This window comes from Variovorax sp. PAMC28562, from assembly GCF_014303735.1.
Lineage (GTDB): Bacteria > Pseudomonadota > Gammaproteobacteria > Burkholderiales > Burkholderiaceae_C > Variovorax.
Genome location: NZ_CP060296.1, coordinates 3,364,870 through 3,821,635 on the forward strand (window position 1 = coordinate 3,364,870; position 456,766 = coordinate 3,821,635).

The 456,766-nt window shown below is 63.6% G+C and carries 424 protein-coding genes, 1 tRNA gene, 4 pseudogenes and 1 riboswitch (2 of these 430 running past the window's edge); of the genes and pseudogenes, 213 read left to right on the forward strand and 216 right to left on the reverse strand.

The genetic code is table 11. From position 1 onward, the window contains the following. From H7F36_RS15810 to H7F36_RS15835, 6 genes are all read right to left on the reverse strand, one after another. A protein-coding gene (locus tag H7F36_RS15810) for a TIGR00730 family Rossman fold protein (protein ID WP_187051709.1) crosses the window boundary here: on the reverse strand, nt 1–160 show its 5' portion. It extends 431 nt beyond the left edge of the window; only the first 160 of its 591 coding nucleotides appear in the window; it begins with the start codon at nt 158–160; its stop codon lies off the left edge, out of view. 44 nt (nt 161–204) lie between these two features. Further along, a complete protein-coding gene (locus tag H7F36_RS15815; RefSeq protein ID WP_187051710.1) occupies nt 205–603 on the reverse strand; it encodes a diacylglycerol kinase in 399 nt (132 codons plus the stop codon). A gap of 73 nt (nt 604–676) precedes the next feature. After that, complete coding sequence (locus tag H7F36_RS15820) at nt 677–1,138, reverse strand: RDD family protein (protein WP_261802322.1); 462 nt, start codon at nt 1,136–1,138, stop codon at nt 677–679. Nucleotides 1,139–1,254: 116 nt separating this feature from the next. Further along, on the reverse strand, nt 1,255–2,085 hold the full coding sequence (locus H7F36_RS15825; protein WP_187051711.1) for a DUF3106 domain-containing protein: 831 nt from the start codon (nt 2,083–2,085) through the stop codon (nt 1,255–1,257). 9 nt (nt 2,086–2,094) lie between these two features. Then, complete coding sequence (locus tag H7F36_RS15830; RefSeq protein ID WP_187051712.1) at nt 2,095–2,535, reverse strand: DUF3619 family protein; 441 nt, start codon at nt 2,533–2,535, stop codon at nt 2,095–2,097. Then, nucleotides 2,532–3,098: an RNA polymerase sigma factor gene (locus tag H7F36_RS15835; protein WP_187051713.1), complete on the reverse strand. Its 567-nt coding sequence runs from the start codon at nt 3,096–3,098 to the stop codon at nt 2,532–2,534. Before H7F36_RS15835 ends, H7F36_RS15830 begins: the two co-directional genes overlap by 4 nt. 250 nt (nt 3,099–3,348) lie before the next feature. On the opposite strand from H7F36_RS15835, the gene H7F36_RS15840 reads away from it, so the two are divergent. From H7F36_RS15840 to H7F36_RS15870, 7 genes are all read left to right on the forward strand, one after another. After that, nucleotides 3,349–5,133, forward strand: a complete 1,785-nt coding sequence (locus H7F36_RS15840; protein WP_187051714.1) for an acetolactate synthase 3 catalytic subunit — start codon at nt 3,349–3,351, stop codon at nt 5,131–5,133. Between the two features lie 105 nt (nt 5,134–5,238). After that, nucleotides 5,239–5,730 carry an acetolactate synthase small subunit gene (ilvN, locus tag H7F36_RS15845; protein ID WP_187051715.1) on the forward strand — a complete coding sequence of 164 codons (492 nt, stop codon included), beginning with the start codon at nt 5,239–5,241 and terminating at the stop codon, nt 5,728–5,730. Nucleotides 5,731–5,787: 57 nt separating this feature from the next. Further along, nucleotides 5,788–6,804: a ketol-acid reductoisomerase gene (ilvC, locus tag H7F36_RS15850; protein WP_187051716.1), complete on the forward strand. Its 1,017-nt coding sequence runs from the start codon at nt 5,788–5,790 to the stop codon at nt 6,802–6,804. A gap of 84 nt (nt 6,805–6,888) precedes the next feature. Beyond that, the gene (gene pssA, locus H7F36_RS15855; RefSeq protein WP_187051717.1) at nt 6,889–7,713 is read left to right on the forward strand and encodes a CDP-diacylglycerol--serine O-phosphatidyltransferase; all 825 of its coding nucleotides are present in this window, start codon (nt 6,889–6,891) and stop codon (nt 7,711–7,713) included. A 182-nt stretch (nt 7,714–7,895) separates the two neighbouring features. Further along, a complete protein-coding gene (gene leuA, locus H7F36_RS15860) occupies nt 7,896–9,599 on the forward strand; it encodes a 2-isopropylmalate synthase (RefSeq protein ID WP_187051718.1) in 1,704 nt (567 codons plus the stop codon). Nucleotides 9,600–9,610: 11 nt separating this feature from the next. Then, nucleotides 9,611–11,149: a 2-isopropylmalate synthase gene (locus H7F36_RS15865; RefSeq protein WP_187051719.1), complete on the forward strand. Its 1,539-nt coding sequence runs from the start codon at nt 9,611–9,613 to the stop codon at nt 11,147–11,149. Between the two features lie 116 nt (nt 11,150–11,265). Next, the gene (locus H7F36_RS15870; protein ID WP_187051720.1) at nt 11,266–12,492 is read left to right on the forward strand and encodes a serine hydrolase; all 1,227 of its coding nucleotides are present in this window, start codon (nt 11,266–11,268) and stop codon (nt 12,490–12,492) included. Nucleotides 12,493–12,602: 110 nt separating this feature from the next. On the opposite strand, the gene H7F36_RS15875 is transcribed toward H7F36_RS15870, so the two are convergent. The 3 genes from H7F36_RS15875 to aat are packed head-to-tail and all read right to left on the reverse strand — an operon-like array spanning nt 12,603 to nt 14,938. Then, nucleotides 12,603–13,400 (reverse strand): IclR family transcriptional regulator, encoded by a 798-nt coding sequence (locus tag H7F36_RS15875; RefSeq protein WP_187051721.1) that lies wholly within the window; start codon nt 13,398–13,400, stop codon nt 12,603–12,605. A 30-nt stretch (nt 13,401–13,430) separates the two neighbouring features. Further along, nucleotides 13,431–14,180 carry an arginyltransferase gene (locus H7F36_RS15880; RefSeq protein ID WP_187051722.1) on the reverse strand — a complete coding sequence of 250 codons (750 nt, stop codon included), beginning with the start codon at nt 14,178–14,180 and terminating at the stop codon, nt 13,431–13,433. Continuing rightward, the gene (gene aat, locus H7F36_RS15885) at nt 14,177–14,938 is read right to left on the reverse strand and encodes a leucyl/phenylalanyl-tRNA--protein transferase (RefSeq protein WP_187051723.1); all 762 of its coding nucleotides are present in this window, start codon (nt 14,936–14,938) and stop codon (nt 14,177–14,179) included. The genes H7F36_RS15880 and aat overlap by 4 nt, the downstream gene beginning before the upstream one ends. A gap of 155 nt (nt 14,939–15,093) precedes the next feature. Here aat and H7F36_RS15890 point away from each other — a divergent pair, with 155 nt between their 5' ends. Continuing rightward, nucleotides 15,094–17,463, forward strand: coding sequence for a xanthine dehydrogenase family protein molybdopterin-binding subunit (locus tag H7F36_RS15890; protein ID WP_187051724.1), 2,370 nt, complete (start codon nt 15,094–15,096; stop codon nt 17,461–17,463). Between the two features lie 58 nt (nt 17,464–17,521). Here the strand turns inward: H7F36_RS15890 and pobA are convergent, their stop codons facing one another. Further along, nucleotides 17,522–18,703 carry a 4-hydroxybenzoate 3-monooxygenase gene (gene pobA / locus H7F36_RS15895; protein WP_187051725.1) on the reverse strand — a complete coding sequence of 394 codons (1,182 nt, stop codon included), beginning with the start codon at nt 18,701–18,703 and terminating at the stop codon, nt 17,522–17,524. Between the two features lie 141 nt (nt 18,704–18,844). Here pobA and H7F36_RS15900 point away from each other — a divergent pair, with 141 nt between their 5' ends. The 7 genes from H7F36_RS15900 (at nt 18,845) to H7F36_RS15930 (ending at nt 25,694) form a co-directional block, all read left to right on the forward strand. Further along, entirely contained in the window at nt 18,845–19,615 is a 771-nt protein-coding gene (locus tag H7F36_RS15900; RefSeq protein WP_187051726.1) for an IclR family transcriptional regulator C-terminal domain-containing protein, read from the forward strand. A gap of 47 nt (nt 19,616–19,662) precedes the next feature. Next, a complete protein-coding gene (locus H7F36_RS15905; RefSeq protein WP_187051727.1) occupies nt 19,663–20,322 on the forward strand; it encodes a response regulator in 660 nt (219 codons plus the stop codon). Nucleotides 20,323–20,335: 13 nt separating this feature from the next. Next, entirely contained in the window at nt 20,336–21,703 is a 1,368-nt protein-coding gene (locus tag H7F36_RS15910) for an ATP-binding protein (protein WP_187051728.1), read from the forward strand. An 86-nt stretch (nt 21,704–21,789) separates the two neighbouring features. Continuing rightward, nucleotides 21,790–23,301 (forward strand): DegQ family serine endoprotease, encoded by a 1,512-nt coding sequence (locus tag H7F36_RS15915; protein WP_187051729.1) that lies wholly within the window; start codon nt 21,790–21,792, stop codon nt 23,299–23,301. 131 nt (nt 23,302–23,432) lie between these two features. Beyond that, nucleotides 23,433–24,371, forward strand: coding sequence for a DUF1266 domain-containing protein (locus tag H7F36_RS15920; protein WP_187051730.1), 939 nt, complete (start codon nt 23,433–23,435; stop codon nt 24,369–24,371). 30 nt (nt 24,372–24,401) lie between these two features. Beyond that, entirely contained in the window at nt 24,402–24,878 is a 477-nt protein-coding gene (locus tag H7F36_RS15925; RefSeq protein ID WP_187051731.1) for a hypothetical protein, read from the forward strand. Nucleotides 24,879–24,893: 15 nt separating this feature from the next. After that, a complete protein-coding gene (locus H7F36_RS15930; RefSeq protein ID WP_187051732.1) occupies nt 24,894–25,694 on the forward strand; it encodes a 2-keto-4-pentenoate hydratase in 801 nt (266 codons plus the stop codon). A gap of 65 nt (nt 25,695–25,759) precedes the next feature. On the opposite strand, the gene H7F36_RS15935 is transcribed toward H7F36_RS15930, so the two are convergent. The 5 genes from H7F36_RS15935 to garD form a co-directional block, all read right to left on the reverse strand. Next, nucleotides 25,760–26,290 carry an Rrf2 family transcriptional regulator gene (locus H7F36_RS15935; RefSeq protein ID WP_187051733.1) on the reverse strand — a complete coding sequence of 177 codons (531 nt, stop codon included), beginning with the start codon at nt 26,288–26,290 and terminating at the stop codon, nt 25,760–25,762. Between the two features lie 152 nt (nt 26,291–26,442). Further along, on the reverse strand, nt 26,443–27,777 hold the full coding sequence (gene gudD, locus H7F36_RS15940; RefSeq protein ID WP_187051734.1) for a glucarate dehydratase: 1,335 nt from the start codon (nt 27,775–27,777) through the stop codon (nt 26,443–26,445). Between the two features lie 30 nt (nt 27,778–27,807). Further along, a complete protein-coding gene (locus H7F36_RS15945; protein WP_187051735.1) occupies nt 27,808–29,244 on the reverse strand; it encodes an aldehyde dehydrogenase family protein in 1,437 nt (478 codons plus the stop codon). A gap of 10 nt (nt 29,245–29,254) precedes the next feature. Further along, nucleotides 29,255–30,175, reverse strand: coding sequence for a 5-dehydro-4-deoxyglucarate dehydratase (gene kdgD / locus H7F36_RS15950; RefSeq protein WP_187051736.1), 921 nt, complete (start codon nt 30,173–30,175; stop codon nt 29,255–29,257). A 63-nt stretch (nt 30,176–30,238) separates the two neighbouring features. Continuing rightward, on the reverse strand, nt 30,239–31,834 hold the full coding sequence (garD, locus tag H7F36_RS15955) for a galactarate dehydratase (protein ID WP_187051737.1): 1,596 nt from the start codon (nt 31,832–31,834) through the stop codon (nt 30,239–30,241). Between the two features lie 234 nt (nt 31,835–32,068). On the opposite strand from garD, the pseudogene garL reads away from it, so the two are divergent. Next, nucleotides 32,069–32,860: pseudogene (gene garL / locus H7F36_RS15960) on the forward strand (2-dehydro-3-deoxyglucarate aldolase); the annotation flags it as partial. Further along, complete coding sequence (locus tag H7F36_RS15965) at nt 32,763–33,815, forward strand: 2-hydroxy-3-oxopropionate reductase (RefSeq protein ID WP_187051738.1); 1,053 nt, start codon at nt 32,763–32,765, stop codon at nt 33,813–33,815. The pseudogene garL and the gene H7F36_RS15965, both read left to right, overlap by 98 nt. 16 nt (nt 33,816–33,831) lie before the next feature. On the opposite strand, the gene H7F36_RS15970 is transcribed toward H7F36_RS15965, so the two are convergent. Beyond that, nucleotides 33,832–34,863, reverse strand: coding sequence for a LacI family DNA-binding transcriptional regulator (locus H7F36_RS15970; protein WP_187051739.1), 1,032 nt, complete (start codon nt 34,861–34,863; stop codon nt 33,832–33,834). A gap of 87 nt (nt 34,864–34,950) precedes the next feature. Here H7F36_RS15970 and H7F36_RS15975 point away from each other — a divergent pair, with 87 nt between their 5' ends. Together H7F36_RS15975 and H7F36_RS15980 are read left to right on the forward strand one after the other, a co-directional pair. Next, nucleotides 34,951–35,910 carry a Bug family tripartite tricarboxylate transporter substrate binding protein gene (locus H7F36_RS15975; RefSeq protein WP_187051740.1) on the forward strand — a complete coding sequence of 320 codons (960 nt, stop codon included), beginning with the start codon at nt 34,951–34,953 and terminating at the stop codon, nt 35,908–35,910. Nucleotides 35,911–35,920: 10 nt separating this feature from the next. After that, the gene (locus H7F36_RS15980) at nt 35,921–37,087 is read left to right on the forward strand and encodes an L-talarate/galactarate dehydratase (RefSeq protein ID WP_187051741.1); all 1,167 of its coding nucleotides are present in this window, start codon (nt 35,921–35,923) and stop codon (nt 37,085–37,087) included. 8 nt (nt 37,088–37,095) lie between these two features. Here H7F36_RS15980 and H7F36_RS15985 read toward each other — a convergent pair whose 3' ends face one another. Continuing rightward, entirely contained in the window at nt 37,096–37,833 is a 738-nt protein-coding gene (locus H7F36_RS15985; protein ID WP_187051742.1) for a GntR family transcriptional regulator, read from the reverse strand. A gap of 126 nt (nt 37,834–37,959) precedes the next feature. Between H7F36_RS15985 and H7F36_RS15990 the strand changes: the two genes are divergently transcribed. The 7 genes from H7F36_RS15990 to H7F36_RS16020 all read left to right on the forward strand — a co-directional run bounded on the left by H7F36_RS15990 (nt 37,960) and on the right by H7F36_RS16020 (nt 45,830). After that, nucleotides 37,960–38,958 (forward strand): VOC family protein, encoded by a 999-nt coding sequence (locus H7F36_RS15990; protein ID WP_187051743.1) that lies wholly within the window; start codon nt 37,960–37,962, stop codon nt 38,956–38,958. Nucleotides 38,959–38,977: 19 nt separating this feature from the next. Then, nucleotides 38,978–39,850, forward strand: a complete 873-nt coding sequence (locus H7F36_RS15995) for a fumarylacetoacetate hydrolase family protein (RefSeq protein WP_187051744.1) — start codon at nt 38,978–38,980, stop codon at nt 39,848–39,850. A 74-nt stretch (nt 39,851–39,924) separates the two neighbouring features. After that, nucleotides 39,925–41,142, forward strand: coding sequence for an amino acid ABC transporter substrate-binding protein (locus tag H7F36_RS16000; protein ID WP_187051745.1), 1,218 nt, complete (start codon nt 39,925–39,927; stop codon nt 41,140–41,142). 1 nt (nt 41,143) lies between these two features. Further along, a complete protein-coding gene (locus H7F36_RS16005) occupies nt 41,144–41,998 on the forward strand; it encodes a branched-chain amino acid ABC transporter permease (RefSeq protein ID WP_261802323.1) in 855 nt (284 codons plus the stop codon). Between the two features lies 1 nt (nt 41,999). Then, complete coding sequence (locus H7F36_RS16010) at nt 42,000–43,796, forward strand: branched-chain amino acid ABC transporter ATP-binding protein/permease (RefSeq protein ID WP_187051747.1); 1,797 nt, start codon at nt 42,000–42,002, stop codon at nt 43,794–43,796. Continuing rightward, nucleotides 43,786–44,517, forward strand: coding sequence for an ABC transporter ATP-binding protein (locus H7F36_RS16015; RefSeq protein ID WP_187051748.1), 732 nt, complete (start codon nt 43,786–43,788; stop codon nt 44,515–44,517). Before H7F36_RS16010 ends, H7F36_RS16015 begins: the two co-directional genes overlap by 11 nt. A gap of 17 nt (nt 44,518–44,534) precedes the next feature. Beyond that, nucleotides 44,535–45,830 (forward strand): lytic murein transglycosylase, encoded by a 1,296-nt coding sequence (locus tag H7F36_RS16020; RefSeq protein ID WP_187051749.1) that lies wholly within the window; start codon nt 44,535–44,537, stop codon nt 45,828–45,830. Between the two features lie 102 nt (nt 45,831–45,932). On the opposite strand, the gene H7F36_RS16025 is transcribed toward H7F36_RS16020, so the two are convergent. After that, a complete protein-coding gene (locus H7F36_RS16025) occupies nt 45,933–46,442 on the reverse strand; it encodes an Lrp/AsnC family transcriptional regulator (protein ID WP_187051750.1) in 510 nt (169 codons plus the stop codon). 64 nt (nt 46,443–46,506) lie between these two features. Here H7F36_RS16025 and ilvB point away from each other — a divergent pair, with 64 nt between their 5' ends. Then, a complete protein-coding gene (gene ilvB, locus H7F36_RS16030; protein WP_187051751.1) occupies nt 46,507–48,312 on the forward strand; it encodes a biosynthetic-type acetolactate synthase large subunit in 1,806 nt (601 codons plus the stop codon). 18 nt (nt 48,313–48,330) lie between these two features. On the opposite strand, the gene H7F36_RS16035 is transcribed toward ilvB, so the two are convergent. From H7F36_RS16035 to H7F36_RS16085, 11 genes are all read right to left on the reverse strand, one after another. Continuing rightward, entirely contained in the window at nt 48,331–48,531 is a 201-nt protein-coding gene (locus H7F36_RS16035; RefSeq protein ID WP_187051752.1) for a hypothetical protein, read from the reverse strand. A 157-nt stretch (nt 48,532–48,688) separates the two neighbouring features. Further along, on the reverse strand, nt 48,689–49,168 hold the full coding sequence (locus H7F36_RS16040) for a hypothetical protein (RefSeq protein WP_187051753.1): 480 nt from the start codon (nt 49,166–49,168) through the stop codon (nt 48,689–48,691). Nucleotides 49,169–49,287: 119 nt separating this feature from the next. Further along, a complete protein-coding gene (locus H7F36_RS16045) occupies nt 49,288–50,319 on the reverse strand; it encodes a CaiB/BaiF CoA transferase family protein (RefSeq protein ID WP_187051754.1) in 1,032 nt (343 codons plus the stop codon). Between the two features lie 37 nt (nt 50,320–50,356). Beyond that, on the reverse strand, nt 50,357–51,583 hold the full coding sequence (locus H7F36_RS16050) for an aminotransferase class III-fold pyridoxal phosphate-dependent enzyme (RefSeq protein ID WP_222620386.1): 1,227 nt from the start codon (nt 51,581–51,583) through the stop codon (nt 50,357–50,359). A 116-nt stretch (nt 51,584–51,699) separates the two neighbouring features. Further along, nucleotides 51,700–52,764: an ABC transporter ATP-binding protein gene (locus H7F36_RS16055; RefSeq protein ID WP_187051755.1), complete on the reverse strand. Its 1,065-nt coding sequence runs from the start codon at nt 52,762–52,764 to the stop codon at nt 51,700–51,702. Beyond that, on the reverse strand, nt 52,761–53,819 hold the full coding sequence (locus H7F36_RS16060; RefSeq protein WP_261802325.1) for an ABC transporter ATP-binding protein: 1,059 nt from the start codon (nt 53,817–53,819) through the stop codon (nt 52,761–52,763). Before H7F36_RS16060 ends, H7F36_RS16055 begins: the two co-directional genes overlap by 4 nt. A gap of 1 nt (nt 53,820) precedes the next feature. Continuing rightward, nucleotides 53,821–54,735 carry an ABC transporter permease gene (locus tag H7F36_RS16065; RefSeq protein WP_187051756.1) on the reverse strand — a complete coding sequence of 305 codons (915 nt, stop codon included), beginning with the start codon at nt 54,733–54,735 and terminating at the stop codon, nt 53,821–53,823. Further along, complete coding sequence (locus H7F36_RS16070) at nt 54,728–55,672, reverse strand: ABC transporter permease (RefSeq protein WP_187051757.1); 945 nt, start codon at nt 55,670–55,672, stop codon at nt 54,728–54,730. The genes H7F36_RS16065 and H7F36_RS16070 overlap by 8 nt, the downstream gene beginning before the upstream one ends. A 2-nt stretch (nt 55,673–55,674) precedes the next feature. Continuing rightward, nucleotides 55,675–57,231, reverse strand: coding sequence for an ABC transporter substrate-binding protein (locus H7F36_RS16075; RefSeq protein WP_187051758.1), 1,557 nt, complete (start codon nt 57,229–57,231; stop codon nt 55,675–55,677). Between the two features lie 84 nt (nt 57,232–57,315). Beyond that, nucleotides 57,316–59,052: a N,N-dimethylformamidase beta subunit family domain-containing protein gene (locus tag H7F36_RS16080; RefSeq protein WP_222620387.1), complete on the reverse strand. Its 1,737-nt coding sequence runs from the start codon at nt 59,050–59,052 to the stop codon at nt 57,316–57,318. Nucleotides 59,053–59,131: 79 nt separating this feature from the next. Continuing rightward, complete coding sequence (locus tag H7F36_RS16085) at nt 59,132–61,420, reverse strand: penicillin acylase family protein (RefSeq protein WP_187051759.1); 2,289 nt, start codon at nt 61,418–61,420, stop codon at nt 59,132–59,134. A 42-nt stretch (nt 61,421–61,462) separates the two neighbouring features. On the opposite strand from H7F36_RS16085, the gene H7F36_RS16090 reads away from it, so the two are divergent. Then, nucleotides 61,463–62,254, forward strand: a complete 792-nt coding sequence (locus tag H7F36_RS16090) for a GntR family transcriptional regulator (RefSeq protein WP_187051760.1) — start codon at nt 61,463–61,465, stop codon at nt 62,252–62,254. A 30-nt stretch (nt 62,255–62,284) separates the two neighbouring features. Here H7F36_RS16090 and H7F36_RS16095 read toward each other — a convergent pair whose 3' ends face one another. Together H7F36_RS16095 and otnK are read right to left on the reverse strand one after the other, a co-directional pair. Next, complete coding sequence (locus tag H7F36_RS16095; RefSeq protein ID WP_187051761.1) at nt 62,285–62,926, reverse strand: class II aldolase/adducin family protein; 642 nt, start codon at nt 62,924–62,926, stop codon at nt 62,285–62,287. Beyond that, the gene (gene otnK, locus H7F36_RS16100; protein WP_187051762.1) at nt 62,923–64,251 is read right to left on the reverse strand and encodes a 3-oxo-tetronate kinase; all 1,329 of its coding nucleotides are present in this window, start codon (nt 64,249–64,251) and stop codon (nt 62,923–62,925) included. The genes H7F36_RS16095 and otnK overlap by 4 nt, the downstream gene beginning before the upstream one ends. A gap of 1,629 nt (nt 64,252–65,880) precedes the next feature. On the opposite strand from otnK, the gene H7F36_RS16105 reads away from it, so the two are divergent. Both H7F36_RS16105 and H7F36_RS16110 read left to right on the forward strand, forming a co-directional pair. Next, nucleotides 65,881–66,468, forward strand: a complete 588-nt coding sequence (locus H7F36_RS16105) for a hypothetical protein (RefSeq protein ID WP_187051763.1) — start codon at nt 65,881–65,883, stop codon at nt 66,466–66,468. A 146-nt stretch (nt 66,469–66,614) separates the two neighbouring features. Then, a pseudogene (locus H7F36_RS16110) lies at nt 66,615–67,043 on the forward strand (transposase); the annotation flags it as partial. Nucleotides 67,044–67,100: 57 nt separating this feature from the next. On the opposite strand, the gene H7F36_RS16115 reads toward H7F36_RS16110, so the two are convergent. Continuing rightward, nucleotides 67,101–68,452, reverse strand: a protein-coding gene (locus tag H7F36_RS16115) for an IS3 family transposase (protein ID WP_187051764.1) whose coding sequence is annotated in 2 segments (ribosomal slippage) — nt 67,101–67,988 and nt 67,991–68,452 — 1,350 coding nt in all. Because the reading frame shifts where the segments join, the coding sequence is not laid out codon by codon here. Between the two features lie 97 nt (nt 68,453–68,549). Continuing rightward, nucleotides 68,550–69,356 (reverse strand): ATP-dependent Clp protease proteolytic subunit, encoded by an 807-nt coding sequence (locus tag H7F36_RS16120; protein ID WP_187051765.1) that lies wholly within the window; start codon nt 69,354–69,356, stop codon nt 68,550–68,552. 208 nt (nt 69,357–69,564) lie between these two features. Here H7F36_RS16120 and H7F36_RS16125 point away from each other — a divergent pair, with 208 nt between their 5' ends. Together H7F36_RS16125 and H7F36_RS16130 are read left to right on the forward strand one after the other, a co-directional pair. After that, a complete protein-coding gene (locus tag H7F36_RS16125; RefSeq protein WP_187051766.1) occupies nt 69,565–69,888 on the forward strand; it encodes a hypothetical protein in 324 nt (107 codons plus the stop codon). Nucleotides 69,889–70,071: 183 nt separating this feature from the next. Next, nucleotides 70,072–70,938 (forward strand): hypothetical protein, encoded by an 867-nt coding sequence (locus H7F36_RS16130; protein WP_187051767.1) that lies wholly within the window; start codon nt 70,072–70,074, stop codon nt 70,936–70,938. A gap of 116 nt (nt 70,939–71,054) precedes the next feature. On the opposite strand, the gene H7F36_RS16135 is transcribed toward H7F36_RS16130, so the two are convergent. The 5 genes from H7F36_RS16135 to H7F36_RS16155 form a co-directional block, all read right to left on the reverse strand. Beyond that, a tRNA-Asn gene (locus tag H7F36_RS16135) sits at nt 71,055–71,130 on the reverse strand. A 64-nt stretch (nt 71,131–71,194) separates the two neighbouring features. After that, nucleotides 71,195–73,372, reverse strand: coding sequence for a TonB-dependent siderophore receptor (locus H7F36_RS16140; RefSeq protein ID WP_187051768.1), 2,178 nt, complete (start codon nt 73,370–73,372; stop codon nt 71,195–71,197). Nucleotides 73,373–73,435: 63 nt separating this feature from the next. After that, nucleotides 73,436–73,545: riboswitch (TPP riboswitch) on the reverse strand. A gap of 74 nt (nt 73,546–73,619) precedes the next feature. Next, complete coding sequence (locus tag H7F36_RS16145; RefSeq protein WP_187051769.1) at nt 73,620–73,982, reverse strand: DUF1428 domain-containing protein; 363 nt, start codon at nt 73,980–73,982, stop codon at nt 73,620–73,622. A 60-nt stretch (nt 73,983–74,042) separates the two neighbouring features. Then, nucleotides 74,043–75,494: a DHA2 family efflux MFS transporter permease subunit gene (locus tag H7F36_RS16150; protein WP_187055015.1), complete on the reverse strand. Its 1,452-nt coding sequence runs from the start codon at nt 75,492–75,494 to the stop codon at nt 74,043–74,045. 21 nt (nt 75,495–75,515) lie between these two features. After that, nucleotides 75,516–75,950: a VOC family protein gene (locus tag H7F36_RS16155; RefSeq protein WP_187051770.1), complete on the reverse strand. Its 435-nt coding sequence runs from the start codon at nt 75,948–75,950 to the stop codon at nt 75,516–75,518. 153 nt (nt 75,951–76,103) lie between these two features. Between H7F36_RS16155 and H7F36_RS16160 the strand changes: the two genes are divergently transcribed. Then, nucleotides 76,104–76,775 (forward strand): TetR/AcrR family transcriptional regulator, encoded by a 672-nt coding sequence (locus H7F36_RS16160; protein WP_261802326.1) that lies wholly within the window; start codon nt 76,104–76,106, stop codon nt 76,773–76,775. Nucleotides 76,776–76,824: 49 nt separating this feature from the next. Here H7F36_RS16160 and H7F36_RS16165 read toward each other — a convergent pair whose 3' ends face one another. From H7F36_RS16165 to H7F36_RS16220, 12 genes are all read right to left on the reverse strand, one after another. Then, nucleotides 76,825–77,895, reverse strand: coding sequence for an NAD(P)/FAD-dependent oxidoreductase (locus H7F36_RS16165; RefSeq protein WP_187055016.1), 1,071 nt, complete (start codon nt 77,893–77,895; stop codon nt 76,825–76,827). After that, nucleotides 77,853–78,182, reverse strand: a complete 330-nt coding sequence (gene fdxA, locus H7F36_RS16170) for a ferredoxin FdxA (RefSeq protein WP_187051772.1) — start codon at nt 78,180–78,182, stop codon at nt 77,853–77,855. The genes H7F36_RS16165 and fdxA overlap by 43 nt, the downstream gene beginning before the upstream one ends. Nucleotides 78,183–78,222: 40 nt before the next feature. Next, a complete protein-coding gene (locus H7F36_RS16175) occupies nt 78,223–79,569 on the reverse strand; it encodes a sulfate adenylyltransferase subunit 1 (RefSeq protein WP_187051773.1) in 1,347 nt (448 codons plus the stop codon). Further along, entirely contained in the window at nt 79,569–80,522 is a 954-nt protein-coding gene (gene cysD / locus H7F36_RS16180) for a sulfate adenylyltransferase subunit CysD (RefSeq protein ID WP_187051774.1), read from the reverse strand. Before cysD ends, H7F36_RS16175 begins: the two co-directional genes overlap by 1 nt. Nucleotides 80,523–80,549: 27 nt before the next feature. Continuing rightward, nucleotides 80,550–81,176, reverse strand: coding sequence for a phosphoadenosine phosphosulfate reductase family protein (locus H7F36_RS16185; RefSeq protein WP_187051775.1), 627 nt, complete (start codon nt 81,174–81,176; stop codon nt 80,550–80,552). Next, entirely contained in the window at nt 81,173–81,580 is a 408-nt protein-coding gene (locus H7F36_RS16190; RefSeq protein ID WP_187051776.1) for a DUF934 domain-containing protein, read from the reverse strand. The genes H7F36_RS16185 and H7F36_RS16190 overlap by 4 nt, the downstream gene beginning before the upstream one ends. Continuing rightward, the gene (locus H7F36_RS16195; RefSeq protein ID WP_187051777.1) at nt 81,577–83,355 is read right to left on the reverse strand and encodes a nitrite/sulfite reductase; all 1,779 of its coding nucleotides are present in this window, start codon (nt 83,353–83,355) and stop codon (nt 81,577–81,579) included. The genes H7F36_RS16190 and H7F36_RS16195 overlap by 4 nt, the downstream gene beginning before the upstream one ends. A gap of 419 nt (nt 83,356–83,774) precedes the next feature. Further along, the gene (locus H7F36_RS16200; RefSeq protein ID WP_187051778.1) at nt 83,775–84,038 is read right to left on the reverse strand and encodes a hypothetical protein; all 264 of its coding nucleotides are present in this window, start codon (nt 84,036–84,038) and stop codon (nt 83,775–83,777) included. A 179-nt stretch (nt 84,039–84,217) separates the two neighbouring features. After that, nucleotides 84,218–85,765 (reverse strand): alpha/beta hydrolase family protein, encoded by a 1,548-nt coding sequence (locus H7F36_RS16205; protein ID WP_187051779.1) that lies wholly within the window; start codon nt 85,763–85,765, stop codon nt 84,218–84,220. 175 nt (nt 85,766–85,940) lie between these two features. Next, entirely contained in the window at nt 85,941–86,864 is a 924-nt protein-coding gene (locus tag H7F36_RS16210) for a transglutaminase N-terminal domain-containing protein (protein ID WP_187051780.1), read from the reverse strand. A 22-nt stretch (nt 86,865–86,886) separates the two neighbouring features. Then, complete coding sequence (mnmC, locus tag H7F36_RS16215; protein WP_187051781.1) at nt 86,887–88,743, reverse strand: FAD-dependent 5-carboxymethylaminomethyl-2-thiouridine(34) oxidoreductase MnmC; 1,857 nt, start codon at nt 88,741–88,743, stop codon at nt 86,887–86,889. A 25-nt stretch (nt 88,744–88,768) separates the two neighbouring features. Then, nucleotides 88,769–89,041: an oxidative damage protection protein gene (locus H7F36_RS16220; protein ID WP_187051782.1), complete on the reverse strand. Its 273-nt coding sequence runs from the start codon at nt 89,039–89,041 to the stop codon at nt 88,769–88,771. Between the two features lie 145 nt (nt 89,042–89,186). On the opposite strand from H7F36_RS16220, the gene H7F36_RS16225 reads away from it, so the two are divergent. From H7F36_RS16225 to H7F36_RS16255, 7 genes are all read left to right on the forward strand, one after another. Next, nucleotides 89,187–90,233, forward strand: a complete 1,047-nt coding sequence (locus H7F36_RS16225; protein ID WP_187051783.1) for a sulfate ABC transporter substrate-binding protein — start codon at nt 89,187–89,189, stop codon at nt 90,231–90,233. A 118-nt stretch (nt 90,234–90,351) separates the two neighbouring features. Then, the gene (locus tag H7F36_RS16230) at nt 90,352–91,311 is read left to right on the forward strand and encodes a sulfonate ABC transporter substrate-binding protein (protein WP_187051784.1); all 960 of its coding nucleotides are present in this window, start codon (nt 90,352–90,354) and stop codon (nt 91,309–91,311) included. A gap of 19 nt (nt 91,312–91,330) precedes the next feature. Beyond that, entirely contained in the window at nt 91,331–92,512 is a 1,182-nt protein-coding gene (ssuD, locus tag H7F36_RS16235) for an FMNH2-dependent alkanesulfonate monooxygenase (RefSeq protein ID WP_187055017.1), read from the forward strand. 8 nt (nt 92,513–92,520) lie between these two features. Further along, nucleotides 92,521–93,390, forward strand: coding sequence for an aliphatic sulfonate ABC transporter permease SsuC (ssuC, locus tag H7F36_RS16240; RefSeq protein ID WP_187051785.1), 870 nt, complete (start codon nt 92,521–92,523; stop codon nt 93,388–93,390). Between the two features lie 14 nt (nt 93,391–93,404). Beyond that, nucleotides 93,405–94,400: an aliphatic sulfonate ABC transporter substrate-binding protein gene (locus H7F36_RS16245; protein ID WP_187051786.1), complete on the forward strand. Its 996-nt coding sequence runs from the start codon at nt 93,405–93,407 to the stop codon at nt 94,398–94,400. Next, entirely contained in the window at nt 94,372–95,223 is an 852-nt protein-coding gene (locus H7F36_RS16250) for an ATP-binding cassette domain-containing protein (protein ID WP_410003033.1), read from the forward strand. Before H7F36_RS16245 ends, H7F36_RS16250 begins: the two co-directional genes overlap by 29 nt. A gap of 34 nt (nt 95,224–95,257) precedes the next feature. Continuing rightward, complete coding sequence (locus H7F36_RS16255; RefSeq protein WP_187051788.1) at nt 95,258–95,473, forward strand: molybdopterin-binding protein; 216 nt, start codon at nt 95,258–95,260, stop codon at nt 95,471–95,473. 27 nt (nt 95,474–95,500) lie between these two features. On the opposite strand, the gene H7F36_RS16260 is transcribed toward H7F36_RS16255, so the two are convergent. From H7F36_RS16260 to H7F36_RS16270, 3 genes are all read right to left on the reverse strand, one after another. Then, nucleotides 95,501–96,508 carry a Bug family tripartite tricarboxylate transporter substrate binding protein gene (locus tag H7F36_RS16260; RefSeq protein ID WP_187051789.1) on the reverse strand — a complete coding sequence of 336 codons (1,008 nt, stop codon included), beginning with the start codon at nt 96,506–96,508 and terminating at the stop codon, nt 95,501–95,503. A gap of 162 nt (nt 96,509–96,670) precedes the next feature. Continuing rightward, a complete protein-coding gene (locus H7F36_RS16265; RefSeq protein WP_187051790.1) occupies nt 96,671–97,939 on the reverse strand; it encodes a rhodanese-like domain-containing protein in 1,269 nt (422 codons plus the stop codon). Between the two features lie 28 nt (nt 97,940–97,967). After that, nucleotides 97,968–99,242: an acyl-CoA dehydrogenase family protein gene (locus H7F36_RS16270; RefSeq protein ID WP_187051791.1), complete on the reverse strand. Its 1,275-nt coding sequence runs from the start codon at nt 99,240–99,242 to the stop codon at nt 97,968–97,970. A 110-nt stretch (nt 99,243–99,352) separates the two neighbouring features. Between H7F36_RS16270 and H7F36_RS16275 the strand changes: the two genes are divergently transcribed. The 4 genes from H7F36_RS16275 to H7F36_RS16290 are packed head-to-tail and all read left to right on the forward strand — an operon-like array spanning nt 99,353 to nt 103,340. Then, complete coding sequence (locus tag H7F36_RS16275; RefSeq protein ID WP_187051792.1) at nt 99,353–100,387, forward strand: ABC transporter substrate-binding protein; 1,035 nt, start codon at nt 99,353–99,355, stop codon at nt 100,385–100,387. A gap of 36 nt (nt 100,388–100,423) precedes the next feature. Continuing rightward, a complete protein-coding gene (locus tag H7F36_RS16280; protein WP_187051793.1) occupies nt 100,424–101,533 on the forward strand; it encodes an LLM class flavin-dependent oxidoreductase in 1,110 nt (369 codons plus the stop codon). Between the two features lie 2 nt (nt 101,534–101,535). Next, entirely contained in the window at nt 101,536–102,357 is an 822-nt protein-coding gene (locus tag H7F36_RS16285; RefSeq protein WP_187051794.1) for a class II aldolase/adducin family protein, read from the forward strand. Between the two features lie 8 nt (nt 102,358–102,365). After that, nucleotides 102,366–103,340 (forward strand): ABC transporter substrate-binding protein, encoded by a 975-nt coding sequence (locus H7F36_RS16290; protein WP_187051795.1) that lies wholly within the window; start codon nt 102,366–102,368, stop codon nt 103,338–103,340. A 96-nt stretch (nt 103,341–103,436) separates the two neighbouring features. Here H7F36_RS16290 and H7F36_RS16295 read toward each other — a convergent pair whose 3' ends face one another. From H7F36_RS16295 to cyoA, 7 genes are all read right to left on the reverse strand, one after another. Further along, on the reverse strand, nt 103,437–104,006 hold the full coding sequence (locus H7F36_RS16295) for a response regulator transcription factor (RefSeq protein ID WP_187055018.1): 570 nt from the start codon (nt 104,004–104,006) through the stop codon (nt 103,437–103,439). After that, a complete protein-coding gene (locus tag H7F36_RS16300; RefSeq protein ID WP_187051796.1) occupies nt 103,996–105,336 on the reverse strand; it encodes an ATP-binding protein in 1,341 nt (446 codons plus the stop codon). The genes H7F36_RS16295 and H7F36_RS16300 overlap by 11 nt, the downstream gene beginning before the upstream one ends. 4 nt (nt 105,337–105,340) lie before the next feature. Beyond that, the gene (locus H7F36_RS16305) at nt 105,341–105,976 is read right to left on the reverse strand and encodes an SURF1 family protein (protein ID WP_315971422.1); all 636 of its coding nucleotides are present in this window, start codon (nt 105,974–105,976) and stop codon (nt 105,341–105,343) included. Nucleotides 105,977–106,053: 77 nt separating this feature from the next. Next, nucleotides 106,054–106,455 (reverse strand): cytochrome o ubiquinol oxidase subunit IV, encoded by a 402-nt coding sequence (gene cyoD, locus H7F36_RS16310; RefSeq protein ID WP_187051797.1) that lies wholly within the window; start codon nt 106,453–106,455, stop codon nt 106,054–106,056. Further along, a complete protein-coding gene (gene cyoC, locus H7F36_RS16315) occupies nt 106,452–107,069 on the reverse strand; it encodes a cytochrome o ubiquinol oxidase subunit III (protein WP_222620388.1) in 618 nt (205 codons plus the stop codon). Before cyoC ends, cyoD begins: the two co-directional genes overlap by 4 nt. Before the next feature lie 28 nt (nt 107,070–107,097). Then, nucleotides 107,098–109,101 carry a cytochrome o ubiquinol oxidase subunit I gene (cyoB, locus tag H7F36_RS16320; protein ID WP_187051799.1) on the reverse strand — a complete coding sequence of 668 codons (2,004 nt, stop codon included), beginning with the start codon at nt 109,099–109,101 and terminating at the stop codon, nt 107,098–107,100. 100 nt (nt 109,102–109,201) lie between these two features. Next, nucleotides 109,202–110,281 carry a ubiquinol oxidase subunit II gene (gene cyoA / locus H7F36_RS16325; RefSeq protein ID WP_187051800.1) on the reverse strand — a complete coding sequence of 360 codons (1,080 nt, stop codon included), beginning with the start codon at nt 110,279–110,281 and terminating at the stop codon, nt 109,202–109,204. 163 nt (nt 110,282–110,444) lie between these two features. Here cyoA and H7F36_RS16330 point away from each other — a divergent pair, with 163 nt between their 5' ends. The 4 genes and pseudogenes from H7F36_RS16330 to H7F36_RS16345 all read left to right on the forward strand — a co-directional run. After that, nucleotides 110,445–111,782 carry an MFS transporter gene (locus tag H7F36_RS16330; RefSeq protein WP_410003034.1) on the forward strand — a complete coding sequence of 446 codons (1,338 nt, stop codon included), beginning with the start codon at nt 110,445–110,447 and terminating at the stop codon, nt 111,780–111,782. Between the two features lie 129 nt (nt 111,783–111,911). After that, nucleotides 111,912–112,850: a serine O-acetyltransferase EpsC gene (gene epsC / locus H7F36_RS16335; RefSeq protein WP_187051801.1), complete on the forward strand. Its 939-nt coding sequence runs from the start codon at nt 111,912–111,914 to the stop codon at nt 112,848–112,850. 54 nt (nt 112,851–112,904) lie between these two features. Beyond that, nucleotides 112,905–113,474 (forward strand): DsbA family protein, encoded by a 570-nt coding sequence (locus H7F36_RS16340; protein ID WP_187051802.1) that lies wholly within the window; start codon nt 112,905–112,907, stop codon nt 113,472–113,474. Between the two features lie 101 nt (nt 113,475–113,575). Next, nucleotides 113,576–113,869 (forward strand): annotated as a pseudogene (locus H7F36_RS16345) (NADPH-dependent FMN reductase); the annotation flags it as partial. Between the two features lie 42 nt (nt 113,870–113,911). On the opposite strand, the gene H7F36_RS16350 reads toward H7F36_RS16345, so the two are convergent. Beyond that, nucleotides 113,912–114,541, reverse strand: a complete 630-nt coding sequence (locus H7F36_RS16350; RefSeq protein ID WP_187051803.1) for an FMN-dependent NADH-azoreductase — start codon at nt 114,539–114,541, stop codon at nt 113,912–113,914. A gap of 147 nt (nt 114,542–114,688) precedes the next feature. Here H7F36_RS16350 and H7F36_RS16355 point away from each other — a divergent pair, with 147 nt between their 5' ends. The 8 genes from H7F36_RS16355 to H7F36_RS16390 all read left to right on the forward strand — a co-directional run bounded on the left by H7F36_RS16355 (nt 114,689) and on the right by H7F36_RS16390 (nt 121,390). Further along, complete coding sequence (locus H7F36_RS16355) at nt 114,689–115,609, forward strand: LysR family transcriptional regulator (protein WP_187051804.1); 921 nt, start codon at nt 114,689–114,691, stop codon at nt 115,607–115,609. Between the two features lie 142 nt (nt 115,610–115,751). Continuing rightward, a complete protein-coding gene (locus tag H7F36_RS16360) occupies nt 115,752–116,393 on the forward strand; it encodes a peroxiredoxin (protein WP_187051805.1) in 642 nt (213 codons plus the stop codon). A 20-nt stretch (nt 116,394–116,413) separates the two neighbouring features. Beyond that, the gene (locus tag H7F36_RS16365; protein ID WP_187051806.1) at nt 116,414–116,959 is read left to right on the forward strand and encodes an RBBP9/YdeN family alpha/beta hydrolase; all 546 of its coding nucleotides are present in this window, start codon (nt 116,414–116,416) and stop codon (nt 116,957–116,959) included. Beyond that, complete coding sequence (locus H7F36_RS16370; RefSeq protein WP_187051807.1) at nt 116,956–117,969, forward strand: sulfate ABC transporter substrate-binding protein; 1,014 nt, start codon at nt 116,956–116,958, stop codon at nt 117,967–117,969. The genes H7F36_RS16365 and H7F36_RS16370 overlap by 4 nt, the downstream gene beginning before the upstream one ends. After that, a complete protein-coding gene (gene cysT, locus H7F36_RS16375; protein ID WP_187051808.1) occupies nt 117,966–118,856 on the forward strand; it encodes a sulfate ABC transporter permease subunit CysT in 891 nt (296 codons plus the stop codon). The genes H7F36_RS16370 and cysT overlap by 4 nt, the downstream gene beginning before the upstream one ends. Continuing rightward, nucleotides 118,853–119,746 carry a sulfate ABC transporter permease subunit CysW gene (gene cysW, locus H7F36_RS16380; protein WP_187051809.1) on the forward strand — a complete coding sequence of 298 codons (894 nt, stop codon included), beginning with the start codon at nt 118,853–118,855 and terminating at the stop codon, nt 119,744–119,746. Before cysT ends, cysW begins: the two co-directional genes overlap by 4 nt. A gap of 16 nt (nt 119,747–119,762) precedes the next feature. Beyond that, nucleotides 119,763–120,860, forward strand: a complete 1,098-nt coding sequence (locus tag H7F36_RS16385) for a sulfate/molybdate ABC transporter ATP-binding protein (protein ID WP_187051810.1) — start codon at nt 119,763–119,765, stop codon at nt 120,858–120,860. Beyond that, entirely contained in the window at nt 120,857–121,390 is a 534-nt protein-coding gene (locus tag H7F36_RS16390) for a disulfide bond formation protein B (RefSeq protein ID WP_187051811.1), read from the forward strand. The genes H7F36_RS16385 and H7F36_RS16390 overlap by 4 nt, the downstream gene beginning before the upstream one ends. Here the strand turns inward: H7F36_RS16390 and H7F36_RS16395 are convergent. The 4 genes from H7F36_RS16395 to H7F36_RS16410 all read right to left on the reverse strand — a co-directional run bounded on the left by H7F36_RS16395 (nt 121,360) and on the right by H7F36_RS16410 (nt 123,859). Continuing rightward, nucleotides 121,360–122,052, reverse strand: a complete 693-nt coding sequence (locus H7F36_RS16395; RefSeq protein ID WP_187051812.1) for a mobilization protein — start codon at nt 122,050–122,052, stop codon at nt 121,360–121,362. The genes H7F36_RS16390 and H7F36_RS16395 overlap by 31 nt on opposite strands. 70 nt (nt 122,053–122,122) lie before the next feature. Further along, nucleotides 122,123–123,214 carry an aldo/keto reductase gene (locus H7F36_RS16400; protein ID WP_261802333.1) on the reverse strand — a complete coding sequence of 364 codons (1,092 nt, stop codon included), beginning with the start codon at nt 123,212–123,214 and terminating at the stop codon, nt 122,123–122,125. Continuing rightward, complete coding sequence (locus H7F36_RS16405) at nt 123,211–123,642, reverse strand: RbsD/FucU family protein (protein WP_187051573.1); 432 nt, start codon at nt 123,640–123,642, stop codon at nt 123,211–123,213. The genes H7F36_RS16400 and H7F36_RS16405 overlap by 4 nt, the downstream gene beginning before the upstream one ends. 7 nt (nt 123,643–123,649) lie before the next feature. Next, nucleotides 123,650–123,859, reverse strand: coding sequence for a hypothetical protein (locus H7F36_RS16410; RefSeq protein WP_187051813.1), 210 nt, complete (start codon nt 123,857–123,859; stop codon nt 123,650–123,652). A gap of 452 nt (nt 123,860–124,311) precedes the next feature. On the opposite strand from H7F36_RS16410, the gene H7F36_RS16415 reads away from it, so the two are divergent. The 4 genes from H7F36_RS16415 (at nt 124,312) to H7F36_RS16430 (ending at nt 129,795) form a co-directional block, all read left to right on the forward strand. After that, nucleotides 124,312–127,344 (forward strand): EAL domain-containing protein, encoded by a 3,033-nt coding sequence (locus tag H7F36_RS16415; RefSeq protein ID WP_187051814.1) that lies wholly within the window; start codon nt 124,312–124,314, stop codon nt 127,342–127,344. A 62-nt stretch (nt 127,345–127,406) separates the two neighbouring features. Then, the gene (locus H7F36_RS16420) at nt 127,407–127,646 is read left to right on the forward strand and encodes a hypothetical protein (RefSeq protein ID WP_187051815.1); all 240 of its coding nucleotides are present in this window, start codon (nt 127,407–127,409) and stop codon (nt 127,644–127,646) included. Nucleotides 127,647–127,798: 152 nt separating this feature from the next. Continuing rightward, nucleotides 127,799–128,536, forward strand: coding sequence for a c-type cytochrome (locus H7F36_RS16425; protein WP_261802335.1), 738 nt, complete (start codon nt 127,799–127,801; stop codon nt 128,534–128,536). Then, the gene (locus H7F36_RS16430; protein ID WP_410003035.1) at nt 128,533–129,795 is read left to right on the forward strand and encodes a c-type cytochrome; all 1,263 of its coding nucleotides are present in this window, start codon (nt 128,533–128,535) and stop codon (nt 129,793–129,795) included. Before H7F36_RS16425 ends, H7F36_RS16430 begins: the two co-directional genes overlap by 4 nt. Nucleotide 129,796: 1 nt before the next feature. Here H7F36_RS16430 and H7F36_RS22490 read toward each other — a convergent pair whose 3' ends face one another. Beyond that, entirely contained in the window at nt 129,797–130,135 is a 339-nt protein-coding gene (locus H7F36_RS22490; protein ID WP_410003036.1) for a hypothetical protein, read from the reverse strand. On the opposite strand from H7F36_RS22490, the gene H7F36_RS16440 reads away from it, so the two are divergent. The 4 genes from H7F36_RS16440 to H7F36_RS16455 are packed head-to-tail and all read left to right on the forward strand — an operon-like array spanning nt 130,115 to nt 133,223. Further along, on the forward strand, nt 130,115–130,576 hold the full coding sequence (locus tag H7F36_RS16440; protein WP_410003037.1) for a cytochrome C oxidase subunit II: 462 nt from the start codon (nt 130,115–130,117) through the stop codon (nt 130,574–130,576). The genes H7F36_RS22490 and H7F36_RS16440 overlap by 21 nt on opposite strands. After that, nucleotides 130,563–132,188 carry a cbb3-type cytochrome c oxidase subunit I gene (locus tag H7F36_RS16445; RefSeq protein WP_187051819.1) on the forward strand — a complete coding sequence of 542 codons (1,626 nt, stop codon included), beginning with the start codon at nt 130,563–130,565 and terminating at the stop codon, nt 132,186–132,188. The genes H7F36_RS16440 and H7F36_RS16445 overlap by 14 nt, the downstream gene beginning before the upstream one ends. Continuing rightward, on the forward strand, nt 132,185–133,000 hold the full coding sequence (locus H7F36_RS16450; protein WP_187051820.1) for a c-type cytochrome: 816 nt from the start codon (nt 132,185–132,187) through the stop codon (nt 132,998–133,000). Before H7F36_RS16445 ends, H7F36_RS16450 begins: the two co-directional genes overlap by 4 nt. Nucleotides 133,001–133,019: 19 nt before the next feature. Continuing rightward, nucleotides 133,020–133,223 carry a hypothetical protein gene (locus tag H7F36_RS16455; RefSeq protein WP_187051821.1) on the forward strand — a complete coding sequence of 68 codons (204 nt, stop codon included), beginning with the start codon at nt 133,020–133,022 and terminating at the stop codon, nt 133,221–133,223. 459 nt (nt 133,224–133,682) lie between these two features. Here H7F36_RS16455 and H7F36_RS16460 read toward each other — a convergent pair whose 3' ends face one another. Beyond that, nucleotides 133,683–134,135 (reverse strand): CBS domain-containing protein, encoded by a 453-nt coding sequence (locus tag H7F36_RS16460; protein WP_222620389.1) that lies wholly within the window; start codon nt 134,133–134,135, stop codon nt 133,683–133,685. Nucleotides 134,136–134,864: 729 nt separating this feature from the next. Then, on the reverse strand, nt 134,865–135,623 hold the full coding sequence (locus H7F36_RS16465; RefSeq protein ID WP_187051823.1) for a hypothetical protein: 759 nt from the start codon (nt 135,621–135,623) through the stop codon (nt 134,865–134,867). Nucleotides 135,624–135,717: 94 nt separating this feature from the next. On the opposite strand from H7F36_RS16465, the gene smc reads away from it, so the two are divergent. The 6 genes from smc (at nt 135,718) to def (ending at nt 143,986) form a co-directional block, all read left to right on the forward strand. Next, entirely contained in the window at nt 135,718–139,233 is a 3,516-nt protein-coding gene (smc, locus tag H7F36_RS16470) for a chromosome segregation protein SMC (protein WP_187051824.1), read from the forward strand. Between the two features lie 13 nt (nt 139,234–139,246). Beyond that, entirely contained in the window at nt 139,247–140,344 is a 1,098-nt protein-coding gene (locus tag H7F36_RS16475; protein WP_187051825.1) for a cell division protein ZipA C-terminal FtsZ-binding domain-containing protein, read from the forward strand. Nucleotides 140,345–140,382: 38 nt separating this feature from the next. Beyond that, complete coding sequence (gene ligA, locus H7F36_RS16480) at nt 140,383–142,491, forward strand: NAD-dependent DNA ligase LigA (protein ID WP_187051826.1); 2,109 nt, start codon at nt 140,383–140,385, stop codon at nt 142,489–142,491. A 165-nt stretch (nt 142,492–142,656) separates the two neighbouring features. Next, nucleotides 142,657–142,920: a hypothetical protein gene (locus tag H7F36_RS16485; RefSeq protein ID WP_187051827.1), complete on the forward strand. Its 264-nt coding sequence runs from the start codon at nt 142,657–142,659 to the stop codon at nt 142,918–142,920. Between the two features lie 99 nt (nt 142,921–143,019). Beyond that, nucleotides 143,020–143,427: a hypothetical protein gene (locus tag H7F36_RS22055; RefSeq protein ID WP_222620390.1), complete on the forward strand. Its 408-nt coding sequence runs from the start codon at nt 143,020–143,022 to the stop codon at nt 143,425–143,427. Nucleotides 143,428–143,446: 19 nt separating this feature from the next. Continuing rightward, nucleotides 143,447–143,986, forward strand: coding sequence for a peptide deformylase (gene def / locus H7F36_RS16495; protein WP_187051828.1), 540 nt, complete (start codon nt 143,447–143,449; stop codon nt 143,984–143,986). An 18-nt stretch (nt 143,987–144,004) separates the two neighbouring features. Here the strand turns inward: def and H7F36_RS16500 are convergent, their stop codons facing one another. Then, on the reverse strand, nt 144,005–144,409 hold the full coding sequence (locus H7F36_RS16500) for a DoxX family protein (protein ID WP_187051829.1): 405 nt from the start codon (nt 144,407–144,409) through the stop codon (nt 144,005–144,007). Between the two features lie 114 nt (nt 144,410–144,523). Between H7F36_RS16500 and H7F36_RS16505 the strand changes: the two genes are divergently transcribed. The 3 genes from H7F36_RS16505 to H7F36_RS16515 are packed head-to-tail and all read left to right on the forward strand — an operon-like array spanning nt 144,524 to nt 147,602. Then, nucleotides 144,524–145,567: an amino acid ABC transporter substrate-binding protein gene (locus H7F36_RS16505; RefSeq protein ID WP_187051830.1), complete on the forward strand. Its 1,044-nt coding sequence runs from the start codon at nt 144,524–144,526 to the stop codon at nt 145,565–145,567. After that, nucleotides 145,564–146,556, forward strand: a complete 993-nt coding sequence (locus tag H7F36_RS16510; RefSeq protein ID WP_187051831.1) for an amino acid ABC transporter permease — start codon at nt 145,564–145,566, stop codon at nt 146,554–146,556. The genes H7F36_RS16505 and H7F36_RS16510 overlap by 4 nt, the downstream gene beginning before the upstream one ends. Then, nucleotides 146,553–147,602 (forward strand): amino acid ABC transporter permease, encoded by a 1,050-nt coding sequence (locus H7F36_RS16515; RefSeq protein ID WP_187051832.1) that lies wholly within the window; start codon nt 146,553–146,555, stop codon nt 147,600–147,602. The genes H7F36_RS16510 and H7F36_RS16515 overlap by 4 nt, the downstream gene beginning before the upstream one ends. Nucleotides 147,603–147,644: 42 nt before the next feature. Here H7F36_RS16515 and pgm read toward each other — a convergent pair whose 3' ends face one another. The 4 genes from pgm to map are packed head-to-tail and all read right to left on the reverse strand — an operon-like array spanning nt 147,645 to nt 153,494. Continuing rightward, complete coding sequence (gene pgm / locus H7F36_RS16520) at nt 147,645–149,306, reverse strand: phosphoglucomutase (alpha-D-glucose-1,6-bisphosphate-dependent) (RefSeq protein ID WP_187051833.1); 1,662 nt, start codon at nt 149,304–149,306, stop codon at nt 147,645–147,647. 13 nt (nt 149,307–149,319) lie between these two features. Continuing rightward, on the reverse strand, nt 149,320–150,006 hold the full coding sequence (locus H7F36_RS16525; protein ID WP_187051834.1) for an HAD family hydrolase: 687 nt from the start codon (nt 150,004–150,006) through the stop codon (nt 149,320–149,322). 30 nt (nt 150,007–150,036) lie between these two features. Beyond that, on the reverse strand, nt 150,037–152,640 hold the full coding sequence (locus tag H7F36_RS16530) for a [protein-PII] uridylyltransferase (protein WP_187051835.1): 2,604 nt from the start codon (nt 152,638–152,640) through the stop codon (nt 150,037–150,039). 29 nt (nt 152,641–152,669) lie between these two features. After that, on the reverse strand, nt 152,670–153,494 hold the full coding sequence (map, locus tag H7F36_RS16535; protein WP_187051836.1) for a type I methionyl aminopeptidase: 825 nt from the start codon (nt 153,492–153,494) through the stop codon (nt 152,670–152,672). Between the two features lie 178 nt (nt 153,495–153,672). Between map and purL the strand changes: the two genes are divergently transcribed. Then, nucleotides 153,673–157,704 carry a phosphoribosylformylglycinamidine synthase gene (gene purL / locus H7F36_RS16540; RefSeq protein ID WP_410003038.1) on the forward strand — a complete coding sequence of 1,344 codons (4,032 nt, stop codon included), beginning with the start codon at nt 153,673–153,675 and terminating at the stop codon, nt 157,702–157,704. Nucleotides 157,705–157,779: 75 nt separating this feature from the next. Here the strand turns inward: purL and H7F36_RS16545 are convergent, their stop codons facing one another. The 5 genes from H7F36_RS16545 to H7F36_RS16565 are packed head-to-tail and all read right to left on the reverse strand — an operon-like array spanning nt 157,780 to nt 161,392. Then, complete coding sequence (locus tag H7F36_RS16545) at nt 157,780–158,565, reverse strand: peptidylprolyl isomerase (RefSeq protein WP_187051837.1); 786 nt, start codon at nt 158,563–158,565, stop codon at nt 157,780–157,782. Nucleotides 158,566–158,590: 25 nt separating this feature from the next. Beyond that, nucleotides 158,591–158,878, reverse strand: a complete 288-nt coding sequence (locus tag H7F36_RS16550; RefSeq protein ID WP_261802337.1) for a BolA family protein — start codon at nt 158,876–158,878, stop codon at nt 158,591–158,593. Then, nucleotides 158,875–159,414 (reverse strand): septation protein A, encoded by a 540-nt coding sequence (locus tag H7F36_RS16555; protein WP_187051838.1) that lies wholly within the window; start codon nt 159,412–159,414, stop codon nt 158,875–158,877. Before H7F36_RS16555 ends, H7F36_RS16550 begins: the two co-directional genes overlap by 4 nt. Next, nucleotides 159,411–159,827, reverse strand: a complete 417-nt coding sequence (msrB, locus tag H7F36_RS16560; protein WP_187051839.1) for a peptide-methionine (R)-S-oxide reductase MsrB — start codon at nt 159,825–159,827, stop codon at nt 159,411–159,413. Before msrB ends, H7F36_RS16555 begins: the two co-directional genes overlap by 4 nt. Continuing rightward, a complete protein-coding gene (locus H7F36_RS16565) occupies nt 159,824–161,392 on the reverse strand; it encodes a protein adenylyltransferase SelO (RefSeq protein ID WP_187051840.1) in 1,569 nt (522 codons plus the stop codon). The genes msrB and H7F36_RS16565 overlap by 4 nt, the downstream gene beginning before the upstream one ends. A 165-nt stretch (nt 161,393–161,557) precedes the next feature. Between H7F36_RS16565 and H7F36_RS16570 the strand changes: the two genes are divergently transcribed. The 18 genes from H7F36_RS16570 to H7F36_RS16655 all read left to right on the forward strand — a co-directional run bounded on the left by H7F36_RS16570 (nt 161,558) and on the right by H7F36_RS16655 (nt 182,170). Beyond that, nucleotides 161,558–163,201 (forward strand): 3-(methylthio)propionyl-CoA ligase, encoded by a 1,644-nt coding sequence (locus H7F36_RS16570; RefSeq protein ID WP_187051841.1) that lies wholly within the window; start codon nt 161,558–161,560, stop codon nt 163,199–163,201. Nucleotides 163,202–163,616: 415 nt separating this feature from the next. Beyond that, entirely contained in the window at nt 163,617–164,846 is a 1,230-nt protein-coding gene (locus H7F36_RS16575; RefSeq protein ID WP_187051842.1) for a branched-chain amino acid ABC transporter substrate-binding protein, read from the forward strand. A 93-nt stretch (nt 164,847–164,939) separates the two neighbouring features. Next, nucleotides 164,940–165,893 carry a branched-chain amino acid ABC transporter permease gene (locus H7F36_RS16580; protein ID WP_187051843.1) on the forward strand — a complete coding sequence of 318 codons (954 nt, stop codon included), beginning with the start codon at nt 164,940–164,942 and terminating at the stop codon, nt 165,891–165,893. A 60-nt stretch (nt 165,894–165,953) separates the two neighbouring features. Then, nucleotides 165,954–167,243, forward strand: coding sequence for a branched-chain amino acid ABC transporter permease (locus tag H7F36_RS16585; protein WP_261802671.1), 1,290 nt, complete (start codon nt 165,954–165,956; stop codon nt 167,241–167,243). Beyond that, nucleotides 167,240–168,007, forward strand: coding sequence for an ABC transporter ATP-binding protein (locus H7F36_RS16590; RefSeq protein ID WP_187051845.1), 768 nt, complete (start codon nt 167,240–167,242; stop codon nt 168,005–168,007). Before H7F36_RS16585 ends, H7F36_RS16590 begins: the two co-directional genes overlap by 4 nt. Nucleotides 168,008–168,009: 2 nt before the next feature. Further along, on the forward strand, nt 168,010–168,705 hold the full coding sequence (locus H7F36_RS16595) for an ABC transporter ATP-binding protein (protein ID WP_187051846.1): 696 nt from the start codon (nt 168,010–168,012) through the stop codon (nt 168,703–168,705). 127 nt (nt 168,706–168,832) lie between these two features. Then, the gene (locus tag H7F36_RS16600; protein ID WP_187051847.1) at nt 168,833–170,938 is read left to right on the forward strand and encodes a 3-hydroxyacyl-CoA dehydrogenase NAD-binding domain-containing protein; all 2,106 of its coding nucleotides are present in this window, start codon (nt 168,833–168,835) and stop codon (nt 170,936–170,938) included. A 49-nt stretch (nt 170,939–170,987) separates the two neighbouring features. After that, the gene (locus tag H7F36_RS16605) at nt 170,988–172,475 is read left to right on the forward strand and encodes a M20 family peptidase (RefSeq protein WP_187051848.1); all 1,488 of its coding nucleotides are present in this window, start codon (nt 170,988–170,990) and stop codon (nt 172,473–172,475) included. A 67-nt stretch (nt 172,476–172,542) separates the two neighbouring features. Further along, entirely contained in the window at nt 172,543–173,718 is a 1,176-nt protein-coding gene (locus tag H7F36_RS16610) for an acetyl-CoA C-acyltransferase (protein ID WP_187051849.1), read from the forward strand. 142 nt (nt 173,719–173,860) lie between these two features. Beyond that, nucleotides 173,861–175,726 (forward strand): acyl-CoA dehydrogenase, encoded by a 1,866-nt coding sequence (locus tag H7F36_RS16615; protein WP_187051850.1) that lies wholly within the window; start codon nt 173,861–173,863, stop codon nt 175,724–175,726. Continuing rightward, nucleotides 175,726–175,917 (forward strand): hypothetical protein, encoded by a 192-nt coding sequence (locus H7F36_RS16620; RefSeq protein ID WP_187051851.1) that lies wholly within the window; start codon nt 175,726–175,728, stop codon nt 175,915–175,917. The genes H7F36_RS16615 and H7F36_RS16620 overlap by 1 nt, the downstream gene beginning before the upstream one ends. Nucleotides 175,918–175,924: 7 nt before the next feature. Then, the gene (locus tag H7F36_RS16625) at nt 175,925–176,215 is read left to right on the forward strand and encodes a Dabb family protein (protein WP_410003039.1); all 291 of its coding nucleotides are present in this window, start codon (nt 175,925–175,927) and stop codon (nt 176,213–176,215) included. Nucleotides 176,216–176,255: 40 nt separating this feature from the next. After that, a complete protein-coding gene (locus H7F36_RS16630) occupies nt 176,256–177,053 on the forward strand; it encodes an SDR family oxidoreductase (RefSeq protein WP_187051852.1) in 798 nt (265 codons plus the stop codon). A 13-nt stretch (nt 177,054–177,066) separates the two neighbouring features. Continuing rightward, nucleotides 177,067–177,501 carry a PaaI family thioesterase gene (locus H7F36_RS16635; RefSeq protein ID WP_187051853.1) on the forward strand — a complete coding sequence of 145 codons (435 nt, stop codon included), beginning with the start codon at nt 177,067–177,069 and terminating at the stop codon, nt 177,499–177,501. Nucleotides 177,502–177,537: 36 nt separating this feature from the next. Then, nucleotides 177,538–178,554 (forward strand): NADP-dependent oxidoreductase, encoded by a 1,017-nt coding sequence (locus H7F36_RS16640; protein WP_187051854.1) that lies wholly within the window; start codon nt 177,538–177,540, stop codon nt 178,552–178,554. Nucleotides 178,555–178,623: 69 nt separating this feature from the next. Next, on the forward strand, nt 178,624–180,288 hold the full coding sequence (locus H7F36_RS16645; protein ID WP_187051855.1) for an isovaleryl-CoA dehydrogenase: 1,665 nt from the start codon (nt 178,624–178,626) through the stop codon (nt 180,286–180,288). A 38-nt stretch (nt 180,289–180,326) separates the two neighbouring features. Continuing rightward, the gene (locus tag H7F36_RS16650; RefSeq protein ID WP_187051856.1) at nt 180,327–181,268 is read left to right on the forward strand and encodes a glutathione S-transferase family protein; all 942 of its coding nucleotides are present in this window, start codon (nt 180,327–180,329) and stop codon (nt 181,266–181,268) included. Next, nucleotides 181,265–182,170: an SDR family oxidoreductase gene (locus H7F36_RS16655; RefSeq protein WP_187051857.1), complete on the forward strand. Its 906-nt coding sequence runs from the start codon at nt 181,265–181,267 to the stop codon at nt 182,168–182,170. Before H7F36_RS16650 ends, H7F36_RS16655 begins: the two co-directional genes overlap by 4 nt. Before the next feature lie 25 nt (nt 182,171–182,195). Here the strand turns inward: H7F36_RS16655 and H7F36_RS16660 are convergent, their stop codons facing one another. From H7F36_RS16660 to H7F36_RS16675, 4 genes are all read right to left on the reverse strand, one after another. Next, nucleotides 182,196–183,080, reverse strand: coding sequence for a hypothetical protein (locus H7F36_RS16660; RefSeq protein ID WP_187051858.1), 885 nt, complete (start codon nt 183,078–183,080; stop codon nt 182,196–182,198). Nucleotides 183,081–183,299: 219 nt separating this feature from the next. Continuing rightward, entirely contained in the window at nt 183,300–184,016 is a 717-nt protein-coding gene (locus H7F36_RS16665) for an MgtC/SapB family protein (protein ID WP_187051859.1), read from the reverse strand. A gap of 17 nt (nt 184,017–184,033) precedes the next feature. Beyond that, complete coding sequence (gene mgtA / locus H7F36_RS16670; RefSeq protein WP_187051860.1) at nt 184,034–186,817, reverse strand: magnesium-translocating P-type ATPase; 2,784 nt, start codon at nt 186,815–186,817, stop codon at nt 184,034–184,036. Beyond that, on the reverse strand, nt 186,814–187,137 hold the full coding sequence (locus H7F36_RS16675; protein ID WP_187051861.1) for a hypothetical protein: 324 nt from the start codon (nt 187,135–187,137) through the stop codon (nt 186,814–186,816). The genes mgtA and H7F36_RS16675 overlap by 4 nt, the downstream gene beginning before the upstream one ends. Nucleotides 187,138–187,898: 761 nt before the next feature. Here H7F36_RS16675 and H7F36_RS16680 point away from each other — a divergent pair. The 7 genes from H7F36_RS16680 (at nt 187,899) to H7F36_RS16710 (ending at nt 196,249) form a co-directional block, all read left to right on the forward strand. Beyond that, the gene (locus tag H7F36_RS16680; RefSeq protein ID WP_187051862.1) at nt 187,899–188,603 is read left to right on the forward strand and encodes a glutathione binding-like protein; all 705 of its coding nucleotides are present in this window, start codon (nt 187,899–187,901) and stop codon (nt 188,601–188,603) included. Nucleotides 188,604–188,625: 22 nt separating this feature from the next. Further along, on the forward strand, nt 188,626–189,543 hold the full coding sequence (gene gnd / locus H7F36_RS16685) for a phosphogluconate dehydrogenase (NAD(+)-dependent, decarboxylating) (RefSeq protein WP_187051863.1): 918 nt from the start codon (nt 188,626–188,628) through the stop codon (nt 189,541–189,543). A 123-nt stretch (nt 189,544–189,666) separates the two neighbouring features. Beyond that, nucleotides 189,667–190,008, forward strand: coding sequence for a hypothetical protein (locus H7F36_RS16690; RefSeq protein ID WP_187051864.1), 342 nt, complete (start codon nt 189,667–189,669; stop codon nt 190,006–190,008). Nucleotides 190,009–190,058: 50 nt separating this feature from the next. Next, the gene (locus H7F36_RS16695) at nt 190,059–190,592 is read left to right on the forward strand and encodes a hypothetical protein (RefSeq protein ID WP_187051865.1); all 534 of its coding nucleotides are present in this window, start codon (nt 190,059–190,061) and stop codon (nt 190,590–190,592) included. A 418-nt stretch (nt 190,593–191,010) separates the two neighbouring features. Next, nucleotides 191,011–193,329: an FdhF/YdeP family oxidoreductase gene (locus tag H7F36_RS16700; protein WP_187051866.1), complete on the forward strand. Its 2,319-nt coding sequence runs from the start codon at nt 191,011–191,013 to the stop codon at nt 193,327–193,329. 129 nt (nt 193,330–193,458) lie between these two features. Continuing rightward, nucleotides 193,459–193,986, forward strand: a complete 528-nt coding sequence (locus tag H7F36_RS16705; protein ID WP_187051867.1) for a hypothetical protein — start codon at nt 193,459–193,461, stop codon at nt 193,984–193,986. A gap of 151 nt (nt 193,987–194,137) precedes the next feature. Next, on the forward strand, nt 194,138–196,249 hold the full coding sequence (locus H7F36_RS16710; RefSeq protein ID WP_187051868.1) for a TonB-dependent receptor: 2,112 nt from the start codon (nt 194,138–194,140) through the stop codon (nt 196,247–196,249). A 3-nt stretch (nt 196,250–196,252) separates the two neighbouring features. On the opposite strand, the gene H7F36_RS16715 is transcribed toward H7F36_RS16710, so the two are convergent. The 3 genes from H7F36_RS16715 to H7F36_RS16725 form a co-directional block, all read right to left on the reverse strand. After that, nucleotides 196,253–197,452 (reverse strand): acetate/propionate family kinase, encoded by a 1,200-nt coding sequence (locus tag H7F36_RS16715; protein ID WP_187051869.1) that lies wholly within the window; start codon nt 197,450–197,452, stop codon nt 196,253–196,255. 39 nt (nt 197,453–197,491) lie between these two features. Then, nucleotides 197,492–199,681: a glycogen debranching protein GlgX gene (glgX, locus tag H7F36_RS16720; RefSeq protein WP_187051870.1), complete on the reverse strand. Its 2,190-nt coding sequence runs from the start codon at nt 199,679–199,681 to the stop codon at nt 197,492–197,494. Between the two features lie 139 nt (nt 199,682–199,820). Beyond that, nucleotides 199,821–200,378, reverse strand: coding sequence for a DUF4865 family protein (locus H7F36_RS16725; protein ID WP_187051871.1), 558 nt, complete (start codon nt 200,376–200,378; stop codon nt 199,821–199,823). A 100-nt stretch (nt 200,379–200,478) separates the two neighbouring features. Between H7F36_RS16725 and H7F36_RS16730 the strand changes: the two genes are divergently transcribed. Next, nucleotides 200,479–201,342: a LysR substrate-binding domain-containing protein gene (locus H7F36_RS16730; RefSeq protein ID WP_187051872.1), complete on the forward strand. Its 864-nt coding sequence runs from the start codon at nt 200,479–200,481 to the stop codon at nt 201,340–201,342. A 103-nt stretch (nt 201,343–201,445) separates the two neighbouring features. Then, nucleotides 201,446–201,871: an SRPBCC family protein gene (locus tag H7F36_RS16735; protein ID WP_187051873.1), complete on the forward strand. Its 426-nt coding sequence runs from the start codon at nt 201,446–201,448 to the stop codon at nt 201,869–201,871. Between the two features lie 23 nt (nt 201,872–201,894). On the opposite strand, the gene H7F36_RS16740 is transcribed toward H7F36_RS16735, so the two are convergent. Next, complete coding sequence (locus H7F36_RS16740) at nt 201,895–203,460, reverse strand: cation:proton antiporter (RefSeq protein WP_187051874.1); 1,566 nt, start codon at nt 203,458–203,460, stop codon at nt 201,895–201,897. 38 nt (nt 203,461–203,498) lie between these two features. Between H7F36_RS16740 and H7F36_RS16745 the strand changes: the two genes are divergently transcribed. The 5 genes from H7F36_RS16745 to H7F36_RS16765 all read left to right on the forward strand — a co-directional run bounded on the left by H7F36_RS16745 (nt 203,499) and on the right by H7F36_RS16765 (nt 207,534). After that, nucleotides 203,499–204,707, forward strand: coding sequence for a multidrug effflux MFS transporter (locus H7F36_RS16745; RefSeq protein WP_261802340.1), 1,209 nt, complete (start codon nt 203,499–203,501; stop codon nt 204,705–204,707). 113 nt (nt 204,708–204,820) lie between these two features. Continuing rightward, complete coding sequence (locus H7F36_RS16750; protein WP_187055029.1) at nt 204,821–206,155, forward strand: MFS transporter; 1,335 nt, start codon at nt 204,821–204,823, stop codon at nt 206,153–206,155. Between the two features lie 43 nt (nt 206,156–206,198). After that, entirely contained in the window at nt 206,199–206,375 is a 177-nt protein-coding gene (locus H7F36_RS16755) for a hypothetical protein (protein ID WP_187055156.1), read from the forward strand. Beyond that, nucleotides 206,368–206,871, forward strand: a complete 504-nt coding sequence (locus H7F36_RS16760) for a CinA family protein (RefSeq protein WP_187051875.1) — start codon at nt 206,368–206,370, stop codon at nt 206,869–206,871. Before H7F36_RS16755 ends, H7F36_RS16760 begins: the two co-directional genes overlap by 8 nt. Nucleotides 206,872–206,883: 12 nt before the next feature. After that, nucleotides 206,884–207,534, forward strand: a complete 651-nt coding sequence (locus tag H7F36_RS16765; protein WP_187051876.1) for a DJ-1/PfpI family protein — start codon at nt 206,884–206,886, stop codon at nt 207,532–207,534. A gap of 36 nt (nt 207,535–207,570) precedes the next feature. On the opposite strand, the gene H7F36_RS16770 is transcribed toward H7F36_RS16765, so the two are convergent. The 8 genes from H7F36_RS16770 to H7F36_RS16805 all read right to left on the reverse strand — a co-directional run bounded on the left by H7F36_RS16770 (nt 207,571) and on the right by H7F36_RS16805 (nt 213,949). Next, nucleotides 207,571–207,813, reverse strand: coding sequence for a hypothetical protein (locus H7F36_RS16770; protein WP_222620391.1), 243 nt, complete (start codon nt 207,811–207,813; stop codon nt 207,571–207,573). A 116-nt stretch (nt 207,814–207,929) separates the two neighbouring features. Further along, complete coding sequence (locus tag H7F36_RS16775) at nt 207,930–208,637, reverse strand: amino acid ABC transporter permease (RefSeq protein WP_187051878.1); 708 nt, start codon at nt 208,635–208,637, stop codon at nt 207,930–207,932. A 37-nt stretch (nt 208,638–208,674) separates the two neighbouring features. Then, a complete protein-coding gene (locus H7F36_RS16780; protein ID WP_187051879.1) occupies nt 208,675–209,517 on the reverse strand; it encodes a transporter substrate-binding domain-containing protein in 843 nt (280 codons plus the stop codon). A 60-nt stretch (nt 209,518–209,577) separates the two neighbouring features. Then, nucleotides 209,578–209,724: a hypothetical protein gene (locus H7F36_RS16785; protein WP_187051880.1), complete on the reverse strand. Its 147-nt coding sequence runs from the start codon at nt 209,722–209,724 to the stop codon at nt 209,578–209,580. Further along, nucleotides 209,721–211,376 carry an acyl CoA:acetate/3-ketoacid CoA transferase gene (locus tag H7F36_RS16790; protein WP_187051881.1) on the reverse strand — a complete coding sequence of 552 codons (1,656 nt, stop codon included), beginning with the start codon at nt 211,374–211,376 and terminating at the stop codon, nt 209,721–209,723. Before H7F36_RS16790 ends, H7F36_RS16785 begins: the two co-directional genes overlap by 4 nt. Beyond that, nucleotides 211,373–212,515, reverse strand: a complete 1,143-nt coding sequence (locus H7F36_RS16795) for an acyl-CoA dehydrogenase family protein (protein WP_187051882.1) — start codon at nt 212,513–212,515, stop codon at nt 211,373–211,375. Before H7F36_RS16795 ends, H7F36_RS16790 begins: the two co-directional genes overlap by 4 nt. After that, complete coding sequence (locus H7F36_RS16800) at nt 212,512–212,907, reverse strand: tautomerase family protein (RefSeq protein ID WP_187051883.1); 396 nt, start codon at nt 212,905–212,907, stop codon at nt 212,512–212,514. The genes H7F36_RS16795 and H7F36_RS16800 overlap by 4 nt, the downstream gene beginning before the upstream one ends. Nucleotides 212,908–212,926: 19 nt before the next feature. Continuing rightward, entirely contained in the window at nt 212,927–213,949 is a 1,023-nt protein-coding gene (locus tag H7F36_RS16805) for a LacI family DNA-binding transcriptional regulator (RefSeq protein WP_187051884.1), read from the reverse strand. 180 nt (nt 213,950–214,129) lie between these two features. On the opposite strand from H7F36_RS16805, the gene H7F36_RS16810 reads away from it, so the two are divergent. The 3 genes from H7F36_RS16810 to H7F36_RS16820 are packed head-to-tail and all read left to right on the forward strand — an operon-like array spanning nt 214,130 to nt 216,760. Beyond that, nucleotides 214,130–215,071, forward strand: a complete 942-nt coding sequence (locus H7F36_RS16810) for a dihydrodipicolinate synthase family protein (protein WP_187051885.1) — start codon at nt 214,130–214,132, stop codon at nt 215,069–215,071. Between the two features lie 13 nt (nt 215,072–215,084). Then, the gene (locus H7F36_RS16815; RefSeq protein ID WP_187051886.1) at nt 215,085–215,990 is read left to right on the forward strand and encodes a dihydrodipicolinate synthase family protein; all 906 of its coding nucleotides are present in this window, start codon (nt 215,085–215,087) and stop codon (nt 215,988–215,990) included. Beyond that, on the forward strand, nt 215,987–216,760 hold the full coding sequence (locus tag H7F36_RS16820; protein WP_187051887.1) for an amino acid ABC transporter ATP-binding protein: 774 nt from the start codon (nt 215,987–215,989) through the stop codon (nt 216,758–216,760). The genes H7F36_RS16815 and H7F36_RS16820 overlap by 4 nt, the downstream gene beginning before the upstream one ends. A gap of 48 nt (nt 216,761–216,808) precedes the next feature. Here the strand turns inward: H7F36_RS16820 and H7F36_RS16825 are convergent, their stop codons facing one another. After that, complete coding sequence (locus H7F36_RS16825) at nt 216,809–218,107, reverse strand: MATE family efflux transporter (RefSeq protein ID WP_261802673.1); 1,299 nt, start codon at nt 218,105–218,107, stop codon at nt 216,809–216,811. A gap of 165 nt (nt 218,108–218,272) precedes the next feature. Between H7F36_RS16825 and H7F36_RS16830 the strand changes: the two genes are divergently transcribed. The 4 genes from H7F36_RS16830 (at nt 218,273) to H7F36_RS16845 (ending at nt 221,963) form a co-directional block, all read left to right on the forward strand. After that, on the forward strand, nt 218,273–218,911 hold the full coding sequence (locus H7F36_RS16830; RefSeq protein ID WP_187051889.1) for a paraquat-inducible protein A: 639 nt from the start codon (nt 218,273–218,275) through the stop codon (nt 218,909–218,911). Between the two features lie 95 nt (nt 218,912–219,006). Then, complete coding sequence (locus H7F36_RS16835) at nt 219,007–219,651, forward strand: paraquat-inducible protein A (protein ID WP_261802674.1); 645 nt, start codon at nt 219,007–219,009, stop codon at nt 219,649–219,651. Beyond that, complete coding sequence (locus H7F36_RS16840) at nt 219,652–221,316, forward strand: intermembrane transport protein PqiB (RefSeq protein WP_187051890.1); 1,665 nt, start codon at nt 219,652–219,654, stop codon at nt 221,314–221,316. Further along, entirely contained in the window at nt 221,313–221,963 is a 651-nt protein-coding gene (locus tag H7F36_RS16845; protein WP_187051891.1) for a membrane integrity-associated transporter subunit PqiC, read from the forward strand. Before H7F36_RS16840 ends, H7F36_RS16845 begins: the two co-directional genes overlap by 4 nt. A 24-nt stretch (nt 221,964–221,987) precedes the next feature. Here the strand turns inward: H7F36_RS16845 and H7F36_RS16850 are convergent, their stop codons facing one another. The 4 genes from H7F36_RS16850 to H7F36_RS16865 are packed head-to-tail and all read right to left on the reverse strand — an operon-like array spanning nt 221,988 to nt 226,701. After that, the gene (locus H7F36_RS16850) at nt 221,988–222,896 is read right to left on the reverse strand and encodes an alpha/beta hydrolase (protein ID WP_187051892.1); all 909 of its coding nucleotides are present in this window, start codon (nt 222,894–222,896) and stop codon (nt 221,988–221,990) included. Nucleotides 222,897–222,908: 12 nt separating this feature from the next. Next, the gene (locus H7F36_RS16855; RefSeq protein ID WP_187051893.1) at nt 222,909–224,396 is read right to left on the reverse strand and encodes an NAD-dependent succinate-semialdehyde dehydrogenase; all 1,488 of its coding nucleotides are present in this window, start codon (nt 224,394–224,396) and stop codon (nt 222,909–222,911) included. 23 nt (nt 224,397–224,419) lie between these two features. After that, a complete protein-coding gene (locus H7F36_RS16860) occupies nt 224,420–225,643 on the reverse strand; it encodes an iron-containing alcohol dehydrogenase (protein WP_187051894.1) in 1,224 nt (407 codons plus the stop codon). Then, nucleotides 225,640–226,701 (reverse strand): Ldh family oxidoreductase, encoded by a 1,062-nt coding sequence (locus H7F36_RS16865; protein WP_187051895.1) that lies wholly within the window; start codon nt 226,699–226,701, stop codon nt 225,640–225,642. Before H7F36_RS16865 ends, H7F36_RS16860 begins: the two co-directional genes overlap by 4 nt. Before the next feature lie 202 nt (nt 226,702–226,903). On the opposite strand from H7F36_RS16865, the gene H7F36_RS16870 reads away from it, so the two are divergent. The 5 genes from H7F36_RS16870 (at nt 226,904) to H7F36_RS16890 (ending at nt 231,734) form a co-directional block, all read left to right on the forward strand. Beyond that, nucleotides 226,904–227,494, forward strand: coding sequence for a GntR family transcriptional regulator (locus tag H7F36_RS16870; protein WP_261802342.1), 591 nt, complete (start codon nt 226,904–226,906; stop codon nt 227,492–227,494). Between the two features lie 111 nt (nt 227,495–227,605). Then, nucleotides 227,606–229,081, forward strand: coding sequence for a sugar ABC transporter ATP-binding protein (locus H7F36_RS16875; protein ID WP_261802343.1), 1,476 nt, complete (start codon nt 227,606–227,608; stop codon nt 229,079–229,081). Further along, nucleotides 229,078–230,076 carry an ABC transporter permease gene (locus tag H7F36_RS16880; protein ID WP_187051898.1) on the forward strand — a complete coding sequence of 333 codons (999 nt, stop codon included), beginning with the start codon at nt 229,078–229,080 and terminating at the stop codon, nt 230,074–230,076. The genes H7F36_RS16875 and H7F36_RS16880 overlap by 4 nt, the downstream gene beginning before the upstream one ends. Nucleotides 230,077–230,151: 75 nt before the next feature. Then, entirely contained in the window at nt 230,152–231,099 is a 948-nt protein-coding gene (locus H7F36_RS16885; protein WP_187051899.1) for a substrate-binding domain-containing protein, read from the forward strand. Between the two features lie 41 nt (nt 231,100–231,140). After that, a complete protein-coding gene (locus tag H7F36_RS16890) occupies nt 231,141–231,734 on the forward strand; it encodes a DJ-1/PfpI family protein (protein ID WP_187051900.1) in 594 nt (197 codons plus the stop codon). Between the two features lie 52 nt (nt 231,735–231,786). Here the strand turns inward: H7F36_RS16890 and H7F36_RS16895 are convergent, their stop codons facing one another. After that, on the reverse strand, nt 231,787–232,362 hold the full coding sequence (locus tag H7F36_RS16895; RefSeq protein WP_261802344.1) for a hypothetical protein: 576 nt from the start codon (nt 232,360–232,362) through the stop codon (nt 231,787–231,789). A 126-nt stretch (nt 232,363–232,488) separates the two neighbouring features. Here H7F36_RS16895 and H7F36_RS16900 point away from each other — a divergent pair, with 126 nt between their 5' ends. From H7F36_RS16900 to H7F36_RS16910, 3 genes are all read left to right on the forward strand, one after another. Beyond that, nucleotides 232,489–234,864 (forward strand): Tex family protein, encoded by a 2,376-nt coding sequence (locus H7F36_RS16900; RefSeq protein ID WP_187051901.1) that lies wholly within the window; start codon nt 232,489–232,491, stop codon nt 234,862–234,864. A gap of 109 nt (nt 234,865–234,973) precedes the next feature. Continuing rightward, on the forward strand, nt 234,974–236,353 hold the full coding sequence (yjjJ, locus tag H7F36_RS16905; protein ID WP_187051902.1) for a type II toxin-antitoxin system HipA family toxin YjjJ: 1,380 nt from the start codon (nt 234,974–234,976) through the stop codon (nt 236,351–236,353). A 59-nt stretch (nt 236,354–236,412) separates the two neighbouring features. Beyond that, nucleotides 236,413–237,486 (forward strand): patatin-like phospholipase family protein, encoded by a 1,074-nt coding sequence (locus H7F36_RS16910; RefSeq protein ID WP_187051903.1) that lies wholly within the window; start codon nt 236,413–236,415, stop codon nt 237,484–237,486. A gap of 29 nt (nt 237,487–237,515) precedes the next feature. On the opposite strand, the gene H7F36_RS16915 is transcribed toward H7F36_RS16910, so the two are convergent. Beyond that, entirely contained in the window at nt 237,516–238,652 is a 1,137-nt protein-coding gene (locus H7F36_RS16915) for an iron-containing alcohol dehydrogenase (RefSeq protein ID WP_187051904.1), read from the reverse strand. A 118-nt stretch (nt 238,653–238,770) separates the two neighbouring features. Between H7F36_RS16915 and H7F36_RS16920 the strand changes: the two genes are divergently transcribed. Both H7F36_RS16920 and H7F36_RS16925 read left to right on the forward strand, forming a co-directional pair. Beyond that, nucleotides 238,771–239,715 carry an alpha/beta hydrolase gene (locus H7F36_RS16920; protein ID WP_261802345.1) on the forward strand — a complete coding sequence of 315 codons (945 nt, stop codon included), beginning with the start codon at nt 238,771–238,773 and terminating at the stop codon, nt 239,713–239,715. After that, the gene (locus H7F36_RS16925; RefSeq protein ID WP_410003040.1) at nt 239,712–240,620 is read left to right on the forward strand and encodes a YbgC/FadM family acyl-CoA thioesterase; all 909 of its coding nucleotides are present in this window, start codon (nt 239,712–239,714) and stop codon (nt 240,618–240,620) included. Before H7F36_RS16920 ends, H7F36_RS16925 begins: the two co-directional genes overlap by 4 nt. A 77-nt stretch (nt 240,621–240,697) precedes the next feature. Here H7F36_RS16925 and H7F36_RS16930 read toward each other — a convergent pair whose 3' ends face one another. Then, a complete protein-coding gene (locus tag H7F36_RS16930; protein WP_187051905.1) occupies nt 240,698–241,993 on the reverse strand; it encodes a LysR family transcriptional regulator in 1,296 nt (431 codons plus the stop codon). A gap of 198 nt (nt 241,994–242,191) precedes the next feature. On the opposite strand from H7F36_RS16930, the gene H7F36_RS16935 reads away from it, so the two are divergent. The 5 genes from H7F36_RS16935 to H7F36_RS16955 all read left to right on the forward strand — a co-directional run bounded on the left by H7F36_RS16935 (nt 242,192) and on the right by H7F36_RS16955 (nt 247,057). Beyond that, entirely contained in the window at nt 242,192–243,217 is a 1,026-nt protein-coding gene (locus H7F36_RS16935; RefSeq protein WP_187051906.1) for an amidohydrolase family protein, read from the forward strand. A gap of 2 nt (nt 243,218–243,219) precedes the next feature. Beyond that, nucleotides 243,220–243,921, forward strand: coding sequence for a 4-carboxy-4-hydroxy-2-oxoadipate aldolase/oxaloacetate decarboxylase (ligK, locus tag H7F36_RS16940; RefSeq protein WP_315971423.1), 702 nt, complete (start codon nt 243,220–243,222; stop codon nt 243,919–243,921). Between the two features lie 13 nt (nt 243,922–243,934). After that, nucleotides 243,935–245,245, forward strand: a complete 1,311-nt coding sequence (locus H7F36_RS16945; RefSeq protein ID WP_187051907.1) for a gallate dioxygenase — start codon at nt 243,935–243,937, stop codon at nt 245,243–245,245. Further along, nucleotides 245,242–246,249, forward strand: coding sequence for a Bug family tripartite tricarboxylate transporter substrate binding protein (locus tag H7F36_RS16950; RefSeq protein ID WP_187051908.1), 1,008 nt, complete (start codon nt 245,242–245,244; stop codon nt 246,247–246,249). Before H7F36_RS16945 ends, H7F36_RS16950 begins: the two co-directional genes overlap by 4 nt. Nucleotides 246,250–246,367: 118 nt before the next feature. Beyond that, a complete protein-coding gene (locus H7F36_RS16955) occupies nt 246,368–247,057 on the forward strand; it encodes a substrate-binding domain-containing protein (RefSeq protein WP_187051909.1) in 690 nt (229 codons plus the stop codon). Here H7F36_RS16955 and H7F36_RS16960 read toward each other — a convergent pair. Both H7F36_RS16960 and H7F36_RS16965 read right to left on the reverse strand, forming a co-directional pair. After that, complete coding sequence (locus H7F36_RS16960) at nt 247,036–247,809, reverse strand: SGNH/GDSL hydrolase family protein (protein ID WP_187051910.1); 774 nt, start codon at nt 247,807–247,809, stop codon at nt 247,036–247,038. The two genes, H7F36_RS16955 and H7F36_RS16960, sit on opposite strands and share 22 nt — an antisense overlap. 72 nt (nt 247,810–247,881) lie before the next feature. Continuing rightward, complete coding sequence (locus H7F36_RS16965; protein ID WP_187051911.1) at nt 247,882–248,808, reverse strand: YgfZ/GcvT domain-containing protein; 927 nt, start codon at nt 248,806–248,808, stop codon at nt 247,882–247,884. A gap of 51 nt (nt 248,809–248,859) precedes the next feature. Here H7F36_RS16965 and mltG point away from each other — a divergent pair, with 51 nt between their 5' ends. From mltG to H7F36_RS17000, 7 genes are all read left to right on the forward strand, one after another. Further along, on the forward strand, nt 248,860–249,858 hold the full coding sequence (gene mltG, locus H7F36_RS16970) for an endolytic transglycosylase MltG (protein WP_187055035.1): 999 nt from the start codon (nt 248,860–248,862) through the stop codon (nt 249,856–249,858). Then, complete coding sequence (gene tmk, locus H7F36_RS16975; protein ID WP_187051912.1) at nt 249,855–250,532, forward strand: dTMP kinase; 678 nt, start codon at nt 249,855–249,857, stop codon at nt 250,530–250,532. The genes mltG and tmk overlap by 4 nt, the downstream gene beginning before the upstream one ends. Beyond that, complete coding sequence (locus tag H7F36_RS16980) at nt 250,529–251,578, forward strand: DNA polymerase III subunit delta' (RefSeq protein ID WP_187051913.1); 1,050 nt, start codon at nt 250,529–250,531, stop codon at nt 251,576–251,578. Before tmk ends, H7F36_RS16980 begins: the two co-directional genes overlap by 4 nt. Continuing rightward, complete coding sequence (locus H7F36_RS16985; RefSeq protein ID WP_187051914.1) at nt 251,575–251,973, forward strand: PilZ domain-containing protein; 399 nt, start codon at nt 251,575–251,577, stop codon at nt 251,971–251,973. The genes H7F36_RS16980 and H7F36_RS16985 overlap by 4 nt, the downstream gene beginning before the upstream one ends. Nucleotides 251,974–252,041: 68 nt before the next feature. Beyond that, entirely contained in the window at nt 252,042–252,860 is an 819-nt protein-coding gene (locus tag H7F36_RS16990) for a TatD family hydrolase (protein WP_187051915.1), read from the forward strand. Then, nucleotides 252,857–253,558 carry an ankyrin repeat domain-containing protein gene (locus tag H7F36_RS16995; protein WP_187051916.1) on the forward strand — a complete coding sequence of 234 codons (702 nt, stop codon included), beginning with the start codon at nt 252,857–252,859 and terminating at the stop codon, nt 253,556–253,558. The genes H7F36_RS16990 and H7F36_RS16995 overlap by 4 nt, the downstream gene beginning before the upstream one ends. 14 nt (nt 253,559–253,572) lie before the next feature. After that, nucleotides 253,573–254,394: a 2-keto-4-pentenoate hydratase gene (locus H7F36_RS17000; protein ID WP_187051917.1), complete on the forward strand. Its 822-nt coding sequence runs from the start codon at nt 253,573–253,575 to the stop codon at nt 254,392–254,394. Nucleotides 254,395–254,430: 36 nt separating this feature from the next. Here H7F36_RS17000 and H7F36_RS17005 read toward each other — a convergent pair whose 3' ends face one another. Then, nucleotides 254,431–255,360 carry a dihydrodipicolinate synthase family protein gene (locus tag H7F36_RS17005; protein WP_187051918.1) on the reverse strand — a complete coding sequence of 310 codons (930 nt, stop codon included), beginning with the start codon at nt 255,358–255,360 and terminating at the stop codon, nt 254,431–254,433. A 79-nt stretch (nt 255,361–255,439) separates the two neighbouring features. Then, nucleotides 255,440–256,204: an SDR family NAD(P)-dependent oxidoreductase gene (locus H7F36_RS17010; RefSeq protein ID WP_187051919.1), complete on the reverse strand. Its 765-nt coding sequence runs from the start codon at nt 256,202–256,204 to the stop codon at nt 255,440–255,442. A 153-nt stretch (nt 256,205–256,357) separates the two neighbouring features. Between H7F36_RS17010 and H7F36_RS17015 the strand changes: the two genes are divergently transcribed. From H7F36_RS17015 to H7F36_RS17050, 8 genes are all read left to right on the forward strand, one after another. Further along, entirely contained in the window at nt 256,358–258,100 is a 1,743-nt protein-coding gene (locus tag H7F36_RS17015) for an IlvD/Edd family dehydratase (RefSeq protein ID WP_187051920.1), read from the forward strand. A 53-nt stretch (nt 258,101–258,153) separates the two neighbouring features. After that, complete coding sequence (locus tag H7F36_RS17020; protein ID WP_187051921.1) at nt 258,154–259,260, forward strand: ABC transporter ATP-binding protein; 1,107 nt, start codon at nt 258,154–258,156, stop codon at nt 259,258–259,260. Then, on the forward strand, nt 259,257–260,189 hold the full coding sequence (locus tag H7F36_RS17025; protein WP_261802346.1) for a carbohydrate ABC transporter permease: 933 nt from the start codon (nt 259,257–259,259) through the stop codon (nt 260,187–260,189). Before H7F36_RS17020 ends, H7F36_RS17025 begins: the two co-directional genes overlap by 4 nt. Before the next feature lies 1 nt (nt 260,190). Next, nucleotides 260,191–261,024: a carbohydrate ABC transporter permease gene (locus tag H7F36_RS17030; protein WP_187051922.1), complete on the forward strand. Its 834-nt coding sequence runs from the start codon at nt 260,191–260,193 to the stop codon at nt 261,022–261,024. Nucleotides 261,025–261,061: 37 nt separating this feature from the next. Beyond that, entirely contained in the window at nt 261,062–262,420 is a 1,359-nt protein-coding gene (locus H7F36_RS17035; protein ID WP_261802347.1) for an extracellular solute-binding protein, read from the forward strand. A 47-nt stretch (nt 262,421–262,467) separates the two neighbouring features. Next, nucleotides 262,468–263,808, forward strand: a complete 1,341-nt coding sequence (locus tag H7F36_RS17040) for an extracellular solute-binding protein (protein WP_187051923.1) — start codon at nt 262,468–262,470, stop codon at nt 263,806–263,808. A gap of 55 nt (nt 263,809–263,863) precedes the next feature. Next, nucleotides 263,864–265,384 carry an alpha-N-arabinofuranosidase gene (locus tag H7F36_RS17045; protein ID WP_187051924.1) on the forward strand — a complete coding sequence of 507 codons (1,521 nt, stop codon included), beginning with the start codon at nt 263,864–263,866 and terminating at the stop codon, nt 265,382–265,384. Nucleotides 265,385–265,456: 72 nt separating this feature from the next. Beyond that, nucleotides 265,457–266,203 carry a FadR/GntR family transcriptional regulator gene (locus H7F36_RS17050; RefSeq protein ID WP_187051925.1) on the forward strand — a complete coding sequence of 249 codons (747 nt, stop codon included), beginning with the start codon at nt 265,457–265,459 and terminating at the stop codon, nt 266,201–266,203. A 43-nt stretch (nt 266,204–266,246) separates the two neighbouring features. On the opposite strand, the gene H7F36_RS17055 is transcribed toward H7F36_RS17050, so the two are convergent. Then, nucleotides 266,247–266,540 (reverse strand): hypothetical protein, encoded by a 294-nt coding sequence (locus H7F36_RS17055; protein WP_187051926.1) that lies wholly within the window; start codon nt 266,538–266,540, stop codon nt 266,247–266,249. 231 nt (nt 266,541–266,771) lie between these two features. On the opposite strand from H7F36_RS17055, the gene H7F36_RS17060 reads away from it, so the two are divergent. Further along, on the forward strand, nt 266,772–266,936 hold the full coding sequence (locus tag H7F36_RS17060) for a hypothetical protein (RefSeq protein WP_187051927.1): 165 nt from the start codon (nt 266,772–266,774) through the stop codon (nt 266,934–266,936). A 33-nt stretch (nt 266,937–266,969) separates the two neighbouring features. Here the strand turns inward: H7F36_RS17060 and H7F36_RS17065 are convergent, their stop codons facing one another. From H7F36_RS17065 to H7F36_RS17095, 7 genes are all read right to left on the reverse strand, one after another. Continuing rightward, the gene (locus H7F36_RS17065; protein ID WP_187051928.1) at nt 266,970–267,431 is read right to left on the reverse strand and encodes a hypothetical protein; all 462 of its coding nucleotides are present in this window, start codon (nt 267,429–267,431) and stop codon (nt 266,970–266,972) included. A 217-nt stretch (nt 267,432–267,648) separates the two neighbouring features. Further along, entirely contained in the window at nt 267,649–268,611 is a 963-nt protein-coding gene (locus H7F36_RS17070; protein ID WP_187051929.1) for a hypothetical protein, read from the reverse strand. Between the two features lie 67 nt (nt 268,612–268,678). After that, nucleotides 268,679–270,067, reverse strand: a complete 1,389-nt coding sequence (locus H7F36_RS17075) for an FAD-binding oxidoreductase (protein ID WP_187051930.1) — start codon at nt 270,065–270,067, stop codon at nt 268,679–268,681. Nucleotides 270,068–270,072: 5 nt separating this feature from the next. Further along, a complete protein-coding gene (locus H7F36_RS17080) occupies nt 270,073–271,965 on the reverse strand; it encodes an ABC transporter ATP-binding protein (protein WP_261802348.1) in 1,893 nt (630 codons plus the stop codon). Next, nucleotides 271,962–272,876: an ABC transporter permease gene (locus H7F36_RS17085; protein WP_261802349.1), complete on the reverse strand. Its 915-nt coding sequence runs from the start codon at nt 272,874–272,876 to the stop codon at nt 271,962–271,964. Before H7F36_RS17085 ends, H7F36_RS17080 begins: the two co-directional genes overlap by 4 nt. Continuing rightward, a complete protein-coding gene (locus H7F36_RS17090) occupies nt 272,873–273,889 on the reverse strand; it encodes an ABC transporter permease (RefSeq protein WP_187051931.1) in 1,017 nt (338 codons plus the stop codon). The genes H7F36_RS17085 and H7F36_RS17090 overlap by 4 nt, the downstream gene beginning before the upstream one ends. An 18-nt stretch (nt 273,890–273,907) precedes the next feature. Further along, nucleotides 273,908–275,506, reverse strand: a complete 1,599-nt coding sequence (locus tag H7F36_RS17095; RefSeq protein ID WP_261802350.1) for an ABC transporter substrate-binding protein — start codon at nt 275,504–275,506, stop codon at nt 273,908–273,910. A 144-nt stretch (nt 275,507–275,650) separates the two neighbouring features. Between H7F36_RS17095 and H7F36_RS17100 the strand changes: the two genes are divergently transcribed. From H7F36_RS17100 to H7F36_RS17115, 4 genes are read left to right on the forward strand one after another with little or no spacing between them, the layout of a single operon-like run. Continuing rightward, nucleotides 275,651–276,448 carry a GntR family transcriptional regulator gene (locus tag H7F36_RS17100; protein WP_187051933.1) on the forward strand — a complete coding sequence of 266 codons (798 nt, stop codon included), beginning with the start codon at nt 275,651–275,653 and terminating at the stop codon, nt 276,446–276,448. After that, entirely contained in the window at nt 276,445–277,539 is a 1,095-nt protein-coding gene (locus H7F36_RS17105; protein ID WP_187051934.1) for an LLM class flavin-dependent oxidoreductase, read from the forward strand. Before H7F36_RS17100 ends, H7F36_RS17105 begins: the two co-directional genes overlap by 4 nt. Nucleotides 277,540–277,555: 16 nt before the next feature. After that, entirely contained in the window at nt 277,556–278,305 is a 750-nt protein-coding gene (locus H7F36_RS17110) for an HpcH/HpaI aldolase family protein (RefSeq protein WP_187051935.1), read from the forward strand. Beyond that, nucleotides 278,302–279,108, forward strand: coding sequence for an alpha/beta fold hydrolase (locus H7F36_RS17115; RefSeq protein ID WP_187051936.1), 807 nt, complete (start codon nt 278,302–278,304; stop codon nt 279,106–279,108). Before H7F36_RS17110 ends, H7F36_RS17115 begins: the two co-directional genes overlap by 4 nt. Here H7F36_RS17115 and H7F36_RS17120 read toward each other — a convergent pair. The 23 genes from H7F36_RS17120 to H7F36_RS17230 all read right to left on the reverse strand — a co-directional run bounded on the left by H7F36_RS17120 (nt 279,105) and on the right by H7F36_RS17230 (nt 306,579). Further along, on the reverse strand, nt 279,105–279,701 hold the full coding sequence (locus H7F36_RS17120; protein ID WP_261802351.1) for a zeta toxin family protein: 597 nt from the start codon (nt 279,699–279,701) through the stop codon (nt 279,105–279,107). The genes H7F36_RS17115 and H7F36_RS17120 overlap by 4 nt on opposite strands. Next, entirely contained in the window at nt 279,698–280,030 is a 333-nt protein-coding gene (locus H7F36_RS17125; protein ID WP_261802352.1) for a ParD-like family protein, read from the reverse strand. The genes H7F36_RS17120 and H7F36_RS17125 overlap by 4 nt, the downstream gene beginning before the upstream one ends. Before the next feature lie 87 nt (nt 280,031–280,117). Then, nucleotides 280,118–281,764 (reverse strand): ATP-dependent acyl-CoA ligase, encoded by a 1,647-nt coding sequence (locus H7F36_RS17130; protein ID WP_187051937.1) that lies wholly within the window; start codon nt 281,762–281,764, stop codon nt 280,118–280,120. Continuing rightward, nucleotides 281,754–282,485, reverse strand: coding sequence for an ABC transporter ATP-binding protein (locus H7F36_RS17135; protein ID WP_187051938.1), 732 nt, complete (start codon nt 282,483–282,485; stop codon nt 281,754–281,756). Before H7F36_RS17135 ends, H7F36_RS17130 begins: the two co-directional genes overlap by 11 nt. Beyond that, nucleotides 282,482–284,263: an ABC transporter permease subunit gene (locus H7F36_RS17140; protein WP_187051939.1), complete on the reverse strand. Its 1,782-nt coding sequence runs from the start codon at nt 284,261–284,263 to the stop codon at nt 282,482–282,484. Before H7F36_RS17140 ends, H7F36_RS17135 begins: the two co-directional genes overlap by 4 nt. Beyond that, nucleotides 284,260–285,315, reverse strand: coding sequence for a branched-chain amino acid ABC transporter permease (locus H7F36_RS17145; protein WP_187051940.1), 1,056 nt, complete (start codon nt 285,313–285,315; stop codon nt 284,260–284,262). Before H7F36_RS17145 ends, H7F36_RS17140 begins: the two co-directional genes overlap by 4 nt. 55 nt (nt 285,316–285,370) lie before the next feature. Further along, nucleotides 285,371–286,534, reverse strand: coding sequence for an ABC transporter substrate-binding protein (locus tag H7F36_RS17150; RefSeq protein ID WP_187051941.1), 1,164 nt, complete (start codon nt 286,532–286,534; stop codon nt 285,371–285,373). Between the two features lie 45 nt (nt 286,535–286,579). Further along, nucleotides 286,580–287,917, reverse strand: a complete 1,338-nt coding sequence (locus H7F36_RS17155; RefSeq protein ID WP_187051942.1) for an aromatic ring-hydroxylating dioxygenase subunit alpha — start codon at nt 287,915–287,917, stop codon at nt 286,580–286,582. Nucleotides 287,918–288,141: 224 nt separating this feature from the next. Further along, nucleotides 288,142–289,296, reverse strand: a complete 1,155-nt coding sequence (locus tag H7F36_RS17160) for an ABC transporter substrate-binding protein (RefSeq protein WP_187051943.1) — start codon at nt 289,294–289,296, stop codon at nt 288,142–288,144. Between the two features lie 102 nt (nt 289,297–289,398). Beyond that, nucleotides 289,399–290,172 carry an ABC transporter ATP-binding protein gene (locus H7F36_RS17165; RefSeq protein WP_187051944.1) on the reverse strand — a complete coding sequence of 258 codons (774 nt, stop codon included), beginning with the start codon at nt 290,170–290,172 and terminating at the stop codon, nt 289,399–289,401. Beyond that, nucleotides 290,169–291,992, reverse strand: a complete 1,824-nt coding sequence (locus H7F36_RS17170; protein ID WP_187051945.1) for an ABC transporter permease subunit — start codon at nt 291,990–291,992, stop codon at nt 290,169–290,171. The genes H7F36_RS17165 and H7F36_RS17170 overlap by 4 nt, the downstream gene beginning before the upstream one ends. Next, a complete protein-coding gene (locus H7F36_RS17175; RefSeq protein ID WP_187051946.1) occupies nt 291,989–293,029 on the reverse strand; it encodes a branched-chain amino acid ABC transporter permease in 1,041 nt (346 codons plus the stop codon). The genes H7F36_RS17170 and H7F36_RS17175 overlap by 4 nt, the downstream gene beginning before the upstream one ends. Before the next feature lie 37 nt (nt 293,030–293,066). Next, the gene (locus H7F36_RS17180) at nt 293,067–294,236 is read right to left on the reverse strand and encodes an ABC transporter substrate-binding protein (RefSeq protein WP_187051947.1); all 1,170 of its coding nucleotides are present in this window, start codon (nt 294,234–294,236) and stop codon (nt 293,067–293,069) included. 116 nt (nt 294,237–294,352) lie between these two features. Then, nucleotides 294,353–295,087 (reverse strand): SDR family NAD(P)-dependent oxidoreductase, encoded by a 735-nt coding sequence (locus H7F36_RS17185; protein WP_187055157.1) that lies wholly within the window; start codon nt 295,085–295,087, stop codon nt 294,353–294,355. Beyond that, nucleotides 295,084–295,911 (reverse strand): cyclase family protein, encoded by an 828-nt coding sequence (locus tag H7F36_RS17190; RefSeq protein ID WP_410003041.1) that lies wholly within the window; start codon nt 295,909–295,911, stop codon nt 295,084–295,086. The genes H7F36_RS17185 and H7F36_RS17190 overlap by 4 nt, the downstream gene beginning before the upstream one ends. A gap of 16 nt (nt 295,912–295,927) precedes the next feature. Further along, a complete protein-coding gene (locus H7F36_RS17195; protein ID WP_187051948.1) occupies nt 295,928–297,190 on the reverse strand; it encodes an SDR family NAD(P)-dependent oxidoreductase in 1,263 nt (420 codons plus the stop codon). Beyond that, nucleotides 297,187–298,386, reverse strand: a complete 1,200-nt coding sequence (locus tag H7F36_RS17200; RefSeq protein WP_187051949.1) for a thiolase family protein — start codon at nt 298,384–298,386, stop codon at nt 297,187–297,189. Before H7F36_RS17200 ends, H7F36_RS17195 begins: the two co-directional genes overlap by 4 nt. A gap of 32 nt (nt 298,387–298,418) precedes the next feature. Beyond that, on the reverse strand, nt 298,419–300,038 hold the full coding sequence (locus tag H7F36_RS17205; protein ID WP_187051950.1) for an AMP-binding protein: 1,620 nt from the start codon (nt 300,036–300,038) through the stop codon (nt 298,419–298,421). Continuing rightward, nucleotides 300,035–300,526, reverse strand: a complete 492-nt coding sequence (locus H7F36_RS17210) for an aromatic-ring-hydroxylating dioxygenase subunit beta (RefSeq protein WP_187051951.1) — start codon at nt 300,524–300,526, stop codon at nt 300,035–300,037. Before H7F36_RS17210 ends, H7F36_RS17205 begins: the two co-directional genes overlap by 4 nt. Next, the gene (locus H7F36_RS17215; protein WP_187051952.1) at nt 300,526–301,839 is read right to left on the reverse strand and encodes an aromatic ring-hydroxylating dioxygenase subunit alpha; all 1,314 of its coding nucleotides are present in this window, start codon (nt 301,837–301,839) and stop codon (nt 300,526–300,528) included. Before H7F36_RS17215 ends, H7F36_RS17210 begins: the two co-directional genes overlap by 1 nt. 16 nt (nt 301,840–301,855) lie before the next feature. Continuing rightward, nucleotides 301,856–302,857 (reverse strand): PDR/VanB family oxidoreductase, encoded by a 1,002-nt coding sequence (locus H7F36_RS17220; RefSeq protein ID WP_187051953.1) that lies wholly within the window; start codon nt 302,855–302,857, stop codon nt 301,856–301,858. Nucleotides 302,858–302,868: 11 nt separating this feature from the next. Then, nucleotides 302,869–304,368 carry an indolepyruvate oxidoreductase subunit beta family protein gene (locus tag H7F36_RS17225; RefSeq protein ID WP_187051954.1) on the reverse strand — a complete coding sequence of 500 codons (1,500 nt, stop codon included), beginning with the start codon at nt 304,366–304,368 and terminating at the stop codon, nt 302,869–302,871. A 3-nt stretch (nt 304,369–304,371) separates the two neighbouring features. Beyond that, on the reverse strand, nt 304,372–306,579 hold the full coding sequence (locus H7F36_RS17230; RefSeq protein ID WP_187051955.1) for an indolepyruvate ferredoxin oxidoreductase subunit alpha: 2,208 nt from the start codon (nt 306,577–306,579) through the stop codon (nt 304,372–304,374). 148 nt (nt 306,580–306,727) lie between these two features. Between H7F36_RS17230 and H7F36_RS17235 the strand changes: the two genes are divergently transcribed. Further along, complete coding sequence (locus tag H7F36_RS17235) at nt 306,728–307,213, forward strand: MarR family winged helix-turn-helix transcriptional regulator (protein WP_187051956.1); 486 nt, start codon at nt 306,728–306,730, stop codon at nt 307,211–307,213. 19 nt (nt 307,214–307,232) lie between these two features. On the opposite strand, the gene H7F36_RS17240 is transcribed toward H7F36_RS17235, so the two are convergent. The 5 genes from H7F36_RS17240 to H7F36_RS17260 form a co-directional block, all read right to left on the reverse strand. Continuing rightward, on the reverse strand, nt 307,233–308,111 hold the full coding sequence (locus tag H7F36_RS17240) for a zinc-binding alcohol dehydrogenase family protein (RefSeq protein ID WP_187051957.1): 879 nt from the start codon (nt 308,109–308,111) through the stop codon (nt 307,233–307,235). Further along, a complete protein-coding gene (locus H7F36_RS17245; protein WP_187051958.1) occupies nt 308,108–309,127 on the reverse strand; it encodes a 3-hydroxybutyryl-CoA dehydrogenase in 1,020 nt (339 codons plus the stop codon). The genes H7F36_RS17240 and H7F36_RS17245 overlap by 4 nt, the downstream gene beginning before the upstream one ends. Further along, a complete protein-coding gene (locus H7F36_RS17250) occupies nt 309,117–310,190 on the reverse strand; it encodes an NAD/NADP octopine/nopaline dehydrogenase family protein (protein ID WP_187051959.1) in 1,074 nt (357 codons plus the stop codon). Before H7F36_RS17250 ends, H7F36_RS17245 begins: the two co-directional genes overlap by 11 nt. Before the next feature lie 95 nt (nt 310,191–310,285). Continuing rightward, entirely contained in the window at nt 310,286–310,966 is a 681-nt protein-coding gene (locus H7F36_RS17255; RefSeq protein WP_187051960.1) for a Fe2+-dependent dioxygenase, read from the reverse strand. Between the two features lie 87 nt (nt 310,967–311,053). Further along, nucleotides 311,054–313,381, reverse strand: coding sequence for a catecholate siderophore receptor Fiu (locus H7F36_RS17260; RefSeq protein WP_187051961.1), 2,328 nt, complete (start codon nt 313,379–313,381; stop codon nt 311,054–311,056). Nucleotides 313,382–313,666: 285 nt separating this feature from the next. Between H7F36_RS17260 and H7F36_RS17265 the strand changes: the two genes are divergently transcribed. The 4 genes from H7F36_RS17265 to H7F36_RS17280 all read left to right on the forward strand — a co-directional run bounded on the left by H7F36_RS17265 (nt 313,667) and on the right by H7F36_RS17280 (nt 317,522). After that, nucleotides 313,667–314,584: an NUDIX hydrolase gene (locus tag H7F36_RS17265; RefSeq protein ID WP_187051962.1), complete on the forward strand. Its 918-nt coding sequence runs from the start codon at nt 313,667–313,669 to the stop codon at nt 314,582–314,584. A gap of 100 nt (nt 314,585–314,684) precedes the next feature. After that, on the forward strand, nt 314,685–315,683 hold the full coding sequence (locus tag H7F36_RS17270; RefSeq protein WP_187051963.1) for a 2-hydroxyacid dehydrogenase: 999 nt from the start codon (nt 314,685–314,687) through the stop codon (nt 315,681–315,683). A gap of 10 nt (nt 315,684–315,693) precedes the next feature. Further along, nucleotides 315,694–316,467: a glucose 1-dehydrogenase gene (locus tag H7F36_RS17275; protein ID WP_187051964.1), complete on the forward strand. Its 774-nt coding sequence runs from the start codon at nt 315,694–315,696 to the stop codon at nt 316,465–316,467. Between the two features lie 20 nt (nt 316,468–316,487). Then, the gene (locus H7F36_RS17280; protein WP_187051965.1) at nt 316,488–317,522 is read left to right on the forward strand and encodes an L-idonate 5-dehydrogenase; all 1,035 of its coding nucleotides are present in this window, start codon (nt 316,488–316,490) and stop codon (nt 317,520–317,522) included. Between the two features lie 16 nt (nt 317,523–317,538). Here H7F36_RS17280 and H7F36_RS17285 read toward each other — a convergent pair whose 3' ends face one another. Then, nucleotides 317,539–318,549: a LacI family DNA-binding transcriptional regulator gene (locus H7F36_RS17285; protein ID WP_187055043.1), complete on the reverse strand. Its 1,011-nt coding sequence runs from the start codon at nt 318,547–318,549 to the stop codon at nt 317,539–317,541. Nucleotides 318,550–318,696: 147 nt separating this feature from the next. On the opposite strand from H7F36_RS17285, the gene H7F36_RS17290 reads away from it, so the two are divergent. The 5 genes from H7F36_RS17290 to H7F36_RS17310 all read left to right on the forward strand — a co-directional run bounded on the left by H7F36_RS17290 (nt 318,697) and on the right by H7F36_RS17310 (nt 325,629). After that, nucleotides 318,697–320,280, forward strand: coding sequence for a sugar ABC transporter ATP-binding protein (locus tag H7F36_RS17290; protein WP_187051966.1), 1,584 nt, complete (start codon nt 318,697–318,699; stop codon nt 320,278–320,280). Then, nucleotides 320,277–321,437, forward strand: a complete 1,161-nt coding sequence (locus tag H7F36_RS17295) for an ABC transporter permease (RefSeq protein WP_261802354.1) — start codon at nt 320,277–320,279, stop codon at nt 321,435–321,437. Before H7F36_RS17290 ends, H7F36_RS17295 begins: the two co-directional genes overlap by 4 nt. Continuing rightward, nucleotides 321,434–322,546, forward strand: coding sequence for a substrate-binding domain-containing protein (locus tag H7F36_RS17300; protein WP_187051967.1), 1,113 nt, complete (start codon nt 321,434–321,436; stop codon nt 322,544–322,546). The genes H7F36_RS17295 and H7F36_RS17300 overlap by 4 nt, the downstream gene beginning before the upstream one ends. Nucleotides 322,547–323,035: 489 nt before the next feature. After that, on the forward strand, nt 323,036–324,421 hold the full coding sequence (locus tag H7F36_RS17305) for a hypothetical protein (RefSeq protein ID WP_187051968.1): 1,386 nt from the start codon (nt 323,036–323,038) through the stop codon (nt 324,419–324,421). Then, a complete protein-coding gene (locus tag H7F36_RS17310; RefSeq protein WP_187051969.1) occupies nt 324,415–325,629 on the forward strand; it encodes an OmpA family protein in 1,215 nt (404 codons plus the stop codon). Before H7F36_RS17305 ends, H7F36_RS17310 begins: the two co-directional genes overlap by 7 nt. A gap of 33 nt (nt 325,630–325,662) precedes the next feature. Here the strand turns inward: H7F36_RS17310 and yghU are convergent, their stop codons facing one another. Both yghU and H7F36_RS17320 read right to left on the reverse strand, forming a co-directional pair. After that, nucleotides 325,663–326,520 carry a glutathione-dependent disulfide-bond oxidoreductase gene (gene yghU, locus H7F36_RS17315; RefSeq protein WP_187051970.1) on the reverse strand — a complete coding sequence of 286 codons (858 nt, stop codon included), beginning with the start codon at nt 326,518–326,520 and terminating at the stop codon, nt 325,663–325,665. Nucleotides 326,521–326,568: 48 nt separating this feature from the next. After that, entirely contained in the window at nt 326,569–326,862 is a 294-nt protein-coding gene (locus H7F36_RS17320) for a hypothetical protein (protein WP_187051971.1), read from the reverse strand. A 203-nt stretch (nt 326,863–327,065) separates the two neighbouring features. Between H7F36_RS17320 and H7F36_RS17325 the strand changes: the two genes are divergently transcribed. Further along, nucleotides 327,066–327,596, forward strand: coding sequence for an OmpH family outer membrane protein (locus H7F36_RS17325; protein ID WP_187051972.1), 531 nt, complete (start codon nt 327,066–327,068; stop codon nt 327,594–327,596). A 14-nt stretch (nt 327,597–327,610) separates the two neighbouring features. Here H7F36_RS17325 and H7F36_RS17330 read toward each other — a convergent pair whose 3' ends face one another. From H7F36_RS17330 to H7F36_RS17345, 4 genes are all read right to left on the reverse strand, one after another. Continuing rightward, on the reverse strand, nt 327,611–328,201 hold the full coding sequence (locus tag H7F36_RS17330; RefSeq protein ID WP_187051973.1) for an NADPH-dependent FMN reductase: 591 nt from the start codon (nt 328,199–328,201) through the stop codon (nt 327,611–327,613). Between the two features lie 286 nt (nt 328,202–328,487). Further along, complete coding sequence (locus H7F36_RS17335) at nt 328,488–330,917, reverse strand: CHASE2 domain-containing protein (RefSeq protein WP_187051974.1); 2,430 nt, start codon at nt 330,915–330,917, stop codon at nt 328,488–328,490. After that, a complete protein-coding gene (locus tag H7F36_RS22495) occupies nt 330,850–331,140 on the reverse strand; it encodes a winged helix-turn-helix domain-containing protein (protein ID WP_187051975.1) in 291 nt (96 codons plus the stop codon). The genes H7F36_RS17335 and H7F36_RS22495 overlap by 68 nt, the downstream gene beginning before the upstream one ends. A gap of 117 nt (nt 331,141–331,257) precedes the next feature. After that, nucleotides 331,258–332,160 carry a LysR family transcriptional regulator gene (locus H7F36_RS17345; protein WP_187051976.1) on the reverse strand — a complete coding sequence of 301 codons (903 nt, stop codon included), beginning with the start codon at nt 332,158–332,160 and terminating at the stop codon, nt 331,258–331,260. Between the two features lie 128 nt (nt 332,161–332,288). Between H7F36_RS17345 and H7F36_RS17350 the strand changes: the two genes are divergently transcribed. Continuing rightward, entirely contained in the window at nt 332,289–333,029 is a 741-nt protein-coding gene (locus H7F36_RS17350) for an SDR family NAD(P)-dependent oxidoreductase (protein WP_187051977.1), read from the forward strand. A gap of 361 nt (nt 333,030–333,390) precedes the next feature. After that, nucleotides 333,391–334,278, forward strand: a complete 888-nt coding sequence (locus H7F36_RS17355) for a tripartite tricarboxylate transporter substrate-binding protein (RefSeq protein WP_222620392.1) — start codon at nt 333,391–333,393, stop codon at nt 334,276–334,278. 40 nt (nt 334,279–334,318) lie between these two features. Here H7F36_RS17355 and H7F36_RS17360 read toward each other — a convergent pair whose 3' ends face one another. The 12 genes from H7F36_RS17360 to H7F36_RS22300 form a co-directional block, all read right to left on the reverse strand. Then, entirely contained in the window at nt 334,319–336,190 is a 1,872-nt protein-coding gene (locus H7F36_RS17360; RefSeq protein WP_261802355.1) for an AI-2E family transporter, read from the reverse strand. Between the two features lie 52 nt (nt 336,191–336,242). Beyond that, complete coding sequence (locus H7F36_RS17365; RefSeq protein WP_261802356.1) at nt 336,243–337,076, reverse strand: alpha/beta hydrolase; 834 nt, start codon at nt 337,074–337,076, stop codon at nt 336,243–336,245. 76 nt (nt 337,077–337,152) lie between these two features. Then, complete coding sequence (locus H7F36_RS17370; RefSeq protein ID WP_187051980.1) at nt 337,153–337,848, reverse strand: ABC transporter ATP-binding protein; 696 nt, start codon at nt 337,846–337,848, stop codon at nt 337,153–337,155. Further along, nucleotides 337,820–338,626, reverse strand: coding sequence for an ABC transporter ATP-binding protein (locus H7F36_RS17375; RefSeq protein ID WP_187051981.1), 807 nt, complete (start codon nt 338,624–338,626; stop codon nt 337,820–337,822). Before H7F36_RS17375 ends, H7F36_RS17370 begins: the two co-directional genes overlap by 29 nt. 5 nt (nt 338,627–338,631) lie before the next feature. Further along, on the reverse strand, nt 338,632–339,564 hold the full coding sequence (locus tag H7F36_RS17380) for a branched-chain amino acid ABC transporter permease (protein ID WP_187051982.1): 933 nt from the start codon (nt 339,562–339,564) through the stop codon (nt 338,632–338,634). 16 nt (nt 339,565–339,580) lie between these two features. After that, on the reverse strand, nt 339,581–340,468 hold the full coding sequence (locus H7F36_RS17385; RefSeq protein ID WP_187051983.1) for a branched-chain amino acid ABC transporter permease: 888 nt from the start codon (nt 340,466–340,468) through the stop codon (nt 339,581–339,583). Nucleotides 340,469–340,478: 10 nt separating this feature from the next. Further along, the gene (locus tag H7F36_RS17390; protein ID WP_187051984.1) at nt 340,479–341,639 is read right to left on the reverse strand and encodes an ABC transporter substrate-binding protein; all 1,161 of its coding nucleotides are present in this window, start codon (nt 341,637–341,639) and stop codon (nt 340,479–340,481) included. 37 nt (nt 341,640–341,676) lie between these two features. Then, nucleotides 341,677–342,219: a 3-isopropylmalate dehydratase gene (locus H7F36_RS17395; RefSeq protein ID WP_187051985.1), complete on the reverse strand. Its 543-nt coding sequence runs from the start codon at nt 342,217–342,219 to the stop codon at nt 341,677–341,679. Between the two features lie 17 nt (nt 342,220–342,236). Continuing rightward, nucleotides 342,237–343,505 carry a 3-isopropylmalate dehydratase large subunit gene (locus H7F36_RS17400; protein ID WP_187051986.1) on the reverse strand — a complete coding sequence of 423 codons (1,269 nt, stop codon included), beginning with the start codon at nt 343,503–343,505 and terminating at the stop codon, nt 342,237–342,239. A gap of 50 nt (nt 343,506–343,555) precedes the next feature. Next, nucleotides 343,556–345,133, reverse strand: a complete 1,578-nt coding sequence (locus H7F36_RS17405) for an FAD-binding oxidoreductase (RefSeq protein ID WP_187051987.1) — start codon at nt 345,131–345,133, stop codon at nt 343,556–343,558. A 46-nt stretch (nt 345,134–345,179) separates the two neighbouring features. Then, nucleotides 345,180–346,085: an MBL fold metallo-hydrolase gene (locus H7F36_RS17410; protein WP_187051988.1), complete on the reverse strand. Its 906-nt coding sequence runs from the start codon at nt 346,083–346,085 to the stop codon at nt 345,180–345,182. Between the two features lie 173 nt (nt 346,086–346,258). Next, complete coding sequence (locus tag H7F36_RS22300; protein ID WP_261802357.1) at nt 346,259–346,393, reverse strand: hypothetical protein; 135 nt, start codon at nt 346,391–346,393, stop codon at nt 346,259–346,261. 358 nt (nt 346,394–346,751) lie between these two features. Here H7F36_RS22300 and H7F36_RS17415 point away from each other — a divergent pair, with 358 nt between their 5' ends. Beyond that, nucleotides 346,752–347,390, forward strand: coding sequence for an IclR family transcriptional regulator (locus H7F36_RS17415; RefSeq protein WP_261802675.1), 639 nt, complete (start codon nt 346,752–346,754; stop codon nt 347,388–347,390). 43 nt (nt 347,391–347,433) lie between these two features. On the opposite strand, the gene H7F36_RS17420 is transcribed toward H7F36_RS17415, so the two are convergent. After that, nucleotides 347,434–348,309 carry an oxaloacetate decarboxylase gene (locus H7F36_RS17420; protein ID WP_187051990.1) on the reverse strand — a complete coding sequence of 292 codons (876 nt, stop codon included), beginning with the start codon at nt 348,307–348,309 and terminating at the stop codon, nt 347,434–347,436. Between the two features lie 198 nt (nt 348,310–348,507). Then, the gene (locus tag H7F36_RS17425) at nt 348,508–349,581 is read right to left on the reverse strand and encodes an SDR family oxidoreductase (RefSeq protein ID WP_187051991.1); all 1,074 of its coding nucleotides are present in this window, start codon (nt 349,579–349,581) and stop codon (nt 348,508–348,510) included. An 83-nt stretch (nt 349,582–349,664) separates the two neighbouring features. Between H7F36_RS17425 and H7F36_RS17430 the strand changes: the two genes are divergently transcribed. From H7F36_RS17430 to H7F36_RS17455, 6 genes are all read left to right on the forward strand, one after another. Then, nucleotides 349,665–350,018, forward strand: a complete 354-nt coding sequence (locus tag H7F36_RS17430; RefSeq protein WP_187055045.1) for a DOPA 4,5-dioxygenase family protein — start codon at nt 349,665–349,667, stop codon at nt 350,016–350,018. A gap of 106 nt (nt 350,019–350,124) precedes the next feature. Further along, nucleotides 350,125–350,703: a DUF3455 domain-containing protein gene (locus tag H7F36_RS17435; protein WP_187051992.1), complete on the forward strand. Its 579-nt coding sequence runs from the start codon at nt 350,125–350,127 to the stop codon at nt 350,701–350,703. A gap of 120 nt (nt 350,704–350,823) precedes the next feature. Then, nucleotides 350,824–351,348 (forward strand): sigma-70 family RNA polymerase sigma factor, encoded by a 525-nt coding sequence (locus H7F36_RS17440; RefSeq protein ID WP_187055046.1) that lies wholly within the window; start codon nt 350,824–350,826, stop codon nt 351,346–351,348. After that, nucleotides 351,345–352,097, forward strand: coding sequence for an anti-sigma factor domain-containing protein (locus H7F36_RS17445; protein ID WP_187051993.1), 753 nt, complete (start codon nt 351,345–351,347; stop codon nt 352,095–352,097). Before H7F36_RS17440 ends, H7F36_RS17445 begins: the two co-directional genes overlap by 4 nt. Before the next feature lie 113 nt (nt 352,098–352,210). Then, a complete protein-coding gene (locus H7F36_RS17450) occupies nt 352,211–352,378 on the forward strand; it encodes a DUF2256 domain-containing protein (protein WP_187051994.1) in 168 nt (55 codons plus the stop codon). A 59-nt stretch (nt 352,379–352,437) separates the two neighbouring features. Beyond that, on the forward strand, nt 352,438–353,169 hold the full coding sequence (locus tag H7F36_RS17455) for an SDR family NAD(P)-dependent oxidoreductase (protein ID WP_187051995.1): 732 nt from the start codon (nt 352,438–352,440) through the stop codon (nt 353,167–353,169). Between the two features lie 73 nt (nt 353,170–353,242). Here the strand turns inward: H7F36_RS17455 and cadR are convergent, their stop codons facing one another. Beyond that, nucleotides 353,243–353,689, reverse strand: a complete 447-nt coding sequence (gene cadR, locus H7F36_RS17460; protein WP_187051996.1) for a Cd(II)/Pb(II)-responsive transcriptional regulator — start codon at nt 353,687–353,689, stop codon at nt 353,243–353,245. Between the two features lie 98 nt (nt 353,690–353,787). Here cadR and H7F36_RS17465 point away from each other — a divergent pair, with 98 nt between their 5' ends. Next, nucleotides 353,788–356,046 (forward strand): heavy metal translocating P-type ATPase, encoded by a 2,259-nt coding sequence (locus H7F36_RS17465; RefSeq protein WP_261802676.1) that lies wholly within the window; start codon nt 353,788–353,790, stop codon nt 356,044–356,046. A gap of 15 nt (nt 356,047–356,061) precedes the next feature. Here the strand turns inward: H7F36_RS17465 and H7F36_RS17470 are convergent, their stop codons facing one another. Both H7F36_RS17470 and H7F36_RS17475 read right to left on the reverse strand, forming a co-directional pair. Next, complete coding sequence (locus H7F36_RS17470) at nt 356,062–356,976, reverse strand: hypothetical protein (protein WP_187051998.1); 915 nt, start codon at nt 356,974–356,976, stop codon at nt 356,062–356,064. Next, nucleotides 356,973–357,284, reverse strand: a complete 312-nt coding sequence (locus tag H7F36_RS17475; protein WP_187051999.1) for a high-potential iron-sulfur protein — start codon at nt 357,282–357,284, stop codon at nt 356,973–356,975. Before H7F36_RS17475 ends, H7F36_RS17470 begins: the two co-directional genes overlap by 4 nt. 276 nt (nt 357,285–357,560) lie before the next feature. Between H7F36_RS17475 and H7F36_RS17480 the strand changes: the two genes are divergently transcribed. Further along, nucleotides 357,561–358,865: an ArgE/DapE family deacylase gene (locus H7F36_RS17480; protein ID WP_187052000.1), complete on the forward strand. Its 1,305-nt coding sequence runs from the start codon at nt 357,561–357,563 to the stop codon at nt 358,863–358,865. 194 nt (nt 358,866–359,059) lie between these two features. On the opposite strand, the gene H7F36_RS17485 is transcribed toward H7F36_RS17480, so the two are convergent. Together H7F36_RS17485 and H7F36_RS17490 are read right to left on the reverse strand one after the other, a co-directional pair. After that, nucleotides 359,060–359,428 carry a hypothetical protein gene (locus tag H7F36_RS17485; protein ID WP_187052001.1) on the reverse strand — a complete coding sequence of 123 codons (369 nt, stop codon included), beginning with the start codon at nt 359,426–359,428 and terminating at the stop codon, nt 359,060–359,062. A 112-nt stretch (nt 359,429–359,540) separates the two neighbouring features. Continuing rightward, nucleotides 359,541–360,332 carry a tRNA-uridine aminocarboxypropyltransferase gene (locus tag H7F36_RS17490; RefSeq protein WP_187052002.1) on the reverse strand — a complete coding sequence of 264 codons (792 nt, stop codon included), beginning with the start codon at nt 360,330–360,332 and terminating at the stop codon, nt 359,541–359,543. Nucleotides 360,333–360,417: 85 nt separating this feature from the next. Here H7F36_RS17490 and H7F36_RS17495 point away from each other — a divergent pair, with 85 nt between their 5' ends. The 6 genes from H7F36_RS17495 (at nt 360,418) to H7F36_RS17520 (ending at nt 364,612) form a co-directional block, all read left to right on the forward strand. Continuing rightward, on the forward strand, nt 360,418–360,966 hold the full coding sequence (locus H7F36_RS17495) for a peptidoglycan DD-metalloendopeptidase family protein (RefSeq protein WP_187052003.1): 549 nt from the start codon (nt 360,418–360,420) through the stop codon (nt 360,964–360,966). A gap of 206 nt (nt 360,967–361,172) precedes the next feature. After that, nucleotides 361,173–361,511, forward strand: a complete 339-nt coding sequence (locus H7F36_RS17500) for a hypothetical protein (RefSeq protein WP_222620393.1) — start codon at nt 361,173–361,175, stop codon at nt 361,509–361,511. A gap of 479 nt (nt 361,512–361,990) precedes the next feature. Next, entirely contained in the window at nt 361,991–362,632 is a 642-nt protein-coding gene (locus H7F36_RS17505) for a glutathione S-transferase family protein (protein WP_187052005.1), read from the forward strand. Nucleotides 362,633–362,880: 248 nt separating this feature from the next. Beyond that, a complete protein-coding gene (locus H7F36_RS17510) occupies nt 362,881–363,093 on the forward strand; it encodes a hypothetical protein (RefSeq protein WP_187052006.1) in 213 nt (70 codons plus the stop codon). A gap of 123 nt (nt 363,094–363,216) precedes the next feature. Beyond that, nucleotides 363,217–364,158, forward strand: a complete 942-nt coding sequence (locus H7F36_RS17515; protein WP_187052007.1) for a tetratricopeptide repeat protein — start codon at nt 363,217–363,219, stop codon at nt 364,156–364,158. 112 nt (nt 364,159–364,270) lie between these two features. Further along, entirely contained in the window at nt 364,271–364,612 is a 342-nt protein-coding gene (locus tag H7F36_RS17520; RefSeq protein WP_187052008.1) for a hypothetical protein, read from the forward strand. Nucleotides 364,613–364,711: 99 nt separating this feature from the next. Here H7F36_RS17520 and H7F36_RS17525 read toward each other — a convergent pair whose 3' ends face one another. Next, the gene (locus H7F36_RS17525; RefSeq protein ID WP_187052009.1) at nt 364,712–364,987 is read right to left on the reverse strand and encodes a metal/formaldehyde-sensitive transcriptional repressor; all 276 of its coding nucleotides are present in this window, start codon (nt 364,985–364,987) and stop codon (nt 364,712–364,714) included. A gap of 47 nt (nt 364,988–365,034) precedes the next feature. Between H7F36_RS17525 and dmeF the strand changes: the two genes are divergently transcribed. After that, nucleotides 365,035–366,021: a CDF family Co(II)/Ni(II) efflux transporter DmeF gene (dmeF, locus tag H7F36_RS17530; protein ID WP_187052010.1), complete on the forward strand. Its 987-nt coding sequence runs from the start codon at nt 365,035–365,037 to the stop codon at nt 366,019–366,021. 15 nt (nt 366,022–366,036) lie between these two features. Here the strand turns inward: dmeF and H7F36_RS17535 are convergent, their stop codons facing one another. The 4 genes from H7F36_RS17535 to H7F36_RS17550 form a co-directional block, all read right to left on the reverse strand. Beyond that, on the reverse strand, nt 366,037–366,906 hold the full coding sequence (locus H7F36_RS17535; protein ID WP_187052011.1) for an ABC transporter permease: 870 nt from the start codon (nt 366,904–366,906) through the stop codon (nt 366,037–366,039). Then, nucleotides 366,903–367,658 (reverse strand): ABC transporter ATP-binding protein, encoded by a 756-nt coding sequence (locus H7F36_RS17540; protein ID WP_187055047.1) that lies wholly within the window; start codon nt 367,656–367,658, stop codon nt 366,903–366,905. The genes H7F36_RS17535 and H7F36_RS17540 overlap by 4 nt, the downstream gene beginning before the upstream one ends. A 161-nt stretch (nt 367,659–367,819) precedes the next feature. Further along, entirely contained in the window at nt 367,820–368,830 is a 1,011-nt protein-coding gene (locus H7F36_RS17545) for an ABC transporter substrate-binding protein (RefSeq protein ID WP_187052012.1), read from the reverse strand. Between the two features lie 134 nt (nt 368,831–368,964). Next, entirely contained in the window at nt 368,965–369,894 is a 930-nt protein-coding gene (locus H7F36_RS17550; protein WP_187052013.1) for a TauD/TfdA dioxygenase family protein, read from the reverse strand. Nucleotides 369,895–370,165: 271 nt separating this feature from the next. Between H7F36_RS17550 and H7F36_RS17555 the strand changes: the two genes are divergently transcribed. Next, nucleotides 370,166–370,741, forward strand: coding sequence for a lipocalin family protein (locus tag H7F36_RS17555; RefSeq protein ID WP_187052014.1), 576 nt, complete (start codon nt 370,166–370,168; stop codon nt 370,739–370,741). Nucleotides 370,742–370,775: 34 nt separating this feature from the next. On the opposite strand, the gene H7F36_RS17560 is transcribed toward H7F36_RS17555, so the two are convergent. Next, the gene (locus H7F36_RS17560; protein WP_187052015.1) at nt 370,776–370,973 is read right to left on the reverse strand and encodes a hypothetical protein; all 198 of its coding nucleotides are present in this window, start codon (nt 370,971–370,973) and stop codon (nt 370,776–370,778) included. A gap of 238 nt (nt 370,974–371,211) precedes the next feature. Between H7F36_RS17560 and H7F36_RS17565 the strand changes: the two genes are divergently transcribed. After that, the gene (locus H7F36_RS17565) at nt 371,212–371,664 is read left to right on the forward strand and encodes a hypothetical protein (protein WP_187052016.1); all 453 of its coding nucleotides are present in this window, start codon (nt 371,212–371,214) and stop codon (nt 371,662–371,664) included. 149 nt (nt 371,665–371,813) lie between these two features. Beyond that, entirely contained in the window at nt 371,814–373,499 is a 1,686-nt protein-coding gene (gene mdlC, locus H7F36_RS17570; RefSeq protein WP_187052017.1) for a benzoylformate decarboxylase, read from the forward strand. Between the two features lie 28 nt (nt 373,500–373,527). Here the strand turns inward: mdlC and H7F36_RS17575 are convergent, their stop codons facing one another. The 4 genes from H7F36_RS17575 to H7F36_RS17590 form a co-directional block, all read right to left on the reverse strand. Next, nucleotides 373,528–375,717 carry an ATP-binding protein gene (locus H7F36_RS17575; protein ID WP_187052018.1) on the reverse strand — a complete coding sequence of 730 codons (2,190 nt, stop codon included), beginning with the start codon at nt 375,715–375,717 and terminating at the stop codon, nt 373,528–373,530. Between the two features lie 185 nt (nt 375,718–375,902). After that, nucleotides 375,903–376,466, reverse strand: coding sequence for a response regulator transcription factor (locus H7F36_RS17580; protein ID WP_315971425.1), 564 nt, complete (start codon nt 376,464–376,466; stop codon nt 375,903–375,905). After that, complete coding sequence (locus H7F36_RS17585; RefSeq protein ID WP_187052019.1) at nt 376,426–376,716, reverse strand: DUF1330 domain-containing protein; 291 nt, start codon at nt 376,714–376,716, stop codon at nt 376,426–376,428. The genes H7F36_RS17580 and H7F36_RS17585 overlap by 41 nt, the downstream gene beginning before the upstream one ends. Before the next feature lie 91 nt (nt 376,717–376,807). After that, nucleotides 376,808–377,194: a DUF1161 domain-containing protein gene (locus H7F36_RS17590; protein WP_261802359.1), complete on the reverse strand. Its 387-nt coding sequence runs from the start codon at nt 377,192–377,194 to the stop codon at nt 376,808–376,810. A gap of 190 nt (nt 377,195–377,384) precedes the next feature. Here H7F36_RS17590 and H7F36_RS17595 point away from each other — a divergent pair, with 190 nt between their 5' ends. From H7F36_RS17595 to H7F36_RS17605, 3 genes are all read left to right on the forward strand, one after another. Continuing rightward, complete coding sequence (locus tag H7F36_RS17595; protein WP_187052020.1) at nt 377,385–378,329, forward strand: ornithine cyclodeaminase family protein; 945 nt, start codon at nt 377,385–377,387, stop codon at nt 378,327–378,329. A gap of 8 nt (nt 378,330–378,337) precedes the next feature. Then, on the forward strand, nt 378,338–378,511 hold the full coding sequence (locus H7F36_RS17600; RefSeq protein WP_261802360.1) for a hypothetical protein: 174 nt from the start codon (nt 378,338–378,340) through the stop codon (nt 378,509–378,511). A gap of 223 nt (nt 378,512–378,734) precedes the next feature. Beyond that, the gene (locus H7F36_RS17605) at nt 378,735–380,441 is read left to right on the forward strand and encodes a M14 family zinc carboxypeptidase (RefSeq protein WP_187052021.1); all 1,707 of its coding nucleotides are present in this window, start codon (nt 378,735–378,737) and stop codon (nt 380,439–380,441) included. 73 nt (nt 380,442–380,514) lie between these two features. On the opposite strand, the gene H7F36_RS17610 is transcribed toward H7F36_RS17605, so the two are convergent. Then, nucleotides 380,515–382,608 (reverse strand): diguanylate cyclase, encoded by a 2,094-nt coding sequence (locus H7F36_RS17610; protein WP_187052022.1) that lies wholly within the window; start codon nt 382,606–382,608, stop codon nt 380,515–380,517. 192 nt (nt 382,609–382,800) lie between these two features. Beyond that, nucleotides 382,801–383,289: a MarR family winged helix-turn-helix transcriptional regulator gene (locus tag H7F36_RS17615; protein ID WP_187052023.1), complete on the reverse strand. Its 489-nt coding sequence runs from the start codon at nt 383,287–383,289 to the stop codon at nt 382,801–382,803. A 133-nt stretch (nt 383,290–383,422) separates the two neighbouring features. Between H7F36_RS17615 and H7F36_RS17620 the strand changes: the two genes are divergently transcribed. Together H7F36_RS17620 and H7F36_RS17625 are read left to right on the forward strand one after the other, a co-directional pair. Then, the gene (locus H7F36_RS17620) at nt 383,423–385,321 is read left to right on the forward strand and encodes an FAD-binding monooxygenase (RefSeq protein WP_187052024.1); all 1,899 of its coding nucleotides are present in this window, start codon (nt 383,423–383,425) and stop codon (nt 385,319–385,321) included. After that, complete coding sequence (locus H7F36_RS17625) at nt 385,318–386,739, forward strand: MFS transporter (protein ID WP_187052025.1); 1,422 nt, start codon at nt 385,318–385,320, stop codon at nt 386,737–386,739. The genes H7F36_RS17620 and H7F36_RS17625 overlap by 4 nt, the downstream gene beginning before the upstream one ends. A 260-nt stretch (nt 386,740–386,999) precedes the next feature. On the opposite strand, the gene H7F36_RS17630 is transcribed toward H7F36_RS17625, so the two are convergent. Continuing rightward, nucleotides 387,000–387,620 carry a carboxymuconolactone decarboxylase family protein gene (locus H7F36_RS17630; RefSeq protein WP_187052026.1) on the reverse strand — a complete coding sequence of 207 codons (621 nt, stop codon included), beginning with the start codon at nt 387,618–387,620 and terminating at the stop codon, nt 387,000–387,002. Between the two features lie 274 nt (nt 387,621–387,894). Between H7F36_RS17630 and H7F36_RS17635 the strand changes: the two genes are divergently transcribed. Continuing rightward, nucleotides 387,895–389,196: an aspartate aminotransferase family protein gene (locus tag H7F36_RS17635; protein ID WP_187052027.1), complete on the forward strand. Its 1,302-nt coding sequence runs from the start codon at nt 387,895–387,897 to the stop codon at nt 389,194–389,196. Nucleotides 389,197–389,400: 204 nt separating this feature from the next. Here the strand turns inward: H7F36_RS17635 and H7F36_RS17640 are convergent. Continuing rightward, nucleotides 389,401–389,985, reverse strand: a pseudogene (locus H7F36_RS17640) (IS5 family transposase); the annotation flags it as partial. A 98-nt stretch (nt 389,986–390,083) separates the two neighbouring features. Here H7F36_RS17640 and H7F36_RS22305 point away from each other — a divergent pair. From H7F36_RS22305 to H7F36_RS17655, 3 genes are all read left to right on the forward strand, one after another. Further along, nucleotides 390,084–390,206 (forward strand): ANTAR domain-containing protein, encoded by a 123-nt coding sequence (locus H7F36_RS22305; protein WP_261802361.1) that lies wholly within the window; start codon nt 390,084–390,086, stop codon nt 390,204–390,206. 159 nt (nt 390,207–390,365) lie between these two features. Beyond that, nucleotides 390,366–391,145: a class II aldolase/adducin family protein gene (locus H7F36_RS17650; protein ID WP_187052029.1), complete on the forward strand. Its 780-nt coding sequence runs from the start codon at nt 390,366–390,368 to the stop codon at nt 391,143–391,145. Between the two features lie 129 nt (nt 391,146–391,274). Next, the gene (locus tag H7F36_RS17655; protein WP_187052030.1) at nt 391,275–392,540 is read left to right on the forward strand and encodes an arsenic transporter; all 1,266 of its coding nucleotides are present in this window, start codon (nt 391,275–391,277) and stop codon (nt 392,538–392,540) included. 244 nt (nt 392,541–392,784) lie between these two features. On the opposite strand, the gene H7F36_RS17660 is transcribed toward H7F36_RS17655, so the two are convergent. After that, nucleotides 392,785–393,765 carry an aldo/keto reductase gene (locus tag H7F36_RS17660; RefSeq protein ID WP_187052031.1) on the reverse strand — a complete coding sequence of 327 codons (981 nt, stop codon included), beginning with the start codon at nt 393,763–393,765 and terminating at the stop codon, nt 392,785–392,787. Nucleotides 393,766–394,123: 358 nt separating this feature from the next. On the opposite strand from H7F36_RS17660, the gene H7F36_RS17665 reads away from it, so the two are divergent. The 4 genes from H7F36_RS17665 to H7F36_RS17680 all read left to right on the forward strand — a co-directional run bounded on the left by H7F36_RS17665 (nt 394,124) and on the right by H7F36_RS17680 (nt 397,163). Next, nucleotides 394,124–394,492: a hypothetical protein gene (locus H7F36_RS17665; protein ID WP_187052032.1), complete on the forward strand. Its 369-nt coding sequence runs from the start codon at nt 394,124–394,126 to the stop codon at nt 394,490–394,492. Between the two features lie 344 nt (nt 394,493–394,836). After that, nucleotides 394,837–395,082, forward strand: coding sequence for a hypothetical protein (locus tag H7F36_RS17670; RefSeq protein WP_187052033.1), 246 nt, complete (start codon nt 394,837–394,839; stop codon nt 395,080–395,082). Nucleotides 395,083–395,185: 103 nt separating this feature from the next. Beyond that, nucleotides 395,186–396,685, forward strand: a complete 1,500-nt coding sequence (locus H7F36_RS17675) for an MFS transporter (protein ID WP_187052034.1) — start codon at nt 395,186–395,188, stop codon at nt 396,683–396,685. A gap of 136 nt (nt 396,686–396,821) precedes the next feature. Further along, a complete protein-coding gene (locus H7F36_RS17680) occupies nt 396,822–397,163 on the forward strand; it encodes a hypothetical protein (protein WP_410003042.1) in 342 nt (113 codons plus the stop codon). 21 nt (nt 397,164–397,184) lie between these two features. On the opposite strand, the gene H7F36_RS17685 is transcribed toward H7F36_RS17680, so the two are convergent. The 7 genes from H7F36_RS17685 to bamC all read right to left on the reverse strand — a co-directional run bounded on the left by H7F36_RS17685 (nt 397,185) and on the right by bamC (nt 406,262). Beyond that, on the reverse strand, nt 397,185–399,440 hold the full coding sequence (locus tag H7F36_RS17685; RefSeq protein ID WP_187052035.1) for an EAL domain-containing protein: 2,256 nt from the start codon (nt 399,438–399,440) through the stop codon (nt 397,185–397,187). A gap of 42 nt (nt 399,441–399,482) precedes the next feature. Beyond that, the gene (locus tag H7F36_RS17690) at nt 399,483–400,715 is read right to left on the reverse strand and encodes a pyridoxal-phosphate-dependent aminotransferase family protein (RefSeq protein WP_261802362.1); all 1,233 of its coding nucleotides are present in this window, start codon (nt 400,713–400,715) and stop codon (nt 399,483–399,485) included. A 42-nt stretch (nt 400,716–400,757) separates the two neighbouring features. After that, the gene (locus H7F36_RS17695; protein ID WP_187052036.1) at nt 400,758–401,375 is read right to left on the reverse strand and encodes a DUF4337 domain-containing protein; all 618 of its coding nucleotides are present in this window, start codon (nt 401,373–401,375) and stop codon (nt 400,758–400,760) included. 63 nt (nt 401,376–401,438) lie between these two features. Next, nucleotides 401,439–401,699, reverse strand: coding sequence for a hypothetical protein (locus H7F36_RS17700; RefSeq protein WP_187052037.1), 261 nt, complete (start codon nt 401,697–401,699; stop codon nt 401,439–401,441). Nucleotides 401,700–401,813: 114 nt separating this feature from the next. Further along, on the reverse strand, nt 401,814–402,509 hold the full coding sequence (locus tag H7F36_RS17705) for an SDR family NAD(P)-dependent oxidoreductase (RefSeq protein ID WP_187052038.1): 696 nt from the start codon (nt 402,507–402,509) through the stop codon (nt 401,814–401,816). Nucleotides 402,510–402,602: 93 nt separating this feature from the next. Further along, a complete protein-coding gene (locus tag H7F36_RS17710) occupies nt 402,603–405,086 on the reverse strand; it encodes a diguanylate cyclase domain-containing protein (protein WP_187052039.1) in 2,484 nt (827 codons plus the stop codon). 42 nt (nt 405,087–405,128) lie between these two features. Further along, nucleotides 405,129–406,262, reverse strand: coding sequence for an outer membrane protein assembly factor BamC (bamC, locus tag H7F36_RS17715; protein WP_187052040.1), 1,134 nt, complete (start codon nt 406,260–406,262; stop codon nt 405,129–405,131). A 112-nt stretch (nt 406,263–406,374) separates the two neighbouring features. Here bamC and H7F36_RS17720 point away from each other — a divergent pair, with 112 nt between their 5' ends. Together H7F36_RS17720 and H7F36_RS17725 are read left to right on the forward strand one after the other, a co-directional pair. After that, a complete protein-coding gene (locus tag H7F36_RS17720; protein ID WP_187052041.1) occupies nt 406,375–406,983 on the forward strand; it encodes a gluconokinase in 609 nt (202 codons plus the stop codon). Then, nucleotides 406,980–408,407 carry a GntP family permease gene (locus H7F36_RS17725; protein ID WP_261802364.1) on the forward strand — a complete coding sequence of 476 codons (1,428 nt, stop codon included), beginning with the start codon at nt 406,980–406,982 and terminating at the stop codon, nt 408,405–408,407. Before H7F36_RS17720 ends, H7F36_RS17725 begins: the two co-directional genes overlap by 4 nt. A gap of 417 nt (nt 408,408–408,824) precedes the next feature. Here H7F36_RS17725 and H7F36_RS17730 read toward each other — a convergent pair whose 3' ends face one another. Genes H7F36_RS17730 through H7F36_RS17740 form a run of 3 tightly spaced genes read right to left on the reverse strand, consistent with a single transcriptional unit; the run spans nt 408,825 to nt 414,623 of the window. Continuing rightward, on the reverse strand, nt 408,825–410,327 hold the full coding sequence (locus tag H7F36_RS17730) for an efflux transporter outer membrane subunit (RefSeq protein ID WP_187052042.1): 1,503 nt from the start codon (nt 410,325–410,327) through the stop codon (nt 408,825–408,827). Then, entirely contained in the window at nt 410,324–413,449 is a 3,126-nt protein-coding gene (locus H7F36_RS17735; protein ID WP_187052043.1) for an efflux RND transporter permease subunit, read from the reverse strand. The genes H7F36_RS17730 and H7F36_RS17735 overlap by 4 nt, the downstream gene beginning before the upstream one ends. Then, entirely contained in the window at nt 413,442–414,623 is a 1,182-nt protein-coding gene (locus tag H7F36_RS17740; protein WP_187052044.1) for an efflux RND transporter periplasmic adaptor subunit, read from the reverse strand. The genes H7F36_RS17735 and H7F36_RS17740 overlap by 8 nt, the downstream gene beginning before the upstream one ends. Nucleotides 414,624–414,804: 181 nt before the next feature. Between H7F36_RS17740 and H7F36_RS17745 the strand changes: the two genes are divergently transcribed. Together H7F36_RS17745 and H7F36_RS17750 are read left to right on the forward strand one after the other, a co-directional pair. Beyond that, entirely contained in the window at nt 414,805–415,488 is a 684-nt protein-coding gene (locus H7F36_RS17745; protein WP_187052045.1) for a response regulator transcription factor, read from the forward strand. After that, nucleotides 415,485–416,906, forward strand: a complete 1,422-nt coding sequence (locus H7F36_RS17750; RefSeq protein WP_187052046.1) for a sensor histidine kinase — start codon at nt 415,485–415,487, stop codon at nt 416,904–416,906. Before H7F36_RS17745 ends, H7F36_RS17750 begins: the two co-directional genes overlap by 4 nt. Here H7F36_RS17750 and H7F36_RS17755 read toward each other — a convergent pair. Both H7F36_RS17755 and H7F36_RS17760 read right to left on the reverse strand, forming a co-directional pair. Continuing rightward, nucleotides 416,890–418,026 carry an ABC transporter substrate-binding protein gene (locus tag H7F36_RS17755; RefSeq protein ID WP_187052047.1) on the reverse strand — a complete coding sequence of 379 codons (1,137 nt, stop codon included), beginning with the start codon at nt 418,024–418,026 and terminating at the stop codon, nt 416,890–416,892. The genes H7F36_RS17750 and H7F36_RS17755 overlap by 17 nt on opposite strands. A 115-nt stretch (nt 418,027–418,141) precedes the next feature. Continuing rightward, nucleotides 418,142–419,755, reverse strand: a complete 1,614-nt coding sequence (locus H7F36_RS17760; RefSeq protein WP_187052048.1) for an oleate hydratase — start codon at nt 419,753–419,755, stop codon at nt 418,142–418,144. Between the two features lie 169 nt (nt 419,756–419,924). On the opposite strand from H7F36_RS17760, the gene H7F36_RS17765 reads away from it, so the two are divergent. Further along, on the forward strand, nt 419,925–420,677 hold the full coding sequence (locus H7F36_RS17765; RefSeq protein ID WP_187052049.1) for a winged helix-turn-helix domain-containing protein: 753 nt from the start codon (nt 419,925–419,927) through the stop codon (nt 420,675–420,677). Beyond that, nucleotides 420,674–422,773 carry a PAS domain S-box protein gene (locus H7F36_RS17770; protein WP_187052050.1) on the forward strand — a complete coding sequence of 700 codons (2,100 nt, stop codon included), beginning with the start codon at nt 420,674–420,676 and terminating at the stop codon, nt 422,771–422,773. The genes H7F36_RS17765 and H7F36_RS17770 overlap by 4 nt, the downstream gene beginning before the upstream one ends. Here the strand turns inward: H7F36_RS17770 and H7F36_RS17775 are convergent. Then, complete coding sequence (locus H7F36_RS17775; RefSeq protein ID WP_261802365.1) at nt 422,727–423,509, reverse strand: Crp/Fnr family transcriptional regulator; 783 nt, start codon at nt 423,507–423,509, stop codon at nt 422,727–422,729. The genes H7F36_RS17770 and H7F36_RS17775 overlap by 47 nt on opposite strands. Before the next feature lie 195 nt (nt 423,510–423,704). Between H7F36_RS17775 and H7F36_RS17780 the strand changes: the two genes are divergently transcribed. The 6 genes from H7F36_RS17780 (at nt 423,705) to H7F36_RS17805 (ending at nt 429,005) form a co-directional block, all read left to right on the forward strand. Then, on the forward strand, nt 423,705–424,463 hold the full coding sequence (locus tag H7F36_RS17780) for a hypothetical protein (RefSeq protein WP_187052051.1): 759 nt from the start codon (nt 423,705–423,707) through the stop codon (nt 424,461–424,463). A gap of 149 nt (nt 424,464–424,612) precedes the next feature. After that, complete coding sequence (locus H7F36_RS17785) at nt 424,613–425,140, forward strand: universal stress protein (RefSeq protein ID WP_187052052.1); 528 nt, start codon at nt 424,613–424,615, stop codon at nt 425,138–425,140. A 16-nt stretch (nt 425,141–425,156) separates the two neighbouring features. Next, a complete protein-coding gene (locus tag H7F36_RS17790; RefSeq protein WP_222620394.1) occupies nt 425,157–427,553 on the forward strand; it encodes a phosphoketolase in 2,397 nt (798 codons plus the stop codon). Between the two features lie 16 nt (nt 427,554–427,569). Beyond that, a complete protein-coding gene (locus H7F36_RS17795) occupies nt 427,570–427,866 on the forward strand; it encodes a hypothetical protein (RefSeq protein ID WP_187052053.1) in 297 nt (98 codons plus the stop codon). A 261-nt stretch (nt 427,867–428,127) separates the two neighbouring features. Beyond that, on the forward strand, nt 428,128–428,373 hold the full coding sequence (locus H7F36_RS17800; protein ID WP_187052054.1) for a FeoB-associated Cys-rich membrane protein: 246 nt from the start codon (nt 428,128–428,130) through the stop codon (nt 428,371–428,373). A 167-nt stretch (nt 428,374–428,540) separates the two neighbouring features. Further along, the gene (locus tag H7F36_RS17805) at nt 428,541–429,005 is read left to right on the forward strand and encodes an SET domain-containing protein (protein ID WP_187052055.1); all 465 of its coding nucleotides are present in this window, start codon (nt 428,541–428,543) and stop codon (nt 429,003–429,005) included. A 41-nt stretch (nt 429,006–429,046) separates the two neighbouring features. On the opposite strand, the gene H7F36_RS17810 is transcribed toward H7F36_RS17805, so the two are convergent. From H7F36_RS17810 to H7F36_RS17840, 7 genes are all read right to left on the reverse strand, one after another. Then, nucleotides 429,047–430,606, reverse strand: a complete 1,560-nt coding sequence (locus H7F36_RS17810) for a sugar ABC transporter ATP-binding protein (protein WP_187052056.1) — start codon at nt 430,604–430,606, stop codon at nt 429,047–429,049. Beyond that, nucleotides 430,603–431,721, reverse strand: a complete 1,119-nt coding sequence (locus H7F36_RS17815) for a strictosidine synthase (protein ID WP_187052057.1) — start codon at nt 431,719–431,721, stop codon at nt 430,603–430,605. The genes H7F36_RS17810 and H7F36_RS17815 overlap by 4 nt, the downstream gene beginning before the upstream one ends. Next, nucleotides 431,721–433,835 (reverse strand): ABC transporter permease, encoded by a 2,115-nt coding sequence (locus H7F36_RS17820; protein WP_187052058.1) that lies wholly within the window; start codon nt 433,833–433,835, stop codon nt 431,721–431,723. The genes H7F36_RS17815 and H7F36_RS17820 overlap by 1 nt, the downstream gene beginning before the upstream one ends. Nucleotides 433,836–433,857: 22 nt before the next feature. After that, on the reverse strand, nt 433,858–434,871 hold the full coding sequence (locus H7F36_RS17825; protein ID WP_187052059.1) for a sugar ABC transporter substrate-binding protein: 1,014 nt from the start codon (nt 434,869–434,871) through the stop codon (nt 433,858–433,860). Between the two features lie 91 nt (nt 434,872–434,962). Beyond that, nucleotides 434,963–435,934, reverse strand: coding sequence for an ABC transporter permease (locus tag H7F36_RS17830; protein WP_187052060.1), 972 nt, complete (start codon nt 435,932–435,934; stop codon nt 434,963–434,965). 25 nt (nt 435,935–435,959) lie between these two features. Further along, nucleotides 435,960–438,239 carry an AMP-binding protein gene (locus tag H7F36_RS17835; RefSeq protein WP_187052061.1) on the reverse strand — a complete coding sequence of 760 codons (2,280 nt, stop codon included), beginning with the start codon at nt 438,237–438,239 and terminating at the stop codon, nt 435,960–435,962. Nucleotides 438,240–438,455: 216 nt separating this feature from the next. Beyond that, nucleotides 438,456–439,400: an adenylate/guanylate cyclase domain-containing protein gene (locus H7F36_RS17840; protein WP_187052062.1), complete on the reverse strand. Its 945-nt coding sequence runs from the start codon at nt 439,398–439,400 to the stop codon at nt 438,456–438,458. Between the two features lie 147 nt (nt 439,401–439,547). Here H7F36_RS17840 and H7F36_RS22310 point away from each other — a divergent pair, with 147 nt between their 5' ends. Next, a complete protein-coding gene (locus H7F36_RS22310) occupies nt 439,548–440,096 on the forward strand; it encodes a hypothetical protein (RefSeq protein ID WP_261802366.1) in 549 nt (182 codons plus the stop codon). A 47-nt stretch (nt 440,097–440,143) separates the two neighbouring features. Here H7F36_RS22310 and H7F36_RS17850 read toward each other — a convergent pair whose 3' ends face one another. The 6 genes from H7F36_RS17850 to guaB all read right to left on the reverse strand — a co-directional run bounded on the left by H7F36_RS17850 (nt 440,144) and on the right by guaB (nt 446,405). Continuing rightward, on the reverse strand, nt 440,144–441,091 hold the full coding sequence (locus H7F36_RS17850; RefSeq protein ID WP_187052063.1) for an LD-carboxypeptidase: 948 nt from the start codon (nt 441,089–441,091) through the stop codon (nt 440,144–440,146). Continuing rightward, nucleotides 441,088–442,158, reverse strand: coding sequence for a tRNA adenosine(34) deaminase TadA (gene tadA / locus H7F36_RS17855; RefSeq protein WP_187052064.1), 1,071 nt, complete (start codon nt 442,156–442,158; stop codon nt 441,088–441,090). Before tadA ends, H7F36_RS17850 begins: the two co-directional genes overlap by 4 nt. 55 nt (nt 442,159–442,213) lie before the next feature. Next, on the reverse strand, nt 442,214–442,462 hold the full coding sequence (locus H7F36_RS17860; protein WP_187052065.1) for a hypothetical protein: 249 nt from the start codon (nt 442,460–442,462) through the stop codon (nt 442,214–442,216). A 39-nt stretch (nt 442,463–442,501) separates the two neighbouring features. Further along, nucleotides 442,502–443,134 carry an FMN-binding negative transcriptional regulator gene (locus H7F36_RS17865; RefSeq protein ID WP_187052066.1) on the reverse strand — a complete coding sequence of 211 codons (633 nt, stop codon included), beginning with the start codon at nt 443,132–443,134 and terminating at the stop codon, nt 442,502–442,504. A gap of 167 nt (nt 443,135–443,301) precedes the next feature. Beyond that, nucleotides 443,302–444,927 carry a glutamine-hydrolyzing GMP synthase gene (guaA, locus tag H7F36_RS17870; RefSeq protein ID WP_187052067.1) on the reverse strand — a complete coding sequence of 542 codons (1,626 nt, stop codon included), beginning with the start codon at nt 444,925–444,927 and terminating at the stop codon, nt 443,302–443,304. An 8-nt stretch (nt 444,928–444,935) separates the two neighbouring features. Further along, complete coding sequence (gene guaB / locus H7F36_RS17875; protein ID WP_187052068.1) at nt 444,936–446,405, reverse strand: IMP dehydrogenase; 1,470 nt, start codon at nt 446,403–446,405, stop codon at nt 444,936–444,938. 193 nt (nt 446,406–446,598) lie between these two features. Here guaB and H7F36_RS17880 point away from each other — a divergent pair, with 193 nt between their 5' ends. After that, nucleotides 446,599–447,135: a DUF4124 domain-containing protein gene (locus H7F36_RS17880; protein WP_187052069.1), complete on the forward strand. Its 537-nt coding sequence runs from the start codon at nt 446,599–446,601 to the stop codon at nt 447,133–447,135. A 38-nt stretch (nt 447,136–447,173) separates the two neighbouring features. On the opposite strand, the gene H7F36_RS17885 is transcribed toward H7F36_RS17880, so the two are convergent. Beyond that, a complete protein-coding gene (locus H7F36_RS17885; RefSeq protein WP_187052070.1) occupies nt 447,174–447,503 on the reverse strand; it encodes an RnfH family protein in 330 nt (109 codons plus the stop codon). A 5-nt stretch (nt 447,504–447,508) separates the two neighbouring features. Next, nucleotides 447,509–447,955 carry a type II toxin-antitoxin system RatA family toxin gene (locus H7F36_RS17890; protein WP_187052071.1) on the reverse strand — a complete coding sequence of 149 codons (447 nt, stop codon included), beginning with the start codon at nt 447,953–447,955 and terminating at the stop codon, nt 447,509–447,511. 63 nt (nt 447,956–448,018) lie between these two features. Between H7F36_RS17890 and smpB the strand changes: the two genes are divergently transcribed. From smpB to H7F36_RS17920, 6 genes are all read left to right on the forward strand, one after another. Beyond that, nucleotides 448,019–448,498 carry an SsrA-binding protein SmpB gene (gene smpB / locus H7F36_RS17895; protein WP_187052072.1) on the forward strand — a complete coding sequence of 160 codons (480 nt, stop codon included), beginning with the start codon at nt 448,019–448,021 and terminating at the stop codon, nt 448,496–448,498. Nucleotides 448,499–448,741: 243 nt separating this feature from the next. Then, the gene (locus H7F36_RS17900) at nt 448,742–449,194 is read left to right on the forward strand and encodes a putative colanic acid biosynthesis acetyltransferase (RefSeq protein WP_261802367.1); all 453 of its coding nucleotides are present in this window, start codon (nt 448,742–448,744) and stop codon (nt 449,192–449,194) included. Then, the gene (locus tag H7F36_RS17905; RefSeq protein ID WP_187052074.1) at nt 449,191–450,294 is read left to right on the forward strand and encodes a glycosyltransferase family 4 protein; all 1,104 of its coding nucleotides are present in this window, start codon (nt 449,191–449,193) and stop codon (nt 450,292–450,294) included. The genes H7F36_RS17900 and H7F36_RS17905 overlap by 4 nt, the downstream gene beginning before the upstream one ends. 158 nt (nt 450,295–450,452) lie before the next feature. Next, nucleotides 450,453–450,959: a sigma-70 family RNA polymerase sigma factor gene (locus tag H7F36_RS17910; RefSeq protein ID WP_187052075.1), complete on the forward strand. Its 507-nt coding sequence runs from the start codon at nt 450,453–450,455 to the stop codon at nt 450,957–450,959. Between the two features lie 7 nt (nt 450,960–450,966). Next, complete coding sequence (locus H7F36_RS17915; RefSeq protein ID WP_187052076.1) at nt 450,967–451,812, forward strand: anti-sigma factor family protein; 846 nt, start codon at nt 450,967–450,969, stop codon at nt 451,810–451,812. A 72-nt stretch (nt 451,813–451,884) separates the two neighbouring features. Beyond that, entirely contained in the window at nt 451,885–452,268 is a 384-nt protein-coding gene (locus H7F36_RS17920) for an ATP-binding protein (RefSeq protein WP_187052077.1), read from the forward strand. Nucleotides 452,269–452,326: 58 nt separating this feature from the next. On the opposite strand, the gene H7F36_RS17925 is transcribed toward H7F36_RS17920, so the two are convergent. The 5 genes in view from H7F36_RS17925 to infB are tightly spaced (at most 44 nt apart) and all read right to left on the reverse strand, a layout consistent with a single transcriptional unit that may run on beyond the window. Beyond that, nucleotides 452,327–453,247, reverse strand: a complete 921-nt coding sequence (locus tag H7F36_RS17925; RefSeq protein WP_261802368.1) for a DMT family transporter — start codon at nt 453,245–453,247, stop codon at nt 452,327–452,329. A gap of 44 nt (nt 453,248–453,291) precedes the next feature. Further along, a complete protein-coding gene (gene typA, locus H7F36_RS17930) occupies nt 453,292–455,118 on the reverse strand; it encodes a translational GTPase TypA (protein WP_187052078.1) in 1,827 nt (608 codons plus the stop codon). Further along, the gene (gene truB / locus H7F36_RS17935) at nt 455,115–456,095 is read right to left on the reverse strand and encodes a tRNA pseudouridine(55) synthase TruB (protein WP_187052079.1); all 981 of its coding nucleotides are present in this window, start codon (nt 456,093–456,095) and stop codon (nt 455,115–455,117) included. The genes typA and truB overlap by 4 nt, the downstream gene beginning before the upstream one ends. A 2-nt stretch (nt 456,096–456,097) precedes the next feature. Then, a complete protein-coding gene (rbfA, locus tag H7F36_RS17940) occupies nt 456,098–456,469 on the reverse strand; it encodes a 30S ribosome-binding factor RbfA (RefSeq protein ID WP_187052080.1) in 372 nt (123 codons plus the stop codon). 21 nt (nt 456,470–456,490) lie between these two features. Then, on the reverse strand, nt 456,491–456,766 hold the 3' portion of the coding sequence (gene infB, locus H7F36_RS17945) for a translation initiation factor IF-2 (RefSeq protein ID WP_187052081.1). It continues 2,622 nt past the right edge of the window; only the last 276 of its 2,898 coding nucleotides appear in the window; its start codon lies off the right edge, out of view — the gene reads right to left on this strand; it ends in the stop codon at nt 456,491–456,493.

The window sequence follows — 456,766 nt, forward strand, 5'->3', positions numbered from 1 at the left end:
CGGCCACCGTGCCCATCAGGCCGGTGCGGCCTCCGCCATAGACGAGTTGACCGCCACGCTGGCCGATCCATTGGCCGACCGCAGTTGCAGCTGCCGCGAATTGGGGGTGCTCGCCAGGGCGCGAGCCGCAATACACACACATCGAGAATTCTGGAGTCATACCCCGATCATGCCAACGCGAAACGGCGGCGTGCCGGAACTTTGTCAGCCCACGAAACGTTGCCAGAGCGCGGCCGCCCAAATGCCCCCGCAAATCAGCAAGGAAAGCAGCACGGCCGCACTGCCCATGTCCTTGGCGCGCTTCGACAGATCGTGCCATTCCGGACCAATGCGATCGATGGCAGCCTCGACGGCTGTGTTGAGCAACTCCACGATCATCACCAGCACGACGCTGCACGCAAGCAGCGCTGTTTCGACCCAGCTTCGGCCGAGCCAGAAAGAAGCCGGCAGCAGCACGATGGAAATCAGCGCCTCTTGCCGGAAGGCCGGCTCGCTCCAGCCCGCGCGCAGGCCTTGCAGGGAAATAAGGGTGGCGTGAAAAACACGCTCCAGGCCCTTGCGGGCCTTTTGCGGATTAACGGTGGAATCGGGGAGGGCACTCATGGTGTGTTTCGTGGCAGCTTAACCGCGGCCGACGTGCAGTCTGCGTAAGGCTTGCGTACAGCTTGGATACGGTTTAGCGACGGCTCATGGGCCGCGAAGAAATCAGCCGCGTACCGGCCCAGGCGTCGTGCCAGAACTGGTGCTGCGGATGAAAGCGCGACAAGAGCGCCCAGACCAGCACCCAGCCAGAAAACAGCAGCGCCGATTCGCCTCCGGAGAGCTTGAAAGGTGCAATCGCGGCGAGCGGAGGCAGAAACCAGATCCAGCCCAACAGGTAACGAATCAACGCGCGACGCTGGGTAACAGGTCGCCCACTGGCGTCGACGATACGGATGCCCCAGGTTTTCATCGCGAGGGTCTGGCCGTGAATCCAGAACCAGACGAAGTACACGCCGAACACGACGAACAGAAAGGCTTGAAGCAAATGACGGCGTTCGTCCATCGCGTCGCGCATTTGGCCCAAGGTGCTGAACAGCCAACCTGCCACAAAGACGACTGCGAACATCAGCATGCCTTCGTACAGCCAGCAGGCCATTCGGCGCCACAGGCCGGGCGCTGTCAAAAGCGCTGCTGCTTCTATGGCGCCGCCGGGCGTTTCGGAAAGACTGGCTTCAGGTTTCGCGGGATCGGACGAACGCATCGACGGCGACATCAGGGTGTCGTCGATGGCTGGCCGGAGGCACGCTCGATTGGCGCCGTAGGAACGAGTACCTGCGCTTCAGCAGGTATCGGAGCGCCCGACACAGGAGCCGCCAAGAAAGGGGTCGCGGGCAACGAGCGTGATGCGCGAACGGACATTGCTGTCGGCTCGCTGGGCGGTGCCAGTTGAATCCGCGGCAAGCGGTCGCCCACCGGCACCGGCACGGGCGCGAACTTTTGAGCCGACACGGGCTTGGCAGGTATCGCTGCACCGCGAGCTGGCTTGACCGCCGCTTTTTCGGCAAGCTCACGCTTTTGCTCGTCGCTCAGTGCTTGGTAGGCCTCCCACTTCGCTTTGCGCTCGTCCGCCGGGATCTGCTTGACCTCGGCGAAATTCAACCGTGCCTGCACCCGTTGCTGCTGGCTCAACGTGGCCCAACCGGACATGCGGCTGTGCATGACGGTTTGCTCTTCGGGCGTCATCTTCGGGTAGTTACGGGTAATCGCCAGCCACTTACGCTTATGTCCGAGCGACAGCCTGTCCCAGTGCTCGGCCAGAGGTTGCAGCGCCAGTTGCTGTGACAGGTTCAGCTCGCTCCACAGGGGCTTGGTAACCACCGCCGTCTTGGGTGCGATAGCAGCCCCCGAGGCCGGGGCACCAGCCTTGGCCCCCTTGGCGTCGAGCGGCAACTGGGCACTTACACTGGACGCTGCAGAAATCGCTATTGCGGCCGCGGCCATCCGCAGCAGCAAGCCGGCCCGGGCGACCACGATCCGCCGCGACGGGCGGGTGGTGAGCGCCAAAGCGCAAAAATCAAAACTGAACGCAGAGCGGGGCGGCATTCGAAAGGATCAACGGGCGGTGGCGTCGTCAGTTTTCAAGAACTGTGCAAAACCGGGGTCGGTGTAGGCAGCGGGCGGCAAATCGCCGGTGAGCAAGGCCGAATCAACTTCGGCAAGGTCGTTGGCGCGGTCGTCGTCCTGCATCACGCTAATCGTGATGAGGCCGGCAGCCAAAGCGATGAGCGGAACCACCGAGCCGATCCGGGTCCACCAACGCCCGCCGAGGCCCAGTGTGGCGGAGCGGCCGTTCGAAACCACCACTGGCGCTGCGTGCAATTGCGGTGCCAGCTTGCGCCGACCGACTGCCTGCTGACGCGCGACACGCAGACGCTCGCCGATGTCGTGCGGCAGCTGCTCGCTGCCCAAAGCCAGGCGCGACGCCACGCGACGGCCGAACTGGGCTTCGAGGGCGTCCAAAGACGTGGAGAACGATTGAGTCGATATGGTCATAGCGAAATTCCCTTGGCCGTCAGCGCTTTGCTCAGTGCATGGACGGCGCGCGAACAGTGAGTTTTGACGCTGCCTTCCGAGCAGCCCATTGCTGCAGCTGTTTCAGCAACGTCCATTTCTTCCCAGTAACGCATCAGAAAGGCCTCGCGTTGACGGCCGGGCAGCTTGGCGATCTCTTCTTCGATGTCATGGAACACCTGGGCGCGCCGCGTTGTGTCTTCGGCGCTCTCGGTTTCTCTCGAGTCGGTGGGCGACACGAAGTTCTCGAGCAGGTCGAATTCTCCGTCGTCGTCGGGGGCCTCGAAGTCGCTGAGGTTGGAAAAAAGCGCGCGGCGGGTCTTTTGGCGGCGGAACCAGTCGAGCGTGCAGTTCGACAGGATGCGCTGGAACAGCATCGGGAGTTCGTTTGGCGGCTTGTCCCCATAGTGCTCAGCCAGCTTCATCATGCTGTCCTGCACGATGTCGAGCGCCGCTTCCTCGTCACGAACGTGATAGATCGAGCGTTTGAAAGCGCGGCGTTCAACACCTTTGAGGAAATCGGAAAGTTCTTTTTCGGTAGCCAAGCGGGAGTCCGGCGCGATGTGCGCCTCGTGGAATGTCTGTCTCTGTTCGGGATGTGTTTTAACCGCCGCGGATTATGCATCCGGGTGCGATGTCATAATCCGGTCTGCAAGTCAAAAGGCAAACGGGTCATTGTCCGGCGGAGCATCAATCCGCTCATGGCACTTGGCCTCAAGTCCTGGCGCGGCCCCACAAGGGTTGGCAAGGGGCACCCAAGGTTTTTCGTTCCCGAAAAAACTCCAAAGGTTCATCATGGAAATCTTGAAAGCGGAACTCGCTTCCGCATCAGCCGCATCCTCCGGGATGGGCAATCAATCCCAAGAGCTCATGGGCGCAGAAGTGCTCATCAAGTCGCTGCAGGCCGAAGGTGTCAAGTACATCTGGGGCTACCCCGGCGGTGCGGTGCTGTACATCTACGACGCGCTCTACAAGCAAGACACCATGCAGCACGTGCTCGTGCGCCACGAGCAGGCGGCGGTGCACGCAGCGGATGGCTATGCGCGCGCGACGGGTGAAGTCGGCGTGGCGTTGGTTACTTCGGGCCCGGGGCTGACAAATGCGGTCACGGGCATTGCAACGGCGTACATGGACTCGATCCCGATGGTGATCATCTCGGGTCAGGTGCCGACCGCAGCCATTGGGCTCGACGCATTCCAGGAATGCGACACCGTCGGCATTACGCGGCCCATCGTCAAGCACAACTTTCTCGTCAAGGATCCGAAGGATCTTGCGATGACGATCAAGAAGGCATTCCACATCGCGCGCACCGGCCGGCCCGGGCCGGTGGTGGTCGACGTGCCGAAAGACGTCTCTTTCAAAAAGGTGCCCTACACCGGCCATCCCGACAAGGTCGAGATGCGCTCGTACAACCCTGTGCGCAAAGGCCACGGTGGACAAATCCGCAAGGCTCTGCAATTGCTGTTGACGGCGAAACGCCCTTACATCTACACGGGAGGCGGAGTGCTGTTGAGCAACGCCACCAACGAGTTGCGCACGCTGGTCGACATGCTCGGCTATCCGGTCACCAACACGCTGATGGGCCTGGGCGCGTATCCGGCAAGCGACCGCAAGTTCCTCGGCATGCTGGGCATGCACGGCACGATCGAAGCCAACAACGCGATGCAGAACTGCGACGTGCTGCTGGCCGTCGGCGCACGCTTCGACGACCGCGTGATCGGTAACCCGAAACACTTCGCGCAGAACGAACGCAAGATCATTCACATCGACATCGACCCGTCGAGCATTTCGAAGCGCGTGAAGGTCGACATCCCGATCGTCGGCGATGTGAAGGACGTGCTCACCGAGCTGATCACGATGATCAAGGAATCGTCTACCAAACCGGACGCAGGCGCTTTGTCGGATTGGTGGAAGACGATCGAGATCTGGCGGGGCAAGGATTGCTTGAAGTACGACCACGGCAACGGTGACGTGATCAAGCCGCAGTACGTGGTCGAGACGCTCTGGAACATGACGAAAGACGCGGATTGCTACATCACGTCCGACGTCGGTCAGCACCAGATGTGGGCCGCGCAGTACTATCGCTTCGATGAGCCGCGGCGCTGGATCAATTCCGGTGGTTTGGGCACCATGGGCGTCGGAATTCCGTATGCGATGGGCATCAAGCTCGCCAAGCCGCAGGCCGAAGTGTTCACCATCACCGGCGAAGGCTCGGTCCAGATGTGCATCCAGGAGTTGTCGACGTGCCTGCAGTACAACACGCCGATCAAGATCTGTTCGCTTAACAACCGCTATCTCGGCATGGTGCGCCAGTGGCAAGAGATCGAGTATTCGGGTCGCTACAGCCACAGCTACATGGATGCGTTGCCCGACTTCGTGAAGCTGGCCGAGGCCTATGGGCATGTCGGGATGCTGATCGAACGGCCGCAAGACGTGGAGCCCGCGCTGCGCGAAGCACGTAAGCTCAAGGACCGTACCGTGTTCATGGACTTCCGCACCGACCCCACCGAAAACGTGTTTCCGATGGTCAAGGCCGGCTCGGGCATCACTGAAATGCTGTTGGGTTCCGAAGATCTTTGATCGTCGGAATGTTCTCTTAACTTTTCTCGAGACGAATCTATTGGCTGCCAAGCCGCGTGGTTACCGCTGCGCGGGGAGGGCACCGAAATGAGGAGTCTTTCGCTTATGAAACACATCATTGCCGTGCTGCTCGAAAACGAGCCCGGCGCACTTTCCCGGGTGGTGGGCCTGTTCTCGGCCCGCGGCTACAACATCGAATCGCTGACGGTCGCGCCGACCGAAGACGCCAGCCTCTCGCGAATGACCATCGTCACCGCAGGCTCCGACGACGTCATCGAGCAGATTACCAAGCACCTGAACCGGCTCATCGAAGTCGTCAAAGTGGTCGACCTGACCGAAGGCTCGTACACCGAGCGCGAATTGATGATGGTCAAAGTCCGCGCGGTCGGCAAGGAACGCGAAGAGATGATGCGAATGGCCGAGATTTTTCGCGGCCGCATCATCGACGTCACCGACAAGAGCTACACGATCGAACTGACCGGCGACCATTCGAAAAACGACGCGTTTCTCGAAGCGCTGGACCGCAGCGCCATTCTCGAAACCGTGCGAACCGGCGCCAGCGGCATCGGTCGCGGCGAGCGCATCCTGCGCGTCTAAAGCACGCCACCCGTTCATTCCCCATCCCACACTAGATTTCAACGAAGGAGCAACGACATGAAGGTTTACTACGACAAAGACGCCGATCTCAGCCTCATCAAGGGCAAGACGGTCGCGATCATTGGCTACGGCTCGCAAGGCCATGCGCATGCGCAAAACTTGAACGACAGCGGCGTCAAAGTCGTCGTCGGCCTGCGAAAGGGCGGCGCCTCTTGGGACAAGGTCGGCAAGGCTGGGCTCAAGGTTGCTGAAGTGGCGGATGCGGTGAAGTCAGCCGACGTCGTCATGATCCTGCTGCCCGATGAGCAGATCGCCAACGTCTACAAGAACGACGTCGCCCCGCACATCAAGGAAGGCGCTTCGCTCGTTTTCGCTCACGGCTTCAACGTGCACTACGGCTTTGTTCAGCCACGCGCCGATCTCGACGTCTGGATGGTCGCACCCAAGGCGCCGGGCCACACGGTTCGCAGCACCTACACGCAAGGCGGCGGCGTGCCCCACCTTGTGGCCGTGCACCAGGACAAGACCGGCAAGGCCCGTGATCTCGCATTGAGCTACGCCACGGCCAACGGCGGCGGCAAGGCCGGCATCATCGAAACCAACTTTCGCGAAGAAACCGAAACCGACTTGTTCGGCGAGCAGGCTGTTTTGTGCGGAGGCACGGTCGAGCTGATCAAGGCTGGGTTCGAAGTGTTGGTCGAGGCCGGCTACGCGCCGGAAATGGCGTATTTCGAATGCCTGCATGAGCTCAAGCTCATCGTCGATCTGATCTACGAAGGCGGCATCGCCAACATGAATTACTCGATCTCGAACAACGCCGAATACGGCGAGTACGTAACCGGCCCGCGCATCATCAACGACGAGTCGAAGAATGTCATGCGGCAGGTGCTGAAGGACATCCAGACCGGCGAATATGCCAAGAGCTTCGTGCTCGAAGCCGCCGCTGGCCAGCCGACGCTGATCAGCCGCCGCCGTTTGAATGCCGAGCATCAGATCGAAGTCGTCGGCGAGAAGCTGCGTGCGATGATGCCGTGGATCAAAAAGAACAAGCTCGTGGACCAAACGCGCAACTGATCGCTGTCCCTCGCACTGTAAGGGCCACCGTGCGCGGTGGCCCTTTTTCATTGACTACACTGCGCTCCTCCAAAGGCCCACTTCATGCATGACGACACGCTCCCTGACGAGGTGCAACCGCGCAAGCGGCGTAAGGGCATCTACATCCTGCCCAACCTGTTCACGTTGGCAGCGCTGTTCGGCGGCTTCTATTCGATCGTGATGGCCATGAACGGCCGCTTCGACCTGGCCGCGCTCGGCGTTTTCGCCGCGATGATCCTCGACAGCCTCGACGGCCGCGTCGCGCGCATGACCAACACGCAAAGCGCGTTCGGCGAGCAGATGGATTCGCTGTCCGACATGGTGTCTTTCGGCGCTGCGCCTGCGTTGATCGCATATGAGTGGTCGCTGAAAGGTCTGGGCCGTTGGGGCTGGATCGCAGCCTTTGTCTATTGCGCTTGCGCTGCGTTGCGACTGGCTCGCTTCAATGTCAACACGGGGGTGGTCGACAAGCGCTGGTTTCAGGGCTTGCCCTCACCCGCCGCCGCGGCACTGGTAATGGGCTTCATCTGGCTCATGACCGAGTCGGGCAAACGCGGTGGCGAGGTGTTGTATCTGTCCTGGGCACAGATCACCTGGATCACGTTCGGTTTCACGCTCTACTCGGGGCTCACCATGGTGACCAACGCACCGTTCTATAGTTTCAAGGACTTCAGAAAGGCCCGCAGCGTTCCGTTCGCGGCGATTGTCCTGATCGCGCTGGGCATCGCGGTCATCAACATTGATCCGCCGACGGTCCTGTTCAGCCTTTTCGTTATTTACGGACTCAGCGGCTACGTGGTCTATGCCTGGCGCAAGGCCAAAGGGCAGCCAGTAAGCGTCATCAGCATGTCCACGGACGAACCCGACGAAGTCGGGCTCCACAAGTAAAACGGCCTGTGCTACATTCGCAACCCTAATGAACAAGATTTTGCTGGCTCTACTATTGATCCCCTTCGGGCGGAGACGGTAGCGCACGCGCTAGTCCCTCACCACGGCCCGTTCGCACCAGCAACGGGCCGTTTTGCTTTTGGGGTTGCTGGTGACACCCCAACCATCACAGAGAAATCGATATGTTGAAGCAACCTCAAGCCAAGTACCGCGCTTTTGCACCGATCGGCCTCAAGGACCGCACCTGGCCCGACGCCGTGCTGACCAAAGCCCCGATCTGGCTGTCGACCGATTTGCGCGACGGCAACCAGGCATTGGTCGAGCCAATGGATATTGCGCGCAAGACGCGGATGTTCGAGACGCTCGTGGCCATCGGCTTCAAGGAAATCGAAGTCGGATTTCCTTCGGCGTCACAAGTCGAGTTCGACTTCGTGCGCAAACTGATCGATGAAGATCGCATTCCCGATGACGTGACGATCCAGGTGCTTACGCAGGCGCGTGACCACCTCATCACCCGCACCTTCGAAGCGCTGCAGGGTGCGCCGCGGGCCATCGTGCACTTGTACAACGCGGTAGCGCCGGTCATGCGGCGCGTTGTGCTAGGCATGGACGAGGACCAGATCGTCGAACTCGCAACGACGCACGCGCGCATGTTCAACGATTGCGCTGCCAAGCAGCCGGAAACGCAGTGGACCTTTCAGTACTCGCCAGAGATGTTCTCGGGAACCGATCTCGCTTTCTCGAAGCGTGTGGTCGATGCGGTGACCGAAGTTTGGCAGCCGAGGGCCGAGCACAAGTGCATCGTCAATTTGCCTTCGACGGTCGAGCATTCGACGCCCAACATCTTCGCCGACATGATCGAGTGGATGCACCGCAACCTCGAGCGACGCGAAGCGATCGTGCTGTCGGTGCACCCGCACAACGACCGCGGCACCGGCACGGCTGCTGGCGAGTTCGCGTTGATGGCGGGTGCCGATCGCCTCGAAGGATGTCTCTTCGGCAACGGTGAGCGAACCGGCAACCTCGACTTGGTCAACGTCGCGCTCAACCTCTACACGCAGGGCGTGTCTCCCGGACTCGATTTCTCCAATATCGACGAGATCCGTGCGACCGTGGAGCAGTGCAACCAGTTGCCAGTGCACCCGCGCCATCCGTATGTCGGCGACCTGGTCTACACGTCGTTTTCCGGCTCGCATCAGGATGCGATCAAGAAAGCCTTTTCGGCACGCAAGGAAGGCGACATTTGGGATATGCCCTATCTGCCGATAGATCCCAAAGATGTGGGACGCAGCTACGAGGCCGTCATTCGCGTTAACAGCCAGTCCGGCAAGGGCGGCATGGCGTACCTGCTCGAAAGCGAATATGGCCTCGAAATGCCACGTCGCCTTCAGATGGAATTCATGCAGACGGTGCAAAAGGAGATGGACAGCGCCGGCAAGGAACTCTCCGCCGCCGATCTCTACGCCATGTTCGAGCGCGAGTACGGATTGAAGGCGGCGCATGCGTTGCAGCACCGGGTGCTCGAGGAGCAGGGCGAGGGCGCCAATGCTCTGGTGGTGTTGCGCGGTGACCTGCCATGGCAAGGCGAAAGTCGACCTGTCGAAGGACGCGGCAACGGTCCGATCGATGCCTTTATCCATGCGCTGACCGATGCCACCGGGCACACAGTACGCGTCCTCGACTACCACCAGCACGCGATAGGCGCTGGTGCGGATGCGCAGGCCGTCGCTTACCTCGAACTCCGTGTCGACGAATCTCAGACCCTGTTCGGCGTGGGCATTGATGCCGACATCATTTCGGCGTCGCTCAAGGCTATCGTTTCGGGGCTGGAGCGCGCCAGGGCGCAAGGCGCCCGCAGCGCACAATCGCTCGCCGAACCCGCCTGAGGAGACACACGATGACCGACCAGCTGATCATTTTCGACACCACATTGCGCGATGGCGAACAGTCGCCGGGAGCGTCGATGACGCGCGACGAGAAGCTGCGCATCGCCAAGCAACTGGAACGCCTGAAAGTCGATGTGATCGAGGCCGGTTTTCCTGCCAGCTCCAATGGCGACTTCGAGGCCGTGAAGGCGATCGCCAATGCGATCAAGGACTCGACCATCTGTGGCCTGTCGCGCGCGAATGACCGTGACATCTCACGCGCGGCCGAGGCACTGAAGGGTGCGGCCAACGGGCGCATCCACACTTTCATTGCCACGTCGCCGCTGCATATGGAGAAGAAGCTGCGCATGTCGGCGGACGAGGTCTTCGAGCAGGCCAAACTAGCGGTGCGCTTCGCCCGCAATCTGGTCGCCGATGTCGAGTTCAGCCCGGAAGACGGCTATCGCAGCGACATGGACTTTTTGTGCCGGGTGATCGAGGCAGTGATCAACGAAGGCGCCACCACCATCAACGTGCCCGACACCGTGGGCTATGCGATTCCCGAGCTGTACGGCACCTTCATCAAGACACTGCGCGAGCGCGTGCCGAACAGCGACAAGGCCGTGTGGTCGGTACATTGCCACAACGACCTCGGCATGGCGGTCGCGAACTCGCTGGCCGGCGTGAAGATCGGCGGCGCGCGACAGGTCGAATGCACGATCAACGGCCTGGGCGAGCGTGCGGGCAACTGCTCGCTCGAAGAGATCGTCATGGCAGTGAAGACGCGCCGCGACTACTTCGGGCTCGATATGAACATCGATGCAAAACACATCCTGGCAGCGAGTCGCATGGTCAGCCAGACCACCGGATTCGTAGTGCAGCCCAACAAGGCGGTCGTTGGTGCCAATGCCTTTGCGCATGCCTCTGGCATTCATCAGGACGGCGTGCTGAAGGCGCGCGACACCTATGAAATCATGAGGGCCGAAGATGTGGGCTGGGCCGCCAACAAGATCGTGCTGGGCAAACTGAGCGGCCGCAACGCGTTCAAGCAGCGGTTGATCGAACTTGGCGTCACGATGGAGAGCGAGGCCGAGATCAACGCCGCGTTCTCGCGCTTCAAAGAGCTGGCAGACCGAAAAAGCGAAATATTTGATGAAGACATCCTCGCGCTCGTCAGCGCGGAGGAAGTGTCAAACGTTGGTGACAAGTTTGCATTTGTATCGTTGGTGCAGCACAGCGAGACAGGCGAGCGGCCCCATGCCCGAATCGTGTTCACGGTGCAAGGCAGGGAAGTCGTCGGTGTTTCCGAGGGAAATGGCCCGGTCGATGCTTCATTGAAGGCGATCGAAGAACATGTGAAAAGCGGGGCCGAAATGGTCCTTTATTCGGTGAATGCCATCAGTGGTTCCACCGAAAGTCAGGGTGAAGTGACAGTTCGGCTTCAAAATGCCGGCCGGGTCGTCAACGGTGTGGGCGCAGACCCCGACATCGTGGTGGCGTCGGCCAAGGCTTATTTGAGTGCCCTCAATAAGTTACAGAGCCAAGCTGAGAGAGTAGCGGCGCAAGGTTGAGTTTTCGGGCGATCCTTTATTTCGATTCAAGAAGAGGACGCAAGTAACTGATATTGCGCGTCTTTTTTGATTTGGATACACTGCGGTCACATTCGCAACCGCTGGAGAGTTTTTTAATGCCCGAAGCCCGTCGTCATCGAGTTTCCAGCCAGCGGTTTCTACCCGCGTTTCGACTCGTCGCCGTTGCCCTCATCGCCGTGTACAGCACGGCGTTTTTGTTGCCTGAAGCGCAAGCCGCCAGGAAGCACGAGGCACCGGTTGCCAAGAAGAGCCAGGCTGCTGGCGACAGCCGTGCCAAGGGTGCCAAGGGTGCGAAGAGCGTTGCGCAGGCGCCCCATGCTGCAACCGCTAAACGCGGTGCCAAGACCGAAAAAGTCGTACGCGCCGACAACGCAGACCGTGCGGTCCGCGGCGGCCGCAACGTGGTTGCAACCATTCGGCAACGCGGTGGCAAGACCGTCGTCGCCGTGCAGCGCCGTTCCATCGTTCGCGTCGCAGAGGCGCCGCCCCGCTTGTCCTTCGGTCAGATGGCCGGCCTCAACCACACCGAAGACGCGCTTGACCTGAAGTCGAACGCCGCGCTGGTGATCGATCAGGACACGCGCGAAGTGTTGTTCAGCAAGAACGACCACGCCATCCTGCCGATCGCTTCACTCACCAAGCTCATGACCGGTCTGGTCATGAGCGAAGCCCGCCTGCCGAACGAAGAATTGATCACCATCGTCCAGGACGATGTCGACACTGAAAAGCACAGCAGCTCGCGATTGATGGTCGGCACCACGCTGTCGCGCGGCGAACTGTTGCACCTCGCACTCATGTCGAGCGAGAACCGCGCGGCACATGCGTTGGCCCGCACCTACCCTGGAGGCACTGCCACCTTTGTCAGCGTGATGAACGCCAAGGCGCGCCTGCTGGGCATGAAGGACACGCGTTACGTCGAGCCGACCGGTCTGTCGTTCAACAACCAATCCAGCGCGCAAGACCTGGCCCTGCTGGTCAATGCGGCTTCTGCCGATGCCACTGTGCGTCAACTCTCTACTTCGCCTAACTACCAGGTCGAGGTGGGCAACCGCCTGCTGCAGTTCAACACGACCAACCGTCTGGTGAAGAATCCTGACTGGGACATCGGTGTGCAAAAGACCGGTTTCATCAACGAAGCGGGTCAATGCCTGGTGATGCAGACCAAAATCGCCGGCCGTAAGCTCATCATGGTGTTCCTGGATTCAGCCGGCAAACTGAGCCGCATTGGCGACGCCGAGCGTGTGCGCCGCTGGGTCGAAGCAACACATTTGATGTCGCCGGCAGCGCGTCAGAGCGTTGCTACGGCTGATATCGCAGGCTGATCTCGATCTCGCTCTGCGCCTTCAATCGGCGCGCTGCTCAGGTGCCGATATGGCGTTGATATGGCGTTGATATGGCGCCGATGTGGCGCGACGGCGCTGTCAGTGACCCTTCATGCGGTCGTGACAGCGCCGTTTTCGTTGTAGCCCAACGCACCCGAGATTTCGTTGGCCGTGGCTTGCAGCTTCGGCAGCCATCCGTCGTCGAGCCGGTCGGCCGGTGCCGAGATCGACAAGCCAGCGATCAATTTGCCCTGGTCGTCGTAAATGCCAGCCGCCATGCAGCGCACGCCCAGTTCGAGCTCTTCGTTGTCCCGGGCAATGCCGTATTGCCGCGCTTTAGAGAGCTCGCGCTCTAGCGCCGGCAACTGCGTGATGCTGTTGCGTGTGTGGCCTGCAAGACCGGTGCGCGTCGCGTAGCTGCGGACCCGCTGCGGATCGTCGACCGCCAGAAACAGCTTGCCGGTCGATGTGAGGTGCAGCGGTGCACGGCCGCCGATGGCACGCACCACCTGCATGCCGGAGCGCTCGCTGTAGGCGCGTTCGATGTAGACGATTTCGTCGCCTTGGCGCATGCTGAGATTGACGGGTTGCTGTGTGAGCTTGTGCAGTTCGCGCATCGGCGTCAGCGCGGCGTCGCGCACGTTGAGGCGACCTTTGACGAGGTTGCCCAGTTCGAGCAGCCGCATCCCCAGCCGGTAGCTGCCGGCTTCCGGCCGGTCGACGAAACGACCCACTGCCAGGTCATTCAGGATGCGGTGGGTGGTCGAGGGGTGCAGGCCGGTCTTTTCGCTGATTTCCTTCAGCGACATCGCGTCCTCGCGCGACGCCAGAACGTCGATCAGCGAAAACATGCGCTCGATGACCTGGACGACAGGTGTGGCGGGACCGTCGGAGGGGGGTTTTCTCATGGCAGCAATCCGTGTTGACGGACGCCCATTTTACCTTGTGAAATCGCCGCCCGGTTGCCAACGGCCTTCGATCAGCACTTCATGTGGCGCATAGCGCGCCTTGTAGTTCATTTTGGCGCTGCCCTCGATCCAATAGCCGAGGTACACGTGCGACAGCCCCAACCGCTTCGCCTGCTCGATCTGCCAGAGCACGCCGTAGTTGCCATACGCTGCACCAGCGTCGGGTTCGTAGAAGGTGTAGACGGCAGAGATGCCATCGTTCAGCACGTCGAGGATCGACACCATCTTGAGCGCACCGGCACTGCCGTCGGCCAGCGTCTCGCGAAATTCGACGAGCCGTGAATTCACGCGGCTTTGCAGCAGGAACTGCGTGTACTGGTCGATGCTGTCGTGGTCCATGCCGCCGCCGGAATGGCGACCGGTTTGATAACGCAGATAGAGTTGGTAATGCTCTGGCACGAAGCACAGCTTGAGCACGCGCGCTTGCAGATTTTCGTGCTTCGCGCGAGCACGGCGCTGGCTGCGGCTCGGCTGAAATTCGTTGACCTGAACACGCAGCGGGATGCAGGCGCTGCAACCGTCGCAGTATGGCCGGTAGGTGAACATGCCACTGCGCCGGAAGCCGGTCAACACCAGTTCGGAGTAGGTGTCGTTGTGGATCAAATGGCTCGGCGTAGCAACTTGCGAACGCGCTTGACGGTCCGGCAAATAGCTGCACGGATAGGGCGCAGTCGCATAGAACTGCAGCGTGTGGAGCGGTAGGTCCTTGAGATGCGTCACGTCGTCGAAAAATGTCGCGCTGAGAGGAGTTCGTTCCAGTATACGGGCTCAAAATTCCACTGTGGCGCGCTTTGTCGATGGGCCTGAACGGCGTTTGCTACGTGCAACACGAAGCTGGCACGCGGCATCTCGCGCGCGCCCAAGCTGGCCAGATGGGCCGTGTTCTGCTGGCAGTCGATCATGGCAACTCCGTGACGACGGCACAGGCACACGAGCGCCGACAGCGCGATCTTCGACGCATCGGGCTGCCACATGAACATCGACTCGCCGAACACCGCGCCGCCGATCGCCACGCAGTACAAACCTCCGGCCAGCTCACCGTCGATCCACGTCTCGACGCTGTGCGCAAAACCCGCGCGATGCAAAGCGACATAGGCATCGACCATTTCCGGAACGATCCATGTGCCCGACTGTCCGGCACGCGGCGCCTTTGAACATGCGTTGATCACGGCCTCGAAGTTCCGGTCGACGCGAATCTCGCAGCGTGTCGTCGCCGCGAATTGCGCCAGTGTTTTGCGCAACGACCGATGCAGTTTGAAGCGCGCCACTTCCAGCACCATGCGCGGATCCGGGCTCCACCACAAGATCGGCTGACCCTCGCTGAACCACGGGAAGATGCAGTGGCTGTAAGCCTGCACCAGCGACGCCACATCGAGTGCGCCGCCGGCGGCCAGCAGCCCGGGCACCGGGTCGGCCTCACCCCAAGCCGACGCCGGGTCGGGCAGCGGGTCACCGGGTTCGAGCCATGGAACTTGCATAGCCCCAGGTATACACGGCTTCGCGATGTCCCTGCATCCACCGGCATTGCATACCGTCAGCCTCGATTCGCCGAAGCTTCTATAGTGCTCAGGCGCGCGCGCTCAGCGCCCCGGTCAGCCCCCACACGACGAAATAAATCCCGCGAGGACTCATCTTGAATACTGAAGTTACTTCCGCCGCCTCCAGCCTATCCGCCCCGTCGGGTCCGCTTCGCTTCGGCAGTGGCCAGGCCGTACGCCGGCTCGAAGACGAAAGCCTGCTTGCAGGCACCGGCCGCTACACCGACGACGTTACGTTGCCCGGTCAGGGCTACCTCGTGTTCTTGCGGTCACCGTATCCGCACGCGCTCATCAAGTCTGTCGACACCGCTGCAGCGAGCGCCATGCCGGGCGTGTTGCGCGTGATCACTGGCGCTGAAATGGCCGAAGCCGGGGTCAAGCCGATGGCTGGTGTGGCCGGTTTCAAGCGCGGCGACGGCAGCGATTGCGTATCGCCGCCACGCTACGCGCTGGCACGCGAGCGCGCGCGCTTCGTCGGCGAGCCCGTGGTGGCGGTCGTCGCAGACAGCGTTCAGCAAGCTCGCGATGCAGCCGAGGCCGTGATGGTCGACTACGAAGACCTGCCGATGGTCGTCGACGTGCAAAGCGCAACAGCCGAAGGCGCGCCGCTGCTCGACGATGCCGCTACCGGCAACATCTCGGCCGAGATGCGGCACGGCAGCGCAGAAGCGACGGCGGCAGCGTTCGCCAAGGCGAGCCATGTAGTTACGCTGGACATCGCCAACCAGCGTGTCGTGGCGCTGACCATCGAGCCGCGCTCGGTGCTCGCCGACTTCGATGCCGCGACAGACCGCACGACCATCCGCATGAGTACGCAGATGCCGTCAGGCGTGCGCGATACGGTGTGTGCATGCCTCGGACTCGCCAAAGAAAAAGTCCGCGTCGTGGTCGGCGATGTAGGCGGCGGATTCGGCATGAAGACCAGCGCATATCCCGAAGACGTTGTCGTGGCCTACGCCTCGCGCGCAGTCAAACGCCCAGTGAAATGGGTGAGCGAACGCAGCGAGGAATTTCTCTCGTCCGCACATGGCCGGGACATCGAGACGCAAGCCGAACTCGCACTCGCAGCCGACGGCAAAATCCTCGGCTTGCGCATCAAGACGCTGGCCAACGTCGGCGCTTATGCCACCGGCACTGGCGTCGCCATCCAGTTGCTGATCGGCCCTTGGGTGCAGACCAGCGTGTACGACATCCAGACCATCGACTTCCACTTCAAGGCGGTGCTTACCAACACCGCGCCGACCGGTGCCTACCGTGGCGCTGGCCGGCCCGAGGCGATCTTCACGATCGAGCGTCTGATGGACGAAGCCGCGCGTCAGACCGGTATCGACCGCGTTGCGCTTCGCCGTCGTAACTTCATCCATCCCGATCAGATGCCGTACAAGAATCCGATGGGGCAGACCTACGACACGGGGCAGTTCGAATCGGTGATGAACCAGGGCTTGGCACTGGCCGACTGGGACGGCTTCGAAGCCCGTGCTGCGGCCTCGGCGAAGGAAGGCAAGCAACGCGGCCTCGGCATCGCGACCTTTCTGGAATGGACCGGCGGCAACGTTTTCGAAGAGCGAGTGACGGTTTCGGTGCACGCAGACGGCGTCATCGAAGTGTTCTCCGCCGTCAATGCGATGGGGCAGGGCATCGCAACTTCTCTGGCGCAGTTGGCAGTCGACGCTTTCGGCGTGCCGATCGAGAAAGTGCGCATCGTGCTGGGCGACACCGATCGCGGCGATGGTTTCGGCAGCGCCGGCTCACGTTCGCTCTTTACCGGTGGCTCGGCCGTACGCGTCGGCGCCGAACGCACCATCGACAAGGCCCGTGATCTGGCTGCGAAAGAGTTCGAGGCCGCTGCCGCTGACGTGACTTACGCCAACGGCGTGTTCACCGTCGCTGGCACCGACCTCAAGCTCGATCTGTTCGCGCTGGCCGGCAAGCAACCCGAGCGCGAAATCTTCGTCGATTCGACCAGCGCCGTCGCTGGCCCGACATGGCCCAACGGCTGCCATATCTGCGAGATCGAGATCGATCCGCCGACCGGCGATGTCACCGTGGTCGCCTACAGCTCGGTCAACGATGTCGGCCGTGTCATCAACCCGATGATCGTGCGCGGCCAGCTCGATGGTGGCGCGGTGCAGGGCATAGGCCAGGCGCTTTATGAACAGGTGGTGTACGACCGAGAAACCGGGCAGCCGGTGACCGGCAGCCTGATGGACTATGTGGCACCGCGGGCCGATGTCATCGAGTCGATGTTCAAGATGGAAATGGATGAGTCGACGCCCTGCAAGAACAACCCGCTGGGGGTGAAGGGTGTGGGCGAGCTCGGCACCATTGGCGCGACGCCGGCAGTGGTCAATGCGGTGGCAGATGCGTTCGCGCGCAACGGGCTGGGCTCGAAGACGGCGCACCTGCAGATGCCGCTAAGTCCCTCGCGGGTGTGGCACGCGATGCAAGAAACCTCTACCGTCTGAGGGCTACGGCGCGGCCATCCTCGGCCGCATCATCGGCTACGGTAATTGCGCCGGCCGCTCAGAACTCTTCGAGCGGCAGGCCCACGTAGTTTTCCGAAAGCGAGGTCGACGCCGCGTGCGAATGCACAAGGTAGTCGAGCTCCGCTTCCTGGATCTTCTGGCCGAACTCGCCCGTGTCGGGGAAACGATGCATGAGCGAGGTGAACCACCATGAGAAGCGCTCGGCCTTCCAGACGCGGCGCAGGCAGAGGTCAGAGTACCGGTCCAGCCCCGATGCGCTCTTCTCGCCGTAAAAAATCTCGAGTGATCGCGCGAGGTAGCCGACATCGGCCGCCGCCAGGTTGAGCCCCTTGGCGCCGGTCGGCGGCACGATGTGCGCCGCATCGCCAGCCAGAAACAGCGAGCCGAAGCGCATTGGCTCCGCCACGAAACTGCGCAGCGGTGCGATGCTCTTTTCGATCGACGGACCGGTGACCAGCCGCTCGCGAGCTTCTGGGTCGAGGCGAGATCGCAGCTCGTTCCAGAACGCTTCATCGCTCCAGTTCTCTACGCGCTCTTCGGTCGGCACCTGCACGTAGTAGCGGCTGCGGGTCGCGCTCCGCATACTGCACAACGCAAAGCCGCGGGCGGTGTTGGCGTAGATGAGTTCGTGCGACACGGGAGGCACATCGGCCAGCACACCGAGCCAGCCGAAGGGGTAGACCTTTTCGTAGATGTGCAGCGCATCGACCGGCACGCTGGCACGGCTGACGCCGTGATAACCGTCGCAGCCGGCGATGAAGTCGCACTCGATCTCGTGCGTCTGCCCGTCTTTCTCGTAGCGGACGCGTGGGTGCGACGAGTCGAAATCGTGCAGGCTGACCGGCGATGCGCTGTAGATGGTGGTGAGCCCAGCGGCGCTGCGCGCCTCCATCAGGTCGAGCGTGACCTCGGTTTGGCCGTACACCGTAACCTGCTTACCATCCGTGAGGCCACGCATGTCTATGCGATGTCGCGCGCCTTTGAAGAGCAATTCGATGCCTCCGTGCGGCAGCCCTTCGGCGCGCGCCCGTGCGTCGACACCTGCCCGCGCCAGCAAGTCCATCGTGACCTGCTCGAGCACGCCGGCACGGATGCGGCCCCGCACATAGTCGCCGGTCTGGCGCTCGACGACGATGTTGTCGATGCCGGCTTTGTGCAGCAACTGGCCGAGCAGCAGGCCGGCCGGCCCCGCTCCGATGATGGCAACTTGGGTTCGCATGTCTGACTCCGTTCGGTCCGTCTTGGTTATTCGTAGCGTAGGGCGAAGTGCTTGCTGCCAGGTGCCGACGACGTAAGCCTTGTGCGATCATGCGAATTGCTGCGCGATCATCGCGCAACAGTTCCAGCGCCATCACTCGCAATGACCATCGCCAAGCCCGACTTCATCGAAGGCATCGCCAAAGGCATGGCGGTGTTGGAGAGTTTCGACACTGAGCGCCAACGGCTCAACGCCACGCTGGCGGCCGAGCGCGCTGGCTTGACGCGCGCAGCCGCACGTCGTCATCTGCTGACGCTCGCGCACCTGGGCTACCTGGAAACCGATGGCAGTTACTTCTGGATGTCGCCGAAGGTGCTTCGCTTTTCCGGTAGCTATCTTGCTTCGTCGCGCCTGCCTCGTGCTTTGCAGCCGACGCTCAACCGGCTCGCAGCGCAGACCGGCGAATCGTTTTCAGCGGTGGTGCTCGATGGCGAAGAGGTGGTCATCGTCGCGCGCAGCGGCAGTTATGGCATGCCGACGCGCGTGCTGGCGTACGGACTGCATCTTGGCGCGCGTTTACCGGCGCACGCTACGTCGACCGGCCGCGTGCTGCTTGCCGCGCTGACGCCGGCGCAGCTCTCGCTCTGGCTGAAGGGCCGCACCTTGCCACGCCTCACGCCTCACACCGTCACGCAGGCGCGGCTGCTGCGCCAATGCATTACCGAGGCGCGCAAGCAGGACTGCAGTTTCGCAGGCGAAGAGCATGAATTGGGAGTGCAGGCACTGGCCGTGCCGCTGCGCAACATGCAGGGGCAGACAGTGGCGGCGCTGAACGTGGTCTTGTCGGGCGGACGGCACGATGCGGACGCGTTGCTGCGCCGGATGCTGCCTTTGTTGTTCGAGGCTGCACGCGAACTCAGGGCGCTGCTTTAAGGCGCGTTAAGCCCCATCGAAGTTCACCGGTTCAAAATCAGACCACCATGCGACTGCTCCTGCTCGAAGACGACGTGATGATCGGCGAGGCCGTGCTCGACCTGCTGCGTGCGGAGGACTATGCGGTCGACTGGGTGAAGGACGGCGAGGCAGCAGACTTTGCCTTGCGCTCACAGCAATACGATCTGGTGCTGCTCGACCTCGGCGTGCCGAGGCGCGACGGTCTGGAGGTCCTGCGCAGCCTGCGCGCTCGCAAACAACGCATGCCGGTGCTGATCGCGACAGCGCGCGACTCCATTCAACAACGCATCGAAGGCCTCGACGCCGGCGCCGACGATTACGTGATCAAACCCTACGATCTCGACGAGTTGCTGGCCCGCATTCGTGCGCTGCTGCGGCGTGCGTCGGGCCGCGCCGAGCCGGTGTACGAGCACATGGGCGTGAGCATCAACCCGGCCACGCGCGAGGTCACGGTAGGCGGCCAACCCGTCGTTCTGTCTGCCCGCGAGTGGGCAGTGCTGGAGCCGTTGCTGGCGCGGCCCGGCATGGTGCTGTCGCGCGCGCAGATCGAAGAAAAGCTCTACAGCTGGAAAGACGAAATCAGCAGCAACGCCATCGAGGTCTACGTGCACGGCCTGCGCAAGAAGCTCGGCGCCGACCTGATCCGCAACGTGCGTGGCGTTGGCTACATGGTGCCGAAGGCATGAGGGCGCCGAGCACATGACGGGCGCGATGACCGGCTCGCTGCGCGCGCGCCTCTTGTGGTTTTTGCTCGCGGCCATTGTCCTGGCAGCCGGCGTGCAGGCGCTGGTGGCGTACCGTACGGTGCTGAACGAAGCCGACGAAATTTTCGACTATCACATGCAGCAGATGGCGCTGTCGCTTCGCGCCGGTTTGCCACCGAGTGCGGCAGTGGGCGGCATCGGCACCGGCGAACAGAACTTCGAGTTCGTGGTGCAGGTGTGGACCACCGAGGGCGTGCGAATTTTCGAATCAGCGGAAGAGGCCGCGTTGCCGCAACTCGCGGTGCTCGGCTTTGCCGACGTGCGAGCGCGCGGCACGACTTACCGCGTGTTCTCGGTGCAGACCCACGGTCTCGTCATCCAGGTGGCGCAGGACCTCCGGGTGCGCAAGCGCATGGCGGGCGCGCTGGCGTTACGCACGATTGGGCCGATCGCGCTGATGGCACCGCTGTTGATGCTGGTCGTGTGGTGGGTGGTGAGCCGGTCTCTCGCGCCGGTGGCGCGTGTGCGTCGGCAGGTTGCCGCGCGCGAGGCCAACGAGCTGTCGCCGGTGAGCGAAGAAGGCTTGCCCGAGGAAGTGCGGCCGCTGGTGCACGAACTCAATCTGCTTTTCGATCGGGTGCGCCATGCATTCGACGCACAGAAGCACTTCGTGGCCGACGCGGCGCACGAGTTGAGGTCGCCGCTGACCGCGCTCAAGTTGCAGGTGCAGAGCTTGCAGCGTGCACCTGACGAGGCGACACGCGACATCGCTATCGGAAGATTGGCAGCGGGCATCGATCGCGCGACGCGACTGGTCGAACAGATGCTGGCATTGGCGCGCCACGAGGCCAGCATGGCGGCGGGCGCCAAGCCCGAGCAAGTCGACCTCAACGAAGTCGCGCGGCTGGCTGTGTCCGACGCCATTGCCAACGCACAGGCCCGGCGCATAGACATCGGCGTCGCGCATGCCGATGCGAATGTGGCGGCAGTGGTTGTGCAAGGCCAGCCGGAGGCGCTGCGCATGATGCTGCGTAACCTGCTCGACAACGCCGTCAAGTACACGCCCGAAGGCGGCCGGGTCGACATCGGCATTGCGCAGCGCGATGCGGGTGTCGAGCTGAGCGTCGACGACAGCGGCCCCGGCCTGCCGGAGAGCGAACGAGGGCGCGTGCTCGACCGTTTCTATCGTTCTGGTGAACCACAGGCACCCGGCAGCGGACTGGGCCTGGCCATCGTCAAATCGATTGCCGACCTTCATTACGCCACGGTGTCGCTGGGCGCATCGCCGAGTCTCGGCGGTCTGCGCGTCCTGATCCGGTGGGAAGACAGGACCGGCAAGACCGACACGGCCGGCAAGACCTGAGCTGCCTCGCGTTTAAGCAGCGCTTAAGTCAGCGCTGCGACATTCCTTTCATTGCATGTTCCTTACCGCTTTGAAAGGCTTCCGAAATGAACGCATCCCGTCTCACTTCCCCGCGCGCCATCGTGCTCGCACTCGCCGCCGCCGGTGTGCTCGGCGCGGCAGCCACGGGCGCTTACACCAGCGCCAACGCGCTGGGCTCCGGCACGCCGACCGTCATCACCGCACCGGCGGCTTCGGTCGCACCGCAGATCACCTTGCCGGACTTCTCGACCATCACCGCGCGTGATGGCCCGGCCGTGGTCAACATCAGTGTGACGGGCGTCACCAAGACTGCCGACGAAGACGGCGCTGCGGGTCTGCAGGGCATCGACCCCAACGATCCGATGTACGAGTTCTTCAAGCGTTTCCAGGGCCAGATGCCGCACGGTCAGCGTGGCCATCCGGGCCAGGGCGGCGGTGAGCATGAGACGCCGATGCGCGGCCAGGGCTCTGGCTTCATCATCAGCGCCGACGGCACCATCCTTACCAACGCACACGTCGTGAAGGATGCGAAGGAGGTCACCGTCAAGCTGACCGATCGACGCGAATTCCGTGCCAAGGTGCTCGGCGTTGATGCCAAAACCGACATTGCAGTGCTCAAGATCGAGGCCAAAAACCTGCCTACGCTGGCGCTCGGCAACACCAAGGACCTGAAGGTCGGCGAATGGGTGCTGGCGATCGGTTCGCCGTTCGGTTTCGAGAACACGGTGACAGCCGGCGTGGTGAGCGCCAAGGGCCGCACCTTGCCCGACGACAGCTACGTGCCCTTCATCCAGACCGACGTTGCCATCAACCCCGGCAACTCCGGTGGCCCGCTGTTGAACTCACGCGGTGAGGTCGTGGGCATCAACTCGCAGATCTACACCCGCAGTGGCGGCTATCAGGGCGTGTCGTTCGCGATCCCGATCGACGTCGCGGTGCAGATCAAGAACCAGATCGTCGCGACCGGCAAGGCGACGCACGGCAAGCTGGGCATCGCGATCCAGGAAGTGAACCAGGCCTTTGCCGACTCCTTCAAGCTGGACAAGCCCGAAGGCGCGCTGGTCGCGAACATCGAGAAGGGCAGCGCCGGCGACCTGGCGGGCCTGCGCACGGGTGACGTCATCCGCAAGGTCGATGGCGAGCCGATCATTTCGTCGGGCGATCTGCCGGCCATCATCGGCCAGCAAGCACCGGGCACCAAGGTAACGCTGGAAGTGTGGCGCCAGGGCGAGCGGCAGACGTTGACCGCCAAGTTGGGCGACGCCAGCGAGAAGTCGACCAAGGTCGCCAAGGCGGACGACGCGGCAGGAAAGGGCAAGCTGGGTCTCGCGCTGCGTCCGTTGCGGCCGCAGGAGCAGCGCGAGGCAGCCGTCGAGGGCGGCTTGCTGATCGAAGACAGCGCTGGTCCTTCAGCGATGGCGGGCGTACAGGCCGGCGATGTGCTGCTGGCCATCAACGGCACGCCAGCGAAGACCGTGGAGCAAGTACGCGATATTGCGGCCAAGGCTGACAAATCGGTTGCATTGCTGATACAGCGCGGCAGCGACAAGATCTTTGTGCCGGTGCGCGTCGGTTAAATAGCCAGACTTCGCACTGTGAAAGCCTGCTACCCGTTGGGTATCAGGCTTTTTTTGTGATTAATTTCCCTGCATTTGTTAATTTCAGGTAATTGAGAAACACCTTCTGGCTGATTGATCGAATTGCCGGCATGAGCGTGATTTTTATTACGCGAAAAGTTCCTGTCTCGCAACTACAGTGCGTCACGTTCGAAAACAAACGCATCCTCAGGGGAATGACAATGGAATCTCTTTTTTTGCTACTAACCGCATGGACAGCCATTCTTTGCTACTTTGCATGGGTTGTTTACGGTCGTCGCTTTTCGGGAGCCATACAAAAAATAAATTTGAAGCCAGGAAGCGATACATCTCAGGCTGAAATCTTCTCTTGTCTGCTGAGCGGAAATATTGCATTGATCGAAAAAGACAATTTCAATCAACTGGCCAGTTCGTTATCGTCAGAAAAAATTCAACAAGTTTTATTTCGTTATTGGCAAATTGAAGGACCCGAGTCTTTCTCGGTGGGATTTCAGCAGGCTTTCTTCCAGCTCGGCGACACACATGCAATCGAGCGCGAAGCATTCAGCGCCTGGAACACCGGTTTTGCATGCAATACGGCCACTTACATCAGGCTCTTCGATGTCTGCAAGTTTCTATCGGTCAATGCGGCGTTGATCGAGCCCGGCCGTATCGGTGCTCGCCAGCTCAACATGACGGCTTGGGACATCCAGCGTCTGGCTTATCTCGTGCGACTCGGTCATGCCGCGCACTACATGTCGCGCGACGCTGCTCTGCAGTCGTTGCGTCGGCTCAGCGTGGCTGCACGGGCCCACTATGCAAGCTGGGAAGACTTTTCGATCTCGGCGCTGATCGGCATGGGTGTGCGCTCGGAGGTCGACGTGTTGCAAGCCAGTGTCTGGCATGGCTTTGCAAAGACGCATGTTGCATTGACTGCAGTGGACGGAGCGCCTTTTGCGCAAGTCCCCTGGACGCCCGGCGTTCAGGCGACCAGGCAAGTCCCTCGGCAAACGCATGTTGCGCGCACCAACCCACTGGGCGACGCGCGGGCGCCGGTCGTCACCGGCCTGTGAAGTAGAGGGATCACCGCAGGTTAGGTTTGCTTGCGCATACGGGACGGTGCGTCGGGCACGCGACTGACTTTGCGCGGCGGTGGCGGCGGCAAGGGGCGTGATCGTCGGGTCTGCAGCGTTGTCGGCGTGATCGATCTTCGGGAAAATGCGGCGATGCAGATCGAACGCGGAAAACCCACCACCATCGACTTGTACGTCAAAGGCGCGACCGACGCAGAAAAGGCGTGCGGCGCTGCGGCCGCTTTTGCCTTCTTCGACGCGCATCGCGTGTCACCGTGGGATGCGGCCCGCGCTTACTTCATCCGCGAAGCACAGGAGAAGGCCGCCACGCTCGGCCACTCGCTGGAGATGACGCCGCGGGAGCGTGAGTGGGCCGACGTCTTCGACCGGTCGGAGCAGGTAGCGCTCGATGCCTGCTGTGCCGGCTGGGCATCGATTCCAGCGGGCGCGCATTTCGTGTTGAACGGCGATGTACCTGAAAACTATTCGGGCGATCCGGATGCGTAGTCGATCGGAGACCTCATGACTGAAAAAATCGAATCGAAACGCGGGAGCGATCTGCTGTGGAACGCCTGGAACGACCACGCGGTCCTGGACCGGTTGCCCGACGATTGCCGACCCACGCGTCGCGCCGATGGCTATGCCGTGCAGCAGCACATCGAGGCGCGCAGCCACACGACGCTCTACGGCTGGAAGATCGCCGCCACCAGCGTGGCAGGCCAGAAACATATCGGGGTGACCGGTCCGCTCGCGGGTCGCCTGCTGCGCGAGCGCGTGGCAGATGTGGGCGCAACGCTCTCGCTGAACGGCAACCGCATGGCGGTCGCGGAGGCTGAGTTCGCCTTTCGCATGAGACACGACCTGCCGTCGCGCAGTGCACCGTATTCGTTTGCAGAAGTGATGGACGCTGTCGGCTCGCTACATCCTTCCATCGAGGTGCCAGATTCGCGCTACGCCGACTTCGTTACGGCCGGAGAGGCGCAGTTGATTGCCGACAATGCCTGCGCGCACGAATTTGTCGAAGGGCCTGTCGCGCCCAATACCTGGCGCGACATGGACCTGGCTGCGCACGCGGTGCATGCGACGGTCGATGGGACATCGCGCCGATACGAACGAAGCGGCAGCGGTGCGGCTGTGCTCGGCGATCCGCGCGATGCGCTGGTCTGGCTGGTCAATGAGCTTTCGTCGCTGCACATTGCGCTGCGGGCTGGACAGATCGTGACCACCGGCGCCTGCATCGCGCCACTCGAGGTCGCGCCCGGCGATCACGTGCGGGCCGACTTCGGCGTGCTGGGCTCGGTCGACGTTCGATTCGCGGACTGACAAGGTCGCGACCCAAACATCCAGCGGCTGTGAGCCCATCGCGGCCTCGAATTCCGGCCCGTCTCTCAGCTCCGGGTAGCCAACTGCCCCAGAGCGAACACCGAGTTCGGTCCCTTGGGCATCCTCGGCTTGGCGCGTTGCCGATTGGCTGGCAGGCTGACGGCCACCATCTCGCGCATCGAACTGCGCTGTGCCGCCTCGGGCCGTACCAGTGATTGCAAAGTGACCGAGTCGAGGTAGTCGACGACCTGCCGCCCCAAGGAGGCCCAGAGTTCCATCGTCGTCACTCGATCGGGGCTCGGCGCGGCCCGCCGCTCGGTGTCTTGCGCGGGAGGCACGGGACCGTCGACGGCGAAGAGGATGTCGGCCACCGTGATCTTCGACGCGTCGCGCGCCAACGCGTAGCCGCCGCCGGGACCACGTGTCGAAGCCACGAGTTCGTGTCGACGCAAGCGCGCGAACAACGCCTCGAGATAGGACAGCGAGACGTTTTGCCGCTGGCTCAGGATGCTGAGATTGATAGGGCGGTCAGACGCGTTTTCGGCCATGTCGAGCATGGCGGCGACGGCGAAGCGACCTTTGGTGGTGAGGCGCATGGTGACAGTCTCCAGAGTGGGTGGTGTTCGGTTCTGTTCGGGTTCTGTTGAACTTGCTTGACCACTCTAATTTCTTTGTCACTTCAGAAAAATTCGAATAATTGCCACCAACCCTTCGAAGTTTCCGAAGAATCTATCTTCGCGCGCCGGCGCTAGCGATCGAAAGCGGGCCGCTTCGGATCGAACTTCCAGCCAGGAATCAGCGCCTGCATTGCCGTCGCATCGTCACGAGAGCCGAGCCCGTGCTGCTTGTACAACTGGTGCGCCTTCTCTACTTCGGCCATGTCCAGTTCGACGCCCAGTCCCGGTTTCTTCGGCACCTGCACGTGGCCGTCGACGATCTGCAGCGGCTCCTTCGTCAGTCGCTGACCGTCTTGCCAGATCCAGTGCGTGTCGATGGCGGTCACCTTGCCAGGCGCCGCCGCACCGACGTGCGTGAACATCGCCAACGACACGTCGAAGTGATTGTTCGAATGGCTGCCCCAGGTCAGGCCCCAGTCGCGGCAGGTCTGCGCGACGCGCACCGAACCGGCCATGGTCCAGAAATGCGGGTCGGCCAGCGGGATGTCGACCGACTGCAGTGAAAGCGCGTGCGTCAGCTGGCGCCAGTCCGTGGCGATCATGTTGGTCGCCGTCGGCAGCCCGGTGGCGCGGCGGAATTCGGCCATCACCTCGCGGCCTGAAAAACCGTCTTCGGCACCACAGGGGTCCTCCGCATAAGCGACCAACCCGCGCATGCGATGGCCCAGGCGGATCGCATCTTTCAGCAGCCAGCCACCGTTCGGATCGAGCGTGACGCGCGCCTCGGGAAAGCGCTCGTGCAGCGCGACGATGGCGTCGACTTCTTCGTCGCCACGCAGCACGCCGCCCTTGAGTTTGAAGTCGTTGAAGCCGTATTTGGCGCGCGCCGCTTCGGCCAGCGCGACGATGGCTGCGGGCGTCATGGCTTTCTCGTGCCGCAGGCGAAACCAGTCGTTGTCGGCATCAGCGTCCGTGACGTAGGGCAGGTCGGTCTTGGCCTTGTCGCCGACGTAGAAAAGATAGCCCAGCATCTCGACCGAGTCGCGTTGCTGGCCTTCGCCGAGCAACGCTGCGACCGGCACATCGAGATGCTGGCCGAGCAGGTCGAGCAGGGCAGATTCGATGGCCGTTACCGCATGGATGGTGGTGCGCAGGTCGAAGGTCTGCAGGCCGCGGCCGCCGCTGTCGCGATCGGCGAACTTCGTCTGCACTTCTTGCAGCAGGCGCTGTTGCGAACCGAGCGGCTGACCGACGATCAGCGGGCGCGCGTCTTCGAGGGTCTGGCGGATCTTTTCGCCGCCCGGCACCTCGCCTACGCCGGTGCGGCCGGCGCTGTCGGTGAGGATGAGGATGTTGCGGGTGAAGAACGGCCCGTGCGCGCCGCTCAGGTTGAGCAGCATGCTGTCGCGCCCCGCCACCGGGATGACGCGCAGTCCGGTGATGCGCGGGGTGGAAGATTCAGGCATCGCTTGTCTCCATATTCAGAGCCTCATTCATTACGCCAAGGTGTACGCCGTCTTCACCGTGGTGAAGAACTCCTGCGCGTACTTGCCTTGCTCGCGCGGCCCGTAGCTCGAACCCTTGCGGCCGCCGAAGGGCACGTGGTAGTCGACCCCCGCAGTCGGCAGGTTGACCATCACCATGCCGGCCTGGCTGTGCCGCTTGAAGTGCGTCGCGTACTTGAGGCTGGTGGTCGCGATGCCGGCCGACAAACCGAACTCCGTGTCGTTGGCGGTGAAGAGCGCTTCGTCGTAGTTCTTGACCTTGATGACACTTGCCACCGGGCCGAAGATCTCTTCCTTGTTGATACGCATCGACGCCACTGATTCGCTGAAGAGTGCCGGCGACATGTAGAAGCCCTCGGTCGCGAGCTTGAGGCGTTCGCCGCCCGCGGCCAGCGTGGCGCCTTCGTCCTTGCCGATCTGCACGTACTCCAGATCCTGGTCGAGCTGGCTTTGGCTCGACACCGGGCCGACATCGGTACCTGCGGTGAGCGCATCGCCCACCTTGATCTTCGCCATGCGTTCTTTCATCGCATCGATGAACTTCGGGTAGATGCCTTCGGTCACGATGAGGCGGCTCGACGCCGTGCAGCGCTGGCCGGTCGCGTAGAAGGCGCTTTGCACGCTGAGCTCGACGGCTTGCGCCAAGTCGGCATCGTCGAGCACGACTTGCGGGTTCTTGCCGCCCATTTCGAGCTGCACTTTTTTCTGGTTCGTCACGCACTGGATGCCGATCGCACGACCCACGCCCACCGAGCCGGTGAAGCTGATCGCGTGCACGCCGGGGTGATTCACCAGTGCGTTGCCGATGACGCTGCCGCGTCCCATCACCAGGTTGAACACACCGGCTGGAATGCCCGAGCGGCTGATGATCTCAGCCAGTGCCCAGGCGCTGCCCGGCACCAGGTCGGCGGGCTTCAACACCACGCAATTGCCGAAGGCGAGGGCAGGCGCGATCTTCCAGGCCGGGATCGCGATTGGGAAGTTCCAAGGCGTGATGAGGCCGACGACGCCGACTGGTTCGCGCGTGATCTCCACGCCGATGTTCGGCCGCACCGAAGGCAGCAGTTCGCCCGACAGCCGCAGGCATTCGCCCGCGAAGAACTTGAAGATCTGGCCGGCGCGAGTGGCCTCGCCGATGCCTTCGGGCTTGGTCTTGCCTTCTTCGCGAGCGAGCAGCGTGCCGAGCTCTTCCTTGCGCGCCAGGATCTCGGTGCCGATCTTGTCGAGCGCATCGGAGCGGGCCTGGATGCTGCCGGTGGCCCAGGCCGGGAAGGCGGCGGTAGCGGCTGCCACAGCGGCTTCGACATGCGCAGCGTCGCCCTGCGTGTACTCGGCGATGGTGTCGCCGAGGTTGGACGGGTTCAGGTTCGGGCTGTAGCTGCTGCCCTGGGTCCACTCGCCGCCGATGAGGTTGTCGTGTTGTTGCATGTGTTGGCTTTCAGAGGCCTTGCGGGCCGAGCTTGTCGATAAGAACCTTCAGCATCTCGACTTCGTCGGGCTTCAGGTCGGTGAGTGGGGGGCGAACCGGGCCGGCGCTGTGGCCGACGATGGTCGCGCCTGCCTTGACGATGCTGACGGCATAGCCTTGCATGCGGTTGCGGATCTCCAGGTACGGCATGAAGAAGTCCTTCAGCAAACGATGCTGGGTCTTCATGTCGTCGTCGCGCACGGCTGCGTAGAACTGCATCGCCGTTTTCGGGATGAAGTTGAAGACTGCCGACGAATAGACGGGCGTACCCATCGCCTTGTATGCGGCGGCATAGACCTCGGCGGTCGGCAATCCGCCGAGGTAGGCGAAGCGGTCGCCCATGCGCTGGTACACAGCGACCATCGCCTCGATGTCGCCCACGCCGTCCTTGAAGCCGACGAGGTTCGGGTTGCGTTCGGCAAGGCCTGCGAGAGTGTCGGGCTTGAAGCGCGTGGCGCCGCCGCGGTTGTAGACCACCACGCCGAAGTCGACGCTCTTGCACACGGCGTCGACGTGTGCGGCCAGACCTTCCTGTCCTGCTTCGGTCAGGTAATGCGGCATCAAAAGGATGCCGTGCGCGCCGGCCTTTTCAGCGGCTTGTGCGCACTGGATCGCGAAGCGCGTCGGACCACCGGCGCCGGCAATGATCGGCACCACGCCGCGGCAGGTGTCGACTGCGGTCTGGATGATGCCGGGGTATTCGTCGCCGGTCAGCGAGAAGAACTCGCCCGTGCCGCCGGCCGCGAACAGCGCGGTCGCACCATAGGGCGCCAGCCATTCGAGGCGCTTCTGGTAGCCCTTCTTGTCGAAGTCGCCATGGCTGTCGAAGTCGGTCAGCGGGAAGGACAGCAGGCCGGAGCCCATGATGGTTTTAAGTTCTTGCGGGTTCATGCGTTGGCGGGAGTGAATTCGTTGAAATTGGCCGAGAGGAGGGCGTCCGTTCAGTGGAACGGATCAGGTCACCGGCGCCGGATTGAACAGCACCAGCGCGTTGTGCAGCTTCCAGTGCTCGGCCCATGTCTTCTTGCGGCCGCTGGCGACGTCGAGCATCAGCTGGAACATCTCCCAGCCGACGTCGGCGATGGTCTTTTCGCCCGTGGCGATGGTGCCGGCGTTGATGTCCATGAGGTCGTGCCAGCGGCGTGCCAGGTCTTCGCGCGTGGCTACTTTGATAACGGGCACCTCGGCCAGACCGTAAGGCGTGCCGCGGCCGGTGGTGAACACGTGCAGGTTCATGCCGGCGGCGAGTTGAAGCGTGCCGCAGATGAAGTCGCTGGCCGGAGTGGCCGCGTAGATCAGGCCGCTGGTAATGCCCTTTTGCCGCGCGCTTTCGCCCGGTGCGAGGACGCCTGAAATCGGCGAGCTGCCCGACTTCACGATCGAGCCCATCGCCTTCTCGACGATGTTCGACAGGCCGCCTTGCTTGTTGCCCGGCGTGGTGTTGGCGCTGCGGTCGACACGGCCTTTGTCCAGGTAGGCGTCGTACCAGGCCATCTCGCGGATCATGGCTTCGGCCACTTCCGGCGTGCTTGCGCGCGAGGTGAGTTGGTCGATGCCGTCACGCACCTCGGTCACTTCGGAGAACATGACGGTGGCACCGGCACGCACCAGCAGGTCGGTGCAAAAACCGACGGCCGGATTGGCGGTGACGCCAGAGAACGCATCGCTGCCGCCGCATTGCACGCCGACCACCAGTGCGCTCGCCGGCACGGTCTCGCGGCGGCGATCGTTCAGGCGTTCAAGGTGTTCTTCGGCCTGCCGCATGATCGACTCGACCATCGACATGAAGCCGACATGCGCATCGTCTTGAAGGCACACGACGTCGAGCTTGGGGCTGGCGCTGTCGCCGACATCGGCCACGTTGCGCTCATCGATCAACGGGATGGTGCCGGGTGGCATCAGGCGCTCGGGCTGCAGCTTTTCGCAGCCCAGGCTGACCAGCATCACCTCGCCGCCGAAGTTCGGGTTGAGGCTGATGTTGCGCAGCGTGCGGATAGGAATGATCGCGTCCGGCGCGTCGATGGCGACGCCGCAGCCGTAGGTGTGTTCGAGTGCCACCACGTCGTCGACGTTCGGGTACTTGGGCAGCAGCTCGGCCTTGATGCGCGTCACTGCGAAGTCGGTGACACCGGCCACGCACTGCACGGTCTGCGTGATGGCCAGGATGTTGCGGGTGCCGACCGAGCCGTCGAGATTGCGAAAGCCCTCGAAGGTATAGCCCTCCAGCGGCGGTTGTGGTGCGGGCTTGACGGTGGCGATCGGCAAACCGACGAGCTCTCGCGCGGCGGGCATTCTGAGCAGGCGTTCATGCACCCAGGTACCGGCTTTCAGGTCCTTCAGCGCATAGCCGATGACCACGTTGTAGCGCCGCACTTCGCCGCCGGTGGGAATGTCGACCAGCGCGACCTTGTGGGCTTGCGGCACCTTGTCGACGAGGGTGAGGCCGGACGGGAAGACGGTGCCGGCGGGCAGGCCGCCATCGTTGACGACGATGGCGACGTTGTCGCGGTCGTCCATCGTGATGTAGAGGGGCGCGCGAGGTGTGCTCATGGGTTTTCTAAGTTATACGACGACCCCGCAGGGCTCGGGCAATGGTATCGTTATCAATCGATGCCGTCAACGAGTCGATTTGCAGTCTTTCATTGGCATTTCGGGTGTTTTCCCTTAGGTTGTCTGAACAAACGCGTTGTACGATGACCAGCGCTATTGATGGGCTCGAGACTGACTCGGCACCCACTCACGCATTTGTTCGACAAAGGCAGAAGTCCTTGCGGAGGCACCCCGATGAACGCTTCTTCCACCAGCCCGGCGGCCGTTCCGTATCGCGGTCTGCCCAACACTTTCCGCGCCGATCTGGTCGCTGGCAAGCGCCTCATCGGCTGCTGGTGTTCGCTCGCCAGCCCGATCACCACCGAGGTTTTGGGCATCGCCGGCTTCGACTGGATCCTGCTGGATGCTGAGCACGCGCCGAACGATTCCATCAGCCTCATCCCGCAGCTGATGGCGTTGAAAGACAGCACCAGCGCGCCGGTGGTGCGGCCCTCGTGGAACAACACGGTCGAGATCAAGCGACTGCTCGATGCCGGTGTCTACAACTTGCTCATCCCGTTCGTGCAGAGCGCCGACGAAGCGCGGCACGCCGTGGCCGCCACGCGATATCCGCCGCAAGGCGTGCGCGGCGTATCGGTGTCGCAGCGCGGCAATCGCTACGGCGGGCTCCCGCAGTACATCCATCAAGCCAACGACCACATCGCGGTGATGGTGCAGATCGAAAGCCGGGCGGGTGTCGAGGCGACTGCGGAGATTGCCGCGGTGGAGGGCATCGACGGCATCTTCGTCGGCCCGCAAGACCTCGCGGCCGGCTACGGCCATCTGCACAACCCGGGTCATCCCGATGTGCAGGCCGCGATCAAGCAAGTCTTCGACAGTGCGCGCGCCGCCGGCAAGCCGAGCGGCATCCTGGCGCCCGTCGAGGCCGATGCACGGCGCTACCTGGAGTGGGGCGCCACCTTCGTGGCGGTGGGCAGCGACCTGGGCGTGCTGCGCGGCGGCACGCAGGCGCTTTGCGACAAATACCGCGAGGGCGAAACGACACCGCTCGCTCCGCAATATTGATCGACTCGACTCAAGCGAACAACGAAGGACACATCAAATGAAAATCGGATTCATCGGCCTCGGCATCATGGGCGCGCCCATGGCACTCAACCTCCTGAACGCCGGCCACGAACTCTTCGTTCGCACCCGCAGCAAGGTGCCCGAGTCATTGTCGAAAGCCACGGCCTGCAAGACCAACGCCGACGTCGCGCGGGCCGCCGATGTCATCGTGCTGATGCTGCCCGACACGCCCGATGTCGATACGGTGCTGTTCGGCAAGGATGGCGTGGCCGAAGGCTTGTCAGCCGGCAAGACCGTGATGGACATGAGCAGCATCTCGCCCATCGAGACCAAGGTGTTCGCCAAAAAAATCAACGACCTCGGCTGCGAGTACCTCGATGCGCCGGTGTCGGGCGGCGAGGTCGGCGCCAAGGCAGCCAGCCTCACGATCATGTGCGGCGGCTCCGAGGCGACCTTCGACAAGGTCAAGCCGCTGCTCGAAGCGATGGGGAAGAACATCACGCTGGTTGGCGGCAACGGCGACGGGCAGACGACCAAGGTGGCCAATCAGATCATCGTGGCGCTGAATATCGCTGCCGTGGGCGAGGCGCTTCTCTTCGCCAGCAAGGCCGGCGCCGATCCGGCCAAGGTGCGGCAGGCGCTGATGGGCGGCTTCGCGGCCAGCCGCATCCTAGAGGTGCACGGCGAGCGGATGATCAAGCGCACCTTCAACCCGGGCTTTCGCATCGCATTGCATCAAAAGGATCTGAGCCTGGCGCTGGCCGGCGCCAAGTCGATGGGCGTGGCCCTGCCGCAGACCGCATCGGCCGCACAGTTGATGGCGTCGTGCGCAGCGCATGGCTGGGACCAACTGGACCACTCGGCACTCGTGAAGGCGCTGGAGCAGATGGCCGCGCATGAAGTCGCAGCAGGCTGAGCCCGCTGGGGGTCGACTACCGATGCGCAGGGTCGGGCGCAACGGTCGAGTGCCGTTCGACGATCTGAAAGCCGACATCGATGATCGGATGCTCGACCTTCTCGCCGCGGCATCGCTGAAGGATGAGTCGGACTGCCAGTCGGCCGATCTCGGCGCCGTCGATCTGCACCGTCGTCAGCGACGGTTGCATGTGCGCCGCGAACTCTGCGCCGCCAAAACCGCAGATCGCAAGGTCTTGCGGAATACGCAGGCCACGCGACTGCGCTTCGATTTGCACGCCTTGCGCCAGCGTGTCCGAACTGCAGCAGACAGCTTGCAGTCCAGGCTCCTTGTCGAGCAGCTCCGCGAACGCGAGACGACCCAACGCCATGCTGCTCGGCGCCGGGACGATGGCGGTCGGAACATCGCGGCCCAGCGTCGCAACGAAGCCTTTGCGCCGAAGCATCGCGCGGTGGTCGTCGCCGGTTGCAATGCCGAGCTTCTTCCATCCTTTCGACAGAAAGTATTCAGCGACGGCCTCTCCCACTTTCTGGTGAGAGAAACCGACCAGCATGTCGATCGGCCGATCGTTCAGATCCCATGTCTCGACCACCGGGATGCCGGACCGCCTGAGGCGTTCGCGCGCGGCTGGCGAGTGGACGAGGCCGGTCACCACGATGCCATCGGGGCGCCGGCTCATCATCGTGTCGAGCAGTGCTCCTTCGCGGGCGTGGTCGTAGCCGCTCTGGCCGAGGATGAGCTGGTAGCCGGCGTCGTCGAGTGCACTCGTCAGCGCCTGCACCGTCGGCAAAAACTGCGCGACGGAAATCGCCGGCACCAGGCCGGCCACCATCAGACTGCGCTTGGACTTGAGCCCACCCGCCAACAGGTTGGGGATGTAGCCGGTGAGTTCGACCGCCTGCTGCACACGGGCAATCGTCGCCGCCGACACGAGCGACGGATTGCTGAGGGCTCGCGACGCAGTGATGAGCGAAACACCGGCCGCCTCGGCGACTTCACGAAGCCTTGCCGGCTTTGAGTTGACGGAGTCCGAATTTTGATCGTGCACAGAAGCGAACTTTGAAATGACAGCGTTGTCATTTTCACCCGATTTTTTAATCACCACTCCGAAGACAACATGACCAAGGAAACATCCATGAAGAAGCTGCTGACTGCCATCTCCATCGGCCTGATGGCCTTTGGCGCCAATGCCCAGAACTGGCCCGAGAAGTCCGTGACGCTCGTCGTTCCGTTTCCGCCAGGCGGCTCGACCGACCAGGTCGCCCGCGCTGTCGCGCCGCGTATGGGCGACAGGTTCAAGCAGTCGTTTTTGGTCGACAACAAGGCGGGCGCTACCGGCACCATCGGCGCCACCTTCGTCAAGCGCGCCGCACCGGATGGCTACACCTTTCTGGTCACGTCGCTGGGTCCGCTGGTGATCGTGCCGCACCTCATGAAGGGCCTGCAGTACGACCCGTTGAAAGATTTCGACCTGATCACGGTGGCAGTCGCTTCGCCCAACATTCTTGTGGTTCCAGCCAACTCGCCGCACAAGAGCGTGGCCGACATCATTGCGTACGAAAAAGCCAACCCCGGCAAGATGACTTTCGCTTCGGCCGGCAACGGCTCCAGCGACCACCTGACGGCCGAGCTGTTCTGGCAGCAGACCGGCACCACCGGCATCCACGTGCCTTACAAGGGCGGCGCGCCAGCACACACCGACCTGATGGGCGGCCAGGTCGACGCATCGTTCCAGAACGTCAACTCGGTGGCGCAGTACATCAAGGGCGGCAAGATGCGCGCGCTGGCGATCACCAGCCCCAAGCGCTCGCCGATCTTCCCCGACGTGCCGACGCTCGAAGAGGCAGGCGTGAAGGGCGTCGAGGTTGCTTCGTGGCAGGCCATCGTGGCGCCGAAGGGCTTGCCCGTCGCTGTGCGCGACAAGGCCCACGCGGCGTTCGTCGATGCACTCAACGACCCGAAGGTCAAGGAGCAGTTCACTTCCATCGGCTTCGAGATGGTCGCGAACACGCCAGCGCAGTTCGCGGAGTTCCAGCAGAAGGAATACGCGCGCTGGAAGAAGGTCATCGAAGCCGGAAAAATCACGATCGAGTGAGCAGGCTTTGATGAACCGACCTACATCACCCGCACTGTCGAGCCAGGTTGCCGGCGACAGCATCGCCTGGATCCGCGTCTCGTCTTGCTACCTGCCGCTCGCCAACCCGATCAGCGATGCCAAGGTGCTGACCGGGCGGCAGAAGCCGATGACGGAAATCGCGATGCTCTTTGCCGAGATCGAGACGAAGGACGGGCACAAGGGGCTGGGCTTCAGCTACTCGAAGCGCGCCGGTGGGCCAGGGCAATTCGCGCATGCGAAAGAGATCGCACCCGCGTTGCTGGGCGAAGACCCGAGCGACATCTCGAAGCTGTGGACCAAGCTGAGCTGGGCCGGCGCATCGGTGGGGCGCAGCGGCATGGCGGTGCAGTCCATCGGTGCCTTCGATGTCGCGCTGTACGACCTGAAGGCGCGCCGCGCCGGCCTGTCGCTTGCCAAGCTGCTCGGCTCGCAGCGTGACTCGGTGCGCTGCTACAACACCTCGGGCGGCTTCCTGCACACGCCCATCGATCAGCTGGTGGTCAACGCATCGGCATCGATCGAGCGCGGCATCGGCGGCATCAAGCTGAAGGTCGGGCAACCCGATGGAAAGCTCGACATCCGCCGCGTCGAAGCCGTCCGAAAACACTTGGGTGACGACGTGGCGCTGATGGTCGATGCCAACCAGCAATGGGACCGGCCGACGGCGCAACGCATGTGCCGCATCTTCGAGCAGTTCAACCTGATCTGGATCGAAGAGCCGCTCGATGCGTACGACAACGAAGGCCATGCCGCACTCGCCGCCACCTTCGACACGCCCATCGCCACCGGCGAAATGCTGACCAGCGCGGCCGAGCACGGCGAGCTGATCTGCCATCGCGCGGCCGACTACCTGATGCCCGACGCACCCCGCGTCGGCGGCATCACGCCGTTTCTGAAGATCGCTGCACAGGCAGAGCAGGCGGGCCTGATGCTCGGCCCGCACTTCGCGATGGAGTTGCACGTGCATCTGGGCGCGGTGTACGCGACCGAGCCATGGGTCGAGCACTTCGACTGGCTCGAGCCTCTCTTCAACGAGCGGCTCGAAATCGCCAACGGCCGCATGCTGGTGCCGACGCGTCCTGGGCTCGGGCTCAGCCTGAGCGAGCAGTGCAAGGCGTGGACCCGTGAAGAAGTCGAAGTGGGCAAGCGGCCCTGACGGACGCCCTACTTGCTGGGCGTCGAAGCGGCGGGCAGCGCCAACAGCGGTGACTGCAGCAAGAGCGTCGCCGTCTTCTGAAGGTGCCGCGAGATGAGCTTTTGCGCACCAGGCACATCGCGACGCAGCACGGCGTTGAACAGCGCCTTGTGCTCGCCCTGCACGTCGCGCGCAACCACCGCCAGCGGCGCCGACAACTGCCGATAACGCTCGCTCTGTTGATAGAGCACGGTATGCATGCGGCGCAGCCAGACATTGGGACAGCCGGCGATCATCGCGTGATGGAAGTTGGCGTGGGCAAGCGTCCATTCGGCCGACAGATGCTGGCGGTCATGCTGGTCGCGCTCGTGCAGCCGGGTGAGTTGATGGAAAGCCGCGACGAGCACGCTTTCCCAGTTCAGGTCGCCGTGCTCTATCGCATCGGCAATGCACAGCTTCTCGATCTCGACACGTGCTCGAACGAGTTGCGTAAGGTCCGCTTCCGACACCGCCGTCACGCGGTAACCGCGCTGAGGTTCAGATACCACCAGCGCATCGGCTTCGAGCATCGCGAGCGCCTCACGCACGGCCCCTGCGCTCACCGCGAGTTCGAGCGCCAATGCTGCGATGTTCAGCTTGGCCCCCGGAAGCAGGCGACCCGAAAGGATGTCGGCGTGCATGCGCTCGTAGACCAAACGGTTGTTCATCAGCCGGTTGTTCGTCAGCGATTGCTTGCCGTTTGGATCGGTGCTGGCGGCGAGTCTCATGAGATGTCGAATGGGGCGCTGGCTTAGGGTCATCGCGGGAAAACCCCTGCAATGCGGGCGCCCTGGACGCTTGTGTATTGAATGACTAAAAATATATGATAAGCCAACAAATGTACTGAGACAACCATGGCCGCAGTCCACTCACTCGATCTCATCGTGTTCACCGTGCCTGACCTCGCGGAGGCCGAACGCTTCTATGCCGCATTCGGTTTGCGGACAGAACTGGTGGACAGCAAGCTGGCGCTCTTCACAGACGGTAACCCGCACTGCTGGGCCGTGCTGCACGAGGTGCGCGGTCAGCCGAAGAAGCTGCAGTACCTGAGCTTCGGATGTTTCGAGCAGGACTTCGAGGCCATCGCGCAGAACGCCGAAATGCATCGACTCAAGACCTGCGAGCCGCATCCGCTCTCGCGCATTGCAGGACTTTCTGGTGACTCGCAAGACGCGGCACAGAGCTTGTGGTTGCAGCATCCCGAAGGCTTTCCGGTGCAGATCAGGCCCGCGCCAAAAAGCTCGCCGACGCAGAAGAGCGTTGCATCGCGCGAGCCGGCCGTGCCTGAGGGCAAGGGCGCGGCGTCGAACCGCGCCCGCGTTCCCCAGGTGCGGCCGCGGCGCCTGTCGCACGCGCTGTTTTTCTCCGGCGACGTCGCAGGTGCAGTGGCTTTCTACGAGCAGGCGCTGGGCCTGCGCGTGACCGATCGATCGAGCGACGTGATCGTGTTCATGCATGGCGTCCACGGCAGCGACCACCATTTGCTCGCGCTCGCCAAGAGCGACGGACCCGGCTTGCACCACCTCAGCTGGGACGTTGCCAGTGTCGACGAGGTCGGCACGGGCATGGAGCAAATGCTCATTGCGGGCCACGAGCGCGGCTGGGGCATGGGCCGCCACGTGCTCGGCTCCAACTACTTCTATTACGTGCGCGACCCGTGGGGCAGTTACTGCGAGTACTCGTTCGACATCGACTTCGTGCCTTACGGATTCGACTGGCCAAGTGCAGACCATCCGCTCGAAGACTCGTTCTATGTCTGGGGACCGCGCGTGCCCGAAGACTTCGTCAAGAACTATGAAACAACACCGCCGCACACACCCGAAGTGACTGCGGACGAGATCACACCCTCCTGAGCACCTGAAAGAAAATTCCATGCGTTTCGTTTCGTTCCTTTCCGATGCCGGCACACCAGCCGCCACTGCCCATGTGGGTGTTCGCGTTGGCAATGATGTAGTCGATATCACCGCCGATGGCTTGCCCGCCACGCTTGAAGAACTGCTTGCGCTGGGCGATGCCGGTATGGCGGCCGCGCGTGCCGCACTGGGCCGTGCAACCTGCAAGCTGCCTGCCGCCGGCCTCCGCTTGCTCGCGCCGTTTCGAGCACCGGCGAAGGCCATCGCGGTCGGCCTGAACTACGTCGACCATGCGGCCGAAAGCAAGTTCGATCCGCCGACCTATCCGGTGCTGTTCCATCGCTTTCCCAGCTCTTGGGTCGGCCACGGCGAGTCGATCGTTCGGCCGCATGTGTCGGAACAGTTCGACTACGAAGGCGAACTGCTGGTGGTCATCGGCAAGGGCGGCCGCTACATCGACAAGGCCGATGCACTGAAGCACGTCGCCGGTTATTCGATCTTCAACGATGGGTCGTTGCGCGACTACCAGTTCAAGTCGGCGCAATGGATGATGGGCAAGAACTTCGATCGTTCGGGATCGATGGGCCCGGACTTCGTCACCGCCGACGAGTTGCCAGAAGGCGCACGTGGCCTGAAGCTCCAGACCCGGCTCAACGGCAAGGTGGTACAGGACGCCAACACGCGCGACATGATTTTCGACGTGGCCACGTTGGTTTCGGTGTGCTCCGAACCCTTCGCGCTGGAGCCGGGCGACGTCATCATTTCCGGCACGCCGTCGGGCGTCGGGCTGGCGCGCAAGCCGCCGTTGTGGATGCGGGCGGGTGATGTGTGCGAAGTTGAGATCGAAGGTGTCGGGCTGCTGTCGAACACGGTGGTCGACGAGCAGGCATAGACGCGCCACTGCAATTGGCAGTGAGACTGGCGCCGACGAGCGCGGACCCAAATACAAATACAGGAGACAAGACAATGCAATTCGACCGCCGCACATTTCTCTCGGCCCTCGCGGCTCTGGGTGTTCCTGGCCTTGCTGGCATCACTGGCCCGGCGCATGCGCAAGCACCCACCGGCGCGCCAATTAAGATCGGTGGCACGCTGGCACTCACCGGGCCGCTGTCGGCCACCGCCATGATCCACAAGCTCGTTGGCGAGATGTACATCGAGGAGCTGAATCGCCGGGGTGGCTTGCTTGGCCGGCCTGTGGAATGGGTGCTGAAAGACGACCAGTCCAAGCCCGATCTGGCGCGCACGCTGTACGAGCAGCTTGTCACCGCCGACAAGGTCGACTTGTTGATCGGGCCTTACGCCACGGGTTCGATTCTGTCGGCAATGGGCGTCGCGCAGCGCTACAACAAGACGTTGGTGCACCACACCTTCGGCGTGCCGAGCCTGGCCAAGTACGAGCAGCAATTTCCTGCGTGGGCGATGGGGCCGGACCCGCAGACGACGGTGCCTACCCTGGTGCTCGACGCGCTCGCTGCATCGCCCAAGCCTCCGAAGACCATCGCGATTTTGACGAGCAAGTTTCCGTCGGTGCAGTTCGTGTCTTACGGCGCGCGCGAGGTTGCGAAGAAGCGCGGCTTGCAAGAGGTACTTTTCCTCGAATGGGACTTCGGCAATCGCGATTTCGGGCCGATTGCAGGCCGCGTCAAGGAGGCCAATCCCGACTTCGTCTGGAACGGCGCGCTCGGGCTCGAAGGCAACCAGATGCTCGACGCGATGAAGAAGATCGACTACCACCCGCCAAGCCATTTCTATCTCTACCCAGCCCCCGGTCCGATGATGAAAGCCGCCGAAGGCAACGGCGCGCTCACCGTCACCATCTTCGAAGACCAGGCGCCGTTCACCAACAATCCGGTGGCCGCGGCGTTTGCCAGGAACTTTCGCGAGCGCGCGACCAAAGCCAATCTGCCCGACACCGGTGCCGAGACGCAGGCCGCGTCGTCCTATGCGGCGTGGCAGATCATCGAAGCCGGCGTGGTCGCGACCAAGTCGCTCGACGACAAGGCCATCGCGACCTGGATCAAGGGCAACCAGATCGACACCATCGAAGGCAAGTTGCGTTTCAACGAGCGCGGCAACTTCGGCGCCGATCTGTCGAAGCTGAAGCAGGTGCAGGACGGCCGCTGGGTCACCGTGTGGCCGGCCGACTGGGCGGCGGCGGGTATCAAGCTGCGCAACGCCTGAGATGGCGATGCCGAGTTTCACGCTGCTGACGCAAGCCGTCGTCAGCGGCTTGTTCACGGGCGCGATCTACGGGCTGCTCGGCCTGGGGTTGAGCCTGTCGTGGGGTTTGTTGCGGCAGATCAACCTGGCACATTTCGGCCTTGCATTTGCCAGTGCGTATCTGACCTATGCGCTGAACGAGCACGGTGTCGATTCGCTCTTTGCACTCCTGATCATGCCGCCGGTGTTCTTCGTCATCGGCGCGGCCATCCAATGGGTGATGGCGCGTTTCAAGGTGAGCCCGTTCAACTCGTTGCTCGTGACCTTCGGGCTCACCATCATTCTCGAAGCGCTGCTGCAGTGGATCTGGACCGCCGATTACCGTCGGCTCGAAACGCCCTATGGCGACATGAAATTGCGTGTCGGCGGCATCTACTTTCCATTGCCGGAGATGATCACGCTCGGGATCAGTGTCGCCGTCGCCGCTGCGGTGTGGCTGGTGTTCCGGCGCAGCGACATCGGCAAGGCGATTCGCGCGGCGGCTGAAGATGCGCCCATCGCGGTCGCCTTCGGCATCAATGAAAAAGCGCTCGCACTCGGACTCGCGGGACTGAACGCTGCACTGGCCTCGATCGCCGGCGTCTGCATCGCGCTGACGTACACGCTGGCGCCGTCGCAGATCTTCACGTGGGTCGGCGTGGTGTTCGCGGTAGTGATGCTCGGTGGCCTCGGCCGACCTTGGGGCCCGTTGATCGCAGGCTGCGCCATCGGCGTCGTCGAAGCGCTGACCATGGCCATCGCCGCGCCGGCCTGGGCGCCGCTGGTGTCGTTCTCGCTGCTGCTCGTCATGCTGCTCACGCGGCCGGGGAGGGCATGAGATGAAGCGCTCGTTATTGGTGCTATTGGTAGTTGTCGCATGTCTTGCCGCGCTGCCTTTCGTCGGGCTGCCGCGCTCGTGGGAATCGGTGCTGTACATGGTCTTTCACTGGATCGCCTTGGCGACATCGTGGAATCTGCTGTCGGGCTACTCGGGGTATTTCTCTTTTGGCCATGGCGCCTTCTTCGGCATTGGCATGTACACGACTGCGGTGCTGGCGACGCGCTTCGACATTCCGTTTCTCTGGACACTCCCTGCCGCGGCGCTGGTGTCAGCGCTGTTCGGCAGCGTGCTCGGCGCGGTGGCGTTTCGGGTCAAGTCGGTGCGGGGTGAAGTCTTCGCGTTGCTGACGCTGGCCGCCACCTTCGTCGTCGCGACCGTCATCGTCAACACGCCCATCGACGGAGGGCCGGGCGTTTATCTCAACGGGGTGGCCGTGCCCGTGCTGGCGCCCACAGCGTCGGGCAGCTTCTACCTGCTGTCGTTGCTCGCGGCGGCCTTGGCGGTGCTCGCCGCCATCGTGGTCTTCTACTCGCGCTTGGGCACCGGCCTCTTCGCGATCCGCGACGACGAAGACGTGGCCGAGGTCATGGGCGTGCCGACCTATCGCTACAAGCTGCTGGCACTGGCTCTTTCGAGCGGGCTGGCCGGGCTGGTCGGCGGCATCCACGCGCTGTTCGTTTCTTACGTGACGACGGCCGACACCTTTGGCATCACGCTGCCGCTCACGGTCGTGTTGATGGCAGTGCTCGGTGGATCGCGGCATTGGGCCGGCCCTGCGGTCGGCGCGGTGGCGATCACCGCGTTGCTGTTCGGCTTTACCTCGGCCGACAACGCGATCGCCGGCAAGGTGGTGCTGGGTCTGGTGCTGATCCTGGTGATCCTGTTCATGCCGCACGGCGTGCTGGGTCGCTGGACGAAGCGCAAGGCGCCATTGCGGCCGGCGGTCATCGCGACAGCGAGGCCGCGATCGACCTTCGCTGTGAACATAGCGTCGACGGATACGGCAAGCGACTTGTTGCTCAGCACGCGCGGCCTCGCGAAATCGTTCAACGGCGTGCAGGCGCTGCGTGGCGTCGATGTCGACGTCCGGCGCGGAGAGATCCTTGGCTTGCTGGGGCCGAACGGTTCCGGCAAATCGACCTTCATCAACGTGGTGAGCGGGCATTACCTCGCCACTGCGGGGCAGGTGAAGTTCGACGAGCGCGAGGTCACCGGCATCGCAGCGCACCGCGTTGCACGCAGCGGCATCGCACGCACATACCAAATACCGCGACCGTTCTCGAACTTGACCGTGCTCGAAAACGTCGCGCTCACCTCCATGTTCGGTGCTGAAGGATTGGGCCGACACGCCGCCGAAGCGCAAGCCTGGCAATGGCTTGCGTTCACCGGCTTGTCGGAGCGCGCCGGCGCCTTGCCCGACGAGCTCAACCTGCACCAGCGCAAGTTCCTCGAATTCGCGCGGGCGCTTGCGGCGCGGCCTCAGTTGCTGATGCTCGACGAGGTGTTGTCGGGCCTCACGCCATCCGAGATCGACGGTGCCGTGGCACTCATCGAGCGCATCCGCGCCGAGGGCACGACGATCGTCTTCGTCGAGCATGTGATGCGCGCGGTGGCTGCGCTTTGCGACCGTATCGTCGTGTTCGATCGCGGCGCGGTGCTCGCGAGCGGCGCGTTCGCCGACGTCATGGCGCAAGCCGATGTCGTGGTGGCGTACCTGGGCAAAGGCATCGACGCCGGCGGCGTAACGCGCGATGACAAACCCGACACTTCGCTGGAGGCGATTCATGCTGCTTGAGATGAATTCGATCCGGGTCGCCTACGGTGCGGCGACCGCGCTGTGGGATGTGTCGCTCTCGGTCGCGGCCGGTGAGTTGCTTTGCGTGGTCGGCCCCAACAGCGCTGGCAAGAGCACGCTCATCAACACCATCGCCGGGCTCAACCGGCTGTCCGCCGGCTCGTACTTTCTGGATGGAAAGGATCTGTCGCGCATGCCGTCGCATCGCTTCTGCTCGGAAGGCATCGCGCTGGTGCCGGAGAGCCGTCGTCTGTTCGGGCAGATGACCGTGCGCGAGAACCTCGAACTCGGCAGCTATGCAGTGCATGCGAAGCCGTACCGGGTGCAGACGCTGGAGCGCGTCTGCGCGTTGTTTCCGATGCTGGTGTCGCGGCTCGCGCAGCCCGCGGGTTCGCTGTCGGGCGGACAGCAGCAGATGGTGGCGATCGGCCGCGCGCTGATGGCGCGGCCCCGGTTGCTGCTGCTCGACGAGCCGTCGCTCGGGTTGGCGCCAAGCGTGGTGCACGACATGTTCGAGGCCATCCGAACCATCCACGCCGAGGGCATGGCCGTGCTGCTGGTCGAACAGAACGTCGGTATGGCGCTGGCGGTGGCCGATCGCGGCGCGGTGCTGGAAGAAGGACGCATCGTGGCCAGCGGAACGCCGACGGAGTTGGCGGGTCGGCCCGAAATCCGGCGGGCCTATCTGGGCGCTGGCGCGGACGGGGATGAGACCCGGTGAGGGGACAGAATCGAGGGATGCATTCATTCAGTTTTCAGACAGTGCGCGCCGTGCGCTTCGCCGCGATGGCATCGGTCATCGGTGTCTTCGCAGGCTGCGCCTCTGCTCCTCCGGTGCCGCCGTCTTCTTCAGCACCGGCAACGATTGCACTGACGCCGACACCAAAGCCTTCGCCCGACGACGCAACGCTCGAACAAGGCTTCGCTCGTTGGGTCGCTGACTTCCGCGCCAGCGCCCGTGCCGCCGGCATCAGCGACGCCACGCTGCGCCTTGCCTTCGACAACGCGCACTACTTGCCGCGCGTCGTCGAACTCGATGGCGCACAGCCCGAGTTCACGCGTGCGGTGTGGGACTACCTCGACAACACGGTGACGCCGCAACGCATCGCGACAGGGCAAGACAAGCTGACGCAGCTCCGCCGCGAAGCCGATGCGGCGGCCGCTCGCTACGGCGTGCCGCCCGCCATCGTGGTTGCGATCTGGGGCATGGAAAGTAATTTCGGCAGCAACTACGGCAGCACCCCGACCATCGATGCGCTGGCGACGCTCGGCTTCGAAGGTCGGCGCGAAGACTGGGCGCGCCGCGAGTTGATGGCGGCGCTGAAGATCCTCGACAACGGCGACATCGACCGCGATCACATGATCGGTTCGTGGGCCGGCGCCATGGGCCAGACTCAGTTCTTGCCCTCCAACTTTTTGGCTTACGCAGTGGATGCAGACGGCGACGGCCGGCGCGACATCTGGGGCAGCATGGCGGACGTGATGTCGTCGACCGCCAACTTCCTGTCGCGTTCGGGCTGGCAAGCCGGCAACCCATGGGGCGTCGAAGTGCAGCTGCCGACAGGCTTCGACTACGGCCGCGCCGACACGTCGGTCCGCCAGCCGAGTGCGCAATGGGCTGCGGAAGGTGTGCGGTCGATGGACGGCCAGCCCTTGCCGGCCATCGACGACAGCACGGTCTTGCTGCCCGCCGGCGCGCGCGGGCCGGCATTTCTTGTGGGGCCCAACTTTCGCGCCATCCTTCGCTACAACAACTCGACCAGCTACGCGCTGGCGGTAGGCCTGCTGTCGCAACGCATTGCCGGTGGCGTGGGTGTTCAGGCGGCGTGGCCGCGCGATCTGCAGTCGCTCTCGCGCAGTCAGATGCTCGCGATGCAGACCGCGTTGAACCAGCGAGCCTTTGCCAGCGGCACACCCGACGGGCTGATGGGGCCAGCCACGCGGGATGGCTTGCGGCGCTACCAGCGCAGCATCGGGCTGCCGGCGGACGGGTATCCGACCATGGAGTTGCTCGGGCGCTTGCAGCAGCCCTAGTCGCCTGGGCCTTCGTAACGCTGCCCCAATGCGATCAGTTCCGGTGTACCGATTACGCCGTTGAGACCGTCGAAATCGAGCATCGCATCGCGCATCGGCGAGTTACTCGCGCCCGTGCCCGGTCAGTGGAACGCTCGACTCCTTCAGCACCCGCAGCACGAAGTGCGACTTGCTGTGCCGGATGCCGGGAATCTTGTAGAGCTTTTCGCGCAGCAGGCGCTCGTAGTCGCGGGTGTCGCGCACGCGGATGCGAATGTAATAGTCGTAGTCACCGGAGACGAGGTAGGCCTCTTGTATCTCCGGAATGGTTGCCAGCACCTTGCCGAATTCATACAGTGTTTCGTCGGTGTGACTCTCCAGCGTGAGCTGCACGATGACCGAGTCGTGGTAACCGATCTTCGACGCATCGATGTCGACGGTGTAGCGCTTGATGACACCCTGCGCCTCGAGCTTCTTGATGCGCGTCCAGCAACTGGTGGGCGACAGGCCGACCTCGGCGCCGATCTCCTGCAGCGTCTTGCGCGAGTCCTGTTGCAGCACCCGCAAGATGGCGAAATCGATCTTGTCAGAAGGATTTTCGGGCGTATCGTCTTTGATGCGAACGGGCTTCATATAAACGGGGCAATGCGGCGTAGAAAAGATGCAAATTCTGCCCGTGTTGCCGAACAATAGGGCGATGAAAACACTGGTCGCCGAAACGCCTTCGCAATCTACGTCGCCATCCGCAGCGTCATCGGCCGCGCCTTACCGTGTGCGCAACGGTGCCGAAGCGCTGCTCGACACGCTCATCGAATGCGGCGTCGAAACGATCTTCGGCTACCCCGGCGGCGCTGCGCTGCCGCTGTACGACGCGCTGCATGGCGAACCGCGCCTGCGCCACATCCTGGTTCGCCACGAGCAAGCCGCCGTCCACGCAGCAGAAGGCTATGCACGCACGACGGGCAAGGTCGGCGTCGTGCTCGTCACGTCGGGGCCGGGTATCGCCAACACCATCAGCGGGTTACTCGACGCGATCAGCGATTCGATTCCGGTGCTGTGCATCAGCGGACAGGTCGCGAGCACCGTCATTGGCACCAACGCCTTCCAGGAAAGCGATGCGCTCGGCATGTCGCGGCCGGTGACCAAGTGGAACCACCAGCCGCGCACGCCTCACGAGATCCCCGAAGTCGTGCGGCGGGCGTTGGAGATCGCATCGTCGGGTCGGCCCGGCCCGGTGCTGATCGACGTGCCGAAAGATGTGCAGTTGATGCCGCTCGGGCAGGCGGCGGGGTTGGGAGAGCGCTTCAGAGCACCTCTAACGCGAGCTGTCGCCTTGCCGCCACGCGGCACGCTGGAGCGCGCAGCCGATCTGTTGTCGACCGCTCGTCGACCTGTCATCTACGGTGGCGGCGGGCTCATCAACGCCGGCCCCGAAGCATGTGCCGCATTCACTCGACTGGTACGCCTGATCGATGCGCCTTGCACGCTCACCCTGATGGGGCTCGGCGCCTTCCCCGCATCCGATTCGCACTTCATCGGCATGCTCGGCATGCACGGCGCGTTGGAGGCCAACCTGGCGATGCACGAGGCCGACCTGGTCGTCTGTGTCGGCGCGCGGTTCGACGACCGCGTCACCGGCAAGCTCGACGAGTTCTGCCCGCACGCCCGCAAGATTCACATCGACATCGACCCCGGCAGCATCAACAAGGTGGTGAAGGTCGACGTGCCAATCGTCGGCGATTGCGGCGCAGTGCTCGATGCACTACTGTCGATGCCGAGCCTCGAAGGGCTGGCACCGGACCGCCTCGCGCCTTGGTGGGCGCGCATCGAACGCTGGCGCGCGGAGCGCTGTTTCGACTTTGCGGAACGCCCCGGCGTCATCCTTCCGCAGCAACTGATGGCGACCTTGCAGACCGCGCTGGAAGGGCGCGATGCCATCGTCTCGACCGACGTCGGCCAGCACCAGATGTGGGCCGCGCAATACCTCAAGTTCGAGCGCCCTGGCCGCTGGCTGACATCGGGTGGTGCCGGGACGATGGGATATGGCGTACCGGCTGCCATCGGCGCGCAGGTGGCGCACCCCGGGGCGCTGGTGGTGTGCGTGAGCGGCGATGCATCGGTGCTGATGAACATCCAGGAACTGTCGACCGCCATGCAGCATGGCACGCCGGTCAAGGTCGTGCTGTCGAACAACGGCTATATGGGAATGGTGCGCCAGTGGCAGGAGCTGAACCACGGCAACCGCCTGAGTCACAGCTGGAACGAGGCATTGCCGGATTTCGTGGCGCTGGCCAAAGCCTTTGGCTGGGGTGCGCGCCGTGTGTCCGATCCGGCTGAGCTAACGGATGCGCTGGCCGAGTGCCTGGCCTGGGATGGGCCGTTCTTTCTCGACGTGCAGGTCGCGGCGCAGGAGAACTGTTTTCCGATGATGCCGTCGGGGCATGGGCATCACAAGGTCATGCTCAGCAAGGACCGGTGGTACGCGGACGACGCGACAACCTGAACAAAACACTGCCGATGCTCAGAAGCCGCCCATCAGCGTCGTCGGGCAACCGAGGTCGACTGAAGAATCGAACGCCACCGGCTGGTTGTTATCGCCCGTCGAGAACAACAGGGTTGCGAATACCAGGCCCATGCAAACTGCGATGGCCATGAACCCGAAGCTGTAGACCAAACCGGCCATCACGAGGGGGCTGAGGAGGAGTGCGATGCGTCTGTACATGCACCAATCATCGGGCGCGCATGCGATCCGGTCCATGATTTAAATCACGGTCGGATCACATGTGTGTCTTGATTGTCAACAGTGAATTCTTTCGACTTACAACGGGCGGGCAGTACGGGCTGAATCAGGCGCGATGCATCGCCCGCGCCGTCGATAGTCAGCGACGGTAGCCATCCCAATCGCCACGATAGCCACGGTCTCCGCGATCACCGCGGTAGTAACCGTCATGGTCGCGATGCTCGCGATGCTCACGGTAGTATCGGCCGCCGTCACGATAGGCAGGCTCGAAGTCCACTTGCGACGGGCCATAGAAACGCGGCGGAGGCGGGCGGTTGTAGAACGGTGCCGGCGGCGCGTAGTAGACAGTTTCAGGCGGGCGCACGCGCATGGGCTGTGCGTCGTAGTAGATCGGGGCAGCGACCGGCGCAGGCCGTGCATACACGGGCGCTGGTTCGTAGTAATTGGGCTCATAAACCGGCGACGGACCGTAGGCCGGTTCGCCGACGACAACGCCCGGCAAATTGATACCCACAGACCACTGCGTCCCTGCATTGGCCAGGGAGGAAGCCATGACACCGGCCACCGCGAGCGAGCCCACGGCAACCACCTTGAACCACATCGAGCTTGAACGAGTCATCGAGATCTCCAACAGGCAAAGACGCCTGTTGATCCAACGCGACGAGCGAGCGGGGCGTGCACTGCGGTTGTGCAAAGCTGGTGTAAACGGCCGCAGTGTTTCGAAGATGATTGCGATATCTACAGCGTGCTGAAACGTGGCGCCGCCTGGGTTTCGACCATGCCCGACGCGTTTCGCGGAAACAGGTTTCGCGAAACATTATGAGGATGGGCGGCAGCCTCTTCGATGCTCAGCACCGGCGCAAAACAGACATCGGTGCCTTCCAGCAGTTCACTCCATGCATCGCGCGTTCGGGTCTTGAACTTCGCATTGAAGCGCGCCTTGAGCGCCGGCCATTTTTCAATCGAAAGCTGCTCGGCCGGGTCGACGTCCATCATCTCCAGCTTGTCGAGCAGCAGCGAATAGAACTGCGGTTCGAGTGCGCCGATGGTGACGAATTTTCCGTCGGCACATTCATAAGTGTCGTACTGCGGCGAATCATGAAAGGCGCTGGGTTGCGTGCCGCCGATCTGGTTGTTGCCATGCAGCCAGTGCACCAGCGTGCCGAGCATCGCAACCATGTCGAGGATCGCGGCATCGACCACGCAGCCGCGGCCGGTGGTGCGTGCGGCGAACACGCCGCTCACGATGCCGAACGCCAGCCCGAGCGCACCTGCCGAATCGCCGACCACCGTCGGCGGCACGATCGGCGGCTGACCTGGCCGAGCCACCAGCGACAGCAAGCCACTCAGCGCGACATAGTTGAGGTCATGCCCCGCGACCGGCGCCAGCGGGCCGGTCTGGCCCCAGCCCGTCATGCGGCCGTACACCAGCTTCGGGTTGCGCACCTTGCATGCATCGGGTCCGAGGCCGAGGCGCTCCATCACGCCGGGGCGGTTGCCTTCGATCAACGCGTCGGCAGTGGCCACGAGGTCCAGCGCTGCTGCAACCGCCTCCGGCTTTTTGAGGTCGAGTACGACGATCTTCTTGTTCGCCCGCAAGGGGTTCACCGCGTCGCCGCCCATACGCTGCACTGCGCCCGCGATCGGTCGGGCAACGACGGTCACGTCGGCGCCGAAAGACGCGAGGATGCGCCCTGCGACAGGGCCCGGACCGATGCCCTCGAACTCAACGACCTTCAGGCCGGTCAGCGGCAAATTCACAGCGTTCATTGAATATTTCTTCAGGTCTTCAGAAAAGGCTCGGTGTCTAGCCGGCGAGGGCTTCGAAGCCCGCCGCCGCAGCCGACAACGCCTTGTCGATGTCCTCCGGTTGGTGCGCGGCCGACAAGAACATGTTGTGTCGCGGGTGGAAATACGCACCGGCGCGCAACGTCGCAGCGCAGAACCTGCGGCCCTTCGCATTGTCCGCGTCGTCGTCGAACAGGACCATCGGCATCTGCACCGGACCGGTCTGGCGGATGCCGATGCCGGCTTGATCGGACAGCTTGGCGAGGCCGTCGCGCAGCCTCTGGCCCATCGCGACGAGGTGCGCGATGGTGTTCGATGCCTTCGTCTCTTGCAGCGTGGCGATGGCCGCGGCCATGGGCGGTGCCTCGCACCAGAAGGAGCCGGTGACGTAGATGCGTCCTGCGCCTTCGCGGAACCGCTCGTTGCCGGTGACGGCCGCGAGCGGGTAGCCGTTGGCGATGCCCTTGCTGAACGCGCTGAGGTCGGGGCGCACGCTCAACGCTTCCCAACTGCCGGCCGCATGCAGCCGGAAACCGGCACGTACGTCGTCGAGGATCAACGCGGCATCGGCGGCGGTCGCTGCGGCGCGCAGGGCCTTTGCAAACTCGATCGTCGGCATCTCCTGGTCGCGGCCGATGTCGTGGCGGAAGGCCGTGACCAGGATCGCGGCGAGATCCGTTCCCGCTTCTTGCACCGCTGCGTTCAGGCTGGCGATGTCGTTGTACTGGTACTGGATGACATGGGCGCGGTCTTCGGTCGTGACGCCCACCAGCGAGGGCGAGCACCAGGGCACTGCCCCGTGGTACGAGCCCTGCGCCACGAGGATCTTGCGGCGGCCGGTGCCGGCGCGTGCGATCGTGACGCAGGTGGTGGTCGCATCGGTGCCGTTCTTCTGGAACATGGCCCAGTCGGCGTGGGCGATGCGATCGACCAGCGTTTCGGCCAGCTCGACCAGTGCAGGGGCAGGGCCGTTCATGCTGACCCCCAATGCGGCCTGCCTTTGGTAAGCAGCATCGACGCCCGCATGGTGATGGCCGAGCAGCACGGGGCCCCAGCTGCACATCAGGTCGACGTATTCGCGGCCATCGACATCCCACACATGGCAGCCTGTGGCGCGGGCGAAAAACTGTGGGTAACCCTCCGGCAATGGAGCGGCGTTCTGGTGGCCGTACATGCCACCGGGGATGACCTGTTTGGCGCGAGCGCGTAGAGCGAGATCGATCTCACCGTCATGTCGTTGATTCATGTCGTAGCTCCTTGCTGCACCGCAGCGTATATATGATATATCACGTCGGTGAGAAATTCTGGTATGAGGTCTGACGTGAGGTGGTGTCGCATGTCGGTCTTCTGACCGGCGTGCGGTCAGTCGCGCAGTCGGTCTTCCGGTGAAGCCGCAATGGGCGCGGCAGTCATGAACGAGGCCGTTGCGGGTGGTGCAGTCACCGGTTCGTACAAGTGGCAAGCGGCTTCGTGTCCCGGCGCCAAGGCCTTGAGTTGCGGCACTTCATTTCGGCAGCGCTCGAATGCATGCGGACATCGCGTATGAAAAGTGCACCCGGTCGGCGGGCTCGACAGACTCGGCAATTCGCCTCGTACGTTGGCTGCCAGTCGATGGCGTGGATCGGGCCGCGGAATGGCTTCGAGCAGCGTCTGCGTGTACGGATGCTTCGGCGTGGCGTAGAGCGCGGCGCGCGGCGCGACTTCGACGATGGCACCTGCGTACATTACGGCGACGCGGTGCGAGATGTTGCGCACGACAGCCAGGTCGTGCGCTATGAAGAGGTAGCTCAGCCCGAAGGCCTCTTGCAAGTCGATCAGGAGGTTGACCACCTGCGCCTGCAGCGAGACGTCGAGGGCGGACACCGGCTCGTCGCAGACGATGAATTCCGGCTTGAGCGCCAGCGCACGAGCGATGCCGATGCGCTGCCGCTGCCCACCGGAAAATTCGTGCGGAAACCGATCGCCGCATGAGCGCGGCAGGCCGACGGTGTCGAGCAGTTCCTGAATGCGAAGCTGCCGATCGTGACGTGTGCGGCCGCCGGCCACGTCGATCGGCTCGGCGATCGCATCGCCGATTCGCATACGCGGATTCAGTGAACCCTGCGGGTCTTGAAAGACGAACTGCACGCGCTTGCGAACGCGCGCCAGAGCCTGTTGCGCGTTAGTGCCGGTGATCTCTTCATCGAACAAACGGACGCGCCCCGATGTCGCCGGGATGAGTCCGACCAGCATGCGACCGGTGGTCGACTTGCCCGAGCCCGATTCGCCGACCAAACCCAGCGTTTCGCCGCGCGCAATGTCGAAGCTCACTTGACGCACGGCGCGAAGCGTGCGCGCCGGCGTTCCGGCTTGGCGCTTGAGCGCGAACGTTTTCTCGAGGTCGCGCACCGTGACGATCGCATCGGGCGCAGTTGCGTCTTGGGTCATGGGATGACTGCCTGCTGGCTCTTTGAGATACCTACCGGCACGCCTGCATCTGCACCGCTGGCCGCCAGACGCGGCGGGCAGCGACTCCATCGCATGGACGATGCCGGGAGCAGGGCGGGCGGGATTTCGTGGCACACGGGCAACGCCTCCGGGCAGCGCGGGCTGAAGCGGCAGCCCGGAATGTGCACTGAAGGATCGGGGATGCTGCCGGCAATCGACTTCAGCCGGCCGGGCTCGCCATCCAGCCGTGGAATGGCAGCCAGCAGGCCGTCGGTGTAGGGATGCAGCGGCTTGCCGAAAAGGTCCAGAACAGGGGCCGACTCAATCACCTGGCCGGCGTACATCACCACCACGCGATCCGCGAACTGCGCAATCACCCCGAGGTCATGCGTGATGAGGATCACCGACATATCGAGCTCCGACTGCAGCTCTTTAAGCAGCTGAAGGATCTGAGACTGGATCGTGACGTCGAGTGCAGTGGTCGGCTCGTCGGCTATCAAAACCTTGGGTTGGCAAGCAATGGCAATGGCGATGACGACGCGCTGGCGCATGCCGCCAGAGAGACGGTGCGGGTAGTCGTCGATGCGCCGGGCTGCATCCGGAATGCGCACCAGCCCCAGCAGCTCGATCGCCCGCTTGCGCGCCGCCGCTGCGGTCAGCCCCTGATGCAGACGCAGCGGCTCGATGATCTGGTCGGCGATGGTCAATACGGGGTTCAGCGACGACATCGGGTCCTGGAAGATCATCGCGATCTCGGCACCGCGGATGCGCCGCATCTGCGGCTCGGGCAGCTTGAGGAGATCGCGATCGTTGAAGACGATGGTGCCGCTGGAGATCCGGCTCGTCGCACGCGCGTGCAGCCGCAAGATCGACAGCGCACTGACGCTCTTGCCACTGCCCGATTCGCCGACAATGCCAAGGCACTCGCGCCGGCCGATGCTGAAGCTCACGTCGCGAACGGCGGAGACCCATCCATCGTCACCACGGAACTCCACGGTCAGGTTGTTGACTGCGAGCACGGGCAGTTCGGGTTGCCCCATCGGTTTCGGCACCACCTCAGGCCTCCACTTTCAGACGCGGGTCGAGCACGTCGCGCAGACCATCGCCCAGCAGGTTCATGCCCAGCGCAGCAAGGCTGATGGCCAAGCCCGGAAACAACATGATCCACCATGCCTCGATCGAATAATCACGGCCTTCCGCGATGATGTTTCCCCAACTCGGCGCTGGCGGCGGCGGGCCGATGCCGAGAAAGCTGAGCGCGGCTTCGGCCAGGATGGCGTAAGCAAAGACGAAGGTCAGCTGCACCACCAGCGGCCCCATGCAGTTGGGCAGGATGTGCCGGAAGATCATGCGCAGATGGCCGGCGCCCGACAGGCGTGCCGCTTCGACGTATTCCATCTCGCGAATCACCAACGTCGAGGCGCGCGTGATGCGGGCCGTGCGCGGTATGTAAGCCACGGTCAGCGCGACGATGACGCTGGTGGTCTGCGGGCCGAGCGCTGCGCTGATGCCGATGGCAAGCAGGATCGCAGGGAACGCGAGCAGCGCGTCCATGAAGCGCATCAGCGGCGAATCGAGCCGCCGGAAGTAGCCGGCAGCAATGCCGATGAAGGCGCCGACGATGCCCGACGCCAGCGCCACCGAGAGCCCGATGAACAACGACAGCCGCGCACCCTGCAGCACGCGCGTCAGCATGTCGCGGCCGAACATGTCGGCGCCGAAGAGCATCGTGCTCGATGGCGGCTTGAAGCGGTTGCGCATGCGCATGGCAGTCGGGTCGAGGCCGGTGAGCATCGGGCCGAAGATCGCGGCCAGCACCAGCAGCGTGATGATGACCAGGCCGATCACGAACGAGCGGTGCTTGAAGAGTTTGCGAACCAGCCGCAGCTTTCGCCGGGGCGCGAGCAACTGCGCGGGGCCTGCCGGCTGTGCGTTGCCATTGGATGTCGACAGCACCGCCGCCTCAGTCATAGCGCACCCGCGGGTCGACCAGCGTGTAGGCCAGGTCGACACAGACATTGACGAGCACGAAGGCGAAGCCCAGCAACAGCATCGTTCCCTGGATCAGTGGGTAGTCGCGCGCCATGATCCCTTGCACCACCAACCGCCCGATACCGGGAAGCGCGAACACCTGCTCGATGACGACAGAACCACCGATGAGCAGCGACAGGATGATGCCGCTCACCGTGACCACCGACATCAGGGAGTTCCGAAAGGCATGTTTGCCGATCGTCACCCACTCGTTCAGACCCTTGGCGCGCGCGGTGCGGATGTAGTCCTGGTCGAGCACGTCGAGCATGCTGGAGCGCGTCATGCGTGCAAGGTAGCCGATCTGGAACAGCGCGAGGATGGCCGCCGGTTGCACCATCGATCGCAGCCACGGGCCGAAGCCTTGCGACAACGGCGCGTAGCCCGAGGAGGGCAACCAGCGCAACTCCACCGAAAAGACGATGACCGAGATGATCGCGATCCAGAAGCTGGGGATCGACACGCCGATGAGCGCGACGCCCATCACGGCCGAATCGATCCAGGTGTTGCGGTAGTAGGCCGCGATGATGCCGAGCGCGATGCCGACCGGCACCGTGATGGCAAAGGCCAGCAGCGCGAGCGACAACGTCACAGGCAGCCGGGCGATCACCGCGCTGAACACGCCCTGGTTCAGCATCAGCGACTGCCCGAAATCGCCGCGTGCCAGATTGCCCAGCCAGGCGATGAGCTGCTCCCAGATCGGACGATCGAGTCCGAGCTGATGACGCAGCTTGTCGATGGCTTCGGGCGATGCGTCCGGGCCGGCCATGACCACCGCTGGGTCGCCCGGCAGCATGTGCATCAAGACGAACGCGAGTATCGCGACCAGGAGGATGACCGGAATCGCCTGCAGCAGCCGGAAGATGACGTTGCGCGCCACCGTTACTTCAGGCTGACGTTCCAGAAGCGCGGCAGATAGAAGCTCGCGAAGTTATCGACCTTCTTCTTGTTGAAGGCGTTGATCGTGCCCATGTCGACGATCTTGATCATGTAGGCCTGTTCGAGCACCTGCTTCTCGATGACGTCCCAGGCTTCCTTGCGTTTGCCAGCGTCCAGCGAGGTGTAGAACTTTTCGTAAGCGGCATCGAGGACAGCGTCGTTCTTCACCTGCGGGAAGGTGTAGAACATCGTGCGCCACTGCTGCGGGCCGAGCAGTGGGTTCGAGCAGAAGCTGGTGGTCGACACGTTCCATGTCCCGGTGCCGCGCTGCATGTTGCTGGCGTTGGTGGTCCAGTCGACCACGTCGACATTGACGTTCATGCCGGCCGCCTTCATCAACTCCGAGAGCACGAGGATCGAGGTGCGGAAGTTGGGGTAGTTCGACGTCGTTTGCAGCGTGATCGGCTCGTTCTTGTAGCCGGCTTCGGCCAGCAGCTTCTTGGCTTTGTCCGGGCTTTTCTGGTCGTAGTAGACCTTCATCTTGTCGCCCTGGTAGTACGGGCTGAACGGGTACACCAGCGAGTGGTTCATCTTGGCGATCTGGCCGGTCGCGGTCGAGATTTCTTCGACATCGACCACCGCGTTGATGGCCTGGCGGATCTTCGGATTGGCCGTCGGCCCTTGCGAGCTGTTGACGATGAAGACCTGCATGCAATACGGGAACACCGTCTGCGTCTGGATGTCCGGGTCGCTGGCAAAACGCTTGGCGAGTTCGGGCGGAATACTGGCCGCGACGTCGACATCGCCTGCCTGCAGGGCGGCGACGCGGGCGTTGGCTTCTGGGATGAATCGGTAGCGCACCGAGTCCACGTATGCAATGCGCCGGCCGGCATAGCCGTCGAGACCCTTGTAGCTTTCGTTGGGGGTGTAGCCGTCGAAGCGTTCGAGTACCAGGTGGCTGTCCTTGGTCCACTCGCCCAACTTGAACGGGCCGCTGCCGATCACGTCGGCACCCCGCGCCGGCTTGTCTTTTTGCGAGGCCGGCAAGATGACGAACGGATACACCGGGCTCTTCAGGATGTCGACGAAGACCGAGTTGGTCTTGTTGAGTTTGACGATGAACGTTTCGGCGTCGGGCGCTGTCGCGCTGGCCACGTCGCTGAAGATCACCGCGTTGGGGCTGATCTTGCGATAGCGCTCGAAAGACGCGAGCACGTCGGCAGAGGTCAGGACGCTGCCGTCATGAAACTTCACGCCCTTGCGGATCTTGAAGGTGAAGGTCTTGGCGTCGTCTGCAATGGTGTAGCTCGACGCGATCATCGGTCGCGTCTCGTAGTTTTCGCCCACGGTGATGAGCGCGTCGTACAGGTGATGGATCACCTCCAGCTCGACCGCGCTGCTCGATACGTAAGGGTCCAGCGTGCCCGGCCCCGACACATAGGCATAGCGCAATTGGCCACCCTTTTTCTGTGCGAAGACCGGCATGTTCGCCGCAGCTGCAAAGAGTGCGGCAATGGCCGCGGCAGTCACCAACTTCTTGAAGATCGTGCGAACGGACATGCATGCTCCTTAGGTGAAGAGAGAATCAATTTATATGATATATCGCCAAAGCGCCATCACTTGCAAGCGACGTTCCAACGCAGTTCAGGTTTTGTCGGTGAAGCGCTTCAGCACGTTGCGGGTGATCTTGCTCGTGAAGAACTCGTTGCGCTTCAATCCCATGATCCATTCGCAGGTGCCCGCGGTGACGACTTCACCCTTGCCACGCGGCATGTGTACCAGCATCCCAGAACCGTATCGGGCCTTGGCCAGCGACTCTTCGGATTGATCGCCATAGAGCGACATCGACGCGCCCCGCATGTCGCTTTCGCCGAGGTAATAGCGGTAGCCTTCCTCGGCGAACATCGACTCGACCTTCAGTGCGGGCGACATTGCCAGGATGGAGACGCTCGCCGGTGCGCCGTCTTCGCCGGTCGGGTAGGGCAGGCCGTAGCGAAAGGTGTAGTCGAGCCCATCGACCTCGTACGAAAAGATGTTGGCAGACGCACCGAAGATGTCGCCGTAACCCAGTTGCGTGCCTTCGAAAACCCAGTGGTCTTCCCGGTACACGGTAAAACCCTTGGAGCCGCGCGGCGCGAAGCCGCCCCACGATGCGTAGATGCCTTGCAAGCCGTTGACACCGACCGTCGTCGCGCCCGGCCAGTTCACCACCTTGCTCTCCCATGCGCAGGTCAACAGGTGTTGCTTGTCGGTGCCATACACAGGGTCTTCGGCGTAGCGGGCCTTGTAGCAAACCTGGCGCGTGCCGTTGTCTTCGAGCCGAACCTGCCACATGAAATTGCCGCCGAAGCGCGCGAGCGAGCCTCCTTCGTCGACGAAGCGGTCGATGCGCGTGCGCATGTCATGCGTCCAGTATTCGTCGTGACCGACGATGACCACCGCCTTGTAGCGGTCCAGGATCTCGGGCCGGTAGTGCAGGTCGGTCTGCGTGATCATGTCGAAGGCGATGCCTTCGCGCTCGGCCCAGGTCACGAAGTGGCGGTCGTACTGCGCCCATCCGGACGCTGCGAAGAAGTATCCGTAGCCGTAGCTCCAGGCCCAGTCTTTCGGGTGATAGCGTGGGGCAGTCAGCGGGTCGGGAACCGGCTCGGCGCAGATGCGCGGTGCGCCTTCGGGCAACCACACCATGCCGCGCGTCCAGGGGCGCAGCAGGCTCAGTTCCGGCGACGCCGAGTTCTGGTCGGCGCCATCGACACCGATGTAGCTGCTGGCGCCGCCCCAGTCGTTGTAGGCCATCCATGTCGACGTCGGCAAGATCATCAGCAACTTGGCGGTCTGCGTTTTTTCGGTCGGGCGCACGACGAAGAAATGATGCTGCACGTAGCGTCCGCCGTCTGGCCGGATGCAGGTCGAGATGATCTTGTAGAAGCCGGAGCGGGCGTCCGCTGGAATGGTCCAGCGCAGGCTTTCGGGCCATTGGCATCCGGCCTTGTAGGCGTCTTTAGGGGCGGCATGGAACACGCCGGGCAAGTCGTCCTGCTTGAAGACGGTTTGCGGTTCCAGGCCATCGAGCACCACTTCGAGCATCCAGACCGGTGCATAGGTGCTGCTGTGGAACGTGACTGTGTCGCCCGGATCGTACGAAATCGCATCGGTGTACGTGTGCACCTCGGGCCACGCCGGATCTTCGCGCGGGCCGTCGTACCAGCGCCGATCGGACCACCCGCTGTCCGCGTACATCGGACCGATGCTCGGCTGCCCCATGTTGATGGCACGGATGCTGCGACGGTCTCCGTCTGCGCGTTGACCGAAGGAGTTGACTCGCTTCGGTGGAGTGGAAGAGTCAGGCGTTGGGGCTGCCGGGTCGGGTGCGTCGCTCAAGGTCATGCTCCTGAAGAGATAGCCCGCAGGTTATATGATATATCCGGTGGAGCGCAAGAGGTTTGAGCCGGAGCTTTGTTCAGTCTGCCGGAACCATCGCGGTGCGGGTCGAGGCTGCTGCGATCACATCCCAGTCGTAGTGCATCGGCACCATCTTGCATTGCGACCAAGCCGCGTGCTGGTCGGCGTAGTGCGGACTTTCGGGTTGACCTGAGACGCCGCCAAAAACGATCCACTTCGAGTTTTCCCAAGCGCCAACGTCGAACACATAGCGTGCGACCGCCCCGTAAAGCGCCTTCAAACCTCCTGTCGACAGGCTGCCGTTGGCCATCACCGTGTCGTTGTCGCCGCCGACTTGCGCGCCGGGCGGATTCAGCTGCGCAGCGGCCTCCGGGAACTGCGCGGCGAGCGGATGAGACAGTGCTGCCGTGTGGTGTTCGCCCCAGGGGCGACCATCGAAAATCCGTGCTGCGCGAGCCAGCGCTTCTGCGAAAGCGTCTGACCACTGCGCGCCACCGAGCAACGAACGGTCGTCGGTGCGGAGCAGGTTCGGCAACGTCCACCAGAGCTGATTGACCGGCACAACGCCGGGAGGAACTTGGGTGAACGGATCGCTCTTGGTAGCATTCAATCCTGAGCGCTCGAGCAGCACGCCCGCCAATTCCCAACGCATCGCCGCATAGGCCGCAGCCGCGACCGAGTCGGCCGTCATGCGTGCGTCCCAGTCGACGATCAAAGCCTGCATCCTGCCGGCCTCGGCGGGTTGTGGCGCCAAGTCGCGCAGTCGTTGTTGGAAAAGGGGCGCGGTCAGGCTGAGCACGTCGCCGTGCATCGCGGCCATTTCGTCGACTGTTGCGGTAGGCAAAGCGGCGAGTCGTGTCTCTAGCCGACGGGCGCGATAAGAGGGGTGGCAGTCCGTGCAGAAGTAGTGGCGGTCTCCCGGTTGCTCCGCAACGAAGCGGTTGTTGGCGGTGGCGAGGTAGCCGCGTGGCGGGTCGAACGTTTTGGGCATGTGGTCCCAGGGGATCTCACCTTTCCAATCGTATTCGCCAGTCCAGCCCGGCACGGGCAGCCAGCCGTTGAGGCGAGGGCGATGCGGCACCATGGCGCGCACCAGATGACCGATGCGGCCACCGACATCCGCGGCAACCAGGTTGTGATCGATCAGGCCCCAGCCGCGGGTCGCTTCGAACAGCGCATCGACCGTTTGGGCCTTGAGCATGCGTGGCAGGCAGTCGAAGGATCGGTCGGAAAGGGCGAATTGAACCGACCGCAATGCGATGGCGCTGCCATTCGTGGGGGAGCCGGCAACGATCGGCCCATGTCGGGTCTCGACGATATCGATGGTCACGGGCTCGGCGCCACGCACCGTGATTACCTCGGTGCGAACGGTGGTGCTTAGCCACTCGTCCTTGTAGCGGTAGAGCGAACCACCGTCCTTGAATTGCTCGACGAAGAGATCGTGTATGTCGGCGAAGGCGTGGGTCACGCACCAGGCCACACGGCCGTTGTGGGCAAAGTGCGGGTAGCCCGGCACGCCCGGCACGGTGAGGCCGATGACATCGAATTCATCGCAAGCCAGATGCGTTTGCACGTACATGCCAGGCATCTCGAACTGACGGTGTGGGTCGCCCGCCAGCAGCGGCCGGCCGGAGGCGGTGCGCGATGGCCCGACCACCCAGTTGTTGCTGCCGCCGCCAGTCGCATCCGATGCACCGAGCTCGGCGAGCGCCTCGATGGCCGGTGCGAGGTCTTGCAGGCTGGCGATCCAGCGCGCGGATTCGGCGCCGGGCGGGATGCAGAGGAGGTCGCCATGGCCATTCTCATCGCCATCGTCGTAGCGCAGCTTGGCGATGTCGTCGGGGCCGATAGCGCCGAGTGCCGCCGCGCGCCACAGCTTGAACCACACCGAGCCCATCAGGAAACCGCGGTAGCGCATCACCGCGATGCTGTGCCACGGTTCCCACTGTTCAGGCGCGGCGCCAAGCAAGCCGTATTCCATCGGCAGCGGGTGACTTTCGGCGAGGTATGCGTTCACGCCTTCGGCGTAAGCATCGAGCATGGCGCGTGCATCGGAGCCGAGTGCAGCGTAGTCGGCTTGCGAGGCGCGGCTGCCGCCGAGTCGTCGCGCCAATGCATCGGCCGCCACGGCAGAAGGGCCGGCCCACTCGGCCCAGCGACCGGCCATCTTCAGACGCGTCGCATCCATTTGCCAAAGGCGGTCTTGCGCGTGCACGTAGCCTTGCACGAAGAACGCATCGTGGCTGCTGCCGGCGCGAATGTGCGGGATCGACCACGCGTCTCGCCAGACTTCGGCCGGTGCTGTCAAACCTTGAATTCGAAGCGTGCTGGGGGCGGCTTGTTGCATGATATATCCCTGTCAAATACTCAAAAAAACGGAACGCCTGCCATGGGAAGAGCTTCTGCCGGACTCGCGTCGCCACAGCCTCACGTCCGCTCGATCGGACGTGAAAGCCTCACGACCCAGGTCTACGACGAACTCCGCGCCGGCCTGATGGAAGGCCGGTTCTGGCCCGGCTATCGCTTCAAGATTCGTGACCTCGCGGTCGCGATGAACGTGTCTGAAACACCATGCCGCGAGGCCTTGATGCAACTGGTGCGAGAGCGCGTGCTCGATATGGACGCGGGTCGATCGATCTGCGCCGCACCGCTCACATTGGCGCAATACCTCGAGCTGCGTTCGATCCGCCTCAAGCTCGAAGGCATGGCCGGCGAAGCCGCGGCGCGCAACATCACGCCCGCACAACTGCGTGAAATCCAGGACCTGCATAAAGCGTTGATCAAGGCGCAGGACGACCACGACTGGCCCGCTGCCGTGCGCGTGAACTGGCAGTTTCATCACGCGGTCTATGCGGCCGCGGCAATGCCTGAACTGCTCGCGTTGATCGAAGGCATCTGGCTGCGCAACGGCCCGATGCTCAACCTGCAGTACCCGGACGCTGCTCCCACTTACGACGGCGAGCATCAACATCTGGCCATCATCGACGGGCTCAAGAAGCGCGACCCGGCCAAGGTGCGCGCGGCCATCAAAGCCGACACGATCGAAGGCGGGAGAAAGTTCGTCGCGCTGCTCGAACGCATCGATCGCGGTGAAGCGCCGTATCCGCAGAACCAGGCCGAGCAGGCATTGCCGACACGGGCGAGCAGCGCTACACGCAAGGTGGCGGTGGCGAAGCGCTGAAACCAGAGCGGCGCACATTGCGGGCACCTGTCAGCCGGCCATCCGCGCGCGCCCATAGACCTTGTAGCGCTCATGCACCTCCTGCATTTCCGCGTCGCTCAACAGCGTGGGCGCGCCGAGTTGCAGCGTCATCCAGTAGTGGCGCGCGAGTGTCTCCAGCTTGATGGCGGTGGTGACAGCGGCAGGGAGGTTCGCTGCGCGGCTGAGCATGCCGTGGTTCGATAGCAAGCAGGCGGTGCGACCTTCGAGCGCCACGACTGCATTGCTTGCGAGCGCGGCCGACCCGAAGGTGGCGTAAGGCGCGCATCGAATGCTGTTGCCGCCGTAACCCGCGACCATGTAATGAAAGGCAGGGATGTCCATGCGTTGGCAGGCGAGTGCGACGCAGGCGTCCGAGTGCGTGTGAACGACAGCGTGCGTCTCCGGGAAGTGCCGGTAGATCTCGGCATGCATCTGCCATTCGCTCGACGGCACGCCAGCGCTTCGCTCGCGGCCATCGAGGCCAAGCTCGACAAGACTCGCAGTGTCGATGCGCGCTGCGTCGATGCCTGTTGGTGAAATCAACAAGCCGTCGCTGCCGCGGCGCACGCTGACGTTGCCGCTGCTGCCACGGTTGAGGCCTTCTCGGTCGAGTCGAAGATAGGCTTCGACAATTTGCTCGCGGTCGGTCATGCGGGTTGCTCCGCGGCAGTGGCAGCGGACACGACCGGCCCGCCGCTTGCCATGCGGTCGAGCGCCACCTCGAATGCGTCGAGGCCGGCCAGCTTGCCGGACTTCAGGCACACCACGAGCGGGTCAGACGATGAGTTGGTCGAAGTCGAAGTGACATCCAGTGCCAGCGGCAACGATGGCCCGGCGAACGGACCGACCTGCAGTCGATCGATGCCGAGATGCGCCAGCACAGCGCCCGATGTTTCGCCACCCGCAATCAAAAAACGCCGCGCGCCTCGTGCGCGCAATCCGCTCGCGATGCGCCCGAGCAAGTCTTCCGCCGATGCCGCAAGGCGTGCGACGCCGAACTCGGCCTGCAACAGTGCGACATTGGCCGGCGTGTCCGATGTCGACACGGCGATCGGTCCGTCCGACATGCGCGCCTCTGCCCATGCCAGTGCGGCGCCGACAACGTCATCGCCGCGGACGTGTGCTTTCAAGTCGAGTGCCAGAACAGGATGCGAGCGCGCAAAGACTTCGAGCTGACGTCGCGTTTGTTCGGCGCAACTACCGACCAGAACGACGCCGTGGCCGCGCACTGGCGGCAAATCATCGGGCGCGCGCCGGTTGTCGAGCCAGCCGAGCTGGCGCCAAAGGGCAGGGTAGTGCGCGGCAAGCGACGAGCCGCCCGTCATCAACGGCCAGTGCACCGTGGCCTCGGCCAGATGCGCAAGGTCTCGATGATCGGCCGCATCGGCGATGGCGCACGCTATGCCTTCGCTGCGGAGCATGGCGACGCGCTGCGCGATGGCGGCTGCGCCGGCGCGCACATCGATATGGCTGATCAACCCGACGCGCTGGGTCGTCTGCCGTTGCAGCACCCGCACGAGGTCCGGATCGGTCATCGGCGTGACGGGGTCGTCCTTCTTCGGCGATTCGCTGACCAGGCGATCACCGACGAAAAGATGGCCCTGGAAAACAGCGCGCTGGTATTCAGGAAAGGTCGGGCAGCACGCGGTGAACTCGCTGCCCGTTTGCGCCATGAGCACCTCGATACACGGCCCGATGTTGCCCGTGTCGGTGGAGTCGAAAGTGGCGCAGTACTTGAAGAAGAGTTGGCGGGCACCAGCCGTGCGCAAGACCGAGGCGCCGGCTTCGAACAGCGCGCGCGCTTCGGCTGCGGGCGCGATGCGCGTCTTTTGCGCGATCACGACGGCGTCTGAGGTGCCGATCGAATGGGCGGAGCTGGCCGAGGTTGCAAGCAACGTCGATACGCCTTCCGCGACGAGCATCGCAGCGAGTTCGAGGCCGCCGGTGAGGTCGTCGGCTAGTCCACCAAGAATCATTCGGAGCGCTCCTGGTTGGGAACTGCGGATACGGGGTGCTAAGACGGCAAGACGTCGAAGAATGCGTCAATAAAATATATCATATATGACGATTTTTGCCGCATGGCAATCTGCTGCGCCGGCACTGTCGTGACGAGCGCACGGAGGGCGCACACGCGATCTCCGCCGCTGTTCTTGAGCAATCGCGTCTCAGGGGTGACCCGCGATTGACTAGAGGGTCGATCGATCGTTTAGACAGGCATCTAGATTACGACGTTAGCGCTAATGCCTTACACGCAAACTCGGCACCACCAGCAAGATGTGAAACCTTCACATGACCGCCAGCTGAGCGAACTACTATGCGCCGCGAACCGTTTGTCGAAAACCACTCAGGAGGAAGCGAGCCCCCCGATGCGCCCGCAGTTGGAAGCCGGCACTCTTCGGTACAAGCGCAATGGGATTTGGTAGAGCAAGCCTTTCATCGTGACTTCGGTGGTCGTGCTGCCGCAGGCGAGCAGTGGGAAATGATCGATCGCGCATTTCGTCGGGATTTCGGTGAAGTCGCTGCCAGGAAGATCTTGAGCGGCGAGGCGCCCCGGCCGGCACGCACGCCCGTCGGCTCGGAGTCGTGTGCGAACACGGTTGATTCAACGGCATCCAATCGCAGCACAAACGGAGAGCTTGCGTCACTGCAGCCAAAGCCTCTGTCCGTTGAAGCGCGACGCACGGAGGACCGGTCAGAAGCACCTTTCGCGAGGCAAGTCGCGCTAGGCGGCCTGCTGCCGGGTCGGCAACCCATCTTTCTTGAACCGTTCGAGCCGCCCAGTGGAGAACTCGATCCAAGTAAAGGACGAATGTGGTTTTCCGCTCCAGCCTTGTTAGCGGCGGGCTTCTTTGCGAGTGCAGTCGCAGCCGCATTTTTTGCGTTTTGGGGCGCGAATCCACGTTCGGACCGAGACCTGTCCCGGGCTGTCACAAGCGTCGACGCTACGGCCGTGACCCCAGCCAATCAGAGCTTGCCTGCACCAGCTGGGCAACTGCTGGCACCCTCCCTCGATCCCGTTGGTGAGCCACGCAAGGCTTCACCGGAACAGAGTCAAATTACGCAGAACACAGCGTCACCTCTGGACCTGAAAGCCATTCCTCCGACATCCGATCGCTTGCCCGGGCGTGCCAACGCGCCGCCATCTGTAAACAGCAAGGGTTCGACCGCTTATGCGCAAGGGCAGGCCCACAGTTCCACAACGTGGGCCGGACAGAGCACGAGCCATGTGACCGGGAGGAATGATTCCCCTGCCAGCTTCTCCTCGGATGCAACGTCTCGGCGACCGGAACCTCTACGGAGTAATGACGACCGCATTCCCTCACCTCGGCCGCCCGTCGTCATGCCCACTGTCTCTCCGGCAGTGTTGGCAGTCCGCACGCCCCAGCGCCCCGAGCCTTTTCGGGAATCCTGTGATTTTGTGAGGCGCGTGCTTGGAGACTCGCGCTGCATGGATCACGTTGGCCTACCAGCATCAGGCGGACCTTCTCCCAGCGGCTCTGCAGCTGTTACTCCATCCGGCGGAGGCTCTTCAGGATCGTCGGTAGTTTCTGCAGCATCCGCCAGTGGAAGCAGTTCTGCGAGCAGTGCGTCGAGTGCTGGCGTAGGTGGCGGAGCAGGCGCGGGAGCAGGAGCAGGCGCGGGAGCAGGAGCAGGAGCAGGAGCAGGAGCGGGGGGATCTGGCGGGGCTGGACCTAGCGGTGGGGCTGGCGCAGGCGCAGGCGGTTCTGGCGGTGGGGCAGGCGCAGGGGGTGGCGGATCGGGTGGTGGTGCTGGCGGAGCTGGCGCAGGGGGTGGCGGATCGGGTGGTGGTGCTGGCGGAGCTGGCGCAGGGGGCGGCGGATCGGGTGGTGGTGCTGGCGGGGCAGGCGCAGGGGGTGGTGGATCGGGTGGTGGTGCTGGCGGGGCAGGCGCAGGGGGTAGCGGGTCAGGCGGCGGTGCTGGCGGTGGAGCTGGCGCAGGGGGCGGTGGGTCAGGCGGCGGCGGTGGAGCAGGTGGCGGTGCTGGCGGGGCTGGCGCCGGGGGTGCTGGCGCAGGCGGCGGTGGATCTGGTGGCGGAGCTGGCGCAGGGGGCGGTGGGTCAGGCGGCGGCGGTGGAGCAGGTGGCGGTGGCGGGGCAGGCGCAGGGGGTGGTGGCGGTGGCGGCTCCGGTGGAGGTGGTGCCGGCGGGCGCTGAAGCGCCCCTTGGGTCATAGCGTTGTCGTGACCCGGTGTTGGGGATGTCGTCGACGTGGAAGTGCGAGCCTGTCCTAAATTTTGTGTTCGAGGCATAGCATGACGACAAGGAGCATGTATGCCGGTGAGCAAGACGAAGCTGAAGAACGCGGCGATTGCCGCGAAGATGGCGGCGCTGCCGTCAATTCCCAAGGAACTGGTTGACCAGTTCGTCTCCGGTCCCATGACCGGTGAGGCCGTCAACGAAGCGACGGCCGCGTTCAAGAAGGCGCTCATCGAGCGCGCTCTGGGCGCCGAGATGTCGCACCACCTGGGCTACCCCAGCGGCGCGAGCAAACCCGAAGCGAGCAGTGGCAACCAGCGCAATGGCAAGAGCGCCAAGACCGTTCTGGCCGGCGATGGCCCGCTGCGCATCGAGGTGCCCCGTGACCGCGAAGGCTCGTTCGAGCCGGTGCTCATCCCCAAGCACGAGAGGCGCTTCACCGGTTTCGACGACAAGATCGTGGCCATGTATGCGCGCGGCATGACAATGCGCGAGATCCAGGGGTTCCTGCTCGAGAGCTACTCGGTGGAGGTCTCGCCGGAGTTCATCAGTTTGAATCGCCCCGGTTTTGAACTGACCCCCAGAAGTTGGACATTGTGATCCCGCCGATCAGGCGGTGTTTCTCAACCGGTATTGAACCGGGCTAAGCCCTTTCAATCGCAGCTTGAGGCGCTCGTGGTTGTAGTAGTGGATGTATTCATTCACGCCCGCTTCGAGCTCATCAACGTCGCCAAGTTTTTCAAGGTGGAAGTACTCCGCCTTGAGGGTGCCAAAGAAGCTTTCGATCACAGCATTGTCAAAGCAATTGCCTCTTCGGCTCATGCTTTGCGTTACCCCGCGATGCGCAAGCATCGCCCGGTATGGCTGCATTTTGTAATGCCAGCCTTGGTCTGAATGTACGGCCAGTCCAGCGACGTGTTTGGCCCGCGCAAGTGCCACATCCAACGTACCGGAGACCAAGTCGAAGACAGGGCGGCTGGCCATGCGGTGCGCGATGATCTCACCGTTGTACAAGTCTATGCAGGCCGACAGATAGAGCTTCTGCCCATTCACGTTGAACTCGGTGATGTCGGTCGCCCATTTCTCATTGGGAGCCTTCGCGCAGAAGTCTCGCTTCAGGACGTTTGGCACGTGCACATCGCTGATTTCAGGGGCGTGCCGAGAGCGCTTCCTCGCCCGAATCAGCGCGCGCAATCCCATCTCCTTCAAGAGGCGCTGGACGCACTTGTGGTTGACGGACACCCCAAGCGAATTGCGCAGCGCTGCCGTGATTCTTCGGTAGCCGTAGCGGCCTTTATGTTCACCGTAAACGGCGCGAACCTTTGCCTCCAAGCCGCTTGGCTCGATACGCTGGATCGCCTTGCACTGGTAGTAGAAAGTGCTGCGCGCAAGCCCTGCTGCCCGCAGCAGGTCCGCCAATTTGTGGTGATGCCTCAATCCGAGTATCAAGCGCGCTTTGTCGGCGCAAGTGATCTCTTCGCCCGGATCAAGGCGTGCACTTTTTTTAAGTACGCGACCTCAGCGCGCAGTCGCTCGTTCTCTTCGCGCAGGGTGTCCGTCGAATCGGGGATGGCCTCGGGCGGTGTCTCTGAGCAGCGTCGTTCTGGCTTCATATCTGGCTTTGGCATGGTGTTCCCCAGAGCTTGCGCGTCGCCCTCAGCAATGTCGCGTCGCCAGACCACAACCTGGTTCGGATTGCGGATGTCATAGATGGCGGCGACCCGACGGCTGGACAGTCGTTCACGGTCCTGATGTAACAGAACCTGCAGCTTGAATGCCGAACTGTATGCGCTGCGCTTGGGGCGTAGACCGTCGATGCCGTGGAGGCGGTAGTGGCTCACCCAGGTACGGATTTTCTCCTCGGGCACTTTCCACCGCCGCGCCAAGAGCTTTGCGCCGCCTTCACCTTCTAGAAAGCTATTGACGACCTGGAGCTTGAACTCTGTCTCGTACTTCTCCATGGGACTCCTTGAAGTTCGTCCAACTTCTGGGGGTCAGTTCAGATTCGTGGAGGCTGATTGCTAGGGCAGCGGGTGAACTTGAACTGCGTTCAGCCCCTTACCGAAGACCGTGCAGCACTTCGTCTCGGCACGTTAGGAAGGCCAGCAGAACGGGTTTGGGCCAGCTCATGTCATAGCCTTTATCGGGACACTGCACGTTTTGCCGCGCTTCGCGTTGCGCGAGCTGCAGCCGAGAGATCCCAAGACCTTGGGCTTGCATGACCTTTTGCGCCTCTTCGAAGTATGGGTCGCTCACGTTCAGTCCGTACTTCTCTTGCTCGTCGCTGGTCAGTATCTTCATGCGCTCAGGACTAATGAACAGCATGTCTTCGTAGAGTCTGACTGGAACATTCATCTCTTTGAGATAACTCGTAAGTTCGACGCCCAGTTTGTCGTACTTCTCTTTTTGCTTGACTGGCGTGAGCGTGGCGTCGTTTGGCTCATAGGGCCTGTGTATGCCAATCTTGCCGTCGACAGCGCGATTCGTAGCGCCGGCCAGTATGAACACGCACGAGCTAAAGCACTTTGCATCCTTGGCAACCGTCGTGCTGGCACTTTTTAGAGCTCGGATGTATCGCCCGATGGCCAAGGCCGTCGATACGTTGCCACCTATCGAGTCCAGGTTTATCAAAACTAGGAGGTCGTCTCGCGCGTAGTCGTTCAACGCCAAATTATTCCGTATCACCCCATCAGCCTTGAGCAGACTGTCGAGGTCTGCAGGGCCAACTTGCCCCGTCAACCAAATCGACAGCAGGCCTTTGCCAGGGTGCTGCGTTGGCGCTTTGTAGTCGTAGCCGATAGCAGCTCGCGCTGTACCCAATACCAACAGGGCAAGGCAGCAGAGAGCGTAACGAAATGTTTTCATCCCGCAGTCTAAGGTATTGACCGCTCTAGGCAACCGTATGAGGTGCGCTCGCAGCAAGTAGACCAATAGGTTAAATGACATATGGCGCGGGAGTACCGGAAGCTGCTGTGGCAGACGGCGCACCACCACATTGACCAAATGAGCAGGGTGCGCGCACTGGGGCAACTCGCATCCCTTGCGGGCTTCGTGCACAACGCTGAGCACTGACATGCGGATTCGCGTTCCCGTCGCCGTTCGCAATCGTCTGCTGCGCGTGGAAGCGCGACGACCGGTCAACCTGCCCATTGGCGGTTGGCCCCCGCTCATGGAGTTGGACGAATGGGAGATGCTGGCCTCAGCTATGCAGGACGAGCTAGCTGCGTCTGCATACGAAGAAACGCAGCCGGTGCGTGTACCTCAACCGGTGTACTTGCCCCAGCCTGTGCGCAAGTCAGATGACGGGCTAGGTGAGCAGCGCCCCCTGTCCGGTACCGAGGCTTACCTTGCCGCGCAACAGAAGAACCGACAGGCATTGACCACATTTAAGGCGTAAGGAAACCGTCGCGCAAAACGGAACCAGCGGCAGCAAGGGCCTTGTCCGGTACCGCCTTGCTCAGTCCTCGTGATGCCGCATTCAGCGCCACCTTCGCGGTGGCGTTGTCTTTTGTGAACAAGTACCACTGACTTTGCGCTGACGTGCAGCCACAATGCGAAACCTCCTGCCACAGCTGCACCAATGACAAACATTGCCGAGACCAAACTGTCGTTGAAATATCACGGCCAAGCCGTAGAAGACGGGAGGGTTGACGTCTACTCTGCGGCTGCCAACATGACCGCGTTCTCCGATTTTGTGACGGAAGCAGGCAAGGTGCTGTTCGGTCCTGATGTCGTTATCGAAGCCGAAATGGCAGGCTTCCATTCGGGCTGCATCCAGACTGACATTGTGTTCAACGTAGTCGGGCCCGCCCTCTCGTTGATCTCCACTGTCAACCTCCCGGAGTGGCTTTCCATCATCAAAGGTGCCTTCACTCTTTGGAAGCATTTGAAAGGGCAGCCGCCTGTCGCAATGGTACCGACAACACGTGGCGACGAGATCAATGTCACCAATGCCGACGGCAAGGTGATTATCTTCAACCGCTCGGTTATCAATCTAGTCCTGAACGAGGGAAGCAGTAAGTCTGTTCAAGAATTTGTGGGAAAGGCACTTGCCAAAGAAGGCATTGATAGCCTCGAAGTTCTGACAGAAGAGGTTGCCCTTGCAGTTGTCGGGGAGGGACAGGCAGGTTATTTCAAAGATGTGCGTCCAGACGAGCCGGTTTCCAAGAACGAATTTGAATTCGCGTTGAGCATCGAAGGACCCGAATTCAAAGAAGGCAAAAAGTGGCGCTTTTCCGATGGCAACTCTTCGTTCCTTGCTGACATCGAGGACCAGGAATTTCTCAAGCGTGTGGACCACGGCGAACCGTTTGCGAAGGGCGAAATCTTGCGGGTGCTCATGCGCATCGAACAGACTCGCCAAGGCGTTAACCTGACAACAAAGCGCGCTGTGGTCAAAGTCATCGAGCACCTTCGCCGGCAGCAGCAGGTGAGCTTAGGTTTCTAAACAGCTCAGCTGGCTTGCTGCTGCACGCGCTTACATTCTGCTTACTCGCACCAGCCAAAAAAAATAGCCCACCTGGTAAGGGGTGGGCTAAGTGCTTGCTACGTATAGCAAATTAATGGCTCCTCGACCTGGGCTCGAACCAGGGACCTACGGATTAACAGTCCGGCGCTCTACCAACTGAGCTATCGAGGAATACAGCCTCAGATTATAGCGTGGCTTTTTCGGGCTTCCTGGCTGGGGCTCACGCGTCGTCGCATTACAGCGACGCGGTGAACGCGAGCCTCAGCGTACGGGGTGCGCCGGGGAACAGGTAGACGTGGCCAAACTGGTAGGGGGACTCTTTCCAGTAGCTGCGGTCGGCCAGGTTTTCGACGCCTACGGTCCAGCTCGTGCTCACGTTGTTGAGCTTGGTGTCGTAGCGCAGCGCGGCGTCGAAGCGGGTCCACGACGGCAGCTGGATCGATCCGTCGGGCAGCACGTTGCGTCGGCCTTCGTGCGACATCAGCAGTTGCGTGCTCAGGCCGGGCACGGCGGCGAACTGGTAACCGACCAGCGCGCGCACTACCTGGTTGGGCACGTTGGTCGGATGCTGTCCGTTGGCGGCAGGGTCTAACGTGCTGTCGCGACGCTTGGCGTCGATCAGGGTCACGCCCCCGCCAAAGCGCCACGGTCCTGTTGTCCATTGCGCATTGGCTTCGAGTCCGCGGTGCACGGCGCGGCCGTCGTATTGACCGTTGCACAACGCGCCGCTGGCGTCGCAGCTGTCAAGGTTGGTCATCGGCCGCGAGATGTCGAAGTACGCCACTTGCCAATTGAGGGCGCCGTCCGCCACGTTGCCACCGCCCTTCAGGCCGATCTCCCACTGCTTGGAGGTGAGGGCGGGCAAGGCTTTGCCGGCATTGCTGTACTGCGACACCCTGTTCGGCACGATCTCCGATTCGACGCCTTTGCCCCAGCTCACATAGCCGAGCAAGCCGGGCTGAAACGCGTAGCTGGCCGCGACCCACGGGGTGGTGATGTTCTGGCTGTACTGCGTCGGGTCGGAGCCGTCGGTGCGCACGCTGCCGCGACTGAGGTGCGTGTAGCGCACGCCGAGCCATGTCGTGAACTTGTCGTTCCAACGGATGGCGTCTTGCACCGTGTACTCGGTCGAGCGCTCGTCGCGATTGGTGTTGGGGATGTCCATCGTCGGGTCGGCCGGCACCACCGCCGTACCGAAGATGTTGCCGGTGCCGACGTAGTTGTAGGCCTGGTCTTCGAACCGGTTGCGCACGCGGCTTTGCAAGATGCCGAAGCCGAGCTCGTGCTTCACGCTGCCGGTCATCACGTTGCCCTTCAGGTTGACTTGGCCGGCGGTCAGTCGACGTCGTTCGTTTTCGCTCCTGAAGTCGTAGAAATCGAAGGTGCCGTCAGAGCAGTAACGGTCGTAGTTGCCTTCGGCGCTGCAGCCAAAAGCGTAGGCCAGGCGATCGTCGGTCTTGAGGCGCTGCTGGCCGATCTGCGCACTCCAGCGCCAGTCGGCGTTGATGGCTTGCGTGAAGCGAAGGCTGCCGGTCAGCGCATTGAATACCGAGGGTTGGGACCACGGCTGGTTGTTCAGGTTGAGGCGCGGATTCGGCACCGGAGGCAACACGTTGCCGAGCAGGCTGTAGCCGTTCTGGCTCGGCTGCGCCTTGTGGCTGTATTCGATCTCCGCTTCGAACAACGAGTCCGGCGTGATGCGCCAATCCGCCGCGAGCGAAAAGAGGTTGCGGTTGCCGTCCAGGTTGTGCGTGAGCGGCTTCAGGTTTTCGTTGACGGCATTGAGCCGGTAGCCGAACTGCTTGTCGTCGCCAAAGCGGCCGCCGAGGTCGACCGCGCCCAGCACGCTGCCGCGGCTCGTCGTCTCAATACGCACTTCGCGCAGGTCTTGCGATGTCGGCCGCTTGACGACGTAGTTGACCAGCCCGCCGGGGGCGCTGGTGCCGGCCTGGATGCCACTGGTGCCGTGCAGGATCTCGACGCGCTCCTTGTTGTCGAGCGGAATCGACGTTTCGGCGCTGATGGGCAAGCCCTCGCGCCGGTAGTTGAAGCGGTTGTCCAGCACGAAGCCGCGCACCGTCAGATAGTCCCAGTAGCCGGCCGCGTTGTAGGCATCTGTCACCGACGAATCGAACTTTGTGAGGTCGGCCAGCCGGCGTGCGCCACTGTCCTGGATCTGCTTGCTGCCGATGACAGTGGCGGTGATGGGCAACTCGCGCAAAGGCACGTCGCCGAATCCGCTGATGTCCGCTTGCACCGGTGCGGTCTGGTCGTTCACGGTGATGGCGGGCAGCGTGGTTTGCGCCTGGGCGCTCGCGGCCGCCATCAGGAACAGGGTGGCCAGCGCCTGGGGAACAGGCGCAGTGCGCCATCGGGGGCCAGACTTCTTCTGGGTGGAACTGCGGGGTGCCATGACGTTCTTTCGACGTGATGGCAGGTCGGCTTGCGGAGCTTTCTGCAGACTGAGAGAAGTGCTGCGGCCCTGGACATGCTTCCCTGCGCGAGGATTACCTCAATCAGGTTCAAAGGGACTTTCTCAGTCTCGGCGCAGAAAAGATCAGCGCTTCAACACCCCTAGCGGCCTTGCGCCGGAGCGCAAGGTGACCGGATTCTAGCGACAGAAAAGCAAGGCCGAGTCGTGGTGCGACCCGCAAGCCCGATCAGAGTTCGACGAGTGTCTTGAAGCCGCCCCAGATCATGCGTTTGCCGTCGAACGGCATCGCCGTCGGGTCCATCATGTCAGCCAGTCGCGGGTCTTTCATGACCTTGGCGTTGACGGCGTCGCGCTGCTTGCGCGAGCTGAAAACGATCCACGAGAAGACGACCGTTTCATCGTCTTTCAGCTTCACGCTCTGCGGGAACGACGTGAGCTTGCCGGGCTTCACATCGTCGGCGGCACACTCGATGTACTCGAGCGCGCCATGCTCTTTCCATATCTTGCCGGCCTTGCGCGCGAGGCGCCGGTAGGCATCCAGTTTGACGGTCGAAACCGGAACGACGAATCCATCGACATAGCGAGCCATGGCAGAACTTTCTGAACGAGGGTTGAGGGGGGAACTTGAAGAGGTAGTCGAGGGGCGCCGTCATGAGGACGGGGTGGTCGACGAGGAGGGCGATGCCGCCGCCGACGGCGAGGCCGTGCGCAGCCACACCGCGCCGATCACACCGGCCGCCGCCGCGAACAACGCGCCGACCGTAAACGCCTGTCGATAGCCCACCGCGAGGGCCGCCGCAGTCGATGCGCCTCCCGCCAACGCGCCTTCGGTCTGCGCCGCGGCCAGGCTGGCGAGCACCGCCAGGCCGAGCGCACCGCCCATCATGAAAGCCGTATTGACGATGCCAGACGCCAGGCCCGATTCGCTCGGGCTCACGTCGCTCATGGCCGCCAGCAGCATCGGGTTGAACGCGATGCCTGCGCCGACTCCGAGCAGCAGCATGCCGGGCAAAACGTCGGCGACGAATTGCCCATCGACCGGTGCGCGTGCGAACAACGCCAGCCCGCCCGCCGCCATCAGCAGGCCGACGGCCAGTGACTTGCGAATGCCGAAGCGCATCACGATGCGCGCGGACAGCCCGAGCGAGAAGATGGCCATGATCACATTCGCCGGCAGAAAGCCGAGGCCGACCTGCATCGGGCTGTAGCCCAGCACCAGCTGCATGTAGAGCGCCGAGATAAAGAACCACGCGAACATCGACGCCGCCCACAACACGCCGAGCACATTGGCGATGGCCACATTGCGCAGCTTGAAAAGCCCGAGCGGCATGAGCGGATGCTTGACGCGCGCCTCGATACCGATGAACACGGCGAGCAGCGCGACGGCCGCGCCGAGCAAGCCCAGCGTTTGCGTCGACTGCCAGCCAGCTTCGTTGCCATTGACCACTGCGTAGACGGCCAGCATGAGCGATGCCGTCACCGACAACGCGCCGGCAATGTCGAGCCGTTCGCCTTCGGCCTGCCCACGCGCATCGGGCAATAGCGACCGGCACAGCAGGTACACCGCGACGCCGATCGGCAGGTTCACCAGAAAAATCCAGTGCCAGCTCAAAGTGCTCGTCAGCAAGCCGCCAAGCAGCACGCCGACACTACCGCCACCCGCACAGACGAAGCCGTAGACGCCCATCGCCTTGGCCCGGTCGGCCGGCTCGGTGAAGAGATTCATGATGAGCGACAGCGAAACAGCCGAAACCACAGCGCCGCCCAGCCCTTGCACGGCGCGCGCGACGATCAGCAGCATTTGCGTTTGCGCTACCCCGCAGGCCAGCGATGCCACGGTGAACAGCACCAGCCCAAGCAGAAAGAGCCGTCGGTGTCCGTACAAATCGCCAAGCCGCCCGCCGAGGAGCAGGAAGCCGCCGAAGGTCAGCATGTAGGCATTGACGACCCACACCAACGACGTCTCGGAGAACTTGAGATCGGCGCGGATCGAAGGCAACGCGACGTTCACGATGGTGGTGTCGAGCACGATCATCAGCACGCCGAGGCACAGAACCATGAGCGTGAGCCAGCGCTTGCGCGAATCGAGCGAGCTGCTCATGCGGGGAATGCCGCTCATGTGTCAGTTCGGCGATGTCGGATCGGACAAACCGGCGTTGACCATCCACGGCGTACCGAAGCGGTCGACCGTCATGCCGAATGCTTCGGCCCAAAAGGTCTTGCCGAAGGGCATGCGAACCTGTCCGCCCTCCGCCAGCGCATCGAACACGCGCTTTCCTTCGGCGACATCCGGGTAGGTGAGGGTGACGGTAAAGCCCTTCATGCCGTCGTATGGCATGCCGGAACCGTTGTCCGATGCCATCAGCACCTGGCCGTCGACCACGAGTCGCGCATGCATGATTCGCTCGGCAGTGCCGGGCGGAAATTTGGCGGCGTCGAAGTCGGGCATTTCGGCGTGCGTCACCATCATTTCGAGCTTGCCGCGAAGCGCCTTCTCGTAGAAGCGCATGGCTTCGGCGCAGTTACTTTCGAAGAAGATGTAGGGCTGGATGTTCATGGCGATGCTCCTTGGGTTAAGGAAAAAGATCCGGGGAAATGTCGACGTTGCAGTTGACGGCGACGCGTGTTGCGTTTCTTCGAATCTGATTTTGTGTACGCCGTACACAATAGAATAACAAAGAGAATGGACGCTGTCCACATGGAGAAAGCAATGCGTCCCCGCGAACACCTGGTGCCGCCCGACCCGATCGTCGTTCCCGCGCCGGCGCGCAGCACCTATCGGCATGGCGATCTGTACCGTGCCTTGCTCGACGCCGGCATCGAACTGGCGCGCGCCGGTGGGCCCGACGCGGTTGTGCTGCGCGAGGCCACAAGGCGTGCCGGCGTAGTGCCCAATGCGGCGTATCGGCATTTCGCGAGTCGCCAGGAGTTGCTGCAGGCCGTCCGCGCTGCTGCGGTTTCTGCCGTCGCGGTGGCCATGGAGGCTGAACTCGACAAGGTGCCGCGAAGGCTGAAGGGCGCCGCCGCGGCACGCGCCGCCTTGCGGGCAGTGGGCACCGGATACATGCGGTTCGCGCTGGCGGAAACAGGCCTGTTCCGGATGGCTTTCGTCGCGCCGGAAAAAATCGACATCACGCATGAGGAGGCAAAGACCGGCAACACCGGACTCGATCCTTTCCAGTTGCTGGGCGCGGCCCTCGATCAGATGGTCGAAGCCGGCGTGTTAACGCCCGAGCGCCGGCCGGGCGCTGAGTTTCTGGCTTGGGGTGCCGTTCACGGGTTGGCAATGCTCACCATCGACGGCCCGCTGCGAGGGATACCGGCGGTGCAGGCAGAAGCCATGGGCCAGCGGTTGCTCGACATGGTGGAAAAGGGAATCTAGCTGGTTCTTGCTAGTTGCTAGCGCGAAGCTCGCGCCGAGGAGTATCTGATCAGCGCGGGTGATCGACACCCAGCAGGGTGTGCAAACGCGTGCTGGTCGTCGTGTACTGCAGCGGGATCGACTTGCCCGGAAACACGATTTCGGCTGCGCCCCAGGCCGCCAGCGTCGCTTCGTGAAACCCGCAGACGATGAGCTTCTTCTTGCCTGGATAGGTGTTGATGTCGCCTACAGCGAACACGCCGCGCTCGCGGGTTTCGAACTTCGCTGTGTCGACCGGCACTTGCTTGCGTTCGAGCGCCAGTCCCCAATCGGCGATGGGCCCGAGCCGCGGCGAAATGCCGAGGCAGGCGATGAGCGCATCGAGTGGCAGATCGACTGTTTGCGCGTCGGGTGTCGTGATCTGCAGGCGGCGCTGGTCGAACGCAGTCGGCTGACCGACGCTGAAGCCGAGCTTGCCATCGGCTACCAGCATGCGAAAGCGGGCGACGGTGGCTTCTTCGGCCTGAAACCCATCGCGGCGATGCAGCAGCGTTACGTGTTGCGCGATGTCGATCAGCCGAATGGCGGTGTCGAGCGCAACCTCGTCGCCACCGTTCACCACGACCGTCTGACCTGCGAAGTCCGACAGCGATTCCGGGTGATAGAAGAGCCGTGTTCCTTCGAATTGCGCGATACCGTCGATGGCGATGCGCTTCGGCACGAAGGCGCCGACACCGCCTGCGACGAATACGGTTTTCGCCAGAAATGCGGTGCCGTTGGAGGTGCTCAAAAGGAAGCGGTCGTCCGCCTGACGTTCTAGCGTCGCTACCTGCTCGCCGAAGTGAAACTCCGGCTTGAACGGTGCGACCTGCTGCAACATCGACTGCGCAAGTTGACGACCGCTGGTAACTGGCGTGCCCGGAATGTCGTAGAGCGGCTTGTCTGCATACAGGGCTACGCATTGCCCACCCGCGGCAGGCAGTGCATCGACGATGTGGCAGGAGATTTCGAGCAGGCCGAGTTGGAAGGCCTGAAACAGACCGACCGGGCCGGCGCCGATGATGAGGGCGTCGGTCTCAATCGGCGTGCCGAGAGTGGTCAGCGCACCAGCTCCCCGATCTTGTCGGTCTTGTCTTTCCAGTCGTCGGCGTCGGCCGGCGCCGGCTTGCGCTTGGTGATGCTCTTCCAGCCGTCGGCCAGTGCCAGCTCGGCATTGAGCTTGATGAAAGCCAGCTGGTCTGCCGGCAGGTCTTCTTCGGCGTAGATCGCGTTGACGGGGCACTCGGGAATGCACACCGCGCAATCGATGCACTCGTCCGGATCGATCACCAGCATATTGGGACCCTCACGGAAGCAGTCGACGGGGCACACGTCCACGCAGTCGGTGTATTTGCAGCGGATGCACGATTCGGAGACGACGTGTGTCATGTTCTTTGGAGAGGCAAAGCGATCGGGGAAACCCTGAATTTTAACTGGCGGGTTGCACCAGCACTGCAGCCGAGGTCTTGTTGGTGGCGGTGTCGACCAGCACCAGCGAGCCAAGGGCGCGCGACTGCGAGAACGGCAGTACCGCGAGCGGCTGTTGCAACGCCAGCACGATGTCGCCGATGGCGTTGGCTTCCAACTGCGCAGTCGGCTCGGATTCGAGCGTCGTGATGTTCACTCGGTCGATGATGCGAGCGACCTTGGCCTTGACCCAGCGATGCCCTTGCAGCGCCCAGTAGATGCGGCCGGCCACCAGCGGTTCATCGTCGAGCCAGGCAACGGTGGCGGTGATTTCCCGCACCGGCTCGAAGGCGTCGGGCGCCAGCAGCCAGTCGCCGCGCGACACATCGAGCTCGCGATCCAACACGATGCCGGCGCTGTGGCCCGCATGCACGGTCTTGGGCTGACGCGTGTGGCTCAGCACCTGCGCAACGGTCGCGGTCTGGTTGCTCGGCAGCACGGTCACGCGCTGGCCGGGCTCCACATGTCCGCTGGCGACCCGGCCCCAGAAGATGCGGCGGCCTTGCGAGGTGTCGGCCGATGACGAGAACTTTTCGACCCACTGCACCGGAAAGGCAAACGGCACGGCTTCGTCTTGCGCGGTCACCGGCAATTGCTCCAGCAGTTCGAGCAGGGTCGGGCCGTTGTAGCCGCACCAGTCGGCGCGCTCGGTGCAATGCGTCGCGACGTTCCAGCCCTTCAGCGCGGAGATCGGTACGATGGCCGCGACCGCCACACCGGCCGCTTCGGCAAAGCCGTTGATTGCCGACGAGATACGCTCAAAGGCGAGATCGGCATCGTCCATCGCGTCGAGCTTGTTGACCGCGAAGACGATCGACTGCACGCGCAGCAGGTTGCACAGCAGCGTGTGCCGGCGGGTTTGCGGCAGCAAATCTTGCTGGACCACTGCGCCGTCGAGCACTTCGCCGGCCCATCCCAGCTTGGTCGCGTCGACCAGCACCACGGCGGCGTCGGCGGCCGAAGCGGCGGTCACCATGTTGCGCGTGTATTGCTCGTGTCCTGGCGCGTCGCCGATGATGAACTTGCGCTTGGCAGTCGAGAAATATCGGTAGGCCACGTCGATCGTGATGCCTTGCTCGCGCTCGGCCGACAAGCCATCGGTCAGCAACGCAAGGTCGGTTTCACCACCGCGTTGCACGCCTGCCAGCTGGTCTTGCAGCACGGTCTTGCTGTCGACCAGCAGCCGGCCGATGAGCGTGCTCTTGCCGTCGTCGACGCTGCCGCAGGTAATGAAGCGCAAAGCCGTACCGGTGTCGCCGGCGTGGTTCAGGACTTCGGTCAAGTCAGGTGCGAGGGTCGTTGCGTTCATCAAAAGTACCCGTCTTTCTTGCGCTTTTCCATGGAAGCCTCGGACGTCATGTCGTCCATTCGCGTGGCGCCGCGCTCGCTGACATTCACCGTCAGCGTCTCGATGACGACGTCACCCGCATCGGCTGCCAGGCTGGCGACCGGGCAGGTGGTCGTGATGTCTCCCACGGTGCGAAAGCGCACGTCGCGCACTTCGACTTGCTCGCCGGCGCGCGGCGGCGTGAGTTCGGTCACCGGCACCAGCAGGCCGCGGCGCTCGACCACTTCACGCTTGTGCGTGTAGTAGATCGAAGGCAACTCGACGTTCTCGCGCTCGATGTACTGCCAGACGTCGAGCTCGGTCCAGTTGGAAATCGGAAAGACTCGAAAGTGTTCGCCGGGTGCGTGCCGCGTGTTGAAAAGCGTCCACAACTCCGGGCGTTGATCTTTCGGCTGCCACTGCCCGAACGAGTCCCGGTGCGAAAAGATGCGCTCCTTGGCACGCGCCTTTTCTTCGTCGCGCCGGGCACCGCCGATGAGCGCGTCGAAACGAAACTCTTCGATGGCTTCGAGCAGCGTGACCGACTGGTGCGCGTTGCGCGACTCGCCGGCATGCGCCAGGCGCACGGTGCCGCGCGCCATCGAATCTTCGACGCTGCGCACGATCAACTCCGCTCCGAGTTCATTCGCACGGTGATCACGAAAGGCCGTCACTTCAGGGAAGTTGTGGCCGGTGTCGATCATCAACAGCGGATAAGGAATGCGCCCCGAGCCGAACGCCTTTTCGGCGCACTTCAACAGCACCAGCGAATCCTTGCCGCCTGAAAACAGGAGGGTGGGGCGCTCGAAGGCACCGGCGACTTCACGCAGGATAAAGATCGTCTCTTCTTCGAGCGCATCGAGTTGGGTGTTGGAAAGGCGCGCGGGAGAGTGCATGTCGGGGAGCAGCAGGTCGGCTTCGGTACGGGCGTTCATCGGGAGGGGCTGTTCAAGGTTGCGACGTCAATGCGCGAGGTGCAGTCCGCACTCGCGGTTGTCTTCGCCCTTGGTCGGGTCCACGTAGTCGAAGTTGTTGGGCAGGCCATGCGCCTCGCAGTATTCGTACAGGTCTTTCGACGACCAGTGAAGCAGCGGCGCGAGCTTGATCAAGCCATCCGGATTGAGGCTGACCGGGTCCATTTGTGCCCGCACGGCGGTGTCCGTCGCACGCAGTGCGGTGAACCAGACCTTCGGTGCGGTCTCGCGCAGCGCACGCGCGAAGGGCTCCAGCTTCACCTCCTGCGTGAACGCGGCATGGCGCGGGTCGTCCAGCGCCGGCGTCGGGCCGTCCACTGCTTCGCGATGCGCACGCGAACGGCGCGGCAGGTAAATGTGCAGATTGAGCCCGAGCTGCTTTGTCACTTCATCGGCGAAACGATAGGTAGCCTCGGTGTTGTAGCCGTTGTCCATCCAGATCACAGGCACGTCGGGCTTCGCGCGCGTGACCATGTGCAGGATCACAGCCTCGAATGGGCGGAAATTGGTGGTGACGATCGCGGGCTGGCCCAGGCCGATCGCCCAGTCCACGAGGCCCTGGGCATTGCGGCCGAGTTCGGCGTTGACATGCTGGAGGTCGAGGTCGGTGTTCATGTCGCGAAATGCGGCGCGGTGTGTATTGCGTCGCCCTGATAGAAGCCTGAGAAACGTTCGAACTGGCGTTGCGCCGCCGAGGCGTCCACGCCTTCTTTCAATACCGCGCTGCTGAAGCCGGTGCGCTCCATTTGCACCAGTTGGTCGATCAGCACGTCGCCGGTGGCGCGGATGTCGCCCTTGAAGCCGAGACGGCGACGCAGCAAAAAGGCCTGGCTATAGGCGCGGCCATCGGTGAACTTGGGGAAGCTGAGGTCGATGCGCTCGACGTCTGCCAGGCACACCTCGATCGCGAGCGGATCGGCATCGTTGGCGAGTTGCATGACCTTGGGGTCTCCATCGTCGACATGGTCTTCGTTGGCAACAAGCTTCAATGTGTACTTCGTTTGGCTGGTGGCGGTCATGCCGTGGCCTCCACCTTGAAGCGCGCACCATTGGCCGACGCCTTGAACGGGTCGTGCCCGACGCGGCGCAGCGTGTCGATGAAAGTCTCGCCCGCGTTGCGTGTGTCGCGGTAGGTGCCGAGCACCGCTTCGATCACCTCCGGCACCTCGGCCGCAGAGAACGAAGGGCCAACCGCCTTGCCGGCCTGCGGCGTGCCGCTGAGCTTGGAGCCGTCGGAGCCGCCGAGGGAAACCTGGTACCACTCCTTGCCGTCCTTGTCGACGCCCAGGATACCGATGTGGCCGCTGTGGTGGTGGCCGCAGGAGTTGATGCAGCCGCTGATGTGCAGATCGATTTCGCCGAGGTCGTCGAGCTCGTCGAGGTCTTGATAGCGCTCGGTGATGGCTTCGGCGATCGGGATCGAGCGCGCATTGGCCAGCGCGCAAAAGTCGCCGCCGGGGCAGGCGATCATGTCGGTGAGAAGGCGCACGTTGGCGCTGGCAAAGCCGGCTTCGCGTGCGTTCAGCCACAGCGCATGCAGGTCTTCGGCGTGTACCCACGGCAGCACGATGTTCTGGTCGTGCGTGACGCGGGCTTCACCTGCCGAGAAGCGATCCGACAGCTGCGCGATGGTGTCGAGCTGGTCGGCATCCGCGTCGCCCGGCGCCTGATGCAGGCGCTTGAAAGACAGCGTGACTGCGCGCAGGGCAGGGTTCTTGTGCGGTGCGACGTTGCGTGCCAACCAGCGTGCGAACTGCACATCGTCGGCCGCATGCTTTTGCAAGTCGATGGCGGTTTGCTCGGCGCTCTGCAGCACGCGGGTGGCCAGCTTCGGCGGCACGAACGTGGCGGACACGCGGTCGTATTCGGCCTGCGTGATGGTGTGCGGCGCACCGTCGTGCTCGACGATTTGCTTGTACTCGGCCTCGACGTCGTCGATGTAGCGCTGGCCTTCGGCCTTCACCAGGATCTTGATGCGTGCCTTGTAGATGTTGTCGCGCCGGCCGTAGCGGTTGTAGACCCGAACCACCGCTTCGAGGTAATTCATGATCTGGTCCCACGGCAGGAATTGGCGCAGTACGGTGCCGATGATCGGGGTGCGGCCCATGCCGCCGCCGACCTGAACGCGAAAGCCCAGTTCGTCGGCATCGTTCTTCACCAGATGCAGGCCCACGTCGTGCCAGCCGGTGGCGGCGCGGTCTTCGGTGGCACCGGTGATGGCGATCTTGAACTTGCGCGGCAAAAAGGCGAACTCGGGGTGCAGCGTGCTCCACTGCCGCATGATCTCTGCGAACGGCCGCGGATCGGCAATCTCGTCGATGGCGATGCCGGCGCGCTCGTCGCTGGTGATGTTGCGGATGCAGTTGCCGCTGGTCTGGATGCCGTGCATGTCGACCGACGCCAGGAGGTCCATCACGTCGGCGCTCTTGGCCAGAGGAATCCAGTTGTACTGAACGTTCTGGCGCGTCGAAAAGTGCGCGTAGTGCGTCGGCAGTTTTAACGTGCCGAGCTTGCCTTGCGTCTTGAGCGCCGTCTTGTAGACCTCGGCCTCGGGCTCGTCGTACTCGCGCGCGATGCGGGCCAGCACGCGAATCTGCCGGCTCGACAGTTCACCGTAAGGGACGGCCACGCGGAGCATCGGCGCATAGCGTTGCACATACCAGCCGTTTTGCAGGCGCAGCGGCTTGAACTCGTCTTCGGAGAGTTTGCCGCCTTGCCAGCGTTCGAGCTGGTCGCGGAATTGCGCTGCACGCAGGTGCACGAACTGACGGTCGAATTCTGTGTATTGGTACATCGTGATAAACGTTCTGGGGGCGATCGTGGTGCCACGGTCCGCTGCAACCAGGGAGCCCGGACTTTAAAAGCACGCCTTATGGAAGCAAACTATTTTTTGGTTCGCGCCTTATGCGGATAAGCATATTCCTCAACGCCCATGCGGGTTGCCGGACGATTGGGGGCGCGCTCCGGATAAGAGAGCGACGTGCTGCGGAAAGACTCGGGTAAGGAATCGCGGCGCGCATCGGCACCGGATATTAGCGAGCGCGCGGCGAGGGGGGTGTCGAGCGTGTGTCGACCGCGACCGCTGGCTGTCGTCAGCGTCTGTCGCGAGACATGGATCGGCGATCGATCGGACAGCGCGCAAAACGGCCTCTCCGGTCGAGTGCCCGATCGAGGCCGATCAAAGCAAGGTGCGCTCTGCGGCGCATCGGCAAATCACTGAAGCGAGGTAGGTGCGAAGTCGATGCGGGGCTGTTCGAAGTCGAGCACGGGTGGCAGCGGGCGGCGGTCGAGCACCCGGGAACTTAAGCGGCGCTGCAACGCGGTGGTGCCCGCCATCAGTGCCAGGCCGTGGCTCGGCAGCGGCCCTTCGGCGGCAGCGACCGCACGGCAAGCGGCGCCGTCCTGGCGCTGCAGGATCCAGTAGTAGTGGCCGGGAATGGGTTCGTCGACGATCAGGGCTACTCGGTCGGTGTTCACGTCTTGGTCCTTTCGGGGCATTCAGGAAGAACGTCGGTTTTAGTTCTGCCGTCCGCAGGGGACAAGCGCATTAGTTCACATTTAGTAACTATTGCAATATTTGGAGAGGATTACATGTGTGGCGACCAATGAAAAAGAGGCCGAAAGGCCTCTTTTTTCGTTATCGCTTCAAGCGACGTTCATGGGGGGCAAGCGCCGCCAGGCGAAGCCGCAATCGCACCCCGAAGTGCCGCTACGTTTGGATTGGTGTCGTCGTTCGGGTTGGTCGCGTTGCGCGTGTAGGTGCAGCCATACGCCGGTGCCGCGACAGTGGCCGCGGTCACCACATCGTCGCCGCCGGGCTTCACGCCGTCGCGTTCCCACTTGACCATTGCGTCGAAGGTTTCGGCCATTTCCGCTGTGGTGAAGTCGCAATGCGACGCACCGCGAACCGCGCGCTGTACCAGCCATGTGCTGTTGCCATTGGCCGCCACCCGCTTCTGGTAGATCTGCTCCATGCTGAAAGGCACGTAGAAATCGCCGAGCGTGTGGAGCGTGACCACCGGGATCTTGAACTGCCCGTTGGTCTTCGGAATCCAGCGAAGTCCGTCGGTGCGAAGCCGATTGGCGTCGACCGCCGCGGTCAGCTTGAGTGCCGAAGCGTTGAGCGTTGTCGAGCCCGCCGCGTCGCCATCGATGGTGTAGGTGAGGCGGTTGGTGTCGATCACGCTTTTGTTCAGGATGCCGTTAATCGTACCGTCGCCGCCGAACACGCCGAGCACGATCGGGAAAGTACCGCCGTAGGCAAAACCCACCGCCGCAATCGGCCGCTCGCCACCGGTCAGGTTTTTCACGACGCTCTGGTACTTGACGCCGACGCCCGCGGTCGCGGTAACCGGAGCGGCTGGAAAACTCGGGGTGAAAAGCGTCCCGATCACCTGTGCGGAAATGTCCGTCCAATTGATGAAGGGATATTTTGGCAAGCTGGCTTCGACTTGGGCCGTTACCTGCGCGCCGGCAAAGTAGTCGAACAACTCGGTGTCGCCCAGCACGCCGCACATCGGCGCTGCGCCGTTGTACTTGACCTTGTTGTTTTCGGTTGCATAGGCCTCGTCTTCAATGGCCGCCGCAGTGATGTGGCCGCCCATCGACACGCCCGTGATGTAGATCTTGCTAGGCGCGGCCAGCGTGCGATTGTTGGCTGCAGCGATCTTGTTGAACCCGAGCGCCAAGGCGTTGGTGTCCTCTACGCCGGCGCGCACGTCATAGAAGTTCTTGCTGTAGCTGGACGCGGCCCAGGCGTATCCGTTCTGGATCAGGTAGCGCCGGATGCCCGGATTGTCGACAGTCAGTTGATCGCCTTGACCGCGGTAGCCGTGCGCATACATGACCAGCTTGCCGTTCCAGTTGGCCGGCACTTCGACGCGATAGAGCGCACCGCCGAGCACGCCTTGCCAGCGGCTGGTCGTCGTGTTGACGACCGTATCGGACGGGTCCACCACGAGCGCTGCAAAGGTCGTTGCGGCTGCATCGGCGGGCGAGGGTGCAAACGAAGTGCGGCTATCTTGCAGGCGCTTCTCCTCGGGGGCCGGTGCAGGGGCAGGTGCGGGCGCAGGGGCCGGTGCGGGTGCAGGCGTTGGCGCTGCTGCGATGGGAAGGGGACCGTTGTAACCACCACCGCCGCCGCCGCCGCAAGCGGCAAGGGACAGCGTTGCAATGACGAGAAGCGGGATGCGCTTTTTGCTCATGAATGTCTCCGTACTTTGTGTTGTTGTGCCGTTCGGCGGGGTGAGCGTATGGCGCACCAAAATCAACGGAGCAGGGACTTTCCCTGAGGTGGTATCGCGCGCGCGACAACGCGGCGGAGTCGGCCTTTCGTCCTACGAAACTTTTATCGAACCCTTACGCGGTCTGCCTGAAAAATCAGTGCCGGCGGCGCGTCACCACGACCGTCGCGGTCATGCCTTCGTACGAGTCGGGCGCGCCGAACCAACTGCCGGCAATGGGCGCAGCTTGGGACGGATCGCGCGCCACTCCGACTCGGATCAACTGCGCGCTGCCCATCAGATTGTTGGTCGGGTCGTAGGCGACCCAGCCCGCGCCCGGAAGGTACGCGTGAAGCCATGCATGTGTAGAGCCGGCTCCGGTGGTGGCGCTGACGCTCCCGGCCGCCGGACCTGCTGCCGCCGCCTCGATGGCGCGCGAGTCGAGCGCTGCGTCGTACAGATAGCCCGACACGAAACGCGTCGCCACGCCCAGCCGCCGTGCCGCCTCCATCATCAACAGCGCGTAGTCGCGGCAACTGCCGCTGCCGAGCTGCAGCGTTTCGAGCGGTGTCTGCGTGCCTTCTTCATCGCGCGCTGCATAGGTCAGGCTCTTGCCGATGTGCGCGTTCATGCGCGCCAGCACATCGCGCGTGCTGTTGGGTGCGTCGGTCTGCAAAAACTGGTGCGCCCAGCGAATCAGCTCGCCTTGCGGGTCGTCGTGGTGCGGACGCAGGTAATGCTCGAGGTCGAGCCGATCCTGGACCGAATAGGCAAAGGGCAGGAACTCCGCCGCCGGGTGCAGCACCAGCTGGTCGAGCAGCGACGGCACCTGTTCGATGGTGAACGAGCAGACGATCTTCAATTCGGTCGCCTCTCCCAGCGGCTGCACCAGCGCGACCGAGTTGGAATGCGGGTCTTGAATCAGCCGGATGTTGGCGCCGAGGCTGACCTTGAGGTCGGTCGCCAACACACGCAGATCGTGGCTGTCGCGCGGGCGGAACATGATCCGGTGCAAGCCGAAGGTGACGGGCTTGTTGTAGCGGTAAGTGGTGGTGTGGGTGATGTCGTAGCGAAGGGCCATCCCGCATTCTCACGCTACACCCTCAGTCCTTGACCGGCTTGGCGAGGCGCCGTGTGTCGAGCGCCCTTGCCAGCGTCGTCGGCAAAGGAAGTGGCTCGCCGTGCCATTGGGCTGCGAGGAGTTCGGCGCAGAGGGCGGAGAAGGTGAGGCCGCGCGAGCCCATCGCGGTGCTGACCCAGACGCCGGGCCAACCTGCTTCATCGAGCGGGCCGACGAGCGGGCGGCGGTCGGACGAGGCGCAACGGATGCCGACCCATGCGTTGGCTGCGGCGACGTCGAGCGATGCTGCGGCGCCTGGGTGCAGGCGCGTCAGCCGATCGCTGTTGCGTTCGGTGTCCGATGCGTGCGGTTCCAGATCGACGCTGTCGCGATCGAAGGTGGCGCCGGCGAGCCAGAGCGAACCGGTTGCTTCGGCATCTGTTGCCGGCACGCCCGCGATCAGATGACCGTCGCCGTTGATCGGCATGTCCGGCAGATCGGCATCGTGTGGCGCGTGGCCCCAGGCGACTTGGCCCCGCACCGGTTGCAGAGGCAATGCAGGCGCGAGGGTGCGGCTGTCGATGCCGGCCGCGATGACCACGCGAGCGGCCTCGACCAAGATGTCGCCGCTCGCATCGACGAGGCGCCAGGACGCGTCGTGGCGCACGAGTCGCTCCACGCGCGTTTCGTACCTCACGGTGATTGGAGGCTGGTTCAGCCACGCTTCGACCAGGCTCCGCGGGCGCACCCACGCAGCCCGCGCATGCCAGAGTGCCGGCGCATCCGCAGGGAGGCCACTCAGCTGCAGGCGTTCGACATCGGCCAGCCATGACTCGTTCGGCCCTGCCGCTTGCCACGCGGCAGGCACCCGCACATCGCCATCCGAGCGTCTCTCGATCACGCCGGTGCCCCGCCACTCGACGCCCGCTTCGAGCAAGCGTTCCAACTCGATCCACGCGGCGCGAATCCCCGCTCTGGTGAGGCGGGAAAGCACCGCATCGTCGGCCGACACGTGGGGTGCGAGCAGCCCGACCGGCAAGCCCGACGCGCCGGCCGCGGCACCACCGCCTGCATCCAGCACAGTGACGCGCCAGCCACGCCGGGCCAGGCTTGCTGCCACAGCGGCACCCGCCAGGCCCGCGCCGATGACCGCGCAATGCCCCGGCACCTCGACCCGTACCGGCAAGGGATCGCGTCGCCGCACGGTCCACGCTGGCGCGAACGTGCCCGCAAGGCAGTCCCGCTTCGGCGGCAGACCGATGCGTTTGCCGGCCGTGAATCCGCACTGCGCCAGCGCATCGCGCACCGCCCGCGCGATCGTCCAGGTCGCGATGCCGGTGCCTTGCCGCGCGAACCGCGCCACCTGCTTGAGCGTGTCGGCCGACCACATCTCGGGGTTGCGCCGCGGACTGAAGCCATCGAGAAAGATGCTGTCGGCCTCGAAGCGCTGCGCCCGCAGCATCGGCTGCACGTCACCGACGCAGAGCGTGAGCGTCACCATGCCTTCGTCGAACATCAGCCGGTGAAAGCCCGGCAGCAGGCCGTGCCATTGCGCTGCGAGCGCTTCGGCCATGCCGGCCAGTTCCGGGTACGCCGCTGCGGCGCGAACCAGATCGGCCGGCGCCACCGGGTGCGCCTCGATCGAGACGAAGTGCAGCAGGCGCGGGCGATGCTCGTCTGCGCGCCACGCGTGCCAGGTCGTCAGAAAGTTGAGACCCAGGCCGAAGCCGGTTTCGAGAATCGCCCATTGCGGCCGATTTGCCCAGGCTCGTGGCAAGCCGCAGCCGCCTAGAAACACATGGCGCGACTGCGCAAGCGCGCCGGTTTCGGTGTGATAGATGTCGTCGAAGCGCTCGCTGCGCGGAACGCCGTCGGCACGCCAGTCGACCGGTTCGGTCATGCGACGGGCGGACCCAAGATTGCGGTCAGGCGGTGGGAGGGGTATAGCCCTGAACCACGTCGGCACCATCGCCGAAGAAGTGCTTTTCCATCTGGCGCTTCAAGTATTCGCGGGCACGCTGGTCGGCCAAATTGAGCCGGTTCTCGTTTACCAGCATGGTCTGTTGCTTGAGCCACGCCGCCCATGCCTCTTTGCTGACGCTCGCCCAGAGTCGCTTGCCGAGATCGCCCGGGTAAGGCGGAAAGTCGAGGCCTTCGGCTTCCTTGCCGAGCTTGACGCATTGGACCATTCTTGCCATTTGGGGTGCCTTCGGGGGTGGTTGGGTCGCGCGGAGCGCCCTTAGTTGATTTCGTTATTTAGAACTGAGAACTCAGTCGTTCCAGTTTCTATATGCCGGTTCCAGAATCCGCAGCTTCACCGATATGCCTGTGAGCAGCACAACCATGAAATTTCGCCGCGACTTTATCAAGCTTTCCTTCGGCGCTGGCCTGGCCAGCGCGTTCACCCTCGCTGGCTTGACGGCATCGCCCGCCTTCGCGCAGGGCGCGGCATCGGTCACGCTGCTCAACGTGTCATACGACCCGACCCGCGAGTTGTACGTCGACTACAACAAGGCTTTCGCTGCGTACTGGAAAACCAAGACCGGCCAGGACGTGACCGTCAAGCAGTCGCACGGCGGCTCGGGCAAGCAGGCGCGATCGATCATCGACGGCATCGACGCCGACGTGGCGACGCTGGCGCTTGGCGGTGATATCGATGCACTCGTCACGCACGGCGGACTGGTCAAGGCCGACTGGCAAAAACGCCTGCCGCACAACTCGGCACCGTACACATCGACCATCGTGTTCCTCGTCAAGAAGGGCAACCCGAAGGGCCTGAAGGACTGGGACGACCTCACCAAGTCAGGCGTGCAGGTGATCACGCCCAACCCCAAGACATCGGGCGGCGCGCGTTGGAACTACCTCGCGGCATGGGAGTTCGCCAAGCGCAAATACGGCAGCGAGGCCAAGGCGCAAGAGTACGTCGCCAACCTCTACAAAAACGTCCCGGTGCTCGACACCGGCGCGCGCGGTTCGACCATCACTTTCGTGCAGCGCGGCGTCGGCGACGTGCTGCTCGCCTGGGAAAACGAAGCTTTCCTCGCGCTGAAGGAATTCGGCCCCGAGAAGTTCGAGATCGTGGTGCCTTCGATCTCCATCCTGGCCGAGCCCAGCGTGACCGTGGTCGACAAGGTGGTCGACAAGAAGGGCACACGCGCCGTCGCCGAGGAATACCTCAAGTACCTGTACTCAGACGAAGGCCAGGACGTGGCCGGCCGCAACTTCTATCGCCCGACATCGGAGAAGGCCAGGGCCAAGTACGACAAGCAGTTTCCCAAGCTGACTTTGGTGACCATCGACGATGCTTTCGGTGGTTGGGCCAAAGCGGACAAGGCGCACTTTGCCGACGGTGCGTCCTTCGATCAGATCTACGCGGCTAAGCAAAAGTAGCCGAGCAGAAGCAAGCAGGCGCGGCAATCCCAGCCGCCTCTGCACCGATCCGTACAGATGTCTCGCAACGCCGCCGAAGCGCGGTGCGGGACTGCCTTTGCCTGAAAGAAACCGACCCATGACAACCATCGTTTCCATTCCGCGTCGCCGCCTGGTGCAGGGCTTAGCAGCTGCCATCGCGTTGCCGTCGTTCGCCGCACTCGCGCAAGCGCCGTCGCGCCAATTTCGCATCGGTAACCAGAAGGGCACGCTCAACATCCTGAAGGGTCGCGGTACGCTCGAAAAGCGGCTTGCGCCCTTGGGTGTTTCGGTCAAGTGGACCGAGTTCAATGCCGGCCCGGTGCAACTCGAAGCGCTCAACGTCGGCTCGATCGACTTCGGCGATGTCGGTGAGGCGCCGCCCATCTTCGCGCAGGCGGCGGGCGCACCGCTGGCCTACGTCGCTGCCACCGTGCCGCGGCCCGGTGCGGAGGCCGTGCTGGTGCCGAAGGGCTCGGCCATCCGTACGGCTGCCGATCTCAAGGGCAAGAAGGTCGCGCTCAACAAGGGCTCGAACGTTCACTACTTCATCGTCAAGCTGGCCGAGAAGGCGGGCCTGAGCTACGCCGACCTCAACCTCGTCTTTTTGCCGCCGCCCGATGCGCGTGCCGCCTTCGAAAAAGGCTCAATCGATGCGTGGGTGATCTGGGACCCGTTCCTGGCCGCCGCGCAACAGTCGCTGGACGCGCACATCCTGGCCGACGCGAGCGGCGTGGTGGGCAATCGCGGCTATTACTTCTCGTCGCTCGACTACGTCGCCAAGAACGCCGACGTGCTCGCCATTGCAACCGAAGAGCTCAACAAGATCGACGTGTGGGGCGCCGCGAACAAGGGCGAACTCGCGACCGAACTGTCTGCGCTATGGGGCTTGCCGAAGCCGGTCGTCGAGGTGTCGGTGGGCCGCGCGGCCTACGGCATCGGCCCGATCACCAAAGCCATCCTCGGCGAGCAGCAAAAGATCGCCGACACCTTTTTCGAGCTGAAGCTGATCCCCAAGAAGATCAACGTGCTCGACGCCGCGTCGGCCAACCTCGCGTGAAGGCGGAATCGATATGACGATGCAAATTTTCTGGTTCTTGCCGACCCATGGCGACAGCCGCTACCTCGGTACGGCCGAAGGCGCGCGCGCCGTCGACCTGGACTACCTGCAGCAAGTGGCCGGCGCAGCGGACAGCCTCGGCTACGAGGGCGTGTTGATCCCGACCGGCCGCTCGTGCGAAGACCCGTGGGTCATCGCTGCCAGCCTGATCGGCTCGACCAAGCGCTTGAAGTTTCTCGTCGCCGTGCGCCCCGGTTTGCACCAGCCCAGCCTGGCCGCGCGCATGGCCGCGACCTTCGACCGGCTCTCCGGTGGGCGGGTGCTTGTCAACCTCGTGACGGGCGGCGACCAGTCCGAGCTCGAAGGCGACGGCGTGTACCTCGACCATGCAGCGCGCTACGAACAGTCTGCCGAGTTCATTCGCATCTGGCGCGAGATCATCACGCGCAGCCACGACGGGCAGAGCTTCGACTACGAAGGCAAGCACCTGAGCGTGAAGGGCGCCAAGCTGCTGTTCCCGCCCATGCAGAAGCCGTATCCGCCAGTGTGGTTCGGTGGCTCGTCGGCAGCGGCGCACGAGCTCGCGGCCGAGCAGGTCGACACGTACCTGACATGGGGCGAACCGCCTGCCGAGGTCGCCAAGAAGATCGCCGACGTCAGGGCTCGCGCGGCGCGCAAAGGCCGCACCGTCAAGTTCGGCATTCGGCTGCATGTAGTCGTCCGCGAGACTGACGACGAAGCCTGGCGCGCGGCCGAGTCGCTCATCAGCCGCGTCGACGACGCGACCGTGATCAAGGCGCAAGCGGTGTTCGCCAAGATGGATTCCGAAGGCCAGCGCCGCATGGCCGCGCTGCATGCCGGCGGCGCCAAACGCACGCGTGCCGACCTGGAGATTTCGCCGAACCTTTGGGCCGGCGTCGGACTGGTGCGCGGTGGCGCGGGCACGGCCTTGGTAGGCGATGCGAAGACGGTTGCGGCGCGCATCGAGGAGTACGCGGCGCTCGGGCTCGACAACTTCATCCTGTCGGGCTATCCGCATCTGGAAGAGGCGTATCGCTTCGCGGAACTGGTGTTTCCGTTGTTGTCGCGCCGGGCCCAAACGCAGTTGTCGTCACGCCTTGCCGGTTGCTCGCTGACCGGACCGTTCGGCGAGGTGGTCGCCAATCTCGATGCGCCATCGCGTTTGCAATCTCAAAGTTGAGTCGGCTCATGAACGAACAAGTACGGAAGCTGCCGTTGCGGGTGCAGCGCGAGACGGCCGCCAATACGGCAGCGGATGCGCAGGCGATTGCATTCACTGTGCGCGGCTTTGCGGCAGCCGTCGGGGCACGTTTGATTCCCTGGTTGGTGCCCGTCACGTTGATCGTCGCGTGGCAGATCGCCTCGTCGCTCGGCTGGTTGTCGACGCGCGTGCTGCCCGCGCCACTCGCCGTGCTGCAGGCCGCGTGGACGCTGGCCGCATCGGGCGAGTTGTGGACGCACGTCAAGGTGAGTGCCGGCCGCGCGCTCGGCGGGCTCGCCATCGGCGGTAGCCTGGGCCTCGGGTTGGGCCTGCTCACCGGTTCGGTCAAGTTCTTCGAGACACTGCTCGACTCGACCATCCAGATGGTGCGCAACATCCCTGCGTTGGCGCTGATCCCGCTCGTCATCCTGTGGTTCGGCATCGACGAGACGGCAAAGCTGTTCTTGATCTCGGTGTCGGTGTTCTTTCCGATCTACCTCAACACTTTTCACGGCATCCGCAACGTCGATCCGCAGTTGATCGAGATGGGCCGCACCTATGGCCTGACCCGCTGGCAGCTTTACCGCGAGGTGATCCTGCCGGGCGCGCTGTCGTCGATCCTGGTCGGCCTGCGCTTCTCGCTCGGCTTGATGTGGGTGATCCTGATCGTGGCCGAAACGATCTCGGCGCAATCGGGCATCGGCTATCTCACGATGAACGCCCGCGAGTTCTTGCAGACCGACATCGTGCTGGTCGGCATCCTTCTTTATGCGCTGCTGGGCAAGGCCGCCGATTTGTTTGCGCGCGGGCTGGAAAGCTGGTGGCTGAGATGGCATCCGGGTTACCAAGCCAAGTGATCGACCCACAAACCATGACTGCATCTCGTTCATTTACGCGCAGAAGCGCACTCGGCACGCTGGCAGCACTCGCTGCATCTGCATCTGCATCTGCATCTGCATCTGCATCGACATCGGCCTTTGCGCAAACCACATCCGCCACGGTCCGCATCGGCTATCAAAAGTCGTCGACGTTGATCGTCGTGCTCAAGACCCAGGGCACGCTGGAGCGTCGGCTGGCGCCGCTGGGTGTCAAGGTGAGCTGGCACGAGTTCACCAGTGGCTTGCCGCTGCTCGAAGCGCTCAATCTCGACAACCTCGATGTCAGCGCCGACGTGCCCCACACGGTGCCTGTGTTCGCGCAGGCGGCTGGCGCCAAGCTGACTTTCGTAGCGCAAGAGGCGCCGTCGCCGGGGGCGCAAGCCATCGTTGTCCGGGCCGATTCACCGATCAAGTCGGTGTCCGATCTCAAGGGCAAGAAAGTTGGTTTCGCAAAAGCGGCCGGCGTGCACTACCTGCTGATCGCCGCGCTCGCCAAAGCCGGGCTGTCTTTCAAGGACATAGAGCCCGCCTACCTCACGCCGGCCGACGGCCGCGCCGCCTTCGAGAAGGGCGCGATCGACGCCTGGGTGGTGTGGGACCCGTTCCTCGCCGCCGCGCAGCAGCAGTCGTCCGTGCGGGTGATCGCCGATGGCACCGGCATCGCGTCTTACCAGCGCTACTACCTGGCCGCGACGCGCTTTGCAGACGCTCGGCCCGATGTGCTTGAAGTGCTGTATGTCGAGCTCGAAAAGGCCGGCAGATGGGTCAAGCAAAGCCCGAAAGAAGCAGCGGCCTTGCTGGCGCCCGTGTGGGGCATCGATACCGCCATCGTCGAACGCGCGAATGGCCGTCGCAGCTATGCCGTGCGCCCCGTCGTGCCCGGACTGCTGACGGAACAGCAACGCATCGCCGATGCGTTCTTCGTCGAAAAGCTGTTGCCGAAGAAGCTCGATGCACTCGATGTACCGCTCTTCAAACCAAGGGGTTGAAATGAATGCAAGAACCAATGCTGGCGGCGTGCGGCTCGAAATCCGTGGCGTGCACAAACGCTACGGCACGCGTGAAGTGCTGCGCAATACACAGATCGACATCGCGCCTGGCCAGTTCATCGCCATCGTCGGGCGTAGCGGTTGCGGCAAGAGCACGCTGCTGCGGCTGGTCGCCGGACTGGAGCCGGCCTCGGACGGCACGCTCAGCACCAACGGCCGAAAGATCGACGGGCTGCACGACGACACCCGCATCATGTTTCAGGAGGCGCGTCTGTTGCCGTGGCGTCGCGTGCTCGACAACGTCACGCTCGGGCTGCCGACCGCGTTGCGCTCGCGCGGCCGCGAAGTGCTGGCGCAGGTCGGGCTGGCCGATCGGGAGAACGAATGGCCGGCGCGCCTCTCGGGCGGGCAGCGGCAGCGCGTCGCGTTGGCGCGCGCGCTGGTGCATCACCCGCGCTTGCTGCTGCTCGACGAGCCGCTGGGCGCGCTCGACGCGCTGACCCGCATCGAAATGCACCGGCTCATCGAGAACCTGTGGCAGCAGCATCGCTTTACCGCGCTGTTGGTCACGCACGATGTGCAGGAGGCGGTGGCGCTGGCCGATCGCGTCATCCTGATCGAAGACGGACGCATTGCGCTGGACGAGAACATCGCGCTGGCCCGGCCGCGCTCGCAGGGCGACCCGGCGTTTGCAGCCATCGAGAAACGCATCCTCGATCGCGTACTGCAAAAGCCCGATGCAGAGATCGCCGAACCGTCTGATCCGGCCAACGACACGCGCTGGGCCGATGGTCCAGCGCACGCGCTCAGGTGGGCTGTCTAGCCCCGGCGTTCATTCAATTTCCAAGGAGTCTTTCATGTCCATTCAAGCCATCAACGTACGCAACCAGTTCAAGGGAAAGATCAAGGAGATCATCCGCGGCGACGTGGTGTCCGAGGTCGATGTCGAAACGGCCTGGGGCATCGTGACCTCGGTCATCACGACGCGTTCGGTCGACGAGCTGCAGCTCAAGCCGGGTTCCGATGTGGTGGCGCTGGTGAAGTCGACCGAGGTGTCGATCGCCAAGCTCTGATGCGCAAGACGGTCTGTCATTCGCGGGCTACTCCGCTTTGATGCCGACCGCTTTCACGATCTGCGCATAGCGCCCGTATTCCGCGGCGACCTGCTTTTGAAACTCGCGTTGCGGTTGGCCGGTCGCTTCGATACCCTGCGCCGCCCACTCGGCGCGCACCGTAGGAGACTGCACGATGCGACCGGCGTCGGCAGCAATGGCATCGATCACGACCTGCGGCGTGTGCGCCGGCGCGAACAGGCCGAACCACGTCCCTGCGCGATAGCCCGCATAGCTTTCCGCAACGGTCGGCACGTCGGGCAGCAATGCATGCCGACGCTCGCCTGTGGAACCCAACGCGACCAGCCGACCGGTGCGGATGTGCGGCATTGCTGGACCGACGGCGATGAACATCACGTCGACCTGTCCGCCGATCACGTCTTGCAAGCCCAGCGGCCCACCGCGGTAGGGAATGTGCGTTGCATAGATGCCGGCGCGCGCCTTCAATATTTCCATGGCCAGTTGCTGCGGACTGCCATTGCCGGCCGAAGCGAAGTTGTAGCGGCCGGGCTGCGCCTTGGCGGCACGCACGAAGTCGGCGAGCGAATGAAAGCCGGTCTTCGGATTGGCCACCAGCACGAAGTCGATCTGGCCGAGCGAGACCACCGGCAACAGATCGCGCTGTGCGTCGTAGGGCAGGTCGTGCTGGATGTTCGGCAGGATGGTGATCGGCCCGTCGGCACCGACCAGCAGGCTGTAGCCATCGGCCGGGGACTTGGTCAACGCGTCGGCCGCGAGGATTCCGGCGGCGCCGGCGCGGTTGTCCACGACCACGGGTTGCTTCCACTGCTCGGCGAGTCGCATCGCGAGCGAGCGCGCCAGCACGTCGGGTGAACTGCCGGGCGTGTTGGCGACTGTGATGTGGACCGCCTTGGTCGGGAAGGTCTGCGCCTGGATGGGGAGAGCGAGCGTTGCCGTTGCCAGTGCGAGCGCAAGTGCGGAGGCGAACGTTGCGAGCTTCGTGAGGAAGGGTTTGAAGACAGGGTGAGCACGCATCGCGGAGCCTTTGATCAAAGAGCAAAGGGCGAGATTCTGGTGGCGCAAGAGCGATCGGCAAACGACCGTTTCGTCAGATGCATAGTTGCCGGCGGCATAAGCGGAAGCAGAAGCGGAAGCGGAAGCAAAGGCATGGGCAGCGGCAGCGCCCTTCGATTGGCGTCAGATCACTTCGAAGTGGTGCGTGCCATCGCGTGCGAGTTGCGCGACCAGGCCGTACTCCCAATCGAGATACGCCTGCATGGCTTCGGGCGGCGCATCGGTGCCTTCGTAAGGGCGTCGGTAGCGATGCGGGTTGGGCGCAGGGCGGGCGGCGGCTGCATCGAACGGCGGGCCGGCTTCACTGAACGCGTCTGCCGCAGGCGCGGCGACCACGTAGACATCCCAGCCCATTTGCGCGAGCCACGAAGCGGTCATGGGCGCACGCGCACCGTCGTCGTCGGCCAGCACGATGCGGGCACCGCGCACCGGAACATGGTGATCCGTCTCCTGCACCAACTGACCGCCGGGTGCGCTGGCGAAGGTCGGCAGATGCGCTACGGCATATTCCTCGGGCGTGCGCACGTCGAAGCGATAGACCGTGCGGTCGGGTGCTTCGAGCGAGTCGATGGCATCGAGCGAAATCCGGCGCACGCCAGCGCGATCGGCGACGCGCCTCGCGTCTGCGCGGGCCTGCGCGCGATGCGCATCGCTGACCACGTCTGGCGCTCGTTTCTGCGCGCCCTGGTCCAACACCTGGCCGGCCAGCTTCCAGCCGATCGTCCCGTTGCGCAGCGCGGTCACCGGATTGGGAATGCCCGCATTCACCAGCGACTGCGTGCCGATGATGCTGCGCGTGCGTCCCGCGCAATTCACGATCACGCGCGTGGCCGGGTCGGGCGCCAGTTCGCGCACACGCAGCACCAGCTCGGCACCCGGCACGCTGGTCGCGGTCGGGATGCTCATGGTTTGGTACTCGTCGAAGCGGCGCGCGTCGAGCACGACGACGTCAGCTTTTGCGTCGATCAGCGCCTTCACTGCTTCGGCGGAAAGCGAAGGGGTGTGGCGCTCGTGTTCGACGAGTTCACCGAACGATTTGCTTGGCACGTTGACATCGCGGAACAGCTCGCCGCCGGCATTGCGCCAGCCGTCGAGGCCGCCTTCTAATCGATGCACTTGCGTGTAGCCGAGAGCGCCGAACCGGCCGGCGGCGTCTGCCACCAGGTCTTCGCCGTCCTGCTCGCCGTAGAGGACGATGACGGTGTCGAGTCGTGGAATACGCCGCTGCGCATCGGCTTCGATGCGGGCGAGCGGCAGGTTCGCCGCCCACAGCGGATGTTCCTGGGCAAAAGGGTGTTCTTCGCGCAGGTCGAGCAAGGCGGTTTCTTCGCGTGCCAACAAGCGGGCGCGCACCTGTTCGAATGTGAGTGCGCTGGTGGAGAGTTCTGTCATGTCCGGAGTATCACGCGCCGGGTGTTCATCACACGGTTTGCACAATGGCTCGCTTGCCCGCCGCCACCAGGATCGCATCGTTCTGTGGTGTGTGGATGCGGCTGCACAGCACGTCGCGGTAGTGCCGCTCCAGCGGGTTGTGCCGCGCGAGACCGTGGTTGCCGCTGAGCTGCAGCGCGATCTCCACGGCGCGGATTGCGTTGTTCGTGACCGTGTACTTCACGAGTCCGCTGTCGGCGGCCGGCTGTGCATGCCCGGCATCGACGGCGGCTGCGGCATCGTCGAGCAAGACGCGGCTGGTCCGCAGCAGCGCTTCGATTTCTCCAACGGCTTCCTGCATTCGCGGCAGCGTCGACAGCGCTGCGCCGAGGTTGCCCGGCGCACGGTGATTCAAGAAGTTGACCAGCCAGTCGCGTGCGGCCTGCGCCACCGCGTCGTAGAGGCTTCCCAGCAGCACGATCATCCAGGCCTGTTGCGTGGCGTGGGCGTCGATGTCGGTCTGGCTGCCAGCGTCCGGCGCCCAGTCGGCAGGCGCGCGCAGATCGACGGCCTGGTCGAGCGGAATTTCGACGTCTTCGAACACCACTTCGTGGCTACCAGAGGCGCGCAAACCGAGGTGGTCCCAACTCGCGATGACGCGCACGCCGGGCGCATCCCGCGGCACCAGGAACACGCCCACGCGTGGATCGATCTCGTCGTCCGTGCGGCCCCAGACCGACAGCCAGCCCAGGCCTTCGATGCCCGTCGTGTAGAGCTTGTGGCCGTTCAGTTTCCAGACGGTATCGGCGCCAGTGCCTTCGCGTCGCGCCGTGGTAGCGGGCAGGCCGCCGCGTGCTGGCGAGCCCAGCGCCGGCTCGACCCGCAATGCATTGATGAGCGCACCGTGCGAGACCGCATCGCGCGCAACACGCTCGCGCAGATGCGCCGGCCAGCGGCTGTCGGCTCGTCCGATGCCTTGGTGTTGCAACCACGTCATCATGAGGATGAGGGCGGTCGCCGGCTCGCCGCGCGCCACGGCGGAGACTACACGCCGGGCCGTGCCGAGCGATGCGCCGCCGCCGCCGTATGCGACTGGAGCGACCAGCGCCACCAGCCCGGCGGCCTGCAGCGCATCGAAGTTCTCGTGCGGAAAGGCGCCGCTGAGATCGAAGTCGGCTGCGGTGGCGGCGAACTGCGAGGACAGTCGTGCGAGCAGATCCGCGTCGATCGATTGCAGCTTTCGAACCGCTTCGATGGGATCGGCGGCGGCATCGAAAGAAGAGGGAGTCGCGGTCGCAGCGCGGCGCAAGGGTAGGGCACTCATGACCGCTGAAGATAGCGATGCAAGCGGGAACCGGGAACGACGCATCGCGCATAAGCAAACGCGTTTTTCTGCGTTCCCTTTTGCCCGTCGCGCCGGTACGGTGATGCATCATGAAACCTCTCTCATCCGAACCTCGCGTCGATTCGCCGTTCGCATCGCGTCGTCGCCTGCTGCAAGTCGCCGCCGCGGCCTGGGGCGCCGCGGCAACTTCGAGCTGGAGCGCAACCGGTGCCCAGGCCGCCGCGCCCGACCTGCGCGGCGTCACGCTGCGCATCGGCACCTACAAAGGCTTGTGGCGCCCGTTGCTGCAAGCCTCAGGACAGGCCGACACGCCCTACAAGATCGATTGGCGCGAGCTGAACAACGGCGGCCTGCACATCGAGGCCATCAACGGCGATGCACTCGATGTCGGATCGGGCAGCGAGATCCCGCCTGTCTTCGCGGCGCGCCAGAAAGCGCAGGTGAAACTCATCGCCGTCACGCACGAAGACCTGAACAACCAGGCCACGCTGGCGCGCAAGGACGCGCCCATTCGCAGCATCGCCGATCTCAAGGGCAAGCGCGTCGGCTACGTTCGCGCGACCACCTCGCACTATTACCTGGCAAAGCAACTGGCCGAGGCTGGCCTGAGCTTCGCCGACATCCAGGCCATCAGCCTGACGCCGTCCGATGGTTTCTCGGCCTTCGCGCGCGGCGACCTCGATGCCTGGGCCATCTACGGCTACAACGGCCAGCTGGCGCGCACGCAGTACGGCGCACGCACCATCAAGACGGGCGTCGGCTACCTGTCGGGAAACTTCCCGATCTACGCCAATCCGCGCACGATCGATGACCCCTTGCGACGCGCCGCCATCGCCGACTTCCTGCAACGGTTGCAACGCTCGTTTGCGTGGATCAACGGCAACTTCCTGGCCTACGCGCAGGCGCAATCGGCCGAGACGCGCGTACCCGTCGGAGACATCGTCGAACTCTTCAACGGGCGCAGTGGCGACTACAGCCTGGCCGCTGTCGACGACGCCGTGATTCGCAGCCACCAGGACGTGGCCGACACCTTTTTGAAGATCGGCGTGCTCGATGCGCCCACCGATGTGCGTCCGCTGTGGGACCGCAGTTTCGAGCGCGTGTTGCGCGCGCCGACGGCCTGAACGCCTCTCCTATTTCATCACCCCAGAGGAACCCCCATGCGGCAAAACGATATCGAATTCATCGGCATGATCCAGACCCAGAAAGTCTCCGAGACGCACGCGGCCCAAGGCCCGGCGATCGACCGCGACTACGTGCGCGCCTTCGCGCAAGCCCACGAGCAGGCGGGCTTCGACCGCGTGCTCGTGCCACACCATTCGACCGGACCAGATGCCACGCTCACCGTCGCCTACGCGGCGTCGGTGACCGAGCGCATTCACTTCATGCTCGCGCATCGACCCGGCTTCGTGTCGCCTACGCTGGCGGCGCGGCAGTTCGCCTCGCTCGACCAGTTCAGCGGTGGCCGGCTCGGCGTCCACTACATCTCCGGCGGCTCCGACGATGAGCAAAAGCGTGACGGCGACTGGCTCGATCACGACCAGCGCTATGCCCGAACCGACGAATACCTGGAGGTGCTGCGCAAGGTCTGGACGGCCGACAAACCCTTCGATCACAAGGGCGCGCACTACAGCGCTGTCGGCGCTTTCTCCGAAGTCAAGCCGTTGCAGACCTTGAACGGCAAGCCGCATGTACCCGTGTATTTCGGTGGTGCTTCCGATGCGGCGATTCCGGTCGCAGGCAAGCATGCGGACGTTTATGCGCTGTGGGGCGAATCACTTGATCAGGCGCGCGAGCTGACGACGCGGGTGCGTGCCGAGGCAGCAAAACATGGGCGCACGGTCCGCTTCTCGGTGTCGTTCCGTCCCATCCTTGCCGAGACCGAAGACCACGCCTGGGCACGCGCCGACGGCATCCTCGAAGAGACGCGACGGCTCCGCGTGGTGCAGGGCTTCGGCCGCGGTGGACCGCAGCAGAGCGAAGGCGCCAAGCGTTTGCTGGCCGCTGCCGACAAAGGGCCGCGCGTCGACAAGCGGCTGTGGACCGCAGTGGCGCAGGAGATCGGTGGGCGATCGAACAGCACCGCGCTGGTCGGCACGCCCGAGCAGGTGGCAGATGCCTTGCTCGATTACTACGACCTTGGCGTGACGACCTTCCTGATTCGCGGCTTCGATCCGCTGGAAGACGCGACGGACTATGGGCGCGAGTTGATTCCGCGGACGCGGGATTTGGTCGCGCAACGGCTTGCCTCGCAACGGAAGGCAGCGTGAACATGAGTGAAGTTCTCTTCATCGATCGCGGCATTACGCGCCTCAAGCTCAACCCGAACCCGCAACAGAAGTATTGGTTCGATGCGCCCGCGGTAAGGCCGACGGTCGAAGCCGAACGCCGGCATCGACAGGAGCGGCTGGCCGGCGCATTCCGCCTGTTCGCGCGCTTCGGTTTCGCGCAAGGTCTTGCAGGTCACATCACCGCACGTGACCCTGAGTTGACCGATCATTTCTGGGTCAATCCGCTGGGCTTGCACTTCTCGCGCATCAAGGTCTCCGACCTGTTGCTGGTCAACGCCAAGGGCCAGACAGTCATCGGCGACCGCCCGCTGAACAAGGCGGCCTTCGCGATTCACGCTGCCATCCACGAACACAACCCGAAGATCATCGCCGCCGCCCACACGCACTCGACCTACGGCAAAGCCTGGTCGACACTCGGCCGCAAGCTCGACACGCTGACGCAGGACACCTGTGTGTTTCATGACGACGTCGCGCTGTTCAGCGACTTCACCGGGATGGTGGTCGACGAGAGCGAAGGTCTGCGCATCGCGAAAGCATTGGGGGACCGCAAGGGCGCGATCCTGAAGAACCACGGCATCCTGACCGCTGGCCCGACCGTCGAGGCCGCCGCGTGGTGGTACATCGCGCTCGACAACGCCTGCCACACGCAACTGCTGGCCGAAGCTGCCGGTGCGCCGCAGCCGATCGACGATGCGGTGGCGCGTCATACGCATGGACAGATCGGCGGATCCGAAGGCGCGCTGCATTCGTTCGAGAGCCTGTTCGAAGGCCTGGTCGAAGCCGAACCAGAACTGCTGGATTGAAATCCGACATGACCCGCCACTGGACTTTGATTCCGACCCCGATCAATCGCCGTCGTGCGCTCCATGGCGTGGCAGCCGCCATCGCGCTACCGGCCCTTTCTCTCGGAGCGCAAACGCGTCCGTTGCTGAAAGCCGGCGACCAAAAAGGCGGCCTGCGCGCCTTGCTCGAAGCCGCCAACGCGCTCGACGGTGTGACCTACGACATTCAGTGGTCGGAGTTCCCCGCGGCTGCACCGTTGGCCGAAGCGCTCAACGCGCATGCGGTCGACCTCGGCCCCATCGGCGATGCACCGCTGGTCTTTGCGCTGGCGGCGGGCGCGCGCGTGAAGGCCATCGGTGTCAGTCGCTCGGATTCCTACGGCACGGCAGTGCTCGTGCGGCCAGACTCACCGTTGAAGACGGCGGCCGATCTCAGGAGCAAGAGCATCGCGACCAACCGCGGATCGATCGGGCACTACGTGGCGCTCAAGGGGATCATCCGGGCCGGCCTTAAGCCCGAAGACGTGACCTTTCGCTTCCTGGCCCCGCCCGATGCCAAGCTCGCGCTGACCCAAGGCTCCGTCGATGCTTGGGCGACGTGGGAACCGTATACCGCGCTGGCCGAAACCACGGGGCACTCACGCGTGTTGGTGAACGGTCGCAGCCTGCTGCCTGGTCTTGGCTTCGTCGCCGCGACCGAGTCGGCCATCGCCGCCAAGCGGCCAGTGCTGCAAGACTTCATGCAGCGCCTGACGCGAGCGCAACTCTGGTCGTACCGCAACGTCGATGCCTACTCGGCAACGATGGCACGCATCATCGGCATTCCGGTGGAGGCGGCCAGGCTGCAGTTCGAACGGCGCCAGCAGAAATGGGTCGCGGTCGATGCCAAGGTCATTTCCGACCAGCAGGGCACGGCCGATTTCTATCAGCAGGTCGGGCTCATCAAGCAGCACCTCGACGTCAGAGCCATCTTCGATCCGGGCTTCGAAGTTGTTGCAGGTTGAGCCAGCGACGCTTCGACTGAGCAAACGCCGCGGCGTAAGACGCGAACGCGGTGCCTGCCGCATGGTAGGCGGGCGAGTTGGGCCGCTGCGCTGCGCTTACTTGACCTGCTGCTTCTCGAGCTTGCGCGCCAGCGTGCGGCGGTGCATTCCGAGCCGCCGCGCGGTCTCCGAGATGTTGAAGCCGGTCTGTGCCAGCGTCTCGTGAATGCGCTCCCATTCGAGGGTCTTGATCGACGATGAGCGGTTGGTCAGTTCGACTTCGGCATTGCCCGCCGCTCGGCCGAAGGCGGCCTCGATGTCATCGGTGTTCGACGGTTTCGCCAGGTAGTAGCAGGCACCGAGCTTGATGGCCTCGACAGCGGTCGCGATGCTGGCGAAGCCGGTCAGCACCACGATGAGCATGTCGGGGTCGTGCGCATGCAGCGCGCGAACGCAGGCCAGGCCCGATGCTTCGCCGTTCAGCTTGAGGTCGACCACGGCGTAGCCGGGCGTTCGGCCCGACGTTTCGTCGTTGCCCTCATGACCATCGCCTTCCACCAGCGCAAGCGCCGAATCGAGGCTCGTCGCGAGCATCACAGCGTAGCCGCGCCGCTCGAAGGAGCGGCCGAGCGTCCGGGCGAAGGCGGCGTCGTCTTCGATGATGAGCAGCAGGCGTTCAGTTTCCATCGTCATCGTCGTGATCTTCTTCGTCTTCTTCTTCGAGGGTGATCGCTGCCAGAGGCAAGGTGATCGTCACCACGGCACCGCCTTCGGGCCGGTTGCGCGCCACCACGCTGCCACCCAGCGTGCGCGCCACGTTGACGACGAGGAACAGCCCGAGTCCGCCGCCGGTACGTCCCTTGCTCGACTGGTAAGGCTTGCCGAACTGGGCCAGCATTTCTCGCGGGAACCCGGGACCCGCATCGGTGACCGTCAACGTCAATGCGTTGGCTGCGACATCGTGCGTCACGTCCAGGCCCACGCCGTGCGGCGAAGCCTCGATGGCGTTGTCGAGGACGTTGCACACCATCTGCTTCAGGGCCGAGTCCGACACCATCGGCATGTCGGGCGCGAAGAGGTTGCGGTAGACGAAGACGCGGCTGTTGCGCGTGGTGCGCCACTCTTCGGCCAGGTCGTCGAGGAAGGTGCAGATGGTCGTCTTGACGGACGACTCGCCACGCGCTTCGCCGGCCGACAGCAGGATGCCGCTCACGATGGTCTTGCAGCGCTGCACCTGTGCCTGCATTTCGCCGACCTCCTGCAACAGCTCGGCATCGGCTGTGAAAGCCGGCATGCGCCGCCAGTCGCCGAGGATCACGGCCAGCGTGGCGAGCGGCGTGCCGAGTTCGTGCGCCGCACCCGATGCGAGCAGGCCCATGCGCACGATGTGCTCTTCTTCGGTGGCACGCTGGCGCAGGTCTGACAGCCGCGCATCGCGCTCGCGCAAATTGCCGTTGATGCGTGTGATAAAGACCACCAGCAAGCCCGCATTCAGCGCAAAGCAGATCAACATGCCCTGCAGGTACGGGCTGGACAGACCGTGGCTCAGGTCGGAGGAAAGCGGCAGGGGCCGGCCAAACACCGCAAGGCCGACGAAACACGCAGTGGTAATGCCGACCATCGTGCGGACGGACCACGCATCGAGCAGTACGGCTCCCAGGGTGACCTGCAGCAGGTACAGAAAAACAAAGGGATTGGTGACACCGCCGCTCAGGTAGAGCTGTGCAGTCAGGGCGCCGACGTCGACCAGCAGTGAGACGAAGAGTTCGGTCTTGGTGACCGCTCGCGGCACACGCCAGCGCAACAGGCTCGCAAGGTTGAACGCGGTGAGGCCGGCCAGCACGGCGAGCATGAGGTTAATCGGCAGACTGATGCCGAAGCCGTAGTACACGACTTCGATCGTGACAAGTTGGCCGACCACCGCGATCCAGCGCAACTGGATCAGCTGCTGCATGTTCTTCAAGCCGCTGGCATCGTCGAAACGTCCCGCACCGACAGCTTCCGTGGGGCTCGTCATGAGATCAGCCGAGGCGTGGTGTGCGTTCTTCGCGGACGAACCACCAGCCAGCGAGAGCGGTCATTAGCGCCAGCGCAAACCAGGTGAACACGTAGACCAGATGGTTGTTGTAGAACGCAATCACGGTGAGACCCGCGCGGGGCCATTGAAGGTCAGTCTCTGTCGACGGGGCATCTTCGTCGACAAAAAAAGGTGCTGCATCGGCCACGTTGCGCGCAGTCGCGATGGCCGCCACATCGCGCGAGAACCAGCGGTTAGCGGCAGGGTCGTTGTGTCTCAGGAAACCGCCACGGGGTTCGGTCATGCGCAGCAGGCCCGTGACATCGACCTCGCCGACGGATTCGGTGGTCTTGCGCTTTGCACGATCGACTTCGTCGGGTGGCACGAACCCGCGATTGACGAGGATCGCGCTACCGTCGGTGCGGCGCAAAGGCGTCAGCACCCAAAAACCGCTTCCGAGTTTGGTACTGGCTTGGACTAAAGTTTCGCGCTCGTACAGAAACTCTCCTCTGAGCTTCACGTGCCTGTACTCGTCATCGGAATTGTTCACTTCCGCCCACTGCGCCATTGTCGGCGGTGAGGTGGCAGGGAGGTGAACACGCTGGTTGACCCGTTCAATCAGATCGAGCTTCCAGGCCAATCGCTCTATCTGCCAGATGCCAAGCGCAATGAATCCGGCAAAAACCAGGAACGCGCAACTGGCCAGTGCAATTCGCTTCAAGGCATGTTCTTCATTTCCTGCATGGACGGCGGCATCATGTTGTAGTTCAGGTGGTACATCACCCAGATCGAGCCGCTGAGCGTGATCACGACCAGCACCAACGTGAAGACCAGCGCCAGCAACGACCACCCGCCTTCTGTCTTGGTGCTCATGTGCAGGAAGTAAATCATGTGAACGACGATCTGAACCGCAGCCAATGCAAGGATGACGAATGCCGTGGTGCTCGACTTGTCGAATACCTTGCCCATGACGATCGCGAACGGGATCGCAGTCAGGATGACCGCCAGCACGAATCCGGTCATGTACCCGTTGAATGTGCTGTGCGGACCACCAGCGTCGTCTTCGTGGTGTCCGTCGTGCGGTCCGTGAGGTGAAGTTGCTTCGATGTGTGCGCTCATTGCAGGGATCCCATCAGATAGACAAAGGTGAAGACGCCGATCCAGACGACGTCCAGGAAGTGCCAGAACATCGAAAGGCACATCAGTCGCCGACGGTTCTCCAGGATCAGGCCGCCGCGCGATACCTGGACCATGAGCGTCACGAGCCAGACGATACCGAAGGCCACGTGCAAGCCGTGCGTGCCGACCAGCGTGAAGAACGACGACAAGAATGCGCTGCGTTGGGGTCCAGCGCCTTCGTGGATGAGGTGCGCGAATTCATACAGTTCAAGGCCGATGAAGGCGGCGCCCAGCAGGCCGGTAACCGCGAGCCAGGCCAACACCGGTCGCAGCCGCTTGCGCTGCATCTCGAGCATGGCAAAGCCATAGGTGATGGACGACAGCAGCAGCATCGAAGTGTTCAGCGCCACCAGCGGCAGGTCGAACAGGTCTGCGCCCGAGGGGCCGGCGGCGTAGTTGCGGCCCAGCACCGCATAGACCGCGAACAGCACGGCAAAGATGAGGCAGTCGCTCATCAGGTAGAGCCAGAAACCGAGCAACGTGCCGTTTTCCGGGTGTACCTCTTCGGCTACGAAAAATCGCAGATTGGCGGGCGTACTGACTTTTTCAGCCATGGTGCCGGGCGGTGGGGAAACAGTGAACTCAGACATGGCTGGCCAGCAGTTGCGTACGTTCGCTTTCGATGCGGAAGACTTCGTCCGCACCGATGTAGAACTCGCGCTTGTAGTTGAAGGTGTGGCCGATGGCGACGACCACGATGGCAAGGAAGGACAGGGCGGCGAGTGGCCACATGTGCCAGATTGCCGCAAAACCGAATACCGCGCTGAGCCCGGCCAGAATGATGCCGGCGCCGGTGTTCTTGGGCATGTGGATGGGAATGAAGCCTTGCAGCGGCCGCACGTAGCCCCTCTTCTTCATGTCGGTCCAGGCATCGCCGTCATGGACTTGCGGCGTGAAGGCGAAGTTGTACGGTGGCGGCGGTGACGAGGTCGACCATTCGAGCGTACGGCCATCCCACGGGTCGCCGGTGGTGTCACGCAGTTTTGCGCGGTCGCGGAAGGTCACGTAGAACTGGATCAGCATCGACAGGATGCCGAGTGCGACCAGGAACGCGCCGAAGGCGGCGATCTGGAACCAGATCTGGAGTGACGGGTCGTCGAAGTGACTCATACGGCGCGTCACGCCCATCAGGCCCAGCACGTAGAGCGGCATGAACGCGAACCAGAAGCCGGTGATCCAGAACCAGAACGACACCCGGCCCCAGAACGGATCGAGCTTGTAGCCGGTCGCCTTGGGGAACCAGTAGTTGATGCCGGCAAACGCACCGAACACCACGCCGCCGATGATCACGTTATGGAAGTGGGCCACCAGGAACAGGCTGTTGTGCAACACGAAGTCGGCTGGAGGCACTGCAAGCAGCACCCCGGTCATACCGCCGATCGTGAAGGTGATCATGAAACCGATGGTCCACAACATCGGCACCTCGAAGCGGATGCGGCCGCGGTACATGGTGAACAGCCAGTTGAATATCTTCGCCCCGGTCGGGATGGAGATGATCATCGTGGTGATGCCGAAGAACGAGTTGACGCTGGCACCCGAACCCATGGTGAAGAAGTGATGCAACCAGACCAGGTAGGACAGGATCGTGATGACGATCGTCGCGTAGACCATCGAGGCGTAGCCGAACAGGCGCTTGCCCGAGAAGGTCGAGACCACTTCGGAGAACACGCCGAACAACGGCAGGATCAGGATGTAGACCTCCGGGTGACCCCAGATCCAGATCAGGTTGACGTACATCATGGCGTTGCCACCGAAGTCGTTGGAGAAGAACGCAGTGCCCACGTAGCGGTCGAGCGCCAACAACCCGAGGACGGCGGTCAGCACCGGGAAGGCGGCGACGATCAACACGTTGGTGCAGAGCGCGGTCCAGGTGAAGATGGGCATCTTCATCAGACCCATGCCCGGTGCGCGCATCTTGACGATCGTCGCGATCAGGTTGATGCCCGACAGCAGCGTGCCGATGCCCGCGACCTGCAATGACCAGATGTAGTAATCGACCCCTACGTCTGGGCTGTAGGCAATCCCCGAGAGCGGTGGATAGGCCAGCCAGCCGGTGCGCGCGAAGCCGCCGAAAAACAGCGACATCATGACCAGAACGGCGCCACTGGCCGTCATCCAGAAACTCAGGTTGTTGAGAAACGGGAATGCAACGTCGCGTGCGCCGATTTGCAACGGTACTGCGAAATTCATCAACCCCGCGATCAGCGGCATGGCGACGAAGAAAATCATGATCACGCCGTGCGCGGTGAAGATCTGGTCGTAGTGATGGGGCGGCAGGTAACCCACCGAATCGCCGAAGGAGACGGCTTGTTGCAAGCGCATCATGATGGCGTCGGAGAAGCCGCGCAGCAGCATCACCAGACCCAGAATGATGTACATGATCCCGATTTTCTTGTGGTCGATGCTGGTGAACCATTCGCGCCAGAGGTAGCCCCATACGCGGAAATAGGTCAGGGCGCCAAGCATCGTTGCGCCGCCGAGTCCGATGGCGATGAAGGTCACCAGCAAGATCGGGTCATGAAAAGGGATCGCGTCCCAAGTAAGGCGGCCGAAGACGAGCTTCGTAATATCTAGATGGTCGAACATCGTGGGTCCGGGTGACGAAAATTAGGCTGCGCAATGCGGCGCAGTGAGAGGCAATCGGGTTGAAGTAGCTTTGAGGGCAGTCGCGCGATGCGGATGCTCGTCAGAGCGGACGGTCCGCGGGAGACAGCGCGATGTCTGCCGGATAGTCGCGGGCGGTGCACATCGCACCGACGTACAGCCGTGCGGGCTTTGGGTCGACGCCGGGTGCCGGGCGGGCAGCAGAAGCACTCGAGGCCAAGTTGACCGCGCCAGGAATGCCGAGACCACCCCTTGCGTCGATTGCCATCATTTCTTTCATGCACATCTTGTTGTTCTCGACGCAGCGGTTCAGGATGGCTTCGTACAGTCCGGTTGCCACGGTGGCATACCGACGTACCGGGTCGCGCTCGCTGGGCTGTTCGAGCTGCTTGTAGCCATCGCGGGTCAATTCCGTTTTGTCGGCCTTGGCGGTTTCGACCCACTTGTCGAACTCGGCCGTGCTCATGCCGTGGAACTTGAAGCGCATGCCGGAAAAGCCGGCGCCGCTGTAGTTCGCTGAAAAACCGTCGAAGGCGCCTGGCTTGTTGATCACAGCGTGCAGCTTGGTCTCCATGCCGGGCATGGCGTAGATTTGCCCAGCGAGTGCAGGAATGAAGAATGAATTCATTACCGACGATGCAGTGATCTTGAAACTGATGGGCCGGTCAACCGGCGCGGCCATCTCGTTCACCATGGCGATTCCTTGTTCGGGGTAGATGAACAGCCACTTCCAGTCGAGTGCCACCACTTCGACGACCAGCGGCTTGACGTCTGCCGGAATGCTTCGCTCCGCGTCCAGCCGCGCCAGGGGGCGGTAGGGGTCGAGCGTGTGAGTGCTGATCCAGGTCAGCGCGCCCAAGGCGATCACGATCAGCAGCGGCGCTGCCCAGATGACCAGTTCGAGCTGGGTCGAGTGGTTCCAGTCAGGGCGGTAATCGGCATGCGCGTTGGCGGCCGATTTTCTGTAGCGCCACGCGAAAACCACCGTCAGCACGATCACCGGAACGATGATGAGCAACATCAGCAGCGTCGACGTGATGATCAGGTTGCGCTGCTGGACAGCAATGTCGCCCGAAGGGTTCATGGACACCATGTTGCAAGCCGACAGGAGTGCAATGGCGGGCAGAAGAAGTAATCCGCGAAGTTTCTTGAGCTGGGTCATACCGGACAATTTAAAGTGGACTCGGTCTTGATAATTCGCAGAATCTACGCCGATCGGGCTATTCTTGGCATTGGACGTTTTGTCCTATGGCAACTTTCCCCAACCAGTGCGAACCTATCGCATCCGGGCGAACGAAACCCATCCTCAAACACGAGCAAGAACGATGTCCAGCGTCAGTCAGCAACATAACGATCTTTCGCCACAGGGCATGGAGGAAGACACCCGCCGTGTGACGGCCAACCATTCGGGCATCGCACCGAGCGAGATCGCGGTCGGGGTGATCATTGGTCGTGCTTCCGAGTACTTCGACTTCTTTGTATACGGTATTGCTTCGGTTTTGGTTTTCCCGGCGGTCTTCTTTCCTTTTGCCCAGCGCCTCGAAGGCACGCTGTACTCGTTCGTGGTCTTCTCGTTCGCCTTCATTGCGCGGCCGATCGGAACCATGGCGTTCATGGTCATCCAGAAGCGCTACGGAAGGGGCATCAAGCTGACGGCTGCTTTGTTCCTGCTCGGTTTTTCGACGGCGGGGATGGCCTTCCTGCCGGGCTTCGTGAGCCTCGGTTTTACTTCCATCGTGCTGTTGTCGATTCTGCGGTTTTGCCAAGGCATGGCGTTGGGCGGTTCGTGGGACGGCCTGTCGTCCCTGTTGGCCCTTAACGCGCCGCGCAGCCGTCGCGGTTGGTACGCCATGATTCCGCAGCTCGGTGCGCCCATCGGTTTCATCATCGCCAGCGGACTGTTCCTGTTTTTGTATGCCAACCTTTCGGCGATGGACTTTCTGGATTACGGCTGGCGCTACCCGTTCTATGTGGCGTTTGCGATCAACGTCGTGGCACTCTTTGCCCGGCTGCGGCTCGTGGTGACCAACGAGTACGAGCATCTGCTGAAAGAAAACAAATTGGAGCCGGTGCCGGTCGGTGCGTTGTTGAAGGCGCGCGGCCCCAATCTTTTCATCGGCGCCTTCGCCGCGCTGGCGAGCTACGCGCTCTTCCATTTGGTGACCGTGTTTCCGCTTTCTTGGATGACGTTGTACTCGACCCAAACCGTCGAAGACGTGCTTGAGATCCAGATGTACGGCGCGGTGATCTGCGTTGCGGCTGTCGTCGTTTCCGGTTGGATCGCGGACCGTTACGGGCGCAGAAACACGCTAGGTACGCTCGCCATCCTCATCGGCGCATTCAGTCTTTTCGCGCCCTGGCTGCTCGGTGGCGGTCCGATGTTGCAAGACCTCTTCATCCTGGTCGGCTTCGGGCTGCTCGGCTTGTCTTACGGCCAGGCGGCGGGCGCGGTCACGGCCAACTTCGAGGCGCAATACCGCTACACCGGCGCCGCGCTCACATCCGATCTCGCGTGGCTCATCGGCGCGGCTTTCGCGCCGCTGGTTGCGCTTGGCCTGTCGGCCCGTTTTGGACTGGTCGCCGTCAGCGTGTACCTGCTGTCCGGTGCGATTTGTACGTTGATCGCCCTGCGGGTAAATCGCGCGCTCGAAATCCGGGATTGACAGGGACCTGATCCCTATGGGTCTGCCGCTCATGGGCTCATTCGGCCCACGGCAGCGGGGGCCGGCCAATAGTGGGATGCTCTGCGCATTCAGAATCGACGTCCATCAAAACAGGTACGGGGGCAGCCTATGGCAGGGTTTCAGGTTGACGAGATCGTGAGCGGTCTGCATCAGGTGCGGCGCAATTGGCGTGAATCTCAAAAGCGATCGCAAGAGGGCGGTGAGCGCGAATTGCCGTCGCGCGACGTGATGGCCGAAGTGGTCGAGGCGCTGACGGGCGCGCTCTTTCCGATGCGGCTCGGCCCCACGGATCTTCGGCAGGAGAGCGAAGACTTTTACGTGGCCCACACGCTCGATGCCGCGCTGCATCAACTTCATGCACAGGCGACTCTCGAGTTGCGCCACACGCGGCGTCATTCAGCAGCCGAGTTGGCTGAATTGAGCGCCGATGCGCAAGAGCGGGTCCGCGCATTCGCGGCCGAGTTGCCCGGCATTCGCACGTTGCTCGACACCGACGTGATGGCAGCCTTTCATGGCGACCCGGCTGCGCGCAGCGTCGACGAGGTCCTGCTGTGCTATCCCGGCGTGCTGGCGATGATCCACTACCGCATGGCGCACCCGCTGTACAAGCTGGGCCTGACCTTGCTGGCACGCATCGTCGCCGAACGGGCGCATGCACAGACCGGGATCGACATTCACCCGGGCGCGCAGATCGGCGCCGGGTTTTTCATCGACCATGGGACGGGTGTCGTGATCGGCGAGACGGCCGTCATCGGCGAACGCGTGCGTCTTTATCAGGCGGTCACCTTGGGGGCCAAACGCTTTCCGACCGATGGCGCAGGGCATCTCAAGAAAGGCTTGCCACGGCATCCGGTGCTCGAGGACGAGGTCGTCATCTACGCCGGCGCGACCATCCTCGGGCGGGTGACGATCGGCAAGGGCGCGACCATCGGTGGCAACGTGTGGGTGACGCAAGACGTCCCACCGGGCTGCAGCTTGACGCAGGCGCAATCCCGAGAAGTTACGCGTGAACCGAACGTCGCGCCTCCCGGACTCGTCACGAGCTGAAACGAAATTTTCGGGGAGGTGCGGCGTCGCGGGGGGAGGTTCACAATAACTTCCATGAACGCACACACCGCATCCACCAAGGCCAATCCTTTGTTGGCGCCAGACAGCGCCACCGACCACATTCATGGTTCGAAATCGGCTCGCGTCACGCTGGTCGAGTACGGAGATTTCGAGTGCCCTTCGTGCGGTCAGGCGCATGCCGCGCTGAAGATCATGCTGGCGCATTTCGGGCCGAACCTGCGTTTCGTCTATCGTCATTTTCCGCAACGCGAGGTGCATTCCCATGCGGAGCTGGCGGCCGAAACGGCCGAAGCTGCCGGCGCACAGGGCAAGTTCTGGCAGATGCACGACCTGCTGTTCGCCCACCAGCAGCACCTCGATGAAAAGCACCTGCACCAGTACGCGAAAGAGCTGGAGCTCGACATACCCCGTTTCGAGAACGAGATGCGCGACCACGTCTACCTGCAGCGTGTGCAGGAGCAGGTGGCTGGTGCGGAGCGGCTGCACGTGCGCGCCACGCCGGCTTTTTATGTGAACGGCGTTTTTACCGATGTGTCGTTCGGGCTGGAGCATTTGCACCAGGCTATCGACGAGGCGCTTTCAACCGGTCGAGCAGCGGGTTGAGTTGCGTAGGCACAGCGTCAGGCTTGACCCGTTGCTGAATCTTTACCCGGCCGCTTTGGAATAGGCCGTCAAACCAAACGCCGGAGATTCCATGAGCCGGAAAGAACGCACTGGATCACGCATCGCGACCCTATGGTCAGAGTGCGTGGGCGGGTGAACCGGCGGCCGTGATCGGCATTGCCGGCGGCGCCATCGGGACCGCGCTGGCGCAGCAGCATCTGCGCAATGTGCTGGCCTATCTCGACGTGCCGACATTGGGCCAGCCAGAGGCGTTTATCCAGATGAAAGACGGCATGTTCGACGACAAGGGCCACATCGGCATCGAGTCGACCGAGAAGTTCCTGCAGACCTGGATGGACAAGTTCGCGGCTTGGGTCAAGACGCACAACGGTTGAAGCCACGCGCCGGCGAACCGAGCCGCAGGCGCGCCCGAACGTTCAGGCCGCCAGGGCTTCGCCTTGGACAGCTTCTTCGATCTGCTTTTGCGCTGTCGCGATGGCCGCGGCCTTCACCGCATCGCCCATCGCCAGCCCTTCGGCCCGAATGAACTTGACGTCGGTGATGCCGAAGAAACCGAAGATCGCCTTGAGGTACGACTCCTGGTGCTCCAGGGCTTGGCCGCCTTCGGTCGTCGAATACACGCCGCCGCGCGAGATCAGCACGAACACCTGCTTGCCGCCAGCAAGGCCGACTGGTCCTTTTTCGCCGTACTTGAAAGTGCGGCCGGGTTGGGCCAAGCGGTCGATCCACGCTTTGAGCTGGGTCGGCACAGTGAAGTTGTAGAGCGGCACGCCGATGACGATGACATCCGAGGCCAGAAACTGGCTCACCAGCTTTTCCGACACTGCGTTTTCGCGTGCCTGCGCTTCGGTTGGCTGCGCTTGCACGCCGATCTTGATGCCAAGCGCGTCGGCGTTGAAATGGTTGGGGGTGTCGACGGCCAGGTCGAGATACTCGACGGTGGTGTCGGGGTGGGACTTGCGGAATTCAGCGACCGTTTCGGCGCTGAGCTGGCGCGACACAGAGCCGGCAGCCAGGATGCTGGAGTCGATGTGCAGCAATTTCATGATCAATCCTCGATGTGCGACGGTGAATCGCGTTGTTGTTCGGTCTGCTGACACGGTTTGGTCGGCCTAGCAGAATTCTATTTTTGAGTCGATTGATTGATAAGTAGCCAAAATTGGCTTATATCGTTCTGATAACAGGACGATGAAATGCAAGATCTCAACGACATGGTGTTCTTTGCCGAGGTGGCGGAACGGGGCGGCTTTGCCGCAGCCAGCCGCGCGCTCGGTGTTCCCAAGTCGCGGCTTTCGCGCCGCGTAGCCGACCTCGAGACCCAACTCGGCGTGCAGCTGATGCAGCGCAGCACGCGCCGCCTGTCGCTTACGCCAGCAGGCGAGGTGTATCTGCGTCATTGCGCGGCAATGCGCGATGCCGCGCAGGCCGCCGCCGATGCTGTGGCACAGGTGCAGACCGAGCCGCGGGGCACGGTCCGAATCAGTTGCCCGGTAACGATGGCGCACAGCAGCGTCGGTCCGTTGTTGCCGGAGTTTTTGAAGCGCTACCCGGCGGTCCGTATCGATCTGCGCGTGCTCAACCGGCCCGTCGATCTGGTCGAGGAAGGTATTGATGTGGCCCTGCGCGTGCGAACGACCATCGAAGACAGCGCGACGCTGGTCGCCAAATCATTCGGGGTGAGCCGTGGCTTGCTGGTCGCCACGCCGAAGTTGTTGGCGCAGCAGGGTCCGGTGGTCGTGCCCGCAGATCTGGCCCGGCTCGATACCGTGGCGATGTCCGCGGGCGAGGGTCGGACGCACTGGCATCTCGAAGGACCGAAGGGCGCGGTGTACGACCACTCGCATTCGCCCCGCTATCTGGCTGACGACCTGGCCACGCTGCAGTTCGCGGTGCTCGATGGCGTCGGTGCATCCGTGTTGCCCGACTACATGTGCCGTGCCGATGTCGCGGCGGGCCGGCTCATCGAGGTGTTGCCCGGGTGGGGTCCGACGCCCGCGATCTCGCATGCGGTGTTTCCGGCGCGCCGGGCGCTGGTGCCGGCAATTCGAGCGCTGATCGACTTTTTGGCCGAAAACATCAATGGCGACGAACCTCATTCGCTTTTTCGGACGTGATCTCATGCGTCGAGGAGGGCCGGCGCATGTGCCCTTATGCGAAAACCACCATAACCAAACAAGGAGACAGTCGTTTGCCGATGAAGCAAAGCTCCGGACAATCGTCGGCTCACCCTGAACTCAGCTACCCCACGGAGCAACCATGGCAACTTTGCGACTCGGCGACACCGCCCCGAATTTCTCTCAAGACTCCAGCGAAGGCCCGATCGATTTCTATGAGTGGGCCGGCAATTCATGGGTCGTGCTGTTCTCGCATCCTGCGGACTTCACGCCGGTGTGCACGACCGAACTTGGCAAGACCGCGGCGCTCGCCACCGAATTCGCCAAGCGTGGCGTCAAGCCGATCGCCTTGAGTGTCGACCCTGTCGGCAAGCACAAGGAATGGATCGCCGACATCAACGAGACGCAGAACACGACCGTCAACTTTCCGATCCTGGCCGACGCCGATCGCAAGGTGTCCGACCTGTACGACATGATTCATCCGAACGCATCCGCCACGGCCACCGTGCGCAGCGTGTTCATCATCGATCCGAAGCATCTGTTGCGCACCACGTTTACCTATCCCGCCAGCACCGGGCGCAACTTCGACGAGATCCTGCGCGTCATCGATTCGCTGCAGCTCACCGATGGCTACAAGGTCGCGACGCCGGTGAACTGGAAAGACGGCGACGACGTCGTCATCATCCCGAGCATCCAGGACCCGGCTGAAATCGCAGAGCGCTTTCCGAAGGGCTTCAAGGCGGTCAAGCCTTACCTGCGGCTCACGCCTCAGCCGAACAAATAAACCGCGGCGCACCCTCACGCGTGAAGCAGCCTCGCATCGTCATTGTCCCGGGTTGGCGCGACTCCGGCGCAGGCCATTGGCAGACGCTGTGGCAAGAGCGCATGCCGGGCGCCCAGCGCGTCGTACAGGACGATTGGGCTTCGCCAACGCGCGCAGCCTGGGTCGGCGCTCTGACCAAGCTCGTGCTCCAGGGTGACGAGCCGGTGGTGATCGCAGCGCACAGCCTCGGTTGCATCGCGGTAGCGCACCTGCCGCCTGAAGCCGCCGCGAAGGTGCAGGGAGCGTTGCTGGCCGCGCCGGCTGACCCGGAACGCCGCGCCGTGCTGCATGACTTCGCACCGGTGCCGTATGCGGCCTTGCCATATCGCAGCATCGTGGTGGCGAGCAGCAACGATCCGTTTTGTCCGGTGCGGCTGGCTGGCGCGTATGCCCGCGCATGGGGTAGCGAATTCGTCCGGATGCAGAATGCGGGCCATATCAACAGCGACTCCGGGCACGGGCCCTGGGCGCTCGGCCTGGCACTCTTCCAGTCGTTGTATTCAGAAGAACTTTTGGCAATCTCATGACTTTTAGATTCAAGACCTTCGTCGCGGCTTTCGCGCTCGCTTCTTCGGTGCTGGCCGCACCGGCCTTTGCCCAGAGCACCACCTTGCTCAACGCTTCTTACGACGTGGCGCGCGAGTTCTACAAGGACTACAACGCGGCCTTCGTCGCGCACTACAAAAAGGTCACCGGCAAGGACGTGAAGATCGACCAGTCGCACGGCGGCTCGAGCGCACAGGCCCGCAGCGTGGCCGATGGCCTCGACGCCGATGTGGTCACGATGAACACCAGCACCGACATCGACTTTCTGGCCGGTGTCGGCGTGGTCGCCAAAGACTGGCCGAAGAAGTTTCCGGACAACGCCTCGCCGACCACGTCGACCATGCTGATCCTGGTGCGCAACGGCAATCCGAAAGGCATCAAGGACTGGGACGACCTGATCAAGCCGGGCGTACAGGTGGTCATCGTCAACCCCAAGACCGGCGGCAACGGGCGCTACGCCTACCTTGCAGCCTGGGGCTACGTGAAGAAGAAGGGCGGCACCGACGCGCAAGCGGCCGAGTTCGTCGGCAAGCTGTTCAAGAACACGCCGGTGCTGGCCCGCGGTGGCCGCGATGCGACCACCGCTTTCCTGCAGCGCAACATCGGCGATGCGTTGATCACCTTCGAGTCCGAAGTGGTCTCTATCGACCGCGAGTTCGGCGCCGGCAAGGTCGACTCCGTGTACCCCTCGATCAGCATCGTGGCCGAGAACCCGGTCGCTATCGTGGAGCGCACGACTGCCAAGAAGGGCACCGGCGAACTTGCCAAGGCCTACCTCGACTGGCTGTACTCCGACGAGGCGCAGGAGATCGCTGCCAAGCATGCGCTGCGGCCGCGCTCGCAGGCTGTGCTGAAGAAGTACGCCGACACCTTCAAGCCGTTGCAACTGTTCACGGTGCAGGAACTCTTCGGCAGCCTCGGCGACGCACAGAAAGTGCACTTCAACGACGGCGGCCAGTTCGACAAGCTCTACACGCCCGGCAGCAAGTGACAGCCGTGTCTCCAGCGTTGCCATCTGCGGCAACGCCTCTCGCGCCAGCGACGGCCCGGGGCACTTCCAGAAAGGTGCTGCCGGGCTTTAATTTAACGCTCGGCTACACGGTGATGTATCTCAGCATCATCGTGCTGATCCCGCTGTCGGCATTGGTCTTCAAGACCTTCACGCTCACCTGGGACCAGTTCTGGGTGGCGGTCACTGCGCCGCGCGTCATGGCGTCTTATCGCCTGACTTTCGGTGCGTCGCTGATCGCCGCGCTGGTCAATCTGGTCTTCGGTCTGCTCGTGGCGTGGGTGCTGGTGCGCTACAAGTTTCCGGGCAAGCGAATCGTCGATGCGCTGGTCGACTTGCCCTTCGCACTGCCTACCGCGGTGGCCGGTATTTCGCTGACCGCCTTGCTGGCGGGCAACGGATGGGTCGGTCAGTTCCTCGAACCGCACGGCATCAAGCTGGCCTTCACGCCCGCGGGCATCGTGATCGCGCTGATCTTCATCGGCTTGCCTTTCGTTGTGCGCACCGTGCAACCGGTGCTCGAAGACACCGAGAAAGAACTTGAAGAAGCCGCGTCATCGTTGGGTGCAACGCGCCTGCAAACCTTCATGCGGGTCATCCTGCCGGCCATCATGCCGGCGCTGCTCACCGGCTTTGCGATGGCGTTCGCCCGCGCCATCGGCGAGTACGGTTCGGTCATCTTCATCGCCGGCAACATGCCGATGATCTCGGAGATCACCCCGCTCATCATCATCGGCAAGCTGGAGCAATACGACTACGCGGGGGCAACCGCGGTCGCGTTGGTAATGCTGGTGCTGTCGTTCTTGTTGTTGCTGGTCATCAATGGCTTGCAGACGTGGCAGCGCAGGCGCGCGGGAGCGCCGTTGTGAGTGCGCCGGCCAAGGTGATTCGCAGGGCGCAGGCCGGTACAACCGAGTCGCCATGGGTCAAGTGGACATTGATTGCCATTGCGCTGGCGTTCATGTTTCTCTTCCTGGTGCTGCCACTCGCCGCCGTCGCGACCGAGGCGTTGCGCAAAGGCTTCGGCGCGTATCTCGAAGCGTTGAAAGAGCCCGACGCGTGGAGCGCGATCGAGCTCACGCTCATCGTGGCGGCCATCACGGTGCCGCTGAATCTCGTCTTCGGGGTGGCCGCAGCCTGGGCCATCGCCAAGTTCGAGTTCCGCGGCAAGTCGTTGCTGACGACGCTGGTCGACCTGCCGTTTGCGGTGTCGCCGGTCGTTGCGGGACTGATCTACGTGCTGGTGTTCGGCGCGCAGGGCTGGTTCGGGCCGTGGCTCCAGGCACACGACATCAAAATCATCTTCGCGGTACCCGGCATCGTGCTGGCGACAGTGTTCGTGACCTTCCCGTTCATCGCGCGCGAACTCGTGCCGCTGATGCAGGCTCAAGGGACCGACGAAGAGCAGGCCGCCATCGTGCTCGGCGCGACCGGCTGGCAGACCTTCTGGCGCGTGACGCTGCCCAACATCAAGTGGGGCTTGCTGTACGGCGTGATCCTTTGCAATGCGCGTGCGATGGGCGAATTCGGCGCGGTGTCGGTGGTGTCGGGCCACATCCGCGGGCAGACCAATACGATGCCGCTGCATGTCGAGGTGCTCTACAACGAGTACCAGTCGGTGGCGGCTTTCGCCGTCGCGTCGCTGCTGGCCATCCTCGCACTGGTCACGTTGGTCATTAAGACGGTGATCGAATGGCGGCACGAGCGCGAGATGAAGGCCATAGCCGAATTGCCGCCCGAGCGGCCCGCAGCCGGCTGACAAAAAAGAGAAACGTATGAGTATTGAAATCCGCGACATCAGCAAGCGATTCGGTGAATTCCAGGCGCTGCGCAACGTCAACCTCGACGTCGAATCGGGGGAACTGGTCGCGCTGCTCGGCCCGTCGGGCTGCGGCAAGACCACGTTGCTGCGCATCATCGCGGGCCTGGAAACGGCCGACGCCGGCAGCATCCTCTTTTCAGGTGAAGACACCACCGATGTGCATGTGCGTGAGCGCCAGGTCGGCTTCGTGTTCCAGCATTACGCGCTGTTCCGGCACATGACCGTCTTCGAGAACGTGGCCTTCGGATTGCGCGTCAAGCCGCGCAGCACGCGTCCGGCCGAAGCCAAGATCAAGGAGAAGGTGATCGACCTTCTCAAGCTCGTGCAGCTCGACTGGCTGGCCGACCGCTATCCGTCGCAGTTGTCGGGTGGCCAACGCCAGCGCATCGCGCTGGCCCGTGCGCTCGCGGTCGAACCCAAGGTGCTGCTGCTCGACGAACCCTTCGGCGCGCTCGACGCCAAGGTGCGCAAGGAGTTGCGCCGCTGGCTGCGCCGCCTGCACGACGAGCTGCACGTGACCAGCATTTTCGTGACGCACGATCAGGAAGAAGCGCTCGAAGTGGCCGATCGCGTGGTGGTCATCAACAAGGGGCAGATCGAGCAGGTCGGCTCGCCGCAGGACGTTTGGGACAAGCCCGCCAGCCCGTTCGTCTACGGCTTTCTCGGTGACGTCAATCTGTTCCATGGCCGCGCCGACCACGGCGAAGTTCAGCTCGACGGCATGCGCTTCGATGCGCCCGAACACAGCGGCGCGCGCGATGCCAAGGCGCTGGCGTATGTCCGGCCGCATGACCTGAGCGTCGCGCGCTACACGCCGGGTGCCGCTGGAATCGTCGCGACGCTGACGCGAGCCATCGTCGTCGGACCGACCGCGCGGCTGGAACTTGAACCCGTCGGATCGAATCCAGACAATCCGGGCTCCGGAACCATCATCGAAGCGCAACTTCCTGCGCAACAGTTCAGGGACTTGGGTTTGCACGAGGGCGACACGGTCGTCGCCACGCCGCGCAAGGCCAAGGTGTTCGTTGAAGAAGACTGGGTTTCCCCTTGATCGATTGGTACTTCGGCGCACCGCGCCGCGCCTATGCGCTGATTTGCCTGGCCTGCGTTGCGATGTTGGCCTTCGGCCTGTACCTGCAGCACGTGGTCGGCCTCGAGCCGTGCCCGATGTGCATCGTGCAGCGATACGCGCTGGTGCTGGTGGCGTTGTTCTCGGCGCTGGCGGCCGCGACGACCAAGAAGGGCGTGCAGGTCGCCGGCGGCCTGTTGATGCTGATGTCTGCGCTGGCCGGTGGCTACACCGCGGCGCAACAGAGCTGGTTGCAGTGGTACCCGCCCGAAGTGGTTTCTTGCGGCCGCGACTTCTACGGAATGATCGAGACCTTTCCGCTGAAGCGCGCACTGCCGATGATCTTTCGCGGCGGTGGCGATTGCTCGCAGATCGACTGGACCTTTCTGAAGCTGTCGATCGCCAACTGGTCGTTCGTCGCGTTCGTGGGCTTCACGGTGCTTGCCCTGATATTGCTGGCCCGCCGCGGCGGGCCGCGTGCTTACAGCGGCAGGGTGTCGAAGGCGGCGTAAGCCGTCGCAAGCCACGCCTTCACGCGCTGGCGTTCCAGCAGGCCCAGCGCGTGCGGGCCTTCGCGGTCGTTGACCGCTTTCCAGAAGCTGCTGTTCTGCGCGTCGATCTTGCGCATGCTCGCGTCGTGCAGGCGCGGCATCGCGATGACCAAGGCGCTGTGCTGCCTGGCCTTCGACAGCGACTGCGATGCCAGCAACATGCCGAAGTCGCTGCCGCGGCCGTAGTTCTGCACCACGATGTAATTGGGGCGGTCACCGAAGGTGTCGATGAGCGTGCCGAGCAGGTCGGTCGAGTCCTTGCCGTCGTCCAGCACGTGCCAGAAATTGACGGTGACCCCAATATCCTTGAAGACATCGAACAGCGCGGACTCCTTGATCCAGCGTGACAGCGGTGCCAGCGTCTGCGCCGCCAGGTCGACGATCACGTTTTGCTTCGGGTTGTGCTCGAAGCCGTTGACCACCGTGTCGAGGCCTTCAAAGCTGTCGACCACGACGGGCGACGCAAAGCCTTCGTAGAAGCGGGTGAATGAGCTGTGGGAGCGGTCGGTGTCGAAGCCGACGAAGGGGCGACTGTGGTCGATGAAGTACTGCGCGAGCACCCGTGCCGTGACCGACTTGCCGACGCCGCCTTTTTCGCCGCCGATGAAATTGATTGAGCTCATTGAGGTGCCAGTAGTTGTGGGGTGGTAAAGACAGCAGTGCATTTTAGGTGCCGTGCCTGCTGCCGACTGGTCATGCAGGTCCCTTGGGCGTCGGTACGGCGGCTGGCAGTAAGCCTTCAGTGCGGAGGTCCCGCCATAACTGCGGCGGTATAGGCGCTGCAAGCGAGGCGATGTTGCGTCGCACTTCGTTCGGCGTCACGGCGCCGAGCACCAGCGTGGTGACGGCCGGATGTCCGAGCGCGAATTGCAACGCCGCGTCGGCCAACCGCACGGAGTGCAGCGCGCACACGGCGTCGATCGCAGCCACGCGTGCCATCACTGCGGCCGGCGCTGGCTGGTAGTCATAGCGCGCGCCTGCAACCGCACCGGTGGCCAGAATGCCGGAGTTGAAAACGCCGCCAAGCATGACGGCGATGTTTTTTTGCAGCGCCAGTGGCAGGAACGAGCCCAATGCAGGTTGCTCCAGCAACGAGTAGCGTCCGGCCAGCAGCATCGTGTCGAAGTCGCCGGCATGGGCGAAGCGCTCGCACATTTCGCTTTCGTTGAGGCCAACGCCGATGGCGCGCACCACGCCTTCATCACGCAATCGGCTGAGCGCGCGGTAGGCCCCTTTCATGGCTTCCGAAAAGCGGGCTTCGATCGCGTCGGGGCCGTGCGTCCAGACATCAACGTCGTGAATCAACACGATGTCCAGACGGTCGAGCCCGGTGCGCAGCAGCGACTGCTCGATCGAGCGCAGGGTACCGTCGTACGAATAGTCGAGCACTGCCCGATGCGGCAATGCGCCGACGAAACCTGGGCTCGCGACCTCGGCATGACCGACGTCGGGGGCCAGTGCGGCTGCGCGTCCGGTCGGCATCGGATCGAACCAGCGTCCGACCTTGGTCGACACAACGATGCTGTCGCGCGACCGGTGCTGCAGTACCTGCCGAAGCGCTTCACCGGCGCGCAGCTCGGCCAGTCCGTTGCCGTAGTGCGGCGCCATGTCGAGCAGATTGATGCCGCCGTCGAAAGCCGCGACCACAGCCGCGACGCTGGTGGCTTCGTCGAGATGGCTGAACAGGTTGCCGAGCGGTGCTGCGCCGAAGCCCAGCACCGTCACGTCGAGGCCGGTGCGGCCGAGCGGGCGGCGTGGCAACACGACCGGCAACGGCGCACTCACAGGACTCCCTTGCGCAGCAGGAAATTGCCGTACGGCATGGTTTCTCCGGTGAGGACCACGACACAGGCGCCGCGGGCCTGCGCGTAGTAGGCGAAGCGCTCGAGGCCCGCCACGTGCGGCACCGGATCCAGTCGGGCGAACACCGTGTCGGCGGCTTCGCGCTGGATGTCCGCAAGCACTTCTGGATGACCGACCTGTTCCATCCGGTGCACCGGGCTGCCGTCGAAAGTGTCGAGCGGCAACACCGAGAGAATGGCGCGCAGCACGGCGATCGTCCCACAACCCGGCAGATGAATTAACGGCTTGTCGGCAGCCACCGAATAGGCGGGAAAGTTGGCGTCGCAAATGGCGATGAAGTCACCGTGCCCCATGGCGGCCAGTTCCCGCAGCAGCGCTGGTGTGAGGAGTGGATCGATGTTCTTAAGCATGCGGGCCTCAGAGTGATTTGCGTGTCAGGCCCAAGCGTGACAACGGAGTTCGCTGGAGAAAAACGGCAACGATGATGATCAGGATGATGCCCTTCTGCGAGAGTTGCGTGTTGCTGTCGATGTCGTTGATCAGCAGGAACAGCACACCGACCAGGGCCGACAGCAGGCCGAGTTGGCATAGGTCGCTAGGCAGGGCTGGACGGCGTCGTTGGATCACAGTGGCGACGACGTCAAGCTAGTCCCGCAACACTTCATCGGTGTGGCGTGGCACAGGCGAGTAAGTTGGCGGATGGACCAGACCAAGGGCATAGCGCTGCGCGGTGCGAGTGCCTTTGCCATGCGGTGAACGGTGATCGAAGATAGCGGTGCCAACGCAGCAGTAACAGCACAGCCCGGAAAACCGAACCACGAATTCAGTTCTTTCGCCGCCCACGCCAAGCGGTACAAAGCCAAATCCTCGCTTCCTACGGATCTGCTCATCAGGTTCCCATCGCAACTTGGGGATGCCTTAAGTTTTCAAATGCGGCCGTCACAAGGAAATCCTTACGCATCAGCGCGGAGCTTTCGTGAAATTCATCACCTGTATTGGGCTGTCCCCGATGGTGTTCGCAAGTGATTCACACCATGCTCGCCGCAGTGACAATACCTTACAAATAAAGCGACCTCGCGATGCTGTTGACCTCTGACCCGGGCCGAAACGGCGATGGTGCAACGCCGCCCAACTCAGGCATCTTTTGCGTACTCAGCGCGATCAACGAGGCCGCGCTGCGCGCGACCGCCGTTGAGGGCCTTCATGAGCGCGTGTGCAGCGCCGGGCTGGAAAGCGACAAGTTCCAAGTGGTGGCCGTGTGCTCGCCCGGAATGGTCATTGGGCGGATTGAAATCATCACCATTGCGGGTGCGTCAGCGACGGACGTCGATGAGGGCATCTTCACCGCCAGCAACCCATCCTCGCCAACTGATCAGGGCTTGATGGGTCTTGCCTACAACAGCGGCGTGGCAGTCGCCAGCAATAACTTTCGCGCAGATCGGCGTAACGTGGTCTGGGAACGTCCGTTCAAAGAGATAGTGCTCGCCTCGGTCGCTGCCGTACCACTGCGCAGTGAGGGCCGCGTGATCGGGGTGCTGGTACTTTGCTGTACTCGGCCGGACCAGTTTGACGCGCAGACACTTGGGCTGATCAACCGTATGGCGCAAAACGTCAGTTACGGAGTGGAAAGACTTGAGCGAGATGCCCGCCGTCAACAGGCCGAGAGCCTGCTGCGAGACAGCGAGCAGCGCGTCCGAAGCGTACTCGAGGGCATGGAGGATGGCTACTATGAGGTGGACCTTCACGGTCGATACCGCTATGTCAACGAGGCCTTCAGTCGACTGCTCGGCTACAGCACGGAAGAACTGGACGGCCTCGATAACCGGGCTCACCAAACGCCCCAGATGGCCCGCGAAGTCGCTGCCACATTCAAGGAGGTTTATCGCACCGGCGAGCATCGGAAGGCGCAGCCTTGGGAATACGTTCACAAGAACGGCAAGGTCGTGCGGGTCGAAGGCTCGGTCAACCTGTTGCGCGAGCCCTGCGGCCAGTGCATCGGATTCTTCGGCATGCTGCGCGACATCACTGCGCGTTCCCGTACCGAGCTGGCGCTGCGTGCCAGCGAAGAAAAGTACCGCACCATCGTTCAGTCAATGCGTGATTCGTACTTCGAGGTCGATGTGCGCGGCCGGATCGTGCTCACCAATCCGGCCTTCAGTGCAATGTTGGGCCGCCCGCTGGAGGACCTGATCGGTCGCAGCTACCGCGAGCTTCAGACGGAGCTTGCCGCCGATCAGCTGTTCGAGGTGTTCCACTCGGTTTTCGTTACGCGCCGCGCGGTACCCAGTTTCGACTGGGAGATGCTGCATCAAGACGGCCGGGCCGTGTTGGGAGAAGGCTTGGTGCAGCCGGTCTTCGACGAGCGCGATCGGGTGTCGGGATTTCGCGGCACGTTGCGTGACGTCACCGAGCGCCGGCGCAACGAGCAGGCGCTGCTTCGCAGCGAGCAACGCTTCCGGGCGCTGGCCCATCTCTCGAACGACTGGTTCTGGGAACTCGACACCGACCTTCGCTACCGCACCCTGGCCGGGCGCGGCGGCGTGGTGCCGGCCGCACGCGACAAGTTCGTCGGCCAGTTAGTCTGGGAAACGCCGCTCACGATCGAGGCCCCCGGCACCTGGGAAATGGTGCGCGCCCAAATGGAAGCACGTGAGGCGTTCCGCGAGGTCGTCATGTGGCGTACGCTTGAAGACGGCCGCCCATATTTCCTGTGTGTGAGCGGCGAACCTGTATTCAGCAACGGCGCCTTCGAAGGCTACCGCGGCATCTCGCGTGAGATCACAAAGGAGAAGCTTGCCGAGAACCGCGTTCGCTTCTTGGCCAGCCACGATGCGCTCACCGGGCTTCCGAACCGCCTGATGTTCAGCCAGCTGCTGGCCGACGCGATCCGCAACGCACAGCGCGACGGCGCCAGCTTCGCCGTGCTGTTTATCGACCTCGACCACTTCAAGTTCGTCAATGACACGCTCGGCCACGATGCCGGCGATAAATTGTTGCAGCAGATTTCCAGCCGCTTCTGCGATGCGCTAGGTCCGGCGCCCGCGCTGGCGCGGCTGGGCGGTGACGAGTTCGTGGTGCTGCTGCAAGACGGCCAGGGGCGGGCCGGTGTCGCTGCGGTGGCCGCTCGGCTGTTGACGGCCGCCCTGCAGCCGCTCGTCCTGCAGGGGCAAGAATGCCGCGTGAGCGCCAGTATCGGCGCGGCGCGGTACCCCGTGCACGGTGAGGACGAGCGGACGTTGATGAAAAACGCAGACGCCGCGATGTACTGCGCCAAGGACGCCGGCAAGAACAACCTGAAATTTTATTCAGAGGACATCCGCGCACGGTCAGTCGAGCGCTTAGCCATCGAGAGCGGCCTGCGCGGTGCGCTCGAGCGCGATGAATTCAGCCTTCACTACCAGCCTCAGATCGACCTCGCGACCGATGCCATCGTTGGCGTGGAGGCGCTGCTACGCTGGGTCAATCCGGATTTGGGGTCGGTGTCTCCCTTGCGCTTCATCGCGATCGCAGAGGAGACCGGGCTGATTGTGCCCATCGGCAAGTGGGTGTTGCGCGAGGCCTGCCGGCAGAGCACGGCCTGGCGGCATGCCGGCTTGCCCTCGGTATGCATGGCAGTCAACCTGTCGGCACGGCAGCTCCAGGACGAGCTGTTCCTGTCTGATCTGGCCGGGGTAATTTGTGAGACAGGCTTGCTGCCGCACCTGCTCGAGTTGGAGATAACCGAAGGCATGGTAGTTCAGAACCCCGAGAGGGCCGCACAGCTTCTGTATGCGATCAAGGAAATGGGAGTACGCCTGGCCATCGACGATTTCGGCACTGGTTATTCCTCGCTCGCTCAGCTCAAGGCTTTTCCCATCGATACGCTCAAAATCGACCGCTCGTTTATTCGCGAAATCCTCACGAGCCCGGAAGACAAAGCGATCACTCAAGCCATCATCGCAATGGGCAAGAACCTGTCACTCACCGTGGTGGCGGAGGGCGTGGAGACCTTTGAGCAGGAGCAGTTCTTGCGCGAACATAAATGCGACCGCACGCAGGGTTACTTTTTCAGCCCGCCTGTGTGTGCTGACGCCTTCGCGAGCCTTCTGGAGCGGCACAGAGGGCGGGAGTGAATCGCCCCGGGGCGATTCAGTCTGTGGCATTGGTGGTTTTGTTATGAGAACCGTGTACCGCAATGACGGTCGAATCCACGATGGTTCCTCGCGCATCAGCAGGCCTTGCTCGTGAGCTTGAAATCTGTATCGTCGATGAGTTTCCGTCAAGCACCGTGCAGGAGAATCTGCCGGCGCAGCGGCGTGCATGCGGTGGTGTCGTTGTAGCTGGAAAATGCAAACCGTCGTATGTAAAAAGCGCGGATTCGCGACTGGCGAATCTTCTATCGCGCGAAGCCGCAATTGACTTAAACGAAACGTAAGCGTTTTCGAGATCGTCTGTCTGCTACCCAACAGACATCGTAGAACGCCGCAGCTAATCTGAGTACTTGAAAGCGGTTTTCCGTAGACACCAAATCTTTGGCCGCTTGCCACCACTCGCAGCCGTGTGATCGGCGACCGAAAGCGACGCCCAATGATGCTTGCGAGATTTCTGGCGTGCCTGCCCATAGTCCCCGGAGCGCTGTGCGCTGCAGCGCTGATGGCGCCGTTGTGCTCGCTGGCAGACGACGCAGCGCTTCCTAAATTCAAGACGCTTGATTCGATGGAGGCCCGCGTGCAGGCGTGTGCCACTTGCCACGGCCAGAGGGGGCAAGGCACGGACAACGCTTACTTCCCACGCCTGGCCGGCAAGCCCTCGGGCTACCTTTACAACCAATTGCTCTCCTTCAAGGACGGGACACGGAAGTACGCCCCGATGAACTATCTTGTCGCATACCTGCCGGATGCCTATTTGCAAGAGATGGCTGAACATTTTTCCAAAGAACGGCCGGACTTTGCGCCACCCGCCGCTTCGACACTGCTGCCAGCAGCGTTGGAGCGCGGCGCCAAACTGGTGCTCGGCGGTGATGTGACCCGCCAGATTCCCGCGTGCGTGGCCTGTCATGGTGCGGCATTGATGGGCATGGAGCCCGGGATTCCAGCGCTCATCGGTTTGCGCAGCAACTACCTTGCCGCCCAACTGAGTCGATGGCGCTCTAGGGAGCGAAATGCCGCGGCGCCGGACTGCATGCAACGCGTCGCCAGCCGGCTCACCGATGCAGACATCGCCAACGTGTCGGGTTGGCTTGCATCGCAGCCTGTATCCGCTGATTCCAAGCCGATGACACGCAATGCCGTACGTCTTCCGATCGCATGCGGGAGTCAGTCATGATCCTTGATCCGCGCTCGGCATGGCGACGCGAACGACTCAAATCAGGTGCTTTTTTAGTTGCGCTGACGTTGGCTGGATTGGCACAAGCCCAAAGTACAACGGACATCCTCAAGAAGGGCGAATACCTGGCCCGCGCAGGCGACTGTGTCGCTTGCCACACGCTTGCTGGCGGCAAGCAGTTCGCCGGGGGTCGCGCCATGGCCACGCCGTTCGGCAATCTGTATTCACCCAACATCACGCCTGACGACATGACCGGCATCGGCAAATGGAGCAGCGACGACTTTTACAAGACCATGCACCAAGGGCGCTCCCGAGATGGCTCCCTGCTTTACCCGGCGATGCCGTTCGCCGCCTACACCAAGGTGACGCGGGCCGACTCCGATGCGATTTATGCCTACCTGATGGCGATGCCGCCCGTGCGCAAGCCTAATCGCGCTCACGAACTGCGGTTTCCTTATAACAAGCGGCAGTTGCTCACCGGTTGGCGCGCGCTGTACTTCACCGAAGGCGAATACCAGCCTGACGGCAAGCAGACGCTTGAATGGAACCGCGGCGCGTACTTGGTGCAGAGCTTGGGCCATTGTTCGATGTGCCATACGGCGATCAACGCGCTGGGCGGTTCGAGCGAATCGAAGAAGTTTCAGGGGGGCATGATTCCTAACCAGAACTGGTACGCACCTTCCCTGACTTCCAACCGCGAGGCAGGCTTGGGCGACTGGAAGATCGAGGACATCATGTCCCTGTTGCAAGCCGGTGTTTCACACCGGGGCACGGTCTACGGTCCTATGGCCGAGGTCGTCTACAACAGCCTTCAATATGTAAGCGACCAGGACATCCGGGCCATGGCTGTGTACCTCAAGGCTCTGCCGTCGGACAACCGCCGCGTCGACGGCCCCGATCCTGCGCAAATGGTTCAGCCACGCGTGCTTGAACTCGGTCGCAAGGTCTACGCAGTGCAATGTGCGATGTGCCACGGCCCCGACGGCAAGGGTTCGCCTCCGGCTTTTCCACCGCTTGCCAACAACCAGTCAATTGCCATGGAATCTCCTGTCAATTCGATCCGGATGGTGTTGAACGGCGGCTACGCGCCAGGGACTCGCAAAAACCTGCGGCCACATGGCATGCCGCCCTTCGCGCACCTTCTTAGCGACGAGGAAGTCGCCGCGGTGGTGACTTACATCCGAGTGTCATGGGACAACCACGGCCTCCCTGTCACACCGAAGCAGGCTAATGACATTCGGTCGGCCACCCTCGACTAATTCATTCACGATGACCGACCCCTTGCACCTCCCTGATCCCAGACGTCCACAGCACGACCCTGTTGAAGAGGAGGCGATAGAAAAGATTGTCCGCGAAGGGCCTTCTGGCGCCATCGCAGTCGCCGGAACCGCGACGCTGATCGTCGTTGCCATAGTCATACTCTTTTACTTGTTCGTCTACCTGCCGCGAGGCATGGTGCATTGAATGGCAAGTCTCCTGAAATCTGCGGATGGCGGTGGGGCAGAGCAGGTCGCGCTGCAGGCCGAGAAGCGCTGGGCTGTCCTCATCGGGCTGATCACGGCGGCGCTCGTGCTCCTCATGATCTTCACCGCGCTGCATTGGGCGACCATGCCGCCGTCGCGCGTGGAAACCGTCAACCCCAGCACACTTCACATCGCGGGCGAGTTTGTCGAAAGCAACCTCGGAACCGCCGTCGAGAAGGATGGCGGCGTCGTGGTCCGGCTGATCGGGCAGCAATATTCATTCACACCGCAGTGCATTGTTGTGCCAGAAGGTATGTCGGTCACATTCCGGGCGACCAGTGCAGACGTGATCCACGGCTTCATTGTCGGCAAGAGCAACGTGAACACCATGCTGGTGCCCGGGTTCGTGACGACTTTCACCACGACCTTTACAGAGAAGGGTGAAAAGTTGATGCCCTGCCATGAGTTCTGTGGTGCCGGTCACGAAGGCATGTGGGGTCGCGTCCAAGTGGTCGAGCGCAATGAATTTTTGGCGCGCGCCGCCGCATCCGAAAGGGTGAGTTGTGTTGCACAGTAAGAAACTCGTACTAGCCCATTTTTGGGTGGCCTTCATCGCGTTTGCCGCAGCCATCCTGCTTGGTGAATGGCAGATGTTCGTACGAAGTCCGTTGAGTCAGTGGGTCAGTAATCCCGAAATTTACTACCGTTCGGTCACCGCACACGGCACGGTGATGGGCTATGTGTTTCCGACGCTGATCGCGATGGGCTTTGGCTACGCGATTAGTGAAATCTCGCTTGGCCAACGACTGATAGGTCGGCGCTGGGCCTGGGCCGGATTTTGGCTTTTGAGCGTCGGTGCACTAATGGCGTCAGTGCCCGTTGCCGCCGGCCGCGCGTCTGTTTTGTACACCTTCTATCCGCCAATGATCGGCAGCGTTTTTTACTATTTAGGCGTGGTGCTAGTCGTTATTGGCTCGTGGGTCTGGGTGGCGCTGATGTCCATCAACTTGTGGACTTGGAAAAAGGCGAACGTGGGAAAACCTGTTCCTCTTGCGATGTTCGGCAACGTGGCGGGCGCCTATCTGTGGGCGTGGACCGCGGTAGGCGCTGCCTCAGAAATCCTGTTCCTGATCCTTCCGGTCGCTCTGGGCTTCAAGACCACGATCGATGCCGGTTTGTCGCGGGTCCTGTTCTCGTGGACTCTGCACGCCATCGTCTATTTTTGGTTGATGCCCACGTACATCGCCTTCTATACCCTGGTGCCACGAGCGATCGGTGGGCGGCTCTACAGCGACACCATGGGACGCCTTGCCTTTGCGCTTTTCCTGGTCTTCTCCATGCCGATCGGATTGCACCACCTGTTCGCGGATCCGCAGGTTGGTGCGGGCTTCAAGTTCATTCATGCGGTCTTCACCGCCATGGTGTCGATCCCTACTTTCCTGACGGTCTTTACTATCGTGGCTTCAGTGGAGATCGCCGCGCGGCTGCGCGGCGGGAAAGGCGCGTTCGGTTGGGTCAAGGCGCTGCCATGGGGCAACCCCACGATGCTGGCCGTGGCGATGTCTTTCATCATGCTTGGGCTCGGCGGCGCAGGTGGTCTCATCAACATGAGCATGCAGATGAACGAGACCATCCACAACACGCAGTGGGTAACCGGTCATTTCCACCTCATTTTTGCCGGTGCCATCGTGATCATGTACTTTGTGATCGCGTACGAGTTGTGGCCGCAGTTGACGCAATGCGCCTCGATGCCACATCGCCTGATGCGGTGGCAGCTCTGCCTGTGGTTCGTCGGCATGATGATCTTGACCCTGCCATGGCACTTTGTCGGCTTGCTGGGGATGCCACGGCGGATGTCCTACTACGACTACAGCCATCCCGACATTCAGCCTCAAGCTTGGGGCGTGGTGGCCTCGGTCATCGGCGGCGGCATTCTGGTCGTTTCGGCGTTCCTGTTCATCTGGATTCTGGCTAGGGCACACCTCGCGCCCAAAGCGACGCCCGCCCTCTACCGTTTTGCCACGGCCGTGCATGAGCCCCACCATGTGCCAGTCGCTTTGAACGGCTTTACGCTATGGATCGCTCTCATGATCGGCTTGACCGTCACGAACTATGGCGTTCCGATCTATCAGCTAGTAACGAACCCCATGAGTTCGGTCCCGGCAGTGCCTGTCGGAATTACGCGATGAGCGATCAACGGCTAGCCAGCTGGGGCAATCGCTGGTTCACTTGGAGCGTAGGCGCGGTGGGCGTGCTGTTGGTCGCATCGCTGTTGGTTGGCTTCGTCTGGTTGCCGTCCGCACATAAAGACATGTCGTCAGGTGGCTTGTGGGACATGATCTGCCGCGCGGCCGGCGCGCCGAGCACTTGGTACCAAGGGCCTACGGCACTAGCGTCCCGCCCCGCGACGGACGTCGTCCTCACGTCTGATTTCCTGCAGCGTTCCGACGCCGTTGAGATCGGCCGCGGAGCCACGCTGGCCATGCAGTGCGTGATGTGCCACGGCGCTCGCGGAATGAGCGAGGCTGCGTCACCGAATCTGGCAGGGCAGTATCCCGATGTCGTCTACAAGCAATTGCGCGACTACCGCAGCGGCCAGCGCTCCAGCGTCGTGATGTACGCCATGTCACAGGGGTTGAGCGATCAGGACATGCGCGACCTCGCGGCGTACTACGCGTTCCTGCCTCAGGCTAGCGTCGTCGCGCCTCGGGCGACCGAGGTTCCGCAGATGGTTCGGGTTGGCGATCCGCTGCGCAATATTCCGCCTTGCGCGTCGTGTCACGGCGGCATTGAACGGAAGGTGGGCAGCCCGTGGCTGGAAGGTGCGCCCGCGCAATATCTACAGACCCAACTGCAGATGTTCGCCAACGGCACCCGTCGAAACGATATCAACGGTCAGATGCGTAATGTGGCCAGGCAGATGACGCCAGAAGAGATCCTCACGGTTGGAACTTACTACGCCGATCAGCCGGCACTGGCTGGTACGCGGAAACAGCCGTGAGTTTTTCGACGGCCACTCGATGAGTGCCGTGGCCGCATTGGGTATGTTTGCCTCACGTGCGCTTCAGGCACCTTACAACTCCAACAAGGATCTGATGGACGTCCGCGCTGCGTTAGAGGGATGCGCCGAACTCCATGCTGAGATGGTCCGAGCCAATGGCAATCCGTTGCTATGGCAGATCATCGTGTCGATTTTTGCATTCCTCGAATCGTTGTCCCAATAGAAGACGCAGTGTCGGAAAATCGATGAAAGCCTTCAACAAGTTAAAGACGACCGGGCCGAACTTATCGCGAGGATTTTGATAAGTGTTGAAGGAATGCCAAATGCCATTCCTACTGCCTTCAATACCCGGGTGTCCTGAAAGGAGCGCTCCGATTAGAACGGTTCAAAACTTTTCAATATGCCTTTGTTTCTCGAGGTGGGACAACGAAGCGGTCGTGGGATCTGATGGCGCCGAGGAAGTGCGGAAACCCACCGCCGGATTCATCACGATCTCACATCTTGCGTTCGGTAGTTGACTAATGCCGAACAGGCGTCGTAAGGTCACGGATGGTTATCGAGCGTGCCGATATGAACCGCGATCCCCGGTCGTGATCAACGTTCGCCGAGGTTGTTAGCGTGATATCTCACTGCGCGACGTCCCGCTCTAGGCGCTGAGCGTGCACGGGCGCCTGGGTCACAGTTACCGATAGCCAACGCCCATCACATAGTCGCGCAGCAGCGCTTCCTCATACTTACCTTCGGCCAACAACTCGCGAAGTGCGTCGCGCGCGTTGACGACACCTGTTGGCGTGCCCGCCGCGTCGATGACCGGAACATGCACGAGGCCACGCACCTGCATCATCGTTAGCACGTTGGGTAAGGAGTCTGTGGCTCGGCAGAATGTCACATTCCTTGTCATGACGTCTGCGGCGTTCCGCGCGCAGGCAGCGCCCTCGAAATCGCTAATCTGTCGGACGATGTCCGTCTTGGTGACGACGCCCGCCATCGCACCTGCCTCATCGCAGACGACGACGAGGCTGATCTGCGTGTTGGAGAGCAGCCGCGCCACCTCCCGTAGAAGCGCGTCCACGGTCACCGTGCGCAGCCGCGAACGCGTCGCGGCTTCGATGCTGCTGACCAGCTTTGTGTTCAATTCGCGCTGCCTGGATCGAAAAGATGGGCCTTGGCCCTGGGCTTCGCCCATCCGTCCGGGTCGGCAAAGGGCCAAACTTCAACGCAATTTGTGTACTTGCACAGGATGCTAGAACTGCGACTTAGGATCGGAGGAATCATCGAGGCTTCCCTTGTCAAGGCGTAGGCCACGCAGATGATTAGCGGATTCTGCGAGGCTGATCATCCTGGCTGCTGCATGAACCGTTAGACGATGCTGCGTGTAACCGGAGCGAGGGGAGATGTACGCAGCCATTTCCCGAACGAGATCCAACTCCCGCTCCGACGAATCCATAAGGAGTACCGTGATTAGGTTTTCAAGAGCGATGACTCGGATCTGCAGTTGCACCAGTTCAGCGTTCGACAACGGCGGAACATCCGCCGCTCCCGTCGCAGCCGGGTGCTCACGACTGCCAGATCCAGCGCGGCCTTCATTGTCCCATCGGGAAAATGCTTGCTCGAGCAGACGAAGCCGTTCCGAAAAATCTGACTCTCGATCCACCATGCCGTCCTTTTTTGAACTGACTTCGCTTGCTGCCTTTGAGACACGTCCGATTTTCGAAGACGATCTCGCACTGCGTCGCAGCGCGACATAAGTAATGTACAGACACGAGCCCTTCGACAACCTGCGAATTCAGGTAGAAGAACCCTTAGAAGAGCAGTGCGACTGTCCCGGTCAAGTTATTTCGGACACATCGATAGATTGATGGATTTAGGGCTTGGCCATCGCGAAAAACGGGCCGAGGCTGCCGAGAATCCAGTTCTGGCCGAAGTCGAGCGCGGCGCGTCGGTACTTCTCGTCGGCCTGCGCCGCCATGAGGTCGAGACGCGCCGTCACCTTCGACAGCTCGCGGTCGGCGACGAGGTTGCGGCCCCGGTCGCTGATCTCGGTGGCGAACAGCACAGGCTGGCCGTCCGGGCCCGTCTTGGAGCCGAGCAACCAGAGCGAAATCTCCATGTTGCGAGCCGCGCGATAAGCGTTCTCGGCGTTGACGCCGTCGATCATCGTCTGCTCCCAGGTGTCGCCGTTGGCCTGCTTCAACATGGAGGCCCAGCCGATCACCAACGCCGCAACCCGGTCGCCCGTGTAAGGCTGCGGCGTGGTCTCGAAGCCGAGCCGGATGGCGTCGATGCCTCTCGCGCCTTTCAACTCCGGCAACGGCTTGTCCTGCATCACCGCGTCCCATGTTCGCTGGATGGCGTCGTCGGCGCTCGGTGCCCATTTGCGCCACTCGCGCGGGTTGCGACGGTACAGGCTGAGTTGCACGCGACGGATCGATTGCAGGTTGTCGCGCAGCGCCAGGTTGGCGACGCGATTGGCGCCGGTCTGCATCCACTCCTGTCCGCCGTACGGCTCGGCGCGCTGGGTCGAATTGAAGCTGCTGCAACCGGCCAGAACCAGCGACAACGTCGCGACGGCCAGCATCGAGGGGCGACGCGCTGAAAGGGGTGTCTTTGGGAGTTCTCTCATGGGTGCGCACGTTATCATCGACCCTCCGGGTAGCAGCGCGCAACCTCGCGTTTTTCCTTACAAATCAACACCTTGGCACCCAGGCCAACACGTCGTGCGTCTCAATTCAATCAAGCTTTCAGGCTTCAAGTCGTTCGCTGAACCCACCAACTTTTTGCTGCCCGGCCAACTCGTGGGCGTCGTCGGCCCCAACGGCTGCGGCAAGTCGAACATCATGGATGCGGTGCGCTGGGTGCTCGGCGAATCGCGCGCGTCGGAGTTGCGCGGCGAATCGATGCAGGACGTGATTTTCAACGGCACCACGACCCGCAAGCAGGCCAGCCGTTCGAGCGTCGAGCTGGTGTTCGACAACGCCGACCATCGCGCCGGCGGCCAGTGGGCGCAATTCACCGAGATCGCGGTCAAGCGCGTGCTTACCCGCGACGGCACCAGCAGCTACTACATCAACAACCAGCCGGTGCGCCGGCGCGACGTGCAGGACGTGTTCCTCGGTACCGGGCTCGGACCGCGTGCCTACGCCATCATCGGCCAGGGCACGATCAGCCGGATCATCGAGTCAAAACCCGAAGAGTTGCGCCTGTTCCTCGAAGAAGCTGCCGGTGTGTCGAAGTACAAGGAGCGCCGCCGCGAGACGGAGAACCGCCTGGGCGACACCCGAGAAAACCTGACTCGTGTCGAAGACATCCTGCGCGAACTCAACGCCAATCTCGAGCGCCTCGAAAAGCAGGCCGAGGTCGCGGCGCGCTACAACCAGCTGCAGGGCGATGCCACCCGAAAGCAACATCAGCTGTGGTTTTTGAAGCGAACCGAAAGCGAAGCGGATCAGGCCAAGGTCAAGGCCGACGCCGCCAAGGCAGTGAACGATCTCGAGTCGCGCATGGCCGACTTGCGGCACATCGAGGCCGAACTCGAAACCGTTCGGCAAGCGCACTATGCGGCCGGCGACCAGGTCAACCAGGCGCAGGGCAAGCTCTACGAAGCAAGCGGCGAAGTCGGCCGGCTCGAAGGGGAAATCCGCTTCGTTGTCGAAGGCCGCCAGCGCGTCGAGCAGCGGCTCGTTCAACTGCGCGAACAGATCGGGCAATGGGGCACGCGCCGCGCCGATGCGGCGGCCGAAATAGAAACGCTCGCCGACCAGGGTGTGGCGGCCGAGGAGCAGGCCATCACGCTGGCGGCGCAACTTGAAGACCACGACACGCGCCTGCCGGAGCTTGAGGAGGCACAGCAGCGTGCACAGGCCGAAGCCAACGCGCAGCGCGCTACTGTCGTGCAGGTGCAGCAGCAGATTCAGGTGCTGGCCGCAGACCAACGCAACATCGAAGACCAGTCCCGCCAACTGACGCTGCGCAGCGAAAAACTGCGCACCGACAAGAACGCGCTCGCAGCGCCCGATGATGCAAAGCTGGGCGACCTGCAAGCACAACACGAGAGCGCACAAGAAGCCGCGACCGAAGCCGATGCCCGCCTGCAGGATCTGCAGGACAGCGTGCCGCAGCTCGACGACGACCGCCGCACGCGGCAGCAAGCCGTCAACACCGAGGGCGCGCGCCAAGCCGATCTGTCGGCGCGCCTCGAAGCGTTGCGCGCGCTGCAGGAGAAGGTCAAGACCGACGGCAAGCTCGCACCTTGGCTCGCCAAGCACGGCCTCGACGGCATGCAGGGCTTGTGGAGTCGCATCCACATCGAACAGGGTTGGGAAAACGCGCTCGAATCCGCGTTGCGCGAGCGCATGGGCGCGCTTGAAGTCAGCCGGCTCGACATGGTTCGCGCCTTTGGTGCGGATGCGCCGCCGGCCAAGCTGGCCTTCTACAGCCCGCCGTCGGCCGGCGTGCCGCAAGGGCAGGGCGCGTTGCCCCGATTGTCCGAGCTGCTGCGCCTCAACGATGCGGGATTGCAGGCCTTGCTGGTCGAATGGCTGCACGGTTGCTACACCGCGCAGAGCTTCGAAGAAGCGCTCGCCTTGCGCGAAAAGCTGCAGCCCGGCGACGTGGTCTACGTGAAGAGCGGCCATTCCGTTTCGCTGCACAGCGTCAGCTTTTATGCGCAGGATTCGGAGCAGGCCGGCTTGCTCGCGCGCCAGCAGGAGATCGAGAATCTGGAGCGGCAGTTGCGCGCCCAGGCGCTCATCAACGAAGACGCACGCACCGCGTTGGTCCGGGCCGAAGCCGCCTATGCCGACGCCGCTTCCCGACTGGTCACCGCACGCCGTGAAGCCGCCGAGACGCAATCGCGCGCACATGAGCTTCAGGTCGAAACGCTGCGCCTGTCGCAACTCGCCGAGCAGACCCGTGCGCGCAGCGCGCAGTTGGCAAACGACCTTGGCGAAGTCGATGCGCAACTCGATGAACTGCAGGAAAAGCGCGTGACGGCCGAGTCGCGCTTCGAGGAACTCGACATGCAGCTGGCCGACAGCCAGGAGCGGCATGCGCAACTCGACGAGTACGTGATAGAGGCCGGCAGGGCGCTCACCGCCGCACGCGAGCAGCACCGCAGCCTCGAGCGCCAGGCACAAGAAGCCACGTTCTCGCAGCGCACGCTCGAAGCGCGGCGTGGCGAACTCAATCGCGCGATCGAAACGGCAGCGCAGCAGAACGTCGCGCTGGCCGACGAAGAAGAGCGCGCCAGGGCCGAGTTCGGCCGGCTCTCCGATGCGGCTGCGCAGGCCGGCCTGCAGGACGCGCTGTCGCTCAAGCTGGAACGCGAGACATCCCTCGGCGCCACGCGCAGCCAGTACGACGACCTCACGCTCAAGCTGCGCGCCAGCGACGAACGGCGCCTGACGCTCGAACGCGAGCTCGATCCGCTGCGTCAACGCATCACCGAATTCCAGCTGAAGGAACAGGCGGCGCGTCTCGGCTCCGAGCAATATCAGCAGCTGTTGGCCGACGCCGAAGCCGACCTCGATGCCATCGCGCTGTCGATCGAGACCGACAAGGTGCGCATCCCCGGCATGCAGGCCGAGATCGATCGGCTGCATCGTGAAGTCGCTGCCCTCGGCGCGGTCAATCTGGCAGCACTCGACGAGCTGGCGACGGCCAGCGAGCGCAAGATTTTTCTCGATGCGCAATCGGCCGACCTGAACGAAGCCATCGGCACGCTCGAAGATGCGATTCGCAAGATCGATGGCGAGACGCGTGAACTGCTCGGCGGTACCTTCAAGATCGTCAACGAGCACTTCGGCCGCATGTTTCCCGAGCTGTTTGGCGGCGGTAACGCGCGCCTCGTGATGACCGGCGACGAGATCCTGGATGCAGGCGTGCAGGTGCTGGCGCAGCCGCCAGGCAAGAAGAACCAGACCATCCATTTGTTGTCGGGCGGCGAGAAAGCGCTGACAGCGATCGCGCTGGTTTTTGCGATCTTCCAGCTCAACCCGGCGCCGTTTTGCCTGCTGGACGAAGTCGATGCACCGCTCGACGACGCCAACACCGAGCGCTATGCCAAACTCGTTACCGCCATGAGCCGCGAGACCCAGTTCCTCTTCATCAGCCACAACAAGATCGCCATGGAAATGGCTGAGCAACTGATCGGGGTGACCATGCAGGAGCAGGGCGTGTCGCGCATCGTGGCAGTCGATATGGACGCTGCGGTGTCCATGGTCGAAGCGGCTTGAAAGCGAACAGACCATGAGCAGTCTCACGATCGCGCTGGCGATTCTCGGCGGTTTGTTTCTCGCGGCCGTCATCGGCTATGACGCCTGGATGTCGCGCCGCAATTCTCCGAGGCAACCCGACAATGTCGATGGCGAGCCGTACCGCGCGACGATGCCGGTGTCGCTCTCGCCGGAAGACCCGGTGCGCCATGTCGAGCCGCATCAGGTGCCGGGCAACGAGCGGCACGAGCCGTTGTTCGACCCCGATCTACCAGCGCCGGCCGCGTTACCGATTCCATCCGCGGACCGCCGCGGAGGGCTCGATCCGCTGATCGACGTCATCGCGCCGGTGTCGCTCGATGGGCTGGCGTCCGGCGATGCCGCGATTGCCGCGATGCCATCGACACGCCGCGCCGGCAGCAAGCCGGTCGCCGTCGAGGGCCTCAACGAACACACCGGCGAATGGGAGCTGCCGGCGCCCGGCCAGCGCTACGGTGCTTTCCAGGTCGGCGTGCAATTGGCCAACCGCACAGGGGCGCTGAACGAGATCGAGTATTCGGAGTTCGTCGTCAAGGCGCAGGCTTTTGCCGACGCGCTCAACGGCGCACCGGAATTTCCGGAAATGCTCGACGAGGTGGCGCGCGCTCGCGAACTCGACCAGTTCGCCAGCGCGCACGACGCCCAACTCGGCTTCGTGCTGCGTGCGCTGCATGCTGCGTGGAGCCCCGGCTACGTGCAGCAGAACGCGGCGCGGCTCGGTTTCGTCGCCGGCATGATTCCCGGGCGCATGGTGTTGCCGACGTCGGAAGTCGGCTTGCCGCCGATCCTCGGCCTGTCTTTCGACACGCAAGCCGCCCTGGCCGACGACCCGGCGCAGTCGGCCATTCGCGAACTGACGTTGAGCCTCGACGTGCCCCAGGTCGACCGCAGCGAGCGTCCCTTCGAACGCATGCGGGAAGCTGCGGCGACGCTGGCGCGCGAGATGGACGGCGTGGTCACCGATGGCGACGGCCAGCTGCTGCGCGACGACACGATGGACGTGATCGGCGCCGACCTCGAGCAGTTGTACGACACGCTCGAATCGCGCGACTTGGCGGCCGGCACGCCGTTAGCACGCAGGCTTTTCAGCTAAAGCCACGGAATTTTTCGAACGACTCCCGGAGACATACGATGACGAAGCGCGATCAGGCCGCAAAGGAGGCCGAACGCGACCCCGCGAATGAAGCCGCAGCGCTGACTGAAAAGCTGCGCCATCATGCGCATCTGTACTACGTGCTGGACGCGCCCGAGCTGCCCGACGCCGAGTACGACAAGCTGTTCCAGCGGCTGCAAGCGATCGAAGCCGAACATCCCGCGTTGCGAACGCCCGAATCGCCAACGCAGCGCGTGGGCGGCAAGGTGCTCGAAGGCTTCGTCAAGATCCGCCATAGCGTGCCGATGCTGTCGATTCGTACCGAGACCGACATCACCTCGACCGGCGCCAGCGCTTTCGATGCGCGCGTGCGGCGCGAACTCGGCCTGGCCGAAGACGCGGCGCAGATCGCTTATGTGTGCGAGCTCAAGTTCGACGGCCTGGCCATCAACCTGCGCTACGAACACGGCGTGCTGGTGCAGGCCGCGACGCGCGGCGACGGCGAAGTGGGCGAAGAGGTCACGCAGAACATCCGCACCGTTCAGCAGATTCCTCTGAGGCTTGCCGGCGAGGCGCCACCGCCACCGGTGGTCGAAGTGCGAGGCGAGGTCTACATGAAGCGCGCCGATTTCGACGCACTGAACGAGCGCCAGCGCGGGAAGATCGCGGCCGGCCAGAAGAACGAGAAGGTGTTCGTCAATCCGCGCAACGCCGCTGCCGGCGCGGTGCGGCAACTCGATCCTGCCATCGCAGCCGCCCGGCCATTGAGCTTCTTCGCGTACGGCCTGGGTGAGGTCTCGCCACCGGAACAAGGCGGCCCCGATTGCCCGACGCAGTTCGACTGGCTGCAGCAGTTTCATTCGTGGGGATTTCCGGTCGCGACGCAGACGACGCGTGCCAGCGGTGCCGTCGAACTTATCGCCTTTCACGAGAACATCGGGCGGCAGCGCGATGCCTTGCCATACGACATCGACGGTGTGGTCTACAAGGTCGACAGCGTCCAGCTGCAGCGGCGGCTGGGCTTCGTGTCGCGCGAGCCGCGCTGGGCCGTGGCACACAAGTACCCGGCACAGGAGCAGTTGACGACGGTGCAGGCGATCGAGATCCAGGTCGGGCGCACCGGCAAGCTCACGCCGGTCGCCAAGCTGGCGCCGGTGTTCGTCGGCGGCGTGACGGTAACCAATGCCACGCTGCACAACGAAGACGAAACGCGGCGCAAGGATGTGCGTGTCGGCGACACGGTGATCGTGCGCCGCGCGGGCGATGTGATTCCGGAAGTCGTGCGACTGGCGCCCGACAGCGCTGCTTTGCCTGAAGAGGAGCGCGGCCCTGTCTTCACCATGCCGCACAAGTGCCCGATCTGCGGCTCCGACGCGGTGCGCGAAGAGGACGAAGTGGACTATCGCTGCACCGGCGGCTTGTTCTGCGCAGCCCAGCGCAAGGAAGCGATATTGCACTTCGCGGCCCGCCGCGCGGTCGAGGTCGAAGGCTTGGGCGACAAGCTGGTCGAGCAGCTGGTCGACGCCAATCTCATCCGTACCTTGCCCGACCTGTACAAGCTCGGTTTCACCACGCTGGTCGGGCTCGACCGCATGGCGGAAAAGTCGGCCAGGAATATCGTCGATGCGCTCGAAAAATCGAAAGAGACGACCTTGCCACGGTTCTTGTTCGGGCTGGGCGTGCGGCACGTCGGCGAGAGCACCGCGAAGGATCTGGCCAAGCACTTCGGCAAGCTCGACTCGATCATGGACGCCACCGAGGCTGAGCTGCTCGAAGTGAACGATGTCGGCCCGGTGGTCGCGCAAAGTCTGCGAACGTTTTTCGATCAACCGCACAACCGCGAAGTGGTCGAGCAGCTTCGCGCTTGCGGCCTGACCTGGAAGGAGGGCGAGCCCGCGCCGCGCATTGCGCTGCCGTTGGCTGGCAAGACTTTTGTCATCACCGGAACACTGCCGACCCTGAGCCGCGATGAGGCCAAGGACCTGCTGGAGACGGCAGGCGCCAAAGTGGCGGGCTCGGTGAGCAAGAAAACCGACTATGTCGTCGCCGGCGAAGAGGCGGGGAGCAAGCTTGAGAAGGCGCGGACGCTCGGTGTCGCGGTGATCGACGAAGCGGCGATGCTCGCGCTGTTGACAAGCGCAGCCTGACGCTGGCTTGCGACTGGCGCGGATGTAAGGGGCGCGGATGTGAGTGCCGCGGATGTGAGAGCGCGGATGTTACGGCTGCTTTACGCAGCGTTACCCAGCTTCACAAAACTCGGGTCAACAACCGCGCAGCGCTCGCGTTGGAGGATTCTGAACAGGAGAACCCTCATGAAATATCTGCGTTCGATCGCCATGGCTGGAACAGCCGGCACCATGTTGCTTCTCACCGGCTGCGTGGTCGCGCCTCCGGGCTATTCCGGCTACCAGGGCTACAACGAATACGGGCAGGCGGTTTATGCCCAGCCGGGCCCCGTGGTCGTTCCGGCGCCGGCCATCTCTATCGGTATCGGGGGCTACTATCGCGGCGGTGGCTACGACCGTGGTTACTACGGCGGCCGGGGCGGGTACTACGGCCATGGCGGCTGGCGCTGACGCCCCGTTAGGCTGATCGCACTTTCGATCATCCGCTGATGGCGCCCACACAGCCTGACGACCCGATGGCGCTGCCGTCCGGTGCATGAGGAATTCCTGATGAGAACAAGTGTTCGTATTGCAGCTGTTTGGGCCGCGGGTATCGCAGGCGCACTGGCTTTGAGCGGTTGTGCCGTCGCTCCGGCCGGCTCCGTGGTGTACACCGACGCGGGCTATCCGGCCTATTCCGCTCCGTACTCCGCTCCGTATTACGCCGACCCATTTGTCGTCGCGCCGCCGGTGTATCTGGGCCTCTATGGCAACTATGGATACTCCGGCTATTACGGCGGTCGCGGTTACTACGGTGGGCGTCCGGGATACTGGAACCGTCCCGGCGCGTATGGCCGGCCGGGCTATGGGCCAAGGCCAGGCTTCACGCCGCGTCCAGGCTTCGCACCCCGACCCGGTTACGGTGGTGGCCGGCCGGGCTATGGCGGCGGGCGCGGCGGCGGCGGCTTCAGGCGCTGAGCCTCGCGATAATCGCCGCATGGCCACACGCGAAATTTTGAAGATGGGCGACCCTCGTTTGCTGCGCATCGCGCTGCCGGTGAACGCATTCGATACCGACGAGTTACACCTGTTGGTGCGCGACATGTTCGAGACCATGCACTCGGTGAGTGGCGCCGGCCTGGCCGCGCCGCAGATCGGCGTCGATCAGCAACTGGTGATCTTCGGCACCGACGCCGTGAATCCACGCTACCCGGACGCGTCGATCGTGCCGCGCACCGTCCTTGTCAATCCCGTCATCACACCGATCGGCGATGAAGAAGAAGAGGGCTGGGAGGGCTGCCTTTCTGTGCCGGGCTTGCGCGGTGTGGTGCCGCGCTTTGCCAACATCCGCTACACCGGATTCGATCCGTATGGCGACCCAATCGACCGCACCGTGAGCGGCTTTCATGCGCGGGTCGTCCAGCACGAGGTCGACCACTTGCTCGGCAAGCTGTACCCGATGCGCGTGCGCGACTTCTCGCGCTTCGGCTTCACCGAGGTTCTGTTTCCAGGCCTCGATGCAAGCGAAGACGACTGACTCTGCCAGCGCAGGAGACTAGTTGAAACGGCCGGTGCGGCCGCCGAGGCTAAACCCGCCTGCGCCCAGAAAACCGACCGCTACCGCCGCCGCCAGGAACATGCCTTGCAACTCGAGTTGCCAGCCGCCTTGCTTGCTCAGCGCGCTCAGGTCGCCCATGTGCACCAGGTAGATGGCGAACAACATGTTGAGTGCAATGATCCAGGCGGCGGGCCGGGTGAAGAACCCGATGATGATGAGCGCCGGCGCAATGACTTCGCCGATGTAGACGCCATAAGCAAGCAACGGCGGCAAGCCGTGGGACGTCAGCTGGCTCGAGACGAAACCGACGCCCCCTTTCAGTTTGGCGATGCCATGCAGCAGGATGAGGATCCCAAGGGCAAGGCGGAGGATCAGTTTGCCGGTGTCATCGCTTCGGGTCATTGGGTTTCTCCGTTATCAGGTTGAGGTGCGAGGATGTTAATGAACTGTGGGGCGCATCCTGCGTACACTGCCAAAAATCGTTCTACGCACTTTTAGGCACTGAATCACAACACCATGAAAAGCATTCGTCCGACGCTCGTATCGGCTGCCGCTGCAGCCCTTTCAATCCTTGCGCTTGGCACTTCGGTGTCGGCTTTTGCCGGCAAGACGCTCGATGCGGTCAAGCAGCGCGGCACCGTCAAATGCGGCGTCACCAACGGCGTCGCCGGTTTCTCCGCACCTGACACGCAAGGCAACTGGTCGGGCCTCGACGTCGACAGCTGCCGCGCCATTGCGGCGGCGGTGCTGGGTGATCCCAAGAAGGTCGACTTCGTGCCGCTCAATTCGCAGCAGCGCTTTTCCGCCCTGCAGGCCGGCGAGGTCGACATCCTGGCGCGCAACACGACATGGAACCTGACGCGCGATGCCTCGCTCGGCTTCAACTTCACGACGATCAACTACTACGACGGCCAGGGCTTCCTGGTGCCGAAGAAGATCAAGGTGACGAGCGCCAAGCAACTCAAGGGCGCGACCGTCTGCACGCAGTCGGGCACCACCAACGAGAAGAACGTGTCGGACTGGTTCAAGGCGCAGAACATCCCGATCAAGACCGTCGTGTTCGAAAGCTTCGAGGCCTCGTTCAAGGCCTTCTTCGCGGGCCGTTGCCAGGCCTTCACGACCGATGCCTCGGCCCTTGCCGGCCTGCGAAACAAGGAGGCACCCAATGCCGACGACTACCTGATCCTGCCGGAGCTGATCTCCAAGGAACCGCTCGCGCCACTGGTGCGCCGTGGCGACGACGAGTGGTTCGCCATCGCCAAGTGGGTGCCTAACGCGCTCATCGAGGCGGAGGAGGTCGGCATCACGCAGGCCAACATCGACACCCTCAAGACCGACAGCAAAGACCCGGCGCAACAACGGCTGCTCGGCACCAGCGACGACCTCGGCAAGCTGCTCGGGCTCGACAAAGACTGGTCGTACCGCGCCATCAAGGCGGTCGGCAATTACGGTGAAATCTTCGAACGCAACGTCGGACCCAAGTCGGTGTTGAAGCTGCCGCGCGGCGTCAACAACCTGTGGAGCAAGGGCGGCCTGATGTACGCCCCTCCTGTCCGGTGAAGGGGGCGGCGTCCGGCCGCTGGATCGCCTGGGTCGTTCAGGCCCTGCTGCTCGCCGCCATCGCGGGCGGTGCCGTCTGGCTGGTGTTGCATGCGCTGGGTGTTTTGCGCGCACGCGGCGTGCAGTCGGGCTTCGATTTTTTGCTCGACCCGGCCGGCTTCGGCATCGGTGAGGGCTGGCTCGATTTCGAGGCGGGGCAACCCTACTGGCGCGCTTTTCTGGCGGGCCTGATCAACACGCTGCGCGCCGCGGTGCCGGCCTCGATCCTGGCCGTCGTGTTCGGCACGTTGATCGGCATCGGCCGGCTCGCGCCGCACGTGCTGGTGCGCGGCATCTGCGGTGCGTACGTGCAGACGCTGCGCAACATCCCGCTCCTCGTACAGATGCTGATGCTGTACTTCGCACTCACGCAGCTGCTGCCCGATTCGACCGAAGCCATCGAGCTGGTGCGCGGCGTGTGGCTCAGCAAGGACGGCCTGACGATCCCGTGGCCGGTGCGCGAGGCCGGCGCCTGGTGGCCGTCGCATTTCGATTGGCCCGAGCGCAGCAGTTTCAACGTGACTGGCGGTGCGGCACTCAGCCCGGAATACCTCACGGTGGTGATCGGGCTCGCGGCGTACACGGCTGCGTTCGTCGCGGAGATCGTGCGGGCCGGCATCGGTTCGGTCTCGCAAGGTCAAAAGCTCGCTGCGCAGGCGCTCGGCCTCACGCCGCTGCAGCAACTTCGCATCGTCGTGTTGCCGCAGGCGCTGCGGGTGATCGTGCCGTCGCTCACCAACCAATTGCTGAGCCTGACGAAGAACTCGTCGCTGGCGGTGGCGGTCGGTTATCCGGAACTGATGTCGATCGCCAACACATCCTTCAACTCGACCGGCCGCACCTTCGAATGCATCGCCATCATCATGGCGGTCTACCTGGCGTTGTCGTTGTCGATCTCGGGCGCGATGAATTTTTACAACGCGCGGGTTGCGTTGCGGGGGTGGCAATGAACGACCGGATCGCCTGGCGCAGCGAACTGTTCGGCTCGCCGGTGCGAAGCGTGTTCACGGTCGTGCTGCTGGCGTTGTTCGCATGGGTCGGCGTATACGTGTTCGACTGGGCCGTGTTGCACGCGGTGTTCCGACCCGACGCCGAGGCCTGTCGAGCGGCCGGCCATCACGGTGCCTGCTGGGGCGTGATCGCCGAAAAATGGCGCCCCATTCTGTTCGGCCGCTATCCATACGAAGACCAGTGGCGTCCCGCTGTCGCAGTCATCGTGCTGACCGCGACGACGCTGCTGAGTGCCTGGCCGCGCAGCTGGCGCCTGTGGCTGCTGCCGCTGTGGGTCGTCACGCTGGTGGTTTTCGTGGTGCTGATGCGCGGTGACTGGCTCGGCCTTGTCTACGTGCCGACCAGCCGCTGGGGTGGCCTTCCGCTCACCATCAGCCTGGCGGTGGTCAGTCTGGCGCTGGCCTTTCCGCTGGCGTTGCTGCTGGCTTTGGGGCGCCGCTCCCAATGGCCGGTGGTGCGTACGCTGAGCGCCACGTACATCGAACTGGTGCGCGGCGTGCCGTTGATCTCGGTGCTGTTCATGGCGTCGTTTTTGCTGCCGCTGCTGTGGCCTGCTGGATGGCAGCCCGACGTTCTGGTGCGCGTGCTGGCGGGCCTGGCGTTGTTCGTCGCCGCCTACCTGGCGGAGATCATCCGTGGCGGACTGCAGGCCGTGCCGCGCGGGCAGACGGATGTCGCGATGGCGCTGGGCTTCGGCCGCTGGCCGGTACAGCGCGACATCATCTTGCCGCAAGCGTTGCGGCTGGTCGTGCCCGCTCTGACCAACAACGTGGTCGGTACGTTAAAGGACACTTCCCTCGTAACCATCGTCGGCTTGTTCGAACTGACCGGCGCGCTGGGCCTGGCGCTCGGCGGTGACACGACCTGGCGGCCGTTCTACCTCGAAGGCTACCTGTTCCTTGCCGCGGTCTACTGGGTGCTGTGCTTCAGCCTGTCGCGCTACAGCGCGTGGCTGGAACGCCGGCTGTCGACGGGGCGCGACTGACGCGCCAGGCGCAGTGTCTGCGCGGCGTCCGATTCGGTCTGTTCAGTCGCCCAGCGCCTGGTCCACCACCGTCTGCGCCTCACCCAGAATCCGCTGCAGATGCGCTTCACCCAGGAAGCTCTCGCCGTAGATCTTGTAGATGTTCTCGGTGCCCGAAGGCCGTGCCGCGAACCAGCCGTTCTCGGTCATGACCTTGACGCCGCCCAACGCTGCGCCGTTGCCCGGTGCGTTGCTCAAGACGTTCACGACTTTTTCCCCGGCCAGTTGCGTGGAGGTGATCTGCGCTGGCGACAACGTCGACAGGCGCTTCTTTTGCGCCGGCGTGGCGGCCGCATCGACTCGATCAGACACCGGCTTGCCGAGCGCGGCGGTCAACTCGGCATAGCGCTCGCCCGGGTCGCGCCCGGTCTGCGCCTTGATCTCGCCAGAGAGCAGGGCGGCAATGAGTCCGTCCTTGTCGGTCGTCCAGACCGCGCCATCGCGACGCAGAAAGGTCGCGCCGGCGCTCTCTTCGCCGCCGAAGCCGAGCGAACCGTCGACCAGTCCGTCGACGAACCACTTGAAGCCGACCGGCACCTCGTACACCTTGCGGCCCACGCTCGCAGCCACGCGGTCGATCATGCTGCTGCTGACCAGCGTCTTGCCGACGGACGCCGATGCCGACCAGTGCGGGCGGTGCGTGAAGAGGTAATCGACCATCACCGCCAGGTAACTGTTCGGCTGCATCAAGCCCGACGTGCGCGTGACGATGCCGTGACGGTCGTGGTCGGTGTCGCAGGCGAAGATGATCGGAAAGCGCTCCTTGTGTTCGACCAGGCCGTGCATCGCGTAGGGCGACGACGGATCCATGCGGATGCGCCCGTCCCAGTCGAGCGACATGAAGCGGAAGGTCGGATCGACCTCGGGATTGAGCACCGTCAACTTGAGCTTGTAGCGCTCGCCGATGGCGGCCCAGTAGTTCACGCCGGCGCCGCCGAGCGGGTCGACGCCCATCTCGACCTCGGCACCCCGGATGGCGTCCATGTCGATCACGCTGGCGAGGTCTTCGACGTAATTGTTCAAGAAGTCATGGCGATGCGTGGTCGATGCTTTCAGCGCCTGCGCCAGTGGCATCCGCTTCACGCCGGCAAGACCATTGGCCAACATTGCATTGGCGGCGGCCTCGACTGCCGACGTGATGTCGGTGCCGGCCGGTCCCCCGTTCGGCGGGTTGTATTTGAAGCCACCACTCTCGGGCGGATTGTGCGAGGGCGACACCACGATGCCGTCGGCCAGCCCGCTGCCTGGACCGATTTTTCGACCGCGGTTGTACACCAGGATGGCGTGCGACACCGCCGGCGTCGGCGTGTACTCGTCGTCTTTCGACAGCATCAGCTCGACGCCGTTCGCGGCCAGCACTTCCACCGCACTGGCGAACGCCGGCGTCGACAGCGCATGCGTGTCGATGCCGAGAAACAAAGGGCCGTCGATGCCCTTTTGCTTCCGAAAGTCGCAGATGGCCTGCGTGATCGCAAGCACATGCCACTCGTTGAACGAGTCGTCGAAAGACGAGCCGCGATGGCCCGAAGTACCGAAGGCCACGCGCTGCGCCGCCACCGACGTATCGGGACGGCCGCTGTAGTAGGCCGAGATGAGCCGCGGCACATTGACCAGCGATGCGTACGGTGCCGGCTGGCCGGCGAGGGGGCTGATCTTCTGGCTCATGTCATGTCTCCGGTCATGTCTCCGGCAAAGCCGGCCACTGGTAGTCGACGAGATCGCCGATGCGCTCGACGGTGATGTCGGCGGGCGCATAGGCGGCAATGGCTTGCGTGTCGAGCGCGTAATGGCCCTGGCGCACGAAAACGGTGGTCAGGCGCGCACCCCAAACGGCCTTCATGGCCGACAGGATGCGCAGCTTGTCGTCGATCATCACGTAGTGCCGGGCTGGGTAGGCCGCGGCGATGGCGTCCAGCATCTGCTCTTTGTGCACGTAGATCAGGACGCGGCCTTCGACGGCGTCCCAGAGCGCAGCCTGTTGCACTTTGCGCGGTTGAAAGACGACATCGCCGTCCGACACGATGACGACGGGGCCGCGTTGCCGAAGCGCCTTCAGCGCATCCAGTGCGCCCGGATACACACGGTCGGCAAAGGGATAGTCGATCAGGTAGCCGGACATCAGCAGCATGCGCGAGTCCTTCATGCCACGCAGGCTCTCGTCGTTGCGATAGTGCTGCAGCGCGCCGAGGTAATCGACGTAGCCAAGCTCGGTACGCAGCCTTTCCAGCGTTTGCCAGTAACGATCGGCGCTGGCCATGCCGAAGGCTTCTTCGAGATGTTGCCGCAGGTCGGCAATGATCCGGTCGTTGTCGAGCAGTGTGTTGTCGACATCGATGAGGTAGACGGTGTCGGTGGGCTCGGTCATCGAGAAAACTCCGGAATGTTCGGTGGCTGATCAGGGCGCGAGCGCTTCGAGCAACTCGGTCTGGATGGCCAGTTGGGCGCGCTGGCCCTGCAGCTCGGGGCCGCTGATCAAAAAGCTGTCTTCCACCCGCTCGCCCAGGGTCGTGACCTTGGCGAGTTGCAGATTCAGGTGGTGATGCGCCAGCACCCGTGCCACCGAATACAACAGGCCTGCACGGTCACTCGCCGAGATGTTGAGAACCCAGCGCTGCGCCTTGTCGTCCGGCACCAAACTGATGCGCGGGTTGATCGGAAAGCTGCGCACACGGCGCGACACGCGGCCCTTGCTCGGCGCGGGCAGCGGTCCGGTTTCTTCGAGCGCCTTGGCGAGGCCGGTCTCGACCATGCTCATCAGGTCGCGGTAGTGCTCCGGCGCGAAGGCGGTCACGATCTGGAAGGTGTCGAGCGCGTAGCCGTTGCTCGTGGTGTGAACCTTGGCGTCGATGATGCTGAACGACGACTGGTCGAAGTAGCCGCAGATGCGCACGAACAAATCGGGCTGGTCGGGCGTGTACACGACCACCTGCAGTCCCTCGCCGATGGGCGACAGCCGAGCCCGCACGATGGGCTGCGCCGACGGATCGATCGGCACCCCACGCATCGGCACGTGACGCGACAGCTGCTTGGCATGCCAGGCGATTTCCGACGCGTCGTGCCGCATGAAGTAGCCGACGTCGAGCGTCTCCCACAGTGCCTTGTGCGATTCGAAACGCTCCGCATACAAAGCCAGTTGCACCAGGGCGTCGTGCTTGCGCGCTTCGATCTCGGCACCCGCATCCGGCATGTGACCGCCGAGCGTGCGCAGCGTGGCGCGGTACAGGTCTTCGAGCAGCTTGCCTTTCCACGCGTTCCAGACACGCGGCGAGGTGCCGCGGATGTCGGCGATGGTCAGCAGGTAGAGGCCGGTCAGGTAACGCTCGCTGCCGACACGCTTGGTGAAAGCGCCGATCACTTCCGCGTCGCTCAGGTCCTGCTTTTGCGCGACCGTGCTCATGGTCAGGTGCTCGGTCACCAGAAATTCGATGAGCTTCGTGTCTTCGCGGCCGATGTCGTGCTGCTGGCAAAAACGCCGCACGTCGCGCGCACCGAGCGTGGAGTGATCGCCGCCGCGGCCCTTGGCGATGTCGTGGTACAGGGCCGCAACATAGAGCACCCACGGCTTATCCCAGCCGGCCGCGAGCTGCGAACAAAACGGGTACTCGTGCGCGTGCTCGGCCACGAAAAAGCGCCTTACGTTGCGCAGCACCATGAGGATGTGCTGATCGACCGTGTAGACGTGGAACAAGTCGTGCTGCATCTGCCCGACGATGCTCCGGAACACGCGCAGGTAGCGGCCCAGCACCGACGTCTGGTTCATCAGCCGCATCGCGTGCGTGATACCGCGCGGCTCCAGCAGCATGCGCATGAAGGTGATGTGATTCACCCGGTCGTTGCGAAACTTGCTGTCCATGACGCGGCGCGCGTTGTACAGCGCCCGCAGCGTGCGCGGCGACAGGCCGTTCACGCCGATGGTCTTCTGATACAGCAGGAAGGTTTCGAGAATCGCGTGCGGATCGCGTTGGTACAGGTCGTCGCTGGCGATTTCGATCAACCCGCCTTTCTCGAAGAAGCGGTCGTTGATGCGGGTTGGCTGATCAGCCTGCGGCTGCAGTCGCTCGGCGATGTTGAGCAGCATGATCTGATTCAGCTGCGTCACCGCCTTGGCCGCCCAGTAATAGCGCCGCATCAGCGCCTCGCTGGCCTTGCGCTGCGAAATGCCCTCGTACCCGAAGGTGGCTGCCACGGCCGTCTGCAGGTCGAACACCAGCCGGTCTTCGCGCCGGTTGGCGATCACGTGCAGGCGCGCGCGAATCAGGCTGAGCAGCGCCTCGTTGCGCTTGATCTGCTGGACTTCGAAAACGGTCGCCAAGCCGCTTCTGGCGAGGTCGTCCCAGCGACTGCCGAAGCCGGCCGCCTTGGTCATCCACAGAATGGTCTGCAGGTCGCGCAGCCCTCCCGGCGATTCCTTGCAGTTGGGTTCCAGCGCGTAGGGCGTGTTGTCGTACTTTTGATGACGATGCCGCATTTCCTGCGACTTGGCAGCGAAGAAAGCCTGCGGGTCGATGGCCGCCGTGAAGCGTTTACGAAAGCTGATGTAGAGCTTCTTGTCGCCAGCGATCAGCCGCGATTCGAGCAGCGACGTTTGCACCGTGACGTCTTTTTCGGCCTCACCCAAACATTCGTCGATGGTGCGGACGCTCGACCCGATCTCGAGACCGGCATCCCAGCAGCGGCCGATAAAAGCCTCGATGCGGCCGGGCTCGATGCAGTCGCCATGGCCCGCTGGCAGCAGCAGCAGCACATCGACATCGGAGTATGGAAACAACTCGCCGCGACCGAAACCGCCGACAGCCGCCAGCACCAGCTCATTGCCGAAATCAGCGTCTTGCCAAAGCATGCGCAGCGTCTCGTCGGCCAATGCCGACAGCTGGCGCAACACACCGTGCACGCTGCGGGTCGGTGCGCGGGCAAAGCGCAGCGTGTCGAACAGGGCGAGCTTGTCTGCGCGATACGACTCGCGCAGCATCCCCACGTCGATGTTCGGAGCTTCGATCACACCATGTCGGTCGAACGGGCTGTCATCGATCAGGTTTTGGTGGCGGTGACGAAAGGAGGCGGCGGCGGGCTGCCGGCCGACAGGGTCAGCACCTCGTAGCCGGTTTCGGTCACCAGCACCGAATGCTCCCATTGCGCCGACAACGAATGATCGCGCGTGACGATGGTCCAGCCGTCGTACTGCCCAGCCTTGGCGTCTTCCTTGATGTCGCGCTTGCCGGCGTTGATCATCGGCTCGATGGTGAAGATCATGCCGGGCTTGAGTTCTTCCATGGTGCCGGGGCGGCCATAGTGCAGCACCTGCGGTTCTTCATGAAAGTGCCGGCCCACGCCGTGTCCGCAAAACTCGCGGACGATGGAGAAACCATGCCCTTCAGCGAACTTCTGAATGGCGTGCCCGACGTCTCCCAGACGCGCGCCGGGGCGCACCTGCAGGATGCCATGCCACATCGCGTCGTAGGTGACGGCGCACAGGCGCTTGGCCGCGATCGACGCGTCGCCGATCACGAACATCCGGCTGTTGTCACCGAACCAACCGTCCTTGACGACGGTGACGTCGATGTTCATGACGTCGCCCTTCTTGAGGGGCTTGTCGTTCGGGATGCCGTGGCAGACCACGTGATTGACCGAGGTACACAGCGATTTGGGGAAGGGCACGCTGCTGGCGCCCATGTAGCCGACTGTCGCGGAGGTGGTGCCTTGCTCGACCATGTACTCGGCCGCCAGGCGGTCGATTTCGTTGGTCGTGATGCCGGGCTGAATGAAGGGCGTGAGGTAGTCCAGCACCTCGGAGCCCAGCCTGCCGGCCACGCGCATCGCTGCAATGCCTTCGGCGTCGTTGTAGGTAATGCTCATGCCCGAATTATCCCATCGGCCCCCCGTTAAACTTGAAGGCTCATGCGGATGGCCCCAGTCAGCGGCCATCCGATCTGAAGTTCTTCTTTGTTCTTCCTTTTCTCCGGTCGGTCTCCCGGCCCAGGCCATCATCGTGACGCAGTCCGTTCCTACCGCCACTTCTTTAGTGACTCCTGTCGTGACCTTGTTCGAGGGCGGGACCGCACTCAGTGACTTTCGAGCGCGCCAGTTGCTGCCCCGGCTGCAGGCCATCGAGCCGAAGATCGACGGGCTTGCCGCGCGATTCGTGCACCTGGTCGTCACCGACACCGCGCCGACGGCTGCGGAGCGCGAGCATCTGGCGGCATTGCTGACTTACGGCGAGCCCTTCCTGGCGCCGAAAAATTCCACCACGCTGGTCGTCACCCCGCGGCTCGGTACGGTTTCGCCCTGGGCTTCGAAAGCGACCGACATCGCGCATAACTGTGGGCTCGCGCTGCGCCGCGTCGAGCGCGTCACGCAATACCACCTGAGCCTGAAGACGCCCCTCATCGGCAAGGCGCCGGTGCTCGGCGACGAAAAGCTGGTGGCGGTCGCCGCGCTACTGCACGACCGCATGACCGAGTCGGTGCTGCCCTGCGTCGAAGGTGCTGCCGCACTGTTCGCGGAACTGCCGGCGCAGCCAATGGTGCAGGTCGACGTGCTGGTCGGGGGCAGGGCGGCACTGGCCGCAGCCAACACGACCTTCGGCCTGGCGCTGGCCGACGACGAGATCGACTACCTTGTCGACGCCTTCACCAAGCTCGGGCGCAACCCGAGCGACGTCGAGTTGATGATGTTCGCTCAGGCCAACAGCGAGCACTGCCGCCACAAGATCTTCAATGCCGACTTCACCATCGACGGCAAGGCGCAGCCTCAAAGCCTGTTCTCGATGATTCGCCACACGGAGAAGCAGAACCCTCAGCACACGGTTGTGGCGTACTCCGACAACGCCTCGGTGATGGAAGGCTCGCACATCGAGCGCTTCATGGCCGACGCCTCCGGTAGCTACCAGAAGGACGACGCACTGCACCACGTGCTGATGAAGGTCGAGACCCACAACCATCCGACCGCCATTTCGCCATTTCCGGGCGCATCGACAGGTGCGGGCGGTGAAATCCGCGACGAGGGCGCGACCGGCCGGGGCTCCATGCCCAAGGCCGGCCTGACCGGCTTTACAGTGTCCAGGCTCTGGCCGGATCCCGCGCCGGATGCCGCCCCCTATGGCAAGCCCGCGCACATCGCGAGTCCCCTCCAAATCATGACGGAAGGCCCGCTCGGCGGAGCCGCCTTCAACAACGAATTCGGGCGGCCCAACCTGCTCGGATACTTTCGTGAATACGAGCAGGCGATCGCCAGCGACGTCGACACGGTGCAACGCGGCTATCACAAGCCCATCATGATCGCCGGCGGCCTGGGGAGCATCGACGCCATCCAGACCAAGAAGATCCAGTTTCCGGCCGGCTCTCTGTTGATCCAGCTGGGTGGTCCGGGCATGCGCATCGGCATGGGCGGCAGCGCAGCGAGCTCGATGGCGACTGGCGCCAACGCGGCCCAACTCGACTTCGACTCCGTGCAGCGCGGCAATCCGGAGATCGAACGGCGCGCGCAGGAAGTCATCAACCATTGCTGGCAGCAGGGCACGGCCAATCCGATCCTGGCGATTCACGACGTGGGCGCCGGCGGCCTGAGCAATGCATTCCCCGAACTGACCAACGATGCCGGCCGCGGCGCGCGCTTCGACCTGCGTGCGGTACCGCTCGAAGAGTCCGGCATGGCGCCGAAGGAAATCTGGTGCAACGAAAGCCAGGAGCGCTATGTGCTGGCGATTGCGCCGGAATCGCTGGAGGTCTTCCAGGCGTTTTGCGAGCGCGAGCGGTGTCCGTTTTCGGTCGTGGGCGTGGCGACCGAGTCCCGGCAGCTGATCGTGGCCGATGAAAACGCAGCAACCGCACCGGTCGACATGCCTATGGACGTCCTGCTTGGCAAGCCCCCCAAAATGCACCGCGACGTCAAGTCCGTCGCCCGCCGATTCAAGCCGCTCGAACTTACCGGCGTCGACCTGCAAAAGGCCGCGATCGACGTGCTCTCGCACCCGACCGTAGCCTCGAAGCGCTTCCTCATCACCATCGGCGATCGCACCGTGGGTGGCCTCACGCACCGCGACCAGATGGTCGGTCCGTGGCAGGTGCCGGTGGCCGACTGCGCCGTCACGCTGGCCGACTACAAAGGCTTTGCCGGCGAGGCGATGAGCATGGGCGAGCGCACGCCGCTGGCCACTTACGACGCGCCGGCTTCTGGCCGGATGGCGGTCGGCGAGGCCATCACCAATCTGCTGGCGGCGCCGATCGAGCTGTCGCGCGTCAAGCTGTCTGCCAACTGGATGGCGGCGTGCGGTGAGCCTGGCGAAGACGCGGCGTTGTACGAAACCGTCAAGGCGGTGGGCCTCGAGCTGTGCCCGGCGCTCGGCGTGTCGATTCCGGTCGGCAAGGATTCGCTGTCGATGCGCACGCAGTGGACCGAACCACAAGGCGCCTCCGGTGATGGCGGCGCGAAGAAAAAGGTCACCTCGCCGGTGAGCCTGATCGTCACCGCCTTCGCCACGCTGGCCGACGTGCGCGGCACGCTGACGCCGCAGCTCGATGCCACCGAACTCGACACGACGCTGGTGCTGATCGACCTCGGGCGCGGCCGACACCGCATGGCCGGCAGCATCCTTTCGCAGACGCTCGGTCAGAGCGGTGACGTGGTGCCCGACCTCGACGATCCGGCGCAGCTGGTTGCACTGGTCGCAGCGGTCAATGCCTTGCGCGCAGGCGGCAAGATCCTCGCGATGCACGACCGCAGCGACGGCGGGCTGTTCGTGTCCGCCTGCGAGATGGCGTTTGCCGGCCATGTGGGCGTTGCACTCAACATCGACATGTTGATAACCGAGGGAGACGGCATTTCGGACAGCCGCATGGAAACCGGCGATGCCAAGAACTGGGCGACGCAGGTGAGCGCGCGGCGCGAAGAGCTCACGCTCAAGGCGCTCTTTAACGAAGAGCTCGGCATGTTGCTGCAGGTGCGCACCGCCGAGCGCAACGAGGTGATGCAACTGCTGCGCACGCATGGCTTGAGCGCGCACAGCCACTTCGTCGGCAAGACGCGGCCGGCCACGTCGACGATGGAAGTCGGCAAGCGAAAAATCGAAGTCTGGCGCGATGCGAAGTCGGTCTTCAGCGCGACGCTGCACGACCTTCATCAGGTCTGGGACTCGGTCAGCTGGAAGATCGCCCGGGAGCGTGACAACCCCGCCTGCGCCGACGCCGAGCACGCCGCAGCCGGCGACCCATTGGACCCCGGCCTCAGTGTCTCGCTCCCTCTTCCAGTGGGCGAGGGTTGGGGCGAGGGCAACAGCCTGAGCGCCGCACCGGCTTACCTGAAGACTCGCCCCAAAGTCGCCATCCTCCGCGAGCAAGGCGTCAACTCGCACGTCGAGATGGCCTACGCTTTCACCGAAGCCGGCTTCGAGGCGTTCGACATCCACATGACCGACCTGCAGACCGGCCGTGCCGACCTGGCGGACTTCAAGGGTGTGGTCGCGTGTGGTGGATTCAGCTACGGCGACACGCTGGGTGCAGGCATCGGCTGGGCGCGCAGCATCACCTTCAACCCGAAGCTGTCGGCGCAGTTCCAGTCGTTCTTCAGCCGTACCGACACTTTCGGACTCGGCGTGTGCAACGGCTGCCAGATGTTCGCCGAGCTGGCCGACATCATTCCCGGTGCCGAAGCCTGGCCGCGCTTCACGACCAACCAGAGCGAACGTTTCGAAGCGCGCCTTTCGATGGTCGAAGTGCTCGAATCGCCGAGCCTGTTTTTTGCCGGCATGGCGGGGGCCAAGCTGCCGATCGTGGTTTCGCATGGCGAGGGCTATGCCAACTTCAAGCACCGGGGCGACGCAGTCAAGGCCATCGCATCGATGCGCTTCGTCGATAACCATGGCCAGCCGACCGAACAGTACCCGTCCAACCCGAACGGCAGCGCCGGCGGATTGACGGCGGTGACGACGGCCGACGGCCGGTTCACGGCAGTGATGCCGCACCCGGAGCGGGTGTCACGCAACGTGCAAATGAGCTGGACATCGGGCGACCGAAGTGCACTGAGCCCGTGGTCGCAACTTTGGCGAAACGCGCGCAAGTGGGTAGGGTGAACGGCCCATGAAAAAAGCGGCCCGCGGGCCGCTTTTTCTTTGCGCCGCAGGGTGCCGCGGCGCTCTTTTGGACGCTTACTCGATCTTGGCCGCGGCGCGCAGATCTTCCTGGTACTTCTGCAGGCGCTGCTGCTGCAACTGTTGCGTGATCTGCGGCTTGACCTCGTCGACCTTCGGCAACTGCGCCTGGCGCACGTCGTCGAGCCGGATGATGTGAAAGCCGAACTGCGACTTGATCGGTTCCGATGTGGTCTCGCCCTTCTTGAGCTTGATCAGCGCTTCCGAGAATTCAGGAACGAAACTTCCCGGATTGGCCCAGTCGAGGTCACCGCCCTTCGCGCCCGAACCTGGGTCCTTGCTCTGCTTTTTGGCGATGTCTTCGAATTTGCCGCCCTTTTTAAGGTCCGCCATGATCTTGTCGGCCTGGTCTTTCGTTTCAACCAGGATATGCCGTGACTTGTATTCCTTGCCGCCATTGGCCGCGACGAACTTGTCGTACTCGGCCTGCACTTCGGCATCGGTCACCGGATGTGTCTTCTTGAAGTTTTCGAACAGCTGGCGAATCATGATGGCCTGGCGCGCCAGTTCGAGCTGCGCCTTGTAGTCGTCATTGGCATCGAGCGCCTGCTTTTGCGCCTCTTGCATGAACACTTCGCGGGTGATGACTTCCTCGCGAAGTTGCGGCTGCATTTCGGGGGTGACCGGGCGGCCCGCGGCGGCAAGTTGCTGCGCAAGCATGTCCATGCGGGTTTTGGGGACTGCCTTGCCGTTGACGATGGCGGCGTTTTGCGCCAGTGCTGCAAAAGAGAACGTGCCGATCAGCAGCGTGGCCGTGACGGCCTTCAGGGTTTGTTTTTTCATGGGAGAAGGTGGGAAAGTGAGGACCCTAAAGGGTCTCGATGGCAATGGCGTGAAGGCCCTGTGCGATGAAATTCTCTAATGAATGATACACAAGGCGATGGCGCGCCAAACGGGACTTTCCGTCGAACAACGGCGAAGCGATGCGTACCCTGAAATGGGTGCCGTAGCCCTCGGCGTTGGCGCCCGAATGGCCAGCATGCGAGGCGCTTTCATCGAGGACTTCGAGCGATGTGGGCTGCAAGGCTTCACGCAATGCTGCCTCCAGCGAAGCAGTGGTCGGAAGCGCAATGGTCACGGTGGTCGCGGTGTTCACGATGACTGCTCGTCCGATTTCAGATGCGGCGAAATGTAGAGGCCTTGCGCGACCAAAAACGCGATCGGGAACACGTAGCCCCAAAGCTTGAAATTGACCCAAGCCTCTGTCGTGAAGTACGCCGCCACATAACCATTGATCGCCGCCATGAAGAGGCAATAGCAAATCCACGCGATGTTCAGGTGTGTCCAGATGCGGTCGGGCAATTGCAGTTGCTGGCCCAGCATCATCTGCAGGAAGTTCTTCTTGGCGACCCAGTAGGCAATGGCCAGCGCAACCGCCATGGCCGAATACAAGACCGTCGGCTTCCACTTGATGAAGCGGTCGTCGTGCAACACCAGCGTCAGCGTGCCGAACAGCAGGATCAACACCAGCGTCGCCTTCTGCATCGTCTGTAGCTTGCCCTCCCTGAAGTAGGTGATGAGCATTTGCAGAGCGGTCGCGCCCATCAGCACGGCGGTCGCGGTGTAGATGTCGGAAAGCTTGTACGCGCCGAAAAACAGCAGGATGGGAAAGAAGTCGAGGACGAGCTTCATTCAGGCTTTTTCTGGAAATCCAGCGAGGCGGAATTCATGCAGTAGCGCAGGCCGGTGTCGGTCGGGCCGTTTGGAAACACATGACCGAGATGCGCGCCGCAGTTCGCGCAGACGTTTTCGGTGCGCGTCATGCCGTGCGAACGGTCAACGATGTCCTTGATCGCGCCCGGCACGGCTTCTTCGGAGAAGCTGGGCCAGCCGCAGCCGGCGTCGAACTTCTTGCCAGCTTCGAACAGCTTGGCGCCGCAACAGATGCAGTGGTACGTGCCGTCAGCCCATTCGGCTTCGTACTTGCCGGTGTAGGGGCGCTCGGTGGCCGCATGGCGCGTGACCTCGAAGGCGACGGATTCAGCGCCTTTTTCGGCCAGGATGGCCTTCCATTCGGCGTCGGTTTTCTGGACGGGTGTGGTCATGAGGAGCAGCTGATTTCGATGGAGGAAGCCCAGTCGGGCGGGAAACCGGCATATTGGTCGAAGCCGGGATGTTCTTCAAATGGGGTTTCAAGCAGTTTCAGCAAGCGCTCGACGCCGCTGAAGTCTTTGCCGACACCGGACGAAGTGCCTTGTGCTAATTCGATCGCCTGCTGCCCGAGGTGGTTCCGCAGCACGAACTTCGGGTTGGTCGCGAGCATCAATCGGACTGCCGCGTCGGACGCGACGCCGGCGTGACGCTTCGAAAATAATAGCAGCCAGGCGTCGAAGCCCTCGCGATCGATGAAAAGATCGCGCACGGGCTCAGCCTTGGCAGCGGCGGCGCCTTCGCCATTGGCCGCGCCGACATGGTGCGACAGGCGACGCCAGAAGATCGTCCAGTCGACTTTCTCTGCCGCCAGCAGTTTCAACACTCCCTCGATCAGCGCGCGGTCGCCTTCAGCCGGCTCCGACAGGCCTTCGAGCCCGAGCTTGGCGCGCATCTGCGCTTCGAACGCGCTCGGAAACACCGCTTTGTACGACTCCAGTGCGGCCACCGCGACCTCCTGCTCGCCGATCAGCGGCAGAAGCGCTTGCGCCAGGCAAAACAAATTCCAGTAACCGACGTTCGGCTGCTGGTTGAATGCATAGCGGCCGCTGGTGTCGCTGTGGTTGCAGATGTGCTGCGGATCGAAGCCGTCGAGAAACTGGAACGGGCCGTAGTCGATCGTGAGCCCGAGGATGCTCATGTTGTCGGTGTTCATCACGCCGTGGCAAAAGCCGACCGCTTGCCATTGCGCCATCAACGCGGCTGTGCGCTCGCTGACGGCCTCGAGAAAGGCGGCGTAGGCGTTGCCGCCGAATCGGTCCGTCGTCCGGCAGGCCGGATAGAAGTTGTCGATCACGAAGTCGGCCAGTGTCCGCAACTCGCCTTCTTTCTGATTGGCAGCGAAGTGCTCGAAGTGACCGAACCGGATAAAGCTCGGCGCGACGCGCGCGACCACCGCGGCCGTTTCGATTTCTTCGCGCCGCACGCGGGCATCGGAGCCGGTCACGCTCAGCGCGCGCGTGGTCGCAATGCCCAGGCCGTGCATCGCCTCGCTGCAGAGAAACTCGCGGATGCTCGACCGCAGCACCGCCCGGCCGTCGCCCATGCGCGAGTAGGGCGTGAGGCCGGCGCCCTTCAATTGCAATTCGAATCCCGACGTTTCGGGGTTCGCAGCGGTTTCGCCGAGCAGGATCGCGCGCCCGTCCCCGAGCTGCCCAGCCCACACGCCGAACTGATGGCCGCTGTAGACGCTCGAGAGCGGCGCCATCCCGGCAAGCAGGGCGTTGCCGGTAAGCACGCCGAGGGCCGAGTCGGAGGCGAACCAGTCGGCGTCGAGCCCGAGCAGCCGCGCGGTCGCGTCGCTGCGGCCAACCCAGTACGGATCGGGCAGGGGAGTTGGCTGCAGCCGGGTGAAGAAAGCCGAGCTGAGCTCGGCGAATCGATTGTCGAAGTGCAACCCGCTGTCTGAATCGGCCAGCGGGGCAACGACAGCAAGCTCGGCAATGGAAGACGAAGTCATGTCTCGATTGTCCGGCAGTTGAAAAGGCCGCACGCGCCGCACGGACCCGAGCGTCGACATGGGGCATTCCCCCATCGGCGCGTTGCTGCACTGCGCAATACTCCCGCAACGATTTCTTTTGCTGTTTTTTCGTTTTCGCTTTTCGATCTTTTAAGGAATTTCCCCATGCTGGGTTTGATGCAAGACCAACCACTTTCGATCTCGTCGCTGATCGAATTTGCCGAGCGCCACCACGGCGACGCCGAAATCGTTTCTCGTCGGGTCGAAGGCGACATTCACCGCAGCACCTGGAGCCAGATCGCATCCCGATCCCGCCAGGTCGCCAACGCGCTGGATGAAGAGCAACTGATCTTCAGCGACCGCGTCGCCACGCTGGCCTGGAACGGGTATCGTCACCTGGAGCTCTATTACGGCGTCAGCGGTACCGGCCGCGTGCTGCACACCATCAACCCGCGACTGCACCCCGACCAGATCGCCTGGATCGCCAACCACGCTGAAGACCAGATCCTGTGCTTCGACATGACCTTTCTGCCGCTGGTGCAGGCGGTGCACGCGCGTTGCCCATCGATCAAGAAATACGTCGCGCTGTGCGATGCCGACAAGCTGCCCGCCGATACCGGTATCCCGAACCTGGTGAGCTACGAAGCTTGGATGGGTACCCATTCGACCGTCTACGACTGGCCGACCTTCGACGAAAACTCGGCGTCGAGCATGTGCTACACGAGCGGCACCACCGGCAACCCGAAGGCTGCGCTTTACAGCCACCGCTCGACCATCCTTCACGCCTACGCTGCGGCGTTGCCCGACGTGATGTGCATCTCGGCACGCGACTCGGTATTGCCGGTGGTGCCGATGTTTCACGTCAACGCCTGGGGCATTCCGTACTCGGCGGCGCTGGTGGGTGCCAAGCTGGTGTTTCCGGGGCCGGCGATGGACGGCAAGTCGATCTTCGAACTCATCGAATCCGAAGGCGTGACCTTCGCGGCAGGCGTGCCGACGGTCTGGCAAATGATGCTCGGCCACATGCAGACCAACGAGCTGAAGTTCTCCAAACTGAACCGCACGGTGATCGGTGGTTCGGCCTGTCCGCCGGCCATGATCAAGGCCTTTCAGGACCAGTACAACGTCGAGGTGCTGCACGCATGGGGCATGACGGAAATGAGCCCGCTCGGAACACTGTGCACTTTGAAGAACAAGCATTTATCGCTGCCACCCGAGGCGCAGACCCTCATCCGCATGAAGCAGGGCCGCGCGATCTTCGGCGTCGACATGAAGATCGTCGACGGCGCAGGCGAGGAGCTGCCATGGGACGGCAAGGCGTATGGCGATTTGCTGGTCAAGGGTCCGTGGATCGTCAAGGAATACTTCAAGGGCGAGGGCGGCGACCCGCTCATCCCCGACGCGCAGCACCGCGGCTGGTTCCCGACAGGCGACGTGGCGACCATCGACGCCGACGGCTACTTGCAGATCACCGACCGCAGCAAGGATGTCATCAAGTCCGGCGGCGAATGGATCAGCTCGATCGACATCGAGAACATCGCCGTCGCGCATCCAGCCATCGCGATGGCGGCCTGCGTGGGTGTGGCGCATCCGAAGTGGGATGAGCGGCCGATCGTTGTCGTGGTCAAGAAGCCTGGGGGCGAGGTCACACGCGAAGAGTTGCTCAAGTTCTACGAGGGCAAGACTGCCAAGTGGCAGATTCCCGATGACGTGGTGTTCATCGAAGCGATCCCGATCGGTGCCACCGGCAAGATCCTCAAAACAAAACTGCGTGAGCAACTCAGGGACTACAAGTTGCCATCAGCATGATGTGAGCCTCATGACCTACTGCGCGCCCGGCGCCGGCACGCCTACCGCCATGGGCGCCGCATCGGACGACAAGGTCTACATGATGGCTTACGGTCGCTACAACATGGGCGGGAAATGCCAAGAACACGGGCTACACAATGGCGCCCGTGAAGTACTTCGAGCGCTATGTTGCGAGCACGCCGACGTCGTGCCAGACGAAGCGTCCCGGCGCTTTGTAAAGGCCTGCTGATCGGCATGCAAATGAATGTGTCGATCGGCGTTCTACCGCCCGGTAGAAATTGCTGTCGCCTGCGCGATAGAAACCGACGGAAAACGGCCATCGGGCCGGTGCGCTTACGGGCATTCCCTGAGCATCGAGGCAGGAAAGGCTTGTAACCTCGATTCGACTCGACAGCCAAGTAACAGGAGACACAGAATGAAGTTCGCCCTTAAATTCCTCACCGCCACGATCCTCGTGGCAAGTGCCACCGGCGCGTTCGCCCAAAAAGGCGAAACCGTCAAGATCGGCTGGCTCGATCCACTGTCAGGCCTGATGGCTGCGGTCGGCACCAACCAGCTCAAGACCTTCCAGTTCTTCGCTGAAGAGTTCAACAAGAAAAACGCCGCCGGCGTCAAGTTCGAAATCATCGGCATCGACAACAAGCTGAGCCCGCAAGAGACTACGAGCGCGCTGCGTTCGGCCATGGACCAGGGCGCGCGCTACATCGTTCAAGGCAACGGCTCCGGCCCCGCGCTGGCCATCATCGATGCACTCGAGAAGAACAATGCGCGCAACCCTGGCAAAGAGGCGCTTTACCTGAACTACGCGGCGGTCGACCCCGACCTGACCAACAGCAAGTGCAGCTATTGGCAGTATCGCTTCGACGCCGACACCTCGATGAAGATGGAGGCGCTGACCACCTACATGAAGGATCAGGCGGAAATCAAGAAGGTCTACATCATTGGCCAGAACTATTCGCACGGCCAGCAGGTCTCGAAGTTCGCCAAGGCCAACCTGAAAGACAAGCGCCCCGACATCCAGATCGTCGGCGACGACCTGCATCCACTGGCGCAGGTTCGCGACTTCGCGCCCTACATCGCCAAGATCAAGGCGTCGGGTGCAGACACGGTCATCACCGGCAACTGGGGCTCCGACCTGGCGCTGCTGATCAAAGCAGCCAACGACTCGGGCCTGAACGTCAAGTTCTACACCTACTACGCCGTGACCACCGGCACGCCGACCGCCATGGGCGCGGCATCCGACGGCAAGGTGTACCAGGTCGGTTACGCCCACTACAACATGGGCGGCGACATGCAGCGGTATGCCGCCGAATTCAAGGCGAAGTTCAACGACGACCTGTACACGTCCGACATCTACACCGTATTCGAGGCACTGACCCAGGCCTTCGTCAAGGCCAAGTCGACCGACCCCGTCAAGGTGGCGGCTGCCATGGAAGGCATGAAGTTCAAAAGCTTCAACGGTGAAGTGGAACTGCGCAAGGCCGACCACCAGATCCAGCAGGGCCTGTACATCGCCAAATGGGAAAAGGCCAGCGCCAAGTATCCGTACAGCCCGGAAAACACTGGCTATACGTTGGCGCCGGTCAAGTACTACGAGCCCTATGTGGCCAGCACGCCGACCTCGTGCCAGATGAAGCGGCCTTGATCGCTGTCTGCGTTTAGAGTGTGTCGAGGCCCGACCTAAACCATCGGGCCTTTTTCTTTTTTCCATTTCATCCGCATGTAATTCGAGAGAACGATGAACGTCGAATTTTTCGCTATCTCGCTGCTCAATGGCGTCAGCTACGGGCTGCTGCTGTTCATGCTGAGTTCGGGCCTGACCCTGATTTTCAGCATGATGGGCGTCCTCAATTTCGCGCACACCAGCTTCTACATGCTGGGTGCGTACCTGGCCTATACCGTCTCGGGCGTGGTCGGCTTCTGGCCGGCGCTGTTTTTAGCGCCGCTGCTGGTCGGTCTGCTGGGCGCGGCTTTCGAGCGCTACAGCCTGCGGCGCGTACACAAGTTCGGCCATGTGCCCGAACTGCTCGTCACCTTCGGCCTGTCGTACCTCATCCTCGAACTGGTGCAACTCATCTGGGGCCGCTCGACGGTGCCTTACGGCCTGCCGACTCAATTGCAGGGCCCGCTTTTTTCGTTGTACGGCACGCAGTTTCCCAAGTCGCGCTCCTTCATCATGCTGGTCGCGATGCTGATGCTGGTGTCGGTCTGGCTGCTGCTCACGCGCACGCGCATCGGACTGGTGATCCAGGCGGCACTCAAGCACCCTGAAATGGTCGAGGCGCTCGGCCATAACGTGCCGCGCATCTTCATGCTGGTGTTCGGCGGCGGTGCGGCACTGGCCGGTCTCGCCGGGGTCATCGGAGGCAATACCTACGTTACTGAACCCGCGATGGCCGCATCGGTCGGATCGATCATCTTTGTGGTCGTCGTGGTCGGCGGCATGGGGTCGTTGGCGGGCGCCTTCCTGGCGTCGCTGTTGATCGGTATCGTGCAGACCTTTGCCGTGGCGATGGATGAGTCGCTCGCGACAGCGCTGCAAGCGGTTGGCGTGGCCGTGACCGAACAGACCTTCGGCTACGAACTGCTCAAGCTCACGATCTCGCAGGTGGCCCCTATCCTGCCGTACCTGTTCCTCGTGCTGATCCTGATTTTCCGGCCCAAGGGCCTTCTCGGCACCCGGGAGGACTAGCCAATGAGCACTATCGCAACCAAGCCGGCGGTGAATGAACCGGCGGCACATGAGCCCGCAATGCAGCAACGCAGCACAAGGCCGCTGAACACCGGACGCATCGTCGTCTGGTCGGTCTTCGCCGTCGCGCTGATCGTCGCGCCGATGATATTCACCAGCAGCCTGGCGCTCACCATGCTGTCGCAGATCGGCTACCTCATCATCATCTGCCTGAGCTACAACATGTTGTTGGGGCAGGGCGGCATGTTGAGTTTCGGCCACGCCGTGTACGTCGGGCTCGGCTCGTTCATCGCCATCCACACGATGAATCTCGCGGCCAAGGGCTCGCTGCCGGTGCCGCTGGTGCTCATTCCCCTGGTCGGTGGCCTGGGCGGCATGTTCTTCGCCGTCTTGTTCGGCTATGTCAGCACCAAGAAGTCGGGCACCACCTTCGCGATGATCACGCTCGGCCTGGGCGAACTGGTCGCGGCCATGGCGCTGATGTTCCCGACTTTCTTCGGCGGCGAGGGCGGTATCACCACCAACCGGGTCTACGGCATGCCGCTTTTCGGCATCACCTTCGAGCGGCAGAACCAGGTGTACTACCTGATCGCGGTCTATTGCTTCATCTGCACCGGGCTCATGTTCGCCTTCACTGGCACACCGCTCGGACGCATGTTGAACGCGGTGCGCGACAACCCGGAGCGGGTCGAGTTCATCGGCTACAGCACGCAGCGGGTGCGCTACTTCTCGTTCATCATCGCGGGCTTCTTCGCCGGCATCGGCGGCGGACTTGCGGCTATCAACTTCGAGATCGTGAATGCGGCCGACAGCCTGAACGGGCTTCGTTCAGGTGGCTATCTGCTCTTTACCTTTCTGGGTGGCGCGACCTTCTTCTTCGGCCCGATGATCGGCGCCGTGCTGCTGGTGTTCGCATCTGTGCTGTTGTCCGAACTCAGCAAGGCCTGGCTTTTGTACCTGGGCCTGGTCTTTTTGCTGATGGTGATGTTCGCGCCCGGCGGCGTCGCCAGCCTGATCATGATGAACGTGCGCGTCGCGTTGTTCGGCAAGTTTCATCGCTTCTACGCGTTGTATGCCGGGCTCATCGTGACCGCGGCCGTCATGGTCGCGGGCGCGGCGGCCATTGTCGAAATGATCTATCACATGCAGTTGAACGCGGCCCTCGGCCCGACTGTTCGACTTGCGACCTTCGAGCTCGACACCTCATCGCCTATGAGCTGGCTCATTGCTGTCGCGTTGCTGGTCGTCGGCCTGGCACTCTTCGAGGTGGTGCGGCGCCGCTACGTCAAGGTGTGGGGCAAGGCGCAGGAAGAAATCGAATTCGAAATCAAGCGTCGGGAGACAGCATGACGCACGCACTGGAACTCAAGTCGCTGACAAAGACTTTCGGCAAGACCGAAATCATTCGCGGCATCGACCTGGCCATCGACGCGGGCGACCGCATCGCCATCATCGGACCCAATGGCGCCGGCAAGTCGACGCTGTTCAACCTCATCAGCGGGCGGCTTGCACCGACCACTGGCGAAGTACTCCTGCATGGGCAGCGCATCGACGGCAAACAGCCTTACGAGATCAACCGTCTGGGTTTGTCGCGCAGCTTCCAGATCACCAACATATTCCCGAAACTGAGCGTGTTCGAGAACCTGCGCTGCGGCGTGCTGTGGAGCCTGGGTGCCGGCTACACGTTCCTGCGCTTCCTGTCGAAGATGCACGATGCCAACGAGCGCACCGAAGAGCTGGTGCGCCAGGTCGGCCTGGAGAAAAAGCGCAATGTGCTGGCGGTGAACCTCACATACGCAGAACAGCGTGCGCTGGAGATCGGCGTGACCATCGCGGGTGGCGCCAGCGTCATCCTGCTGGACGAGCCTACCGCCGGCATGAGCAAGACCGAGACGTCTCACTTCATCGCGCTCATCAAACAGGTGACGATTGGCAAAACCTTGCTGACGGTGGAGCACGACATGGGCGTGGTGTTCGGCCTGGCCGACAAAATCGCCGTCGTCGTGTATGGCGAGATCATCGCCTTCGACACTCCCGCCGCTGTGCGCGCCAATGCGCGTGTGCAGGAGGCGTATCTGGGCTCGTCGGCGGCCGATGCACAAGGGGGCCACTGACCATGCTGAAACTTCAAGACATCAACGCTTACTACGGCAAGAGCCACGTGCTGCACGGCGTTTCTTTTGACGTCAACGCCGGCGAAATCGTCGCGCTCCTGGGTCGCAACGGGTCGGGCCGCTCGACCACCGCCAAGGCGATCATGGGCTTGGTGCATGCCGAGGGCGGCCTGCACTGGAAGGGTCAGGACATGCTGCGCAAAAAGGCCTACGAGATTGCGCACATGGGCATCGGCTACGTGCCGGAGAACCGCGACATCTTCTCGAACCTCACGGTGCATCAAAACCTGTTGCTCGGCCAAAAGGGTTCGGGCAAGGGCAGCCGCTGGAGCTTCAACGACATGTACGAAATGTTCCCGCGCCTGAAAGAGCGGGAGCACACCGAGGCGGGCGTACTGTCGGGTGGCGAGCAGCAGATGCTCACACTGTGTCGCACGCTGATGGGCGACCCCGATCTCATCATCATCGACGAGCCGACCGAAGGTCTGGCGCCCAAAATTGTCGAGCTCGTGGGGCAGTATCTGAAGACGCTCAAGGACAAGGGCATCTCGGTTTTGTTGATCGAACAGAAGTTGACCATCGCCATGCGCATCTCCGATCGGGTGCTGGTCATGGGCCATGGCAGCATCGTTTTCGACGGTACGCCCGACAGCCTGCGCGCAGATTCGGGCACTCGAAAAGAATGGCTCGAGGTCTAGCCTCTCGTTGATTTGTCCCCGCAGCGACTGAAGCCGATTGCCGGGCGTTCGTAAACGCCTAAAATTTCAGGGAAAAGAACACTCGTGCTTTTTTCTCCAGTTTTTATTCCCACCTAAGGAACGCGCCATGACGGCTGAATACAAAGTGATCGGCGATGTCGCCGTGATCACCCTGACCAACCCTCCGGTCAACGGTCTCGGCTTCGCAACGCGCATCGGCATCACCGATGGCCTCGCCAAGGCAAATGGCGATCCGGCCGTCAAGTCGATCGTGCTCACCGGCGCCGGCAAGGCGTTCTCCGGCGGTGCCGACATCAAGGAATTCGGCACGCCCAAGGCGCTGCAAGAACCCAATCTGCTGAGCGTGATCCTCTCGCTCGAAGCCTCGGCCAAACCCATCGTCGCGGCGATTCACTCGGTCTGCATGGGCGGCGGGCTCGAACTGGCACTCGGTTGCCACTACCGCATTGCCGCGCCCGGCACCAGCGTGGCGCTGCCTGAAGTCAAGCTCGGGCTGATTCCCGGCGCTGGCGGCACGCAGCGCCTGCCGCGCGTGCTCGGCGTCGAGACCGCACTCAACATGATCGTCAGCGGTGAAGCCGTCAAGAGCGAAGTGCTGGCGAGCCTGCCGGGCCAGAAACTGTTCGACAAGCTCGCGTCGTCGCCTGAATCGCTGATGGACGAGGCCGTCGAGTTAGCCAAGTCGGTCGCCGGCAAGACCGGTGACGCGTTGCCGCTGGTGCGGAATCTGCCGTGCAAGCACCCGCAAGGCGACGCCTACTTCCAGTTCGCGAAAAATATGGTCGCCGGTATGTCGAAGAACTACCCGGCGCCCCTTAAGTGCGTCGAGGCCGTACAGGCCGCGACGACGATGAAGTTCGACGCGGGCATGGCCGAAGAGCGCCGTGTGTTCACCGCGCTGATGTTCACTCCCGAGTCGCTGGCATTGCGCCATCTCTTCGTGGCCGAACGTGCCGCCAGCAAGATCCCCGACGTGGCTGACGACACGCCTCAGCGCGCGGTCAAGTCGGTCGGCGTCATCGGTGCCGGCACCATGGGCGGCGGCATCTCGATGAACTTCTTGAACGCGGGCGTGCCGGTCAAGATCCTCGAAATGAAGCAGGACGCACTCGACCGCGGCATCGCCACCATCAAGAAGAACTACGAATCGCAGGTCAAGAAGGGCAAGCTCAAGCAAGACAAGTACGACCAGCGCATGGCGATGCTCAGCACCACCTTGAGCTACGACGACCTGAAAGACTGCGACCTCATCATCGAAGCCGTGTTTGAAGAACTTGGCGTGAAAGAGGCGGTGTTCAAGGAACTCGATCGCGTCGCCAAGCCTGGCGCCATTCTCGCGTCGAACACTTCCACGCTCGACGTCGACAAGATCGCAGCCTTCACCAAGCGCCCGCAGGACGTGGTCGGCATGCATTTCTTCAGCCCGGCCAACGTGATGAAGCTGCTCGAGGTCGTTCGCGGCAAGGACACTGCCAAAGACGTACTCGCTACGGTGATGGGCGTCGCGAAGAAGATCAAGAAGACCGCGGTGGTGTCCGGCGTCTGCGACGGCTTCATCGGCAACCGCATGATCGAGCAGTACAGCCGCCAGGCCGGTTTCCTGATCGACGAAGGCGCGACGCCGCAACAGGTCGACAAGGCGGTCGAGAAGTTCGGCTTTGCCATGGGCCCGTTCCGCATGGGCGACCTGGCCGGCAACGACATCGGCTGGGCGATCCGCAAGCGCCGCGCCACCGAGCGCGCCGACATGAAGTACAGCCGCACCGCAGACAAGCTGTGCGAGCTCGGTCGCTTCGGCCAGAAGACCGGGGCAGGGTGGTACGACTACCAGGCCGGCAAGCGCGATGCCATTCCGAGCAAGCTCGTGCTGGACATGATCGAGCAACACCGCAAGGACGAAGGCATCACACCTCGCAAGATCTCGGACGACGAGATCGTCCAGCGTCTGGTGTATGCGCTGGTCAACGAAGGTGCGCACATTCTCGAGGACGGCATCGCCAGCAAGTCCGGCGACATCGACATGGTCTACCTCACCGGCTATGGCTTCCCGATCTTCCGCGGTGGCCCGATGCACTACGCCAGCCAGGTCGGCCTGTTCAACGTGTCGGAATCGATGAAGCGTTTTGCCAAGAACCCGCGCGACGACGCGAGCTTCTGGCAGCCGGCACCGTTGATCCAAAAGCTCGTGGCTGAAGGCAAGAGCTTCAGTTGAGCGTGCCCGAGCCGGACTGCCGACGTCACCGTCACCCCGACAGCGCACGATGATCAAACGCATTCTTCTGGCGCTGTTGCTGGTGGTGGGCGTTCTCGTCGTCGCTGTCGCAGGCAAGACGTGGCTGACGCCGTCGCGGCAGATCGCGGTGGCACCGGTCGCCAAGCCGGCGATCGACGCCGAAGCGGCCGCCAAGCGGCTGTCGAGCGCGATCGTGCTGCACACCGTGGCGAGTGCCGACGACCCGGCGCTGAACGCTGCCGAGTTCGACAAGTTGCATCTGCTGCTTGCGCAGCAATACCCCAAGCTGCACGCCACGCTGAAGAAGGAAGTGATCGGGCAGCATGCGTTGCTGTACACCTGGGCCGGCACCGACGCCAAGGCACCACCGATCGCGCTGATGGCGCATCAGGACGTGGTGCCCATTGCATCCGGGACAGAGAAAAGCTGGACGGAGGACCCGTTCAGCGGACTGGTGCATGACGGCTACATCTGGGGTCGCGGCACCATGGACAACAAGGGCAACCTGTTGTCTCAAATGGAAGCCATCGAGATGCTCATCGGCAGCGGCTTTCAGCCGAAGCAGACCGTTTATCTCATTGCCGGCGACGACGAAGAAGTGAATGGCTTGCGCGGCGCCAAGCCGATTTCCGAGTTGCTCAAATCCCGGGCCGTGCGGCTGTCTTGGGTGTTGGACGAAGGGCTGGCGGTCATCGACGGCGTGATTGGCGGACTCGACAGGCCGGCTGCACTGGTCGGCCTGGCGGAGAAGGGCTACGGCACCTTCTTCCTGTCGCTCGACGCGGCCCCCGGCCACTCGTCGATGCCACCGCCGCACAGTGCGATCGGCACCATGGGCGCCGCACTCGCGCGCCTCGAGAACGACCAGATGCCGGCCTCGATCGGCGGCGTGGCGGGCGAGATGTTTGCCACGCTGGCGCCCGAGATGAAGGGCATCAACCGGGTCATGCTGTCCAACCTCTGGCTCACGACGCCGCTCGTCAAGAGCCAGCTTGAAAAGAACCCGAGCACCAATGCCACGCTGCGCACGACCACCGCGCTGACCATCCTGCAAGCGGGCAACAAGGACAACGTGCTGCCCGGTCATGTCGACGCGGCGGTCAACTTCCGGCTGTTGCCGGGCGATACGCTGGCCAGCGTCGAATCGCATATGCGCAAGGCGCTGGGCAACGACACCATTCAGGTGAAGTCGTATGCCGGCAACGCCGAGCCATCGCCCATCTCGCCGACCGACAACGCCGGCTACCGAGCCATCCAGCAGACGCTGCGGCAAGAGTTTCCTGAAGCGGTGGTTGCTCCCGGGCTCATGACGGCGGCCACCGACTCGCGCCACATGAGTATCGTGAGCGACGCCATCTATCGCTTTTCGCCTTTGCGGCTCGGCCCTCAAGACCTGAGCAGGTTTCACGGCACCAACGAGCGCATCTCGGTTGCGAACTACGCCGAGATGATTCAGTTCTATCGTCAGCTTCTCATCAATGCGTCGGGCCCGGTCGGTCCTACGCCCGCTCTTTGAGCCCTCGCTCTTTTTCGTCCCTCCTTCGTTCCATTTTCCGTTTCATTCTTCTAGCAAGGACATCCCCATGACCAGCGCCGTGATCGTTTCCACCGCCCGTACTCCGCTTGCCAAGAGCTGGAAAGGTGCCTTCAACATGACGCACGGCGCCACCCTCGGCGGCCATGCGGTGCAGCACGCCGTGCAGCGCGCGGGCATCGACCCGGCCTCGGTGGACGACGTCATCATGGGTTGCGCCACGCCTGAAGGCGCCACCGGCTCGAACATTGCGCGACAGATCGCCCTGCGCGCCGGCCTGCCGGTCACCACGTCGGGCATGACCATCAACCGCTTTTGCTCCTCGGGTCTGCAGACCATCGCGACCGCGGCGCAGCGCATCATCGCGGGCGAGGGCGACGTGTATGTGGCTGGTGGCGTCGAAAGCATTTCTTGCGTGCAGAACGAAGCCAACCGTCACATGATCACCGACCCTGCGCTCATGAAGATGAAGCCGGAGATCTACTGGAACATGCTGCAAACGGCCGAGCAGGTTGCCAAGCGCTACAACATCGGCCGCGAGGCGATGGACGAGTACGGCGCCGGCAGCCAGCAGAAGGCTACCGCCGCGCTCGAAGCCGGTCGCTTCAAGGATGAAATCGCGCCGATCACCGTGCTGGCCGGTGTGGCCGACGCCGTGCTCGGTCTGCGCACCAAAGAAGTCACCATCGAGAACGACGAAGGCATTCGCGCCGGCACCACCAAGGAAGGCATCAGCGGCATTCGCCCGGCCATGCCCGGCGGTGTGATTTCAGCTGGCAACGCCAGCCAGTTTTCGGATGGTGGCGGCGCCTGCGTGCTGGTTCACGAAAAGTACGCAGAGCAAAAGGGCTTGAAGCCGATCGGTCGCTTCCTCGGCTTCGCGGTCGCGGGTTGCGAGCCTGACGAGATGGGCATCGGCCCGGTCTTCGCCATTCCCAAGGTTTTGAAGCGTCTCGGCCTGACGGTTGCCGACATCGACCTGTGGGAACTGAACGAAGCCTTTGCGGTGCAGGTCATCTACTGCCGCGACAAGCTCGGCATCCCGGCGGAACTGCTGAACGTCGATGGCGGCGCGATCGCCGTCGGCCATCCCTACGGCGTGAGCGGCCAGCGCCTGACCGGCCACGCGCTCATCGAAGGCAAGCGCCGCGGTGCCAAAAAAGTGCTGGTCACGATGTGCATCGGCGGCGGCATGGGCGCTGCGGGCGTGTTCGAAGTCATTTGACTCGTCCCCCAGAGGCTCGCGCACTTCGTGTCGCTCGCCTTCCCCCCTGCCGGGGGGCAACACCGGCGGACTGGCAGAGCCAGTTCCGCGGTGTTTCACGAATATGGCCGAGTCGTAGTCGGCGTTCCATCTCGAGATTGCCATGAGCCTCCGTCCCACCCTCGACTTTCTCCTTTACGACTGGCTCGATGCCGAGTCGCTCAACCAGCGCGAACGTTTCGGTGATCACTCGCGCGAAACATTCGATGCGGTACTCGACACCTGCGAGCGCATCGCGCGCGAGAAGTACGCGCCGTTCAATCGCACGGTCGACACGCAGGAGCCGCACTTCGACGGCGAAAAGGTCATCCTGCCGCAGGCCACGCACGATGCGCACAAGGCCTTTGTCGACTCCGGGATGATGAGTGCGGCGCAGGACTACGACATCGGCGGCATGCAGTTGCCGTACACCCTGAGCGCGGCTGCCAACTGTTTTTTTGCGATGGCGTCGGTCAGCATCGGCTCCAACATGCTGACCAGCGGCAATGCCAATCTGTTGATGGTGCACGGCACCGAAATGCAGAAAGAGGTGTTCGCAAAGAACGAATTTTCCGGCCGCTGGGCCGGCACCATGTGCCTGTCCGAGCCGCAGGCCGGATCGTCGCTGAGCGACGTCGTGACGCGTGCGGTGCCCGATGGCGCCGACTTCCAGAACGACCCGCTCGGGCCACGCTACCGGCTCACCGGCAACAAGATGTGGATTTCGTCGGGCGACCACGAGCTGACCGAGAACATCGTTCATATCGTGCTGGCCAAGATCCCGGACGAAAACGGCAAGCTGGTGCCGGGCACGCGCGGCATCTCGCTCTTCATCGTGCCGAAGAAGATGGTCGACACCGCCGGCAACCTGACCGGTGAGCGCAACGATGTGGCGTTGGCCGGCCTCAACCACAAGCTCGGTTGGCGCGGCACCACCAATACCCTGCTGAATTTCGGCGAGGGCAAGTACCCGGTCGACCAGCGCGCGGGTGCCGTGGGCTATCTCGTCGGCTCGGCCGGAAAAGGCCTGCACTGCATGTTCCACATGATGAACGAGGCACGCATCGGCGTCGGCACCGCCGCGACAATGCTCGGCATGGCCGGCTACTACGCTTCGCTCGACTACGCCAAGGCGCGGCCGCAGGGACGGCTCATGAAGAAGCCGACCGACGGAGCGACAGCCGGGCCGGGCGCAGCCGTCAAAGACTCGGCGAGCCCACAAGTGCGCATCATCGAACACGCCGACGTGCGCCGCATGCTGCTCGCGCAAAAGGCGTACTGCGAAGGCGCGCTGGCGCTAGAGCTGTATTGCGCCAAGTTGGTCGACGAACAAAAAACCGGTGGCGCGCAGGGCGCAGACGATGCGCGGCTGCTGCTCGAGGTGCTGACGCCCATTGCCAAGAGCTGGCCGAGCGAGTGGTGCCTCGAAGCCAATTCGCTGGCCATCCAGGTCCACGGTGGCTATGGCTACACACGCGACTTTCCGGTCGAGCAGTATTGGCGCGACAACCGCCTGAACATGATTCACGAAGGCACGCACGGTATCCAGGCCGCCGATCTTCTGGGCCGCAAGGTGCTCATGGAAGGCGGGCGTGGCCTGAAGTTGCTGGCCGGCCGCATGACCGACACCGCGCGTCGCGCATCCGAAGTGCCTTCGCTCGCCGACCACGCCAAGGCCTTGCTCACGGCGTTGCAACGCATCGGCACCGCCACTGAAGCCGCCTGGTCGACCGGCAACCCGAACGACGCGCTCGCCAACGCAGTGCCTTACATGCAGGCGTTCGGCCACACGGTGCTGGCCTGGATATGGCTCGACGTGGCACATCGGACGCTCGAAGTCGATGCGACGCAGTCGAACCCCGCAACGGCCGGACGCGTCGGCGCCGCCGCTTACTTCTTCCATTACGAACTGCCCAAGATCGGCGCCTGGCTCAACGTGGTGGAGAGCCGTGACCCTACCTGCACCGCACTGCCTGAAGACGCATTTTGATGACGGAAAAATCGCACGCCACCCTCGAAAAGTGGACATGGGCGCTGATCTACGTCGGCTTGTTCGTCATGGCCCTCGGCATAGCGACCGGTCGCACGAATCCCGTCCTCGGATGGTCGATGGCGGTGCTTGGCGGCGTGGTCGCGCTGGTCGGATTCGTGCTCATCTACGTTCGCTCGCGACTTCACTGAAAACGACATGGCAATGATCAAACATATCGTGATGTGGAAGCTGCTCGATGCGGCCAACGCACAAGACTTCAAGCAGTTGCTCGACACCTGCAAAGGCATCGTGCCCGGCATGCGCGAGTTTGAAGTGGCGACGCGCGCAGAGGGCTTGGAGGCCAACCATGACGTGGTGCTTTACTCGGTGTTCGACGACGCCGCGGCGCTGCAGGCTTATCTGGTCCACCCGACGCACAAAGAGGTGAGCGCTACGCTCGGAACGCTGCGCGAATCGCGCGCCGTGCTCGACTTCCACGCCCACTAGAACCATCGAGACTTATTAAAACCATCGGAGAACCTCGCCCATGACCGCACGCACCACCCAACAACTGTTCGACCTCACAGGCAAGACCGCACTCATCACCGGCGGCTCGCGCGGCCTCGGCTTGCAGATGGCGCATGCCCTCGGCGAGGCTGGCGCGCGCGTCATGTTGAGTTCACGCAAGGCCGAAGACCTGGAGCAGGCCGCAGCGGAACTGCAAGCCGCAGGCATCGACGCGCGCTGGATCGCCGCAGATTGCTCGAAGGAAGAAGACACGCGACGCCTGGCCGACGAAACGCTGGAGCGCATGGGCGCCATCGACATCCTCGTCAATAACGCCGGCGCCAGTTGGGGCGCCGCCGCCGAAGACCATCCGGTGGCGGCCTGGGACAAGGTCATGAACCTCAACGTGCGCGGCTACTTCATCCTGGCGCAGCAGGTCGCCAAGAGCTACATGATCCCCAGGAAGGCCGGCCGCATCATCAACATCGCGTCGATTGCCGGGCTGAACGGCAACGGTCCGGACATGAAGACGCTGGCCTACAACACGTCCAAGACCGCGGTGATCGGCTTCACGCAAACGCTGGCCGCCGAATGGGGCCGCTACAACATCAACGTGAACGCGATCTGCCCCGGTTTCTTCATGACCAAACTGGCGGCCGGACTGATCAAGCAATTGGGCGAAGAGAAGATGGCCGCCGCGGCGCCGCTCAACCGTCTGGGCGATGAAGAAGACCTGAAGGGCATCACGCTGCTGTACGCGAGCGATGCCGGCAAGCACATCACCGGCCAGTGGCTGGCAGTCGATGGCGGCGTGAGCGTGGTGCTCGGCGCATCCTGAGCGAGGCAGCGGCATGAGTCTTTCTTTCGGCGTCGTCATTCCGTTCGTCGATCACCTCGGGTTCACGCTCGAGCGCTTCGAGGGCGGTGAATCGGAGCTGCACTACACGGCGCAGCCGGAACACCTCAACAGCTTCTTCGTGACCCACGGCGGCGCGTGCATGACGTTGATGGACGTCACGATGGCAGCTGCCGCGCGCAGCATGCAACCCGAGATGGGCGTCGTCACCATCGAGATGAAAACCAGCTTCATGCAACCGGCCCGCGGGCCATTGGTCGGCAAAGGCCGGTTGATGCATCGCACCGCGACGATGGCTTTCACCGAAGCCACCATCTTCGACGAGCAAGGTCGCGCCTGCTCGCACGCCACCGGCACCTTCAAATATGTGAAGCGTCTGCCGGTCGACTCCAAAACCGTCAACAGCATGCAACCGCTGTCGACGGACTGAACTTCAACGACCGATCATTCGAAGCGAGAGATTCCCATGCCGACCAATAAACAGATCCACCTCGACAACCGCCCCGAGGGCGAAGCGACCGCCAGCAATTTCAAGCTGGTGACCGCAGAGACGCCGCCGCTCGCAGACAACCAGGTGCTGGTGCGCCATCACTTCATGAGCCTCGACCCGTACATGCGTGGTCGCATGAACGACTCGAAAAGCTACACGGCCAACCAGCCGACCGGCGCCGTATTTCAGGGCGGTACCGCGGGCGAAGTGGTCGAGAGCAAGCACCCTAAATTTCAAATCGGCGACAAGGTGGTCGGCTTCGGCGGCTGGCAGCAATACAGCGTGGTCGACGGCTCCGTACCCGGCTCGCTGAAGAAGGTCGACACCACGCACGTTGCGCTGTCTCACTACCTCGGCGCGGTCGGCATGCCGGGCGTCACGGCCTGGTATGGACTGGTGAAAATCATCGCGCCGAAGGAGGGTGAAACGGTCGTCATCACCGCAGCCTCGGGCGCGGTCGGTAGCGCTTTCGGCGCGCTCGCCAAGGCACGCGGCTGCCGGGTGGTCGGCATCGCTGGCGGACCGGACAAATGCAAGTACGTGGTCGAAGAATTGGGATTCGATGCCTGCATCGACTACAAGCAGCATCCCGACGTCAAGAGCCTGAGTGCTGCACTCAAGGAAGCCTGCCCCGACGGCATCGACGGTTACTTCGAGAATGTCGGCGGCTACATCTTCGATGCGGTCATGCTGCGTCTCAACGCCTTCGCGCGCATCGCGATGTGCGGAATGATCGCCGGTTACGACGGCGCGCCGCTGCCGCTCGCCAATCCCGCGCTGTTTCTTATCAACCGGGTCAAGCTCGAAGGCTTTATCGTCAGCGAACACATGGAAATCTGGCCCGAAGCGCTGGCCGAACTGGGCGGGTTGGTCGGCACCGGCAAGCTCAAGCCGCGCGAGTCGATTGCCGAAGGCATCGAGGCAGCGCCGGAAGCTTTTCTGGGTTTGCTGAAGGGCAAGAACTTTGGCAAGCAGCTGGTCAAGCTGATCTGATCTGTTGTCCGAGCCGATTGAGCTGATCCTGCCCAGCCCACCAGCAGTACAACGAAGAGGAGGCCGGTCATGGACACGACACACGACGTCTTCAACCAGCCCGCTCCGCTGGTGGGCTACAACCTGTTCGAAACCAATCGACCGCTTCGCGATGCGTTGAAGTTCAACGCGCCGAACCTGCAGACCGCCGGTTTGCACGAGCTGGGCGAGACGATCGGCAGCGCGGAGATGCAGACGCATGCGCGGCTTGCCAATGTCAACGGGCCGCAGCTGCATACGCATGATCGCTTTGGGCGGCGCATCGACGCGGTGGAGTTTCATCCGAGCTACCACGCGTTGATGAAGGCCGCTGTGGGAGCCGGGTTGCATGGGACGCCTTGGGGGGGAACAAATCCGGCAGCGCACGTCGAGCGCGCGGCCGGCTTCATGCTTTTCACCGAGCTGGAAGCGTCGATCCTGTGCCCGATCTCGATGACCTACGCCGCCACACCGGCGCTTCGCAGCAATGCTGCTGTCTATGCGGACTGGGGCGCCAAGCTCAGCAGTCTTTCGTACGACCCTGCGCTCAAGTCGTTCAAGGACAAGCCGGGCGTGACCATGGGCATGGGCATGACCGAAAAGCAGGGCGGCTCCGACGTCCGCGCGAACACGACGCGTGCCGTACGCGTCGGAAGCGACGCGTGGGGCGAGCGCTATGAGATTACCGGTCACAAGTGGTTCTTTTCCGCGCCGATGTGCGATGCCTTTCTGGTGCTGGCACAAGCGCCGGCCGGGCTCACTTGCTTCTTCCTGCCGCGCGTGCTGCCGGAATGGATGGCGGACGGCGCAAGCAATAACGTCCACAACGCCATCCGAATTCAGCGCCTGAAAGACAAGCTCGGCAACAAAGCCAATGCCAGCTCCGAAGTCGAGTTCCTGGGTGCGAGCGCCTGGCTCGTTGGCGAAGAAGGGCGTGGCATCCCGCAGATCCTCGAGATGGGCACGATGACGCGGCTCGATTGCGCTCTGGGCACCAGCGGCCTGATGCGGCAGGCGCTTTCACTGGCGCTGAATCACACGGCGCAACGCCAGGCTTTCGGCAAGTCGTTGATCGACCAGCCGCTGATGAAGAACGTGCTGGCCGATCTCGCACTTGAGAGCGAAGCCGCTACTGCGTTGGCGATTCGGCTGGCGCGCGCCTTCGATCATCCGCACGCCGAACACGAACGTCTCATGGCGCGCATCCTCACGCCGGTCGCCAAGTTCTGGATCTGCAAGCGCGGCAGCCACTTCGCGCAGGAGGCGATGGAATGCCTCGGCGGCAACGGCTATGTGGAAGAGGGGGGCGAAGGCGTCATGGCCCGCGTGTACCGCGAGATGCCGCTCAACTCCATCTGGGAAGGTGCCGGCAACATCATGGCGCTCGACCTCTTGCGCGGCCTGCGCAAAGGCGATGCCGCAGCGGCACTTGCGCATGAACTCGCGCCAGTCCGCGGTCAGCACGTGGCGCTCGACCGCCTCATCGATGCGTTGCCATCGCGCATCGACCTGTTGGCATCGGAGACCGAAGCGCGCCGGCTCGCGCAAGACGTGGCGCTGGCAGTGCAGGGCGCTCTGCTGGCTCAGACATCGCCCCCGGCTGTCGTCGGTGCCTTCTGCGCATCGCGCCTCGGCGGCGACTGGGGCCAAGCTTTCGGCACGCTTGGCGCAGGCACCGATTTCGATTCGATCCTGCAGCGCGCGATGCCGCGCTGATGCTGCAGAGCACTGAACAAAACGAACACAAGGAACCCATGTCCGATCTCATCCTGCACCACTACCCGACCTCGCCCTTCTCCGAGAAGCTGCGACTCATCCTCGGCCACAAGAAGCTGCCCTGGAAATCGGTCTTCATTCCGGCGATCATGCCCAAGCCCGATGTGCTGCCGCTGACCGGCGGCTACCGTCGTACGCCGGTGCTGCAGGTCGGCGCCGACATCTACTGCGACACGGCGCTGATCGCCGACGTGCTCGAACATCTCGCACCCGAGCCGACGCTGTATCCCGAGCCAGAAAAAGGCATGTCGCGCATCCTCGCGCAATGGGCCGACAGTACCCTGTTCTGGGCCGCGATGGCCTGGAACCTGCAGCCCAAAGGCGCAGCCGAAGTGTTTGTCAAAGCGCCACCCGAAGCCATCAAGGCCTTCGGCGAAGACCGCGGCAAGATGAGCGTCGGCAACATGACGCGACTGCGTCCGGCCGATGCTGCGGCGGCTTACAAGTCGTACCTGCGCCGCATCTCCGACATGCTGGACGACAAGCCATTTTTACTCGGTGAAATGCCGTGCATCGCCGACTTTTCTGCCTACCACCCGCTCTGGTACACGCGTCGCATCGAGGCGGTCAAAGGCATCCTCGAGCTGACGCCCGCGGTGGGCGACTGGATGGACCGTATCGCGGCGATCGGCCACGGCAAGTCGACCCAATTCAGCGCCGACGAAGCCATCGCAGTCGGCAAAGCATCAATGCCGGGTTCACTGCTGACGGACAGCACCTTCCAGGACGACCACGGCATCCCGCTCGGCACGCAGGTCACCATTCGCGCAGAAAGCTTCGGCCTCGAGGAGACCGTGGGCAAGCTCGTCGCCGCTTCGCGCATGCATTACACGCTGGAGCGCACCGACGACCGCGCCGGCACGCTGCACGTTCATTTCCCCCGCATCGGTTACGTACTCAAGAAAGCAGACAACGCATGATTCAGGACTTCATTGGAAAGACCGCCGTACTCACCGGCGCAGGCTCGGGCTTCGGCCTCGAATGCGCGCGCATCGGCGCCTCACGTGGCATGAACCTCGTGCTGGTCGACGTGCAGCAGGACGCGCTCGATAAGGCTCAGGCCGAGATGGAAGCCGCTGGCGTTCAGGTGCTGGCGCGCAAGGTCGACGTGGCCAACGCGGCGCAAATGGAACAGCTCGCGGTCGACGTCAAGGCGCGCTTCGGTGCGCCGCATTTCGTCTTCAACAACGCGGGCGTCGGTGCAGGCGGGTTGGTGTGGGAGAACACCGTGGCCGACTGGGAATGGGTGCTTGGCGTCGACGTCTGGGGCGTGGTGCACGGCGTGCGCCTCTTCACGCCGATGATGTTGGAGGCGGCCGCCGCCGACCCGAGCTGGCGCGGCCACATCACCAACACGGCAAGCATGGCCGGCCTGCTCACGCCACCGAACATGGGCATCTACAACGCCGCCAAGGCCGCGGTCGTGAGCCTGACAGAGACGCTGTACCAAGACCTGAACCTCGTCACCGACCAGATCGGCGCCAGCCTCCTGTGCCCGTACTTCGTGCCGACCGGCATCACCAGCAGCGAGCGCAACCGCCCGAACGCGCCGAAGAACGAAGAGCTCACCAAGAGCCAGCTGATCGGTCAGGCCATGAGCAACAAGGCGGTCAGCAGCGGCAAGATCACCGCGGCCGAAGTGGCGCACAAGGTGTTTGCCGCGATCAGCGACAACCAGTTCTACGTGTTCAGCCACCCCAAGGCGCTGGGCAACGTGAAGAGCCGCATGGAGAACATCGTGTCGATCACGAACCCGGCCGATCCGTTTCTCGAGCGCCCGGAGATCGGCGAGAAGCTCCGGGCACAACTGCGCGGGGCCTGACGAGGCGGGCGCGTTCGGGCTCAGCTCAAAAGTGCGTGCCGACAATGAACTTCAAAGTCCATTTGTCGGCCTCTTTGGTGATGCCTTTGCCGATGCCCAGGTTCACGTCGAAGCCCGTGAATTCATGATCGACAACAGCAAACAAGGTCTTGCTGTTTTTACTCAAGGAATCGAGGTGTCGAAGCGGCCCCAGTTCGTTGTAGGTTTCAAAACCGATCTGCGTTTTGGCATCGATCGCGTAGGCAACTTTGGCATCCACGTCGAACGTGACCGGGCCACCGCCTCGCGAAATGCTCCAGTCGAAGTTGGGATTGACGGCAAGTGTCCAAGGGCCGGTGCGATAGCCGAAGATGCCCTTGAGTTCGGCATTCCAGGGCGTAGGCGACACCCGCAGGTCGGTTCGCCCGACTTCCAGATTCGCACCCCAGAAAAAGCCCTGCTCCTTGTCGTGTGGGGCGATGTACTTGATCCGGAATTTGCCGCCGACTACGCTCGTGTTGGACGCAGCGGTTCGCGTACCCAACACGTACAGGCCGAGTTCCAATGTGTCGGTGAGCCCGTAGTAGAACTCCGGCGTCAGACGATAGACATGCGCCGGTGGTTGCTCACCGGGATAGCTGGGCTTTGAGTTTCCGGAAAAAACGTAGTTGTTGTGAACATCGACGCCGAACTTGCCGGGCTCGCTCATGTCGTCGAGATAGACCTGAATTTCTTCGGGTGCCGCCATCGCCGGCGGGGCCAGACTCACACCTGCAAAGAGACTCAACGCCCACACAAAGCTTCGGGCCTTCGACCGGCGCACGACGCCTGATTCGATGCGCCGCCGGCCGGGCGCTCGACTTGTGAAAGACATCATGGCTAATTGTTCCGGGCAAAAGAATTTTAAAAAGTGAAGCCTCGTGCAAGCCATCGCGGTGTACGGTGGCAGCCGATCAGAAACGATGTGCGGTCAGGGTCGCGCATCGAGTGATCTCCCGACCTGTGCCGTCACGGCAGAGCCGGCAGACGAGACATGCTTGGTTCTAGCAGAGATAGAAAAACGGTGCGCAATGCCCAACACATATGCCTGCAATCTCAGCCGTCGAGGATTGCGATTGACTGGGCGTGCAGCATTCGCTCACCCGGGATGTCAATCCTCGGAACGCGCATTCCAAAATGCTTGCGATACCCCGGGCTCAGCCTCCATGGCCGTCATGGTGCGGTCCAGTTCTGAAGCCTCGACTGCCGTCGCATACAACGTCGCTTCGATTTCGGCGTCCCCTTGGCCGAACGCGTGCTGGTTAACGTCCCGCACCGGGTAGTTCGATCCTTCCAGCAACTCGACCAGTCTTTCCCGTAGCTCCGCCTGGCGCGCCCGCTCACAGATGACATACACGGTGTAGGTGGCCTCGGCGAACTCCTCCTTCACCGGTTGGCGGTTGATGCGATTCACCACCGGTCGAAGCAGGGTGTTGCTGGCCAACACAAAGATCGCGGCCAGCACCGCTTCCCCAATCAGATCAGCGCCGGCACAAGCACCCACAGCGGCCGAACCCCAAAGCGTCGCGGCTGTGTTCAAGCCGGTCACATTCGCACCTTCCTTCATGATCGCGCCAGCACCCAGGAACCCGATGCCCGACACAACGTAAGCCACCACGTGCACCGCACCTTCATGGCCATTGAGCCGGTTGGCAAGCACCACGAACGCAGCCGAACCCACCGCGACCAGTGTGTTAGTGCGCAATCCAGCCGTGCGCTGACGTACCTGTCGCTCGAATCCGATGACGCCGCCGAGCAGGAAAGCCACCGTCAGGCTGATCGCCGAATCAACCAGGGCGAGCAAATGGAATTGTTCAAAGGCCTGCATCGAATTTCCCGTGCGCCTCACTGCCACCCGAAGCGACGAATGTAAAAACGCTTCATCAGAGTGGTCAGCACGGCATAGCCCACCAGTGTGGTGATCAGCCAAGGGAAATAACCGAAAGGCAACGCCTGCAATTTGAAGTAGTCGGCCAATGGACCCATCGGCAGCAGAACACCCGCGGCCATGACTGCCACGGTCATGACCAACAAGGGCATGGCCGCTCGACTTTCGATGAAGGGCAGTTTGGGCGTTCGAATCATGTGCACGATCAGCGTCTGCGTCAGCAGACCCTCGATAAACCAGCCCGACTGGAACAAGGTTTCCTGCCCGGGCGTGTTGGCCTTAAAGACGTACCACATCAGCGCGAAAGTCGTAATGTCGAAGATCGAGCTGACCGGGCCAAAGAACACCATGAAGCGCCCGATATCGCCCGGGTTCCATTTCAGCGGTTTCTTCACCAGCTCCTCGTCGACGTTGTCGAACGGGATCGCTATCTGTGAGATGTCGTACAGCAGGTTCTGCACCAGCAACTGAAGTGGCAGCATTGGCAGGAACGGAAGGAACGCGCTGGCAATCAGGACCGAGAACACGTTGCCAAAATTGGAGCTCGCCGTCATGCGGATGTACTTCAGCATGTTGCTGAAGGTGCGCCGCCCCTCGATCACACCTTCCTCTAGCACCATCAGGCTTTTTTCCAGCAGGATGATGTCGGCCGCTTCCTTGGCGATATCGACTGCCGAATCGACCGAAATGCCGATGTCGGCAGCCCGCAGCGCCGGCGCGTCGTTGATGCCGTCGCCCATGAAGCCGACGACATGTCCGTTGGCGCGCAGCGCACGGACCAAGCGTTCCTTGTGTAACGGCGTCAGCTTGGCGAACACCTGATGGTCTTCCACGGCATGCGCCAACGCGGCATCGCTCATGCGCTCGATTTGCGGCCCGAGCAATATGGTGCCGACCGCCAGGCCGACCTGGCCGCAGACGCGTGCAGTGACCAGCTCGTTGTCGCCGGTCAAGACCTTGACGTTGACGCCGTTGTTGGCCAAGGCCCGCAATGCCGGCGCTGCGGATTCCTTGGGCGGATCGAGGAACGCGATGTATCCCACCAAGATCAGTTCGGATTCATCGGCTACCGAATAGGTCAGGTGACTCGCGACGGTCTCCTTCATCGCCACCGCCACCACACGCAGGCCGTCTTCGTTCAGTTCACGAGTGACGGTGTGCACGCGCTCGAGCATGTGTGCATCGAGCGCCACGTCCTGCTGTCCTTCGGCGCTGGCTATCCGTACGCGAGTGCATACCGCCAGCATCTCTTCCACCGCCCCTTTGCAGATCAACTCGTGGTGATCGTCACGCTCGGAGACGATGACCGACATGCGTCGGCGCTCGAAGTCGAAGGGAATTTCGTCGACCTTTCGATAGTCCTGCGCCAGCTTCAATTCGGTCTGAAGTTCAACGTGTTCGAGCACAGCTCTGTCGAGCAAATTCTTCAGTCCGGTCTGATAGTGACTGTTTAAAAAAGCGAACTTCAGCACTTCGTCCGACGGATTGCCAAAGACATCGGTCTGGCGCTCCAGTGCAATCTTGTCCTGCGTCAGTGTCCCGGTCTTGTCGGTGCAAAGCACATCCATCGCGCCGAAGTTTTGGATTGCATCCAGGCGCTTGACGATCACCTTTTTGCGCGACAACACGACCGCGCCCTTGGCCAGGGTCGACGTCACGATCATCGGCAGCATTTCGGGCGTCAAACCAACGGCTACGGCGAGCGCAAACAGGAATGCCTCGGTCCAGTCGCCCTTGGTGAAGCCATTCACCAGCAGCACGATCGGCACCATCACGAAGGCAAAGCGGATCAAAAGCCAGCTGACGCTGTTGACTCCGGCCTGAAACGCGGTGGGTGCCCGGCTGGTGGCAGTCACGCGTGTCGCCAGCGTGCCGAAATAGGTCTGGTTGCCCGTGGCGACGACCAGTGCGGTCGCAGAGCCCGACACCACGTTCGTGCCCATGAAGACAAGGTTGCGCGCCTCCAGAACCGTCGCAAACGATGACTTCTCATCAGCGAACTTCTCTACCGGCAGCGATTCCCCTGTCATGGCAGCCTGCGCGACGAACAGATCCTTGGCCGTCATCAAGCGGCAGTCGGCGGGAATCATGTCACCGGCTGAAAGGGCCACATGGTCACCCGGTACAAGTTCGCGAATCGGCACTTCGGCGCGGGACGGCGGACGCCGGGCGTTAAGGTGGAGATCAAAATATTTTTCAGCCACCTCGGTCGCTTCGGTCCCGAGGTCGCGACGGATCACAGTGGCGGTGTTGGTCACCATCGCTTTGAGCCGTTCAGCCGCACGGTTAGATTTGCCCTCCTGGATGAACCGGATCAACGTACTGAGCACCACCATCGTGCCGATCACGATCGTCGCTTTCAGATCGTTGGTCAGGAACGACACGCCGGCCAGCACCGTGAGCAGCAGGTTGAAGGGATTTTTGTAGCAATGCCACAGGTGAAGCCACCAGGGCAAAGGCTTTTCGTGCTCGACCTCGTTGGGGCCGAAGCGTGTCAGCCGCTCGGCTGCCTCGGGGGCACTCAGCCCGTCTTCGTGAGACCCCAGACGAACCAGCGAACCGGGTATGTCGTCGGTCGCGGCCTTGAGCATGTCTCGCGAGACATGCTCGGGCACCGCCTCAGCAGCGCCTCGACCGCCTACGGTGTCCAGCAGCGCACCGCGCCCGAACAGTTGAGTTGCACGACGGCGCGACAGGAAGCCACCGAACCAGTTTTTAAAGATGTTGTCGACGAAATTCATGGGAGGCTCCTGGCGGTGGACGAGGCAACCCAACGTGCCAGAGGCAGGCATGGCGGCGCTACACCGCCAGACGAGTGGCGGTGCGCGACCTGGACGCATAAATCATGGTTGCGCAATGCAAAGGGGAGATGCCGCATCACGGCCATGCGCTGCGTTTGAAGCAATAGAGAAAGCGCGTCGGCCACCAGGCGTGGAGACCAAGCGGCAAGCCCATCGGCAAACGCCGCCGCACCGTGCAGGTCCAGCAGGTGTCGCAAGACAACGGGGCGGCGTTCGGCGAGGGCGGAACGCAGGTGAGTTTTGAAATCTTCGCGGGTCATGAGGAGTCTCGTTCAAGCGCACACGGCGCCCAACTCCTCGCGCGGTCAAGCGTTGAGGAAATCCTTGAGCGACGCCAGGTACAGGGGCATCGGGTCGAATGATGTGGTCGCGCCAAAGCGCGGACTGGGGGCGGGGTCCATGGCGATCTTCGGGCTGTCGAAAGTTGAAAGTCCAGCTCAGCGCCGCTGGGGGACACCAGTGTTTTGGACCGACTTCGCCGCGCGCACCCGCCGGCTGGACCACAGACTCGCGTAGACGTTTGTCTCGGGTACGGCGAGCCGGTTGTCGCTACTCAGCACCGCGCCTGCAGTGTGGGTCGGCCTTGCGGTCGAGGCGTTGGGAATCTTCGAGAAGCACACGGGAACTCCTTTGCTTTGAAGGAGCCGTTTGCCTGAAATAGAGCTTAAGCCGCGTCTGCGATGTCAGGCTTGGACTGACGATCGGAAGAGACCGTGTTTTGGGTTCAGAACGCACGCCGATCGGCGTGATTCACCGCTGCGGCGCGGAGCCCCACAGCGCAAAGCATTTGCGTTAGCGAGCCTGGCGCGCCGCACCCGCAAGGGCACGTTTTCTATCGCTGCGACTTAAGGCACTGTCCACGCAAAGGGCTCCAAAAATTAAGATGGCGCATTGTTGCAGCGCAGCAGCAGGAGCGTCAACCGGTTTCTGAGCACCACACAGGTGCGCGGAATGCTCAGCAGTCGGAACCGTTGCATCGCGGAGATACTGTCAGCCGCCATCATTTCAAAACACTCCGCACATGTCCGATCTTTCAACTTTCCCGATCACCAGGAAGTGGCCAGCCGCGCATCCCGACCGCCTTCAGCTCTATTCGCTGCCGACGCCCAACGGCGTCAAGGTCGCGATCATGCTGGAGGAAATTGGCCTGCCTTACGAGCCGCATCTCGTCAGCTTCGAAACCAACGACCAGATGTCGCCGGAGTTTCTGTCGCTCAAGCCGAACAACAAGATCCCAGCCATCCTCGATCCAGACGGACCGGGCGGCAAACCGCTCGGCCTGTTCGAATCAGGAGCCATCCTGCTCTACCTCGCCGAGAAAACCGGCAAGCTGATCCCGCAAGACGCGGCCGGCCGCTACGAAGCCATCGAGTGGGTCATGTTCCAGATGGGCGGCGTCGGACCGATGTTCGGGCAGCTCGGCTTCTTCAACAAGTTTGCCGGCAAGGACTACGAAGACAAGCGGCCGCGCGATCGTTATGTCGCCGAGTCGAAGCGGCTGCTCGGTGTGCTCGAAAAACGCCTGACGGGCCGCGACTGGATGCTGGGCGACGCGTACTCCATCGCCGACATCGCGATCTTTCCGTGGGTGCGCAACCTGGTCGGTTTCTACGAAGCTGGCGAGCTGGTCGGCTTCACCGATTTCCCGAACGTGGCGCGCGTGCTGGCTGCTTTCGTGGCGCGTCCGGCTGTGGCCGCCGGCCTCGCCATCCCCAAGCGCGGTTGAACAAAACGAACGGAGCACATCGATGAAGCTTGGAATGGTCGGCCTCGGCCGCATGGGCGCCAACATGGCAGAACGCTTGCTCCGCGGCGGGCATCACGTCGTCGGCTTCGACCCCAATGCTGCGGCGCGCACAGCGCTCGAAGCCAAGGGCGCGACATCGGCCGATGCGCTCGCGTCGCTCGTGCAGAGCCTGGAGGCCCCGCGCGTCGTGTGGCTGATGGTGCCGGCCGGTAAGATCACCGACGACACCGTCGATGCCTTGCTCGCGCTGCTGGCACCGGGCGACACCGTCATCGATGGCGGCAACTCCAACTACAAAGACACGCTGCGCCGTGCGAAGGCGTACGCCGGCAAAGGACTGGCCTATGTCGACTGCGGCACCAGCGGTGGCGTGTGGGGTCTGCAAGAGGGCTACAGCATGATGATCGGCGGCGACGAAGCGGTGGTCGCTGCGCTGCGCCCGATCTTCGAAACGCTGGCGCCGGGCAAGGATGCGGGTTGGGGCCGTGTCGGGCCGGTCGGCTCGGGGCACTTCACCAAGATGGTTCACAACGGCATCGAGTACGGAATGATGCAGGCGTATGCCGAAGGCTTTTCGATCCTGCAGCACAAGACCGACTTCGCGCTCGACCTGCACCAGGTCGGCGAGATCTGGCGCACTGGCAGCGTCGTGCGTTCATGGCTGCTCGACCTCACGACCGACGCGCTCGGCAAGAACCCGACCATGGCCGGCATCGCCCCGTACGTCGCCGATTCGGGAGAAGGGCGATGGACCGTGAACGAGGCAATCGAGTTGGGTGTGGCTGCGCCGGTCATCACGCTGTCGTTGCTCGAACGACTGCGCTCTCGCGACGACGACTCCTTCACCGACAAGCTGCTGGCTGCGATGCGGAATGAGTTTGGGGGGCATCCGATCAAGACGGAGCCGCCGAAGGCTTAAGGGTTCACGGTGAGGCTGGGCTGGCGCGGTAGGCGCATATCAACGACGGTGGGCTAAGACCGCAATCGGGCCAGAAGCGGTCTTTCGATCCGCCCTCGCAGCTAAGTGATTCAAGGGAAACAAATGGCAATCACGATGTGTTGCTGGCGATGCAACGCCGATCGGCCTTTGCTTACCGACGAGGAGTACCAACAGGTCTTCCGGGTTAGTTTCATGGAGCAGATTCGGAAATACAGAGAAGAGACAGGGATGGGTCTGCGCCAGGCGCAAACTGACGTTGGAGCGGCAGCACTTGCAACCTACGAGCGCATCACCGGGTTCAAGGAAAACAATCCCTTTGCGCTGTATCACCATCGCTTGAGCCTTTATGGTCCACCTTGCGATAAATGCGGCAAACCACTTCGGACGCCCGCTGCAAACTTCTGTGCTGCTTGCAGCGCGCCTCGCCGCCATGCAAACGTCTAGCTCAAATGGCCGTAGTCGGGCCAGGAGCGGGCATTGCGAATTGGACCAACATGAAGATAAACACGTTCGTCAGTCAGTTCGACGGCTCAACGCTTGTTGGCCGCGAAGTGATGGGATATTCGCCAGACCGCTATGGTGCGTCTCTTTTGCTCGAACGCGGCGAGGGGCTCAGCCTTTCCGCTGAGGAGCACAGCGCGGGGCGCTGGTTTGAAGTTTTTACGCTCCAGGCCGAGGCCGATTCATGCGAGCGAGCGTGGATACTGTTTCCCGAGCCGCTTCTAGTCGATTCTTCAGTCTCGCTCTGGCGAAACGAGTGGCTCGAAGAAGGGGCGGCCCTGCCCACACTTGGGGCCAATCCTAAGACTCAACATGCGGGACGCGGCCCCGTTCCTGAAGGCGCAACCGCGGCAGCCCAAGTTCAAGCTGGGCTGATACTGCATGGTTCTAACGGGCACGTCATTTTTGCGGCGGCAAGTGCGACTTCACCATTTGCGGTTGACGTTTCCGTTGACCAACAAGAAATACCTAAGCTTCTTGATGATTTCGAGATGATTGAGATCGGGACGCCTCCGCCAGTCGGATGACTGCTTTAGAGCGAAAGGAACTTCCGCTTCGGGCCCGAAGCTGACGGTCGCGCACCCTGATCAACCGCGGCCCTCACATGGCGCAGGCCGGTGGGGTGTACTGCGCAGCGAAGTAAAGGAGGAGGCGAAGCCGGGGGACATGAGCGGAGTAGTGCACCGCGCCGGCCTGAGCCCCGCACGAGCGCATCGTCAACCCGCCTTCTTCTTGTCCTCGCCCACACCTGCCGGTCGTCGTCATTCGCTATAAGTACTGGCGCGTACCGTCTCATGGCTCGCGCAAGAGCCGCAGCAGCAAGTGCATCCCTCAGTCTTACAAAGCGCGGGCCGTCTACCCTACCTGACAAGCCGCCTCCCTTGACTACCTTTCAAGACATCGATGCCTGTTGCGGCACCGGCCGTTTCAAAAAGGTAGTCCCCGATGAGCGCAGTCCCCGAATTCAAGCCCAATGACCATCCATCGGGCGGCTGGGGCTCCGTCAAGGCAGTCACGACCTACCTGATTCGGGAAGAAGCCCTTGTTGCCGGCACCAAAGCACTGCTCGTTCAAAACAAGCCCGGCGGCTTCTCATGCGTGAGCTGCGCCTGGGCCAAGCCGTCCAAGCCGCACCTCGCCGAATTCTGCGAGAACGGCGCCAAGGCGACCGCCTGGGAACTTACCGGCAAGCGCATGCCGGCAAAGTTTTTCGAAGCACACACGTTGACCGAGTTGGAAACCTGGAGCGACCACGAACTCGAAGTCGGCGGCCGTCTCACGGTGCCAATGCGATGGGACTCCGCCACTGATCGCTACCTCGAAGTCAGTTGGGAAGATGCCTATGCCGACATCGGCGCCGAGCTTAAAAAGTTGCGCGCCGAAGACCCGAAGTCGACTGTGTTCTACGCCTCAGGTCGCGCCTCGCTGGAGGCCAGCTACATGTACCAGTTGCTGGCCCGGCTGTACGGTAACAACAACCTGCCGGACAGCTCGAACATGTGCCACGAGAGCACATCGGTCGCGCTGCCGTTGACCATCGGCGTGCCGGTGGGCACCGTCACGCTCGACGACTTCGAGCAGACCGACGCGATGTTTTTCTTCGGCCACAACACGGGCGTCAACAGTCCGCGCATGCTGCACCAACTGCAAGACGCGCGCAAACGCGGCGTGCCGATCGTCACCTTCAATCCGCTGCGTGAACGCGGGCTGGTGAGCTTCGCCAATCCACAGTCGCCGATAGAAATGTTGACTCTGGCCGAGACGAAGATCAGCACGCAGTACCACCAGCTGAAGATCGGTGGTGACATCGCAGTGCTCACCGGCATGTGCAAGTCGCTCATCGCGATGGACGACATCGCAAGGCTCGCTGGAATCAAACGTGTGCTCGATGTCGACTTCCTGGCGGAGCACACCAGCGGCTTCGAGATGTTCGCGGAAACGGTCCGCGAAGCCTCGTGGGCCGAGATCGAAAAAGAGTCGGGACTCACGCGCGACGACATCGAGCAGGCAACGCTGGTCTATGCCAAAGCGCACGCCGTGATCGCGGTGTACGGCATGGGCCTGACACAGCACCGCAAGGGCGTGCAGAACGTGCAGATGCTGTCGAACCTGCTGCTGCTGCGCGGCAACATCGGCCGGCCGGGCGCAGGCATTTGCCCGGTGCGCGGGCACTCGAACGTGCAGGGCCAGCGTACGGTCGGCATCACGGAGAAGCCGGCGCTGGCGCCGCTCGACAAGCTGGCCGCGCTGTACGCCTTCGAGCCGCCGCGCACCAAGGGGCTGAACACCGTAGAGGCCTGCGAGGGTGTGATCGACGGGTCGGTTCGCGCCTTCATCGGGCTGGGCGGCAACTTCGTGCGCGCGGTTCCGGAGACGGAGCGTGTCGAGGCGGCCTGGCGTCGCTTGCGATTGACTGTCAACGTGGCGACCAAGCTCAACCGGAGTCATTTGATCCACGGCGAGGTGTCGTACCTGCTGCCGTGCCTCGGCCGCATCGAGATCGATCGGCAGGCGAGCGGCGAGCAGACCGTTGCGCTCGAAGACTCGACAGGCTTCATCCATGCATCCAAAGGCGTTGCGGAGCCGGCCGAGTCGACCCTTCGTTCGGAGGCCTCGATCATTGCCGGCATCGCGCAGGCGACGCTCGCGCCCAACCCGATGGTGCCTTGGCAAGACTGGGTCGCCGACTACGGGCGGGTGCGCAGCGCCATCGAGGCCACGTACCCGGAAATTTTTCGAGACTTCGAGCAGCGCTTTCGCATTCCCGGCGGCTTTCAGCGGCCGATTCCGGCACGGGAGCGCATCTGGAAGACCAGCAGCGGCAAGGCCAACTTCATGGTCGTGGAGAGCCTGGTGGCCGACCCAGACACGCCGGAGACCGACCCGGACGTGCTGCGACTCATGACCATGCGCAGCGACGATCAGTTCAACACCACCGTCTACAGCCTGGACGATCGCTTTCGCGGTGTGTACGGCACGCGCAAGGTGCTGTTGATGAACCGCGACGACATCGACCGGCTCGGGCTGGCCGAGGGCGCCATCGTTACTGCGTCGACCGCTGTAGACGACGGGCACACGCGCGAGGTGCCGGGACTGCGCATTACCGGCTTCGACATCCCGGCTGGTTGCGTCGCTGGGTACTACCCGGAATGCAATCCGCTGATTCCGCTCGCGCATCACGCCGAGCAAAGCAAAGTGCCCGCTGCAAAATCGATTCCGGTGCGACTCCGCCTTGCTTCGCCTGACTTCGGGTTACCGTCGTAGAGCGATTGAATCCGCTGGCATGTTTCCCGCGTAAACAGACCAGATTCAAATAGCATTTCCCGCTCCATGCCAACTTCGCAAGCCAGACTTTGCCGGGCGTTGCCAGCTCTCCCCAAAAGGCTGCCGACGTTGGGCGAAGCGCTTCGGCTGCTTCAGTGGCTGGTCGTTGCGATCCTGGCGGTGAGCCTTCCGCTGCAAGCCGTCTCGGCTGCGGTCACGGCGATGTTGGGGGCGCGGCACACCCACCGCGCTGAGGTTGCTGAACGAATCGTCACGAGCGATCCGAAGGATTCCCTGAGTGGCTGGCGCGACTTTCGGCGCATGCAGTACAGCAATGCGCACGGCCATTCGCATGACCGTGCTGAAGTCCAGGTTGAGGCTCATGAACATGCCCATGCACTCGGCCTTCGACATCATCACCAGCTCGACGACACGAGCGTGATCCTGGATGACGCTTTCGACTTTGCCGACCGCGGTGACGCGACCGACACGGCGCAAGCCAGTGCGTCGTTCGTGTTCATGGCGGCCAGCAACGACGTCGATTTGCCTCCGCCCCCCGAAGCATTCGGCAAGACGTGGAGAGTCGCACGGTCGGTTGCACCGGGCAGCGCCGACCCCTGGCGCATCGAGCGGCCGCCGCAGGCACTGTCGACCTGAACGGCTGACGACAGTCGGGCGTCCCGCCGAGCACGGCGGCGCCGTTTGAAACCTCTACCGCTCTGAAGCTCGCGACGGGTAACGCGCGACGCTGCGCATCGCCACGCGCACTCCAATGGCAACCAACCCACCCAAACAAGAGGAGATTCGCATGGCTCGAATCCAAACACTGACGCGCTCCAATTCCCGTTCCCGCGTCTTCAGCGCCACGCTCGGCACACTGTCATTGCTCGGAGGACCCGCGATGGCGCAAGACAGCCATCTGCCAGAAATCGAAGTGCGCGGCCCGCGAGACGCCACTATCGGCGCGGCCGACAGTGCCAGCGAAGGTGCGGCCGAGCGCCAAGTATTCCAGGCGCGACCGAAACTGCGCCCCGGCGACATCGTCGAAGCCGTGCCGGGCGTTGTCGCCACCCAGCACTCGGGCGACGGCAAAGCCAACCAGTACTTCCTGCGCGGCTTCAATCTCGACCACGGCACCGACTTCGCCGTGAGCCTGGACGGCATGCCCGTCAACATGCCGACGCACGGCCACGGACAGGGCTACGCCGACCTCAACTTCCTCATCCCAGAATTGGTGTCCGGCGTGAAGTACCGCAAAGGACCTTACTTTGCCGAGGGCGGAGACTTCTCGCTGGCGGGCAGCGCGTCGCTCGACTACTTTAGTGCGCTCGATGCGCCGTTCACCGAGATCAGCTACGGCTCCAATAACTACAAGCGCCTGCTGGCCGCCGGCTCACGCACCGTGGGTGACCAGACCTGGCTCGGCGCCGTCGAGCTCGTTGGCAACGACGGCCCATGGAACGTGTCGGAAAACCTGAAGAAGGCCAACGCGGTGCTGCGCTATTCGCAGGGCTCGCCGACGCAAGGCTTCAGCATCACCGGCATGGCCTACAAGAGCCGCTGGACCTCGACCGACCAGGTGCCGGAGCGCCTGATCGACAGCGGCGCGTTGCCGCGTTTCGGCTCGCTCAACCCAACCGATGGCGGGGAAACCCAGCGCGTCAGCCTGTCGGGCAAGTGGTTCAACAAGACGGCCGCAGGCGAGACCAACGTCAGCGCCTATGCCATCGCCTATCGCTTCAAGCTGTTCTCAGACTTCACCTACTTTCTGAACAACCCGGTCAACGGCGACCAGTTCGAGCAGACCGACCGCCGCAACATCTTCGGCGCGCAAGCCTCGCATGTGATGCCCAACAAGATAGGCTCGCTCGACGGCGTGCTCACCTTTGGCGCCTCGTGGCGCGGTGACCGCATCGGCGAGGTCGGGCTCTACAACACCGAAGCGCGGCAGCGGCTGTCGACAGTGCGAGACGACAAGGTCTCGGAGGATCTGTTCTCAATCTACGCGCAGCAGCTGGTGTACTTCAGCGACCGTTGGCGCGGCTACGTGGGGCTGCGCGGGGACACGCTGCGTTACGACGTGCAGGGCCGCGAGCCGGTCTACGGTCCGCTCAACAGTGGCAAGGGACACGACTCGCTGGCCAGCCCGAAGGCAGGGTTGATCTTCACGCTCACGCCGCAGCACGAGTTCTATCTGAACGCAGGTGTCGGCTTTCACAGCAACGACGTGCGTGGCGCCACCATCGGCGTCGATCCACAGACCGGCCAGGCTGCAGACCGCGTGCCCGCGCTCGTGAAGGGCAAGGGCGCCGAGGTTGGCTGGCGCTTTCAGCCCAACGAAGACCTGACGACGACCGTGGCGCTCTGGAAACTCGACCTCGACTCGGAACTGGTCTATGTCGGCGACGCAGGCTCGACCGAGCCGGGCCGGGCAAGCAGCCGTCGCGGCATCGAGGCGACGCTGAAGTGGAGGCTCAACAATGCCTTTCGCTTCGAGGTCGACGCCGCCCTGTCACGCGCCCGCTTCAAAGGGATCGCGCCGGAAGGTGAGGGCAACTACGTCGACAACGCGGTGGAGCGCGTGCTGGCGACCGGCGTCACCTACATCGATGGGCCGTGGACCGCGTCGCTCTGGCTGCGCTACCTCGGGCCACGCGCGCTCGATACGCTCAATATGGTGCGCTCACGCTCCACCACGCTGCTGAACTTCGGGACGAGTTACGCGGTGAACAAGCACCTGACCCTCGGGCTGAACGTGTTCAACATCGCGGGCAAGAAGGGCAACGACATCGAGTATTACTACGCGTCGTGCACATCGGGCGCAGTGGTGAGCGGGTCGTGCGGCGGAGGTGTTGCGGATCGGCATGTGCATCCGATGGACCCGCGCAGTGCGCGAGTCAGCGCCAAATGGACTTTTTAGCCGCTATCTCACTTCTAAGTGAAATAGCACCTGACATGCCTCGTCGGCGATCACCTGTTCTTCGTCGGTGTGCATGACGAGAAGCGCGATCTCGCTGTCGGGTGCGTCGATGCGAAGCTTGTGTGCGTTGTTCGCCTCGGCGTCGACGCGCACTCCCAGCCAGCCGAGGTGCGCCGCAATGGCCGCACGAACGCTCGGCTGATGTTCGCCGATGCCGGCGGTGAAGACGATGGCGTCCAGGCCGCCGAGGGTGGTGGCGATCGCCGCCATCTCGCGCGCAACGCGCAATGCGAACAATGCCAAGGCCTCACCTGCTTCCGGTGCATCGCTGGCGACAAGCTCGCGACTGTCCGCTGAAATGCCGGAGACGCCGAGCAATCCTGAGCGGTGGTAGAGCATGTCTTCGAGCGCGTCGACGGACATGTGCTTTTCCTTCTGCAGATGCAGCAGCACGCCGGGGTCGAGCGCACCGGGGCGCGTCGCCATCGGAATGCCGTCGAGCGTCGAGAACGACATGCTGGTATCGCGGCTGATGCCGTTCTCCAGGCCGCACAGACTCGCGCCGCTGCCCAGATGGGCGACGACGACGCGGTCGCCGATATCGCCCACGTCGCCGTCGCCGTTCAGTGCCAGTCGGCCGGCAATGAACTTGTACGAGAGCCCGTGGAAACCGTAGCGCTTGATGCCTTGGTCGAACAGATCGCGGGGCAGGGCGAAGCGACGCACCAGGTCGCTTTGCGTGCGGTGGAACGCCGTGTCGAACGACGCGGCTTGCGGCAAGTCAGGACGCAGCTTTTGCACCGCGCGAATCAGACGCAGGCTCTGCGGTTGATGCAACGGGGCGAGAGAAGACAACGCTTCGATGGCCGTCAGCGTGTCTTCAGATATCTTCGTCGGCCCGTCGAAACGATCGCCGCCATGCACCACGCGATGCGCAACAGCAAAGAGCGTGTCGGACTGAAAATGGCTCGCGAGCCAGCCGAGCGTTTCATCGATAACGTCGTGCAGGTCGTCTGTAGCGTGCGACTTCAAGGTCACCTGAAGCGGTCGATTCGCCTCCTCGATATTCAGCGACAGCGGCTTGTGCCGGAGATCGATGGCACCCTGCCCAAACGCTCGCGCCTTGCCGTCTTCGATCGCAAAGAGCCCGAGCTTGATCGTCGATGAGCCAGGGTTGAAGGTGAGGAGTACGTCGCGTGCCATGGGTGCATCTTGTACCGACTCCCAGTCACCGCACCATCGTCAGAGCGATGCGACGAGCGCCGCGACCGCGTTCGCAGACTGCTTTTCACCGGCAGCGACAAACAGCAGCATCGACCGTCCCGTGACCGTGTAGATCGCCTCTGGCTCGAAGTCCTCGGGCTCCTGCGGGTCGAGTGCGGTATCGATCAGGCGCGACCAGTGCACACCGTCGGCACGCGCCGGCAGCTTGAACTCGATCGCGTCTTGCCAGCTGTTGATCATGATCATCACGGTCGCATCGTCAGCGGGCCGCGCGATCGAAGAAGCTTGCGCGGTGCCTTCGAGCAACATGCCGAAGCAGCGCGTTTGCGGGTCGTCCCAGTGGCCCGAATCCATCTCGGCACCATCGGGCGCGAGCCACGTCACGTCCTTGAGCTGCGTCTCTTCCTTGACGTCGCCCGACAAGAAGCGTCCGCGGCGCAGCACCGGCAATTCCTTACGCAGCTTCGTCAGACGTTGCGTAAAACGGTTGAGCGCCTGACCACGTTCGTCGATTTCCCAGTGCAACCACGAGATGTCGTCGTCCTGGCAATAGGCGTTGTTGTTGCCTTGCTGTGTACGGCCGAACTCGTCGCCGGCCAACATCATCGGAGTGCCCTGCGACAGTAGCAAGGTCGCCAGCATGTTGCGCTGCTGCCGTGCGCGCAAGTCAAGAACAGTTTGGTCATCCGTGTCGCCTTCGACGCCGCAATTCCACGAGCGGTTGTCCGAGGAGCCGTCGCGGTTGTCTTCGCCGTTGGCGTCGTTGTGCTTCTCGTTGTAGCTCACCGTGTCGGCCAGCGTGAAGCCGTCGTGCGCGGTAATGAAGTTGACGCTGGCCCAAGGACGGCGGCCGCGATGGTTGAAGCGGTCACCGCTGGCCGACATGCACTGCGCCAACTTGGGCGCCAGCGCTTCGTCGCCTTTCCACCAGGCGCGCACGTTGTCGCGGAACTGGTCGTTCCACTCGGCCCAGCCCGGTGGAAAGCCGCCGACCTGATAGCCGCCAGGGCCGATGTCCCATGGCTCGGCCACCAGCTTGACGCTCGACAGCACCGGGTCTTGCCGGCAGCTCTTCAGGAAGCCGCCGCCTTCGTCGAAGCCGTACGGCTCGCGCGCCAGGATGGTCGCCAGATCGAAGCGGAAGCCGTCGACGCGCATCTCCGTCACCCAGTAACGCAGGCTGTCCGTCACCATCTGCAACACGCGCGGATGGCTCAGGTTGAGCGTATTGCCGGTACCGGTGTCGTTGATGTAGTAGCGCGCACCGGGGCCTTCAGCGCCGTTGCCGTCTGCACCACCGCCCGGCATCAGCCGGTAATAGCTCGCGTTGTCGATGCCCTTGAAAGACAGCGTCGGGCCAAGCTCATTGCCTTCTGGCGTGTGGTTGTAGACCACGTCCATGATCACTTCGAGCCCGTTCTCGTGGAAGCGGTCGACCATCGCCTTGAACTCGTCGATGTTGGGCCCGTCCATGTAGCGCTGGTCGAGTGCGAAGAAGCCCATCGTGTCGTAGCCCCAGTAGTTGGTGAGGCCCTTGTCCGTCAGGAACGGCTGGTTCAGGAACATCTGGATCGGCAACAGCTCGACGCTGGTCACGCCCAGTTCGCGGATGTGCTTGATAGGACCGTCTTGTGCCAGGCCGGCGAAGGTGCCGCGCATGTGCTCGGGCACGTCGGGCCGGCGCATGGTGAAGCCGCGCACGTGGGTTTCATAGAACACGGTCTGGTCCCACGGCACCCGAACGTTTCGGGTCTGCTTCCACTGAAAGTGCGAATCGACCACCACGCATTTGGGCACCATGTGCGCACTGTCGCGCTCGTCGAAGCTCAAGTCGGCATCTTCATGGCCGACGGTGTAGCCGAAGAGTTCCGGCCCCCACTTCAGCTCGCCCATGTGCGCCTTGGCGTACGGGTCCATCAACAGCTTGTGATGATTGAAGCGGTGGCCTTTCTCGGGCTCGTACGGGCCGTGCACGCGGTAGCCGTAGCGGGCGCCGGGCTGCAAGCCGGGCACGAAGCCGTGCCATACCTCGTCGGTGTATTCAGGCAATGTGATGCGGGCCAACTCTTCGATGCCGGCCTCGTCGTAGATGCAGACCTCGACTTTGGTTCCATGCGCGGTGAACAGCGCGAAGTTGACGCCGTGGCCGGTGTAAGTGGCGCCCAGCGGGTGCGCGGTTCCTTCTTCGATCGAATACGTTTGTGTCATCACTGAATCATCGCGGATGACAACGACAAACTGACGGCTTTCCGGCTCGCAGGCTCGTAGGCGAAAGCCTCTCGAAGCGGGGCTGCGACGAAATCACTGTGATGACGAAGTCGGTAGTGCTGCAGCCGAATTTGTGCAGTCAATACCCGCTGCCTGTCGCCAGGTAACGCAGCTCGAACGTCCGTGCGTCGGCGATGCCTTGCGGTGCGCTGGACCAAAACGCCGTGCGGGTCAGTTGCCAGCCATGCGGGTCGAGCCCCACGAAGACGGTGTGCAGTCCAGACTCGCCTGCCACCAGGCTGGCGGCGTCCCGCTCCGCAGCGGCGAGCGCGACGAGGTCTGTGTTCGGCAGCAAGTCGATGAATTGCTGCGTGGCGAACGTCGGCGTCATTGCGCGCGCAGGGCCATGCTGGTGCGCAATTGGACTCCACGACCGCACCTTGGGCCGGCCGTACTTTGCCGCGACCGCACGGAACGAGTCAGACGTCAGGAAAGCGGTCATCCCTGCGGGGTCGTTCCAAAGATAGAACGGCGCATAGCTGTTGGGCGCGGCGCCCGAGCATGCCGCCACCAAAAAGGCTTTCAGGTGAAGGCCCGGCAGTCCGTCGAAGCGCGCACCGATCTCCGAGATGCGTTTGCGCACCGAGTCCAGATCGAAGTCGTCGGGAAAATCAAAACCGTATTGCATAGCCAGCATGGCGTTTCCTTGGGCGATAAGAGAAGGATCTCAATTTAGGTCCACGTGAACGTTTAAACAAACGATTTATTTATCGTTAAAGGTTTAGAATTTCTCACTTATGCTTTTGGATCTTTCACTCCTGCAAACGCTGGTGGCTGCTGTCGACCTCGGCGGCTTCGGCAAAGCCGCCGCTCAGCTTCATCGTTCTCCAGGTGCCATCAGCCTTCAGATCAAGGCGCTGGAGGAACGCGTCGGAGCCGAGCTCTTCCGCAAGTCCGGGCGCCAGCAGACCTTGACCGAGGCGGGCGAACTGCTCGTCGGGTTTGCCAGGCGGATGCTGCAAATCAACGGGGACGCATTGCTCGCCGTGCAGGGCGTGCATCTGGCGGGCGAGGTGAGGTTCGGCATGCCGCAGGACTTTGCGGACAGTTGGCTGCCGCAGGCTCTCGCCCAGTTTGCAAGAGCGTATCCGGCTGTGCGCATTGCCGTGACTGTGGATCGCAGCCCGGTGTTGCTGTCCGCGCTGAAGTCGGACGATCTGGATCTGGTTCTCGCCTTCGGCGACGCGGACACGGCAACGTCAGAAATATTGACGAGCCTGCCCGTGCAGTGGATCGCGAGCTCGAATTTTTCATTGGGTGCTGACGCGGCGGTTCCGCTTCTCGTGCTCGATCAGCCCTGCGGGTTTCGTCAGGCGGCGACCGATGCCCTCGACCGCGCAGGACGACCGTGGCGGATTGCGCTGACCAGTGCCAGCGTGTCCGGCATATGGGCCGCCGCGAAGGCCGGGCTCGGCGTCACCGCACGCACGACTGCGCACATCCCGCCAGAGCTTGCACCGGCAAGCGCGGCGTTGAGATTGCCCCGATTGCACAAAGTACGGGTCTCGCTTCACCGAGACGGTGCGACGACCAACCCTGCGGCGGTGCAACTGTGGTCGGTCGTCAAAGAAGTGGTCAGCGGGCAATTGCCTCGAGTCTGAGGTTTGAAAGGTGCGCTGCGGTGGCGGACGATGCTTCACGCCGATTGTGCGCAAGCGAACAGAATGCACTCGCTTTTCAACCTGCCTTGAGGTTGAATGCGCCATGGCATCCATCTACAAGCAAATCGATATCCAGGCTCCGGCCCAGCAAGTCTGGGAGGCGGTGCGCGATTGGGAAGTGGTGCACGAGCGGCTGGTGCCCGGTTTCGTCGTCGACGTCAAACTGGAGCCGAAGGCGCGCATCGTCACTTTCGCCAACGGCGTGGTGGCGCGCGAAATCATCCTGGCGGTAGATGACGCGGCGCACCGGCTGGCGTACTCGGCGGTCGGCGGCCGTGCGGCACACCACAATGCGTCGGTGCAGGTTTTTCAGACGGCCCCAGGCAGTTGCCAGATCGTCTGGATCACCGACGTGTTGCCTGACGCGCTCACGCCAGCCATCAACACGATGGTCGAAGAGGCGTCCGCGATCATGAAGCGCACGCTGGAGCGGGCGGTTCCTGGCGGCTCCAACGCCCAGGGCCGCTAGCAGTTTCCGCAGCAGCGGCCCGTTCAGCCTTCGACCAACTCGAAGCTGCTCGGCGGCGAGGCGGCCAGCTCGGCCCAATCGAGTTCTTCTTCGAGCGTGTGGAACACGTCTTCTTCCATCTCGCCCGAGCGTCGCAAGTCTGCAAGCCTGGCGCGCTGTGCGGCGATGCTGCGACGCGTCAGGTCGTCGATCTTGGCGGCTTCGCGCGGGTGCTTGCCGGCGTCGATGGCTTCGCGGTCGGCCTTCAGGGTTTCGCGCAGCGCCTCGGCCGCATCGCCGCGCTCGTTATCGACGGTGGCCATGCCTGCGTCGATGAGCGCGATGCGGCCGGCGATCAATTCGTGGTCGAACGATTCGTCCCTGGCAAAGTGCAGCAGCCGGATCAGCGGTGCCAGCGTCAGGCCTTGCAGCACCAGCGTGCCGAGCACGACGGCCAGCGCGCTCAGGACGATCAGGTCGCGTTGCGGAAAGTGCTGCGGCAATGCCAGCGCAGTGGCCAGCGTGACCAGCCCGCGCATGCCGCACCACGAGGTCAACATGCCTTGCGCCAGCGTCGGCACCTTGCGCGCGCCCTGTTTGATCGAGAAGAAGTGAAGCACGCGGTTGTAGAACATGACCCAGACGATGCGCACCACGATCACCACCAACAGCACCGCGCCAGCGAAAGCCATCGCCGGCCACAGCTCCCTTGCAGACAACCGCTCGACGATGCCCCGGGCCTGCAGCCCGACCATCAGGAAGGCCAGCACGTTGAGCACGAACACGGTCGTGTCCCAGACTGAATACGAATGCACCCGGTCGCGCGGTGCCGTCTTCTCAGGTGCATAGCGGGCCACCGTCATCGCCAGCGCAACGACCGACAGGACCGCCGACAGATGCAGCCGTTCAGCCAGCACCCAGGCGCCGAAGGTCGATACGAATTCCGACAGCGTGCCGCCCAGCGAACCCGCCAGCGGCGCAGACACGGCCACCTGGATCTTGCCGATGATGAAGCCCAACAACAGCCCGCCCGGCGCGGCCAGCCACAGCGCCACCGGTGTGGTCGCAGCCGCGCCGGTGGCCGCGGGCGGACCGGCCGAACCGGCGGCCACCGACGCCACCGCCGCGCTGAAGATCAGCAGCGCGACCGCATCGTTGAGCAGACTTTCCCCCTTCAATACGCTGACTGTGGCGCGCGGCAACTGAAAGCGCGCGAGTACCGCGCTGGCCGCAGCGGCGTCGGGTGGCGCGACGATGGCGCCGAGCGCGATGGCCGCCGCCAGCGGCAGGCCGGCCACCGCGACACCAAGCCAGGCCACGGCCGCGGTGGTCAGCAGCACCAGCACCGCGGCCAGCGAGAACAACGACAACCAATAGCGCCGCAGATGCCGCGGCGGAAAGTCGAACGCCGCATCGAGCAGCGCCGGCGCAATGAACAACGCCAGCGCCAGCGAGGGATCGATGCCGATCTCCGGCGCCCAGGGCAGCGCTGCCACCACCACACCCGCCAGCGCCAGCATGGCCGGGTAGGGCACCGGCCAGCGGCGCGACACCTGGAGCAATACCAACGCGATGACCAGCAGCGTCAGCATGCTTTCGAACAAGACCATATCGAGTGACCGGTTACCGGGATTGCGACAATCGCAACATGCCTTCCCGTTTTCTGAAAATGGCCCTGCTGCTGGGCCTGCTCTCCGCCATCGGTCCTTTCGCCATCGACATGTACCTTCCGGCCCTGCCGGCCATCGGGCAAAGCCTGGGGGCCGACATTGGCGCCGTGCAGATGAGCCTGACGGCGTTCTTCCTGTCTCTCGGTATCGGTCAGTTGTTGTATGGCCCGGTGTCGGACATGGTCGGGCGCAAGCCTCCTCTTTATGCGGGTTTGGCGTTGTTCGCGCTTGCCAGCGTCGGCTGTGCACTGGCCACCGATATCCAGACCTTGATCGTGCTGCGCTTCATCCAGGGGCTGGGCGCGGCTGCCGGCATGGCGATTCCGCGCGCCATCGTGCGCGACCTGCACACCGGCACGGATGCAGCGCGGCTCATGTCGCTGCTGATACTGGTGTTCAGCGTGTCGCCCATCCTCGCGCCGCTGGCGGGCAGCGTCGTCATCGCACTCGGCGGCTGGCGCGGTGTGTTCTGGGTCGTCCTGGTGGCGTCGGTCGCGGGCATGGCGATGATGTTCATGCAGCTCGACGAAACGCGACCGCCATCGGAGCGCGTCGAGAGCAGTCTTGGCAGCGCGCTCGGTGCGTACTGGCTCCTGCTGCGCGACCGGCACTACCTCGGCCTGGTCTTCATCGGCGGCTTCGCGCTGGCCGGTTTCTTTGTCTACCTGGCCAACTCGTCGTTCGTGATGATCGACCACTACGGCCTGTCGCCTGCGGTCTACAGCGTGGCCTTCGGCGTCAACGCAGCGGCTTTCATCGCGGCCTCGCAGTTCACCGGCGCGCTGGGTGAACGCTTCGGCCTGGTGCGGGTCGTGAAGTTCGGCGTCCTCGCCTGCGGCACCGTCATGCTGGCGCTGTTCGCGTATTTCGCCTCGGGCGGTGACCGGCTGGCGGTGCTCATCGTGCTGTACTTCATCGCCAGCGGCTTCATGGGGCTGGTGATACCGACCACCGGGGTGCTCGCGCTCGAAGCGCATGGCGCCATCGCCGGCACGGCGTCGGCCTTGCTCGGTACGCTGCAGATGCTGACGGGCGCTTTCATGATGGCGGCGGTCGGCCTCTTTACCGATGGCCGACCGTTGCCGATGGTCGCGGGCATGGCCGCAGGGGCGTTCGTCGCTGCGGTGCTGACCTGGCTCACGCTGGGCGGTTGGCGCACGGCGCCGAAAATGGAGGAGGCCCTGTGAGCGCCGTGGCCTCCGACACATCCGACGCGTCCAACACGTCCAACACGTCCGGCGCATTGAACGCCGCGCCCAAGCTCGGCGACGGCCTGGCCCAGCCGGCACGCAACCGCGCCATGATGGTGATCATCCTGGGCATCGCGGTGGCGGTGCTCGACGGCACCATCGTCAACCTGGCATTGCCCGGCATCGCGCGCGAACTGAACGCCAGTGCGTCGCACGCCATCTGGGTCGTCAACGCGTACCAGATCGCCATCCTGGTGTTGCTGCTGCCACTGGCCTCGCTCGGCGATCTGGTCGGCTATCGCCGCGTCTACCTCGTCGGCATGGCCTTCTTTACGCTGGCATCGCTCGGTGCCACGCTGTCAAACTCGCTCGGCACATTGATCGCGGCCCGCGCGCTGCAGGGCCTGGGCGCCGCCGGGATCATGAGCGTGAATGCGGCGCTGGTTCGGCTCATCTATCCGTCGGCCAAGCTGGGGCGCGGCATGGCGATCAACTCGCTGGTCGTTGCCACGGCCTCGGTCGCGGGACCATCGGTCGCGGCGGCCATCTTGTCGGTGGCGTCATGGCCGTGGCTCTTCGCGCTCAACGTGCCCCTTGGTATCGCGGTGTTCTTTCTGGGCATGCAGTCGTTGCCCGCCAACCGCGTGGCACCGGCTGCGGGCTCGCGCTTTTCGCTGATCGACGTGGTCCTGAACATCGCGATGTTCTCGCTGATCTTCATCGGCGCCGACCGGCTCGGCGTGCGCGAAGGCGGGCAGGGCGCCGACCCGATGGCGTGGGTCCTGCTCGCGGCAGGCATCGTCGTGGGTGTGTTCTACCTGCTGCGCCAGCGCACGTTGGCGGTGCCGCTGTTCCCGGTCGACCTGATGCGCATTCCGGTGTTCGCACTGTCGATGTGCTCTTCCGTCGGCGCCTTCAGCGCGCAGATGCTGTCGTACATCGCGCTGCCCTTCATGCTGCTCGAGACGCTGCACCGTTCGCACATCGAGGCCGGCTTGCTTATCACCGCGTGGCCACTCGCCATCGTGGTGGCTGCGCCCATCGCCGGGCGGCTGATCGGCCGCGTCCCGGACGGTCTGCTCGGCGGCATCGGCATGGCATTGATGGCGCTGGGCCTGGCGCTGCTGGCCGCGTTGCCGGCCGATCCTTCGAACCTGAACATCGTGTGGCGCATGGCGCTGTGCGGTGCCGGCTTCGGGCTGTTCCAGTCGCCGAACAACCACACCATCGTGACCTCGCCGCCGCCACAACGAAGCGGTGCGGCAAGCGGCATGCTGGGTACCGCGCGCCTGACCGGGCAAACGCTCGGCGCGGTCATGCTGGCCGCCATCTTCAGTGCGTGGGGTCCGCACGAAGGGCGTGGCCAGGTCATCGCCCTGGCGGTAGCAGCCGCATGCGCCGCGCTGGCCGGCGTGTTCAGCGTGCTGCGCACTCGCGGCAAGTAGAGTCTGGGCCGATGACGCAGATCGGCAAGTCCGATACGACGCCATGCCCGCCGGCCGTTCGCATGCGGTGGCCGCAGCCTTTGTCAGCGGCTTTCGCTGGGTCATGCTGATGTGCGCCGGACTGGCGTTGCTGAGCGCGGCAAGTGCGTGGTGGATGATCGGTGGCAAGGCGGCGCCTGTCGAAGCCGCCACTCACGATCGAAAGGTTCTCGATGTCTGATTCACCTGAAGCACTGTCTGTGATCGCGGCGCGTGTCGGCGCCGCGTTGCGCGCACGCGGCGAGACCGTCGCCGTCACCGAGTCGTCGGCCGGCGGGCTCGTCTCCGCGGCGCTGCTCGCCATACCCGGCGCGTCGGCTTACTTTCTAGGCGGTGCGGTCGTCTACTCACGACGCGCCGGCAGGGGCTTGCTCGGCCTGACCGCCGAAGACATGGTCGGGCTGCGCGGCGAGACCGAGCCCTATGCGCAGCTGGTAGCAGGCAAGGCCCGCGACATCCATCGCGCGAGCTGGGGCATCGCCGAGAGCGGTGCGGCGGGGCCGGTGGGCAGTCCGTACGGCGACCCGGCAGGCCGTGTTTGCCTCGCGGTGGTCGGTGCCTTTGTGGCGTTGGAAACCGTGATGACCGGCGAGACCGACCGAGCGATGAACATGGACTTGTTCGCGCGGCATCTGCTCGCGTTGTTCGAGCGGACATTGAACCCACCGGCAACCTGAATGGAGAAAGCAATGCAGGACTTCACGACGACCACCTTCGGCATCCTGGTCTTCCCCGAGGTAGAAGAACTCGACTTCGTCGGCCCGTGGGAAATGCTCACGATGTGGAGCAAGGTCGCAAACGGACCCGGCCGCTGCCTCATCGTCTCCGAATCGCCGGGGCCGTTGACATGCGCCAAGGGTCTGTCGATCAACCCGCATGTGTCGTTCGCGGACTGCCCGCCGCTCGACTATCTGCTGGTGCCGGGCGGGCAGGGCACGCGCCGTGAAGTCGGCAATCGCGCGCTGCTGGATTTCGTCTCGTCTCAGGCCGCGAACTGCCGTGCCGTGCTGTCCGTTTGCACCGGCTCTTTCGTGTTGCACGCCACCGGCCTGCTCGCCGGCAAAAGGGCCACGACGCACTGGGCGCAGCTCGATCGCTTTCGTGAACTCGGGGACGTCGATGTGGTCGAGGAGCGCTTCGTGCGCGACGGCAAGCTGTGGTCGTCGGCGGGCGTGTCGGCCGGCATCGACCTCATGCTGGCGTTCATCGCGAGCGAGTCCGGCGACGATGCGGCGGGCAAGGTGCAACACGCGTCGGAGTACTACCCGGCGGAGACGCGCTACGGCAAGTACGAAGACCATGCGCAAGCGCCTGCGTACCTGAAGCGACCACGCCCGTAAGTTCTTGCGCGGTCCGGCGAGGCTCGCCCCAACCTGCTACTTGCCAATCGGCGCGAAGCGCTGCCGCATGAAGTTGCGCACATGCGGCGTAAATTCCATAAATCCCTTCACCGCGTGGAACTCCGGCGTGTCGTAGACCCAGTCGCCGGCCACTTCGTAGATGGCCGCGTACTTCGGCCCGTATTCCAGTGAGACGCAGCGGCTTGCCGACAGCCAGCCGGGGCAAGCCAGCAGCGCGGGCACATCTACTTCTTCGTACCAGCGATTGAAGGCGTTCATCACGCATGCGTTGCAGTACATGCAGAGCCGCATCGCGTGCAGCCAGAACGACGACTCGACGCCCTAGCCACAGCGCGCCTCCGTTGCGGCTCCACGTGCTGCGCCCCTGCAGCCGATCAGGCAGCGGCCGGGCTGCGTAGAGCCGGAGTCCTGTCCTGGGTCGGCGCATAGCCGCGGCCGTAGTGCCGCTCCAGGCGCCGCTGCACCACGTCCCATAGCGAGGTGAGCACCAGGTAGAAAACGGCCGCTACGCAATAGAGCTCCAGCACCTCGAACTTCGCCTGCATCAGCACCTGCGCGCGGCGCATCAGTTCTTCCATCGAGATCACGGACGCGAGCGAGGTGGCCTTCAGCAACCCGTTCACCGAATTGCCCAGCGGCGGAATGATGATGCGGATCACTTGCGGCAGCGTCACGAGCCGAAGCGTCGCAACCTTGGACAGGCTCAGGGCCTTGGCCGCCTCGATCTGCCCCTTGGCAACGGCCGAAAATCCAGCCCGGATGGTCTCCGACAAATAGGCCGCTTCGTTGAGACTCAGCGCGAGCACGGCGGAGGTCAGTACGTCGAAGCGCAAGCCCAGTTGCGGCAGGCCGGTGTAGATGATCACGATCTGCACCAGCAGCGGCGTGCCGCGGAAGATCCAGATATAGAACTTGGCCGGACCGCGCAGGAACGCGCGGTCGGACATGCTCGCCAGCGCCAGTGGCAGCGCCAGGGCCAGACCGATGATGATCGTGGTGATCGTCAGCCCGATCGTGATCGCCACGCCGCCCAACAGGTACGGGTTGATCAGGTAGGACAGGAAAGCGTCGACGTTGAACACGGACCGGTCTTTCTGTTTGCCTCGCGCTGCGAGCCGATTACTTCGGCGCCGGGCCGGACCCGCGGATCGCGAAGTTCGTCGTGTCCTTCAGGCGCGTCATCCTGAACTTGTCGAACAGCTTGTCGTAGGTGCCCTCGGCCTTTAGTTCGTTCAGCGCGGCAGCGGCTCCAAGGGCCGTTGTCTTGTCGCGGTAGGTGACGGTGATGTCGGTGCCGTTGATGCCGCTGAGCCACACCTTGGCAATGCCGCGCTCGGCAAAGGTGATGGCGGTTTCGTCGATGTTGATGCCGGCCTCTAGCTGGCCGGCGCGCAGCGCCGCCGTGGTTTCGGAGGCGGTCGCGAAGGTGCGGAAGTCGATCGTCTTCAGGCCGCGAGCGACCATGTCGGCATTGAATTCCCGGGACTTGCGCTCCTGGTAGGTGCCAGTTTCAATACCGACCACATGACCTGCCAGATCGTCGAACTTGGTGATTTTGAACGGGCTCGTCGGCACCGTGTAGACGCTCATCGCCTGCTGGCCGTAGGGAATCATGAACATCAGCTTGGAACGCTCTTCGGTCCAGAACATGCCCGTGTTGATCATGTCGAAGCGGCCGGCCTGCAGGGCGGGAATCATCGGCGGCATGTCCATCCGCATGAAGACGGGCTCGAGGCACAGCTTGGCAGCGATGGCCTTTCCGAGCTCGACGTTGAGGCCCTGCAACTCGCCTTTTTCGTCGACGAACTGTTGCGGTGGCAGGGTCGGGTTGATGGACATCTGCAACTTGCCGGCAGACACCAGATGCTCGGCGCTGATCTTGGGGGTACAGGGCTGCGCCATCGCCGAAGCGCAGAACACGGCGCCGATGAAGAGCGCAAGAACGGGATTCGGTATGTGCATGGTGTGCTTTCGTAAGACGAAGATTGAAGAGAAGAAAAAGGAACCTGGAGACACTCAGAGTCAGACCGACGGGCTGCATGCCAGCAGTGCGCTGTGCAGTGCCTCGATGACGCATTCGTCGCGCTGGTTCAGCAAGCACAGCGACTCGGTCACGATGCCGCGGCCGGAACGCGAAGACGCACGCTTCTCGGTAAATACGAAGCTCACGCGGACCACGTCGCCTGCAACGACAGGTTGCAAGAACCGCACCCGGTCCCATCCGAGCGAGACGATCCCTCGGGCACCTCGATGTGGCGCGGCGCCTGCGCTACGAATGCGTCGCGCATGCCCATCGGGCCAACGCGGAAAATGCGCTCGTCCATGGTCTTGAGCGATTCGCTGATGCGCACCGCAAAGCCGATCTGGTCGAGCACGTCTTCCTGCAGCCGCACGCCCGGAGCGATCTCGGTCAGCACGAGGCCAGCCGGCTCCATTTCGAACACGGCGCGGTCGGTGATGAAGGTCACGTGCTGTCCGCGCTCGCGAGCCAGGCGACCCGAGAAGCTGATCTGGTCGACCTCTGGGACGAACTTTTTGAACTTGCCGTCGCGGCGGATGGAAAGCGCGTTGTCGACCACGCCGATGTCGAAGTCGCCACCGGTCAGCGAGCCGTTGAACACCAGCCGCTTCGTGTTCTGCGTGATGTTGATGAAGCCGCCGGCGCCGTCATAGCGCTTGCCGAAGCGGGTGACGTTGACGTTGCAGTGCCTGTCGACCTGTGCGAACGACAAGAAGGCGCAACTCAGGCCGCCGCCGTCGTAGAAGTCGAACTGATACGACTGGTCGAGGATGACCCGCGGGTTGACCGAAGTGCCGAACTCGCGTGCATGGCCCGGCACGCCGCCGACCGCACCCGACTCGACGGTGAGCGTGATCATCTCGTCTATGCCTTCCTCGGCCGCGACATTGGGGATCATGGCCGAGAGGCCGACGCCGAGGTTCACCACGTCACGCGGGCGCAGCTCGAAAGCCGCTCTGCGCGCCACCACGCGGCGCGCGTCCAGCGGGTCGGGCGCGATGCTCGAACTTGGAACGATGGTCTCGCCGCAGCGCGCCGGATCGAACTGGGTCGCGTAGGTTTGCATCTGATCGGGCTGCACCACGAAGTGGTCGATCAGGAAGCCGGGGATCTTCACCATGTGCGGATGCAGCGTGCCGCGCTTGACGACACGCTTGACCTGGCAGATCACGGTGCCGCCGGCGTTGTGCACGGCCTGCGCCATCGACAGGTCTTCTCGCGCGGTGGCTTCATGTTCCATGCTGACGTAGCCGTCTTCATCCGCCGAGGTGCCGCGGATCAGCGCGACCGAAGGTACGCCGGGTGCGCGATAAAACAGATAGTCCTTGCCGCCGATGGCGACGAGTTCGACCAGCTTTTCAGTCGTGCGCGCGTTCATGCGGCCGCCTTCCTGCCGCGGGTCCATGTACGTTTCCAGACCCACGTGCGTGAGCACGCCGGGCTGGCGGCCGGCCATCGCGCGGCACAGGTGCGTCATCACGCCCTGCGGAAAGTTGTAGGCCTCCAGTTCCTGGTCGAGCACCAGCTTCATGAAGGGCAACTGCATGCCGAAGTTGCCGCCGATCACGCGCCGGACGAGTCCCTTGTGCGCGAAACGGCACATACCTTTTTCTGTCAGCGCACCGACGCCGGTGATGTGGAAGAGAGTGATGCCGTGCGGCCCGTCACCGGACAAGAAGCGGCGTTCGATGGCTTCGAACACTGCCTCGGGTACGCCTGAACCGCCGTTGCCGCCAGCCAGCACCATGTCGCCATCCTTCAGCAGCGCGGCGGCTTCGTCGGGCGAGATGCAGTCGATCATGCGAATTCTTTCTCGACCTGCTTGGCGATGATCAGGCGCTGGATCTGGTTGGTGCCTTCGTAGATCTGGGCCAGCCGCACGTCGCGGAAGATGCGCTCGATCCGGTACTCGCGCGAGTAGCCGTTGCCGCCATGCACCTGCAAGGCGTTCGACACATGCTTCATGGCCATGTCGGTGGTGAAGAGCTTGGCGTGCGCCGCTTCCTTTGCGTAGGGCAGGCCGGCGTCGAACACGCGCGACGCGTAGTGGATGAGCAGTCGCGCGGCTGCGATGTCGGTCGACATGTCGGCCACCATGAACTGAATGGCCTGGAAGTTCATGATCGGCTCGCCGAACTGCTTGCGCGTGGTGGCGTAGGTCACCGCGTCTTCCATCGCGGCCTGCGCCATGCCCAGCGCCATCGACGACATCAGGAGGCGACTGAAGTTGAAGTTGCCCATGGCCGTCTTGAAGGCCTGGTTCTCGGCGCCGATGAGCGCGGTCTTGGGCACATGCACGTCCTGCAGCACGATCTGGCAATCCTCCAGGCCGTGCATGCCCAGCAGTTCCTCGTTCTTGCCGCGGCTCACGCCCGGTGACGACGCATCGACCAGAAAGCAGCTGATCGAACGGTGGCCGGCTTCCTTGCCGGTGCGCGCGAACACCATGATGCGGTCGGCCACGCCACCGAGGGTGACCCAGGCCTTGGTGCCGTTGAGAACATAGCCGTCGTCGGTCACCCGGGCGGTGGTCTGGATGCTCGCGGCATCGGAGCCGAAGTCGGGTTCGGTCATGGCGGTGGCGAACACGATCGAGCCATCGAGGATGCCGGGGATCAGCGCCTTCTGGCTCTCGTTTCCGTGATGGTGAAGAAACAGCGCTGCTTCCACGGGGATGGCGAAAGCATTGCCGATGGCGGCCGAGCAGCGCGCGATTTCCTCCATCACGAGGCAAAGGCTGACCGTGTCCAGGGCCGAACCCCCCGACGATTCCGGCAGGCTGATGCCGAACAGGCCCAGGCCAGCCATGCCGCGATAGAGCGTGCGGTCGAAGGTGTCTTCGCGGTCGATCGCGGCGGCGCGCGGCAGAACCTCGGCCTCGGCGAAACGGCGTGCGGTATCGCGCACCGACATCTGGTCTTCGGTGTAGAAATGATTCATTGCGCAGCGGTGGTGTCGGACGGCTCGTCGCTCGCAAGGTGGCCGTCGTGCGCCACCTCGTCGCGCTCGCGGTCCATGAAATAGATGGCGACGTTGTGGGCCGCCGTGTCGAAGCACGCGGCAATGGCCGGCGTCATGGATTCGGCAACGGCGCGCCGCTGGTCGGCGCTGCGGCGATACGCATGCACCTTCACGAAGACGCGGCTGTCGCTCGCGGGCAGGCCGAACTGGCCGGCGTGCGCGTAGTCGCCGTGGGCGATCGGAACGAAATAGATCGTCACCGTCGAGGGCGCGACATCGAAACCGCGGACGATGCCCTCGGTGACGGCCTCGACCACTTTGCGCTTTCCGGTGTCGGCGGCGCGTGGCGCCAGAACTTCTACATAGGGCATGGGTTGCTTCAGGGATGCTTCAGGTCGTGCTCGAGGTGTTGGGCAGTGCGCTGCACGAAGCACGTTCGACGAGCCGCGAGCCGATGCGGTATTCGCGGCCACTGTTGGCCACGCCGCCGAGGCGGGACATAAGACGGTCGACCGCGAGGTTCGCCATGTCGGCGGCACCGCTGTCGACCACGCTGATGGCGGGGCGATGCCACTGAAACCAGGGCGAGTCTTCGTAGAACAGCAAAGACAGGTCCAGTGAAATGGCGAGGCCGCGCTCCGAAATCACGCGCAGCACGCCCACCGACGACTCGTGGTTCGCCACGAACAGTGCCGTTGGCGGCGCTGGAAGCGACAGCATCGCGTTGGCGCCCGCCACGCCGGTCTCGGGGACGTAGCGACCGCGGTGGATGAGGGTCGGATCGATGGGCAGGCCCGCTTCCTGCATGGCCCGGGTATAGCCCGCCAGCCGTTCCTTGCCCGAAGTCGTATCACCAGGCCCCACGATCAAACCGATGCGCCGATGTCCCAGACCCAGCAGGTGTTGTGTGCCGGCGTACGCGCCATCCATGTCGGCCGCCAGGATGGATTCGAGCGACGCGCCGGCCACACGCCGCACGGCGCAGATGACCGGAATGTCGGCATGTTCCATGGCCAGCAGGGCCGCGCCATTGGCGCCGGTCGGCACGGCAATGACGCCGTCGACGTTGTGGTCCACGAGCGTCTTGAAGATCTCGCGTTCCTGCTCGGCATCGTCGTTGCTGATGCTCAGGATGACCTGGTATCCGAGCGTCTGCATGCGGGACTGCACGACCGAGGCCAGCACGCGAAAGGAAGCGTTTTCAAGGTTGTGGACTGTCAGCCCGATGAGGCGCGACTTGCGCGTCCGGAGCGCGCGGGCTGCCGTATTGGTGCGATAGCCGAGCGCTGCGGCGACGGCGACGACGTGCCGCTGCGTCGCCTGGTTGGTCAGGTTCGAGCCGGCGAGGGCGCGCGACGCAGTAGCGATGGAAACGTCTGCGGCACGTGCCACATCGCGCAGGGTGACGCTCATGGCTGAAACAAATAAACAGCTAAAAATGAAAACGATTGCATTCTCTTACTGTAAGTCTTGCGGAGAGTACAAGTCAAATTCGACTCTAGCTATTCCCTTGAGTTTAGGCAAGTTATTGCAATCGATTCCAGTCATGTTGCATACTGCCGGCACCTTACCTACAGGGTTTCATAGGGCTTCATGACATTTCCGGTTTCCGGCGTGGGCGGCATCTGGCCCGCCACGCTTACCCCCTTTGCGCCCGGCGGCGCCATTGACGACGTCGCGCTTGCGGCCCATGTGCATGAAGTGGCGTCCACCGCCGGCGTGCGCGCCGTGGTGGTCAATGGCCACGCTGGCGAAACTTCGTCGCTCAACCGGCTGGAGCGCGCGCATGTGGTGGACGTGGCCGTGCGGGCTGCCGGCCGGATACCAGTGGTCGCGGGCGTCGTGGCGGAAGACACGCGCGATGCCTGCGCGCTGGCAGTCGACGCGGCGGAGGCGGGCGCCTCGGCACTGCTGCTCTTTCCACCGATGCTGTTTGGAGGCGGTTCGGCCCTGCGTCCCGAGATGGCGCTGCGCTTCGTCAAGGACGTAGCCGGGGCCACGCGATTGCCCATCGTGCTGTTTCAGTTGTCGCGTTCTTCGGGCCTCGCTTTTTCCACCGGCTTGCTGGTGCGTTTGTGCAGCGAAGTGCCCTATATCGTCGCCATCAAGGACGGTACCGACGTGCCCGAACTTTATGAAGACAACCTGCGCGCCATCCGCCGCCTCGACCGTCCGGTCACGATGCTGACGACCAACAACAGCTGGCTTTTCGCCTCGCTCACCTATGGCGCCGACGGCATCCTGTCGGGCATCGGCAGCGTTGCCGCGCCGTTGCTGGTCGAAATGCACGAGGCCGTCGCGGCCGGCCGGCTCGACGCCGCCCGAGCCGCGAACGATCGGTTGGTGCCGCTGTGCCGCGCCTTCTATCGCGCACCGTACCTTGACAGCCACAACCGCATGAAGACCGCGCTGCACATGCTCGGACGGCTGCCGCATCCCGATCCGCGCCTGCCACTGCTGCCGCTCGCCGACGATGACAAGACTCGCATCCGCGCCGCGCTGGTCGCGTCCGGACTGCTCGACGACAAATGTTGAGAACGACCGAAAAATGAAACATTTTCGCGGTACTTACACCATCATGGTGACGCCCTTCGATGCGGCGGGTGAGGTCGACGTTTCAGCGCTGGAGCGCTATGTCGACTGGCAGATCGAATCGGGCATCCACGGGTTGATCCCGTTGGGCTCGACCGGCGAGTTCCTGTCGATGACCGACGACGAGATCGAGCTGGTCGCCAGGACCGTGATCGACCGCGCAGCCAATCGCGTGCCGGTGATCATCGGTACCACTGCCGAAGACACCCGCGTGGCTGCGCGCAAGAGCCGCATGGCCGAGTCGCTCGGCGCGGACGGCGTGATGGTGCTGCCGCCGTTCTATTCCACGCCGACCGACGACGAGATTTACCAGCACTACAAAAGCATTTCGGACGCCATCGGCATCCCCATCATGGTCTACAACAATCCGGCCGTGACCAATGTCGACCTGAAGCCGCCGCTGGTCGCGCGGCTCTCGCAGATCGACAACTGCCGCTACATCAAGGAGTCGACGCTCGAGGTCACCCGCGTGCGCGACATCATGCGGCTGTCGGACGGCCGCATGGCCGTGTTCGGCGGGATCATGGGCTTCGAGTCGTACGTCGAAGGCGCGGTGGGCTGGGCGGCCGTGCCGTCGAACGGCGCACCGGCCGAGATGGCCCGGCTCTACGATCTGGTGATGGCCGGCAAGCTCGCCGAGGCACGCGCACTGTCCTTCAAGTATTTTCCGATGATCGATTTCGTCGCCGGCCAGCAGTACGTGGCCGGCACCAAGGCGCTGCTCACGGCCATGGGCCTGCCGGTCGGTGGACCCCGCCCACCGCGACTGCCGATGGGCCCCGAAGGCATTGCCGCCGCCCACCGAATCGTCGACGAACTTGGCCTGCACATAGAGCTTTCAACTTCCGGAGTCCGCGCATGAACACGCTTGCAGAAATCCAGCCGCAAAACGCTGCCAACGACTTGGTCATCCGCATGGTCAACGTGCAGAAGTGGTTCGGCGAATTCCAGGTGCTGCGCGATATCAATCTCGAAGTGCGACGCGGCGAGCGCATCGTGATCTGCGGCCCGTCGGGTTCCGGCAAGTCGACCCTGTTGCGCTGCATCAACCGGCTCGAGGAACATCAGCAGGGCAACATCGTCGTCAACCGCGTCGAACTCACCAACGACATGCGGCGCATCGACGCGGTGCGTCGCGAGGTCGGCATGGTGTTCCAGCACTTCAACCTGTTCCCGCACCTGACCATCCTCGAGAACTGCACGCTCGCGCCCATCTGGAGCAAGAAGTACGCGCCCAGGGAAGCGAAGGAAGTCGCGATGGCGTACCTCACCAAAGTGAAGATCCCCGACCAGGCGAACAAGTACCCGTCGCAGCTTTCTGGCGGCCAGCAGCAGCGCGTGGCGATCGCCCGTGCCCTGTGCATGAGTCCGAAAGTCATGCTGTTCGACGAGCCGACCTCTGCGCTCGACCCGGAGATGGTCAAGGAGGTGCTCGACACGATGGTCTCGCTGGCCGAGGACGGCATGACGATGCTGTCCGTCACGCACGAGATGGGCTTCGCGCGCCAGGTCGCCAACCGCGTGATTTTCATGGACCAAGGCACTATCCTCGAGGAGGGCCCGCCGGCAGACTTCTTCGGCAATCCGCAGCATGAGCGCACGCGGCTTTTTCTGAGCCAGTTGCTGCACTGACCAACAGGCTGCGAAGGCGGAAGAAACGGAGGCGGGCTGACGTCCGTATCAAACCAACCGCTTGATCGCCTTCTTCCGCCACACCGCCCGGTAGTAAGTCGTTTGCAGAATCAACATCGCCACGAACGCAGCCGGGTAGGCCACCCACACCCCGTTCAGCCCGATGCGATGGCTCACGACCCACGCCACTGGCACCTCGACACCGACGATGCACACGATGGAGATCAGCGTCGGCACCAGCACCGAGCCGCTGGCCCGCATGATCCCGGACAGCGCCGACGCCATGCCGAAGATGACAAGGCTCCACAGCATGATGTGCAGCAGTGATTGAGCGATGTCGATCACCGGCGCGCTGGTGATGAACAAGGCCATCAGGTGACGCGAGAACAGATAGCCCAGCAGCACCAGGCCCCCGGTCAGGCACAGGTTCATGACCAGCGCCATCCGCGCGATGGCGCCGAGCCTGTCGGCATGACCTGCGCCAATGGCCTGGGCGCCCAGGATCGATGCGGTGATCGCGATCGAGATGGCCGGGAACTGGACGTACGCCACCACCTGATTGACCGCACCATAGGCCGCCGTTGCGCTCGACCCGTAGCTGTTGACCATCGACAGCAGCGCGATCTCGGCCAGCGCGATCACGATGGTTTGGACACCTGTCGGCACGCCGATCTTGAGCACGGCCTTGAGGAGCTTGGGGTCGATGCGCAGGTGCCGCATGAAGTCCGCATCGGGCGCCAACGGGCTCTTGCGGTGGCGCAGCCGCCAGCCTAGCCACAGCGTCGCGACGACGAAAGCCACCGTGGTGGCCCAGGCGCCACTCGCCACGCCGAGTTGCGGCAAGCCACCCCAGCCGCGAATGAGCGCGGGCGTGACGAGGAGGCCGGTCAACGTCGAAATGAACAGCGTCATCAACGGCGTGACGGTGTCACCGACGCCGCGCAGCATGGCCGTCGACAGCAGGAACACGAAGAGCCCCGGCATCGCGATCAACATGATGCGGGCGTAGCGCGTCGAGTCCGCAAGCACGTCGGCCGGCGTGCCGAGCACGGCCAGCATCGGCGTCGTGAAAACGCCGCCGAACAGCGCGACCAACAGGCCCATCAGCACGCCGACCGTGAGCGTCGTGCCGGCCACGGCCTTGACCTTGTCGACGTCGCCCGCGCCCCATGCCTGGCCGATGAGCACCGACGCGCCGGCGCCCAGCCCGATGACGAAGGCGATGAAAAAGAACATCACCGGAAAGAAGCTCGACACCGCCGCCAGCGCTCCCACGCCGAGCATCTGGCCGACGTAGATATTGTTGAGCGTGCCCGACAGCGACTGCAGGATGTTGCTGAGCAACATCGGCGCGAGGAAGAAAAGAAAGGTCTTCCGCAACGGACGTGCTGAGCGCCCGGCGGGATCGGTCAGGTCGGATGTCGCGACGCGTGGCGCCTTCTGGTCTGAAAACATGCGGAGGATTCTGCCCGCTCGCATGAACCGTTCGCTGGCTTTGGGCAGAATCGCAGCATGACTGAACTTCCCGGAGTGACGGTGTGCGATGGCTGCGACGCGGTCTATCGGCACGCGACCCTGCGACCCCGTGAGGTGGCGCGCTGCCAGCGCTGCGGCACCGAACTCGCACGCAATGCCGGCGAGCAAAAGCGCCGCATCCTTCCGCTCACGGTGGCGAGCCTGATCCTGTTTGCGATCGCCAACCTATTTCCCATCGTCGAGATCGAATTGCAGGGTCGCCGCAGCCAGACCACGTTGTTCGGTGCGGTGGTCGCGCTGACCGGGGAGGGCATGTCGCCGGTGGCGCTGCTGGTGCTGGCGACAACCTTGCTGTTCCCCCTCATGCAGCTGCTGATCCTGTTCTATCTGCTGGTGCCGCTCACGCGCGGCGCACGGCCGCCCGGTTTCGCGCTGCTGGTGCGCGTGCTCCAGTCGCTCCGCCCGTGGGGAATGATCGAAGTTTTTCTGCTGGGCGTGCTGGTCGCCATCGTGAAGCTGTCGGGCATGGCGACGGTGGTGGCAGGCCCGGCACTGTGGGCTTTCGTCGGGCTCACGGTGCTGCTGACCTCGGTGGTGTCGTTCGATCCGCGGGCGTTCTGGGAGATGGCGTTCACGAATCCGGCGTCCGAGCTTCCATCGGAGCCAGTATCTTGAAAGTGCCAAATTCGCTCAACGCTTTCGGCACACGGGTGGTCGGGCTGGCCGGCAACGCGTCGACGCACACTTGCGTCGACGAAGGCAGCGGCACGCTGGCCACCGCGGCCGAGCTCGGGCTGCGCGAATGCCATCACTGCGCCACCGTGTGGCAGCAGGCTCACGACGGCGAGCCGTGTGGTCGCTGCGGTACGCGCCTGCGCACGCGCAAGCCCGACAGCATCCGCCGCACCTGGGCCTTGTTGATCGCCGCGGCCGTGATGTACGTTCCGGCAAACCTGCTTCCGGTGATGATCACGACCAGCCTGTTCGGCACGCAGCAAGACACCATCCTGAGCGGCATCATCTTTTTCTGGGTGTCGGGCTCCTACGGGCTAGCAGCGCTGATCTTTACGGCCAGCTTTCTGGTGCCGCTGTTCAAATTGGCGGCATTGTTTGTGCTGACGGTGATGGCGCAACGGCAAAGCGACTGGCGCCAGCTCGAGCGGGCCAAGCTCTATCACGTACTCGAAATCATTGGCCGATGGTCCATGCTGGACGTCTTCGTGGTGTCGCTGCTGGCAGGGCTCGTGCGCATTCAGGGCTTTGCCGAAGTCACGGCGGGCGTCGGCATCGGCGCCTTCGCCGCGGTGGTGGTGCTCACCATGCTGGCGTCCATCAGCTTCGATCCGCGGCTGATATGGGACAGCGACAGAAAATCAGATGAATCGAAAACCGGATCGAATAAGCGAGTGCAATGAATGAGTGAAGAGCGAAACGCGGAGCCCGTGCCGGCGCCCGCGCCGAAGCAGTCAGGTATTCCCGACGTACCCGCACCACGCGTGGTGCGTCGCCGCGATTGGGTACCGTCGCTGATCTGGTTGATTCCGATCGTCGCGGCGCTGGTCGGCATCACGCTGGTGGCCCGCATCCTGTGGGAACGCGGACCGGAAGTGGTGCTGACCTTCAAGACCGCGGACGGCCTCGAAGCCGGCAAGACAGCCGTTAAATACAAGGACGTGCAGATCGGCATGGTCGAGCGCATCCGGCTGGCGCGCGATCGCTCGCACGTTCGCGTGCTGGTGCAGCTCAACAAGGATGCCGATGGCTTCACTGCCGAAGACACTCGCTACTGGGTGGTGCGGCCGCGACTCGATACGTCCGGCATTTCCGGCCTGGGCACCTTGCTGTCGGGCGCCTACATCGGCGCCGATGCCGGCGTGTCTAAAGAAAGCAGCGGCGAGTTCGCCGGACTCGAGGCGCCCCCGATCATCACGCGCGATACCAACGGCACGCAGTACCAGCTGCGCTCGCGTGACATCGGCTCGCTCGACATCGGGTCGCCGGTCTATTTCCGGCGCGTCAAGGTCGGGCAGATCGCGTCGTTCGACCTCGATGGCGATGGCCGCGGCGTCACGCTGCGGGTCTTCATCAACACGCCATACGACAAGTTCATCGGCGTCAACACACGCTTTTGGCACGCCAGCGGCATCGATGCTCAGCTGAGTGCCAGCGGTTTCACGCTGCGAACCCAGTCGCTCACGACCATTCTGCTGGGCGGCATCGCTTTTCAGGCCCCGGACGATGCGCAGGGGCCTGTCGCCAAGGGTGAAACGACCTTTGCGCTGGCCGAAGACGAGCAGACCGCCATGAAGGAACCCGACGGCCCGTCGCAGAACCTGCTGATGTACTTCAACCAGTCGGTGCGTGGTTTGTCGCCGGGCGCGCCGGTCGACTTTCGCGGCATCACGATCGGCGAGGTCAAGTCGTTGGGGGTGCAATTCGATCGCAGCGAGCGTGCGTTCCTGATGCCGGTGCTGGTCACGGTGTACCCCGACCGGCTGCGGCGTGTCGATGGCGCGCGCGACATGCCCGACCAGCGGGCCGAGCGCAGGGAGCGTGTCTCCGCGCTGATCGCGCGCGGCCTGCGCGCCCAACTGCGCACCGGCAACCTGCTCACAGGGCAGGTCTATGTGGCTCTCGACTTTTTTCCGAAGGAGAAGCCGGTCAAGGTCGACATGACCAGGAACCCGATCGAGGTGCCGACGGTTGCCAACAGCCTGGACGAGATCCAGACCCAGGTGCAGGAGATCGCGACCAAGCTCAACAAGATTCCGTACGAGGAAATCTCGGGTGATCTGCGCAAGACCCTGGCCACGCTCGACACCACATTGAAGAGTGCCGAGACCACGGTGACCCGCATCAACAACGACGTGACGCCCGAAATCACCGCGGCCATGAAGGACGCGCGCAAGACGCTGAACAGCGCCGAGCGCACGCTCGCGGACGACTCGCCGCTGCAGCAGGACGTGCGGCAAACGCTGCGTGAACTGACGCGTGCCGCCGGTTCAATCCGCGTATTGACGGACTACCTCGAACGCCACCCCGAGTCGCTGTTGCGCGGCAAACCGGACGACAAGAAATGAAGTTGCTTTTGAGTTCAGCGGTGTCCGCCACGCTGGCCGCATTGGTCGTGGCCGGCTGTGCAGGCCAGCCGACGATGTACTACACACTGGCCAACCCGGCGAGCACTGCGGCCAGTGCGAAAGCTGCGGATGCGAGCAACGCGTCCCCGGTCAGTAATGGCGCTGCGCCTATCTACATCGAACTCGCACCACTCTCGATGCCGGAGAGTCTCGCGCGGCCGCAGATGGTCGTGCGGCAGAACGGTGACCGCAGCGCGCAGGTCAATGTGCTCGAGCAGCATCGTTGGGCGTCGTCTTTCGAGGACGAGCTGCGCGATGCGCTGTCGAGTGGCGTGGCCAGTCGCCTCGGTGCTTTCGATGCAAGCAAGGGTGGGCGCCAGACGTCGCAGCCGGTTTACCGCATCGCAATACAGGTTCGCCGCTTCGACGCCATCGAAGGAACACGCGTCGACGGCAGCTTTAGCTGGACCGTGAAGCGCTCCGATGAAACCTTGCCCACCGCTTGCAGCTTCGACACGAGCGAGCCGGTCGGTGCAGGCATCGACGCCGTGGCGCAGGGGGCTCAGCGCGTGACGGCGACGGCCGCCTCTGCGATTGCGCGCAGCGTGACCGCGGCCGGGCTCAAGCCGGGCGGCGCCTGCAGCTGACCGGCGGCGACCGCGACGCAACGCTCAATCGGCGCGAATGCGGCCCTCGACCAGGCGATGCAATGCGTCGCACAACAAGCTTGCCGGCTTTTCGAACCCCTCGATCGCGGTGAAATGATCGGCATTGGCAAGCGGCAGCAGTTCGGCGTAGTTGTTCTTGTCCAGCCACGCGCGATGCATTTGAGTGGATTGCTGTTCGAACGAGGGCTGCTCCAGAGTGCCCCAACTGAGGACGAGGGGCGTGCGGGACGGGCGCACCTGATGCAGTGGCGAGTTGCGGGCCACGAGCCCTTCGTCGAGCTGAATCGCTGGCTGTAAATAGCTGTAGCGCAAGGGGGCGATGTCGAACAAGCCGCTCACGAGAACGGCGCCGGCAAACGGGTCTGCCGGCAGTCCATAGCGCTCCTGCCACGGCGTGCAGAGCAGCATCGCACCCAAGTGCCCACCGGCGGAATGGCCACCGATCACAATCCGCTGGGGATCTCCGCCATGCTGATCGATATGGCGGATGACCCATGTGGCCGCGGCTCGCACCTGCCGCACGATTTCGTCCAGCGTGACGGCAGGGCAGAGCGCGTAGTCGACAAGCACGGTCGTGTAGCCCAAGGCGTGCGGACCGAGCGCCATGTGGCTGAAGTCGCGTGCCGCGTTGGCGCGCCAATAGCCGCCGTGGATATAGAGGAAGACCGGAGCACCCGGTCGGCGCGCCGGCACGATGTCCAAAGTTTCCGCGAGCGTGGGGCCATAGGGAACGCCAGCGATATACGGAAGGCTGCGACGCGCTGCTTCGCTCTGTTCTGCATAGTGTCGCAATGAAGCGTCGAGATCGACGGCACGCAGGCGTGGGTTGTAGGCCTCGTTGATGGCATCCAGGCTGGGATAGCCGTGGGGCAACGGCAGCAGTTCCCCAGATTGCGAAAGCAGGGCGGTCATGGACGCAAGGCCTTAGAACGTGGTGGCAATGTATTTCGCTTCCATGTACTCGGAGATGCCGTGGTGCTGCCCGCCCTCGCGACCCAGACCGCTTTGCTTGACGCCACCAAATGGCGCGGCAGGATCGGAAACCAACCCACGGTTGATGGCGATCATGCCTGCCTCCAATTCCGCGGCAACTCGCATACCGCGTCCCACATCGCGTGTGTACACATAAGAAGCCAGGCCGTACTCGGTATCGTTGGCACGCGCAATGACTTCGGCCTCGGTTTCAAAGCGCGTGATGGGCGCAACGGGGCCGAAGATCTCCTCGTGTGCCATCAGCGCACCGGCTGGAACATCGGTCAATACGGTCGGCGGATAAAAGAAGCCGTTGCCATCCGGAACCGCGGCACCGCACACCACCCGGGCACCGCGCTCTATGGCGTCCTGAACCAGCCGATCGATCTTCTGAACCGCCTTGCGCGTGATCATCGGACCGCATTCGGTGTCTGCATTTGCACCAGGGCCAACCTTCAGGGCGGCCATCCGTTCAGCCAGACCCCGTGCGAACGCGTCGTGGATGCCGGACTGCACGTAAATGCGGTTGGCCGCCGTGCAGGCTTCGCCCGCGTTGCGCATCTTGGCGATCATGGCGCCGTCGAGTGCGGCCTCCAGGTCCGCATCGTCGAAGACGATGAAAGGCGCGTTGCCGCCAAGTTCCATGGCGCAGGAGACCACGCTTTTGGCGGCCTCGGCCAAAAGGGTGCGGCCAACGCCCGTCGACCCGGTGAACGACAGCTTGCGCACCCGCGGATCGGCCAGCATCGCAGCCGTCAGCGCTCCGGGTTCCGACGTGGTGAGAACGTTCACGACGCCCGGCGGTACGCCGGCTTCTTCGTACAGCGCAGCCAGGGCATAGGCGGTAAGAGGCGTCTCACTGGCTGGCTTCAGGATGACCGTGCAGCCGGATGCAAGGGCCGGAGCGATTTTTCGCGTTGCCATGGCCGCAGGGAAGTTCCAGGGTGTGATCAGCAAGCAAATGCCGATCGGTACGTAGTCCACGATGATGCGGTTGCTGCCCGAGGGGGCGATGCCGAACTCTCCCGTGATACGGACTGCCTCCTCGCTGTTCCAGCGAAAAAACTCGGCGGCATACGCCACCTCGCCGCGTGCATCGCGCAGGGCTTTGCCGTTCTCGAGCGAAATCAGCGTGGCCAGCATCTCGGCGCGCTCCGTCATCAGCGTGTAGCAGCGGCGCAGTATTTCGGCGCGCTGGCGTGGTGGGGTCTTGCGCCATCCCGGCGCTGCGAGAGCGGCAGCCTGCACGGCGCTGGCGGCGTCCTCGACCGTGGCATCCGGCACCGTTGCGATCACGCCTTCAGTGGAAGGATCAATGACGTCGATTTGCCCGCCGCTGCTGGCCGGGCGCCAATGACCGCCAATGTAGAGGCCTTGCGGCAGTGTGTCGAAGTCAAACGCCAGCGCGCTGTGCTGGCCAGGAGGTTGGGCTACGTTCATTGGAAGAGTCCTGAAAAGAAGGATCAGCGTGCGGCCGCAGCCAGATCGCCGTCGAACGCTGCCTGCACGAGCTGTCGCATGCCGGCCAGGTCGATGGCGCGAGGATTGTTCTTGATGAGGCGCTGGATGCCGACGGCCTGTTCGCATGTCCAGTCGATCTGGTCACGCGCCAGTCCGAGCGCGGCGAGCGTGGGCGTGATGCCGATGGCCCCGAAGATCCGGCTCACCTCGCGGATGGCAGCATCGGCCCGGTCATCGATGCTGCCGGTGGCTGGCAAGCCCAACGCCTCGCCCACCTCGGCGAAATCCGCTCCCGAGACCGAACGGTTGTAGCTCATCACGTAGGGCAACATGGTCGCGACGCCCATGCCATGCGCGGTGTCGGTCAGGGCGCCCGCCGGGTACTGCACTGCATGCGCTGCAGCCGTGCCGGCGGTGCCGAATGCACAGCCGGCCGCGAGCGCGCCCATCATCACGTCAGCACGCGCGTCTTCGTTCGAACCATCGGCTACGGCTTTTTCCAGGCTGCGCCCCAGGAGTTGGATCGCGTAGAGGGCAAATTGATCGCTGAGTGCGCCTTTGCCGATGAACACATTTTGCTGAGCCAGTTCGTGGCTCGGCGGTTTGCGTGCTGCGGTAAAAGCCTCGATCGCATGCGTCATGGCGTCGGCGCCGGCGATTGCGGTGAGGGCCGACGGGCAGGTCATCGTCAATTCGGGGTCGCATATCGCGACGCTTGGTATGAGATAGGGACTCGATGCCCCGATCTTCAGCGTGCGATCCGTGTCGCTGACAACTGCGACCGGAGTGACCTCTGAGCCCGTGCCTGCCGTGGTCGGTACCGCAATGATGGGAAGCACCGGGCCGGGCACTTTGAACTCACCGTAATAGTCCGGAAGCGTGCCGCCATGAGTGAGCAGCAGCGAGACGCACTTGGCCATGTCCAGGCAGCTGCCGCCACCTATGCCGATGACCATTTGCGGCTGAAAGGACCGCACCGCATCCACGCAGAGCGCCACGCTGTCACGCGGCACATCCGGCTGGACGCCGTCGTGCACCAGCACCTCGATCGAAGCGGACCTCAGCGCAGCGAGCATTTCCGCGAACACGGGCGTCGATGCGAGACGGCTGTCGGTGCAAACCAGTGCGCGTTGGCCAAAGCGTCTGGCGACTGCGGGCAGCGCGTGGCGCTGGCCTTTGCCAAAAAGGATTTCACGAGGGAGTCTGAGCGCAGCGAAGAGTGTCATTGTTTTTGTCCTTCAAGGATGTATGCGGGGGTGAAAGAAGACGGCGAAGACGGTGTCTGGAGATCGAGCGCCTGGAGTTCGGCCCACAGCTGCGGCGCGATGTCGAAACCACTCTTCAGCGAATGCGTGCGCCGCTGCGTAGCGCCGTCGCCTGGCACCCGCACCGGACAGTCGGGCTCGGAAGAGGGCGAGTCTCGGACCGTGTCGAGGTAGGCGGAAAGCTGCTGTGAAACGTCTGGGGCCGAAGCCGCGTCGATGACGACGAGCACATCGCCCTTGTTGCAAAGAGCGTCGGCGTCGAGCGTGCCGCGCACGTTTGGCGCCAGGGCCGAACCGGCGAGTGCGGCAATCAAAAGTTCGATCGCTATCCCGAGGCCATAACCTTTGGCGCCACCGAACGGTGCAATGGCGCCGTGCATGGCGCGTGCAGCGTCGGTCGTCGGATGTCCTTCGCGGTCGCGCGCCCAGCCCTCGGGCAGCGGCCGGCCGCTCGCCGCGTAATGATGGATCTTGCCCATCGACACCATGCTTGTGGACGCGTCCAGCACCAGAGGGCGGCCAGCGGTGGGTACCGCGATCGCAAAGGGGTTGGTACCCAGAAATGCACGTGTGCCGCCGTGCGGATGGACCAACGCCTCACTGGATGAGAAAACGATGCCGATGCATCCTCGCGCAGCAATGTGCTCTACGTACCAGGCCAGCATGCCCAGGTGGTTGCTATTGCGGATGGCGGCGAGGGCGATACCGGTCGAAGCAGCGCGTTGGTGGAGTTGATGCAGAGCTTGCATCGCCACGACAGGGCCCAGCCCCTGTTCTCCTTCAACCACCAGCACTGCATCGGAACGCCAGTGACTTTGACCGGACGCAGAGGGGTTCAAGAGGCCGAGATCCATGCGTGCAAGAAGACGCGGCAGGCGCTGCAACCCGTGTGAGGGATGACCCTTGAGTTCGGCCTCTACCAAAACGTCGGCTTGCAAGGCGGCGTAGCGCTCGGGGGTCCCGCGTTGTGCGAGCAAGCTCCTGACGAGTGCAAGCGAACCCCAATTTGAAATTTGCACGAACTACCTTCCTATATCGGATCGTATAGGATATAGTATCGTACTTGTTAGGCTGTGACCACCTAAAGTCACATGCGACGCACACACCCTCCAATGAAACTTTGAATCTTTGCACTACGAAGAGATGACGCCAGACAGCACTACGATCCAGCGCGCCGGCAGCCTGTCGGGCGACGTATACGAAGCGATCTTCAATCAGCTCATGGCGTTGAAGATCGCCCCAGGGTCGCGCATCACTGTGGACAGCCTGGTCAAGGAATTCAACGTATCCCACACGCCCATTCGCGAGGCCCTTGGGCGTCTCGAGGGCGAAGGCCTCGTGCTCAAGCAGCACCTGGTCGGTTACCGCGCAGCCCCGCAAATCACGCGACGTCGTTTCGACGAGCTGTATGAATTGCGGCTGCAACTCGAGCCTCATGCCGCTGCCAAAGCGGCTGCCGGGATGGACGCAAGCAAGATGGCCACCCTGCGTGAAGCGGCCGGCGGGATGTCCCGGGGCGATGCCAGCGACGAGCAACTGCGCTACTCGAACTTCGCCCGACAGGACGGGGTTTTCCACGACAGCATCATGCAGTTTGCAGGGAACGAACTCATCAGGGAGACGCTGGCCTTCCAGCACACGCACTTCCATATCTTTCGACTGATGTTCCACCGACGTGTCACAGAAGAAGCACTCGACGAGCATCAGGCACTGATGGATGCCTTTGCGGCAGGCGACTCGGATGCCGCTGCAGCTGCCATGCGTGCGCACATCGAGCATTCCCGCGACCGGCTTCTACCGGCGTTCGACTGAATGCCCGGCATGTTGCTGCAGACCCAGGGCCTGGAGTCATTGCGCGCCACGCCGTGCGAGGCGGGTAAACAGTTTGGGACTCAGGCGCTAATGCGCGCGGACAAGTTGAGCATGCGATTCGGTCCGGTCACGGTGCTTTCGGACGTGGCGCTGGACATCGTCGGTGGCGAGATCCACGCTGTCATTGGTGAGAACGGCGCCGGCAAATCGACGTTGATGCGTCTGCTGTCGGGGTACCTCAGCCCCAGTGCCGGTACGCTGGTTCTCGACGGCAAGGCCACGCAATTCGCCACGCCCAATCAGGCGCAGCAAGCGGGTGTCGTGCTGGTGCACCAGGAAATTCTGTTAGCCGAGGGATTGTCCGTTACGCAGAACCTGTTTCTCGGTCGCGAGCTCGGGCGCATGGGCATGGTGGACGGCCGCACCATGCGCCGCGTGGCCTCCGAGAAGCTGGAGGAGCTCGGCTGTCACGTATCGCCCAACGCCCTGGTGCGCGACGTGCCACTGGCGGAGCGCCAACTGGTGCAGATTGCCCGTGCCTTGCTCGACGAGCACCGGCTGGTGATATTTGACGAACCCACCGCAGTGTTGACCGGAGACGAGGTCGAGCGGCTGATGAAAATCATCTTCGGGCTGAAGGCAAAGGGCGTTGCTGTGCTCTACATCAGTCATCGACTCGACGAGGTGCAGCGACTGGCCGACAAGCTGACGGTGCTGCGTGACGGCTGCGTGGTCGGTACACATCCGGGTCACATGCTCAGCCAGATGGACATGGCGCACCTGATGGTGGGACGTGAGCTGAATGCGCTGTATCCGCCCAAGACCGTCCAGCCGCGCGGCGAGGCAATGCTGGCGGTGCGCAACGCCGATGTGCCAGGATGGGTCAAGGACGTTTCCTTCACGGTCCACAAGGGAGAGATCCTCGGCTTTGCCGGAATGATCGGCGCCGGTCGCACCGAATTGTTCGAAGGCATCGTCGGCTTGCGCGCAGCCACTGCGCTCGTCGAGCTGATGGGCAAGCCACTGCGTCTGCGCTCGCAGCGCGATGCGATCGATGCCGGGATCGGCTATCTGACCGAAGACCGCAAAGGCAAAGGACTGCTGTTGCAGGAACGACTGGCGCCCAACTTGACTTTGTCGGCCCTTCGCAGGCTGTACCCAGGACCCTGGCTGCGCAGGCGCCAGGAAGGGCAGGCATTGGAACGGAGCATTCGGGACTACGACATTCGGGTCAAGAGTGCACGCTTGCGCGCGGGCCAGTTGTCAGGCGGCAATCAGCAAAAGCTTCTGCTCGCCAAGGTCCTTCTGACAGATCCTTCAGTGGTCATCATCGATGAGCCCACCCGCGGCATCGATATTGCCAACAAGGCGCAGATCTATGCCTTCATCCAGCAGCTGGTGGCCAGGGGCAAAGCCTGCATCGTGATTTCGTCGGAGATGCAGGAACTCATCGGCCTCTGCGACCGCATCCTGGTCATGCGGCAAGGCCGCATCAGCGGAGAAGTCACAGGCGAACAGATGACTGAAAAAAATATCGCGTTGCTGGCCACCAGCGACATCCAGGTTCCCGAGGAGACAACAATATGAGTGCCATTCCGCACACCCTCCCGATTTCACGTGAACGGGAGTTCGCAATCAGCTGGACCGATGCTGGACCATTTCTCGCACTCGCAGCATTGCTGGTCATTGGTTACCTGATCAATCCTGATTTCCTTTCTGCGACCAACCTCGGCAACGTGGTCGCACGCAGCGCCTTCATCGCCATCATCGCGGTGGGTGCGACTTTCGTGATCTCTTCGGGGGGGCTGGATCTGTCGGTCGGTTCGATGGCCGCGTTCATCACCGGCGTCATGATCATGTGCATGAACGGCCTGGCCTCGAGCTACGGCGGCTGGGCCATTCCGGCCGGAATGGCAGTCGCACTGCTGGTCGGCCTGGTCTGCGGCCTTGTGAATGGACTGATCGTCACCGTTGGCAAGATCGAGGCCTTCATCGCAACGCTGGGCACCATGGGTATCTTTCGCGCCCTGATCACCTATCTGTCGGATGGCGGCACCATTCCGATCGATCGTTCGCTGCGCGACATCTATCGCCCCGTCTACTTCGGCACGGTCGCCGGTGTGCCAATCCCGATCCTGGTCGCTCTCGCGGTCGCGGCTGTCGGCGCGTTCATCCTCTACAAGACCAAATATGGCCGGCGCTGTGCTGCCGTGGGCGCCAACGAAGAAGTTGCTCGCTACTCCGGCATATCGGTGATCAAAACGCGCGCCATCGCCTACATGATTCAGGGTGCCTGCGTGGCGGTCGCGGCCATGTGCTATGTGCCCAGACTGGGCGCGGCAACGCCGACCACTGGTCTTTTGTGGGAACTCCAAGTGATCACCGCAGTGGTCATCGGCGGCACGGTGCTGCGCGGCGGCACGGGCCGCATCTGGGGCACCCTGGCGGGTGCCGTCGTGCTCGAGCTCATTGCCAACCTGATGGTGCTGTCGGATCTGGTCTCCGAATACTTGGTTGGCGCGGTGCAGGGCGCCATCATCATCATTGCGATGCTGATCCAGCGGTTCTCCAAATCGAAATAGCCTCGTTCGGACCCCGCGGGGCAGCTATGCAGGGGTCCATGCAGTTTTCAAACCTATACATAGACGGAGACAAACATGTTCAAGACAAAGTGGATCGCAGGACTGGCGCTCGGAGCGCTGCTGGCCGCCAGTGGGGCGCACGCGCAGAAAAAGACAGTGGCAGTGTCGATCCCGGCGGCGGACCATGGGTGGACTGCCGGTGTGGTGTACCACGCGCAGGCCGCGGCCAAGGAAATCAACAAGGCCTTTCCCGGCATCGAGGTGATCGTGAAGACCTCGCCCTCTGCATCGGCCCAGGTCAGCGCACTGGAGGATCTTTCGGCTGGACGTAATCTGGCTGCGTTGGTGATCCTGCCATTCAGCTCGGAGGAGCTGTCCGGCCCGGTGAAGTCGGTCAAGAGCAAGGGAGCCTTTGTCACCGTTGTCGATCGTGGTCTCAACGACCCTTCGATCCAGGACCTGTACGTGGCCGGCGACAACATCGCCGTAGGGCGCAACACGGCGAAGTTCCTGGTCGACAAATTGGGTGGCAAGGGCAATCTGGTGGTGTTGCGCGGCATCCCGACCGTGATCGACGAAGAACGCATCAAAGGATTCCAGGACACCATCAAGGGCACCGAGTTGAAGGTGCTGGATATTCAGTATGCCAACTGGAACAGTGACCAGGCATTCAAGCTGATGCAGGACTACCTGGCCAAGTACCCGAAGATCGACGCTGTCTGGGCCAACGACGACGACATGCTTCTTGGTGTGCTGGAAGCCATCAAACAGTCCGGGCGCAAGGAAATCAAGTACGCCCTGGGCGGCAATGGCATGAAGGAGATTATCAAGAAGGTAATGGACGGTGACGCCGTGACGCCTGTCGAGACGCCATATCCACCTTCGATGATCAAGACGGCGATCTATCTGACAGTGGCAAACCTGGCAGCCCAGGCGCCCGTGCGCGGTGCAGTCAAGCTGGATGCGCCGCTCATCACCAAGCAAAACGCCAAGGAATATTACTTTCCGGACTCGCCGTTCTGACTCCCCACAACACAGCAATCATCAACCGAAAGAATGACACCATGCCCGGAAAAAAAATCCTGATGCTCACTGGCGAATTCACTGAGGAATACGAAATCTTCGTATTTCAGCAGGCGATGGAGGCCGTGGGCCACACCGTCCACGTGGTCTGCCCTGACAAGAAAGCCGGCGACTTGATCAAGACGTCGCTGCACGACTTCGAGGGAGATCAGACCTACACCGAGAAAATGGGTCATTACTTCACCATCAACAAGACGTTCTCGGAGGCCCAGGAACAACTCGACCAGTACCACGCCGTGTATGCGGCCGGTGGTCGCGGTCCGGAGTACATCCGCACCGACAAGCGCATTCAGGCCATGGTGCGGCACTTTCATGACCAGAAAAAGCCGATCTTCACCATCTGCCACGGCGTGCAGATTCTGATCGCGGTCGACGGGGTCGTGCGCGGCAAGAAGGTCGCGGCTTTGGGCGCCTGTGAACCTGAGGTGACCCTGGCTGGCGGCACCTACATCGATCTGTCGCCGACGGACGCTTACGTCGATGGAACCATGGTGTCGGCGAAGGGCTGGACCGCGCTAGCGGCCTTTATTCGCGAGTGCTTGAAGGTGTTGGGCACAGAGATTCGTCACTCCTGAATCAACGAGCAGCGCAGGGCTCGAAATAGCCCTGCTCGCCGGTGACTGCGTTTCAAAGGCGCCAGAAGCGGTGCCAGAGGTGACGCGAGCGTCGGCGGGTCGCCTCCTCAAACGCATGAATGGCCCGCCAAGGCGCGCTCGCGCGCACGGCAAGCAGCACGCGGTTCTTCCACGCCTTCCAACGCGGGTACCAGCGTGCGAAAAGCGAAATGCGCATGAGCGACGTTTCGACCAGCTGAAAGATGCGCGCGACGATGGCGGTGCCGACCAGTTTGGCGCCGATCAGCACCGCGAATCCGGTCGCCGCGTGGCCTCCACTGAAGAGGTACAGCGCCAGGACCTTCACGGGCAGCAACACCAGCACCGGTAAGAAAAATGCGAGCAGCGCGCCCCACGGCGGCAGTCCGCGCACCTTGTTTTCCAGGCGCGCCCACAGGGGCAGGCGTGCCAGGCGGCCGACCAAGTTGGCAAGCGGTGTCCAACCCCATTCTTCGAAGAGCAGCACCGGCACGAGAATGGCAGTCAGCAGCCCGCGCAGGGCCGCTCGGAACGTCGACGCCGGTTTCTTGGCGGCGCTCTGCGGTGAGGGTTGCTTTGGCGTTGCGGGCGGCGGTGTCGGGCGGGTCACCGAATCATTGTGGGCCCGGCCCAGAAGGCGCCATGACAGGAAAAAGCGCTATGGCAAACTTCTGCGCTTCACTCGAATCGCGTCCTGGCCCCGCTGGCGGCGCACGCTCAGGGACTCCGTTCAAAAATGCAAAAAATCATTCGCCAGCTCGCCGCCGAAATCAAGGTCGGTGAACACCAGATAAAGGCCGCGATCGACCTGCTCGATGGCGGAGCGACCGTGCCATTCATCGCGCGCTATCGCAAAGAAGCCACGGACGGTCTCGACGACATCCAGCTGCGCGAACTGGAAGCGCGCTTGACTTACCTCAGGGAGCTGGAAGACCGGCGCGCCGCGGTGCTCAAAAGCATCGACGAGCAAGGCAAGCTGACGCCTGAACTGCGCGCTGCCATAGAGTTCGCGCCGACCAAGCAAGAGCTGGAAGACCTGTACCTGCCGTTCAAGCAGAAGCGCCGCACCAAGGGGCAGATCGCGCGCGAATTCGGCATCGAGCCGCTGGCCGACTTGCTGCTTGCCGACCCCACGCGGAACCCGACGACCGAGGCGCTGGCCTTTTTGAAGCCGGCGACGCTGCTCGACGACGGCAAGCCAGGGCCGGATTTTTCCACCGTGCCGGCGGTGCTCGACGGTGTGCGCGACATCCTGTCGGAGCGTTGGGCAGAAGACGCGGTGCTGGTGCAGCGCCTGCGCGAGTGGCTCTGGAGCGAAGGCCTGTTCAAGTCGACGCTGATGTCGGGCAAGGACGAGCACAACGTCGATGTGTCCAAGTTTCGCGATTACTTCGCCTACGACGAGCCGATCGGCCGGGTGCCGTCGCACCGCGCGCTGGCGGTGTTCCGCGGCCGCACGCTGGAGATGCTCGATGCCAAGTTGGTGTTGCCGGTCGAGCCGGAGCCGGGCAAGCCGTCGATCGCCGAAGGGAAAATCGCGCTGCACCTGGGCTGGAGCCACAGTGCGCGGCCGGCCGACGACTTGCTGCGCAAGTGCGTAGCCTGGACATGGCGCGTCAAGCTGTCGCTCTCCACCGAGCGCGACCTGTTCACCCGCCTGCGCGAAGACGCCGAAAAGATCGCGATCAAAGTCTTCGCCGACAACCTGCGCGACCTGTTGCTGGCCGCGCCGGCCGGCCCGCGCGTGGTGATGGGCCTCGACCCAGGCATTCGCACGGGGGTGAAGGTCGCGGTGGTCGACGCCACCGGCAAGCTGGTCGAAACCGCGACCGTGTTTCCGCACGAACCGCGCAAGGATTGGGAAGGCTCGCTCCACACGCTCGGCAAGCTGTGTGCCAAGCACGGCGTGAATCTGATCGCGATCGGCAACGGCACCGCCAGCCGCGAAACCGACAAGCTGGCCGCCGACCTCATCAAGCTGCTTGCCAAGATGGCCGCACAGGTCGGTGCGCCAGAAGTCGCGATCGACAAGGTGGTGGTCAGCGAGGCGGGGGCTTCGGTGTATTCCGCGAGTGAACTCGCGTCGCAGGAGATGCCCGACGTCGACGTCAGCCTGCGCGGCGCCGCGAGCATCGCGCGACGGCTTCAGGATCCGTTGGCCGAGCTGGTCAAGATCGACCCGAAGGCCATCGGCGTCGGCCAGTACCAGCACGACGTGAACCAGAGCGAACTCGCGCGCACCCTGCATGCGGTCGTCGAGGATTGCGTGAACTCTGTCGGTGTGGACCTCAACACCGCCAGCGTACCGCTGCTGTCGCGTGTGTCCGGCCTGTCGGGCAGCGTCGCCAAGGCGGTGGTGAAGTGGCGTGAGGCCAACGGCGCTTTCGCGACCCGCAAGCAGCTGCTCGAGGTGACCGGCTTCGGCCCCAAGGCTTTCGAGCAGAGTGCCGGCTTCCTGCGCGTGCGCGGCGGCAGCAACCCGCTGGACATCACCGGCGTGCACCCGGAAACCTATCCACTGGTCGAGCAGATCATGGTGAAGACCGGCTTGGCCGTAGGCGAGCTGATGGGCCGTGCCGACATGCTGAAGACGCTCAAGCCAGAACTCTTCGCCAATGAGAAGTTCGGCGTCATCACCGTCAAGGACATCCTGGGCGAACTTGAAAAGCCCGGCCGCGACCCGCGCCCTGACTTCAAGGTGGCGCGGTTCAACGACGGCGTCGAAGACATCAAGGACCTGGTCGAAGGAATGATCCTCGAAGGCACGGTGAGCAACGTCGCACAGTTCGGTGCCTTCATCGACATCGGCGTGCACCAGGATGGGCTGGTGCATGTGAGCCAGCTGGCGAACAAGTTCGTGGAAGACGCGCGTGAGATCGTCAAGACCGGCGACATCGTGCGGGTCAAGGTGATGGAGGTCGACCCGGTGCGCAAGCGCATCGCGCTGTCGATGCGGCTGGATGCGGCGCCGGCGCGGCGGGATGGGCCGCGCGACAACCGGTTCGAAGGAGCGGGTCGCGGCCAGCAACAGGGCTCGCGAAAAGACAATGCGCCTCAACCGGCCAGTCAGATGGCGAGCGCATTTGCAAAGCTGCAAGGGCTGCGAAAATAAACGGATCCCTCGATAAATCTTCTCTGTTCAAACGCCTATTGTTGATTAGGCTATTGATTTCATTGAATAATACTTACGTGAATCAATTCATTAATCTTCTCTGATTGCAATGCCGAGTCCCTCGGTGGCGAGCCCGGAACAATTGCGTGCCGTTTTGGCGCGAGGGCCGGCCAGCGCCAATGATCTTTCGGCGGCCCTGCGGATCAGCGTGCCGACGGTGCACCGGCTGCTGAACCGGCTGGCCGACGCGGTCGTCAGTGCCGGCAAGGCCCGCCGCGCACGCTACGCCTTGGTTCGCCCGCTGCGCGGGAGCAGTGCGCCGTTACCGGTGTATGCCGTGGACGAGGCAGGGCAGGTGCATGCCGCAACCCGACTCGTGCCGCTGCGTCCCGAGGGCAGCTGGATGGATCTGGCCGGTACGCCGTGGCCGGTGCCGGACGAAGCGCGCGATGGTTGGTGGGCTGGCCTGCCATATCCGCTGCAACAAATGCGTCCGCAAGGCTACATGGGCCGACAGTTCGCGCAGATCGAACACAGGGCGCTGGCCGTCGCGCCCAACCCGCTGGAGTGGAGCGACGACGACGTGCTCTTTGTGATGAGCCAGCGCGGCACCGACCTGAGCGGCAACCTGATCGTCGGCGAAGCGGCCTGCGAACAATGGCTCGTTGCCAAGGCGGCCGCCATCGATCCATTGCCGGAATCCGGCATCGCCGGGCACTACCTTGATTTGGCCGGGCACGCACTGGCTGCGGGCGTCGCAGGCTCCAGCGCCGCTGGCGAGTTCCCCAAGTTCACCGCACGACGCACATTGGCCGGCAGCGCCACGCCGCACGTGCTGGTCAAGTTCTCGGGCGTCGAACACTCGGCGGCGGTGCGTCGCTGGTCCGACTTGCTGGTGTGCGAACACTTGGCGTCGCTGCACGCCGCCGCCATGCCGGGCGTGGTCTGCGCGGCGAGCCGCGTGCTCGTCCACGGTGGCCGCACGTTTCTGGAAGTGGAGCGCTTCGACAGGCAAGGCGCGTTCGGTCGCAGCCCGCTGTGCGCGCTCGATGTGCTCAACGCCGAGTTGATCGGCGAAAGCACCATGGAGTGGCCGCGACTCATGGCGCGACTCGCGGCGCTCGATCTGGTCACGCCGGAAGACGAAGCGCGCGTGCAGCATCTGTGGTGGTTCGGCCGGCTCATCGGCAACACCGACATGCACACCGGGAATTTGAGCTTTCGGCCGGAACAGGGCCGGTTCGCCTTGGCGCCGCTCTACGACATGTTGCCCATGCGCTATGCGCCGCTCGCGGGTGGCGAAGTGCCCGCGCGTGAGCTGTCGCCGGTGCTGCCGCTGCCACCTCAACGCGAGGTGTGGCTCGTCGCTTGCGCGGCCGCCATCGCGTTCTGGCGCGCAGCGGCTGCCGACCGCCGCATCGGCAACGCCTTCCGTGCCATATGCGCCGGCAATGTCGATGAACTGATGCGGTTGCGCGACCGCCTTTGATGGCGTTGCGTCAAGCGACGGGCAAAGGGCGCACGCGTCTTGCTTGATGATCCGATCACATGAAAGCACTGCGCATCTACGCCGGCCCCGTGGCCCGGGCCCATATCGAACGCCATGGCCTGAAGCCGAAAGACGTTCGAACGATTCCCGGTGCGGCTGGGGGCCCCAAGGGCTTGATCCTCGGGCCGATCGACCGCTTCCTGTTCGGCGATTGGCTGCCACGGTCAACGCAAACGGTGAACCTGGTCGGCGCGTCGATCGGCGCGTGGCGGCTTGCGACGGCCTGCCTCGACGATCCGGTCAAGGCTTTCGGGCGCTTCGAGCACGACTACGTGCAACAGCGCTTCGACGTGCCGCCAGGACAAAAGCGCCTGACGGCACGCCAGGTCAGCCAGCGCTTTTCCGAGAACCTGAAGACCTTTTTCGGCGGGCGCATCGGTGAGGTGCTGAAGCACCCGCGCTACAAGCTGCATGTCGTCACTTCGCGCGGCCGGCACATCCTCGGGCGCGAGGGCAGGGCACGCACGCCTATCGGCTACCTCGCCGCATTTGCCACCAACAGCATCCACCGCAAGAGCCTGGGCGCATGGCTGGAGCGCTGCGTGTTTTCAACGGCGGGGGCCGCGCTGCCCTTCGGCACCAACGACTTCAAGACGCGCCGGCTCGACCTGAGCGATGCCAACTTCAAGCTGGTGATCCAGGCGTCGTGCTCGATCCCGTTCTTGCTGGAGGCGGTGCACGACATTCCGGGTGCGCCACCGGGCGCGTACTGGGACGGCGGCATCACCGACTACCACCTGCACCTCGACTACCAGCCGACCGACGAAGGCCTGGTTTTGTATCCGCACTTTCAGCGCGCGGTGGTGCCGGGCTGGCTCGACAAGAGCCTGAAGTGGCGCCACAAGCCGACCGGCTTTCTGGACCGCATGGTCGTGCTGGCGCCCGATGCCGACTGGGTGAGGAGCCTGCCCAACGGCAAGCTGCCCGACCGCAACGACTTCGTGCGCTTCGCCGATGACCCTGCCGCGCGCATCGCCGCTTGGGGACGGGCGACGCGCGAGGCGCAGCGGCTGGCCGACGAGCTCGCCGAGCGATTGCAGCACGACGACATCGGGGAAGTGCTACCGCTTTAGGTCGCGCTCATGCCGCGCGCTGATCGCGCTCACATCGAGGCTTCGAGCATCTCGCGGTAGTCGTCGCGCGTGGCGCGGCGAGGGTTGGTCAGATGGCAGTGATCCGCCATTGCGCCGTCGATGATCTTCTCGAACTGTTCAGGGTTCACGCCGACCTCGGCCAGCCCCTTGGGCAAGCCGAGGCGCGCGCTCATGTCGCGAATCGCATCCCCCAGATCGCTGGCCGTTTCGAGATGCATGGCTTGCGCCATACGCTCCAGACGCCGGTCTTTCTGGACCGATTCGGCCGCCGCGTTGAAGTGGATGACCGCTGGCAGGAAGAGTGCGTTGAGCGTGCCGTGGTGCAGGCGGGGATCGACGCCGCCCAGGCTGTGGCTGAGCGAGTGCACGCAACCCAGACCCTTCTGAAACGCCATTGCGCCCTGCATCGACGCGCTCATCAAATTGAGCCGCGCTTCGCGGTCGCTGCCGTCTTTGGTGGCGCGCTCGATGTGCAGCCAGGCGCGCTCCAGGCCGTCGAGCCCGATGCCGTCGGCGGGCGGATTGAAGGCGGCCGACATGAAGGTTTCCATGCAGTGCGCAATGGCGTCCATGCCGGTCGCGGCAGTCAGGCGTGGCGGCAGGCCGAGCGTGAGCTCCGGGTCGCAAATGGCCGCCTTGGGCATCAGGAACCAGCTGTGGAAGCCGAGCTTTCGATGGTCGTCGACGATGACGATGGCGCCGCGCGCCACTTCGCTACCGGTGCCGCTGGTGGTCGGCACGGCGATCAGCGGCACCACCGCATCGGTGATCTTGGGCGAGCCGCCTTCGATGGTCGCGTAGGTCTTGAGCGGGCCTTCGTGCGTGGCCGCGATGGCAACACCTTTGGCGCAGTCGATGGCCGAGCCGCCGCCGACGGCGATGAGGCCATCGCAACGGTGTGTTCGGTACATCTCGACGGCTGCACGCACCGCAGCTTCGGTGGGGTTGGAGGGTGTCTGGTCGAACACCGCGACATCGAGATCGCCCAGCGCATCGAGCGCCTTTTGCAGCACGCCGGCTGCACGCACGCCCGCGTCGGTCACGATCAACGGGCGGTTGATGCCGATGCGTGCGCACTCGCTGCTCAACAGCTTGACGGCGCCGAATTCGAACTGGATCGTGGTGAGGTACTGGATGAGAGACATAGGACGGGTCTGCGTGCGGACGGTAGGATTCGAGCCGCCCAATCTAACAAGAGGAGACAGTCTTGCACACGCAAAAAACCCTTGCCGCTGTCGCGTATGGCACTTCAGGAACCCGCGCATGAGGCTCACGCCGAAGATGGCGGGCGTGGTCGAACGCATGGCGCGGGCCGGGCATCCCCCGCTCGATCAGGTGTCCGCGGAAGAAGCGAAGGCGGCCTATGAAAAAGGCTCTGGCGTGCTCGAAGTGCCCAAGCCTGAGCTGGCACGCATAGAGGATTTCGTGATTGCCGCACGCGATGGATTCGACTTGCCAGCGCGGCTGTATGCGCCAATTGCTGTGCTGTCGAAAAAGAGGCTGCCGGTGCTCCTCTACTTTCATGGCGGTGGCTTCACCGTCGGCAGCATTGCGACGCACGACACGCTCTGCCGCGTGTTGAGCAGCAAGAGCGGTTGTGCGGTGGTGTCGGTCGACTACCGGCTCGCACCCGAATACAAGTTCCCCGCCGCATCGGACGATGCCTGGGACGCCTTCGAGTTCATCGCAAAGCACGGTTCCAAGCTCGGCCTCGACGCAGCCCGCATGGCGGTCGGTGGCGACAGCGCTGGTGGCACGCTGGCCGCCGTCTGCGCCATCCTGGCACGCGACGCGGGCCTGCCGCTCGCGCTGCAACTGTTGATCTATCCGGGCATGACGGCGCACCAGGACACGCCGTCGCATCGCAAGTTCGCCGACGGGCCGCTGCTGACCGAATCGCTCATCAGTTACTTCTTCGGCCAGTACGTGCGCACGCCGGTCGATCGCGACGACTGGCGCTTCGCACCGCTCAATGCCGACGATGTCGATGGGGTGGCACCGGCGTGGATCGGCCTTGCCGAATGCGATCCACTGGTCGACGAAGGCGTGGCGTATGCCGACAAATTGCGCGCCGCCGGCGTTGCCGTCGACCTGGAAATCTATCGCGGCGTGATCCATGAGTTCATCAAGATGGGCCGCGCCATTCCCGAGGCGTTGCAAGCGCAGGACGATGCCGCAAAAGCACTCAGGCAAGCACTCGACCCATGACCAAAACGCCGACCGAAATCATGACCGAAATCAAGAACCCGATGAACGAAAAGCGCGCCGACTTCCGCTTCTTTCACCGCCTCCGCGTGCGCTGGGCCGAAGTCGACATGCAGAAGATCGTCTTCAACGCGCACTACCTGATGTACTTCGACACGGCCATCGCCGACTACTGGCGCGCGCTGGCGCTGCCTTACGAAGAGGCGATGCCGATGCTCGGCGGCGACCTCTATGTGCGCAAGGCAACGATCGAATTCGCCGCGTCGGCGCGCATGGACGACGTGCTCGATGTCGCCATGAAGTGCGCGCGCGTCGGCACCTCGTCGATCGTGTTTCATGGCGCGCTATTCCGCGGCGATGAATTGCTGGTGACCTGCGAGCTGGTGTACGTCTTTGCGGACCCGGCGACGCAAACATCGAAGCCGGTGCCTCCGGTATTGCGCCAGCTCTTTACCGACTACGAGGCCGGTGGCGCGGTGCATGCCATGCAGACCGGCGACTGGTCGACGCTGCGCGAAGCTGCCAGCGCGTTGCGTCGCGTCGTCTTTATCGAGGAACAGAAGATCACAGAGGAAGACGAGTGGGACGACCATGACGAAAGCTCGTTGCACGCGGTGTCGCGCAACCGGCTCGGCCAGGTGATCGCGACCGGACGATTGCTCCCGGCGGCAGAGGGCGTCGGACGCATCGGTCGCATGGCGGTGCATCGCACGCTGCGCGGCGGCGGGCACGGCGCCGCGGTCATGAAGACACTAGAAGACGCTGCCCGAGCGCGGGGTGATCGTGCGCTGACGCTGTACGCGCAACGCAGTGCGGAGGTCTTCTATCGGCAGCTCGGCTATGCGGTGTCGGGTGCGCCGTTCGACGAGGCGGGCATCGCGCACATCGAGATGCGTCGCGTGCTCTGACACTGCGGGGTAGCCTAAGCGGACCGCATCAGCGGCGGCCGATGTGATTGCGCCACCGGCTGCAACGGTAGCGCGCGTCAGCTTGAAAAATCCGGCGACCGCGCGATCAGCAAGGCGATTTCATCCATCAATGCCCGAGCGCCAGGAGACGGGAACGCACCGAGCCGTTGCGTGATGCCAATCTTGCGGCGTGTCGCTTCAAGCGGGAAATCCAGCACCACCAGACTGCCGTCACGGATTTCGTAGCGCAGCTGGTGCGGGGACAGGGCGGTCAGCATGTCGCTCTCCAGGAGCAGACCGCGCAGCACCGCGAGATCGCCAGTTTCCACGGCGGGGGCAGGCGGGACCTGCCTTGCGCCGGAGAAAAACCGCTCGAGCAGTTCGCGCGAGGGTGACCCTTGCCGTGAGAGCGCCCACCGCGCCTGACGCAGCGCATCGAAGTCGATGCGTGAACTGCCTGCGAGTGGGTGACCTGCACGCGCGATGACCGAAATGCGGTCTTCGAACAGCGCCTCTTGCTGAAGATCCCTGGCCTCGCCGCGCAGCGCGCCGAGGATGAAGTCGATGTCGCCGTTGCGCAGCGACGCCACGAGGGCGTCGTACGGGCTTTCAACTGTGGCCACGTGCAAGTGCGGGTGGCGTCGCAACAGCGATGCGATGGCGAGCGGCAGGATTTGCGTGCGGCCGAGAGGCAGGGCGCCGATGTGGACGCTGCCTCGCAGCGTGCCTTCGCTGGCTGCCAGGTCGGGCCCGACGTGGCGCAGTTCGGCAAGCGCCCGTTTGAAGTGGAAAGCCACGATGTCGCCCGCCGGAGTCGGTCGCATACCGCGCGCACCGCGTTCCAGCAACGGGGTGCTGAGACCGTCTTCAAGATCTTTCAGCGCGCTGCTGATCGCTGGCTGCGTGATACCGAACTCGCGCGCAACCAGTGCCATGTTTCGCTTTTCGACCAGGGTCGCGATGACCGCCAGTCGCCGGCCATTGAGGATCGTGGCGAAGCGCGAGCGAACGTCCACCGAGGCTGCGATGCAGCCCCGTGCGAGGAGCTGGCCTCCGGCCTCCGCGAACACTTGCTCGATGCGCCGTGCACGCGCCATCACGAGTTCCCCATAGGAGTTCAACGTCATCCCGCGGGCGCGGCGATCGAACAGCGGGCGACCGAGCGCGTGTTCCAGTTCGGTGATGGAGCGCGTCACCGCAGAAGCCACGCGGTAAAGACTTTCCGCTGCACCTGCAGCGCTGCCGGCCGTTGCGACGGCGAGGCAAACCCGAAGATGACGCAGGTTGATGTCCAGCGCATCGAAGTGCGTGTCGACCTCAGCGTCGGTGCGGGTGTCGTCGATAAGTTTGTAGCGTTGCCGCGTCGGCTTCATTTCGCAAATTGTCCCCCTGATGGCATTCGCATTGCGCGTCAGGGTAAACCCTTTTTGATAAATAAGTCTGGTGTCAGATCAAGTCGAATGCATCGCGCTCGCGGGGGCTCGCCGACATACTCGCCGTCGTGGCAAGCCATGCACTGCGTCGGCACCCCATCTCCCTCAACCCCACAGCATCTCGACGGATTAGCCCACATGATCATCGACTGTCACGGCCACTACACCACGGCTCCCAAAGCTCTGGAAGATTGGCGCAACCGGCAGATCGGCGCCCTCCGCGACGGCACGTCCATGCCGCGTGCTTCGGAGCTGCGCATCAGCGACGACGCACTGCGCGACTCCATCGAAAGCAACCAGTTGCGATTGATGCGCGAGCGCGGCCTCGACCTCACGCTCTTCTCGCCGCGTGCCAGTTTCATGGCGCATCACATCGGCGACTTCGAGGTGTCTTCGACGTGGGCCACGATTTGCAACGAACTCTGCTTTCGGGTGTCGCAGCTCTTTCCCGACGCGTTCGTCCCGGTGGCCATGCTGCCGCAGTCGCCAGGCGTCGACCCCTCGACCTGCATCCCCGAGCTGGACCGCTGCATGCGTGAATTCGGCAACGTCGGCATCAATCTGAATCCAGACCCTTCAGGCGGTCACTGGACTTCGCCGCCGTTGTCGGATCGGCACTGGTATCCGATCTACGAAAAGATGGTCGAGTACGACATCCCCGCGATGATTCACGTCAGCACCAGCTGCAATGCGTGCTTTCACACCACCGGCGCGCACTACCTGAATGCCGACACCACCGCCTTCATGCAGTGCCTCACCTCGGACCTGTTCAAGGATTTTCCGACGCTTCGCTTTCTCATCCCGCATGGCGGCGGCGCCGTGCCGTACCACTGGGGCCGCTTTCGCGGCCTGGCGCAGGAGATGAAGAAGCCGTTGCTGCAAGACCATCTGCTGAAGAACATCTTCTTCGACACTTGCGTCTACCACCAGCCGGGCATCGACCTGCTGACCAAGGTGATACCGGTCGACAACATCCTGTTCGCCAGCGAGATGATCGGCGCGGTGCGGGGCATCGACCCCGAGACGGGGCACTACTTCGACGACACCAAGCGCTACATCGAAGCCTCTTCGCTGGACACGACCGCCCGCAAGCAGATTTACGAAGGCAATGCGCGCCGCGTCTTCCCGCGGCTCGACCGCGCGCTCGCCGCGAAAGGACTTTGATCATGTCAATCACGCACACGCTCCAGCAACTCGGCGTCGTTCATCGCAACATCACGCGCGCCGACCCGGCTGCAGTCGAGAAGCTTTCGCGCTTCGGTGTGTCGACGGTGCACGAGGCGCTGGGCCGCCTCGGCCTGATGCAGCCCCGCATTCGCCCCATCTACCCGGACGCGCGCTTCTGCGGCCCGGCTGTCACCGTGCTGCTGCAACCCGGCGACAACTGGATGATGCATGTCGCGGCCGAGCAGATTCAGCCCGGCGACGTGGTTGTCGCGGCCTGCACCACGGACAGCACCGACGGCTTCTTCGGCGACTTGCTCGCCACCTCGTTCCAGGCGCGCGGCTGCAAGGGCCTGGTAATCGACGGCGGTGTGCGCGATGTGCGCGACCTCGCCGCGATGAACTTTCCGGTGTTCAGCCGTGCAATCCACGCCAAGGGCTGCATCAAGTCGACGCTCGGATCGGTCAACGTGCCCGTGGTCTGCGCGGGCGCCATGGTGCACCCGGGCGATGTCGTCATTGCCGATGACGATGGCGTGGTCGTGGTGCCGGCCTCGCTCGCGATGCAGGTGGCCGATGCGGCTGAAAAGCGCGAGGCCAACGAAACGGACAAACGCGCCCGCTTCGCCAGGGGCGAACTCGGCCTGGACATGTACGCCATGCGCGAGCCCCTGGCCAAGGCCGGCCTGCGCTACATCGACTGACAGGAGCGCTTGCATGGCTCGCATCATCGGCGCCGTCGCCAGTTCGCACACTCCCACCATCGGCTTCGCCTTCGACAAGAAGAAGCAGCAAGACCCGGTGTGGGCGCCCATCTTCGAAGCCTTTGCGCCCGTGCAGCGCTGGCTGGTGGACAGCGCGCCAGACGTCCTTTTCTTCATCTACAACGACCACGTCAGCTCGTTCTTCTTCGATCACTATTCGGCATTCGCGCTCGGCGTTGGGGAGCGGCATGCGGTCGCGGACGAAGGTGGCGGTGAACGCGACCTGCCGGCGCTTGCAGGCCATCCGGCGTTGGCGCAACACATCGGCCGTTCGCTGGTGGCCGACGAGTTCGACATGTCGTTCTTCCAGGACCGGGCTCTCGACCACGGCGTGTTCTCGCCGATGTCGTTGCTGTGCGCGCACGAGCCCGCGTGGCCGATCCCAGTGGTGCCCTTGCAGGTCGGCGTACTGCAGTCGCCGGTGCCCTCGGCGCGGCGTTGCTGGCGGCTCGGCCAGGCGTTGCGGCGCGCCATCGAGAGCTACCCGGAAGACCTGAAGGTCGTGATCGTCGCCACCGGCGGCCTGTCGCACCAGGTGCATGGCGAGCGGGCCGGCTTCAACAACACGGCATGGGACGCGCAGTTTCTCGACCTCATCGAGAACGACCCGGTGCGGCTCACCGAGATGACCCAGGCCGAGCTCGCCGCGCTGGGTGGCATGGAGGGAGCCGAAGTGATCATGTGGCTGGTCATGCGCGGTGCACTGTCGTCCAACGTGAAAAAGGTGCACCAAACCTACTACCTGCCTTCGATGACGGGCATCGCCACCGTGATCTACGAAAACCTGGCGAGCGCACCGATCGGCGGCGGGGTCAAACGCCACCGCCGTCACATCGACGAGCAGCTTGCCGGCATCGAGGCGCTGGACGGCACGCACCCCTTCACGCTGGAGACCAGCGTTCGCGCCTACCGGCTGAACAAGTTCCTTCACGGCATGACGCAGCCCGCGCATCGCTCGGCGTTTCTGGCCGACGAGGATGCCGCGTTCGAGGCGGCGCGCCTGACCGCGCAAGAACGGGATCTGGTGCGAGGCCGCGACTGGCGCGGCCTCATCCACTACGGCGTCATCTTTTTCATGCTGGAGAAATTGGGCGCGGTGATCGGCGTCTCCAACCTGCATATCTACGCCGGCATGCGCGGACAGTCGCTGGAAGATTTCCAGCAGACGCGCAACGCGCCCGGCGCGCTCTATTCGGTCGCCGGCAAAGACGCCGCACCACAAGCCTGGGATAGCAAGGTTCCTCAACCCACCGACAAGCCATGATCCAACTTTTTCGTCGTCATCTTCTTCGCCGCCCCTGGCTCGCCGTCGCCGGGTTGTTGGTGCTTGGCACTTCGCTCGGCATCGCGACCGCCGCGTTGGCTGCGGACGCCTATCCTTCCAAGCCCATCAAGATCCTCGTCGGCTACAGCGCCGGCGGCGCGGTCGATGCCATCGCGCGTTCGGTCGGCCTGCGGATGTCCGCTGTGCTGGGCCAGCCTGTCATCGTCGAGAACAAGCCGGGCGCCGGCACCAACATCGCGGTGAAGTCGCTGATCACCAGTACGCCCGACGGGTACACCTTGCTGCTGGCGGCCAACGCGCTGGCGGTGAATCCGTCGCTTTTCGAGCCGGCCCCGTACGACCTAGACCGTGAAGTGACGCCGATCTCACTGGTCGGCCGCGTGCCGGTCGTCTTTGCGACCAGCGAGGGTTCCGCCATCAAGACCTTGCCTGAGCTCATCGCAGCGGCCAAGGCCAAGCCCGGCAGCCTGACCGTCGCCACGCCGGGCAACGGCTCTACACCGCACCTGGCAATGGAACTTTTCCAGCACACCGCGGGGCTCTCCCTCCGCCATGTGCCGTACAAGGGTGGCGCGCAGGCCATCACCGACGTGATGGGCGGCCATGTCGACGTGGTCGCCATCAACGCGCTCGAAGCGTTGCCGCTGGCCCGGGCCGGCAAGCTCAAGGTGCTGGCGGTGATGAGCGCCGAGCGTTCGGCGGTGCTGCCTGGCGTGCCCACCGTGGCCGAGTCGGGCTATCCAGGCTTCGAGGCCAGTGTCTGGTATGGCTTCGTCGCGCCGGCAGGCCTGCCCAAGCCCATCATCGCAAAGCTGCATGACGCGGTGCAAAAGGCGATCGCATCGCCGGAAGTTCGCGATCAGCTGGCTGCTGCCGGAGGCATACCGTTACCAGGGCCCACGGAGCAGTTCGAGACCTTGCTCAAGGTCGATTCCGCGCGCTACGGCAAGCTGATCCGGGATGCGCACATCAAGCCCGATTGAGATGCCACCCATGCATCGACGCAAGGCCTGCATCTCTGCGCTCGCAGGCGCGCTGGCTTTGGCAACACGTGCCGCGGATGCCCAGGTCGCTGCGCGCCCATTACCCCTCAATGACGCCATGACGACCACCATTCGCGGCATCTCTTCCATGGCGTCCCGTACCTTGCTTGCCGACCTGGTCGAAGCCTTTTCGAAGCGTTCCGGCGTGCCGGTGTCTTTCGTGTCGGTGGGTGGCGTCGACGCCGCGCGGCGTATCGACGAAGGGGAGCGCTTCGACCTGGCGGTACTCGACTCGAAGGCGATCGACAAACTGATCGCCAACGGCAAGCTGGACGGCAGCGGCAAGGCCGACCTGTTCCGATCGGATGTCGGCGTCGCGGTGCGCGTCGGCGCCGGGCAGCCGAATATTGCGACGGCTGAAGCACTGCGAAGTGCGGTGCTGGGCGCGGACCGTATCGGTTATTCGACCGGCCCGAGCGGCGTCGAGCTCATGGCGCTGTTCGAGCACTGGGGCATCGCAGCGGAAGTGAAGGGGAGGCTGGTGCAGGCATCGCCCGGCGTGCCTGTCGGAACATTGCTCGTGAGCGGTGCGGCCACATTGGGGTTTCAGCAAATGAGCGAGATGATCGGTATCCAAGGAATCCAGCTGATCGGCCCGATGCCACCGGAGGCGCGCATCACGACCGTCTTTTCGGCGGCGCCGCTCGCAGGCGGGCAGCAGCCGGCTGCCGTTGGTGATCTCATCCGCTTCCTGGCGTCCGCCGATGCGACGGACGCCAAGCGACGTCACGGCATGGCCGCGGTCTGATCGGGGTACGCGCGGCTCAACACGACCGGGACGACGACGCTACCACCGCGGCACTCAGGCGCCACCCGGTCGAGCGTTTCGGCGAGCCGTTGGGTCAACCGCGCCGAGTACGCCTCCCCAGGATGCACCGGGTCCGCCATGTCGGCGGGGTCGAAGTCGACATGGCTCCAATCGGCGAACTCGACGGCGGTCTCTTTTGCAACGCGCCGCGCTGTGGTGTCGTACTCGTCGCGCAGGGTCATGCCGCCGACAACATTCGAAATGCCAGTGATCACCGCCGTGCGGCGTTGCGCCTTCACATGCAGGACCATGGCCCGCAGCGCTGCTTCATAAGGGTAGCCTTTGCCGGCATCGTTCATGCCGTATTGCAGGACGACGATGCGGCTCGCAAGATGGATGTTCGTGAACTTCATGGCCTCGGCATATGCGCTCGCGCCGGGCATCGTGCGGTCCGTGACTCCATATCTGGGGCGCAGTCGCCGGAGCATCATGCCGGGTGGATCGGGCCAGCGGTTCAGGCCGTTGTGGGCGCCCCAAAGGATGGAGTCGCCGTAGAGGGCGACCGAACAATCTGGCAGTTGGCCGGTCGCCCCGAGCTCCCACGCTGCGAGCCGGGGAGCATTGAAGAAGCAGCCTTGCAGGCCGAGGAGTAGAAGAAAGCTGCCCGTCAGCGCGGCCCGCTGAACATAAGCCCGACGCCCCAGCGCGTGAAGTTCAAGCGCCGGGCGCCGCGAGTTTTCCCATGTGTCCATGCGCCCATGCTCATGTCCAAATGAAGAGGAATATTGGCGACAGGCATCCGAAAGGTCGCCAGGCGCGACGCGTTAAATGTCTTCGAGCAGCGGGTACGGCAACGGCTCGACTGTGAGCGCCGGCCCGCTCGCAGTGCCGGCACGCAACCCACCGGCTTCCAGCGCGGCGACCTGCATCGAAATCAGTGCCGACCAGCCACCGCCGGGCGCTGGCGCGACTTGCGCGACGGTCCCGACGGATTGTTCTGCATCCGTCCCACCAAACACTTCGTCGCCGACCGCGACAGCGCCATCGGCCTGAACCAAGTAAGCGCGGCGCTTCAGCGTGCCGCGGAACTGGCTGCGCGCCACGATCTCTTGGCCGGGGTAGCAGCCCTTCTTGAAATTGACGCCGCCGACCGACTCGTAGTTGAGCATCTGCGGCACGAAAGCTTCGACCACCGGCTTGGTCAAGGTCACGATGCCGCTGCGGACTTCGCTCCATTGCCAGAGGCCCGTATCGAGCGAGTCGCCCGTGGGCGCGGCGTTGTCGACCGGTGCGATCCACAGCGCACGTGGCACGCCGTCGGAGGGGTAGAGCGACACCAGGCTGACCTCGGTCAACACGGCGCGTTGACCGGGCGCTGCGGACGGATCACCGCCGTTGCCGGCAATCGCAGTGCCAGCCAGACCGTAAACAACGAACTCGGCACTTGCATCCGTCAGCTTGGCTTTGGCGCGCATCACGAACATCGACAGGCGCTTGAGCGTTGCAGCCAGGATGTCCTTGCTGCACACCAGCAGGATGGTTTCGGGCTGCGGCTTGATACCGATGAAGCTGGCGATCATCCGACCCTTTGCGGTGCACAGCGCTGCGAGGCGCGCTTCGCCCGCGCCGAGGAGCGCGAAGTCTTGCGTCAGCTGGCCGTGCAAGAAGCTGGCGGCGTCGGGGCCTTCGGCGCGGATGACGCCGAGGGTGGAGAGCGCGGGGGTTACCCCATTGAGAACGACAGAGGTCATGGCTGAATTATCATGGCCGACCCTGTTCCGCTCGACCTGCAGGGCCAACCCATGCGACGCTTTTTTCTGACTATTTTTCTGCTGGGCGCCTCCGTTGCGCTGGGGGCCGGCGCGTGGGCTTTGTGGTGGGTCAACCAGCCACTCAAGTTACCGGCGCCTTCGGTCGATCTGTCGGTCGAACTGGGCACCACGCCGCGTGGCATCGCACAAGCCGTGGCAGACACCGGCGTCGAGGTTCAGCCGCAATTGCTTTACTGGTGGTTCCGTTTTTCGGGGCAAGACCGGCAGATTCGCGCGGGCAGCTACGAGTTGGAACGGGGGCTCACGCCACGCACCTTGCTCGCGGTGCTGGTGCGCGGAGAAGAGGCCACGCGAAGCGTCGTGCTGGTCGAAGGCTGGAACTTCCGGCAGGTGCGCTCGGCGCTGGCCAAGTCCGAACAGCTCAAGGCCGACACGATGGGCCTCACCGACGACGCGTTGATGGCCAAACTCGGCAAGCCCGGCGTGCACCCTGAAGGCCGCTTCTTTCCCGACACCTACACCTACTCCAAGGGATCGACCGACGTCGCCCTGCTGCAACGGGCAATGCGCGCCATGGACAAAAAGCTGGAAGCCGCCTGGGCCGCCCGCGCCACCGATGTGCCGCTGAAGTCGGCCGAGGAGGCACTGATCCTGGCAAGCATTGTCGAAAAAGAGACAGGCAAAGCCAACGATCGCGCCGAAATCGCGGCGGTATTCGCGAATCGGCTGCGCGTCGGCATGCCGTTGCAGACCGACCCGACCGTGATCTACGGGCTCGGCACGGGCTTCGCCGGCAACCTGCGTAAGCGCGATCTGCAGGCCGACACGCCCTGGAACACCTACCTTCGCACCGGCTTGCCGCCCACGCCGATCGCCATGCCGGGCAAGGCCGCCTTGCTTGCCGCGGTGCAACCGGCGCGCAGCCGGTCGCTCTATTTTGTTTCGCGCGGCGATGGCACGAGCCAGTTCAGCAGTTCGCTCGACGAGCACAACCGCGCGGTCAACAAGTACCAGAGAGGCGGTCAATGAGCGGTTTGTTTTTGACGCTGGAGGGCATCGACGGCGCCGGGAAATCCAGCCACATCGATGCGCTGGCAGTTCTGTTCAAGGCACAGGGCCGCACCGTGGCGCGCACGCGAGAGCCTGGCGGCACGCCGCTCGCGGAGACGCTGCGCGGCCTGATCCTCGAGCAGCCGATGGATGCGCTGACCGAGTCCCTGCTGGTCTTTGCGGCGCGACGCGATCATGTGCTGAAGGTGATCGAGCCTGCGCTGGCACGTGGCGATGTGGTGCTGTGCGATCGGTTCACCGATGCGACCTTCGCCTATCAGGGGGCGGGCCGCGGGTTCGATACGACGGTGCTGTCGACGCTGGAGCGTTGGGTGCAAGGCGGTCGCGGGGATCTGGGCGGGGCGAGCAGCGCAGGCAACGCACTCTTGCAGCCCGACATCACGCTCTGGTTCGACCTGGCGCCCGCCATCGCCGCAGAGCGCCTGGCCGGTGCCCGCGTGCCCGACAAGTTCGAGTCGCAGCCGGTCGAATTCTTCCGGCGCGTGGCAGCGGGCTATGCCGAGCGCGCAGCCGATGCCGAGCGCTTCGTGCGCATCGACGCCAGCCAGGCGCGCGACCAGGTCTGGCAGCAGATCGAGGCCGCGTTGTTCGATCGCGGACTCATCGCCAGAAGTACGGGCGCATCGATATGAGCATCCAAAAAACCGTCGCTACCGGTGTCGGAAACCCAGCACCCGTTCTGTCGCCCTGGTTGCGCGTGCCGCTCGCCGATCTGCTTCGACAACGCGGTCACGCCTGGCTGCTGCAAGGCGCATCGGGACTCGGCCAGTACGAACTCGCCTTGGCGCTCGCCTCGGCCTGGCTGTGCGAGGAGCCCAAGGATGACGGCACCGCCTGCGGCCACTGCACCAGCTGCCACGCCATCGAGGTTCGTACCCACGCCGACCTCTGCGTGCTGATGCCAGAGGTCGCGATGATGGAACTCGGCTGGCCGCTGGACGAAAAATCGCAGTCCGACATCGACGATAAAAAACGCAAGCCGAGCCGCGAGATCCGGGTCGAGGCGATGCGCGACGCGGTCGGCTTTGCCCAGCGCACCAGCGCACGCGGTCGCGGCAAGGTCGTGCTGGTGTATCCGGCCGAGCGCATGAACCACATCACGGCCAACGCGCTGCTGAAAACGCTGGAAGAGCCGGTCGGCGACATCCGCTTCGTGCTCGCCAGCGAGGCCGCGTGGCAGCTGCTGCCGACCATTCGCAGTCGCTGCCTCGGCTTCACGCTGCCGTGGCCGGAGGCGTCGGACGCCCACGCCTGGATGGTCGCGCACGGCGTGCCGGATGCCGATGTCGCTGGCCTGTTGCGTGCGGCCGGCGGCCGGCCTTCGAATGCGCTGCGGCTGGCGCAAAGCGGTCGCTCGCCGAAGGCCTGGTCGTTGTTTCCCAAAGCCATGCTGCGAGGGGATGTCAGTGCGCTTGCGGACCATGCACCCGCGCAGGCCATCGACGCGCTGCAAAAGGTGTGTCACGACCTGATGGCCACGGGCAGCGGTGCCGCGCCCCGTTTCTTCGAGACGGCCGACCTGCCGGCAGTGCCCTCGCACATCGCGTTGGCGCGCTGGTCGAAGTCGCTCGCGAATGCGGCAAAAACCGCGGATCATCCGTTCAACGCCGGCTTGATGCTCGAGGCCCTTGTGAGCGAAGCACGAAGCACCCTAAACTCCGCCGCACAACGCCCATGAATACACCCTTCATTCCACCAGCCGCCGGGTTCAGCGGCACGGCAGCGACAGGCCCGGCCCGGCCCAGCGTCATCCAACTGGCGATCAAGGAAAAGGGCGCTCTGTACGCGGCCTACATTCCGCTGTTCGCCGAAGGCGGCATCTTCATCCCGACCTCGCGCGAGTACCGGCTGGGCGACGATGTCTATGTGCTGCTCACGCTGCCGGACGATCCGCAGCGCTATCCCGTGGCCGGCAAGGTCGCCTGGATCACACCGGCACGCGCGGCCGGCAATCGATCACCGGGCGTCGGCATCCGCTTTCCGTCGGACGACAAGTCGCGCCAGCTCAAGGCGCGTATCGAAGAAGCGCTCGGCGGCACGATGGCCTCCGACCGCGCTACGCAAACGATCTAAGGCACCGGCCCGCACCATCAGCGTCGCGGTGATCGGCGTGGTCTTCTGCGGTTGGCGACAATCGGGGCATGTTCACCGACTCGCACTGCCACCTTACGTACCCCGAACTGACCGAGCAGATGCCGCAAATCCGCGCGGCCATGGCCGAAGCGCAGGTCGATCGGGCGCTCTGCATCTGCACCACCCTTGAAGAGTTCGCCGAAGTCCAGGCACTGGCTGCGCGCTACGACAACTTCTGGGCCAGCGTCGGCGTGCATCCGGACAATGAAGACATCGCCGAGCCGAGCGTTGCCGATCTGGTCGAGCGCGCCGCCTTGCCAAAGGTCATCGCCATCGGCGAAACCGGGCTCGACTATTACCAGATGGAAGAGCGCAAGGGCGGCCGCAGCGTCGCCGACATGGAATGGCAGCGCGATCGCTTTCGCGTGCACATCCACGCCGCGCAGCAAACGCGCAAGCCGCTGGTGATCCACACCCGCGAAGCCTCGGCCGACACGCTGGCGATCCTGAAAGAGGAGGGCGAAGACGCCACCGGAAATGCCGCCGGCGGCGTCTTCCATTGTTTTACCGAGACGGCCGAGGTGGCGCGCGCCGCCCTCGACCTCGGTTTCTACATTTCGTTCTCCGGCATCCTGACCTTCAAGAAGGCGCAAGACCTTCGCGACGTGGCCGCCTTCGTTCCGCTCGATCGCATGCTGATCGAAACCGACAGCCCCTACCTCGCCCCGGTGCCGTACCGCGGCAAGACCAACAACCCGTCGTATGTGCCATTCGTGGCCCGGCAGATCGCAGAGTTACGGCAGTTGCCGATCGAAGCCATCGCCAAGGCCACGAGCGACAATTTCGAAACCCTTTTCAGCGGTGCCAGACCCGTTGTTTTTAAATGAAGTATCACTTTCAAAAAGCGCTGTATCTTGTTGTTTTCGCTTGTTCTTTTTCAGCGCATGCTGGCTCGTTCGATGACTTTTTCAGGGCCGTGCGTGGCGACAACGCAAGCGGCGTCTCCGACCTGATCAAACGCGGTTTCGACCCCAACACCAAGGATGAAAAAGGCCAGACCGGCCTGTTGATCGCCATGCGCGAGCCATCGCCGCGCGTCATCGAGGTGCTGATCGCTTCGCCCAAAACCAACGTCGAGGCTCGCAACGCGCAGGACGAAAGTCCGCTGATGATGGCGGCGCTCAAAGGCCAGCAGGACATCGTCGCCAAGCTGATGGCCCGCGATGCCGACGTCAATAAACCGGGCTGGACGCCCTTGCACTATGCGGCCTCTGGCGGGAACGTCGAGATCATGAGGAAGCTGCTCGAGGCCTTCGCCTTCATCGACGCGCAGTCGCCCAACGGCACCACGCCGCTGATGATGGCCGCGATGTACGGCTCGTCGGACAGCGTGAAACTGCTGCTCGACGAAGGTGCCGACACGGCGATGAAGAACCAGCAGGGCATGACGGCCCTGGACTTCGCGCAGCGCGGCAGGCGGCCAGACGCGGTCGGGCTGATCACCGCGGCGATGCAGGCCAAGCCGGTTGCGAGGCCGCCGGCAACCCCTGTCGACAAGCCAGCGGCCACCGAGGGGAAGTGGTGAAGCAAGGATCAGCAATGGAGACAGAACAAATGGACTTCCCCGCAGCGCAAGACGTCGCCGAATGGCTCACGAAGCAGCACGCCGACAGCCGCCGCTTCGAGCCCTTCGCCGCCGCCCGCGGCATCCGGACGATGCCCGATGCGTACCGCGTGCAGGACCGTTTCAACGCCCTCCGTTCAGCGAGCCGCGCCGTTTCACGCGCTGGCTACAAGATCGGGCTGACATCGACCGCAATGCAGGCGATGTGCGGCATCGACACGCCCGTAGCGGGCGTCGTGTTCGCCGACCGCGTTCATGCTTCGGGCGCCGTGCTCAAGCCGTCGGCTTACGGCCGCTTCGGCATCGAGTTCGAGATCGCGGTGCGCCTCGGTCGCGATCTGGCGCCGTCCGATCTTTCTGGTCAACCCGTCACGCTCGCGGAAGTCGTTGCGGCCATCGACGGTGTCGCGCCGGCCATCGAAATCGTGGACGACCGGGCTTGCGACTACAAGACGCTCGACATGCTCTCGCTGGTTGCCGACAACGCCTGGAACGCCGGCATCGTCGTAGGCACCTTCCAGTCGAGCTGGCCTGATCTGGCGTCGGTCGAAGGCAGCGTCACCACTGAAGACGGCAGCGTCCTCGACACCGGACGCGGCGCCGACGTGCTCGGCAATCCGCTGCTGTCGGTGGTGTGGCTGGCCGAGCATCTCGCTGCGAGCGGAGGCAGTCTGCGGAGCGGCGACATCGTGATGACGGGCAGCATGGTCACCACCAAGTTCCCGAACACGTCGGGGCGTTTCCGCTTCGAGGTTTCAGGGCTGGGCTGGGTCGAGGTGCAGGTCGACGCCGGCTGACTTCGAGTGGGTCGGGACCATTCCCAAGACGCGGGCCTAACGCCCCCAGCGCAGCACCAATGGATCCAGTCTGCGAGCAGTCTCAAGCAGCCCCGCGCGCACTGCAGGATGCATCGTGGGGAAAGGATGACGCGGTGCCTCGCAGGCGATGACGCCGCCTTCCTGCATCAGCACCTTGGCCGTGAGGATGCCGCCTTGGCGGTTCTCGTAGTTGATGAGCGGCAGCCATTGCTGATAAGCAGATGCAGCATCGTCGCGCTGTCCGGCACGCCAGGCATCCATGATCTTGCGGATGCCGTCCGGATAGCCACCGCCGGTCATCGAGCCGGTGGCGCCGGCGTCGAGGTCAGGAAGCAGCGTGATCGCTTCTTCGCCGTCCCACGGGCCTTCGATCGCATCGCCGCCGAGCTTGATCAGCTCTCGCAGTTTGGAGGCCGCGCCAGCCGTCTCGATCTTGAAGTAGCGCACATGCTCGATCTCCCGGGCCATGCGCGCCAGGAAGGACGCCGACAGTACGGTGCCGCTGACCGGCGCGTCCTGAATCATGATCGGGATGTCGATGGCATCGGACAGCGCAGCATAGAACTCGAAGATCTGTGCCTCTGGCACCCGCAGCGTGGCGCCGTGGTACGGCGGCATCACCATCACCATGGCGGCGCCTGCATCCTGCGCGCGGCGGCAGCGCTCGGCACAGATGCGCGTGCCGTAGTGCGTGGTGGTGACGATCACCGGCACGCGGCCCGCCACATGCGCGAGGATGCAGCGCGTGAGCACCTCGCGCTCCTCGTCGGAGAGCACGAACTGCTCCGAAAAATTCGCCAGGATGCACAGGCCATCGGAGCCAGCGTCGATCATGAAATCGACGCAGCGCTTCTGGCTTTCCAGGTCCAGCTCGCCCTGCTCGGTGAAGGTGGTCGGGACCACGGGAAACACGCCTTCATAGCGCCTGGATTTTGTCGATGTCATAGGTTCTTTCAGAACGAGAGCGGACCAGAACGAAAACGGGGTTCGGGCAGTGCTTGTCAGCCGTGTACCAGCCGGCAGGTCAAACCCAGCCTCCATCCACCACGAAGTCTTGTGCGGTACACATCGCACTGTCGTCCGCCGCCAAAAAAAGCGCCATGCGAGCGATGTGTTCGGCCAACAGCGGACGGTTGATGCACTGACCTCGCGCGATGTCTTCACGCGCTGCATCGTCGACCCAGAGGCGAACCTGTTTTTCGGTCATCACCCAACCCGGGACCAGCGTGTTGACGCGGATGTTGAACGGGCCTAGGTCGCGCGCCAGGCTGCGTGTGAGTCCCTGCACGGCGGCCTTGGACGTGGTGTAGACCGGCATGCCGCCCTGTTTGAGCATCCAGCTGATCGAGCCGAAGTTGACGATCGACCCACCGCCTGCCTGCCGCATGTCGCCGGCGACGTTCTGTGCCGCGAAGAACTGGTGCTTCAGGTTGACCGCGACGCCCGCATCCCAGCTCGCGGGCGTGGTGTCCTCGATGCTATGGCGCCGGTCGTTGGCTGCGTTGTTGAGCAGCACGGTGATCGGCCCGAAGCGGCCGCGCACGGCGTCGATCGCTGCATCGAGCGCGGCGATGTCGGTGACGTCGGCAGGGCAGAAGACCGGTGCGTGCGCAGCGCCGGCAAGCGCCGATGCGAGTGCCTTGCCAGCGGCCTCGTCGATGTCGACGAAGCCCACCTTGGCGCCCTGCATCACGAACTCCTCGACCAAAGTGGCACCGATGCCGGTGGCGCCGCCGGTGATGAAAACGGTGCGATCGGCAAGGCTGGGATAGCGGGCGTGGTCGGTCATTGCGAGGCCTGCGCTGTAGCGCGATGGAGTAGGGCGGCCGATTATGTAGTCTTACTTAATCTCGTCAAAGGGGTAGACATAGGGGTTTGTACTGAAACAATCGATCAATTAGTCTGACTATATTTCTTGGTTCGCCTATCCACGAAGGTTCCCATGTCGAAGTCACCCGTCAAGCTCAGGTCCGCCGAATGGTTCGGAACCACCGACAAGAACGGGTTCATGTACCGCAGCTGGATGAAGAACCAGGGCATCCCGGACCACGAGTTCCACGGCAAGCCGATCATCGGGATCTGCAACACATGGTCGGAGCTGACGCCGTGCAACGCGCACTTCCGCAAGATCGCCGACCACGTGAAGCAGGGCGTGTTCGAAGCCGGCGGATTCCCGGTGGAGTTCCCGGTTTTCTCGAACGGCGAATCGAACCTGCGGCCGACGGCCATGTTCACCCGCAACCTGGCGAGCATCGATGTGGAGGAGGCCATTCGCGGCAACCCGATCGACGGCGTGGTGCTGCTGGTGGGCTGCGACAAGACGACGCCCGCATTGCTGATGGGCGCTGCCAGTTGCGATATTCCCGCAATCGCCGTGACCGGCGGGCCGATGCTCAACGGCAAGCACGAAGGCCGCGACATCGGCTCCGGCACCGCCGTGTGGCAGCTGTCCGAACAGGTGAAGGCCGGCACCATCACGCTGCACCAGTTCATGTCGGCAGAGGCGGGCATGTCGCGCTCGGCAGGCACCTGCAACACCATGGGCACCGCATCGACGATGGCCTGCATGGCCGAGGCGTTGGGCGTGACCCTGCCGCACAACGCCGCGATTCCAGCGGTCGATTCGCGCCGCTATGTACTGGCCCACATGTCGGGCATGCGCATGGTCGAGATGGTGCGCGAAGACTTGCGCTTGTCGAAGCTGCTGACGCGCCAGGCTTTCGAGAATGCGATCCGCACCAATGCAGCAATCGGTGGCTCGACCAACGCCGTGATCCATTTGAAAGCCATCGCCGGACGCATCGGCGTCGAGCTCGCACTCGACGACTGGACCACCGTGGGGCGCGGCACGCCCACGCTGGTCGACTTGATGCCGTCGGGCCGTTTTCTGATGGAAGACTTTTATTACGCGGGCGGTCTGCCGGCCGTGCTCCGCCGCATGGGCGATGCCGGGCTGCTTCCGCATCCGGGCGCACTGACCGCGAACGGCTCGAGCCTGTGGGACAACGTCAAGGACGCGCCGATCTACAACGACGAAGTGATCCGCCCGCTCGATCGCCCGCTGGCCGCGGACGGCGCGATGTGCGTGCTGCGCGGCAACCTGGCGCCCCGTGGCGCGGTGCTGAAGCCCTCGGCGGCCACGCCGGCATTGCTGAAACACCGCGGCCAGGCCGTAGTCTTCGAGAACCTCGAAGACTACAAGTCGCGAATCGCAGACCCTGAACTCGCCATTACCGCCGACTCAGTGATGGTGCTGAAAAATTGCGGTCCCAAAGGCTATCCCGGCATGGCCGAGGTCGGCAATATGGGCTTGCCGGCAAAGCTATTGGCGCAAGGCGTGACCGACATGGTCCGCATCTCGGATGCGCGCATGAGCGGCACGGCGTACGGAACGGTGGTGTTGCACGTCTCTCCGGAAGCCCGTGCCGGTGGCCCGCTTGCCGTGGTGCGCGAGGGCGACTGGATCGAGCTCGACGCGATGCAGGGGCGCCTGCACCTGGACATCTCCGAGGCCGAGCTCGCATCGCGACTGACCGCTTGGCAGGCGGAGCAACGACCCGATCCGGCCGATGCGAGTGGCTACCGCAAGCTCTATGTCGAGCATGTGCTGCAGGCCGACGAAGGCTGCGACTTCGACTTTCTGGTCGGCCAGCGCGGATCGGTCGTGCCGCGGCATTCGCACTGAGCCACAGCGCGACAGCGCAACAGACAGCCATAACAATTTCAGGAGACAGCACCATGGACGGCATCCAGATCGTCGGACTCGACAAACGCTACGGCAGCGTCGAAGTCATCAAGGACTTCAACCTCGAGATCGAGCATGGCGAATTTCTCGTCTTCCTCGGGCCCTCGGGTTGTGGCAAGTCGACGCTGCTGCGGATGATCGCCGGCCTCGACTCGGTGTCGGCCGGCCAGATCCGAATTGCCGGGCGTGACGTGACGCAACTGGCACCGGGCGCACGCGATGTCGCGATGGTTTTTCAGCACTACGCGCTCTATCCGCACATGACCGTGTACGACAACATGGCCTTCGGCCTGCGCAACGTGAACGTGCCGGCCAGCGAGATCGACCGGCGCGTTCAGGAGGCCGCCCGCATGCTCGAACTCACGCCGCTGCTGCAACGCAAACCCGTGCAGATGTCGGGCGGTCAACGGCAGCGTGTCGCGATCGGTCGTGCCGTCGTCAAGGAACCCTATGCGTTCCTGTTCGACGAACCGCTTTCCAACTTGGATGCCGCCCTGCGTTCGCGCACGCGCGTCGAGCTCGCGCGGCTGCATCAGCGGCTCAAGTCGACCATGATCTTCGTGACGCACGACCAGGTGGAAGCGATGACGCTCGCCACCCGCATCGTCGTGATGAATGCCGGCAAGGTGGAGCAGGTCGGCCGGCCGATGGACATCTACCGCCAGCCAGCGTCGCGCTTCGTCGCGAGCTTCATCGGCTCGCCGACCATGAACTTCGTCGATGTCGAACTGGCTGAAGACCGCGCAGGCGTGGCGGCGGTGCGCTTGCCGGATGGCTCCGTCGTGCAGACCACCGTCTCGACAACCGGATTGACGCGCAACGGCCGCTACACGCTGGGCGCGCGACCAGAAGCGCTGGTCATCGACGTTTCCGGCTCGGCCGGACTGATCGGCGGACGTGTCGAACTGGTCGAGCGACTGGGCGATCAGACGCATGTGCATGTGGCGCTAGCATCGGGCGCATCGGTGGTGGCGCATGCGCACCGCGACAGCGAGATCGAAGCCGGCGCACCGGTCGGGCTGCGGCTCGATGCCGAAGCCGTGCACCTTTTCGACGAAGCGGGGGCGGCGTACCACGCACAAGCGCGGAGCACTTCATGAGTGCGGTGATGTCGACAGACCTTGCCACGCGCACCAAGGCCGTGGCCCGCAAGAGCGGCGCCCGCAACGGTCCGCGCTGGTCGAACGCCGTCTTCATCCTGCCGTTCCTGGTCGTCTATGTGGCGTTGCTGGTGGTACCGCTGTTTCGCGGCATGTGGATCAGCCTGCAAGACCTGGACATGCTGTCGCAGACGTCGGAGTTCGTCGGCCTGAAGAATTTTCAGGACTTGTGGTCCGATGAGATCTTCACCGGCTCCGTGCGCAACACCTTCTACTTCGTGCTGATGTCGACGCCGGTGTTCGTCGTGCTGGGCCTTGCGCTGGCGTTGGCGCTGAACCGGCCGGGCCGCACTGGTGCCGTATTGCGCGCGATTTTCTTCGGCTCGTCGGTGCTGTCGGTGACCATCGTCACGCTGGTGTGGAAGCTGGTGCTCATGCCACACCACGGCCTTCTGGCTAACCTGACCAACGCGACCGGGTTGCCCGAGCTGTCGCCGCTCACGACCGAGGCCTGGGCGCTGCCGACGGTCGCTGCCGTCACCGTGTGGTGGATCATCGGCCTGCCGATGATGCTGTTCCTCGCGGCACTGCAGCAGGTGCCGGCCGAGGTCTATGAGGCTGCCGCGCTCGACAATTCGAGTCGCTGGCGCACGCTGATCCACATCACGCTGCCGGCCATCCGCCGCACGGTGGCGCTGGTGGCGGTGATCGAAGTGATCCTGCAGTTCCAGTTGTTCGGCCAGGCGCAACTCATGACGCAGGGCGGGCCGAACAACAGCTCGCGGCCGATCGTGCAGTTCATCTATGAATCAGGCTTCGCGCACTGGACATTGGGCAACGCCGCCGCAGCTTCGCAAGTGCTGTTCGCAATCATGCTGCTTGCGATGGCGGTGCAAGTCTGGGTGTCGAGCCGCAAGGAGACGTTCTGACATGAACATCGTTGGCAACAAACTGGTCGACCGGCTGATTCTCGCGGCCGTCATAGCGCTGGCGATTCTCTGGGTCGCGCCGCTCATGTGGGTGTTCGCGCTGTCATTCAAGCCGAACGAATTTTTGACGCAGCGCACCGACGTGGTCTTTTCGGGGCCGTTCACCATCAAGAACTACACCGACATCATCGGCACGTCGGCGGTGTTCCGCTGGACGGTCAACAGCATCATCGTGTCGGTGGTGCAGACGTTTGCCATGCTGGTGCTGGCGTCGCTGGCGGGATACGGATTTGCACGCACCGAGTTTCCGGGCAAGAACATCCTATTCTTCGTGGTGCTCGCAGGCCTCGCGGTGCCGGAGCAGGCCATCATCGTGCCGCTCCACCTGATGTTCGCCGACCTCGAGATGCACAACACATACTCGGCGCTGATCTTGCCACGGCTGGCAACGCCTTTTGGCGTGTACCTGATGACGCAATACTTCAAGGCCATCCCGCGCGACATCGAAGAGGCCGCGATGCTCGACAACGCGTCACGGCTGAAGATTTTCTTCAAGGTGATCCTGCCGCTGTCGATTCCGGCGCAGGCCACCCTCGGCATCTTCACGTTCCTTCACGCGTGGAACGACTATCTGTGGCCGCTGATCTCGGCGTCCAAGCCGGAGATGTACACGCTGACGCTGGGACTCGCATCGACGCAGTCGAACTTCGGCCAGTCCGAAGGCATCGGCTACCTGATGTCGCAGGCGGTCTTTGCCGGACTGCCTGTTTTTATCCTCTACCTGTTTTTTCAGAAGTACATCATCGCGGCCGTTTCCGGCACGACGGTGAAGTGATCGGCAATAGCGTCCAACAACATCGAAGGAGACATACGTGAATAAAACATCGATCCAAAAGACATCCCTACGCAACCTCGCTGCCCTCGGACTGTTCGGCTGCATCGCAGCCAGTGCGTTGGCGCAGCAACCCAAAACCGAGATCACGCTGGCACGCTTCTTCGGCTCCTGCGAGGCCGACTACGGCAAATCGACCGACATCAAAGCGGCACGCGGGGAGTGCGGTGTGATCACCACATTGGTCAACAACTTCAACGCGACCAACAAGGACAACATCGTCGTCAAGCCGCAGATCGCGGAGTGGGGGCCTTACTACGACCAGCTCACCGCCCGAATCGTCGCCCGCGACGTACCAGCCATCGCAGTAATGCACGAGTCGTCGCTCGGCGACTTCGTCAACCGCAAGCTGCTGGAACCGATGGACGACAGCTTCAAGTCGGTCGGCATCGACACCGCGCAGTTCACCGACCACGCCAAGGCAGGCACCAGCTTCGACGGCAAAACCTACGCGTTACCGTTCGACACCTGGGCCTGGCTCTGGCACTTCAACCTGAACCTGATGAAGAAGGCGGGCCTGACCAAGGCCGATGGCACGCCGGTAATCCCGACCACGCCGGAAGAGCTGCTGACGCAGGCGCGCCAGTTCAAGCAGGCGACCGGCAAGCCGTACTTTTCGTGGACGACGGTGAACACGACGTCGCCCAACATGCGCACTTTCCTCACCTTGTTCTACCAACAGAACGGCGCCGAACTGTTCAAGGGCGGTGCCAAGCCGCAACTCGACATGAAGTCGCCGCAGGCCACCAAAGCACTGGAGTTGATGACCCAGATGTACAACGAGGGCCTGGTCATGACCGGCCTCGACTACGGCGCATCCAACCAGGCCTTCGTCAACGGCGAGACCGGCGTGGTCGTCGTGGGCACCTGGAAGATTGACGACTTCGTGGCGCAGTCCGAAAAGGCCGACACGGCCCTCAGCAAGGGCTACGCCGTCTATCCGTTCCCGAAGTTGCTTGACAAAAAGGCTGTGTTTGCCGACGGCCACAGCTGGGTGATGCTCAAGGGCGGCACTAAGGACGAAGCGAGCCGCAAGGCGGCGCTGACGTTCCTCAAGTTCCTCTGGGACAACGATGTGGAATGGGCGCGCACCGGCCATCTGCCGGCCAACAAGGCAGCGCTGGCGACAGCGGAATTCAAGGCGCTTCCGATGCGCGCCAACATCGCCGAAATCTCCACCATCGGTCGCGGCATGCCGCATTCGGTGCCACGCCAGCGCGCCATCGAGGTCGCCGTCGACCAGGAGATCGGCAACATGATGACCAGCAAGAAGCCGTTGAAAGACACGCAGGACGCAGCCGAATCGCGCGTGAACAAACTGCTCGACGCAGTGCGCTGAGCGCGTCGGCCCGAACACTTCGACCCCTTTGAACCGAAGACAAACCCATGATCAAAAAGAGCATCCTCCAGGCCGCAGCAGCGATTGCATTGGTCGCCGCGGCACTGCAGCCCGTGCATGCGCAGGACAAGACCGAGATCACGCTGGCGCGCTTTTTCGGCGCCTGCGAGGCCGACTTCGGCAAGTCGGTCGACGTGCGTGCGGCGCGCGGCGAGTGCGGCGTCATCACCACGCTGGTCAACAAGTTCAACGCGACCAACAAGGACAACATCGTCGTCAAGCCGCAGATCGCTGAATGGGGCCCGTACTACGACCAGCTGACTTCGCGCATCGTGGCGCGCGACGTGCCGACGATTGCGGTGATGCACCAGTCGTCGATCGGCGACTACGTCAACCGCAAGCTGATCGAACCCATCGACGCCGACCTCAAGACAGTCGGCATCACGCCAGCCGAGTTCACCGACACCGCCAAGGCAGGCGTCACGATGAACGACAAGACCTACGGCCTGCCGTTCGACACCTGGTCGTGGCTCTGGCACATCAACACCAACCTGCTGAAGAAGGCCGGCTTGACCAACGCTGATGGCTCGGTGCAGATCCCCAAGTCACCGGCGGAGTTGCTGGCACAGGCGCGCAAGTACAAGCAGGTCACCGGCAAGGCTTACTTCGCTTGGCCGACCTCGGGCAGCGTGCCGACCAACACCTGGACCTTCTTCTCGATGATGTTCCAGCAGAACAGCAGCCTGTTCACCGAGGGCGCCAAGCCGCACATCAACATGCACACGCCGGACGTGACCGCCATCCTGGATTTGATGAGCACGCTCTACAACGAAGGCCTGGTCGTGCCGGGCATCGATTCCGGTGCAGTGAACCAGGCGTGGTTCAAGGGTGACGCAGCCGTGGCGCTGACCGGTACCTGGCGCATCGACGATTACATGGCTGCATCCGAAAAGGCCGAATCACCGGCGCACAACGGTTATCTCGTGATTCCGTTTCCTCAACTCTTCGCCAAGCGCGCCACCTTCGCCGACGGCCATGCATGGGTGATGCTCAAGGGCGGTGCCAAGGACGAGAAGAGCAAGAAGGCCGCGCTGACCTTCCTCAAGTTCCTGTGGGACAACGAATTCGAATGGTCGCGCACCGGGCACCTGCCGGCCAACAAGAAGGTCTACGACAGCGCCGAGTTCAAGGGGCTGCCCATGCGCGACAAGATCATCGAGATCTCGACCATCGGCCGCGGTCTGGCACACAACGTACCGCGGGCGGCTGCCGTGCAACAGGCGTTGAGCGAAGAGCTCATCACCATGCAGCTCAGCAAGAAGACGGTGCAGCAGACCGAAGATGCTGCCGAGACCCGCGTCAACAAACTGCTCGACTCGGTGCGCTGACCGCGGCGCGCACCAAATCTTTCCTTCAGGTTTTCTCCTTTCAATCAAGCAAGACATGATTTCCACACGCCTCGTCGTCGACAGCGACTTCGTCATCTCCGAACTTGACCGCCGTGTCTTCGGCACGTTCGTCGAGCATATGGGCCGCTGCGTCTACACCGGCATCTACGAGCCGGGGCATCCAACTGCCGACGAGCGTGGCTTCCGCGGCGACGTGATGGCATTGACGCGTGAGCTCGGGCCCACCATCGTGCGATATCCGGGCGGCAACTTCCTGTCAGGCTACAACTGGGAAGACGGTGTCGGCCCCAAGGAGAAGCGGCCTGCGCGGCTCGACCTCGCATGGTCGTCGACCGAGACGAACCAGTTCGGCACCAACGAGTTCATGGACTGGTGCCACGCAGTGGATGTGGAGCCGATGTTCGCGGTCAATCTGGGCACGCGCGGCCCAGATGAAGCGCGCCACTTCCTTGAATACTGCAACCATCCAGGTGGCACCGCGCTGTCCGACCTGCGCAAGGACCACGGCTACGAAAAGCCGCACGACATCAAGTTCTGGTGCCTCGGTAACGAACTCGACGGCCCGTGGCAGATCTGTGCAAAGACAGCCGACGAGTACGGCCGCATCGCCCAGGAAACCGCCAAGCTGATGCGTCTGGTCGATCCTTCGGTTGTACTGGCGGCGTGCGGTTCGTCAAAGCACGACATGCCGACTTTCGGCAAGTGGGAAGACACGGTGCTCGACCATTGCTTCGACAACGTCGACTTCATTTCGCTCCATGCTTACTTCGAGAATCCGCACGACTCGACAGCGGAGTTTCTCGGCAACATCGACCAGATGGATCTCTTCATCAAGGAGATCGTCGCGGTGGCCGACAGCGTGGCGGCACGCAAACACTCGCACAAGCGGATCATGTTGTCGTTCGACGAGTGGAACGTCTGGTACAAAGCGCGCACGCTGGACGATAAGCGCAAACCGGGATGGCCTGAAGCACCGCGGCTGATCGAGGAGGTCTACAACCACGAGGACGCATTGGCTGTGGGCGGCGCCCTGATCGTCATGATGAACAACGCGGATCGAGTCAAGACCGCGTGCATTGCACAGCTGGTCAACGTGATCGGCCCGATCATGACCGAGCCCGGCGGTGCTGCCTGGCGCCAGACCATCTTCCATCCGTTCGCGCAGGCATCGCGCTTTGCGCGCGGCAAGGTGCTGCGGCCGGTGATCACGTCGCCGAGCTATGCCTCGAAGACTTTTCCGGAAGTGGCCTATCTGTGTGCCTGTGTCGTGCATGACGACGCCTCCGGCCAGACAGCCATCTTCGCGCTGAATCGCCACCTGACTGAAGACCAGGAGATCACGATCGACCTGCGTGGCCTTGGCGATCAGCAAAGGCTGGTCGAAGCGTCGGAGCTCTATCACGCCGACATGAAAGCCATCAACACGGCCGCCGCACCAGACAACGTTGCGCCCCAGGCCAATACGCGCGTGGAGATCGAAGGCCATGTGGTGACGGCCAAATTCAAACCCGGCTCATGGAACGTGATCGTGACCACGAGCAGCAAGTCGTCCTGAGGCAGCGGCGTGACCGGTTTGGCAGTTGACTATCCTATGGCGGTCGCAACACCCGTACGAATTGCCGCCGAAATGAAAGGTTCTCACAGCGCCCCGGGCTATCACCAGCCGCCGGACCGCAAAAGCATGCACTCGCAGATCGTCCGCGATCTGGGCATGCGCATCGTCTCCGGCGAGTACCGGGTCGGCGACCGTTTGCCGATGGAAGCGTCGCTCTGCGCCACCTACGACGTCAGCCGGCCGGTGTTGCGGGAAGCGACGCGGGTGCTGGTCGCCAAAGGGCTCGTGCTTTCCAAACAGCGTGCGGGTGCCATCGTGCGGCCACGCAACGAGTGGCATCTGCTCGATCCCGACGTTCTGTATTGGCTCATTCAGGCCAAACCACAGCCCGAGTTCGTGCAAACGCTGCTAACGGTGCGACGGATCTTCGAGCCGGCGGTGGCGGCACTCGCGGCCAAGGTGGCCAGCGACGAAAGCTTGAAAAGCGTGGCCGAGGCCTACGCCGGAATGGAAGCCGCGAAGACGACAGAAGAACTGCTCGAGCCCGACCTGGCGTTCCACCGCCGCATTGCCGAGGCGACCGGCAACGATCTGCTGGCGTATATCGGCAACATGCTGTCGCTGGCGTTGCGCGAATCGATCAAGCTCAGCAGCAAGCTGCCCAACACGCATGCGCTGTCTTTGCCACGGCACAAGGCGATCCTCACCGCCTTGCTCAGCCGGGACTCTCTGGCTGCGCGCCAGGCAACGTTGCTGCAGCTCGAAGAAACGAGGGGAGATCTGTCGGTCATTCTCGATTCGGGGATCGATCTGGCATAAGCCAGCTATGGCGTTCGAAACAGTCTTGAAAGGCTGGGGATCGCTAAAACGAAGCTGTCGCCCAGTCGGAAAGACGTTCGAACAACGTGGTGGGCGGTGCATCGCGTTTCATAGCCGACGAGGCGCTGGTTGCGCGCCAGGCCGCTACCGATTCGATCGCAGCGGCGACGCGCTCTGCGTTGCCACTGACGTCCTGGCCACTCCGACGAAGTGAGCCGGCGATGGCTCTGAGTTCTCCGGGTGCAAGACGTTTGGTGCTGCGCAAGTAGTCCGACAAGGTCAGCACTTTCTTGAAGCGTTGCAATTGGTTGGTGATGGGGAAGCGAGCGCGGTGCATGTAACCAATTGTAGTTACTTTTTGTTTTCTGTCGACTCTTTGACGCGAACGATGAAAGCCAAACCAAGAAGAAATAATACAATGTATATTATGTTAAATGACTCTTGCGGAGAACGATCTAACCGCACCTGATCGATCCGGCTTCGGGATTCACTGGATTGACCAAGTCATCCCAGGCTCGGATCATGGCGAATGGTCCGAGTGCTGGCGATTCTCCTTAGTGCCCTTGTCATGGGCGGCCTGGTCTACGTCTTTGGCGCGTTCGTGCTGGTCGCCATGCCATTGATCGTCGTTGCCATCGTGTTCGCCGAAACGCATGGCCGTCGACAGTCGCGCCAGATGTCTCGCAAGAAGCCAATGGAAACTGAAACCTCTACGACTTCGACAGAGCGCTAACCCGGGAACGCTTTGCCAGGAACTGCTGGTCGTCTATCTGCGGTAGCTCGGTGTCTCGTAGCGGGCACGGGCCACGATCTCGAGTGACGCCACGCGGGAACGCTCGACCAACAACGGTTTCTTCCACTCACTGGCTACCTTGTTTCGCTCCGCGGTAATTTTTCGAACGAGCAACTTCGTTCCGATCGCCAGCACGAGCGGCCAGCACAGCAGCAACCCCGGACCGACCTCGTCGAGCAGGCGCGCCACTCCATAGCCGCTCGCCGATGCCACGACAACGGCTGCGATCGGTAACAGGCCAACGGCGAAAACAATGGCCCAGACTTTGAACCCGATGGCAGTTGCCGTGTAGTGCGGCAGGGTTCCTGACCACGGCTTGGTGTCGTCGAAGGCCGCGCTTCGATCGCATGTCGCCCGATAGGAAACCGATCGCTGAGCGCGTTCGACGGGTCGAGAACTCTCCCGAGGCCGCCTTTTAATCAGGAATCGTTTCATAGCTCACATCCTCCGGATCGGTAGAGTGCTACGCGTGCCAGTGCTCCCGGTTACTGGGAAGACTTCGTCCTCAACTGACTCCATGCTGAGAAGCTTGTTGATTCGGCGTTCCAGCAAGGCCGAAAAGCGTATTCAGCAGTGTCGGCATTTACCGAACGCGGCACAGCGCGGAAGCGCACACAACCGCGATGGTCGGCCGTTCTTCCAGCCGTATCCTTTAGTCGTACAGCGCCTTCGCCTCGACCTCGTAAGCGGGATACGACGCCTTCATCACCGCACCGTTCAGGATCATCTCCGCCACCAGCGGCCGCGATGCTCGCGTACCGTCGTACACGCGCGTGCGTATCCAGACCGACTCGGTGCGCGCGCTCTCACTCAGGGCGATGATCTCGCGCTCCAACTCGTAGTCTTGGTCGACGAACAGCGGCCCGTCGATCAACCGGATTTCCTGTCCCGCGAACAGTCCGACCGCTGGCTTGCGACCGCTCAGACCGGACTCACCCGACGTGCTGCCGAGCAGCACGCTGATCATTTCCATCGGAATGACGGCGCGGCCCCATGGCGATTCGGCGCCGTGTTCGCGCGTGTACCAGGCACAGGGTTCCGTGATGACCGCGAGCTTGTCGGCGAGCGTGAAGGGATAGTGGTCGCCCATGTGCTGATCGAACCCCATCCGGATTTTTTCGACCGCAGCACCCCGCTGCCCCACCTTCAGGTCGCGGTTGATCACAAGCCCTGTGGCCGGTCGCAGTTTGGCGATGCGCTGTTGAATCTCATGCGGCACATCGGTCGCATCGCCGACCGAGGCGGTGCCGGTCAGCACCGGTGTGCCGTCGCGCTTCTCTGCGTGGATACGCACCAGACGCGGCGCCCCCTCTTCAGGCGACACCGGCAGATCGACAAAGGCACGCACCTCTTCGCCTTCAACCACCATGTTCTGGTAATGCGCGCTGATGCAGCCAGTCTCGAACCACGCCTGGCCAAAGACGTGGAACAGCAAGGGGTCGAACTGGCTGAAGTGCGTCGGCCCCTCGATCGGGCCAGCGCGAAGGCCCAGGCCCTCGGCCATGGCATCGTCGTGGATGGATTTGTGCCCGTCGTACTTTTGATCGGCCAGCATCTGGCGCGGCTTGCGCAGTGCACCGCAGAGAGTCGGTGATTGCGTGAAGGGTTTGGTCATGATGTTTCCAGTGCGTTTGCCGCCATCGTAGTCGGGGCCCGATGTCCGCGGACCCACTGCCCCGCCCCTAAAAAACCTTGCCGGGATTCAGCACGTTGTGCGGGTCGAGCGCTGCCTTGATGCGCTGCATCAAGGCAATCTCCTCCGGCGATCGAGTGAACGACAAGAACGGCTTCTTGACGAGCCCGATGCCGTGCTCCGCCGAGATCGTGCCGCCCATGCTGCGAACCAGTTCGTAGACCAGGGCATCGACTTCCGAATGCGGCTGATGCGCGCCCGCAGAAGGTACGTTGACGACGACATGCAGGTTGCTGTCGCCGATGTGCCCGTAGCAAAGCACGTGCGCGTCCGGCCACTGCGCCTTGACCTCTCGCTGCACGCGATCCACCGCCTCGCCCATCAGTGTCGTCGGCAAGCCGATGTCGAATCCGATCACCGCACCGAGCACTTTCGGATACTCCGAGACGCTGTCGCGGAGGGCCCAGAGTTCCTTCGCGTCACGTTCGGACGCACCGATGACTACGTCGTTGACGACACCATCCTCCAGCAATGTCGAAAGGCACGCCTCCAGATGCGCCGATTCGCCCTCTTCCCTAAAGCCACTCGCCTCGATGAGCACGTAGACGCCGTGTGCCTCGGCAAAGGGTTTGCGCAGTTGCGGCAAGCCGTTCGTCATGCAGTCCACGAAGCTGGGCCACATGACTTCGAAGGCTGAAAGAGACGGGCCGAGCTTGGCGCGTGCGGTCTTCAGCAAGGTCAGTACGGCCTCGTAGTCGGGGCAGCCGCACATCGCCGTGGCGACTGAAATGGGCTTTGCCTGCAGGCGCAACACGACGCGCGTGATGATGCCGAGCGTTCCTTCCGATCCGATGAACAACTGCTTGAGGTCGTAGCCGGCATTGTTCTTGATCATCTTGTTGAGCGAGCTGACGATGGTGCCGTCGGGCAATACATATTCGAGCCCGAGCACCTGATCGCGCGCCATGCCGTAGCGGATGACCCGGTTGCCACCGGCGTTGGTAGACAGGTTGCCGCCGATGCTGCAGGAGCCACGTGCACCAAGGTCCAGCGGAAAGTACAGGCCGGCTGCTTCCGCCGCGTCCTGGATCTCCGAAAGCCGCGTGCCGGCGAGCACCGTCATCGTACCCATCACCGCATCGATCTCTTCAACGCCGCTCATGCGTTCGAGCGACATCGCCACGCCGCCGGCGACCGGTTGCGCACCGCCTGCCAGCCCGGTGAGGCCACCCTGTGGGACGAGCGCGATGCGCCGTTCGTTGCACAGCGCCATCGCAATCGAGACGTCCTGCGTCGTCCTCGGCCGCACCAGCGCCAAGGGCTGCACCGGCGCGAGCCCGCTCCAGTCATGCCAGTACTTCGACTCGATCGCTTCGCCGAACGTCACTGTGTTGTCGGGCAGCGCGGATTGGAGTTCGAGTTCGAAGGTGGTCGGCATGGTGTTCAGACTGTTTCGGTAGAAGCCGGCACCGGCGGCCACGCGATGGCCGGATCGGCGGGCGGTACGGAGGCGAGCAGCAAGCGGGTGTAGGCGTGCTGCGGGTTGGAGAAGACCTCGTCCGTCCTGCCCTCCTCCACGATCTTGCCGGACTGCATGACGATGACGCGCGAGCACAGGTAGCGCACCACGGAGAGGTCATGCGATATCAGCAACAGGGCGATGCCGTGCTCGCGCCCGAGTTCGAGCAGCAGGTTGAGAATCTGCGCCTGGATGGACACGTCGAGTCCCGACACGATCTCGTCGGCCACCACCAGCCGCGGCATCACGCACAGCGCCCGGCCGATGTTCACCCGCTGCTTTTGACCACCCGACAGCTGACTGGCAAATCGCTCCAGCGCATCGGACGCCAGGCCGACGTCCTGCAGCAACTGCGATGCGCGCTCCTGCCTCGGCAATCGTTGCAACGCACCGGGGATGTGACCGACTTCGTACGCTTGCGTCAACAAGCGAAACACGCTGCGCCGCGGATTGAGTGCCGAGTGCGGGTCCTGAAAGATCATCTGCACGTGCTCGCGGGTCAGGCGCTGCACGGTCGACGTGGCCTTGGCGCGGTCTTGCCCTTCGATCAGCAGCTCACCGGCGGTGATGTTCTCTGCGCCGACGATCAGCCGCGCGACAGAAGTCTTGCCGCTGCCGCTTTCGCCGACGATGCCGACGAACTCGCCCGGCTGGACTTTGAGCGACACCTGGCTCACTGCATCGGTGTGCACCTGGCGCTGGCCCAGCAGGCCGCGGCGCGCGGTGTAGCGCAGCGTGACGTTGCGCAGCTCGACGAGGGGTGCCGCAGTCGGATCGCCTTGCGGTGCTCGCCAGTTGGCGCTGCCATCGGCGCTTGTTGAATCGTCTACGGAGGCGACGACATGCGGCGCCACTTCGCACGTATCGGCACAGCGCACCCAATGACCCGGCGAAGACTCACGCAAAGCGCGCACGCCGACTTCGCAGGTCGTATTGCGCGTTGGGCAGCGTGCCGCGAATCGACAACCGCCCAGCGTCGCCAATGCCGCAAGTCCCGGCATCTGACCCCCGAGCATCGGCAGCACGCGCTGAACGCCGTGCACGTCGGGCGTCGCATCGTGCAGTGCCCAGGTATACGGATGGCGCGGCTCGCGCAACACGTCTGCGGCCGGTCCGTATTCGACTTGCTCCCCTGCGTACAGCACCGCGATGTCGTCGCACACGTGCGCAGCGAGCCGCAAGTCGTGCGTAATGAGAATGACGGCTGTCTCGTGCTGGCGCTGTTGTTCGGCAAGCAGCCTAAGGATGTGCGCTTGGCTCACTACGTCGAGCGCCGTGGTGGGCTCGTCGGCAATGATCAGCGCAGGATTGGCCACGAACGCCATTGCGATCAACACGCGCTGGCACTGACCGCCCGACAGTTCATGCGGATAGCGCCGCACCATTTGCTCGGGGTGCGGCAGCTTCACGGAAGCCAGTTGCGCGACGATCAAATCCTTGCGCCGGCTGGCGGCAATGCCCAGCAGCATCAGGTGCTCGTCGAAGGTCTGGCCGATGGTCAACACCGGGTTGAGCGCGGTCAACGGCTCTTGCGGAATGAAGGCGATGCGCCGGCCGAGCAGACCGCGCCATTCGCGTGCGCCGAGCGACAGCAGGTTCTTGCCGTCGAAGTCGATTCTGCCCTGCGTCACCGCAAAGCCCGGCGGCGTGTGGCCCGCGATCAGGCGACCGATCATGCTCTTGCCGGCACCCGATTCGCCGACCAGTCCGAGCACCTTGCCGCGCTGCACCGACAGCGTGATGTCGCGCAGCAATTCGACGGGTTTGCCATCGACCCGCGTGGTCAGCGTGAGGTTCGAGATGGACAGCATCGTCATTCGCTCCGTGTGCGCAAGCGCGGATCGAGCGCAACGCGGATTCCGTCACCCAACAGGTTGCAGCCGAGCACGGTAACGATGATGCATGCGACCGGCACCAGCATCACCCACGCGGCGCTCTGCATGTCGCTGCGCGCATCGGCCAGCATCTGGCCCCAGGTCGTGATGTCCGGCGGAACTGAAAGGCCGATGAAAGACAGCGTCGCCTCCACGATGATCGCGATGCCCATCTCGATGGAGAACAGCGTGATCATCAGCGGCACCACGGTGGGCAGCACCTCGCGCAACATGGTGCGCAGGTGCGTGAAGCCCATGAGTCGCGCGGCCAGCACGTAGTCGCGGCGCCGCGTCACCAGCACGTCGGCCCGCACCACACGGGCGAAGCGCGTCCAGTCGACCAGCACGACCGCGAGGATCACTTTGTCGACGCCGGAGCCGAGCCCTACCAGCAGGATCAACGACAGAACGACCGGCGGAAACGACATCCACAAATCGACCACGTAGCTGATGCCGCGGTCGATCTTGCCGCCAAAGTAGCCGCCGACGACTGCGAGCGTGCTGCCCAGCAGCATCGCGCCGAATGCGGAAACGATCGCCACCAGCAGCGCCACCCGGGCACCGTAGATAGCGCGCGACAACACGCAGCGACCCAGGCTGTCGGTGCCCAGCGGAAAAGAAGCGTCGCCCTCTGCCGACCACATCGGCGGCGACAGCATGTGCAGCAGGTCCTGCTCCAGCGGATCGTGCGGAGCGGCCCACGGTGCAAAGAGCGCAGCCAGAACGACGAGCAGGAGAATGCCGCCGCCGATCAGCACGCGCGGCTGCGACGCTAGCTGCCTGAGCGCACCGCGCTGCTTTGCAGAGCAACTCACAGCGGCGGGCATCGACACTGGCGCCGGTGCTTGCGTCACAGATTCCTCAACTTCGGATTCAGCAAGGCATACAGCACGTCGACGACGACCGTAATAGCCAGCATCAGCACGCAGAAGATCAGCGAGATGCCCTGGATCAACGGCAAGTCATTGCCGCGAACCGCCTGCACCATCAGATTGCCCAGGCCAGGGAAGCCGAAGATCATTTCGACCAGTAACGCGCCGCCGAACAGAAAACCGAACTGCACGCCGATCATGGTGATCGTCGGCAGCGCGGCGTTCTTCAGCATGTGGCGCCAGAGAATGCGGGTTTCAGACAGTCCGCGAAGTCGCGCCACTTCGACATAAGGCTCGTTGGCGGCATCGATCAGCCCGGAGCGCAGCACACGGATGACCAGCGGCGCAAAGCTCAACGCGAGTGCGAGTGCAGGCAAGAAGAGATGCGTCAGCGCGCTCAACCAGCCCTGGAACTGCCCGGTAACGAGCAGGTCGATCAAGGCGAATCCGGTGATGCCCGGCAGTGTCACTTCTTGCCCGACGCGGCCGCTGAACGGCAACACCGGCCACAGCACGCCGAAGACCAGGATCAGAAGCAGACTCCACAAGAACGATGGAATGGACTGGAGCAGCGTGACGACCAGGTCGGCCGCCGTCTCGCGCTTCCGCTTGTAGAGCACATAGGCGATGACGCCGCCGGGAATGCTGATCATCAATGCCAGCACCAAGCCGACCATGGCCAGTTCGATCGTCGCCGGCAGTGCAGTCACCATCAAGCCGACCACCGGCTGGCGAAAGTTGATGGAGTTGCCGAGACTCCCGCGCGCCGCATCCCACAACCAGATCAGAAACTGGATCGGGATCGGTTTGTCCATGCCCATCTGCTGCCGCAACGCTGCGGAATCCGCTGCGGTGGCAGACGGCGGCAGCATCATTGCCAGCGGGTCGACGGGCAACAATCGCAACACCACGAACACCACGAGCGATAACAAAAGCAGCGTCGGGATCGCCACCAGCAGGCGGCGGATCACGATGGTGGAAACGAGTTGGAACACAGCGGCGCGCGTGCCTTGTCAGCGGTATTTGTATTCGACCGGCAACACGTAGCCGTTGTCGAACAGCACCGGCTGCAGCGTCGACGAATACGCGACCGTCGCCACACCTTGCAGCAGCGGGATCGCCCACGATTTCTCCGAGGACTCCGCGTTAAGTGCCTTGTAGCCAGCCATGCGCTTGACCTCGTCCACTTCGGTCATCAGCCCGTCGATGCGTGGCGCGAGGGACATGTCCTTCCAGGTCGCGAAGCGCAGGCGCGGGTCGAAGATTCGGCCCGCGTAGTTCTCCGGATCGCCCGTGCTGTTGGCCCAGCTGTAGAGCAGCACGCCCGTCAGTTTGCCGTTTTGCGCAGCTTCGACGAGCTTGGCCGGCGTAGTTTCTTCGATCGTCGCGTTGATGCCGACTGCCTTCCACATCTGCGCGATGGCGCGGGCCATGTCGAAGTCGTTGGGGAAGGTGCCGTTGGTGCTGAGCAGCGTCAGCGCGACCGGGTTGCTGGTGCTGTAGCCGGCAGCTTTCAGCTCCTCGATGGCCTTCGCCTTGTTGAATGGAAACTGGAAGTCGCTGAACGACGGCGTGCCTTCCGGCGTCATCACCGACAGCGGCTTGGCGACCCCGCCGTAGAAGGCCTTCGACAACGCCGCCTTGTCGATCGACAGGTGCATCGCGTTGCGCACATGGTCGTGTTCGAACGGCTTCACGTAGTTGGGAATCCGAAGCATGTAGACCTCGGAGAACGGATAGATCTTTGTGACGATGCCGGTCTTGGTGGCGAGACGCTGGACTTCGCGCATCGGCAACTGCACCGCCATCGCCGCCCTGCCCGACTCCACCAATGCCACGCGAGCCGATGGCTCCGGCACGATCAAAAAGGTGACCTGCTTGATGGCAGGCGCACCACCCCAGTATTTGTCGAAAGCCTCCAGCACGATACGCGAGCCACGCTGATGTTCGACCATGCGGTAAGGGCCGGCGCCGATCGGCTTGGCGTTGAAGCCCTCGGCGCCGACCTGCGTCATGTAGGCCTTAGGCACGATGTACATCGCCAGGAAGCCCAGGTAGATCGGCCCCGCCGGCGTTGGCCGGCTGTAGACCAGAACGCCTTTGGTGGGCGACTGCACTTCCACATCGGCCAGCGTGTTGAACATGCCACCGACCAGCAACTTCTTGTCCGCCTTGGGCCGTTCCGACAGGCTGTACTTGACGTCGTCCATCGTCATGCGCGAGCCGTCGTGGAACAGGATGTCGTCGCGCAACGTGATCTCGAGTCGCGTCGCCTTGTCGTCGAGCCAGCGCCATTGCTTGATCTGTCGCGCCTCGAGCTTCAAATGTTGCGAGTAGCGCAGCGGCGAATCGAACACCGTGTGATAGATCGCCTGGATCGTCGGGATGGACAAGGCGCCCGGGTCCCACGTCGGCACGTCGACGGGGTACGCGATGGCCAGGTTCGACTTGTCGGTGATCTGTGCATTGGCCAGGTCCCACGGCAGCACGCTGCCGGCCCCCACGGTGAGCGCGCCCAGCACGAAGCTGCGGCGCGATGGTTTCAAAGACGACGGTGCAGCCAGAGACAGTGCTGCGTCTGTCGGGGTTCCCGAGCTCAAGAAATCGTTCATGAAAGTTCTCGCTGATGGGTCTGAAGGAACCGGTGGCCAAACGCTTGCAAGCATCGCGCCATTGAATCGCCCAAAGAGGCGATTGGACAAATGAAAATATACTGTATACAGTTTCCAGATGCAAGAAACGTTCCGTGGGAATCAATGAAAAAAGCAGCGCCGACGATGGCTGCCGCCAGGGCCGCGCCCAAACCGCTGGCCCGCGCGGAAACTTTGGGCGACCGCATCTACGACGAGTTGCGCAAGCGCCTGCAGCACACGCCGCTCCAGCCTGAAGAGCGACTTGTCGATGTCGAGGTTGCTGCTGCCTATGGCACTTCGCGCATGCCGGCGCGCGACGCGTTGCTGCGTCTCGTGAACGAGGGCTATCTGGTCGGCACGACGCGCGGCTTCGTGGCGCCGACACTGAGCCTCGACGACGTGCGCGACATCTTCCAAGTACGCCGCCTGCTGGAGCCTGCGGCCATCGCGAGCGTGGCGCCCAACGTGGATGCAACGGCAAAGCAGGAACTGACGCTGGCACTCAAACGGGCACGCCAGGCGGCCGCGAACAACGACGACGAAGAGATGGCCTTGGCGAACATGGCCTTCCGCCAAGCGTGGCTGAGCCGGGTCAAAAACCAGCGCCTTGCGAACACCATAGGGCGCTTCGTCGACCATGTGCAGACCGTGCGCATGCTCACTCTGGTGAACAAAAAAACCCGACAAGTGGTGGTCGATGGTCTGTCCAAGCTTCACGCGGCGCTCGCCAAGCGGGATGCGGCACTCGCGTTCAAAGCCATGGAGCGGTTCATGGCCGATGCACAGGCCGCGTACTTCTCGACGCACGAAACGGTGCACGGCGAAGCCACGGCTGGAGCATCTTCCGCACCTGGAACTGCTGCAACCAAGGCCACTACGGCCCGCAAAAGCCATTCGGCCTCCAGGGATCTCATCGCATGAATCACTTGCACCCGCTCAAGGGCCCCAATCGTTTCAAGCTTGGCGTGTTCTCCGCCAATGCGGATGGAGGCCTCGCCATCACCGACGTGCCGGAGCGCTGGCGCGCGCGGTGGGACGACAACCTCAACGCGGCGGGCATCGCAGACCGCGCGGGCCTGGAGTTCTTTCTGCCCATCGCGCGGTGGCGCGGCTTCGGTGGCAAGAACCATGTGCGCGAGTGGTCCTTCGAGACCTTCACCTGGGCGGCCGGACTCGCTGCGGTCACCAAGCAGATCGGCCTGTTCATGACGGTGCATGTGCCCCTGCTGCATCCCGTGTATGCGGCCAAGGCATTGGCGACGGTCGATCACATCAGCAACGGGCGCGCCGGGCTCAACATCGTCTGTGGCTGGAACCCTGACGAGTTCGCGATGTTCGGCGCCAAGCTCAGCGACGACGCCTATGGCCAGGCGGCGGAATGGCTGGAAGTGATCGAGCGCTGCTACGGCGATCATCAGCCGTTCGACTTCCAGGGCAAGTACTACGCGCTCAAAGGCGTCGTCAGCCGACCCGCAAGCATTCAGGTGCCGCGACCGCTCACCATGAATGCGGCCTTTGGCGCACCGGGGCGCGACTTTGCGGCAAAGAACTGCGACTTCCTGTTCTCCACCTTCTCCAACATCGAAGATGGCCGCAAGCACTACGCCGACATCAAGGAGCGCTCCAAGCTGCAAGGCCGCGACGTCGGCATTTACACCGTATGCCACGTCGTCTGCCGCGAGACGCAAAAGGAGGCAGACGACTACTACGAGCGCTATGCGGTAACGCTGGCCGACCATGGCGCCGTCGACAACCACATGGCGCAGAAAAAGGAGTTCTCGAACTCGCACGACAAGAATGCGTTCGACCTCTATCGCAAGCGCTTCGCGGGGGGCGCCGGAACTTACCCGCTGGTCGGCACGCCCGAGAAAATCGTCGAGGATCTTGTCAAGATTTCCAAAGAAGGCTATGCCGGTGCAGCGCTCACCTTCGTCAACTACACCTACGAGTTGCCGTTCTTCTGCGACCGTGTCTTGCCGCTGATGAAGCAGGCCGGACTCCGCGTTACCTGAAGCCGTCAAACCACCCATGTTCAATCCCACACAACCCACTCTCAAAGCGCGCATTGCCGGGGGCGACTGCATCGCCGTCTCGTGGCTCGCACTCGGGTCGGCAGCGCTCGTCGAAGCCGCCGCGCGCGCGCAGCCCGACGCCATCGTCATCGACATGCAGCACGGCCTCTGGGATCGCCGCGAGCTGGAGGCCGCGATCGGCGTGGTGCCGAGCCACATCCCGGTGATCGTGCGTGTCGCCGACAACTCGGCCACTGCGATCGGCATGGCACTGGACGCAGGTACAGAAGGCGTGATCGTCCCCTTGGTCGAAAGCGCCGAGCAATGTCGCCACGCCGTGCGCTGCGCCAAGTACCCGCCGCACGGCATTCGGTCCGCAGGCGGCGTGCGCCCGTTGATGGATTTCGGCACGTACCTCGAAGGCGCAAAACACATCGCCGTGATGGTGATGATCGAGACGGCGGCCGGCCTGGCCAACGCGCGGGAAATTGCTGCCGTCGAAGGACTGGACATGGTCTTCATCGGTACTGGCGATCTCGCGCTGTCGCTCGAAATCGGTGCAGGCGATGCATCGAAACATGCAGAGGCCTGCGCCGAAATCAAGCATGCCTGCGACGACGCTTCAGTGCCATGCGGCGCATTCACCGGCACGACCGATGCAGCGCTCCAGCGACGCGAGCAAGGCTACCGAATGGTGGTCGCAGCCAACGACATCGATGTCGTGGTTCAAGGTTTCAAGCGCGCGACCGCAGCCCTTGCATCATGACCATCGATCGCCAGTTCGTGCCGACCCGATCGGGCCGCATTCACATCGCCAGCGCTGGCCAGGGGTTCCCGGTTCTGCTGCTGCACCAGACGCCGCGGTCGTGGGACGAGTACCGCGATGTGCTGCCGTTGATCGGTGCGCGCTACCGCGCCATCGCCATGGACACGGCGGGCTTCGGTGACTCGGACCCGTTGCCGGCCGCTGACAACACGATCGAGCGATGGGCCGAAGTCGCTTTCGACCTGCTGGATGCATTGGGCTTGCAACAAGTGGCCTTGGTCGGGCATCACACCGGCGCGGCCGTGGCCCTGGAGATGGCGGCGAGCCGGCCTGAACGCGTCAGTGCGCTCGTCTTGTCGGCATGTCCTTTCGTCGACGCGCCGCGCCGCGCCGCGCATCACGGCAAGCGAATCATCGACGAGGTCGAGCGCATGCCCGGCGGCGAGCATCTGACCGAGCTGTGGCAACGGCGCATGCCCTTTTATCCGCCATGCGACCACGCTTTGCTAGAACGCTTCATCGCCGACGCTTTGAAGGCAGGCGACCTCGCCGTCGAAGGCCACCGCGTGGTGAACCGCTACGCGATGGAGACAAGAACGCCGCTGGTGACCAGCCCCACGCTGGTGCTCGCCCCGACCGAAGACCCGCATGCTTTTCCGGCAGCGCCACGCGTCGCACAAGCCATCGCCGGCAGCCGGCTGCTGAACATCGAGCACGGCATGGTGCCACTGCCTGATCAGATGCCTGGTGTTTTTTCCGAAGCCGTGATGGAGTTCCTCGCGACGTTGAAATTGCCCGGCTAGCCGAAAGCGCGCAGTTCTTCTGCATAGAGCAATTCAGCCCAGTCCGGTATCGCGCTTGCAGTCGCGGTGATGCGCCCTGCCTTGAAACTCAGAATGCGCTGCGGGGAGACGTTGAGCCGCGAGTTGTCGAACACAAAGGCGAAGTCGGCGCGCAGCACCGCTTGGCGGATCAAGGGCTGATTGCGGTCGTAGCGCTCGCGGATCTTGTCTTCGGGCACATCGTGACCGCCCTCACCCACCCTTAGCGCCACTCGGCTGACCGACAACTCAGGCTTGCCTAAGTTGACGTGGTAAAGCACGACTCGAAAGCCGGCACGCCTGGCGTCATCGACTAATTCCAGTTTCGACGGATGCGAGAACGTCGATTCAGAAACGAAGCTGAGTCCCTGCTTGAGCGCCAGCCGCCGCCGGTTTTCTGCTATGCCGGCCGCGGTGTACGCCGCAGACATCGACGCGTCGCGCAGTTCGTCGCGCTGGATCAGGTCGGCATTGATGAAAGGCGCCTGGATACGAGGTGCGATCGCCAGCTCGTAGAGCGTCGACTTGCCGGCGCCGTTCGGTCCGGCCAGCAAAAACATCGTTGCGCGGCTCACTGGCCGCCGGTTGGCCGGACTGCTTTGCCGAACTCCAGGTTGCCGTCGTCATCGAGGCCCACGCCGAGACCCTTTCGTTGCCGCTTGCGCCAGAAATCCTGTTCAACCGCGGTGGCTGGAGCGTCACCCATGCGTTCGATGAAGGCGTCCTGCTCGGCATCGCCGAGGGTGTCGAGCGCCAGCGGCTCAAGACCGCGCAGCGCCAGGTCGACCTTCGAATAGCCGATGGTCGGATCGCGTTCGATCGCGCGACCGATACGGATCCAATGCTCGGCCTGCCCCGAGATCGACCGGCTGTTCACCCGCGCAGCATCGCGCAAGGCGTCCATTTCTAGATCGGAAATTTTTACGGCTTGTGCCATCATCGCTCCAGCGGTTCCTTAATGAAACCTTGGGTTTAATTATGGCACCACGATTCAAATTGCGCTTTCAGGCCGACCTCCCGATTTGGCCGGCTGGCCGTCCCAGGTCTGCGGCCCCACGCCGCGCTCGCGCAGCTTGAATTTCTGGACCTTGCCGTTCTCGGTGCGCGGCAGGTCGGGCAGCACGTCGATGTAGCGCGGCACCGCGAAGTACGGCAGCCGGCTCGTACAAAACTCGATGAGATCAGTGAGGTCGATCCGCACACCCTCGCGTGCCACCAGCGCCGCCATCACTTCGTCTTCGGCCAATTCGGATTGCACCGGATACACCGCACAAGACGCGACCGCCGGATGACTGGCCAACACCTGCTCGACCTCGAAAGATGAGATGTTCTCGCCACGACGGCGGATCGCGTCCTTGATGCGATCGACGAAACGGAACGCCCCGTCGGCATCGCGCACTACGCGGTCGCCGGTGTGAAACCAGAGATTGCGCCAGGCCTCGACGGTTTTCTCCGGCATGTTGAAGTAGCCGCTCGCGAAGGCGTAAGGCTCGTCTGCACGCAGCAGCAATTCGCCGGCCTCGCCGTCCGGCACGGGCGCATCGTCTTCGTCGGCGACACGCGCCTCGAAGCCCTCGCGCAGCCAGCCCATCACACCGCCGCGCGGCGACGCCGGCGCGGTGGCGATGGCGAAGTTGGTCTCGGTCGAGCCATAGCCTTCGAGCAGCGTCACGCCGGTGCGCGCCGTGAAGACCTGCCCCGCCGCGGGTGGCACGCCGGGCCCGAGTCCGATGCGGACGGAATGATTGCGCTCTCCTTCCCCCTCCGGCGGGGCCAACAGGATGGGAACCATCGCACCGAGCAAATAGACCACCGTCGCGCCGTTCGCGCGCATCGACGGCCAGAAACCCGATGCCGAGAAGCGCAATTCGAAGACTGCCTGCGCACCCGTCAGTGCAGCCTGCGCGAAGGTGTTGAGTGCATTGATATGAAAGAGCGGCAGCGTCGTGCAGAGCACGTCGTCGCGGCCGACACCCAGCACCTCGGCGCTGTTCACGCCCCACCAGAAATACTGCGCATGCGGGCAGATCACGCCTTTGGCAGGGCCGGTGGTGCCCGAGGTGTAGAGGATGGCGAGCGGGTCGCCAGGCTGCACGGCGGCGGGCGGATTGGCTTGCGCGCTTTCGGCGCCGTGGACGCCTTCCGGATAGCGAGAGACACGCACGCCGGGCGGCAGCTCGCGCGAAGCAACGATCGCTTCCACCTCGCCGACGTCGCCGACCACCCATATCTCGCGCAACCCCGTGCGACCGAGGTCTGCCATCTTCAGCCGCTCGACGCAACCGGCACCGATCACCAGCAGCTTCGCCTCGCTGTTCGAAAGGACGTATTCGATCTGCGGACCCATCGATGCCGTGTTGACGGGAACGACCACCGCGCCGAGCCAGCCCGCACCAAGAAAAGTCTCGATGAACTCGATGCAGTTGCCCGCCATTACTGCGATGCGGTCGCCTCGCACCACACCGGCCTGCGCGAGTGCGGCCGCCCGAACGGCGGCCGCTGCAGCCGCATCGCGATGCGCCCACTGCCGGCCCGCCACCTTCAACAGCGGACGCGCACCGAACAACGCGGCCTGCCGTTGCAGCATCGCAGGCAGGGTGCGCTGCGCGGGTGGCAGCGCGCGCAGCTCACTCGTCATCGTGCGTGCCTCCGCCGAGGTAGGTCGCCTGCACGCGCGGATCGCTCGCCAGTTCGGCCGATGCGCCGGAGAGCGCGATCTCGCCCGTCTCCAGCACGTAGCCGTGGTCCGACGATTCGAGCGCGGCGCGCGCGTTTTGCTCCACCAGCAGGATCGAGACGCCTTCGTCGCGCAGCGATCGCACGATGGTGAGGATGTCGCGCACGATCAGCGGCGCCAGGCCGAGGCTGGGTTCGTCGAGCATCAAAAGGCGCGGTGCCGACATCAGCGCACGACCGACCGCCAGCATCTGACGCTCGCCGCCCGAAAGCGTGTCGGCGCGTTGCGAGCGGCGCTCCGCCAGCCGCGGAAACCGGTCGTACACCGCTTGCAGTTGCCGCTTCATCGCATCGCTGCGCAACTTCTTGGCGTAGGCGCCGAGTTGCAGGTTGTCGAGCACCGTCAGTTCGCCGAAGAGCTCGCGCTTTTCCGGCACCAGGCACAGGCCGCGTTCGACACGCGATTCGACGTCGAGCCCATGCAGGTCTTCGCCTTCGAAGCGCAGCACCCCTTTGCTCGGCAGCAGGCCCATGGCCGCGGCCAGCAGCGTGGTCTTGCCCGCACCGTTCGGCCCGATCACCGAGATGATCTGCCCCGGTTGCAGGGCGAGCGAGACGCCTCGCACGGCCTCGACCTGTCCGTAGCCGACATGCAGCTCGCCGATTTCCAACATGACCGTCATACGACGCTCCCCAGGTAAGCCGCCTGCACGCGCTCGTCCGCACGCACCACGGCGGGCACGCCCTCGACCAGCTTCGAGCCGAAGTTCATCACCACCAATCGGTCCACCAGTTTCATCACGAAGTCCATGTCGTGCTCCACGATGAGGATGGTCACGCCCTCCCCCTGCAGCTTGCGCAGTAACGCGCCGAGCGCCATTTTTTCCTTGCGGCGCAGTCCGGCCGCAGGCTCGTCGAGCACCAGCAACACCGGGTCGGCGGCAAGCGCTCGCGCGATCTCCAGAATGCGCTGGGTGCCCAGCGGCAGGCTGCCGGCCATCTCGTGCGAGCGGTCGCCGAGGCCGATGCGATCGAGCTGGCGCTGTGCTTCCTGCAGCACCTGGTGTTCTTCGGCACGGTCGAGCCGGAGACCGGCCTTGAGCACGCCGGCACCGGTCCGCGCATAAGCACCCAGCGCGACGTTGTCGAGCAGGCTCATGTGCGGTCGCAGCTTCACGTGCTGGAAGGTGCGCGCCAATCCGAGTCGCGCAACCTGGCGTTGCGGCAGGCCCGCGATGTTCTGGTCCATGAAGCGCACCTGGCCCGAAGTCATCGGCAGGGTGCAGGTCAGCAGGTTGAACATGGTCGACTTGCCCGCGCCGTTGGGGCCGATCAGTCCGATGATCTCGCCCGCAGCGACGTCGAAACTCACCTCGTTGACTGCGATCAATCCACCGAAGCGCTTGACCACGCCCTGCACCGACAGGATCGGCGTGCCACGCGCCGGCAGCGTGCGTTGCGCCAGCGGCGTGACCGGCTTGACCGGCGCCGTCGACGGCTGCGCTGCCCAACGCCCGCGCGTCCAGCGTCGCACGAAGCCCATCAGCCCGCCGCGCGCGAAGTGCAGCAGCAGGATGAACACCGCGGCGAAAGCAATGGCTTCGAGCTGCCCTGCGCGTTGCGTGAGCAGCGGCAACAAGTCCTGCAGGCCGTTCTTCAACAGCAACACCAGCGCTGCACCGACCAGCGCACCCACCAGTTGACCGAGCCCACCGGCCACCGCCATCAGCAGGTACTCGATGCTCGCGCGCACGTCGAAAGGCGATGGGCTCACGAAGCGGTTCATGTGCGCATAGAGCCAGCCGGCGAGACCTGCGAACAGCGCTGCGGTGACGAACAGCGTGAGCCGCACGCGGTAAGCATCGGCACCCACGCTCGCCAGCAGCGTGGCACCGCCGCGCAAACCACGTATCGCACGGCCGGGTCGCGAACTCAGCAGGTTGCGGCTGAACAAAAAGGCCAGTCCGACCAGCGCCCAGATCAGGTAGTAAATGGCACGCGGCTCGGCCAGCGACCAGCCCGCGATGCGCAGTGCCGGGATGTTCGAGAGCCCGGTGTGGCGCCCGAGCGCCTCGACGTTACCGAAAAGCATCGCGATCGACAGGCCCCACGCGATCGTGCTCAGCGAAAGAAAGTGCCCGCCCAGGCGCAGCGTCAACATGCCGATCGCGAGGGCCGAGATTCCCGTGAGCGCCAGCGCGAACAGGAGCCCGATCCACGGCGACATACCCTGCGTGGTCGTGAGCCACGCACTGGCATACGCCGCGATGCCGACGAAGGCGGCCTGCCCGAAAGAGGTCGACCCGCCGATGCCGGTGAACAGCACCAGTCCGAGCGCGACCAGCGCGCCGATGCCCACATCGTTGAGCAGCGACACGGTGAAGTTGCCGGCCACCCGCGGCACCAGCGCGAGCAGCAGCACGATGGTCGCCGTCATGAACATGCGGTTGCGCGGTGTCATTCGTCCACCTCTTCCTGCTCTTCTTCCTGGTGGCGCGACAGGTACGAGCGCAGCATCAGGACGGGGATCAGAAGGCTGAACACGATCACGTCTTTCAGTGCGCCGCTCCAGAACGATGCGTAGCTTTCGACCAGGCCGACGGCGAGTGCGCCGAGGGCGGTCACCGGGTAACTCACCAGCCCACCGATGATCGCGGCGACGAAGGCCTTCAGCCCGATGATGAAGCCCGAGTCGTAGTACATGGTGGTCACCGGCCCGATCAGGATGCCGATGAGTCCGGCGAGCAGCGATGCGCTGCCGTACGCCATGAGGGCGGTGCGTGCAGGACGAATACCGACCAGCCGCGCACCGACGCGGTTCACCGCGGTCGCGCGCAGCGCCTTGCCGGCGACAGTGCGTTCGAACACCAGAAAGAACAGCCCGCTCAACACGATGGCGGAGCCGACCATCAGCAGCACCTGCCCGCTCACCACGAAGTTGTCGCCCAGCGTGAACACGCCGCTGGCCAGCGGTTCGGTGCGCGAACCCTCGGGGCCGAAGAACAGCAGGCCGAGTCCCGACAGCAGGAAGTGCAATGCGAGGGAGACGATCAGCAGCACCAGCACCGACGCATCGGCGATCGGCTGGTACACCACGCGCGCCAGCAGCGGCGTGATCGGCACGATGAGCAGCAGCGTCGCGGCGATCTGCACCAGCGCCGGCATGCCCGGCCGTGCCGCCAGCCAGGCCAGCAGGCACGGCACGAGAGGCAGCACACCCCAAGCGAGCAACGCCTTGGGCATGCGCGCCACTTCGCCGCGGCGCCACAGGCTGCCGAGTTCAGTGGCGGTCGCCAGCACGGCCAGCACCGCCACGAGGCCGATGGTCGGCGGCACGCGGCCGGTCTGGAACGCGGCGAGGGTGAGCGCCGCGAACGCGGTCACGTCGCCGAAGGGCACGAAGACCACTCGCGTGACCGAAAAGATCAGCACCAGGCCCAGGCCCGCGAGCAGGTAGACCGAGCCGTTGGCCAGCCCGTCCATCGCCAGGATGAGCGCGACGTCCCAGGTCATAGGGTCATCCTTTGCGTCTGCATCGCTCGTGCTTTGCCGAGTTCGCCGCGTCCGCTCAAGGGGCCAGCTTCCACTGGCCGTTGTCGAGCTTGACGATCACGCGAGCGCGCTCGTCCACGCCGTAGAGCGCGCCGGGCTTGAAGTTGTAGACGCCGTGCGTACCGACGATTTCCTTGCTGCTGAGAATCGCGTCGCGCAGGGCCAGGCGGAACTCGGGCGTGCCGGGCGCGGCCTTGGGCATGGCCCGCGCGGCAGCGTCGAGGAACACCAGCCAGGCGTCGAACGAATAGGCCGAGAACGCATCGGTGGTCGGCGCGTTGTTGACCTTCTGGTAGACCGTGCGGAAGTCGAGAGCGATCTTCTTGGTCGGGGCGCTGTCCGGCAATTGTTCGGCCACGATCACCGGGCCGGTCGGCATCAGCGAGCCTTGCGCCGAAGCACCGGCCACCCGCACGAAGTCGGGGTTGATCAGGCCATGCTGCCCATACACGCCGCCCTTGAAGCCACGCTCGGCCAGCGCCAGGAAAGGCAACGCGCCAGGCGTGCCGGCACCGCCTGTCATGACCGCGTCGGGACGCATGGCGACGATCTTCAGCACCTGCCCGGTCACCGACGAGTCGGCCCGCGCATAGCGCTCGTTGCTGAGTACCTTGATGCCGGCAGCCGGTGCGGCCTTCATCAGCGCGTCGTACACGAGGTCGCCCCAGACATCGGAGAAGCCGATGTAGCCGACCGTCTTCACGCCGTTGCGCTTCATGCGCTCGACCACGGCATCGACCATCAGCTGGGTCGGCTGCGCCACGGTCACGGCCCACGGGTTCTCGATCGGGTCCCACGAGATCGGCGTGAGCGCGATCATCGGCGTCTTGCTGTCGCGGCCGACCTGGGCGATGGCCACGGCCGACGGCGCGCCCGAGGTGCCCATCAGCACGTCGACCTTTTCTTCTTCCACCAGCTTGCGCGCATTGCGGCCTGCCGCCGTCGGGTCGGAGCCGTCGTCCAGCACGACCAACTGGATCTTCACGCCGTTGAGTTCGCCCTTGTAGGCCAGCGCGGCCTGCATGCCCTTGGCGTAGGGAATGCCGATGGAGGAGTTGGGGCCAGACAGCGAGGTGCTGAGTCCGACCTTGAGGTCGGCCGCCAGCGCGGTCATCGCAAAGCCGATGGCGAGTGCCGCTGTGAGCGCGCCGCGTGTCAGGGTCGGGATCAGGTGCTTCATGGTGTCACTCCTCTTGGGTTGAATTGGAAAGATGGAAACGCGGGATCAAGTGGACGTTGCGGATGCGGATACCGATGCGGGTGCCATGTAGCGGGCCCATGCGCGGAACTGGTTGCGCATCAGAAGCTCGTTGGTGCCGTTGGTCGTGACGGTGCCCTGCCCGATCTCGGCGGCGTCGAAATTGCGGTGCAGGCTGACCCAGTCGTTGCCGTTGGCCGCGAGGCCGCGCTGCATGCTTTCGAACAGGTGCACGTCGTCGTGCGCGACGACAGACATCGGCGAGAAGACGAGCCGGTTGTAGGTCATCGCACGCTGGAACAGCACCTCGGGTGCGCCGGCGGCGCGAAAGCTCCAGGCCTCGATCAAGGTGCGGTTGGCGGCCAGCGGCCGGATCACGCGGATGGCCTGCGGCGAGCCCTTGACCGACAGGCTCGGATAGAAAACCGAGTTCTGCGGCGACCGCTCCAGGATGTCGGCCGCACGCTGCTCGCCGTGCGCGGCACGCATCGCAGCCTCGTACTCCGGCAGCTGCGCATAGCCGGAGTGAATGCTGAAGTTGACGCCCAGAATGCTGTGGCCGTTGGCGAACACACGGCCGCCCATCTTGTCGAAGAAATCGTAGCCGGCACCGAACGGCAGGATCTGTTCCATCGCCATCGGCTTGGGCTCGTCGGCATCGTGCGTCGCCCAGACCGACTTCGCAGCCTGTGTCGCCGACTCGTGCGTCGACATCGGATGCACGGTGTCGTTGATGTTCTCCAGGTACATCTTCCAGTTGCAATGGATGATGCTGCGCAACACGCCACCGCCGACCGTCAGCCGGCCCTCGGGCGAGCGGTCGACCATGTTGTTGATGGCCTGTTTGACGTCGCCGAAGTAACTGTCGAAGTCGATGCCCTCCTCGGCCATCCGAACGAAGACGAAGTCGCGGTAGACCACGGTGTTCCTGACTTCGACCAGGCCCTGGCCGGATTCGCACTCGGTCAGGCGCGTGCCTTCGTAACCGCTCTTCAGCGGCATGCCGAGCGGTGCGCCATCGAGCTTGTAGGTCCAGGCGTGGTACGGGCAGCGAAAGAACTTGCCGGTGTTGCCGTGCTCGTCTGTGACAAGGCGGCTGCCTTTATGGGCGCAGCGGTTGTAGAACACGCGCACGCAGCCATCCGGTTGGCGGACCAGCATGACCGGTTTGCCTGCGAGTTCGAGTGCCCAGTAGTCACCGGTGTTCGGTACTTGACTCGTGTGGCCGGCGTAGAGCCACGTGTTCGCGAACAGCCGCTCTTGCTCCAGTGCGAACAGTTCGTCACTTAGGTACAGGTCGCGGTGGACGCGGTCTTGATCGACCAGTGCTGCGATGGCTTGTGGGTTGTCGCGGTAGTTCGACATGTCAATGCCTCCGTAACTGGGTGCGGGTGCATTCGTTGGCTCGTGCCGAGGCCACCGATACGGGCGCTACGAGATCGCGTCGATGGTGTGCTCCCCGCAGCGAAATAAAGGAGGAGGCCCAAGGCCGGGGGACATTCGCGGAGGGGAGTACGCCGCCGGCGTGATCCCACCCCGTGCGCAACAAGCGCACCACCAAACAACGAGAACGAGCGCCGGTCTTCATCTCAAGGAGCCAGCTTCCACTGACCCTTCTCCATCTTCACCATGACCACGCCACGCTTGTCGGAGCCGTAACGGTCGTCCGGCTTGAAGTTGTAGACACCGTGCGTGCCGACCAACTCCTTGGTGCTCATGATCGCGTCGCGCAATGCCGTGCGGTAGGCGGCTGTGCCGGGCTCGCCCTTGGTGCGCTTGGCTGCATCGCCGAGCAGCAGGTACGAGTCGTAGGTGTATGACGAAAAGGCGTCGTTGGGTGGCGCGCCGTTGAGCTTCTGGTAGGCGGCGCGGAAGTTCATCGACACGGCACGAATCGGGTTGTCGGCGGCGAGCTGGTCGGCCACCAGCACAGGGCCGCTCGGCACTTGCAGACCTTCTATGGAGGCGCCGCCCACTCGCACGAAGTCGGCGTTGATGAGGCCGTGGGTGCCGTAGAGGTGACCTTTGTAGCCACGCTCGGTCAATGCCAGGTACGGCAGCGCGCCGGGGGTGCCGGAGTTGCCGGCAAACACGGCATCGGGGCGCAGCGCGGTGATCTTGAGGATCTGGCCGGTGACCGATGCGTCGGCGCGCGCATAGCGTTCGTTGGCGACGATCTTGATGCCGGCGGCGTCGGTGCTCGTCTTCAGCGAGTCGTAGGCCAGGTCGCCGAGTGCGTCGGAGAAGCCGATGAAGGCGACCGTTTTCACGCCTGCCTTCTGCATGCGCTCGACCACCGCCGAGACCATCAGCGGGAAAGATTGCGACACCGTGACCGCCCACGTGTCGGCGCCGCCGGCGATCGTCACCGGCGTGGGCGAGATCAGCGGCACGTTGAGTTCTTTCGCGACCGCGGCGATGGCCATGGCACCGGGCACACCGGAGGTGCCGATGAGCACGTCGACCTTGTCTTCGACCACCAGCTTGCGGGCGTTGCGGCCGGCGGTCGTCGGGTCGGATGCGTCGTCGAGGACGATGAGCTCGACCTTGTGGCCGGCCAGCATCGGACTTTCGGCGATGGCAGCGCGGATGCCTTTTTCGTACGGGATGCCGAGTGCGGACACCGGGCCGGAGAGCGAACTGATGAAGCCGATCCTGAGGTCGGCAGCCATCGCGGCGGCCGAGAGTCCCATGGCGATGCCGAGTGCCACGGCGGTGCGGGTCATGTTTTCGATCGATGTCATGGGTGCCCTTTCAGAGGAATATGAAGTTCGAAACATTGAGGTGTCAACAATATTGGCGTGTCATGGCATCGAATTCGAAGCATGGATGTCAGTACGGCGCTTTCATCGGGAAAGCTGGTCCTGGTGCTTGCCGGCGAGGCCCAGGTAGGCCTCGACGACACGCGGGTCTTGCGCCAGTTCGGCGGCCGGGCCGTGCATGCTGATGGCGCCGGTTTCCAGCACGTAGGCGTAGTCGGCGACCTGCAGTGCGGCACGTGCGTTCTGCTCCACCAGCAGGATCGAGACACCGCGCTCGCGCAGCGCCGCGATGATGCGAAAAATCTCCCGCACGATCAGCGGCGCCAGGCCGAGGCTGGGTTCGTCGAGCATCAAAAGGCGCGGCCTGGCCATGAGGGCGCGGCCGATGGCGAGCATCTGGCGCTCGCCGCCCGACAGCGTGCCGGCCAGCTGTTCTCGCCGCTCCTGCAGGCGCGGGAACAAAGCGTAGATTTCTTCCAGCGTTTCCGCGCTGTCGCGCAGGCCGCGGCGATGCCGGTCGAAGGCGCCGAGCGCGAGGTTGTCCTGCACGCTCATGCCGGCGAAGAGCTCGCGCTTTTCGGGCACCAGCGTCATGCCGGCGCGCACCATCTGCTCGACCTGCGGCGAGCGATGCACCGTGCCGTCGAGCACGATCTCGCCGCGCGACGGCAGCACGCCCATCACGGCAGAAAGCAGCGTGGTCTTGCCGGCGCCGTTGGGGCCGATCACGGTCACGATACGTCCGGTGAAGACCTCGATATTGGCTTTGACCAGCGCATCGACCTTGCCGTAAGAGACGGTCAGGTCGCGGACTTGGAGCACCTTGTCGGTCGTTGGGTTCTTCAGCGCAGCGCTCATGCGTCCACCCCACCCAGATAGGCCTCGAGCACCGCTGGATTTTTCTGCACCTCGTCGGGCAGGCCCTCCGCGATCTTCTGGCCGAAGTCCATCACCACCACGCGGTCGACCAGGCCCATCACGAAGTCCATGTCGTGCTCCACCAGAAGAATCGCCATGCCCTCCCCGCGCAGCTTGCGCAGCAGGTCGCCGAGCGCTTCCTTCTCTTTGTGGCGCAGGCCGGCGGCAGGCTCGTCGAGCAGCAGCAGGCTCGGATCGCTGGCGAGTGCGCGGGCAATCTCCAACGTCCGTTGCTGGCCCAGTGCCAGCGAGCCGGCCTCGTCGAACATGTGCTCCTTCAAGCCGACGCGCTCCACCTGGTGCGCGGCCTCGGCCATCAGGCGCGCCTCTTCGGTGCGGTCGAGTCGCCACGCCGCCGCCAGCACGCCGCGCTTGCCGCGAAGGTGCGCGCCGATGGCCACGTTCTCCAGCACGCTCATCTCCGTCATCAACCGCACATGCTGAAAGCTGCGGCTCAGGCCGAGCTGGGCGATGGCGCGCGAGCCGCGGCCGGCGATCGAGTGACCGCGAAACATCACCTCGCCCGACGTGGGCGTGTCCACGCCCGAGAGTTGATTGAACATCGTGCTCTTGCCCGCGCCGTTGGGGCCGATCAGCGCGAGGATTTCGCCGGCATGCACCGTAAGGTCCATGGCGTCGTTGGCAATGAGTCCGCCGAAGCGGCGCGTGACCGCCGTCGCCCTCAGCACCACTTCGCCACGTGACGGCATCGGCCGGCGCGGCAGCGGCTCGGCCGTCGGCGACACGCTGCGGATGCGCCCGGCTTGCAACTTGGGCATCAGCGTGGTCATGCAGCGTGTGACAAGGCCCCAGAGGCCCGATCGCGAACGCTGCAGCAGCACGATCAGCAGCGCGCCGAACACGATCATCTCGAAGTTGCCGCTGCGGCCCAGCAGGCTCGGCAAGATGTCCTGCAGCCATTGCTTCGACACGATGATGACGCCGGCTCCGAGGAACGCGCCCCACACCTGGCCGGCACCACCCACCACCGCCATGAACAGGTAGTCGATGCCGTATTGCAGGCTGAACGGAGACGGATTGACGAAGCGTTGCAGGTGCGCATAGAGCCAGCCCGAAGCACAGGCTTGCAGCGCGGCGATGACGAAGATCACCATGCGCGAGCGCGCGGTGTTCACGCCCATCGCCTCGGCCATGACCACTCCCCCTTTGAGCGCACGGATGGCGCGGCCCTGGCGCGAGTCGAGCAGGTTTTGCGTGGTGAGCGCCGCCACCAGCACGAAGGCCCAGATGAGGTAGTACATCTGGTTGGCGCTTTCCAGCTTGACGCCGAACAGCGAGATCGGCGGGATGCCCGGCAGGCCGGTTTGTCCGCCCAGTCGGTCGAAGGTGCCGAACAGGTAGTAGAGGCTCAGGCCCCATGCGATGGTGCCGAGCGGCAGGTAGTGGCCCGACAGCCGCAGCGTGAGCGCGCCCAGGACCAGCGCGACCGCCAGCGTCAGCAATAAGCCGGCGAGCAGCGCGATCCACGGCGAGTGCTGTGCCCAGGTGAACATCGCGGGCACTTCGATCACGCCGGTCGACAGCGCGGCCGTCGTGTAGGCGCCCAGTCCCACGAAGGCAGCCTGGCCGAAGCTGGTGAGGCCACCGACGCCGGTCAGCAGCATGAGACCGAGCGCGACCAACCCGTAGAGGCCGATGTAGTTGAGCAGCGTGACATAGAACGGCGGCACCACCAGCGGCGCGACGATGAGCAGCAGCACGAAGATGCCGAGCCCGATGAATGAGCTTTTGGCGCTCATTCCTCGTCCTCCACGTGCTTGCTGGTGAGCGACAGCCACAGCAGCACCGGGATGATCAGCGTGAAGACGATGATCTCCTTGTAGGTGCTGGCATAGAAGGCCGAGAAGGCTTCGATCAGCCCGACGACCACCGCACCGATGGCTGCGATCGGATAGCTCACGAGCCCACCGATGATCGAGCCGATGAAGCCCTTCAGGCTGATGATGAAGCCCGAGTCGTAGTAGATGGTGGTCATCGGCGCGATGAGCACGCCCGACATCGCGCCGATCAGCGCGGCCAGGGAAAAAGTGGCCTTGCCGGCGAACACTGGCGAGATGCCCATGAGCCGTGCGCCCATGCGGTTCATCGCCGCGGCCCGCAGCGCCTTGCCGTACAAGGTGCGGCCGAACATCAGGTAGAGCGCGCCGATCAGCAGCAACGCGACCGCGATCACGCACAGCGTCTGCGCCTTGATGCGAACGCCGCCGACCTCGATGATCGCGTCGACCAGTGGCGTGGTGCTCGCACCGCCGGGCCCGAAGACCAGCAGGCCGACGCCGACCATCGACACATGCAGCGCGATCGACACGATCAGCAGCACCAGTGCCGGCGCATCGGCGATCGGCTGAAACACCAGCCGGTACAACAACGGACCGAGCGGCACCAGCAAGGCCAGGGTCAACGCGATCTGCAGCGGCATCGCCATCGTGGCGAGCGGCAGCTTGTAGACCGCCAGCAGCATCAGCAACGGATAGACCAGCTTGCCCGCGAACATCCAGCGCAGCGGCACGGCGCGCTCGCTGCGCATCAGCAGCAGCGCCACGTCCACCGCGGCCGAAGCCGCGAACAGCAACGTCACCAGCCACGCCACCGCGCTGGGCTGGCCGGCCTGGATGGCCGCCATCGTCAACGCCCCGTAGGCGACGAACTCGCCTTGCGGAATCAGGAGCACGCGCGTCACGGTGAAGACCAGCACGATCGACAAGGCCAGCAGCGCGTAGATGGCTCCGTTGGTGATGCCGTCCTGGCCCAGGAGAACTGCAATCTGGAAATTCATGCGGTGACGCGCTTCGCTCTTTCTTCGCCTGTGCTGCTTACTTCAGCAGCTTCCAGTTGCCATCCCTGACAGTGATCAGCTCACGGCCGCGATCGTCGAAGCCGCTGTGATCGGCCGCCGTCATCGTGTAGACGCCCTGCGTCGCGACCAGCTCCTTGGTCTGCTCCAGCGCGTCGCGCAGTGCGGCACGGAACTCCTTGGTGCCGGGCTTGGCTTTCTGCGCCGCGATGGGTATCGCCTTTTGCAGCAGCAGGCCGGCGTCGTACACGTTGGCACCAAAGGTGGCGGGCTTGCTGCCGTTGAGCTTTTCGTAAGCCGCGATGTAGTCGATGGCCATCTTCTTGGACGGGTTGCTGTCGGCGATCTCGGGCAGCACCAGCATCAGGCTGGCGGCCAGGATGGTGCCTTCGACCTTCTTGCCGCCGAGGCGCAAGAAGTCGGGCAGCGCAGCGCCGTGCGTCTGGAAGATCTGGCCCTTGTAGCCCTGGTCGAACAGCGTGGTCTGCGGCAGCACGGTCGGGCCACCGGCGGCGGCGATCAGCACCGCATCCGGGGCAGCGGCAAGCACCTTCAGGCTCTGCGCGGTGACGGACGTGTCGGTGCGCAGGAAGCGTTCGGTCGCGACGATCTTGATGTCGTTCTTGGCGGCAAGCTCGCCCACCACCTTGACCCAGTTCTCGCCGTACGGATCGTTGAGCGCGATGACGCCGAGCGTCTTGACCTTCATCTTGACCATCTGGCCGATCAGCGCCTTGGCGATGATGTCGTCGTTCTGCGTGGTCTTGAAGACCCACTTCTTCGGCTCGGTCATCGGCAGCACCACCGCCGCTGTACCGACCGGCGCCAGCATGGGCACACCGGCATCGGCGATGAACTGAATCACGCCCATCGCGTTGGGCGAGCCGCTCGGGCCGATGAGCGCGTCGATGTTCGACTCGCTGATCAGCTTCTTGATCTCGGTCACCGAGTTGGTGGAGTCGCTGGCGTCGTCGCGCGAGATGTACTCGACGGTCAGGTCACCGATCTTGGTCGGCAGCAGCGGGACCGTGTTCTTTTGCGAAATACCGACCAGGGCGGTCGGTCCGGTCGACGATGTCACGACGCCGATCTTCACCTGCGCCAGCACGGGCGCCGCGAACGTTGCGATGGCCGCGAAGATGGCGAGCGCCGTCAGGGACTTGTGTGACTTGAGAGGTTTGCTGGGCATGGAAAAGAACTCCAGGTTGAGAAGAAACTGAACAGAGCAAGAAACGGCGCAACGTGCGGTGCTCGAAGTCGAAGTCGAAGTCGAAGTCGAAGGCACGGTAAATGTGTCTGTAGACATCACAAGGCGAGGCTGCCGACACTGGTGCCGCCGCAAACGTACAGCACCTGGCCGGTGACGAATCCATTGGCAGGGTCGACGAAGAAGCCCACCGCGCGTGCCACGTCGGCCGATTCGCCCAGCCGCTTGACCGGCACCGAAGCGGCCAATGCACGCTCCTTGTCGCTGCCCTCTTCCACCAAGTCGTAGAACATGTCGGTGCGAATCGGTCCTGGCGCCACCACGTTCACCGTGATGCCGTCGGCCGCGAGTTCCAGCGCCCAGGTGCGCGCCATGCCCAGCATGCCGGCCTTGGTGGCTGAATAGGCCGTGCGCGTGGCGAGGCCGACCGCGGCGCGCGACGACATCAAGACGACGCGACCGAAGTGCTGTGCGCGCATGCGTGGCAATGCGGCCTGCAGCAGCTGAATCGCACAGCCGAGGTGCAATTCGGTCAGCGCATCGAGATCGGCCAGCTTGACGTCGGCGAGCAACGCAGGGCGAATCACACCGGCGTTGTGAACCACCGTATCGACCTCGAAGCGGCGCACCAATTCGGCCGCGGCCTCGCCGGTTGCAGCCCTGTCGCCCAAGTCGACCTCGATGCTGTGCATGCGCGGATGGTCGATGCTCGCCTTGCGGCGCGACAGCGACACGACCTCGTAGCCTTTGGCCAGCAAGTCTTCGCAGATGGCCTGGCCGATGCCGGCGCTGCCGCCGGTGACTGCGGCGACCTTGCGCGGCGCTGCGCTCACGAGCCAACCCCAATCAAGGCGAGTACGCGCAACGGACTGCCGCTGCCCTTCTCGATCTTGAGCGGCGGACAGATCAGCACCGCGCCGGCCGGCGGCAACAGGTCGAGGTTGCAAAGGCATTGCAACCCGTAGCGACCCGCACCGTGCATGTAGTAGTGGCACGGGTACGGTGGACGCAGGTGGTAGCCCTGCCCGGCATCGGTGCCGATGGCTTCGGAGCCGAAGCCCAGCACGTCGCGCTGCTCTACGAGGAAGCGGACGGCCTCGGTACTCGGGCCGGGCGTGTGCTGGCCGGTTTCGTCGAAGTTTTGATAAGCCTCGGGGTCGGCGCGCTTGGACCAATCGGTGCGCATCAGCACCCACGCGCCCTTCGGAATGCGGCCGTGTGCGGCTTCGTAGCGCTCGATGTCGGCGACGCTCAACAGGTAGTCGTCGTTCGACTGCACGTCGGTCGAGCAGTCGATCACGCAGGCGGGTGCGACGAAGTTCTGCACCGGAATCGTGTCGACCGAGTTGTTGGGCAGGTCGCGCCCGGAGATCCAGTGGATCGGTGCATCGAAGTGCGTGCCGGTGTGCTCGCCGCAAGAAAAGTTGTTCCAGTACCAGGCCGGGCCGCGCTCGTCGTACTTGGACACTTCCTCAATGCGAAAGGGCCAGCACTGGCCCATTTCGGGCGGCAGCGCGATCTGCGGAAACTCGGGTGTGAGCGTCTGCGTGAGGTCGATCACGCGGATGCGGCCGGTGCTCATCGCGCTCACCAGGCCACCCAGTATTTCGGCGGCGGAGAGCGATGGGGTGTTTATCGTCATGTTGTCTTTGCTCATGCTTCTGCTTCTTCGCTCAGCTGCCGCCCGCGGCCAGCTCGCGCTCGAGAATCTTGGGGTTGTCGCGCCAGCGTTCGAGCCACTCCTGCGCCACGTCGCCGGGATAGATGTCTTCCACGCCGTCGCGCAGTGCCTTCACGATGGCGTTGGCCAGCGTGTCGGGGGCCAGCTTGGGCGCGGGCATCTGCTGGTTCCAGTCGTCGTCGATCGGGCCGGGGAACACGTTGATCACGCGAATGCCGGCCGGCCTCAACTCGGCGCGCAGGCACTGCGACAGCGACAGGGCCGCCGCCTTCGAAGCGCTGAAGGTGCCGTGCGGCGGAAAGTTGCTGAGCGCATAGACCGACAGCAGGTTGACCCACGCGGTCGCACCGGTCTGCCCATCGGCCGCGCGCCCCTTGAGCACCGGGCCGAACTCCTGCGCCAGCCGCAGCAGGCCGAAGTAGTTGATGTCCATCTCCGCCTTGGCCGCGTCGGTGCCACGGCGTGCCCCGATGCCGAAGGTGCGGTGTACCTCGGCGTTGTTGATCACGATGTCGACCTTGCCACCGATCTCGCCGGCCAGCTCGGTCACGGCCCGGCCGTTGGTCAGGTCGAGCGGCACCAGCGTGACTTGCGGCAGCGCCGAGATGTCGTCCAGTCCGCCCAGCTTCTTCCACGGTTCGGCATGACCGACCCAGACGATGTCGGCACCGGCCTTGACCAGCGCGCGCACCAGCGCCTGCCCCACTTCGGTCTTGCCGTCGGTCACCAGAACCTTGCGGAACTTGGGGTCGCTGGTCATTTCACGCAGCATCTTGTCGTCGGCCATATAAGCACTTCCTTCGTTCGGAAAACCAATGAGCACGGCCTGCCCCGCGCGGTCGAGCCGGGCGCCGACGCGCACGCGGGTGGGAGCTTTGTCGACTTCGTCCACTTCGCCGTGCAGATGCACCATGAGCGTCGGGCCGGCATCGAGATGCACCAGGCCCAGTCGCCACGGCAGGCGCTCGCGAAAGTACAGGTCGTTGCTGTGATGCAGCGTGGTCGTCGCGAGCAGGGCGCCCTCGCCGCTTTGTTCGCGCCAGCGCAGGCTGACAGACAGGCACTTGTGGCAGACCTCGCGCGGCGGGTATTGCACCGTGCCGCAGTCGTCGCAGACCTGCAGTTCGAACCGGCCCTCCGCGGCTGCGGCAGTGATGCCGAGCGCGACGCGGCCGCGTGCCCACGGCGGCAGGTTCATCTGCCGGGTGCGCAGCACCGGGTTCTTGCGCGGCGGATGGATGAAGGGCATCGTCATGAGCGCCCTTCCCCGCGGCCAAGACCACGGCCGAGGATCACGGCGCCGGTGCACAGGCAGCGGTCGTAAGTGACCATGCCGAAGCCCGCCACCAGGCCCAACTGCGCATCGGACACGGCACGGTCGCCCGCGTCGCCGGTGAGCTGACGAATCGCCTCAGTCATGCCGAGAAAGCCGCCCGCCGCGCCGGCCTGGCCAGCCGACAGTTGCCCGCCGCTGGTGTTGTTGGGAAAGCTGCCGTCGTGCGTCATCGTGTTCGCGCGCGTGAAGGCCGGGCCCTCGCCCTTGTCGCAAAAACCGAGGTCCTCGAACTGCATCATCACGATCACCGGGTAGTCGTCGTAGGTCTGCACGAAGTCGATGTCCGATGGTTTCACCGCGGCCTGCGCATAGAGATCGTCGCGGTCCATGCGCCAGCCGCCGCGCACCATGATCGGATCGTCTGCATACGCGTTGTGACGCTCGATGGCGCCGTGCACCAGCGCGTGCGGCAGGCCGAGGTCGCGTGCCCGCTCCTCGCCCATGACGAGGAATGCTTCGCCGCCGGCACAGGGCATGACGCAGTCGAACAGATGGATCGGGTCGGAGATCGGGCGCGCCGCCATGTAAGCCTCGAGCGTGAGCGGCTTCTTGAACATCGCATGCGGGTTCTTCAGCGCGTTGGTCCGCTGGTCGACCGCGATACGGCCAAAGTCTTCGCGGGTGGCGCCGAAGGTGCGCATGTAGTTGGCGGTGATGAAGGCGAACACCGAGTTGGGGCCGCCCGCGCCATACGGATAGGTCGCGTCGCGCGAGAAGTTGCTGAAGGCGCCGAGGGTCTGGCGAAAGGAGTCGACATGGTTGGTGTCCCCGGCCACGCAGGCCACGATATCGGCATCGCCCGACTGCACGGCGCGCGCGGCGCGGCGCAGGCACATCACGCCGGATGCGCCGCCTGTGGGTACGTGGTCGAGCCAACGGGGCGAGAGGCCGAGGTGCTGGGTGAGGCCGACGGCGGTGTCGGGTGCCAATGAAAAGCTGCTGACGCAGAAGCCGTCGATCTGTTCTTTCTTGATGCCGCTGGACTGGACCAGTGCATCGACTGCGCGGCCGAGGAACCAGTGGGCCGTGCGGGTGGAGTAGCGCTCGTAGGGGACGGTCACCGGGACGGCCACGGCTACGCCTGCATAGGACTGGCGGCGTTTTACGGTTGTCATGTCAGTGGGTCCGACTCGGGGCGCGGGTGCATTCAGCCCTGCCGCTTCTTCATGGACCGCGTATCGATGCAGTTCGGCTGCGATGGCAAGCTCAGAGCCAGCGCACGCAGCTCGCCGCGCTGAATCTTCTGTGACGGCGTGAGTGGCAAGGCGTCGATGAAGGCGATATAGCCCGGTGCCTTGTAGTACGCGAGTTGGGCCAAGGCATGGTCGACGATGCTCGCGGCAATCTGTTGTTTGGCAGACTGGTCGGCGTCTTCTCGCAACACGATGCAGGCGAGCACTTCGTCTCCGCGCACGGCGTCGGGAGTCGCTGCGACGGCGGAGGATTTGACGGCGGGGTGCTGGTTGAGCACGCTTTCGACCTCGACGGCCGAGATGTTCTCGCCGCTGCGACGGATCACGTTCTTCTTGCGATCGACGAAGAAGAAGTTGCCTTCTGCATCGCGCCGAACCAGGTCGCCGGTGTGGAACCAGCCGCCGGCCCAGGCTTCGTTGGTGGCTTTCTCGTCTTTGAGGTAGCCGGAGAAAAAAGCGCGGCGTGGATCGGTGCCGGTTGAGCGCACCAGCAGTTCGCCCGGTGTGCCGACTGCGGCGTCGTTGCCCTGGTCGTCCATGAGCTTGATTTCGACGAACGACTCTTGTCGGCCGAAGCAGCTTTCGCCGACGAGTCGAGGCTCGTGGTTGGCCATGATGCAGGCGGCGACGCCGGTCTCGGTCATGGCCCATGCCTCGACCAGCGTGAAGCCGAAGCGCACTTCGAACGGTGCGTGGTTCTTGCGGTCGACACCGGCGCCAAAACCCCAACGGATCGCGTGGTCACGGTCGGCGGGCGATGGCGGCGCCGACAGCAGCATCGCGGGCATCACGCCGAGGTAGTGGACGATGGTCGCACCGCTTTCGCATGCGCTTTGCAGCCAGCTTTTTGGATGGAAGCGGTCGAGTTGCACCAGGCAGCCGCCTGCGACCAGCACCACCATCGTGGAGCAGGCCATCGCGTTCATGTGCGTCAGCGGTAGCGGCGTCATCACGCGTTCGGTGTCGCGGCGCACGCTGCAGACGCCGTCCAGCGCGGCGTACCACTCGCCCGCGTTGACGAAGTAGGCGTTGCTCAGGATGCAGCCCTTGGGGCGACCGGTGGTGCCCGAGGTGTAGAGCAGCGCGCATTCGGTGTCGGCGCCGATCGGCTCGGCAGCACGCGGTGCGACGGTTTTGGCGGCGGGCATCGCGTCGTCGGGGCCCATCGTCTCGAAGGCCACGTCGGCCAGTGCGGCGGCGGCCTGCAGGTCGGCGGCACGTTCGGGCAGCGTCACGGCGAGCCCGATCTCGCTGTGGCCGATCAGGTAGCTCAGCTCGGCCGAGCGCATGTCGGCGTTGATGGGCACCACGCTCGCACCCAAGGCATTGAGCGCGAACCAATGGAACAGGAAGGCGGGTCGGTTCTCCAGCAGCAAGCCGATGCGATGACCGTGGCCGTAGCCGGCTGCGGCATACGCCGTACGCATGCGCGCGACTTCAGCGGCGGCGTCGCTCCAGCGGATCGCTCCCGCCGCGATGCCATACGCCGCGGCTGTGACCGACTCGGTGAACAGGAACTCCGCACCGGGCGTGCGTGCCGCCGTCGCCGAAAAGACATCGTGAACCGTGCTCATATGAAGAGTTGCACCGCCGGCAATGCCGCGTCGCAGTTGAGCAGGTTGACGCGCTTAAGCGTAATGCGCAAGGCGCCTTCGTGCACGGTCAGATGATGGAAGAAGGTGCCCACGTAGAACTGAAGCTCATCGCCCTGCGACTCGGTGTAATGGAACTCGGTGCGCATCACAAAGCGGCCCGCATCTGCGTCGAATTGCTCGATCACTGGCACTTGGAGCAAGTGGTGGCAGCGGCTGCGCGGCTGTTGCGAGAACGCGCGCGGGCTCTTGAGGCGCTCGATCCTCAGGTCGCGCAACAGCTTGTCCTCGTACATGTGCGAGGTGTGGTTGATGCCGTCTTCCTGATCGGGCACCAGCGGCACCCAGTAGAAGGCGTCGTCGGTGAAGAGCGCGTTCCACTCTTCGTAGCGACGCGTGTCGAGCAGATGCGCTTCGTTCACGACGAAGTCGATCAGGTCCTGGCGAGTGATTTGAGTCTCGTTGGCCATTACATGGTCTCCGTCATACGTTCTACCCAGCTTCTGTACTGGTTGCGCATCGGTAATTCACTCGTGCCACCCGTCGTGATCTCGCCGCCCTTCAACTCCGACGCGTCGTAGTCGCGATGCAGGCTCACCCACTCGTTGCCGCTGGCTTGCAAACCGGCCTGCATGCCGCGATACGCCTGCAAGTCGTCGTGCCCCACGACGGAGAACGGCGAGTTGATGAGGCGGTTGTACATCGTCGTGCGCTGCAGCAGTTCGGGCGGCGCGCCTTTGAGGCGAAAGGTCCAGCTTTCCACCAGCGTCTTGTCGGCCGCGATCGGCTTGATCACCCGGATCGACTGGATCGCGCCCTTGATCGTGAGGTTCGGGTAATACACGGTGTTGTGCCGTGCCATGCCAAGGATCTGCGCCGTCTTTTCTGCCCCAAAACGCGCCTTCATCGCGTCGTCGTACTCGGGAATCGCCGCGTACTTGCTGTGGATGCTGAAGTGCACGCCGGTGAAGCTGTGGCCGTTGTCGTAGGTGCGAATACCCATGTCGTCGAAGAACTTGTAGTCCGACATGAAGGGCACGAATTGCTCGACGGCCATGGGCTTGGGCGCATCGGCAGGCTGGTCGGCCCACATGCGCTTGGCGGTGCCGGCCGAAGACTCGTGCGCGACCATCGGATGCATCGTGTCGTTGAGGTTCTCGACGAACATCTTCCAGTTGCACTGGTGCATGAAGCGCAGGCACCCGCCCGCTATTTCCAGCTCACCTTCGGGCGAGCGGTCGGCCATGTTGTCGATGGAACTCAGCGAGTCGCCGAAGTATTCGTCGAAGTCCGGCCCGGCATCGTTGATCTTCACGAAGATGAAGCCGCGGTGGGTGCGCACCTGCTTCAGCGTGGTGAGGCCCTTGGCCGATTCGCACTCGTGCAGGGCCGTATTTTCATAACCGGCCTTCAGCGGGATGGCGAGCAAGGCGCCGTCTGTCTTGAAGGTCCAGGCGTGGTACGGGCAGCGAAAGAACTTGCCGGTGTTGCCGCACGACGCGCTCACCAGTCGCGAGCCTTTGTGGGCGCAGCGGTTCATCATGGCGCGCACGGCCCCGTCGGTGTGGCGCACGACGATCAACGGCCGGCCGGCGATTTCGTTGGTGATCCAGTCGCCCGACTTGGGCAACTGGCTCTCGTGGCCCACGTAGTTCCAGGTGTTGGCGAAGAAGTGCTCCTGCTCCAGTTCGAACAACTCCTGGCTGGTGTAGAGGTCGCGATGCACCTGGTCGTTGCGCACCAGCGCGCGCACGGCGTCGGGGTTGTCGCGGTAAGAGGTCATGAGTCTCGTCGCTCCTTCAAAGGTCGATCACGAGCCGCGCACCTTTGGCGCGCGAGATGCACATCTGCATGACATCTCCCTGCGCCTTCTCGCGGGCGGTCAGAACGTAGTCGCGATGGTCGATTTCGCCTTCGATCACCTGCACCACACACACGCCGCATTCGCCGCGCTTGCAGTCGAACATCGGGTCGCAGCCGTTGTCGATCAGGCAGTCGAGCAGTGTCTGGTCGGCCGCCACGGTGAAGCGCTGGCCTGATTGCGCGAGTTCCACTTCGAAGGGTTGATCGCCCTCCTCCATCGCGGTTTCGGTGAAGAGCTCGAAATGCACGCGATCGTGTTCCCAGCCGCGCGCCTGCGTATGGACGAGCACGGCGTCGAGCATCACCTTGGGGCCGCAGACGTAGAGACGATCGCCGGTCGGTACGTCGTTCAACAGCGCCTCGATGTCCAGCGGCGTACCGGCTTCGGCGTCGGCATGCACCTGCAGGTCGTCGCCCAAAAGCGCTTGCAGCTCAGGCAGGAAGGCCATGTGGTCGCGGCTGCGGCCGGCGTAATGCATTCGAACTTCTGCGCCCTCGGCACGGCGGCGCGCGGCCATGGTCGCCAGTGGCGTCACGCCGATGCCGCCGGCCACCAGCACCGATCCTCCCGGGCCGGTGTGCAGCGGAAAGTCGTTCTTCGGTGCTTCGATGGCGAGCGTGTCGCCCTGTTTCAATCGCTCGTGCATGAAGCGCGAGCCGCCGCGGCCATCGGCCTCCTTGCGTACGGCGATCACGTACTCCGCCGGTGCCACGGTGGCGTTGCGCTCGGTCGCGAAGTTGATCAACGAATAGTGGCGCCAGTCGGTCTTGCCGTCGGGCAACGACACCTGCACGCGGATGTGTGCGCCGGCAGCGAAGCCGGGCAATGCCCTGCCGTCGTCGCGCCGCAAACGCAGCAGCCGGATCAGCGGATTGAGTTCGCGCGCCTCGGCAACGCGAAGCTCGAGCGTGGCGGTGGGTACTGCCGAAGTAGTCATGTGGTGTCTCTTCAGCCTAGCGCATGCTGTATCAGCGCAGCCTGCAGCTTGTGCCCGTGTTCGTCGGCGAGCGCCGCATCGCGCAGCTCGCGCAATGTCGCCGGCGCCAGCATCGCACCGGCGCGCTCGACCGAGCGCATCAAGGTGTCGTAGTTGCGGATGCCGCGTTCATGCGTGTCGCTATAGCCCTTGACCAGTCGCTGGCACTGGGCGATTTCGACTGCCAGTTCAGGGTTGCGCTGTGCGGTGGTCGCAATGCGTTGCAGCCACTCTTCGATGCGGCGGTTTTCTTCGGCGTAGCGCATGGTCGAGCGCCGCCAGCGCTTCATGCTCGCCACGATGCGCAGCATCAGGTAGCCGTGCAGCGAGCTGGTCTGGATCACGCGGCCGTGTTGCGTGAAGCGCTCCACGAGCTTCTTCGGCGTCGTGGATTTCATGAGCCAGCGGCCGATGCTGCCGGGCAGCGTCTCGCAGATTTCCTGCAGGCGCGGATGCATGTATTCGTTGATCGTCATTACCTGGTCCACTTGCACGCGCACCTCGCCACGCACCCTGTCGAAGCGCGTCGCACGGGTCTTCAACGCAGCGACGCGGGCTGTGTCTTCGTAAGACATCCACAGCGCCAGATGGCGCGCGGTTTCGCGCAGCAGACGGTGACCGTCGCTCGCCGGCAGCGCAGCGACGGATGCCATACGGTCGAGATAGAGACTCGCGTAATCCAGGTCCTGATAGTCGATCAGACGGCGCACGCCTTCGAGCAGCAGGTCGTGCGCCGCGGCAGGAAAGTCTCGCTGCACGCGTTCGACGAGCGCGCGCACAGCCGGATGGCGCGGCTGCGGAAGCGGCGTGAGAACCACTGCCTCAACAGGCGCTTCGCCATCGTCGCCCGCTTGCGCACGGGCGAACGCAGCACCGAAAGCCTTGAGGCTGGGCTTCACGCCCACGCCGCCGCGCTCGATGGTCGATTCGAACTGCGCGCGACTGAAGGGCAACACGCCCGACCCCGACAGCGCACCGAAGAGCACGGCACTGATGACGCTGCCTGAAGCTTCAGCCGCTCGTTCCATGTCGAAGCGGATAAAGCGCCTGGCGGCCTTTGCCGTGTGCGCGAGCAATTGCGCGCTGTCGACCCGGCCATCACCTAGCGCGCTCTTTTCCGCAATCGAATACACGCGGTGCGTCGATGCGATGAGCGTGGTGCGGTCCTTGGTGACAAGGCCGCGCTGCACCGCGCGCCCGGCTTCCATCAGCTCCGACGCCAGCACCACATCGACATCGCCCGGCAGCGGCATCAACGCCAGCACAGGCCGGCCGCCATCCGCTTCGGCTTGCGCGGTCGGGTAGAGCTCGACGTAATAGATGGTGGCGCCCGTGCGCTGCGCCACGCCCGGCACCGAGGTGGTCTGCGCGACGTAGCCGTTGGCCTCGCCCATGTCGACGATCCAGTCGGCCAGCACGCCGCCGCCCTCCCCGCCCATCGCAAGGATGGCAATTTTGATAGGTTGGGTCATCGTCTAGAACGCATACGCTTCACGGCGCCTGGCTTCACCACGTTGCAGCCAGCCGATCGCACCAGCGCGCACGCGTTCGCGGATGCGGTCCCAGCGGTTCGGGTTGCTGATCACTTGCGCTTTGTAGAACGATGGGCACAGCACGGCGGCATGCGAGACCTCGCCGCACACGCCGCAGCCCACGCAGGTGTCGAGCACGGTCGCGACCGGATCGGTGCGCAGCGGATCGGGATTCGGCTTGATCGACAGCGACGGGCAGCCCGACAGGCGGATGCACGAGTGGTCGCCGGTGCAGGTGTCGGAGTCGACGCCGAACTTGTCGCGCACCATGCGCTTGCCGTCGGCGATCGCCTTGCGCACCAGCGGCTTTTCGCGGCGCTGCTTGTTGAGCATGCACTCCGATTGCGCGATCAAGACCTTCGGGCCTTTCGTCGTGGTGGTGAGCGCATCTTTGAGTGCATCGCGCATGCCGGCGACGTCGTAGGTGCGCCGCAACGTCTTGACCCACTCGACCCCAACGCCGCGCACGGCGCGCTCGATCGCATGGCCGGTGCTGCGTGTCTTGTTGACCGCATGCGACGAGAGGATGTCTTGTCCGCCGGTGGCCGAGGTGTAGTTGTTGTCGACGATGACGGTGAGGTTGTCGCTTTTGTTAAAGACCGCATTGGCGATGCCGCTGGTCAGGCCGTTGTGCCAGAAGCCGCCGTCGCCCATCATCGAGATCGCACGTTTGCCAGCCGGCGCATTGAGCGCCGACGCGCCCGCACCGCCGAGGCCATAGCCCATCGTGGTGTTGCCGATGTTGAAAGGCGGCAGGATGGAGAACAGATGACAGCCGATGTCGGCGCTCACGTGGTGCGCACCGAGTTCGCGCTCGACCAGCTTCATCGCACTGAAGATCGGCCGCTCGGGGCAGCCGGTGCAAAAGCCTGGTGGTCGCGCGTGGACGACGTCGCCCAGCGCGCCGGATGCCAGCGCGCTGGATGGCAGCGCGGGCCCAGGCGCGCTGTCGACGCCGATCTGCGCGACTTCCATCAACGGGATGATCTTGCGTGACTGAACCGGTGCCGGCAGCGGCGCGAGCCGTTCGTAGCGCTCGCAAAAACTGCGCGCGCCTTTCAGCAATTCGGAAGACGTGTATTCGCCCGCCACCGGCAGCATGTCCTTGCCGTGCAGCGCGGTGGTCGAGCCGGCCTGGCGCAGGATGATCGCGAGGTTCTGCTCGACGAAGTTGGGCTGGCCCTCCTCCACGATCAGCACCGCGCGCTTGCCTTCGCAAAATCGGATGACCTCGCTCTCGATGACGGGGTAAGCCACGTTCATCACGTAGAGCGGCACCTGCGTGTTGCCATAGACGTCGGCCAGGCCGAGCCTTTCGAGCGCGCGAAGCAGCGTGTTGTAGCTGCCGCCCTGCACGATGATGCCGATGTCGTCGGCGTCTTCCGAGAAGAACTCGTTGAGCTCGCGCTCTTCGATGAAGCGAACCGCGGCGGGCCAGCGTTCCTTGATCTTCTCCTGCTCGTGCAGGAAGCTCGCGGGCGGCAATACGATGCGGCTGACGTCGCGCTGCGGATTCTCCAGCGCGTCTTTCAGCGTGAACTTGGCGCGCTTGTTGTCGCCCGCGATGAAGTGGCCGTGCACGTGGCAGGCGCGGATGCGCAGTTGCAGCATCACCGGCGTATTGCTGGCCTCGGAAAGGTCGAAGCCCTGCTTCACCGCGTCGACGATGCTCGGCAGGTTGGGTCGCGGATCGAGCAGCCATATCTGCGACTTCATCGCGAAGGCGTGGCTGCGCTCCTGCATGATCGACGAGCCTTCGCCGTAGTCCTCGCCCACGATGATCAACGCGCCGCCGGTGACGCCACCGGATGCGAGGTTGGCCAGCGCATCGGAGGCCACGTTGGTGCCCACGGTGGCCTTGAAAGTGACCGCGCCGCGCAGCGGGTAGTTGACCGATGCAGCCAGCGTGGCGGCGGCCGTGGCCTCGCTGGCGCTGTTCTCGAAGCGGATGCCGTGCTCGGCAAGGATGTCCTGTGCGTCGGCCAGCACATCCATCAGGTGCGAGATGGGCGCGCCCTGGTAGCCGGCCACATAGGAAACCCCCGATTCGAGCAACGCCTTGGTGACGGCCAGAATGCCTTCACCGCGGAACACGTCTCCGCCGGAAAGCCTCAGCTTCTTGACTTCTTCGACGAACGAACGCTCTGCCATCGTGTGTCCTTCTTCTTGTCGGTCGTGGGAGGATGCGCTTCAGTTGCCGCATCACACTTTCTATAATGTTGACAAATGAATGTATCCACAATCATGAATAACCCTGTGCACGCAAGCAGCGTGCCTGAGGTGACTGTGGGTCGCTTTCATGGCTAAGGCGGTCGATCACACCACCGGACCGCATCGCTTCGTCGACGACTATTTGCCGGCATTGCTCGCGCAGGCCAGCCAGATCATTTCGTCGGAGTTCCACGAAGTAGCGCGGCAGCAAGGTTTCTCAATTTCGGAGTGGCGGGTGATGGCGTCGCTGGCGGGCAGCGAGCCGATCAGCATCGGTCAGCTCGCGCAAGTGACCGTGACCAAGCAGCCGACGGTGACGCGTCTGCTGGACCGGATGGAATCGCGCGGACAGGTCGAGCGGCTGCCCCATGAAAGTGATCGCCGCATCACCCTGGTGCGCATCACGAAGAAGGGCCTGAAGGCGGTCGAGCACCTGATGGAACTGGCACGCGATCACGAGCGTCGCGTGCTCAAACCCTTCGGCCTGCGGCGTGCCGAAGAACTGAAGCACACCTTGCGGCAGATGATCGACCAGCACGTGCATGTGCCGGTCGAGCCGACCGAAGAAGACTAACGACCGAGGCCAGGGACTGCTAGGCAACCAGCACCGCGCGGCCACGATGGCCGCGCTGGGCAATCCAGTCGAGCGCCAATGCTGCATCGGCCAATGCGAAGGGCTGCACTTCGAGCTGCAGACGGCCATCGGCCAGGCGTGCCAACAGCTCCGGCACCATGGCACGCCCAGCCGCTTCGCGCCGGAACATGTTGAGCGGCAACAGCGCCACATCGCGCTGCAGGAAGTGCGCGATGTCGAGCGCCAGCGTCGGGCCCGCGGTGTAGCCGATCAGCACCGCTCGGCCACCGGGGCGCACGCAGGGCAAGACCGACGACAGCACATCCCCGCCGACGGTGTCGACCAGCAGGTCCGCGCTAGCGGGCGGAGGCGCAGCGGCAAGCGGGTCGACCGCCGTTGCGTCGCAGCCGGCATCGCGTGCCAGTTGCATGGCGAGCGAGCCCACCGCGCCGCTCGCGCCGGTGACCAGTACTTGTTCCCCAGGCTGCAGCTTCGCGACTTCGTGCAGCGCGACCCATGCCGAGGTGGTCGGCGAAAAGAAAGCCGAGCCGAGCGCCATCGGTATCGCATCGGGCAACAGGCCGAGCGCTTCGTCGGGGGCGTCGATCTGCTCGCACCAAGTGCCGTCGAACAGCGTGCCCAGGCCGCTGCCGCGCAACCACACACGCTGCCCGGCCGCGTAACGCTCGCTCGCGACGACGATGCCAGCGGCCTCCACGCCCGGCGTGTACGGAAACGGCGGATGCCGCAGAAAGCTGCCCCGCCACACGGTGCGGTCGATGTGGCCAACAGTTGCCGCCTGCATGCGCACGATGCTGCGGCCGGGCCGTGGCACCGGATCGGCAACGTCTTCCAGCACCGGCACCGCGTCGAAGCCGTGGATGCGAACGGCCTTCATGAGCGCGTCTCTTCGGCCGCCGCGCGCCAGAGTCCGGCGTGCCGCAACTCGCCGAGCGTGCGAGCCAGCACGTCGCGCCGGTAGGCGGCGACATCGCGGCCCTGATAGTCGTAGAAGCCGCTGCCGGTCTTCAGGCCGAGCCGCCCTTCCTCGACCATGCGATCGACGATGGCCGGCGCGGTGTAGCGCTCCTTGCTCAGCGATGCCGACATCTCGCGGCTCGCGTGATGCAGGATGTCGCAGCCGCCGAAGTCGATGAACTCGACCACGCCGATCGCGGCGAAGCGCAGGCCCAGGCCATAGCGCGTCGCCTTGTCGATCTCTTCGGCGGTGGCGGCGCCCTCCTCGATCATGCGGGCTGCCTCGTTCATCACCAGCGCCTGCAACCGCGGCACGATGTAGCCCGGCGATGCGCCGCACACGACGGGCAGCTTGCCGATCTCTTCCATCAGCGCCTTGGTGCGCGCCAGCACGCCAGCGTCGGTGCCCGGATGGCAACTGAGTTCGACGACCGGGATCACGTAAGCCGGATTGAGCCAGTGCATGTTGAGGAAACGCTCGGGCAGTCGCACCAACGCGGCGAGCTGCGTCACCAGGATGCTGCTGGTCGTCGAGGTCAGGATCGCGTCGTCGCGGCAATGACGATTGAGCTGCTCGAAGGCCTCTCGCTTGGCCGCCATGGTTTCGGGCACGCCTTCGAAGACCAGCTCGGCCGCCGCCAGTGCCCGCGGTGCGGCGGCTGCGTTCACATAGTGCACACGGGCGGCGATCGACTGGATTTGCGCTGCATCGATGACGCCGAGTTGCGCGAGTCCTGCGAGAGCGCCCGCTATCTCCGCACTCGCTTCATCGCGGAGGTGCCGCCAGGCTTCGTCGCTGCGCTGGCGCAGATCGATCAGGGAGATCCGGTGCCCTGCATAGGCGAACGCGATCGCGATGCCGCGCCCCATGCGGCCGGCACCGACTGCGGCGAAGCGAGGCAGCGGTGTCGACGGGACAAGTGACTCATTCGCCATGGTGGAGCCTCTGCGCGAGTTCGGCCTTGCTCAACGCCGCCAGTCCCAGGCTCTCGAACGTGCGTGGCCCCTGACGCAAATCGCGGCCGAGAAAGCCGCCGACGATGGCCAGCAAGCCGTGCGCGATCGGCGCGTCCACGCCGGCATAGCGTGCGGCAGAGGCCAGGAAGGCGAGCCCGAGTTCAGTGTCTTCGGTGATGTACCGATGCGTGTGCAAGTCGATGTTCTCGCGCCAGTCGCCGGACTTCACCAGCTGCTTGTGCGCATCGCCATACATCCATCGATCGTTTTCGTAATGGTCGGCCAGCGGATAGTGCGGCGCACCTTGGCCGAAGGCCTCGCGCACTGCGATGCGTTCGCGATCCAGTTGGTCGGTCACGGCGCGCACGGCGGGCTGGGTGCCTTCGTTGTGAATGTCCCAGCGCTCGAAGTGCTGCAGCGGCGCGGCGTTCATCACCATCAGCGGCGGGTGGATGACGGGGCCGGCGTTCATTAGCGCGCCGGAGAGCGCATCGCCGCAAGCACGCACGGAGGGGAATGCTTCGCGGATCACGGCGATGGTCTCAGCTGACTTGCGCGCCGGATAGACGCCGGTCGGCAGGCGTATGGCGCGGACGGTGACATTGACTTCACGCTCGCCGTGCTTGCGCGCGAGGTAAGGCAAGGTGCCGGTCTCGGCCCAGGCGACATCGGCCAGATTGCCCGACTGCTTCACCAGCCTAGCCATCACGTAGCTGCCGAAGGTGCCCGGCGGAAGGAAGACGACTTGCCCATCGACAAGATGCGGCGCCATGGCAAGTGCGATGTCGTACTGCGCGATGGCAGGCGTAGGAATGACGACGAGCCTGGCGCCTTCGAGGGCTGCGGCAATGTCGGCGGTCGCGAGCGCCAGCGGCACCTCACGCACGCCGGCCGCATCCTTCAGCGTGATCGCGCCGGCACGAAAAACCGGATGGAGCGCGGCTGCGTCGCGACGCCACAGCCGCACTTCATGGCCCGCTTCAGAAAGGTCCGCTGCGGCGGCGTAGGCGCCATGCCCTCCACCAAGAATTGCAATTTTCATGTTCGGAGTTCGAGAAAGCAGACATCGATGAAGTCAATACATTACTTTTCATTGATTCATGTGTCAATCATGCTTCTTTAAGCCGAGCGACGTGGCTAGACCTCAGCCCAAAGCCTCAACAGGTTGTGATAGTGACCGGTCAGCGCGACCGTTTCAGCCGACTCGCCGAGTCGCGTCCGCAACGATCGAATGCTCTGATCCAGACCAAAAAGCATCTCGCGTTGATGGTTGTCGCGCACCATGCTCTGCAGCCAGAAAAAAGAACAGACGCGTGCTCCTCGTGTCACGGGATGCACCTGATGCAGACTGCTCGACGGGTACAGCACGAGGTCGCCCGCCGGCAGCTTCACTTCATGCGTGCCGTAGTTGTCGACGACTTCGAGCTCACCACCGTCGTAGTCGTTCGGATCGCTCAGGAACAGCGTGCACGACAGGTCGGTGCGCAACTGCTCGCCCGTGCCAGGAATCGAGCGGACCGATCCATCGACATGCAGGCCGTAATGCTCGCCACTCTCATAGCGATTGAAGAGCGGTGGCACGAAACGAAGCGGCAGTGCGGCCGAATGAAACAGCGCGCTGCGCGACAGCGCGATCAGCACGGTCTTCGCAAGCGCGCGACCGACCACCGATTGCTCCGGCAGCTGGCGATTTCGCTTGACCCGAGCGCCCTGCTCACCCACCGTTTCCCGGCCATCTCCCCAGTCCGCTTCGTCGAGTGCCGATCGAAGTTCTCGCACCTGATCAGGCGTCAGCACATCGGGTACATGCAGCATCATTTGGAAGCAGCCTCACAAGAAAAAAGCCCCGACCGTAGGGTGGGGCCCGAGTGTCGCACCGCTGCCGGCGCGACAGGTTGACGTCGCTCAGAAAGCGAAGTTCGCGGTCACGCGGTAGCTGCGTGGTGCACCCGGCGTGTAGCGGTAACCGCTCTTGTTGATTGCCGCCACATAGTCCTTGTCGGCCAGGTTGTAGACGTTGAACTGCAGGTCGATGTTCTTGTTGATGCGGTAGGACGCCATCGCATCGAACACCCAGTACGAGTCGATAAAGGCAGGCGTGCCCAGCGCGCCATCGGTGCCGCGCGAAAGCTTGCCGTTGAAGCGGGCACCAGCGCCGACCGTCAGACCGAACGGAAGCTTGTAGGTCGTCCATGCGCTGAACGAATTCTTGGGCGTGTACGCCAGCACCGAGCCGCCGTCTGCGAGCACCGAGGGGCCGCTCAGGATCTTCGTGTCTTGCGTGGTGAAACCGGTGCTCACGCCCCAGTTGTCGGTGATCGCGCCGGCCGCGCCGAGCTCGATTCCCTGCACTCGCTTCTTGCCGGTCTGGTAGTAGAGGCCGCTGACGGCGTCTTGCACCACGTCGTTGCTCACGTCGGTCCGGTAGATGGCCGCCGTCAATGCCAGCTTCTTGTTGAGCACGTCCCACTTGGTGCCCAGCTCATAAGTCTTGGTTTTCTGCGGCAAGAAGTCGGTGCGGCTTGCGCTGTTGCCGGTCCCGCTGGCGGCCAGTGCGAAGTTGTTGCCGCCCGGTGGCTGTGCGCCGGTGCCGTAGGCAGCGTAGATGCTGCTGTTGTCGGTCGGCTTGTAGACGACGCCGAGCTTGCCGGTCCAGAGTTTGCCCGAGGTCGAGAACGCGCTCGGCGTGAGCACGCCGGTGGTGGCGTTCAGCGCATTCGCTGCGTAGTCGGTCGAGTAGTGGTCCAAGCGCAGGCCGCCGGTCAGGCTCCAGCGTTCGCTCAGCTTGGCTGTGTCGAAGACGTAGGCGCCGACGGTGGTGGTCTTGCCTTCGGTGTTGGCGCCGTTCTGCAGCCGCAGGTAACCGAGCACGTCAGGGTTGGGGTTGTACAGGCTGGCGGCAGGCCAGGCGCCGCTGTTGCGGATGCCGGGGTAGCCGAACACCGCCACGTTTTGTCCGTAGTAGCCGAGCGAGTCCTGCTCTTCGCGGATCAACTCGACGCCGGCGTTCAGCGTGTGGCCGACGCCGCCTGTGGCGAACTTGGCGCTCACGTTGGTCTGGTTGGTCAGGATGGTGTTCTCCTGATTCTTGTTCGTCGGATTGCTGCGAGCTACGGTCCAGCCCAGCGGGTTGGTTGCGCTCGGCGTGACGAGGTTGGCGGTGGTCGCCATGAACGACGTCAGCTGGTAGTCCTGCTCGGTCTTGCCGTAGCGGAAGGTGTTGCGCAAGGTGATGTCGGGCGTGAGGTCGTGCTCCACGCGGGCCGTGAACATGTTCTGGGTCACATGGTCGAAGTCCGACGAGGTGCCGTAGAAGTTGCTCGAATTGACCGGCTGAGCAGAGTTCAGGAAGGTCCGGCGACCGCGCACGGTGGTCGCGTCGGGCGTCGAGTAGCCAGGCAGGCCGATCGTGGACACGCCGCCGTCAGGCACATTGTTTTGCTGGATGTGGACCAGGTCGAAGTACAGGCGCGTCGCCGTGCCGAGACCAAGCGCCAGCGACGGCGCGATGCCCGAGCGCTTGTTCTTCACGACATCGCGGCCTGACACGTCGGCGTCTTCGGTGAACGCATTGAGTCTGAAGGCGGCGCCTGCGCCACCCGGTCCGCTCAGGGCCTTGTTCCAGTCGATGGTGCCGCGCTTGAAGCTGTCGCTGCCGAAGCCGACCGAGCCGAAGAAGCTGTCGCTCAGCGTGGGCTTCTTGGTGATCAGGTTGATGTAGCCGGTGGGCGCGGTGCGTCCGGTGTCGCTGCCGGCCGGGCCTTTGACGACTTCGATCTGCTCGATGTTGAAGGTGTCGCGCGAGACCGAGCCGATGTCGCGGATACCGTCGACGAAGATGCTGCTGGAAGTGTCGAAGCCGCGCAGGTAGATGGCGTCGCCCGTGCTCGTGCTGCCGTTTTCACCGAGGTAGAAGGCACCGGCACCGGGCGTGTTGCGCAGCGCTTCGGTCAGCGTCGTGGCGCCCTGCTCGCGCAGGATCTGTTCCTTCAGCACCTGGATGGTCTGTGGCGTGTCGACCAACGGCGCGGTGAACTTGGGGTTGGCCGACGTGTCGGCCTTGTAGTCGCTGGCGCCCACGGAGTCCCGCACGCGAATTTCCTGCAACGTGGCGCTGCCTGCGGTTTGTGCAGCAGCAGGCAGGGCGAATGCCATCAGCGCAGCTGCAGCGACGCCAGTGAGTTGGGGTGACGGGCGCGCGACGGCGTGCTTGCGGCTCTTGATGTAGGCCATGAGGGGTTCTCCGGAAAGGCGGCAAATGAGAACTCGACTGGCGGGTCCCGGGCGAGCAGCCCGCTAGGGCGCTGGAGGGATTGGCTGGATGAGCTGGCTCGCGGCACACGCCGCGAAACAGCGTTAATGATAATGACTCTCAGTTAGATCTTTGCATTTCCTTTACGGAACGTACGTAAACCGCTTTGCGTGTTGTAGTGGTGCGACAACTGTTTGGCCGCAGCATGAGTTCCTTTTTTCTCCCCGGTGAAGTTGGGCAGGCCGCGACGCATCAAACTCCAGCAGATGAACAGTTTTGGCAGCGAGTCCGGCCCCCACCCAGCCCCCGCCCGTCTCGAAGTCGCCGCCACCGTGGTGCTGCTCCGTGACGGCGCGCAGGGCCTCGAAACCTTCTTGATGCGCCGTGCCTTGGAAGCCAGCGTGCTGGGCGGCGTGCACGTCTTTCCGGGCGGCAAGCTCGATGCGGCCGACCCGCTCTCGGTGCATCGGCTCGATCGCGACGCAAGGGATCTGCACGCGGCGCTCGGCGAGCCAGAGCTCTCGGCGCAAGTCGCTGCGGCCATCCATGTGGCGGCGCTGCGCGAACTCTTCGAAGAGGCCGGCGTACTGCTGGCCGATGGTTCCGATGGGCTCTGGCAACCCCCTGCTTCGGCCTTGGACTCGACTCCGCTTCCGCGCGATGTGCCTTTCGAATCGATGCTCGACGCGCTTGGCCTGACGCTGTCGAGCAGCCTCATCGCACCTTGGTCGCGCTGGATCACGCCGGTCATACCCAACATGCCGCGCCGTCGCTTCGACACGCGCTTTTTCGTGGCTCGAATGCCTGTGGGTCAGACCGCCGATGTCGCAGACCACGAGTCGACGATCGGCCGCTGGCTCGGCGCGCGCCAAGCTCTGGAGATGTACTGGCAGCGCGAAATCGAACTGGCACCGCCGCAGATCATCACCCTCGCCCACCTGTCGCGCTACGCCAGCGCCCATGAAGCGTTCGACGCCGCGCGTGCCACGCCGCCGCGGCTCATTCATCCGGTTCATATCGAGGTCGATACGGCGCGCGTCTTTTGTTATCCGGGCGACCTAGCGCATGGGGACCGCGAGCGCGCGTTTCCCGGTGTGTCGAGGCTGGTGTTGCGCGACGGGCGCTTCGAGCCGTTCGACGGCTTCGAAGCGTTCTTCGCGGACTCCGCCACGCAGCGTCTCTGATGCTTCACCCACCTAAGTTCAAAAAAGTTATCTTTGCGTGAGCCCATTTCGCCGCTTACGCGCGTTCCGCACACAACAACCAACATAAAGAAGACAAGCCATGACCTCCGTCCTCATCACCCGAGCCACCTTCCCCGACATCGCCCAGCGCCTGCGCGATCACTTCGAGGTCGAAGACAACCCGACGGACACGATCTGGAGCGCTGACGAACTGAAGCAACGCCTGCACGGAAAGCAGGGCGTGATGAGCCATGGCAGCGAGCGCATCGACGCGGCATTGCTCGACGCCTGCCCGACGGTCAAGGCGGTCTGCAATGTCGGCGTCGGCTACAACAACGTCGATGTCGCGGCCTGCACGGCGCGTGGCGTGCTGGTGACCAACACGCCCGACGTGCTGACCGAAACCACTGCCGACCTGGGCTTCGCGCTGATGATGGCCACGGCCCGGCGCCTCGGCGAATCCGAGCGCTTCGTGCGTGCCGGAGAGTGGAACAAGGGCGGCATCTTCGACCAGTTCGCCGGTGCCGACGTGCACGGCGCGACGCTGGGCATTCTGGGCATGGGCCGCATCGGCCGGGCCATCGCGCGGCGTGGTGCGCTGGGCTTCGGCATGCAGGTGACCTATCACAACCGCACGCAGCTGGATACCGAAACCGAAGCGACCATCGGCGCCCGCTATGTAGACAAGGCCACGCTGCTGCGCGAAGCCGACCACCTGGTGCTGGTGCTGCCCTACTCGGCCTCGTCGCACCACGCGATCGGTACCGAGGAGCTTCGCCTGATGAAGCCGACCGCCACGCTGACCAACATCGCGCGCGGAGGCATCGTCGACGATGCGGCGCTGGCCGCTGCTCTGAAGGCGGGCACCATCGCTGCCGCCGGCCTCGATGTGTTCGAAGGTGAGCCGCGAATTCATCCGGCCCTGCTCGGGCTCGCCAACGTCGTGCTCACGCCGCACATCGGCAGCGCGACCATTCAGACGCGCCGTGCGATGGCATCGCTCACGGTCGACAATCTGATCGCAGCGCTTGGCGCCGGTCCTCGTGCCGGCAAGCCGCCAACGCCGGTCAACCCCGAGGTGCTGACGCCAGCGCAATGAAGGATCTGTCTTGAACTCCGTCCTCAAAAGCTTCGACCTCACCGGTCGCACTGCACTCATCACCGGCTCGAGCGCCGGCATCGGTTTCGCCCTGGCGCGCGGGCTGGCTGGCGCGGGCGCACGCATCGTGCTGAACGCACGCAACGCCGACAAGCTCGAAGCCGCTGCTGCCACATTGCGCGGCGAAGGCGCCGACATCGTAACGGCCAGCTTCGACGTCACATCCGGTGAAGCGGTCAAGGAAGCGGTCGAGCGCATCGAACGCGAGGTAGGGCCCATCGACATCCTCATCAACAACGCCGGCATGCAGCGCCGCGCACCGCTCGACGAGTTCGAAGAAGCGCACTGGCACGAGTTGATGAAGACCAACCTCGACAGCGTCTTCCTCGTCGGCCAGGCGGTGGCGCGCCACATGATCGGCCGCAAGCGCGGCAAGATCGTCAACGTCTGCTCGGTGCAGAGCGAGCTGGGCCGCCCGGGGATCGCGCCCTACACCGCCAGCAAGGGCGCGGTGAAGATGCTGACCAAGGGCATGGCGATCGACTGGGGCCAGCATGGCATTCAAGTGAACGGGCTCGGGCCGGGCTATTTCAAGACCGAGCTGAACGAAGCGCTGGTCAAGAACGAGGACTTCTCCAAGTGGCTGATCGGCCGCACGCCATCGCGGCGCTGGGGCGATGTCGAAGACCTGGTGGGCGCGGCGGTGTTCTTGTCGAGTGCCGCATCGAACTTCGTCAACGGTCACATCCTGTATGTCGACGGCGGCGTGACCGCGCAACTTTAAAAACCAAGAAGATACAAAAAATGGAAGCACTCGTCATTCATGCGCCTGGTGATCTGCGCGTCGAGACCTATGAAACCGCGCCGCTCGGCGCGGATCAGCTGCAGGTGCGCGTGCGCTGTGGCGGCATCTGCGGCTCCGACCTGCACTACTACCAGCACGGCGGCTTCGGCACCATCAGGATCAAGGAGCCGATGGTGCTGGGCCACGAGGTGTCGGGCGTGATCGAGGCGGTCGGCGCCGAGGTGCGTGGGTTCGCGGCCGGCGAGCGTGTGGCGATCAGCCCGAGCCGGCCGTGCGGTGTCTGCAAGTTCTGCCAGCAAGGTTTGCAGAACCATTGCCTGGACATGCGCTACTACGGCAGTGCCATGCGCACGCCGCACGTACAGGGTGCCTTCCGTCAGCAGATCGTGGTCGAGACGCATCAGGCCCACAAGCTCGCGGATTCGGTCAGCGACGGCGAAGGCTCGATGGCCGAGCCGCTGTCGGTGGCGCTGCATGCCGTGCGCCGTGCCGGATCGCTGCTCGGCAAGCGCGTGCTGGTCACGGGTTGCGGCCCGATCGGCGCGCTGGCGATCATTGCGGCGCGGCGCGCGGGCGCAGCCCATATCGTGGCCACCGACGTCGGCGCGCACACGCTGGGCAAGGCGCTGAAGGTCGGTGCCGATGAAGTCGTGAACGTCGCCGAAGAGCCCGATGGCCTTGCACGCTTCACACAAGACAAGGGCAGCTTCGACGTGCTGTTCGAAGCCAGCGGCAACGCGCGTGCGCTGGTCGGTGCTTTCGATGCGGTACGTCCGCGCGGCATCATCGTGCAGCTCGGCCTGGGCGGGGAGATGACGTTGCCGATCAACACCATCGTGGCCAAGGAGTTCGAGCTGCGCGGTGCCTTCCGCTTCCATGAAGAGTTCGCGATGGCGGTCGAGTTGCTGAACAAGGGCCTGGTCGATGTGAAGCCGCTGATCTCGGCCACGCTGTCCTATCGCGATTCAGCGCGGGCGTTCGCACTGGCAGCGGATCGGTCGCAGGCGATGAAGGTGATTCTGAACTTCGACTGAGCAAGACGTCTTCGCTTCAGGTGCTTTCGCGCTGTGCGATCTGAAAAGGCGTGCGCACTGTTTCAGGTGGCAGTCGCCCACCGTTACGCGCAGCTTCGATCGCCCGCAACAGCAGTTGACCGGCAGCACGGCCGATGCCGGCGCAATCGATGGCGACGGTCGTGAGCCGCGGATGGCAGCTGCGCGCCACTTCGAAGTCGCCGAAGCCCGCGATGGCAATGCGCTCCGGCACATTCCAGCCGCGCCGCTGGCACTCGGCCAACGCGCCGAAGGCCGACAGGTCGGACACCGCCAGGACGGCATCCACATCGGGCCATTGCTTCAGCAGCAGCGCCATCGCTTCTCCGCCCTGCTCCATCGAGATCGGCGGTTGGCCGAACGAGATGACCCGGCCAGCGGGCAGCTTGAGTTTTCGGACGGCATCGACATAACCGCGCCTGCGGTCGGCACCGCGCGTGTCGCGGTTCGATGTGCCGCCGATGAAGGCAATGTTCCGATAGCCCTTGCCGTGCAGATGCCGCACCAGTGCACCGCTGGCTTCGGCGTTGGAGAAGCCGACCGTGTGTTCGATCGGACTTTGCGGCAGGTCCCATGTCTCGACCACCGGAACGCCCGAGGCGAGCAACGTCGCGCGCGTCGCTTCGGTATGGCTGCCGCCGGTCAGGATGACGCCTTCCGGCCGGCGCATCAGCATCGCCTTGACCCACCGCTCTTCGTTCTGGATCCGGTAGTCGGAATAGCCGAGCAGCAACTGCAGGCCACTGCCCTCGACCGCCGCCACGATCCCGTTCACCGTGTCCGAGAAGTTCGAATTGTTGAGCGACGGGATGATCGCCGCGATGAAGCCGGAGCGCTTCGACGAGAAGGTGCGCGCGGTCTGGTCGACCACGTAGCCCATCTCCGCGCAGGTCTGCAGGATGCGTTGCCGCAGCGCCTCCGACGTGGTCCGGTCGCTCTGTGAGGCGCGGCTCAAAGCCCGCGACACCGTCATCTTCGACACGCCCACGCGCGCCGCCACGTCGGCCATGGTCACCTGGCGTCCTGGGTCGGGGGTAGCGCGAGAAGGCATCTTTTGTTTTCGAGAGCGCATGCGAATCATATTTAGGAACGTGCCGATCGGTCGCTCCGGGTAAGCACCAGTTACCGGTAACGCAACAAGGGCGAAACTGTGTCGATGACCGAAGTTTTGCACCCGCGAGGCAGCGGCGCCCCGACGCCGCACAGCGAGACATTGCTGCGTTTCGATGGGATCAGCAAGCGCTTCGGTGGCACGCAGGCGGTCGACGACGTCACGCTCGACGTGTGCAGCGGCGAGATCCTCGCGCTGCTCGGCGAGAACGGCGCGGGCAAGTCGACACTCATCAAACTGTTGGCAGGTATCTATCCCTCTGACAGCGGCGAGATCTTCTTCAAGGGCCGGCCGCAAGACGCATGGCGCAGCAGCGATCGACGGGCGCAGCCGGTGGCCTTCATTCACCAGGACCTGGGCCTGGTCGAGTGGATGACGGTGGCCGAGAACGTCGCGCTCGGCATGGGCTATCCGCGGCGCTTCGGCCTCATCGACTGGAAGGCGGCGAACCGTGCGGCCGTGCGCGTGATGGCGCGCGTCGGCTGCGACATCGATCCCGAACGTCGCGTCTTCTCTCTTACGCGGGCGGAGAAATCCTTGCTGGCGATCGGCCGAGCGCTCGAGGTGCAGGCCCGCCTGCTGGTGCTCGACGAGCCCTCAGCCAGTCTGCCGATGGCGGATGTGGAGCGCCTTTTCGGCGTGCTGCGCACACTGCGCAACCAGGGCATGGCGATGATCTATGTGTCGCACCGTCTCGACGAAGTCATGGCGATCTCGGACCGCGCGGCCGTGATGCGCGACGGCAAGCTCGTCGCGATCAAAACGACCTCGCAGACGAACGAAAGCGAACTGGTCAGCTTGATCGTCGGCAAGGCACTGTCGGCGGGTGTGGCCAAGGCGATTTCCAATGTCAGCGCAAACGCCGAGCCGGTGTTGCAACTCGACGGCGCGGCCAGCGGCAACGCCGGCCCCTTGAGCTTCGAAGTGTGCCGCGGTGAAGTGGTCGGCCTGGTCGGCCTGCGCGGCGCCGGGCATGAGGCGATCAGCCGCGCGCTGTTCGGCCGCGAGCCCTTGTCGGCCGGACGCATGCGGTTGCTCGGCCACGAGGTGTGCTTCGGCAACCCGGCAGACGCCATTCGCGCTGGGGTGGCTTACGTCGCCAGCGAGCGACTGGAAGAGAACCTCGCGGCCTCGATGTCGGTGCTCGAAAACCTGTTTCCGAATCCTGCGCTGCATGGCGACAGCGGCATCTCTTTCAACCGTCGGCGACGCGAGCACGCCAGCGCGCTCCGCCTGATAGAGCGCTTCGATATCAACCCACCGGCGCCTGCGGCTGAGGTGCAACAGCTCTCCGGCGGCAACCAGCAGAAGGTGGTGCTGGCACGTTGGTTCGACCTCGACAAGCCGCTCGTGGTGCTCGAAGAACCCACGGCCGGCGTCGACGTCGGCGCCAAGCGGCAGATCTACGGCGTGCTGCGTGAGCGCGCTGAAGCTGGCAGCGCGCTGATCGTGGTCTCGACCGACTTCGAGGAAGTCGCGACCGTATGCACCCGTGTGCTGGTGTTCCGCGACGGCTTGATCGCAGCCGAGCTGACGGACGCCGAGATCACGGTGGAGCGCCTGCTCGCAATGGCCGCGGGCGGTGCTTTGCATGCCGACACCCAACACACAGAGGAAGTCTTCGCATGAGCAGTTCCATCAAGTCCACGGCACTGGAGCCGGACAAGTCGCTCGATGGTGAGGCGCTCACGCTGGTGCAGCGGTTCGGCCGCGCCATTCCGGTGTACGGCCTGGTCATGCTCACCGTGGCGCTGGCGCTGCTGTTCTCGCTGCTGCTGCCCGACACCTTTCCGACGCTTTTCAACCTGCGCGCCATCCTGTCGGACAAGTCGGTGATCGCGCTGCTCGCGCTGGCCGCGACGATCCCGATGATCACCGGCAAGATCGACCTCACGGTGGGCTATGGCATCGTGCTCTGGCACATCCTCGTCATCAGTTTGCAGACGCGATTCAGCGTGCCATGGCCGCTCGCGGTGCTGATCGTGCTGGCTTGTGCGGCGCTGTTCGGCGTGCTCAACGGCCTGCTGGTCGAACTGGTGCAAATCGACTCGTTCATCGCCACGCTGGGCACCGGCACAGTGATCTACGCGCTCGCCATGTGGCACAGCGGTGGCCGCCAGGTGGTGGGCGATCTGCCCGAGGGTTTCGTCGGCCTTGCGGGCGGTAGCTTGCTCGGCTTGCCGATCGCGGCGTTCTACGTGCTGGCCGTCAGCGTGACGCTGTGGCTGGTCACCGAGTTCACGCCGCTCGGCCGAGCGCTCTACGTGATCGGCGCCAACCCCAAGGCGGCCCAGCTCAACGGCATCTCGGTGCGCAAGCATGTGATGGGCGCCTTCGTGGCGTCGGGCTTGCTGTCGGGCTTTGCCGGCGTGCTGCTGGCCTCGCGGCTGCAGATCGGTCAGGCCAGTGTCGGCCTGGAGTTTTTGCTGCCGGCGCTGGTCGGCGCCTTTCTCGGTTCCACCACCATCCGGCCCGGTCGCGTGAACGTGTGGGGCACGCTGGTCGGCGTGGCGATTTTGGCAATCGGCATCTCGGGCATCCAGCAATTCGGCGGCGCTTTCTATGTCGAACCGCTGTTCAACGGCCTCACCTTGCTGGTGTCGATCGGCATCGCGGGGTATGCGCAGCAGCGGCGCAACCTGTCGATCAAGCGGCGCATCGCCGAGCGGCAACTGGCATCGGACCCGTCGGCAACGCCTTCGACGCTTCCTCTCAACTCCCTTACCGCTATCGCTTCTCTCGCTTCCCTCGCTTCCACTACAAAACCAACGGAGATATCAAGATGAAGACTGTTCGCACCCGCATCACCACCGCGGTCATCGCGCTCTACACGGCCGGCCTGGCCGGACACGCGCTGGCCGACGATTTTCTCGACGCCGCCAAGCAGAAGGTGGCCGTCGCGACCATGAGCCAGGAGAAGTGGGACGGCCCCACCACCGGCCCCAAAGCCGCAGCGGGGGGCACCATCGTGTTCGTCGCGGGCGACATGAAAAACGGCGGCATCGTCGGCGTGTCGAAGGGCGTCGAAGAAGCCGGCAAGGCGATCGGCTGGAACGTGCGTGTGATCGACGGCCAGGGCTCGGTCAGCGGACGGACGGCCGCGCTGAACCAGGCGTTGGCACTCAAGCCGGCCGGCATCGTGGTGGGCGGCTTCGACACCACCGAGCAGAAGGTGGCTTTCGAGAACGCGGCCAAATCCGGCGTCCCGCTGGTCGGCTGGCACTCGGGTGAAAAGCCTGGCCCCAATGAAAAAGCCAGCCTGTACGCCAACGTCACGACCGTGACCGACGACGTCGCCGATGTGGCTGCCTCATGGGCGGTGGTCGACTCCGGCGGCAAGGCCGGCGTGGTGATCTTCACCGACTCTCAATACGCGATCGCGCTCTACAAGGCCAAGGCGATGGAAGCCGTGATCAAGAAGTGCGGCGGCTGCACAGTGCTGAGCTTCGAGGACAGCCCGATCTCCGAAAGCTCGACCCGCATGCCGCAACTGACGACGTCGTTGCTGCAACGCTTCGGCGACAAATGGACCCATTCGCTGGCCATCAACGACCTGTACTTCGACTTCATGGGCCCGTCGCTTTCAGCCGCCGGCAAGAAGGGTGACGGCGGCCCCAAGGCGGTATCGGCCGGCGATGGCTCCGAAGCGGCCTACCAGCGCATTCGCAGCAAGCGCTTCCAGGCCGGTACCGTACCGGAGCCGCTCAACATGCAGGGCTGGCAGGTCGTGGATGAACTGAACCGCGCCTTCAACAAGGTGGCCTGGTCGGGCTACAACCCCAAGGTGCATCTGGTCACGGTCGACAACGTCGGCAAGGACGGTGGTCCCAAGAACATCTTCGACCCGGACAACGGCTATCGGGATCAGTACAAGCGGATTTGGGGCAAGCCGTAAATAGCCACTGCCCCACCGGAAAGACGCCTTCACCCCGCATCGAAGGGGTATTCAATGACCCGCGTCGGGGCTCGGCAGAGCTTCGGCGCGTATCTGCAGCGGGCACAGCAACCTGGTTAGCGCAACTGCAGCAGATCGACCTCTGCGGCGTCGGCACAGCTTTGCCTGCACGCCCTCGCCCGACGGCGCAGGCCAGGTTGGGCCGGCCAACCCCGGCCGGGTCCGCAGCTTTAACTAAAGCCGTAAGTGAACCTTTTTCATTTACGATTGTGAACTTATGTGAATATCTCTGGACCTACGGCCCAACTCGCTGTCGGCCACGGTCTGCCTTGATACCAAGTCCTTTGTGCGCCCTTCTTTCCTTGTCATCCTGCCTCGCCCCTTGGCGCTTGCAGACCGCCCCTCAACGATGAGCAGATACGCGCCGCACACGGCAATAGTCCCGCGCGAAAGTGACTCTTCCTTTGCAGTCGCAACGCCGTCAAGCGAGTGAACCGGTCTACGCCCAGTCACTCGATCGTCTGCAGCGTTTTGTGCCTTCAGCCCGTCTCGACGGCCGAGTGGGACGGCAGCGCGCGGATGGAGTGGCACGCACAGCTTCAGGCGCTCCTCGCCAGCCTCCTGGCCGGCGTGCCGGGACCCGACCGCACCATCCTCCCGGCCGGGGAAGGCGTCGCCATCAGTTTTCAGAATCACGTCGATGCCGCATTGACCGCAGCGTTCCGTTTGGCCGACTGGATGCGCATGGACGGCTCGCAGCAGTCGAGGGCGGGTCTTCACCTTGGATCTTTGGTCGCGCGCAAGGACGTGAACGGGATGCCCAGTTTCTTTGGCGAGGGGATCAACGTTGCCGAGCATGTGATGCAGCATGCCCTCGTCGGCGAGATCCTGGTGTCCGGCGCCTTCCATGTTTCAGTGTCGGACTTGTCTGTGGCGCACCGGGCAGCGTTCAGGCCGACCGAAGGCTTCACCGAAGAAAATGGCCGGCGAATCGAGACCTTCCTGCTGCAGGTGCCAGAGCCCACGCTGCGTGATCATCTCGAGCAGCTCTACGGCGCCAGTACCCCGGCTCCATTCCCGACGACGGTACCCCGCGCCATCCACGTCGCGCCACCCGAACCGCCTGCTCTCACAACCCAGCAGCAGATTCTGAAGGCGATCAGCACGTGGGTATTTCCGTTCAATGCGCTGGCGGCGTTCGTCGGCCTGGCCATCTCGGGACTCGAGCGGCTGGCACCCGGTGGCTCGCTGACGCGCATCGGATTTGCCGTCAGTTTTGGTGTCGCGGTGCTGCTGGTTCTGCTGGACGTGTCGCGCGTCACGAAGAGGCCGCAAGGGTTGTGGCTGCAACCCGGTGCTGTATTGACCAGGCTGGCCAGCCGCGCGACCTCGGTACTGGCCGGAGTCGTCACGATCATGTTCGGCGTGGGCGTGCTGCTGCTGGCAGCTTCGGCGTCGCACGAGACGGCGACGGCCGACGCTCATGCGTCTGCAACTCCGGCCGTCGTTACACCTCCGGCGCCGTCGGCACCCTCGGCACCACCGACGCCGGTGTCCGTCACCAATGCGGTTCCGTCGCCTGCCATCACCACCCCGGCTCCGCCAGCGATGGTGGCGCCTGCGCCACCGAAGGTCGCTGATCGCATACCGGACGCGGTTCCAGCGCCCAAAGCCACTTCTTTGCGTATAGCGAAGCTGCCGTCGGCAACGACCCATCGCGTCGAATCCGCATCGACTGTCGCAGCGATCCCGCAAGCCGAAAGATCCGCCGCCGAACCTGCTGGCGCCTCCCGCTGCAGCGAGATCGTCATGCGCGCCTCGGCAGGTGCGCCGCTGACCAGTACCGACCGAGAAACCCTGAGAACCAGATGCTGATCACCCAAACCCAACTTCAACGGCTCGCACGGGTCGCACTCCTGGGCTGTGCAATGGCCTTGGTCGCTTGCGGCGCGCCGCGCGTATCCGAGCGCGACATGGCCATACCCTTCGATGAGGCACTCGACCAGTCGGTCGACGACCTCTTCGCGCAAACTCAAAAGCTCCCGACTTTCATGGCAACGGTGGAGTCCCGCTTGAAGGCGCCGCGCATCATCGTGGTCGACCCCATGCTGGACGGCACCAGTGGACAGCAGACCGAGGTCACGCGCATCGCGGAACAACGCGTGGTCGAGCGCGTGCGTTCGCGCTTCAAGCAGTTCACCGTTTCAGCCTTCGACGCCACGGGCCTGGCCGGCGCCCAGTTCGTGTTGAACGGCACTCTGACGCAGACCAGCAGCACGGCCGGCGCCGCGCAATACCGCCTGAGTCTCGCGCTCACCGATATCAAGACCGGGCTGGTGCTGGCCCAAACTGCTTCACGTGTTGGCGACAACAATCTGAATACCAGTCCGACCGCCGTCTACCGTGACAGCCCGGTGATCGCGAAAGACCGCGTGGTGGAAGGCTACATCCGCACGTCACAGACCAAGGCCGGCATGCCTGCGGATGCGCTCTATCTGGAACGGCTGCCGACATCGGCATTGCTGGCCGACGCCAATGCGGCTTACAACGAGAAGCGCTATACCGAAGCGCTGGCGCGTTACGAGGCCGCATCGCTGCGCCCGGACGGCCAGCAGATGGGCATCTACAGTGGTCTGTACCTCTCGCAGACGCAGCTCGGTCAAACCGATGCGGCCGAGAAAACTTTTGGGCTCATGGTGCGGCTGGGCCTGGCCACCAACAACCTGAGCGTGAAATTCCTCTTCAAGCCAGGAACGACCGACTTCGTGGTCGACACCAGGGTCAGTGGGCCATATCCGATGTGGCTGCGCCAGATCGCGCGTCAGAGCGCGTTGATCGAGCAATGCGTCGTGGTGACCGGGCATACCAGCCGCACCGGCTCCGAGCAGATCAACAGCCGGCTGTCGCTGCAGCGCGCAACGTACGTCAAGCGGCGGCTCGAAACCGAAACCCCCGAACTCTCACGCAAGCTGCGTGACGCCGGCCTTGGATTTCGCGAAAACATCGTGGGGACCGGAACAGACGACCTGCGTGATGCGCTCGACCGGCGCGTCGAGTTCAAGGTGATCGCCTGCAACGGGTAAGGCGGCATGGGTTCGAGCCCCGGAGCCACGACGTCACGGCTTGGTCGCCATGTCGAAATCGCTGGCCTCATGGCGTTCGGGCATCTGCTCGGCCGCGTCGCCCCACACTCGATTGACCCTGCGCCCGCGCTTCACCGCGGGCCGCGCGGCAATCTGGTCCGTCCATCGCTGCACGTGCGTGTACGACGCGACCTCTAGAAACTCCGCCGCCTCGTAGACCAGCCCCTTGGCCAGCGCGCCGTACCAGGACCACACCGCCATGTCGGCGATCGTGTAGTCGTCCCCTGCCAGATAAGGTGACTCCGCAAGTCGCCGGTCGAGCACATCGAGCTGGCGCTTCACCTCCATTGCGAAGCGGTCGATCGCGTACTCGATCTTCGTCGGCGCATAGGCATAGAAATGCCCGAACCCACCGCCGAGGTACGGCGCACTGCCCATCTGCCAGAAGAGCCATGACAAGCACTGAGCACGATGCGCTGGTTCGGTCGGCAAGAAGGCGCCGAACTTTTCGGCGAGGTACACCAGGATCGCACCCGACTCGAAAACCCGGATCGGCGTCGGCCCGCTGCGGTCCATCAGCGCCGGGATCTTGGAGTTGGGATTGATGTCGACGAAGCCACTGCCGAACTGATCGCCTTCGTTGATCTTGATGAGCCAGGCGTCGTACTCGGCGCCCTCGTGCCCGAGTGCCAGCAACTCCTCCAGCATGACCGTCACCTTGATGCCATTTGGCGTTCCAAGCGAATAGAGCTGCAACGGATGGCGGCCTACGGGCAGCTCTTTGTCATGCGTCGGCCCTGCAATCGGGCGGTTGATGTTGGCGAACTTGCCACCGCTGCTTTTGTTCCAGGTCCAGACCTTGGGCGGGAGGTAGTCCGAAGAAGTATCCATGTATCGGTCTCGATCTCGATGTTTGTAGAAAGCCAAACATTCAGTGGATCACGAAAGCCGAACCTCCGCACGACGACGTGTTGAACGGCGCTTCACAAACGCAAGCATCCCCCACCACACCCCGACCAGATTCAGAACGATGCCGAGTGCGACAAGCCGTCCGGCCGTTTCCGCGAAGCCAGGCGTGGCGTCCAGCATGAGCAGGCAAAGCGACCAGGGCAGTGCGCCGAGGATCGCCACCACCAGCAGCGAGCCGTCAAGGCTCGGGCTGCATGCCGATGCCACCAGCAACGCACCGCCGATCATCAGCGCGATCGGTATCAGCCACAGTGCGCTTGTCATGCGATGGCGTTCAGTAAACAGCATTCAGAAATTTTCGCGCGCCTCTTATGACCGAGTCGGTTCGGTGCCGAACAGATGAATACGAGCACCCACATCACCAAACGGTGTCGCAAGGGTTAAGACTCCCAATTTTTGGGTGCGCCGGCCAAGCATGGGATCATTCGATTTAGCCCGACCTCCCTCTGACCAGCCTCTCCCAACAAATGTTTACCCGTACCCACAGGCGACTCGTCTCTTCTTTCTGCGTGCTGCTTGCCTTGGCCGCTTGCGGCACTGCGAGCGCGCAGCAGTTCCGGCTGGGCTATGTCAACGTTGATCGCGTGATGCGGGATTCGGTTCTGGGCAAGCGCGCCGAAGAAGCGCTTGCAGTCGAGTTTGCGGTCCGGGCCAAAGCCGGCAAAGACCAGGCACAGGCGTTCAGCTCGGCCGTCGCCCAGCTAGAGAAAGACATGCCCAATCTGAGCGACGAACAGCGTCTGGAGCGTCAGCGCCGGCTGGGCGAACAGCAGCGCGAATTGAATCGCGTCAGCGAGGCGTTCAAGGCGGACCAGGAGCGCCGGCGCGGCGAAGAGCTGCAAAAGCTGCTGGAAGCTACCTCGCGAGCAGTCAAGCAGGTTGCAGAAACGGAGCGCTTCGACGCCATCCTGCAGGAGATCGTCTATATCCGGCCGGCTTACGACGTCACCGACAAAGTACTGAAAACACTCGATTCGCCGGCCAGCGGAAACAAGTAGCAGACCTCGATAACTCAGTAAGGCGGCGCCTTGCGCGCCCTCTGCTCTCGCGTGGCTTCGGTCCACCACGCCAGGTCGTCGGCAAAGCGCCCGAACGACTTGTCGAGTGCCGCACCGGGCGCGCCCGTTGCGTGGCCCTCACTGTCCAGCGTCTGCGAGATCGGGCCGACCGCGAGCGTGCTCGACACCACCACCATGCCCATCTCCGACAGGATCTGATGCCAGATCGAGCCTGATCGCACACCGGAGAACCGACCTGCCGAATAGCTCGCCACGGCAGCCGGTCGCCAGAACCATTCTTCGAGGAAGTGGTCGGTCAGGTTTTTCAATCCGGGTTGCGGACCCCAGTTGTATTCGCCGGTGATGAAGATGAAGGCGTCCGCGGTGCGGATCTTCTCGGCGAGCGCTTCCATTGCGGCCGGTGCCGTGCCTTTCGGACACTCCTTGTACATGCGGTCGAGCATCGGCAGGCCGACGGCTTGCGCGTCGACCAGCTCGGCAGCGGCACCACGCGCCGCGAGCATCGACACCACGTAGTCGGCCAACCGGATGCCCATGCGATCGGACCGGTACGAACCGTAGAAAACCAGGATTTTGTCGGCCATGAGTGCTCCGCCTTTTCACTGAAAAATTATCGGATCGAGAGAGTCTTGCGCATCGCGGCATCAAGCTTTTCATGGGCGCTCCCAATGAATCGCCTCGGGATTGAACTGACCCCAGAAGTTGGACATTCTGATCCCGCCTGTTGGCGCCGATCAGGCGGTGTTCCTCTTCCGGTGTTGCACCGGGCTGAGCCCCTCCAAAGCAAGGCATCTTCGCCGGCGTCTTGCCGACCTAAAAGCAGGCCTTGCAATTCTCGCCAGCACCCGGATTGCAAGGTGCTGGACTGGGCTATTGAAATTGCTTTTCCGCATGCACCAAAGGAAAGCCGATCGCGAAAGTCGTGCCTTCACCGACAGTGCTCTGGCCGGAGATCCAGCCGCCATGTGCGGCCACAACCTGCCTGACCATTGCGAATCCGAAGCCGTGCGTCCTGGCATCGCGCGGCGCAATGTTGTGAGCCGCTTCAATGTCTTGTTGAGAAGCGGAAAGCTTCGCAGCCTCGGTTAGGCCCTGGGCCCCTCGATCGAGCAACGCATCCAGCACGACCGGAGCCATGCCGGTGCCTTCGTCCCGAATAGTGACCACCGCCTCAAGTCCTTTCTCGACGTGGCAGTTCGCCCAAATAATGTCGCCGGGCGCACTGTGCCGAATCGCGTTTTCCAGGAGGTTGCCGAAGACTCGCAATAGCATTCCGCCGTCCGCGCGCACGAGGTCATGATGGATCTGCATTGATCTTGAAGGCAGCTGCACGTGCCGGGCCAAGGCATATGCGGCGAGTTCCTCGACGCTCTTCGCAAGTAACGATGAAAGGCTCACCACAGCGAATTCGTAGTCGCGGGCCTCCGAGGTAGCGACGCTGATAAAGCTCTGTGCCAACGCGATGGTTCGCTCTGCCTCGCGTCGCACACCGGTCATCAATTCAGCCACGCCCAGGCGTGACGACTTCATTTCATACAGCTCCACCAGGCTCAGGAGGTTGATTTGCGGGCTGCGCAGGTCGTGCCACAAAAAGTTCAACCACTTGGCCCGCTCGCTTTCGGCTTGTCGTTGTTGCGTCAGCTCGCGCAGCACAACGATCCAGGTCGCAGGCGCAGGAGCCGGCACGTCGTCGATGCACGTGGCCTCGATCGAAAATATTTTCCCCAGCGGGGTTTTGTATTCACCGTCGAGCGCTTGCGACCAATGCTCGTTGAGTTCAGGCCTCCGGATGCTGGATTTGCTCTCAAGCTGCGCGATGATTGCCGGGAAGCTTTCTTTGGCCGTCGATCGCGTCGTGGGCGAAAGCTCGGGCAGCAGCGCGGCGGCGGCAGCGTTCAGCACGTCGATGCCCCCGTCGGTTCGGCACAGCACGACGGCGATGGGAAGTTTCAACAGCGAGAACCGCATGTATGCCTCCAATCGCATGAGCCGCAAGATTGCGTGATCGAGAGCGCCTATGTATCGCTCCACCGGGTCGTTGGCGCCAACGCGGACTGGCCCAACACGATCGGACTTCACAGATGGCACCTGACTCAGCGCAACGATGTGTTCTTTTAAAAAGCCAAGTACTTGGTACAAGTGTTGCCAAGTCCACAGCAAGTAGGCAGCGAAGATTCCGAACACGAAAAAAGACGAAGGGAGCCAGATGTGAAGTAAGCGCAGCATCAAAGCGCTGACGGCGACGCCACTGGCAATGAAAGCCAGCCCCACCAGTGGCGCAGCCTTCGGTAACTTATCGAATGCAAACAGTACCGCCAAGATTGAAAGTGCCATCGCCAAGCCCAGCACCACCGGCGGCGCTACGGAAACGTAAGTGCCTTGCTGCAACGCGTCAATGGCACTCGCGTGAACTTCGGTCGAAGTCACCAGCGTGGCTCCGGAGGAGCCTGAAACGTACCACTGCCTTCCCAGTGGCACACCGTTAGTGGGTCCAACGACAACAATGCGCCCCTTGAGCCGATCAGCGGATAGCTTGCCGGCAAGGACCTCAGAATAGGAAATTGACGGGTGCGCTGCTTCGCCATTGAAAGGAATTCCAAATTGCAGATGCGTGCCGTTGGCGATCGCGCGATGCAACGGGGGAGCCGGGGCAACCATCGCGCCCACATAAGGTAGCGCGTCGTCCGGAGCAGGCGCAAAGAGGCTGACGAACCGAAGGCGCTTGCTTGAGTCGTCGGCGCTAAGGCTGGAATGCCCGATGCCTTGGACAACTGCCGAAAAGTGTCTTGTTCGAGAGCGAAGGGCTTCGCTTTGGTTCACGACAGCGCCGGATAGGTAACTTGGAATTGTGAGATACACCGGCAGGTTCCGCAGCGCAGCCGCCAACGCTGCATCGTCGTCGCCTTCGAGCTTTGGAAAGCCGAGCCTGAAGTTGAGCACCACGGCGTGGGGCGCCTGCAGAGAAAGCTGACGCAAGAATTCCGTGTGGATTGCTGCAGGCCATGGCCACGGCCCGATTTCTTGAATACTCTGAGCGTCAATCGAGATGATCTCGACCTCGGAGTTCACAGGCGCCGCCACGCTGGCCATTACGCGGTCATACAGACGTCCGTCCGCTACCGTGGGCGTGGTGTGATCGACTTTCCAGACGATGGCCAGCGGCAACAGGACAGCCAGTAAAACTCGCAATGCAACGCGTGTTTTAAGCTTCCGAAGCATTGACGCAAATTGCCTAAACATCTGCATCGCGAACTTCCCTCTGATGAGTTCTTCTGTGAATGAGCCGATAACCCCGGCCATAAATCGTTTGCACCGGGAGCTCGTTACTCTCGAGTGCCAGCTGTCGGCGCGGTTTAAAAATCTGATTGTCCGGAATTCGTGTGCTGCTGTATCGCTGGCTTACGCTGGTAGCGTCCATCAGGCGGTTCTGCGATAAAACGCGCCCGATGTTTCGCAACGGCGCTGTTGCCAGCCCGAACTCAGCGACTGAAAACGGAAACGTCCGTGAGAAAATTAGCAGCATGTGAAACGAGTCCGTGCGAAGCGATTGCCGCCTATGAACCCAATACACGTCAAGGCTTCAGGGCCGACAATCGTGGGGAACTTCAGCGACAAGCGTGGCCTGGCGATCTGCTCTCAATCACGCATTCAAACGGCTTTGCATGAACTCGATGAACACCCGCAGTTTGCGCGGCGTGTGCGCGCGGCTCGGGTAGTAGAGGTAGAAGCCCGGAAACGTCGGCCACCAATCCTGCAGCAGCGGCACGAGCTTGCCTGCGGCGAGATCGTCCGCAACCAGCGCCTCGAACGTGCAGGCGATACCGGCGCTACCCCGGACCGCGGCCATCAGGATGTCGCCGTCGTTGGTCAATAGTGGCCCGTCGACTTCGATGTCGAAGTCGCGACCTTCTTGCGAAAACTCCCATCGGTAGATGCCGCCAGCGAGGCGCGCATTGAGGCAGCGATGTGACTTGAGGTCCTCAGGAGTCTGCGGCGCAGTAAGGCCCTTGAGGCCCTTCAGGTAGCGCGGCGCCGCGACGGTCGCGATGCGATGTTGCCCTCCGAGCGGCACCGCCACCACATCTTGCGCCAGGTTCTCGCCGAGGCGAATGCCGGCATCGAAGCCGCCCGCCACCAAATCGATCATCGCGTTGTCGCAGCTCATCTCGAGAGTGATGTCCGGGAAGGCTTCCAGGAAGGCAACGAGGTGCGGCACGACCAGGATGTCCGACGCCGTGCGTGACAGGTTCAGCCGCAGCAGACCGACAGGCTTGTCTCGCGACTCGTTCACGCCGTCGATGGCGGCCGCGATCGTGGCAAGGCCGGGTTGCGCATCGAGCAGGAACCGTTGGCCGATCTCCGTCACGCCGACGCGTCGCGTGGTGCGGTCGAGCAGGCGTACACCCAATCGAGTCTCCAGCGATCGCATAGTTTGCGACAACGCCGAAGGCGAGACACCGAGTCCGGCGGCCGCCTTGGTAAAGCTCGAATGGTGCGCGACGCGGGCGAAGGCGGCGATGGCCGGAAGCAGATCGGACGACATGGTCAATTATGAAGTTGGACTTCATGCCGCATCCCGATCACATGGCTTTATCCGAAGGAATGCGATGCCTATCGTCGAGACAGCTGTTGATTCAATCCGTTCTTATCTCTTTATCCAGGAGCATCTTCATGAGTTCACTCGCAGGCAAAGTCGCCATCGTCACCGGTTCATCGCAAGGCATCGGCGCCGGCATCGCCGAACGACTGGCAGCCGACGGCGCATCGGTCGTCGTCAACTACTCACGCAGCGTCGAACACGCCAATACGGTCGTGCAACGTATCGTCGCGACCGGCGGCAAGGCCGTTGCCGTAAGAGCCGACGTTTCCAAACCGGCTGATATTCCGCTGCTGATCGACGCGGCCATCGAAACCTTCGGGCGGCTCGACATCCTTGTCAACAACGTCGGCGTCTACAAGGTCGACTCGCTCGACACGTTGACCGCGGAAAGCTTCGACGAGCACTTCCACCTCAACGTGCGCGGGTTGCTGCTCGCCACTCAGGCAGCCGCACGCGTGTTGCCGGCCGGCGGCGTCATCGTCAACATCAGCTCTGGCCTCGCCAAGAGCCCGTATCCGATGGTGCATGTCTACAGCGCGACCAAGGGCGCGGTCGACGTGCTAACGCGCACGTTGGGAATGGAGCTCGGTCCGCGCAACATCCGTGTCGTCGGCATCGCGCCCGGCTTCGTCACGACCGAGGGCAATGCAGAGTCGGCTGCGAGCATGACAGACGTGCTGGTCGGCAAGACGCCGCTGGGCCGTGTGGGTCAGCCGCGGGACATCGCGGCAGCGGTGTCGTTCGCGGTGTCGGACGATGCGGCGTGGGTCACCGGCAGCACGATCGACGTGGCGGGCGGCATGGTGTTCTGAAACGCCTGAGCCGCCAGGGCCGCGACGAAACCCGTGTAGTCGGTGTCGGCAGCACGCACCGGATCGATCGCGACGAAGGAACGTCGGGTCAGGTTCATGACGAATTGATCCTCTTTCGGTTCTCTTTGAACATCGTCGGTAACACTTTCGTGAAGCCGCTCGTCATGCTGCCCGACGACACCTAGGGAAATCCCTTAGCAGCATGCGCACAGCCGCACATAGGATGTAAAGTTACATTTATTCACACTTGTACCCCATGCAATCCGATCTAAGTTGGTCACGGCGTTCCTTTCTGGCTGCCATCGGTGCAGGTGCATGCGCGCAAGCAGTGGGCGCAGCGGAGAGTCCAGCGCCCGGCGCGATGAAATGGATCGTCGGTTATCCGGCCGGCGGCGGTGCCGATTTCGTGACGCGCGTGCTTGCGGCGCAGCTCGGCTCCCAGATGAAGCAGGACATCGAAGTAGTGAACATGCCGGGCAAAGGCGGCACGCTCGCCGCCGGTGCCGCGGCGCGTGCGGCCGCCGATGGCCGCAACCTGTTTACCGCTGACAACGGCATCCTGGTCTACAACGCCTCGCTGTTCAAGACACTGCCTTACGACCCGGACAAAGACTTCGCGCTCATTGGCTTCATGGCCCGCACGCCGTTGCTGCTGGTGGTGTCGCCCAAGTCCGGCTTCACCAGCTTCGAGCAGATCCTGAAGGCGTCGAAGGCCGGCCGTACGCCACCGCTTCAATACGCATCGCCGGGCGAAGGCTCGCCGCACCATCTTGCGATGGAACTGCTCAAGAGCCAGACCGGTCTCGTGGCGACCCACGTGCCTTACCGCGGCACCGGCATGGCGCTGCCCGATGTCGTGTCGGGCAAAGTGCCGATGCTCGTCGTCGATCTGGCAGGCGGGCTCGTCCCGATCAAGAGTGCGGCTGTCGTTCCGGTGCTTTCGATGTCGGGGCGGCGAGTGACGCAACTGCCCGACATGCCGACGGTTCCGTACGACCTGACGGGCCCGCTGAACGCCTATGCGACCGTCGGCCTGGTGGCCCCGGCCGCGACGCCCATGCCGATGCAGGAGCGACTCAACGCAGAACTGCAAACCGCCATGCGCGTCCCCGAGGTGTCTCGCAAACTCAACGATGCGGGATGGGAAACGGCGGCCGCCGATGCGACCTTGCTCCGCGCCTACATGGCTGCCGAACGCGCCATCTGGCCCGCGCTGATTCGCAATCGCGGCATCACCGTGGCGCAGTAAAAAAAGAATCGCTCAGAGTTCGCAGAACAGCCTCGCGCGCTCACTCAACGGACAAGGCATCCGTTTTCTGTTTGCTCTCCAGCACAAACGCCTCCGCCTCGGAATACGAGTGGAGCACCAGATCGATCAAGTCCTCGACCTGCTTTTCATCGACGGAAGAATCGTCGAGCGCCAGCTTGACGGTCGCAAGAATTGCGTCCGGCAACGCGGCGCGCAGCTCGGCCGCCTTCTGCCGCCACTGCGCCAACCCGTCCTGCCGTGGATAGACGAGGAAGACAGTGCCCACCAGACTGGCCTTGTCGGCCATCTCGGGGTCTTGGGGTTCGTTCGCCGAAACGCTCCGGGCGTCCACGCCCTCCTCCCGCAGCGCCCTGACGAGCAGTTCCATCAGCAGATCGTCACGGTCCGTGCCAAAGCCCATGCACAGAAAGATCGAACGCGAAGGCACATCAAGCCGCCCTTGCCACCGGCCGAGGCGAGCCTCGCGCATGTGGCGCAGATGCGCGCCCATGTTGGCGTCGACCAGCGAAGTCGGCGCGCGACGGCGTGCCGTGCGCCGTGCCGGCCGCTCCCTCGACAACGATTCGGCCAAGGCGACGATGTTCGCCTGGATGCGCTCGCGCTGCAGCTGATCGATGCGCCCGATGCGAAAGTCCGCCGCGCCGAGTGCCAGCCCCGGAAACAGCACGTGATCGCAGTACCTGGCGAAGCTGCTGCGCCGCAGAAAGGCACGAGCCTCCTGCAGATTGACGGCTGCATTGCCCGACAGCGCGCGCTGATAGAAGCGCTGGCCGGCAGACAGCCCCGGGGCATCGCTGAGAAGAATCGTGAACGGCGCCAGTGCTTTGACGTGGCGGCCCATCACCACCAGACACAGTGTCAGCGGCGTAGACAACAGCAGTCCCACCGGCCCCCAGAGCGCGCCCCAGAACAAGGCGGACACGATGACCGCCAGCGGGGCCAGACCCGTGCTGTGCCCGTAGACCTGCGGCTCCAGCACATTGGCGAAGACGAGTTCGAGCACGCCGAAGAATCCGAGGCTGGCCAGCACGAGCGTCCACCCCGGATCGACCGCAGCCGCGAACACCGCGATCAGGGCGGCTGCGCCCAGCACACCCACATACGGGATGAATCGCAGCAGCGCGGCGACGCAACCCCAGAGCGCGGCATGCGGCAGCCCTATCGCCCAAAGTCCCACGCCGACCACGGTGCCGAAGATCGCATTGACGATCGATTGCGACAGGAAGAAGCGCGACACGCCTTGCGCCGCCGCGCTCAGTGCCTGCACCGTCGTGCCCAGCTCCGCCTCGCCGACCAGCCGGATGAAGCGGTCACTGAGCGACTCGTGCTCCAGCAGGGTGAAAACGAGCAGCACGAACACGATGCCAGCCTGCCCGACCGGTCCCCATAGCGTCGATAACAGTTTGGTGACCCGCTCCCCAGCCGACTGCGGTGCCTGGACGGCCGGTGCGGGCGGCGGCGCAACCACTGTGGCCCGACTGCCTTGACGCCGCGGTGCGGTCGCGTCGGGCGGCGCGTTCTGCGGCAACATTCCTTTGAGTTCAGACTCGATTCGTTCGAACGGGCGGATCGTGAACTCACGGATCGCGTCGACCTTGCCGCTGATGGCCGCCGTGTACTGGGGCAGATCGCCGGCGACGGCGACGAGCTGGATCGCCAGCACCGCGCTGATCCAGGCCACGCACGCTGCCGCCAGCACCACCGACACCAGCGTGGCCACGGTACGACCCAGGCCCGCGACCGCGAGTCTTCTCACCAGCGGCGCCAGCACCAGGCTCAAGACACCCGCGATGACGATGGGCTTCAGAAAGTCCTGACCGAAGTGCAGCAGCAGCAACACGCACGTGGCTGGGACGATCAGGCCGAACTGGAAATTCTTGAGGTTGGGCAATGGGCGCAGACAGCGTTATGGCGATGGTGAAGATGTACTAGGGAAGCGAGATCTATACCGCCTCCGGCATCGCCAGCACAGCGGTCAAGGCGAAGTCCACCAGCAAAAGCCATGTCTCCTCGAACCCGATGATGCTGTGATGGTCCGAGCCCGCAATGGTCCTCACCGACACCGGAGTCGGCCATGCCGCGATGAGCTTGGCGGAGCGCTCCGGCAACACGACGTCATCGCGCTCGGCCAGCAGCACTTGCGTCTTGGCAGCGACGCCGATGCAATGCGCCAGCGAGTTGAACTGGTGCCGCAATAACAGCGACAACGGCACCAGCGGAAAGCGCTTCTTGGCGACCTCCAGCATGGAGTCGTAAGGCGTGATCAGCTGCAGACTCGAAAACTTCTGCTGCGCCACCAGCTGGATCGCCACGCCGGAGCCCAAGCTGCGGCCGACGACATGCAACCGCGCATGCGGAAAGGCCTTGCGCAAATGATTCGCCAACTGCACTGCATCGGCGACAGAAGCGATCTCCGACGGATGCCCTTCCGAGTCCGCCATGCCCCGGTAGTTGACCGCGGCAAAGCCGAAGCCTTCAGGCAGCCAATGCAGTGCCTTGGCCGTGGCACGAACATCCTCGCCGCGGCCAGCGAAGTAGACGAACAGATCCTGCAGCGCAGCCTCGCCGTGCGGGTGATAGACATAGCCGCGCACCATGCCGCCCGGCACGGTGTGCGAGTAGGTAGAAAAGTCGCCGGACAGGGCGACGACGGGCAACTTGCGCGTGTCGAACAGGATGTGGCCCTGCCGGGCGGCGAGCAGCGCCCAGTAGGCAGCGATGGCACCGAGCGCGGCGCCCGATGCGGACAGGGCGACGCGATAGGCTTTGGATGACAAAGTGGGTTCCGGAGGCGCATGACGGCATGCGCGTCCGAGTATGCATGGCGCGCGGATGCGCCGAATCTCGGGAACCTCAGGCCAGATAAGCCTCGAGCACGCCGGCATCGGCGCGCAGCGCGTCCACCGTTCCCTCCGTCACGATCGACCCGCGCTTCATGAGATAGGCGTAGTCGCAGACAGACAACGCGATCTCAGCGTTCTGCTCGACCAGCAGGATCGACTGGCCCTCGCGATGCAGGGTGACGATCGCCTGGAACACCAGGTCCACGATCGATGGCGCCAATCCCATCGACGGTTCGTCGAGCACGAGCATGCTGGGCTCGGTCATCAGTGCGCGGCCGATGGCGAGCATCTGCTGCTCACCGCCGCTCATGAGGCCCGCGATCTGGCCGCGCCTTTCCTTCAAACGAGGAAACAGGTCATAGACACGCGCCATCAAGTCGCTCGCGTTGCCACGCCCGGCGTAGCTGCTGAGCTTCAGGTTCTCTTCCACCGTGAGGGGCGCGACCACCATGCGTCCTTCAGGCACCAGCGCGAGCCCACGCCGGACGACACGATGCACCGGCATCGCAGAGATCTCTTCACCGTCGAGTTTGATCGAGCCCTTTACCGGCCGATGCAGGCCCGCGATGCTGCGCAACGTGGTCGATTTGCCCGCGCCGTTGGCACCGAGGATGGCGACCATGCTGCGCGGCCGGACCTCGAAACTGAGGTCGGTAACGGCGCGAATGGCGCCGTAGCTAGCGCAGAGCGCGGATACGGTCAGCATCGGCAGTGTTTCCAAAGTAAGCAGCCTGCACATCGGGGTGCGCCATGCAGTCTGCGGGTGTTCCATGGGCAAGCAGGCGGCCGAAGTTCATCACCGTGACGTGGTCGCAGAATTCTTTGACCAGCCGCACGTTGTGCTCGACCATCAGCACCGTCAGTCCGCCGTCGCGCAGGCTGTGGACGAGACTTCCGATCTCGTTCGATTCCTGCACGTTCATTCCGGCGGTGGGCTCGTCGAGCAGCAAAAGCCGCGGGCCGGTGCCGAGTGCACGAGCGATCTCGACCCGGCGCTGTTCTCCATACGACAGCGTTTCCGCCAGCAGATGCGCCTGTCGGCCTAGCTGCACGCGCTCCAGCAATTCGTAGGCATGAAGCTCGACCGCCTTCCGTGCCGCGCGGGCCTTCGGCAGGCCAAGGAACGAAGCCCACAACGACGCGCCGCGCCGCAAATAGCAACCCGCCATCACCTGCTCCAGCACCGTCATGCCGCTGAAGAGCCGCACGTTCTGATAGGTGCGGGCGATGCCCTGGGAAGCGATGTCGTATGCCGCACTGCGCTGGATCTCGACACCGCCGAAGCGGATGGTGCCGGTGTCCGATGGCAGCAAGCCGCTGATGAGATTGACCAGCGTCGTCTTGCCGGCGCCGTTCGGGCCCATGACACCTGCAACGCTGCCCGCTTTGACCGTCATCGACAGGCCGGAGACGGCAGCGACGCCGCCGAAGTTCTTGCCGATGGCCTCGACCGCCAGCAGCGGCACATCGGATGCAACGCTCATCGCAGTCAAAGCGCGGCTCCGGCAGCTGACGCTACTTTTGCGGGCGCGCCGTCTGCATCGGCATTTGCATTTGCATTTGCATTTGCATTGCGTGCGGCGCGGCGCAAGCGAATGGCGCGCGGATCGACCAGCCCTCGCGGCAGGAAGATCATGATCAGCAGCAACACGACCCCGTTCGCCACTTCCTGGAAGTGAGGCACGAAGGCTTGCGCGATCACCGGCAATGCAGTGAACACCGCCGCCCCGATGATCGAACCGATCCAGTGATACGACCCCCCCAGCACCACGGCCGCGATCATGGTGAAAGCGATGTTCACGAAGTAAGTGTCGGGCGAAAGAAACTGCAGGACCAGGGCGAGCAACATGCCGCCGAGGCCACCGACTGCCCCCGAAATCACGAACGCGATCGTCTGTATCCGGCGCGGTGCGATGCCCAGGCTGGATGCAACCGCCGGATCTTCGCGCACCGCCTGCGCCGCGATGCCGTACCACGACACCGACAGCCGGTAGAACACGATCATGGCTAGGGCCAGCAGGATGCCCAGAACGCCGATCGGCAGTGTGACCGGCACGCTCAGTCCGTTGACGCCGCCGGTCAGACTCGGCACGTTGATGACTGCGACGCGGACGATCAGGATGAGCGCCAGGCTTGCCAGGGCCATCCAGTGACTTTCGAGCCTGAGAAAGATCAAGGCGACCACATAGGCCATGAGCGCGCCCGCCGCCATGGCCGCGGGCAAAAGGATCAGCGGATCGAGACCCGTCTGCAAAATCAGCCGCGCGCCCACGAAGCCACCGATGGCGGCATAGGTCACGGTGGCGAAGCTCAGGATGCCTGCCGACAGCACGGAATAGGTGCTGAGTGCGAAGAAGGCATTGACGATCGCGAACGCGACCGTGCTTTGGTAGGTACGCCAGAAATCGGCAAGTGCTTGCATGGTTGCTTGTATGAAATCAAGGCCGAGAGAAACCGAGACTGCCGAAGAGGCCGCGCGGTCGTACCAGCAGAAAAGTCAGCAACAGCGCATAGGTGATGCCGTCACGCAGACCCGACGACAGGTACTGCGCCGACATCACCTCCAGAACACCGAGCCCGACACCGGCGACTGCGGTGCCGCGAACGTCGTCGTAGCCGCCGACCACCACAGCAGCGAACCCCTTGAGCAGCAGGCCCTCGCCCAGCAGAAACGAGACGTTGTGCGTGGTGATGCCACCGAGAACGCCGGCCAGGCCTGAAGTCGCACCGGCAATGAAGGCGGTGACGATCACGACATAACGCGGATTGACGCCACCTAACGAGGCCGCCGTCTGGTTCCAGCCGACCGCGCGCATGGCCGCACCGAAGCGGCTGCGGCGAATGAGCATGTGCAGGCCGAAGGTCACGACGAGCATGACCGCCACCGTGATGAGCTGCATCGCCGGAATGGGGATGTCGCCGATGCGGAACATGGTCCCCGGATAGCTGCCGCGGGGAAAGCTCAGGCTCTGCTGCCCGGTAGCGGTACCGGCCAGGTTGTCGAGAATGATCCAGAACGCAATGCTGGTAATGAGCGCGCCCAGCATGCCGCTGCCGCGTTTGCGTAGCGGCTGGAAGGCGATCTGGTCGACCACGACCGCGAGCAGCCCGCCCCCGACGACACCAACGACCAGTGCCGGCAGGAAAGGCAGCTTCAACTGTTCGACCGCTGCCAGCGCCGCGATCGCGGCCCAGCTCGCATAGCTGCCGTGCGCCGCATTCAGGATGCCAAGCGTCGAAAAAACGATCCCGAAACCGAGGCCGAACAGCGCGTAAAGCGCACCGAGCGCGCAACCATTGATCAGTTGCTCGATGAAGAGTTGCATGACCCCGCGCCTACTTGGGTGCGACCCAGGGCACGATCTTGCCTTCAGCAGACCAAGCCACCACCAACGTGCCAGCCGTCTCTGCCTGGCCGTTGTTCATGGCCTCCCCGCCATAGACCTGATGGTCGATCTTCGTCACCTTCGACAGTGCCTGGCCCAGCGCCTCGCGGGTCGGTTTGCCGGACAGCGACTTCAACCCCTGTGCGATGAACCAAACCACCTGGTAGCCCTGGGCCGAATAGATGTCGGGCGCCGCGTTGAACTTCTTCTGGTAAGCCGCGACGAAAGCCTTGGCTTCTGGCGTTTCCACGATCGAGTCGGAGAAGCTGACCGGGAACGGTACGCCGACGACCGAGTCGCCCATCTTCTTGAAGATGGAAGCAGGCGACAGCACATCGTTGCCGACGATGGTCTTGGCGTAGCCGCGATCCTTCAGCGCGGTGATGGCACCGGCGGCAGCACCCTGCGTCGCATAGACCAGGATGATGTCGGCCTTCAGACCCATGGCCTGCGTAGCGGCCGCGGTGAAGTCCGTGTCCTTCGTCAGCACGCTGACCACCCCGGCGGTGGTCACGCCCTTGGCCTCGAGCGCTTCGCGGGTCGCGTTCATGCGACCCTTGAAAGCGTCGTTGTCGGCCGCGAGGATGTAGGCGGCGGTCTTCGGCTTGACCGCATCGACGATCGTGAGCGCGGTGGCTTTATCTTTGGGGCCGGGCAGGATCGTCATGCTGTAGACATAGGGCAGCTGCGGCAGGCCAGCCGCCGTCGCGCCGAAGATCACGAGCGGTGTCTTCGCCTCCGTCACGATCGGCTTCAGGGAGCCGGCAACGGGAGACAGAATGCAGCAGCTGATCGCCAGCAGCGACGGGTCGGCCACGAACTGATTGGTCGCCTGGATGGCACGGGCGGCATCGCTGCCGCTCTCCTTCGGGTCCAGCACGATCGAGGCGCCGCCAAGGTACTTCTGCGTCTTGACCTCCTCCGCTGCCAGCTGCGCGCCGTTCCAGTAGGACTGGCCGGCCGAGGCGATGGCGCCGGTGTTCTCGGTGACGAATCCGACCTTGTAGTCGCCCGGCGCGAGGCCCTGAGCGGACACCGGTCCGACATGGACGAACAATGCAGCCAGCGCTGCACCTGCCAACGAAACATTCTTCAAGTTCCAGCTTTTCATCTCTTGTCTCCTCAGGGTGGTTGTCTTGGTCGGCTGTTCAAGGTTGCGCATGTTGAACAGTCCGCGTCTTGTCGGCGAGAAATCTTTTCTTCAGATAGGTCTCTAGTCCGCCCGCTTCCAGCATGTCGAGGTCGGCGCGCGGCAGCGGCTCGAAAGCGATCTCGGTACCCTGCGTCAGGTTGCGCACGCAGTGGCCCGCCCAGTCGACTTCCAGTTCGTCCCAGCGTTCGGCGAACTGGAGGATGCCGGGGCACGGCACCTGCGGAAAGCCCATGCTGATTTCACCGCGCCAGTAGCCCGGAGAAAACGACTCGGCAATGACGCCCGCGATGCCCATGTGACGCATGGCTTTCATCGGCGGATAGTGAGGATGGCCGTAGCCGAAGTTGTGGTTGCCAAGCAGCAGATCGCCGGGCTTCACCAGACTGGCGAAGACGGGGTCGTATTCCTGCATCGCGGCCTTGCTCAGCTCGTCGATGTTAGTGGTCTTGATGTTCTTGACGCCGACGATTTGGTCGACGTCGAAGTCGATCTCGTCGAACTTGAAGGCCACGCGGCCGCGCAGGTTGATGAGTGCCATGCTCTTCTCCTTGGCCGTTAACCGTTACCGGCGAGGTACGGACGCGGGTCGGCGATCTTGCCTTCGACCGCAGAGGCCGCGAGCACCGCGGCGTTGCACAGGTAGATCTCCGAATCCGGGCTGCCCATGCGACCGCGCACATTGAGCGTGCCGGTGGATACGGCGCGCTGGCCCGGTGCCATCGTCGCGATGCGGCCGAAGCAGTAGTCGCACGACGGCGACGACACGAAGGCGCCGGCCTCGACGAACACCGACAGCAGACCTTCCCGCGATGCGGCAGCCATGATTTCCTGGCTGGTCGGCACCACGTGCAAGGCAAAGCCCGGCGCGACCTGTCGGCCCGCCAGCACCTGGGCAGCAGCGCGCAGGTCTTCGATGCGACCGGAGGCGCAGGAGCCCAGATAGCCTGTATGAACCGGGAGGTTCAGGTAGTCGCTCAGGTCGCGTGTATTGGCCGGACTCGGCGGGATCACGATGATGGGCTCGAGCGTCGACAGGTCGATCTCGTGTCGCGCGGCGTAGTGCGCGTCCTCGTCGCTGTAGACGGGTTCGAGCTCGATGCGGGCGCGCGGCATGGCGTATTCGAGGCGCTTGGCATCGGGATTCACGATGGCCGTCACGGCGCCGGTGAACATCGCCAGACCGGTGATGGTTTGCAGGGCGTCGTTCGACATGTCGGCCACCGCCGGCCCACCGATCTCCAGCACCTGGAAGCGACATGAAGCCGCACCCAGCACACGCACCAGGTGATGGAACACATCGCGCGCCATCACGCCGGGCTGCAACTTGCCGACCAGATCGACGCGTGTCGTGTGCGGCACGCGGATCGAGACCCGCTCCAGTGCAAAGGCCTCGAGCACGTTGCGCCTGAGACCCATGGCCAGCGTGCCGAAGGTGCCCAGCTGGCTCACATGGCCGTCGAAGTGAACCACGAACGCGCCTGGCGTGGCGTAGCCCACTTCGGACGACACCTGGTGCCCGATGCCCTTGCGTTCATACAGCTTCACGTCGTTGATGGTGGTCCATTCACGCGTGCCCTTGTGCAGCTCTTCTTCAGCCGGCGAGATGGCTGGGACCATATGGTCGATGAAGATGCCGAAGCGTTCCGGCTCGGGCATCTTGGTGATGCCGAAGTCGTCTTTCAACTGCTTGAAGATCACGTCGGTGTAGCCCGGGAAGTCGTAAGCCAGCACGAAGTCGGGCTTGGCCATGACCTCGTCGCCGGCCTTGACGGACGCCAGGCCCGACACGCGCGCGAGGATCTTTTCGGTGATGGTGAAACTCATGGATTTGTCTCCAGTTCGAGAGTGTTTTTCAGTGCTCGGCGTGCGTGGACTCAGGCCGCGTTGCGCAATCCGAGCGAGCCGGGATTCATGAGGCCCTTGGGGTCGAGTGCCCTCTTGATAGCCGTGAGCATGTTCCAGGTCGCTGGCTGCATCACTTGTTGCAGCGGATAGTCACGGCCGATTTGCCAGTTGACACCGCCCAGTTCCAGGTAGACCTGCTGCACGCCCTTGCGCAAGGCGATCACTGCCTCACGCGCAGGCAGATTGGCGGGACGGTCGAGCCATGGCCCGACCACGTCGTCACCGAGACTCTGGCGGTGCAGCGGCGTGATCTCGTCCTGCCAGTAGAAGGCCGGTTCGAGGAAAAATTCGTTGCCGACGGTCATGGTGAGGTGCGACAGGATGATGCCGTGCTGCTTCATCATTGGGGCCTGACTCTCGAAGTACGCCGCACTCGCCTCGACCACGCGCGCGGTCTCGCTCATCGGGAACACCGCATGGATCGGGACCCAACGCTGACCATCCGCGCCGAGCATGCCGCGCACCGGGTTGAAAGGACGCGAGCGCATCACCCGCGCTGCGGCGTTCTCGATCTCGATGCCATGCTTCTGGCCGATGGCGCGCAGCGCTGCCAGGTTGGCGGTCAGCGCATCGGCCGTCTTGCCCTCGACAACGAGGTGCAGCGAACACGCATGGTCGGCCAGGTAGTTCGCGCCGGTCGTCGCCACGTTCACTGCATCCTTGATGCCCTGGAACAAACCTTTCGACGAACGCGCAACACTGCTCAGGATCTTCACGCCGTCTGACAACTTGTTGACGCTCGCCGAGTTCAACGCCTTGGCGCGGTCGATGCCGAAACCTTCGGAGATCGCCTGTACGGCGCTCATCTCGGCCTGGGCCAATGCCATCGACTTCATGTCTTCGAAGCCGAAACCCAGGTAGTCCAGATGCTGGGGCGCCGCGTCGAGCTTGAGCGTGGCACCGAGCTTCAGACCGAAGGCGCCGGTGTCTCCGAGAAACAGGCCCGTCATGTCCGGCCCTGCATAGCGGGTGAAGGGCTTCGTGCCCGCACGTCCGCCCGACCCGGTGGTCACGACCTCGCCGCTGGCGAGCAGCACGGTCACGCCCAGCACGCTGGCGGCGACAGTCCCGTGCAGGGTCGATCCGAAGAAGGCGCTGTTCTGAGACAACGCGCCGCCGACCGTGGCGTTGATGCCAGACAACGGACCCCAGTAGCCGGTGTTCATGCCGGTGGCCCTCAGCGCTTCGTGCACCTGCGCCCAGGTGCAACCGGCCTCGACCGTGATGTACCGGTCGGGCACGTTGATCTCCAGCACCTTGTTCAGCTTGCGCGTGTCGATGACGATGGTTTGCGTGCTCTCCGGCAGGTAGCCCTTGGTATAGGACATGCCGCCGCCTCGCGGCACGATGGCGATCTCGTGCGCCGCTGCAGTCTTGACCGCAACCACGGCCTGCGCCTGCGTTTGCGGCAACACGATGCACATCGGCACGATGCCCGGCTGCCAGAAGATGTCGTTGGCGTAGTACTCGCACGTCACGCTGTCCGACAGCACCTGGGCGGAGCCCACGGCGTCGCACAACGCTGAGAGAAAGGATTCGTTTGGCATTGGGAATGAATCTTTGTGGTGACCGTGCGATGTGAGAAGACCGGACTCAGCCGGCCACCACGAGGTCGTCGGCAGGCCGGAAGTCGTAGCCGGCCGCATGGCGCTTCACGTAACCGCCGTGCGGCGCGCCGAAGTGGGCAGGAAGCAGCAATGCGTTGCGGTCGTGGCAGTAGTCGAGGATGGAGCGGCGCGTGGCGCGAGCCTCGCTCGCCATCTCGCAAAAACGGCTGTTCCAGTCGGGGCGAAACACCTGCATCGGCTGGTGCAGCGAGTCGCCGGGAAAGATCGCCGCGGCGTTGCCGGATTCGAGCTTCAGCATGCCGTGACCGGCGGTATGGCCGATCGCGTCATGGAAAAACAGGCCTTCGATGATCCTTGAACCGTCGTCGATGAACTCGGCTTGCCCGGCCTCAATGACCGGCATCACGCTGTCTTCTATGACCGCGATGTTCTCCGGCATCGTGAGATGGCCGCCGGTCGGCGAATGCCAATGCTCGAATTCGCGGCGCGAGAAGATGTACTTTGCGTTGGGAAACGTCGGCACCCATTTGCCGTCCACCCATCTCGTATTCCAGCCGACGTGATCGATGTGCAGGTGCGTGCAGATCACGAGCGTCACGTCCTCGGGACGCACGCCGGATTCGGTGAGCCGGTCGAGGTACGGCAGATGCAGTTGATGGAAGCGCTCGAACAACGGAAGCGCACGTGTCTTGTCGTTGCCGCAGCCGGTGTCGATCAGGATGGTGTGCTTGTCGTCGCGGATCATCCACGAGTGCATGCTCGACATGACCTTCTGGCTGGGCTCGTCCCAAAACCGCGTCGCCGACAGCACCTTGTGCTCTTCGAAGATGTCGGGCGTGTAGTCAGGAAAGAGAAACTCAGGCTTGAAACCGGGCGTCAGCATTTCTTCAATGCGCGTCACGTGATACGAGCCGATCCGGAATGTCTTCATCTGTTTCGCCGTGGTCTCTTTGTGCGTCGATGTTAGGCAGGCCGTATCGGTCGCCTTACAGGGTAAACGTCCATGCCACCACAATGTGGCGAAAGAATTCCAGGTGTCAGGCCTATAGTTTGGAGTGAATGGGTCGAGCCGAGGGTTCGATCACTTCTCCACAATGTAGAGCCTCAATCGGCACTGAGAAATGCCTCGAGCAGCGTCGTGGCTTCGATGCCAAGAAGCGCTGCGGCCTCCTCCATCACAGCAGCAATGTGCGCGGCGCTTCGTGGATCGATGCGTGCCGAGCCGCCGATGCCCGGCAACTCGATCACCGTGATCGCCCAGCAGGCGGTTCGACTTGCTGAGCGTCTTCATAGACTCGATGCCAGGAGTCACCGGCACTCGACGTACTCAGGGTTATTGGTTAGTCAACCACAATGTGGACTCCATATGATGTGAGCGATGGTCGCAAAAACACGAACAGCAACTGATCAGGCAAAAATCCCTCCACAAGGTGGAGAGTCCAGATCCGGTACGCAGAGCATCGAACGGGTAGTCGACGTGCTTCGCGTGATCGCCTCGCGTGGCCGTCGCGGCATGCGTGTCGGCGAAGTCGTCGCCACTTCTGGACTGGCGGAAGCAACCTGCTTTCGGATGCTTCGGAGACTGGAGTTGGAAGGGATGCTCGATCGCGACCCGCACAGCAAAAAGTACTTTCTCGGGCCGCTGCTGCATGAGTTGGGCTTGCTTGCGCGCCCCCGCTACAGGCTCGCTGAACTGTGCGATGCAACATTGCAGCGCCTGGCTGAATTCACGCAAGACACGGTCTATCTGAGCGAGCGCAGCGGACTGGAAGCTGTTTGCGCCAACCGTGCACTCGGCGACTTCCCAATCAAGTCGCTGTCGCTGGACATCGGGGTGAGAAGACCGTTGGGCGTCGGTGCCGGCGGACTGGCGATCCTCTGTGCATTGCCCGCGTCCGAAGCCCACGCACTGGTCGAGGCGAACGCCCATCGCTATGAAAAGTTCGCGTCGTTTACAGCCGATTTTCTGTATGGCGCCATCGCCGAAGGCAGAAAGCGCGGCTACTCCTTTCTGGAGGGCGCCGTCACGCCCGGCACTGCATCGATCGGCGTGGCATTTCCGCCCGACAACCCGGTTGCGGCCATCAGCGTGGCAGCGATCGCTGGGCGCCTGCTGCCGGAACGCCGGCAGGAGATTGCGCGGCAGATGCACCGGGAGGTCGAGAAGCTTGTGGTTGCCTTGGCGGCTGCCAAGGTATCCGGCGACATGGCAGCAACGGACGCTACGCAGAAGTGACAGCGCTACCTTGCGCTTGACCTCGACTTTTTCGTAACCGTCTTCAGGTCATCATTTCGTAGTGCGTCTGCCGTTCCTCGATGGCCTTCCAGCCGATGACATCCTTGAATGCCGGCATGGACGTCTGACCGCAGGGAAGACTGCCGATGTCTCCGCCCCGGCGACTCGCCATCACCCGCAGGTTTTCCTGCAGCGCATGGACCGTGCTCATCAACGTCACCAGCGGATAGGTCGCAAAGGCCGCGACGGACTCGACCTGTTCCCGCGTGAGGTCGGCCATCCACAAACCCTGCATCAGCTGCAACGACAGCCGACGCCCCGTCACCTCTTTCAGCTTGACCAGGTCCTCGTAGCGACTGAAGGTGCGCGAGATCGGCTGGATCAGATCGGCGCCCGCCTCCGCATACTGTGCGCATCGGTCGATGGCCTCGGACGGATCGAGCACGTCGGTGCGCGCAACGATCAAAAAGTCAGGGTCGGTTCGCGCGTCGACCGCTGCCTTGATCTTTGCGACGGCATCGCGCACCGGAATCACCGGCATGGTCGATGCCGCTGCGGGACATCGCTTGGGACTGAACTGGTCTTCGAGTTGAATGGCGACCGCTCCCGTCTTCTCGAACTCGCGCACCGTGCGAGCCATGTTGATCACGTTGCCATAGCCGGTATCGGCATCGGCGAACACGGGCTTGTTCACCAGATTGACGATGCGATCCACGACAGCCACGTTCTCCGTGAGCGTGTAGATCTCCACGTCGGGCTGGCCCAACAGCGCCGCTGAGATTCCGAATCCGGTGGTGAAGATGCCGTCGAAATCCGACCGGTCGACGAGCAGTGCAGACAGTGCGTCTTGCGCTCCCGCCATCCAGAGAGTGGGTCCTGACTGGATGCGCTGACGCACCGCCTTGCGATGGTTTTTCATGGAGGCTCCTTGCGAATTGAATGGACATCGGCACGCCAACCAGTCCCCACAATGTGGCGACAACCGGAATGCCATCGAGGCATTAATTACATTGCCTGCAAGAACGCTGCTCTACAAGGTTTACCCTCAACTCACCACATCGTGGACAAGATCTACAGACGGTTCCGTCGAAGAGCTACGGTGCTCATCGAGAACCCGTCAAGGAATCACGCGCTCAGCCCTCAGCTTGTCGAACAAATCCGTGAACGCATCCGGCGTGCTCTGGAAATCCAGGAATCCCGCCTTGCGACTCTTGGTCATGTCGGCCAGCACCTCCATCGGCCGGCCGAGGTCTGCGTCGGTGTGCCACCACGACACGAGGTTGTCGACGTTCGCCTCTTTCAAGTTATGACGTTCGGCGATCTCCTTCCATTGCCCGGCGCAGCCTTGCATCCGCTCGGCCAACGGGCGCATGGTGCCGTCGAATTCAGCGGCTTCGATGCCGAAGTATTCAGCCAGCCGGGGCCACAACCATTTCCAGCGAAACACGTCGCCGTCGACGACGTTGAAGTCCTGATTGCGCGCTGCCGCGGTGTCTGAGGCCCATGTGAGATGACGGGCGAGCAGCCGCGCATCGGTCATGTCGGTGAGGCTTTCCCACTGCGCCGCAGACCCCGGGAATACGAACGGTTGGCCCGCCTCCCTGCAGAGCGTGGCATAGACGGCGAGCGTCACACCCATGTTCATCGCGTTGCCTATGGCGAACCCGATGATGGTGTGGGGCCGATGCACGCTCCAGCCGAAGCCATGGCGCTCGGCGGCCGCGAAGAGCTTGTCTTCTTGTTCGTAATAGAAGTTGTCGACCGACTGCCGCCCTTGCTCTTCGCGGAACGGCGTCATGGGCACGTTGCCGGTGCCGTACGCCTCGAAGGGGCCGAGGTAATGCTTGAGTCCGGTGACCAGTGCCGCATGGCCGCCGCGCAAGCCGGGCCCGACGGCATCGAGCACGTTGCTCACCATGGCGCCGTTGACGCGGATGTTCTCTTTCTCGTTCGCCTGTCGCGCCCAGGCAGTAAAGAACACTTTGGAAAACTCGATGCCATCGAGTGAGCCTAGAACTTCAGCCAGCGCGACGGGATCGGTCAGGTCTGCCGTGAGGGGCTTCACGCCGGCCGCGACGGGCGTTCTGCCGCGGGAGAGACCATAGACCGATGCGCCATCGGCGAGCAAATGCACTGCAAGCGCACTTCCAATGACACCGCTGACACCGACGATGAGCACGTTTTTATTCATTCCGACAATCCTGTTCATAGTTCGCCATGGACAATAGGCGACTGGCCTCGCAATGGCGGCCCCAAGGTCTTCCGGCAATGAACATGACCCTGTTGAATCCTTCGACCATCGGCAGCTGGCACGCCCACGTGTACTTCGACGCCGCGACAGGAGCGGCGGCCTGGACGCTGCGCGAAACCATCGAGGTCGAACTGGCCGGCCGCATCGCCATGGGCCGCTTTCACGAGAAGCTGGTGGGACCACACCCGATGTGGAGCTACCAGCTGGCCATCTCGCCTGACGACTTTCCGCATGTACTGGGATGGCTCGCACTCAACCACGGCACGCTCGACGTGTTCGTTCATCCGAACACCGGCGATGCACTGCGCGATCACCGGGACTGTGCTGTCTGGCTGGGCAAGTCCCATGTCTTGAACCTGGTGGGGTTCACTGGCTGAGTTCACTGGCTGAATATTTTTCAGCCCGAGTGCATCCAACCGCGCATCTGGTGGGTAGAGCCATCAGCAGCGAATGTGCTGCTGCCCTATCCACAGGAGAATTTCAATGCGCACTCCCCAAGCTTCTCGCCAAGTTTCTAGTCCCGTTTTTGTTGCGGTCGCACTGTCCGCCGCGGCTCTCGTCACCGCCTGTGGCTCGATGTCCATGGGTCCTACGTTCAATCAGTCTTCGCTGCCCGCACCGATCCAGGTGCCGCCGGGTAACAAGGTCGCCATGGAAACCGTGGGTGTCGGCGACATCACCTACGAGTGCCGCGACAAGGCCAACGCGCCGGGCCAGACCGAATGGGTGTTCGTCGGCCCCGATGCCAAACTGATGGACCGCAGCGGCAAGCAGGTCGGTAAGTACTACGGCCCGCCCGCTACGTGGGAATCGATGGACGGCTCCAAACTGACCGCTACTCAAATCGCGGTCGCGCCATCGGGTCCGACCAGCCTGCCGTATCAAGTGGTCAAGGCCAACCCGGCGATGGGCAGCGGCGCAATGACCGGCGTGACCTACATCCAGCGCGTCGCCTTGCAAGGCGGTGTTGCACCGGCGGCCATGCCTTGCACCCCAGCCACCAAGGGCCAGAAGCAGACCGTCAAGTACCAGGCCGACTACATCTTCTGGAAGGCGTCTTGACCCTCGGCTGCGGCATGGCATGACGGCGTTGCAGCGCGGCTCGACTACCATCGAACCCTCTTCGAGCCACCGCCATCGACCTTGCCGCCCGCCGATCATTTCGACTACGACGCCGAGCTCATGGCCTGCGCGCAAGGCGACCGCGAAGCCCTGCAGCGCCTGTACCAGCGCGAGGCCCGCTTCCTTCTGGGCGTGGCCCTGCGCATCGTGCGGCAACACCATCGTGCGGAAGACGTGCTGCACGATGCTTTCTTGAACATCTGGCAGCGAGCCGGCAGCTTCGATCCGACCCGTGGCGAAGGCCGCGGCTGGATCTACAGCGTTGTGCGCAACGCGGCACTGAACATGGTGCGCAGCTCGGCGCGCGAAGCCACGGTCGACGACGACGCGCGCGAAGCCATCGACGACGATGCCGCACTGGCAGCGTACGTCAGTGCGGGCGACCCGTTCGAACTCCGTGCCGACCTCGGCCGGCTGCACACCTGCCTCGCAAGCTTGGAGCCTGCACGCCGCGACTGCATCCTCTACGCCTACGTCGAAGGTTGCTCCCATGCCGAAATTGCGGAGCGCACGCGCACGCCGCTCGGCACGGTCAAAGCCTGGATTCAGCGCGGCATGAAAGCCTTGCGCGAGTGCATGGCATGAGCACGCCGAACACATCCGGCGAAGACATCGACGCGCTGGCGGGCGAGTACGTGCTCGGCACGTTGAATGTTGCGACGCGACAGATCGTCGCAGCGCGGATCGAGCGGGAGCCCGCTTTGCGTGACGCGGTGACGGCGTGGGACGCGCGATTGCTTCCGCTCGTCGCGCTCGCGCCGCCTTCAGAGCCGTCGACGGCGCTGTGGCGGCGCATCGAGGGCAGCCTGGGCGAAGCCCCTGCCGCAGTCAAGGCACCTGTCATGCCAGCTTCTCCGCGGCCGAAAGTCGAGAGCCGAAGACCTCCGGGCTGGTGGAACAACCTCGGCCTCTGGCGCGGCATGACCGGCGCCGGCTTTGCCACCGCGGCGGCTCTGGCGGCGGTGCTCGTTCTGCGCCCAGGCACACCGCAAGCGCCCGAATACATGGTCGTGCTGGTGGCACCACAAGACAAGGCGCCGGGCTATGTGATTCAGACCAACGCCGCGCACCAGCTCAGTCTGGTGCCGCTGGGTACCGCGACCGTTCCAAGTCAAAAATCCCTGCAGTTCTGGACCAAGGGCGACCAGTGGCGCGGCCCCGTTTCGCTCGGTCTGGTGAAACCGGGCCAGACGCTCTATGTGCCGCTCGGCAAGCTGCCGGCAATAGAGCCGAACCAGCTCTTCGAGCTGACCCTGGAACCTGAGAACGGATCTCCAATCGATCGGCCGACCGGGCCGATTCAGTACATCGGGCGGGCGGTCAAGGTTTTGTAGGGTGGGCTCAGCCTGAAGACTTGACCCGACTTTGACTCGCCTAAAGTGCGACAGCCACCGAGTTTGCCTCGATGTTGACCTCAAATCGACCCGGAAACTCGTAGCATCGCGGCATGGCAAAGAGCAAAGAAAGCTTTAAGGGCAACAAGGCGGCGCTGCCCAGCAAAAACTGCGTGAGTTGTGGCCTGACCATGACCTGGCGGCGTCGATGGGCGAAGAACTGGGCCGAGGTGAAGTACTGCTCGGATGCCTGCCGCAAAAAGCCACGTCCGGCCCAATAGATCCGGCAGCACACAGCCCGCTGATCTCACCCAACTCAATCACCGTCGCAATACATCCCATGACTTCGATCGTTCTCATCACGGGCGCCAGCGGTGGCATCGGCCGCGCCTTGGCACACCAACTGCACGCAACGGGCTTCCGCGTCGCCGCGGCAGGGCGCGACCTCGACCGCCTGGCCGATGTGGAAGCCGCCGTGCGGATCGCCGCCGACACCACCACGCCCGAAGGCGCAGCCCAGGCCATTGCCGCCTGCCAGGAGGCGCTCGGCGCCGCGCCCACCTTGCTGGCGCACTGCGTGGGCAGCACGCTGATCGCACCGCTGCACCGCACCCGAGAGGACGCCTACCGCGAGGTGATGCGCGTCAACCTCGACAGCGCCGTATTCATGTTGCAGGCCTGGATCGGCGCTTTGCAGGGCGGGCCTGGTGCGGCGGTGTTCGCGAGCTCGGTGGTGGCGCGCATCGGCGTCGCCAATCACGAGGCGATCGCTGCCGCCAAGGGCGGCATCGAAGCCCTGGTGCGCAGCGCCGCAGCCACCTACGCGGCACAGCGGCTGCGCATCAACGCCGTGGCACCGGGCATGACCGAGACGCCGATGACGGCCAGCATGCTGAAGCTGCCCGCCATGCGTGACGGCGCCGCGCGCCAGTACCCTTTGGGCGGCGTGCAGACTGCAGAACAGGTGGCTGACGTCATGGCATGGCTGCTCAGTGACGGCGCAGCCCGCCTCACGGGGCAGGTGATTGCGGTGGATGGCGGCTTCACTACCGTGCGGCCTCTCGTGAGGTAGCCGTCGAGCACTCCGGAGCGACATCCGTCACCGAGCCGCCGACCGGACCGACGCCAGTCACGCGCACTGAGCTTCAGTGAGTGCCGTGCACGTGCTTCGTGACTGCGCGCTTGAAAGCCCGGGCCGGCCCCTCGCTCGACAGCTCTTTCAGAATGCCGCAATCGCCCGAAGCGGCGGTCGTCGAACACTGCTCCAGAAGGCCCTTCAGCTGCTTTTCCAAAGCACGCAATTCGCGGATGCGTTGGGCAACGTGCCCGAGGTGTTCTTCCAGCAGCTCGCCGACCCCGCCACAGTTTTCCTGCGGCGATTCCTTGAAGCGAAGCAGCGCACGAATCTCGTCCAGCGCCATATCCAGCGAGCGGCACCGACGGATGAACATCAGCCGTTCGACGTGCTCCAGGCCGTAGATGCGGTAGTTGCTCTCGGTCCGCGCCGGGGACGGCAACAGCCCTTCCTTTTCGTAGAAGCGGATGGTCTCTACGGGCGTGTCCGTGGCTTGCGCCAGTTCACCGATCTTCATCGAAATCCCTTCAGAAAACCGTTTGGAAATTTGCGCTTGACTCTAAACCCGCTACAGGGTTTCCAATCGAGCCAATGACAAAAACCACAATGCCTGAAATGAAAGAGAAGCCGTCCGCCATCGCGGCCAAGACAACCGTTCCCGCCGGCGCAACGGTGTTCCGCATTCCGGCTATGGACTGTGCGGTGGAAGAAAGCGACATCCGCCGCGCGCTCGACAAGGTCGTCGGCATCAAGAGCCTCAACTTCCAGCTGGGCGCACGAACAGTGGCCATCAACGCGCCCGCCGAGGTGATTCCGCTGGCTGTCAAGGCTATTCAAAGCGCAGGTTACGAACCAGTGCCGGTGAGCGCGTCTCGAAGCGACGCAGGCCAAGCCGCGACCCACACAGCCGAGGACGGCCACCATGACCACGACCATGCGGGGCATGACCACGATCACGGCCAGGCTCATGGCGAGCAATCGTCCAGTGTGATTCGCCTCGGCGCCGCGCTCGCACTGGCCATCGGCGCCGAGACGCTGCACTTCTTCGCAAGCGATGTCCCGGCAATGAAGTATGTCGGCCTCGGCATGGCCGCAATCGCAATCTGGCTGTCGGGCGTCGAGACCTATTCGAAGGGCATCAAGGCGCTGAGCCGCGGCCGGCTGAACATCAACGCGTTGATGAGCGTGGCCGTCACCGGCGCCTTCGTCATTGGCCAGTGGCCGGAAGCCGCGATGGTCATGGCGCTCTACGCCATCGCCGAGCTGATCGAAGCGCGTGCCGCCGATCGCGCCCGCAACGCGATCAAAGGCCTCGTCGCTCTTGCGCCGGAACAAGCGGACGTACAGCAGGCGGACCGCAGCTGGAAGACGGTGCCGTCGGCCGGTGTGGTGCTCGACGCCATCGTGCGCATCCGTCCTGGCGAACGCGTGCCGCTCGACGGCGTGGTCACCGAAGGCCGCAGCGCGGTGAACCAGGCGCCGGTCACGGGCGAGAGCCTGCCGGTCGATCGCAGCGTCGGAGACACGGTCTACGCCGGCACCATCAACGAGACGGGCGAACTCCAGTTTCGCGTGACCGGCATTGCGTCCAACACGACACTGGCCCGCATCATTCACGCGGTCGAGGAAGCGCAGGGAACGCGCGCCCCGACGCAGCGCTTCGTCGACCGGTTCGCAGCCATCTACACGCCATCGGTCTTCGTGCTGGCACTGGCCGTGGCCCTGCTCATGCCGTGGCTGACGGACGCCACCTGGCTCGAAGCCATCTACAAGGCACTGGTGCTGCTGGTGGTCGCCTGCCCGTGCGCGCTGGTGATCTCGACGCCGGTCACGGTCGTCAGCGCGCTGGCGGCGGGCGCGCGGCGCGGCATCCTGATCAAGGGCGGCACGTATCTGGAAGAGGCACGTAACCTCAAGGTCATCGCGCTCGACAAGACCGGCACCATCACCGAGGGCAAGCCGAAGCTGGTCGACTGGATGGTGCTTCGCCCGGACGCGGACAAAGAGCAGGTCGGCCGCATCGCGACGAGCCTGGCGGAGCGCTCCGACCACCCTGTGTCGAAAGCCATCGCGCAAGGGCTCGGCTCGCCTGCCGCGCGTGCAGATGCCGACACGGTTGAAGGCTTCATCGCCCTCCCCGGCCGCGGCACGCAGGGCACGGTCGGCGGACGCGACCACGCGCTCGGCAACCATCGCCTGATGCAGGAGCGCAACCACAGCAATGCAGAGATCGCGGCCCAGCTCGCCGCGCACGAGCAGCAGGGCCGTACGGTCACGCTGCTGGCAGACGATCGCGGCGTTATCGCCCTCTTCGCCGTGGCGGACACCATCAAGGAATCATCGCGCCAGGCCATCGCGGAACTCAAAGCGCTCGGCGTGACCCCGGTGATGCTGACCGGAGACAACACCGCGACGGCAAAGACCATCGCGGCCGAGGCCGGCATCGACGAGTCGCAAGGCAACCTGTTGCCCGAAGACAAGCTGGCCGAAATCAAGGCGTTGCAAAAGCGCTTCGGCGCCACTGCGATGACTGGCGACGGCATCAACGACGCACCGGCGCTGGCGCAGGCCGACATCGGCTTTGCGATGGGCGCCATGGGCACCGACATCGCCATGGAAGCCGCGGACGTGGTGGTCATGAACGACGACCTGCGCCGCATTCCGGAGACCATCCGACTGTCGCGCAAGACGCACGCGGTGTTGGTTCAGAACATCTCGCTGGCGCTCGGCATCAAGGCCGTTTTCATGGTGCTCGCTCTGGTCGGCACGGCCACCATGTGGATGGCGGTGTTCGCCGATATGGGTGCGACGCTGCTGGTCGTCGCCAACGGGTTGCGGCTGATGCGGGCCCGGACGACTGCGGATCGGGCTTGAGGCGCGGCCTTGCAACTACACCGGCGTTGCAGCCGCCGCTGCCGCGCCTGTGAACGCGGGTCCGCTCACCTCCTTCGCCTCGTAGCCCCGGTTCACATCGAGCCCGGTGATGCGCCAATCGTGAGCCGGTAACGCGATCGGATGCACGATCCGCTCGAACGATCGCATCGGCCACGTCACGCCAAAACGGCGCTCATGCTCGAAGGTGTCGACCTCTGCCACCGCCCCCTGCGTGTTGGCGAAGCCTTCCAGTGTGAAGCGCATTCGATGTACGAGCCCGTCGCCGCGGTCGATGCACAGGGCGACGCGGTCGGTGGCGACTCGGCCCAAGCCGGGCGATAACCAGACGTCGACGACATCGCAGACGCGGCCATCGACGCGCTCGGTGCCGCCCGACTGCATGCGCAGCCCGCGGTCGTTCAACCAGAGCGGCCCGAGCAGAAAGAGCCCATAGCCTTCGGCCACCAGAGCCGCCGCCTGCTGCGCAGCGTCATCGGCGCTGCGCACGCCGTTGAACCACACCGCGACCTCGCCTGCGTCGTTCGGTGCAGTGCCGCCCCTGCGCCACCAGACGTGCTTGTTGCCCTTCGCCCCGGTGTAGGCCTGCGCCACGACAGCGGTCGAAGGCAGCAGCCTTTCTTGCGAGCTGCCGCGATAGCCTTCGTCGACGACTTCGGGCTGGATGCGACCCACCAGCGGCCGCCACTTGCCGCTGTAGCTGACATTGATATCGGTCATCTGCCGGTATGCGGCAAGGCCGTGCGCCTCTGCGCTGTCACGCAGCCGCGATACGGCCCCTGCATCGTTCGCTGGTGCCTGCACGAGCGGCAGCGGCGTGGTGCAACCGCCCACGAGCCATGGCAGCGTCAGCGCGCCGAGCAACGTCCTGCGGCTGATCGCGCGCGAGGCCATCGCGTGCGAGTTCGTCATCCCTTTTTCGCCCAGGCGCTGCACCATCCCTTGGCACTCACCTGCTTGCCGGCGAAGAGCGGGCAAGCACCGTTCGCGTCTGCGGGCTTGCCCTGGTACAGCGCGCAATTGCTGCACATCTGGCCGGCGGCGTACTTCGGAAATTTCTTCGCGTCGACTCGGCTGGCGTCTGCCACATAGCCAAGCGCTGCGGCCTGCGGATCTTTTTCATCAACGGCGGCTTGCGCCATGGCGTCTAGCCCGAAGCCAGTGGCTCCGGCGGAAATGGTCAGCAGAAAGATGCGGCGTGTGGTCTCGGTCTTGTTCATCGTGGTCTTTCATGGTTGTGGGGAACTGGCACTGGCGGCTAGGAAGCGCGCTCTCTGGTTGGATTATTCATTTTCGTGAAACGATAATGAAGCGTTAAATGCTATTTTTCATGTCGAATAACGATTCAATACCGGGTCATCCAAATAAGAGCTACAACGCATCGGCGGTCGAGCACGTTCTGCCGGCAACCCTACTTCGCCAGCGGCGCACCCGGCCACAACCGCACTGCCCGTTTCCAACGACACTGCCAATCCTTCGATAGCAGAATGGTCCGCATGCAAGAAGTCATTGAAGTTCAAGCGAACGAAACCGCCATCGTCGCCGCCTCCCATGCCCTGCGTGATGAAAGCGTCGCCATGCTGAGCGCGCTGGTGAAGCACCCTTCCCTGCTCGGCCAGGAGAAGAGCGCGCAAAGCTTCATGGCCGAGCGCTTCGGCGAACTCGGCCTGCAAGTGGACGAGTTCGAGATCGACGAAGAAAAGCTGAAGGCGCACCCCGGCTATTCCCCTTCGATCGTCTCTTACGACGGCCGCACAAACGTGGTGGGCATCCACCGGCCGAGCGGCCCGTTCAAGGGCAACTCGCTGATCTTCAACGGCCACATCGACGTGGTGCCGACGGGCGCCGAGGTGCTGTGGGAGGGCTCCCCGTTCTCCGGCCGGGTCGAAGGCGATCGTGTCTATGGCCGCGGCGCATCGGACATGAAGGCCGGCATCATCGCGTACACGATGGCGTTCAAGGCGCTCAAGTCGATCGGCCTGGAGCCCGCGTCTCCCGTGTACTTTCAGTCGGTGATCGAAGAAGAATGCACCGGCAACGGAGCCCTCGCGTGCCTGGTAGCAGGCTACCGCGCCGACGCCGCCGTCATCACCGAACCGATCTCCGAGAACGGCATCATGACCTGCCAGATGGGCGTGTTGTGGCTCGCCATCGAAGTGCTGGGCAAGCCGGTGCACGCCTCCGTTGCGCAAACCGGCGTCGGCGCCATCGACTTCACTCACTACCTTTTCGGCGAACTGAAAAAGCTCGAAGACAGATGGAACGCACCAAGCGCGCGCTACCGCTCCTTCGCGCACCACGACCATCCGGTCAACTTCAACCTCGGCAAGATCAACGGCGGCGAATGGGCATCGTCGGTGCCTTCAGCCTGTCGCGCAGACGTGCGGATCGGCTTCTATCCGGACATGAAGGTCGGCAAGGTCAAGACCGAAGTCGAAGCGGTGCTCGCCGCCGCCTACGAGGCGCATCCCGCCCACGCTGCACTGAGCTACAAGATCATCTACGAAGGCTTCCAGGCCGACGGCTGCCACGTGCCGGACGACGCACCGATCGTTGTCGCCATCGCCAAGGCCCACAAAGACATCGTCGGCAAGGAAGCGATTTCAACGGCGTTCACCGGTACGACCGATGCCAAGTTTTTCAACCTCTACGGCGAGACGCCCGCCATCTGCTACGGCCCTTCGGGCGGCGCAAACATCCACGGCATCGACGAGTGGGTGTCGATCGACAGCATGATGCAGACGGTCGCGGTGCTGGCGGTGTTCATGGCGCGGTGGTGTGGGGTGAATCGGTTGGCGTGACCAAACGCGACACGCAGGGCTGACGGGTCTGCGATGAGCACGGCAGCTTCGCGCTCAGCCTGATTGAGCCCGCGGTTCTTAAACTATTCGGGCGCTGGACAGTCTTACCACCCCTCGCCTCGAACTTCTGCTTTGCGCAGGAGCAGACGTAGACTTCCGACCTGCTTACTTCGGCAATCGGGCCAGAAGCCGACTTAGCCGCCAAGAGCTTTGCTGGCACGCATCTCTTGGTCATGCAGAAATAGCTCCCGCAGGTCACCGTTCAGTTGCTTGCCACTAGCGTCGAGCAGAACCAGCCGTGAGTCATCAATGCTGTTTATGTGGGCTCCATCGACGATGCCCAAAACGGTAGAGGTAGTAGCAATGGCCGTGTTGCGGACAACTTCGAGAAAGACCTCTTGGTCCGCTGACTCAAGGCGGTTGAAGAGCGCAAGCGCCCGCTGCCAATAAGGGTCCGATGCTTTCGCGGGAAGGGTATCGGAAAAAAGCCGCCGAAAAGTGAGGACGTTCTCTTCAACAGCTATCAAACGAGTGGCTTCTACGAGTTCATCGGGCGTCATCATTTCTTTCTGCGTGTAGCGTTTGAGTATTGCCCATGTGGCACAAGCAGCAGAGCGACTGACCGGTCTGGAGCAACCCTTATGGCTGCTTTGGGCCCGAAGCAGCCGGTCACATTTATGGCACGTACGACTGCTCTCCGGATTGAACCGGAGGTTCAACGCACATTGGCGGTACAACACCCACCTCGCGCAAGCGCAGATGCGCGACCCCATCCCACGCCACAGGCAACTGATTCTTCGCCTGAAGATAGTGGTGCGTGAAGACCGCGAGGTACGCGTCCAGCGTTCGCTCCGCAATGTGCTCTCCCGCCAGATTCATGCAGAGCGCAGCCACTTCGCTGGTGCAGAAATGATCGTCGCGGCCGGAGCGGCGAAGCTTGTAGTGCGGTAACCGATCGGGCTGCGGACTGAGCACGGGCAATGGGTCGAGGTACGGGCTTTTCCCAAACATCTTGCGCGCCTCGGCCCAGGTGCCGTCGAGCAGGATGAACAGCGGGCGCTTGACCGGTTCACCATCGGCAGCGCTGGACGGCGCCACTGCATGCACCACCCGGCCCGGCGCTGCGTACTGGCCTGGGAACACGACGTACGGTTGCCACTGCGGGTCGCTCAGCAAGGCCAGAAGTGCGGGATCGGTTTCAGTACGCGACCATCCGAATGCGAAGGTGTCGACCACCACATCGGCGATCAACCAGCCCGTGTTGCTCGGCTTGAGCGGCTCGATATCGGCCATGAGCAGGCACACGCCGGCACGCGTGACGACGGACGGACGCAATGCGCACATGCAGTGGCTGGCAACCAGACGGCAACCCGTGCAACGCTCACGCTTGAAACCACCACGGGCGAGGAAGGGTTTGGCACTGCGGGCCAGGCGCGCGGCGCGCAGGCGGGAGACGGCATGAGGCATGCGGGGATTCTCAGGCGTCTTCGGCCCTTCAGATAGCGCCATGTAGCATGAGCGATTGCAAAAAAGTCAGGGAAGTCAGAGACATATGGCGCAGAGAATTTGGGTGCGCGCAGCATTCGTTTTGGTTGCCGCAGTGGTCACCGTCACGTTGGCGGGTTGCGCGAAGGATCAGCCAGCCAGCGTCAAGAGCGCCGCAAGCAAACAGAGCGGACCTCGGCAGGCGCCCGCAAAGCCGGGACCGTCGGAACAAGCCGCGCCGGCAACAGGCAACAGCAGCTTCGTTCGCCCTGCGGCGGGCAACACGATTGCGGGCTATGACGGGGTGCGCAACAAGGGCATCGACATCGACGGCAGCCGCGGTGATCCGGTCGTCGCGGCTGCATCGGGGCGCGTCATGCTGGTCAGCAATTCGCTGCGGTCATACGGCACGATGATCATCATCAAGCACAACGCCAAGCTGATCACGGCCTATGCGCATCTGGATCGCGTGCTCGTGCGTGAAGATGAACAAGTCAAGCAAGGCCAGAAGATCGGCGACATGGGCAGCACAGGTACCGACCGCGTCAAGCTGCATTTCGAAGTTCGGAAGGATGGCGTTGCGACCAATCCGGCGCCGTATCTGCAAGGGAGATAGCGACATCGATGTTGACGATGTCGCCCCACTTCAGAATCTTGGCCGGAGGCGGGATGACACAACACCACCTTGTCGACTGAGGTGAGGATGGTTTTAGGATCCTCCTGATACCCAGACACAGCACGCTGGTTGGCACAGCGCCGCACGTTCTCGATGTGGTCTTGGCAGATCCGTTCGAGCGTGTCCGTGCAGCGTTAAGCTGAAGCATGCCTCGGAGCCGCGCCGACCTTCATTTTCAGACGCCCGACAAGCGGCTCACTGCCGTTTGCGAGTTGCGCGCTCTCGACACGGATTGTCACCCCTACGCGGCCTTGACCCAACTCGCTGGAGATCCCGCACAGGCCTTTGCGGAGCAGGCCTCCGACGGCTGGCAGCGATGGGACGGCGAACTCAGACGGACCGCAACCGATGCGCCCACGGCCCACGCTGTCATCGGTCGCTGCACTGTCTACTGCTTTCCATCGGACATGGAGCGCGACGAGTTCTGTCGCATGACCGGATCGAGGGCCGCGACGCTGGTACGGGTGTCGGCGGCAGGGCGCTGATCAACGTCGGCGTCAGCGTCGAGTCGGCGAGTTCATTTGGGTGGTCCCCGCAGGCAGGCCCTGGATCGAAGAGCCCTGGGCTCGCGTATTGGAGGGCGGCGGCGGGCTGGGCGGAAATGCCGGGGCCACCTGCGGCTGCACAGGCGTCGAGCCCACCCCACCCTGCGACTGCACACCTTTGCGTCCGACGCATGGCCGCCTCTGGTCGGAGCTGAAGGTGCCATCGGCACACTGCGCGGTCGTACCGGCGGGCGCGCCGCGGGACGCTTGTGCAGACGCTTCGTTCACTGCACCCGCGCAGAAAGCAGTTACTGCGCAGAACAACAAAAATCGGTTCATGCCTCACTGTATGGCAGCCACCGAATCACTTGCGTCGGCGTGGGCAAACGCATCCCCGCGAGCACACCAGGATGTTCCGACCGCGTGCCGGGCGGTGTCGGGGCAAGATCGAGCATCTCCAACCCTTCTGAAAATCAACTGTGCTCACCATCCATCACCTCGGCAAATCCCAGTCGGAGCGCATTCTCTGGCTCTGCGAAGAACTCGGCCTCGACTACGAACTCGTGCACCATGTCCGTGACCCCGTCACCGGCCTTGCCCCGCCCTCGCTCGTGGCGCTACATCCCATGGGCACCGCACCCGTCATCGAAGACGGTGAAATCGTCCTCGCGGAATCGGGCGCCATCATGGAATACATCATCGGCAAGCATGGCGGCGGGCGCCTGACGCATGCGCCCACGCACCCCGACTACGCGCAATATGTTTTCTGGTGGCACTATGCGAACGGCAATTTCCAGCCTGCGATGGGCCGCAACATGGTAATGAATCGACTGAATCTGCCCGCAGACAACCCGATCGCCGCGCGCATCCGGAGCCGACTGCTCGATGCTTTCACGATGATGGAAACCCGGCTCGGTAATACGCCTTTTCTGGCCGGCGAGAGCCTGACCGCCGCGGACATCATGATGGTTTTCTCGTTGACCACCATGCGTTACTTCTTCCCGTTCGATCTCGCGCCGTACCCCAATGTGCGGGCCTACCTGCAACGCGTGGCGGCCCGCCCGACCTACCAGCGCGCTATGCAAAAAGGCGACCCCGGAATGAAGCTGCTGCTGGACTGACCAGGCAACCGACAAAGTGAAGGGGACAGCAAAAGTTCCGCCACTTTTGCCAACTAGTTCCGAAAAAATACGACAACGTGTACCTTTGACCGACTTGGCGTGCCGCATCCGCGTGACTACGCTCGAGGCTTGGTTCTCCAAGGTGGTTTCAAGGGCCACACTTCCAAAGGCCCGCCTCGCGCGGGCCTTTTTTTGTCCTCCACGAGCGCCGTTCTTCGTCGACAGCAACCCGCGTACATTTACGGACCATGAAAAACGCTGTGCTCCTGATGTTGCTGCTCGGCACAGGCGCGATCGTCTTGCTGCTGGCAGGCCGCCTGATCGACGCACGCAAGCTGAAGGGCGGCCACTGGGACATCGCCATATCGGCGATCGTCATTGCAGCGATTGCGGCCGTCGGCATTTTTCTGTCGACAGATCACGACGACTGGCTCCGCTATATCGCGAGCAGCAAACGCTGAAGGTCCGCGGCGAGACATCGGTAAGACCTCGGCGCCCAGCCTGCCAGGACTCTTTTCTTTAAGAGTGCCCTAAGCCACGCGTGATTTAGTCGCGTGGACAATTTCGGAAGGAAAGAGGCTCTTATGTTCAAACGTCTGGTCATTCATCTCAGTCATCTCGCTCTGGCGCTCGCGCTGACCGTTCCGGTCCTGGCGCTGGCACAGGCCGAAACCGCCGCGACCCGCGCTCGTGAGCCTTCCATCGACGAGATCTACAAGGCGGCGGAGAGCGGAAAACTCTCCGAAGCCGACAGCATGATCGCCACGGTGCTGACGGCGCATCCGGGCAGCGCCAAAGCTCATTTCGTACACGCGGAACTGCTCGCCAAAGAAGGCAAGCTCGGGGCGGCGAAGACAGCCTACGCCAGGGCCGAGGCGCTGGCGCCAGGCCTGCCTTTTGCCAAGCCAGAAGCGGTTGCAGGCTTACTCCAGCGGATCGATGGACCAGCGTCCGCAGCCCGGCCCGCGTCCACAAAGGTGGTCGAATCACAGAGCGTCGCATCGTCCGGTCTCGGCGCACCGGCCAAGACAGGCATCGTGGTGCTGCTGATCGCGGCAGGCTTCTTCATGTTCAAGCGAATTTCAGGTGCAAGGCCTGGTGCAAGCGGTGCACCCGGTGCGCCGGTCACTGCGCAAACGGGCTACCCGAATCCTTCGTATGGCGGCGTTCCGGCTGGCTACGCACCGGGATCGACGGCACAACCCAACTACCCCTATGCCCCACCGGCGCCCGCCGCGCCATCGGCAACTTCCGGCCTGGGTAGCGCGTTGATGACGGGCGCCGCCGTTGGCTTGGGCGCGGTCGCAGTCGAGCAAGCCGTGCGGCACTTCAGCCAACGCGACAGGCCTGACGACATAGCCGAAAAACGTCGCGATCAGCCTGCTTTCGACAACAATCTTGGACCGGATACCAATGCAGACATGGGCGGCTCCGACTTCGGAATTTCCGATGCCGGCTCATGGGACAGTGGCGGTGGCGGTGGCGGTGGCGGCGGTGGCGGTGGCGATTCCAGCAGCGACTGGTGAGTCGCTTGCGTCGCTTAACAGCGAAAACAGCAGCAGTGCATCATTCTTTTTGGGGACGTCTTGAGCCGACGAACGGGCACCACGAAAGCCAGGCAGAAAGCATCATTGCGCAATGGTGCTGACCCTTCAATTCCTGTCGGTGGACGACAAGATCCAGGCCGACTGCCGCTCTGGCTCACTGAAGACCGACATCTACGAACACGTCGCGATCTTCGTCGGCCACCACCTCGATCGAGCACACGCCGCAATGCTCAGAGCGTCGCGCTGCGAGTTGGTGGAAGGCCGGTATGCCCGGTATATGGGCGATGTGTATAGGCCAGCACACGGCGACCCGGTCGAAGTTGGGCAATGCCTGGTCGGCGTCTTTCCGACAGCTGGCGATCGCGATGCCTTCACATTGCTTTCCGGTGCGCACCGTGCCTACTTTGCCCGGGCTATTGCGCAACTCGATTGATTGACTGAACAGTAGCCGAGCAAGCGTCCCGGCGAATCCACATACACAGCGTTGCCACGCCGGTGTCCATGTGCGGCTCCCTCGATGTCAGCTCGACTGTCATTTCATGTAGGAACGAAGCACGGAGACGATGGCCTCGAGGTCGTCCATACGGTCATGCGATGCGTCGCTCGCTGGCCCCATGTGTTCGCGGAGATGCCCTTCGAGCACTTGCGACATAAGGCCTTTCACCGCCCCGCGGATCGCCGCGATCTGCTGCAGCACCGCCATGCACTCGGCGCCGTCTTCAAGTGCGCGCTCCAGTGCCTCAGCCTGGCCTTTGATGCGCCTGACGCGGGCGAGCAAGGGCTTTTTGTCGGTGATCGTGTGTGCCATGGCGCATTGTAAAAGGCGACAAAGAAATACTGGGGTAGAGTATGTGAATGCAAACTGACCACGCCGCCCAGCCACCTTTGAGCTCGCAGCACTCCCACGCTTTCGACGAAGGCAATCCACTCGCCGAACGCCTCACCAAGGGGGTGGTCGTCTTGACCGCCGTCATGATGGTGGTCGAAATCGCAGGCGGTTGGACCTTCAACTCCATGGCCCTGCTGGCTGATGGATGGCACATGAGCTCGCATACGCTGGCGTTGGGTTTGTCGGTCATCGCATATGCAGCAGCACGCCGCTTTTCTGGCGACAGTCGCTTCGCTTTCGGCACCTGGAAAATCGAAGTGCTCGGCGGCTTCAGCAGCGCGATCCTGCTGACGCTGGTCGCGGCGCTGATGCTCTACCAATCGGTCGAGCGGCTGGCCTCGCCGACCACGATCCATTACGACGAAGCCATCGCGATCGGCGTGGTCGGCTTGCTGGTCAACCTCGCTTGCGCGTGGCTGCTACGCGGCGGTCATCAGCACCAACACCACGGTCACCGTCCCGACGACGCTCATGGTCATGCGCATCACCAGGACCTGAACCTTCGCTCCGCCTACGTGCATGTGGTGGCCGATGCCGCGACGTCCGTGCTGGCCATCGTCGCGCTGTTCGGCGGCAAGGTGTGGGGTGCTGCGTGGCTCGACCCCGTCATGGGAATCGTCGGTGCCGGGCTGGTGGCAGTGTGGGCCTACGGGCTGATGCGCGAATCAGGTCGGGTGCTGCTGGATGCAGAAATGAACGCGCCTGTGGTGCAGGAGATTCGGGACGTGATCGATGCTAGTCCGGTCAAGGCGACGTTGTGCGACCTGCATGTCTGGCGCGTCGGCAAAGGCAAGTACGCCTGCATCGTCTCGCTCGCGACAACGGCGGCTGTCGAGCCAGACTTTTTTAAACAGCGGCTGCGCGTCCATGAAGAGCTGGTTCACATCACAGTCGAAGTCAACCGAGTGGAACATCGCGCGGCTGACGTGGCTCATCGCCCGATCGCGCCCTGAGCTTTCTCCGCCGATTCAGCGCTGCTGACCCCAGCGTCGAACGGTAAGCCGCTCGAGCGTCGCGAAGCCCAGCGTCTCGACCAGCAGACCGATCAATACGACCATCGCCAGCCCTGCAAAAACGCGGTCGGTGTAGAGCTCGTTTCGATTCTGGAAGATGTACCAGCCGAGGCCGCCTTTGCCCGATGACGCGCCGAACACCAGTTCGGCCGCGATGAGCGTGCGCCACGCAAAGGCCCAGCCGATCTTCAGGCCCGAAAGAATGGCAGGCAGCGCGGCCGGCACCAGGATCTGCAGCACATAGCGCAGGCCGCGCAGCCCGTAGTTGCGTCCAGCCATGCGCAAGGTCTCAGGCACGCCCTGAAAGCCCGCGTAGGTATTGAGCGCCATCGGCCACAAGACAGAGTGGATGAGCACGAAGACCAGACTGCCGCGACCGAGTCCGAACAACAACAGCGCGAGCGGCAGCAAGGCGATGGCGGGCAACGGGTTGAACATGGAAGTCAGCGTGTCGAGCAGGTCGCGACCGATCTGTGTCGACACTGCCAGCGTGGTGAGCGCGAAGGCCAGCAGCACGCCGGCGACGTAGCCCTGGATCAGTACCGAGAACGAGATGCCAACCTTCTCGACCAGCTCACCGCTCGCCACCCCTTCGAAGAGCGCACGCGCCGTCGCGGTGAACGTCGGCAACAACAGGTCGTTGTCCTGCCACCGTGCGGCCAGCTCCCACAAGATGGCAAGTGCGACCAGGATGAGGCCTTTGCGCAACCCGCCGTGCGACCATAGGCGCGTCATCAAAGGCAGGGTGCGCTCGACCGGCACCTCGGTGAAAGGCGCAAGCACCAGCTCGTATTCCGGGCGGACAGGTGGTATCAGACTGCTCATGGCGCCACCTCATCGAACAGCATCCGGTGAATACGCTGTGCAGTGGCCTGAAACTCAACGCCACCCAGGCTGTCGAGCCCGAAAGCGTGGCTATTGATCTCCGCACGCATGCGCCCCGGATGCGGTGACAACAACGCCACACGATTACCCACCACCAGCGCCTCTTCGATCGAGTGCGTGACAAATAGCAGCGTGAAGCGCACCTCGTCCCACAGCGCGAGCAACTCTTCCTGCATCTTGCGGCGCGTCAGCGCATCAAGCGCGGCAAAGGGCTCGTCCATCAGCAGCACGCGCGGCTGCATGGCGAGCGCGCGCGCGATGGCTACGCGCTGCTTCATGCCGCCGGACAACTGATGCGGATGCACGTCGGCGAACGGCGCCAGCCCGACTTTGGCAAGGTAGTGAAGTGCGCGTTCCTCGGCCTCCTTGCGACCCAGGGTGCGAGATGCCAGCAACGGAAACATGACGTTCTGCTTGACCGTCTTCCATGGCGGCAGCTGGTCGAACTCCTGGAACACGACAATGCGGTCCGGCCCAGGCGCGGTCACCGCTTGGCCGGCCAGGCGGATCTCGCCTTCGACCGGTGCGAGAAAGCCGCCGATGGCTTTCAGCAAGGTCGACTTTCCGCAGCCCGATGGGCCCAGCAACACGAAACGATCAGCCTCGTGCATGTCGAAGCTCACGCGGTGCGTTGCGCGCACCACGCGGTCGGGTGTGCGGTATTCGAGGCTGACGTTGTCGACTTGAAGCAGCGGGGATGCGTACTGACCTCCGTCGGCCCCCCTCTCCCGCTCGCGGGAGAGGGTTGGGGTGAGGTTCGGGCCTGTCTCAAGAGCTTCGCCCCTTGCCCCCGCCCTATCCCGCTCGCGGACGAGGGCGTCACTCCCAGAGCGCAAGGCCACGCTGTTCACGCTCAATTCCCCGCCGCGTTCTGTGCATCGTCGAAGAAATAGTCCTTCGTCGAAGCTGGCTTGTTCTTGATTGCGCCCACGCGGTGCATGAACTCGGCCAGCGCGTAGGTGTTCTGCGGCGTGGTCTTGAACTGCACCTCGGGGCCCTTGATGATCTTCAACAACAACTCGCGGTCGATTTTCGCGTTGCCGACCTTGATATAGATGTCGGCGGCCTTCTCGGGGTTGGCGGTGGCGAACTTCGCCGCATCGTCGAGCGCGTCCACGAAGGCCTTGTAGGTCTTCGGGTTCTCGTTGCGGAATTTTTCGGTCGCATAGAGCACGGTCGCAGAAGCCGGGCCGCCCAGCACCTGGTACGAGTTCAGCACGATGTGCGCAGCCGGGTTGCCGGCCAGTTCCTGCTCCTGGAATGGCGGGCTGCCGAAGTGCGCGTTGATCTCCGTGCCGCCCTTGATGATGGCCGCGGCTGAGTCCGGATGCGGCAGCGCGACGCTGATCTTGTCGAGCTTGGCGAAGTCCCTGTCGCCCCATTGCTTGGCCGATGCCAACTGGAGCACGCGGGACTGCACCGAGACGCCGACTGCCGGCAATGCGATGCGGTCCTTGTCGGTGAAATCTGCGATGGTCTTGACCGCAGGGTTGTTGCTCACCAGGTAGTACGGAAAGTTGCCCAGCGACGCCACGCCCTTCACGTTTTGCTTGCCCTTGGTCCGGTCCCAGATCGTCAGCAGCGGCCCGACACCCGCACCCGCGACCTCGATGTTGCCTGACAGCAAGGCATCGTTGATGGCCGAGCCACCCGACAGCTTGATCCACTCGACCTTAGCGTCGATGCCTGCCGCCTTCGCGTGCTTCTCGATCAGCTTCTGGTCTTGCGCGATGTTCAACAACAGATAGACGATGCCGAACTGTTCGGCGATCCGAATCTGCCCCTCGGCATGCGCGGCAAGACTTCCCAGGGCCAGCCCCAGTCCAGCGATCAACGAGACAGATTTACGAGCGAAACGATTCATGGAATGCGCAGAGAAGTTGAAAGATCAGCAGGTGGAACACCGCGGAACCGGCTTGGCCGGGCCGCTGATGCTGCCCCCGGTCAGGGGGGAGGAACTCGCGACACGAAGTCGCGCAGCGACCTGGAGGCGAGCAGCTACCTCGGCGTGTCGCCGATGACCGTGGTGCGATAGAGCTTCCGACGAAGGTTGTCCGCCGTACCAGCCGCCAGATGCATCAACGACCGGTTGTCCCAAAACACCAGGTCGTGCGTCTCCCACGCGTGGCGATAGACGAACTCGGCCTTCACGCTGTGAGCGAACAGCTCGGCCAGCAGTGCGTCGCTTTCATCTTGCGGCAGGCCGACGATGCGGGTCGTGAAATGCTCGCTTACGAACAGCGCCTTGCGGCCCGTTTCGGGGTGGGTGCGAACCACCGGATGCACCGCAGGTGCGACCTGATCGATCTGTGCCTGCGACAGCTTCGGCCGCCAGGGATTCTTCGCGCGCAGGTCTTCGTACTTGGCGAGGTAGCTGTGCTCGGCCTTCAAATGCAAGACCTTTTGCTGGAGCTTCGGGCTCAATGCTTCCCACGCCAGGTGTTGATCGGCGAACAGCGTGTCTCCGCCTTCAGCTGGCAATTCCTGCGCATGCAACAGCGAACCCAGGCTCGGCTTCGGCTTGTATGAAATGTCGGAATGCCAGTACACACCGGCGTCGCCGAGCCCGATCGGCTCGTCGTTTTCCTTGATGTTCGAAACGATCAGGATTTCGGGATGATTCTTCAGATGGAACTGGTGCAGCACATGAATCTCGAGAGGGCCGAATCGGCGGCTGAACTCGATTTGCGCTTCAGGCGAAACGTTCTGGTCGCGAAACACCACCACGTGATGATCCAGGTGCGCGCGATGGATGCGCGCAAATTCGATCGCGTTAATCGGTTTGGAAATATCGAGCCCGACGATCTCGGCGCCGACAGGTGCGTCGAACCGCCGGACTTCGAAAGCTTGCGATGGGATCGAGTCGGCAGCCGAATCGGTCGATGTTGCCGTGGGTTTAGTTCGTGGGACTGTAGCAATGGCGGTCATGCAAGGCTTGTTCTTCAAACGAGACCCATACTTTAGGTTTGCACGCGGCAAACACGAACGATTGATTTCTTGGTTGCTTATGAGAAATCGGTTGATTGAAAACCGATCGTCCGTCCGGGGGCGCAACCGTTGGTCGAGCCGAAGAGCGCCCCGGAGGCACCGCACGACTCGATGTGCGCCATGTCTGACGCAGGGTCTCTGCGGGCGCCTTCACGCGTCTGCGCGCCTCCCGCAATGATCGGAACAACAAAATATCTGGCCTCGAAATACCATGAACTTGCGCACGTCGCACACCCTCCGCACCACACTCCCGGCTGCCGCGCTGGCCCTCGCAGCAATCGCGCTGCTTGCCGCATGCGCCACATCCTCTTCCCCGGGCCGAAGCCCTGTCGCCCTGGCACCCAATGTGGACTTGCCGCGTTTCATGGGCGACTGGTATGTCATCGCGAACATTCCGACATTCCTGGAAAAGGGCGCGCACAACGCCAAAGACAGCTACCGGCTCGATGCCGACGGCACCATTCCGACCACCTTCAGCTTCAACGCCGATGCGCCAGACGGACCGCGCAAAAGCTACGGCTCCCGTGGCTTCGTGATGGATGGTGGAGCGAACGCGGTGTGGGGCCAGCAGTACGTGTGGCCGATCAAGGCGGACTACCGAATCTCTTACGTTTCGCCGGATTACACACAGACGGTGATCACCCGCGACAAGCGAGACTACGTGTGGATCATGGCGCGCACGCCGACGATCCCGGAAGTTGACTTGGCGCGCCTGACGGCGTTCGTCGGAAGCCAGGGTTACGACGTCGGCAAGCTGCAGCGCGTGCCGCAGGTCGCAATCAAGTGAGGCGCACCGCGTTGGCCGCTGCCGTACCGGTGATTCAGTTCGGGTAGAACGCCTGCTGGCGGTCGTTTCGCGCCGGCGATGGGCCCGCCGAGTGCTCCGTCGAGCGGCCCCAGAAGCGTGGCGTCATCACCCCTGCAAAAGCCGCGATGCGCGGGTCCCGGGCACGGCCTCCAGTGGCGGCCATCTCTATCAGGGCGGCGTATTCGGACGTATCGGTGTCAGGAATCTGCATGCCCCGATGCTAGGCCGTTCTTCTCACCAATCCTCTCCTCGGACTGCCGGGGCGTACGCGTAGCGCGTTTTACGTCACACATTTGTCGGATTGTTGGTCGTCACGGCGCTCGGCGAACCATAGGTCAAAGCCCTACGGATCGACCCCGTGCGGGCCGACACGTCGCGAGGGCGTCTCGCCGCCAAACTGACCTCCATGGGCGACGAGGTGTCTCCCTGCCATTCAATAGAGGTCTTTCATGAATCCAGACATCGTCAAATCCCCATCGCAACTAGCCGATGAAGCCCGTGGAACTGCAGGCGACGCATTCGACACCGCAAAGAATTTTGCGCAAGCCTCCCGCGCTGTCAGTGACGACGCACTGAGTTCGGTGAAGGACTCTCTGCAGGACAGCGCCGATGACGCAAAGGTTCTCGGCCGGGATGCAGCCAGCGCGGCCCGCAGCTATGCGCGCGACGCCCGGCAAACCGGCAAGGATGCGATCGAGACAGGCCGCGCCTACGCGCAGGACGCCGTCAACGCCGCTGGAAAAAAAGTTGCCGACATCAAGGATCAGTTGTCGACAGCGCGCAAGCAAAGCGAGCAATACATCATGGACCAGCCTGTGCGCGCGACCTTGATCGCGGCAGCAGGCGGTGCGGTGCTGACAGCGCTGCTCGTGTCGTTCATGCGAAAGAGCGATCGTCGGTAGTCGTTAGCTTCCGGGAAGCCGCGCGCGAGTGCCGGGTTTGCAGACGCGGGAAATTGCGTCTTAGGGACCCTGCCCGCGCCGACGCGTCGCAAGGTCTGAACACGAGGCAAGATACGGGCGAAACCAAGCCTGAATCACAGAAGACTTCGATGACAAAAAACCCTGCCACCGACATCGCACTGAATGACGGTGCCAATGCTGTCGCCGCTACAGCATCCGCAACCGCCGCAAGCACCCATGTCACCGTCCGCACCGCCGTGCTGGACTTGCTCCGCGCTTTCCACATGACCACGATGTTCGGTAACCCCGGCTCTACGGAGCTCGGACTGTTCCGCAACTTCCCCGCGGACTTTCGCTACGTGCTGGGCCTGCAGGAAGCGGTGGTCGTGGGCATGGCCGATGGTTATGCGCAGGCCACCCGCAACGCCAGCTTCGTCAACCTGCATTCGGCGGCCGGCGTCGGTCACGCGATGGGAAACATCTTTACCGCGTACAAAAACCAGACACCGATGGTGATCACCGCCGGTCAGCAGGCAAGGTCGATCCTGCCCTTCGACCCCTTCCTTTTTTCCGGTCAGGCGACCGAACTGCCCAAGCCCTATGTCAAGTGGAGCGTGGAACCGGCGCGCGCCCAAGACGTGCCGCTTGCGATGGCCCGCGCTTACTACATCGCCATGCAGGAGCCGCGCGGTCCGGTGCTGGTATCGATTCCCGCCGATGACTGGGACTGCCCGACCGAACCGGTGTTGCCCCGCGTGGTGAGCACCGAGTCCCGTCCCGAACCGATGGTGCTCGGTCTCATCGGCGATGCACTGGACGCGAGCGGACGCCCTGTTTTTGTCGTGGGCACCGCGGTCGACCGCTGCCAGGCCTGGGATGCGGTAGTGGCGCTGGCCGAGCGGCATAACGCCAGCGTGTGGGTGGCGCCGATGTCGGGCCGCTGCGGCTTCCCGGAAGACCATCGCCTGTTCGCCGGCTTTCTGCCCGCCATGCGCGAGAAGATCGTGCAGTTGCTCGGCGGTCACGACTACATCTTTGCGGTCGGTGCGCCGGCCTTCATCTATCACGTGGAAGGCCACGGCCCGCACGTGCCCGCCGGCGCCACGCTGGGCCAGTTGATCGACGACCCGACGATGGCGGCATGGACTCCGGTCGGCACCACCGCCGTGGGCAATATCCGGCTCGGGGTGCAGGACTTGCTGGAGCGCTCCCTCGCACCGCAACTCGCGCGGCGCGCCCTCCCCGCGCCACGTGCCGCCCGACCGCTTGCGACACCACCACAGGAAGGCGAACTGATGTCCGTCGCCTATGTCCTGCAGACCCTCGCCGGCCTCCGCGCACGCGACAGCATCGTGGTCGAGGAAGCGCCCACCGCGCGCTCGGTCATGCACGCGTACCTGCCGATGCTGGAAAGCGGCGGCTTCTACACGATGGTCAGCGGCGGGCTGGGCCACAGCATGCCGGCCGCCGTGGGCGTGGCGCTGGCCGAGGCGCAGGCGAACAGCGGGCGCAAGGTGATCGGCCTGGTCGGCGACGGCTCCAGCATGTACTCGATCCAGGCCTTGTGGAGCGCAGCACAACTGAACCTGCCCATCACCTTCGTGATCCTGAAGAACCGCCGCTACGCTGCTTTGCAGGATTTCGCGCCGGTGTTCGGTTTCGAGCCTGGTGAAGCACTGCAGGGAACCGACTTGCCCGGCATGGACTTCGTCGCGCTGGCGAAGGGTCAGGGTTGCGACGCAGTAACGGTACGCGATGCCAGCCAGCTCACCGAGGTGCTGAGAGCAGCGCTGTCCGCGGCCCGGCCCACGCTGGTCGAAGTGGACGTGGCCTAGCGCCTGACGTGGCGACCACTGCCGACGACTAACGCGTCTTGGGCACCGACACGGTAAAAGTCACGCGGCTTCCGTCGTGGCTGTACTCCAGCTTGCCGCCATGCCCCTTCGCGATTTCGCTCGCGATGTACAGCCCCAGCCCGAGACCGCCGGGGTTTCGCACGTTGCCGATGGAGCGCGGCTTGAACGGATCGAAGAGCGTGCTGATCGACGTCTCCTCGATCGGCGGCGCCAAGTTGGCGACGCGGAGCACCACCATCGGGTCTTCGTCGGCCAAACGAACCCAGATCGACTCTCCAGCCACGCCGTGGTTGCGCGCGTTGCTGATCAGGTTGTTGACCACCTGCGACATGCGATCGGCATCGAAATCGGCATGCAGGGACGGCGGTAGCTCAGTGAATATCGCCACCTCCGGATGCGCAAGATGCGCATCCTCGACCAGGCCGCGAACGAGCGCCGACACATCGCCAGGCACGCAGTTGAGTCCGAGCCCGAGTCCGGCCCGCAAGCGGCTCATCTCGAACACTTCACCGATCAGCCGCTGCATGCGTCCGATGGACGTAGAAATGCGTTTGCCATAGCCCGCGTGCCGATCGGGACTGCCCTGCTCCAGCATCAGGCCCATCATGCTGATCGTCTGCAGCGGATCGCGCAGGTCGTGTCCGAGCACCGCAAGCAACTGCGCCCGGGCCATTTCCATGCGCGCGGCGCGTGCCGCACCGGCGCGCGCCAGCGACTCCATAAGGTCGTGCGCGATGACGCGGTCGGCGTCGTCCCAAGCCACGGAAGTGCCTTCGACCGTCTGCCGCCATTCGGCCAGCGAGCCTTGCGGCGTCAGGCGCGCGCCGAGCGGGCCGATGCGCTCGAGCTTGGCCGGAATGCCGCTCCACACAATGGTTTCGACCTGTTCGCGTCGCAGCAGAACGATCCAGCCGCGGTTCACCCGGTCGATGCACAGCGCCATGAATCCGAAGAAAGGTTGCAGTGCCAGACGCAGCGCTTCGGGCAGTTTGGCGGATTCGTGCAGCGCGATCAGGTCCTGCTCTGCGGTGTCGAGCCAGTGCAGCAGTTGGGCTGCGCTTTCCTTGGGCAACGCATCGCACGACATCAGTCCGCCGTAGCTGCACAAGGTGGCGTCGAACGACATCACGCGGCCGAGCGCGTCGGTCATGTCCGGAAAGGCGGTCGCGAAGTCGTCGCTGCCAAGCAGCAGGTCTGTCAGATTTTTACGAACCTCGACCGCAGCCAGCCGTCGCTTGGCGTCCAGCCGTTCGACCGCGCTTTGGACCGAAGACGACAGCACGTGCGACAGCACATCGCACGTCATGCGTACCGCATACGGCACGCGGTGTGCCGTGCCGTGATGACAGGCGATCAAGCCCCAAAGCCGCCCATTCACCACGATAGACAAGCTCATCGAGGCACAGACCTGAATATTCTTCAGGTACTCGATGTGGATCGGCGAGACGCTGCGCAAGACCGAGTAACTCAGATCGAGGGCGCGATCGGTCGGATCGTGCGCATCGATGGGCACCTGCTCGTCGTGCACGTCGGCAATCAAGCGCAGCGGATTGCGCACGTACAGCGCTCGCGCCTGCACCGGAATGTCGGAGGCCGGAAAGCGGCGACCCAGAAACGGCTCGAGCGACGGGATGCGCACTTCTTCCACAACCTCGCCGCTGTCGTCCTGGTGAAAGCGATAGGCCATCACGCGGTCGAAGCCGGTGAGTTTGCGCACCGTTTCGACCGCTTCCGAAAGCATGGTGGAGATGTCGCGTCGACTGCGCATCTGACCCATGCTGCGATGGGCCAGCAATGCGAATGCGGCAAGATCCTGATCGCGTGCCGCACGCTGTTCGAGCTCCACGATCACGCGGCCGTCGTAGGTGTGGAGCACGACGTCGAAGACGCGCTCTCCGGATGCCAATTCCATGGTGAGCGGCGCGCTCTCCCGTCCGGTCTCGGCGTCTCGCAGCGCGGCAGTTATCGCAGCCCAGAAGGCGGCTTCAGAATCAGGAAACGTGATCGGCAAACCCTGGCCAGGCTTCGGCAGGCTGGTGATTACATTGCCTGCATTGCGGCTCGCATGGGTGAGTCGGCCCCGCAGATCGAATGCAATGAGCGCCCCGTGCGGCTGAATGTGCCCGGGCACATGGATCGGCTCTCGATCGCAGTTGTCCAGGTCGATGGTCGAGAGATCGACCACCACCCGCGTCACGACACCTCTAACGATGACGGACAGAGCGCTCGGAAAAAGTGAGTCGGACCGCAGCAGCAGCGACGTGCCCGCCTGCGGGGCAATGAGAGCGGGTGACGAGCAGTTAACATTTAGAGGAAGGGTACTCTCATTTGCTTACTGAAGAACCTGCCGTCGCGCAGGCCGTATGCACACAACCGAAACAACTAAGCCGCCCCGCTTTCGACGATGCGCACGTAATCGAGAAACTCGTCGAGTTCCGTCGATTTGTCGAACACGGCATCGGCTCCGAGCGCCGCGCAACGCGAACGCAGATTAGGGGTGGCGTAATTGCTCAGCACCACCACCCGCTGCAGCGGACTGCGCTCGCGAATGGCGCCCAGCACCGCGAGGCCATTGCCCTCTGCAAGAAACAGATCGACGACAGCCAGATCCCAGGCGTTGCGGTTCGCCTGCAACCAGCGGTTGGATTCAAGTGCCCCGTTTGAAAAACTGACGACCTCGATCGCGGCCAGCTCGACCAGTGTCTCGATCAGGTTGGTTCTGATCAAAGGGTTGTCCTCGACAATGAAAACGCGAAGCGCCATCTGATTTTCGGTCCTGCGGGATGGTTGCCACGCTCGCCTCCGGGTGGACAGCGCAAAATCGATTGTCAGGCGCCAACGGCACCCTCTCCTGTCGGACTGAGCGCCGTCCAGACCAATGCACGTTGCAGCGCGCTCAAGAAACTCAGACGCCTTCGATGATCCGGATATCGCGCTCGGCGCCATCGCCCAGTGCTGCCAGCGCCTCCTGATAGGCCGCACTGTCATGCGCGGCCATCGCCTGCGCGACGCTGTCGAACTCGATCAGCACTGTGCGCGTCATCAGGCCGTGTTCGTAGACCTTGGCCGGGTCGCCGCGCGCCAGGAAGCGGGCGCCGTTGGCGGTGAGCGCGGGGCCGGCCAGCTTGGCGTAGGCAGCCAGCTTGTCGGAATCTTTGACCGCGCGGTAGGTACTTACCCAATAGGCTTTTGGCATGGTGTTCTCGTGTCCTTGTTTTCAGGGCAATTAGAACCCGCGACTGTGCCGCGGGTCTTGGAGCGCGGCAAGTCCCGCCGCGACCTGACGTTCACTTCTTGCAGTCGCCACCCGCCGAGACGGAGCCATCCTTGCACTCGGTCAGGATGACATCTTTCTTGGCCCGCGGAACTGCAGCGGGAGTGCCGGACGTTGCGCTGGCCGAGCCGGTCATAGCCGATGAGGACGGCGCATCCATCTGCTGGTACACGATCGACTTGGCGCCCATCTCGCAACTCCCGACCACCTTGCCACGTGTGCCGGAAGCGGCGCCTGCGTCCACTATGGTCACGGCGAAATTGGCCACGCCGGACGCTGCGATCTTGGCTTCGATCTGCGAGCGCAATGCATCGCAGTTGCCGGCGGCGCTGGCGGTGCCGACCGTACCGGCCGCAGCGGCAAACGCGAGGACCAGTGGAATCAACGGGAGTTTCATCATCGGTGCTTGCCTCGAAAAAGAGTGCATGGGCGAAACAGTCTAGCGCTCAGACCGAAAGAGGCCTGCACTTGCAAGTGCTCGCGCCGAAGGCGCTGTCGATGTCGATCTCGGTGTCTTGCCTCCGTGGTTGAATTCATGAGATGTCGAACGCTCAGCACCACCGCTCACCCTGCCCACACGCAAGCACGCCATGTTGATCATCGATGCGCCGACGACGCAGCAGGCGTTGCCCTTTCCCACGTTGATCGAGGCGTTACGTCGCATGTTCCTTGCGGGCTGCGAGGTACCGCAGCGCCATGTCCACCAGGTGGCGGCGATCGCACCCGAGCGACCGTCGGGCGTCACTTCGCTGGTCATGTCGGCATGGAACGCGCGCTACTACGGCGTCAAGATCGTCAACATCGCGCCGGGCAATGCAGCGCTTGGATTGGCCGGGCTTCACTCCAGCTACCTGCTGCACGACGCGACGACAGGCGTGCCCCTGGCATTGATCGATGGCGATGCAATCACCGCGCGGCGCACGGCAGCCGCCTCTGCCCTTGCGGCCTCCTTGCTGGCGCGTGATGACGCACGGCATCTGCTGGTGGTCGGTGCGGGAAAGGTCGCCCGATTGCTTCCCGAAGCCTATCGCGCAGTACGGGCCATCGATCGCGTCACTGTCTGGGCGCGGTCATCGGACCAGGCCGCAGCGCTGGTAAGCGAGCTGTTCGTTGCAGGCATCGAAGCGACAGCTTCGACCGACCTCGCCGCCGCCGTCGCAGAAGCCGATGTCGTGAGTTGCGCCACGATGGCCACGTCGCCAGTGGTGTTCGGCCAGTGGCTGGCAACCGGCAGTCATCTGGATCTGATCGGCGGCTTCACCCCGGCGATGCGCGAGACCGACGATGCCTGTTTCATGGGCGCGAGCATCTTCGTGGACACCGAAGAGGCGCTGCAAAAGAGCGGCGACTTGCTGGGTCCAATGGAACGCGGCGTGTTCGAGGCGACCGACGTCAAGGCCACGCTGGCGCAACTGATGGCGGGCGAAAGATCGGGCCGGAGCAATGCATCGGAGCGCACCGTGTTCAAGTCCGTGGGTACAGCACTCGAAGACCTCGCTGCAGCGGTGTTGGTCTACGAATCGCAACGCGCGTAGTTGCCCAAGTGCCAGCCGGCTTGTCGGCCTGCATCGCAGGTATCGCCGCACGCATCGAGCGCGAATTCTTGCGCTGGAACGACTTCGACAAGAGCGCACGCGTAGCAGCTTATTCGGATGTAGGCGTCATAGAGCTGATGCCCATCGCCGACACTTCGCAGTTCGCCTTCAAGATGTGCTGATAGGCGCGCTGGAACCCGAGAAGGATCTGGTTGCGCTCGAGGTAGGCATCCAAGGTGATCGGACCGGTGTGCCTCTTCTCGCTCTATCACCTGATGGAAGTGGAGTCGTGGCTAAAGTGACGGACCCTATGCAGGCCATCGTCGATACACCCGCGAGTTGCTGGCGAACTGCTATGCCGCGCAGCGGCTGGACCTCGTGGGCGAATAAATAAAGGAGTCACGCATGACGTCCCCGACCAGCCCTGCCTATCCCACGCCCTTTGAACGCGGCAATGGCAACCAGACCACCACCTGGACCGAATGCATCGCCTTCTACGAGCGGCTGGCCGAGCGATTCCCGGGTGTGCTGCGATGGTGGCAGATCGGCACGTCCGACACCGGCCTGCCGATGCACGCTGGCCTGGTCACGGCCGACGGCGTGTTCGACCGCGACACCTTGCGCAAGCAGGGTCGCCCGGTGTTCTTCAACAATAACGGCATCCATCCCGGCGAACCCGAAGGCATCGATGCCTGCATGGCGCTGGTTCGCGACTTTTGCCTTGAGCCTGAGCGACTGGTGTCGCTCGGCGACACGGTGTTTCTTTTCATCCCGGTCTATAACGTCGACGGCTGCGTGAACCGCCAGTCCACTTCGCGGGCGAACCAGCTCGGCCCCGAGTCGTTCGGCTTTCGGGGCAACGGCCGCAACCTCGACCTCAACCGCGACTTCATCAAGTGCGACAGCCTGGCCGCCCAGGTGTTCAACCGCTTCTTCACCTGCTGGGACCCCGATGTGATGGTCGACACCCACACCGCCAACGGTGCCGACTACGCCTACGCCATGACCCTGATCCCGACCCAGCCCGACAAGCTGGGCGGCGGCCTGGGCGACTTCCTGCGTGAGCGCATGCTGCCTGCGATATATGGAGACATGGAGCGGCGCGGCTGGCCGACCTGCCCTTACGTCAACCTGCTGGGCGAGACGCCGGACGACGGCATCGAGGATTTCCTCGATCTGCCGCGCTTTTCCACCGGCTACGCCGCGCTGCACCACACCATCGGCTTCATGCCCGAGACCCACATGCTCAAGCCCTTCGCCGACCGCGTGGCCGCGATGCGCACGCTGGTCGAGGTGTTGCTGGACTTCAGCGTGGCGCAGTCGGGGCACATCCAGCAGCTTCGGCGCGAGGCTCGGGTCGATGCCGCACGCCGCACACAGTGGCCGCTGCGCTGGCGCAACGACCACGAGCGGCCAGCGCGCATTCGCTTCAAGGGCTACACGGCAGTGCTTACGCCGAGCCGGCTGGGCAACTATCAACGGCTCTCTTACGACCGCGGCCAGCCCTGGGAGAAGGACATCGTCCACTTCGACCGCTGTGTCGAGGAACAGGTGGTGACGACGCCGAAGGCCTATCTGGTGCCCCAGGCATGGCGCGAGGTGATCGAGCGGCTGGAGTGGAACGGCGTCGCGCTGCAGCGCCTGGACGCCGACCGCCTGTTCGATGCGGCCCGGGTGTACCGGGTGCTGGAGGTCGGCACGCTCGCGACCGCCTACGAAGGCCACATGTTCCATGACCGAGTGCTGCTGAGCACGCACGCCGAGGCCATGCAGGCGCGCGCCGGCGATGTGTTGGTGCCGCTCGACCAGCCCCAGGCCCGCTACGCGGTCGAGACCCTGGAGCCTGAAGCGCACGACAGCTTCTTCCGCTGGGGGTTCTTCAACAGCGTGCTGGAGAAGAAGCAGGCCTCCATCTCGGCCTACGTCTTCGAGGACACGGCCTTGCAGATGCTGGCCGACGAGCCGGCGTTGCGGCAGGCGTTCGACGAATGGAAGGCCGCGCATCCGGCGCAGCTGTCCGACCCGCAAGCGGTGCTCGGGTTTCTGTTTGCCCACGGCAAGCGCCATGCCGAGCCGGAGTGGCGGCGCTATCCGGTGGCAGCGTTGATGTGACCTGCGGGTCCAGCATCTGGTTGTCGAAAAACGGATGAGGGGCGCGCCGAATTCAGGTGTTTTTTTGCGACCTTCAATGCGACGTGCCCGTCGCAAAACGCACCGCATCACGCCCCGATGCCTTGGCCGCGTAGCAGGCTGCGTCGGCAGCATCCATCCATCCCGCAAGCGACAGGTGCGTGGCATTCAGTTCGGCAATGCCCAGACTCGCGCCCACTTGCAGGACGCCCTGTCCCCATGGCAGCCGAACGTCGCGAACTGCGCCGCGCACAGCCTCTGCGATGCGCAGAGCGTCATCATGCGAGCACCCGTCCAGCAGCAGCGCGAATTCATCTCCTCCGATGCGTGCGACCAGATCGCCGGAACGCACCTGACCGGATATGGCCTTCGCCACCGTCAGCAGCATCAGGTCACCCATCAGATGCCCAGCGGTGTCGTTTACAGGTTTGAAGCGGTCCAGATCGATGAACACCATGGACGCCGGCTGGGACGACGGAAAGGTGTCTATCAAACGACTGGCGCGCGCTTCAAATGCTTTGCGGTTGGCCAGACCGGTCAGGGGATCGTGTGTTGCCGCCCACTCCAGGAGCTCACGCGAAGCGCGCAACTCTTCGACATCACTGAACGTCCAGACCGTGCCACGCGACGTGTTGCGAATATCCACCGGACTGCATCGCAATGCCGCCCAGAAACTGCTGCCGTCACGCCGGCGCATCTGCCACTCGCCCCCATAGGCCTCCCCCGAAACGAAAGCTGCATCCTGCTGGATCAGGAATGCCTCAAAGTCCGCGTGTGCCCAGAAACGAGCGGCCAGGTCTTCGACCAGCAGGTCATGCTCCGTGCCCGCGAAGAGCCGGCAGAACTCCTTGTTCAGCAACTCGAACCTCAGGCCCTGTGCAAAGGCGATGCCCATGGGCGCCGCAGACATGACCGAGGTGAGTTGACCCATGGTCCGGGCCCTCTCGCGCTCCAGCCGTGTCCGGTCGATCCCCACTCGCCGAAGGACCTTGCTCAGATTGGCAATCTCGCCGCTGGCCCGCGGCCATCCAGTCTCCGGCGGATAGGCTGCGTCGAACATGTGCCGCGCACGATCCTCCAAAAGAGCCAGCGGCCTGAGCAGCCACCACAGGGTGCCCAGCACCAGCGGCAGGAGAACCAGCACCAGTGCGGCGGCGGTAGACAGCGCCCGGACACGGGCGGCGTGCAGGGGCGCCAGGAGATCCGCTTCGCTTCGCACCCGCCAGATCATCCAGTCGGGGCCTGGCACGCCCGCTGCGCTGACAACCTCATGCGGTTGGTCCAGCGCGAGTCCGGTCGGCTCCACGGGCGCGCCCTTGGCTTGCCATGAAGCAAAGGCAACGGCCAGGCGGGGTTCATCGGACAGAGGCTGCAATAGCCGCGCGCGATTGGGGTGTGCCAGGATCTGCCCCAGCGCGTCGGTCACCACCACCATCGCCGTGGCGTCCTCGCTCTGAGAGTCCACCAAACCCTCCAGCAGGTCACGGTTGTCCAGGCGCATCGCGCCACCCAGAACAGCGAAAACCCCCTGCTCATCGCGCACGGGTTGCGCAAAGACAATCACCGGCGCGCCGCTGAGCTTGCCCGGAACTGCCTGCGAAATCACGCTTCGAACCTGCATCAGGGTCTGCTGGAAGTAAGGGCGCTGCGAGAGATTGACTGTGGGTCGGCTGGTGCCGGTCGCATCCATCGAAATCCGAACGCTTCCATCCGGTGCTGCCACGAAGACATTGGAGAACAACTGTTGGAGTACGGACTGGCTCAAGGCAAAGCGGTGCAACGCGTCGGTATCGTCCAACGCCAGCCGTTCCAGCCGGCTCGACGCGGACCCGAGCGCGCGTTGGAGGGCAACCACGTGACCGGACAGGCGAGACGCCGTGCTGGCGGCTTCATCGATTTCGCGCCGGCGCTCAGCTGACAACGTATCGGTCTCCGCGCTTTGCAGGAAGACCAGCGTGATGAGCGTCACGCTCATCACCATGACAACCATGCCGCCCAACAGCAGGCGAACTTTGAGGAAGCCGAGCCAACGCAAGACAACCGACCCAGCCTGTTTGATCCCGATTTCCGATCGCATACCGTAAGTGTGACGGCTCAAGCCGGGAAAACGCGTGAAGTCGCACACGGTCACCGTATAAAGGTGCGCCATCCCTCGCACAGACGGCCGCACTTGACGCCATGCTGAATCGCCTGACCGAAAGGAGTCACCATTGACTGCTGTGGGCGCGGGTTGAGATGCGTACCCTGCGATCGCCCATCTCAGTGGCTGCGGATGTCGATGAGCTGCCGAGGCGTCTGCACTCCACCCCACACTTCGCAACAGGCTCCGCCGTCTGACTTGTTAAAGACCTTGAGCCGGCGCCCCGCCAGGTGCTCGGCTCCTGTCATTGTTGGTCGACACCAGCACGCGCAGCATGCGCATGAACTCCTTGCGATCGGCCTTGGGCAGCGGCTCGAGCATGCGCACTTGCGCCCGCAACATCGAGGGAACCACCGCGACGAGCACCGCCCGCCCCTCGTCGGTCAGGGTGAGCAGCCGCACTCGTTTGTCTGTCGGCGAGGCACTGCGAAGAACCAGCACGCGGGCTTCGAGCCGGTCAATGACGCTGGCAATCGTCGAGGTGTCGAACCCGATGGTCCTCGCCAGTGTCCGCTGGTCGATGCCGGGACTGTTTGCGATTCCCTGCAACGCGGAGTACTGGACCGGCGTCAGGCCATGCGGCTCGGTCTCCTGCAGAAAGACCGACACCGCAATCTGTTGCAGCCGCCGGATGTAGTGACCTGGCAAGGTTTCAAGATCAAGGGTCGAGGTGCTTGCTTTCGCTTTCATGTCGTCCTGAGTGGTCGAGGGTGAACCCTGATGTCTACAACTGACTTTATCACTACACTAACAATCAGTATACTGACGATCAGTATGCATTTCATGTGAGGAAAAGAATTCCAATGAATGCAATGGACACCCCGTGCAGTTCTATCTGAATGGTTACGCGCCCGGCGATCCTGACCTCGCCGGCAAGGCGTTTCCGGACACGGTCGATGTCCTTGTGATCGGCAGTGGCCCGGCTGGTGCCCTGTTGGCCGCCCAGCTGTCGACCTTCCCGAAGATCACCACGCGGTTGATCGAACGTCGCCCAGCTGCGCTACAGGTTGGACAGGCCGACGGCATCGCCTGCCGCACGGTCGAAATGTTCGAGGCGTTCGGTCTGGGCCAGAGGCTCATGCGTGAAGCGTATTGGGTCAATGAGACCGTGTTCTGGCGCCCATCGAAGCATGACCGCACACGCATCGAACGTACCGGCCGCGTCCAGGACACCGAGGACGGCCTGTCGGAGTTTCCGCACCTCATCGTCAACCAGGCACGACTGCAGCAGTACCTGCTCGACTACATGCGCATGTCGCCCTCGCGGCTCGTACCGGACTACGGACTCGACTTCGTCGGACTCCATGTCGAACCCGCAGGCGAGCATCCCGTCGTGGTGACGTTGCGTGACGTCGCCACGGGGCGGCAAAACACCGTGCGTGCCAAATATGTCGTCGGCTGCGACGGTGCGCACAGCAAGGTACGCGATGCGATCGGTGCGGTGCCCCGCGGGGACTTTGCCAATCATGCTTGGGGCGTTGTCGACATGCTGGCGGTCACCGACTTTCCGGACATCCGGCTCAAGGCCGCCATCCAGTCGGCGGACGACGGCAACATCCTGCTCATTCCGCGCGAGGGCGGCTACATGGTGCGGCTCTATGTCGACCTCGGCGAAATCGACCCGGCCAGCCGCGACGCGTTCCGCTCCGTCACCCAGGAGCAGGTCATCGAGACCGCGCGGCGCGTGCTGCACCCGTACACGCTGGACGTCAAAAGCGTGGTGTGGTTCGCCGTGTACCAGGTCGGGCAGCGCGTCACGGACCGCTTCGACGACGTACCCGTCGATCAGCTCGCCTCTCGCCTTCCGCGCGTCTTCATTGCGGGCGACGCCTGCCACACGCACAGCGCGAAGGCTGGCCAGGGCATGAACGTCTCGATGCAGGACGCGTTCAACCTCGGCTGGAAGCTCGCCTCGGTTCTCGATGACCGCGCCGCGCCGGAGCTCCTGCGCACCTACTCTGTAGAGCGCCAGGCAATTGCGCAGGGCCTTATCGACTTCGACAAGGAGTGGTCGAAGATCATGGGATCGGCACCGCAAGACCCAGACCATCCCGAACTTGGCGGTGTCGACCCGCAGGAACTTCAGGCTTACTTCGTGAAGTCCGGTCGGTACACCGCCGGCGTCGCGACGCACTACGCGCCGACGACCGTACTGACGGCCCACGCGACCCACCAGGCTCTAGCCAAAGGCTTCACGATCGGCATGCGCTTCCATTCAGCGCCCGTCGTGCGGCTTGCCGACGCGAAGCCGATGCAGCTTGGCCATGCGGCGCGTGCCGACGGCGCCTGGCGTGTCTACGCGTTCGCCGATGCAAGCGGCGCGCGGCTGCGCAACCTAGCCGCTTTCCTGGCGGAATCTCCTGATTCGCCAGTCTGCCGCTTCACGCCAGCAGCATCGGACATCGACAGTGTCATCGACTTTCGCGCCATCTTCCAGCAGAGGCACCTCGACCTCCGGGTGGACGAGCTGCCCGCGCTTTTGCTGCCGCGCAAAGGGTGCTTCGGCCTCATCGACTACGAGAAGACCTATTGCGCCGACCGCATGACGGGTTCAAATATCTTCGAACTCCGGGGCATCGACCGCGAGCACGGCGCCATGATCGTGGTGCGTCCCGACCAGTACGTTTCGAGCGTGTTGCCGCTGGATGCTCACGCAGATCTCGCTGAATTCTTCGACCGCTTTCTGCTGGACCGCCACCACGCCAAGGAAACACGAACATGACAACCAGAACCAGAACAACAACATCGTCATCGTCATCGTCATCGACATCGACATCGACATCGGCCTCTGACACCGCGCAGCAAGCCCGGCGTCTGCGCACAGTGCTCTGGGTGGTGTCGCTGGCGACCGTCGGTCTGGTGTTCGACGGCTATGACCTCGTCGTCTACGGCACGGTGGTCTCGACGTTCCTGCGCGATGCATCGCACATCGGCACCGTGACCCCGGCGATTGCCGGCGTGCTTGGCAGCTATGCCCTGTTCGGCGTGCTGGTCGGTGCGCTGCTGGCCGGCAGCGTGGGCGACATTGTCGGGCGGCGCAAGGTGATGCTGTTCGCCTATGCCTGGTTTTCTGTGGGGATGGCACTGACCGCGTTGTCAACAACGTCTGCCGCTTTTGGCTGGCTGCGCTTCGCCACCGGCCTGGGCGTCGGCGCCCTCGTTGCGACGACCGGCGCGCTCGTGTCCGAGTACGCGCCCAAAGGAAGGAAGAACCTGTGCAATGCCATTGTCTATGGCGGCATCCCTCTGGGCAGCCTGCTCGCCGCCCTCCTCGCCATCCTGCTGCTGCAGCACATTGGCTGGCGCGGCATGTTCAACATTGGTGCCTTGCCGCTGTTCACGCTGCTGCCTCTGGCGTACTTCAAGATGCCCGAATCCGTCGCCTGGCTGGCTTCGCGCGGCAGGATGGCTGAGGCTCGGGTCCTTTCCGAGAAAACTGGTGTCGAGCTCCCAAGCGAGGTGGTCGAGCTGGCCGGGCAGCACGGAATCGCCGACGAAGGCAAGGCGGGCTTTGCTGGCCTCTTCGGCGGCCACTACCTTTTCCCCACCATCGTGCTCGGCCTGATGAGTGCCACCGGCCTGGTGCTGGTGTATTCGCTCAACACCTGGTTGCCCGAACTCATGCTTCGCGCCGGCTTCAATGCCAAGGGTTCGTTGTCGTTTCTGCTGGTGCTCAATGGCGGCGCACTGCTCGGCGCCCTGCTGGCCTCGGGCGCGGCAGACCGCTTCGGTCCGAAGCCGGTCGTTGCGATCTGTTTCGCCACCGGCACCATCGCGCTGATCTTGCTGACACTGGGCTTCCCGCTAGCGGCCTTGTTGCTGATCGTCGCCATTGTCGGGCTGGGAACAAGCGGTACGCAAACCCTGATCTACGGCTTCGTTGCCAACTACTACAGGACCAACGTGCGCGGCGCAGGCGTCGCATGGTGCGCAGGCTTTGGCCGGCTCGGTGGCGTCGGCGGCCCAATGCTCGGCGGTCTGCTTATCGGCGCTGGATTCGCGCTGAATTCCATCTTCTACGTTCTGGCGGCGCTGGGTGTCGTCGGGGTGGTTCTGACCCTGCTTATCCCCGTCAGCAGCACCTCGCTCGGCACCCATGCGGCGCCTGAACCGACGGGCGATGCTCTAACGGTCGGATAGAAGCAGTAGCCCTCACCCTGAGATCCTGGCTCGGAGCCTCACGCCCGGCGCTGGACTGCGGAGCTGTCGCCATGCCCTCACAGTCCATGAAAAGCATCGTCAACCCAATTCGATGCACCCGCGTAACGCCGTGACGAAGTCACGATAGTTGAAAACGAGCAGTTCTCCGGCGCCGGGATCAGCTATGCGAACCTTCGATGTCCGACGACAAACGCTACCCGTCAATGTTCGGTCCGGTGCTGCCTACAACGACAGAACCGCTATTGCGGCAGTCTCCTGAGCCCGACCTGGCCCTCTGGAAGCTTGTATTGCGCTGAATTCAGTTGCATTGCCAGTAATGTGTAGTAGCCGGCGATCCCGGTCAGATCCACCACACCTTTGGTTCCGAAGCGGGTTTTGACCCGCTCGAATGTGACATCGGACACTTGCTTGTTCTTTGCAAGCTCGGTGGTGTAGCTGTAAATCATGTCTTCGTCCGAACTCATGCCGACAGGACGACGTCCTTCTGCAATAGCATCCGCAACCTCTTTGGAGATGCCGGACTTCAGGGCCAACGGATAGTGATACCACCACTCGAAGTCCTGTGTCCATTCGCGGGCGATGATGAGAATGACCAGTTCGCTCATCGTGTTGCCGATCGCCGATTTGTAGCGCAAGTAATCACCCATCGATCGCGAGAGTGTCATGACCTGCGGGCTGTGCATCAGGGGCTCGAAGGGTCCGAAAACCGGGCCCTTGCGCGCCACTTCAAAATCAGCGGCAGCCTGGGCCTGCTCGGGCGTATAGGCTGCCGGAGGAATGATCGGCAGCCGGTCTTCTGCATGAACCTGAATTTGGAGCAACAGGATGCTGGCGGCGAATAAATGAAAGAAGCGGGGCATCAGGTTCCAATGGTGCGTGAATCAAATTCGAATCGTCCGACGATGAGCGGCTGAAGCAGGAAGACGACAACATTCCTGCGTCTCGTTCCTTGGCTGAACGATACGATCATTGCTCAATCCTCTCAGAGTGTTCAGCCTTCTCAAAAGCTGGGGCCATTCGGTCGAGTTGGCGTCTCATGAAATAAGTGGGGCTGATAGCTGCATTCGGAAATATTAGCTTTCCTTGAGGTTGCCGAGTTCGTACGCTGGGTCACCAATTCACCTGGAGTACCCGATGTCCCGCAACGACGACCCCGATTTCTGGCAAGCCGCGCGTCGGCACCTGATCCGCTACGGCGGCGCCTTTGAACCGATGATCATCGAGCGGGCGCAAGGCAGCTTCGTGTATGACGCGGACGGCCGCGCGATCCTGGACTTCACGTCGGGCCAGATGAGTTCGCTGCTGGGCCACGGGCACCCTGAAGTCGCCGCTGTCGTGGCCGAGCACGCACGCAACCTCGACCATCTGTTCAGCGGCATGCTCAGCCGGCCCGTGGTGGAACTTGCGACCCAGCTTGCCGCCATCACGCCGCCCGGACTCGACCGCGCCATGCTGTTGACCACCGGCGCCGAAGCCAACGAGGCCGCCATCAAGATGGCGAAGCTCTACACCGGCAAGTTCGAGATCGTTAGTTTTGCTCAGTCGTGGCACGGCATGACCAGCGGCGCGGCGTCGGCCACCTACAGCGCGGGTCGCAAGGGCTACGGTCCTGCGGCAGTGGGTTCGTACGCGATCCCCGCGCCCTACCCTTACCGGCCGCGCTTCGAGCGCGACGGCCAGTTCGATTGGCAAGCCGAACTCGACTACGCCTTCGACCTGATCGACCGGCAATCGAGTGGCAACCTCGCAGCCTTTATCGCCGAGCCGATCTTGAGTTCAGGTGGCCTTATCGACCTGCCGCTCGGCTACCTCGCAGCATTGAAGAAGAAGTGCAGCGAGCGCGGCATGCTGCTGATCCTGGATGAAGCACAGACCGGCGTGGGCCGCACCGGCACGATGTTCGCCTTCGAGCGCGACGGCGTGGTGCCGGACATCCTGACTTTGTCGAAGACGCTCGGCGCCGGCTTGCCGCTGGCGGCAGTGATGACATCCGAGGCGATTGAAGACGAGTGCCACGCGCGCGGCTTTCTTTTCTATACGACCCATGTATCCGACCCGCTCCCGGCTGCGGTCGGCCTCAAGGTGTTGGAAGTGGTGCAGCGAGACCGACTGGTCGAACGCGCATGCGTTGCCGGTCAACGCCTGGAGAGCGGATTGCGCGCGCTGCAGGAAAGCGTCGACTGCATCGGCGATGTGCGCGGACGCGGCCTGCTGCTGGGCATCGAGATCGTCAAGAGCCGAGCCGGCAAAGAATCCGCGCCCGACCTGGGCGTCGCCATCACGCGTGAGTGCATGAAGCTGGGCCTGAGCATGAACATCGTGCAGTTGCCCGGCATGGGTGGTGTCTTTCGCATCGCGCCGCCGTTGACGGTGAGTGACGAGGAGATCGATCTGGGGCTCGATCTGTTGAAGCGGGCGATCGGGGCTGTGGCTTAGCCGGCTCTGGTTGCCAACGGGTCAGAAGCAAGCCCCAATTTGGCACTGCCCGCGGCGCATTGCAAGTTGCAGTAGCGAGCCGCCCAGCGTTGCCCTAACTCGACAGAACCGTCATCTCGGCATCGGGGCTTGGCCCGCGATGAAAGACCAAGTCTTCCACTACGCGACCGTGCCCGAGGTGGTCTTCAATGATGCGATCCATGGCACGAGGCCCGACTGTGCGTCCACGCCGATGTGCGCCTTCATCCCGAAGTGCCACTGCTTGCCCTTTCGGGTCTGATGCATCTTCGGGTCGCGTTTGCCTTCCGCGTTCTTGGTCGAGCTGGATGCGGCGATCAGCGTGGCGTCCGCCGCCGTGCCTATGCGCAGCAGCAGGCCTTTGGCCTGCAGGATGTCGTCGACCACGCGCAGCATGTCGATGGCCATGTCGTGGGCCTCCAGCAACTGGCGAAACCGCAGGATCGTCGTCTCGTCAGGCAGGCGGCTCACCCAATCACGCAAGCCCGCGAACTCCCGGTACAGCGGCACGTCGTGCAGCGACTCTTCCATGGCTGGGCCGCTCAGGCCGAACCACTGTTGAAGGTAATGAATGCGCAGCATGGTTTCGATGGCAAACGGCGGGCGACCGGTCTTGGCCGGAGGTGTACGCGGCTGGACGATCTGCACCAGTGCGCTCCACGGCACGACTCGATCCATCTCGTCGACAAATTCGCGCTTGCGCGTCTTCTTCGTCGACAGATTCAGACCCAGGCCAAGCTGATTGGGCAGTGTCACGCGTTTAGAAATCATGGCCTCAGATGATGCAAAGAGTGGGTCTGTTTTGCAGACCTCCCTTAGCGGTGAATCAGATCAATGAAGCTAAAGCCATCCTTGTAAGGACGAGAAACATGAGCGATAGCGAAGCCTACCGGGCAATTCGTGAGCAAGCGATGAGCAAGCGTGTACCCATCGAAGAGATCGCGTGTGCGATCGTTCATGCCAACGGGGTTCTGTCACGCTCTGACACGTGATGTGCCGAAGATATATTCGATCTATGTTGAATCACCTCAAGAATTGAGGCCTCAACGACTTCTGCGACGATTCAAGGTGAACAGGCGTCAGCGGGCCTGACGCCCGATCTGTCCAATGACATATGCTCCATTCATCTTCAGTAACAGGAGTCTGATGTGATGGACATCTTTGCCAAAGTAGTACCTACCGCCCGCGATGCATCGATGTCCGACTCGGAATGGAAGGCCCGCCAGGAGCTCGCTTGCGCGTATCGGCTCTTTGACCATTTCGGCTGGCACGAACTGATCTACAACCACATCACTGTTCGTGTGCCAGACACACCCTATTTCTTGATCAATCCGTTCGGACTGAGATACGGCGAAGTTCGTGCCTCGAACCTGGTCAAGATCGACGTTGAGGGTCAGATCATTGGTGAGTCTGCCTACTCAGTGAATCCTGCGGGCTTCATCGTCCACTCTGCCGTCCATGCAGCGCGGCCTGACGCGCATGCCGTCGCGCACACGCATACGACGGCAGGTCAAGCCGTCGCATGCCAGAAGGGCGGACTGTTGCCCTTGAGCTTCACGTCGATGTTTTACACAGATGCCATTGCTTACCATGATTTTGAGGGCATCACCCTTGACCGCAGCGAGCGGGAACGCCTTGCCAAAAATCTGGGCAGCAAGTCGTTGATGATTCTGCGCAATCATGGGCTGCTGGCCTGCGGACCGAGCTTGGCACATGCTTTTCTAGACCTGTATCACTTGCAGCGCGCCTGTGAAGTTCAGGTAGTGGCTCAAGCGGCCGGCGAGGCAATGCTGCTACGGCCACCGCCGGAAGCGGCCGTCCGCAGTGCCTTACAACACCGCGTCGCAATGGACAGGGGCCTGGAACCGGCAATGGCATTCGCCGCGATGGCGAGGATGATGATGGAGAAGGACTCGACCTTCCTCCAATAGCAGGGTCGGTTGTCGCCTCTGCCTGGGTTCGCAACATAGGGCGCATGAGCGGAGTAAGGCCTGCTCGGAACCCGACTGGAAGCAGCGCGAACGGCCGGCACTGGTGAAATCCGCGCCATCATTCACCCAATGACCCTCGCTCCCCATGAAGCCCACCTCGCAGCCTGGGCCATCGCCGCGCTGACTGCGGCCGGCGTCATCGTGCGGCCATTCAAATGGCCTGAAGCCGTCTGGGCCGTGAGCGGCGCCCTGCTGCTGCTCGTGTCGGGCTTGCTGCCGATCGACAACGCATTGCAAGCTGTCGGCAAAGGATGCGACGTCTACTTGTTTCTGATCGGGATGATGCTGCTGTCTGAGACAGCCCGGCGCGAGGGCCTGTTCGACTGGGTCGCGGCGGTGGCTGTCAATCACTCGCGGAGTTCGCCGCAGCGACTCTTCCTGCTGATCTACGGCGTGGGCGTTGTGGTGACCACTTTTATGTCCAACGACGCCACGGCGGTGGTGCTGACGCCTGCCGTTTATGCCGCGGCGCGCAAGGCCAAGGTCGAGCCTTTGCCTTACCTGTTCATCTGCGCGTTCATCGCCAACGCGGCGAGTTTCGTGCTGCCGATTTCAAACCCGGCCAACATCGTGCTGTACGGCGATCACACACCGCCGCTCGGCCCCTGGCTCGCGCGTTTCGCTGTGCCCTCGTTGCTGTCGATCGTGGCGACCTACGTCGCTTTGCGCTGCACGGAGGGTCGCCGGCTTCCGGTCACTTGCGAAAGCAACGTCCAGGTCACGCCGCTCTCGACCGGCGCCCGCACGGCGCTGGCCGGCCTCGGCCTTACTGCCGTCGCGCTGCTGGTCGTGTCAGCGCTCGACTTGCAGCTCGGCATGCCGACCGCCGTCATGGGTGTGCTGACCACCGCGATCGTATTGATCATTGCCCGCGAGTCCCCTTGGGAAACCGTCAAAGGCGTTTCTTGGTCGGTGCTGCCTTTGGTGGCCGGCCTGTTCGTGCTGGTCGAAGCGCTGGCTGCGACCGGCGTCATCGCGCAACTGGCTCGGCAACTGGTCGCGGGCGTGGCGCGATCGCCGGATGCGACCGCGTGGATTTCGGGTGGGCTCATCGCGGTCGCGTCGAACCTGGTCAACAACCTGCCCGCCGGCCTGGTCGCGAGTTCGACCGTGGCCTTGGCGCACCCGCCGCAGCAGGTCATCGATGCGCTGTTGATCGGTGTGGACCTCGGCCCCAATCTGTCGGTGACCGGTTCGCTGGCAACCATTTTGTGGCTCACAGCGATCCGTCGCGAAGGCGAACACGTCGGCTTCTGGCGGTTTCTGAAATTGGGCGCCATCGCGATGCCGCCGGCGTTCGTTCTCGCGCTCGGTGCGCGGTTGCTTTTCGACTGATACCGGCCAATTTCAACGGGGCTCGCGGCAAACAGCCTGTGAGGGCACGCGCCTTGCATCGGTCTGCTGTACTTCGGCGTCCTATGCTGCAATTTCTTTCTTGCCGCCTGGGCCGGCTGGACGAGCCGCAGGGCTTCTACATGCGAAGCCGATGCCGGCGCAGGAACTGGCGACGTGGTGGCTGCGTGAGCGTGAACGGCAGCACAGCGCTACTTGAAATTCAGCCTGCAATTCAGGCTGAATTTCAAGAAAAACCGACCACCGCGTGCGGCACGTACGGCGTCTCGAGTGCGGCAATGTCTTCTGCGCTTAGCGTGAGCGCCAGCGCTGCGATCGCATCGTCCAGTTGTTCCAGTTTGGTCGCACCGATGATCGGCGCGGTAATGCCCGGCGTTTGCAGCACCCAGGCCAGCGCGACCTGGGCGCGCGGCACGCCCAGCCCGGCCGCGACTTTGGCCACTGCCTCGACCACGGCGCGGTCGGCGTCGGCCGTCTTCGCGTACAGCGAGCGGCCGAAGTCATCCGTTTCGACCCGGGCACTGGTCGTGTCCCAGTCGCGAGTGAGGCGTCCACGCGCCATCGGGCTCCACGGAATGACGGCGATGTTCCGGTCGCGGCAGAGCGGCAGCATCTCGCGCTCTTCTTCGCGGTAGAGCAGGTTCACGTAGTTCTGCATCGACACGAAGCGGGTCCAGCCATGCGCGTCGGCAACCGCGAGCGCGCGCGCGAACTGCCACGCGAACATCGACGAGGCGCCGACATAGCGCGCCTTGCCCGCCTTGACCACGTCGTGCAGCGCTTCCATGGTTTCTTCGATCGGTGTGCCGTAGTCCCAGCGATGGATCTGATACAGGTCGACGTAGTCGGTGCCTAGCCGCTTCAGGCTGGCGTCTATTTCACCCATGATCGCCTTGCGCGACAAGCCGGCGCCGTTCGGACCAGGCCGCATGCGGCTGTTCACCTTGGTCGCAATGACGACGTCTTCCCGGCGCGTGTAGTCGGCCAACGCACGGCCGACGATCTCTTCGCTGCTGCCATCCGAATAGACGTTGGCGGTGTCGAAGAAGTTGATGCCGAAGTCGAGCGCCTTCTTCAGGAACGGGCGGCTCGCCGCCTCCGGCAAGGTCCACGGGTGATTGCCGCGCTCGGGCTCGCCGTAGCTCATGCAGCCGAGGCAGAGGCGCGACACCTGAAGGCCGGTCTGACCGAGACGAACGTATTTCATGGGCGGCTTCTTTCTTGGTTTGCTGGATCGGCGCGTCATCATGACAGCCGAATCTGTGGAGTTCTGCCCAGTCCCCAAATGTCAACTGTCTGTAACTCGTTTGACTTTCGAAGCAGCCGTTTAACAATCGTGCGAACTTTTGGTTACACACGACATGAACTCACCTCGTTGGCTTGGCAGACTTCGCCACATCCTTGCTGGCTTTGGGCCGACACGCGGCAAACGCGCGTCCACGAAGTCGAGGGTCGCTGCTTCGGCAAGGTCTGCCACGCGGTCGTCGGCTCTGCCTAGAACCGATGCGCAGCCCTTACCCGCGAAAGTGACGAAGGCAGCGCCGGCCACTGCCACGGTAATCACCATGACCGTGCCGGTCTCTGTGCCGGTGTCCGTCAAAGTGGCAACCCCGGTGAAAGCCGCACCGGCATTCGCACTGGCACTCGCACCGACGCCCGCACAGATGCCCACACACACGCCTGCAATGGCGACAACCCCGCGTACGGGCAAGCCGCAACGCACGCTCGTCGAAGTCCGGGCTGACCTGGCGCGTCTGCGCGAAAGTTCGCGGGAGCGTCAGGCAGAGCGCGAACGCACGCACGACACCAATTTCGCACCGACTGATTTCATGGACTTTTCCGAGCACGAGATGCAGCTGGTCAAGCCGCAGCCGGCATTCGCTCCCACGGCCTATCTGGACTTCGGCGCCGCCAGGGCGCGCCAAAGACGCTAGAGGAAAAGGCGCCAGCCGGGCGCCTTTCGCCGCTCACCCGCTCACCCGCTCACCCGCTCAGCCGCTTTCCACAGTCACACTGGAATCGCAGCCGCGGCCCGCAGCGACGAATCGGTGATCCCAGCGCGCGACCCACGGCGCGGCCCGACGCAAAGCTTTCGGCAAGAAGTTGGCAGGCTGCTCAGCTGTTCGGTCCAAATCGCTGATCCCGGAAGTTTTGTAGGACAAAGCCGTCTGAGGCCATAAGTTGCGAAATTAATGCTGGCCTGCAGCACAAATAGTAATCACAATTGCTTACATGGTCGGTTTAACTTTCTCCCAATCCATCGCCTGAGGCCTTCTCCGTGTTGACACTCGCCAACTACTTTCCGGGCACCTCCCGGCTCAGCATCAAGGACCTTCGCGAAGTGGCCTACATGGTTCGATGCGACCCCAATCGTGATGGCGGCACGTCCGAAGCCGTCGCCCGCGCACTCGAATCCGTTGCTGCACTGCGGGCGGCACGCCTCTCCAAAATCCGCCGGCACGATGAGCTCAAGGCGATGTCGGTGTTTGAACGCGTTTCGCAATGGGCCGTGGCGCGCATCTGACCCGATAAGGTGCAAGAGCCCCAGCGTTGGCAAGGGCCGACGCTCGCCGATAGGATGTGGGCCGCCGCTCGGCGTCGAATCGATCGACGTTCGCGGGACCGAAATGACATCTTCCGCCGAATCCGTAAAGACAACCCATCGTCCGCTGGTGATCGCGGCGGTCATGGCCTCGATGGCCATGGTGGCGATCGAGGCCACCATCGTCTCGACGGTCATGCCGCAATTCGCGTCGCAGCTCGGCGGCCTGCATCTTTACAGCTGGGTCTTCGCGTCCTTTCTGCTGGCACAAACAGCGATGACCGTGGTCTTCGGCAAGCTCTCCGATGTGTATGGCCGCAAGCCCGTGATGCTGATCGGCATCGCGATCTTTCTGCTGGGTTCGGTACTCGCCGGTTTCGCGTGGTCGATGCCCGCCATGATCTGTTTCCGGCTTATTCAGGGCGTCGGCGCGGGCGCCGTGCAGCCGGTGGCGCTCACCGTCGTCGGCGATCTGTATCCGGTGCGCGAACGCGGCAAGGTACAGGGCTACCTGGCCAGCGTATGGGCCATTTCCGCGGTGCTCGGACCAATGCTCGGCGCGCTCATCGTGCAAAAGCTGTCGTGGGGCTGGATCTTCTGGATGAACGTGCCGATCGGCATCGCAGCCGCAGCCGGCTTCTGGCTTTTCTTGCGCGAAGCACCGATCGCACGGCGCGGCTCGATCGACCTGATCGGCGCGTTCCTGTTCACGCTCGGCATCGCGGCCCTGATGATTGCACTCACCGAGTTCGGGCTCGGCCACGAGGGCGCCGCGATGGGCTGGGCGCTGGTGTTCGTCATCACACTGGGCCTCTTCGTGGTGCAAGAGCGGCGCGCACCCGATCCGATGGTGTCTTTCCAGCTGTGGGGCCGCCGCGTCATCGCCACGGTCAACGGCGCTGCAATTCTGTCGGGCATGGCGCTGATCGGCATCACCACGTTCTTGCCGATGTACGTGCAGGTGGTGCTGAAACATTCGTCGGTCGTCGCCGGCCTGGCGTTGACGATGGTGATGCTCGGCTGGCCCATCGGTGCCACGCTGGCATCGCGAACCTTTCAGCGCTTCGGCCTTTGGCGCCTCGTGTTGACGGGGTCGGTGCTGGTGCCGTTCGGTGCCCTCGCCTTCGCGACGATGGGGCCGGAGACATCCGTATATCTCGCCGGCGTCGGGTCGTTTCTGGTAGGGCTCGGCATGGGATTGCTCAGCCTGAGTTCGCTCATCCTGATCCAGGAATCGGTCGAGATCACGCAGCGGGGCAGCGCCACAGCTTCCAACATTTTTTCCCGCAACTTGGGTAGCGCGTTGGGAGCGACCTTCTTCGGCGCGGTGTTCAATTACGGGCTGACGCAAGCCGGAACGGCTGGTGGCGCGGGCTTGTTCACCGAAGACCAGCTGCGCCAATTGCTGCAGGGGACACTGACTTCTCCTGCCAGCGAAATGGCAATTCGCCTGACGCTCGCGGGTTCGCTGCATCTCACCTTCGTCACGATGTTGGTGATCAGCCTGGCGATCGTCGCGCTGGCGTTTTTGCTGCCTCGCCACGGGCTGGAAATCCGGCCGCTGGCCGTGCCGCGAGAGGGCTGACCTGGCGGGCTACCCTCGCCTGCTCCCCAGTCCGCCCAGCACTTTGCTTTGCGACGTCGCGTGCAACGCCTCCAGCCGAACCGCCGCGTGGGCTTGGCAAAGGAACGACGTAGGGCGGCGACCACAGCTTTGTGCGATGGCCGCACACAAGGGCGGCGCATCGGCCGGAGTTCAGTGCCTGATCGCCTACGGACAAGCGATTCCTGCAATCACAGCGACCGCAGCGTCGCCCACCGGACATCCCGCTTTGGACCTGCTCTCCCTCATTCAATGGCCCGCGTTCGCGGCGTCGGTGGTCGCTGCGTGGCTGGTGGCTTCCAGCTCGAAGCCGCGGCGCAACGTGGGTTTCTGGATTTTCCTTCTGAGCAACGTGTTGTGGGTTGCATGGGGCATCCACACTTCGGCTTATGCGCTGCTGGCCTTGCAGTTTTGCCTCGCTGCAATGAACATCCGCGGTCTTTTCAAGACCGAGGACTGACGACCTCGGTCTGTCGTCGGCTCAGCACACGGGCAGCACGTTCCTGGTCGGCCTGACGATCGGTGGGATCGACAACAAAAGTCCTTCGCGCAGCAACGCTTCGGTCTGCAGCAACGGCAGCGGCGCACTGAAATAGTAGCCTTGAATCTGCTCGCAACCGTGGTGCTTCAAGAAGGCCAGCTGCGCCGCGGTTTCCACCCCTTCGGCTATCACTTCCAGCTTGAGACTGTGTGCAAGCCGGATGATCGCCAGCGCGATGGCGGCATCGTCGGGCGTGGCGGTGATATCCCTGATAAAAGCGATATCGATTTTTAACTTGTCGATCGGAAAGCGCCGGAGATAGGCCAGGCTCGAATAGCCGGTGCCGAAGTCGTCGATCGAGATCTTTACGCCCTGCTGCTTCAGCTCCCGCAGGCTCGTGAGCGTGCGCTCGGTGTTAGACATGAGCGAGCCTTCGGTGAGCTCGAGTTCGAGCAGATCGGCCGGAATCTCGTTGCGTGCCAGCGCCAGTACAACGTGCTTCGCGAGATCGCTCTCGACGAACTGACGCTCCGCCACGTTGACCGACACTTCGACCCTGCCGATCGGTGAGCGAAGCCACTCGCCGATCTGTCGGCACACGGTATCGATCACCCAGTTGCCGACCCGCACGATCAAACCGCACTCTTCCATCACGGGAATGAAAGCGCTGGGTGAGATCAGGCCATGACCCGGCCGCTGCCATCGCAACAAGGCCTCCAGACCTGACACCGTGCCGTCGCTCAGGCGCACTTTGGGCTGGTAATAGATGACGAACTCGTCGTTGTCGACCGCCCGCCGCAATGCCATTTCGAGATCGTGCCGCGCTATTGCGTCCAGGTTCATCTGCGCTGTGAAAAAGCACCACGTGTCGCGCCCGCTTTTCTTGGCGCGGTACATCGCGATGTCGGCGTACTTCAGCAGCGTTTCGGCGTCCGTCGCGTCTTCCGGATAAAAAGTGATGCCGATGCTCGCCGTCAGGACCACTTCGTGGCCCCGCAGATCGAATGGTGCGCGCAGCACGTCGCGGATCTTTTCGGCCACCGCGCAGGCGCTCGGCGCCAGCGAGTCCAGTGTCAACATCAGGCCGAATTCATCGCCACCGAGCCGACCGATCGCGTCATGTCGGGTGATGCAACGCAACAGCAGTGCGCTGAAGTGCAGCAACAGCTCGTCACCGATGGCGTGTCCCAGCGTGTCGTTGACGTTCCTGAACTGGTCCAGGTCGACGATCAGCACCGCCAGCCGCGCTGTGCCACCAGCGCTCAGGCTTATGTTGTTGCGCAGCGTTTCGTAAAACAGCGACCGGTTCGGCAAATTGGTCAGCGCGTCGTAGTGCGCAAGCCGATGCAACTGGCGCTCAGTGGCTTTCCGTTCAGCAACGTCCCGCACCAGCGCGACGATGAGCCAGCTGTCGCCGAACCGCTGGGCCAGTCGCTCGACTTCCACCGTCACGATGCTCCCGTCCTTGCGGCGCAGATCGACTTCCGATTGCTGGGTCGGACCGAGTCCGTCAATCGCCGCATCGAATACGCCTTCAATCTGTTGGACCGTGACGTTGCCCAGGTTCGCCGGCCCGCGCTCGAACATCTCTGCACGCGAATAGCCGAGCAGTTCGCAGGCAGTCGTGTTGACCTCGACAAAACGCATGGTCTGGCGGTCGACCAGAAAAATCGCATCGGCGGTGGCATTCATCGCCGTACGAAATCGCTGCAGATCCGCGTTGCGCGCCTGCACTTGGCTCGCGAGCAACTCGGCATGCCGGCGCAGCAAATCGCTCGACGCTTTCAGGCGAAGCAGGTTGCGTACGCGCAGCCACAACTCGGCACGATCGATCGGCTTCGTCAGGAACTCTTCGGCGCCTGCTTCCAGGCCAGCCAAACGCGACTTCGCGTCGACCTTCCCGGTGACCATGATGATGGGAATGTCGCAGGTGGTGACATCGGCCTTCAGGCTCTTTGCGACGGCATAGCCGTCCATGCCGGGCATTGCGACGTCGAGCAGGATGAGATCGGGTGCGCACTCGGCAATGAAAGAGAGCGCCTGGGGTCCGCTGCAAGCGCACTGAATGGTGTAGCCCTCGGGCTTGAGCAGTGCTTGCAGCAGGCGCCGGTTGATCGCGTTGTCGTCGACGATCAACACCGTGGCGGACTGCGCGAGGCGTGTGTTTTGCGACGCGCGTGGCTGGCGCGCTTGATCGGGCTGCAACGAGTCGACTGGAAGGGAGTGAGGGAGAGATACCGGTGCAACTTTGCTCATGCACCGTCATTTTCAGTTCGACCCGTCAGACCGACTTTTGATTCACGGCATGAATCGATTGTCTGCCGCCAGAGGGGAAAGCCGGGAGAGCTGGGAAAGCCGGGTTATCGCGCGTTCGACACCGCCGCGGCCGAACGGAATGCCCTGTACCGTCATCGCCGCTTCGATGCCGGCGAGGCAGCCGAGGATCATGGCCTCGTTCATATCGCCCAAATGGCCGATGCGAAACGCGCGCCCCGTGAGCGACCCGAGACCGCCGGCCACCGCGACCTGAAAGCGCTCGCGTGCAATGCTTCGCAGCGCCTCAGGATCGACGCCCTCGCCCACCGCAATCGTGGTGACTGACACCGACCTCGACGATGGCACCGTGGCAAAGAAACTCAGCGCGCCTGTTTCGCTCCAGCACGCGACCGCGGCGTGTACCGCATCGGCAATGCGCCGATGGCGCGCGAACACTTCTTCGATGCCCTCGAGTGCGATCAACCGGAGCGATGCCTCCAGCGCGAAGACCAGATTCTGCGGCGGCGTGCCGCAAAACTTACGGTAGACGAGCGGGCTCTGCCGCCGCTGCCAGTCCCAGTAAAACCGTGGCGTGGTGTTGAGGCGCGAGGCGTCCATGGCGCGCGCATTGACTGCGACGAACGCCAGCCCCGGCGGCACCATCAAGCCCTTCTGGCTGGCGCCGAGCGCCACGTCTGCCCGCAATGCGTCCATGGCAAACGGCGCCGCCGCGAGCGAGGCCACCACGTCGACGACAAAGAGCGCCGGGTGCCCGGCCCTGTCGATGGCCGCACGCAGCGCCGCCAGGTCGTTGGTGATGCCACTGGCCGTGTCGGTGTGCACCACGAAGACGGCGTTGATCTCATGGGCCACATCCGCGCGCAGCACCGCTTCGATCTCGGCCGGATCGATCGGCAAGCCTTCGACCCAGGGCGTGCGGATCACGCGGCCACCCATCGCCTCGGTCTGCACCGCCCACGATTCGGAGAAGTGGCCTGTGCCCGGCACCAGCACGGCTTGGCCCGGCGCCACAAGATTGGCGATGACCGCCTCCCATGCCCCGTGGCCGTTGGCGGCATAAAAGTAGACGTCGGACGCTGCGGTTTGAAGCAGCCGCTTGAGTCCGGCTTCGCAGGCGGCGATGCAGCTGTCGAGCCGCGGGTCGGACAGGTCCATCGGCTGCCGGCTCATGGCGTGCAGCACTTCGTCGGGCACCCGGGTCGGACCGGGCGAATGCAGGAACCGGTGGCCCGGCAGGCGTGGCGAATCGTTCATCGCCCGATCCTAGACGCTGATAGCGTCATCCATTGGATGCAGTCAGATGTGCAGCATTGCCAGCGCGCCGACCACCAGGCCGATACCGGCCACGCCGAACATGCCCCACTCCAACCACTTCTTGCGGGTCAGCAGAGCCATCGCCGCCAACGCAATGGCGACTTGCAGCGCAGTGGTCGCCTGGGCCCAACGGTGGTGCTGGTGCATTTGCGTTTCGGATTGATGATCCCAGTCGGTGGCATCTGTTTCCAGCTTTTGGGCCACGAGCTGGATCTCGGCTTTCTCGCGCTCGTAACGCACCGCCTTGTCTTGCCATGTGGCCCTGCGATCCTCAGGCGACATATCGCGCGCGAACTCCGCCAGCGACTGTTTCGTGCTCTTGGACTGGTAGTAGTTCCACTGATTGGAAGCCTCGGTCTTCTTGATGCCGGCGTTGTTCTTGTAGAGCCCGGCGTTCGCCTGCGTCAGGCCGCCCATGTACGAAAAGATAGCGCCAACCGTGGCGATGATCGCGGTGCACACCGCGATTTGATCGGTCATGGTGCGACGACCCGAGTGCGGAGCAGCGTCGGCGTCCGCGGCTTTGTGGCCATGGTCGCCTGCGGGATGTTCGAGCACGTGGTCGTGCGGGCCGTGGGCATGAAAACCGTCACCTGACATGGAATACCTCCGTCACCGAAAATTTTGGGACGGGCGAGTATGACCGTGGTTGTAAGACAGTGGTCAGGACGACCGGTCTCGCACCCTTCGGATCACGCGGTCGGCCAGCTTGGCGAAATAGGCGCGCAGCCGCGCCGCAGACATCCGCTCTTGCTGTTGTGCGGTAGCGAACGCAGCGAGGTCGTCGCCCTTGGGGCCGGTGCCGCTGCCACACAGCTTGTCGCCCAGCGCCTCGATGATTTTTGCGCGGATGGCAGCGGTCGCGCGACGCCGACCGGAAAGGTCGTCGCGAAGATGTTGCAGAAAAGAGTCTTGATCGTCCATCGGGCCTTTTTCGTTAAGCCCAAGATGTACTACTTTATAGTTCCTTTTCAATCAGCCAAAGTGACAGTGCCGACGTGGTCATCTTCTGACATGCGCCGTATGCCATCCGACCCCTCACCAAGGCAATCGCTCGCCGGTGTACGAGAAGAAGCAGGCGGTGTGCTCCGGTTTCAAATCATCGATAACCCGCAACAGATCTGCCGCCGCGGCCGCTGCCGGACGACCGATTTCGGCACCCCGAAACGGCGCCGACAACGCCGAATCCACGGTGCCCGGATGCAGCGCCACCAGCACGGCATTCGGTTGCGCGCGCTGCACTTCGATCGCTGCCGTCTTGAGCAACATATTGAGTGCCGCCTTCGACGCGCGATAGCTGTACCAGCCGCCCAAACGGTTGTCTTCGATGCTGCCGACCTTGGCCGAGACCACGGCCAGTACCGCGCGTTGGCGGTCGAGCAACGGCGCGAACTTTGCCAACACCATCGCGGGCCCGAAGGCATTCACTTGAAAGGTCTCGGCCATTTGGGCGAAGTCCAATTGAGACAAACGCTTTTCGGGTGCGAAGCGGGTCGTGTGCAGTACGCCGGTCGCGGTCACGACCAAGTGGAAAGGCCCGCGGGATGCCAGAGCGGCGGCGGCCGCGGCCACGCTCGCTTCGTCGTTGAAATCGATGGATGGGAAAGTCTTCCGCCCAAGTCCGATCACGCTGCCGCAGCGCGGATCGGCTTCGAGTTGCCGCACCATCGCCGCGCCTATCGCTCCCGATGCGCCGATCACCACCGCTCTGAATCCGTCAGGAAAGGATTGCATGCGGTGTGTCCATGGAAATCGCGGTGCAGAGCGCCAGATTCTGCGGGCTACGCATGACCACGGGCTGACCTTGGCCTGCATCTCGGTCGCGCTTTATCTGTCGCGTCGTGCCTTCTCCGACGCTCCAGACCCATCCGCTGCATCCTCGGCATCCGCGGCTTCCACCGTGACTTCTTCACTGGTCGCTTCGATGGCATCGTCAGCGTGCGGGGTGTCGCACACGAAGCTGTCGCGACCATTGCGCTTGGCCTGATACAAGGCCGCGTCGGCGCGTCTGAGCAACACTGCTGCGTCGTTGTCGTTCGGCCCGCGAAACGCGATACCGATGCTTGTCGACACGCCCGAGCCTCCGCCCTGCGGGTCGCTAAATCCGCTCAGCTTTCGCACCCTTTCGACGATGCGTTGCGCCACCCCGGTCGCTTCGGACACGCCGGAGATGTCATTCAGAATGATGGTGAACTCGTCGCCCGCAAGACGCGCGACCGTGTCGCTCGGCCGTACGCACTCCTTGAGAATCGCAGCAAAAGCCACCAGCAACTTGTCCCCGGCCTCGTGACCGAAGGTGTCGTTCACGCTCTTGAAGTAGTCGATGTCCAGGAACATGAGTGCCGACGTCCGATGTGGCGCGACCCGGCTCAGCAACAGTCTTTTCAGGCGCTCGTCGAACAGGGCGCGATTGGGCAGGCCTGTCAGCGCATCGTTCTCCGCAAGATAGCGAAGTCGCTCTTCGGCGGCCTTGCGCGGCGTGATGTCCGCGCCTGTGCCGGCGAGGCGTATCGCCATGCCTTGCGCGTCGCGTTCGACCACGCGCCCCAGGCCGCGAATCCAGATCCAGGTGAGCGCGCGGGTCGCCATCCGGAACTCGGCATCGAAGGTCGGCGTGCGGCCCCTGAGGGCGCCTTCGAAGCAGTGAGTGAGCCAGTCGCGGTCGTCGGGATGCACGCGATTCATGTACACGGCGAGGCTCGTCGTCTCTTCCCGCGCCGGCTCGCCACGCATCGTCGCGGCCTGCGCGCTTTGATAGATACGGCTGCGCTTCACGTCGAGGTCGAACAGTGCCGACCCCGATCCTTCGAGCGCCAGGCTGAGCCGCTCCTCGATGCGGGCGCGCAAGGCGGTGGCCTCGCGGCTGGCCGTGACGTCGAGCGTGAGCGCGAAAAGACCGACTACGTTGTTGTCGGCGTCTCGATGCGGAATCAGCGTTACTTCGACGCGACGCGGTCCGGCCAGTGTCTGAATGTCGCGCTCGTAGGCCATACGGCGGCCGCCGAGACACGCTTCGATGTCCTCGCGGAAAATTGCATATTCGGCCTCGCCATAGAACTCCACCAGGCTCTTGCCCATAAATGCGTCGACCTCGACACCCAGCCATTCCTTGAAGACGTTGTTGGCAAACAAAAAACGCTGCTGTGCGTCCAGGTACGAAATCATCGCGGGCAGGTTGTCGGTGATCTGTTGCAGCTGGAACCGGCTCGCTTCCAGCAAGGCCGTGCGCTCCTGCAACGAGTCCGACATGCGATTCAGCGCGCTCGCGAGCTGACCGATTTCGCCGCCCTGCGACACGCTGCTCCGATGATCGAAACGACCCTGCTCGAGCCGCGCTGCGTCATCGCTCAACTGGCGCAACGGCGCCGAAATGCGACGGCCGGCCACTGCTGCAGCGGCCAGGCCCAGCAGCAACATCGCCAGACCCGCCAGGAAAGTCTGCGCCAGATGTCGCTTCATGGGCGCCAGCGCGATCTCGTTCGGAATGCCGACGTAGACAAACCAAGGCACGCGCCGCGATGCGGTAAGGCCACCGATGCGCGATACCCCGTCGGCACTGGGGCCGTCTCGCACGCTGTCCACCAGGTCGGCAGCCACGGTGCTTGCCACGAACCCGGCACCCAGGCTTTTGCCAATCCAGCGCGACGGGTCGAGAGACCTCGCCAGAATGACGCCATCATGGTCGAGCACGGTGATGACCGCACCGGGCGGCAAGCCACCGGCCGGTAATACCAGCGCCTGCAACAGCCGCAACCGTGCGGTCGCGGTCACCACGCCCACCACCCGGCCCTGCCGCCGGACCGCGGTGGCAAAGACGGCGACCTGTTCGCCATTGGATGCGGCGAGGATCGGCGCTTCCACAGGCAGGTCGGCACCGGCCACCGCTTGCTTGAAAAACGATCGCTGGGCAACGTTCAGTCCGGTCAGGCGCAATTGCTTTTCGGCAGAGCCTGTCAGCTCACCGTTCGCGCTCCAAACGGCAACGTTGTTGATCTGTGCGGGCCTACGCGATGCAAGGCCCCTCAACAATGCATCGTTGGCGGCATTGCCCCCAGACTCGGGAGTAACGACTTCTGCGAGCACGCCGAGGAACTGACCGATGTCGCCGACGTGGTCGTCCAGTCGGGCCGAGGTGAGGCGCGCCAGGCTCAACATCTCCTGTCGGACCTGTTCGCGTTCCTGCCTTGCCTGCAGCAATGCCGTCGCTGCAAGGAAGATCGAGAACGGAATTGCCACTGCAAGGACGAGCAGGAACAAGCGTCCATTGATCGTGAGACCTTTGGTCGGGCGGCGACGTGGGCGGACCAGCATCCCCCGAGTTTCGCGCACTTTTCGCGCGCGCTGAATCGGGACTCAACGCAAATCGCTGGCCAACACCTGCACGATGCGCTGCGCCACTGCCGATTGCTCCGGCGCCCCCGCCTCCGTCAGCACCGAAACCGTGCTGGCCTCTCCTTCACTGCGAACCTGGATGCCGAGCTTCAAGGGCTTTTCGACAGGCGAAGGTTTGACGTACTCGACCATTTTGGTAAGGAGCCCCGGCTCCGCGCCGGGCGGCCGTGGCAGCACATAGCGGATGAAGTAGATGCCCGTCCGGCGGTCCCGGTCTTCGACGGTGAAGCCCGCGTGATCGAGGGCCAGGCCGACATGCCGCCAGGCGAGATCGAAGCCTTCGACAAGCTCGAGCGTGCTCCGGCCCGTGGTCGCATCACCCTTCACGTCACCCTTCATGTCACCCTTCACGATCCGTTGCAGCACCGCGACCTTCGCGGTGCCAGCCGTGGGCGCGCTGCCGAGCGCCAACATCATTTTGCGAAGGTATTCGCTTTCGAGCGCGATGTCGGCCGGCTGTGCCTGCCAGCCACCCGGAGTGCCGGGCGTATCCCGAACGTTTTCATGCATGCCGCGATGCGTCACGAAGATTTCCGTGCCGCTGGCCGTGTGTTCCAGTCGCGTGCGAAAGATGTCGAGTTCACCCGTCGAATGGCGTGAATCGACCAGCTTGCCCATCGCGTCGCGCACCAGGTCGCCGGGCACGTTGGCGTGGCTCTCGGCCCAATCGGTTTCCATGACGCCGCGCGCGGGGTCTTCGATGCTCAACAAAAATCCACTCTCTTGCCAGAACGATTTGAGCGGCTCCCACAGCGCGTCGGGCGAACGGCCGATCGACAGCCATTGGTCGGTGCCGTCGCCTTCGAGCTTGATATCGCCGCCAACGCGCACTGCCGTCGGCTGCACGAATGGCTGAGCGCTCTCGGAAGCGTATGCGCTTGCAGCCACCGACTGGGGCCGTGCGTCTGATCCCGATCGGGAGAGTTGAGCTACATCGGGCGGCGCGTCCAGCGACGGTGCCTTGCCGGAACTCGTGTGATAACGCATGCCGTCACCGTCCTTGGGCGCCGCGCACGCTATCAGGCTCGCAACGAATGCCATAGCCAGGCTTGCTCTGAAAAGCAGCCAGGCGCCGCGTGTTTCGGTTGGGTTCATCGGGCGATGGTGGCCACCGATTCGGGAGAAATATGGGAGGCTGACGGCTGCATCACTGCTCCGGGTGCTATGTTCAAGACCGACCCGAGTGACCCAAGCAAGTGGAAGAACAATGACAACTCAAACCAGCACCACAGATACCTCACCGCTGCCACTGCCACTGCCACTGACTTTGCCGATAAAGCCGCCCATCCCCCAACCGGTGGTGCTGGTGATCATGGGCGTTTCAGGCTGCGGCAAAACCACCGTTGCGGCCCTTCTTGCCGGCCGCCTGGGCTGGCCTTTCGAAGAGGGCGATGCACTGCATCCGCCGGCCAACATCGAGAAGATGAAGGCCGGGCATCCGCTCGACGACAACGACCGCGCGCCCTGGCTGGAGAAGGTGGCCGACTGGGTCGGGGAGCGCCTCGACGCCGGCGGCAGCGGTTTGATCACCTGCTCTGCGCTGAAGCGTTCTTATCGCGACACCATCGACCGACGCGGTTCTGGCGTGGTGTTCGTCTACCTGCACGGGTCGTACGAAACGATCGCTGCGCGCTTGGCCGCACGACATGGCCATTTCATGCCGACCAAGCTGCTCGACAGCCAGTTCGCCGACTTGCACGAGCCCACCGCCGATGAGCCGGCGATCCGCGTCGATGTCGGCCCGTCGCCGTCGGAGATCGCCGATACCGTCATCGAGATGCTCGGTCTGGGCGTGGTGAAAGGAGTCGCGAAATGAACCCGACCGACCTGATGCACCAACCGCTGAACGCGCACGACACGCAGGTACTGATCGTCGCTGCCGTCGGCATCGGCATTCTGATTTTGCTGATCGTGTGGCTGAAGATGCACGCGTTTCTGGCGCTGACCATCGGCGCTCTCTTCGTCGGTGTCGGCTCGGGGCTGCCGCTCGACAAGGTGACTGCCTCGTACGAAGCCGGCGTCGGCGGCGTGCTTGGCTATGTCGGCGTGCTGATCGCACTCGGGGCCATGCTCGGCAAGCTGCTGGCAGATTCCGGCGGTGCCGAGAAAGTGGTCGACACGCTGTTGCAGGGTCGCCCGGCAACGCTGCCCTGGAAGATGGCGCTGGTCGCCAGCATCATCGGCATCCCGATGTTCTTCGAGATCGGGCTGGTGCTGCTGATCCCGGTGGTCATGCTCGCGGTACACCGCTCCAAAGGCCCGGCCATGCGGCTCGGCATCCCGGCGCTGGCCGGCCTCTCGGTGCTGCACGGATTCATCCCGCCGCACCCCGGCCCGTTGGCGGCCATTGCGATTCTTCATGCCAATGTCGGCGTGACCCTGGCGCTGGGGCTGCTCATCGCCATCCCGACCGTCGCCGTCGCAGGGCCGTTGTTCGGCCTGCTCGCCGCGCGCATGGTGCCGATCGGCGCTGCGGGTGCCGGCCTGGCGGTGTCCTCTGCAAGTGCATCGAGCGCATCGAGCACATCGGGCAGCAACGCGGGCGGCAAGGATGAGGACCCGAAGCCGACGCACAGCCCGACCTTCACCTGGACCTTGATCACGTTGTTGGCTCCGCTGGCGCTGATGCTCATCAAGGCCGGCGCCGACATCTGGATGGACAAGACGGCGCCGCTGCGGCCCGCGCTCGACTTCATCGGCGACCCGGTGTTCGCCTTGCTGATCGCGGTTCTGCTGGCGATGGTGACCTTCGGTACCTCCGTCGGCTTCACGCCCACGGTGCTGGCCAGGAAGATCGGCGCCAGCCTGCTGCCTGTCGTCGGCGTGATGCTGATCGTCGGCGCGGGCGGTGGCTTCAAGCAGGCGCTGGTCGACGGCGGAACCGGCATCGCCATTGCCAAGATCGCGCTCGCCGCGGGCTTGTCGACGCTGGTGCTGGGTTGGATCGTCGCGGTGCTGATCCGCCTTGCCACCGGCTCCGCGACGGTGGCAACGGTCACCGCCGCCGGCATCGTCGCGCCGCTGGCCGTGGGCCTGTCGCCCAATCACTTGTCGCTCGTGGTGCTGGCCGTCGGCGCCGGCTCGCTGTTCTTCTCGCATGTGAACGACGCGGGCTTCTGGCTGGTCAAGGAGTACTTCGGCCTGACCGTGATGGAGACCATCAAGACCTGGTCGTTGATGGAGACCGTGATCTCGGTGATGGGGTTGATCCTGACGCTGGGGTTGTCGCTGGTGATCTAGACAGCGGTTTCGAAGGCGACATCGCCGCCTGCCGGCAATCACGCAGGTCGATGGAGGCCTCGTCGCCCACCGCCCACGCGCGATCGCTGTCGAGCAAGACGATGCGCAAGCGCGAACGCCGCCCCTGTCGATAGGCCACTTCAGCGAATGCGCCGGCCGCGCGCTCCGATGGCGCCAGCGCGATGCGGCAATCGTCTTCCAACGTTCCCGGGTCAGGCAAGGCAGCGCCGAGTCGCACGATCACGCCGAGGCGCCAGCCATCGGCCGCATCGTGGCTCGCCTTCGTCGCGTCGCCTTCTGGCAGCGGCGTGCGCGCTGCGCAGCCGCTCGCCGCCAGCACGCAGATGCACGCGAGCAGGAGCGTGGAAACGCAAGTCCATGCGGACGCCGGCGTGCAGCGGCCCGGCCTGACCATCGTCAATTCCCCTGCCCGTTCGACGACACCACGCCCACCTCGCTCCGCCGTGCGTCGACGGCCTGCAGCCAGCCACCGCCCAGCGCCTGAAACAACGCCACGCTGTCGGCGAGCCGGGCCGATTGCGCCTGGATGCGCGCGATGGCGGCTTGCCGCAAAGCCTGCTGCGCGACCAGCACGGCAAACGATCCGGTAGCGCCGGCGTCGCGCTGCGCGCGGGCGATGTCGAAGCTGCGCGCGGCCGCCTGCTCGGCACGGTTTTGCGCGGCCAGGGTCGCCGCATCGGCCTGGATCGCGTTCAGCGTGTCGGCAACGTTCTGGAACGCGCCCAGCACCGTGCTGCGGTACTGCGCTGCGGCCTGCGCCTGCGTGGCCTCCGCTGCACGCTGCCGGTGCATCAGCGTGCCGGCATCGAACAGCGGCTGCACGAGGTTTGCCCCGATGCTCCAGAAGGCGGTGCCGGCTGTCGCGAGCTGCGACAGCCGCAACGCGGTGGTGCCGACGTTCGCGGTGAGTTCGAAGTTCGGCAGCCTGGCGGCCAGCGCCACGCCGATCTGCGCATTGGCGGCGTGCCACTGGGCTTCGGCGGCGCGAACATCGGGCCGCTGCACGACCAGTTGCGAAGGCAGGCTCAGCGGCAGCTCACCCGGCAACTGCAATGCGTCGAGGCCGATCTCCGGAATGTCCGCGTCGCTCGGCAGCCGGCCCAGCAACACCGCGAGCAGGTTGCGTTGTTGCGCCTGCTGCTTTTGCAGTGGCGGCAAAGTTGCTTCGAGCTGGGCGAGCAGCGCCTCTTGTGCGGCCACATCGGCCGTACCGACCTGGCCGAGCGCCTGCTGGCGGCGCACCATCGTCAGCTGCGAATCGGCCAGCGCGACGATCTCTCGCGCGGCATCGATCTGAGCGCGTACTGCAGCGCGCTGGATCACCGTCGCGACCAGGTTGGCCGTCAGCGTGAGCTGCGCGGCCTCCAGCTGAAAGCGCTGCACGTCCGACAGCGACTGCAACGATTCGAGCTGCCGTCGATTGCCGCCGAACACGTCCGGCGCGTAGGCGATGTTGAGCTGCGCCGTGTGCAGGCTGTAGAGGTTGCCACCTGAGGCAACCGGGCTCGCGAGCGACGTTGCCACCGACTGCCGTATGGGCGTGAACTGCGCCCCGACCGTAGGAAAGAAAGTGCCCTGCTGCGCCAGCACGTTCTCCTGCGCGATGCGAAGCGATGCCCGCGCTGCCTCGACGTCGGCGTTGGCTGCCAGCGCCTGCCGGACCATCGCATCGAGCGGTGCCGATTGAAACACCGACCACCATTTCTCCGAAATCGTCCGGCCATCGACAAAGCGTTGGAGTCCAACGCCAGCGGTGTCCTGAGTCTGCGTCTGCGCCTGCGCCAAAGGCTCGGCCGTGTAGCGGTCGGTGACCGGCGCCACGGGCGGCTTGAAGTCCGGGCCTACCGCGCACCCAGCGATCAGAAAGACGCCGGCGACGGTCCATGCAATGCGCTTCATGTGGCTGCTCCAGCGGGGTCTGTCAGGTCGGCATGCGCTTGGGCGTGACGTGCGTTCATGGCCTCGAGCCGGCTTGCGACCAGGTAGTAGAGCGCCGGCAACCAGACCAGCGTCAGACCGGTCGCGGTGACCAGGCCACCCACCACCACCGTGGCCAGCGGACGCTGCACATCGCTGCCGAGCCCGTGCGCAAGCGCGGCCGGCAGCAAGCCGAGGGCTGCCACCGTCGCCGTCATCAGCACCGGACGAAAACGTTCCCGAGCGCCCTGGATCACCGCCTCGCGCAGCGGCAGCTTTTCTTCCACGCGCAACCGGTTCAGGTTCGACACCATGATGATGCCGTTCATCACCGTGACGCCGAACAAAGCAATGAAGCCGACCGCACTCGACACGTTGAGCGTCATGTCGCGAAGATGCAAGGCAACGAAACCACCGAGCGCGCCGAGCGGCACGGCCAGCAGGATCAACGACGGTTGCCACAAGTTCTTGAACTGCGCAAAAAGCAGCGCGAACATCAGGACGATGACCATCGGCATGATGAGCATCAGCCGCGCCTGGGCCCGCTGCTGGTTCTCGAACTGGCCGCCCCACGCAAGCTGGATGTGCGCGTGGTTGTACTTCACTTTGGCCTCGATCTGGGTGTGCGCATCTTCCAGAAAGGACGACAGATCGCGCCCGCGCAGATTCAGCCGCACCGTCAGATGCCGCTTGCCCATCTCGCGCGTGATGGTGCTCTCGCCATCGTCCAGCCGCAGCGTTGCGACCTGAGACAGCGCCACCTTGGCACCACCAGGTGCGCTCAGCACCAGCCGGCCGATCGCGTCGGGGTCGCTCCGGCTCTGCGGCGTGAAACGCACGGCGATGTCGTAGCGCCGCTCGTCGACGAACAACTGCGCCACCGGTGCACCGCCAATGCCGGTGCCGATCAGGTCCGCGATGTCCGCGACGTTGATGCCATAGCGCGCTGCTGCAGCCCGGTCGACCTCGATGCGCAACTGCGGCAGCGGTGGCTCCTGGTCGATGATGACGTCGGCTGCACCGGGTACGGCGGAAAGCACCTGGTCGATGTCGCTGGCGATGCGCCGCGTTTCCTTGAAGTCGTTGCCGTAGATCTTGACCACCAGATCGCTGTGCGCGCCGGCGAGCTTGTCGAGCACGCCGTCGATCATCGGTTGCGTGAAGCCGACCTGCGTGCCGGGCAACTGCGCAAAGCGCGCCGCCAGCCCACTGATCAACTCCTGCTTGCTGAGACCCGATTTCCATTCGGCCTGGGGATGTAGTCCGACGCTCACCTCGATGTGCGACGCGGTCCATGGATCGGTGCCGTCATCGTTGCGGCCGAGTTGCGTGACGACGTACGAGACCTCGTCGAATTCACGCGTGGCGTCGCGCAACTTGTTCGACATCTGCGTCGCCTTGTCGAGCGAAATACCGGGCGGCAACGTGACCTGCAACCAGAGCGAACCTTCGTCGAGGTAGGGCAGAAAGTCGCGCCCGATGGTCGCCGCCGCGCCGATCACGCAGACGAAGGCCAGCGCAAAAGCGGCCAGCGTCAACGCGCGTTGCCCGACGATGCGTCGCAGCAGTTGTTCGTACCAGTGGCCGAGCGCTTCGAGTGCCCGGTTGTGGAACACGCGGCGTGGCTTGCGGTAGGCCAGGTAGGCCAGCCCCGGGATCAGCAGCAACCCGACCGCCAGCGCGCCGACCAGTGCAAAGCCGATCGCAAAAGCCATCGGTGCAAAGAGCTTGTATTCGATGCGCTGAAAGGCGAACAGCGGCGTATAGGCCGTGATGATGACGACCATGCCGAAGAAGATCGGACGCGTCACCTGCAAGGTGGCCTTGAGCACGTCGCGCGGCTTCAGGGGTCGGTCTGCATGCGCCTCGCGCTGGCGCAGGATGTTCTCCATCACGACGATGGCCGCGTCCACCACGATGCCGAAATCGATCGCGCCCAGGGACAGCAGGTTGGCCGGGATCTTCAGCTGGTGCATGAAGGCGAAAGCCGTCAGCAACGACATCGGAATGGTCAGCGCCACGATCAGCGCCGCGCGCGGGCTGCCCAGGAATAGCAGCAGCACCAGCGTGACCAGCGTCATGCCTTCGAGCAATGTCTTGCCGACCGTATGCACCGTCGCCTGGACCAGCATGGTGCGGTCCAGGTAGGGCACGACCTTGACGTCTTGCGGCAGCACGTTGTCGTTGAGGTCGCGCACCGCTTCGTGCACACCGTCGAGCACCGTCGAAGGGTTCTCTCCCTTGAGCAGCAGCGTCACGCCTTCGATGGTGTCGGGGTTGCGGTCCTTGCCGAGAATGCCTTGCCGCTCCTTGTTGCCGAGCTTGACTTCGCCGAGGTCTTTCACGAGCACGGGTACGCCGTTCTTCTGGCTCACCACGATCTGCGCCAGGTCGGCCAGACCGCTGATGAGCCCCACGCCGCGCACCACGAAACCTTGTTGGCCGCGCGTCAGCACACTGCCGCCAGCGCTCGAATTGTTGGCGTTGATCGCCTGCGTGACCTGGGCCAGCGTGATGTTGTATTTGCTGAGCTTGGCCGGATCGAACTCCACCATGAATTGCGTGGTGAGCCCGCCGAAGTTCGACACGTCGGCGACGCCCGCCACCTGCTTCAGGCGCGGGATCACCTTCCAGCGCTGCAACTCCGACAACTCACGCAGGTCGCGTGTTTTCGATTCGAGGGTGTAGCGGTAGATCTCGCCGATGGGCGATGTCAGCGCGTCGAGGCCGGGCTGCGCGCTGTACGGCAGGGCGACGCCACCGATGCGCTCCTGCAGTCGCTGGCGCGACCAGTAGTCTTCGGCGCCATCGCGGAACACGACGGTGATCAGCGACAGACCGAAGGTGCTCTTGGAGCGCATCACGTACATGCCGGGCGTGCCCATGATCTCGCGCTCGAGCGGAATCGTGATCTGCTTTTCGACCTCTTCGGCGGCCAGCCCCGGCACCTGCGTGACCACCTGCGAGGTGGTGTCGGCAATGTCCGGGTAAGCCTCGAGCGGCAGCTGGGTCCAGCACCAGGCGCCGTAGCCGGCCGCCATGGCGAACACCAGCCAGACGATGCCGCGCCGCTTCAGGCAGGTGGTGACGAATGCGTCAATCATCCAGCAGCACTCCGTCCTGCACCACCACGCGCTCGCCGCTCTTCAGGCCGGCAAGCACCTCGATCCGGTCGCCGACCCGTGGGCCGACACGCACCACGCGCGGCTCGAAATGCCAGGGCGATGCCTCCACGAACACGCGGCTGTGCAATCCGCTTTGCACCACCGCGTCCATCGGCACCAGCAATCCGTTGTGCGGCTTCGACAGAAAGGTGGCGTTGGCGAACATGCCCGGCTTCAGCCGGCCGTCGCGGTTGTCGAACACCATGCGCACCTTGACGCGCCGGGTGTCGGGGTCGAGCACTTCGCCGATGTAGCGCACCGTGCCGCTCAGGGCTTCGCCGGGAAAAGCGTCGAGGACCACCCGCACCGGCTGGCCGAGGAACAGCGCCTTCAGATCCGCCTCGCCCGCACTGGCGGTGACGAATACTCTGGACAGATCGGCCACCGTCATCAGCGAGGCGGTGGCATCGTTCCAGTACGCGCCCTGCGCAGCGCTCAGGTCGATCACGCGGCCCGCCACCGGCGAGCGCACGGCCAGCAGGCGGCCCGTGCCGGCCGTGCCCGGCCCTGCATCCGACTTGTCGGCCTGCCCTGCGCCGAGTTGCATCAGACGCGCCCCGGTGCGCGCCACTTCGCTTTGCGCCTGGTCGAAATCGTTGCGCGCCTGTTCGATCTCGCGATTGGCCGCAATGCCGGACGCGCCGAGCGCGCGTTGCCGCTCCAGCGCCTGCGTCGCGAGCGCCAGGGTCGACCGGGCCTTTTGTGCGTCGCTGCGTACCTGCGCCAGATCGGCAGAATCGATTCGGAACAGCACATCGCCCACACGCACCGCATCGCCCAGCCCTTTGTCCAGGCTCGCCACGCGCCCGGTCACGGGCGGCGACACCTTGACCAGTTTGGCCGGATCGGCCTCGACCACCGCCGGCAGCGACAGCGGCACCTCGATCGCCTGCGCGTCGGCTCCGGCCACGACAAGTGACTGTCGCAAGGGCGAGCCCTCGGGGACCACCACCTGGGCACCGACGTGCTCCAGCACACGCACCGGCACGGCCTTTGCCGCCTCGGCGGCATGTGCCCGACTTGCCATGAACCACCATGCGATGCCAATGGCGATCAGCGCCACGGCGCAAATCACGGGCAGCGCGCGGCGCGACTTTCCTTTGTCGTCATGCATGTTTTTTCCCTGTTTTTCTGTTGATCGACGCAGTCGGCTATAGAACAAGCCCGTCCACTGGGAGCGCGACGCAGCTTAGACAGCCGCGCCTGAAGAACGCCGCAAGAAATCCTGAAGTCTTCTTCAGGATCGGCGTTCGCCGGGCTGGCCGCCGGGCATTGGTGCGAGACTCGCGGCCGTTATGAAAATTCTTCTTGTCGAAGACGATGGAAAAGCGGCCCGCCTGCTCGCGCGCGGGCTCGAGGAAGAGGGTTTTCTGGTCGACATCGCAGGCTCCGCCGAAGAAGGCGAGCAGCGCGTTTTTGCCTCCGACTACGACCTGCTGATCCTCGACTGGATGCTGCCCGGCAAGGACGGCCTGGCGTTGTGCGCGGCTTTGCGGCGCCACAAGATCCACACGCCGATCCTGATGCTGACCGCGCGTGACGCGCTGGGCGACCGCGTGACCGGCCTCAATACCGGCGCCGACGACTACCTCACCAAGCCCTTTTCTTTCGACGAACTTCTGGCCCGCGCCCGAGCGTTGCTGCGCCGCTCGGAGCTGACGCGACCGTCCGTGCTCACGGTCGGTGACCTGAGCCTCGACCCAATGGCCCAGCGTGTGCAGCGCGCCGGCACGGTACTCACCCTGACGCGCAAGGAATACGCGATCCTCGAGGTGCTGATGCGCCAGGCCGGCGACGTGGTAAGCCGGTCGCGCCTCGCCGAGCAAGTGTGGAAAGCCGACCTGGTCGCCATCGACAACCTGATCGACGTGCATGTCGGCAACCTGCGCCGCAAGATCGACGCGCCGGGGCTGCCCACGCTGATCCAGACGGTGCGCGGGCGCGGCTTCAGGCTCGGTGCCGCGGAAGGCGAAGCATGATCAGTTTTCGCCGCCGGCTCACGCTGGTGCACCAGGCCGTCATTGTCGTGGTGCTGACCGTGACGGCGCTGGCCGCCTACTGGACGCTGTCGCGCGAGGTGCATGCGCAGCTCGACGCGGCCCTGTTGGCGCTGGCTGAAACCGAAGCCGCTGCGCTGCCCGAGCAAGGCGGTCAGGCCGTCACCGTGCACGAGGCGGTGGCCGCAGGTGCGCCACCATCGTTCGAGCGGCTCGACCGTCTGCTGCAGATCGTCGGCGCCGACGGCGAGGTGCTGGCGCGCAGCCGCAACCTCGGCGCGGCCCGCCTGCCGCTGTCGCCCGATCTTTCCAGGCGACTTGCAGCGGGTGAAGTGGTGTTCGAGACACTCCACAGCTTCGGCAGTGAGCCGACGCGCCTGGTGTCACTGCCGGTGCAGGGCCACGGCAATGTGCGCGCCGTGCAGGTAGCCGGCTCGCTGGACGACGTCGACCGCGTGGTCGAGACCGCCAGCGTGCTGTTCGGCGTAATGGGCGCGACGCTGCTGCTGGCCGTCGGCGCGGCGGGTTTCCTGCTGACGCGCGGCGCCTTCAACGCGATCGGTGATGTGGTCGAACAGGCACACCGGATCGGCGATGCCAGCCTGGGTCGTCGCTTGCCGCACCCGGGCACTGACGACGAGATCGGCCGGCTGGTGCAGACGCTCAACGAGATGCTTGACCGCCTGGAGCACGGCTTCGATGCACAGAAACGCTTTACCGCCGACGCGTCGCACGAACTGCGCTCGCCCTTGTCGCGCCTGCGCACCGAACTCGAACTCGCGTTACGCCGGCCTCGGGAGCCAGCCGCTTATGTAGAAGCGATGCGCTCGTGCGTCGAAGAAGTCGAACGTCTCACCTTGCTGGTCGAAGAACTGCTCACGCTGGCGCGGCTCGATGCTGGTCAGGAGCGCGGGCCGACCGAAACCGCGTCGCTGAAAGCGCTGATCGAGGAGGCGATGGCGCGCCAGGAGAGCGCTGCTCAGGAGCGTGGCGTGCGCATGGCGCTAGCGCCATCGGCGATGCGGCACGAGCTGATGGTGGCGCGCGGGCCGGCGAGTCTGGTGCTGGCCAATCTGCTGGACAACGCAGTCAAGTTTTCACCGCATGGCGGCCGGGTGACGGTGCAACTGGCGGCCGAAGGCGCCGAAGCCCGGGTGAGCGTGGGCGACGAAGGCCCTGGCATCCAGAAGCAGGATCTGCCCTACGTGTTCGAGCGCTTCTATCGCGGCGCCGCAGCACGTGCCGGTGCGGTGCCGGGAATCGGCCTGGGACTGGCGCTGTCGCACGCCATCGTGAAGGCACATGGCGGTCGCATCGAGGCGTCGAGCCCCGTAGGCGGCGGCGCACTTTTTACAGTGTCGCTGCCGTTCGCCGACGCTGCGGTCACTGCTCGACCTTGAACTCCCCGTTCACCACCTTGAGCATCACGCCGGTCTCGTTGGTGTAGCCCCAATGGTCGTCGGCCGTCCAGTTGAGGACGCCGTGGGCCAGCACGGTGCGGCCCATGTTTTCCATGGCATCGCGCAATGCAGCACGAAACTCAGGCGTGCCGGGCTTGGCCTTTTTCAGCGCGACTGGCACGGCGATTTCGAGTACGGTCAATGCATCCGTGCCGTGACCTGCGAACTGGTTGCGCGAGCCCGGTCCATAAGCTTGTTCGTATTGCTGCACGAACGCCACCGCGGCCTTCTTCGACGGATGGCTGTCGGGCAACTGGGTGCCGATCATGGCGGGGCCGGAGACGACGAAGGCGCCGTCTGCATCTTTTCCGGCAGTGCGCATCAGGTCGGGTGATGCGGCTGCGTGCGTCTGATAGATCTTGCCCTTGTAGCCGCGCTCGACAATGGCTTTTTGCGGCATGCCGGCGCCGCTGCCCGAGGCCACGATCAGGATCGCGTCGGGGTTGGCAGAAGTCAGCTTGAGCGCTTGCGCTGTCACGCTGGTGTCGGCGCGTGCAAAGCGCTCCACGCCGACGACCTTGATGCCGGCCTTGGCGCCCTGCTCGGTAAATGCCTTGAGCCACAGCTCGCCGTATGCATCGGTGTAGCCGAGAAAGCCCACCGTCTTGATGTTCTGCTTTTTCATGTGCTCGATGACCGCGTAGGCCATGACACCGTTCGACTGCGGCAGCCTGAAGAACCACTTGTCTTTGCCGGGTGGCAGCCCGGCTGGGGACGTCGACAGTTGCGGCGTTCCGGACTCGGCCGTGACCTCGGCCATCGGTGCGGCCACCGGTGTGGCGGACGAGCCGACGATGACGTCGACCTTGTCGTCGGTGACCAGTCGCTGCGCGGCCTTGACGCCCGTCGTCGGGTCGCTCGCGTCGTCGAGCACGATCACCTTGAGCGTCTGCCCCGCGATGGTCTTGGGCCAGAGCGCGATGGCTTTGTTGACAGGAATGCCGAGGCCGGAAGCCGGTCCGGTGAGTGGTTGCACCACGCCAATGGTGAGATCGGCATGGGCGGTGCCCAGCATCGTCGTGGCCAGCACGGCGGCAAGGGTGGCGAGTTTGAAAGTCATGGCGGCGCTTCTCCTGAAGAGGTCGTCAAAGAACGTGGTGATGGCACATAACCAATGGTTATGCAGGATAACCAAATCTAATCTTTGAACGAAGCGCGGCCATGAGGGCTTACCCTCAAAGCATGAGCGCCTTGAAGCTCTGCAGCGCCACCTTGGGATGCACTGCCCCGTGATAGATCGCAGGAATCTCGTTCTTCAGGTGCAGCAGCCCGTACACCGCATGCATCGCGCTGCGCACCGAATACTCGACAGTGAACACCACATCTTCCGGAATCTCCACATACTGGCCGAGCACCGCGAAATTGCGGGTGCCACCGGGAACGACAGCGGGCCGATCCGTCGGCTCGCGACGCTCGAACTGACTCGTGATGTAAGGCAGCATCACCGGGATCACGGTGCTGGTGCGACGCACTTCGTCGAGGATGTCTTCGAAGCCCAACTGGTGCATCAACTCGGTCAGGATTTCTTCACCGCTGCTCTCGGCCATCGACTTGTCGACGTAGTCGCCCTTCTTGTCGATGAAGAGCCCATAGCCCCATATCGTGTAGACGCCCTCGGGTTGACCCGCGAAGTGCGGGGCGTGCGGCACGACGATCGACATCAACCACGGCGAGTCCTTGAACGTCATGAGGCCGCCCGTGCCCGGCGCGTTGCCTGAGTACGCTTCGATGCGCTTCACCAGCAAGGGGCTTCGCAGCGTGACGGTGAAAGACTCCCACTTGCTCTCGTCGACGTTGCCGTTGAACGTCTCCGGTCGGCCCAGGGTCGGCACCTTGCGCGCGAGGTTTTCCCAAAGCGTCCAGCCGCCGTCGCGCTTGTCTCGCAACAGTGCCGGGGCGTGATCGTTGTCGCCGATGCGGGCGTCGGCGGTCATCGAACCGAGCGTGGCAAAGACCAGATCGTCGGACCCGACCTGATGCGAGAAGAACTCGTCGCCGCGTTTGCAATGGATGGCAGTGACGCGCAAGCCGTCGGTGTTGCGCGCGACCTCGGTCATCTCTGCGAAGTCTTCGAAATCCATGTCCACGACCTTGGTTCCGAACTGGAACGCCACGCCTTGCCCCGCGAGCCAGTCCTGCATCGGCCGGACGATCGAGTCGTACTGATTCAAGGCTGTGCGACGAACGCCGGCCAGCGTGTGAATGCGCGGCAGCTCCTGCAGGAAGCGGAGCAAATAGCGTCGCATTTCGACGGCGCTGTGCCAGTTTTGGAAGGCGAAGGTTGTACGCCACATCGCCCAGAAGTTGGAGTTGAAAAAGTGCTCGGTGAAGCAGTCTTCGATACGCTCGGCGCCGAACATGCGCTCCGGCGTGGCGAGCAGGCGCAGCACATCGAGGCGGTCGCGCGCATCGAAGCCCAGATCGGCCGCATCGAGGATGCGGTGCTGCCGGTCGATGAGCCGCGCGTTGGCGTGCGATTGCAAAGCTTCGTTGAAGTCCCACACCGCGTCTTTCAGCGACCCTGCGCCGTGACGGTCCGGCACCGCATCCAGCACATTCCACATGCAGACATAAGCCTCTTCGGTCCACATGCGGCCGCCGCGCGTCACGTAACCTGCTTTTGCATCGCCTGAACCGTCCAGTGCGCCGCCTGCCACCTGCATCTCTTCGAAGATGAAGATGTCGGTACCCTGAAATCCGCCATCACGAATCAACAGCACGGCGGCCGACAACGACGCGATGCCGCCGCCAACGAGAAAAGCCCTGCGCCTGCGGTTCGGGGTCGACATTGAGATGGACGTGTTCATGAAGTTTGAAAAGACCAAGGTCATAGGGTGCGCAACATTGCGCAGTACAGATTGAAAGCGCCTGCAGCGCGCGAAGGCTTGATGCAGGTCAATCCGCGATCAATGTGTCCTACGCCGCACTCCATGACTTCTCTTGCATCTAACATGGTGCGTGCCTTCAACCTCCATCCACATCGCTGTTCTCGACGACGAAACCGAGATCACCCTGCTGCTGGCCAACTATCTGCAGGTCCACGGCTTTCGTGTCAGCCAGCGCCATTCGGGCCGAGCCCTGCTGGAGCTGATGCGGCAAGACCCGGCGGCGGTCGTGCTGCTCGATCTCGGCTTGCCGGGTGAAGACGGCATCACCATCGCGCGGCAGGTGCGAGAGCGATGGCAGTGCGGACTGGTGATCGTGACTGGCCGCGGCGATGCTGTCGACAAGGTGGTGGGCCTGGAGATCGGCGCCGACGATTACGTGACCAAGCCCTTCGATCTGCGCGAACTGCTGGCGCGCATCCGGGCTGTGTTGCGCCGGATTGCAGCGCCCGCGGCGGCGCCTGTAGTGGCGGTCGTCGACGCGGCGTCCGCGCCCGATGCGCCACCCACGAAGCTTCACTTCTCCGGCTGGACGCTCGACATCGCTGCGCGCCGCCTCCGCGCTGCGCAGGGCGATGAAGTGCCGCTCACCACTGGCGAGTTCGATCTGCTGCGCGTCATGGCCGAAAACGCCGGCCGCGTGCTGTCGCGCGACTTCCTGCTGGAGCGAACACGAGGCCGCGATGGTGGCCCGTTCGATCGAACCATCGACGTGCAGATCGGCCGGCTGCGCCGCAAGCTCGGCGACGACCCGAACCAGCCACGCATCGTCAAGTCGGTGCGCGGCGCCGGCTATCTTTTCGTGCCTGCCGTCGTGTCGGCATGAAAACACCGCGCAAGCCGGTCGTTCCCGGCTTCGACGATGGCACCGTGTTCCGCACGTTGTTCGCCGCCTATCCCGATGCGCTGCTGGTGGTCGACCAGCGCGGCGTGATCGTGCTGGCCAACCCGACCGCCCTCGAGCTGCTCGGCTACACCGCAGATGAACTGGTGGGCATGTCGGTCGACACGCTGGTGCCCGACGCGACTCGCCCGCGCCATGCCGCATACCGCGAGGGCTATGCCGCGCACCCTCGCAAGCGCCCGATGGGAACGCAGATGGACCTGGTCGCCAAACGGCGCGACGGCAGCGAGGTGATGGTCGAAATTGCGCTCAGCCCGCTCAACGACCACGGGCTGCCGCTGGTCGTGGCCGCCATCCGCAGCGTCGCTTCTTATCCGCGCGTCCAGCATGCGCTGCAGCGTGCGCGCTATGCCGAGCATCTGGCGCAGTTCAGCCGGCACGCTGTCGACGTGGCGGATCTGCATCTTCTGCTGGACCAGGTGCCCGTCATAGCTGCAGAGGCGCTTCAGGTCGAAACGGCGAAGGTGCTGCTGCTCGAACCCAATGGAACCGAATTCCGCATTGCCGCCGGCGTCGGGCTGCTGCCTGAAGAAGCGATCGGCGATCGCATCGCCAACGAAGCCCGATCACCCGCCGGCCATGTGATGGCGAGTGGCCAGTCGGTGCTTATGGGCGACTACGCGGCAGAGTCGCGCTTTACCATTCCATCGCACTACCTGGCTGCCGGCTTCGTCTGCGAGATCACGGTGCCGCTGGCAGACCGAGGTCGCACCATCGGTGTGCTGTCAGTGCGCTCGCGCACTGCAAGGCGCTTTGGCGACGAAGAGGTGCGCTTTCTCGAATCGCTGTCGAGCTTGCTGGCCACCGTGTTGCAACGTACGCAGATCGAGGAAGCGCTCGGCCACGCGCAGCGGCTCGAAAGCGTGGGGCAGCTCACCGGCGGCATCGCGCACGATTTCAACAACCTGCTGACGGTGATCTCGGGCAACCTGCAGGTGCTCGAAGACTCGCCCGCCATCGGCGGCGACGCGGTGTCGCAGCAACTCATCGGCGCCGCCATGCGCGCCACCCGACGCGGCGCGGAACTCACCGGCAAGCTGCTCGCATTTTCCCGGCGGCAGGTGCTGCAGCCGACCATCGTCGACACGCGCGCCCTGCTGCTGTCGCTCACCGACATGCTGCGGCGTACGCTCGACCAGCGCATTGCCATCACGCTGGTAGCCGACGCGGCGCTGTGCATGGCCGATGCCGGGCAGCTGGAGTCGGCCCTGCTCAACATCGCGATCAACTCGCGCGATGCGATGCCGCAAGGCGGGACGCTGACTTTTTCTTGCCGAGTGGTGTCCGCGCTGCCGGCCGACCTGCGCTCGGATCACGACACGCAAGCCCAACCCCCCATGCCCACGGGCTACGTCGCCATCGCCGTGTCGGACACCGGCGATGGCATGCCCGAAACCGTGCAGGAGCGGGCCTTCGAACCGTTCTTTACGACCAAGGAAGCCGGTCGCGGCACTGGCCTCGGGCTGTCGACCGTGTACGGCTTTGCCAAGCAGTCGCATGGCGCCGTCAAGCTGGTCAGCGCGCCCGGTGCGGGCACGACCGTCACGCTTTTCTTGCCACGCGCAGAGGACGACGACTACATGGATTACGACAGCATCGCCGACGTCACGCACGGCGCTGTGCCGCATGGCCTTCGCGTGATGCTGGTCGAAGACGATGCCGAAGTACGGAGCGTGCTGCAGAAGTTTCTGGCGTCGATGGGATGCGAGGCCGTCGCCTGCGGCCAGGCCGAGCAGGCGCTGGCCTCGTTGATGGCCGGCAGTGCGATCGATTTGCTGCTGACCGACATCGCGCTCGGCGTCGGCATGCAGGGCACGGAGTTGGCGGCCAAGGCGCATGCGTTACGGCCCGCGTTGGCAGTGCTGCTGATGTCCGGCTTTTCGAGCGAGCTGGCCGATGCACCGCCCGATTGGGAGTTGCTGCCCAAACCGTGTACGCGCCTTGAGCTGGAGCGCGCGATGCTGCGGGCGCTCAGTGCAGCGCCACTGCCGCCGACGCCGCCGACCCGCGCTGCATGAAAGCGGTCAGCGCTTCGACATGGGGAATATGGATGTCGCGGCGTCCCTTCTCCGAGAAGCGGATCACGTCCCCACGTGCCAGCCGCGACAGTGCTCGACTCACCGATTCCAGCGTCATGCCGAGGTAGTTGCCGATCTCGGCGCGCGTCATGCGCAGGGTGAATTGATCGGTGCGGAGACCGCGCTGGGCCAACGCTTCAGCCCAGTAGCGCAGAAAGCCGGCCACTCGCGCGTCGGCCGACAGCGTGCACATCGACAGCATCGAATCCTGCTCTCGCACCAGTTCGCGGCTCATGGTCTGGTGCAATGCGGTGAGCAATGCGGGCGTACGCAGGCTGGCGCGGAGCAGGTCGTCGTAGCGAATGGCCCACAGCTCGCCGGTGTCCATTGCGACCGCGTCGCAGCCGTAGTGCGCGTTCGCGATGCCGTCGAGACCGAGCCAGTCGCCCTTGAGATGCAGGCCGACGACCTGCTCGCGGCCTTCGCTCGACAGGTTCACCATCTTGAAGAAGCCGGCGTTGACGACGTAGAGACATTCGAAATCCTGCCCCGCCTGATAGACCGAATCGCCGGCACGCACGACGCGCTTGGTGATCGGCACGCTTTGCTCGATGAGCCGCAGCATGTCGCCGATGCGCTGCAGCGGGGCTTGTGCCGCGCTCGGTCCGGCGCTCGGGATGGAGAGCGTGGCACGGGTCGAAAGTGGCATCGGTTGCTGCAGTGCGGCGTATGACATGGTGGCTTCCTTGTAGGTTCCTGATGGAGTGAGGCAAGCCTATTCGCCGAGTGCAACAGCTTCACCACTGCAAGCGCGCGTTGCGTAACAGACCGTCAACGCTTTGTGTCTTGAGTGCGCTGCCACCTTTTTTGCGCAATGGCTTGACGCAAATCAATCGCCGAATTGAAGGCGCACCTAAGGTCGGACACGCCTATGAACTTGCCCGCCACACCTGTCGATAGAACTCTCTGGCCAAGCCAGGGCTTGGGCGGAGCGGATGTTCGACGCACGTTCGACCTCGCGCGCAGCCTCAAGGCCAACGTACTGGTCGGCGAGGGGCTGCCGCTCGCGGGCAAGAACCTGGCGCTGTTGCGCGCCACGTCGGCGCCGCAGGACGATTCGGTGTTCCAGGACGCAGCAGCGGCCCTCGGCGCCCGGGTCGCGGATGTCTGGCTGGGCGACTCGATCGGGCCTCCGGGGAGCGAGTTCCAAAACTTGCCGAAGATGCTCGGCCGCCTTTATGACGCCGTCGATTGCGGGAGCGTGTCGGCCCTCTCGGCTGCGCAGATCGAAAGCCAGGCAGGCATTCCCGTCTACCGCGGGCTCGAAGGGCATCCCGCTGCGGTGCTGGCCGACCTCATGGCGCTGTGCGAGCAGCGCCCGCTCAACGTAGCCGCCGCGGCCAATACAGCCAAGGCAACACTGCTCTTTGTGGGCGACGTGACGACCGGCCGTGGTCGAAGCTTTCTGCAGGGCGCACGGCAACTCGGCTTCGACGTCCACTCGATGGCCACCCCCGTCGATGCGCTTCAGGATGCGTCGGCAATCGACGCGCCCTTCGTCGTCGATGCGACCGATACAGAACATTGGCTGCTGGCCGGCCCGGCGGCAAGCGTCGAGGATGCGCAACGAACAGAGAACCATCGCTTCGTGCTGCAGGCGGTGCTGCTGATCACCCTCCTGGCACGCTGAACCTTGCGCTGGAATTTCGCGCTCCGTTCGACCCGATGGCGATGCCGATTTCCCTTGATCTTTATCAAGCTCGGCCAAAAGACGGCTTCCATACTGACGCCACCGACTTCATCTCACTCACGGCCCCCTATTTCAGAAAAGAGCGCGCCATGTACCAAAAGATCCTGGTTCCCATCGACGGCAGTGCGACCTCCGCACGCGGCCTCGACGAAGCGATTCAACTGGCCAAACTGACCGGTGGCCGGCTCCGGCTGATCCACGTGACCGATGAACTGTCGGCCGGCTTTGCCATGGAGTGCTACGCGGGCTCGGGCGAATGGCTGACAGTCGTGCGCGAAAACGGCGCCAAGCTTCTTGAAGAAGCGACCTCGACCGTCAAGGCGGCCGGCGTACCGGTCGACTCCGTGTTGCTCGACGGCCTCGCCGCCACGGTTGAACTGCTCGTGACCACGCAGGCGACGTCGTGGGGAGCGGATCTGATCGTGCTCGGTACGCACGGACGCCGTGGCGTCGGGCGTGCGTTTCTCGGTAGCAGCGCCGAGCAGGTGCTGCGCCAGTCACCGGTGCCGGTGCTGCTCGTGCGTGCACCCGAAGTTCCGGACGCGCCCACGAAGACCGCTGCATCGAGCCAGGCAGTGCACACCAAGTTGCCGTCTGCCGCACTGTCGATCGAGTAACCCCGGAACCCTGCCCATGTCCTTGCCAATGTCCTTGCCCATGCCGACCGCGAACCCCACGGATTTCTCCCAGCTCGACGCCTGGTGGCGTGCCGCCAATTACCTATCGGTCGGCCAGGTCTACCTGATGGGCAACGCCTTGCTGCGCGAGCCACTGACGCTGGCGCACATCAAGCCGCGGCTGCTCGGGCATTGGGGCACCACGCCGGGCCTCAACTTCGTCTACGCGCACATGAACCGCGCCATCGTCGCCCGCGACCTCAATGCGATCTTCATCGCGGGTCCGGGCCACGGCGGTCCTGGCGTGGTGGCCAACACCTACCTCGAAGGCACCTACAGCGAGGTGTATTCGCAGGTCACGCAAAACGCCGAAGGCATCCAGCGGCTCTTCAAGCAGTTCTCGTTTCCGGGTGGCATCCCGAGCCACGTCGCGCCTGAAACGCCGGGCTCGATCCATGAAGGCGGCGAGCTCGGCTATTCGCTGCTTCACGCGTACGGGGCGGTGTTCGACAACCCCGACCTCATCGCCTGCTGTGTGGTCGGCGATGGCGAGGCCGAGACCGGTGCACTGGCAGCCAGCTGGCACTCCAACAAGTTCCTGAACCCCACACGCGACGGCGCGGTGCTGCCCATCCTTCACCTGAACGGTTACAAGATCGCCGGCCCGACCGTGCTGGCACGCATCGGCGACGAGCAGCTGACCCAGCTCATGCGGGGCTACGGCTACGAGCCGCACTTCGTGTCCGGCCACGAGCCGCTGGCCATGCATGCGGCAATGGCCGCCGCGCTCGATGCATCGCTCGATGCGATCTGCGCCATCCAGACCGAAGCCCGCTCCGATGGCTTCAAGAAACGCCATCGCTGGCCGATGATCGTGCTGCGCTCGCCCAAGGGCTGGACCGGCCCGAAGGTGGTCGATGGCGTGCCGATCGAAGGCACGTTCCGCGCGCACCAGGTGCCGCTCACCGGCTTCGTCGAGAACCCGTCGCATGTGCAAATCCTCGAAAACTGGATGCGCAGCTACAAGCCCGAAGAGCTGTTCGACGAGGCCGGCACGCTGCGCCCCGAGATCGCGTCGTTCGCACCCAAGGCCTTGCGCCGCATGAGCGCCAATCCGCACACCAACGGCGGCCTGCTGCTGAAAGACCTGGCGTTGCCGGACTTTCGCGACTACGCCGTGGCCGTGCCGCAGCCCGGTGCCAGCATCGCCGAAGCCACACGCATCACCGGCGCCTTCTTGCGCGACGTGATGCGCATGAACGACGTCAACAGCAACTTCCGCGTGATGGGCCCGGACGAAACCGCATCGAACCGGCTCGGCGCGCTGTTCGAGGTGACCGACCGCACCTCGACCGCCGAAGTCGAGCCCGGGGACGACCACGTCGGCGCCGATGGCCGTGTGATGGAAGTGCTGAGCGAGCACCTGTGCCAGGGCTGGCTCGAAGGCTATCTGCTGACCGGCCGCCACGGCCTCTTCTCCTGCTACGAAGCCTTTATCCACATCATCGATTCGATGTTCAACCAGCACGCGAAGTGGTTGAAGGTGACGCGCCACATTCCATGGCGCCGGCCCATTGCGTCGCTCAACTATCTGCTCACCAGCCACGTCTGGCAGCAAGACCACAACGGCTTCAGTCACCAGGACCCGGGCTTCATCGACCACGTCGTCAACAAGAAGGCCGAGGTGGTGCGCGTGTACCTGCCACCCGACGCCAACACCCTGCTTTCGGTGGTCGACCATTGCCTGCGCAGCCGCAACTACGTGAACGTGATCGTCGCCGGCAAGCCGCCAGAGGCGCAGTGGCTCGACATCGATGCGGCTGCCCGCCACTGCAAGATCGGCATGGGCATCTGGGACTGGGCCAGCAACGACGACGGCGTTGCGCCCGACGTGGTCATGGCCTGCGCCGGCGATGTGCCGACGCTCGAGACGCTGGCGGCGGTCGACCTGCTGCGTCGCCAGTTGCCCGACCTGAAAGTGCGTGTCGTCAACGTGGTCGACCTGATGGCGTTGGAGTCGCCGACCAGCCACCCGCATGGCCTGTCGGATGCGGCATTCGACTCGATCTTCACGACCGATGCGCCCGTCATCTTCGCCTTCCACGGCTATCCGTCGCTGATCCATCGCCTGACCTACAAGCGCACCAACCACCGCAATTTCCATGTGCACGGCTACCAGGAAGAAGGCACCACCACCACGCCGTTCGACATGACCGTGCTGAACGAACTCGACCGCTTCCATCTGGCGGCCGATGCCATCGACCGGGTCGATCGCGTGCGCAACAGCGCCGGCCATGTGCAGCAGCATCTGCGCGACCGCTTGCTGGAACACCGCGCTTTCATCACGGAGCACGGCATCGACATGCCGGACATCCTCGGGTGGACGTGGCCGGCGCATCCGGTCGCGCCCTGAAAGCAAGGAGAAGATCATGCCCATGGACCTGTTGCGCCGGCTCCGCTGCTCGCTGCTTCCGATCGACCTGCACGCGCAAAGCGACATCGAGAAGTGCATCGTGCTGCGCATGTCGCACCTGATCGACGCCGATCTGCCGCCGTTGCGGCATGGGGCGGGGCACACGATCTACTCCGGGCACGCGACGGTCATGCAAATCACGGCGCTGGGCTTGGCCGCCCTGAAGCGCGATGAGGTCGCGGTGGCCTCCAAAGCGGCTCCGACCACCATACCTCCCGCAGTGGGCCCGTCGCCGATCGTTGCCGGCCGATGACTTCCGTGAGCGCAGCGCAAGGCCGCGTCGTCGCGGGCCGCGAACCGCCGACCGACGCCGCACCCACCGTCGATTCGGCGATTCGAGCTGGCGCGCGATCAACTTGTTGGGCAGACCACGGGTCGCCGCGCGGTACACGTCCATCTGCCGCACGGTGAGGTTCGAGAGACGCGGGTCGGTTAGATGCGAGTCGAGCAGCACCAGATCGAAAGGTGTGCGCTGCACCGGGCACGCCCCGGTTTGCCGATTACGATCGGCGCGATGGATGACCTGGCTGCACTTCAATCGCTCGGACTCGAGTTGCCGAGCCCGGCGTACATCGTGGGTGCCATCGTTTTCGGGCTGGTCGGGTGGGTCGCATTCCGCTACGGGCGCAAGCAGAAGAAGCCGCGTACCTTGTGGCTCGGCGTCGCGCTGATGCTCTATCCATATGCGATATCGCGCACCTGGATGCTGTACGCGGTCGGCGTTGCGTTGTGCGCGGGGCTGGTGCTGGATCGGAGCTGAGGCGCAGTCCGGCACTACGAACAACATCTGCTTTCTGCACCCACCTTGGCTCATGCCTTTGCCTTTGCCTTTTTCTTTGTCTTTGCCTTTGCCTTTGCCTCTCGTCCTCCACTCTTTGCCCGCCGACCGCTTGTCGGAATGGGCCGTTTTTTGCTTTCCTCATCTTCATGAATCAGATCGATCTCACCGCCCTCTCACTCCCCGGCGTGGAAGTCCATGACAGCGGCGTTCACGGACTCGGCGCCTTCGCATCGCAAGACTTGCCAGTCGGCACCAAACTGGGCCAGTACGCGGGCCGCCGCTACAGCGCCGAACAGGCCGAGGCGGTGGACTGGGACTCCAGCCTCACCTATCTCTTCGGCCTCTCGGACGGCACGCTGATCGACGGCGCCGATGGCGGCAACGCGACGCGGCACCTCAACCATGCATGCGAGCCCAACTGCGAGGCGGTCGAGGTCCAGCGAAAGGGGCGCCGTATCGTGCTCGAAGTGCGCACCATCAAGCCGGTGCGTGCGGGCGACGAACTCTTCATCGACTACGCGCTCACCGTCGATGAGTCGGAGCCCCGCACGGGCTACCCGTGCTACTGCAAATCGGCGGGGTGCCGCGGCACGCTGCTCGGGCCGGTCTGACTTGGTGAGCACCGGCGCCTAACGGCGTCAGTGAATCGGCGTCAGTGGATCGCCGCGTACATGATCTTTTCCTGCGTCGCCTCGATCGCCGAAAACTCCGTCACCACCTTGCCCTGCTTGGCGACCAGGATGCGGTCCGACAACGCCAGCACCTCGGGCAAGTAGGACGAGATCACCACCACAGCCTTGCCGGCGTCGGCCAGCCGGTTGATCTCTGCATGGATCTCGGCGATGGCGCCCACGTCGACGCCGCGGGTCGGCTCGTCGAAGATGATGATGTCGGGGTCCTGCACCAGCGACTTGGCGATCACCACCTTCTGCTGGTTGCCGCCGGAGAGTTCGATTACCTTCACGTCCTTGCTGATCGCGCGCACATTCAAGAGCTTGATCCAGTGCTCCCCCACCGCCTTGGCCTTGGCACCCGACACCACGCCGAAAGCGCTGCCGAGCTTTCCCAGCCAGCCCATGTAGATGTTTTGCGAGATCGACATGGTCTCGAAGAAGCCTTCGATCTTTCGGTCTTCGGTGATGTAGGCAATGCCGTCGCGCACCGCCGATCGCGCGACCTTGTAACGCACCGGCTTGCCGCGCAGCAGCACCTCGCCGCCGTGGAAGAAATCGCGCTTGATGAGCCCGGCCACCACCTTGAAGGTTTCTGTACGGCCGGCACCGACGAGCCCGAATACGCCGGTAATCTGGCCCGCGAAGACCGACAGCGAGTTGTTCTTGACCATCGACGCCATGCGCAGATTGCGCACCGACAGCAGGCATTCGCCACGTGGCCGCACCGTCGTCTTCTTCTGGCCATAGAGCGTTTGCGACAGGTCACGCCCGACCATCGCCTGCACGATGCGCGTGCGGTCGAAATTCTTCTTGTCGTCGGTCACCACGTGATGGCCGTCGCGCAGCACGGTGATGCGGTCGGCCAGCAGCAGCGCCTCCTCGAGTGCGTGCGAAATGAAGATGATCGAAACGCCGCGCGCTTTCAAGTTGAAGATCAGGTCGAAGAAGTACTTCTTTTCTTCCGGTGTCAGGCTGGCGGTCGGCTCGTCGAAGATGATGATGCGGGCCTGGTGCAGCACCGCGCGGGCGATCTCCACCATCTGCTTCTTGGCCGCGCCGAGCATGCCGACCGTCGCGGTCGGATCGACGTCGAAGTTGAGCGACTGCAGGAACTGCTGCGCCGAGATGTAGACGCCGCGCAGGCGGTTGTAGAAAGCCTCTTGCCCCAGATAGAGGTTCTGTGCGACCGTCATCGTCGGCACCAGGCTCGTCTCCTGGAACACCATCGCGATGCCGCGATGCCGCGCTTCGAGTGGCGTGCGCAACTCGACCGGTTGCCCTTCCACCAGCATCTGCCCGCCCGACAGCGGCACCACGCCGGCCATCACCTTGGTCAGCGTCGACTTGCCGGCGCCGTTCTCGCCGAGCAGCGCATGGATCTCGCCCCGCCGCAGCGTGAACGACACGTCTTCGATGGCGGGTACGCCGGCATATTTCTTGGTGGCGGCGCGCAGTTCGAGAACGATGTCTTCGGCGGCGGAAGGTGCGGATGCGGCGGCCACAGCGGCAGCCTCTGCAGCGTTGATCAAGTCGGTCATTGCATCGCTCCTGGGCCGGTCAACGGCACGCGCAGCAATCGCCCGCTGCCTCTCGATGCAGCGTACAGCGCACCGCCGAACTCGACGACTGCGGTGATGCCGTGGTGCTGGCCGTCGACCTGGCTGTGCAGCGACTCTGTGGTGTGCCCCTGTGCATCGACGTGCAGCACCAGCCCGTAAGAGCGCGGCGGCGCCCACGGCTTGAGCACGCCCATCTGCTTGACGCCGGCGCCCTGCAACGGCTCCAGGTAACTGGTGCCGGATCGCAGCGACGGCGCGACCCAGTAGCGCGGGTCGACGCTTTCGAGCATGCGCGTGCGGTAGGCGTCTTCACGCAGCACGAACTCGACGAGCTGCGTGCGGCAGACGAAGCACGTCAGCCAGAAGCCGCCGCGTGCGGCAGGCGCCATGCGCGAGGGGTAGCCAGGCAGGTCGGCGAGCACGGCCTGCGCCCCGGCTTGCGCGACGCGGTGCCGCCAGCTCTCGCTGTAGAGCACGCTGGCCGCGCGCCCTTGCGGCAACACGCCGTACGCATGTTGCAGCCGGCTTGCCAGGAGTTCGGCGCTGCCTGATCCGCCCTCCGTGCCGACGTGCCAGCGTCCGACGCGGCCGGTTTGGCCTTTTTCCATCAGGTCGCGGCACCAGTCGTCCGGGTCGTGCCGGGTCGATCCATCGGTGAAGAGAACGCTGTCGTCGGCTTCGAACGAGAGCGCATTCACACTGTTCAACGGCACATCGCCGAGACGATCGAGCACCGCGATCTCGGTCAGGCTTGTCGCTCCTTTGCGGGCGACCGAAAGCAACACAATCCGCTTTCCGGCCAGCGCCACGGCCAGCAGATTCGCGGACCGTACGGCAAGTGCGGTGATGTTCGCATCGAAGCGCTGCACCTCGACCATGCGACCGGCTTCGAGCACGTACAGCACTGGGCCGGCGCTCGCAAAAAAAGCGCGGCCGTCAGTGGCAAGGTCATCGATGTCGGGCAGCGTCGCGACCACCTCGGCATCGTCGAGCGCCCGATTGGGCTTGAGCGCGCCGTCCATGACCGGCACGGTGATGGCGGCGTCGCCGCGGCCCAGCACGCGATCGCTGAATTGACGGATGGTGTCGAACATCAGGCAGCCCTCCAGCGGCGCTCGTACTGGTTGAAGTTGGGGTCGGCCCCGGGCAGCGTGTAGCGGCCGATGCGATTGTTGGAAATGCCGCCGAGGTAAAGATGGCCCTTGTGCTCGCGCATCGAAGTGATCATGGGATGGTTCTCGCCGCCCAGGTCCCACAGCGTTTCGAGCACCTCGCCGGCCTCGCTGAACTTGAGCACGCAGCCGGTGTTGATGTTGGGAAAAAGCCATTCGTCGACTGGCAGCCGCGACGCCATGCGCTTGCGAAAGCCCGGCATGCGCATGGCAAGGTCGTACGCCGGGGAACGCATGCCGACCAGCGCCAGCCAGTAGTTGCCGTCGGATGCCAGGTTGATGTTGTCGGGGTAGCCTGGCAGGTCGGCAATGACCATCTCGACTTGCCCGCTCTTCGGTCCGTCGAACCAGTAGCGCTTGACGCAGCAGCCCCAGGTTTCTGCGAACAGGATCGACTGCCCGTCGCTCGCGATGGCGATGCCGTTGGGGAACTTGAGGTCGCGCAACACCGTGCGCGTCGAGTTGTCGCGTGGGTCGTAGCACACGATGCGACCGTTGCCACGCGCCTCCAGACCATCGACCGGCCACTCGTCCATTTCGTAGCGCACCGTGGCTTCGCTGAAGAACACGCGGCCGTCATCGGCGATGTCGAGATCGTCGGCCAGCCGCAGCCGGCTGTCGTCGTTGATCGAGCTCCAACTGCGGTTTGTTTCGTCGGTGACGCGCTCGACCTTTTGCTGTGGCGTAACGCGATACAAGCCCATGCCGCCGACGCACACATAGAGGTTGTCTTCGCGGTCGAAAGCCATGCCGAGCGGCTGGCCGCCGATGTGCGCGAAGATTTCCATGCGCTCGTAGTCAGGCGAGAAGAAACGGATGATGTCGCCGTGCCGGGAGCCCGCGTAGAGGTTGTCTTCGCGGTCGAGGATGACGTCTTCGGGCGCCTCGATGCGTCCGAGTCCAATCAGCGTCACGTCACGCAGCTTGTTGTTCAGCGCATAGCGGCCTGCGGCCTCCTCGCTGCAGTCCGGCGCGTCGCCGAGCTTGTGATAAGTCGGGCTGATGTAGACCTTGCTGATGATGCGCTGTCGGTTCTTCAGCCAGCGCACATCGATCACCGCAGCCAGCACCAGGATGGCCGCCAGCACCATGCGGATGACGCCGCCAGGCGCCGACATCGAGGTCAGCCCGTTGGTAATCAGCAGCACCAGTAGCGTGCCGACCATCGCTTTGGTGACCGAGCCGCGACCGCCGCCCACGCTGATGCCGCCGAGCACCGCCGCCGTCAGCACCAGAACTTCCATGCCGACGCCGATGTCGGCGCCCGCCGTGGCGAGTCTCGATGCGAAGAAGCAACCGCCCGCGCCGGTAAGAATGCCGCAGCCCACATAGCACAGCGCCACCGTGCGCCGCACCGCGATGCCACCGTTGTAGGCCGACCGGCGCGAGCCACCAATGGCCATGATGTGCCAGCCGAGGCGCAGCCGGGTCAGCAGCAAGTGCCCGCCGATGGCCGCGACGGCATAGACCCAAGCCACCGTCGGCAGCCCGAGAAAAGTGCCGTCGCCCAGAAAATTCCAGACTTCCGAATCGGGCAGATTGCCGGCGATCTCGGTCGAATACTGCATGCTCAGAATCTCATACACCGACCTGAAGATGATCAGCGTGATGAGCGTGGTGAGAAACGCACGAAGCCGCAGGTAGCCGATCAGCAAGCCGTTGATGGCGCCCAGACAGGCGCCGCACAGCAGCGTGCCGAGGACCGCGAAAGCCACCGGCCACTTGAGCACGTGCATCAGCATGAGCGCGCAAAAATTGGTCAGCGCGAACATCGACCCGACCGACAGATCGATGCCGCCGACGATCATTACCAGCGCCATGCCCAGCACGATCAAGCCGATTTCACCGGCCTGTCGCAAGGTGTCGGCCAGCACGCCCGGCGTGTAGAAGTTGCCGATCAATCGCCCGGAGGCGATGACGACGACGATGAGCAGCAGCACCGGGATGGCGGTCTCGGTCCATCGCTTGGACAGGATCTCGCCGACCCAGTGGTCGGGCCAATAGCGGTAGCGCAGCCGCGTCAGTGTTTCATTCATGGCAAGAACGCAGCCGGTCGCGTTACTTGCTCGCAGTCAGTTTCCAGCAGGTGCCTTCGGCACTCGCGTTGTCCTTGGTGATGGGCACCAGCGTGGTGTAGATGTTCTGTTTGGCGGAGCCGGGCTTGATGCCGTTCTGCACCAGCCACTTGATCATCGCGGCCATGTTGCTGGCCTGGGTCGGCACGTCGTAGCTGATGTCGGAATCGAAAGCGCCCGACTTCACCTGGTCGCAGGCGCCCTTCTGCTCACCACCGCCCGACGTCGCGAGGAACACCTTGCCGGTGAGACCCGCTTCCTTGACCGCGGCAGCAGTGCCGATGTCCATGCCGTCCCAAAATCCGATGATGCCGCACAGGTCGGGGTTTTGCTTCAGCACGGTCTGCGTGAGCGCCTTGGCCTTGGCGGCGTCCCAGTCGGCCGCCTGGTTCGAGACGACCTTGATCTGCGGATTCTTGGCAAGCACGTTCTCCACGCCCTTCAGCGTGTAGGCGCTGGTGGCTGCTGTCGGCGCGCCCTGCACGATGGCGATCTTGTTCGACTTGCCCTTGCAAGCGGCCACGACGGACTCGGCATTGCGCTCGCCGACATCGACCCAGTCGGCACCCACGAACACGGTCGACGGCTGCACCGAGCGCATGTTGATCTGCACCACGTAGATGCCTTCGCTCTCGGCCTTGGCGATCAGTTTGGCGTAGGTCGCGACGTCGGGGTTATGGATGACGATAACGGCCGGCTTCTCGGCGATGAGCGCGGTGAAAGCCTGCGCGCCGGAGTTGGTGTTCCAGTTGGGGTCGCGCGCGACGACCTTCATGCCGGAAGGCTCGAGCTCCTTCTTCAGTCCGTTGTACCAGCCCTGCGCCAGGTCGAAGCCCATCGCCACCGGGATGAAGCCGACGGTCTTGCCATCAAGCGATTTCTTGTAGCCGTCACGGAACGGCTCGTCCAGCCCCTTGCCCTGCGCCAGCGCGGTTTGCGCGGCGGCGAGGCCGAGGGTCAGGCAAGCGACAGTCGCGATTTTTTGTCCGAGATGCATGCTGTGTCTCCTTCATTTGTATTTAAGAACAGCGCCAATGGATGCCTGGCGCGGGGCACTAACGGAACTTGAGAAAAGCAATTGGTCGAGGTCAGATGTCGCCCTGCTGGGCGGTCTCCTCGTTGCGCGGATTGAAGGCCGAGTCGACCAGGATGGCGACCAGCAGCACCACGCCCTTGACGATGTTCTGTACCGAATAGGAGATGTCGAGGATCGTCATGCCATTCAGCATGGTTCCGATGAGCAGCGTGCCGATGATCACATTGAGCACACCACCGCGGCCGCCGGAAAGTCCGATGCCGCCCAGCACCACCACCAGCACCACGTCGTAGATCATGGTCGAGTTGAAGATGCGCGTCGGCATGCTGTTGACCGAAGCCGCCATCACGATGCCGGCGAAGACCCCGATCAAAGCGGCCATGACGTACTGCAGCACGACGATCGGTCGGGTCGGCAAGCCGGTAGCGCGCGCGCCGAAAGGGTTATCGCCGATGGCGTAGATGAAGGCGCCCGCGCGCAGCCGTTTCAAAAACAGTGCGAGCCCCGCCGCAGCGATGCCGAACATGACGACCGGCATCGGCAGGCCGGCGAACGTGCCACGCCCCATCCAGGCGATCGAGTCCATATTGCTCGGCCATTGCACCACTTCGAGTTGAAAGAAGAACGCCTGGCCCAACCCCGCGAGAAACAAGCCCGATGCCAGCGTGGTGAAGAGCGACGGCACTTCGGCATACGCGATGAGCCAGCCGTTGACCAGCCCGAACGCCAGCGACAACCCGACGGCCAGTGCGCAGGCGGCAGGCAAGGTCATGCCGTTTTGCATCAGCTGCAGCAGCAGCCCCGACGGCACCGCGAGCGCCGCGATCATCGAGATATCGATGCCACGTCCGATCACGACCACCGACATACCGAGCCCCAGGATGCCGAGGATGGCGACGTTCTGCAGCAGCGTGAGCAGGTTGTCGACCTGCGCGAAGCCGGGCAACAGCAGCGCGAAGCCGAGGAACATCAGCACGAACAGTACGAAGACGATGCTCTGCTGCGAGATGTGGATTTTTTTCATCGATGGCTTTGTGACGAGTTCCGGCTCAGGTCATGGCGACATGCAACGAATCGCGCAGCGCACGCTTCATGACCTTGCCGTTCAGGTTGCGTGGCAGCGGCTCGGTGCCGATGGTCCAGGTTTCCGGCACGGCGTAGTCGGAAAGGCGCTCGGTGCTGAAAGCCTGCAGTGCCGCGGCCTGTGTCGACGCATCCAGTTGCCGCACGCAAACGAAGGCATGCACGCGCTCGCCGAGCACGGCGCACGGCACGCCGACCAGAGCGACCTCGATCACCTCCGGGTGCTCGGTGATCGTGTTCTCGGCAGCAGCGCAAAAGATCTTGTAGCCACCACGGTTGATGACGTCCTTCTTGCGATCGAGGATGCGCACGAAGCCTTCGGCATCCATGCTGCCGATGTCGCCGGAGCGCCAGTAGCCGCCCTTGAATTCGCTGGCGGTGGCGGCCTCGTTGCGCCAGTAGCCCTGCGACACCATCGGGCCGGCGATCCATATCTCGCCGGCCTCGCCGCGTGGCACTTCATTGCCGTCGTCATCGACGATGCTGATCTCGCCACACGCCACAGCCAGGCCGACACTGTCTCGATGCTGCGATGTCTGGCCGGGCGGCATGATGGTCGCCGGTGAACAGGTCTCGGTCGACCCGTAGGCGTTCATCAGCGTGAGGTTGGGCAGGCGCTCGGCCATCGCCTCGATGCTGGCGGAAGGCATGGGCGCGCCGCCGAAGGCGCCGATGCGCCAGTGATGCAGGTCGTGCTCCTGCAGGTTTGGCAGCAACAGGCACAGGTTGTACATGGCCGGCACCATGATCGTGTGAGTCATGCGCTCTTCGGACGCGAGGCGCACGAACTCGCTGGACTTGAAGGGCGGCATGAGGACGACGCAGCCCTGCGCATGGAGCATGGTGTACAGCTCGGCCACGAGACCAGTGACATGGCTCAGCGGCACCGCGACCACGCTGCGGTCGTCAGGCCCGAGTCCCATGGCCTGCACGAAGTGCATCACCGAATGCACGATGTTGAGGTGACTCAGCATCGCGCCCTTCGGCTTGCCGGTGGTGCCCGAGGTGTAGAGCAACACGGCCAGATCGTCTTCGGCGCTGTCGTGGGGTTGCACGAGCGGCTGCGCCTGCATGAGATCGCTGAAGAGCTCGAACCCTTCCCTGGTTCCACCGACCACGAAGCGGTGCTGCAGTGACCGCAGGGCCACCGGTGCCGGCACGAATTCAGCGAGGTGCCGGCTGCACACCAGCGCGATCGCCTCTGCATCGTTGAGCGAATATTCGATCTCGGCGGCACGGGCTCGCGAGCTGATGGGCACGGCCACCGCGCCCAACCATGCACAGGCATAGACGACGATCACGAACTCGGCGCTGTTGTCCATGAACAGCGCCACTCGGTCGCCCGGGCCGATGCCTCTTTGCTTGAGGCCGGCCGCGCACTTGCAGACTGCGTGATGCAACCCGCGCCAGCTGAGCCGCAGCGGCCCGATGACCAACGCCTCGGCATCGGGGCGTGCCGCGAGCACGTCGGCCAGCAACTGCGCCACATGCACGCGGCGCGGCGTGAAGCAGCGCACCACGCGGTTGCCAAAATGAACTTCGCGACGCATCTCCGACATGGTTTCTCCCCAGGGGCCCGGTTGCGCGCGCGACGGCACCGCAGCGCTGTTCTGCGACGGCGCGCTCAGCACGCCCCGCATGAGCATTTCGATGCAATGGCGCACCGCGTCTTCGAGGTTGTGGGCAGCGCGGTTCTCTGGCCGGTACCAACGGCCCACGCCGCTCAATGCGCCAACCACCGTGTAGGCCGCCATAGCTGCATCGCCGGCGGCGATCCAGCCTTCGGCCATGCCGGCCTCGATCAGCGTGCGGAACTCGACATCGATCTCGCCCTTGAGCGCACGCAGCTCGCGTCGGCGCGGCTCCGACAGCGGGTCTTCGCCGATGCGGATCACACAAAGGCCGAAGTCGCTGGTCACGATGCCGGCGTAGTTTTCCATCGCGGCGCGGAGCCGCTCGCGACCCGCGAGGCCGCGCTCGGTCGCTTCGTCGATGCAGGCCCGCAGCGCACCCAGACCGCGGCGCACGCATTCGAAGAGGATCTCTTCCTTGTTCGCGACGTAGTGATACAGGGTTGGCTTGGTGACACCGAGGCTTTGCGCGATGTCGTCGAGCGAGGTGCCCTGAAAGCCGCGGTGCGTGAACAGGCGTGCTGCCGCGGTGAGCACGGCGTCGCGCTTGGCGCTGCGTGGCTGCTGCCTTTCACGGTCGGTCCGCCAAGGCGAATCCGCGAGCTCAGTACCCATGCGACTCCTCGTCGATCTGAAGCCATGGATGCGGTCGACCAACCCGAGGCGCCCTCGAAGATACGAGGTTACCGGGCGGTAAGCATCCTGACTGGGCGCGAGTTTCTGCCGTTGTATGACAGATGCGTATGCTGATATGCCCTTAGCTGCAGCGCAGCATCGGGCGAAGCGGGGCGGGTGTTACCCGAAAGTCGACCGAGCGTCGACGTAACGAAATTAGCGTGCGTCGCGTCGCGCCAGCAGCACGTTGCCGCCGGTGGTGTTGAACGAAATCGTCGGTGCGCTGAAGTCGCTCAACGGCGCGCCCAAGCCGATCTCGCCACTGCCATGCAGCACGCACTCTTGCCGGCGCAAGGCGATCTCGCCGCTGGCACCGGCGGTACCGTGAAAACGCACCCAGGTGCCGTAGGTGCTGACATCGACCAGCACGCAACTGCCCTGCCGCGCCTCGATGCGCGCATGCAGCCGCGAGACGCGCGGGTCGTTGACGACGAACTGCGCATCGTCGACACGTCCCAAATGAATCGGCAACTCCGCTGCACGGAACATCGAGCGCACGTCGAGCCAGGCCAGCTCGATCTGGCCGAAGGTCGAGTCGGGCGCCTTTTGCGGCGCCAGCGATGCCGGCATCGTCAGGAACTCCGAAACCTCTTCCTGCCAGTCGACGCGATGGACGATCGCCATCTCGTTGCGGCCGCGAATGTTGATGGGGCCCAGATTGCGATGTCGAACGCTGCCGTCGTGCAGCTGCTCGATCACCGAATCGGTCGCCCATATCTGGCCCGGGCCAGCCAGGTCGCTCAGGCGCGAAGCGAGGTTGACGGCATCGCCGTAGCAATCACCGTCGACCTCGACGATTTCTCCGCTCGCCACGCCGATCTGCAGGTCCATGCGCAACGGCACCGGCCAGACTGACAACCGCTTCTGGTGATTGCGCTGCATCTCCAGCACGGCCGCAGTGGCAGCCGGCCCGCTCTGAAATGTCGCGAAGACGCCATCGCCTAACGATTTGACGACGCGCCCGCCGTGGGATTCGCAAACGCCGCCGATCCACTGAATCAATCGCGTGACAGTTTCCGTCGCTCGCGCGTTTCCCATGGCCTCGAAGACCCGCGTGCTTCCGGTCAGGTCCGCAAAGACGACGGTGGTTTGAATGCCCATTTTGTGAATTTTTTGGTAGCGAGAGCTGTTTGATTATGGCAAAGCATTCGTTTCTAGGCGTTGGCGATTGGCGACGTGCACGCTCGATGCAGTCACCAATCGTTTTGCGCTCTCCAACGTCCATGTGCGTCTGACGTACGAGAACCGGTGCGCGGCTGGATTCAACAGGGTGTTTTATCAGCCCTCATCGGATCCCTGATTACCCAAAAACTAAAACTAATGTATCAACTCTTGGGAAAGCGCTTGAACAGTTTCGTGAAGTATGTTGTTTTTAATGATGAAAAAGTGTGTCCGGGCTTGTGCCACCGCTTGACGCCCATTAACGTACGTTCATTAAGTCTCCAGGCAAATAGCTCCCGCGTCATGGTTTCCCCAAGCAGCTTCTTTCGACTTCTGTCCTTCCCCGGCATTGGCTGGAGCCGCTCTGCCGACCGCAAGACAGGGCGAATTCGCACGGCGATGTTGTCACTGTTGCAGGTGCACACCGGCCAGAACGTCCAGCGCCTGATGCAACGTGTGCGCTTTGCCGAAGACGTGGAAGCCCTCTGGTATCTCCGGCAAGACTTGTTGGCCGCAATCAGCGAAGTCGATGGCGAGCTGGAAGCGCGCCGTCAAGTCAAGCAGATCAACGGCATGTTCAAAGGCGGGTTGCCCAACACCATGGGCCCGCGCATTCACCAGCGTTTCCCTGTCTGAACAAGTTTTCGGTCTGAGCAACTCAGATCGAGGCTAACCTCTTCAGGTCAATGAGCGTGGTCATGGTGATGCCGATGACCCCACACCAAAAATACATCCCTCCCGTCGGCCGCCATTTCGACTTTGGCGCCCACCGGCAACATCACTTTGGTCGGCACATGGCCGAACGGTAGCCCCGTCAACACTGGAATCTTCAGCAAGCCACGCAGTCGCGTCACCACGGCCTGCAGGTCGAAGCCGCGGTCGTAACCGGGGATCTTGCGCATGCCGGTGAACTGACCCAGCACGATCGCCTTTTGACGCGCCAGCACGCCCGCATGACGCAACTGGTCGAGCATGCGTTCGATGCGATAAGGATGCTCGTTCACGTCTTCGACGAACAGCACGCCCTTGTCGACCGCCGGAAAATACGGCGTGCCGAGCAGGCTGGTCAGCACGCACAGGTTGCCGCCCCACAACGTGGCACCGTGAATGCTCTTCAACGGCGACGCCATGGCGGCCGCGTCGCGCACCGGAACGCGCCAGCCCGTTCCCTCGCCCTGCCCGCTCGTGAAGTCGCCGAAGCAGTCTTCCATGATGTCGTCCGCGCCTTCTTCAGCACCGAAGTCTTCGCCCACCGCCGGGCCGGCCCAGGTCACAGCGCCGGTCTTTGCGAACAGTGCACTCTGCAGCGCGGTGAAGTCACTCAGGCCGACGAACTCGGTACCGTGCTCGATCGCTCTGGCAATGGCCTTGTACGGAATCGCGTCGAGGATGCGCGTCAGGCCGTAGCCACCGCGTGCGATGAGCGCCACGTCGGCGTGGCTTGCGGCAGCACGCGAGATGGCGGCGAGCCGCACGGCGTCGTCGCCGGCGAAACGCTGGTGCACGCTGAGCGCCGCTTCGTCGATTTCGACTTCGTAGCCCAGTGTCTTGAGCCGTGCGACGCCGCGTTTGAAAGCGGCGCGGTCGCGCACCGCACTGGCGGGGGAATAGATGTAGATGTGTTTTGTCACTCGCGGAAGTATCCCATCGCGTCTTCTATCAATTGGAGCGCCTGCGAAGGGCTCGGGCCGGAGGTTGCCGCGGCTGGCGCGAGCGCCCGCAATGCCGCTTCGTGGCCACGATCGGGGAACGGCGCACGCCAAGCGTGCGCTACGGCCTCGCCACCTTCAGGCGCGGTGAGCACACCCACGAACTGGCGTGGCGCTGCCGCCGACAACAGCGTCGCAAGGTCGGTCGCTGCCGCGCTGTGCACGAGCACCATCGGACCCGCCTGCAAACGATCCAGCCATTCAATCAGCACGTCGCGATGCCAGTCGAGCCGATGCACGACCTCGCGCTTGGGCTTGTCGCTCATGCCGAAGCCGATGAGGTCGGGCGCCAGCATGCGTGGGCCGGACATGGCAAGGAGGTGCCTGAACAAGTAGCTCCACTCTCCGGGGCCGTGCAGGCACAGCAGCGTGGGTTTGGGGCTCGCAGGTGCCGTGTCGACGTAATGCATGCGCCAGTCACGCAAGCTCGGGAGGTCGTCGATCCAGCGAGACGTGAAGGGGTAGTCAGTCAGGCCGGTAAAGCGCTCTGGCGGGGTGCGCAGCGCATCGTCGCTCAGCGGTTGGATGCTCTCGCGCGCGGCATCACGGCGCTGGCGAAAAAAGCGCTGAAGCAACTCGCTGCACTGCGCTTCGAGCACGCCGCCTACGACGCGCGTTCGGTGGTTCAAGCGTGGCTCGGCAAAGAGATCGACGACCGATCCGGCAGCGCCCGTCTTGATGTCGGCCGCGCCGAACACGACACGCGCCAGCCGCGCATGAAGCATCGCGCCCGCGCACATCGCGCAGGGCTCGAGCGTGACGAAAAGCTCGCAGCCATCGAGCCGATAGTTGCCGAGTGCCGTTGCGCCGGCACGAAGTGCGTTGATCTCTGCGTGCGCGCTCGGATCGTGCTGCGCCACCGGCGTATTGCGGCCTTTGGCGACCAGCAAGCCGTCTTTCACGAGCACGGCACCCACGGGCACTTCGCCCGCATCGGCGGCGGCTTGCGCTTCGCTCAATGCGAGCGCCATCCAATCCTTGTCTGTCATCGGTCGCCGGTGCCTGAGCGGATGTCGCAGACGTGATCGGTCCTTCGCAGGGCTTTCAATTGTCCTCAGGCATCTTGCGCTGCGGCTGCATCGCCGCATCGATCGCCTGCTTGTACTGCTGCTGCATTTGCTGACTCTGCTCGCGTGCGTTGGTCGGCGCTGTACCAGCGGCGGGCGCTGGCGCACCGGGTATGGAGGTTGTAGCTGGCAAGGTCGGCGCAGCGATCGGCGCGAGCTGCTTCTTCGCCAGCAGGCCGACGATCACGAGGGCCACCAGCAAACCGACCAATCCGAAAATGCGCATGTCAGATTCCTTGTCTGTCGCTTATGTCTGTCGCTCATCTCACGCAGCTGCGGTCGTGTTCATGCCCAGCCGCACCATCCACTCAGCCAGTGCCTGCTCGTCCGGCGACCCTGTAGAAAAGCGCGAATACATATCGGCATGCGCTTCGCGCCGGTGCTGATTGAGCTTCAGCTTGCACTGCAGGTCGGTCACCCGCAGCGTGAAGCCGACGATGCCGATCAGCATCTTCTGCTGAAAGTCTTCGCCAAGATCGCGCCACTGTTGTGCATAGGCCGGCTCATGCTCGGCGATGAGCTTTTTCAGCAGCTCGTCCTTGGCGGCTGGCTCGGTCACCAGTGCCGACTCGACCTTGCAGTGCACCGCGAGGTAATTCCAGGTCGGCACACGGGCCAGGTCCGGATAGACCGCAGGCGACATGTAGGCATGCGGCCCGAGAAATGTCACGACGGCTTTGGGTCGGGCTTCGAGGTAGCGCCAGTGCCGATTCGGCTTTGCGCAGTGCCCGAGCAAGACGATCGTGCCGTCTTCGTGTTGCTCCGCGACCAGCGGCAGATGCGAGACGAAAGGCAGCCCATCGTCGTCGTTCGAGATCAGGCTGGCGAACGCGTTGGCACGCATCAGCTCGATCGCGATCGCGGGGTCCTTGGAATTGAATTGGGGCGGCAGGTACATGGAGCGTCTCGGGGCGAGCGATGGTACGAATTGTCCGCGAGGCAGCTTCGTTTGCGTGGCGGCGCATGCACCAGGTTACGGAAGTTGAGGCGCCATTTCAGCAAGAGCAAGAACGCTGATGGCGAGAACTGCCCTATGGGCGCACTGAGCTGCCCAAAAGAGCACCCTCACTCCCACTCGATCGTCGCAGGCGGCTTCGAACTCACGTCGTAAGTCACGCGATTGATCCCGCGCACCTCGTTGATGATTCGCCCCGACACCGTCTTCAACAGCGCGTACGGCAGCTCGGCCCAATCCGCAGTCATGAAGTCGCTCGTCTGCACCGCGCGCAGCGCGACGACGTAGTCATACGTACGGCCATCGCCCATCACGCCCACACTCTTCACCGGCAGGAAGACGACGAACGCCTGGCTCGTGAGGTCGTACCAGCTCTTGCCGCTGGCCGGGTCGATGAAGTTGCGCAGCTCCTCGATGAAGATCGCGTCCGCACTGCGCAGCAAGTCGGCGTATTCCCTTTTGACTTCGCCGAGGATGCGTACGCCCAGGCCGGGGCCGGGGAACGGGTGGCGGTACACCATTGCGGGTGGCAGGCCAAGCGCCACGCCAAGTTCGCGCACCTCGTCCTTGAAAAGATCGCGCAACGGCTCGAGCAGCTTCAGGCCCAGTTGCTCCGGCAGGCCACCGACGTTGTGATGGCTCTTGATCGTCACGGCCTTCTTCTTGCCGGTCGACGACTTGGCACCGCCGGACTCGATGACGTCCGGATAGATGGTGCCTTGTGCCAGCCACTTGGCACCCTTGGCGCCCGCGCTGGTCAGCTTGGCAGCTTCCTGCTTGAACACGGTCACGAACTCGCCGCCGATGATCTTGCGCTTGGCTTCCGGGTCGCTCACCCCTCCGAGCTTGCCGAGGAACAGCTCGCTGGCATCGACGCGAATCACTTTCGCTTGCAGCTTGCCGACGAACATCTCCATGACGAGGTCGCCCTCGTTCAAGCGCAGCAAGCCGTGATCGACGAAGACGCAAGTCAGCTGGTCGCCGATGGCCCGATGGATCAACGCGGCAGCAACGGATGAATCCACGCCGCCCGACAGACCGAGGATGACTTCTTCGTCGCCGACTTGCTCACGGATCTTCGCAACCGCCTCGGCCACGTGATCTCGCATGACCCAATCGGGCTTGGAGCGGCAGATGTCGAGCACGAAGCGCTGCAGGATCGCTGTGCCCTGCTGCGTGTGCGTGACTTCGGGATGGAACTGCACGCCATAGAAATGCCGCTCTTCGTCGGCCATGCCGGCAATCGGGCAGCTTTCGGTCGATGCCATCAGCTTGAAGCCGGGCGGCAGCTCGGTAACCTTGTCGCCATGGCTCATCCACACGTTGAGCATGCCAAAACCTTCGTCGGTCTTGAAGTCGGCAATCTCGCTCAACAGATCGGTATGACCGCGTGCACGAACGGCCGCTGCGCCGAACTCGCGCTTATGGCCGCCCTCGACCTTGCCGCCGAGCTGGTGCGCCATGGTTTGCATGCCGTAGCAGATGCCGAGCACCGGCACGCCGAGTTCGAACACCGCCTGCGGTGCCTTGTCGGTCGTGTCTTCGTACACGCTGGCATGGCTGCCGGAGAGGATCACGCCCTTGAGCGACCCATCCTTCGCGTAGTTGCGAAGCCACTCGTTACTGACGTCGCACGGGTGCACTTCACTCAGCACATGGGCTTCGCGCACGCGGCGCGCAATCAGCTGGGTGACCTGCGAGCCGAAATCGAGAATCAGGATCTTGTCGTGTTGCATGGTGTCGGTCACTCGGCCCGGTAGTTGGGCGCTTCTTTGGTGATCTGCACGTCGTGCACATGACTCTCGCGGATGCCGGCGGTCGTGATCTCGACGAACTCAGCCCTGTTCTGCATATCTTCGATCGTCGCGCAGCCGCAGTAGCCCATGCTGGCCCGCACGCCACCGGCCATCTGGTAGACGATCGAGACGATCGATCCCTTGTACGGCACGCGGCCTTCAACGCCTTCGGGCACGAGCTTGTCGGTGTTGGGGTTGCCGGTCGTCGATTCTTGGAAGTAGCGATCGGCACTGCCCTGCTGCATCGCGCCGATGCTTCCCATGCCGCGGTAGCTTTTGTAGCTGCGACCCTGGTACAGCACGATCTCGCCCGGCGCCTCTTCGGTGCCGGCGAACATGCTGCCCATCATCACGGTGCTGGCGCCGGCTGCGATGGCCTTGGCGATATCGCCCGAATAGCGCACGCCGCCGTCGGAAATCAGCGGAACGCCGGTGCCTTGTAAGGCGGTGGCGACGCTGTCGACCGCCATGATCTGCGGTACCCCAACGCCGGCCACGATGCGCGTGGTGCAGATCGAGCCCGGGCCGATACCGACCTTGACCGCATCGGCGCCCACGTCGGCCAGCGCGCGTGCCGCGTCGCCGGTCGCGATGTTCCCGCCGATCACGTCGATCTGTGGATAGTTCTTCTTGACCCAGCGCACGCGCGAGATCACGCCAGCGCTGTGGCCGTGCGCGGTGTCCACCACGATGACGTCGACACCCGCAGCCACCAGAGCTTCCACGCGCTCCTCGGTGCCGTCGCCGACGCCGACGGCTGCACCGACGCGCAGACGCCCGGAGGCGTCACGCGCTGCGTTGGGGAAGCTGGTCTGCTTGGTGATGTCCTTGACAGTGATCAGGCCCTTGAGTTCCCAATCGCTGTTGATGACCAGCAATCGCTCGAGCTTGTACTTGTTGAGCAACGCCTTGGCGTCCGCAAGTGTCGTGCCGTCGGGGACGGTGATGAGCTTGTCGCGCTGCGTCATGATCTCGCTCACCGGCACGTCGTAGCGCGTCTCGAAGCGCAAGTCGCGGCCGGTCACGATGCCGACGACCTTGCCGCCGTCGATCACCGGGAAGCCGGAGATGCCGAGCTGGTCGGACAGTGCCATCACCTGCCGCACCGAATGCGTCGGCGTGATCACCACCGGGTCGCGCAGCACGCCGGATTCGTAGCGCTTCACGCGAGCCACCTCGGCGGCCTGCTGCTGCGCCGTCAGGTTCTTGTGGACGATGCCGATGCCGCCTTCCTGGGCGATCGCGATGGCGAGGCGTGCTTCGGTCACGGTGTCCATCGCCGCTGAAACGAGCGGCAGATTCAACGTGATGTTGCGGGAAAGTCGGGTGGCGAGGGAGGTGTCCTTGGGCAGGACCTGGGAGAACGCTGGCACCAACAACACATCGTCGAAGGTCAGCGCTTTGCCGAGAAGGCGCATGGGGAAGGCTCCAAAAGACGGATTGTAGCGATGACCCCGTACTTACCCGGACCGAAAGCCGGACCAAGGGCCGGACGGAGGGAAATGTGGCGCCGCGCCACATTTGAGGCGAACTGTGGCTGTTTCCCCGCGATCCCCTCAAATCAGCCACGTCAAAACGTTGCAAAAGGTAAGGGAGCGCTAAACTGCCGCCATGAGATTCGTCCACTTGAATTCGCTCGTCCTTGCATTGGTCTGCGCCGTGCCGACGGTCGCAAGCGCGCAATGGCAATGGATCGACAGCGCGGGCAAGAAGGTTTTCAGCGACCAGTCGCCGCCGCCTGATATTCCGGAAAAGAACATCGTGCGCCGCCCGGGCGGAGGCAGTCCGCGGGTGACCTTCCCGCAAGGGACCCCTTCGGCCGCTCCCGATGCAGCGGAACCGGGCACGGCGCCTGCGCCAGCCACGGCTGCGAGTGGCGCTCGGCCATCCGGTGTCGACAAGGAACTCGAAGAAAAAGCGAAGAAGGCGGAAGAAGCCGAAAAGGCCAAGCGCGCAGCAGAGCTTCAGAAGGTCGCGCAGGCAAAAGCCGAAAACTGCAATCGCGCAAGGCAGAGCAAGGCCACCTTCGACAGCGGCATTCGTGTAGCGCGCCTGAACGCCCAGGGCGAACGCGAAATCATCGACGACAAGGCGCGTGCCGAAGAGCAGCAGCGCTTGCAGACGGTCATTGCCAGCGACTGCAAATAAGTTTGCACGCAGGCATCCGAGCAGGCTTGCAGCTCAAGTCAGTAGCCGTCCTTTCCACCGGGGCGACGGCTGGCAAACAACCCGGTCCCGCGCGCACCCTGGCGTTGAAATCGCTCGCGTCGCGCCACCTTGGGATCCACCTTCAGTGGCCGGCACAGCTCGATCCGGTCGTACTCTGCCAGCACACGGTCCCATTCGCATACCCGGCCCCAGACGCCCACGGGCAAGGCAGCCCAATCGAGCGCAGGGAACGAGGCGACAAAGCGGCTGGCGATCAGAGCATCCCGCGCCGTCGCCCCGTTGGACAGCGTCACGGTCTCTTCAAAGATCTGCCGCGGCCCTGGCGAATAGACCAACGTGATCTGCATGGGATTCAGCTCTTGCCGTAAGCCTGCTCGGCGCGCTTGACGAACCCCTCGACCAGACTCGATGCAATCTTGTCGAATACGGGGCCGACCAACGCCTGCAGAGCGAAATTGCTGAAGCCATAGTTCAGGTTCAGTTCGACGCGGCAAGCCCGCTCGCCAGTCTCTCCCACCGGCGTGAACTTCCAGACACCATCGAGGTTCGAGAAGGGTCCGCTGACCAGCTTGAGTTGCACTTCGCGACCGGCGATCTGTGTGTTGCGCGTCGTAAAGCTCTGCCGGATTCCGCCGAACGAAAGTCCGACCTCAGCAGTCATTCCGCTTTCGTCTTGGTCAATCACGCTAGCCCGATTGCACCAAGGCAAAAACTCTGGGTACTTGGCAACATCGGTGACCAGGGCGTACATCTCCTCGGCGCTGTACCAGATGAGGACGGACTTTTGAACAGTTTTCATAGAATCGGCACGGCGTGCGCGACGGATTGTATTGAAGCCATGCCGACCCCACCTTTCCGAGCCATGGCAACCAAAAAGAAACAAGACCCCTCCTCCCGTATCGCCGACAACAAAAAGGCCGCCTACAACTACTTCTTCGAAGAGCGCTTCGAGGCGGGCATCGTGCTCGAAGGCTGGGAGGTGAAATCGCTGCGCGAAGGCAAGGTGCAACTGACCGATGGCTATGTGGTGATCCGTAACGGAGAGCTCTTCGTCATCGGCCTGCAGATCAACCCGCTTAACAGCGCGTCGAGCCATATCACGCCGGATTCGGTCCGCACCAAGAAGCTCTTGCTGCACAAGGAAGAGATTCGCCGCCTGATCGGCAAGATCGAACAAAAGGGCTACACCCTGGTGCCGCTCAACCTTCATTGGAAGGCAGGCAAGGTGAAATGCGAGGTCGCACTGGCCAAGGGCAAAGCCGAGCATGACAAGCGCGACACGATCAAGGACCGCGAAGGCAAGCGTGAGGTCGAACGCGCGATGAAGAAGTTCAGCAAATGAGAACTTTGGCGTTATAGTCACAGAACGTAACAGCGTCACGAGCGAATTTCTGCGTTCGGACCACGCCGCCCACTATTTTTCAAACACATGGCGCTACAACCTCTCGACGCAAGTCAGGTCAATTCACGCGATGGCGGACCGAGTTTCAGTCTCTCGAACCGGCTTTTTCGCGCCTTGTGGAACGTGACTTGGGCCTTGCTCGCGTCTTGGACGCCACCGCCATTCGGCGCATGGCGCCGCTTCTTGCTCACGCTTTTCGGCGCCCGCATGGGAGTGGCCTGTGATGTCCGGGGCAGCGCCAAAGTCTGGTATCCCCCTCACCTGCAAATGGCAGACCGCAGCCTGCTCGCGGACCGAGTCAACTGTTACAACATGGCGCCGATTTCGCTCGGCGAACGCGCACTCGTTTCACAGGGCGCACACCTTTGCGCCGGCAGCCATGACATCCGGACGCGCGACTTTCAGCTGATCGCCAAGCCGATCCACATCGGCGCGGACGTTTGGGTGGCTGCTGAAGCGTTTGTAGGTCCCGGCGTCGAGATCGGCGAGGGATCGGTGCTCGGCGCACGCGCGGTTGCATTTAAATCGCTCGAACCCTGGGGCGTCTATGCAGGCAATCCGGCGCAGTTCGTCAAACGCCGCGTCATTCTCGGTACGGCCGGCGACACGAGCACACCCGGAGATGCAGGCCGGTGAAAGTCCTGAACATCACGCCGACGTTCCATCCGGAGATTGGCGGGATCGAGACAGTGGTGTTGAATCTCTCGGTGCACTGCCAGCGACTGGGCGTCGAGGTAGAGGTGCTCTATGTTTCCCCCGATCACAAGCGGCTGCAAACGCGCACGGTCGAAGGTATCAAAGTCACCGACGTGCCACTGATCGGCAGCAAACTGGTCGGATACGCACCGCAGCTGAGGCAGGCGATTCAGGGCTTCGACCTGCTACATATCCACGACCCTCAATTGATGGCCTTGTCGGTAGGCGTCATGCTGTCCGGCAGCCAACTTCCGCGGGTGTTGAGCACCCATGGCGGCTTTCATCACACGCGCCGGTTGGCAGGCGCCAAGCGACTGCATGAAGAGTTCGCGCTGCGCCGCATGCTCGACTCCTACAAATTGGTGTTGGCGACCAGCGAAAACGACGCTGCTTACTTCGGCCGGTTCACCAAGCGGATCAGGGTGACCGGCAACGGCATCGACGTACAGCGCCACCGGATTGCCGACCGTCCCCCGAGCAACGATTTGCGGCGCTGGGTCTACTGGGGTCGCCTCTCCGAAAACAAGCGCGTCGATCGCCTGCTCGACTACGCCGTGCGACTGAAGGCCATGGGCTATCCGCTCGACCTGCTCATCACCGGAACGGACGTCAGCAGATTGGCTTGCAAATTCCAGACGCGCATCGACAGCGCTGGCTTGCACGACAGCGTGCGGCTGGCGCCGCCAATGAACGATATCGATTTGAAAGCAGCCCTGCGCGATCGAACCGTCTTCGCGACTGCCAGCGAATATGAAGGCTTCGGTCTGACCTTGCTCGAGGCGATGGCGGCTGGGCTGCTCGTGGTGTGCCGTGACGTCGAGCCAATGAACAAGTTCGTGCAAAACGGCCAGAACGGCCTCTGCCTCGCATTCGACGGCAGCGACGCCGACTTTGCGAAACTGGTCGAGTTCCTGTCGATGGATCAGCCGCACCAGCAGTCGATGCGCAGCGCGAGCGTGGCGTTCGCAGATGCGTATGACTGGCCGCGAATCGCGAAGCGATTTGTCTCGGCTTATAGCGAGGTCCTGAGCACCGCTTAGTTTTTTTGCAGATCGGTGGAATAAACCGACGACTTCGGGCGTTCGTATGGGGAAAGAAGCACCGCCTTGTCTTCCACACGCCTCCTCGCCAATGTCATCGTCGTTCGCGTTACCGCTTCGCTTCGTCGCGGCAAAACAGCGACGCACTGAGCCAACGCATGGATTCGCAGCCCCTGATCGAACACATTCCCAGCTTGCGACGCTATGCGCGCGTGCTGACCGGCGACGCCTGGGCGGCCGACGATCTGGTTCAGGACACGCTGGAGCGGGCTTGCAGCAAGTGGCGGCTCTGGACCGTCGGCAGCGATCTGCGCGCATGGCTTTTCACCATCATGCACAACCTTTTTGCCAGCCAAATGCGCCGGACACCGCCTCGCGCAACCGTGCCGCTCGAAGACGTATCGAATGAACTTCGCGCCGTCGAGTCAGGGCGCGACCACGGCATCGATCTGCAACGTTGCCTGCTTCAACTGCCCGAGGAACAGCGCGCCGTGCTCTTGTTGGTCACACTGGAAGACCTCTCTTATGCCGAAGTCGCAAAAGTACTAGGCATCCCGGCCGGCACGGTCATGTCCCGGCTGTCGCGTGCTCGCGCACGTTTGCACGAGCTGATGGAAGGTACCGCCGCGACGGCCAACCGACCTGGCCTGCGCCGCCTCAAGTGAGCTGAACATGAACGCCCACATTTCCTCCGTTTCCGACGACGAACTGCATGCTTTCGTCGACGGCCAATTGGCGCTAGAACGCGGTGCCGCGATCGACGATTTGCTGCAGCGGGAGCCGGCTCTTGCGGCCCGCGTCACCTCATGGCGAGTGCAGCGCGATGGGCTCCGCCAGTTGCACTTCGGCTTGCTCGACGAACCGATCCCCGCACCACTACTGAAGGCGCTGGGCGCCCGATCGGCTCGCCATGCAGCGCAATCGGTGTGGACGCGCTGGGGTGGCATGGCCGCGGGCTTCGCAATCGCTTTTGGCGCCGGCTGGCTGGTCAACGCACAGTGGCCGCTGTCGCACGGCACGACCTTGGCGAAGGCGCCTGGGCCTGGACCAGCGCCCACAGGGGCGCTTGCGTCACGCGAATTCGTGCATGCCGCGTCGGTGGCGCATGCGGTGTATGCGCCCGAGAAGCGCCATCCCGTCGAGGTCGCAGCCGCCGAGCAACAGCATCTGGTGCAATGGCTCTCGAAGCGGCTCGACCGGCCACTCAAAGTGCCGGATCTCTCGAGCGAAGGCTATTCGCTGGTCGGAGGTCGGCTGTTGCCGGGCGACGAAGGCGCGCGCGCCCAGTTCATGTTCGAAAGCGCCACGGGCGAACGGGTGACCCTTTACATCGGTGCACTGGACGCTGCGGCAAGTACCTTCACGCAATCTCGGGAAACGGGATTCCGTTTCACATCGGAGGGGCCGGTACCCAGCTTCTACTGGGTCGATCATGGGTTCGGCTATGCCGTCGCCGGCAAATTGCCGCGCGACGCGTTGATGAAATTGGCGACGGTCACCTACCGTCAGCTGTCTTAGGGCAATTTAGACTGGCCGCTGGCACAGCTCCAATGTGCCGGCGTTTTTTTGAAACCGAAGGAGAAACTTGATATGAAACTGCTTAGTGCATCGATCCTCGCCGTCACCCTGCTCGCAGGCTGCGCAAGCATGTCGTCCATGATGGCCGACACCCCAACAAAGACCTCAGACGGCGTGCTCGTCGGGCCTGACGGCAAGTCGCTCTACACGTTCAACCGCGACACCGCCAACAGCGGCAAGTCGGTCTGCAATGCGGCGTGCGCCAAGCTCTGGCCGGCGCTGCCGGTCGCCGCAACGGCCAAGCCGATGGGCGGCTACACCATCATCGTGCGCGACGATGCCTCCCAGCAGTGGGCCTACAAGGGCTCGCCGCTCTACTACTACGCGAACGACGCTAAGGCGGGCGATCGCACGGGCGACAACTTCAACAATGCCTGGAAGCTTGCGCGCCCCTGAGCGCCTGCGCGTTGACTCAGCCAAGCCGGTCAAGTGCCGGCTTTTTTGTTTTCTTGGCTCAGACCGGTTTGCCGCTGCGCCTTGAAAGTCCGAGCCACTCGTTGCCGACCAACGCAGTGATGACCAGAGCACCCCCGGCGAGCACGCTGAAAGCGGGTTCTTCGCCCGCGCCAAGCCAAGCCAAAGCAATGCCGAAGATCACCTCGAGCAGCGCAAGCAGCGACAACTCCGGTGCCTTGAGCACACGGGCGCACATCACTGAAAAGACGCAGGGAATGGCCAGCTGGACCAATCCCAGAAATGCCAGCAAGCCGAGGTCGTGCGCGTTGACCTGAAAGGGCCATGCGAGCGGCAAAGTGACCAGGGCACACAAAGCCGCACCGATCAACACCGCAGGCACCATGTCCACATCGTGTCCGGCTGCATGCGCGTGTTGCGTCACGGTCCAATTGCCCGCAGCGGCCAACGGTACGCACAACGCAACCAGTGTGCCGACTAGCTGACCACCGGCGCTCGAAAATTCGGAGCCGTACATCCAACCTATGCCGATGCCCGCGACGAGGATCGCCATCCAGGTGCGCGTTGCCAGCCGATGCCCGATGAACAGACGAGCCGCCAGCGCGGTGAATAAAGGCGCCAGCGCCATCGTCACCAGCACGTTCGCGACGCTGGTCAGCGTGAGCGCGACCATATATGCCGTGAACATCACGCTCCAGCAGACGCCAGATACCCAGAGGGAACGGTCGCCCTGCCGGATCGTCGCGAACACCGCCCGTCCGCGCCAAGTCGGCAGGATCACAAGCAACGACAACACGGTGAATGACGCTCGCCAAAAAGTGACCTCGAAGCTGCGTGCATGCTCCAGGTGGCGCGTCACGACGCCGGCTGTAGCCCACATCAGCGTGACGAGAACCATCAGCCACACGGCGCGTCCGTGGGTCAGGCGCCCCGAAGTCACCGCATGTCCGTCAGCCGACATCCGACATCCGAATCGCACTCGAGGTCGTCGAAAGCCCGCAGCTTCTAGTCGCGGCCGGCGCGCTTGCGCTCGTGTTCCTTCAGGAACCGCTTGCGCAGACGAACGCTCTTTGGCGTGATTTCGACCAACTCGTCGTCTTCAATGAACTCCACGCCGTATTCGAGCGTGAGTTCGATCGGCGGTGTGATCTTGATCGCGTCTTCCTTGCCAGACACGCGGAAGTTGGTCAGCTGCTTGGTACGGGTGGCGTTGACCACCAAATCGTTGTCGCGGCTGTGGATGCCGACGATCATGCCCTCATAAACTGGGTCGTTGGCGCGCACGAACATACGGCCGCGGTCGTCCAGCTTGCCCAGGGCGTAGGTGAAAATTTCACCATCGTCCATCGAGATCAGTACGCCTTGCTTGCGGCCGCCGATGTCGCCCTTGTGCGGTTCGTAGCTGTCGAAGATATTCGCGATCAGGCCCGAGCCACGCGTCAGGTTCAGGAACTCGTTGGTGAAGCCGATCAGGCCGCGGGCCGGAATGCGGTACTCCAGACGAACACGGCCGCGTCCGTCCGATTCCATGTTGGCCAGATCGCCCTTGCGCTCGCCCATGGCTTGCATCACGCCGCCCTGGTGTTGCTCCTCGACGTCGATGGTCACCATTTCGATCGGCTCGTGGCGCACCCCGTCGATGTCCTTGAACACCACGCGCGGCTTGGACACAGCGAGCTCGTAACCTTCGCGGCGCATGTTCTCCAGCAGGATGGTGAGGTGGAGTTCGCCGCGGCCCATGACCTCGAAGATGCCTTCTTCCCCGGTTTCGGCGACGCGCAAGGCTACGTTGTGCTGCAGCTCTTTCTGCAGGCGGTCCCAGATCTGGCGGCTGGTGATGTACTTGCCTTCGCGACCGGCGAGCGGGCTCGTGTTGACGCAAAAATTCATCGTCAGCGTCGGCTCGTCGACCTTGAGCATCGGCAGCGGTGCCGGATTGATCGGATCGGTCACGGTGACGCCGATACCGATGTCGGTCAGGCCATTGATCAGCACGATTTCGCCCGGACCGGCTTCCGTCGCTTGCACGCGCTCCAGTCCCTGGAACGTCAGCACCTGGTTGACGCGACCCTTGACGGCCTTGCCGTCCGTGCCTTCCATCACAACCACGTCCATCATCGGTCGGACGGTGCCCTGGCTGATGCGGCCAACGCCGATGCGGCCGACGAAGGTGGAGAAATCGAGTGCGGAAATCTGCAGTTGCAGCGGTGCATCCGGGTCACCCTTTTGAGCCGGCACGTGCTTGAGCACGGTGTTGAAGAGCGCCGACATGTCGGGGCCCCACTGCTCACCCGCCTCGCCTTCTTCCATCGAAGACCAGCCATTGATGCCCGAGGCGTACACCACCGGGAAATCGAGCTGCTCGTCGGTCGCACCGAGCTTGTCGAACAGGTCGAACGCCGCGTTGACAACGAAGTCAGGGCGCGCACCGGGCTTGTCGACTTTGTTCACCACCAGAATAGGCTTCAGGCCGAGGGCCAGTGCCTTCTTGGTCACGAAGCGCGTTTGCGGCATCGGGCCTTCTTGCGCGTCGATCAGCAGCACAACGCCGTCGACCATAGACAGTGCGCGTTCGACTTCGCCGCCGAAGTCAGCGTGACCGGGAGTGTCGACAATGTTGATGTGCGTGCCTTCCCAGGTCACGGCGCAATTCTTGGCAAGAATCGTGATGCCACGCTCTTTTTCGATCGCGTTGTTGTCCATCACTGTGTCGACCACTTTCTCGTGCTCGGCGAAGGTGCCGGACTGGCGCAGCAGCTGGTCGACCATCGTGGTTTTGCCATGGTCGACGTGGGCAATGATGGCGATATTGCGGATTTGCTTGATGCTCATGATGTCGTTTCGCAGAAAAAATGGGGGACGGGGGCGTTCAAAAGGATTTGCTGGATTTCAATGGGGTTCAGCAAGCGCCCCGGAATCAATTCGTTGGCCAAGATATGGGCCGAGCCTAAAAACGCGGCAGGCTCAATGCCAAACACCGCCACCGCGGCTGCATCGGCCCAATCGCCGCGCCGACGCAAGCCGGACAGGAACCGCGCCGCATCTTCCGTGCCCAACGTGACGCGGTCGTGGCCGGCGACGAGGGACTCGGCAGGGAGCAAGAGCGCGAGCCGTTCGTCTTCGGTCATGGCTTCGAGCGCTTCGAGCGTCAGGCATTGCGACACGTCGAAATCGCCAGTGGCGATGCGGCGCAACGCGGTGAGATGCGCGCCGCAACCAAGCGCTTCGCCGATGTCTTCACCGAGCGTGCGAATGTAGGTCCCTTTGCTCACCGTCGCTGCGATTTTCAGCGCGCGATACGGCACGACGTCGGGCGTTTCAGTGACGGAAAGTTGATGGACGATCACGTCGCGCGGCGCCCGTTCGATCTCGATGCCTTCGCGTGCGTACTCGTACAGGGCTTTGCCATCTTTCTTCAGCGCGCTGTACATCGGCGGAGTCTGATGGATCGGCCCAGTGAACAAGGACTGGACCCGACACAAGTCTTCGCCCGTGAACTGCACGGAACGTTCTGCGATGACCGCGCCTTCAGCGTCGCCTGTCGACGTCTTTATGCCGAGCCGCGCCGTGGCCTCGTAGGTCTTGTCGGCCTCGAGGTGCAGTTGACTGAACTTCGTCGCTGCACCGAAGCACAACGGCAATACGCCAGTCGCCAACGGATCGAGCGTGCCGGTGTGCCCCGCCTTTTCGGCGCGCAGCAGCCACTTGGCTCGCTGCAACGCCTGGTTGCTCGAAAGGCCGAGGGGTTTGTCGAGCAACAACACCCCATGCACGGGGCGCCGCTGCACCCTGGTGCGAGGGGCGTTCATGGCTACTCGTCCTTCGAGCGTGAGGCGACGGCCTGTGCGATCAACGCATTCATGTCGGCCGCACGCTCGGTGGTTCGGTCGAACAGGAAGTGCAGCGTCGGCACGGTATGGATATGGAGGCGTTTGAACAGGCCGTTGCGGAGAAATCCGGCTGCCTGATTCAACGCTTCAGTGGTCTCGACAATGTCGCCCGTGAGCACGCTGAAGAAAATCTTGGCGTGCGCGTAGTCGGGCGTGACCTCGACCCCCTGGATCGTGACCATGCCCACCCGCGGGTCCTTCAGCTCGCGCGCGATCAGTTCCGTCAGATCGCGCTGGATCTGATCAGCAACCTTGAACGAGCGGTTAGGGGCTGCGGCTTTTCTCTTGGGCATGGCCAGGTTCGCTTGGGCGCTTTACAGCGTCCGGGCGATTTCCTTGATCTCAAAGAACTCGAGCTGATCGCCCTCTTTGATGTCGTTGTAGTTCTTGAGCTTGATACCGCACTCGAAGCCTTCCTTGACCTCGCGCACGTCGTCTTTCATACGTTTGATCGAGTCGACCTCGCCGGTATAGACGACCACGTTCTCGCGCAGCAAACGGAAATGTGCGCTGCGGTTGACCGAGCCCGAAGTGACCATACAACCTGCGACCGTACCGATCTTGGAAGCGACGAACACCGTGCGGATCTC

Coding starts and splice junctions, on each gene's coding strand:
- H7F36_RS16665 (WP_187051859.1), bottom strand. CDS start 184,016: ATGCAGGCCTTTGAACAATTCCATTTGCTCGCCCTGGTTGATTCGGCG.
- H7F36_RS16650 (WP_187051856.1), top strand. CDS start 180,327: ATGTCCGATCTCATCCTGCACCACTACCCGACCTCGCCCTTCTCCGAG.
- H7F36_RS17485 (WP_187052001.1), bottom strand. CDS start 359,428: ATGATGACGCCCGATGAACTCGTAGAAGCCACTCGTTTGATAGCTGTT.
- H7F36_RS16270 (WP_187051791.1), bottom strand. CDS start 99,242: ATGAGTGCCCTACCCTTGCGCCGCGCTGCGACCGCGACTCCCTCTTCT.
- H7F36_RS17495 (WP_187052003.1), top strand. CDS start 360,418: ATGGCGCAGAGAATTTGGGTGCGCGCAGCATTCGTTTTGGTTGCCGCA.
- H7F36_RS17820 (WP_187052058.1), bottom strand. CDS start 433,835: ATGAATGAAACACTGACGCGGCTGCGCTACCGCTATTGGCCCGACCAC.
- H7F36_RS16525 (WP_187051834.1), bottom strand. CDS start 150,006: ATGACCGAGCCCACCGACACCGTCTACCTCATCGATGTCGACAACACA.
- H7F36_RS17835 (WP_187052061.1), bottom strand. CDS start 438,239: ATGGGTACTGAGCTCGCGGATTCGCCTTGGCGGACCGACCGTGAAAGG.
- H7F36_RS17230 (WP_187051955.1), bottom strand. CDS start 306,579: ATGGCAGAGCGTTCGTTCGTCGAAGAAGTCAAGAAGCTGAGGCTTTCC.
- H7F36_RS17520 (WP_187052008.1), top strand. CDS start 364,271: ATGGTGCTGACCCTTCAATTCCTGTCGGTGGACGACAAGATCCAGGCC.
- H7F36_RS17130 (WP_187051937.1), bottom strand. CDS start 281,764: ATGACGAGTGAGCTGCGCGCGCTGCCACCCGCGCAGCGCACCCTGCCT.
- cysD (WP_187051774.1), bottom strand. CDS start 80,522: ATGAACGCCCGTACCGAAGCCGACCTGCTGCTCCCCGACATGCACTCT.
- H7F36_RS16965 (WP_187051911.1), bottom strand. CDS start 248,808: ATGACCTCTGTCGTTCTCAATGGGGTAACCCCCGCGCTCTCCACCCTC.
- H7F36_RS17475 (WP_187051999.1), bottom strand. CDS start 357,284: ATGAACAAGACCGAGACCACACGCCGCATCTTTCTGCTGACCATTTCC.
- H7F36_RS15915 (WP_187051729.1), top strand. CDS start 21,790: ATGAACGCATCCCGTCTCACTTCCCCGCGCGCCATCGTGCTCGCACTC.
- H7F36_RS16955 (WP_187051909.1), top strand. CDS start 246,368: ATGACGACCACCATTCGCGGCATCTCTTCCATGGCGTCCCGTACCTTG.
- H7F36_RS17415 (WP_261802675.1), top strand. CDS start 346,752: ATGCTCGATCGCGACCCGCACAGCAAAAAGTACTTTCTCGGGCCGCTG.
- H7F36_RS17550 (WP_187052013.1), bottom strand. CDS start 369,894: ATGACCGCCATTGCTACAGTCCCACGAACTAAACCCACGGCAACATCG.
- H7F36_RS16570 (WP_187051841.1), top strand. CDS start 161,558: ATGCTGGGTTTGATGCAAGACCAACCACTTTCGATCTCGTCGCTGATC.
- H7F36_RS15870 (WP_187051720.1), top strand. CDS start 11,266: ATGCCCGAAGCCCGTCGTCATCGAGTTTCCAGCCAGCGGTTTCTACCC.
- mgtA (WP_187051860.1), bottom strand. CDS start 186,817: ATGAATTTCGTCGACAACATCTTTAAAAACTGGTTCGGTGGCTTCCTG.
- H7F36_RS16615 (WP_187051850.1), top strand. CDS start 173,861: ATGAGCCTCCGTCCCACCCTCGACTTTCTCCTTTACGACTGGCTCGAT.
- H7F36_RS16920 (WP_261802345.1), top strand. CDS start 238,771: ATGAGGCTCACGCCGAAGATGGCGGGCGTGGTCGAACGCATGGCGCGG.
- H7F36_RS16485 (WP_187051827.1), top strand. CDS start 142,657: ATGAAATATCTGCGTTCGATCGCCATGGCTGGAACAGCCGGCACCATG.
- H7F36_RS16985 (WP_187051914.1), top strand. CDS start 251,575: ATGAATACACCCTTCATTCCACCAGCCGCCGGGTTCAGCGGCACGGCA.
- H7F36_RS15875 (WP_187051721.1), bottom strand. CDS start 13,400: ATGAGAAAACCCCCCTCCGACGGTCCCGCCACACCTGTCGTCCAGGTC.
- H7F36_RS17840 (WP_187052062.1), bottom strand. CDS start 439,400: ATGGGCATTCAAACCACCGTCGTCTTTGCGGACCTGACCGGAAGCACG.
- ssuC (WP_187051785.1), top strand. CDS start 92,521: ATGAACGAACAAGTACGGAAGCTGCCGTTGCGGGTGCAGCGCGAGACG.
- H7F36_RS16425 (WP_261802335.1), top strand. CDS start 127,799: ATGATGCTTGCGAGATTTCTGGCGTGCCTGCCCATAGTCCCCGGAGCG.
- H7F36_RS15980 (WP_187051741.1), top strand. CDS start 35,921: ATGAACCGACCTACATCACCCGCACTGTCGAGCCAGGTTGCCGGCGAC.
- H7F36_RS17445 (WP_187051993.1), top strand. CDS start 351,345: ATGAGCACGCCGAACACATCCGGCGAAGACATCGACGCGCTGGCGGGC.
- H7F36_RS16210 (WP_187051780.1), bottom strand. CDS start 86,864: ATGGCCCTTCGCTACGACATCACCCACACCACCACTTACCGCTACAAC.
- H7F36_RS17140 (WP_187051939.1), bottom strand. CDS start 284,263: ATGACACCGCGCAACCGCATGTTCATGACGGCGACCATCGTGCTGCTG.
- H7F36_RS17880 (WP_187052069.1), top strand. CDS start 446,599: ATGAGATTCGTCCACTTGAATTCGCTCGTCCTTGCATTGGTCTGCGCC.
- H7F36_RS17690 (WP_261802362.1), bottom strand. CDS start 400,715: ATGAACGATTCGCCACGCCTGCCGGGCCACCGGTTCCTGCATTCGCCC.
- H7F36_RS16405 (WP_187051573.1), bottom strand. CDS start 123,642: ATGCTTAAGAACATCGATCCACTCCTCACACCAGCGCTGCTGCGGGAA.
- mdlC (WP_187052017.1), top strand. CDS start 371,814: ATGACAAAAAACCCTGCCACCGACATCGCACTGAATGACGGTGCCAAT.
- H7F36_RS16245 (WP_187051786.1), top strand. CDS start 93,405: ATGACTGCATCTCGTTCATTTACGCGCAGAAGCGCACTCGGCACGCTG.
- H7F36_RS17300 (WP_187051967.1), top strand. CDS start 321,434: ATGAAGACTGTTCGCACCCGCATCACCACCGCGGTCATCGCGCTCTAC.
- leuA (WP_187051718.1), top strand. CDS start 7,896: ATGTTGAAGCAACCTCAAGCCAAGTACCGCGCTTTTGCACCGATCGGC.
- H7F36_RS17265 (WP_187051962.1), top strand. CDS start 313,667: ATGAACAGTTTTGGCAGCGAGTCCGGCCCCCACCCAGCCCCCGCCCGT.
- H7F36_RS16945 (WP_187051907.1), top strand. CDS start 243,935: ATGGCTCGCATCATCGGCGCCGTCGCCAGTTCGCACACTCCCACCATC.
- H7F36_RS17225 (WP_187051954.1), bottom strand. CDS start 304,368: ATGACCCAACCTATCAAAATTGCCATCCTTGCGATGGGCGGGGAGGGC.
- H7F36_RS16795 (WP_187051882.1), bottom strand. CDS start 212,515: ATGAATCATTTCTACACCGAAGACCAGATGTCGGTGCGCGATACCGCA.
- H7F36_RS16990 (WP_187051915.1), top strand. CDS start 252,042: ATGTTCACCGACTCGCACTGCCACCTTACGTACCCCGAACTGACCGAG.
- H7F36_RS17020 (WP_187051921.1), top strand. CDS start 258,154: ATGGACGGCATCCAGATCGTCGGACTCGACAAACGCTACGGCAGCGTC.
- dmeF (WP_187052010.1), top strand. CDS start 365,035: ATGCAAACTGACCACGCCGCCCAGCCACCTTTGAGCTCGCAGCACTCC.
- gudD (WP_187051734.1), bottom strand. CDS start 27,777: ATGCCTGAATCTTCCACCCCGCGCATCACCGGACTGCGCGTCATCCCG.
- smpB (WP_187052072.1), top strand. CDS start 448,019: ATGGCAACCAAAAAGAAACAAGACCCCTCCTCCCGTATCGCCGACAAC.
- H7F36_RS16780 (WP_187051879.1), bottom strand. CDS start 209,517: ATGCACATACCGAATCCCGTTCTTGCGCTCTTCATCGGCGCCGTGTTC.
- H7F36_RS17490 (WP_187052002.1), bottom strand. CDS start 360,332: ATGCCTCATGCCGTCTCCCGCCTGCGCGCCGCGCGCCTGGCCCGCAGT.
- H7F36_RS17150 (WP_187051941.1), bottom strand. CDS start 286,534: ATGAAGCACCTGATCCCGACCCTGACACGCGGCGCGCTCACAGCGGCA.
- H7F36_RS16465 (WP_187051823.1), bottom strand. CDS start 135,623: ATGAGAGAACTCCCAAAGACACCCCTTTCAGCGCGTCGCCCCTCGATG.
- ligK (WP_315971423.1), top strand. CDS start 243,220: ATGTCAATCACGCACACGCTCCAGCAACTCGGCGTCGTTCATCGCAAC.
- tadA (WP_187052064.1), bottom strand. CDS start 442,158: ATGACAGACAAGGATTGGATGGCGCTCGCATTGAGCGAAGCGCAAGCC.
- H7F36_RS16140 (WP_187051768.1), bottom strand. CDS start 73,372: ATGGCACCCCGCAGTTCCACCCAGAAGAAGTCTGGCCCCCGATGGCGC.
- H7F36_RS17190 (WP_410003041.1), bottom strand. CDS start 295,911: ATGAGCAAAGACAACATGACGATAAACACCCCATCGCTCTCCGCCGCC.
- H7F36_RS16075 (WP_187051758.1), bottom strand. CDS start 57,231: ATGTCCGTTCGCACGATCTTCAAGAAGTTGGTGACTGCCGCGGCCATT.
- H7F36_RS16810 (WP_187051885.1), top strand. CDS start 214,130: ATGACATTTCCGGTTTCCGGCGTGGGCGGCATCTGGCCCGCCACGCTT.
- H7F36_RS16455 (WP_187051821.1), top strand. CDS start 133,020: ATGAGTGCCGTGGCCGCATTGGGTATGTTTGCCTCACGTGCGCTTCAG.
- glgX (WP_187051870.1), bottom strand. CDS start 199,681: ATGACACAAACGTATTCGATCGAAGAAGGAACCGCGCACCCGCTGGGC.
- otnK (WP_187051762.1), bottom strand. CDS start 64,251: ATGATTCTTGGTGGACTAGCCGACGACCTCACCGGCGGCCTCGAACTC.
- H7F36_RS17825 (WP_187052059.1), bottom strand. CDS start 434,871: ATGCATCTCGGACAAAAAATCGCGACTGTCGCTTGCCTGACCCTCGGC.
- H7F36_RS15965 (WP_187051738.1), top strand. CDS start 32,763: ATGCACGGCGCTACCTGGAGTGGGGCGCCACCTTCGTGGCGGTGGGCA.
- H7F36_RS17310 (WP_187051969.1), top strand. CDS start 324,415: ATGCTGATCACCCAAACCCAACTTCAACGGCTCGCACGGGTCGCACTC.
- H7F36_RS15820 (WP_261802322.1), bottom strand. CDS start 1,138: ATGGCCTGCTGGCTGTACGAAGGCATGCTGATGTTCGCAGTCGTCTTT.
- H7F36_RS16790 (WP_187051881.1), bottom strand. CDS start 211,376: ATGATCGACTGCATCTCGCCCGACGAAGCCGCCGCGCTGCTGAAGGAT.
- H7F36_RS16885 (WP_187051899.1), top strand. CDS start 230,152: ATGTTCAAGACAAAGTGGATCGCAGGACTGGCGCTCGGAGCGCTGCTG.
- H7F36_RS15825 (WP_187051711.1), bottom strand. CDS start 2,085: ATGCCGCCCCGCTCTGCGTTCAGTTTTGATTTTTGCGCTTTGGCGCTC.
- H7F36_RS17625 (WP_187052025.1), top strand. CDS start 385,318: ATGACAACCAGAACCAGAACAACAACATCGTCATCGTCATCGTCATCG.
- H7F36_RS16680 (WP_187051862.1), top strand. CDS start 187,899: ATGTCCGATCTTTCAACTTTCCCGATCACCAGGAAGTGGCCAGCCGCG.
- H7F36_RS17025 (WP_261802346.1), top strand. CDS start 259,257: ATGAGTGCGGTGATGTCGACAGACCTTGCCACGCGCACCAAGGCCGTG.
- H7F36_RS17695 (WP_187052036.1), bottom strand. CDS start 401,375: ATGTCAGGTGACGGTTTTCATGCCCACGGCCCGCACGACCACGTGCTC.
- H7F36_RS17430 (WP_187055045.1), top strand. CDS start 349,665: ATGACCCTGTTGAATCCTTCGACCATCGGCAGCTGGCACGCCCACGTG.
- H7F36_RS16595 (WP_187051846.1), top strand. CDS start 168,010: ATGCTGAAACTTCAAGACATCAACGCTTACTACGGCAAGAGCCACGTG.
- H7F36_RS17350 (WP_187051977.1), top strand. CDS start 332,289: ATGAGTTCACTCGCAGGCAAAGTCGCCATCGTCACCGGTTCATCGCAA.
- H7F36_RS16035 (WP_187051752.1), bottom strand. CDS start 48,531: ATGTACAGACGCATCGCACTCCTCCTCAGCCCCCTCGTGATGGCCGGT.
- H7F36_RS17680 (WP_410003042.1), top strand. CDS start 396,822: ATGGCCGCACACAAGGGCGGCGCATCGGCCGGAGTTCAGTGCCTGATC.
- H7F36_RS16025 (WP_187051750.1), bottom strand. CDS start 46,442: ATGAAGCCCGTTCGCATCAAAGACGATACGCCCGAAAATCCTTCTGAC.
- H7F36_RS17050 (WP_187051925.1), top strand. CDS start 265,457: ATGAAAGGTTCTCACAGCGCCCCGGGCTATCACCAGCCGCCGGACCGC.
- H7F36_RS15910 (WP_187051728.1), top strand. CDS start 20,336: ATGACGGGCGCGATGACCGGCTCGCTGCGCGCGCGCCTCTTGTGGTTT.
- H7F36_RS17675 (WP_187052034.1), top strand. CDS start 395,186: ATGACATCTTCCGCCGAATCCGTAAAGACAACCCATCGTCCGCTGGTG.
- H7F36_RS17885 (WP_187052070.1), bottom strand. CDS start 447,503: ATGCAGATCACGTTGGTCTATTCGCCAGGGCCGCGGCAGATCTTTGAA.
- H7F36_RS16710 (WP_187051868.1), top strand. CDS start 194,138: ATGGCTCGAATCCAAACACTGACGCGCTCCAATTCCCGTTCCCGCGTC.
- H7F36_RS17290 (WP_187051966.1), top strand. CDS start 318,697: ATGACCGAAGTTTTGCACCCGCGAGGCAGCGGCGCCCCGACGCCGCAC.
- H7F36_RS16250 (WP_410003033.1), top strand. CDS start 94,372: ATGTACCGCTCTTCAAACCAAGGGGTTGAAATGAATGCAAGAACCAAT.
- H7F36_RS16285 (WP_187051794.1), top strand. CDS start 101,536: ATGAGTGAAGTTCTCTTCATCGATCGCGGCATTACGCGCCTCAAGCTC.
- epsC (WP_187051801.1), top strand. CDS start 111,912: ATGGCAGGGTTTCAGGTTGACGAGATCGTGAGCGGTCTGCATCAGGTG.
- H7F36_RS16145 (WP_187051769.1), bottom strand. CDS start 73,982: ATGGCTCGCTATGTCGATGGATTCGTCGTTCCGGTTTCGACCGTCAAA.
- H7F36_RS17165 (WP_187051944.1), bottom strand. CDS start 290,172: ATGAGCGCTGCGCTGAAGAACCCAACGACCGACAAGGTGCTCCAAGTC.
- H7F36_RS17405 (WP_187051987.1), bottom strand. CDS start 345,133: ATGCCAAACGAATCCTTTCTCTCAGCGTTGTGCGACGCCGTGGGCTCC.
- H7F36_RS16095 (WP_187051761.1), bottom strand. CDS start 62,926: ATGACCGACCGCGAGCAAATTGTCGAAGCCTATCTTCGACTCGACCGA.
- H7F36_RS17215 (WP_187051952.1), bottom strand. CDS start 301,839: ATGACCTCTTACCGCGACAACCCCGACGCCGTGCGCGCGCTGGTGCGC.
- H7F36_RS15905 (WP_187051727.1), top strand. CDS start 19,663: ATGCGACTGCTCCTGCTCGAAGACGACGTGATGATCGGCGAGGCCGTG.
- H7F36_RS16845 (WP_187051891.1), top strand. CDS start 221,313: ATGAAGTTGCTTTTGAGTTCAGCGGTGTCCGCCACGCTGGCCGCATTG.
- H7F36_RS17375 (WP_187051981.1), bottom strand. CDS start 338,626: ATGAGCGTTGCATCCGATGTGCCGCTGCTGGCGGTCGAGGCCATCGGC.
- H7F36_RS17745 (WP_187052045.1), top strand. CDS start 414,805: ATGAAAATTCTTCTTGTCGAAGACGATGGAAAAGCGGCCCGCCTGCTC.
- H7F36_RS16640 (WP_187051854.1), top strand. CDS start 177,538: ATGCCGACCAATAAACAGATCCACCTCGACAACCGCCCCGAGGGCGAA.
- H7F36_RS16045 (WP_187051754.1), bottom strand. CDS start 50,319: ATGAACGCTGTGAATTTGCCGCTGACCGGCCTGAAGGTCGTTGAGTTC.
- H7F36_RS16580 (WP_187051843.1), top strand. CDS start 164,940: ATGAACGTCGAATTTTTCGCTATCTCGCTGCTCAATGGCGTCAGCTAC.
- H7F36_RS16150 (WP_187055015.1), bottom strand. CDS start 75,494: ATGAGCAGCTCGCTCGATTCGCGCAAGCGCTGGCTCACGCTCATGGTT.
- H7F36_RS16980 (WP_187051913.1), top strand. CDS start 250,529: ATGAGCATCCAAAAAACCGTCGCTACCGGTGTCGGAAACCCAGCACCC.
- H7F36_RS16630 (WP_187051852.1), top strand. CDS start 176,256: ATGACCGCACGCACCACCCAACAACTGTTCGACCTCACAGGCAAGACC.
- H7F36_RS16120 (WP_187051765.1), bottom strand. CDS start 69,356: ATGAAAACATTTCGTTACGCTCTCTGCTGCCTTGCCCTGTTGGTATTG.
- H7F36_RS16575 (WP_187051842.1), top strand. CDS start 163,617: ATGAAGTTCGCCCTTAAATTCCTCACCGCCACGATCCTCGTGGCAAGT.
- truB (WP_187052079.1), bottom strand. CDS start 456,095: ATGAACGCCCCTCGCACCAGGGTGCAGCGGCGCCCCGTGCATGGGGTG.
- H7F36_RS15995 (WP_187051744.1), top strand. CDS start 38,978: ATGCGTTTCGTTTCGTTCCTTTCCGATGCCGGCACACCAGCCGCCACT.
- H7F36_RS16860 (WP_187051894.1), bottom strand. CDS start 225,643: ATGACACTCTTCGCTGCGCTCAGACTCCCTCGTGAAATCCTTTTTGGC.
- H7F36_RS17440 (WP_187055046.1), top strand. CDS start 350,824: ATGGCCTGCGCGCAAGGCGACCGCGAAGCCCTGCAGCGCCTGTACCAG.
- cyoB (WP_187051799.1), bottom strand. CDS start 109,101: ATGTTCGACCATCTAGATATTACGAAGCTCGTCTTCGGCCGCCTTACT.
- H7F36_RS16330 (WP_410003034.1), top strand. CDS start 110,445: ATGTCCAGCGTCAGTCAGCAACATAACGATCTTTCGCCACAGGGCATG.
- H7F36_RS17660 (WP_187052031.1), bottom strand. CDS start 393,765: ATGAAATACGTTCGTCTCGGTCAGACCGGCCTTCAGGTGTCGCGCCTC.
- H7F36_RS17125 (WP_261802352.1), bottom strand. CDS start 280,030: ATGGACGCCTTGCGCGATGCTGCGCGGGTGAACAGCCGGTCGATCTCG.
- H7F36_RS15865 (WP_187051719.1), top strand. CDS start 9,611: ATGACCGACCAGCTGATCATTTTCGACACCACATTGCGCGATGGCGAA.
- H7F36_RS17210 (WP_187051951.1), bottom strand. CDS start 300,526: ATGGCCAACGAGACTCAAATCACTCGCCAGGACCTGATCGACTTCGTC.
- pgm (WP_187051833.1), bottom strand. CDS start 149,306: ATGAGCCAGAAGATCAGCCCCCTCGCCGGCCAGCCGGCACCGTACGCA.
- H7F36_RS15815 (WP_187051710.1), bottom strand. CDS start 603: ATGAGTGCCCTCCCCGATTCCACCGTTAATCCGCAAAAGGCCCGCAAG.
- typA (WP_187052078.1), bottom strand. CDS start 455,118: ATGAGCATCAAGCAAATCCGCAATATCGCCATCATTGCCCACGTCGAC.
- H7F36_RS16230 (WP_187051784.1), top strand. CDS start 90,352: ATGACAACCATCGTTTCCATTCCGCGTCGCCGCCTGGTGCAGGGCTTA.
- H7F36_RS17220 (WP_187051953.1), bottom strand. CDS start 302,857: ATGACTACTTCGGCAGTACCCACCGCCACGCTCGAGCTTCGCGTTGCC.
- yjjJ (WP_187051902.1), top strand. CDS start 234,974: ATGCCGAGTCCCTCGGTGGCGAGCCCGGAACAATTGCGTGCCGTTTTG.
- H7F36_RS17355 (WP_222620392.1), top strand. CDS start 333,391: ATGAAATGGATCGTCGGTTATCCGGCCGGCGGCGGTGCCGATTTCGTG.
- H7F36_RS15930 (WP_187051732.1), top strand. CDS start 24,894: ATGACTGAAAAAATCGAATCGAAACGCGGGAGCGATCTGCTGTGGAAC.
- H7F36_RS17245 (WP_187051958.1), bottom strand. CDS start 309,127: ATGGCGAATGAGTCACTTGTCCCGTCGACACCGCTGCCTCGCTTCGCC.
- H7F36_RS16715 (WP_187051869.1), bottom strand. CDS start 197,452: ATGGCACGCGACGTACTCCTCACCTTCAACCCTGGCTCATCGACGATC.
- H7F36_RS16850 (WP_187051892.1), bottom strand. CDS start 222,896: ATGACCGCCCTGCTTTCGCAATCTGGGGAACTGCTGCCGTTGCCCCAC.
- H7F36_RS17450 (WP_187051994.1), top strand. CDS start 352,211: ATGGCAAAGAGCAAAGAAAGCTTTAAGGGCAACAAGGCGGCGCTGCCC.
- pobA (WP_187051725.1), bottom strand. CDS start 18,703: ATGCGAACCCAAGTTGCCATCATCGGAGCGGGGCCGGCCGGCCTGCTG.
- H7F36_RS15975 (WP_187051740.1), top strand. CDS start 34,951: ATGAAGAAGCTGCTGACTGCCATCTCCATCGGCCTGATGGCCTTTGGC.
- H7F36_RS16730 (WP_187051872.1), top strand. CDS start 200,479: ATGCTTTTGGATCTTTCACTCCTGCAAACGCTGGTGGCTGCTGTCGAC.
- H7F36_RS17065 (WP_187051928.1), bottom strand. CDS start 267,431: ATGAAACGATTCCTGATTAAAAGGCGGCCTCGGGAGAGTTCTCGACCC.
- H7F36_RS16155 (WP_187051770.1), bottom strand. CDS start 75,950: ATGAACATCCAGCCCTACATCTTCTTCGAAAGTAACTGCGCCGAAGCC.
- H7F36_RS17705 (WP_187052038.1), bottom strand. CDS start 402,509: ATGCAATCCTTTCCTGACGGATTCAGAGCGGTGGTGATCGGCGCATCG.
- H7F36_RS15935 (WP_187051733.1), bottom strand. CDS start 26,290: ATGCGCCTCACCACCAAAGGTCGCTTCGCCGTCGCCGCCATGCTCGAC.
- H7F36_RS16090 (WP_187051760.1), top strand. CDS start 61,463: ATGGGAAGAGCTTCTGCCGGACTCGCGTCGCCACAGCCTCACGTCCGC.
- H7F36_RS17590 (WP_261802359.1), bottom strand. CDS start 377,194: ATGATGAAACTCCCGTTGATTCCACTGGTCCTCGCGTTTGCCGCTGCG.
- H7F36_RS15920 (WP_187051730.1), top strand. CDS start 23,433: ATGAGCGTGATTTTTATTACGCGAAAAGTTCCTGTCTCGCAACTACAG.
- H7F36_RS16055 (WP_187051755.1), bottom strand. CDS start 52,764: ATGACCCAAGACGCAACTGCGCCCGATGCGATCGTCACGGTGCGCGAC.
- H7F36_RS17005 (WP_187051918.1), bottom strand. CDS start 255,360: ATGACATCGACAAAATCCAGGCGCTATGAAGGCGTGTTTCCCGTGGTC.
- H7F36_RS16130 (WP_187051767.1), top strand. CDS start 70,072: ATGACAAACATTGCCGAGACCAAACTGTCGTTGAAATATCACGGCCAA.
- H7F36_RS17240 (WP_187051957.1), bottom strand. CDS start 308,111: ATGAAGGCCGTTCGCATCCACGGCTTCGACGCGGTGCCGGTGCTGGAA.
- H7F36_RS17630 (WP_187052026.1), bottom strand. CDS start 387,620: ATGCCCCGCTTCTTTCATTTATTCGCCGCCAGCATCCTGTTGCTCCAA.
- H7F36_RS17795 (WP_187052053.1), top strand. CDS start 427,570: ATGCCCATGGACCTGTTGCGCCGGCTCCGCTGCTCGCTGCTTCCGATC.
- H7F36_RS17580 (WP_315971425.1), bottom strand. CDS start 376,466: ATGGCGCCGAGCGCGATATCCGGATCATCGAAGGCGTCTGAGTTTCTT.
- H7F36_RS16700 (WP_187051866.1), top strand. CDS start 191,011: ATGAGCGCAGTCCCCGAATTCAAGCCCAATGACCATCCATCGGGCGGC.
- H7F36_RS17565 (WP_187052016.1), top strand. CDS start 371,212: ATGAATCCAGACATCGTCAAATCCCCATCGCAACTAGCCGATGAAGCC.
- H7F36_RS17605 (WP_187052021.1), top strand. CDS start 378,735: ATGACGTCCCCGACCAGCCCTGCCTATCCCACGCCCTTTGAACGCGGC.
- cyoD (WP_187051797.1), bottom strand. CDS start 106,455: ATGAGCGCACACATCGAAGCAACTTCACCTCACGGACCGCACGACGGA.
- H7F36_RS16870 (WP_261802342.1), top strand. CDS start 226,904: ATGGCGTTGAAGATCGCCCCAGGGTCGCGCATCACTGTGGACAGCCTG.
- H7F36_RS15990 (WP_187051743.1), top strand. CDS start 37,960: ATGGCCGCAGTCCACTCACTCGATCTCATCGTGTTCACCGTGCCTGAC.
- H7F36_RS17380 (WP_187051982.1), bottom strand. CDS start 339,564: ATGCAAGCACTTGCCGATTTCTGGCGTACCTACCAAAGCACGGTCGCG.
- H7F36_RS17105 (WP_187051934.1), top strand. CDS start 276,445: ATGAATCACTTGCACCCGCTCAAGGGCCCCAATCGTTTCAAGCTTGGC.
- H7F36_RS17400 (WP_187051986.1), bottom strand. CDS start 343,505: ATGAGTTTCACCATCACCGAAAAGATCCTCGCGCGCGTGTCGGGCCTG.
- H7F36_RS16225 (WP_187051783.1), top strand. CDS start 89,187: ATGAAATTTCGCCGCGACTTTATCAAGCTTTCCTTCGGCGCTGGCCTG.
- H7F36_RS17510 (WP_187052006.1), top strand. CDS start 362,881: ATGAAAAACGCTGTGCTCCTGATGTTGCTGCTCGGCACAGGCGCGATC.
- H7F36_RS16500 (WP_187051829.1), bottom strand. CDS start 144,409: ATGACCCGAAGCGATGACACCGGCAAACTGATCCTCCGCCTTGCCCTT.
- cyoC (WP_222620388.1), bottom strand. CDS start 107,069: ATGGCTGAAAAAGTCAGTACGCCCGCCAATCTGCGATTTTTCGTAGCC.
- H7F36_RS15900 (WP_187051726.1), top strand. CDS start 18,845: ATGACCATCGCCAAGCCCGACTTCATCGAAGGCATCGCCAAAGGCATG.
- H7F36_RS17235 (WP_187051956.1), top strand. CDS start 306,728: ATGGCTAAGGCGGTCGATCACACCACCGGACCGCATCGCTTCGTCGAC.
- H7F36_RS17045 (WP_187051924.1), top strand. CDS start 263,864: ATGATTTCCACACGCCTCGTCGTCGACAGCGACTTCGTCATCTCCGAA.
- H7F36_RS17925 (WP_261802368.1), bottom strand. CDS start 453,247: ATGTCGGCTGACGGACATGCGGTGACTTCGGGGCGCCTGACCCACGGA.
- H7F36_RS17480 (WP_187052000.1), top strand. CDS start 357,561: ATGCAAGAAGTCATTGAAGTTCAAGCGAACGAAACCGCCATCGTCGCC.
- H7F36_RS16950 (WP_187051908.1), top strand. CDS start 245,242: ATGATCCAACTTTTTCGTCGTCATCTTCTTCGCCGCCCCTGGCTCGCC.
- H7F36_RS16565 (WP_187051840.1), bottom strand. CDS start 161,392: ATGACTTCGTCTTCCATTGCCGAGCTTGCTGTCGTTGCCCCGCTGGCC.
- H7F36_RS16355 (WP_187051804.1), top strand. CDS start 114,689: ATGCAAGATCTCAACGACATGGTGTTCTTTGCCGAGGTGGCGGAACGG.
- H7F36_RS17160 (WP_187051943.1), bottom strand. CDS start 289,296: ATGACATCGATCGAAAACATGACCCGCACCGCCGTGGCACTCGGCATC.
- H7F36_RS16960 (WP_187051910.1), bottom strand. CDS start 247,809: ATGGACACATGGGAAAACTCGCGGCGCCCGGCGCTTGAACTTCACGCG.
- H7F36_RS17780 (WP_187052051.1), top strand. CDS start 423,705: ATGAACTTGCCCGCCACACCTGTCGATAGAACTCTCTGGCCAAGCCAG.
- H7F36_RS16265 (WP_187051790.1), bottom strand. CDS start 97,939: ATGACAGAACTCTCCACCAGCGCACTCACATTCGAACAGGTGCGCGCC.
- H7F36_RS16830 (WP_187051889.1), top strand. CDS start 218,273: ATGACTGAACTTCCCGGAGTGACGGTGTGCGATGGCTGCGACGCGGTC.
- H7F36_RS17345 (WP_187051976.1), bottom strand. CDS start 332,160: ATGTCGTCCGATCTGCTTCCGGCCATCGCCGCCTTCGCCCGCGTCGCG.
- H7F36_RS16415 (WP_187051814.1), top strand. CDS start 124,312: ATGCTGTTGACCTCTGACCCGGGCCGAAACGGCGATGGTGCAACGCCG.
- H7F36_RS16515 (WP_187051832.1), top strand. CDS start 146,553: ATGAACGACCGGATCGCCTGGCGCAGCGAACTGTTCGGCTCGCCGGTG.
- H7F36_RS17145 (WP_187051940.1), bottom strand. CDS start 285,315: ATGACCTGGGACGTCGCGCTCATCCTGGCGATGGACGGGCTGGCCAAC.
- H7F36_RS17100 (WP_187051933.1), top strand. CDS start 275,651: ATGAAAAAAGCAGCGCCGACGATGGCTGCCGCCAGGGCCGCGCCCAAA.
- guaA (WP_187052067.1), bottom strand. CDS start 444,927: ATGCAACACGACAAGATCCTGATTCTCGATTTCGGCTCGCAGGTCACC.
- H7F36_RS16015 (WP_187051748.1), top strand. CDS start 43,786: ATGCTGCTTGAGATGAATTCGATCCGGGTCGCCTACGGTGCGGCGACC.
- H7F36_RS16620 (WP_187051851.1), top strand. CDS start 175,726: ATGACGGAAAAATCGCACGCCACCCTCGAAAAGTGGACATGGGCGCTG.
- H7F36_RS17665 (WP_187052032.1), top strand. CDS start 394,124: ATGACCGTGCCGGTCTCTGTGCCGGTGTCCGTCAAAGTGGCAACCCCG.
- bamC (WP_187052040.1), bottom strand. CDS start 406,262: ATGAACCCAACCGAAACACGCGGCGCCTGGCTGCTTTTCAGAGCAAGC.
- def (WP_187051828.1), top strand. CDS start 143,447: ATGGCCACACGCGAAATTTTGAAGATGGGCGACCCTCGTTTGCTGCGC.
- H7F36_RS17325 (WP_187051972.1), top strand. CDS start 327,066: ATGTTTACCCGTACCCACAGGCGACTCGTCTCTTCTTTCTGCGTGCTG.
- H7F36_RS16065 (WP_187051756.1), bottom strand. CDS start 54,735: ATGACTGAGGCGGCGGTGCTGTCGACATCCAATGGCAACGCACAGCCG.
- H7F36_RS16000 (WP_187051745.1), top strand. CDS start 39,925: ATGCAATTCGACCGCCGCACATTTCTCTCGGCCCTCGCGGCTCTGGGT.
- H7F36_RS17075 (WP_187051930.1), bottom strand. CDS start 270,067: ATGCCGACCACCTTCGAACTCGAACTCCAATCCGCGCTGCCCGACAAC.
- H7F36_RS16625 (WP_410003039.1), top strand. CDS start 175,925: ATGGCAATGATCAAACATATCGTGATGTGGAAGCTGCTCGATGCGGCC.
- H7F36_RS17055 (WP_187051926.1), bottom strand. CDS start 266,540: ATGCACCGCGCTCGCTTCCCCATCACCAACCAATTGCAACGCTTCAAG.
- H7F36_RS16855 (WP_187051893.1), bottom strand. CDS start 224,396: ATGAACGTAGCCCAACCTCCTGGCCAGCACAGCGCGCTGGCGTTTGAC.
- H7F36_RS17370 (WP_187051980.1), bottom strand. CDS start 337,848: ATGCTGACCGTATCCGCGCTCTGCGCTAGCTACGGCGCCATTCGCGCC.
- H7F36_RS17080 (WP_261802348.1), bottom strand. CDS start 271,965: ATGACGATGCTGTCCATCTCGAACCTCACGCTGACCACGCGGGTCGAT.
- H7F36_RS17465 (WP_261802676.1), top strand. CDS start 353,788: ATGAAAGAGAAGCCGTCCGCCATCGCGGCCAAGACAACCGTTCCCGCC.
- H7F36_RS16890 (WP_187051900.1), top strand. CDS start 231,141: ATGCCCGGAAAAAAAATCCTGATGCTCACTGGCGAATTCACTGAGGAA.
- H7F36_RS16995 (WP_187051916.1), top strand. CDS start 252,857: ATGAAGTATCACTTTCAAAAAGCGCTGTATCTTGTTGTTTTCGCTTGT.
- H7F36_RS16160 (WP_261802326.1), top strand. CDS start 76,104: ATGCGTCCCCGCGAACACCTGGTGCCGCCCGACCCGATCGTCGTTCCC.
- H7F36_RS16725 (WP_187051871.1), bottom strand. CDS start 200,378: ATGCTGGCTATGCAATACGGTTTTGATTTTCCCGACGACTTCGATCTG.
- H7F36_RS16040 (WP_187051753.1), bottom strand. CDS start 49,168: ATGACTCGTTCAAGCTCGATGTGGTTCAAGGTGGTTGCCGTGGGCTCG.
- H7F36_RS22055 (WP_222620390.1), top strand. CDS start 143,020: ATGAGAACAAGTGTTCGTATTGCAGCTGTTTGGGCCGCGGGTATCGCA.
- H7F36_RS17425 (WP_187051991.1), bottom strand. CDS start 349,581: ATGAATAAAAACGTGCTCATCGTCGGTGTCAGCGGTGTCATTGGAAGT.
- H7F36_RS15985 (WP_187051742.1), bottom strand. CDS start 37,833: ATGAGACTCGCCGCCAGCACCGATCCAAACGGCAAGCAATCGCTGACG.
- H7F36_RS17610 (WP_187052022.1), bottom strand. CDS start 382,608: ATGGCGCACCTTTATACGGTGACCGTGTGCGACTTCACGCGTTTTCCC.
- H7F36_RS16220 (WP_187051782.1), bottom strand. CDS start 89,041: ATGGCAAGAATGGTCCAATGCGTCAAGCTCGGCAAGGAAGCCGAAGGC.
- H7F36_RS16260 (WP_187051789.1), bottom strand. CDS start 96,508: ATGCGTGCTCACCCTGTCTTCAAACCCTTCCTCACGAAGCTCGCAACG.
- garD (WP_187051737.1), bottom strand. CDS start 31,834: ATGAGCACACCTCGCGCGCCCCTCTACATCACGATGGACGACCGCGAC.
- H7F36_RS17700 (WP_187052037.1), bottom strand. CDS start 401,699: ATGGACGATCAAGACTCTTTTCTGCAACATCTTCGCGACGACCTTTCC.
- H7F36_RS16675 (WP_187051861.1), bottom strand. CDS start 187,137: ATGACCCGCGAAGATTTCAAAACTCACCTGCGTTCCGCCCTCGCCGAA.
- H7F36_RS17270 (WP_187051963.1), top strand. CDS start 314,685: ATGACCTCCGTCCTCATCACCCGAGCCACCTTCCCCGACATCGCCCAG.
- H7F36_RS17555 (WP_187052014.1), top strand. CDS start 370,166: ATGAACTTGCGCACGTCGCACACCCTCCGCACCACACTCCCGGCTGCC.
- H7F36_RS16385 (WP_187051810.1), top strand. CDS start 119,763: ATGAGTATTGAAATCCGCGACATCAGCAAGCGATTCGGTGAATTCCAG.
- H7F36_RS16880 (WP_187051898.1), top strand. CDS start 229,078: ATGAGTGCCATTCCGCACACCCTCCCGATTTCACGTGAACGGGAGTTC.
- fdxA (WP_187051772.1), bottom strand. CDS start 78,182: ATGACACACGTCGTCTCCGAATCGTGCATCCGCTGCAAATACACCGAC.
- H7F36_RS17095 (WP_261802350.1), bottom strand. CDS start 275,506: ATGAACGATTTCTTGAGCTCGGGAACCCCGACAGACGCAGCACTGTCT.
- H7F36_RS16370 (WP_187051807.1), top strand. CDS start 116,956: ATGACTTTTAGATTCAAGACCTTCGTCGCGGCTTTCGCGCTCGCTTCT.
- H7F36_RS17755 (WP_187052047.1), bottom strand. CDS start 418,026: ATGACTTTCAAACTCGCCACCCTTGCCGCCGTGCTGGCCACGACGATG.
- H7F36_RS17070 (WP_187051929.1), bottom strand. CDS start 268,611: ATGACCAAACCCTTCACGCAATCACCGACTCTCTGCGGTGCACTGCGC.
- H7F36_RS17810 (WP_187052056.1), bottom strand. CDS start 430,606: ATGACCGACTTGATCAACGCTGCAGAGGCTGCCGCTGTGGCCGCCGCA.
- H7F36_RS17770 (WP_187052050.1), top strand. CDS start 420,674: ATGAAAACACCGCGCAAGCCGGTCGTTCCCGGCTTCGACGATGGCACC.
- H7F36_RS17890 (WP_187052071.1), bottom strand. CDS start 447,955: ATGAAAACTGTTCAAAAGTCCGTCCTCATCTGGTACAGCGCCGAGGAG.
- H7F36_RS17420 (WP_187051990.1), bottom strand. CDS start 348,309: ATGAAAAACCATCGCAAGGCGGTGCGTCAGCGCATCCAGTCAGGACCC.
- H7F36_RS16125 (WP_187051766.1), top strand. CDS start 69,565: ATGCGGATTCGCGTTCCCGTCGCCGTTCGCAATCGTCTGCTGCGCGTG.
- H7F36_RS17435 (WP_187051992.1), top strand. CDS start 350,125: ATGCGCACTCCCCAAGCTTCTCGCCAAGTTTCTAGTCCCGTTTTTGTT.
- H7F36_RS17470 (WP_187051998.1), bottom strand. CDS start 356,976: ATGACGAACTCGCACGCGATGGCCTCGCGCGCGATCAGCCGCAGGACG.
- H7F36_RS16755 (WP_187055156.1), top strand. CDS start 206,199: ATGCCCGCCGGCCGTTCGCATGCGGTGGCCGCAGCCTTTGTCAGCGGC.
- gnd (WP_187051863.1), top strand. CDS start 188,626: ATGAAGCTTGGAATGGTCGGCCTCGGCCGCATGGGCGCCAACATGGCA.
- H7F36_RS17725 (WP_261802364.1), top strand. CDS start 406,980: ATGAACCCGACCGACCTGATGCACCAACCGCTGAACGCGCACGACACG.
- ilvC (WP_187051716.1), top strand. CDS start 5,788: ATGAAGGTTTACTACGACAAAGACGCCGATCTCAGCCTCATCAAGGGC.
- H7F36_RS16085 (WP_187051759.1), bottom strand. CDS start 61,420: ATGCAACAAGCCGCCCCCAGCACGCTTCGAATTCAAGGTTTGACAGCA.
- H7F36_RS16805 (WP_187051884.1), bottom strand. CDS start 213,949: ATGAGCGTCACCCTGCGCGATGTGGCACGTGCCGCAGACGTTTCCATC.
- pssA (WP_187051717.1), top strand. CDS start 6,889: ATGCATGACGACACGCTCCCTGACGAGGTGCAACCGCGCAAGCGGCGT.
- H7F36_RS15840 (WP_187051714.1), top strand. CDS start 3,349: ATGGAAATCTTGAAAGCGGAACTCGCTTCCGCATCAGCCGCATCCTCC.
- H7F36_RS17260 (WP_187051961.1), bottom strand. CDS start 313,381: ATGGCCTACATCAAGAGCCGCAAGCACGCCGTCGCGCGCCCGTCACCC.
- H7F36_RS17320 (WP_187051971.1), bottom strand. CDS start 326,862: ATGACAAGCGCACTGTGGCTGATACCGATCGCGCTGATGATCGGCGGT.
- H7F36_RS17615 (WP_187052023.1), bottom strand. CDS start 383,289: ATGAAAGCGAAAGCAAGCACCTCGACCCTTGATCTTGAAACCTTGCCA.
- H7F36_RS17920 (WP_187052077.1), top strand. CDS start 451,885: ATGAAACTGCTTAGTGCATCGATCCTCGCCGTCACCCTGCTCGCAGGC.
- H7F36_RS17740 (WP_187052044.1), bottom strand. CDS start 414,623: ATGCATGACGACAAAGGAAAGTCGCGCCGCGCGCTGCCCGTGATTTGC.
- H7F36_RS17455 (WP_187051995.1), top strand. CDS start 352,438: ATGACTTCGATCGTTCTCATCACGGGCGCCAGCGGTGGCATCGGCCGC.
- rbfA (WP_187052080.1), bottom strand. CDS start 456,469: ATGCCCAAGAGAAAAGCCGCAGCCCCTAACCGCTCGTTCAAGGTTGCT.
- H7F36_RS16800 (WP_187051883.1), bottom strand. CDS start 212,907: ATGCCCTATGTAGAAGTTCTGGCGCCACGCGCCGCCGACACCGGAAAG.
- H7F36_RS17390 (WP_187051984.1), bottom strand. CDS start 341,639: ATGAAAAGCTGGAACTTGAAGAATGTTTCGTTGGCAGGTGCAGCGCTG.
- H7F36_RS17500 (WP_222620393.1), top strand. CDS start 361,173: ATGCCTCGGAGCCGCGCCGACCTTCATTTTCAGACGCCCGACAAGCGG.
- H7F36_RS17775 (WP_261802365.1), bottom strand. CDS start 423,509: ATGTCATACGCCGCACTGCAGCAACCGATGCCACTTTCGACCCGTGCC.
- H7F36_RS16185 (WP_187051775.1), bottom strand. CDS start 81,176: ATGAACACCGACCTCGACCTCCAGCATGTCAACGCCGAACTCGGCCGC.
- H7F36_RS17280 (WP_187051965.1), top strand. CDS start 316,488: ATGGAAGCACTCGTCATTCATGCGCCTGGTGATCTGCGCGTCGAGACC.
- H7F36_RS16420 (WP_187051815.1), top strand. CDS start 127,407: ATGACGGTCGAATCCACGATGGTTCCTCGCGCATCAGCAGGCCTTGCT.
- H7F36_RS16910 (WP_187051903.1), top strand. CDS start 236,413: ATGAAAGCACTGCGCATCTACGCCGGCCCCGTGGCCCGGGCCCATATC.
- H7F36_RS16300 (WP_187051796.1), bottom strand. CDS start 105,336: ATGACGAGCCCCACGGAAGCTGTCGGTGCGGGACGTTTCGACGATGCC.
- H7F36_RS16690 (WP_187051864.1), top strand. CDS start 189,667: ATGGCAATCACGATGTGTTGCTGGCGATGCAACGCCGATCGGCCTTTG.
- H7F36_RS16900 (WP_187051901.1), top strand. CDS start 232,489: ATGCAAAAAATCATTCGCCAGCTCGCCGCCGAAATCAAGGTCGGTGAA.
- H7F36_RS16600 (WP_187051847.1), top strand. CDS start 168,833: ATGACGGCTGAATACAAAGTGATCGGCGATGTCGCCGTGATCACCCTG.
- H7F36_RS17515 (WP_187052007.1), top strand. CDS start 363,217: ATGTTCAAACGTCTGGTCATTCATCTCAGTCATCTCGCTCTGGCGCTC.
- H7F36_RS17720 (WP_187052041.1), top strand. CDS start 406,375: ATGACAACTCAAACCAGCACCACAGATACCTCACCGCTGCCACTGCCA.
- H7F36_RS16605 (WP_187051848.1), top strand. CDS start 170,988: ATGATCAAACGCATTCTTCTGGCGCTGTTGCTGGTGGTGGGCGTTCTC.
- H7F36_RS16010 (WP_187051747.1), top strand. CDS start 42,000: ATGAAGCGCTCGTTATTGGTGCTATTGGTAGTTGTCGCATGTCTTGCC.
- tmk (WP_187051912.1), top strand. CDS start 249,855: ATGAGCGGTTTGTTTTTGACGCTGGAGGGCATCGACGGCGCCGGGAAA.
- H7F36_RS17710 (WP_187052039.1), bottom strand. CDS start 405,086: ATGCTGGTCCGCCCACGTCGCCGCCCGACCAAAGGTCTCACGATCAAT.
- H7F36_RS17000 (WP_187051917.1), top strand. CDS start 253,573: ATGGAGACAGAACAAATGGACTTCCCCGCAGCGCAAGACGTCGCCGAA.
- H7F36_RS16280 (WP_187051793.1), top strand. CDS start 100,424: ATGCGGCAAAACGATATCGAATTCATCGGCATGATCCAGACCCAGAAA.
- H7F36_RS17730 (WP_187052042.1), bottom strand. CDS start 410,327: ATGAAGCGCATTGCATGGACCGTCGCCGGCGTCTTTCTGATCGCTGGG.
- H7F36_RS16735 (WP_187051873.1), top strand. CDS start 201,446: ATGGCATCCATCTACAAGCAAATCGATATCCAGGCTCCGGCCCAGCAA.
- H7F36_RS16765 (WP_187051876.1), top strand. CDS start 206,884: ATGCAGGACTTCACGACGACCACCTTCGGCATCCTGGTCTTCCCCGAG.
- H7F36_RS22305 (WP_261802361.1), top strand. CDS start 390,084: ATGAGCGATAGCGAAGCCTACCGGGCAATTCGTGAGCAAGCGATGAGC.
- H7F36_RS17525 (WP_187052009.1), bottom strand. CDS start 364,987: ATGGCACACACGATCACCGACAAAAAGCCCTTGCTCGCCCGCGTCAGG.
- H7F36_RS17330 (WP_187051973.1), bottom strand. CDS start 328,201: ATGGCCGACAAAATCCTGGTTTTCTACGGTTCGTACCGGTCCGATCGC.
- H7F36_RS17175 (WP_187051946.1), bottom strand. CDS start 293,029: ATGAATTTCCAGATTGCAGTTCTCCTGGGCCAGGACGGCATCACCAAC.
- map (WP_187051836.1), bottom strand. CDS start 153,494: ATGAGCATTACCTACAACGACGCCGAAGGCATTGCAGCGATGCGCGTG.
- H7F36_RS17250 (WP_187051959.1), bottom strand. CDS start 310,190: ATGAAAATTGCAATTCTTGGTGGAGGGCATGGCGCCTACGCCGCCGCA.
- cadR (WP_187051996.1), bottom strand. CDS start 353,689: ATGAAGATCGGTGAACTGGCGCAAGCCACGGACACGCCCGTAGAGACC.
- H7F36_RS17910 (WP_187052075.1), top strand. CDS start 450,453: ATGGATTCGCAGCCCCTGATCGAACACATTCCCAGCTTGCGACGCTAT.
- H7F36_RS16590 (WP_187051845.1), top strand. CDS start 167,240: ATGACGCACGCACTGGAACTCAAGTCGCTGACAAAGACTTTCGGCAAG.
- H7F36_RS17155 (WP_187051942.1), bottom strand. CDS start 287,917: ATGTCGAACTACCGCGACAACCCACAAGCCATCGCAGCACTGGTCGAT.
- mltG (WP_187055035.1), top strand. CDS start 248,860: ATGCGACGCTTTTTTCTGACTATTTTTCTGCTGGGCGCCTCCGTTGCG.
- H7F36_RS17865 (WP_187052066.1), bottom strand. CDS start 443,134: ATGTACCTGCCGCCCCAATTCAATTCCAAGGACCCCGCGATCGCGATC.
- H7F36_RS16295 (WP_187055018.1), bottom strand. CDS start 104,006: ATGGAAACTGAACGCCTGCTGCTCATCATCGAAGACGACGCCGCCTTC.
- H7F36_RS17295 (WP_261802354.1), top strand. CDS start 320,277: ATGAGCAGTTCCATCAAGTCCACGGCACTGGAGCCGGACAAGTCGCTC.
- H7F36_RS16875 (WP_261802343.1), top strand. CDS start 227,606: ATGCGATTCGGTCCGGTCACGGTGCTTTCGGACGTGGCGCTGGACATC.
- H7F36_RS16815 (WP_187051886.1), top strand. CDS start 215,085: ATGAAACATTTTCGCGGTACTTACACCATCATGGTGACGCCCTTCGAT.
- H7F36_RS16750 (WP_187055029.1), top strand. CDS start 204,821: ATGATGGTGATCATCCTGGGCATCGCGGTGGCGGTGCTCGACGGCACC.
- H7F36_RS16450 (WP_187051820.1), top strand. CDS start 132,185: ATGAGCGATCAACGGCTAGCCAGCTGGGGCAATCGCTGGTTCACTTGG.
- H7F36_RS17010 (WP_187051919.1), bottom strand. CDS start 256,204: ATGACCGACCACGCCCGCTATCCCAGCCTTGCCGATCGCACCGTTTTC.
- H7F36_RS17790 (WP_222620394.1), top strand. CDS start 425,157: ATGTCCTTGCCAATGTCCTTGCCCATGCCGACCGCGAACCCCACGGAT.
- H7F36_RS16770 (WP_222620391.1), bottom strand. CDS start 207,813: ATGAACGCCTTCAATCGCTGGTACGAAGAAGTAGATGTGCCCGCGCTG.
- H7F36_RS16935 (WP_187051906.1), top strand. CDS start 242,192: ATGATCATCGACTGTCACGGCCACTACACCACGGCTCCCAAAGCTCTG.
- H7F36_RS16205 (WP_187051779.1), bottom strand. CDS start 85,765: ATGAGCAAAAAGCGCATCCCGCTTCTCGTCATTGCAACGCTGTCCCTT.
- H7F36_RS16020 (WP_187051749.1), top strand. CDS start 44,535: ATGCATTCATTCAGTTTTCAGACAGTGCGCGCCGTGCGCTTCGCCGCG.
- H7F36_RS17060 (WP_187051927.1), top strand. CDS start 266,772: ATGGGCGGCCTGGTCTACGTCTTTGGCGCGTTCGTGCTGGTCGCCATG.
- H7F36_RS16275 (WP_187051792.1), top strand. CDS start 99,353: ATGAAACCTCTCTCATCCGAACCTCGCGTCGATTCGCCGTTCGCATCG.
- guaB (WP_187052068.1), bottom strand. CDS start 446,405: ATGCGCCTTCTCGGCAAAGCGCTGACCTTCGACGATGTGTTGTTGGTG.
- H7F36_RS16545 (WP_187051837.1), bottom strand. CDS start 158,565: ATGAAAAAACAAACCCTGAAGGCCGTCACGGCCACGCTGCTGATCGGC.
- ilvN (WP_187051715.1), top strand. CDS start 5,239: ATGAAACACATCATTGCCGTGCTGCTCGAAAACGAGCCCGGCGCACTT.
- H7F36_RS16820 (WP_187051887.1), top strand. CDS start 215,987: ATGAACACGCTTGCAGAAATCCAGCCGCAAAACGCTGCCAACGACTTG.
- H7F36_RS17385 (WP_187051983.1), bottom strand. CDS start 340,468: ATGCAACTCTTCATCGAGCAACTGATCAATGGTTGCGCGCTCGGTGCG.
- H7F36_RS17255 (WP_187051960.1), bottom strand. CDS start 310,966: ATGATGCTGCATGTACCCGATGTGCTGACGCCTGATCAGGTGCGAGAA.
- H7F36_RS16340 (WP_187051802.1), top strand. CDS start 112,905: ATGAACGCACACACCGCATCCACCAAGGCCAATCCTTTGTTGGCGCCA.
- H7F36_RS17785 (WP_187052052.1), top strand. CDS start 424,613: ATGTACCAAAAGATCCTGGTTCCCATCGACGGCAGTGCGACCTCCGCA.
- H7F36_RS17915 (WP_187052076.1), top strand. CDS start 450,967: ATGAACGCCCACATTTCCTCCGTTTCCGACGACGAACTGCATGCTTTC.
- msrB (WP_187051839.1), bottom strand. CDS start 159,827: ATGACCACACCCGTCCAGAAAACCGACGCCGAATGGAAGGCCATCCTG.
- mnmC (WP_187051781.1), bottom strand. CDS start 88,743: ATGACCGAACCGGTCGACTGGCGTGCCGACGGCGTTCCGCGCAGCGAG.
- H7F36_RS15830 (WP_187051712.1), bottom strand. CDS start 2,535: ATGACCATATCGACTCAATCGTTCTCCACGTCTTTGGACGCCCTCGAA.
- H7F36_RS16190 (WP_187051776.1), bottom strand. CDS start 81,580: ATGACCGCCACCAGCCAAACGAAGTACACATTGAAGCTTGTTGCCAAC.
- H7F36_RS17135 (WP_187051938.1), bottom strand. CDS start 282,485: ATGACGGTCATGTTGGAAATCGGCGAGCTGCATGTCGGCTACGGACAG.
- H7F36_RS16915 (WP_187051904.1), bottom strand. CDS start 238,652: ATGTCTCTCATCCAGTACCTCACCACGATCCAGTTCGAATTCGGCGCC.
- H7F36_RS16930 (WP_187051905.1), bottom strand. CDS start 241,993: ATGAAGCCGACGCGGCAACGCTACAAACTTATCGACGACACCCGCACC.
- H7F36_RS16290 (WP_187051795.1), top strand. CDS start 102,366: ATGACCCGCCACTGGACTTTGATTCCGACCCCGATCAATCGCCGTCGT.
- H7F36_RS17760 (WP_187052048.1), bottom strand. CDS start 419,755: ATGTCGACCCCGAACCGCAGGCGCAGGGCTTTTCTCGTTGGCGGCGGC.
- H7F36_RS17815 (WP_187052057.1), bottom strand. CDS start 431,721: ATGTTCGACACCATCCGTCAATTCAGCGATCGCGTGCTGGGCCGCGGC.
- ligA (WP_187051826.1), top strand. CDS start 140,383: ATGACGAAGCGCGATCAGGCCGCAAAGGAGGCCGAACGCGACCCCGCG.
- H7F36_RS16430 (WP_410003035.1), top strand. CDS start 128,533: ATGATCCTTGATCCGCGCTCGGCATGGCGACGCGAACGACTCAAATCA.
- H7F36_RS17830 (WP_187052060.1), bottom strand. CDS start 435,934: ATGAAAAAAATCCACATCTCGCAGCAGAGCATCGTCTTCGTACTGTTC.
- H7F36_RS16505 (WP_187051830.1), top strand. CDS start 144,524: ATGAAAAGCATTCGTCCGACGCTCGTATCGGCTGCCGCTGCAGCCCTT.
- yghU (WP_187051970.1), bottom strand. CDS start 326,520: ATGGATACTTCTTCGGACTACCTCCCGCCCAAGGTCTGGACCTGGAAC.
- H7F36_RS17860 (WP_187052065.1), bottom strand. CDS start 442,462: ATGCGCATTTTCGGATTGGTCGGTTTGCTGGTGGCCCTCGTGATCGTC.
- H7F36_RS17535 (WP_187052011.1), bottom strand. CDS start 366,906: ATGAGCAGTCTGATACCACCTGTCCGCCCGGAATACGAGCTGGTGCTT.
- H7F36_RS22490 (WP_410003036.1), bottom strand. CDS start 130,135: ATGCAGCGCGGTGAAGATCATGAGGAGCACGAGCGCCGCCGTGATCAG.
- H7F36_RS17800 (WP_187052054.1), top strand. CDS start 428,128: ATGGATGACCTGGCTGCACTTCAATCGCTCGGACTCGAGTTGCCGAGC.
- H7F36_RS15945 (WP_187051735.1), bottom strand. CDS start 29,244: ATGCAACAACACGACAACCTCATCGGCGGCGAGTGGACCCAGGGCAGC.
- H7F36_RS16585 (WP_261802671.1), top strand. CDS start 165,954: ATGCAGCAACGCAGCACAAGGCCGCTGAACACCGGACGCATCGTCGTC.
- H7F36_RS17585 (WP_187052019.1), bottom strand. CDS start 376,716: ATGCCAAAAGCCTATTGGGTAAGTACCTACCGCGCGGTCAAAGATTCC.
- H7F36_RS16395 (WP_187051812.1), bottom strand. CDS start 122,052: ATGAGCTCAATCAATTTCATCGGCGGCGAAAAAGGCGGCGTCGGCAAG.
- H7F36_RS17805 (WP_187052055.1), top strand. CDS start 428,541: ATGAATCAGATCGATCTCACCGCCCTCTCACTCCCCGGCGTGGAAGTC.
- H7F36_RS16440 (WP_410003037.1), top strand. CDS start 130,115: ATGATCTTCACCGCGCTGCATTGGGCGACCATGCCGCCGTCGCGCGTG.
- H7F36_RS16255 (WP_187051788.1), top strand. CDS start 95,258: ATGTCCATTCAAGCCATCAACGTACGCAACCAGTTCAAGGGAAAGATC.
- H7F36_RS17200 (WP_187051949.1), bottom strand. CDS start 298,386: ATGACAACCGTAAAACGCCGCCAGTCCTATGCAGGCGTAGCCGTGGCC.
- H7F36_RS17110 (WP_187051935.1), top strand. CDS start 277,556: ATGTTCAATCCCACACAACCCACTCTCAAAGCGCGCATTGCCGGGGGC.
- H7F36_RS17205 (WP_187051950.1), bottom strand. CDS start 300,038: ATGAGCACGGTTCACGATGTCTTTTCGGCGACGGCGGCACGCACGCCC.
- H7F36_RS16695 (WP_187051865.1), top strand. CDS start 190,059: ATGAAGATAAACACGTTCGTCAGTCAGTTCGACGGCTCAACGCTTGTT.
- H7F36_RS17335 (WP_187051974.1), bottom strand. CDS start 330,917: ATGGCCGGGGTTATCGGCTCATTCACAGAAGAACTCATCAGAGGGAAG.
- H7F36_RS16005 (WP_261802323.1), top strand. CDS start 41,144: ATGGCGATGCCGAGTTTCACGCTGCTGACGCAAGCCGTCGTCAGCGGC.
- H7F36_RS17560 (WP_187052015.1), bottom strand. CDS start 370,973: ATGCAGATTCCTGACACCGATACGTCCGAATACGCCGCCCTGATAGAG.
- H7F36_RS16175 (WP_187051773.1), bottom strand. CDS start 79,569: ATGAACGCAACGACCCTCGCACCTGACTTGACCGAAGTCCTGAACCAC.
- H7F36_RS17170 (WP_187051945.1), bottom strand. CDS start 291,992: ATGAGCGCCAAAAGCTCATTCATCGGGCTCGGCATCTTCGTGCTGCTG.
- H7F36_RS16660 (WP_187051858.1), bottom strand. CDS start 183,080: ATGGCTTGCACGAGGCTTCACTTTTTAAAATTCTTTTGCCCGGAACAA.
- H7F36_RS16360 (WP_187051805.1), top strand. CDS start 115,752: ATGGCAACTTTGCGACTCGGCGACACCGCCCCGAATTTCTCTCAAGAC.
- ssuD (WP_187055017.1), top strand. CDS start 91,331: ATGCAAATTTTCTGGTTCTTGCCGACCCATGGCGACAGCCGCTACCTC.
- H7F36_RS17595 (WP_187052020.1), top strand. CDS start 377,385: ATGTTGATCATCGATGCGCCGACGACGCAGCAGGCGTTGCCCTTTCCC.
- H7F36_RS16555 (WP_187051838.1), bottom strand. CDS start 159,414: ATGAAGCTCGTCCTCGACTTCTTTCCCATCCTGCTGTTTTTCGGCGCG.
- H7F36_RS17650 (WP_187052029.1), top strand. CDS start 390,366: ATGGACATCTTTGCCAAAGTAGTACCTACCGCCCGCGATGCATCGATG.
- H7F36_RS16050 (WP_222620386.1), bottom strand. CDS start 51,583: ATGAATCAACGACATGACGGTGAGATCGATCTCGCTCTACGCGCTCGC.
- H7F36_RS17285 (WP_187055043.1), bottom strand. CDS start 318,549: ATGGCCGACGTGGCGGCGCGCGTGGGCGTGTCGAAGATGACGGTGTCG.
- H7F36_RS17685 (WP_187052035.1), bottom strand. CDS start 399,440: ATGAGCAAAGTTGCACCGGTATCTCTCCCTCACTCCCTTCCAGTCGAC.
- H7F36_RS17395 (WP_187051985.1), bottom strand. CDS start 342,219: ATGGCACTCATCAACCTGCGCGGCCGCGTGGCCTTCAAGTTCGACGAG.
- H7F36_RS17545 (WP_187052012.1), bottom strand. CDS start 368,830: ATGAATCGTTTCGCTCGTAAATCTGTCTCGTTGATCGCTGGACTGGGG.
- H7F36_RS17750 (WP_187052046.1), top strand. CDS start 415,485: ATGATCAGTTTTCGCCGCCGGCTCACGCTGGTGCACCAGGCCGTCATT.
- H7F36_RS17655 (WP_187052030.1), top strand. CDS start 391,275: ATGACCCTCGCTCCCCATGAAGCCCACCTCGCAGCCTGGGCCATCGCC.
- H7F36_RS17735 (WP_187052043.1), bottom strand. CDS start 413,449: ATGATTGACGCATTCGTCACCACCTGCCTGAAGCGGCGCGGCATCGTC.
- H7F36_RS16195 (WP_187051777.1), bottom strand. CDS start 83,355: ATGTACCAATACACAGAATTCGACCGTCAGTTCGTGCACCTGCGTGCA.
- H7F36_RS16745 (WP_261802340.1), top strand. CDS start 203,499: ATGCCTTCCCGTTTTCTGAAAATGGCCCTGCTGCTGGGCCTGCTCTCC.
- H7F36_RS17030 (WP_187051922.1), top strand. CDS start 260,191: ATGAACATCGTTGGCAACAAACTGGTCGACCGGCTGATTCTCGCGGCC.
- ilvB (WP_187051751.1), top strand. CDS start 46,507: ATGAAAACACTGGTCGCCGAAACGCCTTCGCAATCTACGTCGCCATCC.
- H7F36_RS17195 (WP_187051948.1), bottom strand. CDS start 297,190: ATGACGATGCCCTTCATCCATCCGCCGCGCAAGAACCCGGTGCTGCGC.
- H7F36_RS17015 (WP_187051920.1), top strand. CDS start 256,358: ATGTCGAAGTCACCCGTCAAGCTCAGGTCCGCCGAATGGTTCGGAACC.
- H7F36_RS16740 (WP_187051874.1), bottom strand. CDS start 203,460: ATGGTCTTGTTCGAAAGCATGCTGACGCTGCTGGTCATCGCGTTGGTA.
- H7F36_RS22495 (WP_187051975.1), bottom strand. CDS start 331,140: ATGCTGCTAATTTTCTCACGGACGTTTCCGTTTTCAGTCGCTGAGTTC.
- H7F36_RS16475 (WP_187051825.1), top strand. CDS start 139,247: ATGAGCAGTCTCACGATCGCGCTGGCGATTCTCGGCGGTTTGTTTCTC.
- aat (WP_187051723.1), bottom strand. CDS start 14,938: ATGCAAGTTCCATGGCTCGAACCCGGTGACCCGCTGCCCGACCCGGCG.
- H7F36_RS17180 (WP_187051947.1), bottom strand. CDS start 294,236: ATGCCCAGCAAACCTCTCAAGTCACACAAGTCCCTGACGGCGCTCGCC.
- H7F36_RS16350 (WP_187051803.1), bottom strand. CDS start 114,541: ATGAAATTGCTGCACATCGACTCCAGCATCCTGGCTGCCGGCTCTGTG.
- H7F36_RS16645 (WP_187051855.1), top strand. CDS start 178,624: ATGGACACGACACACGACGTCTTCAACCAGCCCGCTCCGCTGGTGGGC.
- H7F36_RS17115 (WP_187051936.1), top strand. CDS start 278,302: ATGACCATCGATCGCCAGTTCGTGCCGACCCGATCGGGCCGCATTCAC.
- H7F36_RS16655 (WP_187051857.1), top strand. CDS start 181,265: ATGATTCAGGACTTCATTGGAAAGACCGCCGTACTCACCGGCGCAGGC.
- H7F36_RS17040 (WP_187051923.1), top strand. CDS start 262,468: ATGATCAAAAAGAGCATCCTCCAGGCCGCAGCAGCGATTGCATTGGTC.
- H7F36_RS16840 (WP_187051890.1), top strand. CDS start 219,652: ATGAGTGAAGAGCGAAACGCGGAGCCCGTGCCGGCGCCCGCGCCGAAG.
- cyoA (WP_187051800.1), bottom strand. CDS start 110,281: ATGACCCAGCTCAAGAAACTTCGCGGATTACTTCTTCTGCCCGCCATT.
- H7F36_RS17635 (WP_187052027.1), top strand. CDS start 387,895: ATGTCCCGCAACGACGACCCCGATTTCTGGCAAGCCGCGCGTCGGCAC.
- H7F36_RS16760 (WP_187051875.1), top strand. CDS start 206,368: ATGTCTGATTCACCTGAAGCACTGTCTGTGATCGCGGCGCGTGTCGGC.
- H7F36_RS16825 (WP_261802673.1), bottom strand. CDS start 218,107: ATGTTGCTCAGCAACATCCTGCAGTCGCTGTCGGGCACGCTCAACAAT.
- kdgD (WP_187051736.1), bottom strand. CDS start 30,175: ATGAACCCGCAAGAACTTAAAACCATCATGGGCTCCGGCCTGCTGTCC.
- H7F36_RS17410 (WP_187051988.1), bottom strand. CDS start 346,085: ATGAAGACATTCCGGATCGGCTCGTATCACGTGACGCGCATTGAAGAA.
- H7F36_RS16610 (WP_187051849.1), top strand. CDS start 172,543: ATGACCAGCGCCGTGATCGTTTCCACCGCCCGTACTCCGCTTGCCAAG.
- H7F36_RS16635 (WP_187051853.1), top strand. CDS start 177,067: ATGAGTCTTTCTTTCGGCGTCGTCATTCCGTTCGTCGATCACCTCGGG.
- H7F36_RS16925 (WP_410003040.1), top strand. CDS start 239,712: ATGACCAAAACGCCGACCGAAATCATGACCGAAATCAAGAACCCGATG.